Genomic DNA, 461,373 nt, shown 5'->3' on the forward strand with positions numbered 1-461,373 from the left:
CCGATAACCATTCGATATAATGCATATCACGAACGATAGAGCCATATTGGAAAGAGAGCTTCAAAACCTTAGCGATCTCATCAAAATAGCTTTTCTGAATGCCTTTTTGTTTTAACAAATTAATATAAGCAAAAATAGCCGCAACAACCTGATCACGCTGCTCAAGTCCTTTGTCTGTCAACGTCACATAGATAAAAAAGATGCCTTTGTTGCGGTCAATCATCGGTGCCGCCCCTGCGTTGATACTTTCAGCCAACCCCTGGGATTGCAGCCAGTCTGATAATGTATTCAAACTGCGGTTACCTATCATATAACCGAGATATTCATCCGTTTTACTGCGAAAATCAGCACTGTTATTGTCAATACTGAACTCCAGTTGTAACGCTTTTTGCGGTTGAGCAGGAACATAATGGATAATAATTCCTTTCTCTTTTTCCGTTACTGCCGGGACGGTAATCGCCGGCACACTCGCTTTTCTGTCCGGTATCCGGCCAAAAGTATTAACTGCAATTTGAGCCAGTTTATCAATAGGCTGATTACCGTAAATGACACCTTTCATCAGATTGGCTGAATAATAGTGCTGATAGAAATCCACCAGTTCTGTCTGTAATTTACTGCCCGGTTTATCTTTCAGCGTTTCCAGATTACCACCAGAAAAACGGGCATTTGGATGCTTAGGATTCAGGGTTTCTGATCGTATTTGAGCACCCCGCATCCCATCGCGAGAACGCGCCATTGTCAGTTCCGCATTGACCGCGTTTCGCTCCCGATCTGCGTTTACCGGGTCAAGCAGCGGTTCAGCCAGTGCATCAGCCAGACGATCTGTTGCATCAGCTAACGCTTCATTTTCTACCTCAAGGTAGAAAGCCGTACGGTAAGAGGCGGTGCTGGCATTATAGCTACCGCCGTGCTTTTGCAAAAACTCAGATAAACTCCCCGACTGTGGGTAGCGCGCAGATCCCATCAGAACCATATGTTCCAGATAATGTGCAAGCCCAAGCTGGCTGTCAGGGTTTTCCATACTCCCAACCGGAATCGATACCGCTGCCAGAGATTTTGTCGCCTTCTCATCAGACACCAGCAAAACCGTCATATTGTTTGCCAATTTGATTCCCTGATACTGACGGTGATCATTTTCGCTTTTATAAACTGTCTCTTGCAGTGGCTGCCACTGTTGTGTTTGCGCATAACCTGCCGTTCCCCAAAAAAGCAGGAACATCACAGCAAGCATACGGACAAGATGTTTATACATTATCGGATATTCTCCCTATGTGTTCTGATATCGCGCTATCGGTAACAAATAACTGAGCGCTTCCTGTTTAAGTTTTGCTAAAAATGATTTATCAGCTTGCCTGAAAGCCCGCTGAACATAAGGATCATCACCTTCCCCTCTGCGTCCTTGATCCCCAATCCATACTTTCAGTAACTGGCTTTCGGCTTTTGATTGAATTTCATCACTGCAATCAATCTCACCCGTTTCTTTATTCATACATGTTGAAAGCCACACCCAACCACTTTTACAAAACAAGGGCAAAGGCGTTGATCTTCCGCGCTGATAACCTTCAACCAATTGCTTCAGGTAATCTTCCGCTTGTTCTGACGGTACCGGGGCAAAACACCATTCGCAGTTATCGCGTCCATAACTGCGGCTTTCTCCCTTACCACCCGCAAGACAGTAAGCCAGATGTTCAATCCACAACTGCATACCATCATTTGCTGTCAGACCAGCTGGCCGCCAACGCAGCAAACCATCCGGCTGCACCTTATTAATTCGCCCTGTCAGAATGACTTGCCCTAAATCATGATGTAAATCGACAGAGAAAGTCTCCATTTGCTGTTCGCGAATTTTATCCGCCAGCGGTTGCATCTCTTTTTGCTGCTTCAACCAATAAACTTCACCAAAAGCACCAAAAGGCAGCCCTCCAGCAGCACGAAGTCGGTTGAATAGCGGCTCAGGAGATTGTTGTTCAATGAGGGTATTCAACAATAGCTGATTAAATTGATAACGCTGAAGGTTATCCAAAACAAAAGGTTCTTCCTCAGGTAACTCTGTTTCTTCAATAACAAAATTTATTTTCAGACAACGCTGGAAAAAAAACCGAACGGGATGACGGTAAAAGCGGATTAAATCATCAAGTGTAATGTCCTGAATGTGTTCCGTTTCGACAGGCTGACAAAATTCAGAATATGCAGCACCTTGCTCAGTCGCTGCCGGTAGCCACTCTTCTGCATAACTTTGTTGGTAACTGCCCGGTATAAAGTTCTCCGGCGCAAATGGAACCCGGGTATGAAGAGACAACAGATGTTTTCTGATATTAGCGGCACTTTCATCAACGTTCAGTTTTTCATTGCCTGGCAAGCAGAAACTCTGGCAAACATAATCCAGCAATTCATTGACCAGCACTGAAGGATTGCATTCCGTATCATCACGAATGGATTTACCAATGTAACTGATATAAAGAAACTGTTCAGCGGATATCAGCGCTTCAAGGAATAAATAGCGATCATCATCCCGCCGTTTTCTGTCTCCCCTTTGGCTTTTTTCTGCCATCAGGTCAAACCCAAGCGGTGGAATTGAACGGGGATAAATACCGTCATTCATTCCTAATAAACAGACAACTTTAAAGGGGATAGAACGCATCGGCATCAAGGTACAAAAATTGACAGACCCAGCGAGAAAACGCTGACTTATTTTTTCATCATCAAACCGGAGAGCCAATTCATCCCGTAACAAAACCAGTGGCACGATTTCCTGATAGTGGGCATTCAAACCATTGCCTATCACTTTCTGCCACTGCTGTTCTATCATTGCCAGTACTAATTCAGTTTCACTGTCTGCGATAAAAAATGCCTCTAGCAATTGCTGACAGACAGGTAACCACCCCATTAACGTCTGGCTCTCACCCAGAATTTTGCGCCAGTAGCTCAATTGCATTAAAAACTCAGCTAATTGACCGGCAAGCTCCGCCGCTAAGCCGCTGGATTCATCATAAGGCAATACCTCTTTCCAAGGACCTGACCGACTATCCATGGCATAACCCAACAACATTCTGGTCAGTCCAAAACGCCATGTATGCTGGCCTGTCACCGGCAAGGACAACTCTTCCACATTGTCGTCATCCAGCCCCCAGCGAACACCGGATTCTTCAACCCAACGCCTTAATAAACGTAAACCATCTTCATGAATCTCAAATTTATTCGCCAGTGCTGGAACTTCCAGCAATGCTAAAACCTGCTCAGTTGTAAAACGGCTTTGAGGTAAATCAAGCAGTGTAATAAATACCTGTAAAATTGAATGTGCTTGACGGGCTTTGCGATCAGAAATTGCGAATGGAATATAACGTTCAGCAGAGACATTACCAAATACCGCCTGAACATAAGGAGTATAACTGTCGATATCTGCGACCATCACAATAATATCCCTTGGCGTCAGTGATGGATTATCTTCCAATAACCTTAAAAGCTGATCCTGTAAAACTTCCACTTCCCGTTGAGGGCTATGGCAAACATGGAAAGACAAAGAACGATCCGAAGGATTAACCAACCGTTTTTGCAGGCTATTTTCAAATGTTTCTTTTGTTGAGCCAATTTGAGCATGATCCTCCAGATAGAGAATATCCCTTTGCAACTGATGTAACATGTTGTCTTGTTCTAATTCGACAAAAGCATGAACATCCGAACTTTGCTCAAGCTGCGACAATAAATAAAGGTTATCACGCCCCAATCGCCCCCATGACGCCAGCAAGGGATTACTAATATCCTGTTCACCTTCATCGTTAAACAGTGATTGAGCATTGCCAGGATCTTTGAAATATTCCAATTCCTGCTTATTTTTATAGTGACGCGGTTTACGACTACTCAGTTTTGCCAGAAAAGCATAATTCTGAATATCTCCCCAGTAATATTTACATGGATTGGTAAACATCAGGTGAATATCAATATGCTGTCCCAGTGCCTGTAAGGCTTGTAAATAAACAGGCGGCAAAGCAGAAATACCACAGATAAATACCCGTTTCGGTAAACAAGCTGAAAGTTCAGCACTGTTTTCCAATATTGAAATAAAACGGCGATACAAGTTAGCCCGATGCCATTGAGGTTGTTGTAGCTGGTGGGTATATTCCGTTAATTCCAGCCACAATCTCTTCTGCCACAACTGATTATCACTCAAACCATCAATAAGCTGCCCTTGCTGCCAGTTTTCCAGCCATTGCGGACGATAAACAAGATATTGGTCAAACAGGTCAGCAACCCGCCCGGCCAATTGATGAATTTTCCGTTTATCAAAATCCTGATCAAGATAGTGCCTGAGTGCGACAAATTCCGCTTCTGGCAATAATTGAGGCAATAACGCCATCAGTTTCCATGTCATGGCATCTTTACTAAAAGCGCTTTCTTTAGGGATATCAGGCAATACTTTGGTAAACATATCCCAGATAAAAGTAGCCGGAAGCGGAAACGAAATATTGGCTGATATGCCAATGCTTTCAGCCAGTTGGATTTGCAGCCACTGTGACATTCCTGGGCTTTGTACCAGAATGACTTCCTGCTCAAACGGATCAGTCAGTGGATTATCTCCGATAAGTATTGTTATCAGCTCTTTAAGAAGATCCAACTGATTAGAATGATAAACCTTGAACATCAGGACTCCCGTTTGAACAAATCCACCGGCTTGCTTTACTTTGCTGATTATAAGGCGTTGTCACTATAACTGTAAGCTGATAACAATCAGGTAGCTGATATGTCGTCTGAAATTCAGCGTGCCATCCCGGTGGCGGTGTTAATTCTGCTAAAGCACTTTGACCTGCAATTAACTCATATTGTTCCAGGTATCCATAAGATAATTTGTCCGCCTTTGCTTGTTGCCAATGTTGCTGGAATCCAAATAATAGCGCCTGATGATAACGCATTAATCCCAGTAAAGAGACAGAAAAGACCATAACGGCAACCATAACTTCGGGCAAACTCATCCCTGATTGATTAGCATGAAAAATATCTGGCTTCATAAACAAAACCCCGTATCTGCCTCGGGACAGAAATCCAACCAACCGCTTTCTACCGGAATAAGAGAATCACTTCCACCAGAAGAGATTAATTTCATCCATTGATACAGTCCGACAGATTGCCCAGATGCCATTTCTGCCACACCTTTCAGCAGAAAAAAATTACTTGAATACCTTTTTAAACAACTTGTTAGATGGAACTCCTGCTGTTGCAGGCAATACCACTCTTCTGTTTTATCACTATAAAGTAGCCATGACTGAGCCATTCCCCATGCCAATGCAGATTCTGCTTGCTGAAAAGCTTTTAAATATCTGCGTTCATCAACCATCATGATTAATGCGTTATCCAGATGATGATGTAAAGCTTTCAGCATCATAAGGCTCACAGCCAGCAACATCAGCACTGAAATCAACAATACATTTCCTTGCTGAAATTGCAGGCAGACATTTGGAGAATGCTCAGTCACGGTACTTATCCCCTGATATTGCGCAAACGTATTACTGCCTGATATTGGTAGTTTATTGATGGATATTTAAACCAATGTGCAATAAGCGTCAATTTGATAAAAACTAAACCATCTTTTGTTGGTAATTTTTCTGCTTTAAATGAATCTACCACTATCTCATTTGGGTCAAATAGCCTTTCCCAGCCATTTCCCTGACAGCTATCCGCACCTCTTTTCCATTCCACTGACTTATTGCTAAGACGATAACCAAAGAATTCTGATTCACTGTGTTCTGGTGGCTCCCATTGGTTATTTACATTAAGATCGTATGCAATAATCAGGCATGAATCCTCACTTTCATCACTTCTATTACTAATTAATATTGGCTTTCCATCGCAATAATGCTGGCAATATCCTGCACGGCGAATATCTTTTTCCATAATATGCAATGTTTGTTTAGCGAAATACCCTAAACGATATCGCTGATATAACTCCATTATTTGTCTGGTTAGAACCGGGTAACTTTTAGCAATCGCCAGTAAGATAATAGTGCCAATAGCCATTGCCGCAATCACTTCTAACAATGTCATTCCAGATTGGTTTTTATGTTCCATTATTACAATAGAGTATCACTTATTTTATAAAAAAAAGCATAATTAACCACACGCTGGGATACTATTAAACTTATTATTACTACATGATCTTACTCTTCCTCGTGAAGAAAAAATAACTGATATTTCACCTGCGGAATTAGCCAAGATAAAACTCGCTGGCATCATCGTGTTTCTTATTCCATGAAACTCTATCTGTTCCTTAGTTGCTGAACTTATAACAACATCCTGATAGGATGATTTTATACCCTCAACATTCTCTAAATCACAATCAGCAAGTGCAGATCTAGAAAGCGCCATACACCACTCTTTTCCCGTTTTCAACCACAACACCACCTCTTTATTCAGATAATTTGCCATAGATTGTTGCCTGGCGATAAATGTCAATACCTTCTGTACTGACTCCTGTAACCTGGCTCTTTCCTGATGATCACCCCATTCCTGTATCCCCCATAAAGAAAATATTGAAATTAAAACAATAACAATCATCAATTCCAATAAGGAAAAACCTAATTGATTATCAATATTATAACTGCCAATTATATTAATGTTATCTTCCATTAAAAATTCCTTACATCCTTTCGTAAGACATTCTATTTATTTTAAAAACAGAATAAACACATAATTGAATTTTATGTGAGAGTGCATCAATAAAAAAATAACAATATATTATTGTTACATTTAAATTGCGTAGAGCCTCGCAAAAATCAATAAGGATAGACGTTTTTGTTTATTATTATTGTCATGCATTGTAAGCTTATATGGCTATAAGGAAGAAGTTTCATCAATATAATCAAAAAAAACTCTTCACATATCGTATCCCACGCAGAATACGATAAACGAACCGACTACTAATGGAGAAACCAGAGAATGATCAATTTTGCAGTCGTTCAAGAACGGGCTAGCGCTCTGTTTTCAGAGATCCCTTGGCTGGCCTACATCGATACCGTAGAACAATATAAAGAAGCGCTGGATTTAACTGATGAGCTTTTCAAAGATTACGACAACAACAAAGGGCTAATTGAGATTCTAGCTACAGTAATTGAACGTTATGAAGATACCGCCCCTGAATTTGCAGAATTTAATCAGGCTATTAAAAATATCCCTACGGGGTTGCAACCTTGCGGGTTCTGATGGATCAACACGGCTTTAAACAAGCCGACCCTAAAAACGAAATCGGGAAAACCTCCCTCGTATCACAATCCTGGGTGGAACTAGGTCGCTGATAGTAACCCATATAAAAGCCTTAAATACACGTTTTAAGGTTTCTAGTGCAGTTTTTATCGATTAGCTTTATCTGTTCCCTCAATTAATTGAGTAACAAAAGGATTTTTTTAAACTTTATATGTTACACCCGACGTTCCCTGCGTCTGCAAAGTGCTTCTTCAGGGGTTATTTTTCTACCTTCTATAATGTCTTTCTTAGACAACATTGTGATTTTGAGCAACGCTATCGCCTGTTGTTCCGTGTTTCTATCGGCCAGTTCTCTCTCACTTTCCGCTACTGGTTGAATAATCAATTTAGATACCTCGTTATTAGTGACAAACAGACTACTCTCGAAATATTCAGGGTTGTTGGGCAGATCTCTGACTTTTTTCTGAGAAATAGTATTTATGGTCTTTTTTCTCTACTTCTGCGTGTCTGTATTTATATCATCAAAATCAAAAGGGAGACAATTTATAATAAATTGTCTCCCCCCCCCCCAGATTTGTTGCTAATAACCGAATAACTAAATAGCAACCGGTGCCTTTATTCCTGGATACGGGTCATAATCGACAATTTCAAAATCATCAAATTTATAATCAAAAAGTGATTCCGGTTTACGCTTTATGATCAATTTTGGCAGTGGACGCGGTTCGCGACTAAGCTGTAACTGTGTCTGTTCCATATGGTTGTTATAAAGATGCGTGTCACCACCAGTCCAGACAAAATCGCCCACTGCCAGATCACACTGCTGTGCCAGCATATGAACCAACAATGCATAGCTGGCAATATTGAACGGCAAACCAAGGAATACATCACAGGAACGCTGGTAAAGCTGGCAGGAAAGTTTGCCATCCGCAACATAAAACTGGAAGAAAGCATGGCATGGCGCTAATGCCATTTTATCCAGTTCACCAACGTTCCAGGCCGATACAATGATCCTGCGTGAATCCTGATCGCTTTTAAGCTGTTCCAGCACTGTTTTCAGTTGGTCGATCTGGCGGCCATCCGCTGTTCCCCATGCACGCCATTGTTTACCATACACAGGCCCCAAATCGCCGTTTTCATCCGCCCATTCATCCCAAATAGTGACACTATTTTCATGCAGGTATTTGATATTCGTATCACCATTCAGGAACCAAAGAAGCTCATGAATAATTGAGCGGATATGACAACGTTTAGTTGTCACCAGTGGGAAACCATCCTGCAAATTGAAACGCATCTGATGCCCGAAAATGGAGACAGTCCCCGTCCCGGTGCGGTCTGCTTTCGGAGTGCCTTCTTCAAGCACTCTTTTCATTAAGTCCAGATACTGTTTCATTTTACCTCTTGTACCTTATTACCTTGGTGTTTGTATGCCCATATCATCATTAAAACTCCCGCCAGGATCATTGGAACAGAAAGAATCTGTCCCATGCTGATTCCATCGAATAAACCCAGTTGTGCATCCGGTTGACGGAAGAATTCCACTATTATCCTGAAAACACCGTAGCCAATTAAGAACAGGCCGGAAACACTGCCCATTGGACGAGGTTTACGGATATATAAATTTAAAATAATAAACAGGACGATCCCCTCTAACGCCATTTCGTAGAGTTGTGAAGGGTGACGGGGAAGAACGCCATATTGTTCAAGTATTGATAACAGTGAAGGATCAGTTGCTGCCAGTGCAATATCTTCACTACGGGAGCTTGGAAACAACATAGCCCACGGTGTATCCAATGTGACACGCCCCCACAATTCACCGTTAATAAAGTTACCGATTCTCCCCATTCCTAAGCCAAAAGGGACTAACGGTGCAATGAAGTCAGCAACTTTTAAGAAGTGGCGTTTAGTTCTGCGGCCAAATAACCACATTGCGCAGATAACACCCATCAAACCACCGTGGAAAGACATTCCTCCATCCCAAACTTTAAACAAATAAAGCGGGTTATCGAGAAAGGCAGGGAGATTATAAAACAGTACGTAGCCAAGACGGCCACCAACAAAGACGCCAACAAATCCCGCATAGAGCAAGTTCTCTACTTCATTTTTTGCCCAACCACTATTGGGTTTCGCAGCCCTGCGTGTCGCCAGCCACATGGCGAATACAAACCCCACCAGGTACATAAAACCATACCAATGAAGGGATATGGGGCCTATTGAAAAAATAACCGGGTCAATATTAGGAAATGCCAGGTAACTGTTACTCATCGTTCCCCACTTAATATTTAAAATGAATACCCTAAGGCAAATGATTGCGGATCATAGCACAGGCCGTTAAGCGGATTAAATTCCGCCTCTGACCAAACCGCCAATCCCATGCCGCTCCATAAACGTTGCTGACAGCTCCTTTACTCTTAGGCTGGTTTCAGCCTGTAGTACTTCGGTCATTAACTGCTCAACCTGAACCATCTCCAGATGACGTAATAAATATTTAATCCTTGGCACACTACAACCACTCATACTCAGGCTGCGATAGCCAAGGCCAATTAATAGCAGAGCACCCATAGGAGAACCCGCCATTTCACCACAAATACTGATAGCAAGACCTGCTTGCCGGCTATTTTCAAATACCAGTTTTAATGCCCGAATCACAGCCGGATGTAGACAATCATAAAGGGAAGCGACATGGGTGTTGTTCCGATCCACAGCCAACAGATACTGTGTCAGGTCATTGGTTCCAATAGAAACAAAATCGACTCTGCTCTTCAGTTGTGGCAAGAGAAAAATAACCGAAGGAACTTCTATCATCACGCCAAGCTGCGGCATAGGTATCTGATGCGCCAGAATTTGCTCAACTTCCTCTTTCGCTCTGTCTATCAACCTCTTAGCTTCATCAATCTCTTCCATGCTGGTGACCATTGGCAGCAGAATTTTCAAATTACCGCTATTAACATTCGCTCTGAGCATAGCCCTAAGCTGAATAAGAAAAATTTCCGGTTGGTCCAATGTCACCCGTATACCACGCCACCCCAAACAAGGGTTCTCTTCGCTGATAGGCATGTAAGGCAGTTGTTTATCCGCACCAATATCAAGTGTACGTAATACCACCGGTTTATCAGGAAATAATTGCAGCATCTCCTGATAACGGGCTTTTTGTTCATCTTCTGAAGGGAAACCACAGTGCAGCATAAAGGGTATTTCGGTTCGATAGAGGCCAACACCATCAATATTATTGCCTATATGTAACTCATATTTCAGGCTCAGACCCGCATTAAGTTGAACAAGAATACGCTCACCACTTTTGAGCCGCGCTTCCTGATCAACATCCCCTTCAGCCAGTTTGCTAAGTGCTTTTTCTTCTTCGATGATCTGTTTATATTCCTGAGAAATTAACGGTTCAGGTTCAATAAAAACTTCTCCGCGGAAACCATCAAGAATCAGCATACGATTGTGCAGAAGTTCCGGCTGGATATCAGCCCCCATAATAGCCGGGATACCCATCGCACGAACCAATATGGCAGAGTGTGAATGCGTCGCGCCATCACGAACAATAACCCCTGCTAATCTTTCCTGCGGCATTTCTGCCAATAGGTTAGCACTCAGTTCATCAGCAACCAGAATAAACCATTCAGGCCACTGATGGCTAACTGTCGGTGAATCATCCAGATGAAACAGTAATCGTTGCCCAAGTGCCCGCAGATCCGATGCCCTTTCCCGCATATAGGCGTCCTGTAAGCTGGCGAATTGCTCTGCGTATTTCTCAATAACTTGTTTAACCGCCCATTGCGCGACAAATCCCTGCTCAATACAAGAAAACAGATCTTGTTTCAGTTGAGGGTCATTCAAAAGGTAGGAATAGAGATCAAAAATCGCGGCACTCTCTTTTTGAGAGCCGGTAGTAAAACGCTTACTGAGCCGCCGGCATTCCGCCATCGTATCTTCAAGTGCCTGAATCAGACGAGAGCGTTCCGCAGCATGATCAAGGGTTGATGCTTCAAAAATTTGTTCAAGTGAAGGCTGGGAACAATCCTGCCAACCCTGGGCCATGACGATGCCACTGGAAATTGCCAACGCTTTAATTCGAGTCTGCCGGTAGTGACCAAACAACCCCTTGGTCTGAGCCTGAGCAAGAATCACAGCCAGTTGTGTCGCAAGCGTCACCATAAAGGATTCTTCGGTCTCATTAAACAAGCGTTGTTCCTGCTGTTGAACGACCAGAACGCCTTGCAACTGACGGCGATAAATAACGGGAACTCCCAAAAAAGCGCGGAAGTTATCTTCCTTAACCTGAGGCAGATATTTGAAACTTGGATGACTGCGTACATCCGCCAAATTAATCAGTTCAGATAATTGACCAACTTGTCCAACCACTCCCTCACCAAATGCCAGGCTGATAATTCCTCCCCGGGGTTTCCTCAATCCTCGGGTTGCCATCAGGTAATAACACTGCCGTTGATGATCAGCAAGATAGATAGAGCACACATCGGTGCTCATCGCCAAGCAGGTCTCATTCACCAATAGCTCAAGCGCTTCGGCCAGATTGGTTGCCATAGCAACTTTTTCAACAATTTCCCGTAAGCGCATAAGCATGGAGCTAACCTAACTTCTTTTGCGACGATAAGAATATGAAGAACGCGACAACGATATGCTTTCTTGCATTGGCATCACAACCGAAGCAAATTCCTTCATCACACGCCGGTAAACATCGCGCTTAAAAGAGACAACCTGCCGGACAGGATACCAATAGCTGACCCAGCGCCAGCCATCAAACTCCGGGGTATTACTGTGCTGCACATTAATATCTTCTTCATTACAAAGCAGTTGTAATAAAAACCACCGCTGCTTTTGGCCAATACAGACAGGTCTTGTATCCCAACGCACCAAACGCTTGGGTAATTTGTAACGTAACCAATTACGAGTAGAGGCCAGAACGCGTACATCTTTCCGACCTAAACCAACTTCTTCATACAGTTCCCGGTACATAGCCTGCTCTGGTGATTCCCCCGGATTAATCCCCCCCTGAGGGAATTGCCAGGAATGTTGCCCATAACGCCGGGCCCACAAAACCTGGCCTTGTCGATTACAAATTACAATTCCTACATTCGGGCGGTAGCCATCATCATCGATCACCAGACTACCTCAATAAACTAAATTTGAAAGATGACTAATTGTTTCACACTACCCTCAAGTGGTAAACCTCTATCATTGGACTTTGCAGTCGCTAGCTAAATCTCTACAATAGCGCCATCTCAACGGGGTGCTGGCTGTTTAAAACAGTCTTGCTGAGAGTAACCCGCCGAACCTGATCCGGCTAATACCGGCGTAGGGATTTGAGCTGCTAATTGTTTCACAGAAATTATCTTTCCGTTTAGCGCACCCTCAGATCCTTTGCCAATCCTCTTAAATTAAGGAGAGCAAAGTGTTTAAGACGTTATTTTCCAAATTAATCGTACTGACGATACTGTCAGCCTCTGCTTTGTTATTGAGTCAAGTTGCACAGGCAAAGCCGATATTAACTGTCTACACCTATGATTCTTTTGCCACCGAATGGGGACCAGGGCCTGCGATTAAGAAAGCATTTGAAGCTGAATGTGACTGTGAACTGAAATTTGTTGCTCTGGAAGATGGTGTGTCTCTGCTCAACCGCCTCAGAATGGAGGGAAAGCGCACGACTGCCGATATTATCCTTGGTCTGGATAACAACTTGATTCAAGCGGCCCAACAAACCGGTCTGTTCACTGAAAGCCAAGTGGATACTCACAAACTGAAACTGCCTGTGCCATGGAATAACAACGTATTTATTCCTTATGACTATGGTTACTTTGCCTTCATTTACAACAAAAATACGTTGCCAAATCCGCCAAAGAGCATGGATGAACTGATCAACAGTCACAATAACTGGAAAGTGATCTATCAAGATCCCCGTACCAGCACACCAGGACAAGGTTTGCTGTTGTGGATGCAGAAAATTTATGGTGATGATGCCCCACAAGCCTGGCAAAAACTGGCAAAGAAAACACTGACAGTCACCAAAGGCTGGAGTGAAGCTTATGGTCTGTTCCTAAAAGGCGAAGGCGATTTGGTCCTGAGCTATACCTCTTCACCGGGCTATCACATTTTGTCTGAGAAGAAAGACTATTATGCTGCGGCAACGTTTAGTGAAGGTCATTACCTGCAAGTCGAAGTTGCCGCCCAACTGGCCTCCAGCAAGCAACCGGAACTTGCCCAGAAATTTATGCAGTTTATATTAACTCCGGCTTTCCAACAGGAAATTCCAACCACTAACTGGATGTATCCGGTGATTGATATCCAACTACCAGAAGTTTATTCACAGCTTTCAATACCAGAAAAATCGTTACAGTACCGCGCGGAAGACGTCGCAAAACACCGTAATAAATGGATTCGTGCATGGCAAAGCGCTGTCAGCCGCTGATAGCCGGATGGCTGTTGCCGGGGGCGATTGCCTCCGGTCTTTTGCTATTGGTCGCTTTACTGGCATTCGGTACACTTTGGTTTAACGCGCCTGAAGGCGACTGGTATTTGCTGACAGAAGATCGCTATTTGTGGCATGTGGTGCGTTTTACATTCTGGCAAGCTTTTTTATCGGCTCTGTTTTCTGTTACACCCGCTATTTTTCTTTCCCGAGCACTCTACCGCCGTCATTTTCCGGGCCGAACCTTGTTTCTGCGCCTGTGTGCTATGACGCTGGTTTTGCCTGTACTGGTCGCTCTGTTTGGCATTCTGACTGTCTATGGCAGAGTCGGCTGGCTGGCGCAGTTCTGTGAATGGGCCGGTATTAATTACCATTTCACACCTTACGGTTTACAGGGAATTTTGCTGGCGCATATCTTCTTTAATATGCCACTGGCAACACGGCTGTTACTGCAATCACTGGAAAACATTGCGGTGGAACAACGGCAGTTAGCCGCACAGTTAGGCATGAATGAATGGCAACATTTTCGTTTTGTTGAATGGCCTTACCTGCGCCGCCAAATCCTGCCAACCGGCGCGCTGATTTTTATGCTCTGCTTCGCCAGTTTTGCCACAGTGCTGGCTTTAGGTGGCGGGCCTGCGGCAACGACTGTCGAGCTGGCAATCTATCAGGCGTTAAGCTATGACTACGATCTCAGCCGTGCCGCGTTACTGGCTTTGATTCAGCTGACTTGCTGTCTTGGTCTTGTTCTTCTTAGTCAGAAACTTAACAGTGCTCTATCCATCGGCTATAGCAATCAACAGCAGTGGCGTAATCCACAGGATACTTTGCTGAGAAAAATCTGTGACAGCATGTTAATTATCGCAGCATTGTTACTGCTGGTTCCCCCATTGTTGGCTGTTGTTGTGGATGGTCTGAACAGCGGGTTATTTAACGTATTGTGCCAGCCTGTATTGTGGCAGGCATTTATCACATCCGTTGTGATTGCTTTAGGTGCCGGATTACTGTGCGTTTTGTTCACGATGCTGCTGCTGTGGAGCAGCCGCGAGCTGTACCTGTGTTATTCACCCCGCTGGGGACAAGCGATGGAAATAAGCGGTTTGTTGATCCTGGCTATGCCCGGCATCGTGCTGGCAACCGGTTTCTTTCTACTCCTTAACGACACCATCGGCTTGCCCCGCTCACCCTATGGTCTGGTGATTTTAACCAACGCACTGATGGCAATTCCTTATGCATTGAAAGTTCTGGATAATCCAATGAAAGATCTAGCAGCCCGCTATAATCCGCTGTGCAGATCCCTAAATATTCAAGGTATTAACCGACTGTGTTGGATTGAATTAAAAGCACTGAAAATCCCGCTGGCGCAAGCTCTGGCTTTTGCTTGTGTCCTTTCGATTGGGGATTTTGGTGTTGTCGCGCTGTTTGGTAATGAAGATTTCCGTACACTTCCTTTCTATCTGTACCAGCAAATAGGGGCTTACCGTAGTCAAGATGGCGCAGTCACCGCCTTATTGCTGTTATTGTTGTGCTTTATGCTGTTTAGTTTACTTGAACGCTTACCGGGACGACGTCATGCTTAAACTTGAGAATCTGACTTACACCTATGAACATCTGGTGATGCTTTTTGACTTACAGATTCAGGCTGGGGAGCGTATCGCCGTTCTTGGCCCCAGTGGAGCAGGTAAAAGTACATTATTGAATTTGATCGCCGGTTTTCAAACAGCAGAAAAAGGCTCTATATGGCTGAACGGGGAAAATCATACCAATACGCCGCCTTCTCAACGCCCGGTATCCATGTTATTTCAAGAAAATAACCTTTTCTCTCATCTGACGATTGAACAGAATATTGGGTTGGGATTACATCCCGGCTTACGCCTTAATAGCAAACAGCAACAGACGTTACAGCAAATAGTTTCCCAGGTTTCTTTGGAAGATTGCCTTACTCGTTTGCCTGCTCAACTTTCTGGTGGACAACGACAACGGGCAGCATTAGCGCGTTGTTTAGTACGCCAGCAGCCAATTCTGTTACTTGATGAGCCCTTTTCTGCTCTTGATCCAGCACTGCGTAATGAAATGCTGGTATTGCTGGAACAAATTTGCAATGAACGCCAGCTTACCTTGCTGATGGTTTCACATAATCTGGATGATGCCGCCCATATAGCTAACCGCTCTTTATTAGTTGTTGATGGCAATATTCATTATGACGGATCAACAAATGCATTGGTTGCCGGTACTGTTTCTGAGGCCGCTATTTTGGGGAGGAAAAAAGACGATTTTGTTAAAGCAATTTACAAATCAAAAGAAAACTAGCTGAAGATTAATGGGTTTCATACGGAGAAGTTATATCTAATCGATTAGATCATATAGATAATTTATTAAAGAGATAAAAATGAAAATAAAGTTTACAGACATCATAACATTTGTAGTATTGTCATTATTATCTTTTCTTATTATTAACGGATTTGCCTTTGATATTCAGGAGCCTTATTTCGATTTTGGTTATGTTGATTGTGAACTTTGGCAATATAAAGAGGGCGGTATTGATATAATAAATTCTTTATTTATTTTAACTCCACTTATTCCTTTTTATATTGCATGTTTTTACAAATCATTCGTTTTATTTAAAAAAAACAAAATCAGATCTGTGATTTACTTCGTTTTTGCCGCTGTTTTTGTTCTTTATTGGTTCTATACTTACTACGCTAGATTTATGCTTTATTGCTAGACGGGATAAGCGTAATGGTGTCTAACCTGGCGGTTTTATAAGTTTAATCCGCATTTTAATTTTATTAAAAATTCCCTATAAATGACTTAAATTTACCACATTTAACAGAATAATTAATCTATAATCGTAAATTAATCTATTACTTTATTAATGTACATTAATGTATTTAACTTAAATCTTAGACGTTCAAGTTACCAGAATCATTATCTATTATAAATATAATGCTATCGCATCTTAATAGTTACAAAAAAACCAAATTTAATCATTTGATTTAAGGTGATTCACATCACACTATCTATTAATTTTGGTTTTAAAACTGAATAATATATGTAACATATTCCTGCTTTTGAGGTTATTTAACATTATTATTTTTCAAAGAGAATGATAAATGGATTATCAGAATTTATTTCAATTAACCACACAAGAAAAACATGACCTCTTTTTAGCATTAAATAAAATTGGTTATGACCCCACCGGGGGTGATTTATATATTCACGCAGTAAGATCTGCAATGATGTCTTTTTTACCTGTAAGGATAATATCAGCCCTGAATAAACAGCGGGCATCTATAAATCCCAGGCCATATATAATTTTAAAGAATACGCCAATAGACTGTGAAATATTCTTCTCTCCATCACCAAACCAATATACTCCCTCAGCAAAATCAGGAAATATTAGTGAAAATCTTTTAACAGGTATAGCGTCACTCATTGGTGAACCCTATTCGATGTTTTTTGAAGGTAAAGAATTAATTAATAACCTGATTCCAACTCATGAATCGAAAAATGAATATACGGGCTTAGGGTTTGATGTTGAACTTGACTTTCATATTGAAAATGCAGCTTTAAAACATTTAGAACAATATAATGTTTCGCCCCTAGGTTTACTGCTTACAGGAATCAGGAATGATCCCAATGGCCCTCTGACACGGATATCCGATTCACGTTTATCCATTGCTCAATTAAAGAAAGAAGATATAGAAACATTAGCACCCCCCTTGTACAGCATTAAATTACCTTACCGCTGGAAACAATCCACATTAATTGAGAAAGAAGAGACCCATCTTGTCCCGCTGATATCAGAAAATCATATATTACCCGACATCAGCGCTGTATTTTATCCCGGTATGATAACAGCAAGTACAACTAAAGCTGAAATTGCTCTGGAAAAATTCTACAGCTTAATTAAAGAAAATTCAGTAGGAATACATATTAACCCTGGAGATTTAGTATATATAGACAACAGATTCACTTTGCATTCAAGAGATAAATTCATGCCAACATTCGATAATATAGGAACACCATTACGTTGGTTGCAACGTGTATTTATATCACCAAATCTTTGGAATCACAGATATTTAAACCAAATAGAAAATAGAGTTTTTTCTATTTAGAAGGATCTTCAGATGCTAAATGTTTTCTTTTCAATTCTGCCTATATTCCTGCTAATTATTCTTGGTTTCTTATCTAAAAAATATATAAAAGATGTTTCTAATTTCTGGCACTTTTCAGATAAATTTGTTTACTATCTATTTTTTCCTTGTTTATTAATTTTAGATATTAGTGAAGCTAATTTTTCTGGTTCTGATAACTTCTATCCAATAGTATCAACGATAAGTTCCACAATAATAATCGCTATTATTATTTTCTCCGGTCGATTTTTCTTTAATACTACACCAGCTCTATTTACTTCTATATTTCAAGGTGGGGTTAGATATAATTCCTATGTTTTTATAGCACTTTCACAATCACTATTCGGCAGTGAGGGCGTTGCATTATCTGGTTTTTTTGTAGCCTATATGATAATTATCACGAATATTATGAGCGTACTGGTAATGAATCATTATGGTAGTGGAAGTAAAAAAAACCTCAGTAGTGCTATTTTTGCGTTAGCTAAAAATCCACTTATCATTGGCGCAATCATTGGTGTGTTACTAAACTTCTTTAACATTCATATTACTGGTTCAATTAAGCAACTTTTTATCTATCTATCCAATGCAGCCACACCATTAAGCTTAATGTCTGTAGGTGCCGGATTGATCATCAGTATGCATATAAAAAAGCTACTTTCGATCTCCTATGCAACAATACTCAAGCTGGTTGTCATGCCACTTATCACTATCTTGATAATTAAATATTTAGGTTCGTCAGGCGTGCCTGCGAATATTGCTATTCTATATTCCGCCGTGCCTTGTGCCGGCAATGCCTATATATTAGCCAGACAAATGGGCGGCGACCATGAGGCAATGGCATCTATTATCACATGGACTACATTATTATCCATCATTACTGTAACTTTAATTCTTGGTAGTATGGAATTATAGAAATACACTTAAGAATAAAGCTATATAATATTAAAAACGTATTGCTAAGAACGAATACAATACGTTTTATATTACTATACTCTTACAGATATATTCAATAATACCTGTCTATCTCATTAGGGATATTTTATTTTCCGTTCTTTGCAATAAAGAGATAATTTCGGCAAGGCCTCGATTATCATTTATACACCACATCACGATATAGTGAGATTAGACAACTGTATAAATAACCATTATCCAATGCTATAATTGTAGTTATTTTCAACAAATATAAGTGCCAGTCTCTATATGCAACAGAATCATGCTGAACAAGGTTTTATACTGACACGCCACTGGCGGGATACTCCCTCGGGTATTGAGGTGGAATACTGGCTGGTGACAGATCAAGGGCCACGTCATATAAAAATTCTTCACCAACAAGCTGTTGCTTTTATCCCGCAAGCCAATATGCCGCAGGTGGAAAAAATTCTGGCGCAAGAGCGCAACTACCATCTCCGCCCACTTTCATTAAAAGATTTCAATCGCCAGCCTGTTGCCGCGCTTTATTGCCAGCAATATCGCCAATTACAACGGATTGAGAAAGTGCTACAGCAACAGGGAATTCAGGTTTATGAAGCAGATATCCGTCCACCAGACAGGTTTATGATGGAACGTTTTATCACTGCTCCCATCTGGTTCAGTCAGGCACCTAATGGCGGCTATCAGATGAAACCCAACCCAGCTTATCGCCCAACATTGAAATGGGTATCCCTGGATATTGAAACCAGCCAGCATGGAGAACTGTATTCCATTGGATTAGCAGGATGTGATCAGCAAAAAGTATTTATGCTTGGCCCTGCTAACGGTAATAAGCACCCGGTAAATTTCGATTTGGAATATGTAGCAAGTCGTCCGCAAATGGTGGAAAGACTTAACGAGTGGCTGGAAAAATATGACCCTGACGCCATTATTGGCTGGAACCTGATTCAGTTCGATCTGCGGATTTTACAAAAACATGCTGAACGCTACGGCGTTCCACTGAAATTTGGACGGGCCGGAGGGTTACTGGAGTGGCGGGAGCACGGCTTTAAACCGGGGCACTTTTTCGCTTCCACCGCCGGTCGATTGATTATTGATGGTATTGAAGCACTGAAAACCGCTACCTGGAATTTTCCTTCTTTCAGTCTGGAATATGTCTCGCAAGAACTATTGGGCGAAGGCAAAGCCATTGATACACCCTATCAGCGTATGGATGAGATTGACCGTCGATTCCAGCAAGATAAGCCCGCACTGGCACAATATAATTTGCAAGACTGTATTCTGGTAAACCGGATTTTCGATAAAACCCACTTGATGGGGTTTCTGTTGGAAAGGGCAACAGTTACCGGTCTCGCCGTAGATCGCAGTGGCGGTTCAGTCACCGCTTTCACCCATCTTTACATGCCAAAAATGCACCGCATCGGTTATGTTGCCCCAAATCCAGGCGGGAAGCCCGAAGATAACAGCCCCGGCGGTTTCGTGATGGATTCTCGCCCCGGCTTGTATGATTCAGTACTGGTGCTGGATTATAAAAGTCTGTATCCCTCAATTATCCGCACTTTTCTTATCGATCCTGTCGGTATGGTGGAAGGTCTGGCACAGCCGGACAGCAAGCATGCAGTTCCCGGTTTTCGCAATGCCTTCTTTTCCCGTACTCAGCACTGTTTGCCTGATATCGTGACGCAAATCTGGTATGAACGTGACGCAGCAAAAAAACAGCATAACGCCCCATTGTCACAAGCATTGAAGATCATCATGAACGCTTTCTACGGTGTTCTTGGGGCAGAGGGCTGTCGTTTCTTCGACCCGCGCCTGACGTCTTCCATTACTATGCGCGGCCACGAAATTATGCTCCAGACCAGAAAGCTGATTGAATCTCAAAACTATCAAGTTATCTACGGTGATACAGATTCCATCTTTATATGGCTGAAACAGGCACATGAAGAAGAACTGGCTCTCAGCATCGGTAAAGAACTTGCACGATTTGTTAACCAATGGTGGCAAAAGCACCTGCAAGAACACTTTGGGCTTAAAAGCACCCTTGAGTTGGAATTTGAAACTCACTATCGCCGCTTTCTGATGCCAACCATCCGTGGAGCTGAACAAGGCAGTAAAAAGCGTTATGCCGGTCTGAGTGGTGACCGCATGGTCTATAAAGGTCTGGAAACGGTACGCACTGACTGGACACCTCTGGCGCAAGATTTCCAGAAGCAACTGTATTCACTGATTTTTCATAAGCAGCCTTATCAGGAGTTTATCCGTGGTTATGTTACCAGTACCCTAAAAGGAAAATTTGATGATAAACTCACCTACCGTAAAAGGTTGGGCCGTAAGTTGTCTGACTATCAGCGCAATGTACCACCCCATGTGAGGGCAGCAAGGCTGGCAGATGAATACAATCTGCAACATAACCGGCCCTTGCAATACCAAAATGGCGGTTGGATAAGCTATGTCATGACACAATCCGGGCCGGAACCACTGGAAAATCTGCATTCACCACTGGACTATGATCACTATATCAACAAGCAACTTCAGCCTATCGCTGATGCTATTCTGCCATTTTTACAGGATGATTTTATAACTTTGCTCACCGGGCAAATAGTAATGCCTTTTGGCTGATTACTATTTGGCTGGTTACTATTTTTTGCAGGTGACGACCGGCTTTGCTTCCATTAACATATCGCCCCTTTAACGAATGATTAGGGGATTTATGGAGCATCTTGCTATCTGCCCATTATCTTCGTTAGATCAAATAAAAGCTGTCGTCCTTCACCTATAAATAACATTTATCTAACAGAAACTGAGTCAAAATTTATGCCATTTACCCTCGGTCAACGCTGGATCAGCGATACAGAAAGCGAACTTGGATTAGGAACCGTTGTTGCATTGGACGCACGAATGGTCACTTTGCTTTTTCCTGCCAGCGGTGAAAACCGCCTTTACGCACGCAATGATTCTCCTATTACCCGCGTTATGTTTAACTCGGGGGATGTTGTCACCAGCCATGAAGGCTGGCAACTCAAAGTGGATGAAGTCCAGCAAGAGAATGGCCTGATTATTTATACAGGTACACGTCTTGATACTCTGCAAGAAAATGTCAGTCTGCGCGAAGTGTTCCTCGACAGCAAACTCACCTTCAACAAGCCACAGGATCGCTTGTTTGCCGGTCAGATTGACCGCATGGATCGTTTTGCCTTGCGCTTTCGCGCCCGTAAATATCAAAGCGAACAATTTAAACTGGCTGAAAGTGGTCTGCGGGGTATCCGCGCAAGCCTGATCCCCCATCAGCTTCATATCGCTAATGAAGTAGGCAAACGCCACGCGCCAAGGGTATTGTTGGCTGATGAAGTCGGCTTGGGTAAAACCATCGAAGCTGGGATGATCATCCACCAGCAACTGTTAGCAGGCCGTGCTGAACGTGTTCTGATTATTGTGCCGGAAAGCCTTCAACATCAATGGCTGGTAGAGATGCTGCGCCGTTTCAATCTGCGTTTTGCCCTGTTTGATGACAGTCGCTATACCGAAGCCCGGCATGACAGCGATAATCCATTTGAAACAGAACAACTGATACTTTGTTCACTGGATTTTGTCCGCCGTAATAAACAACGTTTTGAGCATATGCTTGAAGCCAATTGGGATCTGATGGTGGTGGATGAAGCTCACCACCTGGCCTGGAGTGAAGATGCACCAAGTCGAGAATACCAGGTTATTGAAGAATTGGCTGAACAGATCCCGGGTGTATTGCTGCTGACTGCAACACCGGAGCAGTTAGGACAGGAAAGTCATTTTGCCCGCCTGCGCCTGCTTGATCCAAACCGTTTTCATGATTATCAGGCTTTTATTGACGAACAACAAAACTACCGCCCGGTTGCCGATGCCGTAACTCTGCTGTTATCTGGCGAACAACTTAACAATAATCAATTAAATCTGATGAGTGAGCTGATTAGTGAACAGGATATTGAGCCTCTGCTGAAAGCAGCCAACAGTAATAGTGATGAAAGTGAAACCGCACGCCGTGAACTGATTTCCATGCTGATGGATCGCCACGGCACCAGCCGTATTCTGTTCCGTAATACCCGTAATGGCGTGAAAGGCTTTCCTCATCGGGAACTGCATCAGATTAAGTTACCTCTACCAACCCAATATCAGACAGCCATTAAAGTCTCCGATATTATGGGCGCTAAAAAATCGCTGGAATCACGCGCAAGGGATATGCTTTACCCAGAGCAGATTTATCAGGAATTTGAAGGCGAAAACGCCACATGGTGGAATTTTGATCCCCGCGTAGAATGGTTACTTGGTTTCCTGACCGCAAACCGCGATGAAAAAGTGCTGGTAATTTGTGCTAAAGCAACCACAGCTCTGCACCTGGAACAGGTACTGCGTGAACGCGAAGGCATTCGCGGCGCCGTTTTCCATGAAGGATTATCACTGGTTGAACGTGACCGCGCCGCAGCCTACTTTGCTTCTGAAGAAGAGGGGGCACAAGTGTTGCTGTGCTCCGAAATTGGCTCAGAAGGCCGTAACTTCCAGTTTGCCAACCAGTTAGTCATGTTCGATTTGCCATTCAACCCGGATTTACTGGAGCAACGTATCGGACGTCTGGATCGTATCGGCCAAAGCCGTGATATCCAAATCAGTGTGCCCTATCTGGAAAATACCGCACAGGCCGTCCTGATCCGGTGGTATCACGAAGGTCTGGATGCATTCGAACACACCTGCCCAACAGGCCGTACTATCTACGATAACTATTATGAAACTCTGCTGAACTATCTGGCCAAACCGAACGAACAGGATAAATTTGGTGAGTTTATTGAGCAATGCCGCCAACAACATGAGCAGCTCAAATCACAACTGGAGCAAGGCCGCGACCGGCTGCTGGAAATGAACTCCAATGGCGGAGAACATGGCTTACAGTTAGCAGAAAAAATTGCAAAGTATGATGATGATATTGAACTGGTGAATTTCTCTCTCAACTTGTTTGATATCGTTGGTATCAATCAGGAAGATCGCAGCGATAACATGATAGTGCTGACACCCTCCGATCATATGCTGGTTCCGGATTTCCCAGGACTGCCACAAGATGGCTGTACTATCACATTCGATCGTGAACAAGCGCTATCCCGTGAGGATGCCCAGTTTATCAGTTGGGAACACCCGATTATCCGTAATGGGTTGGACCTGATCCTTTCCGGTGATACCGGCAGCTGTGCCGTCTCTCTTTTGAAAAATAAAGCATTACCCGTTGGAACCCTGCTGGTAGAGCTGATTTATGTGGTTGAAGCACAAGCGCCAAAACATCTGCAATTGACCCGTTTCCTGCCGCCAACACCATTGCGGATACTGATGGATTTGAAAGGCAACAATCTGGCTGGTCAGGTGGAATTTGAAAGCTTTAACCGCCAGCTTAACGCAGTCAATCGTCATACTGCGAGTAAACTGGTTAATGCGGTACAAAAAGAAGTTCACGCTATTTTACAACAGGCAGAAGGTTTGATAGAAACACAGGCTCAATCATTGATTGAACAAGCTAAACAGGAAGCTGATGAAAAACTCACGGCTGAACTTTCCCGTCTGGAAGCACTGAAGGCAGTCAATCCGAATATTCGTGATGATGAGTTGGAAGCGATTGAATCCAATCGCCAACAGTTACTGCTTAACCTGAATCAAGCAAGCTGGCGTCTGGATGCTATCCGCCTTGTTGTTGTTACACATCAGTAAGTATTAGAAATACCCGGAGGCTGGACCGGGATGGGGTGTTCCTCACCAAACCCCCCATTCCTGCTCCTCCCTTGATATTCTGCTACCGGAGCCTCAATGGAAGCTTATAACCCTCCCACCGACCCCTGGTTACATGTGCTCTATCAGGATCAACACATCATAGTGGTCAATAAACCCAGTGGGCTACTCTCTGTTCCTGGCCGGGCAGAAGAACATAAAGACAGCATTATGACGCGGATACAGCAGCAGTTTCCGACAGCGGAATCTGTTCACCGGCTGGATATGGCAACCAGCGGCGTAATGGTGGTTGCATTGCTCAAAGATGCGGAACGTGAATTGAAACGCCAGTTCCGTGAACGGGAACCGAAAAAAACCTATATTGCACGGATTTGGGGACGTCTGGAACCAGAAACCGGCATTGTCGATCTACCATTGATTTGTGACTGGCCGAACAGACCAAAGCAGAAAGTTTGTTTTGAAACCGGAAAATCAGCTCAAACTGAATACGAAGTACTCGCTTACGAAGATGAAGCAACCCGGGTAAAACTTTCACCGATAACAGGTCGTTCACATCAGCTCAGGGTACACATGCTGGCACTTGAGCACCCTATTCTGGGAGATCGGTTTTACGCTCATCAGCAGGCAAGAGCAATGGCACCTCGCCTGCAATTACATGCACAGGAGCTCTATATCACCCATCCAGCCTATGGGACCCCAATGCATTTTCAGTGTAAAGCCGATTTTTAATTAATAGACAAATACGGTAACCGAATTCAATGAAGCCAATATCAGGCACAAGGCCAAGCCAAAATAACCCGAAAGAATACGGATACTTGCCATTTTTTCATTCCTCATGTATTTAAAGTAAAAAATATATAAAATTCTCTAATATTTTAAAGGAATAAAAGATAAACTCAATAACAGTAGGGGATTTTATTCCCCTATATGTTAATAAATTGTTTTTAAAAAGAAAAAATAGTTCACTTAAAGCTTTTCTCTTTTTTTATCAAATCATAAGCAGCCTGAATTGACTGGGCTTTTTGTTTAGCAATCTCCATCATTTCTGGTGGTAAACCTTTTGCCACCAACTTATCAGGATGATGTTCACTCATTAGTTTACGATAGGCACGTTTAATTGTTGTCACGTCATCATTTTCACACACACCCAGCACCTTGCAAGCGTCCGCCAGTGTTGGCCCCTGAGGCGCTCTCTGGTAGCTACCATACTGCCGCTGCCATTCTCCACCACCACCGAAATTGCGGCCACCTTCCATCATGGCAAGGAATTGTTCAAACTGGCTACGGGAGATCCTAAGTTCATCAGCAATGATAAACAGCACGTTCCTCTCATTTGGGTGCAGTTGGCCATCAGAAAATGCAGCCTGTAACTGAATCTCCAAAAACATCCGAATTAAGTCAGATCGGCCAAAGCAAGCACGACGCAATTGTCTCAATGTCTCACGCAAAGGAAAATTCAGCTCTTTACCCTCACGAAAAGCGTGCTGGGCCGCAGTCCTGGCTTGCCCGTGAAGTTGCATTCGGTCCATTAACTGACTGGCAAGTTGGATATCTGTTTCAGTCACCCGTCCTTTTGATTTAGTAATATGCCCCATCACCTGAAAGGTACTACTGAAAAACAGCATCTGGCGGGACTGATTATTCGCAAAAAAACCTTGGTTTCTCCGCACACTGGCCCTATCAAACATATGACCAATAAACAGGCCAATGACAATACCCCAGAAGCCTGCTCCAGACATGACACCAAAGATCAGCCCAAGCAATTTTCCCCAATAATGCATATACTCCTCAATTCATCAATGCTCTGAGTGTAGTTTTGCATTATCATACTATTCATTCAGCTCCGTGCCTAACGGCAAGATAAGTAAAGGTATGACTTTACGCTGGCGCATATTCATTGAGTGCGCTAGTCTCTTGAGGTTTGCCGGCATAATGCCACTGATGACGGAACCGCATAAATATCTATGAAGAAATGTTATCCAACTTTGCTGGCCACAACGGTATGGGCCGCACTTTATAGTCAGCATGTACATGCTGATCTCGCAGCACAATGTATGCTAGGTATACCTGTTTACGATCAGCCAATAATTAACGGCGATCAAAATCAACTCCCTATCAATATCCTGGCAGATGACTCACGCGCAGATTATCCGCGCTCTGCTAAGTTCAGCGGTAATGTCCATATTAAACAGGGTAATAAAACGCTGACCGCCGATAAGGTACAACTTGATCAAACAGAAGATGAAGTCCCGCTAAGGACTGTTACTGCAACGGGCAATGTTCATTATGACGATCCCCAAATTATTCTGAAAGGTCCACGCGCTTGGTCTAATTTAAATAATAAAGATACAGATATGGATCAAAGCGATTATCAGATGGTCGGGCGTCAAGGACGCGGCATCGCAGATAAAATGAAACTGCGTGGTGAAAACCGTTATGCCATTCTGGATAACGGTACTTTTACTTCCTGCCTGCCGGGTAATGATAGCTGGAGCGTTGTTGGCTCCGAAGTCATTCTCGACCGTGAAGAAGAAGTGGCTGAAATATGGAATGCCCGTTTCAGAGTGGCGAATGTTCCGGTATTTTACAGTCCGTATCTTCAATTACCGATCGGCACTAAACGCCGCTCCGGTTTCCTTATTCCTAACGCCAGCTATTCCAAAAATGACGGCTTTGAATTTCTTTTGCCCTATTACTGGAATATCGCACCGAATTATGATGCCACGATTACGCCGCATTATATCAGTAGACGCGGTTTAAAACTGGATAATGAATTCCGTTATTTAACGAAAGCAGGTACAGGTACACTTGTGTTCGACTGGCTGAATAATGACGATCAGTATGTCCAAGATAAAAATGCAAGAACACGTACCGCCAGAGAGAGTGATAATCGTTGGTTATTTTACTGGGGACACAGTGGTGTGATGAATCAGGTATGGCGCTTTAATATCGACTATACCAAAGTCAGTGATCCTGAATATTTTTCTGACTTCAGTTCTCAATATGGTTCCACCACCGACGGCTATGCCACACAGAAATTCAGCCTGGGATATGCTCAACAAAACTGGAATGCCACCTTATCTACTAAACAATTCCAGATTTTTTCTCAAGATACCAATAGAAAAGCCTACAGAGCTGAACCCCAGTTAGATCTGAACTATTACAAAAATGACCTGGGCCCATTTGATCTTAAGGTCTATGGTCAGGCGGTAAAATTTACCAGTGTAGGTAAAGAGAACCCGGAAGCAACCCGCTGGCATCTGGAACCCTCCATTAACCTGCCACTTTCCAATGGCTGGGCCAGTATAAATAATGAAGTTAAGCTGATGGCGACTCACTATCAGCAAGATATTCCCAAAGCTCTTGAAAATTCTGAATATAAAGAATCGGTTAACCGGGTTCTGCCGCAGTTCAAAAGTGAAGCCAAAATGGTGTTTGAGCGATCAACGTACCTGAACAGCGATTACACCCAAACATTGGAACCACAGATTCAGTATCTGTATGTGCCATACAAAAACCAGGATAATATCAATAACTTCGATTCATCTTTACTGCAAACTGACTATACCGGCCTATTCCGTGAGCGCTTTTATGGTGGTCTGGACCGTATTTCATCCGCTAATCAAGTGACTACCGGCCTCACTACCCGCATTTATGATGAGGGTTTGGTTGAACGTTTTAACCTGTCGTTAGGTCAAATCTATTACTTTGAACGTCCACGCACCGGTGAGGAAAATATCATTAACAGTAAAGACAGAACAGGTATGATGACCTGGGCTGGTGATACTTACTGGAAAATTAATGATTCCTGGGGCTTGAAAGGCGGTATGCAGTACGATACCCGTCTGGGCAGCGTAACGATGGGGAATGCCGTACTGGAATACCGCCGTGATGAAGACCGGCTCGTGCAGTTGAACTATCGTTTTGTTGACAGGGATTATATCCAGGCCACAGCTAAAAGTGCCCCGGCTTTCCAGCAAGGGATTTCTCAACTTGGTCTGGTTGCAAGCTGGCCGTTAAGTGATCGCTGGGCTTTGGTTGGCGCTTATTACTATGATACCAAAGAGCAGCAACCTGCGAGTCAGTTAGTGGGCTTGCAATACAACACTTGCTGCTGGGCGGTTAACGTCGGTTATGAGCGTAAAATCGTTGGCTGGAAAGACGACAATAGTGAATATGACAACAAATGGTCATTTAACTTTGAACTCCGAGGCTTAAGTAACAATCATAGTCTGGGTAGCAAGAAAATGTTGCAGTCTGGCATCATGCCATACCAGCGTGCATTCTGATGCTAATAACGCTTTGATATTAAACAATATAAGTCCGCTATTGCGGAACCTACATATGATGGGAAAAGTATGAAGAACTGGAGAACTCTCATTCTCGGATTGATGTTTTCAGTGAGTACCGCCTTCGCTGCACCTCAGCAAATGGATAAAATCGCTGCGGTTGTCAATAACGGGGTAGTACTGGAAAGTGACATCAGCAACCTCTTACACTCCGTTAAACTGGATGCACAACGTGCAGGCCAGCAAATACCGGACGAGAAAAGGTTGCGTAATCAGATCGTTGAGCGTCTGATTATGGATAATATCCTGCTACAAATGGCAAAGCAGATGGGGATCACCATTCCTGATCAGGCTCTGGATTCCACAATTGCAAATATTGCAGCCCAGAACCACATAACCGTGGATCAAATGAAACTCCGTATCGCTGCTGACGGGATGAATTTCGATACTTATCGTAATCAGATCCGTAAGGAGATGATCATTGCAGAAGTGCGCAACAATGAAGTTCGCCGTCGTGTCACCATTTTGCCTCAGGAAATTGACGCCTTAGCGAAACAAATTGGTAACCAGAATGCCTATGATACTGAACTGAATATCAGCCACATTCTGATCCCACTACCAGAAAACCCTGACCAGGCACAAATGGAAAAAGCCACGGCTGTAGTACAGAAAATTATGGCTGAACTTAAGCATGGCGTTGACTTCGGTAAACTGGCTATCGCCTATTCCGCTGATCCACAAGCCCTGAAAGGCGGTAATATGGGTTGGAGTAAGCTTCAGGAACTGCCAACCCTGTTTGCCGAGCAACTGCAATCAGCCCCGAAAGGCGCGGTCGTTGGCCCAATCCGTTCTGGTGTTGGGTTCCATATTCTCAAAGTCAATGATATCCGTGGCGGTAACGCAACAATCGCAGTCACTGAAGTTCATGCCCGTCATATTCTACTGAAAACTTCGCCCGTTATGACCGATGATCAGGCACGCACCAAGTTGCAGCAAATCGCCGGTGATATTCGCAGCGGAAAAACGGATTTCGCTGATGCCGCGAAAGAGTTTTCAGAAGATCCCGGTTCAGCCCTGCGTGGTGGTGATCTCGGCTGGACAACACCTGATATCTATGATCCCGCCTTCCGTGATGCGTTAATGCGACTGAATAAAGGTGAGGTAAGCCAACCGGTTCATTCCTCTTTTGGCTGGCATCTGATTCAATTGCTGGACACCCGTAAGGTCGATAGAACAGATGTTGCTCAGAAAGATCGTGCTTACCGTATGTTATTCAACCGTAAATTCACCGAAGAAGCACAAAGCTGGATGCAGGAACAACGCGCCTCAGCTTATGTGAAAATTTTAGATGGCAGCGATGCACAACAATAAACCTATTGTTATTACCCCCGGCGAACCGGCCGGGGTTGGGCCTGATTTGACTGTCGCTCTTGCCCAACAAAGCTGGCCAATACCGCTGGTCGCCTGCGCAGACCCCAATTTGCTTCTGGACAGGGCCAAACAACTCAATTTACCTTTGCAATTATTGGAATATTCTCCGGATAAAACACCCAAACCTCAAGCAGCCGGAACATTGACCATACTGCCAGTTCCTCTTCATGTACCGGCAATCGCCGGTGAGTTGAAGCAGGAAAACGGCAAATATGTGACTGAAACTCTGGCAAGAGCCTGTGACGGTTGCCTGAACGGGGAATTTTCAGCGTTAGTCACAGGACCGGTTCATAAAGGGAATATCAATGACGCCGGCGTGCCTTTTATTGGCCATACCGAATTCTTTGCTGATCGCAGTGGATGTCAGCGGGTTGTTATGATGCTTGCGACAGAGGAACTTCGGGTTGCTCTGGCAACAACTCATCTGCCCATTGTTGATGTGCCAAAATCCATCACTTCCGATAACCTGCGGGAAGTTATCACGATCCTTAACCATGACTTAAAAACAAAGTTTGGCCTGGCAAAACCCTGTATTTATGTTTGTGGTCTGAATCCCCATGCCGGAGAAGGCGGCCATATGGGGCGGGAAGAGATTGATGTCATTATTCCCGTGTTAGAAAGTCTGAGAGCAGAAGGCTTAGTATTAGAGGGGCCTTTGCCGGCAGATACCCTGTTCCAGCCTAAATATCTTCAACATGCCGACGCCGTTCTCTCAATGTATCACGATCAGGGATTACCCGTGTTAAAATACCAAGGTTTTGGCAGAGCAGTGAATATTACGTTGGGCCTGCCGTTTATCCGTACTTCTGTCGATCATGGCACAGCATTGGAACTGGCTGGCACAGGTCAAGCTGATGTGGGAAGCTTTATCACCGCATTGAATTTAGCAATTAAAATGATACAAAACAGTAATGAATAATAGAGTCCACCAAGGGCACTTTGCCCGTAAACGCTTCGGGCAAAACTTTTTAACCGATCAATTTGTCATTGATAGTATTGTTACCGCTATCAACCCAAAACCAGGTCAAGCAGTGCTGGAAATTGGCCCCGGTCTTGGCGCATTGACAGAACCGGTTGGTGAGCGCATGGATAAAATGACCGTGGTTGAACTCGACCGCGATTTAGCTGCACGTCTGCAAGTTCATCCGCAACTAAAAGATAAGCTGACCATTATCCAGCAAGATGCAATGACCGTTAATTTTAGCGAATTATCTCAGCAAAGAGAGCTACCGCTGCGGGTCTTTGGTAATTTACCTTATAATATTTCCACACCGTTAATGTTTCACCTTTTCAACTATACTGATGCTATTGCTGATATGCATTTTATGTTGCAAAAAGAGGTAGTAAACCGCTTGGCAGCAGGCCCCGGCAGCAAAGCTTTCGGACGTTTGAGTGTCATGGCCCAATATTATTGTCAGGTTATCCCCGTGCTGGAAGTACCGCCAACCGCGTTTACTCCCGCACCTAAAGTCGATTCAGCAATTGTACGCCTGATACCGCACAAAAGCATACCTCATCCGGTCAAAAATATTCGTATGCTAAGCCGGATCACTACTCAGGCTTTCAACCAACGGCGTAAAACTATCCGTAACAGCCTCGGTGATCTTTTCACTGTAGAACAGCTCACAGAACTGGGTATCGATCCAGGTACACGCGCAGAGAATATTTCTGTTGAGCAATACTGCAAAATGGCAAACTGGTTATCGGCACAACCTGAAATGCAATCATAACAGGAGTCAACCATGATTAATGCGCCCAGAGTTTCTATTCAGGTACAAAGTGTTTATGTAGAGAGCCAATCGTATCCCGAGCAACAGCGTTTCGTTTTTGCCTATACAGTCACTATCCGTAATCTTGGGCGCGAACCGGTTCAGTTGATCAACCGTTATTGGCTAATTACCAACAGCGACGGTCACCAGACTGAAGTTCAGGGGGAAGGCGTTGTTGGTGAGCAACCAATAATCCTGCCAGGTACAGAATACCGTTACACCAGTGGCGCTATACTGGAAACGCCTTTAGGCACGATGCAAGGCCATTATGAAATGGTCGATCACAATGGTGATCCATTCCGCGTTGCCATTCCGGTTTTCCGTCTGGCTATCCCAACTCTGATTAATTAATTATGTCTACCTATCTGATCGGTGATATTCATGGCTGTTATCATGAATTACGAATTTTATTAACTAAAGTCAATTTTGATCCCAAAAAGGATACATTATGGCTGACAGGAGATTTAGTTGCCCGTGGCCCAGATTCTCTTGAAGTTTTGCGGTATGTTAAACAATTAGGCTCAGCCGCAAAAATAGTATTAGGCAATCATGATCTTCATTTATTAGGCGTTTATGCCGGGATCAGCCGCAATAAACCTAAAGATAAAATTAATGAATTACTGTCCGCTCCAGATGCAGACGAATTAATTAATTGGCTACGCAAACAACCGCTATTACAGTGCGACGATGATCTGAAACTGATCATGACACATGCGGGTATTACGCCCCAATGGGATCTGGAAACCGCTAAAATATGCGCTGGCGAAGTTGAAGTCATGCTCAATAGTAGTAGCTATCCCCTGTTTCTCAATTCAATGTATGGGGATATGCCGAATAACTGGTCGCCGGAACTTTCTGGACTGACACGCTTACGTTTCAGTACCAATGCATTAACACGTATGCGTTACTGTTTTCCAAATGGTCAGTTGGATATGCTTTGCAAAGATAAACCCGAAAGTGCTCCCGCACCGTTAAAGCCCTGGTTTGAGCTGCCACAGCAGATCCCAGCAGAATACTCTATTGTTTTCGGTCACTGGGCATCACTGGAAGGTCAGGGAACATCAGAAAGATTTTATGCATTGGATACAGGTTGCTGCTGGGGAGGTGAGCTAACAATGCTACATTGGGAAGATAAGCAATATTTTACCCAGCCATCCCTGTCAGCCGTAAAACAGCACTAAAGCCAGACACGCCGTGAAGAAAGCTTCATCGGCGTGTTTTATCAATTAGATACGGCGTTGTAGAATCTCAAAACAGTAGCTGTGAGAATTTAATCCATCTGCATCATGGTATTCAGTAAATTCAGAATCCCACTCATCTGGCTCATAATCAGGGAAATGAGTATCACCTATCACTTCTGCATCAATATGAGTCAGGTACATACGGCTAGCCAGTGAGATGAACTGGTCATAAATTTTGCCGCCCCCCATCACCATAATCTCTTCTGCATCACCAGCTACTGCCAGTGCTTCATCAACTGAACTTACCCAAGTTACACGTTCATCATTACCCGGTTGATGACTCAATACAATATTGAGCCGCCCCGGCAATGGGCGACCTATGGATTCATAAGTTACTCGCCCCATAATGACTGGTTTATTCAATGTATTACGTTTAAACCAGGCCAAATCCCCCGGCAAATGCCACGGCATTGCATTCTCCATGCCGATAACCCGATCCATAGCTAAAGCAGCGATCAAGCTGATATTCATTGAGTCACCTTATAGGCAAATAGTATAAAAATTGGTGACACTATACGGAAAGGGATGTACCCAGTCGATAGGATCAACGCTTCCTTAAGTACAAAAAATTCATTTATACTTGATTTGTCGTTTAAGACATTTATTGATCAAAATAATAACAAATCTAATATTAACTATAGGGTACATTATGCTGGAAACATCACTGGTCGTCATCACCATCTCAACTTTGGGCATGCTCTCTCCCGGTCCCGATTTCTTTCTGGTAGTCAAAAATGCCATACGTTATCAACGCTCTGCCGCAATGATGACAGTGCTGGGATTAATTGCCGCTATCGCCTGTCATATGATTTATTGTGTCGCCGGGCTGGCTATTCTTATCACCACCACTCCGTGGCTGTTTAATCTGATGAAATATGCCGGAGCTGCTTATCTTATTTGGATCGGGATCAATAGCCTGCTTTCCCGCGGAGGAAATACCGTCACTCTTGATGACCAAACACGACAAATTGTTACTTTTAAAAAAGCGTTTATGCAGGGATTTTTATGTAATCTGCTGAATCCAAAAGCAACCTTATTCTTCCTGGCAATATTTACTCAGGTGCTGAATGTCAATTCTGGTGTTAATGAGAAACTGTGGTATGCCTTTATTATCTGGAGCCTGGCGGTAATCTATTGGCCATTACTGGTCATATTGATCCAGAGTGCACCAGTACGCCGCGGATTAGTTAAAACTCAAAAGATTATTGATAAACTGCTTGGCGTTGTTTTGATTGGTTTAGGTGTCAAAGTGGCACTGGGATAACAGAAGTTCATTCCCTCCCTTTAAATTTTCAATGAACATAAAAAAGTGCGCTTAATCGAGCGCACCTTTTTATTACTTCAATTAATCAGAATACGGACTAGCTATTAATCTCCGCATGCATTTCCTGTACAGAAATTACCTGCTCGGTTGGATCTGCACTCAGTGCCATTGTTGTAGCAAACCCGCCATTCAATGTGGTGTCATAATGCACTTTATATTGCAGTGCACTACGGCGAATAAGCTTGGAATCCTCAATCGCCTGACGACCAGCGGTAGTGTTCACAATATAGCTATACTCACCATTTTTGATTCTATCCTGAATATGTGGACGCCCTTCGTGAACTTTGTTCACCAGGCGCGGATTGATACCTGCTTCACCCAGTACAACTGCCGTACCGTGAGTCGCATCCAATTCAAAGCCCTGCTTAAGCAACTTAGCGGCCAAATCTACGACCCGGCCTTTATCGCCATCACGCACCGACAAAAGTGCTCTGCCACTCTGTTGCATTCTGGAGTCACATCCCAACAGTGCTTTTGAGAAAGCTTCCGCAAAAGTACGGCCAACCCCCATCACTTCCCCGGTTGAGCGCATTTCAGGCCCAAGAATCGGATCCACACCTGGGAATTTGTTGAAAGGCAGTACAACCTCTTTCACCGAGTAGTATGGCGGGATGATCTCCTGAGTTGCACCCTGTTCAGCCAGAGACTGGCCCACCATCACACGAGCCGCAACTTTCGCCAGTGGCAAACCAGTAGCTTTAGAAACAAATGGCACAGTACGAGCCGCGCGAGGGTTGACTTCAATCAGGTAAACCTCGTCATTCTTGACAGCAAACTGGACATTCATCAAGCCACAGACACACAACTCAAACGCCAGTTTTTCTACCTGCTGACGCATGACATCCTGAATTTCCTGACTCAATGTGTAAGCCGGCAGTGAACAGGCGGAGTCACCGGAGTGAACACCTGCCTGCTCAATATGTTCCATAATGCCACCAATCAGCACCCGTTCACCGTCACAGATAGCATCAACATCCACTTCTATCGCATCATCAAGGAAACGATCAAGCAGTACCGGGGCATCATTAGATACACTAACCGCCGTCTGGAAATAACGGCGCAAGTCAGCTTCGTCATATACAATTTCCATCGCACGGCCACCCAGAACATAAGATGGACGAACCACCAGTGGATAACCCAGCGCATTTCCTTTCTCAACCGCTCGTTCAATCGTCGCCACAGTGGCATTTTCTGGCTGTTTCAAACCAAGACGGTTTACCGCCTGTTTGAAACGCTCACGATCTTCAGCACGATCAATTGCATCCGGGCTGGTACCAATAATTGGCACACCTGCGGTTTCCAGTTCACGGGCCAATTTCAACGGAGTCTGCCCACCATACTGAACAATCACCCCTTTTGGCTGCTCAACACGCACAATTTCAAGCACATCTTCCAAAGTCACCGGTTCGAAATAGAGGCGATCCGAAGTATCGTAATCTGTTGAAACTGTTTCCGGGTTACAGTTCACCATAATGGTTTCATAACCATCTTCACGCAGTGCCAGTGATGCATGAACACAACAGTAGTCAAACTCGATCCCTTGTCCAATACGATTAGGACCACCGCCCAACACCATGATTTTTGGCTTGTCATGATTCGGATTGGCTTCACACTCATCCTCATAAGTGGAATACATGTATGCGGTATCAGTCGCAAATTCCGCCGCACAGGTATCAACCCGTTTGTAAACCGGATACAGATTATATTTGTGACGCAATTTGCGGATCTCTTTTTCCGCCACACCGACCAGTTGCGCCAGACGTGCGTCAGCAAAGCCTTTGCGTTTCAAACAACGCAGGAAATCGACAGTCAAGCTGTTAATTCCCTGTTCAGCCACTTGCTCTTCCAGTCGCACCAATTCTTCAATTTGCACCAAGAACCAGCGGTCAATATCAGTCAGATTGAAAACACCGTCAACCGACATACCGGCGCGGAAAGCATCAGCGATATACCAGATACGCTCCGCACCAGCATCTTTCAATTCACGGCGTATTTTGGTCAATGCCTGTGGATCATCCAGACTGACTTTCGGATCAAAGCCAGTTGCTCCCACTTCCAAACCACGCAACGCTTTTTGCAGGGATTCCTGCTGAGTACGACCAATCGCCATCACCTCACCAACAGATTTCATCTGAGTCGTCAGACGATCATTGGCACCGGCAAATTTCTCGAAATTGAAACGAGGAATTTTAGTCACTACGTAATCAATAGAAGGTTCAAAGGAAGCTGGCGTGCGACCACCAGTGATATCATTCATCAGTTCATCAAGGGTATAACCTACTGCCAATTTGGCGGCAATTTTAGCAATTGGGAAACCTGTCGCTTTCGAAGCCAACGCAGAAGAGCGGGAAACGCGTGGGTTCATTTCGATGATAACCAAACGGCCATTTTTCGGGTTCACCGCAAACTGTACGTTAGAACCGCCGGTTTCCACACCGATTTCACGCAATACCGCCATCGAAGCGTTACGCATGATTTGGTATTCTTTATCGGTCAGCGTTTGTGCCGGTGCGACGGTGATGGAATCGCCAGTGTGAATCCCCATAGCATCGAAGTTTTCAATCGAGCAGACGATGATACAGTTATCATTTTTATCACGCACCACCTCCATTTCATACTCTTTCCAGCCAATCAAAGATTCATCAATCAATAGCTCGTTGGTTGGAGAAAGATCTAAACCACGCTCACAAATTTCTTCAAATTCTTCGCGGTTATAAGCGATACCGCCACCACTTCCTCCCATAGTAAAGGAAGGACGGATAATACAAGGAAAACCGACTTTATCTGCAACGGCCAGCGCTTCTTCCATTGAATGGGCAATACCAGAACGCGGGGTTTCCAAGCCTATCTTTTTCATTGCCATATCGAAACGGCGACGATCTTCCGCTTTATCAATCGCATCTGCGGTTGCGCCAATCATAGTCACGCCAAATTCTTTCAAAACCCCTTGACGTTCCAGTTCCAACGCACAGTTCAGCGCAGTTTGTCCACCCATGGTTGGCAAAACCGCATCAGGACGCTCTTTTTCAATGATTTTACGTACCACTTCCCAGTGGATCGGCTCAATATAAGTGGCATCCGCCATTTCTGGATCAGTCATGATGGTGGCCGGGTTTGAGTTCACCAGCACAACACGATAACCTTCTTCTCGTAACGCTTTACAAGCCTGTGCACCTGAGTAGTCGAACTCACAAGCTTGGCCGATAACAATGGGGCCAGCCCCCAAGATCAGGATACTTTTAATATCAGTACGTTTTGCCATTTTATTTTCTCCTGATTACTTGGTGTTATGACGATTATTTTGCTGACAATACTGTTTAATCAGCTCAATAAAGTGATCGAACAGTGACGCAGTTTCATGCGGGCCAGGGCTGGCTTCCGGGTGCCCCTGGAAGCTGAAGGCTGGTTTATCTGTGCGATGAATTCCCTGTAACGTACCATCAAACAGGGATTTATGGGTCACACGCACATTTGCCGGCAATGACTTTTCATCCACAGCAAAACCGTGGTTCTGTGCAGTAATCATCACAATATTACGATCAAGATCTTTTACCGGATGGTTGCCGCCGTGATGGCCGAATTTCATTTTCATTGTCTCGGTGCCACTGGCCAATGCCAGCAATTGGTGCCCAAGGCAAATACCAAAGATCGGAATATTTGTCTCAAGGAGAATTTTAATTGTTTCAATCGCATAGCCACAAGGTGCCGGGTCGCCCGGACCATTGGACAAGAAAATACCATCTGGATTCAGCTTCAATACATCCTCAGCCGGTGTCTGAGCGGGAACCACTGTCAAGCGACAACCACGATCTACCAGCATCCGCAAAATATTGCGTTTTGCACCAAAGTCATAAGCAACAACATGATAAGGCAGCTCCTGTTCTTGCTTCTCTTCCGGTAATCCATCTGCCAGAGTCCAGCTCCCCTGTAACCACGGATAAACCTGCTCCGTTGTCACCTCTTTTGCCAAATCCATCCCTTCCAGCCCTGGGAACGCTTGTGCTTTTTCCAGTGCAACCTGAGCGTTAATCTGCTTACCTGCTATAATACAACCATTCTGTGAACCTTTTTCCCTTAACAAGCGGGTCAGTTTACGGGTATCGATATCCGCTATCGCAACAATATTATGGCGTTTAAGGTAATCAGAAAGCGTTTCTTCGCTACGGAAGTTACTGGTCAATAACGGCAGATCACGAATTACCAGCCCTTGGGCTTGAACTTTTAGTGATTCTTTATCAACTGAGTTAACACCGACATTACCAATATGGGGATAAGTAAGAGTGACAATTTGGCGGGAATAAGAAGGGTCTGTGAGAATTTCTTGATATCCGGTCATTGAGGTATTGAAAACCACTTCCCCAACTGCCGCCCCTTCAACACCGATGGCGCGACCATGGAATTGGGTTCCGTCTTCCAGAACCAATATAGCTGACTTAATCAAAACACCCTCCAGAGAATAATAAATCACAATTAGTGCATATTAATTCAGATTTGTTCGTCAAAATCAATGCCAAAGCTGCTTTTTAGGCAAAATTTTGGCAAATTGCGCGCATTCTAATGATGAGAGGGATAGTTGTCTACAAAAAATGTTACTTTTATTATTTTTTTGCGTACTTCACTGGATAAACTGATAAAATAAGGCCAAAAATAGAGACAAAGTTAGTTTAGAAAACGATTACCAGCATAGAAGATTTAATTTTCAGATGAAGAATTGAAAATAACCATAAAAAAGAGAAAAAAACTGGAAAACAAAGGTAAAAAAGAGAGAAAAATAAACAAAATCCACAAAAAATTAATTAAATCATATCAAGCAATCAAAAATCGCATAATAGATAATTTAATTATGCGATATCAATTAGTTATAAAAATAAAATTTTAAATAAAATCGAGATTTAAAACGTCTTTCATATCAAAAAGACCACTATTTTTACCACATAACCATAATGCTGACTTTACCGCCCCATTTGCAAATGTCATCCGGCTGGAAGCCTTATGAGTTATCTCAATTCTCTCACCCATATCTGCAAATATAGCGGTATGTTCACCAACGATATCCCCGGCACGGACAGTCGCAAAACCAATACTTTTCGGATCACGTTCACCGGTATAACCTTCACGGGCATAGACAGCACACTCTTTAAGATCCCGACCTAAAGCATGGGCAATAGATTCTCCCATCGCTAACGCCGTTCCTGATGGTGCATCCACTTTATGACGGTGATGTGCTTCGATAATCTCGATATCAGTATACTCGCCCATCACTTTCGCCGCTTTTTCCAGTAATTTAAGCACCAGATTCACACCAACACTGAAATTTGCAGCAAATACTATCGGGATATCCGTGGAAGCATCTTCAATCGCCTGCTTACCTGCATCATCAAAGCCTGTGGTACCGATAACCATCGCTTTACCGTTCTGACGACAAATTTCAAGATGGGCAAGTGTGCCTTCCGGGCGGGTAAAATCGATAAGAACATCAAAATTATCAACAACATTTTTCAGGTCATCATAAACAGTAACACCTGTATTACCGATACCCGCCAATTCTCCGGCATCCACGCCAATCAGAGAAGAGCCTGAGCGTTCTAACACGGCACCGAGAGCGACTCCACTCAATTGATGGATAGCCTGTATTAACTGACGCCCCATACGCCCACCAGCACCAACAATAGCAACACGAATTTCTGTATTAGCCATAAGCCCTCACTGTGAATTAGTCCCTTTCCTGATTTAATACAGGCGATCAGTCAGATGAATTTTTTAAATCAATAGATTACGAGCAACCTCACTCTTAATCTGGCGCAGTACTTTAAATTACTTAACTAATCTGCTTAACTTCAACACGTAACTCTTTCGGCACTTCGAAAACAATATTCTCTTCCCTGCCATGTAATTCTTCGACAGAATCAGCCCCAAGATTTTTCAGCCGCTCAATGACTTGCTGAACTAAGATATCCGGTGCCGAAGCTCCCGCAGTCACCCCAACCAGAGAAACGCCCGTTATCCATTCTTTTTTAATATCATCAGCAGAATCTATCAGGTAAGCAGGTTTACCAACACGCTGAGCTAACTCTGCAAGGCGGTTAGAGTTAGATGAATTCTTCGAACCAACAACCAATACAACATCAGCATCAGATGCCAGATCCCGTACCGCTTCCTGGCGGTTAGTCGTCGCATAGCAGATATCATCTTTACGGGGACCGACAATGTTGGGGAATCGCTCATTAAGCGCATCAATCACTTCTGAAGTGTCATCAACAGATAACGTAGTTTGAGTCATAAAACACAAGTTATCTTCATCTTTGACTTTCAGATTCCACACATCTTCAGGAGATTCAACCAGATACATTCCACCATCAGCATTATTGTACTGACCCATTGTCCCTTCAACTTCAGGATGCCCAGCGTGACCGATCAGAATAGCTTCTTTGCCTTTGCGACTGGCTCTGGCCACTTCCATATGGACTTTAGTTACCAAGGGACAAGTTGCGTCGAACAGCATCGTCAGATTGCGGGAACGGGCTTCCGCACGGATCGCCTGTGAAACACCGTGAGCAGAAAAAATCAGAATCGCATCATCGGGTACTTCTGCAATGTCTTCAATAAAGATAGCGCCCCGCTTGCGCAGGTTATCCACAACATAGCGGTTATGTACAACCTCATGGCGAACATAGATCGGTGCACCATATAATTCCAGAGCACGTTCTACAATACTGATGGCCCGGTCAACACCAGCACAAAAACCACGAGGGTTAGCCAGCAATATCTGCATGGTTTTCCTCCAACTGTGGATCAATTTCCAACACTTCAATCTCAAATGTGATGTTCTGATAGGCTAACGGGTGGTTGAAATCAACAGTGACGGACTCCTCTGCCACTTCTTTTACGATGCCTGGCATTTCACTGCCATTCATTGCCGTAAATAACATTATAGTTCCAATTTCAGGAATACCCGTTTCGGTAAAATCACGCGGAGTAAAATATTGGATCAGATCAGGATTCGGTTTACCAAATACGGCCTCACCAGCCAGAGTAAATGTGTGTCTATCTCCCTTTTTCAGACCGGTAAGCTGCTGCTCCAAAGGCGAAGAAAGGGTTCCATCACCTAAACGGAATAATGCAGGTTTGCCCTGATGGTGGGTGGAATCGGCTATAGAACCATCTTGCAGTTTTAAAGTGAAATGCAGCAAAACCGCACTATCTGCATGTACCTGCTTTGACATATTACTCAGAACCTATTTTATTTGCGGCTCTTTGTCGTAAAAAGCGAACCTGGACACTGCCTAAGTTCACTATTCATTCACAACAACCGCCTGAACAATAACGCCTACTAAAATAGGCTTTTATCCTGCTTTAATTGTCTTTTCATCCGGGCTTAAAAAGCTATCAATGATAACCAATGCAGCCCCGATGCATATCGCCATATCGGCGATATTAAAGGTTGGAAAGTGCCAGTCACCGACATAAAAATCAATAAAATCGATGACAAAACCATGAACCAACCGGTCAAACAGATTACCCAATGCTCCACCAATAATCAGGGCATAAGCGATATTACTCAGTTTCTTCTTTGCACTGGAACGATACATCATCACTATCAATACGACTGAAATAGCAACGGCAATTAATGCAAACAACCAACGCTGCCAGCCGTCTTTATCCGCAAGGAAACTGAAAGCCGCCCCCAGATTCTGGGCATAAGTCAGGTTGAAATAAGGTATTAATGGAACGGATTCATACAGATAAAAGTGTTTCAGCACTAACTGTTTACTCCCCAGATCCAGAATCAATACCACGGCAACTAACCAAAGCCAGCGAAGGCCAGTGGAGCAAATGGGTCTATTCATCAGGCAAACTTACGCTCTTCGCCGTTACCGGCAACATTAGTTACACAGCGGCCACAAAGTTCTGCGTGCTCCGCCACCAATCCCACATCTTTAGCGTAATGCCAGCAACGAGGACATTTTTCACCATCCGCTTTACGGAAAGTAATTTTCAGGCTGTCGATTTCGCTTTGCTGCGCATCGTCACCCGCCTGTTCATAAGCTGCAACAGAAACCTGAGATGTCAGCAGAACAAAACGCAATTCATCTCCCAGGCGGTTCAATTTATCAGCCAGTTCATTATTTGCATACAGAGTGACGGCGGCTTCCAAAGAGCTGCGAATATGTTTATCTGCACGTGCCTGCTCCAGCACTTTGTTGACTTCACCACGGACAGCCAGTAAATCAGCCCAGAAAGTATCATTCATTTGTTCGCCTGCGGCCAGACCAAACAAGCCGTCATACCACTCTTCGGTAAAGACATACTGAGCACGTTTACCAGGCAATTCATTCCAGACTTCATCCGCTGTGAAGGAGAGAATAGGCGCCATCCAACGAACCAGTGCTTCTGCAATATGATACAGCGCAGTCTGGCAACTGCGACGGGCCAGACTATCTCCCTTAGCGGTATACTGGCGGTCTTTAATGATATCGAGATAGAACGAACCCATTTCCACAGAACAGAACTGCATTAAGCGCTGAACAACAGAGTGGAAATCATATTCATCGTAGCATTTTGCAATATCTGCCTGAGCTGCCTGAGCACGGCCCACAGCCCAGCGATCCAGCACCGCCATCTCTTCTGGTTTAACCCTATGTTGTTCAGGATCAAAACCATTCAGGTTTGCCAGCAGGAAACGCGCTGTGTTACGGATACGGCGATATGCATCAGCAGAACGTTTCAGAATTTCATCTGATACCGCAATTTCACCAGAGTAATCGGTAGAGGCAACCCACAGACGCAGAATATCCGCCCCTAATTTATTCATCACATCCTGCGGACTGATAGTGTTGCCGATAGACTTAGACATCTTACGGCCCTGACCATCCACAGTGAAACCGTGTGTCAGTACCTGACGGTAAGGCGCTTTGCCTTTCATTGCGGTTGAGATCATCAGGGAAGACATAAACCAGCCACGATGCTGATCTGAACCTTCCAGATAGATATCCGCAGAGTTGCCCTGAAATTCAGAACGAGCATCAACAACCGATGAATGAGTTGATCCAGAATCGAACCAGACATCCAGAGTATCAAAGATTTTGACATAGTTAGCCGCATCATCACCCAGCAGTTCTGCTGGATCCAGATCCCACCACGCCTGAATACCATCCACTTCAACACGTTTGGCAACTTCTTCCATCAACTCGACAGTGCGTGGATGAAGTTCTTCCGTCTCTTTATGGACAAACAGGGACATCGGGGTGCCCCAAGTACGTTGACGTGAAATACACCAGTCAGGACGGTTCTCAACCATTGCTTCAATACGGGCCTGCCCCCAGCCAGGGATCCACTGAACACCGTTGATCTCTTTCAGCGATTGCTTGCGCAGACCATTTTGATCCATGCTGACAAACCACTGCGGCGTGGCACGGAAAATGATTGGCGCCTTGTGACGCCAGCAACAAGGATAGCTGTGCTGTAATTTTTCCAGGTGCAGCAGTGCATTGTTTTCACTCAGGATATTCAAAATAATATCGTTCGCCTTAAAGACAAACACGCCATCCAGAGAAGGATAAGTCCCCGGCAGATAGCAGCCATTCGGACCAACCGGATTTGCGACTTCCAAACCATATTTCTGACCAATAACAAAATCGTCCGGGCCATGACCTGGCGCAGTATGGACAGCGCCGGTACCCGCATCCAATGTAACGTGTTCGCCCAGTACAACCGGTGAATCGAAACCCATAAATGGATGTTTGAAGCGCAACAGTTCCAACGCAGAACCCGCACAATGCCCCAGCACAGTCCACGACGCCACACCCGCGCGCTGCATCACACTTTCGACCAAATCAGCAGCCAGGATCAAACATTCACCATCAATCTGTACTAATTGATAGTCAAATTCAGCATGCAAAGCGATCGCGCGGTTAGCCGGTAACGTCCACGGCGTGGTTGTCCAAATCACCAGAGAAACGGGTTGATCTGATGCCTGCACGCCAAATTTCTCGTAAACAGCTGCCGTATCAACAGCATCAAAACGCACGTCAATAGATGGAGACGTTTTGTCGTAATACTCAACTTCCGCTTCAGCCAATGATGAACCACAATCAGTACACCAGTGAACAGGTTTAGCGCCTTTTAACAAATGTCCATTGGCAATAATACGGCTCAGTGCACGAATAACGTTGGCTTCAGTCTTAAAGTCCATCGTCAGGTATGGGCGATCCCAGTCACCTAATACGCCCAGACGGATAAAGTCTTCCTTCTGACCTTCTATCTGCTCTTTGGCATATTTGCGGCACTCGGCACGGAATTCAGCAGCGGAAAATTTTTCTCCCGGCTTACCAATAATCTGCTCAACCTTAAGCTCAATGGGTAAACCATGGCAATCCCAACCGGGTACATATGGCGAATCATATCCCGCCATCCCTTTGGATTTAATAATAATATCTTTGAGAATCTTATTGACTGAGTGACCAATATGAATGCTGCCGTTCGCATAAGGAGGGCCGTCATGCAGAATAAATGTTTTTTTACCGGCTTTTGCTTTACGAATTACCTGATACAACTCATCTTTGTACCAACGTTTTAGCATGTCTGGTTCGCGCTTTGCTAAGTCTCCGCGCATTGGAAACCCTGTTTCTGGTAGGTTCAGGGTATTTTTATAGTCACTCATTCGATTCTCAATTCCAATTTTCCGCTAGATACATGACACTGGCAGCTGTTTAAAAAATTCCTTCGCAGCGACCAAATCATTAGCAATTTGCTGCTTGAGTGCATCAAGGGAAGCAAACCGCTGCTCATTACGCAGTTTTTTGCGTAACACCACATCAATATGATGCCCATACAGATCCATTTGGGTATCAATCAGATGTACTTCAAGTTGTTGGTCCTGACCAGAGACGGTTGGACGTGTACCAATATTGGCAACACCCGGTAAAGGCTTATCTCCCAAGCCATAGACTTCAACGACATAAACGCCTTGTACAGGAGCGACTAAACGTTTTAATGGCAAATTAGCTGTTGGAAAGCCAATAGTACTCCCCAGCCGTCTACCATGAACGACCCGGCCACAAATACTATATGGATGTCCCAATAATGTTTCAGCTAATACCAAATCATCATCTTGCAGTGCCTGACGGATAGCGGTGCTGCTGATCCGCAAACCACTGTCACAAAAACTTTCGCTGTTGGTCACGTCAAAACCGTATGTTTCACCGGCTTGCTGTAGAAAAGCAAAGTCACCACTGCGGGATTTGCCAAAACGAAAGTCATCTCCTACCGCCAGAAACTTAACACCCAATTTTTCCACGAGCAACCGCGAAACAAAGGCTTCTGGCGTATTTGCCGCAAAATTCCTGTCAAATTTCACACATAATAAATAATCCACTCCATACCGGGCGAGATATTTAGCTTTATCCCTCAATCTCGTCAGACGGGCTGGAGCATTATCCCTGGCAAAAACTTCCAAGGGTTGTGGTTCAAAAATCATAACCGTTACCGGTAAACCCAGACGCTGCCCTTCGCGTTTTAAGTGCTTCAGTAGTACCTGATGGCCTCTGTGGACACCATCAAAATTACCAATCGTCAGCACGCAACCATGGTGACGCGCCCGGATATTACTTATACCGCGAATTAGCTCCATAGCTGGCTCAATACCCTGGAAATTGCCAAATTATACCTTGTACAAAGCGCAAGGTTAACCCACCATCATAAGATGGCTAAAATTAATAACCCTGATTCATACAACAAAAACGGGCAGGAATCCCGAAAAATATTTATTTTATTTCTCATCAGGACTATTCAATGAGATTTTTATTGTGAAAGACTGTATTCCAGCTAACTAAGCTGATAAAATCCTGCGCCATCACAACGTAACAAGTGCCGCGGTACAACGGCGCTTATTTGCACAAATCCATTGACAAAAGAAGGCTGAACAGGCATATTCCTCGGCCTTTGAATTGTCCTCGATAGAATATATTTGGGAGTTGGACCTTGGCTAATATCAAATCAGCTAAGAAACGCGCCATTCAGTCTGAAAAACGTCGTCAGCACAACGCTAGCCGCCGTTCTATGGTGCGTACCTTCATCAAGAAGGTCTATGCTGCTATCGCCGCTGGCGATAAAGAATCTGCGCAGAAAGCATTTAATGACATGCAACCTATTGTCGATCGTCACGCCTGTAAAGGTCTGATCCACAAAAATAAAGCAGCACGTCATAAATCTAATCTGGCAGCTCAAATCAACGCAATGTAATAATTTGCGTTTAGATTACTGAAAAACCGGCTTTCGCCGGTTTTTTTGTTGTTTACAATTATTATCAACTATTTTTTAAGTCCGCTTCTTAGATGGCACATTAAACAACGCGGAAAAATCTTTATTACACACGCGCTGAACCGCCGGATGTTGAATCATTCGTTCAGCAAAAATCACATAATACTCTTCCTGCACTGCATCCAGCCGGCCAATTTCAGCAATATCATTGTCAGCAAAAATATCATTGGTATACAAAGACGGCGCAACGAAAATCGCATTATGATACATACCAAACGCTTTCATTAATGCGGCATCATCAAATTCACCCAGAACTTCAACCTGAAGATTTTTATTACGGATCCAAGTCAACAGTTTACGCCCTAACATAGAGCGACGTCCTGGCACCAACAGGCGACGTTCCTCTAAACATTCTGGGAAAGGCTTTTGCGGAACAGGTTGCCGGCAGAAGAAACTGACATTGCATTCACCCAGTTTTACCGAGAACAGCCCTTCCTGCTGGGAAGAATCCACCGGGCAATCAGACAGTATCATATCGAGTTTGTGCTGACTAAGTTGCTCAAGCAGCAATTCATGGGTTGATTCAAAACAGCGCAGATGGATCTGCTCATGTTCCACCACCGCTGTTTCCAATACCTGACTAACCAGACGTTTGGATAATGCATCAGCAACACCAACATCAAACAACAGGTTGGATTCACGGCTGTAGTTAACAATATCCAGCATCTCCTGACTCAGCATAAACATCTTATCCGCATAGCGGAAGATAAGCTGTCCCAGTTCTGATGGCACCAGACCCCGTCCTTGGCGTTTGAACAGTTTTCCGCCTAAACGCTCCTCCAGTGCTTTTATTTGCCCTGTAATCGTCTGCGGCGTCAGATAAAGCGCTTCTGCCGCCCCAACCACAGATCCTTCCTTGCAAACATGCCAGAAATAATAGAGATGATTAAAATTCAGATGTGACACCCGCATATGTTTTTCCTTGTGTATCGCTTTCGTCTGGTAACCAACGCCAGCCATACATTCCTAATTTACCGTTATACGGCGATTTCCTGTTTTTTCGCTACATAAAATATCCGCGGTACAATTTTTTGTTGTACTACGAGTACAAAAATGAGAGTCAGTTCGGAAATTCTTTCTGAAACTATCAGGCTAAATTAATTAATTTATCACCGCTCTGCCATCACTTTTTCTTTGGTAAGACCATTCGCAACAAGCCATAACCAATTAGCGCGGCAGTTGTTGAGCCAATCAGAATTCCCAGACGGGAATAGGTACTGAAAGATTCACCTGCCCCTTCAAAAGCCAATCCTGAAATAAAGATGGACATGGTAAAGCCAATCCCACAAAGGACCGAAACAGCAAATATCTGTTTAAGACTAATCTGTTGTGGCAATTTAGCAAATCCTATCTTGATGGAAATATAGCTGAACAGGAAAATTCCCAATGGCTTACCAAGAAACAGAGCCGTCGCAATGCCCAGCGGTAACATATCAGTCAAACCATTCAGTGTAACTCCACTCAGGATCACACCAGCATTGGCAAATGCAAATAACGGCAAAATAAGATACGCCACCCAAGGATGTAATCCATGTTCAAGTGATTCAGAGGGAGAATGACCACTCCGGCAACGCAGAGGAATAAGAAAACCAACGATGACGCCGGCCAGCGTTGCATGAACACCCGATTTCAGAATACAGACCCAAAGAATTGCACCAATAGCCAAATAAGCCGATGTTTTTTCGACACCACGCCAATTCATCCAAGTCAACGCAGCAATCATTGCTGCCGATAATCCAAGCGCGACAAGGGAAACTGTTTTGGTATAAAACAGAGCGATGATCACAATAACACCCAGATCATCAATAATCGCTAATGCCAGCAGAAAAACCTTAAGTTCTGTTGGTACCCGTTTAGCCAATAGCGCCATCACACCCAGAGCAAATGCGATATCTGTTGCCGCAGGAATAGCCCATCCCTGACGGGTAAACTCATCACTGCCATTAAATAGCAGATAGATCAATGCCGGAGCGACCATACCACCCATAGCCGCTATCACTGGAAATACCGCTTTATCACGCCCCGCCAAAGAACCTTCCAGCAGTTCACGCTTAACTTCCAAACCAACAATCAAAAAGAAGACAGCCATCAAGCCGTCATTAACCCACAATAATAAAGGCTTATTTACCTCCAGTGCAGAAAATTGCACTGCTACCGGAATGTTAAGAAATTGCTGATAAATATCCTGTAATGGCGAGTTTGCCATTATCAGCGCAATAATGGCCGCAATGATAAGAAGAAGCCCGCCAGCCGCTTCTAATTTCAGGAATTGACGAATAATTGCAGTCACGATGATTAACCTCTGAAATTGATCGGGTTATAAATAGTACTCCAACTATAACTTCGAAAAAAATCGATTTTATAGCCAGAATAATTCGCTATAACCGATCTATTGATGATCTACATCTCAATAAAAGTAGATTATCAACCAGAGGGAGCTGTTAAATGAATTTGAGCAATAGAGTTGTGATGGTAGCTACCGCACCAATAAGGTCGGAGGCGACGACAATCGGATACCATATGGCCTCACGGTTGATCTTTGTTGTTTCCACCATTAATTTTGCTATTTCAGCATGGATTTTTTCGAGTTCAACAGTAGTCATTTTATTAAGATTTATCGTTCTTCCTTATCAGGAATGCCAAGCTGCAGCCATTCCGCTACCTTATGTTTTTCATCGTAACACATTCGTATTCAACATGAATTCATATTATGTAAAATATATCAAGAAAATCATTAAAATATATAAACAATTTAAAGAATCAACACTTATTAATAATTAGCAAAGAATCCTTAACCGCTATAACCGACTTTTTCTTATCAGGAACTATTTCACAATACTCTTCGCTATTGGTGATAATAATTGGTGATATTAATTGAGTTCGATTCTCCTGAAGAAAAGAGATATCAAAATTAACTAATATGTCACCAGCAACCACAGTCTGGCCTTCCATAACTTGCAAATTAAATCCCTTTCCTTGCAAATCTACAGTTTCAACACCAATATGAATCAACAATTCAACGCCTTGTTCGGAAATTAAACCAATAGCATGTCCAGTTGGAGTAATCATTGAAACCTTACCATTAAAAGGCGCTTTCACCACCCCTTCGGTAGGAATAATAGCAACACCATCACCAATAATTTTTTCAGAAAAAGTGTCATCAGGTACGCTTGAGAGAGGTTTAATTTCACCTGTCATAGGAGAAAGTAATATAAATTTTTTCGTTTTCGAAGAGTATGCTTTTGCTAATACCATAGACTCAGTATTAGATTCTAATTTCATTAATAACGTGAGTATAAACGCAACTAAGAAACTACTGCAAATCCCAAATAAAATAAAAAGGAAATTATTGCTCCCTTTTTGCATATAAAAAGGGAGTGATACCAATCCTGGTATGCTAAAAGCAAATATTTTTACCGAAAAAATACCCACAATAGCCCCACCAACTGCTCCACCAATTAATGAAGCATAAAAAGATTTTCTTAATTTAAGAGTAATACCATACATTGCAGGCTCAGTGATCCCTAAAAAAGCAGAGAATGAGGCTGAATAAGCTAATGATTTCATCTGCCTATCTTTAATTTTAATTGCAACCGCCAATGTAGCACCGGCTTGTGCAATATTACTGACGAAGCTGATTGGTAACAACATAAAATCATATCCGAGGGATTTAAAGTTAGCAAAAACACTCGGTAAAAAAGCATAATGTATCCCAGTAATTACCAAAACAGGTATCAGCCCTCCCAGTAATAATCCCGCAAATGGTCCAACTACAGAAAATAACTCTAAAATCACCTTCTCAAGATACAAGCCAATTGTATTTCCCAATGGCGCAGCAATAATTAATAAAATTGGCACAGAAATCAATAAGACTAATAATGGCGTAAATATTATCTTTAATACTGTCGGAATAAGTCTGTCTATCCATTTATGGATATAACTAAGCAACCAAACACCTAAAATAATTGGAATGGCAGTGTAGCTATAATGAATAGCTGGAACAGAGATACCAAATACATTGAGATATCCACTGCCGGATGCGCCTATAAGATCAGATAATGTTGGATAAATTAAAATGCATGCTAACGTTGCCGCAATAAATTCGTTAGTTTTAAATTTTTTTGCCGCCGAAAAGGCAAGAAGAACAGGTAAAAAATACAGAGGTGCATCAGAAAGAATATATAATAATTTATACTCATTACTCTCCGCTGAAACCCAGTTCATCATATAGAAAAAAATCAATCCGCCTTTCAGTAATCCAGCGCCGACTATTACCGGCAATATGGGAACAAATATACCTGAAATTATATCAAAAACATGACTTACCCGGCTTTTGTTCTGGTCATCATAGCCGCCTTCACTTTCTTTTAATTGCTTAATTATTTCACTAAATATTTCAATAACTCTATTACCAATAATTATTTGCAACTGTCCACTATGAAAACGCGCCCCCATAACCCCCTGCATTTTCTTTATCGCGGCAATATCTACTTTACTATCATCTACAACATTAAAACGTAATCTGGTAACACAATGCCAAATTTTATTTATATTTCCCGCTCCCCCAAGAAATATAATAATATCTTTCGAAAATTCTTTATAATTCATTTCTACCACCCACACCTAATCTATTGTCAAAAAAATCAAAACCACATAAATCTATTTATCTTATATTATTTAAATTAATACCTATCTACAAACCTGTTTGACGATTCACTTGCTATAAATCTCTGGCCTTATAACTATCATTAACCACCCGTTCTATATGAATCACCAAATAAATCAGTTCATCATCGGGAACTTTCCACTGATATTTTTCTCGCAGATACTTTATTAATTTCACTGCACAGTTGTAACTTTTGAAATACTTTTCCTCTATCAATTCTTGCAATGAAAAATCCATTTCAATAGCAGACGAATGCTCATTTTTATTTTGTCTGATTAAGAAATAGCGCAGATGAGTAATAAAACGAGAATAATTTACTGACGTTGAATCAAGGTTAACATGAAAATAGTAGTGAATAAGCTTAACGGTTTTATTAATTAAATTCGTTAATTTTAATGTATCACCCATCGTTTGCCCTTCATATTGAGCATTAACGAAATGCAAGGCAATCAATGAGGCTTCTATCGGCGGTAATGGCGTTTCAATCTGGTTATTAATATGAATAAGCGCCTGTTTACCGATTTCATATTCTAACGGATAAAGATGAGGAATCTCCCACTGCAAGACATTACCAATCTGATACCCTTTGCGCACACGCTCAAATGCGAAGTTTAAATGTTCTGACAAAGTAATGAGTAATGAATCGTTAAGAGGCTTGGCAAGAAAATCTTTACCTAATGTGATAACTTTCTCAGTTAGCTCTATAACTGAAACAGGGATAGTAGAAAGGATCTGATTTATTTTACAGTGTTTTTCGACAGTAAAAACCTTTGCAACATCTTGAATATGCAGCCTGTCCCCTTTCTTCCTATTAAATCCTATCCCCTTGTCCATGAGAATCATCTCATTATTATTCTCATCAATAGCAAGAACAACATTATTATTTATGAGTTTTATTATCGTTAACAAAAGGTATACCTTAAGGATAAACTATTATCAACCCTAACCTATAGAATAGGTAAAATATATCTGTGACTTGGTTGTGCCTGATCTAGTCAGTCCTAGCCATTGACACTCTTGTTCACTAATTCATATAGATATTCCATCTTTCAGGCTAAGGTATAATTTTTATAAAGTCAATAACACAACAACAGGCGCAGTTTACTTGAAACATTTATGATAAGTATCACATTTTTTGCCAAAATTACGCTTAATGACTTGCAAGTATCATAAGGAATAACTAATTTCTAAATATTGATCTAGGCTTGTTACCGACTTAGTTGTGACTGATGTCGGGCAAAACCTAATCCATTATCTGCAATGCCCCTATTCCAGGGCTATTAGATGGTGGGTTAGGTTTTTTTTTGACTTAAATTCGGCTTTTCGCTGTTTTCAACTTAATTCAAAGAAGGGGAAGTCTAATGAGGTACGAAAATCTGGCTGATCAGATAGTCAGCACAATCGGCGGGAAAGGGAATATCTCCAGCCTTGTCCATTGTGCTACACGTTTACGATTTAAACTTAAAGATAGAAGTTTAGCGAACAGCGAATTACTCAAGCAGACGGCAGGAATTATCACCGTAGTAGAGAGTGGTGGGCAATATCAGGTGGTTATTGGTAGCCATGTAGGCGATGTCTACGATGATATTAACAATAAATACTTACAGGATAATGAGGAAAAAGCCGAGAATAAACAAAGTGTAACCTCACAGCAAGGGGTAAAAAAAGAGAATACAAAAGGTTTAAAACGTATTTTCGATGGAGCAATTGATATTATCTCCAGTATTTTTACACCCCTATTGGGTGTGCTAGTTGCTGCCGGATTGATTAAAGGAATAATCGCTTTATCCAACGTGTTTAATTGGATGAGTATAGACAGTGGTACCTATAAAATTTTATTCGCTACCGGCGATGCAATGCTTTATTTCATGCCTATTTTATTAGGGTATACCGCCGGTAAGCGGTTTGGCGGAAACCCTTTTATTACTATGGTTATTGGGGCGGTATTAACTTATCCAACCATGACAGAAGCATTTAAGCTTTCGCAAGCAACGCCAGACATTCACTTAAATTTCCTGGGTATTCCCATTACTTTCATTAATTACAGCTCGACAGTTGTTCCTATCATTTTATCAGCATGGTTTAGCTGCTTTCTGGAGAAGAAACTCAATAATTGGTTTCATTCCTCTTTCAAAGTATTTATTACGCCTTTCCTGTGCCTGTTGATTACCGTTCCTTTGACTTTTCTGGTCATTGGCCCTGTAGCAACAGAACTCAGTAATGGTCTGGCGGCAGGATATCTCTTTTTCTATCAATTAAACCCAGTCATTGCAGGGATCCTGATGGGAGCAATATGGCAAATTTGTGTCATTTTCGGTCTGCACTGGGGACTCATCCCAATAATAATCAATAACATGATGACACAGGGAAAAGATATGCTCTCCCCACTGCTCCAGCCGGCAATATTTGGTCAGGCAGGTGCAACACTGGGCGTATTTTTACGTACACGCGATAAAAATATGAAAACGTTATCAGGAACTGCACTGATATCCAGTCTGTTTGGCATTACTGAGCCGTCTATTTATGGTGTGACACTGCCACTGAAACGTCCATTTATTATCGGTTGTATTGGTGGTGCACTTGGTGGTGCTGTTGTCGGCTTCTATTCTGGGACAGCACATAACTTCGGCGGTATGGGTGTCTTTGCATTTACCTCATTTATTTCCCCGGCTGGAATAGACAACGCTTTCTGGAGTGTAATTTTAGGTTCACTGGGTTCATTCATTTTCTCCTGTATTGCAACCTATTTATTCGGTGTACCGTCAGAGACTAAAGCATATCCCGCACAACAAATTGATTTAAACGCTGATAAAACGTGCCGTATTAAGACAATATCTTCCAAGTTTAACGAGTAATAAAAGAGAGGAAAACCATGAAAAAACAATTTCCAGCAGACTTCCTTTGGGGAGGCGCATTAGCTGCAAATCAGGTCGAAGGCGCTTATCAAACAGGTGGAAAAGGGTTATCAACCTCAGATATACAACCTCACGGCGTTATTTGCCCCAGTATAGAACGCAATTTGGGTGATTTCCATATCAAGGATATTGGTATTGATTTTTACCATCGTTATCCTGACGATATTGCGCTGTTTGCTGAAATGGGATTTAAATGCCTGAGAACCTCTATCGCCTGGACACGTATATTTCCCGAAGGAGATGAGGAAACACCGAACGAAAATGGCCTGGCCTTTTATGATCGCCTTTTTGACGAAATGAGAAAATATCATATTCAGCCATTAATTACGCTTTCTCATTTTGAAATGCCTTATGGTTTAGTAAAAAAATACGGCGGTTGGGGAAATCGTAAGGTAATTAAATTTTTTGACCGTTATGCCAGAACTGTCTTTGAGCGTTACAAACATAAAGTAAAATATTGGCTGACATTCAATGAAATTAACATGTCCTTATTTTCTTGCTTTACTGGCTCAGGCTTATCAGAAAACAGTAAAATTCAGGATATTTATCAGGCGCTACACCATCAGCTCGTTGCCAGTGCCAAAGCGGTTAAAGCCTGCCATGAAATTATTCCCGATGCTAAAATTGGTAATATGGTCGCGGCAATATCTCACTACCCATTAACTTGTCATCCTGATGATGTATTAGAATCATTGAAAAAGAATAGAGAATGGCTGTTCTTTTTTGATGTACAGGCTCGTGGATATTATCCATCCTATATGACACGCCTGTTTAAAGAGCAGAATATTACGCTTGATATAACAGATGAAGATACACAAATACTCAAAGAAACCGTCGATTTCCTTTCTTTCAGTTACTACATGAGCTGTTGTGCAACGACAGATCCGGAAATAACCAAAAATGCAGGAAATCTGATTAATCCGGTGAAAAATCCTTATCTATCCAGTTCAGAATGGGGATGGCAAATAGATCCTCAGGGCCTTCGTTATCTGCTTAATATGCTATATGACCGTTACCAGAAGCCACTGTTTATTGTAGAAAACGGTTTGGGTGCCAGAGATATTATTCAAGACGATGGCACTATTATTGATGATTATCGTATTCAATATCTCAACGATCATTTATTCCAGGTACGGGAAGCCATTGAAGATGGTGTTCAGTTATTAGGATATACCTCATGGGGGCCAATAGATTTGGTCAGCGCCTCTACAGCAGAAATGTCAAAACGATACGGGTTTATTTATGTCGATCGTGACGACCAAGGCAATGGCACACTGGAACGGCGGCGTAAAAAAAGTTTTAGCTGGTATAAAGATGTTATAAGCAGTCACGGCAATATTCTCAAAGCCCCGGAGGCAAAAAATGAAAATAGCCAATAAATTTCTTTTATTAACGTTGTCGCTTATTCTTCTTCATAGCAATACAGTGGCAGCGACAAAAAGTGACTGTAGTTCATATGATGCCCTTTTACCAAGAGGTCCAGAAACACCCTCGGTTTCATCCACCTGCGATACCGTATTTCCTGAATGGGGCGGTCTCAGAAAAGAGATGGCAGATCATGGTTTTTATGCAAATATCCAGATGTTAACAAATCTAACCTATGATGTTTCAAGAAACTGGAAAAATACCTCTAATCCTAACTATGTAGGCCAACGCTTAACCACCGGTAATATGTTTATTACAGAACTGACCTATGATTTATCGCGGATTGGTTTCACTGATAAGGCACAATTACGTGTAGGTCTAAACTATGCCTACAATAACTTTAAAAATAATGGTCAAGATGGGCATCCTTTTATCTCCGCTTTTTCTATTAACCAACCTTTATTTAATGATCGGGTGATATTGAATTACGGCTACACAACACTGCTCTCTCATTTCTATGGATTGTTTTTCGGTAGCAGTACAGCGTCATCTGCGCTGGGGCCAACCAGTGTGATGTTGTCCCAGGCCGGTCTGCCCAGTACAAAACCGAGTCCATCAATAGATATTCGGTTTTTATCGGAAAATAAACGTTGGTATGACCATATTGGCGTTGCCAGAAGTCAAAGCTCGGAAGGTTTAAGAGCGGACTCAAAATACAATACTTATGGTCTGCGCTGGAAACTTCCCAGTGCGGGTACGTTAGTCATCAATGAATTAGGTTATCGTGTTAATGCCAATGAAACGGAAAACATGATCTGGATTCGAGGCGGCTCGGTGTTTAATAAAACACCTTATTTTAACTATAATAACTCAGAATATGAAGATCATACCTACTCTCATTATATCGCGGTTACCCGCCAGATAACCAAACCGGATGCGTCAATGCCTTTCCGCGGCTGGTATATTGATGGCAAAACCAACTATGCACCAAAGGATCGTAACCTGTTTAATACCGATGTTTCGTTATCGTTGTTCAGCATTGGTCCATTCGATTCACGTCCGACCGATATGCTTACTTTTGGTTTGTCGTATAATAAGTTTAGTGATGACGCAAAAGATTACTTCGCCCGCAATGGTCAATTTGCTGAAAGTTATAGTGCAACCGCTTCCGCGTCATATTCGTATCGTGTCTACAACGGGATCTATTGGACCAACAGCTTATCCTATACTCATCACCCCTCAGTAACACCGAGAGAGGACGATGCTTATAATTTACTCACGCAAATTACCTTTAGCTTATAATTCTCAGTCAGAACAAAAAGTCCTCGCGTGAAAACGAGGACTTTATCAGTAATCTGAACTTTGTTTATAAACACAGCTCTATTATGAAGATATGTGCAGTTATTTGGTTAAATCATCAAAAAATTTCTTCACACCATCGAAGAAGCTTTTAGAACGTGGGCTGTTGTTTTCGCCACTAGTACCACCTAAAGACTCTCCCAATTCACGTAATAATTCTTTCTGTTTCTCGTTCAATTTAACCGGAGTTTCTACTACCACCCGACACAGTAAATCACCCTGAACGCCACCACGGACAGATTTAACACCTTTGCCTTTCATGCGGAACATTTTACCTGTCTGGGTTTCAGCAGGTATTTTCAGTTTCACACGGCCATCAAGGGTTGGGACTTCGATTTCGCCACCCAATGCCGCCATTGCAAAGTTAACTGGCACTTCACAATAGAGATTATTTTCTTCACGCTCGAAAATATGGTGCTTTTTCACCTGTACCTGAACATACAAATCACCTGCCGGTGCGCCCTTACCGCCAGCTTCACCTTCACCACTCAGGCGAATACGGTCACCGGTATCCACACCTGCCGGGATCTTAACAGACAGTGTTTTATATTTTTCAACACGCCCATGACCATGACACTTGTTACAAGAATCTTTAATGATCTGACCACGACCATGACAATGTGGGCAAGGTTGCTGAACGGTGAAGAAACCCTGACGCATATGAACCTGACCAGAACCCTGACAGGTTGAACAGGTGACAGGGCTGGTACCGGCTTTAGCACCACTGCCATGACAGGCATCACAGGTTTCCAGTGTCGGGATACGGATCTCTTTGGTCACACCACGAACCGCTTCTTCCAGTGTCAGTTCCATGCTGTAACGCAAATCTGCACCGCGGCTTGGACGCTGCTGACGACGACCACCACCGAAGATATCACCGAAAACGTCACCAAAGATATCACTGAAATCAGCACCGCCACCGCCCATGCCACCTTGCTCAAAAGCAGCATGACCATATTGGTCATAAGCAGCCCGTTTCTGATCGTCAGTCAGAATTTCATAGGCTTCTTTAACTTCTTTGAATTTGCCTTCCGCGTCTTTATCGCCCTGATTACGATCAGGATGATATTTCATTGCCAGCCGTTTATAGGCTTTTTTAATCTCTTTTTCGTCGGCTGTTTTGGAGACCCCCAAAACTTCGTAACAATCTCTTTTTGCCATCTCTTATTTTACCCTTAACATGCGCGCACGGGCGCAGAGTTCCCTCAACGCCCGTGCCGGTTAATCAGCAACAGTTGTCATCACTGTTACTGCGCCCGCTAAGGGCAATTATTTTTTGTCTTTAACTTCTTCGAATTCAGCATCTACAACGTTGTCATCTTTTTTCGCGCTGTCACCCGCGTCTGCTGCACCAGCCTGAGCCTGCTGTTGAGCAATTTCCAACAGTTTAGCGGAAGCCTGAACCAGAGCCTGAATTTTCGCTTCGATATCAGCTTTGTCTTCGCCTTTAACCGCAGTTTCCAATGCAGTTACCGCGCTTTCAATAGCTGTTTTATCTTCTGCTGGCAGCTTGTCACCCGCTTCCTCTACTTGTTTACGAGTACCATGAACAAGTTGATCTGCCTGGTTACGCGTCTGTACCAACTCTTCAAACTTACGATCAGATTCAGCGTTAGCTTCTGCATCACGAACCATCTGTTGAATCTCTTCCTCATTCAAACCAGAAGAGGCCTTGATAGTGATCTGTTGTTCACGGCCGCTGTTTTTATCTTTAGCAGATACGTGCAGAATACCGTCGGCATCAATGTCAAAAGTGACTTCGATCTGAGGCATACCACGAGGTGCCGGCTGAATACCATCCAGATTGAACTGACCCAAAGATTTGTTATCGCTGGAACGTTTACGTTCACCCTGCAACACATGGATAGTTACCGCAGACTGGTTATCTTCTGCCGTAGAGAACACCTGGCTGTGTTTAGTTGGGATAGTGGTGTTTTTCGTAATGAGGGAAGTCATCACGCCGCCCATCGTTTCGATACCCAGAGACAGAGGCGTTACGTCCAGAAGCAATACGTCTTTCACATCACCAGCCAGAACACCGCCCTGTACCGCAGCACCCATCGCTACCGCTTCATCAGGGTTCACATCTTTACGTGGTTCTTTACCGAAGAAGTCAGCAACCACTTTCTGCACCATTGGCATACGGGTCTGACCACCCACCAGAATCACATCTTGCACATCAGAAACAGACAGACCAGCATCTTGCAATGCAACCCGTACAGGCTCCATAGAGCGCTTAATCAGGTCTTCTACCAGTGATTCCAGTTTCGCACGGGTCACTTTGATGTTCATGTGCTTAGGACCCGTAGCATCCGCAGTGATGTACGGCAGGTTAACATCAGTCTGCTGTGCAGAGGAAAGCTCAATTTTTGCTTTTTCCGCCGCTTCTTTCAGACGTTGCATTGCCAATGGATCATTACGCAGATCAATCCCCTGATCTTTCTTAAATTCGTCAACCAGATAGTTGATCATACGGCTGTCGAAGTCTTCACCACCCAAGTGAGTATCACCGTTGGTTGCAAGAACTTCATAGGTTTTTTCGCCATCAACTTCATCAATTTCGATAATAGAAATATCGAAAGTACCACCACCAAGGTCATAAACCGCGATAGTACGGTTACCCACTTCTCTGTCCAAGCCGTAAGCCAGTGCAGCCGCGGTTGGTTCGTTGATAATACGTTTTACTTCCAAACCTGCGATACGGCCTGCGTCTTTTGTTGCCTGACGTTGAGCATCGTTGAAATAGGCAGGCACAGTGATGACTGCTTCAGTTACCGGCTCACCTAGGTAGTCTTCAGCTGTTTTCTTCATTTTCTTCAGAACTTCAGCGGAAACCTGAGGAGGAGCCATTTTCTGGTCTTTCACTTCCAGCCATGCGTCACCGTTATCTGCCGCAATGATTTTATATGGCATGATAGCTACGTCACGTTGTGCTTCTTCGTCCTGGAAACGACGACCAATCAGACGTTTAATAGCAAACAGCGTATTTTGCGGGTTAGTAACAGCCTGACGTTTAGCCGGTTGACCAACCAGAGTTTCACCATCCTGGGTATATGCAATAATGGAAGGAGTTGTACGATCACCTTCGCTGTTTTCCAGTACACGAGCTGTCGTGCCATCCATAATAGCTACACAAGAGTTGGTAGTTCCCAGGTCGATACCAATAATTTTACCCATCTAAACGCCTCCACAAGAAATTCGTAATCAGTCAAGTTGCTAATCAATATGAGGATGGTTATCTGCTTTTCAACGGCACCTATTTTTATTGCCTCTATGCAATTCCTCACTTTTGCTTATATACATCAGCTGTATAGGACAGCGATTAGCAACTGCGGTTGATTATAAGATGGGGCCGTTAAAACCATCATCAAGGGGGGAAGTGAAAAAAAACCTTTTTATTATTTCACAGGTCATTGTTTCCTTGCTGACAGATCATTATGATTCGCCCCCTTTGCTATTTATTACTTTCTACACGATTTTTTCAGAGGACTTATGAGCACTAATCAGTTGGCAAATCCCGGCCCTTTAGGGTTGATGGGTTTCGGCATGACAACCATTCTGCTTAACCTGCACAACGCAGGTTTCTTTCCACTGGCATCAGTTATCCTGAGCATGGGCATTTTTTATGGTGGTCTGGCCCAAATACTGGCGGGGCTTTTTGAATATAAGAAAGGCAATACTTTTGCCGCAACGGCTTTCACCTCTTATGGGCTGTTTTGGCTCAGTCTGGTCGGGTTATTGTTTCTGCCAAAAATAGGACTGGCAGAAACCACCAGCAGTCAGTATTTGGCGGTATACCTTGGTTTGTGGGGTGTTTTTACTCTGTTTATGTTCTTTGGCACCTTCAAAACTAACCGCGTACTCCAGTTTATCTTTGGTGGCCTGACACTGTTATTCGCTTTGTTAACCATTGGCAACTTTACCGGAAACACTGCCCTTCTGACGATTGCCGGTTATGAAGGAATAATTTGTGGCGCCACCGCATTTTATCTGGCAATGGCGGAAGTACTGAATGAACAGTATGGCCGCACTATTCTGCCTATCGGCGAGATAAAACAGTCATAAATCGCAGGTTGGAAGCGGGAAGGTTCTTCCATTCCTGCTTTCAGTCCAGTAGAGCGTATTGCCATCTTAAAGCACCTGCCATTTCATTACCTATAGGAGAATGTAATGGGTTACAACGCGGGTTAAAAGGCGTGATAACCCGCAGTGGATTCAATAAAGTAGCGGTGGCTCTGGCAAATAAAAATGCTCGAATTGCGTGGGCTCTGGTTAATCAACTGTCGCTTTATGAACTACGATGAGTTATCAGTATGATGTCAATATGTAATAGAAGTCCATAAGTTGATGTACTGACAGGTAAAACCGACTCTCTGTGAACCTGGTAAATAGCCCAGTCTATCGAGACTGTTGAAATAATGAGGGCAGAGAGTGCGGATTTTCATCCGGGTTCATTGAAGCCGGATATATGTTTGCGACTACGTTGTCAGAAAATTTTATTCACCCACTTGAATTGAGTCGGTGTCCATATAAACTATTTATTACTTTTTAACGAAAAAACTATTGTGAATTTAATTTATTATTTAATAATTCTTTTAAGGTGGTAAATTTATTTACTGATAAAATTTATTTTATTAAATAACCTTTCATAATAGTGCTACAGTTTGTTCGCTTGATTGATATTTGAACAATTGAAGCTTGATACTCGGTAGGCCGCACCAATTCATGCTTCTACTATGAAGAGCTCTCAGCCCTTGCGGCACAAGGCATTATGTAATGACCTACAATTTTGAATTCTTAATTTAGCACAGCGAGTTGCAATGTTGGTGATTTCTTGCAGCACTGCTTAGTTGCCGAAGGAATATTAGATGTTGCCATAGAGCCAATTGTAGCTCCTTAGGATGTAGCGGCACTCGTCCCAATCGTCGAAGAAGCTGGTGGAATATGCACCGACCTAATGGGTCAATCTGTTCTAACGAACAAAGGAGTGGGAATCGTGTCCACCAGTCAGACTCTGCACAAACATGTAATTGATATATTTGGAGAGTAAATGAACATGATCGTCCGGGAATCTAAAGAAATATCAGAAATACAATTGGTGCGTTGTGTACAGACGCTGACACGCGCTTTCGATGGATACTCCTTAATGCGGCATTTCCTCGCTGAAGATGATCACCAGCAACGAGTACGGCGCTATCAAGAGACTTTTCTTAGAAAGGTAGGTATGACAGTAGGTCACGTATGGGCTGCCGATGATGGAGCCGCTGTATCAATATGGACGGCACCCGATATTGAAGACGCAGAGGCAACTTTTGTTCCTCTATCTATCGAATTCGGAAAAATAGCAGGAAAGAGAGAAAAGGTAATGCGGGCGTCTGAATCTATCATGGCTAAAGAACGACCCAATTTTCCATGCTGGTTCCTAGGTGCAGTAGCAGTGGATCCAGATTACCAGGGGAAAGGGTTAGGCCGTGCTGTTATTGAACCCGGCCTTGAGAGAGCCGAGCGTGAGGGATTCCCTGTATTTCTTGAAACTTCCGATGACAAAAACGTAAAGATCTATGAGCGTTTGGGATTCGAGGTGACAGCAGCATACCAACTCCCCTTTGGGGGTCCTATGACGTATGCGATGATAAAGCGGGGGATATAGCAATGACCTCGCTTGTCATTCTATGTCATTCTGAGGAACGATATCTTGTTCGCTGAAGATGCTCCTATGGCCACACCAACCAACTTTAACATAAACCTCAATGAGCCATGCGGATGGCACAACACTGAGAAGTTAACAGTTGCGTATCTGTCCTGCGATCAATCTGCCTTAGTTCTTGCGAAGGGTTTTCAAAGTCTACGATCTGCTTCTATGCGCAGCTTCGCGTCCTGGGACGAAATAGCAAAATGGCGTAACAATCATTTAGCTACACACGATCATCTCGTGGTAGTTTCTATTGATAAAAAAGCATCAATGAAAGATTTGTCATTACTCAACGACTTAACTGGATTCATTGTTGCAAGTTCTTTAGAACTAGGGACATTTATCCTCGCGAAGACAGTTGCTTATAGTTGTATGCAAGAAGGTGAAGATATCTGCTTTGCCCCCGTTCATAATGGCACAGAAATGCGTCAGGCTGCTGGGCAGAAGATTTTACCTGCAGATAGTGAAGAACTCACCAATTGGTCTGATTTTATCTGTGGAACTGAAACTATTGTGAGTGTTATCGGACACACCAGCGAAGATTACATTCGCCTCAGCAGTAATGAACTTATTTGTGGACGAATAACTGTTCAGTCACCTTCTGTATGTGGGAAACGACTACCGACTTGCATGGTAAACAACGATTGTTTTCTTCCCGATTTGAAGCGGTTAACCGCCAATGTAATACCAGGGCGTGTCTTTTTCGCCAACGCATGCCTTACACTTAAGGTCGGTAAAGATGGGATATTCGATGGAGATGACTCGTATACAATCTCGCAGAGATTCCTAGAGGGTAATGCAGCAGTGTATGTTGCAAGTCCTTTTCTAAAGGATGGTCGTATCGAAGAGAATTTGGTGTTTCACGGACTTATGGGAGCAGGGATGACCGTAGGCCAGACCGTTCGGGAATTAAACAGAGTTCTTCCTGCTTGGGGATTGGAAGTGGGCAAGGTCATGATTCTGGGAGACCCAAGCCTTAAAACCAGCTCTAAAAGTGCTCCTGAAAGCATAACCGGATACAAAAAAGGCCTAGTATTCGGAATACGAGATCAGGCCTCCAATCTATCCGACGAATTGTGTTACCTAAACGGCGCGCCAAAAAGGGCGTCAGTTGCTGGGTTCATTCTGAGCTCAAGTATTTCTGGAAGCCCTTGTGCTATCCTTGATTGCAATGTTAACCATCTTAACTTCAGTGAACTGACAATTGCAAAGCGAGAGCAATCACCAGAGCAGGTATTATCTTCGATCAGAAAACTTAACATAGCTTTTGGCGGGGTAGCCAAGTGTGATATTTAGTAGTGTGTGAGATCTCTGACTTCGACCTGACAGAGCATTTTTAAGCCTTCATTTTCTCAACAAGGGTCTCATACAGCCTTAATCTGAAAGAAATCGAGTCGCACTGGACTGATGTGCTTCGTCTGGCCACGTCGATCAGACAAGGGACAGTTACTGCATCCCTGATGCAGAAGAAGCTGGCCAACTATCCAAAGCAGAATGGCCTGGCAAAGGCATTGAGGGAAATCGGCAGAATAGAAAGAACATTATTCATGCTGGACTGGTTTCGCGATCCGGCGCTACACCGCCGGGTGCAAGCTGGCCTGAATAAAGGTGAGGCCCGAAATGCGCTTGCCCGTGCTGTCTTTATGCATAGGCTGGACGGAAATCAGGGACAGGGGACTGGAAAATCAGAGTTACCATGCCAGTGGGCTGACGTTGCTCACTGCTGCGATCACACTGTGGAATACGGTCTACATGGAAAGAACTGTCGATTCCCTGAAGCGCAAAGGTATCGAGATCAATGATCAACTGTTATCCCATCTTTCTCCGTTAGGTTGGGAGCATATCAATCTGACAGGCGATTATATCTGGCAAAGCAATCGTAAACCTGCGTCAGGGAAGTTCCGTCGTCTACGTCCGGCCAAGGTCGAAAAGTACAAAAAAACAGGCTTAACGTACAATAATTTCCGCTCTCCAAGCCGACCTCTATAGGGTTTCAACCAGACTCGCACCATCCGTAGCCTGACACACATAAATGGTTTCTTTCAGACCTGTCGATGCAAAATAGTGCTGTTCTACCGCGGCCTTAACAGCATCAACCCACGCTTGTGGCACTAAAGCAACCACACAACCGCCAAATCCCCCTCCTGTCATTCTTACCCCACCCTGTTTACCGATAACTTGCTTCACAATATCAACCAAGATATCAATTTCAAATACAGTAATTTCAAAGTCATCACGCATTGACTGATGTGATTGTGTCATGAGTTCTGCTATTAATGGCATATCACCTCCTGCCATTAACGCTTTTGCTGCCAAAAGTGTACGCTCATTTTCTGTGATCACATGGCGTGCACGTTTAGCGACTACCCCATCAAGCTCAGAAATACGCTTTTCAAACTCATCTATTGTCACATCACGCAAAGCTTTAACACCAAATAATGCCGCTGCTTGCTCACATTGAGTCCGGCGAATATTGTATTCACTGCCAACCAATTCCCGTTTCTTATTCGAGTTAATAATAATAACTGCTATATCTTTTGGCATAGACACAGCCTGAATAGTTAAATATCGGCAATCAATTAATAACGCATAATTATTTTTCCCTTCTGCTGAAATTAATTGATCCATAATGCCGCAATGACAGCCCACAAATTCATTTTCTGCTTGCTGTCCATTTAACGCAATTTCTGTTTGACTAATGGTTAAGTGGTAAAGGGTTTTAAATGTTTGACCAATAGCCGTTTCCAATGCGGCCGATGAGCTTAATCCCGCGCCCTGCGGTATATTTCCAGTCACTACAATATCTGCCCCTTTAAATGCATACCCACGACGGAGCAGATACTTCACAACCCCTCGAATATAATTCACCCACATTTTACTTTCGTGAAATATAATAGGTTGACTGATATCAAATTCATCTAATTGATTACCATAATCAACTGAAACAATACGAATAATATTGTCCTGCCGTTTCGCCGCAGCAACCACAACTTGGTAATTAATAGCACATGGTAATACGAAGCCATCATTATAATCAGTATGTTCTCCAATCAAATTAACCCGACCTGGCGCTTGAATAATATGCGTCGGTGTATAATGGAATACTGAATTAAAAATATCTTTAGCGCAATTAATTAAAGTTTTCATCACGTTATTCTCAAATATAGCGTTAACCGCACGATACTTTCAATGAAATATCGCCACCGGGTATAATCACTTTTGCTCTTTATAATGCACATCACCCAAAGCACGCAGAATTTGAGCTGCTTGCTCTGCGGTTAAATCACGCTGCGTTTCAGCAAACATTTCATAGCCCACCATGAATTTTCGCACGGTAGCAGACCGCAATAATGGCGGATAGAAAAGTGCGTGTAATTGCCAATGTTCAATATCTGTATCTTGTTCAAAAAACGGGGCAAAATGCCAGCCCATAGAATAAGGAAAAGAACTTTGAAATAAATTGTCATAACGACTGGTGAGCTTTTTAAGTGCGACCGCTAAATCACCCCGTTGTTCATCTGTTAATTCATTCATACGACGAACATGAACTTTAGGTAACAACATGGTTTCATAGGGCCATGCTGCCCAATAAGGCACAACCGCTAACCAATGCATGGTATTAACCACGACTCGCTCACCATCAGCTAATTCAGCCTGAGCATAATCCACCAGTAAGTTAGAATTATGTTCCTGGTAATAGGCTCGCAACTGTTTATCTTTACGCTCAATTTCATTTGGCAAAAAACTATTTGCCCAGATTTGCCCATGCGGGTGAGGCTGAGAACACCCCATTGTTTCTCCCTTATTCTCAAATAATTGCACCCAGAGATACTCTTTACCCAATATTTCAATTTGTTCATTCCAGGTCTCAATTAATTGACGAATTTGTTCAACAGACAATTCAGGCAATGTTTTACCATGATCAGGAGAAAAACAGATCACTCGGCTTAATCCCCGTACTCCTTGCGTTTTAAATAGAGGGTGATGCGATTGTGGTACATCAGGCGAATCTGGTATTAAAGCCGAAAAATCATTATTGAAAACAAACGTTGCTTGATAAGCAGGATTTTGCTCACCGGAAATACGCACGTTTGATGGACAAAGGAAACATTGCTCATCATAGTTTGGGATATCGTCTATTAATGACGGCTCATCTTGCCCACTCCACGGCCGCTTCACCCGATGGGGAGAGACCAAAACCCATTGTCCGGTTAGAGGATTATAACGACGATGGGGATGTTCAACAGGATTAAATTCAATCTTAGACATAACAGTCTCGACTTTATTTATATTTTCCAACATCATTTGTGAAAATATTTGTTAATACTTGGACTGACCGCAGTGTAACAATGGGCCTCAATACCAATCTGAGATATCAATCACGCATACGAATAAAAGCAAGTATCAAGAGTTGTATTTAATGATGACCTTGTGACTCTAAATTGCATCCCAACCAAATGGTAACGTTTACAATACAATAACAAATAAACCCATCATTTCTTCTTTGTCAAATCCTCTTTGGTAGCACAATGACCAATGATGCCCTGTAAATCATATTAGTGGCACGACTTATAGGAAAGCGTGACTCATAGTCCGTGGTTTGATAAGTAACATCGTTCGATACTTATCGGATGAAAAAGCCTAATACAATAAAATCAATTTTTGGACAAAGAGTTAGATATATCAGAGTAACATCTGGTATGTCTCAGGAAGCTTTTGCTGATAAATGTGGGCTTGATCGTACTTATATCAGCGGTATTGAACGTGGAGTCAGGAATCCCACGCTTGAAGTTATCAATGTCATCGCAAATGGTTTGCAGATCGAGTTGAAAGATCTGTTTGATTTTAGTGCGGAATAAAAGAGTTAACTGGTTTTATTCTCACATCATTTTATTACCTTTTTGTTTCATCATTTCCTTCTGGAAGATTTTATTTTTTTGACATATTCATCATTATCTCAACGAGTGACATAAAACATGTTGAAGTAGCTCATCTCGTTGATGAGCTACGCCATTTTGCTCTACAGCCACTTACCTTGTGTACCTCGAAGGCCATATCTCGGCAGGATCGCAATCTAAAGCATCTGCAATGAGCCGCTGCCCTTTGGGCCAACGGCGTTGCAAGGTATTGGCAAGGGTCGATGAGGCTAATCCTGCCTTTCTTGAAACTGCTGCTAACGATGTTCCTCGTTTTTTTAGTGCTGCGATAATGTCTGCTGGGTGCCAGTCCTGATTTTTCATCCTTAATCCTCCACGTTACGGATAACTTTGATATGAAAAGATAAATCGTTACATAGTAGACTATAAGTCACATATGATAACATAACTTACCGAGAAAAGTGACTTATAGTCCGTGGTCTGATAAGTAACATAATTCGATACTTATTAGATGAAAAAGCCAAATGCTGTAAAATCCCTGTTTGGACAAAGAGTTAGGCATCTCAGACAATCGTCTGGAATGTCTCAGGAAGCCTTTGCCGATAAATGTGGAATTGACCGTACCTATATCAGTGGCATTGAGCGGGGGATCAGAAATCCTACGCTTGAAATCATCAATATCATTGCAAGTGGTTTGCAGATTGAGTTGACAGAGTTGTTTGATTTCAGTACAAAACTAAAAAGCTAGCCGTACCTTTCCCCTGATTTCTTAGGCATTTTCTTATTTGTTTTTTGTTAGAGTGAATTACAGTGTCAACCCTCAATGAAATTGAGCAAATAGGTTAACAATGACCGGTAAGTGCGATTGAGGAAATGTCACTTAAATTGCATAAAGGTATAAATCAGGAAGCCAGAATAAACAATCAACTGAGGAATAGTTTATAAAGGGAGAATCAAGTTCTCCCTTTATAAATGGCGTGATTAAATATTAATGACTTGTTGGGTGCCATTCCGCTCAATTCTTATTGTCAGTTTACCCGATGGTGTTTCTGATAATTGATTGCGAAGATAGGTTATATCCTCAGGGAGGACTTTCTGGCTGTTAACTTCCAACACAACATCACCGTTTTTTAATCCAAATTTTTCAATATCTTTTGGCTCGTTGTAAAATATCTCTACTTTATTATTAAAATAACGAACTGCAATCGTGCGCAGTAATTTACTGTCATAACGAGTGAAGTTCTTGGCGTTAAAACAGAGTAACATTTTATTGGGGATAAATAGATAGTCATCAAAACGAGAGAGGAAGCTCATACCAAGATAATATTGGTCGTTTTTATTTTCGCTGACTCTCAGACGACCAACAGGCAGTTGTTGTAAATAAAAGCCGTCAATCAGGTACTCTTTCCCACTAGCAAGCCCGCTGGCGGAGGCGTATTTAACATTGGTTTCTTCAGAAATTTTATCTTTATGATCTTTTTTCAGATATTCAATAAATTCTTGAGAAACATAGCTATAATCAGCTCCGGTATCTATGTTGAAAATGACATTAGAAACCTGGATTGCAGGAGATTTCCCATAGCTGTCACTGTAAGGTTCACATTGCTGATAATTCAGGATTGAAGGTGCATGGCGCCATACTGTCAGGGTATGGTTCAAATTATTCACCTCCCAGTTTAATTGGCGGAAAGTATCAATTCCAAGGATGCCATCCAGCTTCTGACCAATGGATTGATTGAAAAGATTCATATCAATGCCAATCCAGGGATCAGAAGCCGGCACGCTATAATTACCAATGGTAATAGCAAGGGGTTGCCATAATGTCAGCTCATCTTTGTGTAATCGCTTTTCACTGGTTGTAATTAATCCATCGGATAACATATGGTGGAATGTCACCGGTATGTTTGATTCTGGCGTGATTTGGGTCAGTGTTTTAGCCAGTTCATTGTCGATGAAGGTATAACTGGCCCCGGTATCCAGCAGAAATTGATATTTTTTACCGGAGATCGTGACAGGAACTATGATCGTGGTAGGTTGATGGATATTTAGTTTAGCAGAGAGTACCGGCTTATTTTCTTCGGGAATATGGCGTTTTTCTATATGACTACAGCCGGTGAGCAGTGTCAGCAAACCAGCGGTAATAAGTGCCCGGCAGGTTATTTTGCCCTGTTTTTTCATAGGATTGGATTCCTTTTCTGTGGTGTGGAAGATGAAAGTCTATGGTTCAGTAAAAGTTCAACATGGTGCAATGGAAGTAAATAAGATGTAGCGGCATGACGTGGGATAAGCGCGTGTTGCCAATACAGGTTAACTTTGTTTCGAATATTATTATCCGCTTTTTTACTACAACCAAAGGTAAACAACCACATCATTATACTTGGTTGACATAAAATTCAGCCAGTTACTGTATAGTCACGAATACGGTGCTGTGGATTCCAGCTTGGTGATGGTGAACACGATTAATGAGATGGAATATTCCGCTATCAAGCAACAAATCGTTCTTGAATTGTTTGAACGTGGTATTCATGATCTGGAAAAATGCTCGTGGATTTAGATTATGGCGTCTGGCTCACCGATATTCACGGTTTTAAGGTAGCGTTGAAAGCCGTTTAGTATTAAATAACGGCTTTAATTATGATCTTATACCTGAAATGATTTTCCACCTTAATTGCAGGTATCGCCAATGTTGCTCAACGCATCAATGATCAATTGCCAGAATCGCTGTTGATCCAATTTGACTGCAACTTGGGTGTGGCAATCTTCTGGTAGCGGAAGACGGAAATCCACCACGGTCATACCGACGGTTAAAGTGCCGTTCAGTTCAATATTGACCGGCACTTTTTGTGTCGTCATCACCGTAGGGTCGATTACATAAGCGACAGCACAAGGATCATGTATTGGAGGGCAATTGAAGCCGTGTCTCTCCTGATAACTTTTGCCGTAGAACTCCAGCATGTCCACGACAAACCGGGAAGCGTTGGTATTGATACGTGAAATCGCCTTCGTGATTTCTGGTGTGGCTCGTGCCTGATGTGTCAGATCCAGGCCAACCATTGTCAGCGGCCATTTTTCATTGAAAACAATATGTGCTGCTTCTGGATCAACTTTGATATTGAATTCTGCAACTGCACTTCTGTTAGCCGTGTGATATCCGCCTCCCATTAAGACAACTTCTTTTACCCGCTCGACGATCTGTGGTGCTTTACGGACAGCGAGAGCAATATTGGTCAGACTGCCGACAGGAACCAGTGTTACTGTTTTGGGGGGATGAGACATGATGGTATCAATGATCAGATCCGTCGCGTGACGGGGATCAAGCGTCCGTGAGTGTTTCGGGAGTTTCACGCCTCCCAGACCCGATTCGCCGTGAATATCCGGTGCAGTTTCGAGATCACGGACCAATGGGCGATGACAGCCTGCGGCAAAGGGCACCCCGTTAATACCGGCAATATGCGCTATCGCCAGCGCGTTGCGAGTGACTTTATCCAATGTCTGATTACCGGCAACAGTGGTGACGGCTAATAGCTCAATATCAGGATTGCCATGTGCCAGTAACATCGCAATCGCGTCATCATGTCCCGGATCGCAATCAAGAATAATTTTCTTGGTGGTCATTTTTACTCCTTACTAGAAAAAGTGATATAAAAAATGAGAATAATCCAGTTAAAAAATCTATTCCGTGATGAGATCTTAGGTCTGCGTGAGGGTTCTCATAAATAATTAATAAAATGCTTCATAATTGTGATTTTATTGGCATATAAACAACAATTGAGTTGTATAACCAGTTTAAGTGTGATTCTTATATAGTTTCGCTATGGAATTGGCGGGCAATATCTACTTCGGATTTATTGTTAATTTCTTAATAATTGCGAGGGCTGGAATGGATATTCATGTGGATAGATTGTCAGCAGTAATTGAATCTGTGGCAACCAGTGAATTTTATCCTAATCTACTTAACTGGTTGGAACAATTTATTCCCTTTGATAACGCCATTGTCTATGCCTTCGAGCAAGGCGCGCCTCCGCGTTGTTTAAGTAAAGCAGAGAAGAAGAACAGCGATGCGGTAAACCAGATTTATCAACAGGGTGCTTATCTGCAAGATCCTTTCTATCAGGCTTTGGTAAAGGGTGCTGAGACTGATCTGCTTACCTTACGGGAACTCGTTCCTACTGGATTTTATCATACTGATTACTATCTGAATTTTTATCGTAAAACCGGCTGGCGGGATGAAGCGGGCGTTTTGCTGAAACTCTCTCCTCAAAGGCAGCTTGGCCTGTTTTTTGGTAATGAAAATCAGCCATTTTTCATACAAAAACAGCACCAGAAAAACCTGAGAACAGCGCTGGAAATTATTCGCAGTGTCGCCCGGTTACATGGTGGAATGATGCAGCAAGCCTCTTCTGCCGACATGGTTTGTCTAGATACCCAGGCTCGTTATGCTTTGACGCCAAGAGAATGTGAGATTGTTGAATTGATATTGCAAGGTAAAGGATCTCCACAGATTGCTGAGAAACTGTTTATCAGTACTGGAACAGTGAAAAACCACCGGAAAAATATTTATCAAAAACTGCAAATCAGATCACAAGCAGAGCTGTTTAGCTTGTTTTTGACGCCTCCTGTGCGTTATTTCGCTTGAGTCACAATTGTTAATACAGTGTTGCAAATATCCCTAAAGGGACATGGTGATGTGACTTCGCACTACAGATAATCCGGTGATTATGTCAGATGCTAATTGGAGTATCACATGAACAATAATGTTGATTCATTAACTTATTATGCAACGACCAAGAAATATGATCTTCGTTTTCCGATATTAAAAGAAGATCTGGATGTGGATGTTGTCATTATCGGCGGTGGATTTTCCGGTATCAATACCGCGCTTGAACTGGCGGAAAAAGGCATCACCAATATTGCTATTCTGGAAGGGCGTCATCTTGGCTATGGTGGTACTGGCCGTAATGGTGGTCAGGTTATGGCGGGTATTGGTCATGATCTGGAAGTGATCAAGCGGCATGTTGGTGAAAAAGGGCTGGAGACGATCTTTAAGATCAGCAACCTCGGCGCGGGTATTATTCGTGATCGTATTGAGAAATATAACATTGATGCCGATCTCTGCCGTGGTTATGGTTATCTTGGCTTCAATAAGCGGCAGGAGAAAACGTTACGTGGCTGGCTGAAAGATTTCCAGGCGGTTTCTCCTGATGAAGAAATTGAGCTGTATACCGGCTCTGATGTGAAAAAGGTTGTGGGTTCTGATGTCTATACCTGTGCGTTGAAGCATATGGGCGGCGGGCATGTTCACTCCCTGAACCTGTTATTGGGTGAAGCTAAAGCCGCGACAGAACTTGGCGTAAAAATCTTTGAAAACAGCCAGGTGCTGAATGTTGAATATGGTTCTAGGGTGACAGTTCGTACCTCGATGGGATCTGTTCGCGCCAATAAAATGCTGTGGGCTTGTAACGGTTTCCTCAATGGCCTTGAGCCGTACATCTACAAGAAGACCATTAACACTTATGCCTTCCAGCTAATGACGGAAGAATTATCGGATGATTTGATCAAAAAAATCAGCCCGATCCGTGGTGCATACAGTGATATTCGTCCGGTTATCGATTACTACCGGGTGACTAACGAAAACCGCCTGTTGTTCGGCAGTACAACACCTTTAATTGAACACATTCCATCAGATCTGAAAGCCTGGAACCGTCATTTGATGCTGAAGGTTTTCCCTTATCTGAAAGATGTGAAAATTGAATTGGCATGGGGAGGACCATTGTGTTGCAGCGCCAACCTGTTCCCGCAAATCGGCTCTTTGCCGCAGCATAATAATGTGTTCTACGTGCAGGGATATTCCGGCTTTGGCGTAACGCCAAGCCATATCGTTTGTAAGGTCCTGGCGGAGGGGATAAGTGAAGGATCTGAGCGTTATAACCTGATGAGCTCAATTCCTCATGCGAACATTATTGGCAAAGATACGTTGAGACATCTGATGGTGTCGGCGGGCAAGATTTGGCATCAAACGTCAGGGTACTGGAAAGGCCGCCGTTAAGTTATCGAGATTTTCGGTATCAATAGCATTCACTGAACGATTTATAAATTCTTTTATTTGAAGCGAGAACATCATGATTAAATCACTTTTACTGAACAAATCACTGCCTGAACTGTTGGACATTGGTAGCGTAAGCAATCTGGGTTCTACCGTTGTGGAAGGTGATCCGCAGGCCAGTGTTGCAATGATATTTGGTGAACCGACTGATAACCTGACTTGCGGCATTTTCGCCTGTACCCGTGGAAAATTCAGTATGGTGTATCCGTTTGATGAGCACGCAACCGTCTCGGAAGGCTCGGTAAAACTGACCGATGTGAAAACTGGTGAGACAGTTGAATATCATCCGGGGGATTCCTGGTTTGCCGCGAAAGGAACTGAAGTGCTGTGGGAAGTGACCGCAGACCGTTTTGTGAAACATTATCTGGCTTGTGTTAAAGGTTAAAAAGCACCCGTTTGATCAGAGGTAAGTTAAGTAATGAGTGATATAACCCTGTTACAGCAGGTTACGGCCTTTCTGCAACGCAATCATGGTCATTATATTCATGGTCAGTTAGTCGATGGTCAGGGGAATGAAACATTTCCCGTGGTGAACCCTGCGACTGATGAAGTTATTGCGGCAGTGAATCAAGGCGGTGAAGCGGAAGTCAATGCGGCTATGCAAGCGGCACATGCTGCATTTCATGGTGTGTGGGCGCAAACTTCACCTATGGAGCGTGGTAACTGCCTGAATCGTCTGGCAGATTTATTACTGGCACATCGGGAAGAACTGGCGCAATTGGAAAGTGTTTGCTCTGGTAAAACTATCCAATTGTCCCGCATGCTGGAAATTGATTCTTCTGTTCAGTTCCTGCGTTATTTTGCCGGATGGTCAAGTAAGATCAGCGGTGAAACGCTGAATGTTTCTTTGCCCTCTTTTAAAGGTGAACAATATACGGCGTTTACCCGCCGTGAGCCGATTGGTGTTGTGGCAGGGATCATTCCGTGGAATTTCTCCATCATTGTTGCCATCTGGAAAATGGCGGCTGCACTGACCTGTGGTTGTACCATTGTGTTGAAACCAAGCGAATACACCCCACTGACAATGCTCAGGGTGGCTGAATTGGCAAAAGAAGCGGGTATTCCTGATGGTGTCATCAATGTGGTTAATGGTTCAGGCTCGGTATTAGGTCCTGCGCTGATAAATCATCCATTGTGTGCCAAAGTGACTTTCACCGGCTCTGTGCCAACCGGTATTGCTGTGGGTAAATCAGCGATGGAACAGGGATTGACTCGCGTTACGTTGGAGCTTGGTGGCAAAAACGGTGCGGCGTTTTTGCCAGATATGTCTGCTGAAAAGATTGTTGATGGTGTTCTGGAAGCGGGTTATCTCAATCAAGGGCAAATTTGTGCTGCGGCTGAACGTTTCTATATTCCTGCCGGCCGCATGGATGAAGTGCTGAAATTGTTGTCTGAAAGACTTGCTGCAATGAACATTGGTTCTCCGCTGGATGAATCAACGGAAATGGGACCGCTGGCGAACAAAGAGCACTATAACAAGATACTGTCCCTGTTTGATAAAGCCCGTCAGGAAGGCAGTGAAATTGTTTATGGCGGTTATGCTCTGGAAGGGCCTGGTTGCTTTGTAGCACCAACCGTTATTCGTGCTAACAGCCCGGAAGATTCGTTGATGAAGGAAGAGACATTTGGTCCTGTAGGCACTTTCCTCAGTTATAACGATGAGGAAGAGCTGATTGGGTTGATGAACAGCACGCCGTTTGGTTTAGCGGCGAGTTTGTGGACCAATGAGCTGAGCAAAGCTATGCGTATGATCCCGCGTATTGAAGCCGGGACTGTTTGGGTCAATATGCATACATTCCTTGATCCGGCATTACCGTTCGGTGGTACGAAATCTTCAGGTATTGGCCGTGAATTCGGCAGTGCTTTTATTGAGCACTATACTGAACTGAAATCGGTTATGGTCCGTTATTGATTTTATTTCTGAATTAGGAAAGGACGGCCCCTGAGCGGTAAAAGGGGCTATCAAGGGTGAGATCGGAGTCACTATTTTCTATCACATCAAGGGCGACTACTGTAAAGCCGTCACTCTTTTCTATTGTTGGATAAGGTTTTTCTTCCGTAATGCCTAATCTGTTTGCCAATGACGAACGTATAGAAGCCGCATTTAATCTTTCTCCTTCAATTTCGCTTGAATAGAGTATGCTGGATGAAGGCTATCAAGTGTTGCTTGCTTGGCATCTTCATCATCGGATTTGCCTACACAACCCTTGGGTAAAATGCGCATCTCGCAGTAATGGCACAATTGTGTCGGCATTCCAATGGAATTTAAGCCAGTTCGGTTGTTCCCATATCCACATTGGTTTCTCCTGTGAGTTGAATAAAAAGCTTATTTGGTTCAGATTGAGCTGAGGTTAATGAGATAGCCCATGATCCCTGATTTTTTTCAATATCATAAAAAATATAGAGTTAAGTCTTTCTGGTGGTTAATGCAAAGTCTATAAACCGAGTAAGGGAAATTTAGTTAATAAAATTTTAGTTACTTAATTCATTAAGACGGATTTTCAGCGAGATTATTGGCATTATTTTGTGATGTAAATCACGTTTTATTAAATTCATGGGGGATTAATTCGCCTAATCATCAAGACATCGCCGATTTTTTGTTATAACCTTTTGCCTGAATATTAAGCGGATAATATTATTGATTCTGTATCTTTATTAATGACTGAGAAGAGGATACCTCTCTACTCTGTTCAGTCGGTGTTATCAATTTAGGTTGTCTGCGACGGCGGTGGATTAACGGTGCTGATGCCAACGTTGTTACTTCATCAGCATTCGGCTAACTCACCTCACCGGACAAGCATGCTTAATGTATTAATAACATCACTTAATGATTAAATAAGACTAAAGAAAAATGGACAATCGCCCACGTTGTCGGTTCACTGAAGGCAGCATTTCGTTGCCGGAAGGCTATCAGGAACAGACCGTAAACATCATTATCGCTCCCGATGCACCCGCGCTGAATATCTCGCGTGATCAGTTAGTCGAAGGCGAAGATCTCTCCAGTTACCTCACCCGTCAGAAAGGTCTGCTGAAAAACGGTCTGCGCGACTGGCAATTATTGGAAGAACAGCCCGCGACGCTGGGCGATAACCTGCTGCAAGGCACGGCACTGCTCTCCCGTTATCGGCCCAAAAAGGGGCAGCAAGTTTATCAATATCAGGCGGTATTCCTGCTGGATGAGAAAAAAACGCTGATTTTCACCCTGTCATCCCAACAGGCGTTCACTGATGCTCAACGGCAGTGGCTGGATGACTGCCTGAACAGTTTCCACTTCTAGGGAGGGGGCGCGATGCCAGAAGCCGCACGGCTCGGAGACACGATAGGCCATTCCAGCGCCATGGCGGGATTGGTTGCAGGCACCGTCATCGGTTCATTAATTTCAGCCGCCGGGGGCATGCTCACGGGGGCCCTCTTTGTCGCCGGATTGGCCACATCCTGTATCGGGGTGGGCGTTTTGCTGATAGGCGCCGCCATTGTGGTGGGCATGGCGGCAGGATATTTAGGCGACATGGCGCGTGACGCCTGCGTTTCTGCGGGGGCCTCGTCGCGAAGTCCCTGCGGGGAAATCACCCGGGGCTCCCCCAATGTCTTTATCAACGGCAAACCCGCCGCCATCGCGACACGGAGTCAGGTGGAGTGCAGTAAAGAGGATGGCCTTCGCCAGATGGCGGAAGGCTCTGCTTCCGTTTTCATCAATGGCTATCCGGCGGTGCGGGTGGGAGACAAAACGGTCTGTGATGCGGCAGTAATGACCGGTTCGTCTAATGTCTTCATCGGCGGCGGGACGGCGCAGACGGCAAACATTGCGCCGGAAATCCCCAAATGGGCGTATACCGTTTCCGATTTAACAATGTTTGCGTCCGGGTTAATCAGTTTTGGTGGTGCAGCAGCTAAAGGCCCCGGAGCGTTGCAGAAGCTGTTCAGCAAGGTACCGGGCGCGGATAAAATCCGCAAAATCACCTGTCGGCTGGGGGCGCTTGCCGTGGCTATTCCTGTCGCGGGGATTCTTATGAACCCGGTGGAAGTCATTGCCGGTCAGAAATTCCTGAACGATGAGGATGAGCTGGACTTCGTTTTTGACGCTGAACTGCCGCTCTACTGGCAGCGTAGCTACCTGAGCCGTTATCAGTATGACAGTGTACTGGGTCAGGGCTGGAACCTGTTCTGGGAAAGCCATCTCACGCGCGTGGAAGGCGGATTACTTTGGCGTTCTCCTGCCGGGGATATCGTGCCATTTCCTGATGTGCCGGCAGGACATAGCTGTTTCTGCCCTGATGCCCAAAGCAACCTGGTACACACGCCGGAAAACACTTGGGAAATCCGTGACGCAGGCGAATTGGTTTATCACTATGCTGTGTTCGATGACGAGGGCATCAGCTGCCTGAGCCACATCCGCGATAATGTCGGCAACGAACAGCGCTTCCATTACAACGAACAGCATCAGCTGGTCACTATCACGGGCAGTGGCGGGCTTAACCTGCACTGCGATTACGTGATGATGGAAAACGATAACCAAACTGTCTCCCGTCTTACCGCCGTCTGGCGCGAACTGCACGACGGCCATCGTATTCAGCTTTGCCGCTACCATTATAATGAAAACACCCAACTGACGGGGGTCAGCCATCGTAACGACGCTCTCCAGCGACAATTCGGCTGGACAGAGCACGGCGTGATGGCATGGCATCAGGACGTGCGCGGCCTGCGCTGTGATTATAAGTGGGAGCAGACTGAAGAAGAGCTGTGGCGTGTGGTTGCTCAGCAAACCAGTGAAGGGGCGGGCTATCGGCTGGAATACGATAATGAGAACGCCACCCGCACGGCACACTGGCACGACGGCACCCGCACGGTTTGGCGCCTCAACGACGCGCACCACATCATTCACTGCCTCGACCGCAACGGCACGGAGCACCATATTCTGTGGGATGAATTTGGCCTGCCGAACGGCTACACCGATGCGGACGGCCACACCCGCCTGAGTGAATGGGACAAACACGGCCGCCAGCTAAGTTTCACTGATGCTAACGGCAACCAGACCGGCTGGCAGTACCAGAATGATACCGACCGGCTCACCTTTATCTTCTGGCCGGATGGCACCGAAACGGCATTGGCTTACGATGAATTTGGGCGGCTGGTGAGTGAAACCTCGCCACTGAAGCAAACCACCTGTTATCACTACGGCTTTAATAATACGGTACGTCCCTACAAAGTCACGGATGCCAAAGGCGGGGAAAGCCGTTTTATGTGGAATGGTCAGGGGCAGTTGATTCGCCACACCGACTGTTCCGACCAAAGCAGTACATGGCGCTACGACGATGAGAACCGACTGAGCCGCTTTACCAACGCGCTAATGGAAACGGTCAGTTATGACTATAACGATAACGGCCAGTTAATCCTCATCACCTATCCTGATGACTCCACGGAACACATGGCATGGGACAGCGCGGGTCAGCTTATCCATCACCAGCGCAATGAGAATGCGCCCCGCTTCTGGGAATACAATGCATCAGGTCAGGTGGTCTGTGCGACAGACCGTCTGCAACGTCAAATTCGCTATCAGTACAGCCCTGAAGGGCATCTGGTGAAAATTGAGAATGCCAACGATGGCCGCTATTTGCTGAATCGTGATGCCGAAGGGCGCTTAATCGAAGAAATCCGTCCCGACGACACCTTAATCCGGTACGAATACAACGCGGCGGGCTTGTTGAGCACCGAACGGCGCATGGGTGACCGCGTGTTCCAGTACCCGGAACGTCGGGTACACCAGCATTATGATGCGGCCGGTCAGTTGATTCAGCGGGAAACCTACACGGACACTTATCAGTACCGGTGGGACAACATGGGCAGGCTACTGGAGGCCAGTCGTGAACCGAACGACAACGGTAAACAACTGGGAATAGAGCCCAACACCGTGCGTTTTGGCTATGACGCGCAGGGGCGGGTCATTCGGGAGCAGACCGGCGACGACTGCCTCCAGTTCAGCTATGACGAACTGGATAACCTGACCGCTCTCACATTGCCGCAGGGCGGCACTTTAAGCTGGCTTTACTACGGTTCCGGCCATCTGAGTGCGATCCGGCATGAACAGAAACTCATTACTGAATTTGAGCGCGACCGGCTGCATCGAGAAACACGGCGTACGCAGGGCGGGCTGTTTCAGCTGCGCGATTATGATCCCCTGGGGCGCTGTACCCGCCAGTACAGCCTGCCGTTGACACAGGCCGATGCCGAGCCACTGCCCTATCTCAGCGAGGGTAAGCCGTGGCGGGCGTGGCTCTACGATCCCCAGGACGAATTGCAGGTGATGGAAGATCATTACCGGGGCACGATCGAATATCTTTATGACTCCGAAAGCCGCCTGAAAAAAGTGACGCATTGGGGCAGCGCTTATAATGATATGTTGTGGTATGACCGGGCGGATAACCTGCTGGAGCAACCGCAGGCGATACTCAAGCGTGAGGCGGAAGAGCGGGGATTTTCTAAGGCGATGGAGCCGCAGGGCGACCGCCTGAACCACTGGCGAGAATGGCGCTATGAACATGACCCACACGGCAACATAACCCGCCGGGAGGGCAGAATGCGCGAAACCCAGGATTACCGCTATGATGGCGACAACCGCCTGACCGTGGCGGTAATCGGCAACACCACGGCGCGTTATCATTATGATGCCCTTGGGCGGCGTATCCGCAAGGTGGTGAAGATCGGGATTGATGGACTGGCGCGTTATGAACAAACCGATTTTGTCTGGCATGGTCTGCGACTGTTGCAGGAGCGTGATGGGAAAAGCGGCGAAATGCAGACCTACTGTTACGAATCCCATGACAGCTACACCCCGCTGGCCAGCATCGTCACGAGAGGAACCATACACGATTACTTCTGGTATCACACCGATATCAACGGAGCGCCGCTGGAAGTGACGGACGAGGACGGCAAAATTGCGTGGGCGGGGAAATATAACGTTTTTGGTGAACTGGATGGCCCGCCGCTGGCTTACTTCACTGATCCAGCCCTGTCATCGAAGGGCTTTGGCTTCCGACAAAACCTGCGCTATGCAGGACAATACTTTGACAAAGAGACGGGGCTGCATTTTAATACTTATCGATTTTATGCCCCTGAAATAGGTCGGTTCATAACGCCCGACCCGATCGGGTTACGGGGCGGGCTGAACTTATACACGTATGCCCCTAATCCGATGATGTGGATCGATCCGTGGGGATTGGCTAAAGAGGATTGTACTAGGGTACGCCATTATACAAATCGAAAAGGTTCGAAAGCTATTGAAGAAAGTGGTGTTATTAAGGCTCAAGACAACAATCGAGTCTATGTTGAACCCGCAAAAAATAAACCGCTAAATCAGGTTGAAGCTGAAAATAAATATCAAATAGGTAGGGGAAAAGGTCGTGATTATGTTGAGACAGATGTACCTAATGATAAATTAGAATGGGTTCGTAATCCCCGTTATCATACGGATGAACTTACGATTAAAGGCGATGTTATACTTAAAAATCCAAAAGTAGTTCAAAGGAAATAATATGCTTAAAGATAATGAAGTAATAATGTTACCTGGAACGGATGCTATAAACATTTTATCAGAAGTAGAGTATATTCTCATTTCCTTAAGGAATATAGCTCGTTACTATTATGATGAGACAGATGGACATATCAGTAATGAAAGAAAAGCAGAATATTGTTCTGAAACAACTCGCTTTATTGATGAGAAAGAAATAACTTATCGATTAGCGAAAATCAGAGCCATCATGTCAGAAAAATTTAATAATGGTATTGGTGAGGATGACATGGATGATATTGAGAGAGAAATGGAAAAAATAAAATATTGGATAAAGCCTGGAGATTAATTGCTTGAAAAAATAATAATCTCTTACGAAATATTAGAGTTCGTTTGATGTTCTATTATTAGAAGCCGGAGAGACCTCTATAATCCCCGGCTTTATTGTTATTACCGTGGCAAATACCCGTATATATCAGCGTACTTTATAATCGCCAATCAGTTCCCGCATCCTCAGCTTAATTTCACTAAGCTGGTCTTGCTGGCGCTGGTACTGTTGCTTGATGGTGCGGGTGTCGTCACTGTCAGGGATCAGCACCAGACAACCATCCATAATTTTGACGGTCAGGGTGCAACCTTTATCGAACCCGGCGGCCTTAAGCCACTGCCCTTTCAGGTGGATCGCAGGCGGTGCTTTGGCCTTGTCATTTTGCGGCACATATCCCACGGTATAAAAACGCTCTGTTTTTGTTGCTTTATTTACGGCACGGTTTTGCCTAGAATGCGCCTTAGCCATAGTAACTACCTCTTTTAGTTGCTTGTGGTGAGCGGCGTTGGTGTGGTCTCAACACATCAGCGCCGCGCTATTTTTATCCCTCCGGTTCATCAACGGGCAACAGTGCCGACTCCATACGCTGCTTGGCGATCATGGCATCAATGATCTTGATAATTGTTTCCTGATCTTCCTGTGCCAGTTGCTCCAGAACCTGAAAACGCCTAAATAATCGAGAGTTAGCCAACGGTGAATCCTCAACAGGATTGCCTGTCAGCAGATAATCTACAGTGACCCCTAACACATCAGCCAGCTTAACCATCATCTCAGCGGGAGGTATGTTAAGTCCGCTCTCGTACTTGTTCAGTTGTTGAAAACGGATCTCAACTTTCCCAGCCAGTTCTTTCTGAGGCCATCCCTTCTGCTTACGTAGCGCCTTGAGACGTACCCCAAATTCTTTGCGGAGTTCAGCATTTTGCATAATCAAAAACTCTGTTTGCATAGTGACTCCGTTAGTGTAAGGGCTTGTCTGAATTAGGGGTTGCAAGTAACTCCTAAAAGGATTATAAATAAATCCAATTAAGAGTCAATTTAAATCTTGACAGGATTTAGGAGTCAACAACATGGCACGGATACCCGACGCAGAATTACAGCACCTGAAAGCCGCCGTCTCCTTAGTCGCCGTGGTGGAGCAACAGGGGCGACAGCTCTTTAAACGCGGCAAAGATTACGTGCTGCTGTGCCCGTTCCATGAAGAGAAAACCCCGTCAATGGTTATCTCACCGGCAAAAAATCTTTATCACTGTTTTGGCTGTGATGCCGGCGGCTCCGTGCTGGACTGGGTAATGAAAACCAAAGGCTTAAGTCTGCGCCGGGCCGTGGAACAGTTGCGCGGGATACTGGGAGATAACCCCTCGGTGGCCCCGCTGGTGCAACCGGATGAACCCGCCATGCTGGCCGATGATGACGCCGGACGGCAGGCGCTGCTCAGTCGGGTCGTCGGGTTCTACCATCATACGCTGTTGAATGCCCCCGAAGCCCTGGATTATCTGGCAAAACGGCGGCTCAACCACCCGGAATTAGTCGCCCAGTTTAAACTGGGCTTTGCCAACCGCACGTTAGCCTATCGCCTGCCCATCAAGGCGGTGCAGGCCGGCGCACAGATCCGCGCCCGTCTTCGGGCCGTGGGGCTGATGCGCGACAGCGGGCACGAGCACTTTACCGGTTCGCTGGTGATACCGGTTATCGACCCGAACGGCCAGATCCGCGAGATCTACGGGCGCAAAATCACCGACCGTTTACGTAAAGGAACGCCGCTGCATCTGTACCTTCCCGGCGCACATGGCGGGATATGGAATGAGCCGGCGCTGATCAGTTCAGGGACGGTCATCCTCTGTGAATCCCTGATCGACGCCCTGTCGTTCTGGGTGGCCGGTCACCGCCATGTCACCGCCGCCTATGGGGTGAACGGCTTCACCGATGAGATGCGGCAGGCGTTTCGGCGGCATGGCGTTAAGCAGGTCTTGATCGCCTACGACAATGATCCGGCAGGCAATGAAGCGGCGGTAAAACTGGCCGCCGAACTCACCGCCGTCGGTATCACCGTGTTCCGGGTGGTGTTCCCCGAGGGCATGGATGCCAACGGCTATCTGTGTCAGGTCGCTGAGCCGGAACGGGCCTTCGGGTTGCTGCTGGACAGTGCCATGCCGATGCAGGAAGCGGCAGAGGTACAGGCCACCACCGCAACAGAGCGGGCCGCACTGGCTGAACATCAGCCGGTTCCGGTGCCGGAAACGGTCAGCACCTTAGCCGCCGGGATAGCCGCGTTGCCGTCAATGCCGAATGTGGTCTGGGAAACCGGCGCTAACGGCGAGATATCCCTGACGCTGGGCACACAACAGTGGGGTATCCGGGGCCTGTCACAGGTGAAAGCCGGGGCGGCGGTGATGAAAGTGAATGTTCAGGTCGTTGATACCGACAGCGGCGTGATGTTTGCCGACAGCGTGGACATGATGAGCGCCCGCAGCCGGGGCGGGTATGCGCGGCTGGCCGCCACCGAACTCGGGCTGGCCGAAGGTGACCTGCGCCGGGCACTGGGGCAGGTGTTGCTGGTACTGGAACAGTGTCAACAGGCCGGCGTCAGTGAACAAACCGAACCCCCACCGGTTCCCGAACTGAGCGAGGACCAGCGGGCTGCGGCGCTGGCGCTGCTGCAAGACCCGAAACTGAGTGAACGCATCACCGCTGACTTAGCCGCCTGTGGCGTGGTGGGCGAATCCACTAACCTGCTGGCCGGTTACTTAGCCGCCGTCAGTCGCAAGCTGGACCGTCCGCTGGCCGTGCTGATACAAAGCAGTTCGGCGGCAGGGAAAAGCAGCTTAATGGATGCGGTACTCAATCTGATACCGGAAGAAGAACGGCTGCAATACAGCGCCATGACCGGCCAGAGTCTGTTCTATCTGGGGGAAACCAATCTCCAGCATAAAATCTTAGCCATTGCCGAAGAGGAAGGCGTCAGGCAGGCCGCCTATGCGCTCAAACTGTTGCAAAGCGACGGCGAACTGACCATTGCCAGTACCGGTAAAGACGATGCCAGCGGGAATCTGGTCACCAAACAGTACACGGTGAAAGGGCCGGTGATGCTGATGCTCACCACCACCGCGATAGATGTCGATGAAGAGCTGTTAAACCGCTGTCTGGTGCTGACGGTAAACGAATCGCGGGAGCAGACCGAAGCTATCCACGCCTTGCAGCGCCATAAACAAACGCTGGAAGGTCTACTGGCCGAGAATGAAAAGGCATATATCACCGAACTGCATCAAAACGCCCAGCGGCTGTTGCGCCCGCTGAATGTGGTTAACCCTTATGCCTCACAGTTAACGTTCATGAGCGATAAAACCCGCACCCGACGCGACCACATGAAATATCTCACCCTGATACAAAGTATCGCCCTGCTGCATCAGCACCAGCGCGAGGTGAAGACCGCGGAACACCGGGGCAAACGGCTTGAATATATCGAGGTGACCAAAGACGATATTAGCTTAGCAAACCGGCTGGCCCACGAGATATTAGGCCGCACGCTGGATGAAATGTCGCCCCAGACCCGAAAACTGTTACTGCTGATACAAGCGATGGTGAAAGAGACGGCGACAGCGCAGCAACGCCCGGTGAACGCGGTCCGCTTTACCCGCCGCGATATCCGCCATTACACCCAGTGGAGCGATAACCAGTTAAAAGTCCACTGTCAGCGACTGGCCGACATGGAATATCTGTTAGTCCACGGCGGCAGTCGCGGCCATCTGTTGCAGTATGAACTGCTGTGGAACGGCGACAGCGCAGAAGAAGCCCATCTGTGCGGCCTGATTGACCTGACAGCGCCGGAAAAACCGGTAAAACCCTGAATATGACTCACGCAAGTTGGACTGACTGAACCGCAAGTTGCCCTCAAGTTGGGATCAAGTTGGGCCCAAGTTGGAGGGCGGGAAACCGGCGTCAGACCGCAGCAATACTGGGAGGAACGGCTCGCAAGTTGGGGACGGTTGAAAAACACTGTTCCGGCAATAATAAGAAAAAGCCGTCGTATCGTACTGCCAGTACATCATAGAACCCGAAAACCCGGAATACGACCGACGCAAGTTGGACTGACTGAACCGCAAGTTGCCCTCAAGTTGGGGTCAAGTTGGGCCCAAGTTGGAGGCCGGGAAATGGACGCCAGACCGCAGCAATACCGGGCTGAGCGGTCCGCAAGTTGGGGCAGACAGAAAAGGACTGTTCCGGCCACCTAAGAATCAAGCCATCGTACCGTCGTGATGTATCACACACCGATAACCATTAACCGCTGTTCCCTACAGGAAATCCCATCATGTCATCACCCGTTAAACATCAATCCAACCCCCGCTCGCTGACCCTGCGCCAGCATCTGGACGCGTATCTGGATAACCTGCTGTTGCAGGGGGCGAGTCAAAAGAGCCAGTCCGCCCGTCATGAACGGCTGTCACCGTTCGTCAACTGGTGTGAGGAACAGGGCGTAATATCCGCCGCTCAGGTCACCGAACCGTTACTGGAAAACTGGCAGCAGTATCTGGCCCGGTACCGCAAGGCCAACGGCCAGCTTTATACGCAGGACAGTCAGCGCCGACGCCTGCGGTCCTTACGCCTGTGGTTCGACTGGTTGCAGCAACAGCACGCTATCCCAACCAGCCCGGCAACAACCCTCGCCTCGCCAGACAGAAAAAAACGCCCCTCTGTCATGGAGACCCACGGTCAACCCGACGCCATCCCGGCCCGCTTCGCCACCTTACGCCAGCATCTGGCGGCCTGGCTGGAAGCCGTGCAGGGACAGGGCTTAAGCGAACGGACCCAAGAGTCCTATGAAGAACGGCTGTTGCCGTTCGTCAACTGGTGCGAAGCGCGTGGGGTGATGACCGCACCGCAGGTCAGCCTGCCGTTGCTGGAAAGTTACCAGCGCTGGCTGAGAAGCCACCGTAAAGCGGACGGCCAGCCCTACACGCCGGGCAGTCAGCGGGACCGCCTGAGTGTCTTACGTCAGTGGTTCCGCTGGCTGTTGCAACGTCACCATATCCTGTATAACCCGACGGATAACATGGTATTGCCAAGAGAAGAAAAACGGCTGCCGGCGCAGGTGATGAATGAAGACGAAACCCACACGGTCTTAGCCGCAACGGATATCAACACCCCAACCGGGCTGAGAAATCGCGCTATCCTTGAAGTACTGTGGAGTACCGGTATCCGGCGGATGGAAGTAGCCAACCTGCTGTTAAGCGAGGTGGACTTCGGGCGCGGGGTGGTGATGGTCAGACAGGGTAAAGGCGGTAAAGACCGGGTGGTGCCCATCGGCGAACAGGCGCTGCACTGGTTAAGCCGCTGGCTCAGTGTCCGGCCCGAGTTAACGCGGCGGGAGGACAGCGGTCACCTGTTTATCACCAAGAAAGGCCGGGGACTGGCCAGAGGCACGTTAACCCAGATAGCCGCCGACAGCATCCGTAAACAGGCGCAACTGGCTAAACCGGGGGCCTGTCATCTGTTCCGCCACTCAATGGCAACCCAGATGCTGGAGAACGGCGCGGACACCCGGCATATCCAGGCGATACTGGGGCATGAGAAGCTGGAAACCACCCAAATCTATACCCGGGTGGCTATCGGTCACTTAAAGGAAGTGCATGAGCAGACCCACCCGGCAGAACGGCAGTCAAAGCAGGCCACGCCAGACGACAAGCAGGCGGAGAGTGACAAGCCGGACAGCCCGAAGCCGGTCTGAACGTGCTGTGTTGCCGGACAATCTTAATGTTAGCCGGTTCCCTGTGAGCGCGTGGGGTGCAGTGAAAGGCAGACTGCGCGCGTCCCTGCGCACAGACTGCCTCCCTACCTACGGCGTGCCCGGCGGTAAATGACGTCCGCCCGGCGCTAAACTCCGGCGTTCGCGGTGACAATCGTTGCCGGTCAGCCGCCATTCAACATAATGTGGCATTAAGCGAAATGGGCCTACACGGCCCACAACGCTTAACGGCACATTATGTCGGCACCGCCCACCCATGGGCGCTGCGCGGTTACCTTGGCCCCGGTGCGCGGCTGGCCGCCGGGTTGAGCTTCTCAGCCCCAGAGGCGCACCGGGCTGCGCCCGCTGCTGTCAGCCGCGGTGCCCAAACCCGCCGCCGCAGTCGCCGCCGTCCGTGGCGGCTCCGGGGCGAAAATCCGCCTTAAACCGTTGTCGGTCAGTCCGTCAAGGTCAACCGCCCTGAAGGCAGGCCAGCAAGCTGGCGCAATTTATGGCCCCCGCCCAACCCTGCTGCACTGGCTGCGTCCGGCTCGCAGTCGCAGGCTCCTCGCTCGTTCCCGTACTCGCCATCTCCGCCCCGTCCGCCCCCGCGAGCGGGGGCTCCCCGCTGAAAAGCTTCACCTGCGGGCTTCGCCAGCCCGCACCCGGCCAACCCGCGTCAGCGGCGCAGACAAGCTGCACCGCCGCCACGGGTTCCCAATAAAACCCGGTTCCGGCAGGCAAAGCGGGGCGAAACCCGGCGCTGACGTCGGGGAAAAAATGCGCTAACATCGGGAAAGTGCCCGTCGGGGCCAGTTGGCATGTTCTTTAACAGGGTGGGAAAAAGCGGTGGAGAAAAAGGCTGCTAAATCAGGGGGAAAGGTCCGCTAAACTGTATGATGGCGTCGGGATAGTCCCTAAGACCCGTTCGGGTTAACTGGCTGTCCGGGGAATAAAGGGAAACCTCCGCACCCATATCAAGGAGTTAGAGATGCATCTGAATATTTGCAATCTATGGGAGTCGGCAGAAGTCAAAGAAAGCAGATCATTGACTCATTTGAACTGTCAGGAATGTCTGTACATAAAGCAGGTGATAGCCTTTATGGTGCACGCTTCCATGATTTTGGAAAAAGAGCCAGACCTGAAGGGCAGTATGTATTTGAAACGTTCACTCCACAAACGAATAGAAGTGGGTTGGCATTACCGCCTGATTGGAATGGAATGACAGGGATTCAACAGTTTCAAATAAAACCGGGAACGACAATCATAAAAGGTAAAGCAGCACCACAATATGATTTCGGCCCTCAATATACTGGCGGTGCAGAGCAAATATTTGTACTTGAGCCGTGGAAATATGGATCTCTAATGAAATGAAAACTTCTGGCAAAACATTTTTGATTGATGCTCTTCAATTAGTTCAGGATACAATTGAACTACATCAAAGTGGAAAGAATGCACCATTATCTATTAGTGCATTAACTCAAGTAAAAAAAGAGTTAGAGGAAATGATAAGGGTTATGAATCCCCAAGTTTACAAGCCATCATATCCAAGATTTATTATGGATTGGCCTGATGAAAATGGGGTGATATCAACCTTAATTGATGTTGCTTATTTTTACCAAAAAATAAGAAAAGTCTAATACAACTCAAAGCCGGAAAGATATTTCAAGATCTTCCGGCCTTCTGATGATCTATCCTGGCGTGCAGTTATGTCCACGATCCGGTCAATTGGATCGACCCGTTCGGGTTGGCGGGTTGTCCAACACAAAAATATGAAGTTAGTACATTCTATGATTTACAGAGACGTTCTAAGGTGGGTGATAAATTAGATATCCACCATGCGGCTCAAAAACATCCTGCGGGGCAAGTAATTACTGGTTATGATCCTAAAGTAGCTCCATCAATAGCTCTCCCTAGAGGAGAACATAAACTGATTCCTACAATGAAAGGACCATATACGGGATCGGCTAGAGATTTATTGGCAAAAGATATTAGAGACTTGCGCAATTATACTAATGCTCCTCCTTCAGCAATAAAAGATTTGCACAATTTAAGAACCTATCCCAAAAGGAATTGTCATGTTGTATAATATTCTAGAACGGATAATTTCTGAAGGTATAGAGAGTATGACAAACAACAAATGGCGGCTCAGTGATGAGCTTTGGGAAAAAATGATGCCACTTATCCCCGAACATAAAACTCAGCATCCGCTAGGTACACATCGCAAACGGGTTGATAACCGCGCCGCTATGGATGCCATCTTCTTTGTGCTCAGAACAGGCTGCCAATGGAATGCCCTGAATGCAACAGGAATATGCTCGTCAAGTTCGGCTCACCGTCGTTTTCAGGAATGGCGTGACGCCGGCGTTTTTGAACGCTTCTGGCAGAACGGTTTGCTGGCCTGCAAGCACCTCGCGATCATCGACTGGTCGTGGTTATCACTGGATGGTTGCATGACCAAATCCCCTTTAGCGGGGACAAAAAAACAGGTCGTAACCCCACAGACAGAGGGAAACAAGGCGTAAAACGCAGCCTCATGACCGAGGCTAACGGGCTTCCTCTTTCACTCGTTGTTGGCGCAGCAAACACGCACGATATCAAACTGGTTGCAGATACGCTCGATGCACTTCAGACAGGCAAGCCGGGTAAAAAGGTCAGGCTGTGTCTGGATAAGGGATATGATGCTAAATGGCTGAAAGACTATCTACGAAGTCGGCATTACGAGCCGCATATTCAGTCTCGCAAGGAGGAATCAGATGCCTGCCAAAATACGGACTTTAAAGCTCAAAGATGGGTTATCGAGAGGACGCATAGCTGGATGAATCGCTTTCGTCGGATACTGATCCGATGGGAAAAGAAGGTCGAAAACTATGAAGCTATGTTACATTTTGCCTGCGGGATTATAGTCTGGAACAAAATCCTATTGGGATAGGCTCTTAATGGAGAAAAGGTGACTAATCATGTAGATCACCCTGCTTTTCGGAATGTAATCAGGACCGCAGCTTCACTTTATGATTACCAGGCGGAACATGCTGATCAGATGAGATTCGAAACACCTGGCGGCAAGAATGTGGGTTTATATTGGGAACTTCCGGATACCCGGGAGAAATTGATTGCCAGAGGCAATGCTGCGTATGCCTTGGCAACCCGGAGTGGTGGCTGGTTAGGCAGGAGCCCAGATCATGTTGCTTCAGTTATGACCGGTATGATAACTCACCTGGAAGTATTTGAGGAATATTCCAGAGACAGGGCAGAGGCGTTAAAAAACTACTACTTATATGCCCGTGACAAAGATCTTTATCTGGCTTTCACATTAGTTAATCCACAAGGTGATCGATCTAAAACACCGAGTGAGCATACAAAAAATTTATTTCATTCTCTCGGGGTGCTGGAGGAAAAACCCCAGGGAATCATTGTTCGGGGGACGAAGATGTTAGGGACAGCCGCAATTCTTGCAGAAGAAGTTTTTGTTAGTGTATTCAATCCACTCAAAGAATCAGCTGATAATAAATATGCTTTGTCTTTTGCATTGCCTTTGAATACTAAAGGAATAAAAATTCTTTCCAGAAAATCCTATGAAATAGGGAGCAATAAATTTGATTCCCCTTTAGCGCATCAATTTGACGAAAATGATGCAGTCATTTATTTCGACGATGTTCTCGTTCCGTGGGAAAGAGTTTTTGTTTATATACCCGTAATCATTGAAACTGCTTGATTTTCGCCCAAATGAGGTTCATGGTATCTGTCATGAAAATATTCATTACCGATGAACAAAAAGCCGAACTTGAACATCTCCATCACACCTGCCGTGATAAGAGAGAGTGTGATCGCATCAAAGCGGTCCTCCTGGCCTCTGAGGGCTGGAGTTCTGTCATGATCGCTCAGGCCCTGCGTCTTCATGAAACGACCGTTCATCGTCATATCAGCGATTACCTTAATCACCGTAAAATCAAGCCCGAAAATGGCGGCTCTCAGAGCCATCTCAGCGAAACACAGACTCAGGAACTTATCGCCTATCTGACCGCAAATCTTCTGCCCACCACACAGGCGGTTATCCGCCTTGTCAAAGAAGCGTGGGATATCCGTTACACCGTTCCCGGCATGAATAAATGGCTGCACCACCAGGGATTCAGTTATAAAAAGCCGACCGGCGTGCCACACAAGTTCAACGCGGAACAGCAGCGGGCCTTTATAGAAACCTACGGGAAACTCAAGCAGGAAGCCGGAGACCATGAGCCCATCCTGTTCATTGATGGCGTCCATCCCACTCAGGGGACGAAACTGGCTTATGGCTGGATGCGAAAAGGCCAGAAAACCGCGGTGAAAACCACGGGAAGCCGTACCCGTCTGAACCTGATGGGGGCCCTTAATCTGGCTGATATTAGTAAAACGGTAGTACGCGAGTATGACCGTATCGACAGTTATCACATCGCAGAGTTTTTCATTGCTCTGCGTGAAACCTATCCGGTCAGTCAGAAGGTTCATATTATCCTTGACGGAGCTGGTTACCACCGAAGCAGGCTGGTGAAAGACTGGGCTTATGTGATGAATATTGAGCTTCATTACCTGCCACCGTACAGCCCGAATCTGAACCCGATAGAAAGGCTGTGGAAGGTGATGAATGAACAAGTCAGGAATAACCATTATTTCGCCTCGACGACCTTGTTCAAGCAGGCAATACATCGCTTTTTTACGGAAATATTACCGGAACTGGCCGGGAACCTGTCGTGCCGTATTAATGACAACTTCCAGGTTATGAATACTGCATCTTCAAGTTAAGCGGGTATAAAAATATTGACATGTGTCGTCGTCAATTCGAATCAACTGCCGCCGAAGTTTTAGGGGATGGTCAAAGTCTAGCCCGGTACGCCGTTAAACTGCATTTTTTGGCTGGTTTAGCCCACGCGCTTACTGAAGCCACCGGAGTTAATGAGTTTCCTGCTGTTCGCGAGTCGTTAGCAGAGCTTGCTTGCTACGCTACTAATATTGAAGGGCTTTTCCGTGGTTTATTTCATAACCCAGATCGACACAATGGGTATTATATTCCTAATCAATTACAATTATATGCTTGTCAGGTCGTTGCTCAGTCAATTTATCCCAAGGTGATAGAAAACATCAGAAAACTCTCGGGAGGTGGTGTGATTATGTTACCGTCAAGTTATGTTGACTTAGCAAACCCAGAGATCCGTTGTTTAATAGAAAAAACGCAATATTCAACCTTAATGGAACCCATTGAACGAGTAAAATTGTTGAAATTAGTCTGGGATGCTGTTGGCTCTGAATTTGCCTCACGTCATATTCAGTATGAAATGTTCTATTCTGGAGCCCATTTTGTTGCTCTGTCTCGCCTTTATGGGCGATATGATTGGAATTTAGCTAAGAGTATGAGTAAAGAAATTTTGGATTCTATTTCGGTTAATTAAATTTTGCAGTTGATAATCATACTGTTTGACTAAGTTTAATTTAGTGAGTAGTTAAAAAATTTTATCTTTGTTACATTTTCAGAGGCGGAATAGAGTATATTCCGTTTCTTTATCGCAAATGAATAACTTAATATTTTAATGTGCAGGTATTCGCAAGATTATATTAATGCATTGAGTCCTTTTTATTTTCAACCATAAATTGTTTTATTCTGTTAGGGAGTAATTTCTTTGAAATGTTTTCACACATTTATCTCTGCATGGAAAATTAGCACACAATTTATTCTATTGATAATAGTAATTGTTATTATTATTAAATAACAATTTGGTGCATGATTTGTCGCGGAAAAATGGTTGAATGTTTCTAACTGAAAATCAATAAAGAGAAAAGAATGAAAATAAAGATAATGATATGTGCTCTTATGGCTTCTTTTAATGTATTTGCATCTCAGTGTTACCAAATAAAATTCCAGCAAGATCAACAAGAAATAACGGGAAGTTTCGATTCTCAGGGAATGGCTTGTATTGAATTTAAAATTCAGGCTAAACATTATGTGCGCGGATCAGGGCTGGGCATAGAGAAATTGGTGGTTCAGAAGGGGAATCAACAACATATTCGTACGCTTTTTACCGATAATCCGGCGGATGCCCGGCAGTCAATTGGATTTACCGTTCCTCAGGCAGGAAAATACCGGTTGTCGGCCAAGGGGAAGGCTGGCGCGCCGTGGCAACTCACATTGTCATTTCCACGTTATATTCCCTGGGATAATGATTATGGACAGCAACCAGCAAGCCCGCGCCTGAAACAACTCCAGGCTGAAGTCGCAAAAGGGAAAGGAACTCATACCTTCTGGCGGGAAATGGCCCATCACGGTACACCACTGATTGAGGATTATGATGGTAAAAACAAACGGGTAACTTTCTTGTGGCGTGGGGCAAAAGCGAATGTTTTTATTCTTGGCGCACCGAGTAACGATCATGATCCTATGTCGCATCTGGCAGGGACTGATGTTTGGTTTCGCAGCTATATCGTTCCGTCGGATACCTTGACGCAATATAAATTAGCGCCGGATTTGCCACAGCTAGAAGGCACTGCTGACGAGCAACGTAGAGCGATTCTGGTCACTGCTCAGGCTGATCCGTTGAATAAAAATGTGGTGCCGACGGTGTCGGAAGATGTGTTCAATCATGATTCATTGCTAGCATTAAGGCCAACTCTGTGTGACGTAGAGAGATTCAGGCAATTACCTTTTCATGGTGATGTTAAGGTTCACCAGTTTCAGAGTAGAATTCTGGGCAATAGTCGGGAAATTGCGATATATCAATCGGTTATGCCGATGAAACAGCCTGCCATATTGGTACTGTTTGACGGGAAGATTTACCGTAAACAGTACCATATCGATAGATTTTTTGATTCCCTGATTGAAGAAGGAAAAATTCCACCAATGTATGTGGTGTTTGTCGATAGTCTGGATAACGCACGCCGGGGCCAAGAGTTACCACCCAACCCTGATTTTGCTGAATTTATGGCTAGCGAACTGATGCCGTGGCTGGCTGCTCAGGGGATTGAAGCTCCGGCGGAACGTACCATCATTTCAGGCTCCAGCTATGGTGGACTGGCATCTTCATGGGTTGCATTTAACCACCCTGAGTTGTTCGGTAATGTCCTTAGTATGTCGGTGGGCGCCTCAGGGAGAAGAGCCTGAATGGCTGATCCGTGAGTTTGCTAAAGCAGAGAAAAAACCGCTTCGTTTCTATTTACAGGCGGGCTTGTTTGAAGTCAACCGGGGTGAACTGGAAGGTATTCTGCATAATAACCGTCGCATGAAAAAAACGTTATTGCAGAAGGGTTATCCGGTTGAATCCAGTGAAGTCTCCAGTGGTCACAATTATGTCTCATGGTGTGAGACGCTTTATCATGGAACACAGTCGTTGGTAGCAAAATGGTAAATTGGATCTATTTTCTTCACATAATTGTCACATAGTTTATTTAGTATCTTTTTGTCTGATGATGATTTTTACTTCAATTGATTTTCTCAAGGAAATCCTATGTCTCAAAAATATACGAAAAGTTTGGTTGTAGCGATGATATCGGCCTTAATTTCAAGTGTCAGTCTGCCTGTATTGGCGGCAGGTGAGCAGGAGGCTAATCAAATTATGGCGGAAGGTCGGGCGGTAAAAGGTAATATTACGGAATTTGGTGGTGCTCGCCGTATGGGTCACAATCAAACTGAGGCATTAAAAGCGGCAATTAATAACAATAAAGCCAAGAATGTTATTTTGTTTATTGGTGATGGTATGGGAGATTCTGAAATTACTATCGCCCGTAACTATGCAGAAGGTGCCGGTGGATTTTTCAAAGGGATTGATGCCTTACCATTCACCGGTCAATATACTCACTATTCTCTTGATAAAAAGACCCAGAAACCCAATTATGTGACTGACTCAGCCGCTTCTGCCACAGCCTGGGCTTCCGGTATAAAAACCTATAATGGCGCGCTGGGTGTTGATGTATTTGGTAAAGATCATCAAACCTTGCTTGAGTTGGCAAAAATGAATGGCAAAGCGACAGGTAATGTAACAACGGCGGCAATTCAGGATGCAACACCGGCGGCACTTTATGCCCATGTGACCGGTCGTAAGTGTTATGGCCCAAAAGAAACAACTGAAAAATGCCCGACTAATGCACTGGAAAATGGTGGACGCGGTTCCATCACCGAGCAACTGTTGGTGGCCCGTGCAGATCTAACATTGGGCGGAGGCGCCAGAATTTTCGCCCAGAAATCGGTTGCCGGCGCTGGAAAGGGTAAAACTCTGGAAGAGCAGGCACGGGAACAGGGTTATCAGTTGGTAAGCGATGTTAACTCTCTGAATGCAATTACGGAAGCAAACCAGAAAAAACCGCTGTTGGGTCTGTTCCATGAAAAAAATATGGATATTGCCTGGGAAGGACCTAAAGCGGTTTACCACGGTAATATTGATAACCCGCCAGTGAGCTGTAAAGTTAACTCCAAACGGAATCCTAATGCGCCAACGTTGGCACAGATGACGCAGAAGGCGATTGATCTACTGAAAGTGAATAAGAATGGCTTTTTCCTGCAAGTGGAGAGCGCTTCTATCGATAAACAGGATCACAAAGCTAACCCTTGTGGACAGATTGGTGAAACAGTCGTATTGGATCAAGCAGTTCAAGTTGGTCTGAAATATGCCCGTGAACATGGTGATACATTGGTTATTGTTACAGCCGATCATGCCCACTCTAGCCAAATTATAGAAGCTGATGTGAAATCTCCGGGATTAACTCAGGCATTAATTACCAAAGATGGTTCAATAATGGCGGTTAGCTACAGTAACTCTGAGGGTAAAGATCAGGAACATACGGGTACTCAACTTAGGGTTGCTGCTTATGGTCCTCAGGCCGCCAATGTTGTTGGTCTGACTGACCAGACAGACCTGCATTTCACCATACGTGATGCGATGGAGTTGAAGTAATTTTTGCCAGATGATGTGTTGAGTGGTAAAAGTTGAGAATAAGTTTTTTAAAATCCTGCCCGTTAGTCAGATTTTCTGATTAGCGGGTAGACCTGTTTACAAGTCTCATAACCCCAAATACCCTACAAATCCGATAAAAAGGTTAACATCATTATGTCAGATATTCGCCTGTATATGCTGCAAACCGGATCCATCAAATGTAAGGTTCACAATATTAAGATGAATCAGGGGAATGGCGCCGATTATGAAATTCCAGTTCCGTTTTTTTTACTCACTCATCCTAAAGGTCATACGCTGATTGACGGCGGTAATGCGGTTGAAATTGCAACTAACCCTGAAGGCTATTGGGGAGCTATCACAAAAACCTACCAGCCGGTAATGCGTGAAGATGAAGGCTGTGTAGCACAAGTGAAAAAGTTGGGTATCGATCCCGCAGATATCCGCTATGTGGTGCAATCCCATCTTCATCTCGATCACACAGGTGCAATAGGACGTTTCCCTAATGCGACGCATATCGTACAGCGACGTGAATATGAATATGCCTACACGCCGGATTGGTTTGCTGTCGGTGGTTACATTCGTAAGGATTTTGATCGTCCGGGATTGAAGTGGGAATTTCTGGATGGGGAACGCAATGATTTGTTCGATATCTACGGAGACGGCATTCTAAAAACGGTATTTACTCCGGGGCATTCACCGGGACACCAATCACTGCTGGTCACTCTGCCGAACAGTGGCAGCCTGTTGTTAACGATTGATGCTGCTTACACTCTCGATCATTGGGAAGAACGTGCATTGCCAGGGTTCCTCACCTCTACCATTGAAACCGTACATTCAGTACAAAAGTTACGGCATTTAGCCGAGCGTACGAATGCGATTGTGGTAACGGGGCATGATCCGGATGCCTGGCCAACATTTTGTAAAGCGCCGGAGTATTACGATTAAACCGATACAACCTGCTAGCGGGTTTACTTGTGCATTCGGCAATGATTCATTCGGTAAATTAGATTGCTTAAATGCCCACTTAATATTGATCTGAGCCCTATTCCGCGCAGAAATTCATTTAACTAATTCTTTATGTGATTATTAGTCTATTGATAAATAATAGATTAATATTAATTTGTTGAAGAAGATTATTTTTGCTTTTAATGTAAAGTGAAGAGAGAAATGATCATGATTTATAATGTTTTGTTCCAATAACGATCACAAAATTAGCTCAACAAGGTTTACATTTTTGGTACGAGGCTGATATTGTCCAATAAAATAATCGTATAAAAAAGGATTTTTCATGTATAAATAATAAATTAAAAATTTATGTAAAATCAGAAGCAAATGTGATTCTTTTGCTAAATTAATCGTGGATATAAATTCAACTAATTGAATTTATTATTCTTCCGTATGCTTTTATCTGAATATCTTAATAAGTAGAGGTAACATGATAAAATCAGTATTAATAGTTGGTGGTGGTACAGCTGGTTGGATGACGGCGGCTTATTTATCGAAAGCATTCGCTCAAAATGTCGATATTACAGTTTTGGAATCGAAGAGAGTAAAAAAAATAGGTGTGGGAGAGGCAACATTCAGTACAGTCCGTCATTACTTTGATTATCTTGGTTTAGATGAAAGTGAATGGTTAGCTAAATGTGCGGGAAGTTATAAATTAGGGATTAGATTCGAGAATTGGGATGGTCAAGATAATCATTTCTATCACCCCTTTGAACGTTGGGAAACAGTTAAAGGCTTTCCCATTTCTGAATGGTGGTTAAGAAAAAGTACGACAAACCAAGGTTTTGATTATGCGACTTTTTTGACACCTCACCTTTGTGAGGCTAAACGATCTCCTAGAAGACTAGATGGTTCGCTTTTTGCTCAATCTTCTGATAAATCGCTTGGTCAATCAACATTAGCAGAACAGCGGGCTCAGTTCCCATATGCCTATCATTTTGATGCAGACGAAGTTGCGAATTTTCTCAAACGTTATGCAATGAATCGAGGTGTTAGCCATATAGAAGATGATGTTACCCATGTAGAAATTGATGAGAACGGAAACATTGGGCATCTGGAAACAAAAATACGTGGAAAACTTAAGGCTGATCTCTATATTGATTGTACCGGATTCAAAGGATTATTAATTAACCAAGCATTGAATGAACCATTTGTTAGTTTCTCTGATGTATTGAAAAACAACCGCGCAGTAGCATTAAGAGTATCCAGAGAGGACACTCGTGATATTGAACCGTATACAACCGCTCGTACTATGTCTAATGGATGGCGTTGGACAATCCCTTTATATAAAAGAAATGGTTATGGGTATGTATATTGTGATGAATATCAAAGCCCTGAAGAAGCCGAAGCTGAACTAAGAAGATCAATTCCATATGAAAACGCAGATTGTGCGGCAAATCATATTAGAATGAGAATTGGTCGTAGTAACCGTTCTTGGGTGAAGAATTGTGTCGCTATTGGATTATCAAGCGCATTTGTTGAACCTTTAGAATCAACTGGAATTTTTTTCATTCAACATGGAATTGAACAACTCGTTAGATTCTTTCCAAGAAGTAGCAGTAATGAACTACTAATTGAAGAATATAACACACGAGTTAATCGCGTCGTTGATGGTGTTAAAGAGTTTCTGCTGCTTCATTTTTCGCTGGCACAGCGTAATGATACTTTATACTGGAAAGAATGGAAAAATATTGAATTACCTAAAGAGCTCTTAAAAAAAATAATGTTAGCTAAGGATCATTTATTGGATAAAGAGACTATCTATCCTTTCTATCACGGCTTTGAAGAATATTCGTGGAATACAATGATCTTAGGGTTGAGTTCAGGCTCATTAACTAGCAAACCAGCATTATCATTAATGATACCTGATAAAGCGGATGAAATATTATTACAACATCATGTTAAAGCCAAAAAAATGGTAAGTGGCTTACCAACATGTCATGAGTATTTGCAATATCTACATAATTCAGAAGATAGAAACTGATAATAGATAAAAAAACTGGCGCCTAGTTGTATTAAGCAAGTGTAAAATCTTGCTGAAAAATAATATTAATTAAGATTAAGTTTAATTATCCAGATAGCCTGAATAATATTAAAAAGTCATTAATAAAGTCTTTATACGGCATTTAGAGTGTCGGTAATCTAAGGGCGGTAGCTTACCAAGAGAAAGGCAAAGTGTCAGATAAGTTCTCATTAGTTATACAGCCCAATGTGTTTAGCCACTTCACAGTGTATTTAGTCGTTATTAATTCTTGCTAGGTTGGCTGTGTATTAGCCGGGGTATCATAAGCTCGATTTTTTAGGACTTTTTTATTTTATGGTGAATTGATTTACTCACTTTCGTTTGGTACAAAATACAGTATCAGGAGAATGGTGGTGAGCTGTGGTATTTATGAGTTCCTTCAATTTATTCAATACATCCCTCTCAAATTGATGTATATATAGATAATTGAGAAGGGTGATAAGATAATGGATACGGGGTTGAGGATTTCATTGGAAAATCATTTATCAAAACTTGCTTTTGTCATGCAGTTTATGGCCTGGGGAGTGTATTAATCATTATGAATCATCGCATTTGAGAAGTTTTAATATGTTTGAATATACGTTGGATATTTCGGAAACAACCGGTGTCATTGAAGGTAGAAAATTTAATAAGTTGGATTGGAGTAATGAGTATCAACCAGACTTGATATTTAAAAACTGTGTTATCACTGATTCGAAATTTTCAAGTGCAGATTTAAAGGGTTTGCGGTTAAAAAATTGTCAAATATTTAACTGCGACTTTAGTGAAACGAATATTTCAAATGGTGAATTTGAGAATACATTATTTTATAATAAAGAGAGTCAAAAAGGCTGTGATTTTCATAGTGCAAAATTATGCCATTCGAAGTTTGTTTGTTGTGACATTTCAACAAGTAATTTTTATCGTTCTGAGTTATTCGATATAACAATAGATAGATGTCAGGCTCAGGGGTGTCATTTTGAACTTGCTGACTTTACGAAAATAGTCAGTCGAAAAGTGATATTCAGTTCAGCAACATTAATAAAATCGAATTTTAAGTATTCAGACTTTGAAGGGGTATATCTTAAAAAGTGCGATTTGTCAGGAAGCAATTTAGTTTCAGTCGTATTGTCAAGAGTAAACCTTGAAGGTGCAAACTTAACCAATACCATTTTTTCTCCATCACGGTATGATGGGATGTCAATATTTAAAGCTGATCTGAGAAATGCAGAGATTTCTAACATAGATGTGAGAACATTAGATTTTTCTGGAGTTGAAATATTTGAATGGCAAATGATCCCTCTGATGGAAGAGATGGGATTTATCATTCACCCAGATAATTGAAATAAAAATCACACTATATAAAGTAATCAAAATAACGCTGCTTGGGATAGAGGAAATGACACTCTTTCACAATCTATTATGTTGGAGATTCTCCTGATTATTAAATTTTTATAACCCTTTGATAATTTGCCAATTTTCTCATATCCGTTTTTCGGGAAAAAGTACTAATAGGAGTTAGGTGAAAAATGAAAGTAAGAGAAGATATTATTGAATTGAGATCTCCAAAAGATATTTTGGTAGAAAAAGATATCAATGAAAAATGCCAAGATAGTAATAGAGTTCAGATTGACCCTAAAACGAAAAAACTATTAAACTGGCTAAAATTAACTGCTAAATCAGATTATAAGCTAATCAAAAGTAAAGAAATATCGAAGTGGTTTATTTATCAGTCAGGGAAGCTTGGACTTTTTGGGATGCAAATTCCAGCAGAATTCAACGGCATCGATATTCCTGTATCAGAAACTTCTCAAGTCATTGAGCAGTTAGCGGCTATAGATATTACTCTTGCGGCTTTCATCATACTCCAGCACTCATGTAGTCATTCAATACTCAAACATGCCAGTCGAGAGATAAGGCAGGAATATCTCTCGAAAATGTCAACTGGTGAGATGATTGGATGCTTTGCACTTAGTGAACCCGCTGCGGGTTCGAATCCACGAGGTATAGAATCAACCCTGGCAAAATGCGATAAAGATTCATGGGTACTCAATGGTAGTAAATGTTGGTTAGGTGGGGCTTCTCTTGCTGGCGTGTTTATTGTATTCGCAAAACACCAGTTCGACTGTGAATCAGGAATTAGTTGCTTTGCAATTCCAGCGTCTGCTCCTGGTATAGACGTTGGTGATGAACAGAATAACCTGGGTGTTCAAGGTCTCGGTTTACGTACTGTCACTTTTAATAATGTTGTTGTGAAAAATACTCAGTTATTAGGTGAATTGGGAAAAGGAATGCAAGTTGCCGAGAGCAGTTTATTTTCTGGGCGTGCACTAGCTAGCTCACTAACAATTGGAGTAATGAAACGTTGTGCCCAATTGATGTATAGATTTGCTTCTCAGCGTCAAATTAGTACAGGGTTGCTGATAAATAATCCAGTTACAGAATTGCAATTGAGTTGGTTAATTCATGCGATAACAAGTGTGGAGACATTATCTGATCAAGTATGCGATGATTTAGATCACGGTGTATTTGTTCCTGCTGGCCTATGTATTACTGCGAAAGTCCTAGGGTCTGAGTTTGCCTGGAAAGCTACGGATAATTTAGTTCAATTGATGGGAGCGCGAGGGTTAGATGAAAGAAATGTAGCATCTGGCTTACTTAGAGATAGCCGATTTTTGAGAATAGGTGAGGGACCAACTGAAACATTGTTAATGGAACTGGGGGCAACATTAACGACTAAAGATTTGGAAACTGAATTTTATTTTGTTGGAAAACTTGGGGCTGAAGAAATTTGGAGCCGTCTGTATTCATCAATAAATGAAATCACAAGCTTGTGCAAAACTAAAGAGAATGGGATTGAAGCGGCCTATTATTATATTGGCCGAGTTGCAGCTTGGGCTATTTTACATGCATGCATAGAGCATCGATACCCTTCAAGGCAAGACACTATCATTGATTGGATAAAGGATAATTATGATAAAGAATTTACCTCAGCCAAAATTAACTTAAGTCGAACAAACTCTAAGAGTCAGATAAAATGTATTTCAGAGAAGATTGATAACTATAGTTTTGAGATCGGCTCGTTAGACGAGACAATCGCTACAGATTTAAGTAATATTGATCCATTTCTTTCAAAGGAGTATTTCAATAATGAAGAAAGTCTATTGATTGATGAAGCTACAAAATTTCATAATGATATCGAAGAAAATAGAGCGCCATTAGTAAATATTATAAAAGATTCAATGCTATCCTCAGCAGTTACATTGACGAGAAGCAGGACGACTACCTTACTTAAAGAGCAAACAAAAATTGAAGTTAAAAAGATAGCTAAATTGAATAAGAGATCTACAGCAGAAGTAATACTGACTTCGCTTTTTGTATTTTTGGCCAGAATTTCTAATCAAGAATCTATATCGATACTCATCTTCGATGCTAAGGAAAATTCGACATGCCTTTTTACCTACCAATATAAGCCTAACGATTCAATTGAAAATAACTTAGTTACTCTAAGCGGTAAAATAAAGCAGTGGTCAACTCCGAGTGAAGCGATTGTGGATGTAATAGGGAAGTCAGAGAGTCATTCCCTATTACTGAGATTGGCTACAACCACAGTTTGTTTTTGCATTGGACTTTTTCCTCAATATAAAGATCTAAATGGTGTTGACATTTGTATTGTTCTCGAAGAGAAAAATAATGATTACTCAATTACATGGATTCATTCTAATGCTTTTAGCCAAGATACGATTAAACGACGAGCAGGCAATTTAATTGAATTAATTGAATCAATTCAAACTCTAAATAGGTCAGTGGCAAATTTACCCATCATCCCTGATAACGAAAAGGAAGAAATTAAGAAATATAGTGAGACAAATAATATTTCTAAAAGTAAGGATAAAACATTATCTGATTTATTTCATCAATGCTTGGAATTAAATCCTCAAGGTATAGCATTAGCTGGCTCTGATGAAAATCTTACATATCAGCAATTAGAGAAAAAAACGAATCAGATAGTGGCTATTATGCGAGACGCCGGCGTAAAGGCTTGTGATGTTATATGCCTTTGTATGGGGAGAACTTCCTATTTAATAGCCAGTTTATTGGCTATCGCTAAGATGGGAGCCACTTTTGTCGTGCTTAATGTAAGGCATCCTGTGGTGAGAAATAGAAAGATAGTTTCTAACACTGATTGTTCAATTATCATTAGTGAGAGTTCACTTGCAAATATTGCAAAAGAGTTTGGCGAATACGTTATTGAAATTGATAGCGAATTAAAATCTGGCAACTTAAGTTCTATCACAATGAATAGCCAGGCTACACCCGATTCCATTGCCTATATTTCGTTTACCTCTGGCTCTACTGGAGAACCTAAAGGTGTAATGGTGAACCATAACGCACTTTGTTTGCAACTCGAAAACCGTCGGGCAATTTTAAACCTTTGTGAAAGTGATAGATTGTTATATTCGGCGGCACCGAATTTTGATGTTGCTATATGGGAGTTTTTTGGCGCATTCTCTGCGGGTTGTGCATTGGTTGTTAACGGTGACAATGAATTTAATTGGGATCCAAAAGAAGTTGTGGATACGGTGATTAAGTACAATGTCACTCACCTTCAAATTCCCCCTACTCAGCTTGGTCTGCTGCTCAATGAGAAAGATATTGAGAAATGTAGTTCTTTAACCTGCATTATTACTGGTGGAGAATTGCTGCCTAATAACGTAAGGGAAGTGATACATTCAAAGATAAAAGTAAACCTATATCACTTTTACGGGCCAACTGAGGCAGTTATTGATACCAGTTATTGGCAATGCAAAATAGATGAACAACAACCATCTACTTATATTGGTCTCCCTTGCCCACATAGGCAGATATTCATACTTGACCATGATATGCAGCAAGTTCCCATTGGTGTACCTGGCGAAATGTATATTGCAGGGAAGCCTCTTGCGAATGGGTACTTGTTAAGACCGCAGTTGACTGAGTCCCGGTTTATTAGAAATCCGTTTACAGAGGATGAAGACTCATTCATGTACAAAAGTGGTGATAAAGCCCGCTTTATATCTGGAGGTGGACTGGAATTTTTAGGGAGAATTGACCAGCAAATTAAGATCAATGGTGTCAGGGTAGAGCCGGGAGAGATAGAAAACGTATTAGAAAGCCACGTATCTATCATGCAACTCAGAGTCACATTAAGAAGCAATGATCAAGATAAAGTAAATCAGTTCTTGGTTGCTTACTATGTTCCATTTGAAGACGTGGCAGTTGATAAAAATGAGCTTAGACAATTTGCAAAAAAACATTTACCAAAGGAGATGGTGCCAAGTTTATTTGTAGAGCTAAAAGCTCTCCCTTTAACTTCAACAGGTAAGTTAAATATTCGTGCTCTGCCAGACATTGTTGATTCGCATAAAATAGAAACTTCAAAAATTGATACTTCTTCAACGATAGGCAAAGTTCACTATATATGGCAAGAAGTGCTTGGTAAACAGGTAAATGATGAGCATACAGACTTCTTTGAAATTGGTGGTCATTCTCTGACGGCTGTAAAAGTAATTACTCAGTTAAGAGAAATTATTTCAGTAGATATTAAAATGAGTGATTTCTTGGGAAATTCAACAATACAAGGATTGGCTAAAATTATTGAAGAGAAAGGGACAAGTATCTATATAGAAAAACCGACCTCAACTTCAAGGGAGGGGTTGATTCCTTTATCAGGAACGCAGGAAAATCTATGGTATCTTTACCTGCTCAATCCGCAGTCTTCCGCTTATAACTGCCCTGAAGCTGTTCGGTTATTGGGAAAGGTTTGCTTGAATAGTTTAGAGAAAGCATTGAGTGATATTTTTAAACGCCATGAATCTTTGAGAACAACATTCTATGCACTAGATGGTGTTCCTTATCAAAAAATTTCACCAATTTCAGAATTTAAACCTAGGGTCTTATACTTTAATAATATTTCCGAACAAAAGTTTTCAGAAGAATATAAAAAAATTATAGAGGAGGAGTCGGCCAGGCCATTTAATTTAGAAAAAGATTGTCTATTCAGAGTGTTACTGATGATTAATAATGATGAGTATATTTTCTTTTGGAATTTCCATCATATTATTTCTGATGGAACCTCTTCTGCAAATATATTTGTCAATGAACTTAGCAATCTCTATTCTTACTATTTAAATGAAAGAAATATTTTTCTGCCTGTGATTGAGATACAACCTATTGATTATATGCGCTGGTATAACATCTTTATGGATGAATCAAAGCGTATTAAAAAATTAGATTTTTGGCGTAATGAGTTAGAAGGTGCGCCTTCTGAAGTTGATATCACGCTAAGGAATGCTTCACCGATTAATGTCAGTGATAAAGGTTGTCGATGCTATTTTAAATTACCGGAAAAAGTTGTAACTCAGCTTAATGCTTTTTCGAAAAACAATGGATTCACCCAATTTGAGATTATGATTACAGCCTTCTCGGTTCTTATTCATATTATCAGCGGTGAAGATGATTTCACTATTGGTACTGTTGTGGCTGGACGACATCATAGTGCTATCGAGAATACCATAGGAAATTTCGCCAATGTCGTTGTGACAAGACATAATGACTTTAAACAGACGACCATTCTCAATTATATTGAATCAATAAGAAATAAATTAGCCGATATATTTGAACATTCTGATATCCCCTTTGATGAAGTCGTTTCAGAAATATGCTCTGGCCGTAAGAAAAATAAAAACCCATTATTTAATACTTTCTTTTCTCTTTATAATGGGAAAAGGAGTTATCTTAATATTGATGGTACAGAGCAGAAATGGTTATTATTGGATCCAGGTTACGCTCAGTTCGACTTTAGTTTGGCCTTATTTTCTGATGTAAGTTCGATTAATGGGTATATTGAGTATAAGGTAGACCTTTTTGATGAAGATACAGTAAATCGAATTTTTCGTTACTATATGAAAGTGATTGATTATATTTTAGTTAATCCAGATCAAAACATCGACTATATTGAATTAGTTGATAATAAGGAAAAAAATAAGCTCGTTAAAGAGTTGAATAATGTAAGGGGACCTATAGCAACAGATAAAGCCTTGCATGAGATCTTTGAAGAGCAGGTTAAATTATATCCTAATAACATTGCAGTTAAATTTGCAGATAAATATTTAACATATGAAGAGTTAAATAAAAGGGCTAATAGGTTGGCACACTATTTAAATCATTCTGGTGTCAATCCAGGTAATTTGGTTGGATTGTGTGTTCAGCCATCTATCGAAATGTTCGTCGGTTTATTAGGTATTGTGAAGGCGGGCGCAGGATATGTACCATTAGATCCTACTCTTCCAGCCGCTAGAATCGATTTTATAGTGAAAAATAGTGACTCAGTTGCTATTTTAACTCAATTAACTTTAGCTAAAACAGTTGCACATTGTGGTATTAATCTAATATTGCTTGACGAAGAGCAGCAGTTGTTTAAAGAGTACAAGGAAACAGCCCCTTCACATTCCATTCCTTCCGATAATATCCTGTATATGATTTTTACATCAGGATCTACAGGTATCCCGAAAGGAGTCCAGACTCAACACTACAATGTCGCCGCTCTAGTTTGTAACACTAATCATATGCAATGTGATAAAGAAGACATTTTTGCAAAAGTTAATAACTTTGCGTTTGATATTTCCACATGGGAAATTTGGACACCGTTATTGCATGGCGCATCTATTACTGTTGTTCCCGATTCTACGAAGCTGATCCCTCAGGAGTTTGCTGCTTTCATCAAGCAACAAAAAGTCACTATGCTTTATCTTCCTACAGCGCTTTATCACACAATTGCCACCGAGTTGCCGGAAAGTTTTGGTGGAATTAAGTTACTCGTTGTTGGTGGTGAAGCGCTCGATCCGACAAAAGCACGATCTGTTTTGGAAAGTAAAGCGCCACCAAGAGGTTTTATTAATGCTTATGGCCCGACAGAAGTGACATGTTCATCTGCATGGTTTGATGTTAAAAAGCTTGTTAAAGACGCGAAGAGGGTTCCAATTGGTAAGCCGATTACGAATACGCAATTTTATGTTTTAAATAGTGAGCAAAAAATTCTCCCAATGGGAGCCAAAGGTGAGTTATATATTGGTGGCGCAGGAGTGTCAAAAGGTTATAGGAAGAATCCAAAACTAACGGAACGCCACTTCTTAAAAAACAAGTTAGGTTCTGACAAACGATTTGATAAACTCTATCGTACCGGAGACGTTGTTAGATATTTAGCTGATGGTAATCTAGAATTTATGGGCAGAATTGATCATCAAGTTAAGATCCGAGGATTTAGAATAGAAATTGGAGAAATAGAAGGTACGTTAATAAAGCATCCCTTGATAAAGGCTGCTATTGTTTTAGTTCAGGAAGAATCACCTGGAAATAAACGACTAATAGCATTTATCGAATTTTACAAAGGACATCGCAGTGTACCAATAAGTATCATAAGAAAATACTTGGTTGAAAATCTGCCAGCTTATATGGTTCCCTCAATGATCAAGGTTCTAAATGTCTTACCATTGAATAATAATGGTAAAATAGACAGAAATAAGCTAAATCAGATTAAAATAGAACCAGACAGTGAAGGTAGCTGTTTACGTTATCCCCGAGACCATGTAGAGCTGTCACTCTGCCTTATTTGGGAAGAAATTGTCGGGTTTCATAATCCAACATTAGATATGAACTTCTTTGAAAATGGAGGTGATTCCCTCCGGGCGGTCCGTTTGATTTCTGAGATTAATAAAAAATTTGGCAAGCATTTATCTTTAGATACTTTATATGATGGAGGAAATATTGAATCACTGGCATTAAAAATAAAGGGAAATGATGTAGATAATACAAGTCGTACTTTGATATCTCTCACTAAAAATGGGAGTGTTAGAAATTCTGTGTCATTCCAGTAATATATCTCAAAAAGGAATGATAAATGACTCAATCTTTCGATTTCGACAAAGCCCTGAAAGCGCTTCAGGAGGGTCAGGCACTGACCGGTAAGAATGGCATCCTGACCCCATTGATTAAGCAACTTACTGAAGCCGCTCTGGTTGCCGAACTTGACTCCTATCTGGCTAATGACCTTGAGGCCAACCGGAAGAATGGTTCCACCAAAAAGACCATCAAAGCCCCGACCGGTAACTTTGAACTGGCTACACCACGGGATCGTAATGGGACTTTTGAGCCCCAACTGGTTAAGAAGCACCAGACCACGTTATCAGACGAGATAGAGCGGAAGATTATCCGCCTGTTTGCCCTCGGGATGAGCTACACCGATATCAGCCGGGAAATTGAAGACCTGTACGCCTTCAGCGTCTCTAGTGCCACCATCAGCGCTGTGACAGACAAGGTCATTCCCGAGTTAAAACAGTGGCAGCAGCGCCCGCTGGAAGCCATTTATCCCTTTATCTGGCTGGACGCCATCCATTACAAAATCCGTGAGGAGGGTCGTTACGTGAGTAAGGCTGTCTATACCGTACTGGCGCTCAATCTTGAGGGAAAAAAGGAAATCCTTGGGTTGTATCTGTCTGAAAACGAAGGCGCAAACTTCTGGCTATCCGTGCTGACAGACCTGCAAAACCGTGGACTGAAAGATATTCTCATCGCCTGCGTTGATGGCCTGACGGGTTTCCCGGAAGCGATCAACAGCATATACCCGCAAACGGAGGTGCAGCTGTGCGTCATTCACCAGATCCGTAACTCCATCAAATACGTGGCTTCAAAGCACCACAAAGCCTTCATGGCTGATCTGAAACCCGTGTATCGTGCGGTCTCAAAAGACGCAGCAGAAAGCGCGCTGGACGAACTGGATGCGAAATGGAGTCAACAGTATCCGGTAGTCATCCAGAGCTGGCGTCGTAAGTGGGGTAACCTGTCGGGTTATTTCCGCTATCCGGCGGGCATCCGCAAGGTCATTTACACAACCAATGCCATCGAGTCAGTCCACCGTCAGTTCAGGAAACTGACAAAAACTAAAGGGGCGTTCCCGAATGAAAACAGTCTGATGAAACTGCTTTATCTGGGGCTTCTCAATGCACAGGAAAAATGGACAATGCCAATACAGAGCTGGAATCTAACGCTGTCGCAACTCTATATTTACTTTGAAGGGCGTTTGGATAATGTGATAACGTTATAACCGCTCAATTAACGTGACACAGAATTCTGAACGCCCTCCTAAAAATAAGTCTAATGATAAACCTGTATTTATCGTTCATCCTCTGAGTGGCAGCGCAATGTGCTATATCCCATTAGCCACAATGCTAGCTAATCCGCTTTATGCTTTCCAATCACCCTCACTTAACAAGCAATGGATACATGAACCAATAGATACTGTTGAAGTGCTGGCTTCAATGTATATTGATGAAATGCTAAAAGTTCAAGAACAGGGCCCTTTTGTGCTTGGAGGGTGGTCTTTTGGTGGAATAATAGCTTTTGAGATGGCAAAGCAACTTGAATCAAGTGGTCATGAAGTGTCTAAGCTATTTCTGTTTGATAGTGCGGCACCCGGTAAAGTTCATAAAGAATTAAATATGGTGAAAATTCTTAATCTTTGCCTGGAGGAAATTATTGGGCAATTTGGCATGCATATTGATGTTGATTTAAAAAGCATGAGTAAACTGACCAATAACGAGATACTTCATGCTGTATTAAATATCATCAAAGAACATGGTGGATTTGCTCCGGATGCTGATGTAGCTATGCTTGAACGCATGATTGACACTTGCCTGATCAATTCCAAAGTGTCATCAAAATACACAGCTGATACTGTAAACATTGACACTATTCTCTTCCGGGCTAAGGATAGTTCACATATGGAGGAGATGTTGGTATCTCCTAATGAGGTTAAAGAAAGATGTTTGGGTTGGAGCCAACATATTTCTGGTGATCTCATCATTGAGGATATTGATGGTCATCATATGTCGATGATGTTCCAACCTAATATTGACGCTATTTCTGCGATAATAAATAAATTGATGGATAAAAATCATTAATAGCGTTAGCTGATTTTATATGATTTTTACAATATATTGTTACATGCTCTTATTTTTATTAATAAAGATAGGAGGATGCAACAAATATGTCGCCAATGATTTAACTTTATAAATGAAAAAAGATATAAGACAGCGGTTTTATTAAAATAATCTCTAGCAAAAATAGGGTATGACGCTATGAATATAATTGGTATTTCTGCAAATTTTCATGATTCTTCTTGTGCTCTGATCAGTGATGGTCAACTGATAGCTGCTGTTTCAGAAGAACGATTTTCTAGATTCAAAAATGATTCCAGACTACCGGTTAGAGCCTTCAGATATTGTTTAGAAGAGGGAGGGATTAATATTACTGATATTGACTGCGTTGCTTATTATGAAAATCCTTATAAAAAGCTATCCCGGCAACTCGCCTCCAGTTTTAACCTTTCTGCGACCAACGGTCTTCATTGGTTGGATTGTCACAAGCCATTTCGTGATATCACTGAAATATTGGGGTATGAGAAAGAGATCAAATTTTATGATCATCATATGGCACATGCCGCCGGGAGCTATCTATTTTCTGGCTTTACTGACGCCGCTATATTAACTTCCGATGGTGTGGGTGAATGGGAGACATCTACTTTTGGATATGCCCAAGGCGATAATATTGATTTGTTCGAGAAAATTGAATATCCAAATTCAGTTGGCCTCTTTTATAGCGCCATGACTAACTATCTGGGATTCAAAGTACTCAGTGGTGAATATAAAGTCATGGGATTGGCTCCTTATGGTAAGCCGATATATACCGATAAGTTGCGAGAAATGTTCAGTATGGAGAAGAAGTTCAGTTTTAAGCTGAACATGAAATTCTTTAATTTTAGCCAGATGAACAGAATGTACACGGATGCATTTATTGACTTGATTGGCTTTCTTCCAAGAGAGCAAGAATCGGTGATGTTGCAACATCATATGGATTTAGCTAAAAGTTTGCAGGTTGTCCTGGAAGAAATTCTTATCAAGCAAGTTCACGATTTGCGTGAAAAAGTCGATTCGACAAACCTATGCTTATCAGGCGGTGTGGCACTAAATTGTGTCGCGACACATGCCATTCGTAAAACAGGCTTATTTAATCATATTTTTATTCCTCCCGCAGCTGGAGATTCAGGTTCCGCCTTGGGTGCGGCTGCATTGGCTCATATTGAGATGACCGGAAAACGACACAGTTACCAGCCATTTACAAACCCTTATCTCGGCCCGAAGTTTGATAATGAAAAGATATTGGAAATGCTAACTTCAATGGAAATTGAAGCTTTAGATTTTCGGGGAAATAGAGAGGGTTTTGAACAAGTTATTGTCGAAATGCTGATAAATGGAAAAGTTATTGGTTGGTTTCAAGGTCGAATGGAGTTCGGTCCACGTGCTTTAGGGGCACGAAGTATTATTGCGGATCCAAGAGATCCTGCCATGCGAGATCGGCTAAATGCATTGGTTAAAAAGAGAGAAGGTTTTAGGCCATTTGCGCCAGCCATCCTGGAAGAGGAAGCGGCGAACCATATTGAATTATCAATCCCAACTCCATTCATGCTTGAAACTTGTCAGGTAACGTCAGATTTAAGTTTACCCGCAATCACTCATGTTGATGGTTCTTGCCGACCGCAAACCGTCACTGCTGATATTAATCCAAAGTTTCATTCTCTCTTGAAAGCGTTTTATAACGCAACGAATTGCCCAATATTAGTGAACACTTCATTTAATGTTAGAGGAGAGCCAATCGTTTGTACTCCACTTGATGCGATAAGGTGTTTCGGCAATTCAGGAATTGATGTTTTGGTATTGGAAGATTTTATTATTGATCGTTCTATGCTTTCTGAAGCATTTTCTAATATGGCCGAAAGAGAGTTTAGCTTAATTAAACCGCCGCATGATCTATTCACCGGGCAATCTGTAGAAGCTATCTATACCTTTATCTAAAATAAACTTAATTGTTTAGGAAAATAATATGAATAAATCTAACATCAATACTGAGAAATTAGCTACGTTTCTTCTTGATGATAAAGAAAGCTCCTTTGAAATCATGCGATTAACTCAGATTTATTTGATGAATCAAGATCAAAATAATAATGATGAGATATTTTTCAATAATATTCCTCCATGCAGTGAAAATATTGACGGATATACTGCTATTGGTACATGGCATCCAGCGAAAATTGATGGTGAAATTACTTTTATAAGACGTGAACAGTCTGATTCTATTTTTTGGGAGAGTTCACGGCAGAAACTGATGGTGGGTAAGGTAGCAGGGGTGAAAAGGGTATGTCTTATCGGCGAGTCTGCTGCACTCGGCATGTTTTTCTCACCCCACACTACACCAGCTAAAACATTAGCTCACTTACTTAACCAGCATTCCAATATCGAATGGGAAATCATCGATCTTGCAAGAAGCTGCATGAATGCCGGTGGGCTATTGGAGACTTGTAAGGCGAGCTTACAATTACAACCGGACTATGTGATTATCCTTGCGGGTAATAACTGGTTTTCAGATGTATTGTTTGAGCATGATGCACCTTTGGAAAGACGAAAAAATTATGCCAATGTGCTGGCAAACTCAGGTCCCAATGGCATTGCGGTTGAATATAGGGAAAAGTTAGAAGAGAATGCAGAAATATTAATAAACAAAATAGAGGTGATATCTAGAGAAAGCAGTGCTGAATTTATTTTTGCTTTACCTGCATCAAATTACGCAGATTGGGAGCGTAAAACACCACTTCATTGGTTGGGTCATGGCAAAACCGCTGAATGGTATGAATTATACCGAAATGCGTCACAAGCAATCATGAACCGGCAATATGTTGAGGCTTTGGCATTGGGCCTAAATATGATCGATATTGATGGCGGTATTGCAGCCACTTCCAATCGTATTGTGGCTAATAGCTTGATTGCATTAAATCGTGCTGAAGAAGCTAAGTCATACCTGGATGCAGAATGCAGTTATTCGTTGATGTATGATATTGTGACATCATTTCCAGGTACTCCATCATTTGTTAAAGAGCGTATTATCCAACAAAACGTTGGCATTAAAATTATTGATCTGGAATATTACTTCTCTAAGTATTTAGGCACGAGTGTGCTGGATGATTCACTTTTTGTTGATTACTGCCATATGACACCAGAAGGTTTCAAAATTGCGATGGCTCCTATAGCAGAATGGCTAATGAATTATGGAAAAGATAAGCCAGATGCAAACTGGGAGGTCATGGCAAGAAAAACTATTGAATTGGACGTATCCTCATATGATTTAGCTGTTTCTTATTTTTACATCGCTTTATATAACAGCCATATAAATCGACCGCTTAATGAAGTGGTAGAAAGAGAGCGAATCGTTAAATTATTTGAAAAAGCCGTTCAATACTCAGCGAAAATATTAGATGTTATGGAGCTTTATGTTAAAGCCAGAAGTTGTGAGAAAGGTGCGGGATTTAGCCTAAGTCGAGCAGGACAAAAGCTACTTGAACTTGTCAATTCTCCACTCGATTTTCCAGTGGCTCAAACGTCGCCCGGTGCAGATGCGCAAACTATTGACGCAATTTGTGAAATATTTGATAAGCACGGCCGTAATGGTAAGGCTTTAAAAGAGTTTTATCAAAAGAGCTACATCGACCAACTTAAACACGGCATAGATTTGACAGAACCGCAATATATTGATCGAGTGAGTGCTGTCATTAGAGTTTCCATAGATCCTGAGGTCAATACACGGAGAAGCCTGCCGTACTTTAAATCATGGTGGCCGACATCATCATTTACGCTGATTACCAGCGGTAATCATGATCTAAATATGGAGATTACAAGCAGAGTTAAGAAATATATAGAAGAAAGTAAAGTCAGGATTTTAATTAACGGTGAGCTGCTTGCAAAAATAGAGCCATCATCGGCATGGTCCCATCACAGGCTAATAATTCCGGGTTCTCTTACTAAGCCGGGATTCAATACAATTACCTTAGAATGGCCTAAATTGGCACAGGATGAAGAAAAGGAAGTGTTGAACATATCCTCTCGATATAATAAGGGTTTAAAGACAGAAATATTCCCAGTTTTTGGTGAATTATTCTCATTGAAAGTTTATTATTTACAATGACTTAGATTTTTATGTCTGCCATCCATTTAATAAATCTAGTTTATAGATATTGTTTGATGGCAGCTCTTTGTGTTTATATTACATAAGATTAACAATAATCAGAGGTGAATTTATTTATGCCGCCATTAATGTTGAGGCTACTACCGATAGTACTTATTGTTGGGATGGTGCCATCATTTATAGAAGTTGACATCACTTTACCGGCATTTCCTCAAATGCTGGAGTTCTTTTCTACCACTGAATCGTCAGTGCAATTGACTCTAATCGTAAACTTCTTGGGATTGTGTATATTCACGCCTATATTTGGTCCACTTTCAGAGTCATACGGGCGAAGAAAGATAATTTTAATCGGAGCCGCTCTATTCTTTATTGGTAGCGTAGGTTGTTCGACGGTGGGTGATCTTAGTCAATTGTATTTATTTAGGTTTATCCAAGGAGCAGGGTGCAGTGCTATTTGGGTTGTAGGGTTCATCATTTGTTCTGATACCTATAAAGATGAGCAGTCAGTACAGGTTTTTGGTATTCTTAACTCAGCAATTTCAATGGCCCTCATTATAGCGCCTATTGCGGGTTCCCTTATTGTTGAGCATTACAGTTGGAGGTCTATCTACCACTTAATAGCTTTACTGAGCTTTCTTTCTCTGATAGCGGTGTTCATCATTCCTGAAACAAATCGTAATACGACAAAATTGAGTGTAAGTGAAGTCGTCAGAGATTATCATCAACTTATATTCAATATGCGTTTTTTAATCTATGCTTCCACTCCTGGATTATTAGTGTCTGCATGTATTGCCTATGTATCTGTTGTCCCTTTCTTATATATAGATAAAATGGGAATGAGTTACTACGTATTCGCAGTACATCAAGCGATATTAGGAATATGTTTAGCGGTAGCTGGATTCTATTCAGGTGCTTTGAATAGAAATATTGGCTCAGTTAATTGTATTTATCTAAGTATTGTAATCTGTTTGATAGGTTGCAGTTTATTAATTACATTTAGTCATCTTTATCCTAAATCTGCAATACCTTTTACGCTATCAATGGCCGTTATTTGTATTGGTTCCGCTTTTCAATATAGTATGGTGTTCTCTCGTTCTTTAGCGTTGTATCCTAAATTAGTTGGCGCAGCCTCTTCTCTATTAACTTTTTTTCGGCTTATTTTTTTCAGTCTCAGTGTCTTTATTTCTGGGTGGGTATTCACTGGAAAATTATTTAATTCAGCAATCACAGTATCATCGATAATCACTGTGGGGCTGTTATTTTCATTATTCGTTTTAATTGATTTGAGAAATAGTGATGTAAGTAGAGACATTGACGATAGGCCACATGTTAGCTAATTAAATTATCTTGCTAATGATACGAATTATTTATTGATATTTATTTTATTGAGGTCGTTTATGAGAATTAAAATTATTGTTCCTCTGTTGACATCAAAATATAATTCAGCAGTACAAGAGGATATTGCTCCCTATATTGCACCGGATGTATCTGTTACCGTTGTTAATTTAGATTTTGGTTCACCTTCGATCGAGTCCCGTTACGATGAAATGTGTTCAACCCCTGATATTGTCAGCAAAATCGTCGAGTCTGAAAAGGAAGGATATGATGGCGTCTTCGTTAGCTGTGTAAGCGATCCAGCTATTTCTGTTGCAAGAGAGCTAGTTGATATTCCTATCGTTGGTGGATTTGAGCCTGCTGCGTTAAGTGCTGGAATGATTTCGAAGCGTTGGGGAATTATTACAATTACCCAGTCCTGCGCATGTTTGATTAGAGACCTTGCGACTCTGGCTGGTATTCACCAGCAGTTGGCCTGTATTCGTAGTATTAATCAACCTATTGACGAATTGCACCAAGCACCAGGAAAGCTAGAAGAGGTGCTACTTGCTCAGATTAAAAAGATGGTGAGTGAAGACCGTGTAACAGCCATCGTCTTAGGTTGTACCGGGATGATGGGAATGGCGAAGTACCTGTCCAGAGAAATGGAGACAGTAGGAATGCCAATCCAAGTAATTGACCCTTCAGCAGTTGCATTGGGCTATCTACAAATGATGATAAGAGCCGGGCTCACGCATAGCCGATTGGAGTACCCGAAGCTGGATTTAAGGGAAAGAGATATGAGTTGTGTTAAATGATCTTGCCTATCATGCGGCGTAATTGCTACCCCATTTATTGCAACTAACTTGTACTTCACACTTTTTCATATATGATATTGGTAATCATTATCATTTAGATTGGTGCAAGTTATGATCAGGGTTAAAGATAGAGAAAGATCATTTTTCTGGCAGGGTATCACCAGTTTGTGGGGAATGGGGTTATCCAGTCTGGCCGGAATGCTATTCGTCATCGCCAATCCTGGGGTTGAGCAGCTTAAAATTGGGGTTGTTGTCGCGATGCTGTTGACTTTATTCATGTTGCTGAACCAGAAGTCACGCCATTTTCTGTTAATACCATCGGGGTTTGCTGTGTTATGTGTCTTATTAGCTGGAGCGCACCGGTTTGGCTGTTTTTGATGTTTTGTTGAAGAAAAAATAGGTGCGAAGGAAGATTGCTGCGGAAAATGAACAGATTGGTGCGAAAGGAGGGACTTGAACCCTCACGTCCGTAAGGACACTAACACCTGAAGCTAGCGCGTCTACCAATTCCGCCACCCTCGCAGGTACTGTCATTTCTTGTTGCCGAATTTAATCAGCGGTTGTCTGATTTGGTGCGAAGGGGGGGACTTGAACCCCCACGTCCGTAAGGACACTAACACCTGAAGCTAGCGCGTCTACCAATTCCGCCACCCTCGCAAATTCAGACACTATCAGCTAGTCGCTTGATAGCATGGGGGCGAATTCTAGAGGTTTTGCAGCCTACGTCAATCATTATTTATTACAGCATTGTATGATTGCCGTAAAAATCATCGCTCTTTACGATTTTGTTAAAACAGCCTGTCCATGGGCCAAGGACAGGCTGAATAAATCAGAATCTTTTCGTTGCTTGATAAACTTTAAATTTACCTGTCTGAGCAATGACTTCATGATTGCCAAAAGTTTTATCCAGTAAATCGGGATAAGGCAGGAAAGCGTTGGCGACAATCCGCAGTTTGCCTCCGGGTTTAAGGTAGTTAGGCGCTTGACGGATCAGGTCATCCGCTGCTTGTAAATTGGTTTTCAGCCCGTCATGGAAAGGGGGATTAGAGATAATCCAGTTGAATTTATCTTCAATGTTGGAATAGACGTTGCTGACTACAACACGACCTTCCAGTTTATTAGCTTTTAACGTCGCTTTACTGGAGGCGATAGCCGCTGCATTGACATCACTGAGAGTAAGCGCTAACTCAGGGTTTTTCTTACCCAATACAGCGGCCAAAACACCGGCGCCACTTGCGATATCCAGTAAGTTGCCAGAGAGAGGTTTGTCAAACGTGGAGAGGAGTAAACGGCTACCAATATCCAGTTCATCCTGGCTGAATACGCCTGGTAAAGTATTCACAGTCACGTTTTCCACCTGATAACTGTTCCACCAATTTTCCTGATCAAACAGTACTTCGTGTTCCAGCTGTCCATAAAACAGGCTGCAACGGCGGGCAGTGTCTATTTTCCGGAAAGTGGCCATGCCTTCCATCAATTTGTCTACACTGCGTACTCCGCTACGGTTTTCGCCGACAACAAAAATATCAATACCTTTTGGCAGAACAGAAAACAGGCTGCGTAACTGAAAGCGAGCTTCCTGCTTACTTTTAGGCCAATAGTAGATTAGGGTGTCACAACTCTGGGTAAATCCCTTTTCTGCTACCAGACTGAACAAGGCATTATCGCCCAGAGTACGGATCAGTGATTGCCAGTGATGATACTGATTAGTATGTACTCGCGCACTTGCAGCATCAATTTGGGTTGCCAGTGTGTCCTGGATATCACCGGCGAAGAGCAGGTGATGAAAACCAAATTGCTCACTGTGACGCAAAATAACTTCACTGGCGGGGGTTAACGCAGACATTTGTCTATAGCTCCTTTAATGTTCTTCATGTTCTGTGCCAAGTATCAGGGACGGGTAAATCTAAAGCCCAATATTGGCGCAGATAGTGGCCTCTGATAACATGTTACTGATTATTTTTTACAGCAGGTGAATAAAGTATGGTAACCCGGCGCAACAGGTTATTAGCTCAATTGGGGATTACCCAATGGAGCTTGCGTAACCCGGCGGTTTTGCAAGGTGAGTTAGCAGTCCACTTACCCGATACCACCCGTCTGCTGATTATTACTAATGACCAAATTGATTTAACTAATTCATTATTAATAGATATTTTCACAGCTATGGGGCTGGATAAATCCTCTGTTTACTGCATTACATCGGATAATATTGCGATGTTACCGGAACAGGTTAAGTGTCCATATTGGCTGTTGGGGGTGGATACTACACTATCATGGCAGGGAATTTCTTTGAGAAGCCCTGCATTAAATGATTTATATTGTGATGGGAAGGCAAAACGTTCCCTTTGGCGGCAGATTTCGCAACATGAACAACATTTCTCTATTAACTCCCGCTGATCTCCCATCCGCTTTTCTGGTTGAAAAAGCCAGTCATGCGTTTCCGTGGAGTGAAAAAACATTTTTCAGTAATCAGGGTGAGCGGTATCTGAATTATAAAATAGTGATTAATGAACAGCTTATTGGTTTTGCTGTAACCCAATTGATATTAGATGAAGCAACCCTATTTAATATTGCGATTCATCCCGACTATCAAGGTCAAGGCTACGGTAAAGCATTATTGGCGTATTTAATAGCAATTTTGCCTGGGAAGGGGATTAATACTTTATGGCTTGAAGTAAGACAATCGAATTGCTCTGCTATTAGGCTGTATGAACAGTCAGGATTTAATCAAGTTACTGTCCGTAAGAATTACTATCCTGCTGCGACAGGTAAAGAAGATGCCATCATCATGGCGTTGCCGTTATTTGCGTAATAAGTGCGATAAAATTGATTGATTGTTTATAGCACCAATTTCAGCGAAAATGAGCGCCAATTTTTCATTCACCCACGGGTTTGGCAGCTGTTTTCCTTGCGGGGAAGCGTCTAATGTTGAGTACAAGCCCGTTTACAAAGCAGAAGATTGTTATTGATGTCAAATTCCCCTTTTCAGCAGGAAGTCGCTAAACGGCGAACTTTTGCGATCATTTCTCACCCTGACGCAGGGAAAACAACTATTACTGAAAAAGTGTTGCTGTTCGGACAAGCGATTCAGAAAGCCGGTACGGTAAAAGGCCGTGGTTCAAATCAGCACGCCAAATCCGACTGGATGGAAATGGAAAAGCAACGCGGTATCTCCATTACCACGTCTGTGATGCAGTTTCCTTACAGAGATTGTCTGGTTAACCTGCTTGATACGCCGGGACATGAAGACTTCTCCGAAGATACTTACCGTACATTGACGGCTGTTGACTGTTGTTTGATGGTCATTGATGCCGCTAAAGGGGTTGAAGATCGTACACGTAAACTGATGGAAGTGACCCGTCTGCGCGATACTCCAATTCTGACGTTCATGAACAAGCTTGATCGCGATATCCGTGATCCAATAGAACTGATGGATGAAGTAGAAAATGAGTTGAATATCGCTTGTTCCCCAATCACCTGGCCGATTGGCTGTGGTAAATATTTCAAAGGGGTTTATCACCTCTATCTTGATGAAACTTATCTGTATCAGACCGGAAAGGGTCATACTATTCAGGAAGTTCGCACTATCAAGGGGCTGAATAACCCTGAACTGGATGCAGCGATTGGTGAAGATCTGGCTGAACAATTGCGTCAGGAACTGGAGCTGGTTCAGGGGGCTTCCCATGAATTTGATCATCAGGCATTTTTACAAGGTGAACTGACACCGGTATTTTTCGGTACCGCATTGGGTAACTTCGGTGTTAACCATATGCTGGATGGTTTGGTTAAATGGGCGCCTGCGCCGATGCCTCGTCAGACTGATGCGCGCGAAGTCTCCGCTCAAGAAGATAAATTCACCGGATTTATCTTTAAGATCCAGGCCAATATGGACCCTAAACACCGTGACCGCGTGGCTTTCATGCGTGTGGTGTCAGGTAAATATGAAAAAGGCATGAAGCTGCGTCAGGTAAGAACGAAGAAAGATGTGGTGATTTCTGATGCGCTGACATTTATGGCAGGTGATCGCTCTCATGTGGATCATGCCTACCCGGGAGATATTATCGGTCTGCATAACCACGGCACAATCCAGATTGGTGATACCTTTACTCAAGGGGAAGATCTGAAATTTACCGGTATTCCTAACTTTGCTCCGGAATTATTCCGTCGTATCCGCCTGCGCGATCCCCTGAAACAGAAACAGTTACTGAAAGGATTGGTTCAACTCTCTGAGGAAGGCGCGGTACAGGTATTCCGTCCACTGGCAAATAACGATTTGATTGTGGGAGCGGTAGGTATTCTACAGTTTGATGTGGTTGTTGCCCGTTTGAAAAGTGAATACAACGTTGAAGCCTTATATGAACCGGTAAACGTTTCAACGGCTCGTTGGGTTGAGTGCTATGACGCGAAAAAACTGGAAGAGTTTAAGCGTAAGAATGAACAAAACCTGGCGCTTGATGGGGGTGATAATCTGACTTATATTGCACCCACTATGGTTAACCTGAATCTTACCAGCGAACGTTATCCTGACGTCAATTTCCGCAAGACACGGGAACATTAATATTTTATAAGGCTAACAATAGGTTAGCCTTTTTCTTTACAAAAATATATGTAACACAAGAATAATTTATAATTTTAGTCGGTAAGATTCGTCTTATTTTATAGCTCTTTGCTTAATTTTCCTGTTATTATTTCTTGGTCTTTCGCTGTATTGATGTTTTTATTTTCCAATTTAACTTAGCTATTGGAGGTAATAACCTATTTTTAATTCTAATGCGGATTCTGTTTAGGTTACTTTATACAAAGACAGTTTGCATGGCTTTATAGATTCAGAAATCTAACCGACAAAAGGAAGGTATAAGATGAAGAATGTTAAATTGACTCACACATTGATGGCTGTTGTTTTGGGTACAGCCCTGATCAGCAGTAGTGTGCTGGCGGAAGAGTCTTTTAAAAATAAAGCGACACAAGCACTCGACAGTGCTGGTCAGAAAATTGATGACTCCATGAAAAGCGTCGATGGTTACATGGATGATAGTGCTATCACAGCGAAGATTAAAAGTGAGTTGTTGGCGGAAAAAGGTATCAACAGCACCGGCATCGCGGTAAAAACAGAAAAAGGAGTTGTTTATATTTCTGGTTTTGTGAAAAGCGAGCAGCAATCCAGAAAAGTGCTGGATGTTATCTCTAAAGTGAAAGGGGTCAAATCTATTCAAAACGGTCTGACCATAAAAAAATAATATGTTTTTCTAATTTGGTGGTTGTTTTCCATTCAAATAATTTTGTTTTGTACTAATCGGATATGCGCCCTCACCAGGGGTTTTTATCAAAATATTGACTACGTAGCACCATAATATAATGACGGATAATAACTTCCCAAGTTATGCTCTCTATCCGTCATTTATTTTCTTGGGGGACTGTGTGGGGAAACGTATACCGATAACTTTGGGAAATATTGATCTATTATCCCATAAATATAAATCACATATTAAATCTGGAAAGGTTGCTCTTGTTTGTGAGGGCGGGGGGCAGCGCGGCATTTTTACCGCTGGTGTGCTGGATGAATTTATGCGTGTTGGATTTAACCCGTTTGATCTATTGCTTGGTACTTCGGCGGGTGCTCAGAACCTTTCAGCCTATATTTGTGGGCAGCGCGGATATGCCCGGCGGGCTATCAGCCGTTATACGACCAGACCTGATTTCTTTAACCCTCTGCGTTTTGTTCGTGGTGGTCATTTAGTTGATTTAGACTGGTTTTTACAGACCGTTTCTCAGGAACTTCCCTTGGATATCCCCGCCGCTTTACGCAAATTTGAGGCAGGATGTGAATTTTATATGTGCGCGTGTCGTGCAGATAATTTTGAACCAACCTATTTTCATCCTGATGGTAAGAATTGGCTGGAAGTGATTAAGGCATCAAGTGCTATTCCTGGGCTTTATCGCAATGGTGTGACGATTGATGATGTCGTTTATTATGATGGTGGTATCAGTGACGCCATTCCAGTGGAAGAGGCGTATCGCCGTGGTGCTGATACGATAGTAGTGATCCGCACTGTTCCTTCACAGCTCTATTACACGCCCGATTGGATGAAACGGATGGAACGCTGGTTGGGGGATAGCAGCTTGCACAAGATGGTACGGATGTTACAACAACATGCGAAAAGCTATTACCGCACACAGAAATTTATTGAGAATCCACCTGATGATGTACAAATCTTTGAAATCTACCCGCCTGCGCCATTAACTGCCAGTGCATTAGGCAGCCGTTTGCCGGCACTGAATAAGGATTATCATCTTGGGCGTCGTTGCGGTCGCTATTTTCTGGCGACGGTTGGTCATGCCTTTGTTGGTGATAAGTTTGGTATGGCGGAGCGTAAAAATTATCGTTTGAGCCGTCATGTCTTGCGCCGGAGTGGAGAAAATAGCATTTTGGTTAAACCATCAACTGCATTGGCGGAATCGCCAGAACAGATGAATAACGGATAGTTTTATGTTCATTGATACCCACTGCCATTTTGATTTTCCCCCGTTTCGTGATGACGAACGGCAGAGCCTACAACGGGCGGCACAGGATGGTGTGGATAAAATTATTGTTCCCGCGGTGAGTGGGAAAAATTTGCAACGGGTATCTGAACTGGCTCGCGTTTATCCGGAGATTTATGCGGCGTTGGGTTTGCATCCTCTTTATATCAATGGACATCAGGAATCGCATCTTGCCGATCTGGCGCGATTACTGAAACAGAAAAATGAAAAGCGGGTGGCTGTCGGAGAGATTGGCCTTGATCTCTATATGGCTGAACCTCAGTTTGAAAAACAGAAAGAGTTGCTGTGTGCTCAATTGCGGCTGGCAAAACAGTGTGAATTACCTGTCATACTTCATTCCAGAAAAAGCCATGATCAACTGGCCGCGATCCTGAGAAGAATCGACCTTCCCCGTACCGGCGTGGTACATGGATTCGCCGGTAGTTTATCTCAGGCAGAGGCTTTTATCCGTTTGGGATACTACATCGGGGTAGGGGGAACCATTACTTATGAAAGAGCGCAGAAAACCCGTCGCGCAGTCGCTGAACTTCCTTTAACTTCTCTTGTACTGGAAACAGACGCACCGGATATGCCACTTTTCGGGTTTCAGGGAGAACCTAACCGACCGGAAAGAGTTACCGGGGTTTTTGCTTCATTATGTGAGCTTCGCCGTGAATCTCCTGACGAAATCGCCGCCCAACTTTATAGTAACAGTGTTGAGTTATTTGGGTTGAATAGTTAAGTGGTATATCATAAAACTTTAACTGCGCTTACCTGATAATCATCTCTTAATTGTTTATTATTTTGCCGTCCTGACGGCTAGATTATCTTATTGCAGATTATTTCCGCAATTTTGTGTGATTTACATCACATTTATCGTTTTTCCATTGCTTTTTTCGGTGGGTATTTGTGATGTAGATAGCTTGTTCATTCCGATGACTGAGTATAATCAGCGCCGAAACAGTGTCAGTAAACATTTACATACTTACTGACATATTTAATTTATTATTAAGTGAACAGGGATTCTTCCAATGCAACTCTTTATGAGCCTGGTCGGGATGGTAGTGCTGATCTTGATCGCAGTACTCTTTTCCAGTAACTATCGCGCTATTAAACTTCGTACCGTCCTTGGTGCTTTTTTGATTCAGGTCGCTATCGGCGCTTTTGTACTTTATGTTCCCGCAGGCAAGATAATATTAATGGGTATGTCTGAGGGAGTTTCCAGTGTTATCCAGTATGGTCAGCAAGGAATGGATTTTATTTTTGGTGGATTAGTTTCCCCCAAAATGTTTGAACTGTTTGGGGGTGGTGGTTTTGTTTTCGCCTTGCGTGTACTGCCGATTATCGTTTTCTTCTCTTCACTGATTGCTGTTTTGTACTACATCGGTGTTATGCAGCTCGTTATCAAAGTATTGGGTGGCGGCCTGCAAAAAGTTCTCGGAACTTCACGTACCGAATCGTTGTCAGCAACAGCAAATATTTTCGTAGGTCAAACTGAAGCGCCACTGGTTGTTCGCCCTTATATCGCCACGATGACCCAGTCTGAACTGTTTGCGGTTATGTGTGGTGGTCTGGCATCTGTCGCGGGTTCTGTACTGGCTGGTTATGCATCAATGGGCGTACCGTTGGAATATCTGATTGCGGCTTCCTTTATGGCAGCCCCAGGTGGTCTGTTATTCGCTAAACTGATGGTGCCTGAAACTGAAAAGTCGCAAGACACTGTTGATGCGATGTCACTGGTCGCTGAATCAGAACGTCCTGCTAACATTATCGATGCCGCTGCTTCTGGCGCCGCTGCTGGTATGCAATTAGCGCTGAACGTCGGTGCAATGTTACTGGCGTTTGTTGCCTTGATTGCGTTAGTGAACGGTATTCTTGGTGGTATTGGCGGCTGGTTTCATTACCCACAACTTTCACTTGAATTGGTGCTGGGCTGGGTTTGTGCGCCTATTGCTTACCTGATTGGTGTTCCATGGCATGAAGCAACCGTTGCCGGTTCCTTTATCGGTCAAAAACTGGTTGTGAACGAATTCGTTGCCTTTATGAACTTCGGCCCATATTTGCAACCGGATGATGCGGTTGCGGCTGCGGGTTTACAGGTTCTGTCAGATCACACCAAAGCCATCATCTCCTTTGCACTGTGTGGCTTTGCTAACCTTTCTTCTGTCGCTATCCTGCTGGGTGGTTTGGGCGGTATGGCGCCAAATCGTCGCGGGGATGTCGCTCGTCTGGGGATGAAAGCAGTAATAGCAGGTACATTATCCAACCTGATGAGTGCAACTATTGCCGGTTTCTTCCTGGCGCTGTAACTTTGTTGCAATATGCAGGTGGGATAATCCCGCCTGCAATCCATTTTCCTTCCAATTAACCCATGATGAAAAACATTGCCTGCCATCCCCCTTTGTTTGGCAATGAGTTATATTTTTTATCGTGTACTATTTGATGACAGGAAGGTGTGATTGGCAGATAAACCGGATAGCACACCAATTTAATGTGATTTTCATCACATATAAAATTGTTATCTTGCAAATTACATTGTATTAATGTGATATTTGGCACGATTTTTTGAGCGTTTAAATGTTCAAATAATATTATGCCAATATTTTATGGATAAAGGCGAGGCTCGCATTAAGGACCATAAACCGAAGAGAGCATAGTGCGGTGAAAAGGAGTTCAACTGTCGCGGTAGGCATCCCACGGCTACATCTTCAAGGAACCAAGTCCGCTCGCCAACAAACAATCGTTTAAAAAAATGTGTGGTTCTGGCGTAAAGCCGGCCGCGATAATAACGTTGGAGAGTTTTATGACCGATTTAACCGCAGCAGCGCAGCGTGCGCTGAGTTTGATGGATTTAACGACACTTAATGATGATGATACAGATGGAAAAGTGACGGCACTTTGTCATCAGGCGAAAAGCCCGGCGGGTAACACGGCGGCTATCTGTATCTACCCGCGTTTTATTCCTCTGGCGCGTAAAGTATTGCGTGAACAGGGCACCCCTGAAATCCGCATTGCAACAGTGACAAACTTCCCACACGGTAATGACGATATTGAGATCGCTGTAGCTGAAACCTGGGCGGCGATTGCTTATGGTGCTGATGATGTTGACGTGGTTTTCCCATACCGCGCATTGATGGCCGGTAATGAACAAATTGGCTTTGATATGGTTAAAGCCTGTAAAGAAGCCTGTGCGGAAGCGGGTGTTTTGCTAAAAGTCATTATCGAAACAGGTGAACTGAAAGAAGCATCTCTGATCCGTAAGGCGGCTGAAATTTCAATTAAAGCAGGCGCCGATTTTATCAAAACGTCCACCGGCAAAGTACCCGTTAACGCCACACTGGCAAGTGCTGAAATCATGATTAAGGTTATTCATGAGATGGGAGTGGGTGAAACCGTTGGTTTCAAACCAGCGGGTGGCGTGCGTACCGCGGAAGAAGCAGCACAATATCTGGCATTGGCTGATCGCATTATGGGTGATAAATGGGTTGATGCCCGCCATTTCCGTTTTGGTGCTTCCAGCTTGTTGGGAAGTTTGCTGAACACTCTGGGTCATCAGGGGCAAAAACAAAGCAGCAATTACGGATAATCATACACCGTACCCGTTGGTGCGTAATAGCTGAACCTTTCCCGATTTTAATCAAGATGAGGAGAATGCTTTGTTTCTGGCACAGGAAATTATCCGTAAAAAACGTGATGGGCATCCACTGAGTGAAGAAGAGATCCGCTTCTTCATCAATGGCGTGCGTGACAATACCGTTTCTGAAGGGCAGATTGCTGCGCTGGCGATGGCTATCTACTTCCACGATATGATAATGGGGGAGCGGGTGGCTCTGACTCTGGCTATGCGTGATTCCGGTACGGTGTTGAACTGGCAAAGCTTGAATCTGAATGGCCCGATTGTGGATAAACATTCAACCGGCGGTGTCGGTGATGTCACATCCCTGATGCTTGGCCCAATGGTGGCGGCTTGTGGTGGTTATGTTCCGATGATCTCCGGCCGTGGTTTGGGTCATACCGGTGGTACGCTGGACAAACTGGAAGCGATCCCAGGATTTGATATTTTTCCTGATGACAGCCGCTTCCGTAACATTATTCATGACGTTGGCGTAGCGATTATCGGCCAGACCAATTCGCTGGCACCGGCAGACAAACGCTTCTATGCAACTCGGGATATTACCGCGACGGTGGATTCTATCCCCTTGATCACCGCGTCTATCCTCGGCAAAAAACTGGCTGAAGGTTTGGATGCATTGGTGATGGATGTCAAAGTTGGCTCTGGTGCGTTTATGCCGACTTATAAAGAGTCGGAACAACTGGCGGAATCTATTGTTAGCGTAGCTAACGGTGCGGGTTGTAAAACGACTGCGCTGTTGACGGATATGAATCAGGTTCTAGCATCCAGTGCGGGTAACGCACTTGAAGTTCGTGAAGCCGTTCGCTTTCTGACGGGTGAATATCGCAATCCACGTTTACTCGAAGTTACAATGGCACTGTGTGTTGAAATGCTGGTATCCGGTAATCTGGCAACAGACCGTGAAGACGCCCGCAATAAACTCCAGTCGGTATTAGATAACGGTAAAGCAGCAGAAATCTTTGGTCGCATGGTCGCTGCACAAAAAGGCCCGGTTGATTTCGTTGAGCGTTATGACCGTTATTTGCCAACCGCTGTTTTTAGCCAACCTGTATTGGCTGGACAGCATGGATTTATCACAGATATGAATACCCGTGCTTTGGGCATGTCTGTAGTTTCCCTTGGTGGGGGACGCCGTAAGGCAGCAGATCTTATAGATTACAGTGTGGGGCTGAGTAATATCGTTGCTCTGGGTTCAGAAGTGAATGCAGATACCCCCTTAGCTATTATTCATGCCAACAATGAAAACGAATGGCAGGAAGCGGCGGAGGCAATACGTAAAGCTATCGTTCTGGGCGTGGAAGCCAAACCAGCCACACCAATGGTTTATCGCCAAATCAGCGAGTAATAACCATACTTATTATTAAATAACGGTGGCATTTCCGCATTGTTAGCGTGACTTGACGCAGGAGAAAATTATGAAACGTACATTCATCATGGTATTGGATTCTTTTGGCATTGGTGCCAGTGAAGATGCCGAAAAATTTGGTGATAAAGGATCTAACACCTTGGGACACATTGCAGAAGTCTGTGCCCGTGGTGATGCCGATGTTGGCCGTAAAGGGCCTCTGAACTTGCCGAACTTAAGCCGTTTAGGTTTGGGTAAAGCAGCGGAGGAGTCTTGTGGAACTTTCCCTGTAGGTCTGGACAAAGACGCAGACATCATCGGTGTTTACGGTTATGCCAGCGAACTCTCTTCCGGTAAAGACACACCATCAGGTCACTGGGAAATTGCCGGTGTACCGGTTCTGTTTGACTGGGGTTACTTCAAAGATGAAGAAAACAGCTTCCCACAGGCATTGTTGGATAAACTGGTAGCGCGCGCAAACCTGCCGGGTTATCTGGGTAACTGCCACTCTTCCGGTACCGTCATTCTGGATAAACTGGGTGAAGAGCATATGAAAACGGGTAAACCGATTTTCTATACCTCGGCTGACTCGGTATTCCAGATTGCTTGCCACGAAGAGACTTTCGGTTTGGATCGCCTGTACGAACTGTGTGAAATTGCCCGTGAAGAGCTGACTGACGGTGATTATAATATCGGTCGCGTTATTGCCCGCCCATTTGTTGGTGAGAAAGCAGGTCATTTCGAGCGTACCGGTAATCGTCATGATCTGGCTGTAGAGCCACCGGCTCCAACTATACTGAAAAAATTGGTTGATGAGAAAAATGGCGAAGTTGTTTCTATCGGCAAGATCGCGGATATTTACGCAAACGTCGGTATCACGCAAAAAGTGAAAGCGACCGGTATTGACGCACTGTTTGACGCAACTCTGGTTGAGATGGAAAAAGCGGGTGACAACACCATCGTCTTCACTAACTTTGTTGATTTCGACTCTGCTTACGGTCATCGCCGTGACGTTCCGGGTTATGCTGCTGCATTAGAGCTGTTTGACCGCCGTTTGCCTGAAATGCTGAAACAGGTGAAAGAAGATGACATCCTGATCCTGACCGCAGACCACGGTTGTGACCCAACATGGCCTGGTACTGACCATACTCGTGAGCACATTCCGGTTCTGATTTATGGGCCAAAAGTGAAACCCGGCTCACTGGGTCACCGTGAAACTTTTGCTGATATTGGACAGACAGTGGCTAAATATTTTGATCTGTCGCCAATGGAATACGGCAAACCCATGCTCTAATCCCGATTACTGGCTGCTTGCGGGCAGCCATATACCACCAAAATAACCAGTAAATAAGAAACAAGGAATTTAATTATGGCCACTCCCCATATTAATGCCGAGATGGGCGATTTTGCAGATGTTGTTCTGATGCCTGGCGATCCATTACGTGCAAAATACATTGCTGAAACTTTTCTGGAAAATGTTCGGCAGGTAAATAATGTTCGCGGCATGTTGGGTTTCACCGGGACTTATAAAGGCCGCCCGATTTCCGTGATGGGACATGGTATGGGAATTCCATCCTGCTCTATCTATGCGAAAGAACTAATTGCCGATTTTGGCGTTAAAGTCCTTATCCGTGTGGGTTCCTGCGGTTCAGTACGTCACGACATTAAATTGCGTGATGTGGTTATTGGCATGGGTGCATGTACTGATTCCAAAGTTAACCGTATACGTTTTAAAGATCATGACTTTGCCGCGATTGCTGATTTCGATCTGGTCCGTAATGCGGTTGATGCTGCTAAAGCAAAAAACATTAAAGCGCATGTAGGCAACATCTTCTCCATTGAACTGTTCTATACACCTGATACACAAATGTACGATGTAATGGAAAAGTACGGTATTTTGGGTGTAGAAATGGAAGCGGCAGGTATCTACAGTGTTGCAGCTGAATATGGCGCAAAAGCACTGACTATCTGTACCGTTTCTGATCATATTCGTACCGGTGAACACGTTATTGCAGAAGAACGTCAGACGACGTTTAATGAAATGATTGAAATCGCGCTGGAATCTGTTCTGTTGGGTGATAAATAACCCCTGCTCTTTATTTTCAGTCACCTAATGCCAGTCAGTTAAGCGATTGACTGGCATTTCTCTTTTTCTCTCTTTTATTGAGCTGCTTTTTCTAACGCCTGAGCCAAATCTGCGATGAGATCCTCCGCATCTTCGATACCCACTGAAATCCGCACTAACTGCGGAGTAATCCCGGAAGCAAGACGCTTTTCTAACGGAATAGAAGCGTGAGTCATACTAAATGGTTGACCTATCAGGCTTTCCACTCCTCCCAAACTTTCCGCCAGTGTAAATAATTTCAACTCTTGAATCAGCCGACGGGCATAATCATCATCACCCTTTAAATGGATAGAAATCATACCACCAAAGCCCTTCATCTGGCGCTTTGCCAGCTCATGCTGCGGATGGGAAGGGAGACCGGGATAAAAAACAGTTTCGATCTGTGGTTGTTGAGCCAGCCAGTGTGCGATCTTTTCCGCACTGTCGATGTGACGCTGCATACGCAGAGCAAGCGTACGCATTCCGCGTAGTACCAAGAAACTGCTAAATGGATCGAGCACGCCACCTACAGAGTTTTGCAGAAAACCGAGTTTTTCTGCCAGGTCTGCATCCTTGCCGACGACTGCCAGCCCTGCGATGACATCGGAATGACCATTAAGATACTTAGTCGCTGAGTGCACCACGATATCAAATCCCAGATCAAGCGGCCGCTGAATATACGGGGAGGCGAAAGTATTATCTGCCACGCTGATGATACCGTGTCGTTGTGCTATTTGCGCGATAGCAGCCAGATCGGCCAGTTTCAGCAGTGGATTAGTGGGTGTCTCCACCCAGATCATTTTTGTATCGGGACGAATTGCGGCTTCAAGGCCAGCAATGTCATGCGCTTCAACATAAGTGACACGCAAACCGGCGCTACGACTACGCACTTTTTCTAGCAGCCGATAGGTACCACCGTACAGATCATCTACTGCCACCAAATGGCTGTCTTTATCCAGCAGCTCCAGCACCGTGGAACTGGCAGCCAGACCTGAACTGAACGCATATCCCCGGCTGCCGTTTTCCAGTTCGGCTATAGCACTTTCCAGCGCATCACGCGTCGGGTTGCCACTGCGGGAATATTCATAACCAGTGTGCTGGCCGGGAGCTGACTGGGCATAAGTTGAAGTTGCATAAATCGCCGGCATTACCGCGCCGGTATGATCGGGTGTATAGCCGGCGTGAACAGTTTTGGTATCAAACTTGGTCATAGAATTATTCCTGCAAAAAGATCAATTAAGTTGCTGACGCCATGCGTTCAGCACATCTGTACGAGTCACCAGCCCAAGGAAACAGCCATTATCGACGATCAGCGCGACATGCCCGGCATCGAAAGTTGCCATCAATTGTTGTAAAGAAGCGTTTTTATCCAGCGTCTTCACTTGATGAGTCATCGCGTGGCTAACGGGCAGGGTAAAATTGAGTGGATTAGCCTGTACTGTGTGCATCAAATCCCACTCATCAATAATGCCTACCACTTGTTCATCTTTCAGCACTGGCAACTGAGAAATCTCATACAGGCGCATGCGGGTATGAGCGGTTTTCAATGTATCTTCCGGCGACACAAAAACCGTAGCGCCATCCTGATAGCGGTAAGTGATATAGTCGCTCAGATCGTGCTGTGGCATACGCGATTGGAATCCTTGCTCCAGCATCCAGTAATCGTTAAACATCTTTGACAGATACTTATTTCCGCTGTCACAGGCCAGTGTAACCACGCGTTTCGGTGTGGTTTGCGAGCGGCAGTAGCGCAGTGCGGCAGCCAGCAGCGTGCCACTGGAAGAGCCGGCCAGAACACCTTCCTTTAGCAGTAGATCGCGTGCGCTGGAGAAAGCTTCTGCATCATTGACACGATATGCATGGTGCACCCGGCTGAAATCGCCGAGAGGAGGAACAAAATCTTCGCCGATACCTTCCACCTGCCAGCTCCCGGCTTCGCCATATTTACCGTGTTCGATATAGTCCACCAGGATAGAACCGTTTGGATCTGCCAATACAAACTCAGTTTCTGGTGAGACTTGAGCAAAATAGTTGCTCAAACCGCCCAGCGTACCGCCGGAACCGACACCGATCACCACTGCATCAACGTTGTGATCCATTTGCTGCCAGATTTCCGGGCCGGTGGTAGCGGTGTGAGCCGCTGAATTAGCCGGATTATTGAACTGATCGATATAATAAGCGCCGGGAATCTCTTGAGCCAGACGCAGGGCATAATCCTGATAATATTCTGGATGGCCTTTGCTGACATCAGAACGGGTCAGACGCACATCGGTACCTAGTGCACGCAGGTGAAACACCTTCTCCCGGCTCATCTTATCTGGAACGACCAGAATCAGCTTATAACCTTTCAGGGAGGCGACCAGGGCTAACCCGATACCGGTATTGCCGGCAGTGGCTTCGATAATCGTCCCACCAGGTTGAAGCAGCCCCTGTTTTTCCGCCTGCTCGATCATTGAGAGTGCAACGCGGTCTTTAATAGAACCACCGGGGTTTTGATTTTCCAACTTAATAAATAATCGACACGGACCGGTATTCAGATGCGTTAACTCCAGTAATGGGGTATTGCCAATCATATCGAGAACAGAGCGTGACGTGGTCATATCATCTCCAGATAATCCGTTATATTCAGATAGTTATAAAGGATAACTCTGTAGATATGTTTCTTTGAAAGAATGAATAGCAACCATATATAGCCAAATGGCATATGTTAATTTTATTTTGGATGTAAAGAGATATAGACGTTTAGAAGTGTAGATTTACCTAGCCCGTCATATTTATTTAAAAACGTGAATACAGAAGTATTAAAGCTTTTATATTAAGGGCGGATTTAACTCAATAAAGGCCACTTTTTAGCAAGAGAGTTAATTGCATTTAATCGAAAATAATTAACCATTAATAGAGAGTTGAAAAAAATTCGTACTTAAAAAATATTATCAGAATAGATGGATATTTAAGCGCTTTCTCGCCGGTTATTTTACGAAGAATACTATAAAAATAATTCAATAAAAAAGGGATAAAACCGTTAATTTGGCAGGATTTAAGTCCTAAAAGATAGGGGATTATCGGAAAAAACAGAAAGGGATATTTTTATATCATCAGGCTATTTACTGGCTGATTTATGAAGACAAAATAAAAGAGGATGGCCTATAAAAACCGCTCAGGATTGGTTAGTAAACCTTATCGGCGAGACGGGGTTACATTTTATGCAAAAAGCAGCCAATAAAGAGATATTAATAATCTCTCCCATTCAATACGGTTTTATCAATAGCCTTTGATAGCCATTCAGTATGTTTTTTGAATTAAATGTGATTTATTTTTAAATAAAATAACCCGAATTCTGGATAAGAAATTGACATGAAGCCTGTTCCAGGAGCAATGTTTTGGTGCAGGCCGAAACAGCTCCTCCGGGGAGGAACAGGCTATGGACAACTTAGTTGAAATTTTCTGTGAAATCGATGATTTTTGCCGTTTTTTCATCCCTCAATGGGAACAATTTTGTCTCGATAGCGGGCATCGTTTACGCCGCCGGCAAGGTCACATGTATCCCAGTGAAATCATGACCATTTTGATCCTTTTTCATCTGTCACATTACCGGGATTTTAAACATTTTTATCCAGAACACATTTGGAAATATCACCACAACGATTTTCCCACCTTGCTCAGCTATTCCCGTTTTGTCAGTGTGGCCCCTTCCGTTTTGGTGCCACTATGCAGCTATCTGACTCAATTAAAAGGAAAACCCACAGGCATTGTTTTTATTGATTCTACGAGTTTGAGTGTCTGCCATAACATTCGCATTCCTCGGCATAAGGTCTTTGCCGGGATAGCAAAGCGCGGAAAAAATTCAATAGGATGGTTTTATGGTTTCAAATTACACCTGGTTGTCAATCACCAGGGGGAAATTCTGGCGCTTACAATCACTGCCGGTAATGTGGATGAGCGGGAACCGGTTCGCTTTACGGCGATAAAGGTTATCTCAGTCAGGAACTGGTAGACGATTTAGGCAAAACCGGTGTCACTTTCGTCACCCAAAAGCGCCAAAATATGAAAGCACAGCGGCTGGCTGAGTGGGATAAGATAATGTTATCAAAGCGTTTCATCATCGAAACGATTAATGGGCAATTAAAAGCCGTTTCTCAAATAGAGCATTCTCGCCATCGAAGTATAAAAGGATTTATGTTGACCGTTTTAGGCGGTTTGATTGCTTATTGTCTTAAATGGAAGAAGCCATCACTGAAAGTTTTCTATTCGGAAGACGATTTTTCAGTGACGGCTTAAACAGAATTCGGGTTAAATATGTAAAGTTTACTTAATTTATATGAATTTGTCGTATGGGTTTATTTTTGTTTTTAATAAAAACAATAAGTTATGTTTTTATTAAAAAGTAAGGAAGAATGCGAGATGTGCTGTTAATCAATTAATTATGTGAATAATATATGTATTTATAATTTAATCTTATTTATTGATAAATATGTGATATATATCACTATGGGTATTATTATGTAATTATAGTTAAAATAACTTAAGGAATTATTTCTTTTAGGTATTAAGTAATGAGGGATTTTATTTTTATTATCATTGCAGGGTGCTTATTTTTCGGCAAATATGCCGAAAAATAAGCTATTACTGGTTGAGAGATGGTAGTCAGATATTTTAACTTATTCTTCTTGCTCGTTTTTCTCGTTTGATTTGCTATTGGCCGTCAACAAATAAGGCGACTGTTGCCAGCGGCTGGGTGTTAATTGCAACAGGTTATGTGCCAAAATAAAACCAATTGCTAGAGCCAGTAAGATCATGATCCTGAGCAGGTTGGTGGTGTTGTCCACCTGTTTGGACTCTGTCGCTAATTTGTGTGTGTCCAGTGTCAAGCGCAGAAAACCTTTTGGTTCTTCTTTTCCTGGAATGGGAACAACTATCTGGTGGTTAAAATAGCTGCCCGCTTTTTTACCATCCAAAGATAAGCGATCCCGCACCGATACATTTTCTCCGCTATGGGCAACTTGTGTCCCATTGTTAAGATAGACACTGGCGTCAAGTATGCGGCTGTTTTTGGTCAGGTAGTGCAAATTAGCCAGTATCTGTTCATTATTAAGATCTTTGCTGCCACTCTCCATATAATCGGATAAGCTGAATGCGACTTGTTTTGCTAGGGTTTTCGCCAATTCCTCAAATTGATCCATCTGGGCCTGTTGGTGAGAACGGCTAAAATAAGAAACGCCCTGCATTAGAAATACTAATAAAGCAATACAAATCAATATAATAGCTGTTTTATGCAGTCGGAATTTTAATTTAGCTTTGGTCATAGTTATTTCTTCCAGGCGTTGGTCAACTCAATGTTGCCAGATGCAATATAGGGAGGATAGTTTGAAATGCAATTTTTTGCTGCCAGAGTCATGTGGGATTACAGGAGTAGGGATTAATGTCTAATAACCTGGCTTATCGCTATTTGCCGGAAGAGGTCCATAAGTGGCCGGGATTACCACTTTCGTTAAGTGGGGAGGAGGTTATGCCATTGGATTACCGGGCTGGTGACAGTGGCTGGTTGATATATGGCCGTGGCTTGAATAAACAACGTATCAGTAATTTTCAGCACCGGCTTGGCGCTGCTATTGTCATCGTCTCTTCATGGCGTATTGATGATTATCAGGTGGTACGTATTGCCGGAAGTTTGACTTCGCGTATTAAGAGGCTGGCAGATGAGTGCCGGCTGGATGTGGTTCCTTTGGGGCAGATCCCACGGTTGCGCTCACCAGGTTTGCTGGTGATGGATATGGATTCAACGGCGATTCAAATTGAATGTATTGATGAAATTGCCCGTTTGGCCGGTGTAGGTGACAAAGTAGCTGAAATTACCGAGCGGGCAATGCAAGGGGAACTGGATTTTTCTGATAGCCTGCGGGAGCGGGTTGCTCAACTTGCAGGGGCTGATGCTGACATTTTGCGACAAGTTGCACAAGATTTGCCGCTTATGCCGGGGCTGACCAGTTTGGTGCGTAAGTTACAATCTTTTGATTGGCATGTCGCAATCGCATCGGGGGGGTTTACCTATTTTGCTGACCATTTGCGCCAGAATTTACGTTTAGTTGCTGCGGTAGCAAACCAATTAGAAGTCAAAAACAGCAAGGTAACTGGTAAGGTTATCGGGCCCATTGTTGATGCTAAATATAAGGCTGCCACATTGATGAAGCTGGCGAAAAAATTGGATATCCCGTTGGAACAAACCGTCGCTATTGGTGACGGCGCCAATGACCTAAAAATGATTCGCAAAGCAGGTCTGGGTATTGCTTATCATGCTAAACCGAAAGTTTATGCACAGTCGAAAGTGACAATTCGTCATGCTGATCTAATGGGAGTATTGTGTGTGTTAAGTGGCGGTCTTAAACACGAAGAACGTTAATTAAAGTTGTTTTAGGGAGTACAGAGTGGCAAAAGCAGCAAAACGGGCGTTTGTCTGTAATGAGTGTGGGGCGGATTATCCGCGCTGGCAGGGGCAATGTAGTGCATGTCATGCCTGGAATACCATTACTGAGGTGCGTTTAGCCGCAGCACCTTCCTCTCGTAATGACAGGTTCAGTGGTTATGCAGGAGATGCTGGTGTCAGCAGGGTTCAGAAATTATCAGAGATTAGTCTGGAAGAGCTTCCCCGTTTTTCCACTGGATTTAAAGAGTTCGATCGGGTTCTTGGCGGTGGTGTTGTACCCGGTAGCGCGATTCTGATTGGCGGGAATCCCGGCGCAGGGAAAAGTACCTTATTGTTGCAGACGATGTGTCAGCTGTCCGCACAGATGAAAACCTTATATGTCACCGGAGAGGAGTCATTACAGCAGGTTGCGATGCGTGCGCACCGGTTGGGGTTGCCGGTTGATAATCTGAATATGCTGTCAGAAACAAGTATTGAGCAGATTTGTCTGATTGCGGGGCAGGAGCAGCCAAAACTGATGGTGATTGACTCCATCCAGGTGATGCATATGGCGGATATTCAATCTTCTCCGGGGAGTGTCGCTCAGGTCAGAGAAACCGCCGCTTATCTTACCCGGTTTGCCAAAACCCGCGGTGTTGCCATTGTTATGGTAGGCCATGTAACCAAGGATGGCTCGCTGGCGGGGCCGAAGGTGTTGGAACACTGTATTGACTGTTCAGTGATGCTTGACGGAGAAGCTGATTCCCGCTTTCGTACTTTACGCAGTCATAAAAACCGTTTTGGTGCTGTCAATGAGCTTGGGGTGTTCGCTATGACAGAGCAGGGATTGCGCGAAGTCAGTAACCCATCAGCGATTTTCCTTAGCCGTGGTGATGAAATCACTGCGGGTAGCTCCGTCATGGTGGTGTGGGAGGGAACCCGTCCTCTACTGGTGGAGATTCAAGCGCTGGTGGACCATTCGATGATGACCAATCCACGGCGGGTGGCGGTGGGTTTGGAGCAAAACCGGTTGGCTATTTTGTTGGCGGTTCTTCATCGTCACGGTGGCTTGCAAATGTCCGATCAGGATGTGTTTGTCAATGTGGTTGGTGGGGTTAAGGTCGCGGAAACCAGCGCGGATCTCGCTTTACTTCTCTCTTTAGTCTCCAGTTTTCGCGATCGGCCTCTGCCGCGTGATTTGGTTGTATTTGGTGAGGTGGGGTTGGCCGGTGAAATCCGTCCTGTACCCAGTGGGCAGGAAAGGATATCAGAAGCGGCTAAACATGGTTTCAAACGGGCGATAGTGCCTTATGCCAATATGCCGAAAAAAGAGCTGCCGGGGATGAAAGTTTTTGGTGTGAAAAAGCTGCCAGATGCGTTATCTGTTATGGAAGATCTTGATTAAACAGGAGGAGATATGGGTCAATTTGACTACCTTAAAGAAGCGATTAAACAAACGGGTTGTACGTTGCAACAAGTTGCTGATGCAAGCGGTATGACCAAAGGTTATCTCAGCCAGTTAATTAATGACAAAATCAAAAGTCCCAGCGCGCAAAAACTGGCATCTCTCCATAACTATTTAGGGATGCAATATCCTGTGCAGAATAAAACGGTTGGGGTGATATTCGGTAAGTTCTATCCATTGCATACCGGGCATATCTATCTAATTCAACGGGCTTGTAGTCAGGTGGATGAGTTGCATATCATTCTTTGCCATGATGAGCCCAGAGACAGGGAGTTGTTTATAAGCAGCTCCATGTCGCAGCAACCGACGGTCAGTGATCGTCTGCGCTGGTTACTTCAGACGTTTAAATATCAGAAAAACATTCATATTCACTCTTTTGATGAACAGGGAATTGAGCCATATCCACATGGTTGGGATGTGTGGAGTAAAGGCATGAAAGCCTTTATGTCAAAAAAAGGGATTAATCCAAGTTATATTTATTCCAGTGAAGCTCAGGATGCTCCCCGTTATAAAGAGCAATTGGGAATTGAGACTATTCTTATCGATCCACAGCGCTCATTTATGAAGATCAGTGGCCGGCACATTCGTCAAGATCCATTCCGTCATTGGGAATATATCCCTACGGAAGTAAAACCTTTCTTTGTGCGTACTGTGGCGATTCTCGGTGGAGAATCCAGTGGCAAATCCACATTGGTTAATAAATTGGCAAATATTTTTAATACTACCAGTGCCTGGGAATATGGTCGTGATTATGTTTTTTCTCATCTGGGAGGCGATGAGATGGCGCTGCAATATTCAGACTATGACAAAATTGCATTGGGGCAGGCTCAATATATTGACTTCGCAGTAAAATATGCGAATAAAGTTGCATTTGTCGATACTGATTTCGTGACTACCCAAGCATTCTGTAAGCGGTATGAAGGACGTGAACACCCGTTTGTTCAGGCATTGATTGATGAATACCGATTTGATTTGGTCATTTTATTGGAAAACAACACACCTTGGGTTTCTGATGGTTTGCGTAGCCTTGGCAGCGAGCAGGATCGTAAAGCGTTCCAGCAATTGTTGGAAGATATGCTGAAAGACAACAATATTGAATATATAAATGTAAATTCACCAGACTATGATCAACGTTTTCTGCACTGTATAGAGCTAATTCAGCAACTTTTAGCTGTTAATCCTAAGCAACACGTTAGTTGAATCGTTTATAATTAGATTCATATATAATATTTTATATGATAAATTAATAAATATATTCAATGTATATCTAACCACAATATGAATTGTGGTTGGATGTTTTTATTACTTATAAGTAATAAAATATATAATGGCTATTAACATTTTTGATACTTCTATTGATTATTTATTTCTTGAATAAAAACAAAATTAATAATTAAATACTTCCATGTTGATTTATAAATAAAAATTTTTATGTTTGTGATTTATTTTCGAATAAGATAAGGTTGGTTTTTTTATTAAAAATTTAGATGTTTGATATATCGTTGTTATATGGGAATTAAATATTAACTTTAACTTATTGTTATGATTTTAAGGTGTTTTTATATATAAAAAATTATTTTTCTGATGTTATTTTTTTATTTTAACTAACAAGATAATGGCCTATTGTTAATGAGTGGTTGATAAGAATGGGTTGATCTTGTTTAGTAAAATTTTAATTTTAGCATACAGATAGCCATTTGAAATAGTCACTGGTAGAAATATTGATATACTTTTAGTTGAGATATTTCTTATATGATTTCCCCTCGTTTGTGTAATCTTATAATGATGAATATCTGTATTTTTGCGGATTGCTCTGGCTGCAAGTGTTACTGATAATGCCAGATTTCTTACACTATTATGCTGAGATAATGAATTTGAATCAAATTGCTACGATTGAAGCCATTGATATTTCATATGGTTTTTCTAACAGTAAAGCTAACCAGAAAATGATTTCAGACATCACTCTTTCTATTTTTCCAGGTGAATTTACTTTAGTTACTGGGGATCTTCGTTCGGGAAAAAGTACTTTCCTGGCAACGATTTCTGGGTTATTGCGTCTTGATAGAGGAAAAATATTAATTGCTGACAAAGAATTGGGTAAACTGAATAACAGCGAATTAGATAGATTTCATTTGATGAATTGTGGTTTTATCTTTCAAAGAATTAATTTATCTAATGAACTTACGGTCCTGGATAATTTGCTATTATCTCTGTCCTGTGGAATCACAGCTTCTCATCAGGAAGCCATGATCAGGGCAACTAAGGCACTCAATATTGTTGGTCTGAAACACAAGAAAGATATATATCCCAATGAATTACGTGATAATGAAAAACAACGGGTAGCAATAGCCAGAGCTATTGTGAAAAGCCCCTTGTATTTGTTTGCTGACGAGCCAACCAGTTATCTTGATAATTATGACTGTCAGGTAGCTATTGATATCTTAAGTTTTATTGCTCATAACCAAAGAGGAACGGTTATTGTGGCTTCACAGGATAATAGGCTTATTAGGCATGCAGATCGTATTATTACGTTGAAAGAAGGAAAAATTATCCATGATACTTATCTAACACATAACATAATGAATAAAACTACGAGCTTATATGCAAATAATTGAGAGGGAAATGGCCTGTTATCAGGCCATTTTCAATATGATTATTTGCTGATTCTCTTATATTTAATGCGATGCGGTTCTAGCGCTTCGGCTCCAAGAGTCCGCTTTTTATAGTCTTCGTATTCACTAAAGTTACCTTCAAAGAAAGTCACTTTACCCTCATCCTGATAATCAATGATGTGGGTTGCGATACGGTCAAGGAACCAACGATCATGGGAAATAACCATTGCACAACCTGGGAACTCCAATAGGGCGTTTTCCAGTGCGCGCAGGGTTTCAATATCCAGGTCGTTGGTTGGTTCGTCGAGTAGCAGCATGTTACCGCCAACTTGCAGCAGTTTAGCCAAATGTAGCCGGCCTCTTTCACCACCAGACAGTTCACCGACACGTTTACCCTGATCAACACCTTTGAAGTTGAAACGACCAACATAAGCGCGGCTTGGCAGCTCGAAGTTGCCGATACGCATGATATCCTGACCACCGGAAATCTCTTCCCAGACGGTTTTCTTATCATCCATATTGTCACGGAACTGATCTACAGAAGCCAGTTTGACGGTTTCACCTAATGTGATAGTACCGGAATCAGGTTGTTCCTGGTTAGCAAGCATACGGAATAAGGTGGATTTACCTGCGCCATTAGGCCCGATAATCCCGACAATGGCCCCTTTTGGCAGAGAGAAGTTCAGATTGTCGATAAGCACCCGGTCGCCATAGGATTTGGTCAGATTTTCCACTTCCAGAACTTTGTCGCCCAAGCGTGGCCCAGGTGGGATAAACAGTTCGCTGGTTTCGTTACGTTTCTGGTATTCAACGTTGTTTAATTCTTCAAATCTGGCCAGACGTGCTTTACCTTTTGCCTGACGGCCTTTTGGATTTTGGCGAACCCATTCCAGCTCTTTCTCAATAGATTTACGGCGGGCGGCTTCTGTTGATGCTTCCTGAGCCAAGCGGGCGTCTTTCTGCTCCAGCCATGAAGAGTAGTTACCCTCCCATGGAATACCTTCACCACGGTCAAGTTCCAGAATCCAGCCGGCAACGTTATCAAGGAAGTAACGGTCATGCGTAATTGCAACAACAGTACCTTCGTAACTGTGCAGGAAGCGCTCTAGCCAGGCGACGGATTCGGCGTCAAGGTGGTTTGTCGGTTCATCCAGCAGCAGCATATCTGGTTTTTCCAGCAGTAAACGGCAGATTGCTACACGACGGCGTTCCCCCCCGGACAAATGCTCAATTTTTGCATCCCACGGCGGCAGACGCAGCGCGTCAGCTGCGCGCTCAAGCTGGTTGTCAAGATTATGACCATCGTGGGACTGGATAATCGCTTCCAGCTCACCTTGCTCTTTCGCCAGTTTGTCAAAATCAGCGTCAGGATCAGCATAGGCTGCGTAGACTTCATCCAGACGGGTCAGCGCGTGTTTCACTTCGCTAACCGCTTCCTCCACTGCTTCGCGGACAGTGTGCTCAAGGTTTAATTTTGGCTCCTGTGGTAGATAGCCAATTTTAATTCCCGGCTGTGGGCGGGCTTCGCCTTCGATATCTTTATCAATACCGGCCATGATCCGCAGTAAGGTTGATTTACCCGCGCCGTTAAGGCCAAGAACACCAATTTTGGCTCCCGGAAAGAAACTCAGGAAGATATTTTTTAGAATATGACGCTTCGGGGGGACAATTTTGCCAACCCGATGCATGCTGTAAACATATTGAGCCACGTTGCTATAAGCCTCGCTATCTCTGATTGTTATAATGATAATGCCTGTTTTGCGAAGTCAATCGCATGAACAGGGCGTGTTGGTATCTGATTATATCCAGTTAGGTTATTTATGTTCATCTGAACACGATTTGTCACAGTTTACCCGATTTAAGTTAATAAACTCTATAACCCAATTGCCGGAATAGGATGGCTCTGGGGCGAGTTTGTTAAGATGGATCAATTTTTTGGATAAAAAACTTACCTGTTTAGTATATACGGTTAAATATTTCATCATGGAGTGAATTAATGTGGTAAGTGGCGGTGATTATATTATTATGATGTGTATACATTTGTAATATTAACCTATTCAATTTGATCTCCGGGAGGAGCGTGTGGTAATGGCTAAATGGCAACACTTTGCGATGGTTATAGGGTTGGTTTTTATGTCTGTCGCAGCAAACGCTGATTCTCTGGATGATCAGCGACAGCGATATCAGCAAATTAAGCAAGCGTGGGATGCCAGTGATATGGCTGAGGTGGCAAGACTGATGCCAACATTGAAAGACTACCCGCTTTATCCTTATCTTAAATACCGGGAACTGACTCAGGATTTGGCGCTGGTGACACCAGAACAGATCCGTGGCTTTATTGATAGTCACCCCAATCTGCCACCAGCACGCTCTTTATCATCCCGTTTTATCAATGAGCTTGCACATCGTGAAGACTGGCGTGGGCTGCTGGCATTTAGCCCTACAGCACCGAAATCGATTACAAGCCGTTGTAATTACTATTTTGCCAAATGGACGACAGGTGAAAAGCAGGTTGCCTGGCAGGGAGCGAAAGACATTTGGTTGAATGGTCGCTCTTTACCTGCCAGTTGCGATAAATTATTTGATGTCTGGCAGCAAGCAGGCTACTTATCGGCGGAACTGATATTACAGCGTATTAGTCTCGCATTAAAAGCGGGGAATACTTCGCTGGTCAGTTACCTCGCTAAACGATTGCCGCTGGGATACAAAAGTATCAGTGATGGCCTGATTAAGTTGCAGGATGATCCTGCTACCGTATCTGTTTTTGCTGATAATACCGGGCCGACTGATTTCACCCGTGTCGCTACTTTAACGGCTTTCTCACTCCTTGCTCGTCAAGATCCGGATCAGGCAAGAGCGATCATTCCATCAATTGCCAGAGCACAAAAGATGAATGACAGCGAGCGTCAGCGGTTAAAAGATATTGTTGCCTGGCAGTTAATGGGTGATGTGAACGATGAGCAAGAGAAGTGGCGCGATGATGTGATCCGCGATAGCCAATCTGTTTCACTGCTTGAGCGTCGTGTTCGTCTGGCGTTGGGTCATGCAGATGAGCCTGGTTTGGCTCAGTGGATCAAATTGCTACCGTTAGCGAACCAGAACAAAGAGGAATGGCGTTATTGGCGGGCTAATCTTTTATTGGCGCAGGGTAATAAAAGCGAAGGTGAGGCGATACTGCGTAAGTTGACAGAAGGTCGCGGCTTTTACCCAATGGTTGCTGCGCAAAGACTGAATATCCGTTATCCACTGACGATTAATACCGCAGAAAAGCCAGATGCGACTATTGCTTCGATGTCCGAAGTGCAGAGAGTAAGGGAACTGATATATTGGCAAATGGATAATCTTGCCCGCATAGAGTGGAGTTATTTGGTTGCTAGCCAGAATCAATCAAAACAACAGCAGTTGGCACGTTATGCTTTTAATCAAAAATGGGCGACTCTTAGTGTACAGGCGACAATAACCGGAAAAATGTGGGATTATCTTGAAGAACGTTTTCCGTTGGCATGGCAGCAAGAGTTCAGTCGTTTCACGTCAGGTAAGGGAATTTCTCAAAGTTATGCGATGGCGATAGCCCGTCAGGAAAGCGCCTGGAATCCGCAAGCCAGTTCTCCAGTCGGTGCAATGGGTTTGATGCAGGTGATGCCGGGAACGGCGGCGGATACGGTTAAGCAAAATGATATTCAGGGGTATGTAAACAGTAGCCAGTTGATGAATCCACTGACGAATATCGAAATTGGTACGGCTTATCTCGAATCGGTTTATCAGCGTTTTGGTCATAACCGGATACTTGCCAGTGCCGCTTATAATGCAGGTCCGGCCCGTGTTGATCGTTGGTTATCTGACAGTGGTGGACGGTTGGACGCGATAGCCTTTATTGAAAGCATTCCATTTGCCGAAACGCGCAGTTATGTCAAAAATGTTTTGGCTTATGATGTTTTCTACAGTAACTTTATCGGTAAGTCATCAAAGGTGTTGACTAACGCAGAATGGCAAAGGCGATACTGATTTATGGCAAACTATGTTATGCTATTGTACTAGTTAAATAGTATGACAACTGATTAATTATGACTCCAAATCATCTGACAGACCCGGCACTTTCGCCACAAGATAATGAAGATTGGCAACGCTTTGTGACGTTACTCCAACAGGCTTTTGCGCAAGATCTGCAACATCCGGTTTTGCAGTTATTATTGACGCCTGATGAGCGGGCAGCACTGGCTACAAGAGTACGGATTATCAAAGAATTGATGAGTGGGCAAATGAGCCAACGTGAGCTGAAAAATGAACTTGGGGTTGGAATTGCGACTATCACACGTGGTTCTAATAGCCTGAAGTTTGCTTCAGACGATGTGAAGGCGTGGTTAGAAGAGCAATTGCTGAAATGACAGGCCGCCGACTGCGGCCTAGGGTGAATGCCTGTTTAACGGGCATTCAGCTCTTTATAAATTTCATGATGGACAGGCACTAAAGCGAGTATCAGGGCTTGATGGTACACACTGGTACGAGTCAGGATGCCATTAGTGAAAAAGCCAATAGCACCGCCTTTCTGTTTGATGTTATCAACGCCGGTGAGGTAAGCCATTTCGTGGCCTAATTCACGACCCTCGCGGATACCATCAAGAATTTTCTCTGGCAGCATCAGGCTGGCAGAGCGGGATTCTCCGCGAATTTGCTGATATTCCACTACCATCCAGGCAAATGTCATATCATCTTCAATACCTGCTTCCACACCTACCCAGAAGTCTGCTTCGGGACGGACCTGCCTGGCAGCCATCACACGCTGACGGGCACCGGTACGGGTTTCTGTGTTACCCATGGGTTGTTGTGGGACACTGCTGTCTACATTGATATCTTCGATCCGGTAAGCACCAGGTCCAAAAACGTCATCAAATGCGAGACTGATGGCTTTAATTTTGGCGGGGTTGGTGGTTGCAGCAATAACGTGATACATAATAGATAAGTTATCCTTTGAACTAATATTTACGCAGTATAACGGAAAATGAAAATGTTACAGGTATATCTTGTTCGTCATGGGGAGTCCGAATGGAATGCGGAACGTCGTATCCAAGGACAATCTGACAGCCCTTTAACCGAAACAGGCGAATATCAGGCCAGATTAGTGGCGAAAAGAGTAAAATCTGAAAAGATTACCCATATTATTACCAGTGATCTCGGGCGCACATGTCGTACCGCGGAAATCATTGCTGAGGTTTGCGGTTGTGAAGTTATTCTGGAGCCACGTTTGCGGGAATTGCACATGGGAGTGCTTGAACGCAGAAATATTGACTCACTGACTTCAGAAGAAGAAAGTTGGCGTAAGAAAGTCCTTGATGGTACGCCCGGCGGGCGCATCCCTGAAGGTGAATCTATGGAGGAGCTCTCTGTGCGTATGAGAGCCGCACTGGAGACTTGCCGTCACCTGCCTAGTGGTAGCCGGCCGTTACTGGTCAGTCATGGAATCGCTTTGGGATGCTTAGTTAGCACGATATTGGGATTACCCGCACATGCTGAACGTCGTCTTCGTTTGCGTAATTGCTCTCTGTCCAGAGTAGATTATCAGCACAGCCCGTGGCTGGCATCAGGCTGGATTGTGGAAACGGCAGGCGATATCACACATCTTGATATGCCCGCATTGGATGAATTACAGCGTTAGTGCTGGATAGGAATGAGATACTGAAATTCGATGATATGATTCGCTGCTTCCTTTTCCCGTTCATTGATATTGGTGAGATAATAGCGTTCGATATCGTATCCTTTCCTGCGTGTCAGGTTTAGCATTGGCAAGCAAATACCATAGACGGTGAACAGGAAATCCTGTAAGCCATCTTTGGTGCCATAGTAACTGAATGAGACATACTCTCCAGCTGGCAATGTAACAGGTTGGCTACCTGCTACATCAAACTGCGCATATTTGGGTTCTACCGCTGTCGTGTAGAATACCGTCTGCTCATCTTCTTTTTCTGGGTTGAGAATAGCGTGGTGAAGGCCATAAAGCACAGGCGGTAACACTTCTGCATTTTGCAGATAGTATGTCCAGAAATTATGGCGCATTTCAGTACAAGAACTGGACCACTGTTCCAGCGTATAGGAACAGGTCTGTTCTATACCAACCAGTGGCTGTTCCTCCAGCGTGATATATGTTGCTTCGGGAATATGCCGCTTATCCAGCAATATGGGGGGGCAAATGCCGGCTGCGCACCATTCCTCACTGAGCCGATAAAGTGCCGGAGTTTTATTAAATTGTTTTTTAAATGCACGAGTGAAAGTTTGTTGGGAGTCAAACCGGTACTGTAAAGCAATATCCAGAATGGGACGGCTGGTTAAACGCAAAGCAACAGCTGCCCGCGATAACCTTCTGGCACGGATATAGGAGCCAATAGCTTGGCCGGTAACATCTTTAAACATACGTTGCAGGTGCCATTTAGAATAACCTGCTTTGGCCGCAACATTGTTGAGTGATAGCGGTTGATCCAGATGATTATCTAGCCAACGTAATAAATCACGAATGATGCTGGTTTGATCCATACATCTCCTTAGTCATTAAGACCAGAAAGAATAATATAAGAGCCTATACCATTAGGCTATTTTGTTTGCTATTTGAACAAGCCCGCAAGTTAAGTGAAACGAATCATTCACATGTATTGTGTACGTTCTGGTTTCTACGTGCTGTTCGTGTTCATAATTTATTGACAAGAGTAGCATTCAACAATAACTCTACTGGATATAAACACTAAGTGTAAGACAAGTCTTCTATTTACAATAGGATACTTATTCGTATTATTATTTCACTCATTACTTTGTGAAATTATATTAATAATTAACTATTATTGTTGGTGGTATTACCACCCTGTTTGGTATTAGTGTAGTGAAATTTTAGGCTTAATTAATTAAGGTATGAGATTATATATGTTAAAAATCATAAAGATATTAGTAGCAACTACATTGTTGTTCGTACCTCTGGCTACTCAGGCTGAAGAAATTGGCTCGGTAGACACTGTTTTTAAATTTATCGGGCCAGATCACAAAATTGTGGTGGAAGCGTTTGATGATCCAGATGTTAAAAATGTGACTTGTTACCTGAGCAGAGCAAAAACAGGTGGAATAAAAGGGGGATTGGGGCTTGCAGAAGATACCGCTGATGCGGCTATTTCCTGCCAGCAAGTCGGATCCATTGAACTGACAGACAAGATTAAAAAGAGCGGTAAGAAGGGCCAGATTGTTTTCCAAAAACGCACTTCACTGGTGTTTAAAAAACTTCAGGTTGTTCGTTTTTACGATGTAAACCGTAATGCATTAGTCTATCTGACCTATTCTGACAAAATGATTGATGGTTCACCGAAGAATGCGATCAGTGCTGTACCCATTATGCCGTGGAAAGTTGCGGAAAACTGAGAGGCAGGATGGGGTTCCTCATGGATATCCCATCCTGTTATCTATTTTAGATATATCGATGATTCACACTACGCTTCTAAATCACCGCAGAAACGATAACCTTCACCATGAATGGTGGCAATAATTTCCATCGTATCTGGATTAGATTCGAAATGTTTACGAATACGCCGGATAGTCACATCAACAGTCCGGTCATGAGGTTTCAGTTCACGGCCTGTCATCTTTTTCAGTAATTCTGCGCGAGTCTGGATCTTGCCCGGATTTTCACAGAAATGAAGCATGGCGCGGAACTCACTGCGTGGCAATTTGTATTGCTCACCAGCTGGGCTGATCAGAGAACGGCTATTGATATCCAATTCCCAGCCATTGAATTTGTAGCTCTCAACCTGGCGTCGCTCCTCGGTGACAGTACTCAGATTCATGGTACGGGAAAGCAGGTTGCGGGCCCGAATAGTTAATTCACGTGGGTTAAAGGGTTTGGTGATGTAATCATCCGCACCAATTTCCAACCCAAGGATCTTGTCTACCTCATTATCACGGCCGGTCAGGAACATCAAAGCAACATTCGCTTGCTCACGCAATTCGCGGGCAAGTAACAAGCCATTTTTGCCTGGAAGATTAATATCCATAATCACCAGGTTAATGTCACTGTCTGACAGAATATGGTGCATTTCTGAACCATCGGTGGCTTCATAAACGATATACCCTTCAGCTTCGAAAATGCTTTTTAGGGTATTGCGAGTGACAATTTCGTCTTCAACAATCAAAATGTGCGGGGTTTGCATGGTTGCTACCTAGAATCGCTTAAAATAAAATCAGAATGACTCAAACTACTCTTATCTCAGGATATTTACTGGTTATTGTTTGTCATCACTGAAATTATAGCTTAAGTCAGTAATAACATTTATTGATATGTTTTACACTGAAAGTAAAAGTTGTTTTTCCTTTGTGGGCATATACCCGAAAAAACTAGCTAAACAGTGTTATGTTAGTCTATTAACAGCAATATAACAGCTTGCAATGCATTTACCATCTAAAAAAACTACCTTTTATTGACGTACATCAAAATTGATTGTAGCACGTTAATATTATTTATATTTGTTATTTTATACTTTGTACTATGTCAGGCAAATGACAAATTCCTGTTAACACGTGGAGTGTTATTGTGCAAAAAATAATCCACAATAAGATTGTTGGCAAACAAAAATAACTGATTTTTACTAAAAGATAAAACATATTGTTAATTTTGTTAAAAATAGATTTAATAACTAAAATATTACGTCCAGTAAGATATATTTGTTGGTATTGATGACTATGAAATGAATTATTCCAATGGAAAAAATATTAAAAATATAAGATTATTTAGATAAAATGTTTGACTTTGTGAAAGAATTCATTTAACCAGTATAGGGTCAAACCAATTAAATGACAGACAGGAACCTATGCAAACTATCAGCCTGAAAACGACAATTATTATCACCACCGGAACTACAAGTTACGGGGCGGGCTGACGCATATATTAAAGATAGAGAGAAAAGCCCGCATCCAAATCAGATGCGGGCTTTTTTTTGGCGCGAAATCAGGAGAAAAATGTTAATGCGAGTGCTTAAATTTGGAGGAACTTCGGTCGCTAATTGCCTGCGTGTGCAGAGCGTCGCCGATATTGCAGAGAAAAAACTTTCTCAGGGAGGAGTTGCGTTAGTGCTTTCCGCCCCGGCAAAAATTACCAACCATTTAGTGGCGATGATCGAAAAAACTGTGGCTGGACAAGATGTTATTACCCATATGCACGATGCAGAGCGGATCTTTGCTGATTTATTGCAGGGGTTAGCGCAAGCACAATCTGGTTTTGATTATGAGCGGTTAAAAATGGTGGTGGAGCAAGAATTTGCTCAATTGAAGCAGGTTCTGCATGGTATTGCATTACTGGGTCAATGCCCGGACAGCATTAACGCTTCCCTGATTTGCCGTGGTGAAAAACTCTCTATCGCAATCATGGAGTCTGTATTGCAGGCACGTGGTCACAAAGTCACGGTAATTGATCCGGTAAAAAATCTGTTGGCACAAGGTCATTACCTTGAGTCTACGGTAGATATTAATGAGTCTACCAAGCGCATTTCTTCTCTGAATATTCCTGATGACCATATTGTCCTGATGGCTGGATTTACTGCCGGCAATGATAAAGGGGAGTTGGTTGTCCTGGGGCGAAATGGTTCTGACTATTCTGCTGCTGTCTTGGCTGCTTGTTTGCGGGCTGAATGCTGCGAAATCTGGACGGATGTGGATGGCGTTTATACCTGTGATCCCAGAATTGTACCGGATGCACGGCTATTAAAAGGCATGTCCTATCAGGAAGCGATGGAACTCTCCTATTTCGGTGCTAAAGTGCTTCATCCACGGACTATCGCCCCGATTGCTCAATTCCAGATCCCTTGTTTGATTAAAAATACCGCCAATCCAGATGCGCCGGGAACACTTATTGGTGACGGGCAAAAAGATGAAAGTACGCCGGTGAAAGGGATTACCAACCTGAGCAATATGGCAATGATCAACGTATCAGGCCCTGGTATGAAGGGGATGGTTGGTATGGCCGCAAGGGTATTTGCTGTCATGTCCCGCAAAGGGATCTCTGTCGTGCTGATTACTCAGTCATCTTCAGAATACAGCATCAGCTTCTGTGTCCCTCAACGTGAATTGGAACGTGCTCGTCAGGCGTTGAGTGAAGAATTCTATCTCGAACTGAAAGATGGCGTTCTTGATCCTCTGGATGTGATGGAAAATCTTTCCATTATCTCTGTTGTGGGTGATGGTATGCGTACCTTGCGTGGCATCTCTGCCCGTTTCTTCTCCGCACTGGCTCGCGGTAATATCAATATTGTCGCTATCGCACAGGGATCTTCTGAACGTTCTATCTCCGCGGTTATCGACAATGAAATGGCAACGACAGCGGTTCGTCTATGCCATCAGATGTTATTTAATACCGATCAGGTGATCGAGCTCTTTGTTGTTGGTGTTGGTGGGGTTGGCAGCGTTTTGCTTGAGCAGATCCGTCGTCAGCAAACCTGGCTGAAGCAAAAGCACATTGATTTACGGGTATGTGGTATCGCCAATTCACGAGCCATGATGACGGAAATGAGAGGTATTTGTCTTGATAACTGGCAGCTGTGTTTATCAGAGGCTAAAGAACCATTTAGTCTAAGCCGTCTGATCCGCCTGGAGAAAGAGTACCATTTGCTTAATCCGGTGATAGTAGATTGTACCTCCAGTCAGCAAATTGCTGACCAATATGCCAGTTTCCTGAGTGATGGTTTCAACGTGGTAACGCCGAATAAAAAAGCCAATACTTCGTCAATGGCTTATTATCGTCAGATCCGTAAGGCAGCAGAGAAATCTAAACGTAAATTTCTGTATGACACCAATGTGGGTGCGGGTTTACCGGTTATTGAGAACTTACAAAACCTGCTTAACGCGGGTGATGAATTGGTGCAGTTCAACGGTATTCTTTCCGGCTCTCTCTCTTTCATTTTTGGTATGTTGGATGAAGGAATGTCATTATCTCAGGCGACTTTACTGGCGAAAGAGAAAGGCTATACCGAACCGGATCCTCGTGATGATCTCTCCGGTATGGATGTTGCCCGTAAGCTGTTGATCCTCGCCCGTGAATCAGGTTATGAACTTGAACTGGAGGATATTGATGTGGAACCTGTACTGCCAGTCTCTTTTGATAGTAGCGGTAGTGTGGATACTTTTCTTGAGCATTTGCCCCTTCTTGATCACGTTTTCAGCCAGCGTGTGGCAGAAGCGAAGGAACAAGGAAAAGTGTTGCGCTATGTTGGCATGATTGAACATGGCCGGTGCAGGGTGAAAATCTCCGCAGTAGATGGCAATGATCCACTTTATAAAGTCAAAAATGGCGAAAATGCGCTGGCATTCTACACACGTTACTACCAACCAATACCGTTGGTGCTGCGGGGCTACGGGGCAGGTAATGATGTCACTGCCGCAGGTGTTTTTGCAGATATGCTGCGTACTTTATCCTGGAAACAGGGAGTTTAATTGTGGTTAAAGTCTATGCACCCGCATCTATCGGGAACGTCAGTGTTGGGTTTGATGTACTGGGAGCTGCGGTCTCTCCGGTTGATGGTACTTTGTTAGGTGACTGTGTTACTGTCCGGGCCGCGGAGAGTTTTAGTTTGCGTAATGAAGGGCGGTTTGTCGGAAAGTTACCTGCGGAGCCGGAGTACAATATCGTTTATCAGTGCTGGCAGCTGTTCTGCCAGCATTTAGGTAAACAATTACCCGTGGAGATGACGCTGGAAAAGAATATGCCAATTGGTTCTGGTCTTGGCTCCAGTGCTTGTTCTGTTGTGGCGGGTTTGATGGCGCTGAACGAATTTACGGGGCGTCCATTCAGTGAACACCAATTACTGGAAATGATGGGGCAACTGGAAGGGCGCATTTCCGGCAGCATTCACTATGATAATGTCGCTCCATGCTACCTCGGTGGCTTGCAATTGATTATGGAACAGGAAGACATTATCTGTCAGCCGGTGCCGTCATTTGATGAGTGGCTATGGGTGATGGCCTATCCGGGCATCAAAGTTTCCACTGCGGAAGCCAGAGCCATTTTACCAGCAAAATATTCGAAACAGGATGTTATCGACCACGGACGTTTTCTGGCTGGTTTTATTCATGCCTGCCATACACGGCAGCCAGAATTGGCAGCCAGATTGATGAAAGATGTGGTTGCTGAACCGTATCGGACGCAACTGCTCCCGGGTTTTGCCAAGGCTCGTGAGGCAGCAAAAGCGATAGGTGCGTTGACCTGTGGTATTTCTGGTTCTGGCCCGACGTTGTTTTCCATTTGTAATGGTATGACTACCGCAGAGAAAATGGCTCAGTGGCTGCAACAGCATTATGTTCAGAATGATGAAGGTTTTGTACACATTTGCCGTCTGGATCTCGCAGGCGCACGACAGATAGGGTAACGGAACGAATGAAACTGTATAACTTAAAAGACAACAGCGAGCAGGTAAGTTTTGCACAGGCGGTAAAGCAGGGGTTAGGCAAACAGCAAGGGCTTTTCTTTCCGCAAGATTTACCAGAATTTAACCGTGAAGAAATTGCTCAATTACTGAAACTGGATTTTGTTACCCGCAGCAGCCATATTCTTTCGGCGTTTATTGGTGATGAGATTCCGCCAGAACAACTGGCGACACGGGTTAAGAGTGCTTTTACTTTTCCGGCACCTGTGGCAAAAGTGGAAGATGATGTTGCAACACTGGAATTGTTCCACGGCCCGACTCTGGCATTTAAAGATTTTGGTGGTCGTTTTATGGCGCAAATGCTGGCACAGGTTGCTGATGAGCAGCCTGTGACTATCTTGACCGCGACTTCCGGCGATACTGGTGCAGCGGTAGCACACGCCTTTTATGGGTTGAACAATGTACAGGTGGTGATCCTGTATCCACAGGGAAAAATCAGTCCGTTACAGGAAAAACTGTTCTGTACATTGGGCGGTAATATTCATACGGTGGCAATTGATGGTGATTTCGATGATTGCCAGGCACTGGTTAAGCAGGCGTTTGATGATAATGAATTAAAACAGGCTCTGTATCTCAATTCAGCTAACTCAATTAACATCAGCCGCTTGTTGGCGCAAATTTGCTATTACTTTGAGGCGGTTGCTCAATTACCAGAAGATAAGCGTAAACAACTGGTTATCTCTGTACCAAGTGGGAATTTTGGTGATTTGACCGCAGGTTTATTGGCGAAATCAATGGGGCTGCCGGTAAAACGCTTTATTGCTGCGACGAATGTTAACGATACAGTTCCACGTTATTTGACCGATGGAAAATGGACGCCTCATCAGACAGTTGCCACGCTTTCCAATGCAATGGATGTTAGTCAGCCAAACAACTGGCCGCGTATTGAAGAATTGTTTTATCGTAGATCTTGGCCGTTAAGTGAATTGGGCTATGGTGTAGTCAGTGATGAAGTGACTAAAGAGACAATTAAGGTGCTGGCTAAATTGGGTTATATCTCTGAACCTCATGCTGCCATTGCTTACCGTGTCCTGCGTGATCAGTTACAGGAAAATGAGTACGGGTTGTTTCTCGGTACGGCTCACCCGGCGAAATTTAAAGAGAATGTGGAGCAAATTCTGGGTGAGGAATTACCATTGCCTGAAACGCTGGCAGAACGGGCTGATTTAGCGTTGTTGTCCCATTATTTGCCCGCAAATTTTGCTGAATTGCGAGCTTTCCTGATGGAAAGAGCACCTGAGTAATTAACCCGAATTCTGTTTAAGCCGTCACTGAAAAATCGTCTTCCGAATAGAAAACTTTCAGTGATGGCATCTTCCATTTAAGGCAATAAGCAATCAAACCGCCTAAAACGGTCAACATAAATCCTTTTATACTTCGGTGGCGAGAATGCTCTATTTGAGAAACGGTTTTTAATTGCCCATTAATCGGTTCGATGATAAAACGCCTCGATAACATTATTTTATCCCATTCAGCCAGCAGGCGTGCTTTCATATTTCGGCGCTTTTGGGTGACGAAAGTGACATCGGTTTTGCCTAAATCGTCTGCCAGTTCCTGACTGAGATAACCTTTATGGCCGTAAAGCGAACCCGTTAATTCTGTTGTTAATTCGCGAACAGGTTCCCGAGTATCCACATTACTGGCAGTGACTTTAAGCGCGAGAATTTCACCCTGGTGATTGATAACCCGGTGTAATTTGAAACCGTAAAACCATATATGGACGCCCCGATTATGCAAGCACTAAATTGATACGGTTTACGACCATATATCCGGCGTCATAAAGGGCTTATTTGCTCGCGCCATGATGTCATCCGCACCCTGTTTCCTTATCATCCGTCATCGGTATGTAACGACCTCGGTTTTACTCAGGTTATCGCAGGGCCGATAACCGTTTTTTCATCAGTGTTTACAAACTCGGTTAAAACGTCTATTTCGATTCACTCAATTCAATTAATTGATAGCAAAAGCCTTCTTCATATTATAATCAACCTTATCCGTCAGAACACGCCAGATAATTCGGGTCAGCTTGTTGGCTAAAGCAACCACGGCTTTCATGGCCCCACATCGGGTAATCAGGGTTCTTAGCCACTCGCCTAAAGGGTCATCCCGTTTTTGTACGCCGCGCATCATGGCGCGGGCACCATGAATAATTAACGTTCGGAGATGACGATTACCCTGTTTGCTCAGGGAAGAGAGACGATTTTTCCCGCCTGAACTGTGTTGCCGGGGGACTAAACAGTTGTCGGCCATTGGCAAATTGAGATGCGCTGACGTCACTCACGAAAGCAGCCGCAATAAGGGGACCGACACAGGGAATAGTGAGCAGAGGGTCATAACCCGGTTGCTGGCGAGACAGTGCCACAATTTCTTTATCCATATCATGGATACGCAGGTTCAGGGCACATAAATCTTCCCGCGAGGTATAAAGTAAACGTCGCAGGGCAGAAGACAAGGCATTGTTCTCATCTTCCAGAACATCAGGTAAATGGTGTTGAAGTGACTGAATGCCAACGGGAATAATCACGCCCTGCTCAGCGAGGAACGCCCGGAGTTGATTGGCAAGCGCGGTGCGTTGCTCCACCATGAGCTGTCGGGCGCTACGCAGTGCTTTAATATCCTGCTGTTCCACTGTTTTAACCGGGACAAAATGGATACCCGGACGACAGGCAGTCTCGCAGATAGCCAACGCATCATTGGCATCGTTCTTTTGATGATGGCTAAAGGCTTTGACGTGCTGGGTGGGGACGAGCCTGACGGTATAGCCCATCGCCTGTAACGTTCTCCCCCAATAATGAGAAGTGGCACAGGCTTCCATGGCAATGACGGTTGATGGCGGGAAAGTCCGCACAACATCAAGGAGTTTTTGCCGTGAAATCTTTCGGTTAGAGGCAACGGAACCGTCCGCCATCCAGACGCAGACCTGAAAAACATTTTTGGCAAGGTCAATGCCAACCACTTTGATCGTATTCATGAGCTGTTCTCCTGAAATTCAGTGCATCGAAAAAAAAGATGGCACTGTTTACCGCTGAAAAAGGGGACGTCCATCACATCATCCCATTGAATTTTTTCCGCGCTTTGCTATCCCGGCAAAGACCTGATGCCGAGGAATGCGAATGTTATGGCAGACACTCAAACTCGTGGAATCAATAAAAGCAATGCCTGTGGGTTTTCCTTTTAATTGAGTCAGATAGCTGCATAGTGGCGCCAAAACGGAAGGGGCCACACTGACAAAACGGGAATAGCTGAGCAAGGTGGGAAAATCGTGGTGGTGATATTTCCAAATGTGTTCCAGATAAAAATGTTTAAAATCCCGGTAATGTAACAGATGAAAAAGGACCAAAATGGTCATGATTTCACTGGGATACATGTGACCTTGTCGGCGGCGTAAACGATGCTCGCTATCAAGACAAAATAGTTCCCATTGAGGGATGAAAAAACGGCAAAAATCATCGACATCACAGAAAATTTCAACTAAGTTGTTCATAGCCTGTTCCTCCCCGGAACTGTTTCGGCATGCACCGAAACACTGCTCCTGGAACAGGCTTCATGTCAATTTCTTATCCAGAATTCGGGTTAATTAAGAAAATAAGCGCCGCACAGATCATGCGGCGTTTATATCAATAATAAAAGTTTTAATGTTGCTCCGGGCGTTTAAATACCAACTCGTTCCCTTTGGATAACGACTCATCGAATGCGTAGCCATCCAGATTAAACTCCACCAGATGGTCAACTTGGGTTAGCTGATTTTGAATAATAAACCGGCTCATCAGCCCACGGGCTTTTTTCGCATAAAAGCTGATGATTTTATATTTACCGTTTTTCTCATCAAGGAATACGGGTTTGATAATTTTACCGGCTAATTTTTTCATATTAACGGATTTGAAGTATTCATCGGAAGCCAGATTAACCAATATATTATCGCCTTGCTGCTCTAGGGCTTCATTAAGCTTTTCAGTGATCAGATCTCCCCAGAAAGAATAGAGATCTTTACCGCGTTTATTTTCCAGTTTGATCCCCATTTCCAGTCGGTAAGGTTGCATCAGATCTAAAGGACGAAGCACGCCGTAAAGACCAGATAGGATCCGCAGATGAACCTGAGCAAAATCAAACTCCCTATCGGAAAAAGCTTCAGCCTGCATACCAGTATAAACATCACCTTTAAATGCCAGAATAGCCTGACGTGCATTTTCTGGTGTGAAATCAGCGTGCCATTCGCCAAAACGGGCGGCATTCAGACCGGCAAGTTTATCGCTGATACCCATCAGGCTGGCAATTTGAGCAGGCGTCAGTTCTCGACAGATACTGATTAACTGCTTTGACTGATCGAGTAATTCTGGCTGGCTGTATTTTTCCGTGGCAAGCAGGCTTTCATAATCAAGGGTTTTAGCAGGTGAAATAGTAATAAGCATAATATTGTCCCGATTGTTCAGATTAAGTTAATTTAACAAAAGATAGGATAATAAAGAATGAATAACAATGATAGCGGAAACTGTGTATTTAATATCTATGGGTAACAAGCTGATAATTTTATACTCCATTTTATTGATCGATATTACCTTTAATGAGAATAATATCTAAATAATTTATCGTGGTATATTTTAATTTAATTTTATATATAAATATAAATAAAGTTTTATGGGTTATTTAAATATTAATTTTTGTGAGTTTGATCGATTTTTCTTGGATTGTAATAGTGTAATTATTCTAAAGGTGAGAGCACTTCTTGCAAATTTGTTTTTTATAAATTGGAGGAATAGAGATGCAATCAACAGCTCAAAAGCTATTTCAGCCTATCACCATTATGGACAATAACTAAAAAATAATTAACGCTATATCTTAAGATTGTGGCTCCTGAACACCACTCAAAGCAGGGCTATCCTACATATTAGGATAGAGGAGATCATAATAGAGATATAAATTATTTTATAGCTGATTTATTATCGGGAATTTGGCCGGGGCTTGGATTCAATTTTTTTGAGGCACTTGAGCGGTTATATAAGAATTATGATATAGAAAATCCTAAATATGATGTATGCGATAATTGTGGAATTACATATACGCATGCTTACGGGGATAATTTTGACAATAGGAAATTTAGGCACGTTTGTAATCATTGTTCTTATTTGATTGAAATAGGGGAAATACCACTAATGAAATCGATTGGATAAATAAAATATAAATGGGATAAGATATGGAGAATAAAAATAAGCTATTATCCTCTGATATAATATCTATCTTTGGTACAGGAATAAGTGAAATAGCGCTTCTTTCACTTGCATATTCAATTACCAAGTCGGAGATAGATACGTCTTTAATGGTATCTGTAAGGTTAAATAACATTTCATAATTTTGCTACACATGGCCTTCTTCAACCCATTGTTATATATAGAATTATGAGTAGTATAAGATGTAGCGCTATTTTGGAATCTTATTTAACAGCGAGTATATTAGTTTTTGTGGTTATTGGAGGGCTAACTGCTCGGTTTAGTATGCGGGCTATTTGTATTTCTTCGGATTTCTTCCGGGCAGTAACAATATTTCTTGCTGTATTTGTCAATAATATATATTTATTATTTTTCATATCTTTTCTTCTATCATTTTTTTCAGGTTTGAATATATCGATAAGGTCAGTGGCATACCAGGTATTTGTCAGCTCAGAAGAAAGAGTTGCTTTTATACCCGTAATCATTGAAACTGCTTGATTTTCGCCCAAATGAGGTTCATGGTATCTGTCATGAAAATATTCATTACCGATGAACAAAAAGCCGAACTTGAACATCTCCATCACACCTGCCGTGATAAGAGAGAGTGTGATCGCATCAAAGCGGTCCTCCTGGCCTCTGAGGGCTGGAGTTCTGTCATGATCGCTCAGGCCCTGCGTCTTCATGAAACGACCGTTCATCGTCATATCAGCGATTACCTTAATCACCGTAAAATCAAGCCCGAAAATGGCGGCTCTCAGAGCCATCTCAGCGAAACACAGACTCAGGAACTTATCGCCTATCTGACCGCAAATCTTCTGCCCACCACACAGGCGGTTATCCGCCTTGTCAAAGAAGCGTGGGATATCCGTTACACCGTTCCCGGCATGAATAAATGGCTGCACCACCAGGGATTCAGTTATAAAAAGCCGACCGGCGTGCCACACAAGTTCAACGCGGAACAGCAGCGGGCCTTTATAGAAACCTACGGGAAACTCAAGCAGGAAGCCGGAGACCATGAGCCCATCCTGTTCATTGATGGCGTCCATCCCACTCAGGGGACGAAACTGGCTTATGGCTGGATGCGAAAAGGCCAGAAAACCGCGGTGAAAACCACGGGAAGCCGTACCCGTCTGAACCTGATGGGGGCCCTTAATCTGGCTGATATTAGTAAAACGGTAGTACGCGAGTATGACCGTATCGACAGTTATCACATCGCAGAGTTTTTCATTGCTCTGCGTGAAACCTATCCGGTCAGTCAGAAGGTTCATATTATCCTTGACGGAGCTGGTTACCACCGAAGCAGGCTGGTGAAAGACTGGGCTTATGTGATGAATATTGAGCTTCATTACCTGCCACCGTACAGCCCGAATCTGAACCCGATAGAAAGGCTGTGGAAGGTGATGAATGAACAAGTCAGGAATAACCATTATTTCGCCTCGACGACCTTGTTCAAGCAGGCAATACATCGCTTTTTTACGGAAATATTACCGGAACTGGCCGGGAACCTGTCGTGCCGTATTAATGACAACTTCCAGGTTATGAATACTGCATCTTCAAGTTAAGCGGGTATATATCAAAGCAACAATTCTATTATGGGTTGCTCTCTATATCTTCTCCATTGATAGCAGGTTTTTTGATAAATATGATTTCAATACGATCCTTATTTATTATTGAATCAATGTGCTTTATTTTATCAATTATATTTCTCTTTTTTATCGTCGATTGGGGAACTAAAATAAAGGAAAAAGATATTTCTATGAAATATGGTGGTTTAGAATATATTATCAAGAACAATGTTCAGAGAAATATATTGTTATTTAGGATAAGTATTTTAACTGCAATGGTGTCATACCAAGTGATTTCAACCTATATAATGACTTCTAACTATACAACAATTGTCTCTTTATTTAGTGGATTATATTCGTTTTCTTTTTCTGATTTGGTTGCTTATTTTTCCTTTTTAGCTTCTGTTTCAATGTTATTAGGATCTTATTTATCAGGCTCCTATTTTAATATAAATAAGTTGAAACAATCTTTCTTTTTTGGCTCTATTTTTATTGCTGTTGGATGTATTTTTTGGGCCATGCCTTTGTCAAGAATTGTCCTGTTATATTATACTTTGGGAACTATGCTTATCTTTATGGGCCTTTCTTCTTTAAGAATATCTCTTTATACATCAGGGCAAGAGCTGACTCCAGAAAAATATCTTGCGAGAATAATATCTTCTTCAGATGCGATTTCAAGAAGTTACCAGTCAGTCTTTGGTATTATCGTAATATGGTTAATCCCTTTGTTAGGAAGTAGTGCTTTATTTGTTTTTTTTGCAATTTGTTCTCTCAGCTCAGTTTTCGTTTCAAAGAAAATAAGTGCTGAAGTTGAGAACAAATTAATATTAAAGTAATGCGTTTTAAATTAAATTTTTGATAATGGATTCAATTTACTGAATCTGGGAGATCCCCTGACTTTATTGGCATAAGGATGCTTATTGGTATTAGGCGATCTTGAGGACAGGGCAGGTTTAGGAGATTTAAGATTAAAAACATTTGCGAATCAATTGACTGTTAATGATCGCTTTTACCGCCTTGCAGCAAGGTCTTAGCATGTTATTATCAATGGATGGCTCAGTAACAATGCCTCAATTTCACGCATAACGATGAGATATGACAAAATGACCGATAAATTAACCTCCCTGCGTAAACTGACAACAGTAGTAGCAGATACCGGGGATATTACGGCGATGAAACTTTATCAGCCACAAGATGCTACAACTAACCCATCTCTGATCCTTAACGCTGCACAGATCCCTGAATATCGCAAACTCATTGATGAAGCCATTGCGTGGGCGCGTGAACAAAGTGATTCCCGTGAGCAGCAGATTGTGGATGCCAGCGATAAACTGGCTGTAAATATTGGCCTGGAAATTCTGAAACTGATCCCTGGCCGTATCTCTACAGAAGTGGATGCCCGTCTGTCTTATGACACCGAAGCTAGCGTAGCTAAAGCTAAGCACCTGATTAAGCTGTATAACGAGGCGGGTATCAGCAATGATCGTATTCTGATCAAACTCGCTTCAACCTGGCAAGGTATCCGTGCGGCTGAACAGTTAGAAAAAGAGGGTATTAACTGTAATCTGACTCTGCTGTTCTCTTTCGCCCAGGCCCGAGCTTGTGCGGAAGCGGGTGTTTACCTGATTTCTCCATTTGTTGGCCGTATCCTCGACTGGTATAAAGCGAACAGCGATCAGAAAGAGTACGCTCCACACGAAGATCCGGGCGTAGTTTCTGTGACGGAAATCTATCAATATTATAAAGAACATGGCTATGACACTGTTGTGATGGGCGCAAGTTTCCGTAACTCCGGTGAGATCCTGGAATTGGCGGGTTGTGACCGTTTAACGATTGCACCTGCGCTGCTGAAAGAGCTGTCTGAAACTCAGGGTGAGGTTGAATGCAAGCTGGGTTATAGCGGTGAAATTAAAGCGCGCCCGGCACCACTGAATGAAGCTCAGTTCTATTGGGGACATCATCAGGATGCAATGGCTACAGAAAAACTGGCGGATGGTATCCGTAAATTTGCTGTAGATCAGGGCAAACTTGAGAAGATGATCGCTGATCTGCTGTAATTACAGGTTATAAACTATTTTTTTTGCTTTAAAGGCGGCATAATTAGCTGCCTTTTTGCTGTTAGTTAATTATGTATTATTGAGGTTTGTATGAATGAATTGCGCATTGGCCTGGTATCCGTCTCTGATCGTGCATCAAGCGGTGTTTATCAGGACAAAGGGATTCCGGCACTGGAAAAGTGGTTAAAAAGTGCTATTACAACACCTTTCAGTATAGAAACTCGTCTAATCCCTGATGAGCAGATTATCATTGAACAAACCCTGTGCGAGCTGGTGGATGAAATCGGCTGTCATCTGGTTTTGACTACCGGTGGAACCGGCCCCGCACGCCGTGATGTGACTCCTGATGCAACATTGGCTGTTGCAGATCGTGAAATGCCAGGCTATGGCGAACAGATGCGTCAGATCAGCCTGAAATTTGTTCCAACAGCAATCCTATCCCGCCAGGTTGGCGTTATCCGCAAACAGGCTCTTATTTTGAACTTACCAGGACAACCAAAAGCAATAGCAGAAACGTTGGAAGGTTTAAAAGACAAAAATAGCAATGTTCTGGTATCCGGCATTTTTGCCAGCGTGCCATATTGTATCCAATTGCTGGATGGCCCATATGTCGAAACCGATGATAAAGTAGTTGCTGCTTTTAGACCGAAAAGCGCTCGTCGCTGAACAATGAACTAACTGTGGAAGGAATCAAAAAAATCGAGCTTTTATCTGACACTTATCGAAAGGCAACTTCAAAATTATAAGTCTATAATTCATTTAACATGTTGATTAGTTGTTTGGAATAAATTCCGAGGTGAAAAGATGAAACGGTCAAAAAAAGCAAAGATAATTGGTTTTATTTCTGGTTTTGCATTGATTATGAGCATAATGGCCTCCATGTCGGCTCAGGCAACGGAAACAAAGACGACGGTAGCCCAGTTAATTAATCAGCGTCTTTCTTACATGAAAGATGTGGCAGGATATAAGGCTGAAAACCATTTACCTGTTGAGGTTATGGCTCAGGAAGATAAGGTGCTTGCCAAATCAATAAATGAAGCCGAGTCTTTTGGATTAAGCGGAGAGTCAGTCAGGCCATTTATTAAAATCCAGATGGGTGCCGCGAAGGCGATTCAATATCGTTATCGGGCCGATTGGTTGTCAATTCCTGAAAATGGCTGGCAGCCAAAACCGTTAGATGATGTTCGTATTAAAATTAGCGGGTTAAGTACTAAAATTCTCCAACAGATTGCTATTCTGCTAAAAGACGGAGAAAAGATAGACGCTTCTGACAAGGAAATGTTTATGGCGAATATTCAGCAAAATAACTTAAAGGATTCGGATAAACAGCAAATTTTTGCTGCGCTTGAAAAAGTGAAATTGAAATAATAGTTGCGCCTTACTCTTTAGTAAAGATCGGACTGAGTTCCCTTCAAGTGATCTACTATTTCGAAATCTTATTTATAACAATAAGTTAATAATTCTCATATATTTAATATCTATTAGCTAATCGTTTATTTGTTTCTATGGATCTTATTACGGATATAAATAAGTTTTCATAATTATGCTCCACTTCCAACCAGCCCTTGTGTACCAAGATATACAGCCTTTTCATCCAAGTGGTCTGTAGAATCAATGAGATAGGCTACAGAACCAATGTTGTTCAAAAAGAAAACAAAAGGCATAGGTGTATCAGTATTATGGAAAGCTATTTATTGAATAGTTCTTTGACTCTGTTAATAAACCTCCTGACTTAATTACAATTAAAAATGGCGAACGAAGATTGACTTATAGATAACTTAATGCTCAGTCTGATTTAGTTGCTAAATATCCCCAAGAAAATTAATTTTATTGTCTCAGATAAATATTGTGAATTTTGTAAATACGTTTGTCGATGTGACGGAACAGGACTGTATCGCTCAATTTTCTTCTATTTCATTTGATGCATTTGTTTTTGAATTGTGGGTAGCGTTATCGTATGGTGCTTCAATGTGCATCGTTGATTCTGAAACACTTTTTCATAAAAACCGGTTTTATGAAACGGTAACTGAAAATAAAATCTCAATAGCGTTTATTACTACTCCTTTGATTAATAATGAGATTTTAGATAACTTTATTAGTCTTACATCATTTCGGCGGCTTTATTCAAGTGATATGCCATCTTTTCCTCCAAAGGGTACTCCCGCCGACATAAGGCGGGAGGGGAATTTGGACGGGCTTGAAAAGCCCGAATAACTCTCAGCCACGCTGATGCTGAATGTATTTTTTCACGACTTCCCGCGGCACCCCACCGCACGATCCAGCGAAGTATGAGCGAGACCACAACACAGGCTTGCCGTAAGCTCCGCGCAAGTCCAAAAATTGATTACGCAGACGGCGAGAGGTCACGGCTTTCAGTGAATTGACCCGCACGGACAGCTGCACGGTTGGAGGGGACTCAATCAGCATATGGACGTGGTCGGGCTCACCGTGACTCTCTTTTAGCTCAGCACCAAAATCACGGCATACCTCACCGGCATACTAATGGAATGCCGCATAATGTCACTCACCCAGAATATTTCCACGGTATTGGGTCACAAACACAAGATGTACAGGCAAAAGAAAAGCAGCCTGCCGTGAACGGTTGATTTTGTCTTCCTGCATTGAATTTAACCAAAATTGCGGTACGATAGTGATGACATCTACTCCACACTGAGCCATCATGCGACTTCTGAAAGCCTACAAATTCAGACTGGAACCCACCGAAGAACAGTCGCAGCGTCTGCGGCAGTTATGCGGCTGTGCTCGTTTCGTCTGGGATCACGGGCTTGACGAGACGAAGCGCATTCTTGAGTCAGGCGGCAAACTTCCCTCCGCTTTTGAGCTGAACAGGATGCTCACAGTGTGGAAACAAATACCGGAACACGCCTTTTTGCAGGAAGCTTACACGGATAACCTTCAGCAAAAACTCAAAGATTTACACGGGGCGTGGAAACGTTGTTTTGATAAAAAATTGTCGGCCAGAGCGCCTGTATTTAAAAGAAAAAATGACGGACGTGATTCGATCAGAAGCGTAAAATCCAGCACCTGCACTCACATATCGCCAATATCCGCCGCGATTACCTTCACAAGGTCAGTACGACAATCAGCAAAAACCACGCAATGAGAGTCATTGAAGACCTGAAGGTTGCCAACATGTCAAAGTCAGCAGCGGGGTCGATAAGCCATCCGGGGCGCTATGTCCGGGCAAAATCTGGCTTAAACCGTTCGATATTGGATCAGGGCTGGTACGAACTTCGCCGCCAGCTTGAGTACAAGCAACGCTGGCGGGGGGGTCAGGTATTAGCAGTCCCTCCTGCCTATACAAGCCAGCGTTGCGCCTGCTGCGGTCATACAGCGAAAGAAAACCGCCTATCACAAAGTCAATTCGAGTGCCTTAAATGCGGATATACGGAAAATGCCGATATCAACGGTGCTCGTAACATTTTAGCGGCAGGACATGCCGTGCTTGCCTGTGGAGGGAGGGTGCAGTCAGGCCGCCCGTCGAAGCAGGAACCAGACACTGAGCAATCAGTCGTCACCCACTAACGGGGATCCCCCTCCTGAGTCACGAAGTGCGAAGGTAGGGGAGGATGTCAATAGTGCTATTTAACAGCTTCAAAGGTGTACTGGATGATATGATATCGGTTAATTTCTATCATAGAAAACATATCGCTTAAGGCATAGTTACCACTGAATTCAGAATGAGAAGTGTACTAACTATATAAATCTAAGAACAAAGCAGCTTGAGCAGTAGCGCTATAGTACGGTTTAAAGCCGATTGAAAGCAACGACAGGCTGCCCGAATAGAGAGAATCATTTGTCATGGCAACATTAAAAATATTGACTATTCCAGATGAACGACTGAGGCAAAAGTGTGTTGAAGTTGCAAATGTTGAAGAGATCCAAGGTCTTATCGATGATATGCTTGATACCATGTATAGCACGGATAATGGAATCGGTTTGGCCGCACCGCAAGTTGGACGAAAAGAAGCGGTGGTGATCATTGACATTTCAACGAATCGAGATCAGCCCTTGATTCTGGTCAACCCAAAGATCGTTGAGAAAGAACGCAGTGTCATGGGGCAAGAAGGATGTTTGTCTGTCCCAGGATATTACGCTGATGTGGAAAGATTTGAAAAAGTGAAAGTTGAAGCGTTAAACCGGCATGGTGAGGCAATCACGGTGGAGAGTGAAGATTTCCTGGCTATTGTGATGCAACATGAAATTGATCATCTCCATGGCAAGATTTTTATTGATTACTTATCACCATTAAAAAGGCAAATGGCGTTGAAAAAAATTAAAAAATATCACAATAACAGAGCATCTTAACCGAATTTAAATCCAAAATAGTCAAGGGGCAGAGCTGAAACGCCGATGTCATGTGGATGACGTTCCAGCAGTTGTGGTAAAGCCCCTTGAATGGTTAGCTTATTTCAAACACAACCCCGTAGATTAGGTACTACAGCCGTAGAAACAAAAAAATATATATACTTACCACCTTCCTTTATTCCTACTGTACAACGATACCTAATAACGCCATCGGCGCGAGGACGTTTCACTATGTTATAATAGGCCGTTCTTCACCTCTCATGCGTCAGTACAGTACACCATTGTATAAGTGTACTGGATGGTGCACCGGTAAATCGAAAATAACCTAAAATGTCTTTAAAATGCACGAAAATAAAGAAACTGAAAAATACATAGAAAACATAGGAATACAAGAATCTCCGCATAGATTATGGCAAGGCCGCTTCTCCGTTGCCCCGATGCTCGACTGGACAGATCGTCATTGCCGTTATTTTCATCGTCTATTGACTAAGCAAACGCTGTTATATACAGAAATGGTGACAACCGGGGCAATTATTCATGGTAAAGGCGATTATCTGGCATACAACAAAGAAGAAAACCCAATAGCATTACAACTGGGTGGAAGTGATCCACAAGCGTTGGCGCATTGTGCTCAAATCGCTCAGGAACGTGGCTATGATGAAATTAACCTGAATGTGGGTTGTCCTTCTGACCGGGTACAAAACGGTCGTTTTGGCGCTTGCCTGATGGGCGAAGCTGAACTGGTAGCGGATTGTGTTAAAGCAATGCAGGATGTGGCCAGTGTGCCGATCACGGTTAAAACCCGTATTGGTATCGATGAGCAGGATAGTTACGAATTCCTGTGCGATTTTATTGATACGGTTGTACAACGCAGTGGCTGCAATATATTTACCATTCATGCACGCAAAGCCTGGCTTTCTGGTTTAAGCCCAAAAGAAAACCGTGAGATTCCACCATTGGATTACCCGCGGGTTTATCAACTGAAAAAAGATTTTCCTCAACTAACAATTGCTATCAATGGTGGGATTAAATCGCTGGAAGAAGCAAAACAGCATCTGCAACATGTGGATGGTGTTATGGTCGGGCGTGAGGCGTACCAGAATCCGTCTATTCTGGCACATGTTGATCATGAATTATTTGATTCTTCGATTCCGGTGGTCAATTCAGTTGAAGCCGTCAGAGCGCTCTATCCTTATATAGAGCAAGAGCTTTCAAAAGGAACATATCTGGGTCATATCACCCGCCATATTTTAGGCATTTTTCAGGGGATTCCGGGCGCGCGTCAGTGGCGTCGTCATCTGAGTGAAAATGCTCATAAACTGGGGGCAGATATTTCCGTTGTGGAACAGGCGTTAGCAATGGTAACTGAGCGGATGTAATATCCGCTCGTTTTACCGTTAAGGGATCAGTAAACTTGATCCTTGAGTAGCTCGGCTTTCCAACGTTTGGTGCGCTCTTATCACTTCATTTAGTGGGAATTTCTGGTTTTTTGGGACATCTACATTAATTTTGCCGCGGGTAATCAGATCGAATAGCTCTTTACTGGCCTCATCTAACTCTTCGCGGGTCGAAATATAGCCGGCGATAGAAGGGCGGGTAACAAACAGTGAGCCCTTCTGATTTAAAATCCCCAAATCGACACCCGTAACTGGCCCAGATGCATTACCAAAACTAACCATCAAACCGTGGCGTTTCAGGCAATCCAGTGAGTTTAGCCAGGTGGATTTACCTACGGAGTCATAAACTACACCCACTTTTTCACCGTTGGTTATTTCATAAACTCGCTCAACAACATTTTCACGGTTATAGTTAATAACTTGCCATGCACCAGCATCTTTAGCGCGTTGAACTTTCTCATCGGAGCCAACAGTTCCGATAAGTTTTGCACCCAAGGCTTTTGCCCATTGGCAAGCAATCAGTCCAACGCCACCAGCAGCGGCATGAAACAAAAAGGGTTCGTCTGGTTGAATCTTGTAGGTACGGCGCAGAAGATAGTAAACCGTTAACCCTTTCAAAAAAGAAGCGGCAGCTTGCTCGAAGGAGATGGCATCCGGCAGAACAGCGACTTTACTTTCCGGGACATTATGCACTTCACTGTAAGCGCCCAAAGTTGATTGCGCATAGACCACACGGTCACCCACTTTTATAGAGGTTACGGCGGAACCCACTTTGCTGACTACGCCTGCGGCCTCCGTACCCAGACCGCTTGGCAGGTACGCCGGTGGATATAGCCCGCTACGGATATAAGTATCAATATAGTTGATTCCAATAGCTCTGTTTTCTACTTGTACTTCATCTTTAGCAAGTGCTGCGGGTGTGAATTCACAATATTTCAGGACTTCAGGGCCGCCGGTTGCGGAAAATTCGATATGCTTTGCCATGACTCAACCTCGTAAATGTAGGGAGAATGTTTTCACGTAGTCGTTGAACTGATTGTAAACGGGCTTTAATGTGTCAGGAATAATTACAAACTATATGTAATTACTCAAGGCACTTCATAGCGTATACTCGTGCGTCGTTACAGGTTTATCAGTAGATTATTGCGGGATTCATGGCGGGAAAAAAATCAACTCACAACAAAATGGCTGAACCTAAAGATCGTCAAATGGAAGGGCTGAAGCTTCCGCCACACTCTTTGGAAGCGGAGCAATCCGTGTTAGGTGGTTTAATGCTGGATAACGAGCGTTGGGATAATGTTTCCGAACGAGTCACCAGCAATGATTTTTTCAGCCGCCCACACCGACGTATTTTTTCTGAAATGCAGCGGTTGCTGGAGATGGGCAACCCCATCGACCTGATTACGTTATCTGAATCTCTTGAGCAGAGTGGGGATCTGAGCAATGTAGGCGGTTTTGCTTATCTGGCCGAATTATCCAAAAATACGCCAAGTGCGGCTAACATTAATGCTTATGCGGATATTGTCCGCGAACGTGCTGTTGTCCGCGATATGATCGCCGTAGCAAATGAAATTGCGGATGCAGGTTACGATCCTCAGGGAAGGTGCAGCGAAGAATTATTGGATCTTGCTGAATCGCGGGTATTCCAGATCGCAGAAAACCGTGCCAGTAAAGATGAAGGACCGAAAGGGATAGAACGGATCCTTGAGGAAACCGTCGAGCGTATTGAGCAACTCTATCAGCGTCCTCATGATGGCGTAACGGGTGTTTCTACCGGTTATCAGGATCTGGATAAGAAAACCGCAGGGTTACAAAAATCAGATCTGATCATCGTAGCCGCTCGTCCTTCTATGGGGAAAACCACTTTCGCCATGAACCTGTGTGAAAACGCCGCCATGATGCAGGACAAACCTGTTCTGATCTTCAGTCTTGAGATGCCTGGCAACCAGATCATGATGCGTATGTTGGCATCCCTTTCACGAGTGGATCAAACTCGTATCCGTACAGGTCAACTTGATGATGAGGATTGGGCGCGGATCTCCAGTACGATGGGGATATTGCTGGAAAAACGTAATATGTATATTGATGACTCTTCCGGCCTGACGCCGACCGAAGTGCGTTCCCGTGCCCGGCGTGTTTTCCGGGAAAATGGCGGATTGAGCCTCATTATGATCGACTACCTGCAATTAATGCGGGTTCCGTCTTTATCTGATAACCGTACTTTAGAAATTGCAGAAATTTCCCGTTCACTCAAAGCGTTGGCTAAAGAACTTCAGGTGCCGGTAGTTGCACTTTCTCAGCTCAACCGTAGCCTTGAACAACGGGCAGATAAGCGCCCGGTTAACTCTGATTTACGTGAATCCGGCTCTATTGAGCAGGATGCCGACCTGATTATGTTTATCTATCGTGACGAGGTTTACCATGAGAGCAGCGACATGAAAGGTGTGGCTGAAATCATTCTTGGTAAGCAACGTAACGGTCCAATCGGTACAGTTCGCCTGACGTTTAATGGTCAGTGGTCGCGGTTTGATAACTATGCCGGACCGAATTATAACGACGAATAAGTATTAACCACCAGAGAATTAATCAATAAAGGAATAAAATGAAAGCGGCAACCGCAGTTATTGACCGCCGCGCTCTGCGACATAACCTGCAACGGGTAAGGGCTCTCGCCCCTAAAAGCAATCTTATTGCAGTTGTGAAAGCAAACGCTTATGGCCACGGTTTACTGGAAACAGCACATACGCTGGAAGACGCCGATTGTTTCGGTGTAGCTCGAATTGGTGAAGCCTTGACGTTACGCCATGGTGGTATCGTCAAACCGATTCTGTTATTGGAAGGATTTTTTGATGTGGCTGACCTGCCTGTACTGGTAGCCAACCATATTGAGACGGTAGTGCACAGCGTTGAGCAATTGGAAGCACTGGAGCAGGCTGAATTATCTCATCCGATAAAAGTATGGATGAAACTGGATAGTGGAATGCACCGTCTTGGTGTTCGGCCAGAAGATGCGGAAGCTTTCTATGAACGGTTAAGTCGTTGCCAAAATGTGCGGCAGCCCGTCAATATTGTCAGCCATTTCAGCAGGGCTGATGAACCCACCGTAGACACAACCCGCCAGCAGATAGCTTGTTTTCAGGCTTTCTGTGCTAACAAACCGGGAGAAAAGTCTATTGATGCGTCGGGGGGGATCCTGTTGTGGCCGGAAGCCCATCAGAACTGGGTGCGCCCTGGGATTATGATGTATGGAGTATCGCCATTGCCAGATAAAACAGCGGCGGATTTTAACCTGATCCCAGCGATGACATTAAAATCGAGTTTGATTGCGGTTCGTAAACACAAAGCCAGTGAGTCAGTCGGTTATGGTGGAACTTGGGTCAGTGAGCGGGATACCTGGCTTGGTGTTGTGGCTATTGGTTATGGCGATGGCTATCCGCGCAGTGCTCCCTCAGGAACGCCAATACTTGTTAATGGGCGTGAAGTGCCGATTGTTGGCCGTGTTTCAATGGATATGATATCTATTGATTTGGGGCCGGATGCTACAGATAAAGTCGGTGATGAAGTGGTTCTCTGGGGGGATGTACTGCCAGTGGAACGGGTTGCTGAATGCACGGGTATCATTACTTACGAGCTAATGACTAAACTCACTTCCCGAGTTGCAATGGAATATCTGGACGAATGATGCTATAGGCTATATTGTTTGTTGAATAACTGATTGACAAGGAGTATAGCCTGATGTTCCAGAATGTTGATGCTTATGCCGGTGATCCTATTCTTTCGCTGGCTGAAGAATTTAAAAAAGATCCTCGTGCGGAAAAAATTAATCTGAGCATTGGGCTGTATTACGATGAGCAAGGTGTAACTCCGCAATTGCAAGCTGTGGCTACCGCCGAAGAGCAACTTCGTGCGATGTCACAAACTGCCTCTCTTTATCTGCCAATGGAAGGGCTGCAATCATATCGTCTTGCTGTTCAGGAACTGCTATTTGGTAAAGATCACCCCATGTTGCAACAACAGCGGGTGGCAACAATTCAAGCGTTAGGTGGTTCTGGCGGTCTGAAAGTTGGTGCTGATTTTCTGCATCGGTATTTTCCTGATTCAGAAGTGTGGTGCAGTGATCCAACCTGGGAAAACCACGCGGCTATTTTTACTGGCGCAGGTGTGAAGGTGAACTATTACCCTTATTTTGATGAACAGACCAAAGGGGTAAAATTCAGTGAAATGCTGGAAACATTCAAAAAATTGCCGGCAAAAAGCATAGTTTTGATGCATCCTTGTTGCCATAACCCAACGGGATCGGATCTGACAGATGATCAATGGGATCAGGTTGTTCAGATTGTTGAAGAAAGGGAACTTTTGCCATTTCTTGATATTGCGTATCAGGGGTTTGCAGATGGCATGGAAGCAGATGCTTATGCCATTCGCGCTATGGCGACAGCCGGTTTGCCTTTCCTGATAAGCAACTCCTTCTCCAAGATATTTTCTATGTACGGTGAACGCGTTGGTGGTTTGTCTGTTGTTTGTGATGATACCCAGACCAAAGATCGGGTGTTTGGACAGTTGAAGGCTGGTGTACGCCGTATTTATTCCAGTCCACCAAATTTTGGTGCACAAGTTGTGGCTAAGGTACTGACTGATCCGGCTTTAAAGGCACAGTGGCTGGGAGAAGTTGAACATATGCGCATACGTATTCTGGAAATGCGCACGGTGCTGGTGGATGCCCTGAAAACCGCATTGCCAGAGAAAAATTTTGATCACTTGCTGAAACAGCGCGGCATGTTTAGTTATACCGGCTTTAGTCAGCAGCAAGTGGATCGCCTGCGCAAAGAGTTTGCTGTTTACTTGGTCGGTAATGGCCGTGTCTGTATGGCTGGGGTTAATTACCACAACGTTGAACGTATTGCTGAAACATTTGCGACGGTAAATAAGTAATAAATTTTAATGTAAATGATCTGTTATTGATGATAATAATTGGCAGGTTCGTAAAATAGCAGTACATCCCTCTTAGAAGCGCACTATGTATGGTGCGCTTTTTTCTCTCTCCGACTTCAATTACTTTATTGATTTTTAATGTTTTTATTGTGATGTTTTTTCGGCCTGCAATTATTAGTCAAACTAGTAACGAGTTTCACTAATCTTAAATGGTGTTTATTATTTCATAAATAATGATAATCATTCTTACTTGAGATAAATCTGTTTTTGTTCTAATCTACTGTCTGTATATACAGTAATTCTGTGTGCTTTTTATTTAATGAAAGAGGAGAATGAGATGAATGAGGGAGATAGAAAGGGCCATGACCGTGATATGCAGACGATAGAGAGCGTAGGCAGTAAAGGAGGAGATGGAGAGGCTCTAGCCAATCATGACACAATGACGGTGACATCAGACCGCAAGTCTGATCGAGGATGGGGAGGTGGCAGTGGAAACTCAGGAGATCATGAACGGGTTGACCGTACAGGAAAAAAAGATGGGGGAATAAATTTATCCTTGTTTCCAGAAGCGCAAGCATCAGCAGCTATTGGCGCTCAACCGATGAACATTTCTGTAATTGATGGGCTGTGGGGATTTACATTATTTCGAAAACAGATAGCCAGTGCTGTGAGTTCGACATTAACCCGATTGGGCAGTGTTGCATTAGACGCCGCACCTTATGTGGGACGTTTTGCTGGTGTGGCAGTAGGAGCTATGTGGCCTGGTGACTTGGGAATACCTGAAGATGAAAAGTTTAAAGCAGAACGGCAGAGGATGATTATTCAAGCAATACAAGCCAGTCCAGGTCACAAAAACGCCTGTATCCCAGTTAGCCACAATGTCCAGCGTGGTTACTGATATTCAAGTACAGGATGTCATTGAGAAAGATAAGCAGACATTGGCAATTGTTAAAACGCCAGCTAGAACTGTGAGTGTTCCTGTGGTTAAAGCGGTAAAAACTAACCGGCAGAATGTCTTCACCGCAAAAGTTGTTCCGAGTATGCCTCCAGTGCATATCAGAATAAGTGATCCTCCAAGAAGAAATATATTTAGTAGAAAAGAGGTAACACCAGTAGCTGATGTGCCGGTTAAACCATATACACCAGCACCGGTTAAAAATACAGTGGATGCTATCGTCCATTTTCCAGCGGGGTCAAATGCAGAGCCGGTGTATGTTTCGGTGACGACAGTATTGAGTACGGCGGAAGCTAAAAAACAAGCGGCAGAGGCGAAGCAACGACAAGAAAAGTGGGAGAAAGCGCATCCTGTTGAAGCAGCGGAGCGGCGGCTTTATGAAGCAGAACAAGTATTCAAACCGCTTGATAAAATTTATCAGGAAAAGCTAAAGGTATTAAATCAAGTAAAAAATACGCCGGAAGGTAAAGCGCTGGCAGATCCTGTAAAAAATCCACTTGTTTATACAAAGGATATTGAGATAGATGGGAAGAAACTTAAAGTAGAGATAAAAACGGATAATAAAAAAGGTTTGGATATTCTTTTAAAAGAAGGAATAAAAGCATACATATCTGCTATGACGCTTTCAAATTTTAAGAAATTGCAGGGTATTAAAGATCCTCAAGAAGCTCAAATACAAACGAGTGCAGCACTTTTAAAAGCGATATACTATGAACGTTTTGGTCGTCGGTTGTTAGACGCTTGGAAGAAAATAAATCCAGCGCAAAATGAATTTAACATTGCAATGGAAAACCGTAAAAAAGCGGAACAGGCAAAAATTGAGGCTGAGAAGCATCGGGATAAGGTAAAAGAAGAAAACAGGAAAAAGCGTAAAGGTGTTAAAGAGGCCGGTCATGATTATTATCCAGCTCCGAAGACTGAAGAAATTAAGGGGCTAGGTGAATTAAGAAGAGGTCCCCAAAAAACGCCAAAGCAGAATGGGGGTGGAAAGCGTAAACGATGGATTGGTGAAAAAGGCCGTAAAATTTACGAATGGGATTCTCGGCATGGTGAACTTGAAGGTTACAGGGCTAGTGATGGCCAACATATAGGTGTTTTTGATCATAAAACAGGTAAACAATTAGCTGCTGCTGATCCAGAACGTAGTATTAAAAAATTTTTATGAGGTGAGTTATGGGATTAAAATTAAACATTGCATGGTATGATAGAAAAACGGAAGAGTTTATTGGCGAGGAATATTCTGGAGATCTGGGCGATGATGGTTCAGTAATAGAAAAACTAGGGCTTCCTATTGAAGATAATATTAATAATGGTGGGTTCGATGTGAAAAAAGAGTGGGTGCCAACACTTGGGCCATATTTTAAAAATAAAATTGAAACAGATAAATATTGGTATCAAATATCATTTGACTACCGAGATAAATGGTAATGAGGCCGTAATTTAGTTATTCACTTAAACCTCGCTGCGGCGAGGTTTAAGGTTATTCTATCGTGATGTTTAAATGGCAATAAGTTCCAGATGCTTTCCTAAGGCATTTAACGCATTCGCTATAGTGTCAATTTTAGTACTATGACCTAATGACACTATACGTTGGATTTCTTGCGGTCGGGTGCCTAGTAACCGTGCAAGCTCCGCATTGCTTGTTCTTGTTTGAAGCATCGTATTCAACAGCAAAACTTTAGCCGCTATACTAGCCGGTACTTCGACAAAAGCTTCTCCTTCAAGCGACGGTGCTGGTATTTTGCGCCGGTCTTCAAAGTAGAAATCAAATGCAGTAACCAGAGCATCCCGCGCCATAGCTAACGCTTCTTCTCTGGTATCTCCACCTGTTAAGGCTTCAGGGATATCTGGGAACATCACAGCCCAACCTGTTTCGTCATGTTCGAATTTTACTGGGTATCGCATATTTTTACTCAGTGAAGTTATGCGAGTAACCTGCCCCTTAGGGCCGGTTTGTTATTTGATGCCTAGCTGTTTTAATATTGCTTTCCTTAGTGGTTCTGGGATTTCTTTACTAGGGTGCCTTGGCATCGTGGTTTGCTTACCGTTCAAGAAAACTTTCAGATGATTAGTCCCATCTTTAAATTCTGCTCCTTGAGCTTTAAGCCACCGGCGAAACTCGCTTTGCTTCACTGCCTCCTCCTGTTTGTTTAACTTGAAAACAAATATAAACATTTTTGGTTATAGACGCAAGGGTTTTATAAACATTTTTGTTTATAAGTGTAATAGAGTTATAAGTATTTTTATTTTTTCTTTAATAGGATGAAGTTTAACGTGGGAATTGTTCTAGTCGCAGAGTATATAGCTTGTTCGCGGATAATTCCGGCTATGGAATATGTTTTTTAATGTGAAACAAATCAAATTTTCATGAAACGTGTTTCAAATGGTAAAAAATGATCCTGACTATTTCAAGGTATACCCAAACATTTGTTAGGTTTAGATAAGATTTTTCTTATTACTTTGTTTTATTAAATCTATTTCCAGAGTAAGAGGCTGATTCATTATCAATGTACTGAGATAAACTTTTTTCGGCAGGGTTTAATTTGATGGAGATCACATAAAACAGGGTTAAAACTCAGCAATCCATTCTTACGATCGTTCTCCCAACTTCATCATAAAACTAAAAAATCCCTCTTTACTGTTTTACATTCCGCACATAAAACAAACGTATGTTTAAAAACAAACAAGTGCCCAAAAATGACGAACAGGGAAAAACAAATATTGCACCTTCTGAGACGAGATCCATTGATCCCTCAGCAAGCGATTGCCGATATTTTAGGTATAAGTCGCTCTGGTGTCGCTGGTCATATTATGAATTTAATGAATAAGGGATATATAAAGGGGAAAGGTTATATTTTATCTGATCATAATTATGTGGTAACTATTGGCTCTATTAATATGGACGTTTGTGGTTATGCATCTGCTAAATTAATTTATGAAGATTCTAACCCAGGAAAAGTGAAATGCATACCTGGTGGTGTAGGCAGAAACATTGCTCAAAATATCGCGCTATTGAGTAAAGAATGTCATCTTATTTCTGTTGTTGGTGATGATTTCTATGGCAGTACTTTATTAGATCAGGCCAAACGCGCGGGTGTTAACGTCGATTGCTGTTATAAGCTTTATGGTGAGAATACCTCGACGTATATCTCTTTATTAGATGATGGTGGTGAGATGTTGGTTGCCATCAACGATATGCATATTCTGGAAAAACTGACTCCATCGTTGTTGGTAAGCCATTGTGATCTTATTCAACACGCCGGAGTACTGGTAGTTGACTGCAATTTATCCGAAGAAGCATTGACCTGGTTGTTCACTAACGCCGGAACAGTACCCGTGTTTGTAGATACCGTATCTGCATTTAAAGCGTCTAAAATTAAAAACTGGCTTTCTCATATTCACACCTTAAAACCTAACTGCCTGGAGGCGGAAATATTGAGTGGTATGAAAATCACCCAACCTACTGATGTTCCCGATGTGGCACGGTGGTTTCACGATCAAGGTGTGCAGCGTTTAGTGCTTAGTATGGGCGTAGAAGGTGTTTACTTTAGTGAAAGTGATGGTATGGCAGGTTGGTCACATCCTATCAGTGTCAAGGTTGTTAATGTAACAGGCGCTGGCGACGCGATGATGGCCGGACTGGTGAACTGTTGGCTGGAAGATATGACGCTGGCAGAGAGTGTTCGTTTTGCTCAAGGGTGTTCTGCCCTTACATTATCTTGTGAATTTACCAATAATCCAAACCTGTCAAATGGCAGTGTCCGAAAACTATTGGAATTACAATCATGAAAAATCACGCTATTGGAAATGAATATCTGGATATTTCCCCGGAAGTTGCAGAAGCTTTAGCGGATAACCAACCCGTCGTAGCGTTGGAATCTACGATTATTGCTCAAGGGATGCCTTATCCGCAAAATGTAGAAATTGCGCTACAGGTTGAACAAAAAATCAGGGAAAATGGCGCTATTCCTGCAACAATAGCCGTTATCAATGGACGCATGAAAGCCGGTTTGTCCCATGAAGAAATAGAACTTTTGGGCCGTGAAGGCTACAAGGTTACTAAAGTCAGTCGTCGTGATTTACCATTTGTGGTAGCTGCCGGAAAAAATGGTGCGACCACCGTTGCCTCTACCATGATTATTGCAGAAATGGTGGGGATTAAAATTTTTGCTACCGGTGGCATTGGTGGTGTGCATCGTGGAGCAGAGCATACTTTTGATATTTCAGCCGACTTGCAGGAGTTGGCGAAAACCAGTGTTGCGGTAGTCTGTGCGGGTGCTAAATCCATTCTGGATCTTGGCCTGACAACAGAATATCTTGAAACTCACGGTGTACCGTTAATTGGCTATCAGACCCACTCTTTGCCGGCATTTTTCTGCCGTACCAGTCCATTTTCTGTCAATATTCGCCTGGATTCTCCAGAACAGATAGCCCAAGCAATGGTGATAAAATGGGATACCGGATTACAGGGGGGATTAGTGATTGCTAACCCGATCCCTGAGCAATATGCCATGCCGGAAGCGGAGATTAATGCCGCTATTGAACAGGCGGTGCGCGAATCCATTGAACAGGGAGTGAGTGGAAAGGAATGTACGCCGTTTTTGTTGGCTCGAGTGGTTGAGTTGACCGGGGGAGATAGTCTGTCTGCCAATATTCAGTTGATACTTAATAACGCTGAACTGGCGGCGAAAATTGCTTGTTGTTATTGGGAAAACCGTAGGTGAGGTGAGTTTGGAAAAGTTACTGGTAGAAAACAATGGGGCTCAACTGAGCCCCATTTCAGACCGCTGACAAACCTCGTTGAAAATAACGGGATTTGTTCCTTTCATTGTGAATCATAATGCCATCCATTTTCCTCATTAAGCCAATTTAATCGCCCGACAAGGCGTTATTTTCGCTTCTCCTGCAATGAAATGCTCGCTCTCCAGAGATAAAAACAACAAAGCATTGCGACCAGCAAGGCTATCTTCTTGATATTTTGGGCTGTGGCTGCCAAAAGACACTGTATTTGCACTTTTTGCAACCCACGGAAACGGGCATAGCGGTGCCCGTGATGTTGCTTCGCATCTGCAAAACTACGCTCTATCGTCTCCTTTCGCCGCTTGTAGGTTTTTTTACCCCACTCCGTTAGCCGGTTTTCCCTGGCCTGCTCTTTACTGTCCTCCCAGACATGACGGGTTATCTTTTTGCCCCCTTTGGCCTGCGTACAGGACGCGCGTTTCGGGCAATACTGGCAGATATTCGCCGCGGCCTGATAATGCCGGTATCCCTCTCGGCTGGTTGTTTTATAAATCAACTTTTCGCCCTGAGGGCACACATAGCAGTCCTCCTGCTTGTCATAGGTAAAATGTTTTTTCTGGAAGACGTTCGACCCCTTATTCGGACGGCGGTAACCGATTATCGGCATGACACCTAACTGTTCCGTTAAGTAACAAACCGGGGCCGTAAAATAGCCCGCATCCAACCCAACCGCGAGGGGATTGAGGGCAAAACGCTCTAACTGACGCGTCAAGCGCTTGATAAAAGGCTGGCTATCGTGGACATTACCCGGTGTGGCGTAGGTATCGGTGATAATACCGACTTGCCCATCCACGGTACGGTGGTCAAGGTAAAAGAACCCCCTGGGTTTGTTGGTCCGGTGCATAAACCCGCTTTCCGGATCAGTGGTACTGACCTTCGTCTTTCTCTGCCGTTCCTTTAGGGCTGGCTTCAGGCTTTTTTTCCGGCTGCCGCCCGGTCTTCAGTGACGGCTTTATCCAGTGCATCAAAATAGGCGCCGGGGGGAACCGGCCGCATGACATTCTCCGATTTATGCGGATTGGCACTGGCTTTCAGGTGGGTGCTGTCGGTATAGAGTACGCGTCCGCCCACGAATCCTTTGGCCATCGCCTGTTCAACAATGTGGTCAAAAATCTGCTGGAAGACCGCGGTATGATTGAAACGGCGGCGGCGGTTCTGACTCAGGGTTGAGGCATCAGGGACCTTCTCTGTCAGTCCGAGGCGCAGAAACCAGCGGTAAGCCACATTAACCTGAATTTCCTGAACCAGACGGCGTTCACTGGGGACGCCAAACAAGTAGCCGAGTAACATCATTTTAATCAGCATGACCGGATCGATAGCAGGACGGCCATTATTGTGGCAATACAACGGGGCGACTAATTCGCGGATAAATTCGAAATCAATGGCAGCATCGACTTGACGGACCAAATGATTTTTAGGGACCAGCTCGTCAAGCGAGAGCGTTTCTGGCGGGAAAGTCTGGAGAGGGGGGGGTCTTAACATGGTGGCAAGCTCCGTTGAGTGAACGGAACTTAATTAAAACAAAATGCCGGATAAAAAACCAGCACTTTGTCAATAATCTGCAATGGGGCTCAACTGAGCCCCATTTGTGAATTAGACTTTTTTCTTCAATATCGGTTTCAGGAAACGCGCAGTATGTGATTTCTCACATTCGGATACCTCTTCTGGCGTACCAGAAATCAGAATTTCACCACCACCGCTTCCTCCTTCAGGACCAAGATCCACGATCCAGTCAGCGGTTTTAATCACATCAAGATTATGCTCAATAACCACAATGGTATTTCCTTGATCGCGTAACTGATGCAAAACCGCCAATAATTGCTGAATATCAGCAAAATGCAGACCGGTTGTTGGTTCATCAAGAATATATAACGTCTGTCCAGTTCCACGTTTAGATAGCTCACGCGCCAGTTTTACCCGCTGTGCTTCACCACCTGACAACGTCGTTGCTGATTGCCCCAAACGGATATAAGAAAGACCGACATCTATCAGTGTTTGCAATTTGCGGGCCAGAGCAGGAACAGCATCAAAGAATTCACGGGCTTCTTCGATCGTCATATTCAGGACTTCATTGATATTCTTGCCTTTATATTTTACTTCCAGTGTTTCGCGGTTATAACGCTTACCTTTACACTGATCACAAGGGACATAAATATCAGGCAGAAAGTGCATTTCTACCTTAATAACGCCATCACCCTGACAAGCTTCACAGCGTCCACCTTTAACGTTAAAGCTGAATCGTCCAGGTGTATAACCACGGGCGCGGGATTCAGGTACGCCTGCAAACAACTCACGGACTGGCGTGAATACACCGGTGTAAGTTGCGGGGTTAGAGCGAGGAGTTCGGCCAATCGGACTCTGGTCAATATCAATGACTTTATCGAAATGCTCCAATCCTTGAATATCAATATAAGGCGCAGGATTGATATTGGTCGCGCCATTCAATTGGCGTTGTGCAATGGGGAACAGGGTATCATTTATTAGCGTCGATTTACCGGAGCCGGAGACCCCGGTAATACAAGTAAATAACCCGACCGGTAGGCTGAACGTCACATTTTTCAGGTTATTACCTTTCGCGCCAATCAGCTTCAGTACTTTTTTCGGATCAGCCGGAATACGCTGCTCTGGGATTGCAATTTGCCGTTCACCACTCAGGAATTTACCTGTCAGTGAATCTTTGCTAATCATGATATCTTTAACTGTACCTTCCGCGACGATTTCGCCACCATGCACACCAGCGCCGGGGCCGATATCAATAATATGGTCGGCAGCGCGGATTGCATCCTCATCATGCTCAACCACAATCACAGTATTCCCCAGATTTCGCAAGTGGATCAGCGTTTCCAGCAGACGTTCATTATCCCGCTGATGTAACCCAATAGACGGTTCATCAAGTACATACATTACTCCCACCAAACCTGCGCCAATCTGGCTGGCAAGACGGATACGCTGAGCTTCGCCACCGGACAGGGTTTCGGCAGAACGGGAGAGCGTTAAATAATTCAGACCAACATTAACCAGAAATTTCAAGCGGTCACGGATCTCTTTCAATACTTTTTCGGCAATTTGTGCGCGCTGACCACTGAGCTTGATATTTTGGAAGAAATCCATTGCATGGCCGATACTGAAATCCGAGATTTCCGGTAAAGTTGTATTCTCAATAAATACATAACGGGCTTCTTTGCGTAAACGGGTTCCGTGACAGGAAATACATGAGCGGTTGCTGATATATTTCGCCAGTTCCTCACGAACGGCAGTAGATTCTGTCTCTTTATAGCGGCGTTCCATATTATGCAGTACCCCCTCAAACGGGTGGTTGCGCACCGTGGTATCGCCACGGTCATTGGTGTATTTAAATTCAATGGATTGTTTACCGGAACCGTATAACACCACTTTCTGAATACTGGCACTCAGGGAATTGAAAGGTGCTTCAATATCAAATTTATAATGGTTTGCCAATGAACACAGCATCTGGAAATAGTAAAAATTACGGCGATCCCAGCCCCGAATTGCCCCCCCTACCAGAGAGATATCACCATTCTGGATAACTCTGTCAGGATCAAAAAATTGCTGAATGCCTAAACCATCACAAGTTGGGCAGGCACCGGCTGGGTTGTTAAAAGAAAACAGGCGAGGTTCCAGCTCACTCATGCTATAGCCACATGCAGGACATGCAAAGTTAGCGGAGAAAATCAGTTCTTCAGCCTTATTATCATCCAGATCGGCGACAATGGCTGTTCCACCTGAAAGCTCCAGCGCTGTTTCAAAAGATTCAGCCAGACGTTGTGCCAGATCGGTGCGAACTTTAAAGCGATCAATAACCACCTCAATGGTATGTTTCTTCTGTAATTCCAGTTTGGGGGGATCGGACAGATCACAGACTTCACCATCAATGCGTGCGCGGATATACCCTTGAGCTGCCAGATTATCCAGCAGCTTAGTGTGTTCCCCTTTGCGCTCTTTGACGATTGGTGCCAACAACATCAGGCGATTCCCTTCCGGCAGTGCCAGAACATTATCTACCATCTGGCTGACAGTCTGTGCTGCGAGTGGAACATCGTGATCAGGACAACGTGGTTCACCTACACGGGCAAACAGCAAACGCAGATAATCATGAATTTCAGTAATTGTTCCCACGGTTGAACGTGGGTTATGGGAAGTGGATTTTTGTTCAATGGAAATAGCCGGGGATAGCCCTTCGATATGATCAACATCTGGTTTCTCCATCAGTGACAGAAACTGGCGCGCATAAGCTGAAAGCGACTCAACATAGCGACGCTGCCCTTCTGCATAAAGTGTATCGAATGCCAGAGAAGACTTACCTGAGCCGGACAAACCCGTGATAACTATCAGCTTGTCTCGGGGAATTATCAGATTGATATTTTTGAGATTATGGGTGCGTGCGCCCTGAACTTCGATGTTATCCATGAACCATTTCCCAGATTATTCGTACGTGCATAACTAATAATAAGTGCGTTATTATTACACAGAGTTGACTGATTAGATATACAGTAGTTAAGTGAAATAATGTAATAAGTACATATAAAGTACGGTGAGCTTCGCAAAGTCCGTTCTAATGTGGCTGTGTTTCATTTTTAGCATCGCATGTTAAACTGCATTGCTTATAATTGTAGAAATTCATTTCATCAGGAGTATTCCCAATGGCCAGCAGAGGCATAAACAAAGTTATTTTAATTGGCAACCTGGGGCAGGACCCAGAAGTCCGCTATATGCCAAACGGTGGCGCAGTGACTAACATTACTCTGGCGACTTCTGAAAGCTGGCGCGATAAACAAACCGGTGAGATGAAAGAGAAGACTGAATGGCACCGGGTTGTTTTATTCGGCAAACTGGCGGAAGTCGCGGGTGAATACCTGCGTAAAGGTTCACAGGTTTATATCGAAGGCGCTCTGCAAACCCGTAAATGGCAGGATCAGAACGGCCAGGATCGTTACACCACTGAAGTGGTGGTAAACATGGGTGGTACCATGCAAATGCTAGGTGGGCGTGCGAGCGGCTTTCAGGATAACCAATCGCAAGGCGGTAGCTGGGGACAACCACAGCAGCCACAATCACAACCACAACAATCTCAGCAGTTCAGCGGTGGTGGTACCGCTTCCCGTCCGGCTCAGTCCTTTGCTCCACAAAACAATGAGCCACCGATGGATTTTGATGATGACATTCCGTTCTAGTTTCGACGTTTTTCTTTTTAAAACAAGTAGTTACCAGATTACTTTATGATAACCATAGGCTGTTAAAGTGCCTATTGCAAGCCTGACTTATCCTTATCCAGTAATGGATTTAAACCTTGAAAGAGGAAGGGGAGTGTAGCATGTCAGGAAAAGGCTGGTTGCGGGGAAATAACCTACTTTGCGCCAGCCATTGCAAACCCCATATGATTAAACCTGATTGGTTGAATCTATAGTAGACCACTACAACCCGTGTATTGAGGCAAGCCTCTTCTCTCAGCACACACATAGTAAGCCCGTTCCTGCCTGTCATCTAAGCTGTGGCGAACCAGCAAATAATGCCCAGCAATGAAGGCATGTCCTTCATTGCCGGCATAAACTTGGAATTTATCAAAAGCATGATTCTAATCGGTTAATGCTCTATTAACTAAACCTTTTATATATAAGAATCCGAAAATATTATTATTTTCGGATTCTTGAAGTAATTTCTCTGTAATACTGTTTCCAGCTTCGTTAAATAACATTTCATAATTTTGCTACACATGGCCTTCTTCAACCCATTGTTATATATAGAATTATGAGTAGTATAAGATGTAGCGCTATTTTGGAATCTTATTTAAATCATTTCTTTATTATTCTGTTATATTAGCGATAATATTTTCAGGAATATTATAAATTAAGTTGAATTTATTGGCCTGAAAAGACAGGGCATAACAAAACCAATGCCCTGTGAAAGCTATGATTATCAGGAAAAAGAGTTAACGAATTCCACCATATTCTTTACTGATCTCTTTTGCTGCACGGATAACCAAGGCGCCAAGTTCAGTGACGCGATCATCGGTGATCCGAGATACAGGACCGGAAATAGAAATAGCAGCGAAGGCTTCGTGATGCTCATCATAAATACAAGCGGCAATACAGCGCAGACCCAAAGCATGTTCTTCATCATCGAATGAATACCCTTGTTTGCGTGCTTGTTCCAGATTTTCTTTTAAACCTGAAGGGGTTGTCTTGGTATGTTGCGTGTAAGCATGAAGCCCTTTTTTATGCAGTAACTGAACCCGTTGGTTATCTGATAGTGTTGAAAGGAATGCTTTTCCTGCCCCGGAAGCATGCATAGGCAATTTGCCGCCAATAGGTGCGGACATTCTCATCAGGGCATTACACTGCACCTGATCGACAATAACCGCTTCATATTCACTGTGATCAAGAATAGCCAGATTGACGGTTTCACCGGAATCTTCCATCAGGCGGCGAAGGATAGGGTGAATAAGTGCCAATAGATTTCGGCTCTGTAAGAAACTGCTGCCGACAATAAACGTGTGTGAACCGATAACCCACAACCCTAAATCGCCAACCTGACGAACAAAACCGTGCTGTTGCAAGGTGGTCAAAAGGCGGTGAGTGGTGGAGTTGGGTAATCCGGCTTGTTGTGCTAAATCAGTCAGCGCGATACCGCCGGGTGACTCGGAAATAGATTCCAAAAGATTAAGCCCACGACTTAATGACTGTACCTGCCCGTTAGCAGCAGCATTATTCGTCGTAATCTTAGTTCGTTTTGTTTTTTTACTGGTAACGGCAGTGCTCATTGAAATGCCCTCTGAATCATAAGATGGAATTCATTTTCATTTTCAATTATGAACGATAAACCTGAAAAACACTCATCCGATGTGTGGAGAATGTTATCTGTCACTTCTTACGTACTATGTATAGATCTGATTTCTGTGCGCTGCCTGTGTTCACTATTTATTTACAATAACGCCGAATAAGATAGTTTTTAATCCCGTAAAATTGATGGTTGTAATTAAAACCAGTCAAAAAATAAGATATCAGAATGATTGATTAATTTGATGAATTAAATAGTAGATAAATAATAATTTATGATATTTAATAATTCCATTGTGTAAGTGTTATTAAGAGATAATATAAAAAATTAATAATTTATTTTGGTGAAAATATTAAATTGATTTAGTAAAGATAATATGATGAAATAATTTACGAATATATTATTTAATTTTTACATGAATAAAGTTAATTTGCTTTTATGTATTTCTGCAATTAAAGTCATCTATCTCCATTATTAATCGATTGTTTTTATATATAACCATAATTGTTCTGTGGGAGTTGTTTTATGTATTTAATATATTCAGGATTGATATTATTACTGCTTGGCAATTAATTTTGTTAATATATTTATGATATAATTCATTCTTGTAATTAAGTCCGTGTATGAAGTGTAAAATAATTCTTCCAGCAAATAATTTTGAAAATAATATATGTTTCTTGATTTATCGATAGCCTGTAACTAAGAAAGTATAAGGGGCTTTTTATTGGGTAATAATAAATTTAAAAACCACCGATAGCCCGAAAAGGTAAATATAGATAACTGATTGATATTTATCGCCTTTAAAACACGAATTTTTTGGCTGCTTTATCGCCAATGTCAGTCACCGGAGTGTGATGTAGTTAATGGGGACACTGTAGATATGAAAAATAATAATTTTAAAGTGGCTGGCAATTTTCTCTGTAATTATAAGGTTTATCAGGGAGATAGTAATGGCAGGGTTATTGTATTGTTACCGGCTATTGGTGTGGAAATCAGGAAATATGAAACTCTGATACAACAACTGGCAAAAGAGGGTTTTCAGGTTGTGACTGCTGATATGCCAGGTTATGGAGACAACCAACCTAAACCCAGCAGGGAAAATGATTATAACTATTCCGATCTGCTGCGGGATTATCTTCCCACAATGTTGGACAAGGCTATTCAATTAAATAGCAAGGAAATTCCTATTGTATTTGGTCACAGCCTTGGAGGGCATATTGCGACGCTTTTTGCCTGCTCAACTGACCGGCCTTTTTCTCTGTTTTGTGTGGCAACCGGGAGTGTGTGGTATAAGAATTGGCAGGGAATGGGGCGGATACAGATGATAAAAGCTGCTGTTATTTTTAACATTCTGACTGCGTTATATGGTTATCTCCCTGGGAAAAAGATTGGTTTTGGTATAAGAGAAGCTAAGGGGTTGATGCGGGACTGGTCCAGAACTGTCTGGACAGGGAATTATAACCATATCAGTGCTTATAAAGGTAAAAGGAATAAGAATTTATCCAAAGCGGTTTATATTTGTTTTAAAGAAGATAATTGGGCGCCATTAAAATCTGCCAAATCATTAGCAAGTCTTATATCTAACGCAAAAGTTAGTGAAATAACCTCGTCTCTTAAGGGGAATCCTCATAGTGCCTGGATTAAACAGCCAGAAGAGATTATTGCGATCATGAAGAGAGAAATGATGGAGAATAGAAATGATTAATACATTGAAAATTCTGCGTTGGGAGTTTCTGGGGTTGTTTTTTATCAGTTTATTTCTGACCTGGCAGCTTGAGAGTTATATCAATTGGTGGCAATTTATTGTGTTATTCTTTATGATTGATATTATCGGCTATTACCCAGGACGGATCTGGAGCTTGCTGAATAAGAAAGAGGTTCCGCCACCTGTTTTTTATACTGTTTATAATATTTGCCACAATTTATTCACGCTTAGTATGATTACTTTGCTCTGGCTCTTGTTATTTCAGGATAATTACAGTGTTATTGCGTTATTTGTCCATATTTGCCTGGATCGAGGTGTACTGGGAAATTTTCCTAAATTATTTATTAATGTATTTAAACAGCCAACCGTTCATTAAAATGAAGCATTACAGAGAGATAATTTTATCTGAATAGGAATTTATATCATGGGCTTAATTAAACAAGCATCGGAAATAGAAATGCAGGCAAAAGATTGGGGATTGGACGAATGGTTTACTGAACAGGTAGAGGTTGAAAAAAGACAAAAAACCAATCATGCCAATGATCCTAAACTAACCTATTTACCGGGTGATTTGCGGGAGTCTCTGATTAGGGAGCTTTCTTTTAAATCGATTTCAGAATATGAAGCGACTAAGGCATTACTGCTGCTTGCAGATAAGGCACCTGACAATATCAACTTTGATTATATGCTAACCCAGATATTTGACGAAGGCAGACATGCCAAATTATTCAGGGAACATCTGGTTAGAATAGGTTTTGCGGATATCGCCAATGTGGCTGGAAAAATGGAAAGCCTCTTATGGGGAAAAATGACCCATATGCTGGAAACATTGAGAACCTATTTTGACAAGTGGGTGGTATTGAAAAATGACTATATCGCAGGTGTGCTGATCATTACTGTTGTTCTGGAAGGGGTGCTGGCACCAACTTCAGAACTCAGTGAGATCAAATGGCGTCCTTTTGATATTGTAGCCGCCGAGACTCAGGCCAGAGCTAACGCCGATGAATTAAGGCATCTGACCGTGTGTGCAAACATTGTCAAAATGGCACTCGAAAATGACAGCTCTCTAAAGCAACCAGCTTTTGAGTGTATAGAAGAAGGATTGGCGTTATGGAATCAGGTCTCTGTTGATGACCTGTTTGTGGAGCGTGAAATGTTCTATCAGCGGGGTATGCAGAGCAATTTGCGCTTTATTGAAGGCTATGAGTTGGCGCCTGGGATGTTGTTGTCCGATTCTACCGTGGAATCTCGCCTTGAGCTGTCTCATTCTTTGGTTGAACAGATGCAACAATCCCGCCTTGAGTACATGGGTTTAGTGTAGATATCAGGCTTATTCAGTGGGTTGTTTGAATAAGCAAAGGAGAGTTGAAAATGACAGATATTGTTGAAGAGCTCAGGAAAAACAGCGGGAAATATCAGCATTTGACGCCTGATAGGTTGAAGAGATTGTTATTGGATTCTGAAGCCGCTTCACAATGCCTACGCTTGGTGGCTCAATCCAGCATCGAGGGGCTTAATCAGGTGGGTAAGACTATTCGTGAAGTCTCTTCATGGCTTCCCTCTGTCGGTATTGCCTTAACCATGCATAATCATATTGTACTGGCTTGCAGTAAGTTTCCCGATTTATTCGAAGATAACAACACATTATTGAATAAAGTGATGACTTCAAAAGCGTTGGTTGCTTCTGCTTTTGCTGAGGGGCTGCCTGGAGCGAATATTTTTATGCCATCACTTAAAATGCATTCTAAAGGAGGAAAACTATTGGTTAATGGTTCGAAGAAACCCTGTTCTCTGTCTTCGATTGCGGATTATTACGTATTATCGGTTTGCGATATAGATAATGACAATGAAATGAGAGTCGTGTTGGTTTCTAAATCGGTGCAGAGTATTAAGGTTATTCCTTTCTGGCGGTTAGGGATTTTTACTGAAAGTGATAATCAAGAAGTCAAATTTTCGGATACTGAAGTTTCATCAAAACGTCTTTCTCATTATAAAGGACTTGAGCAGCAAGCAGTTCTTTCCTACGGTTTATCGCTATTTAATTATTTTGCCGCTAATACTTACTCTGGTGTTTTGGGTGGGCTTGCTCGTTTTATTCCTGAGAAAGTGGCAGAACAGCAGTCCATTAAATATTCCCTGACCCAAGCTGATTATAAGATTAATGTTATTCTCGATCAGATGCTGACGATAGCTTTCTATGCTAGTCAGGATGCAAACGCCGTCTATAAGATCCTCGCGTTACGTTATACCTTGGAAAAGATCCTTGAAGAAACCGCCAATTTCATATTCCGATGTTGCGGTGGAATTAAGGTGATGACAACACCAGAAATTATGAGTTTCTATTCCGCTGTACAGTTATTCAAATTTCATCCTGTAGGAGAATTCCAGATGATTAACCAAATAATGCAGCCAGCTTAATGATTTTTTAGATCCCTTATTTATAACTCAAGAATTTTCCCATGCTGTTTACAGCATGACTTTGTGCACCTAAAAAAAGAGAGAGAACTATGTTTGTTAATCAATATCGTGAGAGTTTATTAAACTCTGTGGGCCTTGAACTGGATATTAAGTCTGCTGAAAATAACCGGCTTACATTATCGGATGGCCGGGTTGTTAAAGACTTTTTGGCTCAATATGGTGCATTGCCATTTGGGCATAATCCTGATTTCGCTATCACCGAAGTCAGCAAGTTCATTGAAAATAAAGAACCTATCTTCTTTCAGCCCAATATTCACAAAAAGGTACGGTTATTGGCTGAAATGCTGGCAGAACAAATAGACAAGGAGAAATACACCCACTGTACTTTTACTAACAGTGGTGCTGAGACGGTAGAAGCGGCAATTAAGTTTGCACGCCTGGTAACCGGCAGAAAAAGTATTTTGAGTCTGAATCGCAGTTTCCACGGTAAAACCTACTCGGCATTATCCGCTACCGGCTCAAATCGGTTTAAAGCTGATTTCATTTACGATGATAAGCTGTATGAACATGTTGATAGCGAAAACCTGGATGAAATAAAAACAAAGCTGGAAAGCCGGGAATTTGCCGCATTTATCGTTGAACCGGTACAGGGAGAAGGTGGAATGAAAGTGATTCCATCGGATACGCTCTCCAGTATTTTGCAACTGTGTAAGGCTAATGGCACGTTGTCAGTATTTGATGAAGTTCAGACTGGCATCGGCAGGTTGGGGGCATTCTGTGCGGCCACGCTCTACTCCCTGAAACCGGATGTGATCCTGTTTTCTAAGGCGTTGGGTGCGGGTATCTCGCCTATTGGTGCAATGTTATATTCAGATGAACTTTATGTTTCCGAGTTCGATAAGAAACACAGCTCCACGTTTGCCAATAATGTTCTGGCAGCGACAATGGGGATTGCCGTCATCCAGCATCTGGCGAAAGATAGTGGTAAGGCGTTAACGCATGTTCAGGAAGTCAGCAATTATGTTGATGAATGTCTTGAACAATTGGCCGCTAAATACCCGACACTTTTTTACTGGCAAGGTGCCGGCTTGATGCGAGGTCTGGAAATACAGGACAGTAAAGCTGTTTCCAACATATTTATCAATTTCAGCCAACGAAGCGGTGGTCTGGCTTACATTATTTGTAGTTTCTTATTGAAACACTATGGCATTTTCACCATGCCATTGATGTCCCGTCCTTGTTCTGTACGTTTTGAGCCGCCGCTTAACGTTGCCAAAGAAGATATTAAAGCGTTTTTCACGGCTTTTGATGAGGTCTGTAAACTGGTCCAGAATGGGCGATATGACATTCTGTTTTCACACTTGATAGACCTGTCTGTTGCGGATCTTCCGCCACCGTCGGTCAGTTATCCAATTTCAAGAAACAGCAATGTTGCTCAGATTAAAACGCCTGTGCCGCAATTGATTGAAGGTAAGAAATTCGCTTTCCTGATTCATACCACTTCAGTCAATGAGCTTGCGCATTCCTATTGTCTGTCAATAAAGGAGAATTACACACCGGAGCAACAGAAACAGCTCGGTAACTGGATCACGGAGGTTTCTGCGATTGATTTCAATCCTGATATCGCGGTTGAGTTTGGTGTCGAAAGCTCAACGGCATACGCTAATGGTATGCTTCTTTTCTCACCTATCAGCCCCGAAGATATGATGGCATTGTCGGTGAAAGAACGGACGGTGTTGATGAAGGAGTATTTTGATATAGCAGAGAAAAATGGTGCTGAAATAGTCGGATTAGGCGCTTATACATCAGTGATTACTAATGGTGGTAACAGCTTGGTGAATAATCGGCAGGGTCGGATAGTGACTAACGGCAATTCTCTGACGGCAATGGCGGTGGTTGAGGGTATTCGTTCAATGTTGGCTGAAAATGCGTCCCAGCAAACGTTGGCGGTCGTGGGAGCCAGAGGTTCTGTAGGCAGGCTTTCTGTTACCGGTTTAGCCCATAACTTTGGTCGGATTATCCTGGTTAGCCGACCCAATAAAGCACGCATTTTGCTTTCTGAACTGACCAAGGCGCTTCTCTCCACGGTGTTAAAAACTCACGATATTATCCAGCCGGATTCTGTCATGGATAAGATGAGAAAATGGCTTTTTAAACAAAATCCCGGTGTCACCGATGCCTGTCTGTTACATCAGCAAGTTCTTGAAGTCATTGGCACCTTTGGTTTAGAAGCGATAGAGAATTATGAACAATCTTTGAGTCAGGCTGACTTTATCGTATCAGCAACCAGTGAAGGCAAGCCTTTCTTGAATACGCGTTACTTGAAAGATTCCGCGATTATTTTTGATGCGGCCAGACCATTCGATTTCATTCGTGACGGTAACCATCACGTTTATGAAGGCGGTTTAGTCTATCAGCCTGAGAAAGTCACTTACAGCGATTGCAATCTGATCGATGTCCCGGCGGGAGTCAATCTGGCTTGCTTGTCGGAAACCATCGCTGTGGCGCTTGAGCAGGTGAGTGTTCATCAAAGCATCGGCAAGTCTATTGATTACAATGACGCATTAGCCATCCGGGATATCGCCAGGAAGCATGGGTTCATCCCAGTCCAGTATGCCCCGAAGAATCAAGGTGAACGTTATGAGTATGTTGCCTGATGTTCCCCAGGTTATTACCACCGGGAACGCTCAGGATGTTCTTGGCAACAGTCATCTTAGAAAAGTGCTCTGCTATGCAAAGCACCCGTTGAGTAGTCTGTTGTTCAATAGTGAAACACAGTGGTTTACGAATCAGAAGGGAGCGATTGGTTTCTTCCAGGACAAAAACCTACATATGTGTGTGGGTGGCATCTTGGCGCCTGACGAAGAACGTGCTGCACTTTTACAGTTATTTCTCAATTTCATCAGAGAAAAACGGGCTTTCCCGGTTTTTCTACACGGTGATGAGAGTGACTTTGTGTTATTGAAGAATAATGGCTTTTCTGTGAACCAGCTTGGGGCCAGTTATTCACTGAGCCTTAATGGATATAGCATGACAGGCAAGCGGTTTCAGCAGCTTAGAAATAAAATCAGCAAATCCAGAAGGGCAGGAATTTCTGTTCGAGAGATAAGCTCGCAAGAGGAATATTATCGGCTAAAACCACAACTAGAACAGATTAATCAGCTTTGGTTGAAAGAAAAACATGCGAAAGCCCTGAAAAAACTGGTGATTGATTTCAACACCGTGGAAGTGAATTCAGGTGAGCACAGAGTCTATATTGCAACTCGGGGAGAACAGATTCAGGCATATATCGTCTATAGTTACACTTGGGGGGAGACATCGGGGTGGTTTCATAATCTATCCCGAAAGAAACCGGATATACCCGACGGCACTATGCAGTTTATTAATGAAACCGCGATTAATGACTTCCTGGAAGAGGGGACAGTTTCCTACCTTCATTTAGGTTTCACCCCATTGGTGGAGTTTGGTAAGGAGAGGAACTTCAATGATTCGGCAATCTTTCATAAAGTTGCCAAATGGTTGTCATCAAAAGGCGGCATTGTTTATCCTGCCGCTTCGCAACGTCAATATAAAATGAGCTGGCGGCCGTCGTTAATTGAACCGGAATATATCGCTTTCCCCAAGGGAAAAGCCATGAAAGCATTATGGTCAACATTGCGGACGACCAATAGTATTTGATGTTGTAAAAAAGTCTTCTTTTAACGTTGAACAACAGGTGATCAGAATGGTGTTGAAAATGCCGGAATGATCACCTGCTTATTGATAGGCTTTATTCAAACAAACACTGATGAAGCGTTTGAACAATTTGTTCTGCGTCGTTGCCTTGGACAAGCAGGCACAAGTTATGGTTGCTGGCGCCGTGACTGATCATACGGAGATTGAATCTTTCCAGCGCACTAAAAACCTGTTTTCCTAATCCACTGGTTTGAGAAAGTTGATTACCAATAATCGCCACCAGCGCCAAATCTTCTTCCACGTCAACCCTGCACAGCGTTGAAAGCTCAGTCATCAGTGCATTGGTCAGCAAACTGCCATTTGTGCTGGTGGAACCGGTAGTATCAAGTGTTAATGCCACATTCACTTCAGACGTGGTGATCAAATCCACGGAGATGTTATGACGTGACAGGATGGTAAATATTTCAACCAAAAATCCCTGTGCGTGTAACATTTTCAGGCTGTGCAATGTCAGTAATGTTTGTTGCCGGCGCAGGGTGATAGCACGGAACCGGGGTGGCGCTTCCGTCGTATCGCAAACCAGTGTACCGCCAGCCTGGGGATTTTTACTGGAACCAACAAATACTGGAATACCACAGCGAATAGCCGGAAACAGCGTTGCCGGGTGCAGGACTTTAGCACCAAATGTTGCCATCTCAGCCGCTTCATCAAAGGCAATTTTATCAATTCGTTGGGCAGCCGGAACGACTCGTGGGTCAGTAGTGTAAATCCCCGGAACATCTGTCCAGATATCAACACGCTTCAGGTTGAGGGCTTCTCCCAACAGTGCCGCAGTATAGTCACTGCCACCACGTCCCAGTGTGGTGGTACAGCCTTTCTCTTCACGGCCAATAAAACCTTGAGTGACAATCAGAGTATTTTTCAGATGAGGTAAGAGATGTTCAGTTGCCAGTATTCTAAGCTGTGTGTTGTTTGGTTCTGCACGACCAAAGTGATCATCGGTACGCATAATTTTGCGAATATCAAACCATTCGGCATCGGTACCACGCTGGCGAAGCAACTCAGTAAACAACAGCGTAGACATCAGCTCTCCGTGGCTGACTATTTCATCTGTCAGTACATCCGAAGTTGTCAGCGATGCTGTTTCAGAAAGCGTTTTAATATTTTCCAGCAAGCGGTTGATTTCCTGACGAATAACATCAGATATGTGCAAACGATCAGCAATCGCATCTTGAATGGTTTGGATCTGTTTCAGATAGTCAGCCCGTTTATCCGCATCGCAGCCTTCCGCCAGCGCAATTAATAGGTTAGTCATACCAGCAGAAGCAGACAGTACAACGATACGAACTTCTTTATTTGCCAGTACGATATCTGCACTGCTATTCATGGCATCGAAATTTGCCACGCTGGTACCACCAAATTTTGCGACGACATACCCGCCGGTTTCTGGGAAAAGGGATGAAACAGAACTCATTGCGATAACCTTATGTTGACTGGATGGAATTTTAGAAATATCGGGTTAACCGGTTTGAGTCAATGTAGTGAAGGGTTATATCAATATCTTTCATGATGATAGGAGAATCATAAAAGAAATTGAGGATAGCAGAGAAGAATAACTATTTTTTATACACCTTAGTAAATAGAGCTAGAAAAACTTAATTGTTTTGACCAATATCATCGATTAAAGGAAAGGGGGCTTCAATCACAGAATTACGGGTTACAATCTTTCTTTACCTCCAATTATTTACAGTCAATTGATAGAGAGCATAGCCATGAAAAATATCAATCCTAGTCAAACCTCAGCCTGGAAGGCATTAGAACAGCATTTTGCGCAGATAAAAAGTATTCACATACGTGAGTTGTTTGAACAGGACAAAGATCGTTTTGCTAAGTTCTCCGCGATGTTTGATAACCAGATGCTGGTGGATTTTTCAAAAAACCGCATCACAACTGAGACATTGGAAAAGTTACAGGCGCTGGCGAAAGAGACGGATGTCGCCGGGGCTATTCGCAGCATGTTCTCCGGTGAGAAAATTAACCGTACTGAAGATCGCGCTGTACTGCATATTGCTCTGCGTAATCGCAGCAATACCCCGATTATTGTTGATGGGGAAGATGTTATGCAGCAGGTTAATGCTGTGTTGGCAAAAATGAAAAATTTCAGTCAGCGCGTGATTAATGGTGAGTGGAAAGGCTATACCGGTAAAGCGATGACTGATGTTGTGAATATCGGTATCGGTGGTTCCGATCTCGGCCCTTATATGGTGACTGAAGCGCTGAAACCCTATAAAAATCATTTGAATATGCATTTCGTTTCTAATGTTGATGGGACCCATATCGCGGAGACCCTGAAAGCGCTTAACCCGGAAACGACGCTCTTTCTGATTGCTTCCAAGACGTTCACTACTCAGGAAACAATGACCAATGCTCACTCTGCCCGTGACTGGTTTCTGAAAACTGCCGGTGATGAAGTGCATGTTGCGAAGCATTTCGCTGCGCTTTCCACCAATGAGCAGGAAGTTAAGAAATTCGGTATTGATACCCAAAACATGTTTGAGTTCTGGGATTGGGTGGGTGGTCGTTATTCATTATGGTCGGCGATTGGCTTGTCTATTGCGCTCTCTATTGGGTTTGATAATTTTGAACAACTGCTCAGTGGCGCACACGCAATGGATCAGCATTTTGCCCATACCCAGTTTGAGCAGAATATCCCCGTATTACTGGCGCTGATTGGCATCTGGTACAACAATTTCTTTGGCGCGGAAACTGAAGCGATTCTGCCATACGATCAGTACCTACATCGCTTTGCAGCATACTTCCAGCAGGGCAATATGGAGTCCAATGGTAAATATATTGACCGCAATGGCTGCCCAGTGGATTACCAAACCGGTCCGATCATCTGGGGAGAGCCGGGAACCAATGGTCAGCATGCTTTCTATCAGCTTATTCACCAGGGCACTAAACTGATCCCTTGCGATTTTATTGCTCCGGCGATCAGCCATAACCCATTGAGTGACCATCACAACAAATTGTTATCCAACTTCTTCGCTCAGACAGAAGCGTTGGCATTCGGTAAAACCCATGGGCAAGTGGATGCTGAATTTGCCGCCAGTGGTAAAACTGCGGTTGAAGTCGGGCATGTTGCACCATTTAAAGTGTTTGAAGGAAACCGTCCGACGAATTCCATTTTGTTGCGTGAAATTACCCCATTCAGTTTGGGTACGTTGATTGCCATGTATGAGCACAAAATATTTGTACAAGGGGCGATTCTCAACATTTTCACTTTTGACCAATGGGGAGTTGAGCTGGGTAAACAACTGGCTAATCGTATTTTGCCAGAACTTGAGGATGGTGAAGAGGTTGCCGATCACGATAGCTCGACAAATGGGTTGATTAACCGCTTTAAAGCATGGCGTTAATCACTTATTCTGAATCAGGGACTTAATTTGTATAAGCGAATTATGTTGATCATAATTCGCTTATTTTTGGCAAGCATTATTTACAGAATTTGTCATAACTTTTTATTCTATATACCTACAACGTGGTATTCTCAGTGCCCATCAATTGTACGACCGGATAAAAGAAATTTGTCCTAATGGAAAATCGCATGTTAACTGACTCGATCTTAACAACGGCGCCTATTCAGTGGGTTTCGGTGGATTCATCCGGCTTGCCTGATGAGATTTCAGACTGGCTGATGGAGTTGGGGTCAATGACCCACCGTTTTGAACAATACTGTGACCATGTTCATGTTATACCATTCAGAGAGTCTTTTATCACAGTGAAAGAACTTTTCGATGAAAGTGAGCATTTGCCAACTTGTCAGAGATACTGGCTGCGTGAGGTCGTGTTATACGGTGATAATATTCCTTGGTTATTGGGAAGAACATTAATTCCTGAAGCAACATTAACCGGTCCTGATGAAAGTCTGGTTGATTTAGGAACAGTCCCACTTGGGCGATATCTTTTTAGTAGCAATAAATTAACACGGGATTATATTCATGTAGGGCAACAGGGGAAACGTTGGGCAAGGCGATCATTGCTGAGGTTATCAAGCAAACCATTATTATTAACGGAAGTCTTCTTGCCTGAATCACCTGTATACAAAAAATAAAATTCAAACAAGGGGGAAACAGAAGTGGCGGGAAGTATGACGCAAAGTAAATGGCAGGCCTATTGCCGTTTAGTGCGTATTGACAGACCCATAGGTTCGTTATTGTTGTTATGGCCAACATTTTGGGCTTTATGGATTGCCGGGAAAGGTATTCCGGATATGCACATATTGTTGGTCTTTACTGCCGGTGTGTTTCTGATGCGTGCAACAGGATGTGTCATTAATGATTTTGCTGACAGAAAATTTGATGGTTATGTCGAACGTACAAAGGCACGTCCCCTGCCCAGTGGTGCTATCAGCGAGAAAGAGAGTAAGATCCTGTTTGTCGTACTGGCGCTGATTTCTTTCGGGCTAGTTCTGGCGCTTAATAAGATGACTATTTGGTTGTCAGTCGTTGGGTTGGCGCTGGCCTGGTTTTATCCCTTTGTTAAACGGTTCAGTCATCTTCCTCAGTTTGTATTGGGAGCAGCTTATGGCTGGTCTATCCCAATGGGATTCGCTGCGGTTAGTGAGTCCTTACCATTAGAATGCTGGCTGTTATTTCTGGTTAACATCTTGTGGTCGGTTATTTATGATACGCAGTATGCCATGGTCGATCGTAACGATGATCTGAAAATTGGTGTTAAGTCTACTGCTATCCTGTTTGGTCGTTTCGATAAACTGATTATTGGTTTACTACAACTTGCTATGTTGCTGGTTTTGCTGTTGGTGGGTTATATGATGAATCTGGGCGGCATCTACTATTGGTCATTATTGCTTGCCGGTGCCTTATTTATTTATCAGCAGAAACTGATTGCAGGTCGGGAAAGAGAACTTTGTTTCCAGGCATTCCTCAATAATAACTATGTTGGTGTGGTGTTATTTTTGGGTATTTTCTTCAGTTACGTTTGATATATCGGGTGATAATGGGGAAAACCCATTATCACCCGGATGTTAAAAATTACACTTCTTTAGTTGTCTCTTCTGCATCGTTGTGTTCAGCCGGCAAACTGACACTCTCAATAGTCAGACGGATTTCAGGTGACATCAGCTCACTCAATACCTGATACAGCTCCTGAGTATTTGCTGTAATCACATCACCACTATCACTGATATACCCTTCTTCACGCAGTGTATTTACTGATGTGGTGAATACCGCCTTATCGAAAAATTCAGGTGCATTAATGCCATGCAATACCGACAGACGCTGTGCCAATATTCGGCTCTCTTTTTCCAGCGCGCCCCGGCTGATATCCGGGTTGGCATTCAGTAAAGAGAGGGTGATGGCATAACGTTGTAGTGTTTCGCGGACACCGGCTGCCAGCAATTGCAATGGGCGAATACGCGCTGGATTCAACACCAGCATACCTTGCTCTTTGTTGCAGATAAGGCTCTGGCGGGTAAGCTCATTAACCAGGATATTAACCACTTCCCGCAGATCTGCTTTGCTATAACGTATAAACAGTTCTGCTTTGAGCAGAGGATAAATGATTTCTACCTGACTTAGTAACGCTTCACGGCTGATACGGCGATGATCAATAACGATGCAGGCAATCAGTGATGGCAGTACCAATAAATGCTGGATATTGTTGCGGTAGTAGGTCATCAGAACTGCACGCTCACGCGGCAGGATAATGATGTCGCCCATACTGTCTTTGTCTACCTCGAACTTATCCATTTGCAGAGCGTGTTCTAACAACTCTTCTGCGGTTTTCTTTGGCACAGTAACATCGGTTGTATAAGGCGCGTTGCGCATGAGCTGTATATAACAGTCCAGTTGCTCAAGCAGTTGCTCACGAGTAAGTGCTCGCTGACGTGATGACAGCAGGGCAGTTGAACACAGGTTGATTGCGTTAGCAGCCGCGGCATTATTGATGTTCACCATAATTTTCCCGGCCAGCTTACTGACTGTCGGGGTAACCCATTCGGGACGGTGAAACTCTATTGGGTCAATAGAATCACGCCAGTCAGGAACATGGTGATTAAGATACTGGATCAACGGGATAGGTTCACCAAAGTTTACATAGCCTTGCCCCAGATTACGAAGCTTACGCAAACCGCGTATCATCTGGAAAAAACTCTCTTTCTCTTTGGTTGCTCCCCGCAGCTCTTTGGCATAGGTGGCAACTTCCATCACATGTTCGTAACCGATATAAATTGGCACGATAGTGATTGGGCGTGATTCACCTCTCAACATTGCTTGTAACGTCATGGTCAGGGTGCCCGTTTTGGGATCAAGCAAACGACCTGTCCGGGAACGACCACCTTCCATAAAGTATTCAACAGAATAACCGCGTGCAAATAACTCCCCCAGATATTCACGAAATATCGTGGAGTAGAGTTTATTACCTTTAAAAGTGCGGCGGATGAAAAATGCACCAAGGCGGCGGAATATCGGCCCTGCCGGCCAGAAATTCAGGTTAATGCCTGCGGCGATATGGGGCGGCACCAAACCCTGATGGTAAAGCACATAGGAGAGCAGCAGATAATCCATATGACTACGGTGGCAGGGCGCATAAACCAGTTCGTGACCATCTTGCGCCAGACGACGGATGCGTTCAGCATTGTGAACATTGATCCCTTGGTACAGACGGTTCCAAGTCCAACCAAGTACACGATCTGACAACCGTACCGCTTCATAAGAGAAATTCGCGGCAATCTCTTCCATCATGTTAATAGCATTCTGTTGCGCTTTCTCATGGGAGATCTTCTTACTGCGGGCCTCATCAGTGACGGCTTTTTCTATTGCTTTTGAAGCCAGCAGCTTATTAAACAGCTCCTGACGAACAGGCAGGCGTGGACCAACAGCCGCCAGGCGTTGGCGTGAATAGTGCATTCGTGCCACGCGAGCCAGCTTATGAGCAATTGTCTTGTCTGTGCCATGCTCAGTTGCCATATAACGCAGAGATACTGTGTTTGAAAAACGGACAAAACTGTCCCGGCCCAGCCAGAGAATGGCGAAGAATTTCTGGATACCATTAAGTAGCCGCAGATGTGGGGTGCTGTGCCCTTCACGTCCAGGGGAACGACCAAACATGACAGAAACTGGCAGCATTTGAATATCCAGGTTTGGATTATTACGATGCAGATCCAGATAAGCATGGAAAATTTTTACGGATTCCTGCTTTGGCGCGCAATAGCGGAATACGCGTGGGCCATTGTCGATAAATACATAGCCCGGAAGCTCAGTATCACCTATCTCCAGTGAGTTTAAAGGGTCCGGCAGATCCTGCTCAAGACATTGCTGACGTAATGTCAGTAAGTCTGCTTTGGAATGATACGGCAATACGTATAGAATAGGGCGTGTCGTATCGAGCCGTAATTCGGTAATGGGATCTGTAGGGATAAGTTTGCTCTTTACCAGTATTTTTAGTGGTAAATTCAATAATTTATAATATATTTTACGCCAACCTGACATAAATAACTTGAAGCCTCCTGTTAGCAATATGTCGCAAGCATACCAGAAACAGGTGTTGAGATCTGTTATGTTAAGACGAGAATAAAAGTTAAAAGTGATAAATAACCCCATATTTGGTGTGAATAACTTATGGCAAATCAATCCAAGGGACTGACCCGTATCATCAAAGCAACCGTATATTCGATGAAAGGTCTCAGGGCTGCGTGGCAAAATGAAGCGGCTTTCCGACAGGAAATAATCATATCTATATTAGCGGTAATTGTTGCATTTTATCTGGATATCAGCGCAATTGAACGCATTTTACTGATTGGTTCAGTGATGCTGGTGGTGATTGTGGAGATCCTGAACAGTGCTATTGAAACTATCGTTGATCGTATTAGCAATGAATTTCATGAACTGTCCGGTCGGGCAAAAGATATGGGATCAGCGGCGGTCTTTCTGACGATGATACTGTCGTTAATCGTCTGGAGTACCATTCTCTGGCGCTATTTTGTGACCTGATTTAGTTTAATAATGAGTCATTATACTATATTGGGCTGATTTTCTGCCTTGGCAGGTTCCCAATCGCTATTTACCTGTATATACTCACAGTTTGACTGTATAAACACACAGGGGGCGAAATGAAAGCACTTACCGTAAGACAGCAGCAGGTTTATGACTTGGTGCGTGACCACATTTCGCAAACGGGTATGCCACCGACGCGTGCTGAAATTGCATCACGTCTTGGTTTCCGTTCACCTAATGCGGCTGAAGAGCATTTAAAAGCATTGGCTCGCAAAGGGGTGATAGAGATTGTTGCCGGGGCATCCAGGGGTATCCGTTTGCTGCTAGAAGAATCTGGTTTACCGTTGATTGGTCGTGTAGCCGCAGGTGAGCCACTGTTGGCACAGGAGCACATTGAAAGTCATTATCGGATTGATCCTGCACTGTTTAAGCCAAGTGCGGATTTCCTGTTGAGAGTCAGCGGTATGTCCATGAAAGATATTGGGATTATGGATGGTGATCTGTTGGCTGTGCATAAAACACAGGATGTTCGTAATGGACAGGTTATTGTTGCCCGTATTGAAGATGAAGTAACTGTAAAACGTTTTAAACAGACTGGAAATAAAGTTGAATTGTCGGCAGAAAACCCTGAGTTTAAGCCAATCGTGGTGGATCTGTGTGAACGGAGCCTGACAATAGAAGGATTAGCCGTCGGGGTGATTCGTAACGGTGATGGGTTTTGATAGTAAAATATCGAATCGTTGTTTTTTGGTGATTGTCAAAGAGTTGCAATATTCCGGCAGAATCATGTTATTGGTTTATCAATATGATTATCTTGAACGTGATTCTGCGGTTGCCTGCCGCTATTTACAGGTTCTCTATTTCTTCTTTACCTCAATACTGTGGTCGTGCTGACATTCATCCCGCTCAGTACAGGATTCAATCTCTGCACAAGAGGAACATAAACCATGCGCTTCAATGACGGTATGGCGTAAACTGAATCCGGCAGTTTTTGCTAACTGTTGAATAGCGGATTCAACGGTTCCACTATTCCGTTCTGTAACAGAACCACAGCGGTCGCAAATAAACATTGCTGAGGTATGGCTTGGTTGTTCGATATGGTGGCACAGCACATAACTGTTGGTGGATTCTATTTTATGAATAAATCCCTGTTCCAGCAGAAATTCCAGTGCCCGGTATATGGTTGGTGGTTTAGCCTGTGGTTCTGCTTCCCGCAATAAATCCAGTAAATCATAAGCGCTGATTGCGCCGGGTTGCTCTGAAATCAGACGCAAAACTTCAAACCGCTGCGGAGTAAAGCGAACTCCCCGTGCCAGGCAAATAGCTTCGGCTTGTTCCAGTAACTTTTTTTGGTTAATCAGTTTCATTGCGCCCCTTACAGCCAGCATGATAACAATATTAGGATGTTATCATGTTTCTGCGATAGAAAATATTCTCCACAAAAGTTCATTGTGCTTGTCCCCTGATAGAGTTAATTTGGTTAAATTGATACTTAGCAGCAAAAATAATGTTTTCTCGAGGTTTGTGATAATACAGATAAGAATTATCATATATGGTATATAATTTTCGGAAAGGAATCATTTGTGATGAAAGAACTTTTACAAAATCAGCCTCATTATAGGCAGTTTCCTGCTAAAGGCTATCAGGTAATAAAGAATATTATCTGTGAAAAAAGAAAGTTACCTTTTCTGAGTTCATTATACGCGTTGATTAATATTTTATTTGTAATTGCAGTTTTTATGGGGATTGTATTATTTGTGGCAATTGTTTTATTTATAATGGATAATGTATCTGTCCCTGCTACAGACTATTTACTTCTGGCACAAGTAGTCAGTGTAGCATTATTTGTAGTAATGTTACTCTCAGTTATTATTTATCGGATTGTTAAACGTCCTGAATGGGAACAACGGCGTTATTACCAACAAGCAGGTTTATCTTTTTTACCTGAAGAAAAACGTCAGGCATTGCGGTTAAATATTGTGAGTGATTATTGGTTCGGTTTTTGGAGTGAAACTCTGGAGCATTATCCTTTGCAGTCACGGGTTGCTCATGATAACTATCGTTACTGCCTGCTCCCATTATCACCTACTCAGGAACATCAATCCCAACTATACAGTGACTGGGGAATTATTGATGAAGAAGGTTATATGAAAATGTTAACTGATTTGTGGGGTGGGGTGCATTCAAAACATTTTGCTGTTGATGCTGCGCTTAGTGATGGCAAAATGTTTAAAGTTCTTGCCAAATTAATTGAAGTAACACCTGATTCTATTCGTAAATGTTCTCAAACTGTTAATAGGCGCCCACCTGCATTGGTATGGGGATTTGATTTATGGCTTGCAATTGTTTTAAGCCGTAACTGTTTTTGTGCTGGTTATATCAGTGAAGAAGTGGCATGGAAAAATATGCTGAAAACCGCTGATTATATTTATGAAATCTTTGGCAGCTTTGATGAATTTCATACAAACTTCCGGTTGGGTAATGCCTACTGGAGTAATGATTTTGACAAGAGTAAAGAACGGCTGGATCAGTTTAATTATTATAAATTATATTGTGACTGGCCAATTGCCAGCCTGCCGTGGCCTGAGCCAAAAGGCGTTATTATGGAACGGCAAATGATGACAGGTTTTTCTGCATTAGTAGAAGATGTTTTACGCAGTAGAATGGAAGAACAACAAAGGTATGAAATTGATCTCACGGAGTCGTCAACGTCTCGTATACTTCATTAATATTTATATTAAACATTTCCCCTTGAAGAATACTTCAGGGGGAAAGTGAGAATTCTATTTTACCGGTTAAATTATAAAAACCACCGTGGTTAACAGAATTTACCCCATTTCCTGAAATCACCTATTTTAAATGAAATGGGGCTGATATTTACGTTATCAGTTAATGAGTTAAATTAAACTGATAAACTTTCTCTCAATATCTTTAATAGCTGCGCACCCCGCCAACTTCATGCTAAGTTTCAACTCATCCTTAAGCAGGTTTAAAACGGAAGTCACGCCTGGTGCTCCGCCCAATGCCAGTCCATATAAAATTGGTCTGCCGATAGCGACAGCTTTGGCACCTAATGCAAGAGCTTTAAACACATGAATACCGCGACGGATACCGCCATCTAAATAGACTGGAATATGACGCCCAACGGCTTCAACAATGCCTGGTAATGACTTGATTGCTGCCGGGACAGTATCTAATTGCCGGCCACCGTGGTTAGAGACTTGAATAGCTGCTGCCCCGTGGTCAACACATTCTTTAGCATTTTCGGCAGATTGAATACCTTTTACGATGATTGGAAGACCTGATTCTTTGGCAAGAAACTCTAGATCCTTAAAATCAAGATCACGTTTAAATAGCGCTGTAATCTCTGATAATGGTGTACCAACGGGAGAACCAGGAATATTAGGAAATGGAAGTGAACGTGGGTAGGTAAATTTATTACGTCTATCAGTTTCCCTATTACCGCTCCACTCTAAATCAACCGTAAATACGATGGCGGTTGCTCCCATAGCTTTAGCCCGGCGTATTAGTTCACGGTTAATACCCATATCTTTGGTAAAATAAATTTGGAACCATTTGGGGCCGTTACTCACTTTTGCTATCTCTTCGAGAGATGAATTAGACAGAGTTTGTGCAGTAAACAGGGCACCGGCAGCGGCGGCGCCTCTTGCTGTTCCCAATTCAGCAGAGATATGAGCCAATCCGTGTGCCGCCATCGGTGGAATGAAAATAGGTATATCCACTTTACTGCCGAGTAATTCGGTTGTTGTGTCAGGTTCTTTTATCCCCGCAAGATAGCGGGGAATAATTTGGTAATCGTCAAAGGCTCTGGTATTTTCACGTAGCGTCCATTCATCACCTGAACCACTGCTAATATAGCCAAATTGAGGGGCAGGAATCAGTTTACGTGCTTCTTCTTCCAAATCATAAAGATTAATAATATCAAGGGCTTTTTCTACGCTACCTGTTTTATAAGCTCCTTGCAGTTTTATGTTAGCAGTTGCAGCATTAGCTGAAGATACCGTAGATAGGATACCGGCAGCAGCAAGACTTAATCCTCCAACCATGACGTCTCTTCTTGATGGCATACAATTCTCCCTTACTTAAAGTAGGCTTGTAAATATTGACAATAAATTTTGTCCACATATATAAGGATAGACAAATTCTGGATAATTCAAGCTAATAAATACTTAAACATGTTTTTATGAGCTTACAAAGCTTGTTGTATCCGGTAATTTTTTGTTGTGAGAGGTTCATCTAAAAATTCAAAATTTGGTTTCAGGTGTTGATCTATTATCTCATTAACTATAAGAAAATAGTTAATCGCTACAAGTTATAAAAAATTTTCATCGTTCTTTATCAGAAAGAGACTATTATTGAAATGCAATATCAAAATGATATTCGATGATAGGACAGATGTTTTATTTTAATATCAATTAACTCAAAATCTTACTTAATGAAAATATTATTTTTTCCTTAAGGAGAAATTATGAGTAATAAAAATGAATTTAAAGCTTTTTCTGCTAGCCAAGATGCTAATGTTGTTTCTCAAGGAGAATATGAAGAAAGTCGGGATCTGAACACAGGGATTCCACCAAATACTATTTCTATTGATTTGATAGGATATTAGTTATGTATTATTACAGTGCAAAAACCAATGCATTCTACCCAATAGAGTTGAAAGAGAATTATATTGCTGCTGGTTCATTGCCGGATGATATTATGGAAATCAATAGTGATATTTATTATGAATATGCCGCTAATAACGCGCCAGAGGGAAAATACCGTATAGCAGGTAAAAATGGCTTGCCAGAATGGGCTGATATTCCTCCCCTCAAAAAAGATGAATTACAACAATATGCTCAATTCCAAAAGCAGCAATTAGTGGCTGAGGCAATAAAACAAATCGCACCATTGCAAGATGCTGTTGATCTAGATATTGCTACTGAAGAAGAGAAAATAACTTTATCGGCATGGAAAGAATATAGAGTAATGCTTAATCGGGTAGATATTTCACAGGAGAACGATATTGATTGGCCTGAACAACCAAGGTAATCGATAAACGCTGAATTTCCCCAAAAAAAATTGGCTGCTTGATTTTTTTGGGGAATCCAGGGTTGCCATTTATCCTTAAATCTTAATTTCTGATTATCTGCTAGGTAGATTCACATAATAATATCAACTACTGATGAAAACGGCGGTTGCCAACGGCAACTACCAATTCCCCCTCAAAATCAAGCTGAAACGTTGGAAATAGAACAGGTTCCTATCTCGGTGCGTTGGCTAAACCGCTGTTTGCGGCGATATGCAAACACATCTTCCACATGACCATCTTTAATCCGTTCCTGTAGCGCTCGCCAATAATCTGCTTTGAACAAATCACTATGCATCTCTTCAAAATAGCGGCGAATGCGACTGTCAGTACAAAGAAAGTGCCGGAATTCCTCAGGAAAAACATCATTTAGCGCCACACTGTACCAAGGTTCACTGGCAAATTCATCTTCTGGATAACGCGGCGGCGGTATATCGCGGAAGTTAACTTCCGTCATATAACAGATTTCATCATAGTCGTAGAACACCACACGTCCATGCCGTGTCACACCAAAGTTTTTGAACAACATATCTCCAGGGAAAATGTTCGCCGCAGCAAGTTGTTTAATCGCATTGCCATATTCTTCAATCGCATCTTTCAGTTTCTGTTCATCCACCTGTTCCATATAGATATTCAACGGTGTCATCCGGCGTTCCATATACAAATGCTTGATAAGGATCTTATCCCCCAAATCTTCCAACTTTTCCGGTATTTCTTTCTGCAACTCTGCCATTAGCTCAGGACTGATACGGACCTTATCAACAACGAAATTTTCGAATTCCTGTGTGTCAGCCATTCTCCCCACACGGTCATGCTCTTTGACCAACCGGTAACACTCTTGTACCCGCTCCTGAGTCACCTCTTTCTGTGGCGCAAATTTATCTTTAATAACCTTGAATACTCTATCAAGTGAAGGGGAAGTAAACACCAACATCACCATACCTTTAACACCGGGAGCAATCATAAATTGCTCTTTGGAGAAGGTAATGAATGCCAGATATTCCCGGTAATATTCTGTCTTACCATGCTTCTGACAGCCAATTGCCATATAAAGCTCAGAGGTCGATTTGGCCGGCAGAATTTCTCTCAGCCACTCAACCAAAGCCGCAGGTAAAGGCGCATAAACCATAAAATAGGAACGAGCAAAACCGAATACAATGCTGGCATCAGCCTGATCGGTCAAACAGGTATCAATAAAAATCCCACCGGATTCGTTATGATGGATTGGCAATAAGAAAGGATAAACCTGATTTTCAATACGGATTTTACCCACTAGCCAGGCTGCTTTATTACGATAAAACAGTTCATTCACTATCTGAAAAGTCGCCTGTAATAATTCCCCGGCTGGAAATGTTCGTTGCAGATAATCCGTGATGTAACGAATATCCCTCTCCAGATCTTCCCAGTACAAACGCAGCGGCAGATCATTAAGTATTGTCCGTAGCATTGAGGCAAGATTGCCATCAGGGAAAAAGTCACGGGATAACGGCCGGGGAATATCCCGAAATCTGCGGGCAGGCTGGGAGGTAAAAATAAATAACTTATCCGGCGTCAGGTTACGATGCTCAAACAAACGGCAATAAACAGAATTAAAAAAACTCTCGGCAATTTCAAACCGGGGATAATCCGGTAATAAACTGGTATAAACCGCCTTCACTTCGGCAATGTACTCTTCATCATACCCGAAAGCACCATGTATGCATTTAAGCTGCTCAACGACCAACCCAACATGGTGATCATAAAGATTGATGCGCTTTTTCATGGCTTGCTGAACGGCGCGCCAATCGGCCTGTTCAAACCGTTGCTGTGCACCTGAAGTCACCTCCAAAAAGCGACCATACTGTGCATCGAATCCTTGTAAAATCGTTTGTGCTATCAGATGTGCTGAATCTATCCCCATCGCAACTCCTCAATATATTCAGCCTGCAATAAGCAGGCTGAATAGAATAAGAAACACAACAATCAGAACTGCTCTTCTTCCGTAGAACCAGTCAATGCAGTGACAGATGATGTCCCACCCTGAATAATCGTGGTCACTTTATCGAAATAGCCTGTACCCACTTCCTGCTGATGGGAAGAGAAGGTATAACCACGTTCAATGGATTCGAATTCTTTTTCCTGTACCTTCTCCACATAATGTTTCATACCTTCGCCCTGCGCGTAAGCATGTGCCAGGTCGAACATGTTGAACCACATACTGTGGATGCCCGCCAGAGTAATAAATTGGAATTTATAGCCCATTGCTGACAGTTCAGCCTGGAAACGCGCAATGGTCTTATCATCCAAATTCTTTTTCCAATTGAATGATGGAGAACAGTTGTAAGCCAATAATTTACCGGGATATTTGGCGTGAATCGCCTCGGCAAAACTGCGGGCCATTTCGATATCCGGTGTTGATGTCTCACACCACACCAAGTCAGCATACGGCGCATAAGCCAAACCACGACTAATCGCCTGATCGATACCTGCTTTGGTACGGAAGAATCCTTCATAAGTCCGCTTGCCAGTAATAAACTCACTGTCATAAGCGTCACAATCAGAAGTCAGCAAATCAGCTGCATCGGCATCTGTACGGGCAATGAGCAGTGTCGGCACGCCAGACACATCCGCTGCCAGACGCGCAGCAACCAATTTTTGAATAGCCTCTTGTGTCGGAACCAGAACTTTACCGCCCATATGACCACATTTTTTCACCGCAGCAAGTTGATCTTCAAAGTGAACAGCGGCAGCACCAGCCTCAATCATGGCTTTCATCAATTCAAAAGCATTCAGAACACCACCAAATCCTGCTTCCGCATCCGCCACAATTGGCAGAAAATAATCGGTATATTCCGGGCTATCAATACCAATGCCATTTGCCCACTGAATCTGATCTGCACGGCGGAAACTGTTGTTAATACGTTTGACTACCGCTGGAACCGAATCCACCGGATAGAGGGATTGATCAGGATACATACTGGATGCCGTGTTAGCATCAGCCGCAACCTGCCAGCCAGAAAGATAAATCGCCTCAATACCCGCTTTTGCCTGCTGTAATGCCTGTCCGCCGGTTAATGCACCCAATGAATTCACATAACCCTTCTTTGCTTTGCCATGCAGCAGTTCCCACAGTTTTTTGGCGCCAAGCTGTGCCAATGTATGTTCGGGATTAACCGAGCCACGCAATTTGACCACATCTTCCGCACTGTACGGGCGGATAATTCCATTCCAGCGAGCACTTTTCCATTCCTGTTCCAGTTGAGCGATTTGTTGAGTTCTGGAGATTGTCATGACTTCTACTTCCTATCTTTTATTAAATTAATCGGATAATGGTGGTTTATTATTATTCGTTGCTTAATCGAGCAATTGATATCCCGGCAGTGTCAGGAAATCTATCAGCTCATCCTGAGTCGTAATGCGCTCCATCAACTTGGCCGCATCGTTAAATCGCCCTTGGCTGAAACGTGTTTCTCCAACTTCTTGCTTAATGACCTCCATCTCCTCTTCCAGCATTTGTCTGAATAAGCTTTTTGTTACTTTTTTACCGTTGGATAATGATTTTTCATGATGAATCCATTGCCAAATGGATGTCCGGGAAATTTCTGCGGTCGCAGCATCCTCCATCAAGCCGTAGATAGGCACGCACCCATTTCCTGAAATCCAGGCTTCAATGTATTGAACTGCTACGCGAATATTAGCGCGCATCCCTTCTTCAGTACGCTCTCCAGGACAAGGTTCCAGCAATTGCACAGCCGTGATAGGCGCATCTTCCCCGCGGGAAATCACTAACTGGTTTTGCTGTTCTCCCAATGCCTTATCGAAAATCTCCATTACCGTATCGGCAAGACCAGGATGAGCAACCCATGTACCATCATGACCATTACGCGCTTCCAACTCTTTATCCGCCCGGACTTTATCTAACACCCATTTGTTGTGTTCAGAATCTTTGCTTGGAATAAAGGCGGCCATTCCCCCCATCGCAAATGCTCCACGTTTATGACAGGTTTTAATCAGTAAACGGGAATAAGCACTCAGGAAAGGTTGATCCATCGTGACAGATTGACGATCAGGTAAAACCCGATCACTATGATTTTTCAGTGTTTTGATATAGCTGAAAATGTAATCCCAGCGACCACAGTTAAGACCAACGATATGGTGACGAAGATGGTAAAGAATCTCATCCATCTGAAATACAGCGGGCAGAGTTTCAATCAATACTGTTGCTTTGATTGTACCTCTCGGCAAATCAAAGCGATCTTCTGCAAAACTGAACACATCACTCCACCAAAGCGCTTCGTGGTAAGACTGAATTTTGGGTAAATAGAAATAAGGGCCACTCCCTTTTGCCAGCAATTGCTGATAGTTGTGGTAAAAATAGAGCGCGAAATCAAACAATCCGCCGGCAATGGGTTCATCCTGATAGAGAACATGTTTTTCCGGTAAATGAAGCCCTCTTACCCGTGCGATCAAAACAGCCGGATCTGATTGTAACTGGTACTGTTTACCCTGCTCATTGACGTAAGAAATTGTACCATTAACAGCATCACGTAAATTGATTTGCCCCTCAATAACCTTATCCCAGACCGGTGCTAAGGAATCTTCGAAATCGGCCATGAAAACTTTTACATTCGCATTCAAAGCGTTGATAACCATTTTCCGTTCTACTGGTCCAGTGATTTCTACTCTGCGGTCACGGAGATCGAATGGAATATTTTGAATTTTCCATTCACCTTCTCGAATGGAACTGGTTTCCGAAATAAAATCAGGCAATTCGCCGCCATCAATTTTCTTCTGCCAAACATCCCGATCCGCTAATAGTTTTTTCCGTGTATCAGTAAACTGAACCACCAGATTTGCCAGAAAATCTACCGCTTCAGGCGTCAAAATCTCCTGCTCTGCCGCTCCAAATCGCTTAATAAACGATAATTCAGTCGCTAAAGTTTGCTGCGTCATTCACTCATCCTCATTTTAAAGCACACCTGAATAAGAGTAATCGATATTTAAAATAAATCAAAAACGATTTCCATTTTTTAAAAAAATTAATTTTATTAAAGTAAAAACAATGAGTTAAATGATAAATTACCTATACATAATTAGAGAAATCGATTCCATAAATCACATAATGATTTTATTAAGTTTTTGTTATATAAGATAAACTACAAAAAGTGCGATGTTTTGACAGAAGATCAGAAAAAAATCTGGGGAATGGAATGGCTGAGATTCAGCCATTTATGGAGATATTAGTCCAGTGTTGGATTCATGTAGGTAAGATCATATGGCGTAATCTGGTACACATAGTAATTCAGCCAGTTAGAAAACAATAAATGCCCGTGGCTGCGCCATGATGCCAATGGTTTTTTTTCTGGATTATTATCTGGAAAATAATTTATTGGGATCTTTGGATCCAGACCTGCCGCTAAATCACGTAAATATTCACCAGCCAGTGTTCCGGCATCATATTCAGGATGACCCGTTACAAACACCATGCGTTTATCTTTACTCGCCAGCAAATACACGCCTGCATCTTCAGAGCTGGAAAGAATATCCAGATCGGTATGTTCACGAATAACCTGCTCAGGAAAGTCCGCATAGCGGGAATGGGGAGCAAAAAAAGATTCATCAAACCCTCGGGTCAATAGTGCCAGAGGATCCAGAGTAGTATGATAATAAACACCTGATAATTTTACTTCTCTGGTAAGCTTCGGCAAACCATACAAAATATTCAAAGCCGCTTGTACCGCCCAACAGATAAATAAAGTAGAAGTTACATGCTCCTTTGCCCAACTAATTATTCTTTCAATCTGTCCCCAATATGCCACATCGCCAAATTCAACTAACCCCAATGGAGCACCAGTGACAATTAAACCATCAAAATTCTGGTGTTTTATCTGCTCGAAATCACAATAAAAGTTATTCAAATGCTCGATAGGCGTATTTCTACACTTCCGGTTATCTACTCTGAGTAACTGAATATCTACCTGTAAAGGTGTGTTGGATAGCAATCGTAAAAATTGATTTTCTGTCTCAATCTTCTTTGGCATCAGGTTAAGCAGCAATACCTTTAGCGGACGTATATTTTGAATATTTGCACGGGTAGATGTCATCACGAACACATTTTCGTCTCGTAAGAAATTCACAGCAGGTAATTCATCCGGTATACAAATTGGCATGCTATAACCTCGATTTTTTATCCGTTTGCATGTTTAGACTTCTAGATAGCTAAATCTAACTAAGTATTAGCTGAATGTCGAGGCTTTACAAGTAAGCTGAAATTATTTCATTTTGTTCATACTACGATATCCAACATGACAATAGTTAATAAATTTTTAATATTTTAAACAGAAAACAATTTAAATTTCATTTTTATATAAAAAGATAATAAGGTTAATTTACTTAAAAATTAAGAAAATAAATACAAAAAGACAAGATTTAAGAAGTTATCTAGCAAGCCATAAATACTAAAAATAATATACCCTACGAAACAAACAAGATAATTAATAAATTATTCTTATTGCTAAACTATCAGATTTACCTCCAGCACCGAAATACATGTAGCTTCCTCTGAAACAGATATTCGAACTAAATAAAAAAGGGATAAAATGGTTAATTTGGCAGGATTTAAACCCTAAAAAAGATGATTATACGAACAAACAAGAATAGGTATTTTTATATCATCAGGTTATTTAATTGCTGATTTATGAAGACAAAACAAAGAGTGATGACCTATAAAACCTGCTCAGAATTACTAGTAAACTTTATAGATGGGACGGGATTCCATTTTGTGAAAAAAACAACCAATAAATAAGATATTGATATAATCTCTCCCACTCAATACGGCTTTATCAATAGTCTTTGATATCCATTCAGTCTGTTTTTAAAATTAAATGTGATTTATTTTTAAATAAAATATTCATTCTAAAAATGTGAGATCTCACCCTGGTTTCTTAAAGGAAATGAATATCGGACGAAGCAGGTAAATAGGTAAATCAGCCGATAAAATCATCCCCCAAAACGCAAAAACCCCCAGCTTACGCTGAGGGTCTTCACCGAATACCAAGCCTGGCAGTTCCCTACTCTCACATGGGGAGACCCCACACTACCATCGGCGCTACGGCGTTTCACTGCTGAGTTCGGCATGGGGTCAGGTGGGACCACCGCGCTATCCCCGCCAGGCAAATTCATTTCATCCCGACCGTTATGCTCGCCCCCGTTTCCCCGGGCCGCACAACCATCAGAACCAATCTGTTCAACAAGCTGAATCTCTCTCTCATCTCTCGCACTAAAACACCTTCGGTGTTGTAAGGTTAAGCCGCTCGGTTCATTAGTACTGGTCAGCTCAATGCATCGCTGCACTTACACACCCAGCCTATCCACGTCTTCGTCTTAAACGTTCCTTCCGTGACCTTACGTCAAGGGAAGACTCATCTCAAGGCAAGTTTCCCGCTTAGATGCTTTCAGCGGTTATCTCTTCCGCACTTAGCTACCGGGCTATGCCATTGGCATGACAACCCGTACACCAGTGGTGCGTCCACTCCGGTCCTCTCGTACTAGGAGCAGCCCCTTTCAATCTTCCTGCGCCCACGGCAGATAGGGACCGAACTGTCTCACGACGTTCTAAACCCAGCTCGCGTACCACTTTAAATGGCGAACAGCCATACCCTTGGGACCAACTTCAGCCCCAGGATGTGATGAGCCGACATCGAGGTGCCAAACACCGCCGTCGATATGAACTCTTGGGCGGTATCAGCCTGTTATCCCCGGAGTACCTTTTATCCGTTGAGCGATGGCCCTTCCATGCAGAACCACCGGATCACTAAGACCTACTTTCGTACCTGCTCGAGCCGTCACTCTCGCAGTCAAGCTGGCTTATGCCTTTGCACTAACCTCACGATGTCCGACCGTGATTAGCCAACCTTCGTGCTCCTCCGTTACGCTTTAGGAGGAGACCGCCCCAGTCAAACTACCCACCAGACACTGTCCCCGATGCGGATCACGCACCCGGGTGAGAACATCGAACATTCAAGGGTGGTATTTCAAGGATGGCTCCATGCAGACTGGCGTCCACACTTCCAAGCCTCCCACCTATCCTACACATCAAGGCTCCATGTTCAGTGTCAAGCTATAGTAAAGGTTCACGGGGTCTTTCCGTCTTGCCGCGGGTACACTGCATCTTCACAGCGAGTTCAATTTCACTGAGTCTCGGGTGGAGACAGCCTGGCCATCATTACGCCATTCGTGCAGGTCGGAACTTACCCGACAAGGAATTTCGCTACCTTAGGACCGTTATAGTTACGGCCGCCGTTTACTGGGGCTTCGATCAAGAGCGTCGCACTTACGCGCTAACCCCATCAATTAACCTTCCAGCACCGGGCAGGCGTCACACCGTATACGTCCACTTTCGTGTTTGCACAGTGCTGTGTTTTTAATAAACAGTTGCAGCCAGCTGGTCTCTGCGACTGGCTTCAGCTCCGGGCGCTCGGCCCTTCACCTACCGCCAGCGTGCCTTCTCCCGAAGTTACGGCACCATTTTGCCTAGTTCCTTCACCCGAGTTCTCTCAAGCGCCTGAGTATTCTCTACCTGACCACCTGTGTCGGTTTGGGGTACGATTCAATATGACCTGATGCTTAGAGGCTTTTCCTGGAAGCCGGGCATCAACCACTTCACCGCCGTAGCGGCTCGTCATCACGCCTCAGTGTTGCAGCAGAACGGATTTGCCTGTCCTGCCCACCTACACGCTTAAACCGGGACGACCGTCGCCCGGATGGCCTAGCCTTCTCCGTCCCCCCTTCGCAGTCACATTCAGTACAGGAATATTAACCTGTTTCCCATCGACTACGCTTTTCAGCCTCGCCTTAGGGGTCGACTCACCCTGCCCCGATTAACGTTGGACAGGAACCCTTGGTCTTCCGGCGAGCGGGTTTTTCACCCGCTTTATCGTTACTTATGTCAGCATTCGCACTTCTGATACCTCCAGCGGGCCTCACGACGCCGCCTTCGCCGGCTTACAGAACGCTCCCCTACCCAACGACACATTCATGTCGCTGCCGCAGCTTCGGTGCATGGTTTAGCCCCGTTACATCTTCCGCGCAGGCCGACTCGACCAGTGAGCTATTACGCTTTCTTTAAATGATGGCTGCTTCTAAGCCAACATCCTGGCTGTCTGAGCCTTCCCACCTCGTTTCCCACTTAACCATGACTTTGGGACCTTAGCTGGCGGTCTGGGTTGTTTCCCTCTTCACGACGGACGTTAGCACCCGCCGTGTGTCTCCCGTGATACCATTCTTCGGTATTCGCAGTTTGCATCGGGTTGGTAAGCCGGGATGGCCCCCTAGCCGAAACAGTGCTCTACCCCCGAAGATGAATTCACGAGGCGCTACCTAAATAGCTTTCGGGGAGAACCAGCTATCTCCCGGTTTGATTGGCCTTTCACCCCCAGCCACAAGTCATCCGCTAATTTTTCAACATTAGTCGGTTCGGTCCTCCAGTCAGTGTTACCTAACCTTCAACCTGCCCATGGCTAGATCACCGGGTTTCGGGTCTATACCCTGCAACTCATGCGCCCAGTTAAGACTCGGTTTCCCTGCGGCTCCCCTAAACGGTTAACCTTGCTACAGAATATAAGTCGCTGACCCATTATACAAAAGGTACGCAGTCACCCCTATTAATAGAAGCTCCCACTGCTTGTACGTACACGGTTTCAGGTTCTCTTTCACTCCCCTCGCCGGGGTTCTTTTCGCCTTTCCCTCACGGTACTGGTTCACTATCGGTCAGTCAGGAGTATTTAGCCTTGGAGGATGGGCCCCCCATATTCAGACAGGATACCACGTGTCCCGCCCTACTCGTTGAGTTCACAACTTGTGTGTTTTGGTGTACGGGACTCTCACCCTTTACTGTGCGACTTTCCAGACGCTTCCACTAACACACCCGCTGATTCAGACTCTGGGCTGCTCCCCGTTCGCTCGCCGCTACTGGGGGAATCTCGGTTGATTTCTTTTCCTCGGGGTACTGAGATGTTTCAGTTCCCCCGGTTCGCCTCGTTTGACTATGAATTCATCAAACGATAGTGCAACGGATTGCACTGGGTTTCCCCATTCGGACATCGCCGGCTATTACGCTTCATATCAGCTTACCGACGCTTTTCGCAGATTAGCACGTCCTTCATCGCCTCTGACTGCCTAGGCATCCACCGTGTACGCTTAGTCGCTTAACCTCACAACCCGAAAATGTCTCGGATTGCCGATTGTTGAGAGACTGGTCAATAATACCTCGGTGATATTATCGACGGTTTCAATTTTCAGCTTGTTCCAGATTGTTAAAGAGCAAAATAATTCGCAGCATACTGTCGCCAATATGCTCTGAACTATTATTAGTATGGTGGAGCTAAGCGGGATCGAACCGCTGACCTCCTGCGTGCAAGGCAGGCGCTCTCCCAGCTGAGCTATAGCCCCATACAAATTCATTATCGCCAGTTTTATACAAACTTTTTCATCGCAGCCAGTTTCAACGCGGATCACGCAGTGTGCGCGTGCACATAAGTCATGCAGCATTCGAAAATGGCAAAGAGGAAACGCGTTTGGTAGGCCTGAGTGGACTTGAACCACCGACCTCACCCTTATCAGGGGTGCGCTCTAACCACCTGAGCTACAAGCCTGTTACGATAATTTACTCTGTTCTTTCATCAGACAATCTGTGTGAGCACTGCACTCAACTGCATCTCAGGTAAGGAGGTGATCCAACCGCAGGTTCCCCTACGGTTACCTTGTTACGACTTCACCCCAGTCATGAATCACAAAGTGGTCAGCGCCCTCCAAACGGTTAAGCTACCGACTTCTTTTGCAACCCACTCCCATGGTGTGACGGGCGGTGTGTACAAGGCCCGGGAACGTATTCACCGTAGCATTCTGATCTACGATTACTAGCGATTCCGACTTCATGGAGTCGAGTTGCAGACTCCAATCCGGACTACGACAGACTTTATGTGTTCCGCTTGCTCTCGCGAGGTCGCTTCACTTTGTATCCGCCATTGTAGCACGTGTGTAGCCCTACTCGTAAGGGCCATGATGACTTGACGTCATCCCCACCTTCCTCCGGTTTATCACCGGCAGTCTCCTTTGAGTTCCCACCATTACGTGCTGGCAACAAAGGATAAGGGTTGCGCTCGTTGCGGGACTTAACCCAACATTTCACAACACGAGCTGACGACAGCCATGCAGCACCTGTCTCTCAGTTCCCGAAGGCACTTCGCTGTCTCCAGCAAATTCTGAGGATGTCAAGAGTAGGTAAGGTTCTTCGCGTTGCATCGAATTAAACCACATGCTCCACCGCTTGTGCGGGCCCCCGTCAATTCATTTGAGTTTTAACCTTGCGGCCGTACTCCCCAGGCGGTCGATTTAACGCGTTAGCTCCGGAAGCCACTCCTCTTAGGGAACAACCTCCAAATCGACATCGTTTACCGCGTGGACTACCAGGGTATCTAATCCTGTTTGCTCCCCACGCTTTCGCACCTGAGCGTCAGTCTTCGTCCAGGGGGCCGCCTTCGCCACCGGTATTCCTCCACATCTCTACGCATTTCACCGCTACACATGGAATTCTACCCCCCTCTACGAGACTCTAGCCAACCAGTCTTAGATGCCGTTCCCAGGTTAAGCCCGGGGATTTCACATCTAACTTAATTGACCGCCTGCGTGCGCTTTACGCCCAGTCATTCCGATTAACGCTTGCACCCTCCGTATTACCGCGGCTGCTGGCACGGAGTTAGCCGGTGCTTCTTCTGCGGGTAACGTCAACATACCGCTCTGTTCAAGCGATATCCTTCCTCCCCGCTGAAAGTACTTTACAACCCGAAGGCCTTCTTCATACACGCGGCATGGCTGCATCAGGCTTGCGCCCATTGTGCAATATTCCCCACTGCTGCCTCCCGTAGGAGTCTGGGCCGTGTCTCAGTCCCAGTGTGGCTGGTCATCCTCTCAGACCAGCTAGGGATCGTCGCCTAGGTAGGCCATTACCCTACCTACCAGCTAATCCCATCTGGGTTCATCCGCGGGCGTGAGGCCCTTTCAGGTCCCCCACTTTGGTCTTGCGACATTATGCGGTATTAGCCACCGTTTCCAGTGGTTATCCCCCGCCCTCGGGCAGATCCCCAGACATTACTCACCCGTCCGCCGCTCGTCAGCAAAAATGCAAGCATTTTCCTGTTACCGCTCGACTTGCATGTGTTAGGCCTGCCGCCAGCGTTCAATCTGAGCCATGATCAAACTCTTCGATTAAAAGCTTGATGCTCAAAGAAACTGACTGTTCATTCGTTATGAATTAACTGTTGTTCACTCTTTAAGACTTTAGTGTATTTTTTTGTGATACCGTCTTGTGAGTGCCCACACAGATTGTCTGATTAATTGTTAAAGAGCAGGCTGAAATAAAAAGTAATATTCTCGTTCAGCCGGGCTGCGTATACTACGCTTTTCGCCCGCAGAGTCAAGCGCTTATTTGCTTTGTTCTGCCTGGCCTCACACGTTTTGTCAGCGTTGTGTCGGTCAGTGGTGGCGCATTATAGGGAGTTCTTCGGCGCTGGCAATAATTATTTTAAAGAAAATTGATCGTTTGATTAATCCCACAGCAAAACCCCACTTTATACTCATTTACCAACAGACTTATCCACAAATGGTTAGTTGGGTTAAAATTTATCGAGCATCACGCAAACGTTTTCGTTACAATTCGGTGGCTAAAATCATTGCGTGATTTTAGCTGACTGTTCTGAAATGTTATTGCAGTGCCCATTTTTTATGTCCTGATAATAGTGGGTTCTTCCCAATAACATGTTATTGCCTTATAAAATCCAAGGGATCAAACCAATGCAACAGCTTCGTCCAATCCGTCGTGCCCTGCTCAGTGTTTCCGATAAATCAGGGATTGTTGAATTTGCAAAAGCCTTATCTCAACGCGGTGTTGAATTACTTTCTACTGGCGGCACAGCCCGTTTACTGGCTGACTCTGGTCTGAAGGTTACTGAAGTTTCAAATTACACCGGCTTTCCTGAAATGATGGATGGACGCGTTAAGACCCTGCATCCCAAAGTGCATGGCGGAATCCTTGGTCGCCGCGGGCAAGATGATGAGATTATGGAACAACACCAAATCTCACCAATTGATATGGTGGTTGTGAATCTATATCCATTCGCACAAACCGTTGCTAAACCAGATTGCACTTTGGAAGATGCTGTTGAAAACATTGATATCGGCGGACCAACAATGGTTCGCTCTGCTGCTAAGAACCACAAAGATGTCGCGATCGTAGTTAATAGTAATGATTATGAAAGAATCATTGAAGAGATGGATAACAATCAAGATTCACTGACACAATCGACCCGTTTTGATTTAGCAATTAAGGCATTTGAACACACCGCTGCTTATGACAGTATGATTGCTAACTATTTTGGCAAACTGGTTCCGCCTTATTACGGTGACGTCACTCAACCATCAGGACGTTTCCCTCGTACCCTGAATCTAAATTTCACTAAAAAGCAGGATATGCGTTATGGCGAGAACAGTCATCAGGACGCTGCTTTCTATATAGAAGAGAATATCTCTGAAGCGTCCATCGCAACGGCAACTCAATTACAAGGTAAAGCGCTTTCCTATAATAACATTGCTGATACAGATGCAGCTTTGGAATGTGTTAAGGAATTCTTAGAACCTGCATGTGTTATCGTTAAGCACGCTAACCCATGCGGCGTAGCAATAGGTAAAGATATTCACGAAGCCTATGATCACGCATTCAAAACAGACCCTACTTCAGCTTTCGGCGGTATTATCGCGTTTAACCGCGAACTTGATACTAAAACTGCACAAGCCATTATCGATCGCCAATTCGTTGAGGTAATTATCGCCCCTTCAATAAATGAAGATGCATTACCCATTTTGGCTACCAAGCAAAATGTCCGTGTTCTGGTCAGTGACAAATGGGAAACCCGCGTTGCTGGTCTTGATTTCAAACGTGTTAATGGCGGCCTGCTGGTCCAAGATCGCGATCTTGGCATGGTAACTACAGATAGCTTACGTGTAGTTTCCAAACGTCAACCCACGGAACAAGAAATGAAAGATGCCCTGTTCTGTTGGAAAGTTGCTAAATTTGTCAAATCAAATGCAATTGTTTATGCAAAAAATGATATGACCATCGGTATCGGTGCAGGTCAAATGAGCCGCGTTTATTCTGCAAAAATTGCTGGAATTAAAGCCGCCGACGAAGGTTTGGAGGTTCAGGGGTGTGCAATGGCTTCTGACGCATTTTTCCCATTCCGTGACGGCATTGATGCGGCAGCGGCTGTCGGAGTGAGCTGTGTTATCCAACCAGGCGGTTCTATCCGTGATGACGAAATCATTGCAGCTGCTGATGAACATAGTCTCGCCATGATTTTTACTGGCATGCGCCATTTCCGCCACTAATCAATAGCAGGAGTGAACTGAATGAATATTTTAATTATTGGTAGCGGTGGACGCGAGCACGCTCTGGCATGGAAAGCAGCTCAGTCTCCTTTGGCTGATAAAGTCTATGTTGCTCCAGGAAATGCAGGAACCGCTCTGGAAAGCAATCTGGAAAATATTGATATCTCAGCGACAGATATCAATAGCCTGTTAGCATTTGCACAAAGCCATAATATCGGGCTGACTATCGTTGGCCCTGAAGCGCCATTGGTCATTGGTATTGTCGATGCATTCCAAAAAGCGGGGTTGACTATCTTTGGTCCAACTCAGGCAGCCGCTCAATTAGAAGGTTCAAAAGCATTCACCAAAGATTTTCTGGCACGCCATCAAATCCCAACGGCGGCTTATCAAAATTTTACAGAAATCGAACCGGCTCTCGCCTATCTGGATACAGTCGGCGTACCTATTGTCATAAAAGCGGACGGGTTGGCTGCGGGTAAAGGTGTAATTGTTGCGATGACACAGGAAGAAGCCCAGTCCGCTATAAAAGATATGCTGGCCGGAAATGCATTTGGTGATGCAGGCCATCGGATTGTTATTGAAGAGTTTTTAACTGGCGAAGAAGCGAGTTTTATCGTTATGGTCGATGGCAAGAATGTTGTTCCTATGGCTACCAGCCAGGATCATAAGCGCGTAGGTGACGGTGACACCGGCCCGAACACTGGGGGAATGGGGGCCTATTCACCCGCTCCGGTCGTCACCGATGCAATCCACCAGCGTATTATGGAAGAAATTATTTATCCTACGGTTAATGGTATGGCTGCTGAAGGTCATGTCTATACCGGTTTTCTTTATGCCGGGTTGATGATCAACCAGAATGGCGAACCGAAAGTGATTGAATTTAACTGTCGCTTTGGTGATCCGGAAACTCAGCCAATCATGATGCGTATGCGTTCCGATTTAGTTGAACTTTGTCTGGCCGGTGCAAAAGGCGAGCTTACTGGTAAAACTTCTGATTGGGACGAACGCCCTGCTCTGGGTGTAGTGCTGGCTGCCGGCGGATATCCTGCCGATTATCACAAAGGGGACATTATTCATGGCTTGCCCCAACGAGAAAATGAAAGCATCAAGGTTTTTCATGCAGGTACAGCGCTGAAAAACGGTGATGTTATTACCGCAGGTGGCCGTGTTCTGTGTGTTACCGCCTTGGGAGAAACCATTGCCGATACACAGAAAAATGCTTACCAGCAAGCAGAAAAGATTGAATGGAGTGGCTATTTTTACCGCAAGGATATTGGATACCGGGCAATTAACCGGCTGAAGTAATCACAAAACTGACGGAGGTCAGAGGCTGTCCTTCGTCGGTTCCCAACGGCAGAAGTCGTTATTGGCTACCAGCAGTAATTCGCGGCCAGCCGAAGCTTCCAACCAGGCAATTGTTAATTGACCGTAGCTTCTTTTTTCGCGCTGTTCAAGCCATGACCTCGCGTAGGGTTCAAACTCGACGGAAATCGTGTCACCCGCACAAGTAGTGACTTTTCCGTTATGCCAATGTCCTTGCATCAAACGCACATTTCCCACGATCAGCGCATCACTTAACTCAAGAGCCCGTTTAGCGTCAAACTGCATGCGAACAATATCATCACTGGAAAGTGGTTCACGCCGCGTTTTTGACTGCTTTTGCATAAAAATCACATCACCGGATTTATCTAAACGAAGTTGTTCCGCCAATGGATTTTCATCATTCAGAATTTCACGACGAATTTGGCGTAAATCGCCCTGTTTATATTCATAAAAAGTCACGATGGTATTGCCATTACGGTAAGGGCTGTAAACACTCATTAGCACCAGAGGCTTACTATTTTGATCGTTGAGGCGCCACAAGCGGACAACGCCATCATCTGCGATGAATCCACTTGCACTAAAAGAAGGTTCTTTTGGTTGATTGGTACAGGCGCTGAGCGCGAAGACGAATCCTAGTGTCATCAGCCCCTGACGAACCAACAAAAGGGGATAAATACCCCTTCTATCTTTTCTTTTTTGCAATGAAATTATTTAACTGCGTCTTTCAGTGCCTTGCCAGCAGAGAAAGCAGGTACGTTCGCAGCAGCGATTGTAATTTCTTTACCGGTTTGAGGGTTACGGCCAGTACGCTCTGCGCGATGGTTAACTTTGAAAGTACCAAAGCCCACCAGCTGTACTGAATCACCTTCTTTCAGGGATTCAGTAATTGCATTCAAAGTTGATTCCAGAGCAGCTTTCGCCTGAGCTTTGGTCAGGTCTGCGCTTTCTGCGATTGCATCAACTAATTCAGTCTTATTCATAGATTATCCTTACAGTGTGTTTATCGTTTGCAAAGCATCGAGTGCGACGGATATGCCGAATGACAGCACCCCTGCATACACGCACCGATAGCCACTTCTTTTCACCCCCCAAATGTAGAACAGAGTGGGGGCAAAAGTGAAGCCTTTGAACATGGCATTTAAAGCATTAAATCACGTTTTTTCACTTTACTGCGTTAAATTTATGCCAATGTTGCTAATTCCTGACTCCCGGAGGTCAGCTTTCAATCCTTTAATCAACTCAATATCCCGCTCTTCACAGCCGGCCAATAAGCGATAAATTTCCCATTGAATGTCCCACTCTTGTTCAATGGCAGGTAATACTTTTAATTCTTCATCGGTCATTTCTTTCCCGGCGTGGGTCATTTCAAGCATAGCAACGGTGCGAATTGAAATTTCACTCACTGCAATTGTATGCTCCAATGTCTCACCACTCAGACGGGCATGAATAATTTCCCCTAACGCAATACACGCATCAATTGCCGGGTACACACCGTAAATATCGTAATCATCTGCTGACGGAATAATTTGTTCCAACTTTTCCAGCTGATTATCAAAATTAACCTTGGCATCTTTTACAACTAATATTTCCCACACCAAATCCAAGATACGGCGGTAAAGAGCAGGTTCTGCGAACGCTGTCTGACGACAGAACATCTGGTAATTTGGATACATCCGTTCGCATAAACTCGCCATGAAAGTCAGATGCTGCCAGCTTTCAAGTTTTTCCAGCCGTAAATGTATCGGGTTTCGTAACATTAGCTCTTACTCATTAATGCATAATTTGCTTCGCAGTTTACCTGAAATTCAAGAAGATCCACACGCTTACACCGAATTTAAGGATTTTTCTGCATTATTTGTTCAAAAAACGCCCTATTTGAGGCGATACCATCCGCCCAGCGGGTAGTTTCAGGTAGACGATAACCTCTCACACAACGCTCTACCCATAGCAATGCACTATCAAGACTGATTCTGTGTCCTGTAGAAATATACAATGGATTACAACGTTTTTTACTCCGCCATACCCAACCAATCTGTTCCTCTTTATCAATCAAAGGCTGGCAACTGCCGGGTTGCTCACCCAATGGTTCACTTTCACCACATAAACGACGTTTTGCCACACCAATCGTCGGTACATTCGCCAATAAACCAAAATGGCTGGCAACACCTAAACGACGTGGATGAGCAATACCATGACCATCCACCATGACCAGATCAGGTGTGTGTTTCAGCAACTGCCAAGCAGCCATCAATGCAGGGTATTCACGAAAAGAGAGTAAACCAGGGATATAAGGAAGTGCAGTTTCAATTCGGGCTATCTGATACTCCACCAGTTCAAGGGCAGGATAAGAGAGAACAGCGATAGCTGCGCGGGTAACCGTTCCCTGCTGTTCAAAGCCCACATCAGCCCCAGCAATCAATTTTGGTGAAGAAAAATCATCATAATGGATGACTTGTTGAGCCTTTTCTATTTGTTCCTGACGTAATGCTTTCGTGTTAATCATATTCTTACTGATGATATTTAGCTGAAAGTTTATGTACCGCTTCAACAAATACACCAGCATGTTCCGGCGATACATCTTGATGGATACCATGACCAAGGTTAAAAACATGACCAGAACCCACACCAAAACCTTGCAAAATTGTCGAAACTTCCTGCTCAATCCGCTCTGGAGAGGCATATAACATAGATGGATCCATGTTGCCCTGCAAAGCCACTTTATTCCCTACACGACGGCGTGCATCGGCAATATCTGTCGTCCAGTCCAGACCAAGGGCATCACAACCCGTTTCAGCCATTGCTTCCAGCCATTGCCCACCGCCTTTAGTAAACAATGTTACCGGCACACGGCGACCTTCATTTTCACGGATCAGGCCATCAACAATTTTGTGCATATAACGCAGGGAAAACTCGCGATAATCCCGCCCCGTCAGCACGCCTCCCCAAGTATCGAAAATCATCACGGACTGAGCGCCCGCCTTAATCTGGGCATTAAGGTAAAGAATAACACTGTCTGCCAGTTTACCCAGTAATAAGTGCATGACGGCTGGTTCGGCATACATCATTTTTTTAATTTTAGTGAATGCCTTACTACTACCGCCTTCCACCATATAAGTCGCCAGTGTCCACGGGCTACCGGAAAAGCCAATCAAAGGAACCTGACCCACCAGCGCCTTACGGATGGTACGCACTGCATCCATCACATAACCCAGTTCCATTTCAGGATCAGGAACCGGTAGTTTTTCTACATCAGCACGACTCAAAATAGGGGATTTAAAACGCGGGCCTTCGCCTGCCTCAAAATAGAGTCCCAACCCCATTGCATCAGGAATAGTGAGAATATCAGAGAAGAGAATCGCCGCATCCAATGGATAACGCCACAAAGGCTGTAAGGTGACTTCGCAAGCAAGTTCAGTGTTCTTACATAGAGAGATAAAATCACCTGCCTCGGTACGGGTAGCCTTATATTCCGGCAAATAGCGACCAGCCTGACGCATCATCCATACAGGTGTAACATCAACGGGTTGGCGTAGTAAAGCTCGCAAATAGCGGTCGTTTTTCAACTCATTCATAACAGACTCCATTTATTTATTGGCCGCAATATTATCTGGCTGCAATAATTTGCTGCCATTGTAACATGACAGACAAATCTCTCCCGCTGAATCAAGCCAAACAGTACATTACGCATTTCGGCATAAAACAACCGTGTCTTCAATCAACCGGCGGGCTATCGTATTGGCTGGCGGGATCAATGGCAGTTGATCATAGAGATACCAGTCTGCGCTAATCAGCTCTTTCGGATCATGACGGATTTCACCGCTGTCATAATCAGCCAGAAATGCCATCATCAATGAATGAGGAAAAGGCCACGGCTGAGAAGCCACATAACGTAAGTTGCAGATTTTAATATTACTCTCTTCCATTACTTCACGGGATACCGCTTCTTCAAGTGTTTCACCGACTTCAACAAATCCTGCCAGTACTGTGTACACTCCTCCACGATGGTGCTGATGCTGCGCCAGCAGAATCTGATCATTGCGACGAATACCGACAATAATGCAAGGCGCAATCTGAGGATAATAACGTTCATGACAGTGATGGCACAAACAAGCCCATTCACTGACACTATGATACATTTCACTACCGCAATAACCACAATACCGATGAGAGCGATAAAACTCCGCCAACTGCACTCCACGGCCAGCTAACTGAAACAGCCCACTATCACTTGAAATAATTTGCCGCAGCGAAACCATATCTGAAGTCATTTTCTGACAAATAAGCCAAACTTTCTCACCCTGCCATTCACCAATAGGCCACGCTATTTTTCCTTGCAATGACCATTGGACAGCAATTCCAAAAGGTAATTCCCCTTCCGGGAGCCAAATACGATTTTCATAGCTGATAATCCACCAGCCACGTTCTGTTCCTGTAATTTGTTGTTGCATCATCATGACATCATAATTACGATTAATATCTGTATAAATCATACACTTTCTAGTCAGAAAAACGTGCTTTTATACCCAATAGATTTCAAGTTGCAGCGCGGCGGCAAGTGAACGCATCCCCAGGAGCATAGATAACGATGTGACTGGGGTGAGTGAAAGCAGCCAACAAAGCAGCAACTTGAAAGATGAAGGGTATATTGTTATTAGTCACTACACAGTATTACAAGCATTATTCTCAGCTATCAACGTGCTTTGACTTGAGGAACACAACATCATGCCACAACTGCTTGCCGTGTTTGATCTGGATGACACCTTAATCTCCGGAGATTCCAGCGCTATATGGACAGAATTCTTATGGGAAAAAGGCATAATTACTGATCCCAGTTTTATCGAAGCAGATGAAAAAATGATGGCTGATTACAATGCGGGTATATTAAATATGAATGACTATCTGGCATTTAGCCTGCAAACATTGCATCAGGTTCCGCTAGAGCAGGTTGATGTCTGGCTCACCGAATTTGTTAAAGAGAAAATCAGACCACGGTTTTATCCACAAGCCAAAGCTCTGCTTGAAAAGTATCAACAGCAACAGGTTCCAGTCATGATTATCTCAGCCACCGTCTCTTTTATTGTGAAAAAGATTGCTGCCGAATTTGGTATTCACACTGCGCTGGGCATTGATATGGTAATAGAAAACGGCTGTTATACCAGCAAAATAGACGGTATTGCCACTTTTCGTGAAGGTAAAGTAAAACGAATGAAACAGTGGCTGAAACAACAAAATAGTCATCCTGAAACTATCCGTTTTTACAGTGATTCGATTAATGATCTGCCGATGTGTCAGTTTGCCGATGAGGTGATTACTGTCAATGCCGATACCCATTTGCAAGCTCAAGCAGAACAACATGGCTGGAAACAATTAACCTGGTCATTGTAAATACTTTCATTTATCAAGGGTTGTAGTTTTCATAATCCCTTCTATACTAATGTTTACTTTCTTGTCGGAGTGCCTAGCGTAAGCTGTTTTATCGCAGCATGCACAGGCTGAGACCGTTAATTCGGGATCCGCGGAACCTGATCGGGTTAAGACCCGCGAAGGGAACAAGAGTAATCAAGCGTTGTCGGCTCACCAGGTTTTCTAAGAGTCCATTCAGCCATCAAGATATTACTCCCTGCGAGCTCCAGACAAGCAACTTTCCCAATAACACGGTTAGGAATTTGCTATGTCTAATAATATTGTTATCCCTGCAACTGATATTTCGCCAAAACCCAGCCCGGCACGTCCACGTAAAGCTCAACGTGATGCCGCTCAGGAATTTATTAATTCTATTCAGGGAGTCTCATTCCCTAACTCACGACGAATTTATCTCCAAGGCTCACGTGACGATATCCAAGTCCCAATGCGGGAAATTCAGTTATCACCTACTTTGATCGGCGGAACTAAAGAAAAACCTCAATATGAGGAAAACGAAGCTATCCCTGTTTATGATACTTCCGGCGCTTATGGCGATCCTGATTCCATGCTAGATGTGCATGTTGGGTTAACTAAACTGCGCCGGCAATGGATCGACGAACGTCAAGATACAGAACCCGTTACTACCCTCAGCTCTGATTTTACTCAGCAACGTCTGGCGGATGCTGGCCTCGATCATTTACGTTTCAATAACCGCCCTCATCCATTAAAAGCCAATAAAGGCAAACGCGTGACTCAATTGCACTATGCCCGTAAAGGCATCATCACGCCGGAAATGGAATTTATTGCACTACGGGAAAATATGGGGCGTGAACGTATCCGCGGTGATGTGTTACGCCAACAACATGCCGGACAAGGCTTCGGCGCTCAGTTGCCAGAAAATATCACACCAGAATTTGTCCGTCAGGAAGTCGCGGCGGGTCGGGCAATTATTCCGGCCAATATCAATCATCCTGAATCAGAGCCGATGATTATTGGTCGTAATTTTCTGGTGAAAGTTAACGCCAATATCGGTAACTCTTCCGTCACTTCTTCCATTGAAGAGGAAGTGGAAAAGCTAATCTGGTCTACCCGCTGGGGAGCGGATACGGTAATGGATCTCTCTACTGGCCGTTATATCCACGAAACCCGCGAATGGATCTTACGTAACAGCCCGGTTCCTATCGGTACCGTCCCCATTTATCAGGCCCTGGAAAAAGTTAATGGTGTAGCGGAAAACCTCACTTGGGAAATGTTCCGTGATACCTTGCTGGAACAAGCGGAACAAGGGGTGGATTACTTCACTATTCACGCAGGCGTTCTGCTGCGCTATGTACCGATGACAGCCAAACGCCTCACTGGGATTGTCTCCCGCGGTGGCTCAATTATGGCGAAATGGTGTCTGTCTCATCATCAGGAAAACTTCCTCTACCAACATTTCCGCGAGATTTGTGAAATCTGTGCCGCTTATGATGTTTCCCTATCATTAGGGGATGGCCTGCGCCCCGGTTCTATTCAAGATGCCAATGATGAAGCCCAGTTTGCAGAACTGCACACATTAGGCGAACTGACCAAAATTGCTTGGGAATATGATGTTCAGGTGATGATCGAAGGCCCCGGACATGTGCCCATGCAGATGATTCGCCGCAATATGACAGAAGAATTGGAGCACTGCCACGAAGCCCCTTTCTATACCCTTGGCCCACTGACGACAGATATTGCGCCAGGTTATGACCATTTCACTTCGGGTATTGGTGCCGCAATGATTGGCTGGTTTGGTTGCGCTATGCTCTGTTATGTGACGCCGAAAGAACATCTTGGTCTGCCAAACAAAGATGATGTTAAGCAAGGGCTGATCACTTACAAAATTGCTGCTCATGCCGCCGATCTCGCCAAAGGCCATCCAGGCGCACAAATCCGTGATAACGCTATGTCAAAAGCAAGATTCGAATTCCGTTGGGAAGATCAGTTTAATTTGGCGCTCGATCCCGATACCGCACGAACCTATCACGATGAAACTCTGCCACAAGCCTCCGGCAAAATTGCGCATTTCTGTTCTATGTGCGGGCCTAAATTCTGCTCAATGAAGATCTCTCAGGAAGTACGCGATTATGCCGCCGGTATGGAACAGATGTCAGAAGAATTCCGCGCCCGCGGTAGCGAGCTGTATCACAGTGCGGAGGGCGTATCTCATGAGTAATCTGCCTAATGCCCCATTTGCCCCGACTGAACACAGATTGGGGCTGTATCCAGTCGTGGATTCACTGGAGTGGATTTCCCGCCTGTTAAAGGCAGGAATCACCACCATCCAGTTACGAATCAAAGACCTGCCAGAAGATCAGGTCGAGGGAGAAATTAAGCAGGCCATCACGTTGGGCCACCAATATAACGCCCGTTTGTTTATTAACGATTACTGGCGACTGGCGATCAGACATGGTGCTTACGGTGTTCATCTGGGGCAGGAAGATTTAGATAACACCGATCTGAATGCAATCCAGGAAGCCGGATTGCGGTTAGGCATTTCCACTCACAATGAACAAGAATTGACACGGGCAAAATCTTTACGTCCATCTTATATCGCCCTCGGCCATATTTTCCCGACGACTACCAAAGCAATGCCCTCTTCTCCGCAAGGGCTAGAAGCACTAAAACAACAGGTAGAAAACACACCAGATTACCCTACTGTCGCTATCGGAGGCATCTCTCTCGAACGCATACCGGATGTTATTGCTACGGGAGTTGGCAGTGTGGCACTGGTCAGTGCGATTACCAAAGCAAAGGATTGGCGTCAGGCAACCGCACAGTTGCTTCATCTGGTTGAAGGCATTGAGTTGAAGGGATAGAGAGGTTCTTATGCTGAATGATCAAGAATTTATGCGTTACAGCCGACAACTGTTGCTAGAAGATATCGGCCCTGAAGGGCAGGAAAAACTGAAAACCAGCCGCGTACTGATTGTCGGTCTGGGAGGGCTGGGTGCCCCTGCGTCTCTCTATCTCGCCGCGGCGGGTGTGGGAACAATTTATCTCGCTGATGATGACCAACTGCACATCTCCAATTTACAACGACAAATCCTTTACCGCACAGAGGATATTCCTTCGGCAAAAGCTGAACTTGCAGCTAATCAGCTCAATGCACTTAATCCACTGGTAAAAATAACTGTTCTTAATAAACGTCAAGACGTGGAATCGCTGAAAAAAATCGTAAAACAGGTCGATCTGGTTCTTGATTGCTGTGACAACATGGCAACCCGCCATGCTATCAATGCGGCTTGTGTAGCAACACGAAAACCCTTAATCAGCGGCAGTGCCGTCGGGTTCAGCGGTCAGCTTATGGTGCTTGAACCCCCTTATCCTCACGGCTGCTATACCTGTCTCTACCCCGATCAGGAAGAACCACAGCGCAATTGCCGAACTGCGGGTGTATTAGGTCCGGTAGTCGGCATCATCGGCACATTGCAGGCATTGGAAGCCATCAAAATGTTAACCGGACTTCCCTCTCCGTTGAGCGGCAAACTTCGGCTGTTTGATGGTAAGCAGCAAAGCTGGAGCACGCTACAGCTCAGTCAATCGCGGCAATGCCCAATCTGCGGAGATATGGCATGAAAATTACTATAAATGACCAGTTGATGGAGCTTACCGCTCCTCTGGCTCTACAGCAATTACTGGAACAACTTGAACGAGCGCAACCGGGAACTGCATTGGCCATTAATCAAACCATTATTCCGCGTTCGAACTGGAGTACGCACCAAGTTAATGACGGGGACAATATCCTGTTGTTTCAGGCTATTGCCGGAGGTTGATATGTTAAAGATCGCTGATACTACTTTTAATTCCCGTTTGTTTACTGGTACAGGCAAATTCGCTAATTCAGATTTAATGATTCAGGCTATAGCGGCCTCTGGCAGTCAGCTTGTCACGATGGCGATGAAACGCATTGATTTGCAGGGAGGCAATGACGCTATCCTGGCGCCATTACAAAAACTTGGCGTCAAATTGCTGCCAAATACTTCTGGAGCCAAAACCGCAGAAGAGGCTCTGTTCGCGGCCCGTCTGGCCCGTGAAGCATTGGCAACAAATTGGATCAAACTGGAGATCCATCCTGATGTGAAATACTTGCTACCCGATCCGGTCGAAACGCTTAAAGGCGCTGAAATGCTGGTCAAAGACGGATTTGTCGTTCTGCCTTATTGCAGTGCGGATCCTGTTTTGTGTAAACGTCTGGAAGAAGTGGGCTGCGCGGCAGTCATGCCTTTGGGCGCGCCGATTGGCTCTAATCAGGGGCTGCTAACCCGGGATTTCCTGCAAATTATTATTGAGCAAGCACAAGTGCCGGTGGTTGTCGATGCGGGCATCGGCGCACCGAGCCATGCACTGGAAGCAATCGAACTAGGGGCTGATGCCGTATTGGTCAATACCGCTATTGCCGTCGCGCGTAACCCAGTAAAAATGGCACAGGCATTTAGAATGGCAATTGAAGCAGGTGAATTATCCCATCAGGCTGGTCTGGCAAGTCCAAAACAACATGCTGTTGCATCCAGCCCATTGACTGATTTTCTGGGAACGTTCTAATGGCTAATCATCTTTTGAACAACAGTTTTGGTTATCACTGGCGGCAACTGAGTTGGGATGACATTACTCTTCGTATTAACAGCAAAACTTCGCAGGATGTCGAACGGGCATTGAGCAGCAACAAATTAAATCTGGATGATTTTATGGCACTGCTTTCACCAGCGGCGAAACCCTATATAGAACCGCTGGCGCAACGGGCACAGAAATTGACTCGTCAACGCTTCGGTAATACCGTTGGTTTTTATGTACCGCTTTATCTCTCAAATTTATGCGCCAATGATTGCACCTATTGTGGATTCTCAATGAGTAACCACATCAAGCGCAAGACACTAAATAAAGATGAAATTATTGCAGAATGTCAGGCGATTAAAGCTCTGGGCTTTAACAATCTGCTATTAGTCACGGGAGAACATCAGAGTAAAGTAGGTATGGATTATTTCCGCCGTTATCTGCCACTTATCCGTCAACATTTCAGTTCCATAATGATGGAAGTCCAGCCAATGACTCAGGAAGAGTATTCAGAACTCAAAACGTTAGGGCTGGATGGTGTGATGGTTTATCAAGAAACCTATCATGAACCAACTTATCGGCTGCATCATCTACGGGGTAAGAAACAAGATTTTCACTGGCGACTAGAAACACCGGATCGCCTTGGCCGGGCAAAAATCGATAAAATCGGTTTAGGAGCATTAATTGGCCTATCCAATCACTGGCGGACAGATTGTTATATGGTGGCTGAACATTTATTCTTTTTACAACGTACATATTGGCAAAGCCGTTATTCAATTTCATTCCCACGTTTACGGCCTTGTGCCGGAGGTATTGAACCTGCATCATTAATGAGTGAAGCAGAGCTGGTACAACTGATTTGTGCTTTTCGTCTGTTTGCTCCAGATGTAGAACTTTCTATTTCTACCCGGGAATCTCCCTTCTTTCGCAATCACGTAATACCACTGGCAATCAATAATGTCAGCGCAGGTTCAAAAACCCAACCCGGTGGTTATGCAGACAATAGCCATGAAGAACTAGAACAATTTATTCCGCATGATAACCGCTCCGTTTATCAGGTCGCGAATGTATTGATTAAAGCGGGGTTACAACCTGTCTGGAAAGACTGGGATGGTTATTTAGGCCGATAATTCAACAAGGGTTTATCGTAAGGAAAGGACTCCTTATGATAATACTTGGTTAATGATCTATAACGCTTTTTTATTAAATGGCTTATGAATTTTTCAGGAAATAAAGTAAAGTAAATAAACAAAATCGGGAAATCATTGATATAACAGAATTAAAGATAATTTATTTTCATAACATTTCAGATATTACAACCTATTTTTAATTTCATTAAAGAGAAAACAGAACAATATTCACTCTAATAAGAGAAAAATCCAAAAGAATTAAACAAATAGAATATTTTATTAAGGAAATAAAGCATAAAAGTAAAAAAATTGCAATTGATATTTATGATGAATATACAATCTAATATTAAGTGAGGTAATAGGTATACGCACTGTATATATTGATCATTACATCTATTTATTTTTATTAATTGACACAAATTACAACTCTCCATCAACAAAAAATACAATTGAATATTCTCTACTACTATTGATAAAGTTCCCACCGAAAAACAAAGTTGTTAATAAAAATCAAATTTATTGTTATTTATTTGAAAAGGATCAATTATGAATATGAATGAAATACTGAATAACGAAGATTATTCTGGTAATAAGAAAAACTCGCATAAAGAACTGGTTAACGGCTCATTTAATGAAGGATATCACGGCTGGAGAATCCCAGTTCCTGAAACGGTAAAAATCTTATCTGAGAATGGAATTAACTTTCTCAGAATCCAAAGCGTTACTGGTTCTGGCGTCATTGATCAAATTATAGAAGGATTAGAGCCTAACACTAAATATAAACTGACTGGTACCGCTCGCTTATCAGCAGAATCATCACCAGCTTATTTTGGTTTACAGAATCGCACATCAGGCCCGGATTCTTTTGCTGTGAGCAGCACCGAGTTTACAACAGGTTCTATCGAATTAAGTACAGATGAAGAAGGACTTTTACGCGTTTACTTGCTAAAAGACCAAATTGGCCGCAGACCAAGTGGAGCAACTGCTGATTTTACTGGTTTTATTTTAGAAAAAGCCTAAACATCTAACTTTGATATAACTAGACATCTTAACACCCGAAGCTCATTGCTCCGGGTGTTTTAAAGCCTATCTCAGTAAACGTAATTCTCCGAAAATAACCCTGCTTAACTTAAATCATGCAATGGTTTTTTTATTGGCGGTGTAAGTCTGAAATCAGAAAATTTCACCTGTAACCCTTGACGTTCTGGAGAACAACACATTGCGCCAACAAAGACGCGTTGTTTATCCTCAAGAAAAGGAGATAACCTTAATAGCGGCCACCGTAAACCATCAGTAGAATATTGAAGCCTTAAATACCCTTCTTCACAAGTCAGACGTAACCAGAATTTACTTGGATTACCTGGAAATATTCCCATAGACCAATCAGAATGGTGACGTGTGAGTACACTACCAATAGTGGCCTGCCCGTCAGAATATTCAACTCCCCCTTTCAACCAATATTTTTCATCCACTAATAGCATGATTCCTGCTTGATCGTATAAATGCTCAAAGCATCCTTCAATGCAGAGTTGAAAGGTAAAATTATCCTCAACATAACGCCCAAAAACATGGCCACTATGACGTTGAAAACCATACCATGTTTGTTGCCAAAAATCGGTTTTATGATCTGTGGTGACATTAAGCCAGTCATTTCCAGCTTGCCAATCAGATGGTTCATTCAGCCAATCATATTGTGACAAACTCATAGGAGCTCCTCTATTATCTTCCGCTTGGATTAATAAATTTATATCCTGCAAGTAAGGAAACAGAGAGTAAAGCAACACAAGCAAAAGCACCATGTAATGTCACAACATGTGCTAATCCTCCGATAATTGCAGGCCCAAGTAATATCCCTGAATATCCCATTGTAGAAACCGCCGCAACTGCCAGCGAGTCAGGCATAATTTTCTGTTGGCCGGAAGCGGTAAAAAGCATAGGTGCTATATTAGAGAGACCTGCGCCAACCATCAGGAAGGAAAGTCCTAATATTATTGCTGTTGATGCTGAGTAAATAAGGATAAATCCAGAGGTCGCCAATAAGGCACTACTGATAAAAACCCGCCGGTGCCCATAAAGGGCAATGATCTTATCCCCCAAAAAGCGGCCAGATGTCATAGCAATAGCAAAAAGAGTGTAACCGATTCCAGCCTGATGACTGCTGATGTTATGTACGCTGGTTAATAATATACCGCTCCAATCCAGCATTGAGCCTTCCATAATATAGGCAACAAAACAGAGAAAGCCCAATAAAACAACAACTCCACGGGGAACAGCAAAAAACGGCGTATTACCCGATTCTGCTTCATTTAACAACCCACTCCATGCAGGCAACAGCAACAGGATAATAAGTAGCACCACCATGATCATCACCTGAAAAGGTGATATTCCCAGAGACAATAACGCACTGACCGAACCTGCACCAGCTATTCCCCCCAGACTGAATAACGCGTGAAAGCCAGACATAATTGGCCGCTGAGCCATTTTTTCGACCATAACAGCGTGGATATTTACTACAACATCCATCGCACCAATACCTGCACCAAAGATAAATAAAGCACAGGCCAGTGTCAGTGGTGTAGGTAATACGCTGAGTCCTGGCAACATAACCAGCACTAACAAGGCACATAAAGTGAAAACTTGCCGGCATCCAAAACGTGCGGCCAACATTCCTGCCATCGGCATCATGATGAAAGAACCAATACCGAATGCCAGCATCAAGAGCCCCATCGCGCCATTATCAAGTTGTAGCCGTTCTTTCGCTAAAGGAATGAGAGGAGCCCAACTTGCAAGACTAAAGCCGGCAATAAAAAAAGCGACGCGCGTCGCCATGATGGGTTGTTTTACCAAAGAGACCATATTCAGATCAGACAACTCATACTCCTTCTATATAAATAAAAACGCCCCCCGATATAACTAACGGAGGGCATTAAATTATGCAAAATTAATCCTGGAAAATTGCGGAATATCTGTCAGCGCTCCGATAATACGGGTTGCCTGTTGATACTGTTCTGCAACGGATAACGCATGAGGCCAGGCATACACATAGGGAATACCTGCCTGTATTGCTGCTGTAATCCCCAAATCTGTATCTTCAATTACCAATGTTTGATGAACATCCATAGACTTCAATTCCAACATGGCAAGATAGGGATCGGGATTAGGTTTCGTTCTTACAACATCGTCACCAGAGATCAAAGCTGGGCTTTCGCTCAATCCCAATAATCCAATATTAGCCAAACACACTTCACGCGGCGCAGTAGAGACAAAACCAAAAGAGATGCTGTGCTGTTGTAAAGCCGCTATCAGCCCGGCAACCCCTGGGCGAAGGTAACTTTGAGACAGCTTATCTTTGTAAACAGAGACAATTTTAGCCGTGATCTCTTGCTGCCGCTGATCTGGAACCCCAATATAATCCAGCGTCTCTTTCAAACTCAGACCGATAAGTTGCTGCGGTTGTACATGATGTGTGTAGTCAGGGGCCAAATCACAAAGAACATCAAAGTGCAATTGCTCACTGTCGACAATGACCCCATCAATATCAAAAATCACATTAAATTTGTCCATGTGAAAAACTCCATTACTTGAGATCGGAAATGCGGATCAGTACTTTACAATTTGGAGTATAGAGCGGTTTTTGGGTTTTACCCGCAATATCGCAACCCACAGTGAGAAAAGCCTGCAAGTAATCATTAAAATCAAAGATCTGACTGACCAGACGACCCACCGGAATCACACCATCCCGGATCATGGTATAAGCACGTTCAAAGCTGTTATTCAGAGAGTCAATAGAACCAATGACTGAAAGACTCTTATCCGCAATCTTAAGAATATCAAGGTTGGCATGTTTATCTTTAAGCGCAACATTCAGCAATTTTCCGCCAGGAGCCAGATGTTCGAAAATGTACTCGGTTAACTGGCCGGTGGTATCTACACATAGATCGATAAGTGCCGATTTATCGCCATATTTCTGCGTTAAAGCCTCATCAAAATCAGTATACAGCTCACATTCCGGCGGCAGATTTTCTCTGGCAAACTGAACACGGCTCTCGTTTTTCTCGACCATGAAAGCCTTGACGCCTCTGGCATGTAAAGCCCAAATGTAGAGCATACCCATTGGACCTGCGCCAGCCACTGCTGCGCGAATATTAGTATGAGTGATACCCAGCTTATCGACACCGGTCAATGTACAACTAAGCGGCTCGGTCAGTGACGCCTCTTCCATGCTGACATGATCATCCAGTTTTATCAGTGAACTCTCTTTAGCCAGATACTGTTCAGCAAATGCCCCGTCATAGGAAACCCCAGCTTCGGTTCCCAATTTTTTTTCACAATGATTTGGGCTTCCCGTCTGGCACATCCGACAATGCCCACAGGAATAAGTTGGGTTGATCACCACGCGGTCACCCACGTTAAAACGCGTAACACTTCTTCCTATTTGAGTGACAACACCCGTTGTTTCATGACCGAGCGTCGTCCCCGGAATCGCAACAGGGTAAGAACCCGTGATAATCCCAACATCCGTACCACAGACACCACAAACCGCAATATCAACCACCACATCATCAGACTCAACACAATGTAACGGCTCAACATCCCGAATTTGAACATCCCATACCTGATTAAATTTAAGTGCTTTCATTATGCTACCTCCTTGTTATCCAGCATATCTAAAGTCAGATCAGCAAAAGTTAGATCCAATTTATGCAAAATCTCGCTTAAATGTTCCTTAGTGCAAATCAATGGAGGACGAACTTTGAGTGCACGGCCTTTCCCATAACGAGAGCCCCGGATGATCAAATTATGATTGTTCGCAGTCGCAATCGCTTTTGCAGCAAATTCCGGTGATGGCGTATCAAAACCAAACATGTAACCGACGCCTCTGACACCGGTAATTTCTGGATATTTACGCTGTAATGTTAATAAGCCATTACGCAAATAAGCTTCGTTACTCTGCACATTCTCCAGAACATGTTCATCTTCGATAATATCGATAATTTCGTTGAGAGCTGTGAGTGAAAGAGGGTTAGCGCCTGATGTGCTGGAATGTTCGAAAGACTCTAATACATCCAATGAACTACGCATCAATACACCACCGGTAGGGATACCTATGCCACCAGCGCCTTTAGCGAAAACAATAATATCCGGTTCTAATTCTTTGGCGTAACCGGTTGATGCGAAGAATGTTCCTGTGCGTCCAAATCCTGTCTGCACTTCATCTGCAATAATGATAATGTCATGTTTATGACAGATATCTCTAATCTTACGGTAAAAATCAACAGGGAAAACGATATTTCCACCATTTCCTTGAATAGGCTCAATGATTAGGCAGGCAATATTGTCATTTGATCCCAATTGAATAAATTGTTCCAGATCAAAATACTGATTTTGTTCTGTGCCCGGTTCCAATTCAGACATGACGCTGGCAGGAGTCGGCACTTTTAAAGAGCCATCAATATTGACATGAAAATCTTTAATTCTAAAAGCATTACCCGAAATTTGCGCTGTAGCTAAAGACTGACCATGATGAGCCAGAAAGAAAGAGATAACCCCTGACCGCCCTGTTGCTTTTTGAGCAATACGAATGGCGCATTCAACCGCCCCGGAGCCGGAAACATCCCGCAACCATATTCTATTAATTCCTTCAGGGGTATGTTTAACTAATTTATTCAGAATATATTGAGACATTTCATGAGTATAAGCTGAACTCAAATGTGTACATCTGTCGATTTGCTGTTTTAATTTTTCTGCTATTCTGCGATTAGTGTACCCCAGTGGAAGGTTAAATGTTCCCGAAGCCGCGTCAATATACTTTTCACCATCTATTTCTAAATAAGGACCGTTCCCAACAAAGCGAGAAAGCATATCTTCAAACCGTTGTCCATTTTCCATAATCTTATCACCTTAATTAACCATTTCTAACTACAAGAAAACACAATAATCGCGAACAGGTAAGAGAATATTTACTAAAAATTAATTTATATCAATAAAAAACAGATAATAACCCCAAAAACATTTAAAAAATTAAAGTATTTTGTATAAAATACATTATTATTTTGAATGCATTGTTAATTACATACAGAATTGCTAGTAAATATGGCTAGTACAGGTAATTCTGTTTAAAATCCTGTAGAACTGTCAGAAAATCTTGCAACTCTGCCTCAAGCGATAACCATAAGAATATTTGTATAGCCCTATGACTATTTCCTTTATGATAGGTGACCATCTTGATTATTTCTGATGTGTCAGAAACGATATACTTTTTTATTGAGAATGAGTTACCAAAGAAATGAAAAAATAAAGTAACTATTTATTAATGAAATAATTTCAAATAGAACACTTTAGGATAAGGGCTGCTAATAATCTGACATACCTTAAAAAAGTGCTGAAGCAGCCTAGCCGGTTTACACAGTTAAGCAGCTCGTATAAAGTTCAGGTTTGAAAAAGCAGTAAAGAGTTCGGTTGTGCACGATATTTAAATAAACCTATCGCTAGTTTGAAATAACCCGCTAATAGGCTCTCTGGCATACACAAAATCTTTAATTATGCTGGAAACTCAATGCCACTGTGCCGATTTACGAATAAAACCATCACAATTTATTGAAATACTAAAAGAATAAATATGCGAAATTACATTTTTCTGTTACTTAGTTTGGTGCTTTTCGGACCACTGGGTATCGATCTGTTTTTACCTACAATTCCCGCCATTGCTGAAGATTTTCAAGTTAATAATGAGGTCATTCAATCGACTATCTCTTTATTTCTGCTCATCATGGGACTGGGGCAATTAATCGCCGGACCATTGGTGGACAAATTTGGCCGTCGACCGGTTGCCTTAATGGGGATCATTTTGTACATCATTGGTTCTATGATCGCAGCACTTTCAACCAATTCCGAAATTTTTGTCGCGGCACGGATCATTCAAGGATGTGCTGTTTGCTGTACCAGTGTCGTCTGCATCAGCGGTGTACGCGACCGCCTGAATGGTGACGAGGCAGCTAAAGCCTACGGTTTTCTTAACAGTACACTGAATATTGTTCCTGCTCTCGCTCCGTTACTGGGTGGTCTTTTGGCTGAAATGTTTAACTGGCGGGCGCCATTCTGGTTCTTGGTCTGCTACGCAGTTATTGTGCTGCTTATCATTGCCATTTGGCTGCCAGAAACGCGCCCCGCAAACACTAAACCCATTCATGGATTGCCGCTGAAACAGTATTATCAGATTCTCAGCAATGCCCGGTTTATGCATTTTGCACTGGTTAACGCTGGCATCATGGCAATAATGATTACTTATGTTTCATTTGCGCCAACTGTGTTAATGACCGAAGGCCATATTTCACCACTGGTATTTTCATTGATTTTTGGCGGCAACGGGCTCTGGACTATGATCGCCTTCCTGCTCGCCAATAAAGTCCTTCATCGAACGGGTCGCCCTTTCTGCTTGCTGTTTGGGACAATTCTGATGGCACTGGGCTGCCTATCACTGTTCTCAGGAATACATCTGCTGCCAAACGTAGCCAACCAACACTGGCTAAGTTATATGTTACCGGTTGCCTTCGCTTGTGCAGGTTTGGCGTTTGTTATGGGGCCCGCTACCAGTTATGCTCTGGAACCTTATTCTGAAGAAGCAGGCGTCGCTTCCGCATTGATAGGGTTCGTCCAGATGGCTGTTGGCTCTATTATCTCTCTGGGCGCTATGGCGTTACCATTTCCACCCAAACAATCATTGATGCTGGTGATGCTACTGGGTACCGTGCTAACCCTGTCAGCACACTTACTCAGTCGCAGCTTGAAAGGACGGATTGTCTCGCTAAAATCTTAAAATCTGTCACGCAAAGCCATCGTTCGGTATCACTGCTCAGAACAATGGCTTTGCTCACTAGAAGTCACACACCCAACCCCATCATCTGCATCAGTTGTTGTGCCTGCTGAATCGCCTCCTGACGATTCGCAATCCCCAGTTTCTGATACAAATTCCGGATATGAGTCTTAATGGTTGTCGTTGCTACATCCAGCTCTGCGGCAATCTGATCATTGCTGTAGCCTGAATAAATCAGTCCCAGCACCTGCCACTCACGCTGCGTCAGTGGACTATTGCGAATAAGCTCCGGAACATCAGGATGTGTCAGCAACTGTGTGACGAAACTTTCGTCAAAATGAGCGAATTTATGACGATGCTGACGATTGATATCACGTAAAATGCGCTGTGCTCGGTGCAACTCCAGTTCAGACAAAGTATTCAGCTGGATAAGCTGACGCAGTTGCTGGGCCATCAACTCACCTTCAATCACGAAATGGCTGATAAATCCGGTGCGGTTAGCCAGAGCCAATGCCTCGATAAGCACATTCTGCGCTTCGCTTTTATGTCCTATATGCCAGTAAAGCAAGTTACATAACAGTAGATTACGGTTCAGATCGCTTATTAATTGCAATTCTCTCGCATGTTGATTCAGCATATCCAAAATAGATTCCGCCTCATCATACAGGCCGAGAAGGATCTGAGCGCGGGCGATATTACGCCACTGGCCCTGATTAAAATGATTATCGACGCTGTCTGGTCGCTCGGTCTGCGCCAACCATCGAACAGCCGCGCTTTTCTCTTCCATATTCTGCCAAATGATGACTCTCAGTTTGTCAGTATTGGTTCGCCAGTCTCTGTGATATTGCCCATTATTCAATAAGTTTTCACAGCGTGCCAAATAACGGCGGGCATTATCAATATCTCCCCTGGTTAAAGAACATTTAGCCAACTGTGTCAGGCACTGCAACTGCTGCTGAGGTTGGAAGTTCGATAACACCTCCAAGCCACGCCGCGCGGCCTCTTCTGCTTCATCAAGACGGGACCAGCACCACAAAAGCTGTGAGCGGATGCGCAAAAGGAATTCATGCATCGGAAGCTGCTCCAGATGCTGTTCACGGATCAATTCAAACGCCTTGTTCTGCGTTTCATAGGCGGTCTGCAAATACCCTTGGGCCAGTAAAATCTCGCTTTGCTGCAACAATGCCCATAACGCATAGTGATGAACTTGGAAACGGCGCGCAAGCTGCTCAGTTTGTTGCATCCGCGTCAATGCATCAGCCAGCTCGCCTTTACAATGTAAGACTTCACCTTCCACGGAAGTTGCGACAATACGACTGTATTCATTCTGCGGCAACAGTGCCGCCAAAGCTTTCTTCGCCAGCTTATCAGCCATCTCCGGCTTGCCGCTGTTCATAGCGACTTGAGCCCGTAAAGCATCAAACTCAGCCAATAAATCCGGCTCAATAGCAATCTGTTTCTGATGCAGTGCTTGTTCCGCCTGGCTCAACAGTGTATTTACCTCCGAGTAGCGATGCTGACTTTGAGCCAGCCAGGCCTGAAGCAACACCAGACGCGGACTCTCCAACAATTGCTCATAAGGCAGCGCATTCATGCACTCTTCCAGCAGAGATAGCTCACTGTGGTTAAACAATGCCCAAGCATGTTGCAACAGAATATCACGTAACATGGCAGTATCGCCCGCAGCCAGCGCATGATGAATAGCCTCCCCCGGATATCCCTGAACCAACCAGCCTTCTGCGGCAGCACGATGCAACTCCGGCAATTGCAACGCCATTTCCCACTGACAGCGTTGACGTAAAAATGAGGCAAAAAGAGGATGAAAGCGAAACCATTCGCCAGAGTCATCCATCCGTTGGATAAACAGCCCCTGACGTTCGGTTTCTTCGAGACGTTGCTGCCCATTCTCTTCACCGGTAAGACGAACAATCAAACCATCATTCATGGAGCGCAAGATAGAGCTGCGCAACAAAAATTCACGGGTTGATTTATCCACCTGATTCAATACTTCATCCACCAAATAGTCGGAAAGATGGCTGGCGTTAATTCCCGATAAGCGTTTAGCCGACAGTTCAGCAGCATCACACGACTGCCGCGCTGAAAGCGCAATCAGTTGAAGCGCCGTTGCCCAGCCAGCCACTTCGTTGCACAGACGTTTACAATCGTCGGCTTCAAGCGATGGAGTTAAACGTTTGTCAAAAAATTGCTGGGTTTCCTGATGATCAAAAGCCAGTTGCTGACTATCGATTTCCAGCAATTGCTCACGCACACGCAGATTGGCAACCCCAAGAGAAGGCAAATTGCGTGATAAAATCGTTAAAGTAAGATTCTCAGGCTGGTGACGCAGGAAAAACCGCATAGCCTCATGAATAATATTATTCATAATCAGGTGATAATCATCAATCACCAGGAAAATCGGTCGTCGCCATTCATTGAGTTCAATAAACAGTTGAGCAAAGAGTGCGGGTAAATTGGCATATTGGTGTTTTTGGGCCAACACTTCACTTTTGGCGCAATGCCCTTGTGTGGCCTGCTGCAACGCCGCGATAAGATAGCTGGCGAAACGCTCCGGCTGATTGTCGCTTTCATCCAAAGAATACCATCCCAGATTATCTTGCCCGGCCGCCCACTGAGATACCAATGTGGTTTTACCGTAACCAGCAGGGCTGGTTATCAGAACAAGACGATAGTTAGACGACTCATTCAGTCTGATCAACAGGCGTTTACGCCAAACCGTATTATTCAGACGAACAGGACGACTCAGTTTTGATGGGATAAGCATTGATTTCCGTGCCCATAAGAAGCGATAAATAAAACCTGCGCCGGAACCCTATGTGATGTTATTAGATAATTTATATCACGGCCCGTAATAATGTCATTAATAAGCCCAACCAAATTTAGTGAAATACACAGCCTTTGCAAACCTGTTTGCGAACCTCATTGTATTAAGTTGCGCACCCTATCACATTCTTGAACAGCAAATTCCATTTTCCATCGATAAATTATGGAAGCCGACCGCAAACCACTCCATTAATCTCCAGGAAAAAATGGACTTAATAAATCGCAAATGATGCCAAATAGGATTATCGACTACGCCCTTTTACTCCACCCTGACTAATACCTCTCTAGGATGATGTTTTAGGCTCTGAGAGCATTCAGCATAGCGTCTAAATTTTCCTTTTTCAGCTACAGGATGAAGACTCCATGCAACAGACCAGATTAGATAAAGCCCAGTTTCAAGCTGCGCTGACGCGTCAATGGCAGCGCTTTGGCCTCGGATCAGCCCAGGAAATGACTCAGCATCAGTGGTGGCAAGCTGTCAGTGCGGCCCTGTCAGAACTACTGCCCTCAAGCCCTGTGATCACTGCTCCTTCCGACCAACAACAACGCCATGTGAACTATATCTCTATGGAGTTTCTGATTGGCCGTTTGACTGCAAACAATCTGCTTAACCTTGGCTGGTACCAAGACGTTCAAACTTACCTGGCGGAAGAAAATATCATTCTTAGCGATCTGCTGGAGCAAGAAACGGACCCCGCTTTAGGCAACGGCGGCCTCGGACGGCTTGCAGCCTGTTTTCTCGACTCTATGGCAACCGTTGGTCAATCAGCAACCGGCTATGGCCTGAATTATCAATACGGCCTGTTCCGCCAGTCTTTTAATCAGGGACAGCAAATTGAAAAGCCGGACAATTGGGGGCGAGAATCCTATCCCTGGTTCCGCCACAATGCTCAGTTGGATGTTGAAGTTAATTTTGGTGGCGAAGTCTTAATGACAGACGATGGGCGCGAAACCTGGGCACCTGAATTTACATTGATTGGGGAAGCCTGGGATCTACCGATTATTGGTTATCACAACGGTGTTACCCAACCACTGCGCCTGTGGCAAGCAACACATGCTGATCCATTTGATCTCAACAAATTCAACGATGGTCAGTTCCTGGCGGCAGAACAGCAAGGTGTTGAAGCAGATAAGCTGACGAAAGTTCTCTATCCGAATGATAATCACCAGGAAGGCAAACGCCTGCGTCTGATGCAACAATATTTCCAATGTGCCTGTTCTGTGGCGGATATCCTGCGTCGCCATCATCTGGCAGGACGCAAAATAGAAGATCTGCCGAAGTATGAGGTTATCCAGCTTAACGATACCCATCCAACTATTGCCATTCCTGAAATGATGCGCATTCTGCTGGATAAACACCAAATGAGCTGGGAAGCAGCATGGGAGATAACCAGCCATACTTTCGCCTATACTAACCACACGCTGATGCCGGAAGGGCTGGAATGCTGGGATGAACATCTGGTAAGCCACCTGTTGCCACGCCATTACAACATCATTCAAGAAATTAACCGCCGTTTCAAAAATCTGGTGGAGAAAACCTGGCCGGGCGATCAAGCCGTATGGGAAAAATTGGCGGTACATTATAACCATCAGGTGCGGATGGCGAATCTTTGCGTCGTCGCCGGCTTTGCCGTGAACGGGGTAGCAGCACTGCACTCAGAACTGATCGTTAAGGATCTTTTCCCAGAATATCACCAACTGTGGCCGAACAAATTCCATAACGTGACGAACGGTGTTACACCACGTCGCTGGATCAAACAGTGTAATCCAGCACTGTCAGGGTTGATCGACCGGACGCTCAACCGTGAATGGATTAACGATCTTGATGCACTTAACGTGCTTGAACCTTATGCAGATGACGCTGCTTTCTGCGAAGAGTATCGGGCTGTCAAACAGGGCAACAAAATCCTCCTGTCCAATTATGTGAATAAAATAATGGGACTTAAACTGGATCCAAGCGCCATTTTCGATGTGCAAATTAAACGCTTGCACGAATATAAACGTCAGCACCTGAACCTGCTGCACATCCTATCGCTTTATAAACAAATTCAGGAAAATCCGGCGCTGGATATTGTTCCACGCGTATTCCTGTTTGGTGCGAAAGCAGCACCAGGCTACTATCTGGCAAAAAACATTATCTCTGCGATCAATCAGGCCGCCGAAAAAATCAATAATGATCCTATTGTTCGTGATCGCATCAAGATCGCTTTTATTCCCGATTACAAAGTTTCTGTCGCAGAACTCATGATCCCGGCGGCCGATGTTTCAGAACAAATCTCCACTGCCGGTAAGGAAGCTTCCGGTACAGGAAACATGAAACTCGCACTGAATGGCGCTCTGACTATCGGAACATTAGACGGAGCGAATGTCGAAATTGCCGAGCAAGTGGGAGACGACAACATTTTCATCTTCGGACACACCGTCGAAGAAGTAAAAGCTTTGAAAGCTGCCGGTTATGATCCATTGACGTTACTCAAGGAAGATAAACATCTGGACAACATACTCAAGGCACTGGCCAGCGGCGAATTCAGCTACAGTGATAAGCGGGCATTTGACATGCTGCTGCACAGCTTGATTGAAGGTGGTGACCCTTATCTGGTACTGGCTGATTTTGCCTCCTATTGCAATGCCCATAAGCGGATCGATGCCTTGTACCGTGATACTCAAGGCTGGACACGCAGCGCCATTCTGAATACCGCCCGCATGGGTATGTTCAGCTCTGACCGGACAATCCGAGATTATCAACAACGTATCTGGCAAGCAAAGAGATAAGGAAAAATCATGGAGGATAAAAGCCTCGATCATTTAGCGACCGAGGCTGGCATTGTTGCCAGCTATATCAATGCTTATGGAAAACCACAGGCGATTCCAGCAGACACCAGACACCGCCTGTTAGATGCCATAAATGTAAACAAACCGGCCAGCGAGCCGGTTTCCCCCGTACCGGCGGTAAAAGTTTTTACTCAAGGGCAGCGCTTCACTATCACCCTGGAAGACGATAGGAATTACCAATGGCAGATACGAACGGAACAAGGAGAGGAGTTTCAGGGGCATGGCAGCCATCAACTGACTTTTCCTGATACCCTTGCTCAGGGATATCATCGCCTTACTCTGACGCAAGGCAGCCAATGCTGGTCTATGCAAATTATCGTCACGCCCAAACGCTGCTATGAGCCAAATGCGCTGTTAAAGGGGGAAAAACTTTGGGGCGCCTGTGTGCAACTTTATACACTGCGTTCAGAAAACAATTGGGGAATCGGAGATTTTGGCGATCTGAAATACATGCTGCAAGAGATAGCGGCGCGCGGGGGTTCCTTTATCGGATTGAATCCATTGCATGCGCTGCATCCAGCTATGCCAGAAAGCGCCAGCCCCTATAGCCCCTCGTCACGCAACTGGCTTAATGTGGTTTACATTGATGTTAATCAGATTGAGGATTTCAAACACAATGAAGAAGCGCAGAGTTGGTGGCAATCACAGACGACTCAGCGCATGTTACAACATGCCCGCAGCACAAAATGGGTGGATTACACCACAGTTATGGCGTTGAAAATGGCAGCACTGCGTCTGGCATATCAACAGTTCAATACCCGTTCAGCAACTGACTCCCAACAGGTATCTTTTCACCAATTTGTCATTCAAGGTGGTGAATGCCTCTACTATCAAGCCGTCTATGACGCTCTGCACTGTCTGCTATACGCTAAAAATAGCAGCTGTTGGGGTTGGCCTGTATGGCCGGAAGAATATAGCAATCCATACGGCGAAGCCGTACAAACATTTTGCCAGTCTCACCCGCAGGAAGTGGAATTCTTCCTCTGGCTACAGTGGCTGGCCCATACTCAACTTGCAGACTGCTTTGCCCAAAGTCAAACCAGTGAAATGCCCATTGGGCTTTACCGAGATTTAGCCGTTGGCGTAGCCGAAGGAGGATCGGAAACCTGGTGCAACCGGGCTGTCTACTGCACCAAAGCATCTGTGGGAGCGCCACCGGATGCTCTGGGGCCATTGGGTCAAAACTGGGGCCTGCCACCAATGAATCCTCATGTTTTGCAAACCCAGGCTTACCAACCATTCATTGAGCTGCTGCGCACAAATATGACCTATTGCGGCGCCCTACGCATTGACCACGTTATGTCGATGCTCAGGCTCTGGTGGATCCCCTATGGCGAAACCGCCGACAAAGGGGCATATGTACACTACCCAGTTGATGATCTGCTGGCAATTCTGGCACTGGAAAGTCAACGCCATCGCTGCTTGGTCATTGGTGAAGACTTGGGTATCGTACCGGAAGAGATCGTAGATAAACTGCGCGATAATGGCGTCTATTCTTATAAAGTGCTCTACTTTGAGCGCAATGAACAGGGGGAAGTCCGTGCACCGGATGATTACCCAGTACAAGCAATGGCAACGATAACCACCCATGATTTGCCTACTTTGCGCGGATTCTGGCAAAGTACCGATTTGACACTTGGGGACTCACTCAGGCTATATCCTGATAAAGATCTTCTTCAAAAGTTATATACCGAACGTCAGGCAAGCAAACAAGAGTTATTAGAGGGATTACATCGCTACGGCTGTATTCCAGAACATATCGGCCACACGGCAAAAGAAGTAGCAATGTCACCCGAGATAAACCAAGGGTTACATCGCTATATTGCCCACAGCAACTGCGCACTGCTGGGGCTGCAACCCGAAGACTGGCTGGATATGGATAAACCCGTCAATATTCCAGGTACTACGATGGAATATCCCAACTGGCGACGTAAATTAAATACCACACTGGAAACTATGTTCAGTGATGATCATGTAAACCAATTACTAAATGATTTGAATACATGCCGTAAAAAAGCAGGGGCAACCGAGGGCTGAACGCCGTAACATCGGGTTCTCCTCTCTGAAAGCGCTATCCTTTCCCATTTAATAATTTAATGAAATTATGATTTTCAAGGATGGTTTATAATCTAAACCATCCTTAAGATTGCTGACTTTTAGCTCCTCGATTATCACTGTTGAGTTTTCACCAAGACATTTTCTGATGTCGCACAGCAAGGAACATCAATAAGGCTTTATTAGTAGTGGTAACGGCATTGCACAATAATGATTGTTTCGTCTGTCACCTTGTAAACTAGGCGATGTTCTCGATCAATCCGCCTGGACCAATATCCCGACCAATTATGCTTTAGTGGCTCTGGATCACCAAGCCCACCAAAGGGCTGCCGTTTAATATCTTTAATTAACGTATTTACGCGCTTTAAGATTTTTTTATCGGTCTGTTGCCAATGCAGATAATCCTCCCATGCCATTTCCGCCCAAGATAAAATCATTCTTCCAATAATCCTTTCTCAACGGTTTTACCGGCCTCCACTTCCGCGATAGCCTGGTTCAAACGAGCAGCATTTTTGGTGCTGGCCATCAAGTAGGCCGTCTCTTCGTAAGACTGGAAATCTTCCAGGCTAATAACGACAGCTGGTTTACCGTTCTGGCGAGTGATGATAACGGGCTTGTGGTCATCATTCACTTTATCCAGGGTTCTAGCCAAGTTAGCCCGGAATGCTGAATAACTCATCGTATTCATAGTTATTACCTCACAATGTTGTACCCATAACTGTACTTGTACAGATATAAGTACGCAAGTGTTGCGCTAACAATACTTCTGTATACCATCAGGGCTGGTTAGTTCCTCATTTTAGCAGCTCAACCATACCTGGATAAATTATAAACAAAATGGAATCCCCCACTAGGCGTCAAAAAAGGTAAAAGCAATTGTTAAAACCTTATACCGATTAAAACCAAAAGTTAAAAAAATGACTTTTAATAACAGCTTAAAACCTGCCCATCATAAAATTATCAGTGAAAAACGAAAACTTTATTAATGCTCATATTCCCGGAAAAAAGACAAATATGAATAACTTAATCATAAAATCTATTTTTCCAAAGGGAACAACTTTAATAAAGTTTTCAACTGGTAATAAACTTTATCATAAATAAATTAAATAAGATTCCAAAATAGCGCTACATCTTATACTACTCATAATTCTATATATAACAATGGGTTGAAGAAGGCCATGTGTAGCAAAATTATGAAATGTTATTTAAATAATCTCCCATAAAAAAGTTATTAAATAAATGACTTAACAGAATATGAATCGGGTTACTTACAGTGTAATTATTTTGCAATTTATTATGTAAAACTGCAATGCCTTAAATACGCCAGAGTAAACTTAATTTACACTGCTTCAATCAGTTTCGTCTGCGATTTGATTTAAACTATGCCTCTTTTTATGCCTTTAATGTGATTTAACGCTAAAATCAATTCATATCGTTACTTTCTAAACCATTTTCGCGCTCTGTTAACGCTTAAATACCTGTCCAACCGTTATCACTTTTCTGGCTGATTAATCTGCCAGACCTTTTATCATCGTTGATGCAATAAGCCGTTATTAGACAAGAGAAAACTAATCAGGCGACAACACGCTATCTGAAATTCTTGATGATGCGAAAATACCTATTTTTAAAATGGTTTTGTCAGCAACCTAAAGGATGGCTTATAGTCTAAGCCATCCTTTCTCAATCAATTTTATCTGGACCTTGGTCAGATCTGCTGTTTACTGCAAAAAATGTCTAATAAAATAATCTAACATAAGATAGGCAATCATTTACTGAATAAGCTAGGATCCTTACCCATAAAATACCAAATTAATCTTACTAATCCATTCTAATTTAAGAAGGCATTATGTGGTTTCCCAGATTTAAACAGGCTTTTATCGCTCTTTTACTTCCCTGGCTGCTGGCTGTATCAATACAAATGGCGGGAAGAATCTATCTTCTCCTCACTTATGGCAGTCACCAGCTCCTTGCTGACGCCATTCAAGATGTAGAACGAATGTTCTGGATTGGCGGGCTGTTTGATATCCGTATTGCCAGTCTGCTATTTGTTCCCTGTCTGCTGATTGCGGGCTTATTTGCCATTAACAAAAACAGTTTCAGCATATGGCAGCGTTTCTATCCGTGGCTGGCTGCAATACTCAATACACTGGTTGGGGCTTTAACTGTAGCCAATGTTTATTACTATGCCACTTATGAACGGTCGATCGATATTTTCATTTTCGGTTTAGTGGAAGACGATACGAAAGCCGTATTGCATACCCTGTGGAGTGACTATCCCATTATCCGTGGTTTGCTCTGTTTAGTTCTGTTCACCGCTTTTGTTTTCTGGCTTTGTCTCCGCTGGCAACGCCGCCTTACCTTACGTACAGCGCGCAAAACCAACCTGCCGGTTTCTGTTGTAGTGACGCTGGCTATTTTGGCTGTCTGCTTCGTTGGAATGCGCGGCTCCATAGGGACCTTTCCACTGCGTCAGTCCAATACACAAGTTTCAGAAGTTAAAATACTTAATATGCTGACGCCTAACGGTCCAATGGCATTGAACTGGGCCTTTAATGATCATTACAAAAACAGCTACTTCCCAGAGGCAACAGATGAACAAGGTAGCACGCTATTAAGCCAATTTCTGGATAATCCAACGCCGGCTAGCCTGTCGCCGTTTATGGCTAAAACCGCCGATAATCCTGTCGCTCAGAAAAAACCACCCCATGTAATATTTAACGTGATGGAGAGCATGGGCTATCACCTGCAAAGTCTGGATCGCCCAAACCTTGATGTTTTTGGTGCCCTACGCCAGCACTGGCAAAACGACTGGCGTTTTGAACGTTTTGTTTCTGAAGGGGATGGCACCATCGACAGTTTGAGCCGCTTCCTGGTCCGTAGCCCAAACAGCGCAATCAGCCAGTCCACTGCCCAAAATCTCGATTTCACCAGCAATATGTTTAAACCCTATCTGGCGAATGGTTACAAGATTATCTTCGTCACATCAGGTAACGGAGCATGGCGTAACTTGAATCAGTTCCTACCAAATCTGGGCGTCAGTGAATTTATCGATCAGAATGGGCTGAAAAAACGCTACCCGGAAGCAAAATTCGGTACTTGGGGTGTACCTGATGAGTTTATGTTCCATTATATTGAAGAACGCCTGGCTCAGGCAGAGAAGAACAGAGAACATGTTCTGATTCTGTCGTTGTCCACTACCCATCACCCACCGTATAAGTCACCACAAGGCTATCAGAAAACCAACATTAAGCTAAACGATGCAGAGAAACAACGCCTAAGCCGTCTGGCTAGCGGTGATGAGTTACAGGAGGTCTTCCATACTCTGCGTTATACCAACGATCAGTTGGGGCAGTTTATCAGTTGGGTAAAATCTCAGTCACTGGCTTCCCATACTATTATTGCAGCAACCGGTGACCATAATATGCGGGGCATCAGTTATCCAGATGCCCATGAACTGGCAATTGGTCACGGCGTACCACTTTATCTCTACGTGCCGCCTGATTATCGCTATAACACGACTTTTGATGCGACCAGAGTCGGCAGCCATAAAGATATCTGGCCAACTCTCTATCATTTAAGCCTATCAAATACGACTTATTACCGTACCGGCTGTAATTTGCTGACTGAACATCTGGACCCTATCTGGTGTCAGGGATATAACCCAGAAGTGACTATTACACCGCAAGGTGCCTATATCATGATCGGCAAAGGTGAATTTCGACCATGGGCAAACCAAACGGGATTACTATTAGGTGAACCACAGCCAATGACAGCAGAGCAGACTAAACAGTTTCATCGCTGGCAGGTATTTACTGATTTACTGTCATGGCAGTTAAACCGTCAGGTTCACCACCAGCAGTAACTGATATTTCTGTGAATTCCCTTTAATACCCCCAAATTAAAGGGATTTACAAAGAACGGCTCGTATCAGACAGGGGGGTAACAACAGCTACTCCTCATTTCTCAGTGTGAGAACTTCATACCCATTATTTGTAAGTGACTGCTCCCCGCCGTAAAAAACGGCGAGGCTTCCCACTTCTCAGGCCGCAACCGTCTTTATGACGGATTTACACTGGCCTCCGTGGGCAGAAACGACGAGTCCCGCCGCCTGTAATGCTGTTATGCCCTTGCGCTGGATGTTGAGCGCCGCATTGATATCGCGATCATGTTCGACTCGACAGAAAGGGCATTGCCAGAGCCGCTTATGCAGCGGCATTTCCGGCATTTTGTGACCGCAGCAATGACAGGTTTTCGAACTGCCGAACCACCGATCCCGTTTGACCAGATGGACGCCCGCTGCTGCGGCTTTGTATTCCCGTTTCTTGATGAAACCATGCCAGCCCGCATCCCCGATAGCACGGGCAATGCGGTGATTCTTCATCATGTTGGCCGATTTTAGTGTCTCAACAATGAGCGCTTGGTTTTCGTCAACCATTGTCCGAGAGAGTTTGTGTTGAAAATCGGCGCGGGCATTGGCTACCCGCTCATGGACTGCCGCCAGACGTAATCGGGCCTTCCCGCGGTTAGCACTGCCCTTTTGTTTGCGATAGCGGCGAAATATTTTCCCGTGGCGGTTCGGAACAGCGTAATGCTCTTCACTTCCCCTTCAATTTCTCGGTGTATGCGCGCCTTTATCGGTGACAATTTCGGGAGCTTCACCGCACCCTCCAGCACTTTCACCCCAACACAGTGATAGCTCGATCGCTTGCCCTGTTTGCGTTTGAACGTGGGAAATTGGGCGCGCAACTTCGGATTCCTGTTTTACCGGCAGATATCAATTCAGTCAGGATACGTCGCAGTAGCCCGCCTTAAAGCCCTTTGGGCTTTTCGCCTTATACCCCCGCCCGCACTGGGCAAGGGTTTACGGAGGTTTTTGCTAAGATATTAATAATAAAGTCCTCAGCCTTATCATTAATATCCATCGTGGTAACTCCAAGTTTAATAAATAGATTAAGCATCTCAAAAAATTGTGCAAGTAGCTTACCCGATTGCCTCATCAAATCTACTTCGGAGGGAGTTTTTATGTAAATATTATTCACTATACACTCCAGACAATGATACATACTCTTTTTTGAGTTGCAGTCGAACCATCTTATTATGTGGTTTATATATAAAACACATATAAACCACATATTACATACATCTCAATATCAACGTTATCGTTTAATATTTGATTCCACGATCTGACATTGCATTATATAATTACCATAATCAGCCTTTTACTCCTCCCGCTGTCAAACCACTGACCAACCAACGCTGGGCAACCAGGAAGACAATGGTTATAGGGAGCGCAGAAAGCACAGCGGCGGCGGCAAAATCACCCCAAAGATAGTTCTGTGGATTAAGGTACTGCTGCATACCCACAGCCAGAGTGTAATTGTTCACATCCCGCAACAGCAGTGAGGCAACAGGCACTTCCGTAATCACACCAATGAAAGAAAGAATGAACACTACGGCCAGAATCGGTACGGAGAGCGGTAACAAGACCATACGAAAGGCCTGCCACGGTGTCGCGCCATCAAGCGCAGCAGCCTCTTCCAGAGAGCCGTCAATGGTTTCGAAATAACCTTTAATCGTCCAGACATGCAACGCAATGCCACCCAGATAGGCAAAGATAACGCCGCCGTGGGTATTGAGGCCCATAAACGGTAAGTACTCCCCCAACCGGTCAAACAAGGCATATAACGCCACTAAGGAAAGAACCGCCGGAAACATCTGAAAAATCAGCATGCCTTTCAGCAAAGTACTTTTACCGCGAAAACGCATACGGGCAAAAGCATAAGCGCAGGTGGTTGATAACGTAACGATACCTACAGCGGTAATAAAGGCAACCTTAACAGAGTTCCAAAGCCATAGCATAACCGGGAAAGGTGGCGGAGTGACGCGCCCATCCGGTGATACCACACTAAAGCCGAGCGACAATTTCCAGTGCTCCCAAGAGATACTTTCCGGGATCAAACTACCAGTGGCAAAATTCCCCGGCCTAAGGGAGATAGTAATAACCATCAGCATCGGGAACAAAATTATGGCAATAAAGGTTAACATCAACACATGTGTCGCCAACAAACGCCATTTCTGCGATTTGGATTGAACCATCGCCATTGCATTCCCTCCTTAGTCAAATTTAATGCGGGTGGTTTTTAGATTAATAATAGCCAGTGCGCCAACCAGCAAAAAGATAACAGTGGCAATCGCCGCAGCTAGGCCAAAATCCTGACCACCACCCCCTTCGAAAGCAATACGATAGGTATAGCTCACCAGTAAATCGGTATAGCCCGCCGGCGTCGTAGTGCCAATATGATCCGGCCGGCCATAAGTCAACAACTGAATAAGAACAAAGTTGTTGAAGTTAAAAGCGAAACTGGCAATCATCAGCGGCATCAACGGTTTAATCAGTAACGGGAAGGTAATCTTAAAAAAGTTCTGAAACGGACCGGCACCATCCATCGCCGATGCCTCATACAGATCATCCGGTATTGCCTTCAACAACCCCATGCAGAGAATCATCATATAGGGATACCCCAACCAGGTATTTACCACAATCAGCATAGTTCGCGCCAATGTCGGATCGGTAAACCAGGCGGGCTTAAGACCGAACAAACCGTTGAGCAACAAGTTAATCTCGCCAAAACTCTGGTTAAATAAGCCCTTGAAAATCAAAATAGAAATAAACGATGGCACGGCATACGGCAAGATTAACAACACGCGATAAACAGCCCGGCCTTTTAGTGCTTCCCACTGCACGACACAGGCCAGAACCATGCCGACAGCAACAGTCAACACCACAGTGAACAGAGCAAACACAACCGTCCAAACAAAAATAGAGAGAAACGGCTTCTGAATACCTTCATCCTGTATCACACGCAGGAAATTTTTCCAGCCAATGGAAACAGTAAATCCCGGCGTTAACGTCTCATTTCCCCATTGTCCCTCAGCATTAACAGACTGATAGAAACCGGTATCGGTATTAGGACGGTAAAGCGTGCCTGTTTGATTGTTAGTAAGAGTCTCGCCATCATCCCCAAGAGAGTATTGAGGATGTACACCAGAGAATTGACGAAGCGAACTCATTCTCAGCAACTGACCATCCGGTAAAACAGCAACCAACTGATTCAGCGCTTGTCGATTCTGGGTAATAACGCGCAATGTCGCCGCTTCACCGCTCTGAGCGGTATCCTGTTCATACAAACGTAAAGTCGTTTCTTCCGTTACTGACAGAGAAAACGGCGCTGATACCAGTTGCTTAGTCTGGCCCGGCGCATCCAATGCCAGAACCCATAGATCAGATTTTGGATAGAGCCTGAAAGTGAATGTTTGCCCTGACTGATACTGACGGCTCATCAGGACAGATTGCGCACGTTCAAAAGTCAGTTGATTAGTACTGCTATAGTTGGTAAAGGCAATGGCAATGGTGCAAATGAGCGGAAACAGCACAAACAGCCCCATTCCCGCGATGCCCGGATAGGCATAGCGCCAGGCATAAGTATTGCGGTTGGCGAAAACATAAATTCCGGTACCCAACAATACCAACGTCAGCATTGCGAACAGATACTCTCCCTGTGAGTACATCAATACCACCAGATAACCGGTAAAGAGTATACACAGGCTCACTGCAAGCCATTTCAGAGCAGAATACTGCCACCATGATGTTTTTTTGAGCGTCGCTGACATAATGCTCTTATTCCTTTTACTACGACTGTAACAGCTTTGCTGATAGTTTGAGCAACCTTCCGCAAGTAACATCCTTAGTCGTTACGGGAAAGAGACACCCTTCAGAAAAGGGTGTCTACAGGCTACTTGGTCATACGGGCTTCTGCGTCACTCAGTGCGGCATCAATAGTCTGACGGCCGGTCAACGCATTAACAACAGCGTTACGCATGGCATACCAAAAGCTGCTCATTTGCGAGATGTTCGGCATGATTTCACCTGTTTGAGCATTTTCCATCGTGGCAGAAATACGCGGGTCCTTAGCCAGAATATCGTGATAGGATTTCAGCGCCACGGCTCCCAGCGGTTTATCCTTATTCACCATTGCCAGACCATCGTTGGTCAGCAAATAGTTTTCCAAGAACTCCTTCGCCAGCTCTTTATTCGGGCTAGCGGCATTAATACCTGCCGTCAATACGCCGACAAACGGCTTGGACGGATGACCTTTAAACGTCGGCAACAACGTCACGCCGTAATTTATCCTGCCCTTGTCGATGTTGGCCCACGACCACGGGCCATTAATGGTCATAGCCGTTTCACCTTTGTTGAACGCCGCTTCGGCAATGGAATAGTCGGTATCCGCATTCAAATGCTTATTTTTTACCAAATCGATAATAAAATTCAGCCCTGCTTTAGAACCCGCATTATTAACCCCGACGTTCTTGGCATCATATGCGCCATTTTCCATTTTGAAAGCATATCCTCCATCAGCAGCAATCAGCGGCCAGGAGAAATAAGGCTCTTGCAAATTAAACATAATGGCGCTTTTGCCCTTACTCTTCAGTTCCTTATCCAGAGCAGGGATCTCTTCCCAAGTTTTGGGCGGTGTCTTCACAAGGTCTTTATTGTAAATAAGGGAGAGGGCTTCAACCGCAATAGGATAACCCACCAATTTACCGTCGTAGCGCACAGCATCCCAAGTGAACGGAAACAGTTTGTCCTTAAAGTTTTGATCCGGCGTAATTTCCGCCACCAGACCAGACTGTGCATAACCCCCAAAGCGGTCATGAGCCCAAAAAATAATATCTGGCCCATCACCGGTTGCTGCAACCTGCGAATATTTCTCTGCAAGCTTGTCCGGATGTTCAACAGTCACATTGACACCTGTATCTTTTTCAAATTTCTCACCGACTTGCGCCAGGCCGTTGTAGCCTTTGTCGCCGTTGATCCAGATAACTAGCTTACCTTCCTCAATTTTTGCCAAAGCAGAGGCAGAAAGCACAAGAGTGGCTAAAACAGAAAGCGCCAGGGTACGGGCGCCCATTTTCAAGTTTGTTTTTGTCATCATTCCGTCCTTTACTTATAGTTTGAATAGGTTCAGGGTGAACTGTTTTGTTACATTGGCGGAGAGTGTGAAGCTAGTGTGCAACCGACAATAAAAATACTCATCCTCCCCCGCTCTACTCCCCAATTGAGATGGGTGTGATCTGCATTACAAAAACAGAGGAACCGTGTTGTTGACCACAAAAAGAAGCATCTTTTTTTGTGGTAAAGATCACACTTTATCCAGCAGCTCATACCTAACCGCCTCGACAACTCTTATCTCATCCTCCTGACTCCTCCCCCATAAAAAACTTGGGCATGGAGGATTTACTCACCCACTATCTTAAACACACTCTGGCTTATCGTTTTTCACCGTAGATTGCGGTGATAGTCCGGGAGAACACATGTCGAGCGTCACACTACGTAATGTATCTAAGGCTTATGGTGAAACTATTATTTCTAAGAACATCAACCTTGAGATACAGGAAGGAGAATTCGTGGTTTTTGTCGGTCCATCAGGATGTGGAAAATCGACACTATTAAGGATGATTGCAGGTCTGGAAGATATTACTTCTGGTGATTTGCTGATCAACAATATACGTATAAACGATGTACCACCCGCCAAACGTGGCGTTGGGATGGTTTTTCAGTCCTATGCACTGTACCCCCACCTGTCTGTTGCAGACAATATGTCGTTTGGTATGAAGCTGGCCGGTGCCAAAAAAAGTGACATTCAGCAGCGCGTGAAGCAAGTTGCAGAGATGCTTCAACTCGCTCATCTGCTTGATCGCCGCCCCAAAGCACTATCAGGTGGGCAGCGCCAGCGTGTCGCCATTGGCCGTACTCTGGTCGCTGAACCAAATGTTTTTCTATTGGATGAACCACTTTCCAATCTGGACGCTGCACTGCGCGTCCAAATGCGCATTGAAATTTCACGCCTGCACAAACGCCTGCAACGTACGATGATTTATGTCACCCACGATCAGGTTGAAGCAATGACGCTGGCCGACAGAATCGTGGTGCTGGATGGCGGGGATGTTGCCCAGATAGGCAAACCACTTGAGCTTTACCACTATCCCGTTAATCGTTTTGTTGCCAGCTTTATTGGCTCACCCAAAATGAATTTCCTGCCGGTTAAAGTAACAGCCATCGCCGTCGATCAAGTGCAAATTACCCTGCCCAATCGCCAGCAAATCTGGTTGCCCGTAGAAAGCCAAGGGGTAAAAGTAGGCAGCAATGTATCTCTGGGAATACGCCCAGAACACCTCCTTCCGAGTGATATCGCAGATGTCACGCTGGAAGGCATAGTTCAGGTTGTTGAACAACTGGGAAATGAAACCCAGGTTCACATTGAAATCCCGGCTATTCGTCAAAATCTGGTTTATCGCCAGCCTGATGTTGTGCTCGTGGAAGAAGGGGCCTCCTTCACCATCGGATTACCTCCCCACCGCTGCCATTTATTCCGGGAAGATGGAACAGCATGCCAGCGTTTGCATAAAGAACCCGGTGTTTGAGCCTGAGCCAATTAAAAAACAACAGGAGAATAATTGATGAAATCAATGCGTATATTACCTTTATCATTAACGGTTATGGCTGGATTACTGTCCATGCAGGCATCAGCCGTAGAATTCCACGGCTATGCCCGTTCCGGTATTGGCTGGGCCGGCAGCGGTGGCGAGCAACAGTGTTTCCAAAGCACCGGTGCGCAGAGCAAATATCGTTTAGGTAATGAATGTGAAACCTATGCTGAACTTAAATTGGGTCAGGAGCTATGGAAAGACGGCGATAAGAGCTTCTACCTCGATACCAACGTAGCCTATTCTGTAGCGCAAGAGAAAGATTGGGAATCCACCAATCCCGCTTTCCGTGAAGTGAATGTCCAAGCGAAGAACATTATCGACTGGTTACCAGGTTCAACGCTATGGGCCGGTAAACGCTTCTACCAGCGCCACGACGTGCATATGATCGACTTTTATTACTGGGATATCTCAGGCCCAGGTGCGGGTATGCAAGATATCGATCTGGGCTTTAGCAAACTCTCTTTGGCCGTCACCCGTAACACCGAGTCTGGCGGTTCCCATGGCTGGATTGCCGGCCGGAGCCATGAAATTTCTACTTCTAACGATGTCTACGACATGCGTCTGTCCGGCTTAGAAGTTAACCCAGGCGGTAGTCTGGAACTTGGTTTTGACTATGGCCGTGCCAATGCACGGGATGGCTACCACCTTGACCGAAACGCGTCCAAAGATGGTTTCATGTTTACCGCAGAACATACTCAAAGCATGTTCGGAGGCTTCAACAAATTTGTCGTACAGTACGCGACAGATTCCATGACCTCCTCCAATAGTGGTCGCTCTGAAGGCGCCAGCGTAAACAATGATGGTCATATGCTACGTATCCTGAATCACGGTGCGATTAATCTCGCGGAAAAATGGGATCTCATGTACGTGGCGATGTATCAAGATACTGACCGTGATAACAACAACGGCAACACATGGTATACCGTTGGTGTACGTCCAATGTACAAATGGACACCAACAATGAGTACCCTGATGGACATTGGCTATGATAATGTCAAATCCCAGCGTACCAGTGACACTAACGATCAATACAAAATCACCCTAGCCCAACAATGGCAGGCTGGTGACAGCATTTGGTCCCGTCCAGCTATCCGTCTGTTCGTCACCTATGCCAAATGGGATGAAAAATGGGGTAATGCGAATAAAAACGACGGCTACATCGATGGCATGGCTTACAGCGATACAGCAACACATAAATTCAGCCGTGGCAACGATGATGAATTCACCTTTGGTGCACAATTCGAAGCCTGGTGGTAATGCCATTAAAAACTGCTGGTTTTAAATCAACCGGATTATTTAGCCACTTTTAGCGCCTTGGACTGATATGCCTTTTGCCCGTGGATATCAGTCTCTTTTTTTCAACCGAACAAGGGTAAGAAATGAAAACCAAACTTATCTCATTTTGTCTCAGTGCCTTACTTTGTAGCACAGCTCCTCTGATAAGCTACGCAACACCTATCACTACAACAACTAAGGCAACCACGATTCAGGATATTGTTGCACCTTCCCTCTCAACAGCAGCACTGCAAAAACTAAACTGGCAGCCGATTAGCACCAGCGGTACACAGACCATTATCCTTAATGCCACATCCCAGCACCTTAATGAAGGAAATATCCAAGGGCCGATAGCTGCGTTCGCAATTCCGGCAAACCGGGGCTCACTGGATATTATGTTGAGCAGTTTAGTACAAGATAAACAAGTTTACGCACCGAATGTTCTGGTGCTTGATCAGGGATTACGCCCCGCTGCATTTTATCCAAGTGACTATTTTCCGTATGAACGTCCAGGGGTTATGTCCACAGATCGGTTGGAAGGCACATTAAAGCTGACGCCAGCATTGGGGCAGCAGCAAATTTATGTACTGGTTTACACCACTCGTACCGATTTGCAAAAATCGACACAAATGATTGATCCAGCCAAAGCTTATGCTCAAGGAGTCGGCAACGCCGTTCCTGCCATTCCAGATCCCGTTGCCCGCCATACAGAAACCGGCACGTTGAAGCTGAAAGTGAAATCGGAACAAAACGCCGGCAACATCACTATTGGTCAAGTCTTATCAGGCCCGGCACCGGAGCCAGTCGTTGTAGGGTCAACACAAGCTACCGCAACACAGCACACGCCACTGAAAACTAAACCAGTCCTGAGTGACACCGAACGCTATTTCAGTGATGCAATTAAAAAAGAAATTAATAATGGCAATATTGATAAGGCGCTGAATCTGCTTGATGAAGCAGAACGCCTGGGATCTTCAACTGCACGAGAAACGTTTATTAACAGTATCAAAAACAAGAGATAAACCATTTACCTATGTTGGCTATAGGGTAAATGCACTATTAGTTTGTTTAATGCAAAACAAATGCTCTCCGAATAGGCAGGGTGAGATCTCACATTTTTAATAAGGTTATTTTGGTTAAATAAAAATCAGAATATGACTTTTTATAGGCATTTCTCTCATTAAAACGTTAAGATCTCTCTCTTCCATAAAAAAGCGATCCTAATAATGAGTATTTTTAATTTTATCAGCAAGATAGAAGACCCCCGTTCTGACATCAATAAAAAACATGAGCTAATGGATGTGATTTTTTTAGCCTTCTCCGCTGTATTATGCGGCGCTTCTGGCTGGAAATCGATTCAGGAATTTGGGGAGTTACAGAGCGAGTGGCTTAAACAATACACGCATTTTACTCACGGTATTCCCCGTCGTCACTGTATTGCTAATATTATCAAAATGATAGAGCAAGATGCACTGGTTGAAGCCTTTTATGCCTGGATCAACCAGCGTCGGGTCAGGGCAGGAAAAAGTCTTATCGCCATTGATGGAAAAACCCTGAGAGGAACCTGTAAGGGGACATTATTTGAAGCCCTGCATGTGGTCAGTGCTTATGATGTTGAATCCGGTGTAGCCCTATACCATCAGGCAGCCGAAAGCAAAGGTCAGGAAGGTCCGGTTGCCAGACAATTGATTGAATTACTGGCGCTTGATGGCGCGATTGTCACTATGGATGCCCTGCATTGCCAGAAAGAAACCCTTGCGTTAATTACTCAGCGCGGCGGTGATTTTATTGTCGGTCTCAAAGGCAATCAAAAGACCCTCCATGAATGGGTCAAATCGTATTTTGCTTCGCATTATGAGAGTGATGAGCTTGTTGACTTTACGCAGAAAAATAGCGGTCATGGACGGACAGAATTTCGGCATGTCATGCAAATTCGTGCCGTATTGCCGGAGGTCCTTCGGCGGCAATGGCCTTCAATACAAAGTGTTATTGAAGTAGTCAGTGAACGAAGCGTAAAAGGTCAGCCTCCCCATCGTGATTCACGCTGGTATGTCAGCTCGCTACCGTTGGAGGCGGAAATCGTGGCTAAGGCAATAAGAAGGCACTGGTCGGTGGAAAACGAGCTGCATTGGGTATTAGATGTCACTTTTCGAGAAGATGCTATCTCACTCAAAGATCCTGATGGGGCTGCACAAATGGCGCTTTTTAACCGAATTGCATTAAATGTGATTAAACAGAATACCAGTATAAAAGACAGTCAGGCGGCTAAACGTCGAAGAGCCATTTGGTCAGGGGAATTCCGTAGTCAACTTATCTTTGATTAAATTAAATACAAAGTGGAATCCCGCCCTGTCCGAATAGGAGGGCATCAAGTTTAACTCTCATAATATTTTACGACCGGAGATACTTATCGGTGGAGGGATAAAGCTTTAGTTATTCTTAACAGGAAATTATCTTCATAAAGAAAGGCAATAGAATTTTTTATTGCGTAATGATCTCTTATTTTATATTCATCAATAATGAGTTGTAATTTTTTAGACAACTCAAAAATACTACCTGATTTATAAAGTTCGCCATTTAAATCGTTGATAATATCATTCGGGCCACACTTACAATCTGAACTTATACAATAGATACCATAAGATATTGCTTCAGCTAATACCATACCAAAACCTTCATACTTTGATGTTAAAATAAAAGCTGATACTTCTTTTATGCTACTCATTACAAATTCCCAAGGCTGATCTTTCCAACCGTGCCAAATAATATTGTTATTTATATTGAGTTGTGAAGATAATTCTTTTAAATAACCCTCATCATCACCAGAACCTACCATATGTAATTTCCAATGACCATGTAATTGAGAAAGCGCTAAAAATAATTCAGTTAAATTTTTTGACTTATAGGCAAGAATTCTTCCAACATATAAAAATCTAGCTATGTGTTTTGGTTGAGGGATTATAAAGGAATTCATTTTGATAGGATTGAAAATAAGATGAAGCTTCTCTATTTTTATCCCAAAGGATAACATTTGATCTCGTAAACCAGAACTGATTACAAGGTGCTCGTCGGCACAGCATAAATCTTTAATTTTCTGTGGGGTAGGATTCCTAATGGAGGTATGCAGCCAAGAATAAATTTTTGCCGGGAAATTAATTCTTTCACAGGAAAGTCGAGTAATATTACAGGATGTTGTGTCCAAACTGATTAAAATATCCGGGCGAAATTTTTCTAATATCAAGGATAATTCACACGCAATATCTTGGTGAGATTTATCACTACTTGACGTTAAAGAGATATACTGAGCATTGGATAACCAAGCACGACTTTCAATTCTGTTTATCTCATTTATGGATATAAATATGAAATTAATTCCAATATTGGCACAGTCTATCAAATTTATTAAATTTGAACATACCGTTTCTACCCCACCATATCCATTCAAGAAAAGATCATGGTATATTATAAATATATTTTTCATTATTAATCCTTTACTGAATTAACCAAAAACGTTCTTGGATTTTGGTTTTATTAATAGAGTGATGATATTTCCCCAATGAAATTAAAAGATTTGATTCATTTCCAAATAGAGGTTCTAATTGAGACTCATAAAAGAGGATGTTTTGCATTTTTTCTTTTAAATCAATATCCACCAATATGGCACGCTTATCAAATTTATTATTTCTTAATAAAGCATGTTCCAAACCATCGGGATTAATAATAGGGTATTCACCTAAAACATAGGGAAAATCTTCATAAAGTAATATTTTTAACTTACGTGAACCTTTTATACTATGTACAAGATTATTTATTATGATGTGGTCTACATGTCGACCTATTCCCAAAGGAGCATATATATAATCAGGTTGATAATTTAACAATGTTTTGTCGATGAGATCTTGAGCCATATCGAATGCATAATCTGATTTATGTACTAGGCCACTATAAATTACGGCAGAATTTTTATACATAGGTTCACCGTATTGATCGGTTCTGTAAATGCAATCTAAAATTTTACCATGTATTGGAATCGCTGATAATTTATTGCAAAAAGCAATATCCTCATTAACTCGCTTTGAATAAAACTTTATAAATGAATTCATATTATCATTATGCGCAGAGTGTAAGTAATGAGATGTAAGATTTTTATCATATTCAGTAAAAAATGTTAAAACAACCACCTTTTGATTTTCTGAAACTAATTTATGTATTAAACCACCAGCGCTTAAAGCCACATCATCTAAATGGGGGGATAGAAATAAATACATCATTTTAAATCTCCATGCAAAGGCTGTTATATTTTATTTCCATGAGTACAATATAAATAGCGGCTAAATCAATGCGTATCCCATCCCTGTTTTTTATAAAATCTGAGTTATTAGTATTTAGCCTTTCTTTGGATTGGACTCTTTCATCATCGGCATAAAATTCTTTCATTATATAAAACCAACTGGCATGAATTTTTTCTGCTGCAATTTTTATTATACTGTCACTATGGCCTAATATTGTCATTAAATCTGAAAAAATGGCATCGTTTGTAGAAAGTAACATCTCATAATTAAAATTGCCGGATGCAATATTGTCATCGTATAAATAAATACTTTTCATCACTTCCAATATAATACTCAAGTCACTCTTGATTAACCTTTTTTCAAACTTCTTCTCTTTTTCTGTGAATGCCTGATAAGGTTTTAAAAAATTGACTTGTAAGTTGTACTCAATTTCAAGTTTTGTTATTGAATCTTGCGTAGCAGTTCTATTATCGATTAAATATTTTGCACACCATAAATCGTGTATGCAAGAGGCAAGAATATCTAAATTACCGTCCTGTTCCAAGAACGCACATATCTCAGAAAATAATTTAATTTGTGAACTATCTAGCTGAGAATTTAAAGTTATATCGCCAGGATTAAATATAAATGAAGCTTGTTTTAATCTTCTCTGAATCTCTTTGGTTAAATATGTTGAGTTTAAATTAACTTCATTATCCAGCAGATTTTTGTTATTTTCTTTATTCATAATCCATACCCTTTTCTTTATTCATTAACCTTATTTCTGTTGATGATATATCTAAGCGAAATAGACTTTCTGGAATAGATTCAAATAAAAAACGATGTTCCCTTCTAATATTTAACAAATCATCAACTGCATGATATTTATTATTAAAAAAACGTCCAGCCACAAGAAATCCACAATCATTATTCTTAATTGTCATAAGAGATTTTTTTAATCCTTCTTCACCTCCATAATAAATAGGGTTATTAATTTCTTGACATAAATCAGCTCCAATTACGAAAATTGCCCCTTGGTAAATATATGATTTCTCAATAAAAAATTTAGCGTCACTTAAAACGATATCACCTTTTTCCTTGAATTGCCTTATCCTCTTGAAAATTTCATCGGTTGAAATTGTAAGTTTTACCGCATTCTTGATTGACAGTTCATAATACGGTTTTCTTTTAGTCATCGTTGTAGCGATTTCTTTTAATTCTTCATGTCCTTTATGAAGTGGATTGAAAGAACCAGATAAAATTACAGAATTTTTCCAATCTATTTTTGTATTATTAAAATCTCCGTTTCTATCAATATGTATATAATTCAATTTACCATTAATTAAATCGATTAGATAACGCTCATTCTTGTTAGGCATATTCATATATATTCTCATTAACTATAAGTACTTCCTTCATAACTTTCCTCAGTGATTTCAGCTAAAGCCAATTTTATTTTTAAAATATCTTCCGTTGTATGCGACGTATCAAGACTAACCCGAACAGCACCATCAGGATAAGTGCCAAATTTTTTATGGGCTAACGGTGCGCATTGTAATCCGGGACGTGTAATAATATTGTATTTGTTTTCTAGTATATAAGAGACTTCTCCAGGATGATAACCTTCCACTGTAAGAAGAATTATTGGTAAGCCAACGTTATATTTACAGATTAGCTTGACTTTATTTAATTGTGATAATTCATCTATAAGACTTATTCGCAGAGTTTGCAGTTGATTTTGAATGTTCTCTATCCCAATTTTTTTTAAACGTCTTATAGACGCAAGCAATGAAAGTATGCCAATAGTGTTTTGTGTTCCTGATTCATATTTGTATGGTATTCCAGCTGGTTGTGTTGTTAATCTTGATAATACACCTGTCCCACCCTGGATTAATTCATTATGAAAAAATCCATTATCAAGAATAAAATATCCCCCAATACCTGATACTCCTCCTAAGCTTTTGTGCCCGCTAAAAACAAGGTAATCAATATTACCTTTCGATAAATCAATTAATTGTGAACCAAAAGATTGTGAACCATCAACTAAAACCATTGCTCCGTATAAATGTGCCAGTTTTCCTACCTCATCTATATTACAAAATGTACCAATAGTATTCGAGCAACTATGAACGACTAGTAGCTTAGTTTTCTTATTCCTTAATAAAAGCTCTAAATGCGACATATCAATTTCACCATCTGTCACATCGATCAATTGACTACTTACCCCAATATCTTTTAAATGGTTTATGGGTCTAAGTACGGAATTATGTTCTAAATGGGTAGTAATGACATTATCACCCGGCTTAAGAGTACCTTTTATACATTCATTGAGTGAGTACGTTGCTCCTGAGTTAAAAATGACTGTCCCATGACCATTTAATTTTGCTTGTTCGATTAATTCATATCGGCACTCTTCCATGAGTTCTGTAACCTTTTTAGATTGTTGCGATAAAGAGCGCCCTGGAGTTACCCCAAGAGTGTCTAAATACATATTTATTATGTCTTTCACTTCTTGTGACTTTGGCCATGAGGTAGAAGCTGCATCTGCATATAACATTATCCAATCTCCATATGATTATTAATATATAATTTGAATTTTTTAGCAGTCGCATCCATCTCTTTTATTCCTTCATTAGCTCTCCAATCGGACCTTTCTGGCATATTTAAACTATTTGCCAATACTGTTCTTATCATTCCTCTCTCAATGAAATCTGATTCACCTATCGTAAAAATATATTTATTACCACTATCTTCAACATAGATATAGGGGCCAGACTCACCGAACATTTTCAGTTCATCTAATGAGTCTATTGTATGCATTTTAAATTGATTCTTTAATTTATTATGAAGATCAATCTCAGTAGGGAAACAACATAAATGTGCATGATAACAGTACCTTTGATTTGGATCCATGACGATACAACCACCAGCTCGTCCATTTTCATAACAAAGAGGATTACTTATATTGTAATATTCGCGATAAAAATCATTTATTATATTCTTAAACTGTTCCAGTTCTTTTATTGCTTCATCATCGTATATTTCTGCAAAGCACCGGTATCCCCCTAAATCAGTATCACATTTGTTGATGGCAATTATTATATAGCCCTCAATTATCTGGCCTTTAGGTACGAACGCATAGAAATATTTTCCTTGTAAAAGTATTTTATCTTTTGCAAAGGAAGATTCGGGGTGGCAAAAAATACAGCCCATTTTAAACTCCTCTTATCGTTTGTCGATTCTACTGATAAATATATCTTCATGACACAAATTGAAATCTTCTTCGGTATGCCAGGCAATCATCATGCTAAACTTATTTATAATACTATGTTTTCTCAGTTTACTTTGTAGTTCAGAATAAATAGGATTTGGTAAGATTATTCTGCATTTCCCCCTAATAGCAAGACAAGAATCAATTATAGACATGATTATATGGGGAGCTGTGCCTGACAAACCTATCACTTCTACAGTAATATCATCAAAACCTAATATCGCTACTTCTTCTCCAACAGTTAATAACTTAATATCTCTATAGCGAGGGCACTGCTTTGCGTAAGCGATCCAATTATTATTTACTTTCCTGCCGAAGAAATTGATTTTATTAATATTATCTATTTCATTAAAATCTCTCAGGTCTACATTGACTTTAGTACATTCTTCTACTACTACTTCTGTAAAATCAAAAACGTTCACTCTACTACAGATGTATTTTTCGAAAATTTTTGAATAACATTTGATCTTTCTTTCATCTGAGTAACAAACCGTCGCATCTACATCATTACGATGTGTTTGTTTGGCACTTTCTATTATCAAAGTTGGTGATTTTATACTTTCATCTATCCCAAAATCGCTAAGCATATTAATGGATACTCGTCTGTGTTTAAGAGTGAATTCACACTTTCTTGTTATAATAATTGACAAGCATATATCGTTTCTTTTATAAAAAAATGCTTTTATCTCACTAGAAAGATTATACTTCTTTTCTTTCATATTTTTCCAAATGAAATAATCCAAGCTCCCTATATCACGCTTATAAAAATTATTTATTAAGATATAATTCTCTTCCGTTATATCTTCATAATTCAGGTTTACTCCATTCTCCATTATTTTGCCCCATTATTTTATATTGGCGCCAATGGCTTCTCATTTTTAGTTTATATTCATTTACGAGTATATGAATCATGAAATATTGTATTTTATGACCTGTATCATAATTTAAATATCCACAGCAGAAAAAACCGAGATTATTTATCCTGAAAAATTAAATTTAAGTCTTCATCAATCATGCAAGAATACGGATAAAAATAGGGACTTTAAAGAGAATAATCTTTCATAAATTCTATGTGATGGGACTTTAAATGAAATAATTATATTGACTAGCCCCCTGAATTAAATACGATGAGCTATTTCTGCATACAGAATAATATCCCTTACATAGCCAAGGTGATTTTGCCGGTACCAAATTTATGGAATACTTAATCATCAATGTATATTCCGATGCGAATGAGCGCTGCTTGAATCACTGTACGATCAACTATCCTGTGACTATTCCCCACCCTGCTGAATGCGAAGATTCCCACGTCATTGGCTGTCGCTCTCATGCTTGACAAGTCTGACTGGGCAGAAATGACAAGTTTCGCCGCTTTGAGTTCGTCGATACCCTGCTGAGGGAACTGGATGTTAACTGGTGGTTGGGGCCACAATAGCAAATCCGGTGTGTTCGTTAAACATCTTGCGAGAGATCACGAACGCAGGGCGGCACTTCATGATTTCCTTTCCCACGCTCGAATCAAAGTCTAATGAAACAATGTCTCCTTTTCTCTGGTACGTACATCAAATTACTTCCTTACCAACAGGATTAACGTCGATCCATTCTTTACCCTCGTCTGTTACCATGAAACATTCTTTAGGGCTCCCAACTAACAGTGACTCCAGGGTCAGCTCTGTTTGTGAAACAGCACGGGCCTCGCGGATCTGATAAAGCCCTATCTCCCGTTTCATTTCATCAACTTTCTTAGCAATCCTACGGCGGCTTTCAGGGCTGCGTTTTTCAAGTAATTCATCAAGTGTGATCATACTCAGTTTTCCAAGATGGGTGGGGAATTAATTCACACGATTATTTTACCTCTTGCTTTTACAAGAATTTCATTAATAGAGTCAAAGTATGAAAGGAAGGGTTAGTAATGCTAACCCCGTAGCACAGAGAATTACAACGTAATTTGTGGGTTCTGGATACCACAGGCTTGCGCATAGCGCACTAATGTTTCTATACTAGCTTTTGTTACATTATTTTCCATTTTCGTCACCGTTGGCGGCGTAACCCCCATTCTTTCCGCGACTTGCGAGCGAGTAAGTCCAGCAAACTTACGCCACTCTGCAAGTGTTTCTTGCAATCTTTCTTTACGTTCTTCAGCTTCGTAAGCGGCTTTAAATTCAGAGTCTTTCATCATTTCGGCCAGAATCTCTGAATGTGTCTTATATTTCTTCATGTTTCATTTCCTCCAATCTGCGAAATGCTAAAGTTATCTCACTTTGGGCGATTTTTTGTGTCTTCTTTATATAAACTCGCAGCATATATATTTGCTTTCCTGTCTGATATACCCATAACCCGCGTGCTATATCTCCCCCCATTGTTCGAATTTCGTAAAGACCATTTCCCAAATGTTTTGTGTCAGGTTCACGTAGTGAGCGAGGATCTTTTTCCAGCTTTCCAATCAACCTTACAAGTTTTACCCCTACTTTTGCTGGCAAGGACTTAATTTCTTGTTCGGCCTCATCATGGTATTTAACTATAAACACTCTGATTTCCTCCTAATGCAAAAAATTAACCCAAAGGATAATTTTCATCAAGAGGAAAATTGCATTTTAATGAAATGTCACTTCTGACTAGATTTCTTGACCATGGATTTCCATCTATATAGCACTTGACCTATATTGAGTAAAGAATAGTCATGTGGACTATCGAAACGACGGACAACGGACACCTTTGATGCATGGTTCGATGCTTTGGATGACACCGACAGGGCCAATATGCTAGCTTCAATAATAGCACTTCGGGAAAGAGGCCCTATGTTGCCCAGGCCATACGCAGATACTGTGAACGGTTCATGCCACAGCAACAATGAAAGAATTACGTGTCCAAAGCAAAGGCGACCCGCTCCGAGCATTCTTTGCGTTCGACCCCAAGCGGAGAGGAATTTTGCTTTACGCCGGTAACAAAGCCGGAAACGAGAAACGGTTTTATGAAACGATGATTCCGATTGCTGACCGTGAGTTCACGGCACATCTGGAAAAGTTAAAAAGGAATAAACACTATGGCAAGAACTCTTGATCAAATATTAGCAAATGAAAAGCCCGAAGTTGTTGCCAATGCACAAGCTGCGGCAACAGAAATGTTGCTAAACATCCATCTGGCAGAACTTCGTGAGCGGGTACAGAAGACCCAAGGCGAAATAGCTCTGGCTCTTGGTATCAAGCAACCCACGGTTTCTGACATGGAGAAGCTTGGCCGCGACTTGAAACTGTCTTCCCTCAAACGTTACGTTGAGGCAACGGGTAGCAAGCTGCGTCTCGATATCGAGTTACCCGACGGTACCCACTACGGATTTTCCGTTTAACCACAAACGCTCCGGTAGTCCTCGCGGCTCTCTTCAAGATCAATGTCCGCATCGACTTTTTTACATGCCAGATGATTGTAAAGAACAAGGTCTTCAAGTTAACTCTTTTCGGAAAGAAAAATTTGAGGAGAGGATTCTTAACGTGGAGGCAAGTTCCATTTTGTGAATGGAACTCGATTAAAACAGAGCGCCAAGTAAAAAATTGGCACGTTATCAATAAGTTGAAATGCCCTCTCAAAAGGAGGGCATTTAGTTAGCTAGCGTGTTCTAAGAATTACTTCTTATCGCCGCCAAAACCGGCATTCAATAGTTCTGCCAGGTTTGCAGTTGCTTCATCTACACTCACTTGTGGTGCTTCAGAAGACTCATTCAACTGACGACGACGCATACGATCCTGATGGTAAGCATAACCCGTACCCGCTGGGATCAGACGACCAACGATGACGTTTTCTTTCAAGCCACGCAGTTCATCACGTTTACCCGCAACCGCAGCCTCAGTCAGCACGCGGGTCGTTTCCTGGAACGATGCCGCAGAGATGAAGGATTCAGTTGCCAGAGACGCTTTAGTGATACCCAACAGATCACGTCCATAAATTGCAGGGACTTTACCCTCCTGTTCCAGCTTACGGTTTGCCACTTTAACGCGGGCATATTCAACCTGTTCGCCTTCCAGGAATTCAGAACTACCTGCATTTTCGATGGTTGCTTTACGCAGCATCTGACGAACGATAACCTCAATGTGTTTATCGTTAATCTTAACCCCTTGCAGGCGGTAAACTTCCTGAACTTCGTTGGTGATGTAACGGGTAACCGCATGAACGCCACGCAAACGCAAGATGTCATGTGGAGACTCTGGACCATCGGAGATCACATCACCGCGCTCAACAACTTCACCTTCGAATACGTTGAGCTGACGCCATTTAGGGATCATCTCTTCGTAAGCATCACCACCATCTAATGGGGAGATAACCAGACGGCGTTTGCCCTTGGTTTCTTTACCAAAGGAGACGATACCACTGACTTCGGCCAGGATTGCAGGCTCTTTCGGACGACGCGCTTCGAACAGGTCGGCTACGCGTGGCAGACCACCGGTAATATCTTTCGTACCGCCGGATTCCTGAGGAATACGCGCTAACGTATCACCCGCAGAGATGCTGACACCATCGTCTAACTGAACAATTGCTTTGCCTGGCAGGAAATATTGAGCAGGCATATCAGTACCTGGGATCAATACATCGTCACCCTTGGCATCAACGATTTTCAGTGCCGGACGCAAGTCTTTACCACTACCGGTACGCTCTGCACTATCCAGAACAACCAGTGAAGACAGACCTGTCAACTCATCCGTCTGACGGGTAATGGTCTGGCCATCTACCATGTCAGCGAAACGGATGATACCGGATACTTCACTGACTACTGGCATGGTATGTGGATCCCAGTTAGCAACGGTTTCGCCGCCGTTAACTGCTTCGCCATCACCTTTACCCAATACCGCACCGTAAGGCACTTTATAGCTTTCTTTAGTACGGCCAAATTCGTCGATCAGGCACAGTTCGGTGTTACGGGAAGTAATCACCAGCTTACCTGCGGAGTTGGTAACGGATTTCGCGTTAAACAGTTTCAGGCTACCTTTGTTACGAACCTGAATGCTAGATTCCGCTGCCGCACGAGATGCCGCACCACCGATGTGGAACGTACGCATCGTCAGCTGTGTACCCGGCTCCCCGATTGATTGCGCTGCAATAACACCAACAGCTTCGCCTTTATTGATGATGTGTCCGCGGGCAAGGTCACGGCCATAACAGTTCGCACAAACACCAAAGTCAGTTTCACAACTTACAACGGAACGTACTTTAATGCTGTCAACAGAGCTCTCTTCTAACAGATCACACCATTTCTCGTTCAGCAAGGTGTTACGTGAAACCAGAATGTCAGCCGTACCCGGCTTCAGAACATCTTCTGCCGTTACACGACCCAGTACACGCTCACGCAGTGGCTCTTTAACATCACCACCTTCAATAACCGGCGTCATCAGAATACCTTCGTGCGTACCACAGTCGTCTTCTGTAACAACCAGATCCTGTGCCACGTCAACCAGACGACGGGTCAGATAACCAGAGTTCGCCGTTTTCAATGCGGTATCCGCCAAACCTTTACGGGCACCGTGGGTTGAGATGAAGTACTGGAGTACGTTCAAGCCTTCACGGAAGTTCGCGGTGATTGGTGTTTCGATAATGGAACCGTCTGGTTTAGCCATCAGGCCACGCATCCCCGCCAACTGACGGATCTGAGCGGCAGAACCACGCGCACCGGAATCAGCCATCATAAAGATGCTGTTGAAAGAGACTTGTTGTTCCTCTTCGCCGTTACGGTTAATGACTGTCTCAGTGGACAGGTTTTCCATCATCGCCTTAGCAACACGCTCGTTTGCTGCGGCCCAGATATCGATAACCTTGTTATAACGTTCGCCAGCTGTTACCAGACCAGATTGGAACTGTTCCTGAATTTCAGCAACTTCTGCTTCTGCTTCCATAATGATCCCAGCTTTTTTCTCTGGGATAACCATGTCATCAATACCAACAGATGCACCTGAACGTGCAGCGTAGGCAAAACCGGTGTACATGATCTGGTCAGCGAAGATAACCGTTGGCTTCAGGCCCATCACACGGTAGCAAGTATTGAGCATTCTGGAGATAGCTTTTTTACCCAGTGGCTGGTTAACCAAAGAGTAAGGCAGACCTCTTGGGACGATCATCCACAGGATTGCCCGACCAATAGTCGTATCAACCAGACCCGTGCTGGTGGTGATATTACCCTCGCCATCTCTCACTTCTTCTGAGATACGAACTTTAACACGGGCATGCAGAGAAGCCAGACCTGCGCGGTATACGCGTTCTGCTTCTTTAGGCCCGGTCAGCACCATGCCTTCGCCTTTAGCGTTAACACAGTCACGAGTCATGTAATACAGACCCAGAACAACGTCCTGAGATGGCACGATAATCGGCTCACCACTTGCAGGAGACAGGATGTTGTTGGTCGACATCATCAATGCACGCGCTTCCAGCTGGGCTTCCAGAGTCAGCGGTACGTGAACAGCCATCTGGTCACCGTCGAAGTCGGCGTTATATGCCGCACACACCAATGGGTGCAACTGAATCGCTTTACCTTCGATCAGAACCGGTTCGAATGCCTGAATACCCAAACGGTGAAGTGTTGGTGCACGGTTCAGCAGAACCGGGTGTTCACGAATCACTTCATCCAGGATATCCCATACCACCGCCTCTTCACGCTCAACCATCTTTTTGGCTGCTTTAATCGTAGTCGCTAAACCACGCAGTTCCAGCTTGCCATAGATGAATGGCTTGAACAGTTCCAGCGCCATCTTCTTAGGCAGACCACACTGATGCAGACGCAGGTAAGGGCCTACGGTGATGACAGAACGGCCTGAGTAGTCAACACGTTTACCCAGCAGGTTCTGACGGAAACGACCCTGTTTACCCTTGATCATGTCAGCCAGGGATTTCAGAGGACGTTTGTTAGAACCGGTAATTGCACGACCGCGACGACCGTTATCTAACAGAGCATCGACTGCTTCCTGCAACATACGTTTTTCGTTGCGAACGATGATATCCGGCGCAGCCAGATCCAGCAGGCGTTTCAAACGGTTGTTACGGTTAATAACACGACGATACAGATCGTTCAGATCCGACGTTGCAAAACGGCCGCCATCCAATGGAACCAGTGGACGTAAATCAGGTGGCAGAACTGGCAGAACGGTCAGAACCATCCATTCGGGCTTGTTACCGGACTGAATAAAGGCTTCCAACAGCTTAATACGCTTGGTCAACTTCTTACGTTTAGTTTCAGAGTTAGTTTCATTTAACTCTTCACGCAGAGTTTCACACTCATTTTCCAGATCGAGATTTTTTAGCAAAGACTGGATAGCTTCCGCACCCATCTTCGCATCAAATTCATCACCGAACTCTTCCAGTGCATCCAGATATTGTTCTTCTGTCAGGATTTGACTGCGCTCCAAGCTGGTCATACCGCCTTCTACAACCACATAGGATTCGAAGTACAGTACGCGCTCAATATCACGCAGTGGCATATCCAGCAACAAACCGATGCGGGATGGCAATGATTTCAGGAACCAAATGTGTGCCGTTGGAGAAGCCAGCTCGATGTGACCCATACGCTCACGACGAACTTTAGTCTGGGTAACTTCTACGCCACACTTCTCACAAATCACACCACGGTGTTTTAAGCGCTTGTATTTACCACACAAGCACTCATAGTCTTTTACCGGCCCGAAAATACGGGCACAGAAAAGGCCGTCACGCTCAGGTTTGAACGTACGGTAGTTAATCGTTTCCGGCTTTTTCACTTCACCGAATGACCACGAGCGGATCATATCTGGTGAGGCCAGAGCAATTTTGATCGCATCAAACTCTTCGGTCTTAGTTTGCGCTTTCAGAAACTTCAATAAGTCTTTCACGAAATGGCTCCTGTCGGAGTTAGACCTGTCAGGAGAGCGGCCCATGCCGCTCTCCCCTATGACCAGTGCAACCACTGGCTGGTAAACTGCCCGTCATATCCATTCAGGGCAGTACCAGCGGGAATACGGTTTATTCGTCTTCCAGCTCGATGTTAATACCCAGAGAGCGGATCTCTTTCAACAGTACGTTGAAGGATTCCGGCATTCCTGGTTCCATCTGGTGGTTGCCATCCACGATGTTTTTATACATCTTGGTACGGCCGTTAACATCGTCGGACTTGACGGTGAGCATTTCCTGCAAGGTGTACGCGGCACCATATGCTTCCAATGCCCACACTTCCATCTCACCGAAGCGTTGACCACCGAACTGCGCCTTACCACCCAACGGTTGCTGAGTAACCAGGCTGTACGAACCAGTTGAACGAGCATGCATTTTGTCATCCACCAGGTGATTCAGTTTCAGCATATACATGTAGCCAACTGTAACCTGACGTTCGAATTGCTCACCAGTACGACCATCAAACAGAGTAATTTGCCCAGAAGTCGGCAAGTCACCCAGTTTCAGCAGCTCTTTAATTTCTTTCTCTTTCGCACCATCAAATACTGGTGTTGCAATTGGCATACCTTTTTTCAGGTTTTCTGCCAGACGCATAACTTCTTCATCAGAGAAAGTGTTCAGATCAACTTTCTGACGGGTTTCATCACCCAGGTCATAAGCTTTCTGGATAAATTCACGCAGTTTGGCGACTTCCTGCTGCTGTTTCAGCATCGCGTTAATCTTGTCACCAATACCTTTCGCAGCCATCCCCAGGTGAGTTTCCAGGATCTGACCAATGTTCATACGTGATGGTACGCCCAGTGGGTTCAGTACGATATCTACCGGCGTACCGTTTTCATCGTAAGGCATATCTTCGATCGGATTGATCTTGGAGATAACACCCTTGTTACCGTGGCGACCCGCCATCTTATCACCAGGCTGAATCTGACGCTTAACCGCCAGATAAACTTTAACGATTTTCAGCACACCCGGTGCTAAGTCATCACCCTGAGTGATCTTACGACGTTTAGCGTCCAGTTTTTTCTCGAACTCAGTTTTCAGTTCGTCATACTGTTCAGCCAACTGTTCCAACTGATTCTGTTTTTCTTCATCAGCCAGACCCAGTTCTAACCAACGCTCACGAGGCAGCTTATCCAATTTCTCAGCTTCGATGCCGCCAGAAATCAGGACAGAACGGATACGGGCAAACAAGCCAGCTTCAAAGATTCGCAACTCTTCTGTCAGGTCTTTCTTAGCCTGACGCAGTTGCATCTCTTCGATTTCCAGAGCACGCTTATCTTTTTCGACGCCGTCGCGGGTAAATACCTGTACATCGATAACCGTACCGGATACGCCATTTGGTACGCGCAGAGAAGAGTCTTTAACATCAGACGCTTTTTCACCGAAGATAGCACGCAGCAGTTTTTCTTCCGGCGTCAGCTGAGTTTCACCTTTAGGTGTCACTTTACCCACCAGAATGTCACCGCCGGTAACTTCTGCACCAATATAAACAATACCGGATTCATCCAGTTTGGAGAGTGCAGCTTCACCCACGTTAGGAATGTCAGCTGTGATCTCTTCAGGCCCTAATTTGGTATCACGAGACACACAAGCCAGTTCCTGGATATGAATGGTTGTAAAGCGATCTTCCTGAACGACACGCTCAGAAACTAGGATGGAGTCCTCAAAGTTATAACCATTCCACGGCATGAACGCTACGCGCATGTTCTGACCTAACGCCAATTCACCCAAGTCAGTGGATGGACCGTCAGCCAGTACGTCACCGCGTTCTACGGGTTCGCCCAGAGAAACACATGGCATTTGGTTAATGCAGGTGTTCTGGTTAGAACGGGTGTATTTAGTCAGGTTATAGATATCGATACCTGCTTCACCCGGATACATTTCGTCTTCGTTTACTTTGATAACGATACGGGATGCATCAACGTACTGAACCACGCCGCCACGTTTAGCAACGGAAGTTACACCTGAGTCAACCGCTACAGCACGTTCCATACCTGTACCTACCAGCGGCTTGTCAGCGCGCAGTGTAGGAACAGCCTGACGTTGCATGTTTGCACCCATCAATGCACGGTTTGCGTCATCGTGTTCCAGGAATGGGATCAAGGAAGCACCGACGGAAACCACCTGTTGAGTGGAAACGTCCATATATTCAACCTGTTCACGGTTGAATAAACTGGATTCGCCATAGTTACGGCAGGTTATCAAATCTTCAACGAAGTGACCTTCATCGTCCAATACGGTGTTTGCCTGTGCGATAACGAAGTTACCTTCTTCAATCGCAGACAAGTAATGAATTTCATCAGTTACAACACCATCACGAACCAGACGGTATGGGGTTTCAAGGAAACCATACTCGTTAGTCTGCGCATAAACAGACAATGAGTTAATCAGACCGATGTTCGGACCTTCCGGGGTTTCAATTGGACATACACGGCCATAGTGAGTTGGATGTACGTCACGCACTTCGAAGCCCGCACGCTCACGGGTCAAACCACCTGGGCCTAATGCAGAAATACGGCGCTTGTGAGTGATTTCAGAAAGCGGGTTGTTTTGGTCCATAAACTGAGACAGCTGGCTGGAACCAAAGAATTCTTTCACCGCGGCTGAAATCGGCTTGGCGTTGATCATGTCCTGAGGCATCAGGGTATCCAGATCACCCAGAGACAGACGCTCTTTAACCGCACGCTCAACACGTACCAGACCAACACGGAATTGGTTTTCCGCCATTTCACCCACAGAGCGGATACGACGGTTGCCTAAGTGGTCAATATCGTCGACTTCGCCTTTACCGTTACGGATATCAATGAGTTTCTTCATAACATCAATGATGTCATCTTTACTCAGGATACCAGAGCCTTCAACTTCTTCACGGCTTAGCGAACGGTTGAATTTCATACGGCCAACCGCAGAAAGATCATAACGATCTTCTGAGAAGAACAGATTTTCAAACAGATTTTCTGCTGCTTCACGCGTTGGCGGCTCACCAGGACGCATCATGCGATAAATCTCAACCAAAGCGCTCAAACGATCATTGGTTGGGTCAACACGAAGAGTCTCGGAGATATATGCACCGTGATCCAAGTCGTTGGTAAACAGGGTTTCGATAGATTTATGACCAGCCTGGCTCAAACGTGCCAGCAGATCCAAAGAGAGTTCCATGTTAGCCGCACAGATAATTTCACCTGTGTTGACATCAATGTAATCTCTTGCAACAACTTTACCCGCGATGTATTCAACCGGAACCTCAATACGGTTCACTTCGTCTTTTTCTAACTGGCGGATATGACGTGCGGTAATACGACGGCCTTTTTCAACATAAACTTTGCCGTTTGCTTCAATATCAAAAGAAGCCGTTTCACCACGCAGACGCTCTGGCACCAGTGTCATCTGGAGTTTGTTGTCACGAATTTCGAAAACAGTCTTACTGAAGAACAGATTCAGGATGTTTTCAGTGCTGTAATCCATTGCACGCAGAATAATCGTTGCCGGCAATTTACGGCGACGGTCAATACGTACAAACAGGTTATCTTTTGGATCGAATTCGAAATCTAACCAAGAACCACGGTAAGGGATAATACGTGCGTTATACAGCACTTTACCGGATGAGTGAGTTTTACCCTTATCGCTGTCAAAGAATACACCAGGACTACGATGTAACTGGGAGACAATAACCCTCTCAGTACCATTGATAACAAAAGTACCGTTGTCAGTCATGAGTGGAATTTCACCCATGTAGACTTCTTGTTCTTTGATGTCTTTGACCGTGCCTTCCGGTGCTTCACGTTCATAGATGACCAGACGCAGTTTAACGCGCAGAGGTGCAGAATAAGTGACACCACGAATCTGGCACTCTTTAACATCAAACACTGGCTCACCAAGACGGTAGCTAACGTATTGCAGCTCCGAACTGCCACTGTAGCTCTGAATTGGGAATACAGAACGGAATGCCGCTTCTAAACCATTCTGGCCTTCTGGATCTTGCTCGATAAATTTCTGGAACGAGTCAAGTTGGATAGAAAGGAGATAAGGTACATCCAAAACTTGTGGACGCTTACCAAAATCCTTACGAATACGTTTTTTCTCGGTATAGGAGTAAACCATAGGGTTCCTCAGCTCGCTGATCAGTGACCCACTCTGTCCGCCCTAAAGGACAGCTCTTTACGACACTGTTTTTTCGAACAGAAAATTGAATTATTTTCTGTAATACCCATTACTATTACTCTTAAATCATTTCATTGCGCTACCTTACTACCGAGCTACCCGAGTGGATCGTAGCTGAGAACGCAGTATATTAAGTCGTCAATAGGAAAAAGTATTTGGGGGTTAATTAACAGTCAAACAGTGGAAATGCTGCTAATGCCCTACAGCGCAAAAAGGCTGGTGATCAATAAATCACCAGCCGTCAGCCTTTAAAGTCAGGCTGCTAACTCAAAACTGAACTTACTTAATCTCAACAGAAGCACCAGCTTCTTCCAGAGATTTTTTCAGTGCTTCAGCGTCATCTTTGCTGATAGCTTCTTTCAGTACAGCTGGAGCGCTTTCAACCAGGTCTTTCGCTTCTTTCAGACCCAGACCAGTTGCGCCACGTACTGCCTTGATAACAGCAACTTTGTTACCGCCGATAGAAGACAGAACAACGTCAAACTCGGTTTGCTCTTCAACAGCTTCAGCAGCACCGGCAACTACAGCTACAGCCGCAGCAGCAGAAACGCCGAATTTTTCTTCCATTGCAGAGATCAGTTCAACAACATCCATGACGGACATTGTTGCAACTGTGTCCAGAATTTGTTCTTTAGTGATAGACATAACAAGTGTTCCTAAAATTCAGAAATAATTTATACGTTAAAAAGCAACGAAGGAAATTGGCAATTAAACTGCTTCTCTCTGCTCGCGTAACGCTGCCAGTGTACGAACCAGTTTGCCTGCAACGGCTTCTTTCATGGTTGACATCAGGCGTGCGATTGCTTCTTCGTAAGTTGGGAGTGTCGCCAGACGGTCAATATTGGCCGCGGAAATAAACTCACCTTCAAAGGCTGCTGCTTTAATCTCGAATGCTGGATTCGCTTTCGCGAACTCTTTGAACAGACGAGCAGCTGCGCCCGGATGTTCGTTAGAGAAAGCAATCAAGGTTGGACCAATAAACGCTTCTTTCAGGCACTCATATGCAGTACCTTCAACAGCACGGCGGATCAGTGTGTTACGAACAACACGGATATAAACGCCAGCTTCGCGACCTGCTTTACGCAGTTCAGTCATTTTACCTACAGTAACGCCACGGGAATCCGCAACAACCGCAGACAGCGCGCCTTTGGCTACTTCGCTGACTTCAGCAACAATCGCTTGTTTGTCTTGAAGATTTAGTGCCATTAGCTTCTTGCTCCTGGATTAACCGGGAAGAACCCGGAACTCACATCACTCATAACACCAACAAGGTGTCTGAGCTCTAAAACACGGTGAGCAGAATCCAGAAATAAATTTCATTTGGCTCTGTCACCGTCTACGCAGGGATATTAAGTAATCACTTACACCTGCGGTCTTGGACGGGGCTTGGATTAGGCCAAGCTCCAACCGAAAAATTGTTTGTTTAGCTAATAAATAATCTATCAGCCAAACATAAGGCGCCAAATTTTAGACAAATCTGACGCCAAGGTAAAGCGATAATCACATTCAGTTCAAATTAAACTGAAGCGCTCAGACCAGCCTGGTCAATCGCTACACCTGCGCCCATAGTAGTGGACAAGCTAACTTTCTTAATGAAAATACCTTTAGCAGAAGATGGTTTTGCTTTTTTCAGCGCAACCAGCAGAGCTTCCAGGTTTTCTTTCAGCTTGTCAGCGTCGAAGTCAACTTTACCAATGGTGGTGTGGATAATGCCGTTTTTATCGTTACGGTAACGAACTTGGCCTGCTTTAGCATTCTGAACAGCTTCAGCGACGTTAGGTGTTACAGTACCTACTTTAGGGTTTGGCATCAGACCACGTGGGCCCAGGATTTGACCTAATTGGCCAACAACGCGCATTGCATCTGGCGATGCGATAACAACGTCAAAGTCCATTTCGCCTTTTTTAACCTGTTCAGCCAGGTCTTCCATACCCACCAGTTCAGCGCCAGCTGCTTTAGCAGCTTCAGCGTTTGCACCCTGGGTAAATACAGCTACGCGAACGGAACGGCCAGTACCGTGAGGCAATACAGTTGCACCACGTACGTTCTGGTCAGATTTACGAGCGTCGATGCCGAGATTAACAGCAACGTCAACGCTTTCTACGAATTTAGCAGTTGCCAGCTCTTTCAGAAGAACAACGGCTTCGTTAATGTCATACTGTTTAGTTGCATCAACTTTTTCACGAATTGTGCGCATGCGCTTGGTCAGTTTAGCCATCGATTAACCCTCCACTACCAGGCCCATGGAACGAGCAGTACCTTCAATTGAACGCATCATTGCGTCAACGTCAGCACCAGTCATATCCGCAGCTTTAGTTTCAGCAATTTCACGAATCTGCGCGCTGGTTACTTTACCAACTTTATCTTTATTCGGTTTGCCGGAACCTGATTTAACACCAGCGGCTTTTTTCAGCAGAACAGCGGCTGGTGGGGTTTTGGTAACGAAAGTGAACGAGCGATCGGAATAAACAGTGATCACAACAGGAATTGGCAAGCCTTTTTCAATGCTATCAGTTTTAGCATTGAACGCCTTACAGAATTCCATGATGTTAACACCCTGCTGACCTAAAGCAGGACCTACTGGAGGGCTTGGGTTAGCCATACCAGCTGCAACTTGCAACTTGACATAGGCTTGTACTTTCTTAGCCATTGATAATTTCCTCTGTGTGGGTGATATCGCCTTGTTCAAAAGGCTCCCCTGTCATTTCAGTCCCGCCTTCTCGGGCCAGACCACTAAAAACAAAAGGCGCGAAATTGTATGTTAATTTCACGCCTATTGCAAGCCAGCAAAAGATATGCCTAAAAAATCAAGCTTTCTCTACCTGACTGAAATCCAGCTCAACTGGTGTAGCACGACCAAAGATAGAAACCGATACCTTCAAGCGGCTTTTCTCGTAGTCGACTTCTTCCACAACACCATTGAAGTCTGCAAATGGACCATCGCTGACACGGACCATTTCGCCTGGTTCGAACAATGTTTTTGGCCGTGGTTTATCACCAACCTGCTGAAGACGATTCATAATCGCATCAACTTCTTTATCACTGATTGGTGCCGGGCGGTCAGATGTGCCACCGATAAAACCCATGACACGCGGTACGCTGCGAACAAGATGCCATGTTGCATCGTTCATAATCATTTGTACCAGTACATACCCAGGGAAGAATTTGCGTTCACTTTTGCGACGCTGGCCGCTACGAATCTCGACAACTTCCTCTGTTGGCACCATCACTTCGCCAAAAGAATCTTCCATATCATGCAGTTTGATATGTTCACGTAAAGATTGTGCAACACGACCTTCAAACCCGGAGAATGCCTGTATGACATACCAACGTTTTTTTGGGGAATCCGACATCTTAGAACCTCAGGCCTGTAATAAATGAAACTAAACGCACCAGGATGCCGTCAAGACCCCAGAGGATCAAAGACATCAATGCAGTCACTGCCGCCACAATCAAAGTTGTGTGCAACGCTTCCTGGCGAGTTGGCCAAATGACTTTGCGCATTTCAACGCGAGCTTCACGGGCAAAAGCCAGTGTGGTTTTACCTTTAGCTGTCCAGAGCGCAACCGCTCCCGCAAGAGCAACAATAACAACAACCGCTATCGCGCGCAAAGGAAGGCTATACTCCCGATAAAGGTAGTTACCAACGATAGCAGCCGTTAATAAAGCTGCCACTAATAGCCATTTCATTACCTCAAGACCGCGCCTGCTTTCTTGAGCATCGCTATTCGCACTCATAAACCAACCTGTAACTATGATTTAAATAGATAGCCAGCTTGCCTCGCAAGAGCAAAACAAATCAGACCGAACCAAAAAATTTGAGTGATTGTATCTGACTTGGCGCCATAATTCAGTATGACATTGTATATCTGAGAGATATATAGCCAATTCGTTGTATCAGAGCCTATCTCACCAATAATTAAAAACAACTATTGATGAGATAGGTTCTTATAAAACAACGTACAAAAAGGGCATCAGTTGATGCCCTTTTAGAGTAATCACATCAAAAAATTATGCGATAACTTTAGCAACAACACCAGCACCTACTGTACGGCCACCTTCACGGATTGCGAAGCGCAGACCCTGGTCCATCGCGATTGGTGCAATCAGGGTAACGACCATCTGAACGTTATCACCTGGCATCACCATTTCTACGCCTTCTGGCAGTTCGATAGTACCGGTCACGTCAGTTGTACGGAAGTAGAACTGTGGACGGTAGCCTTTGAAGAACGGAGTATGACGGCCGCCTTCGTCTTTGCTCAGAATATAAACTTCTGATTCGAAAGTGGTGTGTGGCTTGATTGAACCTGGTTTTGCCAGTACCTGACCACGTTCGATTTCATCACGTTTAGTACCACGCAGCAGAACACCCACGTTCTCACCCGCACGGCCTTCGTCCAGCAGTTTGCGGAACATTTCTACGCCGGTACAAGTTGTTTTCGCAGTATCTTTGATACCCACGATTTCAACTTCTTCACCCACTTTAACGATACCGCGCTCTACACGACCGGTAACGACAGTACCACGGCCTGAAATAGAGAATACGTCTTCGATTGGCAGCAGGAATGGCTGGTCAATAGCACGCTCTGGCTCTGGAATGTAGCTATCCAGGGCATCAGCCAGTTCAATGATTTTCGCTTCCCACTCTGCGTCACCTTCCAGTGCTTTCAGGGCAGAACCACGGATTACCGGCGTGTCGTCGCCTGGGAAATCGTACTGAGACAGCAGCTCACGCACTTCCATCTCAACCAGTTCCAGCAGCTCTTCGTCGTCTACCATGTCACATTTGTTCAGGAACACGATGATGTAAGGAACGCCTACCTGACGGCCTAACAGGATGTGCTCACGAGTCTGTGGCATTGGACCATCAGTTGCTGCAACTACCAGGATCGCGCCGTCCATCTGGGCAGCACCGGTGATCATGTTTTTCACGTAGTCGGCGTGGCCTGGGCAGTCAACGTGCGCATAGTGACGGCTTGGGGTATCGTATTCTACGTGAGAAGTAGAGATGGTGATACCACGCGCTTTTTCTTCCGGCGCGTTATCGATCTGGTCGAATGCACGAGCGTTACCACCGTAGGTTTTAGCCAGTACAGTAGTGATGGCAGCAGTCAGGGTAGTTTTACCATGGTCAACGTGGCCGATAGTACCAACGTTAACGTGCGGTTTTTTACGTTCAAATTTTTCTTTAGACACGACTCTATTCCTTAATATCGCTCCCTCGTTATATGGGGAGGGAGCTAAATCTAGATATTAAACCCGAAAAGCTTATTTGGCTTTACGAGCTTCGATAATAGCCTGAGCGACGTTGCTCGGCGCTTCATTGTACTTCAGGAACTCCATGGAGTAAGAAGCACGACCTTGGGTCTGAGAACGCAGGTCAGTAGCATAACCAAACATTTCAGATAATGGTACCTGAGCACGTACGATTTTACCGGTAGCAAGATCTTCCATACCGTCAATCATACCACGGCGACGGTTCAGGTCACCGATAACGTCACCCATATAGTCTTCTGGAGTTTCAACTTCAACTTTCATGATAGGTTCCAGCAGAACTGGTTTCGCTTTCATGAAGCCTTCTTTGAAGCCCATAGAACCTGCGATTTTGAACGCCATTTCAGAGGAGTCAACTTCGTGGTAAGAACCATCGAACAATGCCACTTTAACGTCAACAATCGGGTAACCGGCCAGAACACCATTTTTCATTTGCTCCTGAATACCCTTATCTACCGCGGGGATATATTCTTTAGGAACAACACCGCCAACAATTTCGTTAGCGAATTGGTAGCCTGGGCCACCTGCTTCCATTGGCTCAATACGCAGCCATACGTGACCAAACTGACCACGACCACCAGACTGACGAACAAATTTACCTTCTTGTTCAACAGTAGTACGGATGGTTTCACGGTAAGCAACCTGAGGTTTACCGACGTTCGCTTCAACTTTGAACTCACGACGCATACGGTCAACCAGAACGTCCAGGTGAAGCTCACCCATGCCCGCGATAATAGTCTGGCCGGATTCTTCATCGGTAGACACGCGGAATGATGGGTCTTCCTGAGCCAGACGACCTAAAGCGATACCCATTTTTTCCTGGTCGGCTTTAGTTTTTGGCTCAATCGCAACAGAGATTACCGGCTCTGGGAATTCCATACGCTCCAGAATGATTGGAGAACTGATATCACACAGAGTATCACCGGTAGTCACGTCTTTCAGACCGATCGCAGCTGCGATGTCGCCTGCGCGAACTTCTTTGATTTCTTCACGCTTGTTAGCATGCATCTGAACGATACGGCCAAAACGCTCTTTTTTGTCTTTCACTGGGTTAAGAACGGTATCACCGGAATTAACCACGCCAGAGTAGACACGGAAGAAGGTCAGGTTACCAACGAATGGGTCAGTAGCGATTTTAAACGCCAGTGCCGAGAACGGTTCGTTATCGTCAGAATGACGCTCTGCCGGGGTATCTTTACCATCTGGCAGAAGACCTTTAATAGATTCAACGTCAGTTGGTGCCGGCAGGTACTCAATAACGGCATCCAGCATTGCCTGAACACCTTTGTTCTTAAATGCAGAACCACAGGTAACCAGGATGATTTCGTTAGTCAGAACACGATGACGCAGGCCAGCTTTGATCTCTTCTTCAGTCAGCTCTTCACCGCCGAGGTATTTTTCCATCAGCTCTTCTGATGCTTCCGCAGCGGCTTCAACCAAGTTGTTACGCCATTCTTCAGCCAGATCCTGCATATCAGCCGGAACATCTTCATAAGTGAAGGAAGTTCCCTGATCTTCCTCGTTCCAGTTGATAGCTTTCATTTTCACCAGGTCAACAACACCGGTGAAGCCATCTTCTGCACCAATTGCCAATTGCAGAGGTACTGGGTTTGCAGCCAAACGAGTTTTGATCTGCTCAACAACGCGTAAGAAATTCGCTCCCATACGGTCCATTTTGTTAACGAACGCAATACGTGGAACTTTATATTTATTCGCCTGACGCCATACGGTTTCAGACTGTGGCTGAACACCACCAACCGCACAATAAACCATGACCGCACCGTCAAGAACACGCATGGAACGTTCTACTTCGATAGTGAAGTCAACGTGCCCTGGGGTGTCAATGATATTGATACGGTGCGCGTCAAACTGCTTAGCCATACCTGACCAGAAAGCAGTTGTTGCTGCGGAGGTGATGGTAATACCACGCTCCTGCTCCTGTTCCATCCAGTCCATAGTAGCAGCGCCATCATGAACTTCACCGATCTTATGGTTTACACCAGTGTAGAACAGAATACGTTCGGTAGTGGTGGTTTTACCGGCGTCGATGTGTGCACTGATACCGATGTTACGGTAGCGTGCAATGGGTGTTGTACGAGCCATTTGATTCCTCTATTCCTAGGACGTTCAATTTAAATCTGGGTGGCAGAGCTGCCACCCAGGGCATCATCACTACGATGGAATTACCAACGGTAGTGTGCGAACGCCTTGTTAGCTTCTGCCATACGGTGAACGTCTTCACGTTTCTTAACAGCAGAGCCTTTATTCTCGGCTGCGTCAGATAGTTCGTTCGCCAGGCGCAGGGCCATAGACTTATCACCGCGTTTACGAGCAGCTTCAACGATCCAGCGCATTGCCAGAGCATTACGACGAACCGGACGAACTTCAACTGGAACCTGATAAGTAGAACCACCAACACGACGAGATTTAACTTCCACGGTTGGACGCACGTTATCCAGTGCGAGTTCAAACGCTTCCAGATGTTCTTTACCAGAACGCTGAGCCAGGGTCTCAAGCGCACTATATACAATTGCTTCCGCAGTAGATTTTTTACCATCTACCATCAGGATATTGACAAATTTGGCCAGTAATTCAGATCCGAACTTTGGATCTGGCAAAATTTTACGCTGACCAATTACACGACGACGTGGCATGGAAATACTCCGTTTCGAATTCAGGGTTGTCCAAAACTCTACGAGTTTATTTTGACATTAAAGTGAAAATGTTTGGCCTTACTTAACGGAGAACCATTAAGCCTTTGGCTTCTTCGCACCGTACTTAGAACGACCTTGTTTACGGTCTTTAACACCGGAACAGTCCAGTGCACCACGCACAGTGTGGTAACGCACACCTGGCAAGTCTTTAACACGACCGCCACGGATCAAAATTACGGAGTGTTCCTGCAAGTTGTGGCCTTCACCACCGATGTAGGAAGAAACTTCGTAACCGTTAGTCAAACGCACACGGCATACTTTACGCAGTGCGGAGTTTGGTTTTTTAGGAGTGGTGGTATATACGCGAGTACATACGCCACGCTTCTGTGGGCAAGCCTCCAGAGCAGGAACGTTGCTTTTTGCAACCTTCATGCTGCGGGGTTTGCGCACCAGCTGGTTAATAGTTGCCATTATTAAAAAAACTCCTGGTTTTTTTGCTTCGTAAACACGGATAAAATCTCTTGTCTGCCCTGACGGCAAAACACGAGGACGCGGAATTTTATGGCTGACTCGCCGGGGTGTCAAGAAATATACATTTTCTCTGACTACCAGGCGAATTGTTGATGGTGTTTTACCGTCAGGTTAACAAAGTCAGTATAGTCGATAACTTGCACTTTGTCCGAAATCTGACCTGTCAATCCCCGCGCCTCAATATCTTCTTTCAGAACATACAATGTAACGCCATGACTAATTAAAGCCGGAAGATAGCAATTACCATCAATGCCTGCCAGTACACCATCCTGAATAAACAATATGTCATCACCACTGGTAAGCAGATTGAATATCACATTGAAATCACATTGATAAGGGGATCGGCCAACAGTATATAGCATATCATCGTCCTTCCAATCGCTCAGAATGTCAGCACCACATCATAGCCAGCCAGTTTTTCACGAATCGCTTTTGCGGGTATCACTTCCACATCCAGAATACAACTGCGGACTGCGCTTAACCCACGCATGATAAGGTCTTCCTGGCACAAATAATATTTTTCAATATCGTACAGAGGCAAGACTTTAAACGTAGCAATATAGTTTCTGGCGAGAATCCTGTCAGGTTGCTGATCCGGCAGGAGTTGCAGCACACCATCAGAAATAAAAAATACACCAATCTCTTCTGTTAATGCCGAGGTTGCCAATAATGCATCTAAACCTTCTCTGCCGCTAGAATCACCATGAGGTGCTTTTGTAAAGACAAAAGCAATTCTTTTCATTTTTGCCTCTCAGAATTGCACCACACGATCACAAGTCAACATGGCTTCAGCGAGCGTTCCCAATCCACTTAATTCAAACCCTTCAGCCAGGTTTGCAACAGGTAAATTCAATTCATTCGCCTGCTGCGTATCAAGGACACCACGGCGAAGAGCGGCGGCAATACAAATATGTATGCCAAACCGATGCTCTGTTGCCATCATCTGCCACGCGTTAACCAAATTAAACTCATCACTGGCTGGCGTGGTCAATTGATTACCGTTATAAACCCCTTCCCGATAAAAAAATACGGTATTCAGTTTATGTCCCATCGCAATCAAAGTTTGCGCGAACTGGTAAGCACTGCTGGCTTGCTGGGTACCATACGCAGGCCCCGTTACCAGCAGACAATAAGACAGCGAAGACATTACCGTTCGGGCCCTAAGCATTCCCCATTTTTAAACTGGCGAATATAGAGGTAAACAGTATGTTTAGAAATATTTAAACGCTCAGCAACCTGATTAATTGCGTCTTTAATATCAAAAATGCCTTTCTCATAGAGATTCAGAACCACCTGTCTATTCTTTGCATTATTAGATACATTGCGATCAATATTAACTTCTTCAATAGTATATTCCAGCGTTTGCGCAACCAAATCATCCACGGATGATGCAAAGTTTACATTTGTTGGTGCAACGTCATGGGTTTCCTCTGGAATAAATGTCTGAATTATTTCAGAGAAAGGGACATCAAGATTCATATTAATGCACAAGAGGCCGATCACTCTGCGATTCCGGTTGCGGATCGCAATAGTGACTGACTTCATCAATGAGCCGCTTTTCGCTCGGGTAAAATAGGCTTTGGATACACTACAGTCTTCATCTGTAATGTCATGTAACATACGCAACGCAAGATCAGTGATAGGTGAACCTATTTTACGACCTGTATGTTCTCCATTAGCTATTCTGACCGCTGAACATTTAAGATCTTCCAGTGAATGAAGGACAATCTCGCAATGCCCACCAATCAGCATAGCCAAGCCATCAACTGCGGCTTCATAAGATTTTAAAATTTCGCGATCCGTTTCAGTAAACGGTTGGTTTTCCAATAAATCGATATCATTGATATCACCAGATAATAACGGGTTAGACATTAAATACACCATCCTTCAAACGCAGACAAGGTCTTGCTAAAAACACAACGTGATAAACGTATAAAAATTTCTTGTGAAAATTCAACTATTGCAGCTTAACAGAGATCTCAGCCAAAGATCTTTTCATTCACATCAAATATTGACGTTAAAACCACATTACATCATCGTCAAGCCATAGCTATTCAGACATTTGGCCTATATCACAGCTTTCAGTAACAAAAAACCGTTGACAGAATCTCTACCAACGGTTTTATCCACATTCATCAAAGATACTTAGTGAATAGCTTACTTAGCTTTGGTATCCGCTTTCACATCCAGCAGCTCAATATCAAACACTAATGTAGAGTTTGCAGGAATGCCTGGAACACCAGCCTTACCATAGGCCAGCTCTGGTGGAATAACCAGTTTGATTTTTCCGCCTTTTTTCACATTTTGCAAACCTTCTGTCCAACCAGGGATAACACCGTCCAGACGAATAGAAAGTGGTTCATTACGTTTATATGAACTGTCGAACTCTTTACCGTCAATCAACGCTCCCTTATAGTTTACGATGACAGTGTCACTTGCCGCAGGCTTTTTACCACTCCCTTCCTTTTCTATTTTATACAAAAGGCCGGTTTTGCTCTTAATGACGCCTTTTTCCTTAGCAAAAGCTTCACGATATTTAGCACCCTTAGCTTCATTATCGCTGGCTTCTTTTTCCATCTTAGCTTCAGCCGCAGACTTCACTTTGCCTTCAAATGCACGCAAAGTATTTTCAATTTCGCTGTCATTCAGTTTGCTCTTGTTATTAAAGGCATCCTGTACACCCGCCAACAATTGATCTTTATCCAATGGGATACCCAGAGATTTCTGCTCTTTTAGGGTGTTTTCCATATAACGCCCTAAAGATGCGCCCAGAGCATAAGAATTTTGCTGATCTTCTGTTTTAAATGCGCTATTCAATTCTGTACTGCTCTGACTATCCGCTTTAGCAGCCAACGCCTGAGGAGCGCTGAAAGCCATCGCCAATGTGGCAGCAAGCAAGGTAACTTTAAACAATAATTTCATCTGTTTCTCCAATAGCTTTGGGGGATATTTACCGTCAGCAAAAGTTATGCAATCAAGTCACTATAACTGTCTACAGGAGCACAACACAATATTTGCTGCTTTTTAGTGCCCCAAAACTGTTAAGACAACATGAATGAAAAGAGGTTTCATAACAACCCTATTTCACAGAATATTCTGGGCATAATAGGTTACTCTTAATTAATATGAGGTGTCTAACACAAGTCATACACGACCTGAAACGGGAGAAAATCATGGATCTGTCAGAATTTGAGCAACGGCTTGAGCATTTGGAAAGCCGAGTTGCCTTTCAGGAAATAACTATCGAAGAGTTGAACGAGGTGGTTACTGAGCAGCAAATGGAGATGGCTAAGTTAAGGGAGCATTTGCGGTTGATGACAGAACGATTGAAAGCCACTCAACCATCAATGGTCGCTTCACAGTCTGAAGAAACGCCACCACCTCATTACTGATTTTAACTAAGTAAAAAAACAACCAGTCACAATACACAGGGCAAGTAAGAGAAACCGACTCTCCCAAGCTTGCCCCGCTTTTTTGAAGATTAAAGCCTGATAACCCGCTTTAATCTATCAATGGCAGCTACCGCCGCCGCAGCACCCATTCCCTTCATTATGGTGATGATGATGACCATCGTCATGGCCGTGACCACCACAGCAACCACCTTCACCATGTTCGTGACCATGCGCGCCGTGAACATGACCATGAGCCAGTTCTTCTTCGGTCGCTTCGCGGATAGCAATAACTTCAACATTGAATTTCAGATTCTGACCAGCCAGCATATGGTTACCATCAACCACAACGTGCTCATCTTCAACCGCAGTGATTTCTACGGGTACCGGTCCCATGTCGGTATCAGCCAGGAAACGCATGCCAACTTCCAATTCATCAACACCAACAAATACATCTTTTGGCACACGCTGAACCAAATTGTCATCATACTGACCATAGGCATCATCAGCCTGTACGCTGACATCAAAATTCTCACCAGCCTCACGGCCTTCCAGCGCTTTTTCCAAACCGCTGATCAATGAACCACGGCCATGCAGATAGTCCAACGGCGCACTCACCGGTGACTCATCAACTAAAACACCATCTTCCGTTCTTACCTGATAAGCCAGGCTGACTACCAAGTCTTTTGCTACTTTCATGACATCTCCTACCCGTGGGTCTAAAAATTTTTACCGATTGTAGCGGAATTCTAAGCCTCTGTACCCACCCACATTAAAATTCACACAATTATTGTGGTGTAAAAATACCAATAACCTGCTCCTGTTTTCTCACATGAGAGGCCACTTTCTCATCAGTTTGGCGTTGTTGATAATCACAATGGACACATTCCACCACATCCACCTGATCTTCCCGCCACATTGCCAGCGTATCCTGAGAGTGACATTCAGGGCAGACAGCACCAGCAATAAATCTTTTACGACTTACTGTCATCATTTGCTCCGCGACTATTCATATGTTCGTGTTCATTCCAACCATCCGGTTGAAGACGCTCATTCAGCATTTCCCGTTCGAACAACTCTTCCAATTCCCGTCGTGCCTCTTTTATACGGGATATGTGAGCCACATCACCCTGTAGCTGTGGCATCAATTCTCTCAGCATTCGCATATCCAACCGCTGAAAATGATGTTTTGCACGATAAGCCTTATGCGGGTGCATTCCCAGTCCGACCAGCGTCTTACGGCCCAATTCCAATGCGCTGGAGAAAGTTTCGCGGGTGAAATTTTCTACACCATTCTGTAGCAGTTCATGCGCTTCCAGGCGTCCTCTGGCCCGCGCCATAATATGCAGATTCGGGAAATGTTTTTGGCATAAATGAACGATCATCATGGTATCTTCCGGCTCATTACAGGTAATAACAATCGCTTTAGCTTTATCCGCCCCTGCCGAACGCAGCAATTCCAATTCAACCGCATCACCATAATAAACTTTGTAGCCATAACGCCGCATGGTACTCACAACACTGACATCACGCTCCAGCACTGTTATGTGGATTTTATTCACCATCAGAAGACGGCCTATTACCTGCCCAAACCGGCCAAAACCAACTAAAATCACTTGTGGGTCGTTATCTTCCACAAATGGCTGTTCTTCCGTCTCATCCAGGGCATTATAACGACGTGCCAAAATAGCATCTATCAACTGCATCACAAGCGGCGTTGTCATCATTGATATCGTCACCACAACCAGTAACAAAGCCATCTGTCCGCTATTGAGTACATTTTGGCCTAGTGCGGCAGAAAACAGAACAAAGGCAAATTCCCCGCCCTGGCTGAGAACACCGGAAAATTGCAAGCAGGATGAACCCCGTAAACCCGCAATCCATGCGATGAGATAAAGAACAACGCCTTTCACCATGACCAAAGCCAATACGCCAAGTAATACATCGGACAAATGTATCAGTAGCACCCCCAGATTCAGGGACATACCTACCGAAATAAAAAACAGTCCTAGCAGTAATCCCTTGAACGGTTCTATGGAGATTTCCAGCTCATGGCGATATTCACTATCTGCCAGCAATACCCCGGCGATAAAGGTTCCCAGTGCCATAGAAAAACCCAGCGCTTCCATAAACAGCGCCGAACTGAGCACTACCAATAATGCCGCCGCAGTAAACACCTCACGTACTCCAGCTCTGACGACCAAACGAAACAACGGACGTAACAGATAACGGCCACCCAGCAACATGATGGCAAAAGCGGCTATTTTTAACGCTATCCGATACCAGTCACTGGATGCTGTTTCACCTGCCAGAAGCGGGATCAATGCCAAAGCTGGGATCACAGCCATATCCTGAAACAGCAAAACAGAGAAACCAAGCTGCCCGCCTTCATTGCGGTTCATCCCCTTCTCTTTCATCAGTTGCAGAGCCATTGCTGTTGAGGACATCGCCATCCCGATACCACCGATAACCGCCGCCTGCCACGAAAAATCTGTCAGATATAACAGCCCAGCCAGCACACCTGCGGTGAAAATAACCTGGGCTGCACCGACACCAAAAATCGATCGCCTGAGTTGCCAGAGTTTAGAAGGGTTAAGTTCAAGACCGATGATAAACATCAGGAAAACGATCCCCAGTTCAGAGAAATGAAGAATATCATCAACATCCCTGATAAAACTGAGCCCCCACGGGCCAAGGACAATCCCGGCAAACAAATAACCTAATACTGCCCCAATCCTGAATTTCTGTGCGATAGGCACTGCCACTACCGCAGCAAATAAAAACAATACCCCGGCGCTGAGTTGCGCTGAATGCTCCATAGCTATAGCCCTCCTAATGATAATGGCGATTTAAGCCACTCACGATAAGCATTAGCATGGATGGCAAGAAGCTCAGGTTTTTGACGACGTGCCCAATAAATAATGATCGGTGATAACCAATGCATACGGCACATGGATGCTGTCAGTTCAAAAGGGCGAAGAATCTCTTCCATCGGATAGAAGTTATAACCATCAGCCCGAAAAGCGCCTTCCGGTTCTCCGGTTGTGATCACTGAACGCCAATATTTCCCCTGTAATGCCAACCCGGTGGTACCACTGGCAAACCCCCGCGTCAGCACGCGATCCATCCACTCCTTTAATAAAGCCGGACAACTGTAGGTATATAATGGATATTGAAAGACAACCACCTGATGTTCACGAAGCAGTTGTTGCTCATGGTGAACATCAATAAAAAAATCTGGATAAGCTCTATATAAGTCGTGAACCGTAACATGCTCTAAATCCAGCACAGGTTGCAACAAAACGCGATTTGCTACTGAATCCTGTGGCTCAGGATGGGCATACAGCAGCAGGACTTTAGGCGGCTGTAACATCGTTCCCTCCTCAAGAACGTGTCAGGACACGTATTTTCCGTTACCATGCATACAAAGTGACAAAATCAGGGCGCTTATTGTCCCATTACTTTCTAATAATTTAACATACTCTATACAAACGACACCTATGATTGTTTTCTCTTCATTACAAATTCGTCGCGGAATCCGTGTCTTGCTGGATAATGCCAGCGCCACTATCAATCCCGGACAGAAAGTTGGTCTGGTAGGGAAAAATGGCTGTGGTAAATCTACCTTACTTGCACTATTAAAAAATGAACTTCAGGCTGAAGCAGGAACATTCACTTTTCCCGCTAACTGGGCGCTGGCTTGGGTGAATCAAGAAACACCGGCACTGGAAATACCTGCTCTGGAATATGTCATTGATGGTGATCGTGAATTCCGTCAACTGGAACGGCAACTACAATTAGCCAATGAAAAAAATGACGGTAATTTGATCGCTCATCTACACAACCAACTGGACACGATTCAAGCCTGGACCATCCGTTCAAGAGCATCAAGTTTACTTCACGGTCTAGGCTTTTCTCAGGATCAACTGAATCAACCAGTACGTGCGTTTTCCGGTGGATGGCGTATGCGCCTCAATCTGGCGCAAGCCTTGCTCTGCCGTTCTGATTTGTTGTTACTTGACGAACCAACCAACCATCTTGATCTGGATGCGGTGATCTGGCTGGAAAGATGGCTGAAAAACTACCCCGGTACATTAATCCTTATCTCCCATGACCGGGATTTTCTGGACCCGATTGCCGATAAAATCCTTCATATCGAACAACAATCACTGTTTGAATACAGTGGCAACTACTCCTCTTTCGAACGTCAGCGCGCAACCAAACTGGCGCAACAACAAGCACTTTATAAAAGTCAGCAGGAGAAAGTGGCACATCTGCAAAGTTATATTGACCGTTTCCGGGCCAAGGCCAGTAAAGCCAAACAAGCTCAGAGCCGTATCAAGATGCTGGAGCGGATGGAGTTGATAGCGCCTGCCCATGTTGATAACCCGTTCCATTTCAGTTTCCGTAAACCGGAAAGTCTGCCAAATCCACTGCTGAAAATGGAAAAAGTCAGCGCAGGCTATGGCGAACGGACGGTTTTGAACTCCATCAAACTGAATTTAGTTCCCGGCTCCCGCATTGGCCTGCTTGGTCGTAACGGCGCCGGTAAATCCACGTTGATCAAATTACTGGCTGGTGAGCTGCAATCCCAGAGTGGAGACGTGGAACTAGCCAAAGGGATCAAACTGGGATATTTCGCCCAGCATCAGTTGGAATATCTGCGTGCTGATGAATCACCATTACAGCATATAGCACGCCTTGCGCCACAGGAAACAGAGCAGCAACTCAGGGATTATCTGGGGGGTTTTGGTTTCAAAGGTGATCAAGTCACTGACCCAAGCGGACGTTTCTCCGGGGGAGAAAAAGCACGTCTGGTTTTAGCATTGATGGTTTGGCAACGCCCTAATCTTCTGTTGCTTGATGAGCCAACCAACCACCTCGACCTGGATATGCGTCAGGCCCTGACAGAAGCGCTGATCGATTTTGATGGTGCATTGGTTGTGGTTTCCCATGACAGGCATCTACTGCGTTCAACAACCGATGAGTTGTATTTGGTTCACGATGGCCGGGTAGAATCTTTCAATGGCGATTTGGAAGATTATCAACAATGGCTGACAGATCAGCAGCGTCAACAAAATCAGCAATTACGTGAGAACAACGATAAGGAAAAAGAATCTTCCGGTCAAAGCGCTCAGGAAAGAAAAGATCAAAAACGGCGTCAAGCTGACTTCCGTAACCAAACGCAGCCATTGCGCAAACAGCTGACCAATCTGGAAAAACAGATGGATAAACTGGGTAACGAACTGACCGTATTAGAAAAACAGCTGTCAGACAGTGCTGTCTACGATAATAGCCGTAAAGCCGAATTGACTGAATATCTGCAAAAACAAAATCAAACCAAATCAAAACTGGAAGAAGTTGAATTAGCGTGGATGGAAATTCAGGAGCAACTAGAGCAAATGACGAAAGAGTTTGAAGGGTAAATACTTTCATAAATGACATTAAAAAAATAAAGCGGAGAAAACAATCCGCTTTATTTTAATAATATTTACACCAAAAAATCTTATTCATATTATCAACCCATCCGCAAAAATGAATATTATTATCGTAAAATTTTAATTTTAATTTTAATTTTAATTTTAATTCAAAAAATCATATGAAATTTATTTTCATCTAAAATTGCATTTATTAATCGAATCCACCCCTGTTTTTCTGATTCACATATTATCAACTAATGAAGAAAATAGTTCCGCTGCATTTATCAAATCACAGTCTATAACTGGACTCCATAAGACACCAAAATCAATCTCCATATCAGTTTCTAAAATTTCAATTAAATCAATATATTGTGATGAAATTGAACGAACCACTTTCTGCGGAACTAAAGAAAAACCATTATGTTTTATTATCAATTCAGTCATTACCATAATATCATTAGTTTTTAACATTAAATTCATACTCTTATTATCATAAATAGAAAATGTATTGATGCCGTCGGTAAAATCAAGAGACATATCATTCTCATCAGTATCAATAAGGTGATATAAGGAGGCTATTTCAGCATTTAATTCAGCAAAATTCTGAGTCCAATCATTGCCTTTTTTAAAAAGATAAACGAGTTTTTCAGTAAAAATCCTCTTAGGCATCAGTGATGAGGTTAACGGCAAAGGAACAATAGCAATATGCAATAGACCAGAATTTAACAAACTCATCTGCTGCTCGAATGGCAAACCTGTAATTAGCACAAGCACGGTTTTTTCCTGTTTACCTAAAAAAAGCGGCTCTTTCATTTTCCCAGAATCATAAATAGAAAAACAGGAACTCACATAAAGATAATTTGGTGAGTCGCCTTGCAAATCATGGTGAACCTGAATCTGAAACTGCTCAAAATGCCCCAGTAATTTCTGAGCATTCTCTAATGTTTTTTGCCCAAAATCAGTTAGCCTGGTCCCATTTGGCCCTCTGGAGAAAAGTAGAGCTCCGAATAATGCTTCCAGTGCATTAATTTTCTTTGTCAACGCAGGTTGTGAAATATTTAATATTTGAGAGGCCTTATGATAATTAAGTGTTTCAGCTAACACGATAAAAGCTTTTAGATTACGTATATCCACATTTTCACCACTCAGGTTTATCTCATATACTTTCTTTACGTTACTATTTCATAAATAAACTAAATTATTTGCACTTAAATTAATTAAACAAAGATTAAACAACAACTATACGATGATCAATTAATTTGTTCTAAAAAAGTCGGCGATATATATCACGATATTTCCCATAACGATTTACCCATGTTTCCCAGATAAACAAGTAAGTAATCCAATTAAATAAAATGCATTAGAAAATGATAATTTTTTTCATTTTTTAAAATTTTTCTATATCAATTACCAGCCATCCTGTGATATGTAATTCCTGCTATGCAGGATAGTGCAATTTACCTGACGCATGCTATTTTTAAATAAAAAGAGCAAGATCGCCGGTTATATGTATAATATTTTCTTATTTACCATAACGCTCAAGTTTGAATAAATTGATTGAAATTATCCCTTGGTATTCTTATTCTTAGTTTCCTCTCCATTTCTTTTTTGAGTAAATTAATGCTCAAATAACAATAATCCAAAAAATAATTAACTCCCATAAAAGATTCCTTAAACCATATTAAAAAAGCTCCTTGAACCACTCCTTACTAAAAATTTCCTTATCTCACACCCATTCTCAAATGCTAATTATTAGTTATTGCAATAAAACAAGCTAAACATATATAAATATATTTATCTCCTCTTACTAATACACCAAAAAACAAAAGCCGTAACAACAACAATACTCAATAATGTTAATCGCCCCCATATATCTGGAAAACAGGCTGCGGCCATAGCTGACCAAGCGATAATCAAGATAAAAGGAATTGTGTTCCACAAAAGATCTTTAATCCATATAAAAAAAAGATCTTTGAACCATTCCTTACTAAAAATTTTTTTACTCATACATTAATTAATCCGAACTCAGGTTAATTACATAGCTTAATATCTTTTACATATTTATTCGGTGACGACCATGATATCTTTGGGCATATTAAATAATTCTCACTCTCTAGTTTATAATTCACATAAAAAGCGGTAGGAAAACTCAAGAAAAATGCAACAATAGCTATCATACCAAGACAATTAACACAGATATCGTGATACTTTGGAGTACGCGCTGTCAAATTAAAATAAATAATAAAACTTAAAAAATAAAAAATCAATGGGAAGAAAAAAAACGCAATTATTATTCCATTGGAAAAAAAGATCATCTCAGCCATTGTAATCAATGAATATAGACTATCAACAACAACAAACACCCCAAAAGACATCAAAGACAATATAAAAAGCACCCCAATTATATTCATTATTTTTCTTTTTTTATCCACGACCATATCTCCCCCAATCATGAAGAAATTTATTTATATCAGCTACAGGGGTTCTCTTTCTATTATAAGCCTCTTTCATTAAATCAATGACCTTCTTGCTTATTCCATACCTATCATCTATATAATTTAACACTATGGCAACAACTAAACCAACCCCAACAATTATACCAGCTACGACAATGATGCTGGCACCTGCTACCAAGGCAGATGAAAGAAAAGCCCCCGTCACCCAAGAAGCAAAAGCTGCCACTGCTGTTTTAGCCAGCTCTACAGCAATATTCCCTAAGAAGTCAGCCAGCGTGTATTCATCCTTAAAGATATATTCAACAGTCCGATAAGCCAGAGAAAATAATATACAGAATTTCATTCCCTTAACTATGCCACTATTTATTCCTTGTTGCCCAATCCCCATAGATATCATCTTCATATTAGAAGCACTGTATCTTGATGCAGTGATGATTTTTCTAACCCCGGCATAGCCTGATATTTTAATATATTTTTTACCATATTTACCAACATACTCTGTCGCTGTAATCCCTAATTGTTTAAATTCTCTTACTACATTTGTAAAGTCAAAAGCATCATGCATATTACCTGCATATGACGCTATTGGATCGGCAACTGAGAACACCTTCTTCATAAATGGACTTTTAGGTTTTAGAGAGACAATATCCTGCAAAGCACTTTTCGCTTCTTCTAATGACAACAGTGCAATATACGTTGTATTCTCTCTTAACTGCTTCTCAAGACCAATCGCATCAAAGAACTCATGCTGAGGTTTTAATTGATCAACCCCAACATTACCTCTTAGGAAATCCCCCATATACCCCTCCAGGTTTTTCTCTTTTATAGAACAAACACCGCAGGGAAGTTAGAACTTTTCTATGAGGTCAAATTAACAGAAGCGAGCATTGTTGACGTTTCCTGCACCTACCCGAATTCGATAAATAATAATGAAATGATGCTGTATGAAAAAGTCCTTCTCAAATACAGATCTATATCCTGGAATCACGTAACAGCAAGCACATCAGCCTATAGCATATGGGATGACAGAATTTATTAAAAATAAGCCAAGCTAAGCATATATATGCCTTAGCTTTTACGCTTATCATTTATACGCTTCTCACTTATATATGAAAAAACAAAAAGACAAATAAAAACAACAACAACACCAAACAATGCTAACCATCCCCATATATCTGGAAAAAAGACTACAGCCATCATTGACCAAACAAAAATAATTATTACAGGTATAGTTGACCACAAAAGATCCTTAAACCATATTAGAAAAAGATCCTTAAACCACTCTCTGCTAAAAATCTTTTTTACTTTATTCATGATTAATTATTCCAATAATCTCAGAAACAATATCATCTTCGCTACACTTTTTCCCAATAAGGCTAACACCCTTTGACAATACAGGTTCAAATATAAAATACAACATTTCCAATTTCAGGTTGTATAACGCCCAGTAAAAAGGTGGACACTCTCTTTTTAGTTTATCGGCTGATACAGTAGCTTTATCAAAGTAACCATATGATTGAAAAGCAAATAAAGCACCATTTGCAAATTTTCGAATAGCGTTCCTTATAACAACATTACGAATTAAAGAAAGATATATAGCATCTGCTATCACAATAGATATAGAGTATTTTGTAGCTTTAGATGTTGATAAATTAGCAAAAACCTTTAATAACTTAAGATATATTATTTTTTTCGCTTCCTCATTCTGGTTCTTTAATAACTCGTCAGTAAATACCTTTGCCACTTCCTTTATGAAACTAAAATTCGTTCCGTTGACTATATTCCATATAGTCAAAATCATTCTCTTATCTTCACTATTTATTTTAGTATTTACATCTTCATAGCCATCAAAGAAATATGATGTTCTCCAAATTGCTCGCGTTGCCCCTCTCTCTATCAGATCTACTGTATCTTCTGCTACATCTCTTAGCTCACTACCTATCTCCTCTGCCTTTAGAGCCAACACTCGGTTGGCCTCTTGTGTCATTTTTATGTAATGTTCAATATAGTTTGCCATTTTTTATCTCCCTAAAAAATGAATTAGTCAAAAATCGCCACACTAGTGTTTAACGGATGGCGTTTCTAGTTTGAGTGAAAGAGTACGACCATCCGAAACTCTCATATTAATTAGATCAGCTTCAATTGACGATAACAGCTGAAAACATAGCATCATCATCAATGCCAGTTTCTCCTCTGAAACTAATGAACTACTCTCTAATGCATCATTGAGTTGTTGTAATAACTGCTCTCTATCTCTATCGTCCATACGTCTAAACCCATTCACAATTAAAATTAGAGTATAACACCATTATATAGAAAATAACCACATCGATTATATAATAGCAAAGCGTTTGTAAAGAGTAGCGCTTCAAATAAAGATATTATTTTTTAAATAAATAAATAAATAAATAAATAAATAAATAAATAAATAAATAAATAAATAAATAAATAAATAAATAAATAAATAAATAAATAAATAAATTGTTAGATACTTATGGAAAAAATTCAATATTGAACTATTAATTTTTTTATATTTTAATGTTAAGGTTACAATTCCACCACTAAGCACACAGCTTAGGTAATTTAAACAAAGAACTCATTATGCTTAGTAATGCTTACCAATAAACCACATAGCAACAAAAACAATAAAAATACCAACCAAAGTTAAACTAAACCATATATCTGGAAAAAAGATATTAGCTACAAATGCCCAAACAACAATAATCCCAAAAGGAATGACCTCCCACAAAAGATCTTTAAACCATATGAAAAAAAGCTCTTTGAACCACTCTTTGCTAAAAAGTTTCTTACTCATATTCACTCTCACACACTAACTACTTTAACAATTGTAGAAACAACATCGTCTTCACTGCTTTTTGTTCCAATAAGGCCAACGCCTTTTGACAATGCGGGTTCAACTAAAAAATACAACATTTCCAGTTTCTTGCTGTACAAAGCCCAGTAAAAATACGGGTGCTCTCTTTTTAACTTATCTGCTGACACAGCAGCTTTCTCAAAGAGACCATATGATTGAAAAGCCGTCAAAATAATATTACCATATCTTCTAATGCCTTCTCTTATAATCACATTCATAATTAAAGATTGATATATAATCTCAGCTACCGCAGTAGATATAGAATTTTTTGTAGTTCTAGATGCTACGAATGTTGATGAAATCTCCAATAATTTCTCTACTAATTTAGTATATATCCTTTTTTTAGCTTCATCACTTTGATTCTTTAATAATTCTTTAGAAAACACTTCCGTTATTTCCTTTATAGGATTTCGTCCTTTAGTTACACCCCATAGAGCTGAAACAAACCTTCCATCCTCACTATTTATTTGTTCATTTACATCACGATAATCATCGAAGAAATATGACCCACGCCTGACTAATCGATTGAACCCACCCTCCATTGTATTTACTGTATCTTCTGCGACTTCTCTTACTCCATCAACGGCCTTTTCTAGCCTTAAAGCCAGAATTCGGTCGGCCTCAAGTTTCATTTTTATATAATGTTCAATATAGTCTGCCATTTTTTATCTCCCTAAAAAATGAATTAGTTAAAAATCGCCACATTAGTGTTTAACAGACGGCATTTCCAATTTAAGTGAGAGAACACGACCATCTGAAATCTTCATATCAATCGCACTGGCTTGAGTTGACGATAACAGCTGAAAACATAGCATCATCATCAATGCCAGTTTCTCCTCTGAAACTAACGAGCTATTCTCTAACGCATCACTTAGTTGTTGTAATAACTGTTCTCTATCTCTATCGTCCATACGACTAAACCCATTCACAATTAAAATTAGAGTATAACATCATTATATAGAAAATAACCACATCGATTATATAATAGCAAAGCGTTTTTAAAGAGTAGCGCTTCAAATAAAATTATTATTTTTTAAATAAATAAATTGTTAGATACTTATGGAAAAAATTCGATATTGAACTATTAATTTTTCTATATTTTAATGTTATGGTTATAATTCCACTGCCTAAGAACACAGCTTAGGTAAATTAAATAAATAATTGGTATGGTAATTACTTATGTCACATATAATTTATTTGTCGCTAAACGGTAGGCAACAAGGTTTAATTTCTGCTGGTTGTTCAACGCTGGACTCTATAGGCAACCGATATCAAAAGGGGCACGAAGATCAAATACAGGTATTGAGTTTAAGTCACATGATCACTCGCGAACAAAATGTAGATCATCACCCATTGCAGTTCATTAAGCCAATAGATAAATCATCTCCATTATTATCAATGGCAATCTCTTCAAACGAACTACTGCATGCGGTTTTTCTCTTTTATAGAACAAACACCGCAGGGAAGTTAGAACTTTTCTATGAGGTCAAATTAACAGAAGCAAGCATTGTTGACGTTTCTTGCACCTATCCGCATTCAATAAATAATAATGAAATGATGCCGTATGAAAAAGTCCTTCTCAAATACAGATCCATAACCTGGAATCACGTAACGGCAGGCACATCAGCCTATAGTATATGGGATGATAGAATTTATTGAAAACAAGCTAAGCATATGTAATATATATGCTTAGCATTTACGTTTCTCACTTATATAAAAAAACAAAAATTTTATCAAACCTATTCACAGCACTTTGTTCTATAACCGATAAAATACATTCACTTAACAAAGCCATCGCTTTTATCGAAATACCGACCAAATTTGCGCTTTATGACAAAGAAGAGTAAATAATTATTTATCATTTCAAAAATATTCCGTTAGGAAAGTAATATGAAAATCAATCTCAACAGTATGGTGACAGAAAGCTGCAACCCAGCCAGTGCCTGCATTGACACTCTGCCTACCCTTGAGATGCTACAGATCATTAATGATGAAGACAAAAAAGTCGCACTGGCGGTAGAGCAAACGTTGCCGCAAATCGCTGCAACGGTAGATAAAATTGCCGAAGCTTTCCATCAGGGAGGCCGTTTAATCTATATTGGTGCCGGTACATCCGGCCGGTTAGGGATCCTGGATGCCAGTGAATGCCCACCCACTTATGGCTCCAGACCGGAACAGGTGGTTGGCTTGATTGCAGGAGGGCATCAAGCCATCTTGAGGGCCGTTGAAAATGCAGAAGATAACCGGCAATTAGGCACAAATGATCTTCAAGCGCTAAACTTTAACTCTAAAGATGTATTGGTTGGTATTGCCGCCAGTGGCCGTACACCTTATGTTCTGGGTGCTATGGAGTATGCGAAATCAGTGGGTGCCACCGTCGCCTGTATCAGTTGTAATCCTGACAGCCCGATGACACAAGCAGCCGATATTGCCATGACACCCGTCGTTGGGCCGGAAATTGTCACCGGTTCATCACGTATGAAAGCAGGTACAGCACAAAAACTGATCCTCAATATGCTCACTACCGGCGCCATGATCCGCACAGGAAAGGTTTATGGCAATCTGATGGTGGACATAGAAGCGACAAATGCCAAACTGGTTGAAAGGCAGAAAAATATCGTTATGGCCGCCACAGAATGTGACCGTGCACAAGCTGAACAAGCACTGGCTGCATGTGATGGACATTGCAAAACAGCCATTGTGATGATTCTGGCAGGAATAGATGCTCAACAGGCAAAAGCGTTACTGGAAAAGAATCACGGTTTTATTCGCCCGGCAATCTCAACAATTCGGTAATCTTTTCCTTTCTGAGAAGGAATAAATAAGATGGCTAAAATTAATCAAGCATTAATTGTTCAGATCCTTACAGCTATCGGCAATGCGGGTAATGTGGCTCAATGTGGTAACTGTATGACCCGCCTACGGCTGACACTGCATGATAATACTCAGGTGGATAAAGCCGCACTGAAACAGATCCCCAATGTGCTGGGTATTATTGAAAGTGATAACCAATTGCAGATTGTCCTTGGACCGGGAAAAGCCCAAGCTGCGGCTGAAATAATGAATCAATTGCTGGATTCTTCTGCCCATACAGAACAACCGGCACGGAACGACACTGATTTAACCCATATAGCCTCCGCCAATAAAAAACAGCTTAAAGAGAAGCAGGTTAGTGCGGTACATAAATTCCTGACAAAATTTGCTACTATTTTTACACCGCTGATCCCCGGCTTTATTGCCGTTGGTCTATTACTGGGCTTTGCCACTTTACTTGAACAGATCGCCATTCAGGGTGCTGAACATCCTAATACCGTATTAATTGAAATCATCGGTTATATGAAAGTATTCAGTAAAGGAATGTTCAGCTTTTTGAGTATCCTGATTGGCTATAACGCGCAAAAAGCCTTTGGTGGTTCCGGTATAAACGGCGCGATTATCGCCTCGCTGTTTGTACTGGGCTATAACCCGGATGCCACCAGCGGTTTCTACTCCGGTATCTCCACTTTCTTTGGTTACAGTATCGATCCACGCGGCAATATTATCGGTGTTCTTATCGCCGCGATTCTGGGGGCATGGGTAGAACGGCAAGTTCGTAAGATCATTCCGGACAATCTGGATATAATCCTCACTTCAGCGATTACCCTGCTGATCATGGGAGCAATCACCTTTATTATTATCATGCCGTTGGGAAGCTATCTGTTTAGCGGCATGTCATGGTTATTCCTTAATCTTAACGGCAATCCTTTTGGTACTACGATATTGGCAGGACTATTTCTGCTCGCCGTTATGTTTGGTGTACATCAGGGATTCGTCCCGGTCTATTTCGCGCTAATGGACGCACAAGGCTTTAACTCTCTGTTCCCAATCCTCGCTATGGCTGGGGGCGGACAAGTTGGTGCAACACTGGCGCTGTATGTCAAAGCGAATAAAGATTCTCTGCTGCGTACTCAGATAAAAGGCGCCATTATTCCAGGCTTTCTCGGTATCGGTGAACCCTTGATTTACGGAGTAACCTTGCCACGCATCAAACCTTTTATCACCGCTTGTCTGGGCGGGGCCACCGGGGGGTTCTTTATCGGTCTGGTGGCTTATTTAGGTTTACCTGTTGGATTAAATACGGTTTTCGGTCCATCTGGATTGGTCGCATTGCCACTGATGACCTCCAACAGCGGCATTTTTATTGGGATGGCAGTTTATGCCGCGGGATTGGCGGTTGCTTATATCAGCGGTTTTGTCCTGACGCTGCTGTTCGGCAATAAAAATGTCGATTTGACTTAATAACCAAAATGAAATTAATGAGTTAAATTATCCAATCCAGATCAATGGCACACAGGTTACCGTTAATATTCCCATCATGATATTGAAAATAAACCAGGCATTGCGACTACGAAGTAATGTTCCAATCAACGAACCAAAACCAGTCCACACGATACTACTCAAAAAACTTATCAATATCGTTGCGACACTAATAATGATGATAGAATAGAGATACTGTTCACCTGCAATACTGTAACTGCCAACCGATCCTAATCCCATCAGCCAGGCTTTCGGATTCAAGAATTGTAGTAACCAGCCCTGATACCACCGCACTGGCTTTATGACAGCGCTGCCTTTAGTATCCAGACGCCGATAACTGGCTGTTGCCGTTTTCCATGCTAACCACAGTAAATAGAGACTACCCGCTATTTTCATTATCGTGTGAATAGTAGGATAAACCAGCAGTAATGCCGCCACACCGAAAGCAGACAGATATAAAATCGTCTGCATTCCCAGAAGAATGCCAAATATCAATCCCAAAGAACGGATAAAACCAAAGTTAGCGCCCGATGAGGTCAGTAACATATTGTTTGGACCTGGGGTAATCGCAGAAATAAACAAAAAAGTTATTAATGAAAAAATCAGGCTTGCTGTCATGAATGGTTCCTTTCATCCTGAATAATTGAGTTTCCCTTTCACAGAAAATATCAGTATGTTATTTACCGTACAAGATAACTAATCATTTAACCCGAAACCATTATGTCCGATATCTTTCGTCCTCTAACCGGAGCCAGTAATCCGCATTTGCAGACACTACTCCCGCGTCTGGTGCGGCGGTATCCTGAACTGCAACCCTACTGGCAACGACTTAATTTGCCAGATAACGATTTTGTTGACCTGGCATGGAGTGAAGATCCAGCAACCGCAGCACATAAGCCACGGTTGATCCTGTTTCATGGTCTGGAAGGCAGTTTCCACAGCCCTTATGCTCACGGTTTGCTTCGTATCTGTCAGAAAAAAGGCTGGCTTGGTGTTGTCATGCATTTCCGCGGATGCAGTGGTGAACCGAACCGCCAAAAACGTCTCTATCATTCTGGCGAAACAGGAGATGCCCGTTATTTTCTGAACTGGTTAAAACAGACCTACGGTGATGCGCCAACCTCAGCCGTGGGTTATTCAGTCGGCGGTAATATGCTGGCCTGCTATCTAGCAGAAGAAAAAACACAAGCCCAGCTCAATGCGGCAGTTATTGTTTCTGCCCCTCTGATGTTAGAAGCCTGTTCCAGCCGGATAGAAAAAGGATTTTCTCAGGTTTACGAGCGCTATTTGCTTAACAATCTGAAACGTAATGTTACCCGCAAATTGCTACGCTACCCAGGTTCTCTGCCTATCAATCTGTCCCAAGTAAAAGGATTGAAACATATTCGTGAATTTGATGAAATTGTAACCGCAAAAATCCACCGTTTTAGAGATGCAGCGGACTACTACCACCAGTGCAGCGCTCTGCCACGCCTGTCTGACATTACGGTGCCACTGTTAATTATTCATGCCAAAGACGATCCCTTTATGGCACCAGAAGTCATCCCTGATCTCAACACCTTACCCAAAAATATTGAATACCAATTGACAGAACATGGTGGACATGTCGGCTTTGTCAGTGGTTCACTCAAAAAACCACAAATGTGGCTGGAACAACGTATTCCAGGCTGGCTGTCATCTTATCTGGAGCAACAATGATGATTATTCCATGGCAACAGCTGGAGCCAGAAACTCTGCTAAATTTGATAGAGAGCTTTATCCTGCGGGAAGGCACTGATTACGGTGAATATGAAAAATCCCTTGAGCAGAAAGTCGCTGACATACGTCGTCAGTTGGAGCAGGGGGATGTTATGCTGGTGTGGTCTGAACTGCATGAGAGCATCAATATTATGCCAAAAAAAATGTTCCATTCTTAACATTATGGAGTTTACTGCTTATGTCTGCCAAACATCCGATTATTGCGATTACCGGTTCCAGCGGTGCCGGAACAACAACAACCAGTTTAGCTTTCCGTAAGATTTTCCAGCAACTTAACATCAGCGCAGCACAGATAGAGGGGGATAGTTTCCATCGCTATACCCGCCCTGAAATGGACGCGGCAATCCGTAAAGCCAAGGAGCAAGGCAGACATATCAGTTATTTTGGGCCAGAAGCCAATGATTTTGGCATGCTGGAAAAAACCATGATTGACTATGGTGAAGCTGGTGAAGGCCGTTGCCGTAAGTACCTTCACACCTATGATGATGCGGTTCCTTACAACCAGCTCCCCGGTACATTTACTCCGTGGGAAGCCTTACCAAAGCAGACCGATGTGCTGTTTTATGAAGGTCTGCACGGTGGCGTGGTAACACCACAACATAATGTTGCCAGTCATGTCGATCTACTTGTGGGGGTGGTGCCAATTGTCAACCTTGAATGGATACAGAAACTTATCCGCGATACCGGAGAACGGGGACACTCACAGGAAGCCGTGATGGATTCCGTTGTTCGTTCTATGGATGATTATATTAACTACATTACCCCCCAATTTTCCCGGACACATATCAACTTCCAGCGCGTCCCTACTGTTGATACATCCAATCCATTTTCAGCCAAAGCCATTCCATCCTTGGATGAAAGTTTTATCGTCATCCGTTTCCGTGATCTCACTCAAATTGATTTCCCGTACTTGTTATCAATGTTACAAGGTTCGTTCGTTTCAAGTATTAATACCATTGTGGTTCCCGGCGGAAAAATGGGACTGGCAATGGAATTAATTATGACACCATTGGTACAGCGATTACTCGAAGGAGAAAAGATTTGTTGATCAAAGCCTGGGATTAATTTAGAAAACCCTGCGTTTGAATCCACCTCTTAATTTATTCAGTTAAAAAACAGGTAACTGATATTAGTTACCTGTTGTTATCTTTAATCAGGAAATAATTTTTTAATCTATCTCTTTAATTTCAAAACTGTGGGTGATTTCAACTGTTTTCGCCAACATCAATGAAACCGAACAATATTTCTCTGCGGAAAGCGTGACTGCACGCTCAACTGCTTTATCTGATAAATCCTTGCCGGTAACAATAAAATGCAGATTAATGGAAGTAAACAAGCGTGGCGCCTCTTCACGACGGCGGGAAGTTAATTTCACTTCACAATCTTTTATGTCATATCTGCCTTTCTGCAAAATAGAAATAACATCAATCGTGCTGCAACCGCCAACTGCCATTAATACCATTTCCATTGGGCTTGGTGCCTTATCGCCGGCATTTCCATCCATCATGATCTGATGGCCCGAAGATGACTCCCCCAAAAGAGACAACCCTTCAACCCATTTTACCCGCGCGTGCATAAGTACCTCTATAAGTCATTTTTTGCATCAAAGCCTACTCTTTCAGTATTAAACTGGCAATCTAATGAGCGGTTTATTATGCTGAAACAATACAAGACAAGACAGAAGCCTTTTCCTGTGTTAAAAACAGAAGCAGGTCTGGGTATATGTGGGTTAAGATCAATACTCAAGTTTCAAATTTCAGATAACCTATATAAAACCCTCACCTGTCGGTTTTTCAGCAAACTAATATGTTAAGCTAGTGTCTTTAAGCCAGCCTAACCTAACGAGAAACTTTTAGGTTCTCGTGTTATTTAGGCAGCGATAACAACAGAGGATGAAGCGAATGGTTCTCGGCAAGCCACAAACAGACCCCACTCTTGAATGGTTTTTGTCACACTGCCATATTCATAAATATCCATCCAAAAGCACGCTTATTCATCAAGGCGAAAAAGCAGAGACGCTTTACTACATCGTAAAAGGTTCTGTTGCGGTTTTGATTAAAGATGAAGAAGGAAAAGAGATGATCCTCTCCTATTTAAACCAAGGAGATTTCATTGGCGAGCTTGGATTATTTGAAGAAGGACAAGAGCGTACAGCTTGGGTACGGGCCAAAAGCGCCTGTGAAGTAGCGGAAATTTCCTATAAAAAATTCCGTCAACTGATTCAGGTAAACCCAGATATTTTAATGCGCTTATCTGCCCAAATGGCAAGCCGTTTGCAAACAACTTCTGAGAAAGTCGGTAACCTGGCTTTCCTGGATGTAACCGGCCGGATTGCTCAGACTTTACTGAATCTGGCGAAACAACCCGATGCAATGACCCACCCGGACGGAATGCAAATCAAAATCACTCGTCAGGAAATTGGTCAGATTGTTGGCTGTTCCCGTGAAACGGTTGGCCGTATTCTAAAAATGCTGGAAGATCAAAACCTGATCTCCGCACACGGCAAAACCATTGTTGTTTACGGTACACGTTAATTCCTAATTAATCAGCGCATTATATTGCGCTGATTTTTCTCACACTTATTTACACCAACTGGCTAATTGCCTTCTCCAGCCGTTCCATCCCCTGGGCTATCTCCTCCTCACTGATAATCAGCGAAGGCGTGAAACGCAGTACATCACTACCGGCACTCAATAACATCAGACCATTTTCAGCCGCCAGTTGCAGGATCTCTTTAGATTTTCCCTGATACTGCGCTTTTAGTTCCGCACCAATCAGCAATCCCTTGCCACGGATTTCACCAAATATCGAATATTTCTGATTGATATCATTCAGAAAATTCACAATCAAATGATGACGTTTTTCAACACCATCCAAGACCTCTGGCGTATTGATAATGTCAAAAGCAGCATTTGCAACCGCACAAGCCAGCGGATTACCACCATAAGTTGTGCCGTGAGTTCCCGGTGCCATCACCGAAGCGATATTCGCTGTAGTCAGCATAGCACTGACAGGGAAACCACCTCCCAGTGCCTTCGCTGTGGTGATAATGTCCGGCACAACATCATAATACATATAAGAAAATAACTTACCGGTACGGCCCATTCCACTTTGTACTTCATCAAATACCAACAATACCTGATGCTTATCGCAAAGTTCACGCAATCCATGAATAAATGCAGGTGTCGCCGGCGTGACTCCCCCTTCTCCCTGAACAGGTTCTAATACAACAGCACAAGTATGGTCATCCATGACCGCCTTTACTGCATCTAAGTCATTAAAAGGCACATGAATAATATCTGCGGGTTTTGGCCCAAAACCATCAGCGTATTTTGGTTGACCACCAACAGAGACCGTAAACAGGGTACGACCATGAAACCCCTGATGGAATGCGATGATTTTGGTTTTATATGAATGGTAACGGGTAATGGCATAATGACGCGCCAGCTTAAAGGCAGCTTCATTCGCTTCCGCTCCAGAGTTGGCAAAAAATACCCGCTCCGCAAAAGTTGCATCAATCAGTTTCTGCGAGAGTATCAAAGCTGGTTCATTGGTGAAAATATTACTGATATGCCAAAGTTTCTCCCCTTGCTGCTTTAAAACATCCACTAACTCAGGGTGACAATGCCCCAAAGCCATAACAGCAATACCACCGGCAAAATCAATATACTCTTTCCCTTGCTGATCCCATACACGGCTGCCTTGCCCTTTCACCGGTATAAACTGTGCCGGTGAATAAATTGGCAACATGACTTGATCGTATGTATTTCTGTTTACTGCGGCATGCTCCATCATTTTCCCACCTGTTTTTTATATATACGCCATTCAAAAATGAAATTATAATCACTGAATATGCATAAAAAATCAAAGATGGGCAAATGAAAAAGATGAATAAATGAAGAAATTATTGGTATCCGGTTAATATCTAAGGAAGTTACTCAGTAGCTGATGCCCTTGCTCGCTGAGAATACTTTCAGGGTGGAACTGCACACCTTCCAGGGGCAAAGTACGATGACGAATTCCCATGATCTCATCTACATTGCCGTTATGCTGACTCCATGCAGTAACTTCAAATGCGGCGGGTAAAGTCTCTGCGGCAATCACCAATGAATGGTAACGGGTAACCGTTAATGGCCGGTTAAGCCCTTTGAACACACCTTGCTGATTATGATGAATAGCAGAAGTTTTCCCATGCATCACTTCCCTGGCTTTTACTACACTGGCGCCGAATGCCTGCCCAATTGCCTGATGCCCAAGGCAAACACCCAGAATCGGCAATTTATCCGCAAAATGAGAAATCGCAGCCAGAGAAATTCCTGCTTCATTTGGGGTACAAGGGCCTGGGGAAATAACCAGATGTGTAGGCGCCAATCGCTCAATATCTTCAAGCTGTAATTCATCATTGCGCTTGACTAAAACATCTGTTCCCAATTCACAAAAATATTGATATAAGTTATACGTAAAAGAATCATAGTTATCTATTATTAATAACATAGGAGTCTATCCTACCCATTTTTATCGCTGTATTTGTTGTCCTGCCAATCCTGCAATTTGTTTATCATGAACAACATGATTTCAGGTAAAACGGCCTAACGACAACGGGGCGGCTATCATAGCACATAAGCACTTGCAGCATAGTGTAACAAAATCAATGGCTACTTTTTCCTCAACCAACTTACTCTCATACCGCTACAAAACATAGGCTCTTTTTGATATTCAATAAGTAAGGTAATTGTTATGAAGACAAAATTGATTATAGCATCTCTTTTTTTGCTGTCCTTCCCCACGCTGGCTGTAACTAAAGCTGCAAATATTTTCTTCCCGGAAAAAGGGGTTATTTGTGATAAAAAAGGAGAATACTGCGCTGATCAGCAAGGCTTATCGCTAAAACTCACCGAAAGGTATTTAGGAAAAAAAGCCTCAGAACGCCTGAAAGCAGATATTGGTGACGGGAAAGATTTTGACTTTTCATCCTACACTTTAAGTAATGGTGTGCACTGTGAGAGTAAAGAGAAGAAGTGTTACAAAGACAGATATTATCCACGAACCGAAGAAAATAAAGAATTCACCAAGAAGCTGTATGAATAACGGTAAAACGGGCCTACATTAAATGAAGGCCCAAATTGTTAATCAGATGAAAATTCACCAAGAGACCAGAAACTGCCATAATCGCAGTTGATCATTAATGTCTCAGAAAAAAGTTAAGGAATAATCTTAGCAGACAGGATAACCACAGGTTTCACCGGTACATTCTGATATGGGCCAACATTTTCAGTTTTTACTTGAGAAATTTTATCTACAACATCCATACCTTTTACGACTTTACCAAATACTGCATAGCCAAAGTCACGCTGACCATGATCAAGGAAAGCATTATCCGCTACGTTGATAAAGAATTGACTAGTAGCACTGTCTTTATCAGCGGTACGCGCCATAGAAATCGTTCCGCGTAAATTACGCAGCCCATTATCCGCTTCATTTTTAATGGCTTCTTTAGTCGCTTTCTGCTGCAAGTCTTTGGTAAAACCGCCCCCCTGAACCATAAATCCAGGGATTACCCGATGAAAAATTGTGTTGTTATAATAACCCTCATTGACGTATTCAATAAAGTTTTTGGTTGTAATCGGCGCTTTCTGGCTATTTAATTCCAGTTCAATATTACCCTCTGTTGTCGTCAGCTTCACATGGGTTTCACCCGCAGCCAGAGCCAAAGGCGCCATTGCGCTCAGAGAACATGCAGTTACAAGCGTCACTAAAATACGTTTAAACATTCTGGATTCCTATATATTAAGGTCAACAACACAAGCTGAAATCAATTCTAATAATCTCCTCAGCATAGTGCTCAATATTTACTTACATTTACGCTATCAATCGGTTGGTGCTTTGGATAAAAATTTATCCTCTCACAATAGATCAGATTTTATTTCACAAATAAGGCAGTAATTGACGGCAAAATAGCAAGTTTGGCTTAACCCATCAGAAATATGTCATTATTTTTAATCCTGTCAACCAACAGTGGCTATCGGTATAATCTCCTTTGGCATATATTCAGTGCATTTCTCAGGGAGATAACCATTTTGACCATCAAAAACCACAACTATCATATGACCCGTTTTATCACGAGCGCACCTGATATTCGCCATCTGCCTCAAGAACTGGGCATTGAAGTCGCATTTGCCGGTCGTTCAAACGCGGGTAAATCCAGCGCGCTAAATGCCCTGACGAAACAGAAAAGCCTCGCCCGTACCAGCAAAACGCCAGGCCGAACACAACTCATCAATTTATTCGAAGTAGAAGAAGGTATTCACCTGGTTGACTTACCCGGCTATGGCTATGCCGAAGTACCAGAAGAGATGAAGCGTAAATGGCAGAAAGCATTGGGTGAATATCTGCAAAAGCGTGAGTGCCTGATTGGGCTGGTGGTACTGATGGATATCCGTCATCCATTGAAAGATCTCGATCAACAGATGATCCAATGGGCAGTGGCAATGCATGTACCGGTTATTGTGTTACTAACTAAAGCCGATAAACTGGCATCTGGTGCCCGTAAAAGCCAGTTGAATAAAGTACGTGAAGAATTAGCAACTCTCAATGGAGATATTCAAGTGGAATACTTCTCCGCCCTAAAAAAAATCGGGATCGATAAATTACAACAAAAACTGGATACGTGGTTCAGTCAACCAACCGTTCAAATTGAAAACAATAGCTAATACCGCTTTTGTTATCCCCATCCACTGAATTCAGACGAAAAAAATGCCCCAGTCAAAACTGACTGGGGCAGCTAATATTCAGCTAAATCCGATTACGTGAAGTAAAAGGTCTGAAAGATAGAACATCTTACCTCTGTACCCTACGCCAATAACTCTACCCTATTTTATTTCTCAGAAAAAGCCTTTTTGTAATTTATTTTCAATGATTATCTCGATTCAGCTTAAGGATTTGATTATTTTATCGCCGCCAAATGTAGTTTAATTACATATTTATGCGATCTGGATCTAATATGCATCGGATGGCACAACAAATTAAATAGCACCTTGGTATCAAGTGCCAGAGCAACCGCTATGTCACTGCTTGGGAAGGCGGGGAGACCAGAACATATGGTGACTATGATTAACAGGGCCATTGGACACTCAACAGATTAAAAAAGGCTGAACCAAATACCTCAGTTCAGCCTGTCGCTTATTAAGCTGGCATATTAGTGTGCCTGATCCCAGTTGTCACCGATACCCACATCCACTTTCAAAGGAACATCAAGCACCAAACTTTTCTCCATCAATTCACGAATTTTCTGTTCTGCATGTTCAAGTTCTGACTCATGAACCTCAAATACTAGCTCATCGTGAACCTGCATGATCATACGAACCTTCGGATCTTCACTGATAATCCAATCATCCACCGCAATCATCGCTTTTTTAATAATATCCGCAGCAGTTCCCTGCATTGGTGCGTTAATGGCTTCACGCTCTGCCGCCTTACGGCGCATACCATTACGGGATTTGATATCTGGCAAATAAAGACGACGACCATCCAAGGTTTCAACATAACCCTGCTCTTCCGCTTGCTTACGGGTACGCTCCATATACGCCAATACGCCTGGGTAGCGCTCAAAATAGAGATCCATATAACGCTGAGCTTCACCACGTGGAATACCCAACTGACGGGAAAGGCCAAATGCACTCATACCGTAGATCAAACCAAAGTTAATCGCTTTGGCACTACGGCGTTGTTCGCTGGTTACTTGTTCCAGTGGCAAACCAAATACTTCTGCCGCCGTTGCCCGGTGAATATCTTGCCCTTCGGCAAAAGCCTTCAACAACCCTTGATCCTGAGATAAATGGGCCATAATCCGCAGCTCAATCTGAGAGTAGTCAGCAGCCATAATCCGGTAACCTTCAGGTGCCACAAATGCTTGACGAATGCGACGGCCCTCGTCATTACGGACAGGAATATTTTGCAGATTGGGATCACGCGAAGAGAGACGGCCAGTCGCTGTTACCGCCTGATGATAGGAAGTATGAACTCGTTTGGTCAGCGGATGAACCATCTGCGGCAGCTTATCTGTGTAAGTGGATTTCAGTTTTGCCAAGCCACGATGCTCCAAAATCACTTTCGGCAACACATGGTTATCCGCCAACTCTTCCAACACTTCTTCATTGGTGGATGGTGCCCCGCCCGGCGTCTTTTTTATTACCGGCAGCTGCAATTTTTCAAACAATATCGCCTGTAGCTGTTTTGGCGAAGCCAAGTTGAAAGCCTCACCTGCCAGTTCATGTGCTTCTTTTTCCAATTCACCTAAACGAGCAGTAATTTCTTTTGAATGCTCAGCCAGAATATTTGAATCAATCAGTACACCGGTACGTTCCATGCGAGAAAGTACCATCACCAATGGCATTTCTATTTTCAAGAATACTTTTTCCAGAGCAGGCGCTTTCTCCAGTTGCGGCCACATAACCTGATGCAGCAACAAAGTGACATCTGCATCTTCTGCGGCATACATTGCAGCCTGTTCCACTGGAACCTGATTAAAAGTAAGCTGATTTTTGCCTTTACCCGCGATCTCTTCAAAAGTCGTGGTCTTATGATTCAAATGACGTTCAGCCAAACTATCCATATCATGCCGCCCCATGCCTGCAACGCTATTGAGCACGTAAGATTCCAACATGGTATCGTAAGCAATGCCTTGCAGTTCAATGTCATAGCGAGCCAGAACCCCACGATCGAACTTAATATTCTGACCAATTTTCAGCAAGTTACTATCTTCAAGCAGCGGTTTTAATGCCGCCAGTACCGCATCTCGGTCAAGCTGCTCTGGTGCATCCAGATAATCATGCCCCAGAGGCAGATAAGCCGCGTCTCCGGCAGTCACTGCGAATGACATCCCCACCAGATTAGCTGTCAGAGTATCAAGGCTATCAGTTTCAGTATCAAAAGCAAAAACCGGCGATTTTTTCAGCTTCTCAATCCACTCATCGAAGCTTTTCTGATCGAGAATAGTCTGATAATTATCAGAAGAAAGTGTTGCCGAAACAGATTTATCCTCAGCCGGAGATGATTCATCATTACCCGTGGATGTCGGTTTTTTGCCCTTAGCAACCAACCAATCACCATTTGCCAAATCACTCAACCAGCGTTTAAATTCATAACGGGAGAACAATTCATGCAGTTTCTCTGTATCAGGCTCTTTGACTGACAAAGCAACACAGGTTTTATCCAACTCAACATCTGTTTTAATCGTTGCCAATTTATAGGAGAGATAAGCTACATCTTTATGTTGCTCCATCTTATCCGCCAGCGTTTTTGCGCCACGGAAGCTCAACCCCGCAATTTTATCCAGATTGGCAAAGATATCGTCCATGCCGCCAATTCCTTGCAGCAATCCCAGAGCCGTTTTCTCCCCTACTCCAGGCACGCCAGGAATATTATCGGAAGAATCGCCCATCAGTGCCAGAAAATCGATGATCAGATTTGGCGACACACCATACTTCTCAACCACGTCTTCCGGCCCCAGAATGGTATTATTCATTGTATTGATAAGCGTGATATTTGGCGTTACCAGTTGCGCCATATCTTTATCGCCAGTGCTGATAAGTACCGCACGCCCCTCTTTTTCCGCCTGTAACGCCAGAGTCCCGATAACATCATCGGCTTCTACTCCCTGAACCACCAGCAACGGCAACCCCATAGCTTCTACCATCTGATGTAACGGCTCTACCTGCGCACGCAGGTCATCCGGCATAGGAGGACGATGAGACTTATACTCAGCAAACAATTCATCACGGAAAGTTTTACCTTTAGCATCGAATACTACCGCCACATGGCTCGGTTTGTACTGCATTACCAAACTGCGCAGCATATTCAATACGCCATACATGGCTCCGGTCGGTTCTCCAGCGCTGTTGGTCAGCGGAGGAAAAGCATGATAAGCACGATAAAGGTATGAGGAACCATCAACCAAAATCAGGGGATTGTCTGCTATCTGAGCCATAAGTCTTCTTCATTATCTGTTACGGGTGTAATAGGAATAGGATGCCACAGCGAGCAGCAGGAAACGAATTTTGTGTGAATTTTCTTTGCTGAAGCCAGATCCAGATATTCACACTCTGCTCTAAATTCTGTGGATAACTTTGTGTATAGATATTACGGGTTTTATTCAAGCATAGACCGTTGATAAAAAAGATTTATCAACGGTGGGTAAAAATCAATGACTTATAATCCTAGTCATTAAACTGTCATATTACCTTATAGATCACAGAGTTGTGGATATAACCGGAGTTTGCCTTACAAAAAATTCTTTCTGGCACGCATTGTGCCAAAGCTTCTCACTCCGGCACATGCTCATTTTATTCTATTTCAATAGCCAACCTTACTTCTGCTTTAACAGGAAGTTAACAACGTCTGAATATGATTTCGCATAGGTATCAGCAGAAGTTGCATCAATACCATTATTTCTCACCATATATTTGCCGTTAACAAACATTGCTGGTACACCACGCAGTTGCAAGTCCTGAGCGGCTTTTTGCTGCTTAACAACTAAAGATTTCACAACAAAACTGTTCATTGCAGCATCATAATCTTCACCGGTTACTCCAGCTTTGATAAAGGTATTACGAATATCGGCCGGGGTATTAATAGTCTGTGTTTTCTGAAGGCCCTCAAACAGTAGCGGAGTCACTTTATCTTCAACACCCATCGCCATTGCCACTGCCCAGGCCACAGTCAAATCTTTACCCAGTGGCCCCAGGAACTCCACATGATAACGAACAAAATTCGTTCCCTCCGGTAAATTTTGTTTCACAGTCTGGGGAACTTTAAAACTCTCTTCAAACTGATAACAATGAGGGCAATAGAATGAGAAGAACTCCAGCACCTGAGGTTGATTTGCCACGGGTGATTTCAGTTCAACATACTGTGTTCCTTCGGTAAAACTGGCAGCAGAGGCACCAAATACCATTACCATTCCGACTAAAGCTAACCAAAACTTTTTCATAAATATCTCCATGATAAACATTAATACATTGGGTTAAGCTGCAAAGGGGGTTCTTGTAACAACTTAATCTGCCCAGCAAAAAGTGACGTCTGTTTTAACCAAAAATCGGCATCTGTCATCCAGGGAAACGCTCTGGGAAAAGCAGGATCCTGCCAACGTCGGGCAACCCATGCCAAATAATAGACCATCCGCATAGCACGCAATGGTTCTATTAATGACAACTCTCTAGGGTCAAAATCCGTAAACTCACCATAGGCTTCCAACAGAGTATCCAACTGTAATAACTGTTCTTGACGGGAGCCATGAAGCAACATCCATAAGTCCTGAACTGCCGGACCATTACGCGCATCATCAAGATCAACAAACCAGGCCCCGTCACGCCACAGAATATTACCTGGGTGGCAGTCACCATGAAGCCTCAATATTTGCCAATCATCGCGCCAATTGGATTCTACAGCGTTTATCAGATCATCCAATACAGCCAAAAATTGCACTTTCTGTACTGAAGGAACTAACTCACATGCAGCCAAAAACTGTCGCGGCTGGTGCAAATACTCATTTAACCCAATAGTTGGACGAGAGGTGAATTTTTGTCGACGACCAATCTGATGAATTCTACCTAACAAGCGCCCTACATCTTCTAACTGAAAGAGATTATCGGATTCATATTGGCGGCCCCCGATACTTGGGAAAACAGCAAAAAAGAAATCCTTAAAAGTCAGTAAAGTTTGCTGATCAAACACCAGAGGCGCGGCTACCGGCAAATCAGCCTGTTGCAGCGCCAGGGAAAAATTATGCTCTTCCTGAATCTGTTGCCGATCCCAGCGCTGTGGCCGATAAAATTTCACGACATAACGTTTGCGGTCTTCATCTGTAAACTGATAAACACGGTTCTCATAACTGTTTAATTCTGTCAGCCCGGAATCTATGTACAGTCCGGTCTGCACCAATGCATCCATAATCAAATCCGGTGTTAATTCCCGGAAATTAAAAGCAGACTGGTTTGTTAGCACATTCTATTCTCTTGATTAATTTGTAATAACGCCACGGGCGCACAATAACGCGCCAACTTCTGCAAAAATTCAGCCGGTGATATTTCATACCAAATTCCTTATAAACAAAAGCCTATACAAATTAACAGGGATAGCCGCACAGAGAAAGAATTGCTCTGTCAATAAGCGTAAAGATTGTTATTTTATCAGCGAGTTATCCGGTGATCTTATCTGAAAAACGTTTGATGAAGCCCAAATAACCAAGCAAAAAAAGGTTATATTAGCGGACAATAACCGTCTTAGTTGATAGATTGAACATTATGCAACCAAAAATAAGCGGTGCGATCCTCGCAGGAGGCCGTGCTACCCGCATGGGCGGCCATGATAAGGGGCTAATTCTCTTAAATAAGATACCGCTATACCAGCATATTGCGAATAAGCTGTTGCCACAGGTAGATGAATTAATCATCAACGCCAACCGTAATCTGGATATCTACCGACAAAGTTGTGATCAAGTTGTTCCTGATTTAACACCAGACTTCTCTGGGCCACTGTCTGGAATGCTGGCAACCCTAAAATCAGCCAGCCACGATTGGGTTGTGTTTGTTCCTTGTGATGTACCGGGCTTCCCCCCCGATTTAGTCACTCGTTTATGGCAGGGCAAGCAGCAAGCATTAGCCGCCTATGCAGATGATGGCAACCGCGCTCACCCTACTCTCGCTTTACTGCACTGTAGTCTGTTCCGTCAATTGGAAAATTATCTGGCTGATGGTGATCGCAAACTGATGCTGTTTATGCATAAGATCGGCGCAATAGCTGTTCAGTTTGACGATAATCCAGCTACTTTTACCAATCTGAACACACCAGAGGATTGCCGGAATTGGGAATATATGCAGGAGACCAGAAAATGAGTACAAGACCTCTTCCACTACTTGGCATCACAGCATACAGCAGTACAGGAAAAACCACGCTTCTCAAAAAAGTAATCCCATTATTACGCCAACGGCAAATCCGGGTTGGTCTGATAAAACACACTCATCATGATATGGATGTAGATAAACCGGGCAAAGACAGTTATATACTGCGCAAAGCTGGCGCAGAGCAAACGCTGGTCGCCAGCCAACAACGCTGGGCATTAATGACAGAAACGCCAGATTCACAGGAATTAGATTTGAGCTATCTTGCCAGTCGCTTTGATCCAGATTCACTGGATCTAATTCTGGTCGAGGGCTTCAAGAGTGAACCAATCAATAAGATCGCACTATACCGTCGTATTCTTAACCGCCCATTAAGCGATCTTCTTGATAAATATGTGATTGCTGTTGCCAGTGATGAAAAATTGGAGACCACTTTGCCACAACTCAGTATCAATCAGCCTGAACAGGTGGCTGATTTTATTGTGGAATGGTTGCAAAATCAGCAGTATTCCCACGCTGGATAAATTCATCAATACGTCGCCTGATTCTTTTCATTGCATCACGATCAAACTTAATACATCTGTATTTTAGAGATTGTGTCGGGATTAATTGTTTATACCCTCCATCTTTCAAGTTGCTGCTTTGTTGGCTGCGTTCACTTGCCGCCGCGCTGCAACTTGAAATCTATTGGGTATATACCTTCCAACCAAAAAAGCCGAGCTTGAATTTACGTGATTCTGAAATTACTGCTCTTAAGCAAAATTGACGTTATTTGCTAAAAAATTGTTACTCTAAATCCTGGATTCAGGAATGATTCACGAGGCGTATAATCCAGAGTCTGGCCTTTCCAGTTTGTCACATGAGCACCGGCCGCAATTGCTATAGCATGACCTGCTGCGGTATCCCAGATATTAGTTGGCCCGAAACGGGGATAAAGTTGCGCCTTTCCTTCGGCCACCAGGCAGAACTTCAATGAAGAACCGACAGAAACCGTCTGATGTTCACCTAACTGATTGAGATAATCCTCCAATTCTGTATCCATATGAGAGCGGCTGACGACCACCATTGGGGGATTAGCATCACGAATTTTAATCGGCAAACATTGACCACCACAGGTTTTTTTCCATGCCTGCCGTCCTTGCCCAAAATAAAGCGTATCCTGCACAGGAGCGTACACCACTCCCATCACAGGAATTCCCCCATCAATCAGAGCGATATTAACCGTAAATTCACCGTTACGATTAATAAACTCCTTGGTTCCATCCAAAGGGTCAACTAACCAATAACGCTTCCAATTACGCCTCTCCTCCCAGGCTGGCGGCTCTTCTTCCGACAACAATGGAATTTCCGGTGCGATACGGGATAATCCGGCTTTAATTATTTTATGAGCCGCAATATCAGCAATAGTAATCGGTGAATCATCCTGTTTATGATCAACTTTCAGGGGATGTTCATCCTGATAAATTGTCATAATAACCGCGCCAGCTTCCTGGGCCAGTTGGCAGACTTGTTCTAGCATCATACACCTCTACGGTTAGTTATCTGTTATCATTTTAGACTATATTATCAATCGATCTTCTGCCGGAATTGTAAGAATTTTAATGCCATCACCAAAACAAAAACAGCCGGATATACCGGCTATTTTTAATCATATTTCTGGATAAAATTACAGAATATCCAGTAATTCCACTTCAAAAATCAGTGCACTATATGGGGGAATCGATGCACCGGCACCCCGCTCACCATAAGCCAAATCATATGGGATATAAAGTTCCCATTTAGAACCGACAGGCATCAGGGTCAATGCTTCGATCCATCCGGCAATCACACCATTCACTGGGAATTCGGTAGGTTCGCCACGCTGTACTGAACTGTCAAACACAGTGCCATCAATCAGACGACCAGTATAGTGAACACGAACCCGGTCAGTACGAGCCGGAATTGCACCATCACCCTGTTTTAGTACAGAGAACTGTAAACCAGATTCTGTCGTACTGATACCATCGCGCTGGGCGTTTTCTGCCAGAAACTTCTGACCCTCTTCTGCCATAGCCTGCTGGCGTTCACGACGCACACCGTCTGCACGCTCATGCATCTCACGTAAAGCACGATGCAGTAAATCAACCGGCACCGCTGGAGAACGACTTTCCAGCGCATCACATAACCCTGCCAGCAATGCTTCAGGCTCCAGATCTTGCAGACCAGATTCCAGTAATTGCTGACCGACTTGTAAGCCAACCCCATAACTTGCTTGTGCTTCGATAGAGTCAAAAGAAAGTTTTGCCATGAAAATACCTGTGATCAAATTAAATTAGGCCTGCAAGCATAACAGTGCGATGTAACAGGGTAAACTGAAGATATCACTGGAGGATACGTCTCGCCGCAATATATAAGACTCAATAATCGGTATAACTCTAAGTGGCATATTCATTTCTTAAAGGTTATAATACAAATAAATTCTTTTAAAATATTTTTACTTCCAATTGATTATATAAATAAAATATTATTGATATAGAATTAATTCTACTGCTAATATTATACAATGAGGAAAATCTTATGAATACGTCATTTAATGAGATTTTATCAGAAATTCAGAAATCCAAGACCATGCCGGAATTAGAAAAGAAATTGTTAAACGCGATAAATTATCTGGATTTTGAATTTTACTCAATTTATCAGGAAGAAAAATATCCATTCACGACAAAAAAATATGTTTTAATAACCAATTTAAATATAGAAACTGCAAACAATTATAACCAAAATAATAATCACGACAGCGACCAATTAATGAACGGCGATTATACTTTCTCCATACCTTCAATTTGCAATGAAAAAACATCAAAAAACACTGATTTTATGATTGAAAAATCAAATATAAATGAAGTTAAAAATAGTCTCTCAATTAAAATAAAAGGTTCTCATGGAGAAAGATCAATTTTTTCAGTCGCCAGAAAAGAAGGTGCCATTTCTCACAATGAGATACTTAATAAAGCAGGCATGTTAGGTATATTAGCAAATGAATGCGTGGAAACGTTCAATAACTTGAAGAATAAAGAGGATAAAATAATCATCCCAACACTGTCCACAAGAGAAGTCGAGGTAATAAGGTGGACTTGTGAAGGAAAAACCTCTGCTGAAATAGCCAATATACTGGAAATTTCAACAAGAACAGTTAATTTCCATATCAATAATATTATGGAGAAATTAGTTGTTCCCAATAAAGTCGCAGCGGTTGCTAAAGCAATAGCATATAACTTGATCATATAACAATTAGAGCCAAAACGAGGCTCTAATTATATGAAATTATAAAATATAATTTTTCAAAATATCTCTCCAGGCATCATTAATTTCATTCATCAGGGATTCACATTTGATATGCTCGTCATTAATATGCACACAAACATAACCACAGAAATCATTATTGCTCTTTGGTGTTTCGTAAACCAGCGAATTTTTGTCTAAATTAATTTTTATTGAAATAATATCATAATGTAATTTTCTCAAAATATTATCAATAGATACTAACAATAATCTATTTACTGCTGCTTTACTAAATTTATCATTAATTTTTCCATCTTTACCCGCCAGCAAATTAATCAAGAATGCTCTCCCCTTCGCTTCGGGTAATATCGTTCGATCACTAAATCCTTTAACTAAGTGATCAACCCAAATTTCCTGCAAACTTATACCATATACCCGATTCGCCATATCCCAAATACGCATACCTGCTGGTCTACGGTTAGTTTCAACCAAGAAAGTTTCTCCCGTTTTACTATCTTGCTTAATCTCATTATGGAATGCGCCGAGAGTCTGCCCTGAAATCAGGTTAATTGCTTGCCCTGCTTTATGTAATGCAATAGCATTTCTTCCATCACATTGCGCGGGCACTATTTGCCCTATTTCAACAGGATATTCACCTTTCTGAGAGACTTTTTGCGTTAAAAAAGCCATACAACCAATACCATCGTACGAATATTCTGTATCGAAAGTAATAAGTTCTTCTGCAAGAATTGGGTTGCCACCAGACTGCGCAACAGATTGAGCAAAAGCAGTTGGAATTTTATTCCTATCTTTAATCGCTACCACACCGAAATTTGCCCGGCCACAATTAGGTTTAATAACCACACCATACGGAACAGAATCATAAAACGCCTCCAGTTCATTAATATCATTAATGAAACTGTATCGCGGGGTTTTAATATGCTGGGCCCCAAGCAATGGCGATATACGGGTTTCTTGTTGACGGAACTGAAATTTCTCAATACCCGCGAAACTTAATTCAGGATCATCACCATAAACATTCAGTTTCTTCGCTATAACAGCAGCATACCCGGACACCGCATCCATAAAGGGAAGAATAGCGGCACATGTCATATCAAGTTCAGAAAGAACACCTATTACTTTATCAACATAATTTTCTGTCCGTACAGGTATATGATAGACAAATGGGGTGATATCTTTCTCTTCACCGGACAACATATCACTAATAATCACTAATTCAAGGGAATAATTATACTGAATATAGTCACGAATATTAACGATTTCATTCAGTCTTGCCGGAAGATAATCAAGTACTAACAAGTATTTTTTCGAACTCATATTTCCTCCATTATTAACTATTATGCAAATTGAATTTAAGCGAACGATAAGGATTAATAATGACGAACATCAATAAAACAAATACAGAAAATATCAAATAGATACTATTGTAGGAAAAATAGTTCAGTAAATTAGCACAAATGAAACTGGTTAAAGGTGTCGCTACCTGATTCAAAACAAGCACAACACCGAGATACTGAGAAAAATTCTTCTTCGGAATAAGACTTGCCCGGTAAGAGCGGGAAAAAAGATTGAAACAACCTTCCGAACCAATAACCAGCAAGAAACCCAACGTATAAATAACGAATAACGGACCGGTAGCGAATAATGTCAGACCACATAACGCAATAAGAAAAGCCGTCACACCAACGATACGCACATCAAAAATACGGCATAATTTCGGAGCAACAAAGAAGACACAACAATTCACCACCCCTGCATAAGCCAAAAGCAGGGCATAACTCTCCTGCGGTTGCGAAAAAATACTGGTAATAACATAAACAGCCGTTGATAAGATAGCCCCTTGCATCACATTCATCAGAAATGTCAGGCTAATAACCCGTAGCAGCGACGGGTTTCCCATCAGGAATTTAAAAATCGCAGGCAGATTATAACCTTCTCTATTCGCATGTTCTGCAATCTGATTTTTCCTTTGTAGCTGAAACCATATGAAGCTGCTAATTAGGAAAGGAAAAAAAGCAAATGCAAATACGGCATAAACACTGAATTTATAAACCAGCACACCAACAACCGCTGGGGCTGCGATATAGGTAAACTGTTCAACAAATTGCAAACGAGAGTTAACAGAAGGTAACTCTATTGCATTAATGTTTTTAGAGACGAAACCTTCAAGGTTGACATATCCCGCACCACTAAAAAAAGATAAAACACATGAAAGAGGAATAATGATATATACAATATTATTATCGGAATATATAAATGAAAGAATAAAAAGGAATAAACAAACCAATGAACGTAGAATGTCACTCAGGAATAACATAACCAACGTATGCATCCTGTCACCCATCCAACCAGAAATAGGGAGTGAAATGACTCTGAATAACCGTTCAAGCCCAAAAGCAAAAGATGCAAGTGAAGCGCTATTAGTTGAGGTATACACTAATACAGGCACAGCAAACATAACAAATGCCTCTGAAAAAACAGAAAAAAAGCGAGCCAGTATGATCCTGTGTATCATTAGTATTACCTCAACCTTATTGTCTATCCCATTAGGCTATTTTATTTATCAAATTGAGTCTGGGCAATACTCAAACTGACTTTATCAATTACGCCTACTGGGATAGACTTTTACTACGCAAAATTTAATGAATCGATTTAATCAAATAATTCCCCAAAACTAAATAATCAATATTTGTTTTCATGAAAGTTTTAATAGCGTCCTCAGGAGAACAAACAATCGGTTCACTATCGTTATAAGAGGTATTCAGCAACAAAGGAACACCTGTTTTCCGATAAAATTCCTCAATCAACCGAGCATAACCTGAATTTGATTCACTATCTACCACCTGAACTCTGGCAGTGCCATCTGCGTGAACGACTGCTGGAATTTGCGATGCTTTATCGACTATAGCATCCATCGCCAACAGCATATATTTTGCAGCTTCAGGTAATTCTTTCCGAACATGGAACCAATCAGCAACATGCTGACGCAATACACTCGGCGCAAATGGCCTGAACATTTCACGATGCTTAACTTTACGATTCATTAAGTCCCGGATATCTTTATTTCTCGGGTCTGCCAACAAACTACGATTACCCAGTGCCCGCGGCCCAAATTCCATCCGCCCCTGGAACCAACCAATCACATTATTTTCAGCCAGTAAGCCTGCGACGACCTCATGAATATTTTCTTCATATGTCCAATCCAAGCCATACTCACTCAAACTACGTTGGTAATCATCATCACTATATTCACCCCCCCAATAAGTATGAGGCAGAGGATAGCGTTGCTCATTTCCAAGAATCTGATGCCAAATAAATAACGCAGCACCTGTAGCAGTACCCGCATCATGCGCGGCAGGTTGTACAAAGATATCTTCAATATCCAACTCTTCATACAACCGTTTATTTGTTATGCAATTTAATGCAACGCCACCAGCAAGACAGAGCTTATTCGTTGCTGTTTCCTGTAAATGATAACGAGCCATATTTAAAACTATCTCATCAGTTATTTCCTGAAGAGAGGCGGCAATATCATAATATTCCTGTGCAACTTCTCCACCAGGAACTCTTTTCTCAATGCCAAACAGAGATTCCAATTTAGAAAAATCTTCACTGCGGAAATTGAGAATAGTATTATCGATAGTAAACTCACCTTTATCATAAATCTTGACTAATTGTTTGAATGCCGGCATAAAACCTTCATGCGTGCCATAAGCAGACATTCCCATTACTTTGCAAGCATCGTATACAGAGAAACCCAAGAACTCTGCCAATTTCTCCCACATAAAACCGATTGAATTAGGGTATTCAATAGTTTTAATTTTTTTCAGGCTATTGCCATCGCCCAAATATATTCCAGCGGTATTATCCTCTCCTACACCATCAAGTGATAACGTTAATGCTTTATCAAATGACGAGACAAAATAAGCCGATGCCGCATGAGCTGTATGATGAGGTACCCAATGAAATTGACCACGAAATCCCATCGACTGCAAAATTTCGGGCACTGAAGTCGTTTTACGATAGAAAATTGACTCACCCGAAAGACTTCCCCAACTGCCTTCATTCTTAATTTCATCAATAAAGACTGACTTTCTTCGTTCTATCGGATCGATAGAAAACCCTATATGACTCACGTCTTCCAATTTAATACCAGCAAAGTCTAATGCGACTTCAATTGAAGCCAATGGCAGTTCATCAGGATTATCAATATTTGCCGGCTTTCCGTGTTTCTTTCTATTTAGCCGCTCTTCTTCAATGGAAAAAATAGTTTCTCCATCCTTTAATAAACAAACTGCTGATTCATGATAAACAGAATTTATACCTAAGATATACATGACTTATTATCCTCTCATTATAGTTAGTTTATTTTTAATACCAGGCAGCGCAAGCTACCACCACTCTTTAAGAATTCACCCATATTACATTTAACAACATGATAACCATAATTATTTAATTGTCGTTCAACCTCAATAGAACAATCATGCATTAAAATATCTTTTCCTATTGGGATATTATTACAGACAAATAACTCTTTGGCATCATGCTCTGATATTGGGATCCTTCGTTCAAAGGTTTTAGAAATATAATCCTGACTTTCTTTAGTAAATGCCTCCGGATAATAAATAACAGTATCTTTGTCAATAAATGAAAATGCCAAAGCCACATGGAAGAAAGTGTTATCCTGAATATGCAGTTCACCTTTGACTTTAAGTTCTGGATATACTTTCTGAATTGTCTTTATTGCTTCTTTATCTGAGCGAGGACCATAACCAAATATGATGTCATTATCCCAATAGATAACATCTCCAAGCCCTTCAAAAAAGATATCTTCATCAACACGATGTATCTCATAACCCAGTTCTTCCAGATAATCTATATAATACTGACTTTCTCCCTGACGTTCAGCGTGCCGGAAATTACTGGCAAGAAACTTATTATTATGCACCATGCCACAATCTCCTGAAAACGTCATATCAGGCAAACCATTAACAGGATCGATAGTGCGAATACTAATACCTCTTTCAGTCAGTCGCTCATAAAGAAAATCCCACTGTTGTTGTGCTAATTTCTTATTCACTTTGTTATTAGGATCCATCCAGTCATTAATAACGTATTCGATATCGTAAAAATCAGGTTTACACATTAATAATTCTTTAATCATAATATTTTCCTCATTCTGGACTTAACACTTTGATTAGTATGAATATTAAATATTTTTGCGAATCCCTCTGCATCACTTTGACTATATAAATGTCCACAGTTATATATCGCCAAATTATGATCATAAATGCTGCTCTTTGAAGAACGGGAGCAAACATTAATATATTTATAACCTAATTCAAGTTTGACCTCACCATTGACATGCTGATTCATACTATCAATAAATTCGTTCAAATGAGTAGATAAGGGATCATACCAAAGTCCGGAATAAACCAGTTCAGCCCATTTTTTATCAATTATTTCTTTAAACCAGTTTTCATTACGATTACTACAGTAGAGTTCCAAATCACGATGAGCGGTAATTAAGATGTGTGCAGCAGGTGATTGATAAATTGCTCGCGTTTTCAAACCTACAATGCCATCTTCAACAATATCAAAAATACCAATTGATAAATTTTTACCAATTTCATTTAATATTTCAATGATTTTATTTAATGATTTCTTTTCGCCGTCAAGCAATAGAGGTATACCATTTTCAAAACCTAATGACAAAGATATTGGCTCAGTGGCCAATAGTGCCCGCTCAAATAACTTCTCTTTGACATCCTCAGGAACCAATGTTTCTGGTTCTTCCAATGGACCGCATTCGATACTCAATCCCCATATATTTTCACTGGTAGAATAGGGATTATTACAACCAAACTCTTGAGGAATACCATATTGGGCAGCATAATTATTTACGATATTTTCATCGTATTTAAAATCTCTCAATGAAGAAATAGGAATTTTGTTCAGAATTTCTATATTCATATCCATTCTGGCTTGATCATTACCTCTGAATTGATGTGCAATATAATTAATATTTAGCTCGTTGGCTACTTCAACGGCGGCTTCAGCAATTGCAGGCCGGGAAAGTGCGGCACTGAGATAATAACCATTTTGATAAATAGCGTTGGCTTTTATTGCTTTTGAAAGAAAATTTTCAGCAAACTGCATTCGATAATCTTTATAAATAAATTTATCGGCACCGGCAACCATGCATTCCAATTCAATATCTTCAATATCTCTTACTTGTCCCTCATCAATATAAAGAGCAATAACCTCTTTAAACTCAGATTTAAGACTTCGTATTATAAGAGGATTATAACGACGATTATAGTAAATCACCAAAACACTATCAGAATTCATTTAGCGTGCACCCCATACTTATAATAATTTCTTCTAACCCAGATTCTGTCGTACTTTCTTCAATGAGTTCTGAGAAATTATTTTCAAATAGCCAGGTATTGTTATAAATCGTGTCTATATAACGCTCTCCACTATCAGGAATAATGACAACGATATTATCTCCAGGTTTAAAATCATCCAAGCGATCCAGTGCCGCACTAACCGCACAGGCTCCCGTCCCACCAATCAGAATACCTTCATTTCTGGCTAATTTTCTTGCCATACGAAATGCGTCAATATCTGCCACTTTCAAAGTAAAATCGATATTGCTGCAATCGAGAATAGTTGGTGTAAATGCCAACCCAGCTCCCTGCACCAGATATTTTCCTGGCTCTCCACCAAAAATAATCGATCCAACAGGTTCAACACCATAAATTCGTACTTGTGGATTTTTTTCTTTCAGATAACGGGAAATCCCTGTGAGGGTTCCACAACTTCCTGCCGTAGAAAAACAAGCCGTCAAATTATCGCCAAAGGTTTCATACAACTCACGCCCTGTGGAATGATAATGTTCATCAGGATTAACCTGGTTCTCAAATTGCATGGGACTGAACGCATTCGGATAGGCTTTTATGATCTCTTTGGTTAAATCAATACGATATTTGACAGTATCCACTCCGGCTTCAAATTCTGGCAGGAAAATAATTTCTGCACCAAATGCTCTGATTTTATCGCGTTTCGCTATCGGCACCATGCGGTCTAAAACAGCAATAAATCGGTAACCCTTAACAGCACACGCCATTGCCAAACCAATAGCAGTATTACCCGATGATGGTTCAATAACCACCATTCCTGGCCTCAATTCTCCCTGGGCTTCCGCCCTTTCCAGCATAGCGACTGCAATACGGTCTTTAATACTTCCACCGGGGTTAATATTCTCCATTTTAAGAAAAACATTAACACCTTTAGTATATTTGCCATCCAACATAACCACAGGGGTATTACCTATAGTTTGTAATATATTTTTACCTAGCTTCATATCCGTTTTATCTCTCATTTTTTGGTCAATGTGAAGAACATACAGTGATGACGAGGTATTTTTATTAACAAATAAATAAAGTACTTTTATATCTAATATATCTATTAATCTATTGATGAAATTACCTATTTTATGAATAATTCTTAGAAAGAATCTAACTCCTATTAAAAATAAGCTCATTTACTTGTGTTCTCACACAATGAGTAATCAACACAACTGATAATTATAAATTTACACCTAAAAGTCTACTGTCAACTCTGACAGTTATATAAAGAAAACTCCATATAAATTTTTGATCTTATTGTTTAATAATAAGAATATATATCATTAATTTCCCATATTCTTATATAACATCAGATAAACCACCATTATAAATATAATATTTGTAATTATATAAAAATATATTTTTAAATTATTATGAAATAATAATATCTGTAATTAACCAGATTTATGAAAGAATAGTTAAGAATATCTGATAAAAGATCCCCCATCACAACGGGATTAGCAATGCTATATTATTAGATAATAAAAAACACGAAACCAATTATTTATAGATAATAATATGATAATTGGTGACATTTATACTATAAAAAACCAAAAATCAATGATAATAAAAACAAACTAAAAGACAGAATTACAGAGAAATACGCAATAAAAACTCTGCTTTGATAAGTTAAAAATAACAAATAGAAAATAAGTCGGATTAATATTCAATTCAATATAAGTTACCCACAGAAATTTTATAGACTAACGAGATAATAGTGAGTTGAAACAATAAAAAACGCCGGCATTGCCAGCGTTTTTTACTTGTTAGCATCAGTTAATCAGAGATTAAGCTTCAGCAACAATGTTAACGTTCAATTTCGCGAATACGTCGCTGTGTACCTGGAAGTTAACTTCATGTTCACCAGTAGTACGCAGAACACCGTTAGGCAGACGAACTTCACTTTTAGATACTTCAACACCTGCGGCAGTCACTGCATCAGCAATATCGCGGGTACCGATAGAGCCGAACAGTTTACCTTCGTCACCCGCTTTAGAAGCGATAGTAACGGAACCCAGTGCGCTGATTTTCTCAGCACGAGCTTGCGCCACTGCCAGAACGTCAGCCAGTTTAGCTTCCAGTTCAGCGCGACGAGCTTCGAAGAATTCGATGTTTTTCTTAGTCGCAGGAACAGCTTTGCCCTGTGGTACTAAGTAGTTACGGGCATAACCCGGTTTAACGTTAACTTGATCACCCAGGCTACCCAGGTTTGCTACTTTATCAAGCAGAATAATTTGCATTACCTTATCCTCTCAGAGTCGTTAATGGACTGTGCCAATTACTGATGACGATCAGTGTAAGGCAACAAAGACAGGTAGCGCGCGCGCTTGATAGCACGAGCGAGCTGACGCTGGTATTTTGCACGGGTGCCAGTAATACGGCTTGGTACAATTTTACCGCTCTCGGTGATGTAGTTTTTCAGCGTAGCGATGTCTTTATAATCAATCTCTTGAACGCCTTCCGCGGTGAAACGGCAGAACTTGCGACGACGGAAATAACGTGCCATTTGGCTAGTCTCCAGAATCTATCAATTCAATCTGCTCGGCATGAAGAACCAGTTTGTTAAGACCATTGCGACCTTGATGGCAACTAATGAATCCTGAAACGGTTAATCGACTGCCGACCGTTATACTGTGAGTTAAAACTTGTAACAATTGTCCGCTGGCAATAACGGGCATTCTGCACCATGCTTGCCTGCTCAGACCGGCTTCCTGCTGCTGTGAGCGATGCTCAAGTACAAACTGGCAATGAGGAATGCCGGCAGGACTGACTTTTCGAATGGGGGCTTTGCACACTGTGCCAGAAAGCACCAAACGATTAGTTGTCACAGTTATTACTCTTCAGAATCCCCAGTTTCTTCAGCATCAACGCCGGCGTCTTCCATAGAGTAATCGCGGCTGCGACGCTCATCTTTGGCTTTAACCATTGGAGATGCTTCAGTTACCGCGTGCTTAACGCGCATAATCATGCTGCGGATAACGGCATCGTTGAAGCGGAAGTTAGTTTCCAACTCATCAATCACTTCCTGCGGCGCTTCGACGTTCAGCAGAACGTAATGAGCTTTGTGCAGTTTGTTGATTGGATAAGCCAGTTGACGGCGGCCCCAGTCTTCCAGACGGTGGATCTGACCTTGCGCGTTAGCGATAGTCGCACTGTAACGCTCGATCATGCCCGGAACCTGTTCGCTTTGGTCAGGATGGACCATAAAAACGATTTCGTAATGACGCATTAGAATTGCTCCTTACGGATTATTCAGCCTCCTGTCAGGGTCAACCGCGGCCCATGGAGGCAAGGAACTTGTTTAAGTGCGGCTGAAAAATTGACGCGTAACTATACCCGCCCCATATAAAAAACTCAAGGAGCGGGTAACGCTTTATGTTATGGGTTACTGCAAACTCCGCTGACGCACTGCTTCAAACAGGCAAATACCCGTTGCAACAGACACATTCAGGGATGAAACTGAACCCGCCATTGGAATACTAATCAATTCATCGCAGTGTTCACGGGTCAGACGACGCATACCTTCCCCTTCAGCCCCCATCACCAGCGCCATAGGGCCGGTTAGTTTACTCTGATGTAGCGTATGGTCAGCTTCTCCTGCTGTACCCACCACCCAAATATTGTGTTCCTGTAACAAACGCAAAGTACGGGCAAGGTTGGTGACATGAACAAGTGGTACGCTCTCCGCAGCTCCACATGCCACTTTCTTCGCAGTGGCATTAAGCTGGGCGGAACGGTCACGAGGTACAATAACAGCATGTACACCTGCTGCATCAGCACTGCGCAGGCAAGCCCCCAGATTATGTGGATCTGTCACACCATCAAGCACCAGCAAGAAAGGAGTTTCTATTTGTGCCAGCAAATCTGGCAGGTCATTTTCCTGATACTGACGACCTGGCTTTACTTTAGCAACAATCCCCTGATGCACAGCACCTTCCGTCTGATTATCCAACCACTGACGATTTGCCAGTTGGATAGTCATCCCGATATTTTCCAGTTCATTAATCAGTGGTGTCAGACGGCGGTCTTCGCGTCCTTTCAATACATAAACTTCCATAAAACGCTGAGGATCGCGCTCCAGTAAAGCCTTAACGGCATGAATGCCGTAGATAATTTCACTCATAATCTTCTTATTTTCACTGTCATACAGCACTGACATACCATGAACCCATCCATCAGGCTCAATGTATTCAAGAGACTAAAATATTCAGGCTACCCTGAAAAAACAGGATAGACCTTTGATTATTTATCTGCGCTTTTCTTAGCCCGCTTAGCTTTGAATTTAGCAGCAATTTTCTGTGTTTTGGCTGAAAGGTTCTTACCCTTTTTCTTATCTCCTTTAGGCTTATCCACAGATTTCTTTTTATGGAAAGCACCATCAGGTTCAACGTTAGCCTGTTTGCTATAACTACGCTCTTTCTTACTATTTTTACGGCCAGGCTCTGCTTTTCTCGCCCTGTCACGCGCTGTCTTGCCGACATTTCGGGCTTCCCGGCTAACGGAGAGCAGTTTAAAATCAATATTACGCTCATCCATATGAACAGCTTCCACACGGATTTCAACTTCATCTCCCAGCCGGAACGTTTTACCCGAAAATTCACCAATTAAACGCTGACCAACATTATCGAAATGATAATAATCATTATTCAATGTGGAAACATGTACCAGACCGTCAATAAACAGATCATTCAGACGAACAAAGAAGCCGAAACCGGTCACACTAGTGATAATTCCAGTAAAGGCATTGCCCACCTGATCCTGCATAAAGTCACACTTAAGCCAATCGGCAACATCTCTCGTGGCTTCATCGGCACGGCGCTCTGTCATAGAGCAATGTTGGCCCAGTTGCAGCATATGCTCCATATCGCTGTGCCATCCACCGGTCAGTGTCCCACATTGCTCAACAACACCTTGTTGTTTCGCCAGCAGATATTTAATCGCCCGATGCAGCACCAAATCAGGATAACGGCGGATAGGTGAGGTAAAATGCGCATAAGAATGCAATGAAAGACCGAAATGACCACGGTTTTCCGGATCATAAATTGCCTGTTTCATTGAACGCAGCAACATGGTTTGCAATAACTCACGATCCGGGCGTTCAGCCACTTGCTGCATAAGTTGCGCATAATCCTTTGGTGTTGGTTGCATACCACCCGGCAGAGTTAACCCCAATTCACCAAAAACAGAGCGCAGATTAACAATGCTCTCGTCTTTTGGCCGATCATGAATGCGGTAAAGCACCGGTTCGCCGTTTTTCTCCACGAAACGCGCAGCCGCAATATTCGCCAGAATCATGCACTCTTCAATCAGTTTATGAGCATCATTGCGGGCAACCGGTTCAATTCGCTCAATACGGCGTTCAGCGTTAAAGATAAACTTCGCCTCTTCTGATTCAAAGGAGATGGCACCACGCTGTTCACGGGCATTTTCCAACGCCTGATAAAGCTCATGTAAATGTTCAATATGCTGAACCAGCGGTTTATAGTGCTCACGCAGCTCTTCATCACCCTGCAACATACGCCATACTTTGGTATAGGTCAGACGGGCGTGAGAATTCATGACTGCTTCGTAAAATTTATAGGATGACAATTTTCCCTGCTCTGAAACCGTCATCTCACACACCATACAAAGGCGGTCAACCTGTGGATTCAGAGAACAAAGGCCATTGGAAAGCACTTCAGGTAACATAGGAACAACCTGAGACGGAAAGTAAACTGAATTACTCCGGTTGCGGGCTTCTGTATCCAATGCTGTTTGTGGGCGGACATAGTAACTGACATCAGCAATAGCAACCCATAAACGCCAGCCGCCGCTTCGTTTTCTTTCACAATAAACGGCATCATCAAAGTCACGGGCATCCTCACCATCAATTGTCACCAATGGCAGAGCACGCAGATCAACGCGGTCTTTTTTTGCAGATTCTGGCACCTGCTCATCCAGGGAAGCCACTTGGTTTTCCACCTGTGGCGGCCAACTGTGCGGAATTTCATGAGTACGCAGGGCAATTTCCACGGCCATGTTCGTTCCCATCTTTTCACCCAGCACTTCAACTATTTTACCAACAGCTTTTGTACGGCGCGCTGGACGTGTAGTCAACTCAACGACGACGACGTTCCCCATGCGGGCACCACTATTTTCATCTTTCGGGATCAGGATATCAAAGCTCAAACGACTATCATCCGGCACAACAAAACCCATACCGGAATCAATAAAATAGCGGCCAACAATCTGGCTGGTCTTGGGTACCAACACACGGACAATACGCGCTTCACTACGCCCTTTGCGATCAGAAGGTAGTGGCTGCGCCAGTACGACATCACCATGAATAGCCATTTTTAACTGCTCGGCAGAGAGATAAAAATCGTCTTTACGGCCTTCTACCCGCAGGAACCCATAACCATCTCTGTGGCCAATGACGGTACCTTTCAATAAATCCAGTTTTTCCGGCAAGGCGTAACATTGACGGCGCGTGAAAAGCAGTTGACCATCACGCTCCATCGCCCGTAAACGACGACGTAACGCTTCAAGCTCCTCATCGTTAGTCAGATTCAGCTCTTGTGCCAGTTCCTGGCGACTTACCGGTGCAGTGTGTTTAGAAATAATGTCTAAGATGTATTCGCGGCTTGGAATAGGAGATTCGTATTTTTCTGCTTCACGTTCCAAAAAAGGATCTTGTGACATGGCGGTTCCTCCGTTGTCATCAGCAGGCTGTTTGCGCCATTTCTTCATTCGGTCAGAAGCAGCTTATAAAGGGGGATATTATCTTCAACCATATCAGCTAAAGTATGTTTATCCAGTTCATTCAAAAATGTTTCTATTGCCTGATTTAATACCACTTTCAGGCGACATGCAGAGGTAATATGGCAAGATTCCTGGCTACAATTAACCAATGATAATGGTTCGAGAGCACGAACGACATCACCAATTCTAATATCCTTTGCTGACTTACCCAGACGAATGCCACCGTTTTTACCACGAACAGCATCCACTAATCCTAAGTGGCTCAACTGGTTAATAATTTTTACCATGTGGTTACGAGAAACACCATAAACACGAGTGACTTCAGAAATACTGGTCATCCGGTTTTGCGGTAAAGCAGCCATATAAATTAGCGCGCGCAAGCCATAATCTGTAAAACTCGTTAACTGCACATCAACCTCTGGATAATGAGATATAAGCTAATATATCCGAGAACAAATTAAAAAAATAAGTATTTGTTCAATTTATATACCTTGAATTGGCCGAAATCATGTTAATCATCTGGTAGTTAGCAAAAAAGACCATAATAGATAGCAAAAAACCGGACTGAAAAGCCCGGCTTTACCTGATTATGTGACACAATCAAGCATCAAACGGATCACGTAGAATCATAGTTTCTGAACGATCCGGGCCTGTAGAAATAATATCAACCGGAACACCGGTCAGCTCTTCTACACGTTTGATATAATTCAGTGCCGCCTGAGGCAATTTGCTGTGCTCTTTCACACCAAAAGTACTTTCATCCCAGCCAAGCATAGTCTCATAAACAGGTTCAATACCTTCCCAGTCATCCGCAGCCAGAGGTGTTGTCTCAACCACTCGACCATCAGGCATCCGGTAACCAACGCAAATTTTTACTTCTTTCAAACCATCCAGTACGTCCAGTTTGGTCATACAGAAACCAGACAGTGAGTTGATTTGTACTGCACGGCGAATAGCAATGATATCCAGCCAGCCAGTACGACGGCTACGCCCCGTAGTCGCACCGAATTCCTGACCTTTTTCACGCAGGTAATTGCCAGTTTCATCAAACAACTCAGTTGGGAATGGGCCAGCACCAACACGAGTGGAGTAAGCCTTGATAATCCCCAAAACATAATCAACATAGCGTGGACCTAAACCGGAACCTGTTGCAACGCCACCCGCCGTGGTGTTGGAAGAGGTCACGTATGGATAGGTACCGTGGTCGATATCCAACAGCGTGCCTTGTGCGCCTTCGAACATAACCAGCTCACCTTTCTGAGTTGCTTTATACAACAAGTCAGAAACGTCAACAACCATACCCGTCAGAATATCGGCAACAGCCATGATTTCGTCCAGAGTTTTCTGGTAATCAACCGCCGGTTCCTGGTAATAGTTAACCAGTTGGAAGTTATGATATTCGATAATTTCTTTCAGCTTGGCCGCAAATACTTCTTTATCAAACAAATCACCAACGCGCAGACCACGACGTGCAACTTTGTCTTCATACGCAGGGCCGATACCGCGGCCGGTTGTACCAATTGCTTTTGCGCCACGTGCTTTTTCACGGGCATTATCTAACGCAACATGGTACGGAAGAATAAGCGGACAAGCTTCTGAAATGAGCAAACGCTCGCGGACAGGAACACCCCGGGACTCTAACGCGTTTATCTCTTTCATCAGCGCGTCCGGTGCTAATACAACTCCGTTTGCGATGATGCTGATAACATTTTCACGCAGGATCCCCGACGGGATTAAGTGGAGAACGGTTTTTTCACCGTTGATAACCAGTGTATGACCAGCATTATGGCCCCCTTGATAACGAACAACATACTTAGCTCGTTCAGTCAGCAAGTCGACGATCTTGCCCTTGCCCTCGTCACCCCATTGGGTGCCCAATACGACAACGTTCTTACCCATTTCAAAATTCACTCGGTTGCTTAAAAATGGATTCTAACATCTCATTCCACACCTTTCAGTAATTTTTATCACATCTGTTATTTTTGTTGACCACCTGACACGACAAGGCCCGCCTGATGCGGGCCTTACTTAAATATTCAAAAATCTATCAATGCTGAACTGCTCGTTTTTCAGGTGCTTTCATATAACGAAAGAAATCAGTATCCGGGCTTAACACCAGAACATCTTTCCCATCTTCACTGAAGCTCTTCTCGTAAGCACGTAAGCTACGGATAAAGGCATAGAAGTCAGGATCTTTGCTGAATGCATCAGCAAACAGTTTAGCAGCTTCTGCATCACCGGAACCGCGCAAAGTACGGGCTTCACGCTCCGCTTTCGCCAATGTTTCAGTCACTTGTTTATCTGCTGTTGCACGCAATTTTTCTGCCTCTTCCTGACCCTGAGAGCGGTGACGACGGGCTACTGCTTCACGCTCTGCACGCATACGCTGGAAGATAGCTTCTGAAACTTCCAGTGGCAGGTTAATCTGTTTGATACGCACATCAACAACCTCAATCCCCAGAGCAGCCATACTGTTCGGATTAATGGCCAGTTGTTTACTCGCTGTTTCTTTCTCTACACGAGCCGCCGCTGAGGCAATCGCATCATCGGCTTCACTGGTAGCCACTGCTTCGCCGTCAGTCGTACCTTTGTTCAGGGCGTCACGAACATCGGTAGTCAGTTTACCACGGGAATCAGTCACAATGCCGCGAACATCCAGACGACCAATCTCAGAACGCAAACGGTCACTGAACTTACGTTTCAACAGAACTTCAGCCTGAGAAATATCACCATTACCGGTAGCCAGATAGTAACGGCTGAAATCGATAATGCGCCATTTCAGGTAAGAATCAACAATCAGGTCTTTATTTTCACTGGTCAGGAAACGGTCCGCCTGAATATCCATAGTCTGGATACGGGCATCAAGTGTTTTCACTGTTTCAATGAATGGCACTTTAAAGTGCAAACCCGGTGCATAAACAATCGGTTTATTTTCCGCGTCACGGGCAACCTTACTGAAACGCAGAACAATACCGCGCTGTCCTTCATGCACAACAAACACTGAAGTATACAAAGCCACCAATACAGCAACAATAATAACGATGAATGACTTACGCATGATTATTGTCTCCCTACTCTGACAGTATCGTTACGCAGATTATCTGTACGGTTGTAATCTACTGTCCGGTTTGAACTTAAGGGTTCTGTCGGGCGAGTAACCCGCGGGCTGGAAACAGTTGTATTACCAAGCTGACTTTCCACGGCTGTTTTACCACTGGCTGCATCGCTACGGAACATTTGCTCCAATGGCAGGACCATCAGGTTATTACTGTTCTCATTAGCAATAACTTTGCGGGTATTACTCAGTACTTTTTCCATAGTTTCAATATACAGACGCTCACGGGTAATTTCCGGTGCTGCCTTATATTCAGGCAGCATCTTGGCAAAACTCGCCACTTCACCCTGCGCTTCCAATACCACACGCGCTTTATAAGCCTTAGCATCTTCGATTAATCGTTGAGCCTGACCATTTGCACGCGGTTGAACTTCATTAGCGTAAGCTTCCGCCTCACGAATGTACTGCTGTTCATTTTCCCGGGCAGCAATCGCATCGTCAAATGACGCTTTTACTTCTTCCGGTGGACGGGCAGTCTGGAAGTTAACATCCAGCAAAGTAATACCCATTTTGTATGGACGAATCGTTTCTTCCAGTACCTTCTGGGTATCGCTACGTACAATAGTACGGCCTTCAGTCAAGATTTTATCCATAGTGTATTTGCCGATAACACCGCGAACCGCGCTGTCAGTTGCCTGACGCAGGCTGTTATCAGGGCTTGTTACGCTATAGAGATAAGCGGCTGGATTCGTCACACGGTACTGAACGTTCATTTCCACGCGAACAACGTTTTCATCGGAAGTCAGCATCACACCGGATGCCGCCAGTTCACGAACAGATTCCACGTTGACCGGAACCACTTCATCAATGAACGTTGGTTTCCAGTTCAGACCTGGCTGCACGATATGGCTCAATTTACCCAAACGGGTGACAACGCCACGTTCTGTTTCTTTAATCGTATAGAAACCACTGGCGGCCCAGATCACGATGATCGCGACAACAGCAAGGCTAACAATACGCCCGCCAAATTTTGCCCCCTGATCAGAGCCATTACCGCCCTTATTCCCACCGAAACCACCGAGTTTACTGCTCAGCTTACGGAACAGATCGTCGAGATCAGATGCCCCACGGTTTCGACTACCTTTGTTCCCGCCGGAGTTGCCGCTATTATTATTGCTGCTCCCCCACGGGTCGCGGTCTTGTCCGTTGTTTCCGGGCTGATTCCACGCCATGTTTTCGCTCCATTCTTTTATGATTGGTTTTCAGGCCAAGAGCTGCTTGTAAACAAACCAACTCTCAATCACACAAGTTTTCAGATATTCATCTGACAAGCACATCAGACGATATAATCAAACAAATCCTGTTCTTGTTTGCACAGACGGCGCCAGTCAACAATTGGCATTCTCACTTCAATACCAACGTTGCCGTCCTCTTCTATCCACTCTTTCTCTATTGCCTGAAGTTGATAGAAGCGGCTGCGTAAACGACCCGCTTCTGGCGGCAAGCGCAATTCGTAGTGTGCGATTTCACCCGAAAGGCGCTCCGTTAACGCTTGTAACAACAACGGGATACCTTCACCGGTTTGCGCCGACAACCAAACTCTGACCGGTAAGTTATCTTCGTTGCGATCAATACGCGGGATGAAGTCCCCCAGCATATCAATCTTATTCATCACCAGCAGTACCGGAATTTCATGAGCTTCAATTTCTTCCAGTACACTGTCAACCGCAGTAATATTTTCGTCCAGGCGACTATCCGCAGCATCAACAACATGCAGCAATAGTGTTGCCTGCCGGGTTTCCTGCAATGTCGCTTTAAATGCCGCAACCAGATCATGAGGCAAATGACGGATAAAACCAACAGTATCAGCCAACACTGCCGTGCCAACATCATCAACTCCAATCCGCCGCAACGTTGGATCCAGTGTTGCAAACAGCTGATCAGCCGTGTAAACCTCAGCGGAAGTCATACGGTTAAATAAGCTTGATTTCCCAGCGTTGGTATATCCCACCAGAGAAATCGTCGGTATATCCGCCTTATTCCGCGCCTGACGCCCCTGTTCACGCTGCCTCTCAACCCGACTAAGGCGGCCCAGAATCTGGCGGATCCTATCCCGCAGTAAACGCCGGTCTGTCTCAAGCTGAGTTTCCCCCGGCCCCCTTAGACCAATCCCACCTTTTTGACGTTCAAGGTGAGTCCATCCCCGGACAAGACGGGTAGAAAGATGGCGTAACTGCGCCAGCTCCACCTGCAACTTCCCTTCGTGAGTCCGTGCCCGTTGAGCAAAAATATCCAGAATCACACCAGTGCGATCGATCACCCGACACTGACAGAGCCGTTCAAGGTTACGCTCTTGCGCAGGGCTAAGAGTATGATTAAACAGCACAACATCAGCACCACTAGCCTGTACAGCCTCAGCAATCTCCTCAGCCTTACCTTCTCCGACAAAATATTTCGGATGAGGTGCTTTTCTGCTCCCTGTGACAATTTGAACAGGAACCACACCAGCAGAAGTTACCAGTGATTCAAACTCACTGAGATTGTCTGTGTCTTTATCCTGCGAGAAGAAAATGTGCACCACAACGGCTCGTTCACCGCCTTCATAACGCTCAAACAAAGGTGAGACCTCTCAGGCTGAGTAAAAAACTATAGGAAAAAACATAGGTAAAGTCTCCCTACCTATGTTTTTCTTCATTTTGTTACCGTTCTCAAGCTTATTCAGCGCCATCACTTTCCTGTTGTACTGCCGGAGCGGAAGCTCCACCAGAGTGGTAATTACCTACACTTGCCCCTACACCCGTATTGCTACTGTGATGAGAAACTGGGCGGGAAGGTACGACAGTCGAGATAGCGTGTTTATAAACCATCTGGCTAACCGTATTTTTCAGTAAAATGACAAACTGGTCAAAAGATTCAATCTGACCCTGCAATTTGATGCCGTTGACCAAATAAATAGAAACCGGGACCCTTTCACGCCGTAACGCGTTCAGGAACGGATCTTGCAAAGATTGCCCCTTAGCCATTCTATATTTTCCTTATTTTGTTGTTTTTAACTAAGAACCTGGAGGTTCGAAAAAATGAACTACTCAAAAATTGCGCTTTGGTACTCATCAATTGTACACAATCAATAAACCTATGCACTAACAACCTGCATAACTGTGCTTAAAGCCTGTTCAGGTTGAGAACTCTCCAACCAATGAACCGACTCCCAACCTCTGAGCCAAGTTATTTGACGCTTTGCCAATTGGCGTGTTGCACAAATACCGCGATAAACCATTTCATCGTAGTTAATCTCGCCAGAAAGATAGGACCACATCTGGCGATAACCAACGCAACGAATAGAAGGTAAATCCACATGCAAATCATTACGAGCATAAAGTGCTTTAACTTCTTCTTCAAATCCTGATTCAAGCATTTGATGAAAACGCGCTTCAATACGTTGATGAAGGATCTCACGCTTTGCCGGCGCAATAGCAAATTGATGGACACGGTAAGGAAGCACTTCTCCTGACAATCTCGTCATCTCAGTGAGAGTTTTACCTGAAATCAGAAAAACTTCCAGTGCCCGGGAAAGCCTCTGTGGATCATTGGGATGAATTCTTAACGCCGCCACTGGATCAACTTTCTGTAGCTGCTGATGCAATGCATTCCATCCTTGCTCTGCTGCCTGCTGCTCTATTTGCGCCCGAATAACCGGATCAGCAGAAGGCAAAGGGGATAAACCTTCAAGTAATGCCTTAAAATAGAGCATAGTTCCGCCAACTAACAGAGGAATACGCCCAGAAGCGGTAATTTCCGTCATTTCCCTCAACGCATCCTGACGGAAATCAGCCGCAGAATAAGGCTGAGAAGGGTCAAGAATATCGATCAAACGATGAGGCGCCAACGCTTGCTCTTCTGTTGTTGGTTTAGCTGTACCAATATTCATTCCACGATAAATCAGCGCAGAATCAACGCTTATCAGTTCCACAGGAAGATGCTGGCGCAAAGCGATAGATAAGGCGGTTTTGCCTGAGGCCGTCGGCCCCATAACAAAGATTGCCGCTGGCAGATGCTGAGTTTTCTGATCACTCATGAGTAAGGGATGCCACCACTGCTTGTAAATCAATTAATTGTAATAGCCCATCTGGTGGAGATTTTACCAGTTGTGGGCAAAGCCGCTCAACATCAGCCAATAACTGTATTGCCTGAGCAACATTCCATGTTTCATGCTCACTGCCAATATGACGAACAAGCCAAGTTACAATCTGTTCTGCCAATATTGATGGCTGCTGAGCCAAATAGTTTAACAATTCAGGAATTAATTTGGGCAAATTTTGCTGGCGCAATGGTAACGATACAGCACGTAGTGTTGCTTTTCCATGAGATACAGACGCTTCGATACCAAAAGAGCCTAATAAGTCACTATAACAATTTAAAGCACTAGCTTCTTCCTTACTGAGAGCCAGTTTCAGCGGGATCAAAAGTGGTTGTGGTTTTAGTCCTTGCTCCGTTGGTGTCAACTGCACTTGTTTTAACCAGCGTTCAGCGACCGGCAAAGATAACAGCCCAATACCTAACGGAGATTCAATCAGAGCGTAACATGGCGGATATATGCTCAACACTTTACCAAAACTATGACTGTTATTTTTAACCTGAACAGGAACAGGCGTCACTTTTGCCGCCATAACAGGAGCGATTCTTGCCGGGAACAGCTCTCTTTTCTCTTCGGGTTCCGGCACAGATTGCATCAGCTTCTGATACAGCTCGCCCTGAGGTTTTTGATAATTGTCTCCATGATACTGACGGTTTTCACCACTGCGGGAAAAACCCGTATTACTCTTACCTGATAAAGTCTCTTTTGGTGATGAAGTTGCCGCAGATGCGGTGTTATTTTGCCGGGAAAAATGATTTTCTCCTGCTGATGGGCGGTTTTCCGGCTCCCAGACCGGCGCAGGTTCACAACATGCTATATCCAGCTCAACGCCGCTTCCACGCTGTTTTAATACGGCAGTGACCCCCTGATAGATAAAATCGTGTACCAGGCGGGCCTGATGGAAGCGAACTTCATGCTTCGCCGGATGTACATTAACATCCACCTGATGCGGATCAACTTCCAGATACAAAACAAAAGCCGGCTGCTGTTCTCCCTTGATCAAATCTTGATAAGCCTGACGGATAGCATGATTAATTAAGCGATCACGCATCATACGTCCGTTAACATAGCAATATTGAATATCTCCACTGACCGTCGCATTCATCGGATCCGCAACCCATCCCTTGATGGATAAATCTCCATGCTGCCAGGAAAGAGCAAGCGCCTGCTGCATAAAAGCGGTACCACAAATAGAAGCCAAACGTCGTTCATACTGTGATTCCTCTTTTGCCGGCCGGTACTGGCGAACCAACTTGCCGTTATGATGCAAATTGATTGATACATCCAGACGCGCCAGCGCAATGCGTCTGACAACCTCATCAATATGACCAAATTCCGTTTTTTCTGTTCGCAGAAATTTACGTCGCGCAGGTGTGTTATAAAACAGATCTAACACTTCAACCGTACTGCCTACCGGATGAGCAGCTGGCTTCACGGTGACTTCCATATCCCGTCCTTCAGCGTATGCTTGCCAGGCTTCATTCTGCCCTTCAGTACGGGAAGTCAATGTCAGACGCGAAACTGAGCTGATACTGGCCAGCGCCTCTCCGCGGAATCCCATACTGATAATCGCTTCCAGATCATCCAGTGTGGCAATCTTACTGGTGGCATGACGAGCCAGTGCCAAAGCAAGATCCTGATGATTGATTCCACAACCATTATCACGGACACGGATAAGTTTTACTCCACCGCGTTCAATTTCAATATCAATGCGGCTGGCTCCAGCATCAAGACTATTCTCCATCAACTCCTTGACTACTGATGCAGGACGTTCTACTACTTCGCCAGCAGCAATTTGGTTTGCCAATTGAGGAGGTAAAATCTTGATCGCCATATTTAACCCTTACTTCCTGGCTGCTTTAGGTGCAGCCTGTAATGGATGCGCCAGAAAATAGTTGCGCAATCCTTGATGGATAGCGCTTGCCAGCTTATCCTGAAAATCACTGGAACCAAGCAATACTTCTTCAGATGAGTTACTGATAAATCCAGTTTCTACCAAAATTGAAGGGATATCCGGTGAGCGTAGCACACCCAAACTGGCATGTTCTGGCGAACGTTTATGTAATGAACCAACTTTGCGCAACTCATTCAAAACCTGTACTGCAACGTTATAACCCACCCGTTGAGAGTGACCGAATTGTAAATCCAGTACCGCCTGGCTTAGATAAGGATCTGCACCATTTGCCAGTGCATCGCCTGCACCGCCCAGTAATTCAGACTGTTTCTCATGCTGCTCAAGCCAATTACCCAATTCGCTGTTTGCTCGCTTGTTTGACAGTACCCAGACAGAAGCACCACGCGCACTGCGATTGGGCGCAGCGTCAGCATGAATAGAAACCAGCATATTCGCGCTATGCTTACGCGCAACCTCAGAACGACCTGCAACAGAAATAAAATAGTCTCCACTGCGGGTCAAAACGGGTTTGAACATAGGATCATTGCGCAATAGCGCTTCCAATTTACGCGCAACACTAATAGTGACATTCTTCTCTTTCAGTCCATGTTGCCCGATCGCACCAGGGTCTTGTCCGCCATGTCCCGCATCAATCGCAACAACAACCCGCAGACTCCCCTTGGGAGTAATTTGTGGCGTCGCCTTTTTTGTCGCCGCTGGTTTATTATCAGTAATGGCTGATTTACTGGCTGCCCCTTGTGAACTTTCTCTGAAAACAAGATTACTGACAGGAGCACCAGAAGCCCGCAAGGTAAAAATAACCCGATATTCACTACCCGACTGCTGCACTATAGAGTTGACTTTAACTTTTTTATTTAGTTCAAACACAATACGTTTTTTTTGTGCATCAGGTGCCTGACTGGCGCGAATTTTCTTCACTAAATCCAGTCCCGGCAAATTCATTGGCAAGCCAATAATATTTCCTGACTGGTGAATATCTACCACTAAACGTTCCGGTGAATGCAATGGGAAAAAGCTGTAATCAGGGCGACTACCTGAAAAAACCATCGTCACTTTGGATTCACTGACACTATTACTCACGTGGATATTGGATAAAGTCGCCGCTGTCGCTGTTACCACCACTAAACTGCTCATCATGATAAACAGCCAGCAAATTATCATAAAACTGATTTGCCATTTCTTTATCATTTTTGCAACTAAAGGGTGCATCATGGTCGGGTGATCCCTCATAAATATTTCAAATTATCTAACAGGCTCTCACCATATTCAGACAAAGCAATAAAATGTGCCTGTCGCCCTTCGGGCTGGTAACTCAAATGTAATTTAATATCCGCATCCGGCAATACACCTTCTCCTTGCTGAGGCCATTCCACCAAACAAATAGCATCCTGATGGAAATAATCACGAACTCCCATAAACTCCAGCTCTTCCGGATCAGCCAACCGGTAAAGATCAAAATGGTAAACCGGCCTCGGCGTTAAAGCGTAAGGTTCAACCAAAGTGTAGGTTGGGCTTTTTACATGCCCTTGATGGCCCAGGGACTGCAAAAAACCACGGCTGAATGTCGTCTTACCGGCACCTAAATCACCATATAAATAAATTACACTGCCATGATTACAGGCAGCCGCAACCGCGCCTCCAAGGGAAACCGTCGCTTCTTCATCTTGAAGTGATAAAACAAGTTCTTTCATCGAATAATATCTGCTGTTTTATTAATTCGTCAGCTAAAACAATAACCCTAACACAACTCTATTATCAACATTTAACATCTTCTGCTCAGTTTCACCGCTGAACTCACTATTTTTGGCCTGCAACAGATTATGCTATACTGCGACTCCTTGCAGCATAAACTAATTTCCGCCATGGCAACTTCTCTCGATCTCAATCTCTTGGTCACAAGCATCAAACAATGGGGCCTCTCTCTTGGTTTTCAGCAAGTTGGCATTTGTGATATTGATTTATCAGCAGAAGAGCCGAAGCTCCAGGAATGGCTGGATAAACAGTATCACGGTGAAATGGCATGGATGAAACGCCACGGTATGATGCGTACCCGCCCAAATGAACTGCTGCCAGGAACATTGCGCATCATTAGTGTAAGAATGAATTATCTCCCTGCCAAAGCCTCTTTTGCCAGCACACTCAGTGATTCTACACTCGGTTATATAAGCCGTTACGCTTTGGGAAGAGATTATCACAAACTACTGCGCCAACGTCTGAAGAAACTGGGTGAACAAATTCAAGACTATTGCCATGACTTCGAATATCAAGGCATCCTTAATTTCCGGCCTTTTGTTGATTCTGCACCAATAATGGAACGCCCACTAGCTGCTAAGGCCGGATTAGGCTGGGTTGGTAAACACTCGCTTATCCTTAATAGAGAAGCTGGCTCATGGTTCTTTCTTGGTGAACTACTGATAAATCTTCCCCTACCTGTAGACACGCTACAGGAAGAACAATGTGGCCGCTGTGTGGCCTGTATGACAACCTGCCCAACAGGTGCAATTATTGCTCCTTATACCATTGATGCCCGCCGTTGCATTTCTTATCTCACGATTGAATTGGAAGGTGTTATTCCTGAAGAGTTTCGCCCACTGATGGGAAACCGCATTTATGGTTGTGATGACTGCCAGATTATTTGTCCGTGGAACCGCTTTTCCCAACTAACAGATGAAGGTGATTTCAGCCCCCGGGCAACATTACATACGCCGGAATTATTAGATTTATTCAATTGGAGTGAAGAAAAATTCCTGCGAATAACAGAAGGTTCTGCAATCCGCCGTATCGGGCATTTACGCTGGTTACGCAATATTGCGGTTGCCTTGGGAAACGCACCATATCAAGACAACATCGTTCTATCTCTGCAACAGAAACTAGGATTAAACACAATGCTTGATGAACATATTCATTGGGCTATTGACCAACAAATGACTCGCCGGGCAACCAATACTGTCAATGTACAAACTTCTCAACAAAAACGGCTTATCCGAGCGATAACCAAAGGCTTACCCAGAGATGCTTAATTATTAACCATCCTGGCAGTGTATAAAAAAATTCAAATAATTTTCCTGTGAATAAAATAAAAATTCCTTGCTGATCAATGCTCAAAAAAAGCGCAAGTGATCAATATGGTATTTCTTAATGAAGGACTATTCCGAAAAACTATCAATAACTTATAGGAGAAACATTGATTTTATAAAATGTAAGATCAGGAAAATCTGAAAGAAACAGCCTGTGGATAAGTCTGTGTGGTAATTTTAAGGTGTCGTACTTATTTACCAGGAAATCACTTTCTATTCTGTGGATAAAAAATAGAAACCAACACCGAACCCTATAGCCCAAAAATCGAACCAAAATAAGCGAGTATTATCATTGGGGAAGAAACTTGGAGAGGGAAGCAAATCGTTTGAATCCCACTTAACTTATTGATTCAACAGATATTTTTAAATAGATCATCGTTGAAAGGAGTGCATTATGTACCACCCTCAAAAGTTTGGCAAGCAGAAGTTGAAAAAACTTTCGGAGTTAAAGGATCATGCCTTTCCCCTTCCTGTGTGTCCTGTGCCAAAGAAAGACAGAGAACCTATAACCAAGCAATAACTCTTAACGGACAAACATCATACATTCGGAATTTTTTAGCACAAAACGCCATGAATATAAGAACCCCAGATGAGCATCTGCAAATCAAAAATTGGAGCGGAAAAATGCAACTCACGGTAACTAACTAAAAAATAATAATTTTTCCTACTTTGCTTCATATCCGTAGACTTGTTTGTTCTGCTTTTCAAAAAAAGCTGCATTTGCTTAATTGGTTCAGTCATTTTACAATCAATTTATTGACTTTTTATAGTCTATATTTAGTCTTATTCGATGTGAGGGATTCTACGCGTTATTCAGAACAGATTAAACCAATCAGCTACCTTAAAACCAATGCAGCTGCGGTGATGACGACACTGGCAGAGTCCCGCTCACCGATGATTATTACGCAAAATGGTGAAGCGAAAGCGGTCATTCAGGATATTGCCTCTTATGAGCAGACAAAGGAAACCATAGCATTGTTAAAGATTTTGGCTTTAGGACAACAGCAGGTTAAAACAGGTGAAATCACACCGGTAAAGGATGTAATTCACCGTTTAAAGAATAAAGAGAAGTTCACCTGATGTCATATAAAGGAGGTATTAACTAAAGACGCCGAAGCGGATTTAGAGGATATTTACGATTATATTGTCGAAAATGACAGTCCTGGGAAAGCCGATTATGTATTGGAGCAGTTGCTGAGTGGTTAGATTTTCCCGGTAGGTGTTAATAGCATTCAATTACCTTTAAATCCACAAGTAAAGATAAAAAGTTTATCAATAACCCAGACGATGTTTACAACATCATGCAACGGGTTCTATTGCGTGAAAATAGGATCGATAAAGGAAAAGAACACTTCTGGATTACCGGCATGAAAATGAGGATTGGAGCGGGAAACGAGACTCGAACTCGCGACCCCGACCTTGGCAAGGTCGTGCTCTACCAACTGAGCTATTCCCGCATTACTGACTAATTATAGTCTGAAACAACATAACCGACTTAAAACTTTGGAGCGGGAAACGAGACTCGAACTCGCGACCCCAACCTTGGCAAGGTTGTGCTCTACCAACTGAGCTATTCCCGCGTCACTGACTTGGCTAATGATAGCCTGAAATAACATACTGATTACAAATCGAAATTTGGAGCGGGAAACGAGACTCGAACTCGCGACCCCGACCTTGGCAAGGTCGTGCTCTACCAACTGAGCTATTCCCGCATATCTTTCAGTATGCCATACCTGATAAAATTCTTCATCGGTACGGGGAGCGCATTATACGAAAAATCGCTGCACTCGCAAGCCCCTTCAACGCAAAAAAACAAACTTTTCGGTCAAATGGCGATTTAATAAACACCAATGCAGATTAATAATCGTCACACTGAGCTTACGTTATCATAGCCAGCAGAGGACAAAATAAAACTTTCTTATTCCGATTGAATAAAATGTTCTCGATAATAAGCTAATTCAGCCACTGATTCGCGAATATCATCCAGTGCCTGATGAGTACTCTGCTTTTTTAATCCCGCCAGGATTTCCGGTTTCCAACGACGGGCTAATTCTTTCAATGTACTGACATCCAGATAACGGTAGTGAAAATAGGCTTCCAGCTCCGGCATATAACGGAATAGGAAACGCCGATCCTGACCAACACTATTACCACAAATAGGTGAAGCCCCCGCGGGAACCCACTCTTCCAAAAATTCAATCGTCGCCTTCTCTGCCGCACGATCATCTATTTTGCTTGCTTTAACACGTTCAACCAACCCACTGCCAGTATGGGTACGCACATTCCATTCATCCATCAGAGCAAGTTGCTCATCAGACTGATAAATCGCAATGACCGGCCCTTCAGCCAGAATATTCAAATTTGCATCAGTGACAATTGTCGCAATTTCAATAATGCGATCCCGCTCTGGATCTAAACCCGTCATTTCCAGATCTATCCAGATAAGATTGTGCTCACTTTTTGACATGTTATATCCTAGGTTGGAGAGATAGTTCTTATTATTGACATCCTCCCCCACTTTCGCACTTCGTGACTCAAGAGGGGGATCCCCGTTAGTGGGCGACGGCTGATCGCTCTGCGTCTGGTTCCTGCTTCAACGGGCGGCCTGATTGCTCCGTCCCTCCACAGGCAAGCACGGCATGCCCTGCCGCTAACATGTTACGAGCGCCGTTTACATCTGCGTTCGCGGTATATCCACACACCTGGCACACGAATTTACTCTGTGACAATCGGTTCTCTTTTGCTGTATGACCGCAACATGCGCACCGCTGGCTGGTGTATGCCGGAGGGACTGCCAGTACCTGACCGCCGCGCCAGCGCTGCTTATATTCTAGCTGACGGCGCATTTCATACCAGCCCTGATCCAGTATCGCGCGATTTAAGCCTGTTTTAGCCCCAACGTTCCTTCCGGGCTGTTCTGCCGTGCCTTTCGCTGACTTCGACATGTTACCGACCTTCAAATCTTCAATCACGATCATCGCGTGGTTTTTGCTTATTTTCGTGGTGGGGCTCAGCGGCTTCTATCTCGACTTGAAACGACACATACCACTGACCCGCTGACTGGCTGATCGTGGCATTTTTGATTTTGCCGTTCACCTCCTGCGGTTGAAGGTTATCGGTGTAAGCTTCCTGTAAGAAGGCGTATTCCGGTGTTTTTTTCCACCCCGTGAGCATGCGGTTTAGTTCAAACGCAGAGGGAAGTTTTCCGCCGGAATCCAGAATGTGTTTTGTTACCTCAAGGCCGTGATCCCAGACAAAACGAGCACACCCGCATAACTGTCGCAAACGCGGCGACTGTTCTTCAGTTGGCTCTAGTCTGAACTTGTAGGCTTTCAGTATTAGCATTATCATTCAGTGTGTGGTCGGTTTATTCTCTATTTTACTGTGCCTTCGGCTAACTTCAATGCAAAAATACAAAATTAATTATTCACGACATTCAGCCTTTCCCGTCGCTGACGTAATGAGTTTCTGAACTTACGCGGAGCATACAGAAAGGCAGTTCTCTGGTCCCGTTCCTACTTTGCGGGTTCATGCGGTGGAGCACCGCTGGAAGTGGTGAAACAATACATTCAACATCAGCGTGGCTGATGATTCTACGGGCTTTTCAAGCCCGTCCAAATTCCCCTCCCGCCTGATGTCGGCGGGAGTACCCTTTGGAGGTAAAGATGGATGGTGTATCATAGCGCTTTTAGAAAATAGCAGCGATAAATATGGAACAAGTGAGGTTCGGTGGCTAAGAATAAATTATCCAAAGGCCAGCAACGGCGGGTACAGGCAAATCATCAGCGCAGACTGAAAAAACAGGATAATAAACCTGAAATGGATGATAGCCAGTTAGGTGAACCTCAGGAGGGGCTGGTTATCAGCCGTTTCGGCCAACATGCTGATGTAGAGGCAGCAGACGGTTCTATACAACGTTGTAATATCCGCAGAACGATCCGCTCATTAGTCACAGGTGATCGGGTGGTATGGCGTCCTTCGCTGCAAACGCAAACAGATGTTAAAGTCAATGGCATTGTTGAAGCGGTTCACGAGCGGACTTCTGTACTGACACGCCCTGACTACTATGATGGCGTTAAACCTATTGCCGCCAACATTGACCAGATAGTTATTGTGTCAGCCATTCTCCCTGAACTTTCACTCAATATTATCGATCGCTACCTTGTTGCCTGTGAAACACTGGGCATTGAGCCATTGATTGTGCTGAATAAAATTGACCTGTTGGACGAAGAAAGCCGTGAATGGGTCGATGAAGTCATGTCCACATACCATAATATTGGTTACAGAGTATTAAAGTTATCAAGCCATACTGGCGAAGGTATGGAAGAATTACTAAAGATGCTCGCAGACAGAATCAGTATCTTCGCCGGTCAGTCTGGAGTGGGTAAATCCAGTTTGCTGAACACGCTCCTGCCGGAAGATGAAGAAAAAATTCTGGTCAATCAGGTTTCAGAAGTTTCCGGTTTAGGTCAACACACCACCACGGCATCCCGCCTTTATCATTTTCCACATGGCGGTGATGTGATTGATTCTCCAGGTGTCCGAGAATTTGGCCTATGGCATTTAACACCAGAACAGATAACTCAGGGTTTCGTCGAATTCCGCGATTATCTGGGAAACTGTAAATTCCGCGATTGTAAACATCGGGATGATCCAGAATGTGCGTTACGGAAAGCAGTAGAAGATAGCAAAATAACTGAAGAACGCTTTGAAAATTATCACCGTATTCTCGACAGCATGGACCAAATTAAACCACGTAAGACGTTTACAGATAACGATAGCTATACCCAATAGATTTCAAGTTGCAGCGCGGCGGCAAGTGAACGCATCCCCAGGAGCATAGATAACGATGTGACTGGGGTAAGTGAACGCAGCCAACAAAGCAGCAACTTGAAAGATGAAGGGTATAACTGACATTAAATAAAAGGACGGGTACAATAGTCCCCTTTTATCTAATTTGCCGATAAAATAACATCCAAGAGGTTGACGTGCTGGATAACATTAAAATCAGGTTGCATCATTTATTGCCTAAACAAGGAATTACGAATCTGGCAGGCTGGTTTGCAAATAAAAAGGCTGGCTGGCTGACTCAATTGGCAATTAAGGCGTTTGCCCGTGTTTATAAAGTGGATATGAATGAAGCGAAGGTGCCTGAGTTTTCTGCCTATACAACATTCAACGAATTCTTTATCCGCCCATTAAAAGAGGATGTTCGCCCGGTTGTCAGCGAAGAACATCAATTAGCACTGCCTGCTGATGGTATTATCAGTCAGTTAGGTAATATCCGGACAGACCAGATACTTCAGGCCAAAGGGCACCACTACACCCTTGAAGCTCTGCTAGCCGGCAATCATCAGTTGGCAGAGATATTCCGTGATGGGCAGTTTGTAACGACTTACTTATCACCAAAGGATTATCACCGTGTACATATGCCCTGCGATGGATTGCTGAAAGAGATGATCTATGTCCCAGGCGATCTGTTCTCTGTCAATCCGTTGACTGCCGCCAACGTGCCAAACCTGTTCGCCCGTAATGAAAGAGTCATCTGCCTGTTTGATACTCAATTTGGGCCAATGATACAGATTCTGGTTGGTGCAACTATCGTCGGCAGTATTGAAATGGCCTGGTGTGGGACGGTTACGCCACCACGGGAAGGTATTATCAAACGCTGGACTTACCCTGAAGCCGGTACAACTGGCGCCGTCTCTTTGAAGAAAGGTGAGGAAATGGGCCGCTTCAAACTAGGTTCTACCGTTATTAACCTGTTCGCAGCAAATCAGGTGCAGCTAGCCGGGAACTTAAGCAGTGGTTCAGCAACCCGCATGGGTGAACTATTAGCCCAAGCGATAATGCCTGAAGAACCTACTGATAACATAAGCTAATCCCCTTCCAAGGAGAGTCCTCTATCGTGCGCCTGATTGTCAGCTTATTGCTTAGCCTGCTCATTATTAGTCCGGTTTTTGCTGCTACTCAACTTGATGAAAACCAGCTCAAACAAGAACTGCAACAAATTGAATCCAGTAAAAATCCGCAGGATGCAGAAGTTGCTCAGGCGCTCCAAGGAGCGCTCAATTGGATTGCTGATACTAAATCTGCTAACGACAGAACACAGAAATATCAGGCTACCATTGATGATTTCCCAAAAATAACCAGAGAGCTTCGTCAAAAGTTACTTGCTGAAAGTGATACTCCCCGCCAGATTCCTGCAAACCAGCCAATCGCAAATCTTGAACAGCAGATTATTCAGATCAGCAGCCGGTTACTGGACCAAGGTGGACAATTACAGCAGGAGCAGGACAAAGGACGGGAAATCAGCGACTCCCTTGGATTATTACCCCAACAACAATCAGAAGCACGACGTCTTCTGACTGAAGCATCCTCTCGCCTTCAATCATTAGAAACACCATCCACTCCGTTAGGAGAAGCCCAATTTGCTTTAGCTCAAGCCGAAGTAAATGCTCACAAAGCTACAGTTAATGAACTGGAAATAGCTCAACTTTCTGCCAATAACCGGCAGGAAATTTCCCGTATGCGAGTTGATCTGTTCAAAAAGCGTTATCAGCGACTTGATCTTGAGCTGCAACAACTCCGCAGCCAACTTAACGCACAACGCCAGCAAAAAGCAGAATTAGCTCTGGAACATACAGAAATGCTGGCAGAACAGAGTGGTCAGCTACCAAAATTTCTGCTTGATGAATTACAACTGAACCGTCATTTATCTCAGGAGTTAAATCAGCAAGCGCAACGAATGAATACCATCGGCTCAAAGCAACGCCAGGCCGCCAGTGATACTATTCAAGTCCGGCAAGCATTGAGTACCATTCGTGAACAGGCCCAATGGCTTGGAGGCTCCACAACGCTAGGAGAAGCCCTTCGAACTCAGCTTGCCCGTTTGCCCGACATGTCTAAACCTCAGCAACTTGACCGGAATATTATCAAATTCAGGGTCGATCGGCTGAAATACGAAGATATGCTGGAACAGTTACAGAAAGAAATAAAACCCGCTCAAGCAAACAACGTTGCACTGACGGCCGAACAAGAGCGGATTTACGATTCCCTGATTCGTACCCGCAAAGAATTACTCAATTCACTATTATCTGGTTATGACAGTGAGATTCTTGAACTAACCAAACTGAAAGTCGCTACCAACCAGCTAAACGATGCACTGACAGAAGTAAAGGAAGCCACCCACCGTTATCTGTTCTGGGTCGCAGATGTTAATCCTGTTTCGCTCGATTACCCTATTAGTGTTGTGCAGGATCTGACCCGCTTATTATCACTGGATACTTTCTCTCAGTTAAGTGGGGCCCTGATAGTCATGCTGACCACTCAGGATACGCTGCTATATCTGCTTGGTGCACTATTTCTTGTCATATTCAGCGTCGGTTCTCTCCGCCACTATCACGCATTTCTTGAGCGCGCGAGTAACCGCATCGGCAAAGTAACATATGATCACTTCTCCCTTACTTTGCGTACCGTATTCTGGTCGGTCATTGTTGCGTTACCTTTGCCAATGCTCTGGTCTGCGATCGGCTATGGGCTGCAAAGCGCCTGGCAGTATCCAATGGCGATCGCCATTGGATATGGCGTCAGTGCAACGACTCCCGTATTATGGATCTTTATGCTGAGTGCGACATTTGCACACCCAAATGGATTATTCATTGCCCATTTTCGCTGGCCGGAAGAACGAGTCAAACGCGCATTGCGATTCTACCAGCTCTCTATCTTTGCCATCGTGCCATTGGTGATGGCATTAATCACTTTCGAACATTACAGTGATCGAGAATTTGCCTCCACACTTGGCAGGCTCTGTTTCCTGATACTGTGCGTCTCCTTAAGCTTGATTACCAGCAGCCTGAAACGGGCAAGAGTCCCGCTCTATCTGGATAAAAATGGCTCCGGTGAAAACGTTGTCAATACTGCTCTCTGGTGGATTTTACTCTCTGCGCCGATAATCGCGGCTCTGGCTTCCATACTGGGCTATTTCAGTACATCGCAGGCATTACTGGGACGTTTGGAGACTTCTGTTGCTATCTGGTTCTTCCTGCTGGTTATTTACCATATTATCCGGCGCTGGATGCTGATTCAGCGGCGCCGGATTGCTTTTGAACGGGCAAAACAGCGGCGGGCGGAAATTCTGGCTCAACGCGCCAAAGGCGAAGATGATTCAACGAGTTCAAGCAGCATCGAAGGTTCCATTGAAGTTGACGAACCCATTATTGACCTGGATGCAATCAGTGCTCAATCCCTGGGATTGGTACGCTCAATTCTGACCATGTTTGCATTGGTTTCACTGATTTTGCTCTGGTCAGAACTCCATTCAGCTTTCTCATTCCTGGAAAATATCCGCCTGTGGGATGTCACCACAACGATAAACAATGTAGAAACAGTTCAACCCATCACAATGGGCTCGGTATTAATCGCCATACTGGTGATTATTATCACAACTCAGCTAGTGCGTAACCTGCCTGCCCTGCTTGAGCTGGCCTTATTGCAGCATCTGGAACTGGCCCCAGGTACCGGCTTTGCCATTACCACACTAACCAAATACACCATTACGCTGATCGGTGGTCTGGTAGGTTTCTCGCTGATTGGCATTGAATGGTCAAAACTGCAATGGCTTGTTGCCGCACTGGGGGTTGGGCTTGGTTTTGGCTTACAAGAAATCTTCGCCAACATCGTTTCTGGCCTGATGATCCTGTTTGAAAAGCCCATCCGTATCGGTGATACCGTCACCATCCGCAATCTGACTGGCAGCATCACCAAGATCAATACACGGGCAACGACGCTTTCAGATTGGGACCGGAAAGAAATTATTGTTCCTAACAAAGCCTTTATCACTGAGCAGTTTATTAACTGGTCATTGTCAGACACCATCACCCGTGTCGTACTGACAATTCCTGCTCCGGCAGAGAATAACAGCGAAAAAATCACCCAAATCCTGTTAAATGCGGCCAAACACAGCTCTCTGATCCTGGATAACCCGGCACCTGAAGTGTATCTGGTTGATCTCCAGCATGGCATTCAGATATTTGAATTACGTATTTATGCCGCTGAAATGGGGCACCGGATGCCTGTCCGCCATGAAGTCCACCAGCTTATTCTGCAAGAATTTCACAAGCATGGTATTACTCTGCCATTCCCGCCATTTCAGGCTAGCATTGATATAATTGGTCAAAACATCCGCAGCGCGACGACCAATATGTCAGGCCGAAACCCACCACGCCAACCGGGTAGTTTATAAAAAGAGAATGAAGAACCGAGCCTCCGTATTTGAATCAACTCACTCTATTTCAGGCAAAGTATTACCTTTTACCGCCATCCTATGCCTGAAATAGACTTTGCGAAGCCATCAATGTCGCCCCACAAGAGGTTTTCATCCCCTCCAGTGCGTACATTTGCCCATTAGAGCTGACTATGCCCGGCGTCCCTTCCACGATGGTTTGATTACCACCACATTTTGGACAGGATACCGGATCCCCAACCCGGGCCGCTTTCTTCCCTAACACATCAAAACCGCCATCACCTGCCAGCACCTTGCCGCCATGCGAAGTCGAATCTCCAACTAAAATAATGGAACGTAACATCTTTTACCCTCTTAACGATGAGTTAAATATTAATTTCAGCTTATGACATCTGACTATCATCGCGCCACAACTTAATTAAGGAAAACCTCCCTAAATCAAACTCTTTGAAATAAATTAAATCATCATGTTACTTAAACACCTATAAAATTTACATTATTGACTGTTTTAAAGTGATATTTACACATCTTTAAAATATCAACCTTGATATTGATTAGATTGAAACATAAATTAACATTAATATTTGAATACAAAAGAGACAAGCGTAAATATGAAAAATTTTGAAGACTTCTACCGAAGAGCACTCTCTCAAATAAAGCAGGATATGCATCACGCGGCACAAGAGCATCCACACCTGGCTCCATTTACCGCCGAATCTGGTGACCCGGATATTCTCCGGGTACTGGAAGGTTTTGCGCTTCTGACTGCGGGTCTTCAGCAAAAAATTGACGATGGTTTCCCTGAAGTGGTTTACCCTCTTTTACGAAAGGTCTGGCCGATACCGTTACACCCTATCCCTTCAACCAGCGTTATCCAGTTAGCTATTCAACCGGGCAGCATGACTGAAGCCACACATATCGCCAAAGGCAGTCAAATTTCCACCAGACAACATAACCCAGCAATGACGTTCAGAACCACCCAAGATATCAGCATTGAGCCGGTCACCTTGATCCATAAAACGCTGACACACAGCGAAAACAAAAGCCTGATATCGCTGACCTTTCAATATCATGGGCAAACGCCCCACTGGAAGACCGGGCCCGTCATACTTTTTCTGGGAGAAGATCAAAAACTGGCGTCTTTACTGACGAAATACCTGGATCAGTCGCTGGACGAGACTTATCTGAAAACATCCCTGGCAGAGAAAGAGATGTGGCTGTCTATCGAGAGCGCTCCACGTATGAAGGAAAATTTGGTACTGCCAAGACCCCATGACTATTTCTGGCCGTTGCAGGTGTTATACGAATACCTCTATCTGCCACACGTTAATGACTTTATGTCATTTGACTTATCGGAGGAGATCTCTGAGCTCCCTTTGGGAGAAGATAAGCAATTTACCCTTATCTTGGAATTCGACTGCAACATTCCCATTGAGGACATTACCCCCGCATTTATTCCCCACTGCGTACCGGTTATCAACTTAGTGTCGACCAGAACAAAACCGATAGCATTTGAAAAAGGCAAATCGCGTTATGTATTGGCAGCAGATGAAATCTTTAGTATTGACAGAATTAAACTCCAATCTGAACCAGAGGAAATCTCTGATGGATCTGACCACCGTGTTCCCCTTATCGACAGCGCGCAACTGACAGCCCACCATTTTGCCGAACCCAGCGACAACATATTGCTTTTTCCCTCTGCCTGGTCGAAACAAGCCTTCACACATTAACCGTCATCAATGACGACACCGGTGAATACTGGGAATTTTACAATATGCCTGGGCACCAGAAGCTCATGTAACATAATGAGGAAAAATCATGAAAACCGGACTCCGCTTTTCCTGCACTATCGGCAACCTGGTGCCCATGACTTTTGCGGTCGTCAATTTTACGTTAGATGAAGCGCTTTCATCATTATTTACCCTGTCTCTGACATTGGCGGCACCGCGTTCAGATATTGATACGGATACCCTTCTGCTCCAAACCGCACAGTTCACCGTCACCCGTGACGATAATCCGCAACGTGAAGTGAAAGGACTGGTTGAAAGTGCGGTTGTTGGGACCACAAACCGGCATCAAACTCTGTATCACCTGACCGTCAGACCAGAAATGTGGCTGCTGACACTCGATCAGGACAGCCGTATCTATCACCAACTCAGCGTTCCCGAGATTTTAAGCAGCATACTGAAACAGAAGAAACTCCGGGCCAATATGCGTTTTAATGACCCGCATTCAGTGCGGGAATACATCACCATGAAAAGGGAATCCTCCTATGATTTCTTTACCCGCCTGGCGGCGGAAGAGGGGATTTTCTTCTGGTTCGCCGATGATGGACTCCATGTGAGCGACAGCCATTTACACATGAGAGCACCGGATACGCTGATCTACAACCCGGATGTCACCAGCGCAATAGCAGAAAATGTTATCTCCAAATGGTCTCTGGGTTCCCACATGCGCCCGGAATCTATCACCCAAAAAGACCGAAATTACCACAACCCCAATTATGCCTTGCAGCATAACGCAACAGATTTTGCAGCAGAGAACAGCACGCCATTTCACATTTTCGAAAGTTACGGGCGTTTTCTGAAAAACAAAGAGGGCATGCCATTTACCCAGTACCGGCTGGAAGCTTTACGTGCCGACAGCAAATCAGGGCAGGCGGACAGCAACTGCATTCGATTAATGCCGGGCAGGATCTTCACATTAACCCACCACCCGATTGACACCATGAATGACCGCTGGCAAGTCGTCTCTTCCCAGCATAAAGGGCATGTGCCCGCCGTTTTGGGTGATGGCGGAGCCGGCACCACCCTCAACTCACAGACCCGGTTTATTCCCGGCCGCAACGACTGGCGTCCGCCCTACCGCTATAAACCCCTGGCTGACGGCGATGAAGTTGCCACGGTTGTCGGGCCGGGCACGGAAGAAATTTATGTGAATAAAGAGGGGGCGGTTCGCGTTCACTTCCACTGGAACCGTTACGACGCGCCTGACGACCAGGCCTCCTGCTGGGTACGGGTGGCACAAGGCTGGAATGGCAATGGATTTGGCTTTCTGGCCACACCGCGAGTCGGCCAGGAAGTGATTATCGCCTATCTCAACGGCGATATTGACCGCCCCATCATTACCGGATGTACCTATAACGCGCTTAACCGTCCGCCGCTGAATTTACCGGCGGAAAAGACCCGCACCACCTTCAGAACCAAAACCCATAAAGGTCATGGCTTCAACGAATTGCGTTTTGAGGATGAAAACGGCAGCGAGGAAGTGTTTATTCATGCTCAACGGGATATGAATACGCAGGTTCTCAGGGATAAAACCACACAGATAAAGCATGATCAAAAAACAGAAGTCGAACATAACCGTACCACCATAATTAAAAACGATGATGATGAAGCCGTGCAGGGCTTACAGACGCTGGAAGTCGGTCAAAATCAAACGGTGACCATTAAAGGTCAGCAAGCCATTTCAATTGGTAAAAGCCATCAATTTAACGTCACCGATAACCAGCAAATTACCGTGGGTAAACATATCACGGTGCACTCGGAAAGCGGGCAAATCACGATTGGGAACGCAGGCGGGCAGATAGTCATTGATCCGATGGGGAATATCCGTATCGAAGGGGTCAGTATCACTATGGCTGACCATATCACCGGTAAGAAATCCGCCGATGCGCTGTTTGACTACTCCGCCCGCTATACCCTGCGAAGTGAGCAGACCGGTAAGCCGTTGGTGAATACCCTCTATACCATCACCACCGCCGGCGGGCAGGTCCTCTCCGGTAAAACCGACGCGCTGGGCAGAACCGTAACCGTTCAGAGTGCGGCTGAAGAAAATCTGCAACTGGATCCGCCAGAAGCCCCACCGAAACCGAAGAAAACCTTATACCGGGTCAGTGGTAACACACCGGTAGAGTATGTTATGGAGTTTAAGGAGAAATAAGTATGACAATATCCAACAGCGGCAACTTATGTCCGGCCGTCACCTCAATTAATTGCACGATGGAAATAGGGGTTTTTCCCGCCGATGAAGACCCCTGCTACCTGGCAGAAAAAGCCGAATACGCCCTGCGGCTGCCGGCAATGATTGTCACTAAGCAAGGCACCATTCGTTTTCTTAATCAAATCATTATGAGTGGGTTGATTAAGGTTGAAGAGCTTAAACATAACTTTTTATGGTCCTATAAAGCAGAAGTAGTGTTTGCCATCCGAGGGAAGAAGGATGTTCCTCTGCCCATGCTAGCAACCAGTCAAGACTCTAAGCAGCATTATGGTGATAATTTACCACAATCCAGTAACCCGTTTACCCGGCCTTCTGCCACCGATGTGAAAAAATTTGGTGTTAAGCGTATTCGACGCCCCGATATTATTCTGGTTAAAGAGGAGGCTCTCCGCTGGCCGGGCAGAAATGCCACCTATTTTGATGGTTCCGTGCATCCCGATAATCTGAAGATGTTGATTGAAGTAAAATTTCCGGGGGATGTTCTCTCTGACAATCAGGAACAAGATTATATCCAGATTGCGACCGAAGACCGCTTTGGTGTAATGCGTGTCATCGATAACCGCACCGAGGAGCAAAAACAGTATGATGAAGCGTGGCGAAAACATTATCAACCCAGTTCACAACACTACAAAAATCCGATACCACTGGCCCCCCTGCCGCCCAGTTCACCTTCTGATGATGACGCCTTACCTGCTCCCACGCCTCCCGAAGAGGGCGTGCCGGGGACTATTCCGCAACCGCTGACAAAAAACCTGCCGCTTGTCAGTACCGCCCCCTGGTCTTTTTTACCCAGCTATGAAGACTGGGTCATTCTCGGGCAGGAAGTCTCTGGCCTGACAGAACAGGGGTTAGATTACATCCGTAACAGTACCCGTGAACTCCTTGCCCAGTTTGGGGCATGGTTCAATGAAGCCGGTAAATGGGTATGTGAAGAGATCATTGACCCGATAACCCATCAGGCCAGTTACGCTTTTTCCTGGGTCAGTGAACAAACGGGGAAAATCGTAACCTGGACGGAGAGTGAGATAAAAGCCCGGTGGCAAACCGTGCAACAGGGCTCAGATATCACCCTGGAAGAGCTCAAAAACATGAGCTGGCTGCAAATATTAAAAGAGGTGGGTGAGGGAATGCTGGAAGTGGTTGTCATTATTGCCGGCGTTGCGGTTGTTATCCTTGTCACCCTTGTCGTTGCTGCGGCGCTGATTGCACTGGTGGAAATTTTAGCTGCCGCCGCCGCAGTCAGCGCCGCAGCGTTAGCTGCCGTCCTGGCAATATTGGCGAGTGTCACATTCGCCACCGCCTCATAATTCACGGAGAACATGATGGAAACATTAGATTACTTTTCCCAGTTGAGATCACAACTGCCCTCTTTCCTTTTTATTAATGGTGATGAACTGACCGTTTCCCGCCTGGGTCTCTCAATTACCCTGTTTTTTAAACAGGGCTACACGCTGGAGAAAAAGCAACGCATTCTGGCCTGCTACCGGCGCTTTCGGGAGGAGTTTGGTACTCATCTACGTTTTCATGCTCATGAGCTGAAGGGGTTAAAAAAATATTCACCGGAAAATATTGCTAAGGTGGAAGAAAGTATTCTTAATCAGAAAAAGAATCAGCCCTCTAGCTGGGTAGTCAGTGACGCTAAAAATATTTATGAAGCCCCTCATTATCTGATGCGTTACCTAGATTCCGATGAAGCTGATGGTGATGACAGTAGCTCTTACCTAAGCCTGACACTGCCCTGGGATTATCTGAAAGAGCAAGACGGCATGGTTCGTTTTATAGCATGGCTGGATTTTCTGTGTGAACAGCTCGAACCCGACAGTGGGGACTGTGGCTACAGCCTGGTCATCCCTAGAGATTACCATGACTACTTTCCCTTGGAGTACCAGTTAGCGCAACGTTACCCTTCCTTGCAAGTGAACTCGGCGGTTCATACTGCGGTATTACAGTATGAACATTCCATCCGTAGTATTAACTGGATCACCCTGCTGTCCAAACGCTTTGTAGGACGTCTGGGGGGGGAACATTGGATACGTAAAACACTGGCTCGTTACCCGGATGTGGTCATTAGTCCTTACTCCAATGGTCTGATGATACGGGTGGGTCAATACCCAGATCTGACACCGCTGCCGGGCAGTGTTCCGGAGAGTTATTTTGCCATTAACCAGCTGATACGCCCGATACGAGTGATCCCCCGTGAAGGTCATTCTCTGCATTTTTATGGAGAGGGTCATTTTACGACAGCTTCCACACAAGCCTGGTATGCCCGCTATGACCGTGGCCCTTTGCATATAACCCCGGTGAGAAGCGGCGAACCGATGCTGGTCAGCGGATTCTGGCGAACCGACAGCCAGCCTGACAAACAGTATTTCTTTGTTCAGGGCGCGACTGCCTTTGATATTCAGGGCGCGGAACCGGGAACAACGGTATGGCATCTGATACGAGAAGCAGAAAATAGGAATGAGTAAAGAATGAGAAACAGTCGATGAAAAAGAGACACTGGAAGAAGAGGACGCGCTGGAATTCCAGTTTTTCAGTGAAATCCTCTCCGGTCTGCTCGGCAATCTGCAATCCTCCCTACCCGGCCAACAGGTTTTGGCAAAACTTGCCGCCAAAGAGTCGGACAGCAACGGGGATGGCAACTTCTGGCGCACCATTACCGGCAGTGTTATCACCGTGCTGAATAACGACAAAGTCAAATCACCGATGCTTGCAAGCCAGTTTATTCGCGGGATCTTTGTGACTCCATTCAGAACTCCCCACTACCGGGAAGGAAAAATCAATTATATTGAAATTAACCGCCGCAAATATATCCCTGATACCTTCCGTAATACCAAATTCAGGGAAGCTCAGGAACAGGCCAAATTGACCCTGAATGGCGATACAGCAACACTGGAAGTAGTAGTCCCTGAAACAATGGGCGTTTATTCCCGCAGTAGCGAGCTGTACTGGTACTATGAACAATCGACAAATGTTATTGCCCCTATGCGCTATTTCCAGGGAGAAGAACCGACAGCAGAAAATACCATTAAAGGCAGTTTTGACGGAGAACGTACTCTATGAAGCAACAACTCAAAAATTTACTCAAAAAATGGTTTCCCACTATCCACCCACTGCCAGCCAAACGGCTGGCCCGTTGGGAAAAAGAACTTCTGGCAGTACCACCAGATATTAAGGATTCAGAAACCATTAAACACGTGGAAATACTGGACCGCCTTAATGATAAGGAGTATTGAGTCAAAACATCCGCAGCGCGACGACCAATATGTCAGGCCGAAACCCACCACGCCAACCGGGTAGTTTATAAAAAGAGAATGAAGAACTGAGCCTCCGTATTTGAATCAACTCACTCTATTTCAGGCAAAGTATTACCTTTTACCGCCATCCTATGCCTGAAATAGACTTTGCGAAGCCATCAATGTCGCCCCACAAGAGGTTTTCATCCCCTCCAGTGCGTACATTTGCCCATTAGAGCTGACTATGCCCGGCGTCCCTTCCACGATGGTTTGATTACCACCACATTTTGGACAGGATACCGGATCCCCAACCCGGGCCGCTTTCTTCCCTAACACATCAAAACCGCCATCACCTGCCAGCACCTTGCCGCCATGCGAAGTCGAATCTCCAACTAAAATAATGGAACGTAACATCTTTTACCCTCTTAACGATGAGTTAAATATTAATTTCAGCTTATGACATCTGACTATCATCGCGCCACAACTTAATTAAGGAAAACCTCCCTAAATCAAACTCTTTGAAATAAATTAAATCATCATGTTACTTAAACACCTATAAAATTTACATTATTGACTGTTTTAAAGTGATATTTACACATCTTTAAAATATCAACCTTGATATTGATTAGATTGAAACATAAATTAACATTAATATTTGAATACAAAAGAGACAAGCGTAAATATGAAAAATTTTGAAGACTTCTACCGAAGAGCACTCTCTCAAATAAAGCAGGATATGCATCACGCGGCACAAGAGCATCCACACCTGGCTCCATTTACCGCCGAATCTGGTGACCCGGATATTCTCCGGGTACTGGAAGGTTTTGCGCTTCTGACTGCGGGTCTTCAGCAAAAAATTGACGATGGTTTCCCTGAAGTGGTTTACCCTCTTTTACGAAAGGTCTGGCCGATACCGTTACACCCTATCCCTTCAACCAGCGTTATCCAGTTAGCTATTCAACCGGGCAGCATGACTGAAGCCACACATATCGCCAAAGGCAGTCAAATTTCCACCAGACAACATAACCCAGCAATGACGTTCAGAACCACCCAAGATATCAGCATTGAGCCGGTCACCTTGATCCATAAAACGCTGACACACAGCGAAAACAAAAGCCTGATATCGCTGACCTTTCAATATCATGGGCAAACGCCCCACTGGAAGACCGGGCCCGTCATACTTTTTCTGGGAGAAGATCAAAAACTGGCGTCTTTACTGACGAAATACCTGGATCAGTCGCTGGACGAGACTTATCTGAAAACATCCCTGGCAGAGAAAGAGATGTGGCTGTCTATCGAGAGCGCTCCACGTATGAAGGAAAATTTGGTACTGCCAAGACCCCATGACTATTTCTGGCCGTTGCAGGTGTTATACGAATACCTCTATCTGCCACACGTTAATGACTTTATGTCATTTGACTTATCGGAGGAGATCTCTGAGCTCCCTTTGGGAGAAGATAAGCAATTTACCCTTATCTTGGAATTCGACTGCAACATTCCCATTGAGGACATTACCCCCGCATTTATTCCCCACTGCGTACCGGTTATCAACTTAGTGTCGACCAGAACAAAACCGATAGCATTTGAAAAAGGCAAATCGCGTTATGTATTGGCAGCAGATGAAACCTTTAGTATTGACAGAATTAAACTCCAATCTGAACCAGAGGAAATCTCTGATGGATCTGACCACCGTGTTCCCCTTATCGACAGCGCGCAACTGACAGCCCACCATTTTGCCGAACCCAGCGACAACATATTGCTTTTTCCCTCTGCCTGGTCGAAACAAGCCTTCACACATTAACCGTCATCAATGACGACACCGGTGAATACTGGGAATTTTACAATATGCCTGGGCACCAGAAGCTCATGTAACATAATGAGGAAAAATCATGAAAACCGGACTCCGCTTTTCCTGCACTATCGGCAACCTGGCGCCCATGACTTGACTTTTGCGGTTGTCAATTTTACGTTAGATGAAGCGCTTTCATCATTATTTACCCTGTCTCTGACATTGGCGGCACCGCGTTCAGATATTGATACCGATACCCTTCTGCTCCAAACCGCACAGTTCACCGTCACCCGTGACGATAATCCGCAACGTGAAGTGAAAGGACTGGTTGAAAGTGCGGTTGTTGGGACCACAAACCGGCATCAAACTCTGTATCACCTGACCGTCAGACCAGAAATGTGGCTGCTGACACTCGATCAGGACAGCCGTATCTATCACCAACTCAGCGTTCCCGAGATTTTACACAGCATATTGAAACAGAAGAAACTCCGGGCCAATATGCGTTTTAATGACCCGCATTCAGTGCGGGAATACATCACCATGAAAAGGGAATCCTCCTATGATTTCTTTACCCGCCTGGCGGCGGAAGAGGGGATTTTCTTCTGGTTCGCCGATGATGGACTCCATGTGAGCGACAGCCATTTACACATGAGAGCACCGGATACGCTGATCTACAACCCGGATGTCACCAGCGCAATAGCAGAAAATGTTATCTCCAAATGGTCTCTGGGTTCCCACATGCGCCCGGAATCTATCACCCAAAAAGACCGAAATTACCACAACCCCAATTATGCCTTGCAGCATAACGCAACAGATTTTGCAGCAGAGAACAGCACGCCATTTCACATTTTCGAAAGTTACGGGCGTTTTCAGAAAGACAAAGAGGGCGTACCATTTACCCAATACCGGCTGGAAGCTTTACGTGCCGACAGCAAATCAGGGCAGGCGGACAGTAATTGTATTCGATTAATGCCGGGCAGGATCTTCACATTAACCCACCACCCGATTGACACCATGAATGACCGCTGGCAAGTCGTCTCTTCCCAGCATAAAGGGCATGTCCCTGCCGTTTTGGGTGATGGCGGAGCCGGCACCACCCTCAACTCACAGACCCGGTTTATTCCCGGCCGCAACGACTGGCGTCCACCCTACCGCTATAAACCCCTGGCTGACGGCGATGAAGTTGCCACGGTTGTCGGGCCGGGCACGGAAGAAATTTATGTGAATAAAGAGGGGGCGGTTCGCGTTCACTTCCACTGGAACCGTTACGACGCGCCTGACGACCAGGCCTCCTGCTGGGTACGGGTGGCACAAGGCTGGAATGGCAACGGATTTGGCTTTCTGGCCACACCGCGAGTCGGCCAGGAAGTGATTATCGCCTATCTCAACGGCGATATTGACCGCCCCATCATTACCGGATGTACCTATAACGCGCTTAACCGTCCGCCGCTGAATTTACCGGCGGAAAAGACCCGCACCACCTTCAGAACCAAAACCCATAAAGGTCATGGCTTCAACGAATTGCGTTTTGAGGATGAAAACGGCAGCGAGGAAGTGTTTATTCATGCTCAACGGGATATGAAGACGCAGGTTCTCAGGGATAAAACCACACAGATAAACCATGACCAGAAAACAGAAGTTGAACATAACCGTACCACCATTATTAAAAACGATGATGATGAAGCGGTGCAGGGCTTACAGACGCTTGAAGTCGGTCAAAATCAAACGGTGACCATTAAAGGTCAGCAAGCCATTTCAATTGGTAAAAGCCATCAATTTAACATCACCGATAACCAGCAAATTACCGTGGGTAAACATATCACGGTGCACTCGGAAAGCGGGCAAATTACGATTGGGAACGCAAGCGGGCAGATAGTCATTGATCCGATGGGGAATATCCGTATCGAAGGGGTCAGTATCACCATGTCTGACCATATCACCGGTAAGAAATCCGCCGATGCGCTGTTTGACTACTCCGCCCGCTATACCCTTCGAAGCGAGCAAAGCGGTAAACCACTGGCGCATACCCGCTATACCATTACCACCGCTGGCGGTCAGACCCTTTCCGGTAAAACTGACACGCTGGGCAGAACTGTAACCGTACAGAGTGAGGCAGAAGAAAATCTGCAACTGAATTCACCGGAAACCCCACCGAAACCGAAGCAAACCTTATATCAGGCCAGTGATAACACACCGGTAGAACATGTTATGGAATTTACGGAGAAATAAGTATGGCAATATCCAACAGCGGCAAGATGTGCCCGGCAGTGACCTCAATTAACTGTACGATGGAAATAGGCATCTTTCCCGCCGATGAAGATCCCTGTTATCTGGCGAGAAAAGCCGAATATGCCTTGCGTCTGCCGGCAATGATTATCACCCGGCTGGGTGCTATTCGCTTTCTTAATCAAGTCATTATGAGTGGATTGATTAAGGTTGAGGAACTTAAACATGACTTTCTGTGGCCCTATAAAGCGGAAGTGGTGTTTGCTATCCGAGGAGAGCAAGATGTCCCCTTACCCATGCTGGCGACCAGTCAAGACTCTAAGCAACGTTATGGTGATAATTTACCGCAATCCAGTAATCCGTTTGCCCGACCTTCTGCCGAAGACGCGGAGAAATTTGGGGTTGTTAGTATCCGTCGGCCCGATATTATTCTGGTTAAAGAGGAGGCTCTCCGCTGGCCGGGCAGAAATGCCACTTACTTTGATGGTTCTGTACACCCTGATAATCTGAAAATGTTGATTGAGGTAAAATTTCCGGGGGATAAACTCGCCGAAGATCAAGAAATAGATTATATCCAGATTGCGACCGAAGACCGCTTTGGTGTAATGCGTGTCAGCGATAACCGCACCGAGGAACAAAAACAGTATGATGAAGCGTGGCGAGAACACTATCAACCCGGTTCACAACACTATAAAAATCCGATACCACTGGCTCCCCTACCGCCCAGTTCGCCTCCTGATGAGGAAGCTTTACCCATTCCTCCAGAAGAGGGCGTGCCGGGCACTATTCCGCAACCCCTGACAAAAAATCCACCGCTTCTCAGCACTTCCCGCTGGTCGTTTTTACCCAGCTATGAAGACTGGGTTGTCCTCGGGCAGGAGGTGGCCGGGCTGGCTGAAAATGGGTTGAATTATGTCCGCGACAGTACCCGTCAGCTCCTTGCCCAGTTTGGTATCGGGTTCAATCAAGCCGGTAAATGGGTATGTGAAGAGATTATTGACCCGATAAGCCATCAGGTCAGCTACGCGTTTTCTTGGGTCAGTGAACAAACGGGGAAAATCGTGACCTGGACGGAGAGTGAGATAAAAGTCCAGTGGCAAACCGTGCAACAGGGCTCAGATATCACCCTGGAAGAGCTGAAAAACATGAGCTGGATGCAAATATTAAAAGAGGTGGGTGAAGGCATGCTGGAAGTGGTTGTGATTGTTGCCGGCGTTGCCGTTGTTATCCTTGTCACCCTTGCCGTCGCTGCTGCGCTGATTGCACTGGTGGAAATTTTAGCCGCTGCCGCCGCGGTGAGCGCCGCCGCGTTAGCTGCCGTCCTGGCCATATTGGCGAGTGTGACATTCGCCACTGCCTCATAATTCACGGAGAAAATGATGGAAACTGTAGATTACTTTGCCCAACTGAGATCACAACTGACCTCTTTTCTTTTTATCAATGGTGATGGACTGACCGTTTCCCGCCTGGGACTCTCGATTACCCTGTTTTTTAAACAGGGCTACACTCAGGAGAAAAAGCAACGCATTCTGGCCTGCTATCGCCGCTTTCGCGAAGAGTTTGGCACTCAGCTGCGTTTTCATAGCCATTCACTGAAAGGGTTAAGCAAATATTCACCGGAAAATATTATTAAGATAGAGGAAGGCATTCTCGCCAGGAAAAAAAACCAGCTCTGTGGCTGGGTCGTTAGTAATGCTAAAAATGAAGATGAAGCACCTAATTATCTGATGCGTTACCTGGATTCCGATGAGGATGATGGTGACGATAGTAGCTCCTACCTGAGTCTGGTGCTGCCCTGGGATTATCTGAAAGAACCAGACGGCATGGTTCGTTTTATGGCATGGCTGGACTTTCTGTGTGAACAGCTCGAACCCGACAGTGGAGACTGTGGCTACTGTCTGGTCCTGCCCAAAGATTACTATGACTACTTTCCTTTAGAGTACCAACTGGCGCAACGTTACCCTTCCCTGCAAGTGAACTCCGCAGTGCATACAGCCAAATTACAGTATGGTCATTCCATCCGTGGCATTAACTGGATCACCCTGCTGTCCAAACGCTTTGTCGGACGTCTGGGCGGCGAAGTCTGGATACGCAAAACACTGGCTCGTTACCCAGATGTGGTCATTAGTCCTTACTCCAATGGCCTGATGATACGGGCGGGTCAATACCCAGATCTGACACCACTGTCGGGCAGTGTCCCGGAGAGTTATTTTGCCATTAATCAGCTGATACGCCCGATACGAGTGATCCCTCGTGAAGGTCATTCACTGCATTTTTATGGTGCCGGTCATTTCGATGATATTTCCACACTGGCCTGGTATGCCCGCTATGACCGGGGCCCTCTGCATATAACCCCGGTGAGAAGCGGCGAACCGATGCTTGTCAGCGGATTCTGGCGAACCGACAGCCAGCCTGACAAACAGTATTTCTTTGTTCAGGGCGCGACTGCCTTTGATATTCAGGGCGCGGAACCGGGAACAACGGTATGGCATCTGATACGAGAAGCAGAAAATAGGAATGAGTAAAGAATGAGAAACAGTCGATGAAAAAGAGACCCTGGAAGAAGAGGACGCGCAGGAGTTCCAGTTTTTCAGTGAAATCCTCTCCGGTCTGCTCGGCAACCTGCAATCTTCCCGGCCCGGCCAGCAGGTTTTGGCAAAACTTGCCGCCAAAGAGTCGGACAGCAACGGCGATGGCAACTTCTGGCGCACCATTACCGGCAGTGTTATCACCGTGCTGAATAACGACAAAGTCAAATCACCGATGCTTAAGAGCCAGTTTATTCGCGGCGTCGATAATATTCTGCTGGGCATGGGGACATTTTTGGCCACCGTCTGTGCTGATCCCGGTCAGGCGATTCATCAGGGGGCAAATTACGTCCGGCAACTTCCCCAGCAAGCCATTGACCGGATAACCCAACAATTTGTTCCCGCCCTGCTCTCCACACTGGGCGTGGTAATTGAACCGGATGGCCGGGTGGCGCTCAGTGAACAGAGTTATCAGGAAGTGCTTAAACGGCTGGAATCAAAAGCCCATCGTCACCTTCCTGACCCGGCAGTGCGGACACAGGCTATTGGGGAGCGGATCATTAACTGGAGCAAACGTCTGGGATCACTCGGCGACAAACCGGTGATAACCTTGCCGGAAGTTAAGACCCTTGCAGACTCGCCGGTTCAGCTTTTTACCTTAGACGGGGCCGGTAAACCGTCCATTGGCTTACTGTTTGACTCCTCACTGACCGGCGTCAGCCTGTTTCTGAATGCCTTTACCCTGGCGGATGTGGCGATGCAGACAGAATATGCCCGCAACAACCCGTTACAACCCGGACCTTCCTATATGAGTCTGCTGCGCTTTAGTACCGCGGTGATTGGTATGAGTGCCGATTTGACTTCCCTCGGTTCGACGCTGGCAAGTAAAGTGAATTCCCCAATAGTCAAGGTGCTGATGAGCAACATAAAAGTACCTGCCGTCAATGTGGCTGTAGTCAATCAGTTCTCCCGGGTTGCCGGCACTGTCGCAGGCTATTTAGGGGCGCTGGTCTCCTTCTATGATGCCAGTAATGCTTTCAGAGTGGGTAATAACGTAGAAGGTTATAGCCTGGTAGCAATAGGGACAGGTTCTACCATCTTAACAACAGCAGTCCTAATCGGAGCGGCGGCAGGCACCTTCCTGACCGGCGGCGTACTCACTGCAATAGTCGTCGGGGCCAGTTTGCTTATCGGTGGCAGCATTGTTCAAGCCAACAGTGCCTGGTCAGATTTGGAGAAAGTACTGAATAACTGTTTTTGGGGGGCGGCAAATAAATATGCTTTTTGGGGGGATGAAAGAAGACCTGAAATTTCATTGCAATTAGAAATAGCCAGAGAAATGAACAATGACACCCAAAATCATTTCGTTATCGAAAACCAAGAGTTTTTAAATCTGTTTATTCAGCCACAACTTAAAATACACAGAGAATATAGAAAAACTACCTATCAATTTACCTTACCTGCCTTCCAGATGGGTATTTCAGAAATATATAGACTTTTCGTTAAAGAAAATGAAATATACTATCTCGGAGCACAAATTATCCCTGTCACCATTAACCGTCGCCAGTATACGCGAGATACTGTTCGTGATGCCATATTTGAGGTAGCACAAGAACAGGCTAAACTGACTCTGAATGGCAATACAGCTACACTGGAAATAGTCACGACAGAAGGGAGAGAAATAAACCCTTATCGCAGCAAGCTATATTGGTATTATCAACAATCAGACAATGTTATTGCTCCTTTGCGCTATTTATGGGGAGAAAAACCGACAGCAGAAAATACCATTTTGTTTTTCCAAATAATCACCTCCTTTTTCAGAACTTAAATCCTGCTCAATTAACTGTTTTATCCATTTTTTATTGCATTATTTTTAGGGTTTTCTTCATAAAATAACAACGAGAAAGCCCTTAAATACCCATCTATTCGGATAATATTCTTTTACGTACTGATTTCTTTTCAACTCGCTATTAATGGTTGATGGTTTTCGATTAGATTAACTCTCATTCTGAAAAGTTGAATTTATTTAGATCCGCCCTTTTATATAAAATCTTTACTACCTCTGCATTCGTACTTTTAAATTATTATGGCAGGTTAGGTAAATATATGATGCACAAGCTTTAAACGTTATTAAAAGTCATTATTTTAACTTATGATTTTAATCAGGGTAAAGTTTTCACTGTTATTTTTACCATTTTTAACGCCTGCTTTTTATGAAATTTAACCATCATCGAATATCGTGCTTTATCTTTAACGAAAGCTAATCATACCTGTTTTTTATTTCTACTGACTCTGTTTTTCCCTTTTTTCATCACCGTCATATTGTTTACGATAAGGTTTATTGGCAATCCTAAGCGGTTTTCATCTGTCCCTGACTTTATTTTGTCTTCATAAATCAGTAAATAAATGGCCTGATGAGATAAAAACATCCCTGTTTGTTTTCTCGGATAATCACCTCCTTTTTCAAGGCTTAAATCCTGTTAAATTAACCGTTTCATCCATTTTTCTATTACATTATTTTTATAGTTTTATCCATACAATAATGACGAAAAATCACCTAAATGCCAGCCTAGTAAAATACTATCCTTCTGCATACTGATTTATTTTCAACTTTCTATTAATGGTTAATGATTTTTGATTAAATGAAATTAATTCTCTTTCTGAAAAGTCGCATTTATTTAAACCCACCATTTATACAAAATCCTTAATATCTCTGTATTCACTCTCTTAAATAATCATAGCAGATTATGTAAATGCAAAATAAACCGAGTATATAATCGCTGATAAATAAATTAAAAATAGCAGGGAATAACCTGCTTCTAGTCATTTTATACCCCTTAAAAATCCGGCATTAATCGGAAACCTATTTTTTAACTCTTGGCTGATAGATAACTGAATTAATCACCGATAAAAAGAAGCTTGCAATCTCCCCAAAAGGGAAATGCAAGCAAAAAGAGAAATCAAGAAATGTTAAAAGATGAGCAGTGAGTACAGCAATTTTCACTCCGAGGATTTTCTTATTTTTTAATTAAAAACTCATCTAATAAATGGCCTTCATTAAGCAGTTTTTGTAAACCTAATGGTCTTTTTCCATTTCCTGACCAGTATTTAATCTCCCCATTTTCATTAAACTGATACTTCGGTTTTCTCGTTTTTCCTTTTCCTGTATTTGATTTTTTAGGTTTAAAACCAAAGAGGGTAATAGGTATGTTAATGGTATTAATATCAAAGCCCATTTCTTCAATAATTTTTAATATTTCTAAACGTTTTTGTTCTTTTTCTTCTATTTCTAATCTGGCTAATCTAGAGGATTCCCGGCTTTCGTCAACGATTACCTCTAGTTTTTGGTAAACGTCTTCCAGCCAATCAAAATCTTTTGTTTGAGCAAATTTTCTTAACGTGGTTAATCCTGTTAAATATTTTGATACAATCTCATATTCTTGTTCTTTGGTTAATTCTGTCATTTTGTCACCTTGTTAATATATTTAAAATCCGTTTTTCCTGATGTTTTCTCTTTCAATGTCAGTATATCACCGAATTTTTTACCTACTTAAAAAAATCCTTAATCATTTCTGTTTTACCTTTAATAATTAAAGTTTTTACCTGTTTATTCGTAATACACTAGCCCTTTTTTCAGATTTTAAAACCACACTGATTTTGTCTCAAAGCAATAGCCTCACGGATAAATCCGAAATCAATGGCGGTATTGATTTTACGAACCAGATGATTATGAAAAATAAGATTTTCAAGCGAATCCTTTTCAAAAAGAAAAGTTTTTAGAGGGGTATTCTTAACATGGCGGCAAGCTCCGTTTAGTGAACGGAACTTAATTAACACAAAGTGCCGGATAAATAACCAGCACTTCGTCAGTCATCTGAGCGCCAATAGCGCTCAATTATAACTGAGCAATCAAACCTGATACATTTTGCATAAATAGCGGGAAACAGCATCATCTGCATTTGAACCAATCACATCCATATCCGGCAAAATATCTCTCAGGCGTTGGTGAGCATCCCGCATAATGCAGCCCTTACCAGCCATCGTCAGCATTTCCATATCGTTCATTCCATCACCAAAAGCTATGCAATCACTGAGTTTATAGCCCATAGATTTAGCTACCTGTTCAAGGGCATGACCTTTGGAAACGCCACCAGCCATGACCTCCAGACAATTACGTAACGAGAAACTGACATTCACCCTGTCGCCCCAACGTGCGTTGATTGCCTCCTCCAATATGAGCAATAGATCATGATCTTCACAGGTAAAATAAACTTTACACACACCATCAGTCTTAAAATTATCACGCTCAAAAAGCCGATAATGAAATATTGACTCCTGGAAAAATTCGTCCTGCTCAGGGCTTTCACGATTCATATACCAATCATCATGACGGTAATAATTGGTCAGAATATCAGGGTTATCAAACTCCATCAGACACAAGTCATGCACAATATCAGGATCAACATTGTGGCTGAAAACCAGTTCACCCGCGGTATTATGTACCCTGGCTCCATTGGAGGTGATCATATAGGCATCAATACCAAGCCCATCGCGGATTTGGGAAACATCCACGTGATGACGGCCGGTAGCAAAAATAAAATGGATGCCTTTGTTTGTAAGTAGATTAAGAGTTTCCTTGGTGTAAGACGTTAATTTGTGATCAGGAGACAGCAAAGTACCGTCTAAATCTGAAGCAACAATGTGATACATAGTTATCGTTCCTAATAATTGAATCAATTCTGGTCAAAAAAGTCACAAGCAGGTCTGGGTGGAGTAGTTTTCGTTTACAATATCAAACACCACTGACCGCGCAATCGCTTCATATTTCAGTTGTGTTTTGAGCATCGCCCAGCCCGCGTCTAACACGCTCTTTGCCAGTCTAGTTTTGGCTAACTGGCTGCTGCTCACGTTGCCTACAAGTTAGCAAAAGCAGAAAACTGTATCTCACGATTAAGCCAGCTCTCTTTCAACATTTCGGGCTTCATAAATCATCTCCAAGCTATTCACACTCCTCCAGATGTTTACAGATCAAAGCCATAAAAACGCTACCAAAACGTTCTAGTTTTCGTTGTCCTACCCCGTTGATTAATAACATTTCTTCAGCCGTAACCGGGCATTGCTCTGACATTTCAATCAGCGTAACATCGTTAAATACAACAAAAGGCGGGATATTATCTTCGTCAGCAATAGATTTCCGTAATTTACGCAGCTTGGCAAACAATTTGCGATCATAATCGCCACTATATGATTTACTTTGCTGGCTACGCCCTTTCAGGTTCTGTATCCGTGGAACAGCCAGTTTCAGCGGAACTTCACCACGTAATACTGGCCGCGCAGCTTCTGTTAATTGTAATGCTGAATAATTGGCAATGTTTTGACTGATAAAGCCTAAGTGAATAAGCTGCCTCAACACGCTAACCCAGTGCTCCTGGCTTTGATCTTTACCAATGCCGTAAACCGGTAAACGATCATGCCTTATATCGCGGATACGCTGATTATTCGCGCCTCTGAGCACTTCAACAATATAACCGATACCAAAACGCTGACCAACCCGGTAAACACAGGAGAGCGCTTTTTGTGCATCCACCAAGCCATCATAATTTTTCGGTGGATCAAGGCAGATGTCACAGTTGCCGCAGGCGGTTTGTTGGCTTTCACCAAAATAGTTCAATAACACTAGGCGGCGGCAAGTTTGCGCTTCGGCAAAGGCTCCCATCGCATTAAGCTTATGTCGTTCAATATCTTGCTGTGTGTCAGCGGTTTTCTCTTCCAGACAGCGGCGAAGCCATACCATATCAGCCGGATCATAGAACAGCACCGCTTCCGCAGGTAAACCATCACGTCCGGCACGCCCTGTTTCCTGATAATAGGATTCGATATTACGTGGAATATTAAAGTGAACCACGAACCGAACATTGGGTTTATTAATACCCATGCCAAATGCCACGGTCGCTACCACAACCTGTAAATCATCACGTTGAAATGCATCCTGTACCCGGGCGCGTTGGCTATTATCTAACCCGGCATGGTATGGTGCAACACTCAAGCCACGTTTTTGTAAACGTTCAGATATCTCTTCAACTTTATTGCGGCTATTGCAGTAAATGATGCCGCTTTTACCTTTCTGACCACGGATAAATAACCATAATTGATCTAATGGCTTGTATTTTTCTATCAAGGTATAACGGATATTGGGGCGATCAAAACTGCTGATATGAATAAGCGGATTATCGAGATTCAGTAACCGGGCAATATCATTGCGGGTAGTTTCATCAGCGGTCGCCGTCAACGCAATGACAGGTAATGTTGGAAAGCGTTGCCTGAGCTGTCCCAGCGCCCGGTATTCAGGCCGGAAATCATGGCCCCATTGTGAAATACAATGGGCTTCATCCACAGCCAACATAGCAGGTCGCCATTCCAAAAGCTGTTCAAGGAAGTTATCCATCATTAAGCGTTCAGGAGCGATATACAGCAATTTGATCATGCCCTGACGGCAACGCCGGATCACATCCATCTGCTCTTCACGGGCCTGAGTTGAATTCAGACAATCAGCCGCGACACCATTCGCCCTTAGTTGATCCACCTGATCTTTCATTAAAGAGATCAAGGGAGAAACAACCAAGGTTAATCCTTCCTGCACCAGTGCCGGAATTTGGTAACACAATGATTTGCCACCACCCGTCGGCATAATGACCAGACAATCACGCCCCTCAAGAATGGTATTGATGACTTGTTGCTGACCAGGACGGAATTGCTGATAACCAAAGGTTTCCCGCAATACTTGCTCTGCCAGTGATATCGTATTGATGACTTCTGCGGTAGACACGCTTTTCCTCGACCATTAAAAAATCGCAGACGCCTTAAGCATCTGGCATTATGTTATCTTACTCTCGCAATAATTACTGCAACAACAAGCCCGCTACATGATAAACACGGTTGTTATTTATAAAGCGTCAAAAAGGCAACACAGATTATTTTACACTCGAACTTTAATTTTGCTCAGATTGTTTCTCGAGACGCCTCGCAAACTGGTAAGGTTGGCAATAAAAGCATAACATTAACAATTCATTAACTATATAAAGTGGTATTAATAACACGTACTTTTATTTGGGGATAAATTAAATGTCGATAACGCAAGTGACTCTGGAGGAAGCCCGCCAGCTAATTGGTAATTTTTTTATTTACCATATGCCTTTTAACCAGATATTAGGGCTTGAGCTGCTCCGGTTTGAACAGGATTACGCAGAAATACAGTTCCATAATCAAAGTAAGCTGGTAGGAAATACCGCACAGAAGATTTTACATGGCGGTGTGATTGCATCAGTGCTGGATGTCTGTGCCGGATTGGTCTGTGTCGGTAATGCCTTAGCCCGTATAACACCCATTCCACGAGAAGAATTAGAAAAGCGATTATCTACAATGGGAACGATTGATTTGCGGGTGGATTATCTACGTCCTGGCCGTGGTGAAGTGTTTACGGCCACCAGCAGTATTATCCGCAATGGAAATAAAGTTTCTGTCGCCAGAGCTGAACTGCATAATGAGCAGAGAGCACATATCGCCAGTGTAACAGCGACTTACCTGGTCGGTTAGTCATATCATTTTAGATATTAATCCCTTGCGTAATATTCAGCCCGGTGACATATTATTTTCATGTTAACGGGCAGAAATCCATTACACTCTTTACACCTTTTTATTTACATTAGGACAACATGAATAAGCCACAAACTACCAAAGGCGTTCTGTACGCCTTCGGTGCCTGCTTTATTTGGGGAATCGCCCCAGTTTATTTTAAGTACATTCAGCAAGTACCTGCCGACGAAATCCTGACGCATCGTATTATCTGGTCATTTTTCTTTATGTTGCTGCTGCTAACCGTGACGCGTCACTGGTCACAGGTATCCAACGTTTTTCGTCAACCTAAAAAAGTACTGCTACTGGCAGTGACGGCGACCATTGTTGCCTGTAACTGGCTGATTTATATCTGGGCAGTGAACCACGGTCATATGCTGGAAGCCAGCCTGGGTTATTTCATTAGTCCACTGGTTAACGTTTTGTTTGGTATGCTGTTTCTGAGTGAACGTTTCCGCCGGATGCAGTGGGCTGCCGTTGCGCTGGCCTTCACTGGCGTGTTAATCCAGTTATGGCAATTTGGTTCTGTCCCCATTATTGGGTTAAGTCTGGCCGTCACTTTCGCTCTGTATGCCCTGCTTCGTAAGAAGATGAATGTTGATGCTCAAACGGGTATGACGATTGAAACACTGTGGTTACTGCCGGTTGCAGCTATTTACCTGTTTGGGTTTGCCAACACCCCAACCAGCGATTTAAGCACCAACTCAACGACACTGAATTTACTGCTGGTTGCCGCAGGCATTATCACCACGGTTCCATTACTGTTATACACGGAAGCCGCTGCCCATTTGCGTCTATCTACGCTGGGTTTCTTCCAGTATGTCGGCCCAACGTTGATGTTCTTACTGGCAATACTGGTCTATGGCGAGCAAATAGGTACAGACCGCCTGATTACTTTTGGCTTTATCTGGGCAGCATTAGTGCTGTTTACACTGGATGCGCTTTATACACAGCGCAGGTCGAAAAAATAACAGAATCAGTTTACGACATGGAAATAACCATCAGACTGGCTGAAATTGCAGAACAAGCTGCCCTTGAAGCACTCCAGTTACGTGCATCTCTCATGTGGGAAGAAGATCGGGAATTATTATTAGCCAATCCCCACACGATAGAACTCCCGATAGAACATATTGAAGTGGGGTATGTTTATATTGCGGAACAAGCTGGCGTCATTTTGGGTTTCAGTGTTGTATTACCACAATCTGATGGAGATGCTGAACTTGATGGATTATTTGTTGAACCCACTGTCTGGCATCAAGGTGTTGGCAGACAGTTATTGAAAACAGTACTGAATAACGTTCATACAGAAGGAGGAACATCATTGCGGGTGCTGGCTAATCCTCAAGCCGAAGGGTTTTATATTGCTCTTGGTTTTGAACGTTTAGGGGAAAAACGCGCTCAATTAGGGACAGCAATTTTTATGATAAAAGGAGTACACAATGAAAGTAAGATATAGAGTAAATTAATCATGCCTTAGTATCTCCATTAATTACATGTTCAGTCAAAAACGCATACCTAAGGCACCTTAGGCTACTTAACCTCAGCTCTGCTTAAGAACAAAGATTTCAGAAGCACGTAGATTCAGACTCGGTCTTATCGCTTGGAATGTAAATGTGCTGATTCTATGCGTTTCGTGCATTAACTCAAGTATTTTTATGCCGATAACGTATCAACAGTAAGTTTGTCAGACATTTGTTCAAGCTCAGTCCGGTGATTTTCATCACCTTTCACGGTCGATACTTATACTTCGGGGACTGTTCTGCCTGTCGCCGGATAAAACCCTCTGGATCGGCGGTATCTCCCGCCTGTAATAAGTAGTTTAACACGCTTTTTAACTGTTCATCCGTATAGTAATTATACGCCAGCAGTATGACCAACTCTTGCAGCAGCTCCGCCATATCTCGCTGCCGGATATGCTTTTGCACCATTTCCAGTAGCGCGACCCGTTTATGCGTCAGGATTTCATCGTCCGGGATTACCGTCACATCTACCAGCGGGAATTTATTGGTGTCGCAGGCAAGCGAAGTTCAGATTAATCTACGTATTTGAGACTGCTGGCATTCAATAGAGCTATCTGAATAAACCGTAGCAGAAGGTGAAAAATGAAAAAGTCCTAAATTCTATGGATTACAGAATTCAGGACTTATCAATAAGCTAGTTTCTGCGTGCAATCATGTGTAAAACTTTACCCACGGAAGTAACGCGACCAGTGATAACTTTTACTATATATTACAACCAATTCTTCCGCTTAAAGTAAAGATACGGCGCAAGACCCGCCGCGATCATCAGCCCGATCGCACCCGGATAACCGAACGACCAATGAAGCTCCGGCATAAATTCAAAATTCATACCATAACTGGAAGCCACCAGCGTTGGGGGCAGGAATACCACAGATACCACCGAGAAGATTTTGATAATCCGGCTCTGTTCGATATTGATAAAACCCATTGCAGCCTGCATCAAGAAGTTAACTTTCTGAAACAGGGATTCATTGTGTGGCAGCAGAGATTCGATATCCCGCAGAATTTCACGGGCCTGCTCAAGCTGGTCTCCCGGCAGACGGGCACGCCGCACCAGAAAGTTGAGCGCCCGCTGTGTATCCATAAGACACAAACGTACCTTCCAGCCGATATCTTCCTGTTCAGCAAGGCTGGACAGAGCGATATCAAACTCATCCCCCTGCTTCCCTTCCATAATGACCCGGCTCAGGGATTCCAGAACACTGTAAATATTTTCGATAACATCAGCCAACTGTTCGATTTTGGTTTCAAACAGATCCATCAGTACTTCATAGGCATTACCATCAACCAATGTCTGATTACGGGCACGCATACGGTACAATCGGAATGCAGGGAGTTCACGCTCTCGCAATGTATAGAGACGACCATCACGAATGGTAAATGCAACGGTTGCGTTGCCAGCATGGTCTTCCGCGTCTTCAAAGTAGAAGAACGAGTGAACGTGTATCCCGTCTTCATCTTCAAAAAAACGCGCCGACGCCTCAATGTCATCCAATTCCGGTCGGGTTGCCAGAATTTGGCCCAATTCATTTTGAACTTGAAGCCGATCTTGCTCTTCCGGTTCGACCAAATCTACCCACAAGGAGTCAGATAACTTTTCTCCCTCTTCAAACTCAAGACGGAGCAGGCGATTATTCTCTAACTTAAATGCGCTCAGCATGTATCATAAGTCTCCTTTACTCCCTACGTGATCGTAAGGCGCGAATGTTACGCTTAGAGGAAAAAGCCTGTCAACATTCAACCTGGATATTATTTTCAGACCGTTTCAAGCCGGGCATAAGCAGCAACCAGCCACTTAATCCCTTCCCCATGAAACGCAATTTGCAGCCGGCTATGTTCACCACTCCCCTCCATATTGACAATGGTTCCTTCACCAAATTTAGGATGACGAACACGTTGTCCAAGGGCATAACCGCTATCATTGGCACTGACTGGCGTACCTAACCGACTATGGTTGACTGGACGAGATACTGTCGCACGTAACCGGACTTCTTCAATACATTCTGGCGGCAGTTCCCTAATAAAGCGAGATGGCCGATGATAAACTTCTTTACCATATAAACGGCGGCTTTCTGCATAAGTGATTGTCAGCTTGTCCATTGCACGTGTCAGGCCAACATAAGCCAGTCGACGCTCCTCTTCCAGACGCCCGCCTTCTTCAATCGACATCTGACTTGGGAACATGCCTTCTTCCATTCCAACAATAAATACCTGTGGGAATTCCAACCCTTTGGCTGAATGCAATGTCATCAGTTGCACAGAATCCTGATAAGCATCAGCCTGACCTTCTCCAGATTCTAGCGCTGCATGAGAAAGAAATGCCTGTAATGGCATCAGATCTTCGTCCTCATCCTGATAACTGAACTGGCGGGTCGCAGTGACGAGTTCCTCAAGGTTTTCAATACGTGCCTGGGCTTTTTCACCTTTTTCCTGCTGGTACATCGCACGCAGGCCAGAATCGCGGATAACTCTGTCAGTCTGCACATGTAACGGCATATCACCAGTTTCTGTCGATAGTGCTTCTATCAGTTCAATAAAACGCTGTAAGGAAGAAGCGGCCCGACCCGCCAGCACTTTCTCCTGAAGCAATATTTGACAGCACTCCCACAACGTCTCCTGCCGTTCACGGGCAGCCTGGCGCACTATATCCAACGTTCTGTCACCGATGCCACGGGTAGGTGTATTCACCACCCGTTCAAACGCCGCATCATCATTACGGTTAGCAATCAAGCGCAGGTAAGCTAACGCATCTTTAATTTCCTGACGTTCAAAGAACCGCTGACCACCATAAATACGATACGGCATTGATGCCTGTAACAACGCTTCTTCCAGTACACGGGACTGGGCATTGCTGCGGTAAAGTATGGCGCAGCTTTTCAGTGCACCGCCATTTTCAAGCCAGCTTTTAATCCGACTAACCACATAACGGGCTTCATCAAGCTCATTAAATGCACAATACAGGGAAATCGGTTCACCTTCTACACCGTCAGTCCACAAATTCTTGCCCAGGCGATCACTGTTATTGGCAATCAGTGTATTGGCAACTTTCAGAATATTACTGGTGGAACGGTAATTTTGCTCCAAACGGATAGTTTCTGCGCCGGAGAAGTCTTTCAGGAAACGCTGAATATTCTCAACCTGTGCCCCACGCCAGCCATAAATAGATTGATCATCATCCCCGACAATCATCACTTTACCCGTTTCCCCCGCCAACAGGTGGATCCAGGCATATTGAATGCTGTTGGTGTCCTGAAACTCGTCTACCAGAATATTGGTAAAGCGGCCACGGTAATGTTGCAGGATCTGCGGTTTATTCAGCCACAGTTCATGAGCTCGCAGCAGCAGCTCTGCAAAGTCTACCAATCCCGCGCGATCACACGCCTCTTGGTAAGCCTGATAAATTTTCTGCCACGTCGCCTCAACAGGGTTGCCATAACTTTCAATATGCTGTGGCCGTAACCCTTCATCTTTTTTACCATTGATGTACCACATACCCTGACGAGCCGGCCATTGTTTATCATCCAGATTCATCGCCTTGATAATGCGTTTGAGCAGACGATGCTGATCTTCGCTATCAAGAATCTGAAAATCCTGCGGCAAATTGGCATCCAAATGATGCGCCCGTAGCAAACGATGAGCCAGACCGTGAAACGTACCAATCCACATTCCACCCTGGCTAGTACCAATCAGGTTTTCAATCCGGTGGCGCATTTCCGCAGCCGCCTTATTGGTAAAGGTCACGGCCATGATGGAAAATGGCGAAGCATTCTCCACCGACAACAACCAGGCAATCCGGTGTACCAGAACCCGGGTTTTACCACTCCCTGCTCCGGCCAGCACCAACATGTTTGTCCGCGGAGCAGCTACGGCTTCACGTTGTTTGTCATTCAGACTTTCGAGCAGATAGGAGATGTCCATAGTTACCATCAATTGATTAAACAGCGACCACAGCCTGCTGTGTTTTTATACAGAATAATTTCATGATTATATCAATGCTGTCAAAGAAGCCAAATTGTAAATCTCAATGTGCGGCAACAGGCGGCTCTCAATCGTCTGTAATAGTTTTTTATTTTCTGTATTCATCCAGCAAGCCTGCATACCACTACGAAGTGCCCCTTCCACATCAGTATTCAGATCATCACCAATATGCAAAATTTTTCCAAGTGGTAAACCCAAGCGCTCTGCTGCCAGACGGTACATATCACTATGAGGTTTTGCGCGCCCATCAGGGCCAGCTTTCAGCACAAATTTGAAATAAGGAGCAAGACCACAGGCCGCCGGTTCCGCATTACCGTTGGTAATGGCGACCAATGGCATCTGTTCAGCAAGCGCAGCAAGGGTTTTATGTGTTGATTCCGGCACATCAATCCGGCTACGCCAGTGGGAGAAATGGGCCATGATATCATCCGCGCCCCGGCAGGCATCTTCACGACTAAAACCATAATGGCAAAACATCAGCTTTGCAGACTGCCAACGCCACAAGGTCATGTCATGGCAGATTTCAGGATCTTGCTCAAATATCACTTCACGGAAAGCATACAGATCCTGACGATCAAGGTGACTGAACTTAGGATCATATTGCCGTATAAAATTCAGCACCTCTTCTTCCGTCTTATCTAGCACTGGACGATTGTCATAAAGGGTATCATCCAGATCAAATGTCATTGCTGAGACTGGCGCAAGAGGCCGGTAAAAACGCATTACGATTTCCCCCGTTTGGCTCTGGGATGGGCCACATCATACACTTTTGCCAAATGCTGGAAATCCAGATGGGTATAGATTTGTGTGCTGGATAAACTGGCGTGACCAAGCAGTTCCTGAACTGCACGCAAATCACCACTGGATTCCAGAATGTGTGTGGCAAAAGAGTGGCGCAATTTATGCGGATGAATATGGCTGCTCATCCCTTGACGAATTCCCCACTGCGCAAATCGCTTCTGTACATTACGGGTTGATATCCGCCGTCCGCTGTTTGAAATAAAAACCGCATTATCCTCCGGTTCGAACAGTTCCCGCATCTCCAGCCAGCGATTAAGCCATTCAACAGCAGTCTGCCCCAAAGGGATCTTCCGCTCTTTACTGCCTTTACCTGAAACCCATACTTCCCCGCTTTCAAGATCCAGATGCTGGCAATCAAGGCCCACCAGCTCTGACAAACGCAATCCAGCACCATACATTACTTCAAGCATCGTCCGGTCACGCGCTGATAATGGATCATTGAAATTGATGTTCAGCAGTTGATCCACTTCATCCACATCAATATTTTTCGGTAAATGTCGCTTGGTTCCCGGCGTACTGATGGTCTTTGCCGGATTAACAGCAATCTCGCCCTGAGTTACCTGCCAATCAAGGAAACTACGCAGAGAAGATAAGCGCAAAGCCAGGTTAGCCGACTGTAAGCCAGCACGACGGCTACGTGTTACCAACATTCTGATTTTCGCAGGATCAAGATCTTTCCATTGCCTGATACCTATTTCTAAAACCATCCCAGCTAATGTCGAAAGCTGGCGACGGTAATTAGTGATAGTCACCGGACTTAGCCGGCGCTCGACCCTGAGATACCGCAAAAATGCCTCAACCGGCTCCAGTAACAGCTCAATTCCCTGCGTCATATCTGTTTAATCCAACGAGACAGTATATCCGGCAGTAATTTAGCCAGATGATCAAGTATGTCAGTTCCCATGCCGTCTTGATAATGCTGATAATTACGACTGTTAAATATCATCATACCCAGCTCTCCCCGAGTTCCCAGCAGAGATATAGCAACCGAACCGACATGACGAACCTGTGGTAACAACAATAAAATTTCCGGCCCGTTCAACATACCGAGATAGTGGTCACTATTACCAAAACGATGAATACGGATTGGCTCAAAAGCATTGCGGGAAAGCGCTAAATCAGACGCATTAAGCGGTGCACCAATATGCCATTTATCACTGAAAAGACGGATATTAGCGCTATTTAACCCCAGATTCTTAGCCCATGAATTCAATCGACTAAGCATATCTTGCAAACTCTCTGCCGCCGCTAAATCAACAAGCAGTTTAAGCAACTGCTCGAAAAGTTGCTCATTCACTCTAGCCTGTTCCATTAGCAGGGTTATATTTTCTTCCAGATAAGTAATGTGTGTTCTCTGGCGATTCATATACCATTCAACCAGAGAAACCGTCTCTCTTATCGGGTGAGGAACCCGTATCTGTTCAACGACACGTGCATTGCGGATAAAGAAATTGGGGTTTTCCAACAAATAATCCACAACAGTTTGATCATTGAGTGTACCAGCGATGTTTAACTGCTCTTCTTTTTTCTCCATCTTCCGATGCCCCGCAGTTCAAAACAAAATCGATTACAGATGAATTGTGCCATCATAAACATGCGTCGCCGGCCCAGTCATATAGAGAGGTTTGCCCGGCCCTTCCCAACAGATAAACAGTGAACCTCCCGGCAAGTCTACCTGAACATGACTGTCGAGCAGTTGCTGTTGAATGCCGACGGCTACCGCTGCACAAGCACCACTGCCACAAGCCTGAGTTTCCCCAACACCACGTTCATAAACCCGTAAGCAAATATGACCACGGTTTAAAATTTGCATGAAACCAATATTAGCCCGTTCAGGAAATCTTTCATGGCTTTCCAGAGCTGGCCCCAGAATTTCCACTTCAGCAGTTTCCACATCTGCCACCTGAATCACACAATGAGGATTCCCCATGGAAATCACACCACAAAGAACCGTTCTTTCTACCACTCTTAAAATATAGGTTTTTTCTGCCTTTAACGCGCGAAATGGCACAAGATGTGGCTCAAATTCAGGTTCCCCCATATTCACGCAAACCTGATCATCATTGGTAATACTCAATACCATACGTCCCGACTGAGTACTAACTTTAATATCACGCTTATTAATCAATCCCTTAAGGCGGACAAAACGGGCAAAACAACGCGCCCCATTGCCACACTGTGCCACTTCACTGCCATCAGCATTAAAAATGCGATAGTGAAAATCCAAATCCGGATCATAAGGTGCTTCAACAACTAACAGCTGATCGAAGCCCACACCAGTATGCCTGTCAGCCAAACGGCAGATCAGTTCTGGTGAGAAATAAACATTTTGGGTCACAGCATCAACGACCATAAAGTCATTACCAAGACCATGCATTTTGGAGAACTGCATATAATGCTCCACCGTAAGCCGCAGCACGAACTACCAGCTTATTTCGCTTATTTCTGAGCGGTGCTATCCACTTTCTGCCCTTGTTGCACAGTCTTCACGGGAGTCTGAGCCATGGTCGTCGTCTTCTCTGCCGATGGTTGTTCTGGAGGAAAATAGAGCGGGCCTTTTAGTCCACAGCCGGAAAGTATAAATAAAGTTATAATAGCCAGAAACCCGCGTAATTTTTTCTTCATTGCATTAATGCCTGTAATTCATACGTCAATATTCTCTATAATCGCAGTTAGGCCCCGAAAAGCAAATAGGAATTGAAGATGAACGACAGTGAATTTCATCAGTTAGCTGACCAACTGATGCTTTATATCGAAGAGCAACTGGATAATTATGATGGCAATGCTGATATCGACTGTGAAACCAATGGCGGTGTCATGACCCTGAGCTTTGATAATGACAGCAAAATTATTATCAATCGTCAGGAACCTTTCCATCAAATCTGGCTGGCAACCAAAAACGGTGGTTACCATTTTGACTATAAAGAGGGTCAGTGGATTTGTGACCGTAGCAATGGCAATTTCCTGACCATGTTGGCGCGATCCATCACAGAACAGAGTGGTGAACTGTTCAATTTTTATTGATTGAACCTACCCCGCGCAGCGGGGTAAATCAGTAATGCGACACAGAACGATAAAGTTCCGGCTGCTCTTCTCCGCCAGTTTCCCCATCATTAGTCACACACAAATGTGAAAAAGAGGATCCACTGAATGGAATAACCTGAATTTGGTCCTCCATTTGCACAATTTGATAAAACTGTGGCAGGTTAAAGTTGATAAAACTTGATCCGTAAGTAAACCGATCATGCGATGAAGAGTAAAACCGACTGACGTCGCGCACCAGCTCTTCCTTACTCCCCTCACAATGAGAGTAAATTTCCACCCGATTGGTTTCATCCAAGATATAAATATTAAAGCTCTTATTATCTTGAGTGTTTTCGAAGAAAAATTGGATGATACCCTCGCTGGCAAAGCCATCAACCACAGCAGGCAAATGTGTCTCTTTGGTATTAATTTTCACCGGCAACCCATGCAATTTGTTATTCGAAATTGCCCCGTAGAATTCTACGGCATTCTCCAATTTCTGCACAGATACGTTAAGCCGTTCAAAGAAAAGCCCCCAAGTCTGACCCGCAATGCGCAGTGCTTTAAAACGGCCCGGATCCTGGCGATTGCTGGATAAACGCAACTCAATACATTCAGATACCAGTTGCTGGATTCGGGTTCGGATAAGCCCGCGTAAATGATCGCTGTAACAGAATACTTCAACAGCCGCCGGCGGTGCAGCATCTTGATGCATTTTACCCAATATGGTTTTCAATGCTTCCAAAACAGATTGCTCGCCACTAAAATGTAACGTTCTCACTTCATTCCATGAATTGCGGTAAAGCAAGTCGATGCTTCCCACCAAACACTGTTGCGATTCTCCGAAACTGAATACATCAAGCTTACGGAAATCAAAATGCACAACTTGATTAGAAAACGCCGCGGTCGGATCTTTCTCCAGATTAACAATAATCGCCAAGTGGCGGATTTCACACGGACTATAGAGCGCTTTTGGTGTCGGTGCGGGCAAACGGATAGGAAAATGAAGGGAAATATCGTTAATCAATTCATGCAACTTCAGTTCATCACACTGGGCTTCACCATTATGAATATGAATACAGGACTTTTCTGTCAATAAGCCGTTAAAATAGGTCCACGACACCAGTTTATTGAGGTAACGATTATATTCCAGAGGCTGATGGCCGATAATTGATTCAATTATCGGTGCCTGATTGTAAAGATACCAGCCGCTGCGATTTGCTCGTCCTTGAGGCACATAAATAAATGTTAAATGTTTCTCTGACAGGTCCGGTGAAATCTGTGGATTAACCAGCGTCACCTTACCCGGCAACGCTTCAAATGCAGCGTAGAGTTTACGGGTCAGCACACCAATATCCTGTGGGCTGGCACTGACACTCAGATTATTACGGCGGGCAAAACGGATAAGGTTACGGTAACTCTGCATCATGGTATCAAGCAGTTCATTATGGGCATCACGAACCTGTGCAATTTTCCATGAGTTGCGGTTATCCAAAATTCCCAACCGCTCTGTATCCCACTTCCACTCATATACCAACTGAGTCAAAACCTGACGTCGCCAACCGGTACAACCTTCATCATCCTGGTTTAGAGAGAGCTTTTCACAAACTTTTAAATAGAAGCATCGACGTATTAAATCTAAGCGAGTCGTATCATTAATTTCTATCAGATAGCGGGTAACACGCTCAAGCATCATGCTGTATGCATCAAGGCCAAATGAAACTATTTCACCCGCATGCAGACGCTGTTTCATCTCCATTGCCAGTAACTTACCATTGGGATATTCCCAGGAATATGCCTCCAGCAACAAGCTTTTCAATACGGCTTTATAAGGTGAGTCGATACTTTTGTAGAGTTGCCATAAGCTAGCACCAAAGTATTCTTCAGCAGACAGTTCACCTAATCCACCGAGATCAAGCCACTCATTTGGCGTCAAAACACCTTGCGCATAAAGAGATAAAACATATTCGTCATAATGGCGCTCTTCTTCTACAGGCACCATTTCCCATAACAAACGCTTACCTGCCATACGCACAGCAGTACGGTAAAATTCATCAAGTAACAGAATATGCTGAGTAGAACCGCAATCCTCACCGCCAAGACTCCCACTGGCATTATGGCGGAAGCGGTTTTCATCAATAAGAAAAAAATTGACTTCGATGCCAAGCGCTGACGCCCATTGTTCAATAAGCGTACACTTACGTTGCAGCAGGAGGCGCTCATCATTATCAAGCCATGACTGATGACATACCCAAATATCCAAATCAGAACAACTGCTTTGCCCGATTGACGAAGTACTCCCCATTGAGTAAATACCGGTAATAGGAAGCTGACCATTGGCAGGCTGTTCTATGGCGTGTTCTAATTTACTTTCTAAATCATCAAGATAAGATTTTTGTGATTCATCATGCACGAAAAAACATACACCGTAGGGAACATTACCATTAATGTAACCTGGCATCATCGGATGATGATAATGCAATAATACTGGCAGTAAACTGTATACCTGTTTAAATTCCGCACTCATGGCGGTGGAGGCGCGTTCTAACCTGAGTTGGTTTATCGCATCCAGTCTCTGCTTCAGTGTTTCGATATAAAGGTACAAGACGTCTCGCCCGATTGAGTTCCAGTGCCCAGATAAATCCCCCGCTTCCGGCTGTTATAACTTAATGGAATTATTTAGAATGATTTTTACCAATTTATTACCGGAAACGTGATCAATTTAACATCTTGTAGATAAACCGTAAAGTCAGTAAAGCAATTGAATTGCGATGTGACACCCGTTGAAAAACTAAATAACATATTGTTATATATATGAATAATCAGAAAAACCACACTTTTTATACTTTCTTTTATGAAGGAAATTTTCTCTGCTCATTTTTCAAGTAATGTATCTAATGTTTTTTTATCAGTAGCCTCATAAAAATTACCCATTAGCTATATTTTAATTAGTCATTCTTTTCATTCAAGATTCTCTAATTACAGAAATAATTTACTGGAAAAGTTAACTCATATTTAAATTAATCTACTTATATCGATATAAAATAATTTAAAAATTAAAATTTATTTTATGCCTTAATCTAATCTGCATATTTTCTTCTCAGCCCTTAACTGGAAAAAAAGCTGCTGAAGTGTTAAAACGAGTGCTAGTTTTTCATTTATATGACGGCTGAAAAGCCTGAGAAATACAAACATCCATGTCAACAAAAAACATCCGTATCGCAACCCGTCAAAGCCCTCTGGCTATGTGGCAGGCACTTTATGTTCAACAAAAATTACAGCAACATCACCCAGACCTGGAAGTTCAACTGGTTCCGATGGTAACCCAAGGCGATATCATTCTGGACACCCCTCTGGCAAAAGTGGGCGGCAAGGGGCTATTTGTCAAAGAATTAGAGCTGGCTCTGCTTGAAGACCGGGCCGATATCGCGGTTCATTCAATGAAAGATGTACCGATCTCTTTTCCTGAAGGACTTGGCTTAGTCACTATTTGTGAACGTGATGATCCGCGCGATGCTTTTGTTTCTGCCAAATATAACTCTCTTGATGAACTACCAATAGGCAGCATTGTTGGCACATCTAGTTTACGCCGTCAGTGTCAACTCCGTGAATTACGTCCCGACCTGATTATCCGTGACCTTCGGGGTAATGTCGGCACCCGCCTGAATAAGCTGGATAATGGTCATTACGATGCCATCATTCTCGCTGTTGCAGGATTGAAAAGGTTAAAACTGCATGAACGTATCCGTACGCCATTGTTTGTAGAACAATCATTACCTGCCGTTGGTCAAGGAGCCGTGGGGATTGAATGCCGCCTTGACGACCAGCAAACACAAGCTCTGCTGGCACCATTAAATCATTATGATACAGAAATCTGTGTTCTTGCCGAACGGGCGATGAATACCCGCCTGGAAGGCGGTTGCCAAGTACCAATAGGCAGCTATGCCATCTGGCAGGATGGAAAAATCTGGCTACGGGCATTAGTTGGAGCGCCGGATGGCAGCGTTATTATTCGTGGTGAGAGAACAACCTTACCAAAAGATGCCAGCCAGGCAGGAGTTGAGCTGGCAGAAGAGTTGCTGGAACGGGGAGCGAGAGCAATTCTGGCCGACGTTTATCAAGGAAATCCTCCCACATGAGTATTCTGGTGACACGGCCTTATCCTGTCGGAGAGGAATTAGTCAGAAAGTTACAGGCAGCGGGAAAAACTGCTTTCAGCGCACCTTTAATCAATATTCACCCAGGCTCAGAGCTGCCACAGTTAGCTAAGAAGGTCAATCAACTGAATGCCGGTGATATGGTATTTCTGTTGTCAAAAAATGCAGTTCATTATGCAAATTCACAGTTAAATAAAATTAATCTGTCATGGCCTGACAAGCTGATTTATTATTCTATTGGCAGATCAACCGCACTGGCCTTTCATCAACTGACTGATATAAATATCATCTGGTCATCAGAGGGTGAAACCAGCGAAATCCTGCTGGAACTACCATCATTACATCAGGTTGAAAATAAACAGGCTTTGCTGCTCAGAGGAAATGGAGGACGTGAGGTTATTGCCCGCACGTTGACAGAAAGAGGGGCCTCAGTTAGTTATTGTGAATGCTATCTTCGCCAACCAGTAGACTATCCGGCAGCAGAATTCAGCGCCTATTGGCAAAAATATGGAGTACAGACTTTAATTGTAACCAGTGGCGAAATACTGCAACTGTTATATAACTTAATACCCGAAAGTGATCGGAATGGGTGGTTATTAAATTGCCGCCTTGTTGTGGTAAGCGAGCGTCTCGCACACATCGCCCAGAGCCTGGGCTGGCAAGATGTTAAAGTTGCAAAAAGTGCAGACAACGATGCCTTAATTCAGGCACTAGAATAAACTGACATGGGATGCCCACTATGACGGAACAAAAACAGTCCGCCGAGACGGTTAAAAAAACAATAAATACGGTTGAAAACTCGCAACAGCCTGAAACAGCGCCTCAAAAACAAGAACGTTCTGGCACACTGAGAAGTATCATTACTATTGCAATTATTCTGGCAATCGGTGGCGGTCTTTATTACTACGGACAACAACAAAGCCATTTACTCCGCGTGGAAAACCATGAACTACGCCAACAATTGGAATCATTAAAACAACAGCAATCACAAGATAAACAACGTATTGAAATTCTGTTCAAAGAACAATCGCAATCTTTAAACCATTTTGCCGCACAAGCAGCACAAAATGATCAACTGGATAATCGCCTGCAAGAGTTACAAGCCAGAATCTCTTCGTTATCCAGTTCTGACATAAAAAGCTGGCTATTGGCGCAAGCTGACTTTTTGGTCAAAATGGCTGGACGGAAATTATGGAATGATCAAGATGTCGTCACCGCCGCAGCCCTCCTGAAAAATGCAGATGCCAGTCTCGCTGAGATGAATGATCCAAGCCTGATTGAAATCCGTCGTGCAATTACACAGGACATCAGCGCATTATCTGCCATCAATCAGGTTGATTTTGATGGCGCCATCCTGCGGGTTAACCAACTCTCTAACCAGGTAGATAATCTGCGTCTGGCTGACAACACAATTGATGGTTCACCTATGGATGCAGACAATGATGAATTAACCAGCACATTATCTGAATGGCGTCAGAATCTGAATAAAAGCTGGAACAGTTTTATGGATAATTTTATTACTATCCGTCGCCGCGATACTACAGCAGAACCATTACTGGCGCCAAATCAGGATATTTATCTACGGGAGAACATCCGTGCCCGTCTGTTGATTGCCGCTCAAGCAATACCGCGTCATCAGGGTGAAGTTTTTAAACAGTCACTGGAAACGGTTTCAACCTGGGTCAGAGCTTACTTTGATATCAACGATCCAAATACCAAAGCATTTCTGGAAGAAATTGATTCACTCAGTCAGCAACCTGTTTCCATGACGATACCCGATCATCTTTCAAGTCAGCCTTTACTGGAAAAACTGATGCAAACCCGGGTTCGCAACTTGCTGTCCCAGTCCTCTGAAACCCACCAGGAAGGCTAAGTTATGCTGAAAGTTTTGTTACTGTTTGTTGTACTGATTATTGGTATTGTGCTTGGCCCAATAGTTGCGGGTCATCAGGGATATGTTCTGATTCAGACTGATAAGTACAATATTGAAACCAGTGTTACCAGCCTGTTCATTATATTTGTTCTGTTACAAATGGTGCTCTGCTTCCTTGGCTGGTGCTACCGCAGAGTCATGCGTACAGGTTCCCGTACCCGTGGTTGGTTCCTCGGACGTAAACGCCACCGCGCTCATGCTCAGACAAAAGAAGCGCTAATTAAACTGGCCGAAGGCGATTTTAAACAAGTTGAGCAATTACTGACCCGTAATGCTGATCATGCAGAACAACCTGTAGTCAACTACTTGCTGGCAGCCGAAGCAGCTCAACAACGTGGAGATGAATTCCGTACCAATCAGTATCTGGAACGTGCGGCAGAAGTCGCAGACAATAATCAGTTACCTGTGGATATTACCCGTGTACGTATTCAACTGGTACAAGGTGAAATTCATGCAGCTCGCCACGGTATAGACAAACTTCTGAATCAAGCTTCACGCCATCCAGAAGTTTTACGCCTGGCTGAACAGGCTTATACAAGATCGGGAGCTTACCAGTCACTGATTGATATACTGCCAACAATGGAGAAAATCCATCTGCATGATGAATCGCAAATTCATAAGCTGCGTCAACAAGCCTATATCGGTCTGATGAATCAATATATGGCAGAACAAGGCAGCGAAGGTTTAAAACGCTGGTGGCATGATCAAAGCCGTAAAATTCGCCATGATGTGGTTTTGCAGGTTGCGATATCTGAGCATTTGATTGAATGTGATGATCATGAAACTGCACAAAAAATCATCCTTGAAAGTTTAAAACGTCAATACGATGAACGTTTATTGTTGTTGATTCCGCGGTTAAAAAGTGAAGATCCAAAGCCAGTACAAAAAGCGCTGGACCATCAGTTAAAGCAACATGGCGCAACCCCTCTGCTAAACAGTACTCTTGGACAGGTTGCTTTGCGTCATGGAGAATGGGAAAAAGCAACAAAAGATTTTAAAGCCGCATTAGATCAGCGGCCAGATGCCCATGATTATGCCTGGTTAGCAGATGCATTGGATAAGTTACACAAACCGGAAGAAGCGGCACAGGTTCGCCGTGAGGGATTGGTGCTAACTTTGAAACGCGAGAGTGATGTAATGAATAGTGTCAGCTAACATTTGACACCAGAGTTTTATGATCTATCGATCAACATTCCTTTACACGTTATTCATGCCATTGATTAAAAATGCCCCCATACGAGGGCATTTTTCTAGCCATATTTTCTGGCAAAATTTTCATCAGAAGTGCAAAGATAAATAATAAATTCAATAAATGAGATAAACGAAGGGATAAATGTCCAGCAAAATAACAGATATAAAATCCCCATGCCGATTTTACCCAGATAAAATTTATGAGCACCAAAACCGCCAAGAAAAAATGCCAGTAACGCAGCAACAATTCTGCTTTTACTGCCAGAAGAATATGCCTTTATCACCGCACCACAATGCGGGCATGATTGCGCAGATTCATGCAACATTTGACCACAACCAAGGCATCCGATCATCTTTGACATCTATATTTCCTTTAAATAAGTTAGGACGAAGTACTATAACTAAGTCAGTTTTATAGCAGAAACCAATAGTCATATTTCCCGTTTTGCTTATATTAAATATTAATATCTAAACAGTATATAAATCTATCAGAGATATCCCTAACGATAGGCAAAAAAACACCTATCCTAGAAATAAAGATAGGTGTACAAATACAATCAGGTCTACAGACGGATAGTGCCTCACTCAACGTTAAGTCCGATCGGCGATGAAAAGATGGCTATATCTTACTCATCTGTGACATGGACAATAGGCACCGATAATCAGCTCTGCATCATCCCTGGGTTTATGAAGCATGTGCTGTCATAAGAAATAGGATGAGCATCTACATTTGTAGTAATGCATTTAACATGCCAACTTTTATCCAGATGATAAGTCGCTTAGCCTCATCGGTTATTTCTCTATTTATTACAACGAGAAAGCAAATCATCACAAAATCTACGTCATTGACTGTCTCTTATTTGAGACAACGTATAATACATTTATTATTTTTTATTTTAATTCAATATGTTAAAAGTCTCTTATTTGAGACAGCTAATATGTCAATCGTCGTCAAAATACAACAAGATAAAAAATTATTATATAAAACAAGTAGCTAATGTCTAAAAGACAATTCACTGAACTTAAATCAAATAAAGTATACACTGCAAGTAATGGACAGAAGGGGAAACAGAAAATAGGAAGGGGAAAAGCAAAAAACCCTGCAATGCAGGGTCCTTCAAAATTTGGTCGGCGAGAGAGGATTCGAACCTCCGACCCACTGGTCCCAAACCAGTTGCGCTACCAAGCTGCGCTACTCGCCGAAATTCTTTTCTTTTTTATGGTGCGAAGGGGGGGACTTGAACCCCCACGTCCGTAAGGACACTAACACCTGAAGCTAGCGCGTCTACCAATTCCGCCACCCTCGCGTGTCATAAAAAAGATGGGGTGGCTAATGGGACTCGAACCCACGACAACTGGAATCACAATCCAGGGCTCTACCAACTGAGCTATAGCCACCATAACAGCTATTTTACTACTAGATACAACTTACAAACAGCGGAAATACACCGCAGCTCTTGCACGCAAATCAATGGCGCGCCCGACAGGATTCGAACCTGAGACCTCTGCCTCCGGAGGGCAGCGCTCTATCCAGCTGAGCTACGGGCGCTTAACGCCGTTGCGGATGGGGATAGTACGGATTTAATGATATACTGTCCAGTGCTTTTTTTAAGAAATGATGCGTTTGATTACACCTTGCTCACTTCGTTGATAAAGCCCGCTCTTATTTCCCCTACCCACTACCGCAGTGATAACAAATCAGTCTATCAGGGTTTTAGTTTTTGACTGCTAAAAAACCTCACTAACCAATAAATCAGCGACACTATCAGCAGAAAACCTCCACCTACCAGCAATGAGAAACGAGTATCCGGGTTAATTGCCATGCCTATCAACACACAGCATAAAAATGCCAGTGTCAGATAATTCACATAGGGGAACAGGATAGATTTAAAACTATGTTGCTTCAGAGCCTCTTGATGGTACTGACGAAAACGCAACTGGCTCACCAGAATAACAAACCACGGAACCATTCCCGGCAGGACACTGGCACTGTAAACATAAACAAAAACTGCCTGTGGATTTGGGATCAGGTAATTCAAACTGGAACCTATCAGCAAGCACAGAATTGTAATGGCAATACCGATTACCGGCACACCATTCTTTGACAATTTTGTCAGCGATGAAGGTAACTGACGATTTTGCGCCAATGCATAGAGCATCCGTCCACCGCTGTACATACCACTGTTACAACCAGAAAGTGCAGCGGTCAATACAACAAAGTTAATCACAGCTGCCGCTGAAGTGATACCCACTTTGGTAAAGGTCATCACAAACGGGCTGCCCTGTGAACCAACTTCTATCCACGGAAACAAGGTAACGACAATAAAGATCGCACCCACGTAGAAAATCAGGATACGCCAGAGAATATTGTTAATCGCTTTTTTCAACGTAACCTGTGGATTTTTAGCTTCACCCGCAGTGATGCCTACCAGTTCCACTCCCTGATAAGATGCAACAACAATACAAAGCGCAAACAGAAACCCTTGCCAACCACCAGCAAAGAAACCGCCATGGGCAGTCAGATTATCCAATCCAATAGGTTGCCATTGATTACCAATACCAAAAAATATCAATCCCAGGCCAATCAGGATCATGACGATAATTGTGGTCACTTTAATCATGGCAAACCAAAATTCCAATTCACCATAAAGACGTACTGCCGCGAGGTTCGCTAAAGCGACTAATGCCACCGCAATCAATGCTGATACCCATTGAGGAAGCTCGGGAAACCAGAACTCAGCATAAACACCGATAGCTGTTATTTCTGATATCCCTACTGCCACCCACATAAACCAATAACCCCAAGCGGTCAGGCATCCCCAATATGGGCTGAGATATTTATGACCAAAAGAAGCGAAAGAACCCGTGACAGGCTCAAGAAACAGCATTTCACCCATGGATCGCATAATGAAGAAAACAAAAATTCCGGCAATAATGTAAGCCAGCAAAACAGAAGGGCCAGCCCATTTCAACGTGCTGGCTGAGCCCATAAACAGACCGACACCAATAGTTCCACCTAATGCGATTAGCTCGATATGACGGGCTTCTAAACCTCGTTGCAGGCCCTGTTGTTGATCTGCCATAAATTCCCTGTCCATTGTTATGTGTTTTAATGTGCAAATAGTCAAAATATACAAGACTGGTTTTGACCAGCCATAAAAATGGCAGGGATCAAAACACGTTTTTCCGCTCAGTGGAATAAAAAATTACCTAATAATTAGTACAGATGACAAAAGCCCGGCAGGATCAAACGGTTATATAGACGTTGTGAAACGAATTTTTTGATAGCCTGCCGCAAATTGTTATACGACAGGCAGGCAACTATCTACAGACGATTGCGGTAGTAATATCCCAGAAACTTCAGTAGCTTAAACTGACGACGGATACGGCTTGGTTGTGATAACAAACGATAAAACCACTCAAGCCCGAGGTTCTGCCATACTTTTGGCGCACGTTTTACGTGGCCGGTGAATACGTCATAAGTACCACCAACTCCCATATAGAGAGCATCGCAATGAATTTTACGGCAGTCACGCATGAAAATTTCTTGCTTAGGCGACCCCATTGCAACTGTCACAATGGCTGCCCCACTGGCATGAATCCGCTCAAAAACAACATTACGCTCTTCTGGCGTGAAATAACCATTCCGACTGCCAACGATATTGACGTTCCACTGAGTCCGCAGTTTGTTTTCCGTCTGTTCTAATATCTCTGGTTTACCGCCAACCAGAAAAACGGGGGTGCCTTCTTTGCCAGCACGCTCCATGATGGCTTCCCACAGATCAGCACCGGCTACGCGGGAAACTTCAGCATCAGGGTATTTACGGCGGATAGCACGTACAATGCTGATACCATCGGCATACAGATACTCTGCTTCGCCCAGCAGTGTACTCAACGCTTTATCTTCCTCTGCCGTCAGAACTTTTTCCGCATTAACCGCAACCAGAGTACCGGTTTTTACCTCCCCGCGTTGGAAAATATGGTCAAGAAAGTGTGCCATATCGCGGAAGCCCCAAATATTCAAACCACGAATACTATATTTGGAGATATTGTTTAGCTCCATTTTCTTTCCTTACATTGCAACGGACGTTTTTGCGATACGGCCAGGTTGCTGGTCAGGTATTTTCTAATAAGCCCTGCACTCTCAAGTAGCCAATACAACAACTTAGCAACCACCAAACACAAACCAAAAATAATACAGAAAAATACCACACGGGAAACAAATGAATCCAATCCTTCACGAGCCAGTACTATCATGTTGAAGATCGCGCCAAAGCAGAATGCCTGTAAAATAGCGGCTTTATAACGATTAGTCTCCTGTTTACCTAACTCATAAATCCAGTCAAACCACTTAATTATCAACCCAACAACAATCGCACCAACCGGAATAAATAGCACTCCGCCCATAACCACCAGAGAACCTATCAAAGTCGGGGAGATTGCCAGACCAGAGTGGTTATCCAGCACCTCCCAGGTGAAGTAATTCGCAGAATTCAACACTGCATCAGGGCGCCCAGGCCAGAGCCAGCTTGGAATAAAAACATAGAAATCACGGATAACCGGCGCCAGCCCCTGAAAATCGATTTTGTCATAGTTATTCAGCAGTAACGCAAGATTTTCCCACGGCGAGAAAGTATCTCTAGTGAGGTAGAGGAAGGTATAAAACGCTTCTGCACCACTGACATCCAAACTATAACGTTTGAGCGCCAACCAGAACATGCCAACAATTCCCATTGCTCCCGCAGTCATCAGCATCCACAAGGTTATCCAACCACGAACAATGCCGATAAACAGGAATAACGCAAACGCAATAATAATATTAGCCCTTGTTCCCCCAACGATGACATAAGTCAGAATCCCAAAAGCAACCGTGCTCATCAGAAAAAACAACCAGCGTAATTGTGTCGGTTTCAGGAAATAGACCACTAACATGGCAGGAATAAAGAAGTAAAAGAACCGTTTCAGGGCAACACCGGAAACCTGACTGGAAAAAATCTGACTGTACGACTGTAATTTAAACAATAGAAAACCGTTTTGCATAAAGAACAGCCCAACGGTCACAACCGCAACCAATACCAGCAATAACCATGTGAAGTTAGTTTCTACTCGGTTCATGGTGAATACGGGTGTTTTAAGCTGCATAGACGGCTTTCTTAACCGGGTTTTATAACTGACGTAATAAATTCCATAAAAACAAGTTGAAGCCAGCAGAGCATGTAATAAGGAGTCTACAGGTACCACCTCAACATCGAATTGAAAAACCAACAAGCATGTCAGAGGGAAACCAAAATAAAATGTCAGCAAATAAAGCAATGAGAAGAACACATTAAAATTAAAGCGTACACGCCGGAATTCCTGATAAGTCAGCGTCAGGATAAAAACCAGTGATATCAGATAAACAACAAATAATCCGCCAAATTGCGTTAAAGTCATTGCTGTTCTCCTGCCGCTTTTACCAGCGCTTGCCGCCAGCCATCAACAAAATTTGGGCTGAAGAAAGTTATCGTATTTCTATCTAAGGAAAGCATCTGCCGTTGTGCTTCTGTAATTAGTTGGTTATCTAAAGGAGCACCGAAGAAAAATACCGGAACCTGCTGTTCTGTTAAATCCTGCCAAAAAAGATTCTGACGACTAAGCACAAGCGGCACACCAAATTGGATCAACAGACAAATTGTTCCAATCCCCTGTTGGCGGTTAAAAATGAAATACCCTAAATCACAACGACGCAACAATGCCAAATAATCATCAAACGCCAGATTTTTCTTAAGAATTCTTAAATTTTCCGGTCGGAACAGCGATAAAGCAGACTGTTCAACCTGCTCAATATAAGCCTGATTATTTTCCGGATAACCCATTGGGATGACTATTTGTACCTTATCACCAAACTGCTTATGAATAGCTTTCAGTGCAGTAATATGACGGTTTGATCGATCACCGGAGTTCCCCAACAAAATTGTCATCTTGTCATCATCAGAAGGAGATTTTTCTGCAATCGTCAAGGCCGGGTCCATTCTGGTTGGGAAATAGAGTAATGACGTTGGTACTTTCGGATGATGTTGAGAATAAAAATAGAGATCACCACGAACCGCAAATACATGCCCTACCCGACGCTGCGCCAGACGACGCAGAAAATAAAACAGACGGAATTTTAACTGACAAGAGTCTTCATAAAGATCAGCACCCCAAGCATGCCACCAGAATTGATTGCGTTTTATTTTTCCTGATAACAATGCTAACCACAAACCCGCATTAAATTGTCCATGAAAAAAAAATCGGCAATCCCTGTCTGACTGCGCTTTAGCAACAACAGCTCGAGACAGAGATTTTTTACTGTCGAAAAATGCCATATCTAATGCCGGGCAATCATCCAATGAAACTCGATCCCTAGCCACTACCATAAACTTTGGTTTAGCTGAAAAACCCATTTCTTGCGCTAAAACGTCATTAAAAAAGCGCAATACCGTTCGATTATGATGGGGGATATCAGATCCCAGAACGTGAATGAGGGTTGTCATGCTCGCCTGCAATAAATAAGAAATGCACCACAACAAAGGGTGAAATAAACAACATAAGTTGCCATATAAGCTTGCGCTGCACCTAACGCTCCATTAGCAGGAATCAGCCAGTGGGCAAAACCAGTAAGCAGCAAAAACTGGCTGACTTCAGTCAGCACATAAAAACGCAACGCCGCTTTGGCAATCACCAGATAACCAAAAACATAAGCGCCCACTTTCAATACATCACCAATCAATTGCCAAGCAAACAAATCACGCATAGCAGTAAATTTGTCAGAAAATAGCAACCAGATAGCAAAATCGCGCAACAACCATACGGTAAAACTTGCAAATGCCACAGCAGGCAAAACAAATTTCAGCGCCTTAACTATCTCATTTGATATTTCACCCTTACTCTGCAATCGTGAAAGCGTTGGCAACAAATAAACACTGAAAGAAGCTGTGATAAATTGCAGGTAAGCATCGGAAATACTGCTTACACCTTGCCAAATACCCACATCATCCCAGCTATAATGCGCTGCCAGCAGGTTTCGCATCATAATATAAGCAACCGGTAAGGTAATGGAAGTCAACAGAGCCATAAGGGTAAATTTACCAAGCTCGCTAGCCAGTACCTTATCCCACATGGGCTTAAAATATGAGAATGAAACCTCTTTGCGACGCAAAAGCATCAATCCCGCTGGAAATATTATCAGTGCCGGCACTAAGGCCAGACCAGCCAAAGCACCTTCATAACCACCAAGGGTGAAACAGAGATAATAGGCAATCACTCCTATCAAACTACCAAGAATAACCGCCAGCGCATTCCCCTGAGCATCCCGGTATCCTTTCAAAATAGCCAGAAAATAGTTGGCACAGGCAATTCCCATTTGAATAAATGCGATCGCTTGCACAACGGGTTCATAATCCCTATGACCAAATAACCCAATACTGATAGGCCCGCTAAACAACAGAAAAATCACGGCCAACAGAGCGGAAAACCCGAGAATAATGGTAGAAGAAGTGCCCAGTACCGCACGCAACCTTTCTGGTTGCTGCTGATACTCAGCAACATATTTAGTCACACCATTAAAAATACCGGCGCCAGCCAACACCCCAAGGACAGTAATAAGCTGACGGAAATTACCCGCCTGCCCAACCCCACTGGGGCCGAAAGCAACAGCCAATAATTTAACGATTAAAAGCCCCACACTGATTTTTATCAATGTAGAGCTTGCAGTCCATATTGATGCTTTAGCCAATGACATATCAGGCGAAGTATTCCCTAATATGTTCGATAACACTTTGCTGTTCAGCATCTGTTATGTTGTAAAACATTGGCAAACGTACCAAACGGTCACTTTCACTGGTAGTGAAGCGATCTTCTCCGTGGAAACGGCCAAATTTTTTACCGCCCGGGCTGGTATGCAGAGAAACATAATGAAATACCGTCAGTACGCCAGCATCTTTCATATAGCTATTGAATGCAGAACGTTCTTCAACATCTTTCAGTTTGATATAGAACATATGAGCATTATGTTCTAATCCTTCCGGTACTACAGGTAATGTCAGGTAACCCGCATCAGCCAACGGTTTTAATGCCTGATAATAGGTATCCCACAAGGCAAGACGACGTTCATTGATTTTCTTAGCTTCTTCGAGTTGTGCCCACAAATAAGCAGCTTGAAGATCTGACATCAGATAACTGGAACCAATATCGCGCCAAGTGTATTTATCAACTTGACCACGGAAAAACTGGCTACGATTAGTTCCTTTTTCACGGACGATTTCCGCACGGGAGATCAGGGATCCGTCATTGATAAGTGCTGCACCGCCTTCACCACCAGAAGAGTAGTTTTTGGTTTCATGGAAACTGTAGCAACCAATGTGTCCGATAGTTCCCAGTGCGCGCCCCTTATAAGTAGACATTACCCCCTGGGCTGCATCTTCCACGACAAACAGATTATATTTCTCTGCCAAGGCCATGATGGTATCCATTTCACAAGCCACACCAGCGTAATGAACCGGAACAATCACTCGTGTTTTAGCTGTAATGGCAGCTGCGATCTTGGTTTCATCAATATTCATGGTATCTGGACGGATATCCACAAAAACAACGGTTGCCCCACGCAGTACAAACGCGTTAGAACTGGAAACGAAAGTGAAGCTCGGCATGATCACTTCATCACCGGGCTGAATATTCAGCAAAATAGCTGCCATTTCCAGAGAAGCTGTGCAAGATGGCGTCAGCAACACTTTCGGACAGCCGAAATGTTGTTCCATCCACTCTTCACAACGTTTGGTAAAACCACCGTCCCCACAAAGCTTACCGCTCTCCATTGCCTGCTTCATGTAATCTAATTCAGTGCCGACTACTGGTGGTCTGTTAAATGGAATCATTTCGTCCCCTATATAACCAATAAGCAGTGTTTTCAATAAACGCACCACTGCGTGTATAAAGGCGCAAAGCAGCGATATTGCTGGTTTGTGTCGCAATTCTTAATTGCTGTATTTGATGGTGTTGACACCACTGTTGCGCCACCGACATTAATTTTGAACCAATTCCATGGCCGGTATTTCCTGGAAATACTGCCAGCAACCCCATACGAGCCTCACGATTCCCTAAATCCCGCAAAGTAACAAACCCTGCGGGTTGCCCGTTATCTCCGTTTACCAGTAAACATTGATGATCAAATGTCCCTAATACCGCTTTCTCAACCCAGGTAGCATAGAAACGGCCACTATCCTGCGGCTGATACCACGGGGCACGGAAACGGCTTAAAGAAAATATTTTGGCAGCTACCTCTTTCAGCATCGGGATATCCCGCTGTTCCGCCGGGATCAGCACATTCTCAGAAGAGTTGTTACTGCAAGTAATATAAGCATTTTCTATGCCAATCCTTAAGGAAAGATCAACTTCCCCCTCCACCAGCGAAAAACCCAACGCGGATAACCCATCAATAAGATCTAATCGCTGTGCGGGCACTTTGGCCTGCACCAAAGCATACTGTTCTAACTGAGGTAAAGTTAACAACCTGGCATCAGGTGTAAAATCAAGACGAGCAGTAGACAACCCGAAGTAGTGGCTATCCCACTCTAATAGTTCAATACTGGCGCGAACGGACATGAAGGAGATCCAGCAGATATTGACCGTAGCCAGTTTTCGATAAGGATTTTGCTGTCTTTCTTAACTGCTCATCATCCAACCAACCATTACGCCAAGCAATTTCTTCAAGACAAGCGATTTTAAAACCCTGACGTTTCTCAACAGTCTGCACAAAAGTGCTAGCCTCAATCAAGCTGTCATGGGTACCCGTATCCAGCCAGGCAAAACCACGCCCTAACAGTTCAACATTCAACTCACCACGTTCCAAATACATCTGGTTAATACTGGTAATTTCCAACTCACCCCGTGCAGAAGGTTTTACCTGCCGGGCAAAATCCACAACCTGATTATCATAGAAATAAAGACCGGTTACCGCCCAGTTTGATTTTGGTTTTTCTGGTTTTTCCTCAATGGAAAGAACGTGGAACTCGTCATCAAACTCCACCACACCAAATCGCTCAGGATCCATCACCTGATAACCAAAAATGGTCGCCCCTTTTCTACGGGAAACAACTTTCTTCAGTTTTGGGCTAAACGCTTGTCCGAAGTAGATATTATCTCCCAATACCAGACAACTGGGTTCCCCGTTAATAAACTCTTCACCAATCAAAAAAGCCTGAGCTAAACCATCTGGTGATGGCTGTTCTTTATAACTCAAACGAATACCAAATTCGTCACCATTACCAAACAGTCGGCGGAAAGAAGGTAAATCTTCTGGCGTGGAGATAATCAGAACATCACGTATCCCTGCCAGCATCAGTACTGACAAAGGATAGTAAATCATCGGCTTATCATAAATTGGCAGTAGTTGTTTAGAAACACCCCGTGTTATCGGATTCAACCGGGTACCTGAGCCCCCTGCCAGAATAATACCTTTCATGTTTCCTCCAGAGTAGCTTAGTTTTCACCCAACCCAAGGCGTTCACCAGCATAAGATCCATCCTGAACCCTACGCCACCAATTTTCATTTTCCAGATACCATTGAACTGTTTTGCGAATCCCTGATTCGAAGGTTTCCTGTGGTTTCCAACCCAGCTCACGCTCAATTTTCGCAGCGTCAATGGCATAACGCATATCATGGCCAGGACGATCTACGACATGAGTAATCAAGTCACGATAATAAGCAGTACCTGCTGGTTTCTCAGGGCAAAACTCTTCCAAAAGTTCACAAATGGCACAAACTACATCAATATTTTTACGTTCATTATGACCGCCAATATTATAGGTTTTACCCGGTTCAGCTTCTGTTACAACCAAATAAAGCGCTCTGGCGTGATCTTCCACGTACAACCAATCACGAATTTGCTTCCCTTCGCCATATACCGGCAAAGATTTGCCTGCTAATGCATTCAAAATTATTAATGGGATCAATTTTTCCGGGAAGTGGTAAGGACCATAGTTATTTGAACAATTGGTAATAATTGCTGGTAAACCATAAGTACGATGCCATGCTCTTACCAAATGGTCACTGGATGCCTTGGACGCTGAATATGGACTGCTTGGCGCATAAGGTGTCGTTTCGGTAAAAAAACCATCCTCACCATGCAAATCACCATACACTTCATCCGTTGAAATATGATGAAAACGAAAAGCAGTTTGTTTCTCTTTACTCAGTTTCTGCCAAAAAGCCCGGGCAGCTTCCAATAAAGTATAGGTACCAACAATGTTGGTTTCGACAAATGCCGCAGGGCCATCAATAGAGCGATCCACATGGCTTTCTGCCGCCAGATGCATCACACAATCCGGCTGATACTGCTCAAAAACCCGATCCAGTGCTTCACGCTGGCAGATATCAATCTGTTCAAACGCATAACGTGTGCTATCCGCAACAGAGTCAAGAGACTCCAGATTACCAGCATAAGTCAGGCTATCAACTACAACCACGCTGTCTTCTGTATTATCAATGATATGCCGCACAACAGCGGAGCCAATAAAACCGGCTCCACCTGTGATTAGAATACGTCTCAACGCCAGACTCCTTTTGTATCCACAATCCATTTCTGTTTAATTTCACAACCATTTACCGCTTTAAACTGATTATGATCCACCAGCATCAACAAGATATCAGCTTCTTCCAAAGCTTTTTCCAGGTTAATCAATTGAGTCATTCCTTTCAAGGAAACGGGTAATTCATGAACATTAGGCTCTACAGCCAATGTCTCACCTGCATGCCATTGAGCAATCATACGAGTGATATGTACCGCAGGACTCTCACGTAAATCATCAATATTTGGTTTAAATGCCAGGCCAAAGCAGGCGATTTTCACTTCACTTGCACGCTTTCCACTTTCAGCCAGACAATCCGCAACAGCTGCTTTTACTTGATCCACAACCCACAATGGCTTGCCATCATTAACCAAACGTGCTGTATGGATAAGACGTGACTGTTCTGGGTTTTGGGAAACAATGAACCACGGGTCAACAGCAATACAATGCCCCCCCACTCCAGGGCCGGGCTGAAGAATATTTACACGGGGATGACGGTTTGCCAGACTGATAAGTTCCCACACATTGATGCCTTGTTCAGCACAAATCAGAGAAAGTTCGTTGGCGAATGCAATGTTCACATCCCGGAAACTGTTTTCTGTCAGCTTACACATTTCTGCTGTTCTTGAGTTAGTGATAACACATTCACCTTCAAGGAAGATTTTATACAATTCACTGGCTCTGGCCGAAGATTTTGACGTCATACCGCCAATAACGCGGTCATTATTAATCAACTCGACCATAACCTGTCCAGGTAATACACGTTCAGGGCAGTAAGCGATATCAATATCAGATTCCTCTCCCACCTGTTGTGGAAAAGTCAGATCAGGGCGCGCTGTCGCTAACCATTCTGCCATCTGTTCTGTCGCCCCCACGGGTGAAGTAGATTCCAGAATAACCAGATCGCCTTTTTTTAAAACCTGCGCCACAGATTCAGCGGCGGAACGGACATATTTCATATCCGGTTCATGATCACCTTTAAAAGGAGTTGGAACAGCTATCAGAAAAGCATCTGCGGGTAACGGAGAAACCACTGCTCTCAGGTAACCACCTTCCACAGCAATTTTCACCACTTTGTCCAGATCCGGTTCCACAATATGAATTGCACCACGATTAATCGTTTCTACCGCATGCTGGTTAACATCTACCCCGATAACTTTCTTATTATGGGATGCAAATGCTGCCGCAGTTGGCAAACCAATATAGCCAAGACCGATAACTGATATAGTTTCAAAACTCATAGTGTCACCTGATTTTTTTCAAAGCGTCGAGAATACGTTGACAGGCATCGCCATCCCCGTAAGGATTATGAGCGCGGCTCATTTGCTGATAGGCAGCATCGTCTGTCAACAATCGAGTCACCTCCTCCACAATAGTGCTTGTTTCTGTCCCTACCAGACGTACCGTTCCCGCATCAACCGCCTCCGGCCGTTCAGTAGTATTACGCATCACCAGCACAGGTTTTCCTAAAGAAGGTGCTTCTTCCTGAATACCACCAGAATCTGTCAGGATCATATAGGCATGGTTCATCAAATAAACGAATGGTAAATAGTCCTGTGGTTCGATGAGAATAATGTTATCAATATTATGCAAAATACGCTTTACCGGCTCACTGACATTCGGGTTTAAATGGACCGGATAGACTACCTGCACTTCTGGATGGGCGCGGGCTATTTGTGCCAATGCTTCACAAATTCGCACAAATCCACCACCAAAACTTTCACGACGATGACCCGTAACCAAGATCATTTTTTTATTAGTCTCAATAAACGGGTAATGTTTCGCCAGCTTATTCCGCATAGCTTCATCATTCATTATTCGATCGCGTACCCACAGCAACGCATCGATCACCGTATTACCAGTGACAAAAACCCGATTATCTGCAATTGATTCTTTCTGTAAATTCTTACGGGAGTTTTCCGTCGGAGCAAAATGATACATTGCCAGATGCCCGGCAATCTTACGGTTTGCCTCTTCCGGCCAAGGGGAATAGAGATCTCCGGTTCTTAGTCCAGCTTCAATATGACCAACAGGGATACGCTGATAGAATGCAGCCAAACTGGTTGCCATAGTTGTTGTGGTATCTCCGTGAACTAATACAACATCAGGCTTAAATTCTGTCAAAACGGGCTTCAATCCTTCCAGAATACGACATGTAATATCCGTTAAATCTTGCCCTGATTTCATAATATTGAGATCAAAATCGGGAGTGATCTCAAAAAGATGTAACACCTGATCCAACATTTCCCGGTGTTGGGCGGTGACACATACTTTTGCTTCGAAGGCTTCATCCCTTGCCAATGCGTGTACCAGCGGAGCCATCTTGATAGCTTCCGGCCGGGTACCAAACACAGTCAACACTTTCACAGTGACTCTCTTATTAGTCAGTAAGTTGCAGACATTCCTGCAAAAAATACTCTTTGATGCTATTTACTCCTGCTTCCGGAATTGCAGAAAATATCTCTGAGAAGCAGTTATATTTGATTATTTACGTGAACGCCGTACCAATGCCACGCCGGCACCAACCAAGGCACCAACTGTGCCCCACATGATCATCAAAAACACTCTGCGAGGACTGTCTCTGGTAACAGGTTCCTCTGGTGTTCTCAAATAGCGGTAAGTCTGGAATTGATCCTGTAATGTCGGGCCAACATTTAACGTCGCTAACATTGCAATATTCTGGTCATAATCCATATCATAGTCGGGGCCTGTCGCTTCCAGAGTTTCAAGCTGAGCCTGTAACAACGGCGCACCTAACATAAACATTTTTGAGTCAGGCAATTGATCCATCGGAGTATCAGTTTGATTACGCTGAATCCCTTGTTTTTCTGCAACTTTCAGTGATTGCTGTAACACATTCATTTCGCGGTTATAAACCGCTTTAGCGACCATTTCCTGGCGCTTAACCAATGCATTCATAGATTGGGTACGAGTAGCCCATGCACCTTTTACTTCATCATTCAAATGAGTGCTAGCGCGACTGTTAGCAAAAGCAATGTACTGGCGCAAGAGTTGATTTGCTTGTGCAGAGGACTCTGCTGTCAGTTTAATACTGTCATTCAACACTTTTTTATCATCATGAGGAATGAACTGAATATTGTTGACTAACTCATCTAATAAGCCCGCATCAACTCTGGCATTGCCTTCCCGATGCTGCTTGTAATAATCAGATTTTAACCAGAATTCACGGCGAGTATCATATGCCGCGACCTGAGTAACGAATTCCTTATAAGCTTCTTCAGGAATGGACGGTAACTGGGTTTCCGGTGAAATGTTAATGTGAGTATCCAGATTGCGCAAAAACTGCTGCTGAGAATAATAGCTCCCCAAATGACTAGTGGTAGGCAGGTCAGTGGTTGCCATTGCACTCCATTTTTGTTGCATCAGATATGTCACACCAAGAGCTATAGCAGCGAAAATAACTGCCAGTACGATAATCCATATCTTCCCGCGCCATAGAGCACTGCATAAGGCTCTGATATCCAGCTCATGCTCCAGAACTTGTTCACCCTGAATAGACGTTTCTGATTTTATCACTGCACAGAACCTCTGTTAGATAGATGTTAATGGTTAACTGAACGACGCATACGACGTTTTTGCCGTTTGATGAAACGAGCCACCCGCCATGCGTGCTTTATGCAATAGCCATACAACATAAATGCAAGCAAAAAAAGTGCCAACATTACCCATTCAGGCACAAACTCCAACCATTCCCCGATAATTCCAATAGCAGCGAATAAAGCTGCGGCAACAGTAATCAAGATAAATGCCTGACGTGATGAGAACCCAGCCCGCATAATCAGATGATGAATATGTTGTCTGTCAGGAGAAAATGGGCTCATCCCTTTACGTAACCGACGGTACATAATGGCAACCATATCCATTAATGGAATGGCAATAATCCATAATGCAGTCACTGGATTAACCGGATGCTCATTCCCTTGAGTAGATTCAATAAGCAACCAGATAATTGTAAAACCAATCAATGTACTGCCTGCGTCCCCCATAAACACTTTGAAACGCTGGCTTAATAAACCAAGATTAAAAATAATATAAGGGAGAATGGCAGCAATAAATGCAAAACACCATAATGCCAGTGCGGTGTTACCACTTTGATACAGTAAAATTCCCAAGGCACCGAAAGAGACGCAGGATAACCCACCTAACAATCCATCTATTCCATCAACCATATTGAATGCATTGATGGCAGCCCAGACAGCAAATAAAGTCACAACATAACTGAACGGCCCAAGTGTCATGTCCCAGGGGCCAAAAGCATAACCAAGACTATTTAATTTCAAGCCGGCAAAATACATCATCGCAATACCAACCAGAGCCTGGATAGTTGCCCGGATCTTAACGCTGATGTCAAAACGGTCATCCAATGCACCGATAAATACCAGCACACCAGCACAAACCAAATATAACCACTTGTGAGGAATAAATTCTTTAGTGATAACAAAAGCAAAACAAACCCCGGTAAATACTGATACCCCTCCAACCAGAGGCACCAATCCCTGATGACACTTACGATAATTAGGTTTATCAACGAGACCGATTTTCTTTGCTACTTTGCGCGCTATAAACAAAAACGCAAACGAGAACAGAAAAACGCAAAAAACTTCGATATCCATGCTGAAAATATTCACGATAACAACTCTCTGTAAAAATAAAGACACCCTGGTTATTTATCAACCAAAATCCAATCCCACAGGCACTCCAGCTTGCGAAGACACTGCTTTATTATGGAAAAATTAATGGCCTTATATCATTTTTGTGACACTTAATTTTAAATAGATGGCAGTATGTGAAATATTTGCAAAATACATACCATATTTACAATACTATAAGCGTGGATGCAAAAAACGCCACGAAATCGTGGCGCTTATTAAAATCATCGTAAAATGAGGTAGAAACTACGAACGTTTCATCATGTCAAAGAAATCGTCGTTTGTTTTGCTCATAGCCAACTTATTGATAAGGAATTCCATCGCATCAATTTCTCCCATCGGGTGAATAATTTTGCGCAGAATCCACATTTTCTGTAACTCTTCGGTCGTGGTGAGTAGATTTTCTTTACGTGTACCAGAACGGTTGTAATCGATAGCCGGGAAGACACGTTTTTCAGCAATTTTACGGGAGAGGAGCAGTTCCATGTTACCAGTGCCTTTGAACTCTTCGTAAATCACTTCATCCATCTTGGAGCCCGTATCCACCAACGCAGTCGCAATAATAGTCAGGCTTCCACCCTCTTCCACATTACGTGCAGCACCGAAGAAACGTTTTGGACGATGTAACGCGTTAGCATCTACACCACCGGTCAGTACCTTGCCGGATGCAGGGACAACCGTGTTATAAGCACGAGCCAAGCGGGTAATAGAATCAAGCAGAATAATAACGTCTTTTTTATGTTCAACCAGACGTTTTGCTTTCTCAATGACCATTTCTGCCACCTGAACGTGACGGGAAGCGGGCTCATCAAAAGTAGAAGCAATAACTTCACCTTTCACCAGACGTTGCATTTCAGTTACTTCTTCCGGACGTTCATCAATCAGAAGTACCATCAATACACAATCTGGATGATTGTGAGCAATGTTAGCAGCAATATTTTGCAGCAACATGGTCTTACCCGCTTTTGGTGGCGCTACGATAAGACCACGTTGTCCACGGCCAATCGGTGCAGCCAGATCCAGAACACGGGCTGTCAGATCCTCAGTGGAACCATTACCACGCTCCATACGCAAGCGATTATTAGCATGCAGAGGAGTTAAGTTTTCAAAAAGGATTTTACTACGGGCATTTTCTGGTTTATCAAAGTTAACTTCGTTAACTTTCAACAGTGCAAAATAGCGTTCACCTTCTTTAGGTGGGCGGATTTTACCTGAAATTGTGTCACCGGTACGGAGGTTAAAACGGCGAATTTGGCTGGGAGAAACGTAGATATCATCGGGACCGGCAAGGTAGGAGCTGTCTGCTGAACGGAGAAATCCAAATCCATCCTGCAATATCTCCAGCACACCGTCACCGAAGATATCTTCTCCACTTTTCGCATGCTGCTTAAGGATAGAGAAGATAATATCTTGTTTACGCATACGGGCCAGACTTTCCAGCCCCATCTTTTCGCCGAGTGTAATCAGTTCAGATACCGGCGTATTCTTTAATTCGGTAAGATTCATAATGGTGGGTTCTTAAACTCGGGGTATATCTCGAACTATGAACGTGAATAGTATGGCAGCGTCATCGGTGCCTGTTTATTTTGTACAAAAAACAAATAAGACCTTTAATACATTATTCATATAAAAAGGTAGTAATTTGAAGTACTAAGATTGAGCTCAAATAAGACTGACAGGCTGTCAAAAACGCTGTTGAGATAATGCTGAAACATTACTGATTTCTATAAAAACTATCTCAACGTAACGAGCTATACGCCAGATTACTCCCGTATAACCCATCGGATACTTTAGACTATCCAGAGATAACAGACTTATCAGACACTACAGATTGTTCAGTATGCAACATACTTCTAACAGATGTATGTGATACAAGCAGTGGCGCTAACTTATCACGCTTCTTTACGGACGTCTAGCGGTCAATGAAATAAATAATAGCATAAGCTAAACGTCCGGTATTAATGTGATCTTACTTCAATCAGAGATTAGCATCCAAAAATTCTTTCAATTGAGTTTTTGACAGTGCTCCCACTTTGGTAGCGGCAACCTGACCGTCTTTAAACAGTAACAGTGTAGGAATACCACGGATACCATACTTAGGAGCAGTTGCCGGATTGTCATCAATGTTCAGTTTAGCAATCGTCAGTCTACCTGAATATTCTGGGGCGATTTCATCTAAGATAGGTGCAATCATTTTACATGGTCCACACCATGCTGCCCAAAAATCGACAAGAACCGGACCAGCGGCGTTAAGCACATCAGTATCAAAGCCAGCATCACTCAAATGAATAATTTTATCGCTCATTTTTTACTCCAAAGAATAATTTTTTACCATGCTAGTGTAACATTACTGACATAAGCTTGCCTTTATTTCCGTGGATACACTTTCGTAAAACAATGGTTAACTGATATTCTACCACACTATGAGTAAAACACACTTGACAGAAAAGAAGTTTTCCGACTTCGCCTTGCACCCCAAGGTCATAGAAGCTCTTGATAACAAGGGTTTTTCTAATTGTACGCCGATACAAGCACTGACATTGCCTTTCACTGTCGAAGGTCGTGATGTCGCGGGGCAAGCGCAAACAGGTACTGGGAAGACGTTAGCATTTTTGGCGTCTGCTTTTCATTATTTACTGACTCATCCCGCAGCGAAGGAGCGTCAGACCAATCAGCCAAGAGCGCTGATTATGGCTCCTACCCGCGAACTGGCTGTACAGATTTACTCTGATGCAGAAGATCTAGCACAGGCAACGGGATTAAAGATGGGTCTTGCCTATGGCGGTGATGGTTACGACAAGCAGCTGAAAGTGCTGGAATCCGGTGTTGACATTCTTATCGGCACGACCGGACGTTTGATTGACTATGCCAAACAAGAGCATATCAACCTGAATGCAATTCAAGTTGTCGTTCTTGATGAAGCTGATCGTATGTACGATCTGGGTTTTATCAAAGATATTCGCTGGCTATTCCGCCGGATGCCTCCTGCAAATGAGCGCATGAACCTGCTGTTTTCTGCCACGCTCTCTTACCGGGTCCGGGAACTGGCATTTGAGCAAATGAACCATGCAGAATATGTAGAGGTGGAACCGTTACAAAAAACAGGGCACCGCATCCGCGAAGAGCTGTTTTATCCCTCTAATGAAGAAAAGATGCGTCTGCTTCAAACGTTATTGGAAGAAGAGTGGCCTGATCGCTGCATTATTTTCGCCAACACAAAACATCGTTGTGAAGATATCTGGGCTCATCTGGCTGCTGACGGGCATCGAGTTGGTCTGCTAACCGGTGATGTGGCACAGAAAAAAAGATTACGCATTCTGGAAGAATTCAGCAACGGCAACATTGATATTTTAGTTGCAACGGATGTAGCAGCCCGCGGATTGCATATTCCTTCCGTAACCCATGTTTTTAACTATGACTTACCAGATGACTGCGAGGATTATGTTCACCGCATTGGTCGTACTGGTCGTGCAGGTGAAAGTGGCCACTCAATCAGCCTGGCCTGTGAAGAATATGCTCTGAACCTGCCAGCGATTGAAGATTATATTCAGCACCATATCCCTGTCAGCAAATATAACAGTCATGCATTGCTGAAAGATTTACCGGTTCCTAAACGCCGCCACCGTTCGCGTTCAGGGCACCATCAGCGCCGTAATACTTTATCGCATCGCAATAATACACCACGTAATAACCGTAAACGTTCAGGCTGAATTAAATGATGCTGAGTTCTTCTTCGCTCTATGCGGCTATCGACTTGGGTTCAAACAGTTTCCATATGCTGGTTGTGCGTGAAATATCCGGCAGTATTCAAATACTGACACGAATCAAACGTAAAGTAAGACTGGCCACGGGACTGGATAAAAATAACCACCTATCTCAACAAGCAATGGAGAGAGGTTGGCAATGTCTCAGGGTTTTTTCTGAACGCTTACAGGATATACCACCATCACAAATCCGCGTTGTTGCTACAGCAACTTTGCGTATCGCCGGAAATTCAGGTGAATTTGTGAAAAAAGCATCAGAAATCCTTGGTTGCCCGGTTACAGTAATCAGCGGCGAAGATGAAGCTCGGCTTATTTATCAAGGTGTTGCCCACACAACCGGTGGCCCTGAAAAACGTTTAGTCGTAGATATTGGCGGGGCAAGTACAGAACTGGTCACTGGGAATAGGGCAAAAGCCACCCAGTTATCCAGCCTGAGTATGGGCTGTGTTACCTGGCTTGAATGCTACTTTCATGACCGCAGCCTAACGGAAGAAAATTTCGCCAAAGCCGAAGCGGCCGCACATGAAACGCTGAAAGCTATTGCTCCAAAGCTTATCGAACAAGGCTGGCAAATCTGTGTCGGAGCCTCCGGCACCGTTCAGGCTCTGCAAGAAATCATGATTGCTCAGGGTATGGATGAGCTGATCACTTTGCCAAAACTCCAGGGACTCAAACATAAAGCAATTGAATGCGGTAAGCTGGAAGAGCTGGAAATAGAGGGATTGACGCTGGAGCGGGCTCTGGTTTTCCCTAGTGGTCTGGCTATCTTGATAGCTATTTTTCAGGCATTAAATATTGAAAGTATGATCCTTGCGGGCGGCGCTTTACGAGAAGGCCTTGTCTACGGCATGCTGGATTTGCCGATAGAACAAGATATTCACACCAGAACCCTACGTAATATACAACGTCGTTTTCAGTTGGATGCTGAACAATCTCAACGGGTCAAACAATTGGCTGAGCACTTCTTACAACAAATTGCTAAACCTTGGGAGCTGGATAGCCGATGTCATGAATTATTACAAAGCGCTTGCCTGATACATGAAATTGGGTTGAGTGTTGATTTCCATCAAGCCCCCTCACACGCAGCCTATCTTATCAATTACCTCGATCTCCCTGGCTATACTCCTGCACAGAAAAAACTATTAGCCACACTGCTGAAGAACCAAAGTGGCACGATTGATTTGATTTCCTTCAGTCAACAAAACACTTTGCCTCTGAAACAAGTTCAACGTTTATGCCGCCTGCTGCGGTTGGCTATCATATTCACCAGCCGTCGCCGAGATAACACACTCCCAGCTGCTCTGGGTTTAAAAGTGATTGGTGAAACGCTGATGGTAACGCTGCCTCATGACTGGCTAATTCAACACCCTCTGCGGGCGGAATCTTTACAGCAGGAAATTCAGTGGCAAAGTCATGTTCAATGGTCACTTGTTTTGGAAGAACAGATTAGCTAAGAAACTCAATCATTTTCCCTGTATCTCTCTGATACAGGGAATCTTTAATCTATATTACTGCTTATTTTTTTGCCCAAGACCTAAACGCGACTTAATATCCGCAATGCGCGACTGCCCTTTTTGCATTCTCTCTTCAGCAGTAACTATCTTTTTATCTTGCGGCCAATGTAAATCATCCTGTGGCAACTCATGTAAAAAACGGCTTGGTTCAGGACGGATTAATTCACCATATTGGCGACGCTCTTTACATAAAGTAAAAAATAACTCCCGTTGAGCGCGAGTGATTCCCACATAAGCCAATCGTCGTTCTTCATCAATATTTTCTTCATCAATACTGCTCTGATGAGGTAATAGCCCTTCTTCCATACCGACCAAAAACACATAGGGAAACTCTAATCCTTTAGAGGCATGCAGAGTCATCAATTGCACCTGATCAAACTCTTCACCCTCTTCTCCCCGCTCCAGCATATCCCGCAATGTGAAACGCGTGACTACCTGAGATAAAGTCATTGGTTCGTTCAATTCATCACCCTCCAGCATTTCACTCATCCAAGTAAATAGCTGATTAATATTTTTCATCCGCATTTCAGCGGCTTTCGGGCTCGGTGATGTTTCGTACAGCCAGCTTTCATAATCCATACCATGCAGCAAATCACGCACCGCCAGCAAAGGTTCCTGCTCAACCTGACAGGCTATCTCATCCATCCAATGAGTAAAACGCTGTAGTGCCGCCAACCCACGGCCAGTCAGGCTTTGTTCCAAACCAAGATCAAAGCTCGCCTGATAGAGGCTTTTATTACGCTGGTTCGCCCACTCACTCAATTTTTGAATTGTAGCCGCACCAATTTCACGTCTTGGCGTATTAACAATCCGCAGGAATGCGCTGTCATCCTCAGGATTAGTCAGCACCCGCAGATAAGCCAGCAGATCTTTAATTTCAGGGCGAGCAAAGAAAGAAGTACCGCCAGAAATCCGGTAAGGAATGCGGTTTTGCATCAGCATTTTTTCAAACACCCGGGATTGATGATTTCCCCGATAGAGAATAGCGTAGTCTTTATATTGGGTTTTATTGATAAAGTGATGTGCAATCAGTTCCCCGACAACTTTTTCCGCTTCATGCTCTTCATTATTAGCCATAATGACTTTCAGCGGATCACCATAACCCAGTTCAGAAAAAAGGCGCTTTTCAAACACATGAGGATTATTTGCAATCAAAATATTAGCCGCTTTCAGAATACAACCGGAAGAACGGTAGTTTTGCTCTAGTTTGATCACATTAAGCTTCGGAAAATCCTCTTTCAGTAACACCAGATTTTGTGGTCTTGCGCCGCGCCATGAATAGATCGACTGGTCATCATCACCCACCACCGTAAAACGGGCCCTTTGTCCCACCAGCAATTTAACCAGTTGATATTGACTGGTATTGGTGTCCTGATATTCATCTACCAACAAATAACGGATACGGTTTTGCCAACGTTCCCTTACCTCTTCATCACGCTGCATCAGCAATGTCGGTTTGGTAATCAGATCGTCAAAATCCAATACATTACAGCTCGCCAGGTGCAAATCATAACGGCGATAACATTCAGCAAACTGATGCTCTTGAGCAGAACGAGCTAATGCCGTAGCTTGTTGAGGAGAAAGCAGATCATTTTTCCAGTTTGAAATGGAAGAGATCAATTTTTGTAGTAAATCTTTATCTCCTTCCAGTAAATCGGCTGTCAAATCTTTCAGTAGAGCCATCTGGTCCTGATCATCAAACAATGAGAAATTGCTTTTCATTCCCAATGCTTTGTACTCGCGCTTAATGATTTCCAATCCCAGCGTATGGAAAGTAGAGATCATTAACCCCTTAGCCTCTTTGCGTCCCAAAGTTTGTGCTATACGCTCTTTCATTTCCCGAGCGGCTTTATTAGTAAAAGTAACAGCAGTGATATGACGAGGCTGATAACCACAAATACGGATAAGATGGGCAATCTTATTCGTGATCACTCTAGTTTTGCCGGAACCCGCCCCCGCCAAGACCAGACAAGGACCGGTAACAAATTCAACTGCTTGTTGTTGGCTGGGATTTAATCGCATGATGTTTAATGAGTTATATCAGGACAGTGCTTCGAGGCTGGAATTGTAGCAGAAAGAGGGAGAGGAAACGCCGTTTTCTTTAATTAAGGAAAAGAAGCCCTACAGGTTGATAATATTAAATTTCAAGGGACGAATTTTATTTCGCCCCCCTATCCTTAACTAAAATCTGATATTAACCACCAACAGAAATACGCTTCATATCTGTCATATAGCCACGTAATATACGGCCAACGACTTCAATTGGGTGGTTACGGATAGCCTCGTTAACATCACGCAACTGGGCATTATCAATACCACTATCCGTAACAGACTTACCTAAATCACCTGCCTGTAGTGAACCTATAAACTTCTCTTTCAGCAATGGAACCGCAACATGAGAGAACAAATAGTTACCATATTCGGCGGTATCAGAAATAACCACGTTCATTTCATACAGACGCTTACGAGAGATTGTATTAGCAATCAGCGGCAATTCATGTAGAGATTCATAATATGCAGATTCAGCAATGATACCGGTATTCACCATAATTTCGAATGCCAGTTCAACCCCGGCTTTCACCATAGCAACCATCAAAACGCCATGATCAAAGTATTCCTGTTCACTGATTTTGCCATCATATTCAGGTGAATTCTCAAACGCAGTGTTACCCGTTTCCTCACGCCAATCTAACAAATTCTTATCATCATTGGCCCAGTCAGCCATCATACCGGAAGAAAATTCACCAGAAATGATATCATCCATATGTTTCTGGAACAGTGGCGTCATGATCTCTTTCAACTGCTCAGACAGAGCATATGCACGCAGTTTTGCCGGATTAGACAAACGATCCATCATCAGGGTAATACCACCTTGCTTCAGTGCTTCCGTGATGGTTTCCCAACCAAACTGGATCAGCTTTCCGGCATAGCCCGGTTCCGCACCTTCCGCCACCAGCTGGTCATAACACAGCAATGAGCCTGCCTGTAGCATACCGCACAGAATGGTTTGTTCACCCATCAAATCAGATTTCACTTCAGCAACGAAAGACGATTCCAGAACGCCTGCACGATGACCACCTGTTGCCGCTGCCCATGCCTTAGCGATCGCCATCCCTTCACCTTTCGGATCGTTTTCCGGGTGAACCGCGATCAAGGTAGGAACACCAAAACCACGTTTGTATTCTTCACGAACTTCAGTGCCAGGGCACTTAGGCGCTGCCATCACAACGGTGATGTCTTTACGGATCTGCTCACCAACTTCAACGATATTGAAACCATGAGAGTAACCCAGCGCAGCACCTTCTTTCATCAGCGGCTGAACTGCGCAAACAACAGAAGAGTGTTGTTTATCCGGCGTCAGGTTGACAACCAAATCAGCCTGCGGAATCAGCTCTTCATAAGTACCAACCTGAAAACCATTTTCGGTTGCTTTACGCCACGAAACCCGTTTTTCTTCAATAGCCTCTTTACGCAAGGCATAAGCGATATCCAAACCGGAGTCACGCATGTTCAGACCTTGATTCAGCCCCTGCGCACCGCAACCAACGATGACCACTTTTTTACCTTTTAAATATCCTGCCTCATCAACAAACTCTTCCCGCGCCATAAAACGACATTTACCTAACTGCGCCAACTGCTGACGCAAATTCAGTGTATTAAAATAATTAGCCATTAGTGACTCCGTTATCATGTTGTGTTCAGCAATCAAGCGCTGCGACTATTTTTTAAATTTCCCCACCCCATGAGGTGTTTGTATATTTTTAATATATGACATGAAAGGCATTGCTTAAATTGATATATTAACAATACCGCATTGCATTTTATGCAATACTGATTATAGGGCAGGAAAAGGAGAATGGACTATGGATATACGTGATCTCAAACTGTTTCTGCATCTGGCTGAAAGCTGCCATTTTGGCCGCACAGCAAAAGCAATGCACGTCAGTCCATCCACACTATCCCGCCAAATCCAGCGTATTGAAGATATATTGGGGCATCCATTATTCTTACGGGATAATCGCACCGTAAAGCTGACATTTGCCGGCGAGCAATTTAAACAGTTCTCCCAACAGACACTATTGCAATATCAGCAGCTACAGCACTCATTGAATCAGCAAAGCCCTTCCCTAAGTGGCGAATTACGCCTGTTTTGCTCAGTGACTGCGGCTTACAGCCACTTACCACAGATCCTTGATCGTTTCCGCGCAGAGCATCCTCTGGTTGAAATCAAACTCACTACCGGTGATGCCGCAGATGCAGTCAATAAGATACAGTCTAATGATGCCGATTTAGGAATCGCCGGTAAGCCGGAAAAATTGCCAGATAATGTCAGTTTCACCAAAATCGGTGAAGTACCGTTGGTACTGATCTCGCCTTCCCTTCCCTGTACTGTACGGGCACTCGCCACACAAGAGTGCCCCGACTGGAATAACATTCCCTTTATTTTGCCGGAGCACGGCCCTTCACGTAAGCGCATTGAGTTCTGGTTTCGCCACCATAAAATTAACAACCCATTGATTTACGCTACAGTGTCCGGTCACGAAGCCATTGTTTCTATGGTTGCATTAGGTTGTGGCGTTGCATTAATTCCCAACGTAGTGGTAGAGAACAGTCCTGAACCAGTACGCAATCGCATATCGTTACTGGACAATATTTCTCTGGTGGATCCGTTCGAATTAGGTATATGTGTACAGAGAAAACGGCTGAATGAACCCTTGATTAAAGCATTTTGGGGGTTGTTATAAGGAACTGCGTTAGCAGGTGTTCTTGTTCATTACAAGTCTGATATCACTCACTTTTGGCATTATTCCAATATACTTATGATTCATGTGACATAATTCACAAAGAACATAAAAAAATAACCATATTGTTTTCATGATAATATGTTTAATATAAGTTATAAGTAATCAATAATAATTATATGAAAACATTAGTCCCTGATTAAATTTTTGGTCATTAATTATGTTACTAAAGAAAATACTTTTAATTATATCAATTGAATAATAGCCATTTAACTCTGAGAAATTCAGGCGTTGTTGAAATTGGCTAGTAAAAACAACAACATTGAATATTCCACCGTCTGAAAACACAGTGGAAAGTGATTCTTTTTCTATGTCATAATAATATCTTATAATAATGAAATAATTTCTTACTTGATATTACAGGAGGTATTTTAAATTTCACAGAAAGCATTTAACAATATTTTCATGATATAGTTACCAATAATAATCACTTAAGATTTAATTTAATTGAAAAATAATATCATTAATTTATCATAATTATATAAAACAATTAATTCAAACACACAAAATGATTTAATAAAGGAAAATATTATGTTACATAAAATAGACAAAGCACCATATTTTATTAAATTCTATAAATTCCACCTACAAGATCTCGTTTTCTCTTATAATATGAAAACAGAGTGGCATCACCATCCTTGCATACAATTAAGTGTATCGCCACATAATTCACTGATGAGAATTGACACTGAAAATGAATCGAAACAAGCGCATGGATTCATTATTTCTTCTAATATTAAACATAAATTACATTCAGAAGGACAACCCTGTTTTAATTTACTGATAGATCCAGCCAATCCCCTATACCATCTATTATCACATCAGATGATGGGTTCAGATATAATATATTTAAGTCAAGAATCATCCGATTTGATAGCAAATTATTTTATTAATTGTTTACAATCAGAAACCGCTCCAGATATTTTTATCCTAAACAACCTATTAGGTGAAATAGAAGACTGTCACTGTTATCAGGATAAACGGATCATGAAAGCTGCCTCTCTTATCACTGAATTACCCGTTAAATGTATATCTTCCCGTGAAATATCAGATCAGCTCTATTTATCAGAAAGTCGGTTCTTACATCTATTTCGGGAAAAAATGGGGACTAATTTCCGCAGTTATCTATTATGGAAACGTCTGCATCATGCTATTAATGAGATACATTTATCGGACTCACTGACGTTATTAGCTTGTAATAGCGGATTTTCCGACAGTGCACATTTCAGTCGTACCTGTATGATGCTATATGGGTTAAGGCCTTCTGAATTAAAAAATGCCAGTATGAATAGAACGCAACAATCACAACAAAAACAATCCAATTTTTCATCAGCGTTAGCAGGTTTAAATTTTCCAAGACAGAATATCTAAATCATGAATAAATAGTATTTTTGATAAATTATCTAAAATAAATAAATTCTATTTATAGTTATCATTATCAAATCCAATATGTTAGCGATTCTGTATCATTCTATTCTCAATATTATGCAATCTTAGTAATGATACAGAATTCAGAATAACAACATATCCATACCACCCAATAACCCATGAATTCACAACAAATAAAACATACAGAGTGGAATATCACTATCCTATATTAATTATTCATTTTAATGATACATGCTCTTTTAGATAATTTTCTACCCATTTAGCTACTCGGCTTGTGTCTTTATAAGCACCTAACATAAGCTCAGAACCACGGCTACTCAACCATTTCCGCCCGACGATAAATAACCCAGGGTAAGGTGTTTTCCCACCTTCTTCATGCCCATTTTTACAAACGAATCCGTTGACATCCGCAACACCGGGAAGAGTTAACCACACCGTATTATCTTTATACCCCAAACACCAGATAACAGTATCGACCTCATATTGATTGCCAGACAAATCACATAACTTATTATCTTTTATATCAACTAATCTATTCGCTATTTTTATACCAAAAGCGGCTAACCGGTGGTTTTTCAGCTCTCCACAAGGAATGGGATTACGCCGCCGCATAATTTTCCCTACCAGACTGTAATAATTGGCAAACAACAGACCGCTTTTACTTAACCACCAAAAGATATCTTTGCCCATTATTCTATTAGGTAAGAGAGGACGGTAAGAGCCACAAAATAACGTCACCTTCGCTGTCGCCGCTAAATCTTTGGCAATCTGGCGACCACTGGCACCATCACCAACAACAGCGACTCTGCTGCCTGCTTTAATTTGTTTAGGTTCCTTATACTGATCCGCCCCAATTTGCTGTATATCAGTAGACAGTTGTACAGAAAGTACCGGAATATCAGCTAATTGATTAGCTCCTGTTGCATTAACCAGACAAGGTGCGTTAAATACTTTCCCATCTTTTGTTTTAACGCTATAGCCACTTTTATCATGCTTCACTTCAACCACTTCAGTTTGAGTATGTATCGTCAGGTTATGGTGTGAAGCATAACGCTCAAGGTAATCAGCAACTTCATGCTTATCCGGATAACCATCTTCAATTCCAGGAAACGGCAAGCCATGAAGCTGAGTCATACCACGTGAAGTGAATAACAACATATTATCAGGGCGTCTGCGCCACACATCACCAATACGCGCCTCTCGCTCTAATATGCAGACATTAATATTCTTAGCCGTGAGAATAGCAGCTAAACTTAATCCGGCTTGACCGGCACCCACAATTAAGCAATCCATTTTCATCATGCGTACTCGTTTTTAATTCGGAATTTATCTATATTTTATTTTTATCACTATCTCAATCTTAGGACAATGAAAAAACTTATAAAAAAACATTCAATAGATCAAAAAACAACGGACTTCACAAAAATATAAAACACAATTGAAAAAACCACTTGAATTAACTGGTCATATTCGTATTGAAGTGAGCATTTTGAATAAATCAGCTATTTTTATCATAATTTTAACAATATTGACAGATCCATATAATAATCAGAACAATAATATAGCCAATTTATTCAATAAAATGGAATTATTAATCACTATCCTTTTTTCCTACGTAACTTATGCTTTATTGCTATAACTTATAATAAACAAAGATGAGTTTATCGACTCTTTACCCTACCGGAGATGAAAAAATGGAAAATATCAAAAGTATATATGATGGTATAAAATCCCGTGGAGGCAATCCGCTGAAATGGTTAATGGCAGATGTCGACTTTCTCTATAAGCTGCCCAAAGAAGAGCAGCAAGAGTTAAAAACCTGTCTACTTAAAGATGCGTTTCATTTTCATTATCACAATAACCTTTACTATAGAGATATTTGTGAAAAACAAGGTATTAAGCCAGAAGATATCCAGGGTTATAATGATTTAGTTCGCATCCCACTGATACCTGTTGCAACTTATAAATCAGCCGAAAGTCATCGCTTATTAAGCAAACCACTCTCTGAAATCGAACATGAAATGCGTTCTACCGGCACGAGCGGAATTCCCAGTGTTTATCGCCGTTGCCACGATACGATGGACCACACAGTATTGGCTGTTTATTCTAATTATCGCAGCATGTTCAAATTATCTGGTGGTGCAGGCCTATGCTTATGCCCTTCAACAGAAGATATTCCAGAAATGGCGCTGGTCAAGATCTTTAATTTCCTGACAGGTTTATTAGATACCCGACGCTATATGATTAATCAGGATCGTTTTTCCCCGGAAGATTCGCTGAATCAATTAATCCAATGGAAAGGTAAATTTACCCGGCATTTAATCGGCCCTCCATTCATGATTCATCGTTTTATCACGTTCTTAAAAGAGAATAACACCAAACTCACTTTAGATAGCGATAGCATGGTGATCACTATGGGCGGCTGGAAGCGTTTTTCCGGGGATATGATCTCCCGCAGTGAACTCAATGCAGATATCGAAGAATGGATGGGAATTCCCGTATCCCGAACACGTGATATGTATGGTCTGGTTGAAGCAAACGTTCTCGCCATAGAAGATGAATATAATCATAAGCATGTTCCTCCTTATATTCATTTCTCCGTCCGTGATCCTAATGATTTATCACGCGAACTACCTGATGGTGAAACAGGGCAATTGGTGATCCTGGATCCACTTTCTGTTTCCACCCCAGGTATGTTACTGACAGAAGATTTGGTCTACTTGCGTACCGATCCTAACAAATCCTGGCGTAATTCTCAGCGGATTCAGTTTATTATGCGTACTGCCGCCGCTAAAGAGTTTGGTTGTTGTGCAGTCAACCTTGAGAGAAAAATGTCAGATGATGAAGCTGCCCCAACTACACCCGCTGTATAAATAGCAAGGTGGAATTATGTTTAACAACATCATTATTGACAACTTTTGCAATCCTGACTGCCAGGGGACGTTATCCAGCCCCGCAATTAAACTGGCGTTAGGCAATCCTGTCTGTGGTGACAAGGTTGATATCGACCTGACACTGGATAGTCAAGGGCGGGTAAATAATGCCTGTTTCCGCGCATGGGGATGCACAGCATCCCTGGCAATGTCGAACCAGTTTTGTCGCCACGTTAAAGGTAAGACTCTCGAAGAATTGAACGCATTATCACCTGAAGGAATTGATGCGTTATTAGGCGAGTTAGAACCCGCCCAGCAACACTGTCTTGATATGCTGCATAAGCTATTTGAGCAGTTAAAGGGAAAAATATGACAAGCCTATACTTCGACTACAACGCCACGACACCGCTAAGTGTTAAAGCCCAGTTGGCGATTAAAGATGCTTTGTCTGTTTTTGCTAATCCGTCCAGCCACTACAGCTTAAGCGACATGGCTAAAAATTTGCTCACTGACGCCAGGAGATCTATGGCATCATTAATGGGCACTGTACCTGAACAAATCCTGTTTACATCAGGAGGAACCGAAAGTAATAACCAGGCATTGTCCAGCCTGTTAGCAACGTTTTCCGGTTCGGATCTGTCTGCATATCATGTTATTAGCTCTTCTATTGAGCATCCGTCTGTTCTGGCGCCGTTACTCTGGTACCAACAACGCGGGCTCCAACTGACGCTGATCGATCCTGATAATCAGGGGCGGATAAGTGTACAAAGCATCCGGGAAAACCTGCGGCCACAAACACGCCTGATCACATTGATGGCGATTAACAACGAAACCGGAGTGATACAGCCCTATGAAGCTGTCGCCTCTTTAGCAAAAGAGGCTGGTATCTATTTACACATAGATGCAGTACAGGCTATTGGTAAACTTCCTTTTAGCTGTGACACGCTTTCTGGCATAACGACTGCCTCTTTCTCCGGCCATAAATTTAATGGCCCTAAAGGTATTGGTGGGCTCTATCATGCACCAGGTATTCAATTGAACCCCTTGCTGCACGGTGGCGGACAAGAACAAGGAATACGCAGCGGCACTGAAAACACTCTGGGCCTTGCAGGACTGGCGGCGGCAGCTAAAGAATCACTGAATGGATTGCAAGAACATTTCAATACCTGCAAAACGCTCAGAGAAACCTTGCTATCTCTGCTAGAGCAGCACCATGTTAGCTACCTAATTAATGGCAATACAAACCCAGCATTTCAGGCCCCCTGGACACTAAATTTAAGTTTCCCTGGCGTCCGTGCTGAATCATTAGCCAGCAGACTGGATTTATGTCACGGAGTCTCTTTATCTTTAGGATCAGCCTGTAGCAATAACAAATCAACACAACGTTCTCATGTTCTGGCGGCGATGGGGCTACCTAATGATCGTATCGATAGTGCAGTACGTATCAGTTTTGGATATACCACAAGCCAAAATGATATTGAGATGCTGGCTAGCGCGATTAAACAAGAAACTTATAACTTGCTGAAAATTTCGGGGAAACCGTTAAACACCCAGGAATAACAGCAAAACTGTATTTAAAAGACGGTGTAGCAGGAATAACTTATTTATTAACCATTAATACCTATATTACTGCACTTAAGCTCCGCCAACATTTCTTTATATTTTAAGGGGATATTAATATGAAACTGTTTGAATTACTGCAATCTCAAATTACTGAATTAACTGATATTGAACCAGAGGATATCACCCTTGACACCCTGCTTGATGATATTCACCTGGTAAGTCTGGATTTTGTCTCTATTCAGGTTGCTTTAAAAAGAGAAATGGGTATTCAGCTGAACTTCGATAAATTCCAGCGAAATGAAACAACGACAATCGGTGATTTTGTCAATTATGTCCGTGAATTAACAAAATAATCATTATTAATGTATTTGGATGTTAGCTGTCTATGACATATCACAGCATGGCTAACATTCATTTTTGTGATGCTTTTATCTACCAACCCCATTATTTGGTTGTATTAAAAAATAAAGCATGTCACCAGGAACTTACCTTTGGAGATAATGTTTCATGAATTTTCAAACTGGCTACCGCCGCGTTGCCATCACAGGCTATGGCTCTATCTGTTCTCTTGGGCAAAATACCCAGGAAATTTGGGATGCAATCCTAAACTATCGTGTAGGCTACAAAAAGGAAGTTCACCCAGATACTGCTGTCGTAGCAAAATTCTTCGGCAACATACCTTTTTCTCCTGATGTATCACGGTTTTCCAAAAAGCTGCTAAAGAACCTTCCCAAATTCAGCAAACTTGGACTGATTGCTGCGGATGAAGCAATCAAAATAGCATTTGGTCACGATAAAACCGCTCTTGATGAAAGCTATTCCCCTTTTGAACGAGGTGTCATTTTTGGTACTGGCTGGGGAGGAGAAGATGCAACCGTCGAAAACAGCAATTCCTACGCTGACCAAGGTATTGCCTCACCCATGACAAATATTATGTCTATGCATAGCGTAGGTACGGCGGCTATTTCAATGAACTGGAATCTACGGGGATATCAGAATACCCCGGTGGCAGCTTGTGCAACAGGCAGTATGGCAATAGGTGATGCTTTTGAACTTATCCGTAGCGGACGCACTAAAATGATGCTGGCAGGGGGCGGTGAAAGTATCAGAGATCCATTCATCGTCTGGAGCATTGATATCCTTGGTGCACTGAGCAAAGAACAGGAATCTGTCGAAAAAGCTTGCTGTCCATTCAGCAAAGATCGTAGTGGCTTTGTGATGTCAGAAGGTGCAGCAATATTATGTCTTGAAGATTATGACAGTGCTGTTGCCAGAGGAGCCAAAATACTGGCGGAAGTCGTCGGTTATGGAAATTACTCTGACGCATCAGATATGACAGCACCGGCACCAGATTGCCAAGGACGGGTTATGGCAATTCAGGCAGCACTGGAACAGGCCAAACTCTCCGCGTCAGATATTCACTATATCAATGCCCACGGCACATCAACCCCGTTAAACGACATTAACGAAACCGATGTTTTAAAAATGAGCCTGGGAGAACACGCCTACCGTATTCCTACTTCCAGTACAAAATCCTACACAGGCCATCTTATTGCCGGAGCAGGAGCAATTGAGTCCATTTTCTGTATTAAAGCAATGGAAACCGCAACTATTCCCGCGACTATGCACTTGAATAATCCTGATCCACTCTGCGATCTGGATTACGTCCCCAACACCCACCGAACTAACCAAGTTATTGATATTGCTTTAAATGTTAACTATGGATTCGGTGGCACAAACTGTGCACTTATTTTCAGGAAAGCCGACAGATGAACGTTCAATTCAGTAAAAAAGATCTCAGTCAATGGGCTAAATTCTCTGGAGATTATAACCCCATCCATTTTGATGAAAAAATCGCAAAAGAAGTCGGATTAGGCGGTATTGCCGTACACGGTATGCTGGCAATGATCCCTCTCAAAAGCGGATACGATTACTTGTCACAATCAAACGAGGGAATGGGCAGACAGTGGCACGTTAATTTGCGAAATCCAGTGCCTCTGGATGCCTGCTATTGCGTCAAAACTAAGCACACTGACCCGAATGGGAAAACAACCTTTAATCTGCAAGATGAAACAACAAGCCTGAAACCTTTGGTTGGTCATTATAGTCGTTTCGATTTTTCGAAAAAAACCCGATTTCCTGAAAAACCACAGTGTCAAGTTCCTATACAAGAGACAATAAAAAAATCTATTGAATTCAAAAACACCTTCCCCGAAGTCAATGAGTTCTGGATTTTTCTTGATGCCCTGATTTTTTATCTTTTCATGCAGCAAAGTGCAAAAACGGCACTAGCCACGGAATTTAAAACCTATTTCGGCAAACAGGGACATGATGAAATATGCCTCAAAGACCTTATCGTGTTGCATGTTATGCATACAGTGAGTTTTTCTCCAACCCTGCTCAATCGCCAAATCCCGGATGAAATGCCAAGCATCGAATATACGATCCTACCTAAGGATACATTCGACGTTGATGGTTCGTTATACGGTACGTTGGAAATTCCGATCTGGCTGAATGGAGAAATCTCTTTAGTTGTTGAAATGAGTCTGATGGGAACAACAAAAAGAAAGCAGGTTGCCAACTAAGGTTTGATGAATTCTGTACGGACAAACGGATGGCATAAAAATTTAGAGGAATAATTTAATGAATATCAACGCACCTTGGGTTTTTGTTTCAGGAGGATCACGTGGCATTGGCAAAGGCATAGTAAAAATGCTAGCTGCGCAAAACTACCATATGGTTTTTACCTACAAATCAAGCATAGATGAAGCGCAAACACTTTGTCAGGAAATTAAGCAGCAAGGTCACAGTTGTGAAGGCCATCAATGTGATGTCTCAAACGCGAAAGAAGTCTCAACCCTGTCGGCAGAACTTATCTCACGGCATGGTTCTCCCTATGCAATCATCAATAACGCCGGAATTACACAAGATGCGTTGCTGATAAACATGAAAGAAGAAGAGTGGCACAACGTGATTTCCACCAATCTTTCTTCTGTTTATTTAGTCAATCACACTTTTCTCCCTGAAATGATTATGGCTGGAGAAGGCTGCATTATCCACATGAGCTCGGTCACCGCATTTAAAGCTAACTCAGGGCAAGTTAACTACGCAGCAACCAAAGCCGCAATGATCGGTATTACCCGCTCATTAGCTGTTGAAGTTGGCCGATTTAATGTTCGGGTCAATACCGTTGCACCAGGCTTGATTGATACTGAAATGCTGAATCATATTCCAGCACCACACAGGAAAAAACTGTTATCTAACATCCCATTGGGTCGCTTGGGCTCAGTGGAAGATATTGCTATGACTATCAATTTCCTCCTCAGCCCCGGAGGACGCTACATTACCGGGCAAACATTCGTCATTGATGGCGGAATGACGGCCTGACCAGTTAAGCAGAATATCAATGATCCATATCCTGTGGTTATTTGTACCCAGATATTTATCTGGGTACTTAAAAAATGCCGTTAATCATTACCAGATAGCCAATCCAGTCGCTCTGATAAATGTTAATAACGATAATAAATAATTTTAATACTAATAATACTTGTGGCATTAAGTGCTAAATATTACCCATTTTCATTTTATCAAGACGAGAAGATCTTGACCTTGTAGTCAACTCCAAGGTGTTTAATCAAGCATAAACACATTAATAGTCTAATTTATTTTTGATCACAGTTATGGGAGAGGAACATGGCCGAAGAAATAGAATCAGTTCCAGTACAATCACCTCCGCTTAATGAGAAAAAATCAAAGCGAAAGCTAGCATTGATCCTCACAACTCTCTTATTTGTTTTTGCCGGATTAGGTTACTTTGCCTACTGGTTTGTTGCACTACGCTATCATCAAACTACTGATGATGCCTACGTTGTCGGTAATCAGGTGCAAGTGATGGCTCAAATCACCGGTAGCGTAACGTCTATCCATGCCGATAATACAGATTTCGTTCAGCAAGGAGACGTTCTGCTACGTTTAGACTCTGTTGATGCAGAACATGCTTTTGAACGGGCGAAAAATATATTGGCTAATAGTGTCAGACAAACTCACCAAACCATCATCGATAATGAAAAGCTGCTGGCTAATATTGAACTAAAACAGACTGCGCTACAGCAGGCTCAGGATGATTTAAAACGACGTGAACATCTGGGGCTCACCGGTGCTATTGCCAAAGAAAATCTGATTCATTCCCGTAATAGTGTTCAAATGGCAAAATCTGAGCTGAATGTCGCCCAACAACAATATTATGCCAACAAAGCGTTAGTTATAGACACCCCATTGGAACAACAGCCAGCTATTAAACTCGCCGCTTCCCAGCTCCGAGATGCATGGTTAACCTTACAGCGCACTCAGATTGTCGCGCCGGTGACTGGTTACGTTTCACGCCGCAGTGTTCAGGTCGGCTCACAAATAAAAAGCGGCGCCCCGCTGATGGTTATCGTACCGGCAGATCAACTCTGGGTCGAAGCTAACTTCAAAGAGGTTCAACTCGCCAATGTGCGTATTGGTCAGCCGGTAACTCTGATTAGCGATTTCTATGGCAATGATGTCATTTATCGAGGCCGAATTGTTGGTCTTGATATGGGGACCGGCAGTGCATTTTCTTTACTGCCGGCACAAAACGCCACCGGTAACTGGATCAAAGTGGTTCAACGTTTGCCTGTCCGTGTTGAACTGGAAGCACAACAACTTATTGATCATCCTTTACGAATTGGTTTATCCATGCACGCCACTGTCGATACCAGAAATCAAGATGGTTTGGTCCTTTCCGATACCCCCCGTAAAGGCATTGTTTATGAAACCAGCTCCTTGTCTTACAACACCGGAGAAATTGATCGGCTAATTAACGAAATCATTCAAGCTAACAACAGTAAAGATGAGTGAGGTTAACATGCTAAAAGAGCCATTATCAGGAGCCAAACTTGGCTGGCTAACCCTGGCTTTAGCATTAGCCGCTTTTTTACAAATATTGGATCTGACCATTGCTAACGTTGCAATATCAACAATTGCCGGAGACTTGGGTTCCTCAGTATCGCAAGGCACTTGGGTAATTACTTCATTCGCTGTTGCTAACGCGATTTCTATTCCATTAACAGGCTGGTTAGCTAAACGGTTTGGGGAAGTCCGGGTCTTCTTAATATCAATGCTATTGTTTGTCATAACCTCTTGGCTGTGTGGTATCTCCAATAGCCTGGAAATGCTGATCATTTCCCGCATTCTACAAGGCATCTCAGCCGGACCAATCATGCCTCTTTCGCAAAGTTTGTTACTAAACAACTATCCTCCGTTAAAACGCAATATGGCACTGGCATTGTGGTCAATGACTATCGTTGTCGCTCCGGTTTGTGGTCCAATACTCGGCGGTTGGATCAGTGACAGCTATCATTGGGGATGGATATTTCTAATCAACGTCCCGGTAGGCTTTGCCGCCATCGCTATCACTTGGATGTTGTTAAAAGATCGGGAAACTGAAACAAAGGTCAGGCCAATTGATGCCGTAGGGCTTATTTTATTAGTTATCGGCGTCGGTTGTTTTCAGTTATTGCTTGATCGAGGAAAAGAACTTGACTGGTTCAACTCAACAGAAATTATTGTATTAGCGATTATCGCAGCTATTGCCGTGACTTTCCTGATCATTTGGGAACTGACCGACGATGATCCGATCATTGATTTATCACTCTTTAAATCACGTAATTTTACTATTGGTACTTTATGTATCAGTTTGGCCTTTTTACTTCACATCGGCACTCTCGTTCTGCAACCTCAGTTATTACAAATGGTCTTTGGTTATACTGCCACCTGGGCAGGGTTAGTTATGGCCCCATTAGGGATGGTTCCCATAATACTTGCTCCACTCATTGGCCGTTTCAGTTCAAAAATCGATATGCGTTATTTGGTTATGTTCAGCTTTATCGTTTTTGCCCTGTGCTTTTTTTGGCGAGCTCATACCTTCGAGCTGTCAATGGACTTTGCCACCGCTGCCTGGCCACAATTTATTCAAGGCTTTGCTATTGCCTGTTTAATTATGCCGCTAACAGCCATTATATTATCCGACGTTGAACCGGATAAAATCGCCTCCGCGGGTAGCTTGTTCAACTTTTTACGCACTCTGGCAACATCTGTGGGTACTTCAATTACGACGACCATGTGGTCCCGCCGTGAAGCTGTCCACCACGTTCAGTTAACTGAATCGATAACCGCCCATAACCCTATTGCCCAACAAGCCTATCAGAAAATGGAACAATTAGGGATGTCACAAGCTCAAGTCGGTAGCTCTCTGGCACGTGAAGTCACTAATCAGGGATTGATTATTGCCGCCAACGAGATTTATTGGCTATTTGGGTTTATTTTTCTGATTTTGCTGTTCTTTATCTGGCTGGCAAAACCTACGGTTGGAGCAAAGAAGTAACATTATGATAAATAAAATAAACTGGATGACTACCTCATCAGCACTAATAACCATAGTCAAAGAATCCAGGGCTATTTCCAGTGAAACCTCAGAGAATACAAAACCTTGTCAAAATAGCACCTTTCAAGGCGCTATTTTGTTGTTCTATGAAACATGTTTTTTCATCGTCAAAATGCTTATCATCATCCAGCTGTTTCAGATGACTGACACATTAAAAAGAACTTAAACGCAGGAGTATCTGTCTCATCGTGATACCCATAGCCCAACGCGTCAAGGTGACGCTTAAAACGCACTTCTGTTCCTGACAATTCAAATGCCGCTAACACCCGACCATAATCGGTACCATGATTGCGGTAATGAAATAATGTAATCTTCCAGTAAGTTCCCAATGTTTGCAGGAACTTCAGCAAGGCTCCCGGTGATTCAGGGAATTCAAAACTATACAAACGCTCACTCAATGGCTTAGATGGACGACCACCAACCATATAGCGGACATGTAATTTCGCCATTTCATCATCTGAAAGATCTGCAACCTGATATCCTGCGGTACGCAATTCCTCAATGATTTCCCGTCTCTCCACCTCACCACGACTCAATCGGACACCAACGAAAAGACAAGCTTGTTCAGGATCCGCATCCGTATAGCGGTAATTAAACTCTGTTACCGCCCGATCGCCCAATTTCTGACAAAAACGCAGAAAACTCCCCTTTTGTTCGGGAATAGTCACAGCCAACAGTGCTTCCCGTTGCTCACCCAATTCACAGCGCTCAGAAACATAACGTAACCCGTGGAAATTTACGTTAGCACCGGAAAGAATGTGTGCCAGCCGCTCACCTTTGATCTGATGCTGCTGAACATACTTTTTCAATCCAGCCAGTGCCAATGCTCCGGATGGTTCAGCAATCGCACGCACATCTTCAAACAGATCTTTTACCGCAGCACAAATGGCATCACTGTCCACCGTGATAACATCATCCACATATTGCTGACACAAACGAAAAGTTTCATTACCGATACGCTTAACAGCAACACCTTCGGCAAACAGGCCAACTCTTGGTAAATTTACCGGATGCCCGGCTTCCATCGCTGCTTTCAGACAAGCTGAATCTTCCGCTTCCACCCCAATAATCTTAATTTCTGGCATCAGTTGCTTAATCAACACAGCAACTCCAGCAACCAAACCGCCGCCGCCAACAGGCACAAAGATTCGATCCAGATGTACATCTTGTTGCAGAAGTTCCATCGCCAGTGTCGCCTGACCTGCGATGACATCGGGATGATCAAACGGTGGAACAAAGGTATAACCTTCCTGCTGTGCCATTTCTATTGCTTGAGCTTTAGCTTCATCAAAATTGGTGCCGTATAGCAGAACTTCGCCACCGAAACTACGGACTGCATCGACCTTGATATCCGCAGTGGCAACCGGCATAACAATCAGAGAGTTAATTCCCAGTCGATTGGCGGAAAGCGCAACCCCCTGAGCATGGTTACCAGCTGATGCCGTAATCACCCCCCGGCTTTTTTGTTCCTCAGTCAAACCCGCAATCATCGTGTAAGCGCCACGGAGCTTGAAACTGTGAACAGGCTGCCGGTCTTCCCGTTTTACCAAAATAGTATTTTCCAAACGGGTAGAAATTTTCTTCATTTCCTCTAAAGGCGTCACCTGAGCAACCTCATAAACAGGCGCACTTAACGCCGCTTTCAGGTACTCGGCACCATTTGGTGCGGAAGTTAAGGGACGAAATGCAACCATACAATTATCCCCCTAACTTAGATTTATCGCGGACAGCCCCTTTATCTGCACTGGTCGCCAATGAAGCATAAGCTCTCAGGGCAAAAGATACCTGACGTTCACGGGATTTCGGCGTCCACGCATTATCTCCGCGGGTAAGTTCCACCGTTTTACGGGCAGCAAGTATCTTTTCATCCACATCAAGTTGGATTTTCCGCAGTGGAATATCAATATCAATGATATCGCCATCTTGAACCAAACCGATCAAGCCACCATTAGCGGCTTCTGGCGAAACGTGGCCTATCGATAAACCAGAGGTACCACCGGAGAAACGGCCATCTGTAATCAATGCACAGCTTTTACCCAATCCCATGGATTTCAGATACGTTGTCGGATACAGCATCTCCTGCATTCCCGGCCCACCTTTTGGCCCTTCGTAACGAATGACGACCACATCACCAGCAACGACTCTGCCACCCAGGATCGCATCAACCGCATCTTCCTGACTTTCATAAACTTTAGCTGACCCACGAAATGTCAAACTGTTCTCATCAACACCTGCGGTTTTTACAATACAGCCATCTATAGCCAAATTGCCAAACAAAACTGCAAGGCCACCATCCTGACTGTATGCATGTTTGAGGTCACGGATACAACCTTCTACACGGTCAATATCCAAAGAAGGCCAACGGCAATTCTGTGAAAATGCCTGAGTAGTACGAATACCCGCGGGGCCTGCTGAATACATTTTCTTTACCGATTCATCTGCCGTCAGCATCACATCATACTGCTCAAGCGTTTGCAGCAAATCCAACCCCAAAACATTTTTAACCTGACGATTCAACAGACCAGCTCTATCCAGCTCACCTAAAATACCCATCACACCACCAGCACGATGGACATCTTCCATATGGTATTTTTGTGTGCTTGGGGCAACTTTACACAAATGAGGAATTTGACGAGACAGACGGTCAATATCCGCCATAGTGAAATCGACCTCCCCTTCCTGTGCCGCAGCCAGTAAGTGAAGTACAGTATTTGTTGAACCGCCCATGGCAATATCCAGCATCATCGCATTTTCAAATGCAGCTTTCGTTGCGATATTACGCGGCAGAGCGCTGTCATCATCTTGTTCATAGTAGCGCTTAGTCAGCTCAACAATACGTTTGCCCGCGTTCAGAAATAGCACCTTACGATCCGCATGAGTCGCCAGTAACGAACCGTTCCCCGGCTGAGACAGACCCAGAGCTTCTGTCAAACAATTCATAGAGTTAGCAGTAAACATCCCAGAACAGGAACCACAGGTTGGGCAAGCTGAACGCTCAATCTGATGACTATCCTCGTCACTGACATTAGGGTTTGCGCCTTGAATCATGGCATCGATCAAATCCAATTTGATAATCTGATCCGACAATTTGGTTTTACCGGCTTCCATGGGGCCACCGGAAACAAAAATCGCAGGGATATTCAAGCGTAGGGCTGCCATCAACATACCTGGTGTGATTTTGTCACAGTTAGAAATACACACTATGGCATCAGCACAGTGAGCATTCACCATATATTCGACAGAATCAGCGATCAATTCGCGTGATGGCAGAGAATAGAGCATACCGCCATGCCCCATTGCGATACCATCATCCACCGCTATTGTATTGAACTCTTTTGCAACACCACCTGATGCTTCAATCTGCTCGGCAACCAATTTACCTAAGTCCCGCAAATGAACATGCCCCGGAACAAATTGAGTAAATGAGTTAACTACCGCAATAATTGGTTTACCGAAATCTGCATCGGTCATCCCTGTCGCACGCCATAAAGCGCGGGCCCCAGCCATATTGCGGCCATGGGTCGTGGTGGCAGAACGGTACTTAGGCATTATTCTTCACTCCCGTGTTATCAAAACAGGCGGGGAACGAACCGCCCGTTAAATTATTTATAGTTTTATTAAGGATTTACTGGATCTAACCAGCCCCATTTATCTTCTGTTGTGCCATCAAACAAACCAAAGAATGCTTGCTGAATCTTCTTGGTGACTGGCCCACATTTACCAATACCAACCTGAATATCATCAACACTGCGAACAGGTGTGATTTCAGCCGCTGTACCAGACATAAAAACTTCATCCGCCAGATACAGAGATTCACGCGACAATACCTGTTCACGAACTTCCAGCCCTAAATCTTTCGCTAGTTTGATAATGGCATCACGGGTAATTCCTGGTAATGAAGCTGAGGTAAAGGGTGGAGTGAACAATACACCATCTTTTACTTCAAACAGATTTTCACCCGCTCCTTCAGAGATATAACCATAAACATCCAGAGCAATACCTTCCTGATACCCATGACGGCGGGCCTCACTACCAACCAAAAGAGAAGACAGGTAGTTACCACCCGCTTTGGCAGCCGTTGGTATTGTATTTGGCGCCGCACGGTTCCATGAAGAAACCATAGCATCAATTCCTTGATCCAGTGCATCTTCGCCCAAATAAGCTCCCCACGGGAAAGCAGCAATAATGACATCAGTTTTATAACCGGCGGGTGGATTAACCCCCATTCCAACATCCCCAATAAAGACCAGTGGACGTATATAAGCACTGACTAAATTATTTTTACGAAGCGTTGCCCGGCACGCTTCCATCAATTCATCAACACTCTGACTCACGGGCATACGGTAAATCTTTGCAGAATCATGTAAACGCTGCATATGCTCACGATGGCGGAAAACAACTGGCCCTTTATAAGAATCATAGCAGCGAACTCCCTCAAAAACCGACGTACCGTAATGTAAAGCATGTGACATTACGTGAACTTTAGCATCTGCCCAAGGAACCATCTCGCCATTGAACCAAATGTAATCGGATTGCTTCGTCATTCTCTTATTCCTTTATTTCTACGTTATGCACGTATTAATTGTGATTTCGGTTGCAGAATCTTGACACCAGCGACATCCACTAATTTAGTCAATTGTGAAGACAACAAATTAACAGATCTTTGGCTGGCAACAATTAATTCGATATTAACATTATAGCCATCCATTGTTTGGTCCATATTCATTGAACATATCTGAAATCCACGATGACGCGCTACTCGTAAGATACGTTCTAATATTTCAGGGCAGGAACGAGCCTGGATTGCAAGTTGATGCTGCATCATAATGATTTCTCCAACATAGTTTCATTGCTTGCACCGGGAGGGACCAACGGCCAAACGTTTTCTAATTCCTCAATGGATACCTGTAATAAATACGGTCCCTTACTGTTGAATAACGCATCCAAAGCTTCATCAATCTGTGATTTATCAGTGATATGTTGCCCAGGAATATCAAAAGCTTTCGCTAATGCGACAAAATCAGGGTTATCCGTTAATGTTGTTTCGCTATATCGTTTATCAAAAAACAGTTCCTGCCATTGCCGCACCATTCCCAGCCGCTGGTTATCCAACAGTAAAATTTTTACTGGTAACTGTTTACGTTTAATTGTCCCCAATTCCTGAACATTCATCATGAAAGAGCCATCACCGGATACACAGATCACCATATCCTCTGGTCGGGCAATTTGAGCACCAATCGCAGCAGGGATACCAAATCCCATCGATCCCAGCCCACTGGATGTAATAAAATTTTCAGGCCCATCAAAAGTCATATGTTGAGCTGTCCACATCTGATGCTGTCCAACATCGGTGGTAACAACCGTGTTTAATGTTTTACGATCTGAAACCTGCTTCAATAACAACGGTGCATAGATAGCCTCACCCTGATGGCCGTAGCACCAAGGATATTCAGCTTTCAGTCGCTTAACTTCCTGCTGCCAAGACATAATTGATAATGGTTGCTGTAAACGAGGCAACAACGCTTTTAAATCCCCCAGCAATGACACATGAGCCTGACGTAATTTCCCCAGCTCTACCGGATCGATATCCAGATGAATAACTTTTGCATTCGGCGCAAAGGTATTGAGTTTGCCAGTCACGCGATCATCAAAACGGGCACCTGCGGCAATCAGCAAATCACATGCCTGAACAGCAAAATTTGCAGCTTTCGTACCATGCATCCCAAGCATTCCCAGATAACATGGATGTTCAGTATCAGCAGCACCCAAACCTTTCAACGTGGAAACAACCGGCATACCTGTTTCCGCAACAAAATTACGCAGAACAGAAACTGACTGAGACATACCGACTCCGCCACCAACATACAGCACTGGCTTTACCGCAGCCGCAATCATCTTCCGGGCTTGTTCTAATTCATTTTCAGTGCAGGATATCTCTTGCTCAACAGGAACCAGATGTGGGGTTAAATTCCCCTCTTTCAGCTGAATATCTTTAGGAATATCAACCAACACCGGGCCAGGTCGACCACTGGTCGCAATAGAAAAGGCTTCAGCCATAATTTGAGGTAAATTTTCCAGGGAGTCCACTAAGAAGCTGTGTTTAGTGCAAGCAAGGGAGAGACCTAAAACATCGACTTCCTGAAAGGCATCAGTTCCAATCAATTCAGAACTAACCTGACCAGTGATAGCGACAACAGGAATAGAATCTAACAACGCATCAGCCAATCCAGTGATTAAGTTTGTTGCTCCCGGTCCGGATGTGGCAATACAGACTCCCGGCTTACCACTGGCTCTCGCATAACCAATTGCAGCCATAACAGCGCCCTGTTCATGCCGACAAAGTAAGTGCTCCACGCCACCATCGTACAAAGCATCGTAAACCGGCATGATTGCACCACCAGGGTAGCCGAAAACCTGATCAATACCCTGCGTTCGTAATGCTTTTACAACCCACTGCGCCCCGTTCATTTTTCATATCCCCTGTGTTTACCCTGTGAGACAAAATTTTGTTCTGTTGTATGTTTTTGTCTCTGACTGATTTTTGCTTGCCGAAAAAAAACCCCCGCGCCTTTCGGTGCGGGGGTCTTCGAGAGATCTGGCTGTTCGTCTAAGCCTTTCTTCGTCTAAGTGCAGCCCCGCACGGTGGGATAATAATCACCACCACGCTGACGATAACTAGGCTAATCACTTGGACGAATATGTTCATAATCTTGGTCGTTTTAACTCGTTTGTTTAATCTATATTAAGAGTTATCACGTTCTTCATAGCTTGACAACTTTTATTTTGTTTTATTCCTCAGCATGAAAAAATATTTTTTATTTTCAATTAGATAATTACAAATTGGATTATTTTCCCATAAATAAATTAAATTTAGGTGATAAAATCCAGATTATTATATAAAAACAATATATCACATTAATAAATAACAAATAAAACAACTCATTCAGCTAAAGCCAAGTAAATATCTTATTATTAATCACCTAGGTGACAAAAACCTCAGTTAATAAATAAAGCAAAAATATATAAAACACTAATTTAACTTACTGTGAAAACATATATAAACTTGAATTCAAAATAAATGAAAGAACCAATATCAAAACATCGAAAAAAAATAATAAAAAACCATCATGAAAACAATATGAAAAATAAATTACATGATTAAATTTACGGATATAAAACAAATAAATATCAATTAATTGAAATAAAAATCATCTAACGAAAATTTAAGAAAACAATTATTTTAGCCACCTCGTAGAATATTTCTTAGAGCCGTCTCGCAAAAAAATAATAAGACACTATTTATTATCTCAATTCAGCCCATCATATGCGTTTTCTTACTAAGGAGAATAAGATGGCCCTCGCTGTTATTTATACCAGAGCGACTATAGGTATTCATGCCCCCATTGTTACTGTTGAAGCGCATATTAGTAATGGCTTACCTGGATTAACTCTGGTTGGTTTGCCTGAAACAGCCGTAAAAGAAGCAAGAGATCGTGTCAGAAGCGCATTGATCAACAGCGGGTTTACCTATCCGCCTAAAAGAATCACTGTCAATCTTGCACCAGCAGACCTCCCCAAAGAAGGTGGCCGTTATGATTTGCCGATTGCTATCGCTATTCTGGCAGCTTCAGAACAAATACCTGCCGATAAACTGAACCGTTATGAATTTCTTGGTGAACTCGCGCTATCCGGGGGCTTACGGAGAGTTAATGGCGCAATTCCAGCTGCACTAAGCGCGGGAGAAGCAGGCAGGCAACTTATTCTATCGACAGAAAACGGAACAGAGCTGGCAATCTTATCTCAGGATGCAACGTTAATGGCAGAACACCTCTTGCATATCTGCCACTTTCTTCAAGGAGAAAAACAACTGCTGACAACAACAATCCGGCATGAATTTTCAACAGAACAATCACAACCGGATCTTCAGGATATTATTGGTCAGGAACAAGCAAAACGCACACTGGAAATCGCAGCAGCAGGCGGACATAATCTTTTACTACTTGGCCCACCTGGGACAGGAAAAACGATGCTGGCAAGCCGCCTATGCAGTTTATTACCGCCATTAACAAACAAAGAAGCCCTTGAGGTTGCCGCTATCAATAGCCTGGTAGATACCTACCTTCCACCGGAACAATGGCATACACGCCCATTCAGAGCGCCTCATCACAGCTCTTCAATGGCAGCGCTGGTTGGCGGTGGTGGACTTCCTAAACCCGGTGAAATATCACTTGCTCACAACGGTGTGCTGTTTCTGGATGAACTTCCTGAATTTGAACGCAGAGTCCTTGATGCCCTCAGAGAACCACTGGAGTCAGGGGAAATAATCATATCCAGAGCCAGGGCAAAAGTTTGTTTTCCTGCTCAGGTTCAATTAATAGCAGCAATGAATCCCAGCCCTACAGGCCATCATCAAGGAATTCATAATCGAAGTAATCCTCAGCAAATACTTCGATACCTGGCAAAACTTTCCGGGCCTTTTTTAGATCGCTTTGATCTCTCAATTGAAGTTCCTCTGTTACCCATTGGAACATTGAGTAGCCCAGTTAGATCAAGCGAAAGCAGCAAAAATGTAAAATTAAGAGTACTGACAGCGCGAGAAATACAATTGAAACGCTGTGGAAAAATTAATGCTCATCTGAACAGTAAAGAGACCGAAGCATTTTGTAAGCTCAAACCTAACGATGCCGTGTTTCTGGAAGAAACACTAACAAAGTTAGGGCTTTCCATCCGGGCATGGCATCGAATTCTGAGGACATCCCGGACACTCGCCGACTTAGAAGGAAAAAAAGAGATAGAAAAACCACACATTATGGAAGCCTTAAGCTACCGTAGTATGGACAGGCTATTAATACAGTTACAAAAACAATCAGGTTAAAAATAAAAAAAGGGGCAAAGCCCCTGCACTCATCACTTGTGATGATATTAATCATCAGTGTCGGTATAGTCATCAGAAGAATCAACCTGAGGCTTACCACCTGACAGGGTATGAAAACGTTTTGGACGACTAATCCTTACCAAATATTTGGTCCATACTTTTTCTTCCATCGTCACAGGCTGACGTTCACCCCGGCAAACAGCAACAAACAGTTTTTCTATTTCTGTTTGAGGCTCACGTTTACCGAGATCTAACTCATTGAACGCATGACCATGACGCTCTAGCAATTGCGCCTCTTTAATGGTGAAATCGCCATGGCGGGAAAACCCGCGAGGATAATGTTTGTTATCAAAAAAACGATTAGTCGTGATGAAGCTTTCGGCCATCTGACACACTCCTAATTCTATTACTGTTACTATCATGCTAATTATGGCGCGGAGTATTAGATAGGCCTGGCGTTCTGTAAAACAAAACATTTAAATCTTAACGATAAAAATTATTGGAGAAACATGTGGACACCGAATTACTGAAAACCTTTCTGGAGGTCAGTAAAACTCGTCACTTTGGCCGGGCAGCCGAATCACTATACCTGACACAATCAGCAGTCAGCTTTCGCATACGCCAATTAGAAAACCAATTAGGTGCTAATCTTTTCACGCGTCATCGCAATAACATCCGTCTTACGGCCGCTGGCGAACGCCTTGTGCCGTATGCAGAATCACTGATGAATACCTGGCAGTTGGCTAAAAAAGAGATAACACATGCATCTCAACATACTGAATTGACAATTGGCGCTACCGCATCATTATGGGAAGCGTATTTAACTCCTTGGTTACAAGATTTCTATAAAAGACATCAGGAACTAAGATTAGAATCCCGGGTTTCTACGCGGCAATCCCTTGTTAAACAACTTCATTCGCGTGAGTTAGATCTACTAATAACGACTGAACCACCTAAAATGGATGAATTCCAAAGCTTGTTATTAGGGAATATTTGCCTGAAATTATTAACGACAGAAGAAAATCTGAAATACCAAGTTGAAAACTACATCAAATTAGAATGGGGAGCTGATTTCCATCACCAAGAACAACAGATTTTAAAAAGTGAACAATTGCCCATAATCACAACCACTTCAGCACATATAGCTCGCCAACTGCTCAATAGTGTCAAAGGAGCCGCCTTCCTACCAATACACTGGCAAAACGAATATTCAGAACTTGTCTCTTACCCAAATACTGAACTAATTGAACGCCCATTATACGCTATATGGTTACAGAACAACGATCAACAAGCATTGATTCAGCAGCTATTAAAAATACCTGTCATCAATACTTCTACAAGAGATTAAGAAGCATTTTATGCAACTCATTCAATTAGTGGATCTATGTTCTACAAGATTCCCAGATAGGAGTGTTACACGGAAACAGAAACGAAAATAGTAAGAGGGAACAAAATTTTAGATCGCGCAGGAGGCGGGATTACTTTCGCCATCCTTCCACATATCCACCTGTTTGCCAAATAATCTTCACTTACTTACGCACTATGTCATAATTTAAGACTGTGACTTGAATCAGAAAACCCAAAACCACAGTGAAGAAGGGTAAGATGATTTTGAATAACTGACTAAACGAACCTACCCTCATCGTCTGGATACTCAATACTCTTACCTTGCCATTCGACTTAGGTAAATTTTGTTTTAAACTTTAAACCGAACTTCATTTAATAAGAAAACTGTCACGATTAGAGTGTTCACTAAGACTTAATTGACACAAATACTTTAAACATAATTAACTCAGAAAAATTTTACAGCAAAGTCGATAATTTTTGTCAGCAATTTGTACACTAATAGTATCAGTAATAAATTGAGAATAGATTCAGATGCATCAACCGCCTAGCTTCTCTCTTATAAACAAAATCTCGAAATATTACATCTTTCACAGTTTTTTATAGTTAGCTATCCCTCTATTTATCACCATGTAAGACCTATTTATTGATGAAATATGTAAGAAGTCACACTAATAATAAATATCCATAAATAGATAAAGGAAAAGTTTCATTACTATGGAAGCGGATAATACTGAAAAAATATTACCTAATTGAAACGATGTTTATTACGTTAAGCAATATTTCTCACATAGAATACTTAAAACATCGTAGCCCGATCAGTTTCCTATTAGAGGCGGTAGATGCATTGATCACCTACGCCTTCTAACCCCAAAAAGAGTCTGAATCTACATGCCAGTGAATTAATTCATGAAAAAGATGCTTGAACACTAAATCTCAAAGACAATAAAGAATATGCTGTTATAGTTTACTTTTAGATACGAATCCAACATTCAAGTCAAAATTAAGATAATAAACTAAATAAGATCCCAAAATAGTGCTACATCTTATACTACTCATAATTCTATATATAACAATGATTTGAAGACGGCCATGTGTAGCAGAATTATGAAACGTTATTTAGCAACACCCTTTAATTGATCAGTCAAGAGATGCTTTCTCTGTATGTAAAAGTGACAATAAAGATATTAAGTTTAAATAATTTTTTGTTCGTTAAATCAATATATTGTGTCTAACTAATATTTCCCTTGCCAGATACCCAGAAGACTTTCTACTCTGAGTCACCCCTTAATTATCACGGTCAAAAAATAATATCTACCAAAGTGATATGTATTCATTATGTACAGTACAGATAAGAAAAAACCCAGCTAAATAGCTGGGTTATCAATATTGCGAACTACCTTAGTTATTACTTAGTTTATAACTGGCAGGGGCGGAGAGACTCGAACTCCCAACACCCGGTTTTGGAGACCGGTGCTCTACCAATTGAACTACGCCCCTAAATAAGGTGGCGGTGCGGACGGGGCTCGAACCCGCGACCCCCGGCGTGACAGGCCGGTATTCTAACCAACTGAACTACCGCACCACCGAATTTCTTGTTCTCTATGTTGCTACCACAACATAAAATCTCAACACCAATCAGGGTAGTCTACGAACGGACCTTCTGCCATTCATCCTTCGGACCGTCGCTTTCCGCGACGTTCAAAATCACTCTCTGCAATTTTGTCCGACTTTCTACCCACAACACTCTGTGTCATTCTTCATCACACAAAGCTAAATTAAAGCCTGGCAGTTCCCTACTCTCACATGGGGAGACCCCACACTACCATCGGCGCTACGGCGTTTCACTGCTGAGTTCGGCATGGGGTCAGGTGGGACCACCGCGCTATCCCCGCCAGGCAAATTCATTTCATCCCGACCGTTATGCTCGCCCCCGTTTCCCCGGGCCGCACAACCATCAGAACCAATCTGTTCAACAAGCTGAATCTCTCTCTCATCTCTCGCACTAAAACACCTTCGGTGTTGTAAGGTTAAGCCGCTCGGTTCATTAGTACTGGTCAGCTCAATGCATCGCTGCACTTACACACCCAGCCTATCCACGTCTTCGTCTTAAACGTTCCTTCCGTGACCTTACGTCAAGGGAAGACTCATCTCAAGGCAAGTTTCCCGCTTAGATGCTTTCAGCGGTTATCTCTTCCGCACTTAGCTACCGGGCTATGCCATTGGCATGACAACCCGTACACCAGTGGTGCGTCCACTCCGGTCCTCTCGTACTAGGAGCAGCCCCTTTCAATCTTCCTGCGCCCACGGCAGATAGGGACCGAACTGTCTCACGACGTTCTAAACCCAGCTCGCGTACCACTTTAAATGGCGAACAGCCATACCCTTGGGACCAACTTCAGCCCCAGGATGTGATGAGCCGACATCGAGGTGCCAAACACCGCCGTCGATATGAACTCTTGGGCGGTATCAGCCTGTTATCCCCGGAGTACCTTTTATCCGTTGAGCGATGGCCCTTCCATGCAGAACCACCGGATCACTAAGACCTACTTTCGTACCTGCTCGAGCCGTCACTCTCGCAGTCAAGCTGGCTTATGCCTTTGCACTAACCTCACGATGTCCGACCGTGATTAGCCAACCTTCGTGCTCCTCCGTTACGCTTTAGGAGGAGACCGCCCCAGTCAAACTACCCACCAGACACTGTCCCCGATGCGGATCACGCACCCGGGTGAGAACATCGAACATTCAAGGGTGGTATTTCAAGGATGGCTCCATGCAGACTGGCGTCCACACTTCCAAGCCTCCCACCTATCCTACACATCAAGGCTCCATGTTCAGTGTCAAGCTATAGTAAAGGTTCACGGGGTCTTTCCGTCTTGCCGCGGGTACACTGCATCTTCACAGCGAGTTCAATTTCACTGAGTCTCGGGTGGAGACAGCCTGGCCATCATTACGCCATTCGTGCAGGTCGGAACTTACCCGACAAGGAATTTCGCTACCTTAGGACCGTTATAGTTACGGCCGCCGTTTACTGGGGCTTCGATCAAGAGCGTCGCACTTACGCGCTAACCCCATCAATTAACCTTCCAGCACCGGGCAGGCGTCACACCGTATACGTCCACTTTCGTGTTTGCACAGTGCTGTGTTTTTAATAAACAGTTGCAGCCAGCTGGTCTCTGCGACTGGCTTCAGCTCCGGGCGCTCGGCCCTTCACCTACCGCCAGCGTGCCTTCTCCCGAAGTTACGGCACCATTTTGCCTAGTTCCTTCACCCGAGTTCTCTCAAGCGCCTGAGTATTCTCTACCTGACCACCTGTGTCGGTTTGGGGTACGATTCAATATGACCTGATGCTTAGAGGCTTTTCCTGGAAGCCGGGCATCAACCACTTCACCGCCGTAGCGGCTCGTCATCACGCCTCAGTGTTGCAGCAGAACGGATTTGCCTGTCCTGCCCACCTACACGCTTAAACCGGGACGACCGTCGCCCGGATGGCCTAGCCTTCTCCGTCCCCCCTTCGCAGTCACATTCAGTACAGGAATATTAACCTGTTTCCCATCGACTACGCTTTTCAGCCTCGCCTTAGGGGTCGACTCACCCTGCCCCGATTAACGTTGGACAGGAACCCTTGGTCTTCCGGCGAGCGGGTTTTTCACCCGCTTTATCGTTACTTATGTCAGCATTCGCACTTCTGATACCTCCAGCGGGCCTCACGACGCCGCCTTCGCCGGCTTACAGAACGCTCCCCTACCCAACGACACATTCATGTCGCTGCCGCAGCTTCGGTGCATGGTTTAGCCCCGTTACATCTTCCGCGCAGGCCGACTCGACCAGTGAGCTATTACGCTTTCTTTAAATGATGGCTGCTTCTAAGCCAACATCCTGGCTGTCTGAGCCTTCCCACCTCGTTTCCCACTTAACCATGACTTTGGGACCTTAGCTGGCGGTCTGGGTTGTTTCCCTCTTCACGACGGACGTTAGCACCCGCCGTGTGTCTCCCGTGATACCATTCTTCGGTATTCGCAGTTTGCATCGGGTTGGTAAGCCGGGATGGCCCCCTAGCCGAAACAGTGCTCTACCCCCGAAGATGAATTCACGAGGCGCTACCTAAATAGCTTTCGGGGAGAACCAGCTATCTCCCGGTTTGATTGGCCTTTCACCCCCAGCCACAAGTCATCCGCTAATTTTTCAACATTAGTCGGTTCGGTCCTCCAGTCAGTGTTACCTAACCTTCAACCTGCCCATGGCTAGATCACCGGGTTTCGGGTCTATACCCTGCAACTCATGCGCCCAGTTAAGACTCGGTTTCCCTGCGGCTCCCCTAAACGGTTAACCTTGCTACAGAATATAAGTCGCTGACCCATTATACAAAAGGTACGCAGTCACCCCTATTAATAGAAGCTCCCACTGCTTGTACGTACACGGTTTCAGGTTCTCTTTCACTCCCCTCGCCGGGGTTCTTTTCGCCTTTCCCTCACGGTACTGGTTCACTATCGGTCAGTCAGGAGTATTTAGCCTTGGAGGATGGGCCCCCCATATTCAGACAGGATACCACGTGTCCCGCCCTACTCGTTGAGTTCACAACTTGTGTGTTTTGGTGTACGGGACTCTCACCCTTTACTGTGCGACTTTCCAGACGCTTCCACTAACACACCCGCTGATTCAGACTCTGGGCTGCTCCCCGTTCGCTCGCCGCTACTGGGGGAATCTCGGTTGATTTCTTTTCCTCGGGGTACTGAGATGTTTCAGTTCCCCCGGTTCGCCTCGTTTGACTATGAATTCATCAAACGATAGTGCAACGGATTGCACTGGGTTTCCCCATTCGGACATCGCCGGCTATTACGCTTCATATCAGCTTACCGACGCTTTTCGCAGATTAGCACGTCCTTCATCGCCTCTGACTGCCTAGGCATCCACCGTGTACGCTTAGTCGCTTAACCTCACAACCCGAAAATGTCTCGGATTGCCGATTGTTGAGAGACTGGTCAATAATACCTCGGTGATATTATCGACGGTTTCAATTTTCAGCTTGTTCCAGATTGTTAAAGAGCATTTATCGTTAAACCGACTTCATCAGAAATCCGCTTAACGATAACACGACGACGGCTTTCACCCGTCATCACCGCAAGTGGCGTCCCCTAGGGGATTCGAACCCCTGTTACCGCCGTGAAAGGGCGGTGTCCTAGGCCTCTAGACGAAGGGGACACAATGGCCGGCTTCGCAGACGCGTCTTGCTCGACTTTCATCAGACAATCTGTGTGAGCACTGCACTCAACTGCATCTCAGGTAAGGAGGTGATCCAACCGCAGGTTCCCCTACGGTTACCTTGTTACGACTTCACCCCAGTCATGAATCACAAAGTGGTCAGCGCCCTCCAAACGGTTAAGCTACCGACTTCTTTTGCAACCCACTCCCATGGTGTGACGGGCGGTGTGTACAAGGCCCGGGAACGTATTCACCGTAGCATTCTGATCTACGATTACTAGCGATTCCGACTTCATGGAGTCGAGTTGCAGACTCCAATCCGGACTACGACAGACTTTATGTGTTCCGCTTGCTCTCGCGAGGTCGCTTCACTTTGTATCCGCCATTGTAGCACGTGTGTAGCCCTACTCGTAAGGGCCATGATGACTTGACGTCATCCCCACCTTCCTCCGGTTTATCACCGGCAGTCTCCTTTGAGTTCCCACCATTACGTGCTGGCAACAAAGGATAAGGGTTGCGCTCGTTGCGGGACTTAACCCAACATTTCACAACACGAGCTGACGACAGCCATGCAGCACCTGTCTCTCAGTTCCCGAAGGCACTTCGCTGTCTCCAGCAAATTCTGAGGATGTCAAGAGTAGGTAAGGTTCTTCGCGTTGCATCGAATTAAACCACATGCTCCACCGCTTGTGCGGGCCCCCGTCAATTCATTTGAGTTTTAACCTTGCGGCCGTACTCCCCAGGCGGTCGATTTAACGCGTTAGCTCCGGAAGCCACTCCTCTTAGGGAACAACCTCCAAATCGACATCGTTTACCGCGTGGACTACCAGGGTATCTAATCCTGTTTGCTCCCCACGCTTTCGCACCTGAGCGTCAGTCTTCGTCCAGGGGGCCGCCTTCGCCACCGGTATTCCTCCACATCTCTACGCATTTCACCGCTACACATGGAATTCTACCCCCCTCTACGAGACTCCAGCCAACCAGTCTTAGATGCCGTTCCCAGGTTAAGCCCGGGGATTTCACATCTAACTTAATTGACCGCCTGCGTGCGCTTTACGCCCAGTCATTCCGATTAACGCTTGCACCCTCCGTATTACCGCGGCTGCTGGCACGGAGTTAGCCGGTGCTTCTTCTGCGGGTAACGTCAACATACCGCTCTGTTCAAGCGATATCCTTCCTCCCCGCTGAAAGTACTTTACAACCCGAAGGCCTTCTTCATACACGCGGCATGGCTGCATCAGGCTTGCGCCCATTGTGCAATATTCCCCACTGCTGCCTCCCGTAGGAGTCTGGGCCGTGTCTCAGTCCCAGTGTGGCTGGTCATCCTCTCAGACCAGCTAGGGATCGTCGCCTAGGTAGGCCATTACCCTACCTACCAGCTAATCCCATCTGGGTTCATCCGCGGGCGTGAGGCCCTTTCAGGTCCCCCACTTTGGTCTTGCAACATTATGCGGTATTAGCCACCGTTTCCAGTGGTTATCCCCCGCCCTCGGGCAGATCCCCAGACATTACTCACCCGTCCGCCGCTCGTCAGCAAAAATGCAAGCATTTTCCTGTTACCGCTCGACTTGCATGTGTTAGGCCTGCCGCCAGCGTTCAATCTGAGCCATGATCAAACTCTTCGATTAAAAGCTTGATGCTCAAAGAAACTGACTGTTCATTCGTTATGAATTAACTGTTGTTCACTCTTTAAGACTTTAGTGTATTTTTTTGTGATACCGTCTTGTGAGTGCCCACACAGATTGTCTGATTAATTGTTAAAGAGCAGGCTGAAACAAAAAGTAATATTCTCGTTCAGCCGGGCTGCGTATACTACGCTTTTCGCCCGCAGAGTCAAGCGCTTATTTGCTTTGCTCTGCCTGGCCTCACACGTTTTATCAGCGTTGTGTCGGTCAGTGGTGGCGCATTATAGGGAACCCAGATTTTTACACAACACTTTTTTTTAGATTTATCGCCAACAGGTTACTTATTGATCTTTTTGAATTGAATTTAGGCGACAATAGCCAAGATCAATAAGTTTTTTCCATTGCATACTAGTGTCTTCCTCACTAGGATCCCGTTAAAGGATAAGAGATCTTCATTTCTTCATTAGAGGTATATATGTCTGGAGTGTTGCGCAGTTATCTTGGTACTCAACCTAAAATTGGTCAGAAAGTTATGTTAGATCCGTCTAGTGTGATCATTGGTGATGTCAGACTTGCTGATGATGTCAGCATATGGCCTTTAGTTGTCATCCGTGGCGACGTTAATTACGTATCTATTGGCACACGTACTAACATCCAAGATGGCTCTGTATTACATGTGACACACAAATCTGTTGATAATCCCGATGGTTTTCCTTTAATTGTTGGGAATGATGTCACCATAGGGCATAAAGCTATACTCCATGGTTGTACTATTGGTAATCGAGTGCTCATCGGTATGGGCTCCATCCTACTTGATGGTTCAGTTATTGAAGATGACGTTATTATTGGAGCGGGTAGCTTGATCGCTCCAGGAAAAATATTAGAAAGCGGATACCTTTATGTCGGTAGCCCTGCCCGTCGGATCAGAAAACTAAAACCTGAAGAATTAGAAATACTATGTTATTCAGCAAGCAATTATGTTTGCTGGAAAAATGACTACCTGCAAGAAGGTAATATATAACGTCCTAAATGATCATCATCCCCGTTAATGATTAACGATTCGAATTCCTCTTCAAGATCCCAACGATTTTGTCGGAAAAGATTTAATGGATGATGATCTTCCCCATAACGGTATAAAAGATCCCTAGCCCTCATAGCACAGTGAACCAATGATCCATTTACCAACGCGGGAAAAATGACTATCTGCTGTTGTTCATCCCACTTTTCTCTATCAGGAAATTGGATAGATTGATTCACGAATGTAACTCCTGTTCCAATGTTAACAACACAGGTGCAATTTCTGGCAGTACACCATGCCATAATTTAAATGAATGAGCGGCTTGTCCTACTAACATTCCTAATCCATCAGCATAACGAGAAACACCATGTTCTTTGGCAAAGGAAATGAAAGGCGTCAAATTAGCCTGATAAAACATGTCATAACAGACACAATTTTCATTAAATATTAATGGAGATATCGCAGGAATCTCACCATTGATACCGGATGCAGTCGCATTGATAATAAGATCAAACTCAGGGCTATTAAGTGTTTTCATCTCAACGGGCCAAATGTTACCTATTGACGAAAAATTATTAGCAATCTGGATGGTACGACTGAACGTTCGGTTTGTAATTGTAATATCACAACCAAATTCTAATAATGGAGATAAAACACCTCTGGCACCACCACCAGCCCCAATTATTAAAATATGCTGCCCCTGAGTAATAAACTCAAGCCGTATCAAATCCGCTAACAATCCTATACCATCCGTGTTATCACCAAGTAATTGATTATTACCTATTAATTTCAAGGTATTGACTGCACCACTGAGTCTTGCTCGCTCAGTCAACTCGTTCGCCCTGATAAATGCCTGCTCTTTAAATGGCACAGTAACATTGGCTCCTATCCCCCCCTGTTGAAGAAATATATTCAATGTCTCTTCAAATTTATCCATTGGCGCTAAAATCTTCCCATAACAATGAGCAATACCTGTTTGATCAGCAAATAACTGATGGATACGGGGTGATTTACTGTGTGTAACAGGATTACCAAAGACAGCGAATTGATTCATATTTATTCTACCCTTGACGATAAAGCTCACCAGTTAAAGCATCCCGAATTTCTGAAGGATTTTTCCGCCCTCCAACATCACCATCTAACACAGAAAGTTTATCCCCAAACTGTTGTCTGACTTCTTCTGCTGTTCGGCATGGTTCAAGACCATTTAAATTTGCACTAGTCGATACCAATGGTTTTCCATAAAAAGTACATAGCTGTTTCACCAAAGGATGATCACTAACTCTGACAGCCAAAGTGGAAAATTGCCCAGTCAACCATTTAGATGTACTGGCTTTTGCAGGGATCACCCAAGTTACAGGCCCTGGCCAATAAGCAAATATAACTTCTTTTTGTTCTTCTGTTAGAAGTTTATCATCAAGATATGGCTGCAATTGTCTATAATTATCTGCAATAAGAATCAACCCTTTTTGCCACGGGCGCTTCTTTAATGTAAGCAGCTCATTTACCGCTTTTTCGCTATCAGGATCACATCCAAGCCCAAAAACAGCTTCAGTTGGATAAGCAATAACTTTTTCTGCTTTTAACGCAGTTAATACATTTTCAAATGCAGGTGATGCTTCATTACTCATTTGATTACTCAGTTCAATTTATTTGCTGTTTTCCACACAACTTACTAGCACAAAACAACTTTGTACCTTGTGGTGTGCGTTTCTCCATCAATAACGGATAAAAACAAAACACACATTCACCAACAACTGGCTTATTATTTAATACAAACTGGCAGTTGGGGTAACGGTTACACGCGTGAAAAATTTTTCCGAAACGTGATTTTCTTTGGAGTAGTTGCCCTTGTTTGCATTGTGGGCAGGCTATCGACGTTTCATCCGGTTTATCAATCAGTGCCGTATGTTCGCATTCAGGATAACGACTACAACCAATGAACATTCCATAACGCCCTTGACGTAAAACTAAATTAGCTCCACATACAGGACATAACTGCCCTTTAAGTTCTTTTACCACATGGCCGTTACTTTGCCCTTTTAATGAGCGAATATATTGACATGATGGATAACTAGAACATCCAAGAAATGGGCCATGAATGCTATTACGGATAACCAAAACAGAGCCACATTCAGGACAATATTCAGTTTCATTAGTGGAGAAAGGAACCATTTTTGCCATATCATTTTCACTTGAAATTTATACTTATATGACGCTAAGCAAGACCTTGAGTATTCAGTTAACTAACTCACGCGAACATAACCACCAGCAACCACAGCCACCTTACCTAATAATTCTAGTTCAAGGAGCTTTGTCATTACCTCAGCTATAGGTAATGCAGAGCGTTGCACAATAATATCAACTGGCGTTATTCCATCACCTAAGTTAACCAGCACATCAGCAAATGGCAACTCAGTTTGCTCAAACTGGGGTTTTACTTCTTCCTTCGTTCTTTCCATATGTAACCATTGTAGTGAACTGTAAACATGTTCCACAATATCCATTACATTTGTAGCCAGATATGCTCCCTGTTTTATCAACCAGTGATTCCCTTCACTGACTGAGCTCCCCAAAAACCCTGGTAATGCAAATACATCCCTTCCCTGTTCAAGAGCACAACGAGCTGTAATTAATGAACCGCTGTTTTGACTCGCTTCTACAACAATAACGGCCGAACTTAATCCACTGATAATCCTATTTCTTTTAGGGAAATTTTTTGCGCGTGGAGGAGTATCTGGAAAAAATTCAGAAACAAGGGCTCCCTCCTCCTCTATTTGCTTTGCTAATAACCCGTGTCTATAAGGATAAATCTGACCAAGACCGCTACCTAATACAGCTATTGTTTGACCACCACTATCCAGCGCAGATCGGTGACAAATACCATCAATACCAATAGCTAAACCACTAGTAATAACTAACCCATGTCCAACCAATTCACCTGCAAAAATTTTTCCCCATTTCTCGCCATAATAGCTTGCTGCCCTGCTCCCAACCATCGCCACCTGCTTCTTTAAAAGAAGATCTAATTTCCCTGACACAAAAAGCGCAAGAGGCGGGGTATGTATTTGCTTTAATAACGGTGGATACAAAGGATGAGAATATGTCAATAAATGACGTTCCGGCTGTTCCAGCCATTTTAAGCATGAAGCTAGCAAAGTTTTATTCGCTTTAGTAAATTGTAAACATTGTGCTGACGTTAACCCACTATCCTTAAGTACGGTGAGATAACGATTCCCCGCATGCAATAATTTCTCTGTAATATTTGCTGCTTTTTCTGTTGCTAAATGAGAGACCACCTTCATTCGCAACCATATTTCCATAGCTTCCATATTGTCATCCTGACTGAGATTGACAGACAAAACCAAACTGCTCAATTAGCAATCAATACTGTCAATCTAAACGGGAAATGTCTAGAATAGAGATAAAATACCATTCACATTTTGGACACAGATCTAAACATATATGTCAGTATTACAAGTATTACATTACCCAGACGAGCGGCTTCGCACTATTGCAACGCCTGTTAAAGAAGTTAATGCGGAGATTCAACGTATCATTGATGATATGTTTGAAACTATGTACGCAGAGGAAGGCATTGGCCTGGCAGCAACACAAGTTGATATTCATCAGCGTATTGTCGTTATTGACGTATCGGAAACTCGGAATGAACGCCTTGTGCTGATAAATCCAGAGTTACTGGAGAAAAGTGGTAATACTGGGATTGAAGAAGGCTGTTTGTCTATTCCTGAACAGCGAGCACTAGTGCCACGAGCTGAAAAAGTCAAAATCAGAGCCTTAGATTACAATGGTCAATCATTTGAATTACAAGCTGATGGCTTACTAGCTATTTGTATTCAGCACGAGATGGACCATTTAATTGGTAAGCTTTTTGTGGATTACTTATCTCCACTGAAACGCCAGCGTATACGCCAGAAAGTAGAAAAGCTGGATAAACAAAAAGCCCGAATCAAATAAATTATATTAATACAGGAAATAAACGTGTCTGATTCTTTACGTATTGTTTTTGCCGGAACGCCTGACTTTGCGGCACGCCATTTAGAGGTTTTATTAACGTCTCAGCATGAGGTCGTTGGCGTTCTAACGCAACCAGACAGACCAGCTGGAAGAGGTAAAAAACTGACACCCAGTCCTGTAAAAGCACTGGCAGAAGAACATAACATTACCGTTTTTCAACCAACCACTTTACGTTCAGAAGAAAACCAACAATGGCTTCTTAAACAACAACCTGATGTTCTCATAGTTGTAGCCTATGGATTAATCCTCCCTCAGGCTGTTTTAGATATTCCAAGATTAGGTTGTCTGAACGTACACGGCTCTCTATTACCACGTTGGCGTGGTGCAGCGCCAATTCAACGTTCACTTTGGGCCGGTGACACGGAAACAGGCGTAACGATCATGCAAATGGATATAGGCCTTGATACTGGCGATATGCTATATAAAGCAAGCTGTCCTATTACACTTGAAGATACTAGTGCTAGTTTATACGAAAAACTGACCAATATTGGGCCAGATGCACTGCTTAAAACATTATCATTAATAACATCAGGTAAAAGCCAGCCTGAAACGCAAAGTGAAAAGTTGGTTACCTATGCTGAAAAACTAAGCAAAGAAGAAGCCAAAATAAATTGGAAACTATCTGCAACCCATCTTGAGCGTTGTATTCGTGCATTTAATCCTTGGCCCATGAGCTTTTTCGAGATGGAAGGGCAACCTGTTAAAATCTGGAAAGCAGAAGCCATCGAAGAACAAATTTCAGTAGAACCAGGAACTGTCTTAAAAGCAGACAAAAAAGGTATTCATATTGCCACTGCCGATGGAATTCTGAATATCACGCAATTACAACCTGCTGGTAAAAAAGCAATGTCAGCCGCAGATCTACTTAACTCCAAACGTGAGTGGTTTACGCCAGGTAATAAAATCAACTGAATACTATTCTATGTAAACTCTCTCTCATAAACTTTCTCTTAATGCTGACTTTTGTCAGCCTTTTTAACTATGAAAAATACATATAATCTACGAAGTATCGCCGCAAAAGCAATCAATCAAGTTCTGGACCAAGGGCAATCTCTCAGTACGATATTGCCTGAACTTCAACGAAATATAACTGATAAAGATAAATCTTTGTTACAGGAGCTATCTTTCGGGGTATTACGTGTATTACCTCAATTAGAATGGATAATAAGCCAATTAATGGAAAAACCATTAAAAGGTAAGCAACGTATTCTTCATTACCTGCTTATGGTTGGCATATACCAACTTACCTATACCCGTATCCCAGCTCATGCAGCACTTGCTGAAACAGTAAATGGAGCCGTAACTCTGAAATATCCTCAGCTAAAAGGGTTGATTAATGGTGTCCTTCGCCAGTTTCAGAGGCAACAACTGCAATTAGTGGAGCGTTCACAAAATAGTCCCAGCAATCACTTACATCCTAAATGGTTATTAGCTAAAATCCAAAAAGCCTACCCGCAAGAATGGCAGCAACTTATTGAAAATAACAATAAGAAACCACCCATGTGGTTGCGAGTTAATCGAATATACCATAGTCGAGATGAATATCTTTCTCTTCTCCATAAAGCCGGAATTGATGCAGAACCAGCTATCGAATTACCTTCTGCTATCCGTGTAATTTTCCCCTGCCCAGTAACAATATTACCTGGATTTGATAAAGGTTGGATAACTGTTCAAGATGTATCCGCACAAGGGTGTGCCGAGTTATTACAGCCAATCAATGGAGAGAAAATTCTCGATCTTTGTGCCGCACCAGGAGGGAAAACAACACACATCCTCGAAATAGCGCCAAAAGCCCAAGTATTAGCTATAGATATTGATGAACACAGGATCAAACGAGTAAAAGAAAATCTCCAGCGCCTTAATTGCCATGCAACAGTAAAAACCGGTGATGGACGCCACCCTGAATATTGGGCAGAAGGCCAGCAATTCGATCGTATCCTTCTGGATGCACCTTGTTCAGCAACAGGAGTAATCCGTCGCCACCCTGATATCAAATGGTTACGCCGCGAAGAAGATATTGCTCAATTAGTTCAATTACAATCTGAGATTATTGATGCAATCTGGCCATATTTAAAGAAAGGCGGGACATTAGTATATGCAACCTGTTCTATTTTACCAGATGAAAATAGTCAGCAAATCAGCTCGTTTTTAAAACGCCATCCAGATGCAAAACTATCGGGAACAGATACAAGCGATAACCCAGGAAAACAAATAATACCTGAATTCAATGGTGGTGATGGTTTCTTTTACGCTCGATTAATTAAACAGTAATATATCTCCACAATTTATAAAGATAATTATCTGTTTCTAACAAGTTAGAGAATACTATGAAAATAATTATTCTTGGTGCAGGTCAAGTTGGCGGTACATTAGCTGAAAATCTAGTAGGTGAAAATAACGATATCACTATAGTCGACACAGATCCCAACCGCCTGCACCAGCTACAGGATAAATTCGACCTCAGGGTAGTCAATGGTCATGGTTCTCATCCCAAAGTATTAAGAGAAGCTGGTGCTGAAGATGCTGATATGTTAGTTGCTGTAACTAATTCTGACGAAACTAACATGATTGCATGCCAAATTGCTTACTCCTTATTTAATACACCAAATAAAGTTGCACGAATACGCGCAGCAGAGTATATCCGTGAATCAGATAGACTTTTTCTCCCTAACGACATTCCTATTGATTATCTTATTTCACCTGAACAACTCGTCATAGATTATATTTATAAACTAATTCAGTATCCTGGCGCTTTGCAGGTTGTTAACTTTGCCGAAGGTAGAGTAAGTATTGTTGCAGTAAAAGCTTATTACGGAGGTTCACTTGTAGGAAATGCACTTTCTTCACTTCGTGAACACATGCCACATATTAATACCAGAGTTGCTGCCATATTTCGCCAGGATCGGCCTATAAGACCACAAGGCTCTACAATTATTGAAGCTGGTGACGAGGTTTTTTTTGTGGCTGCATCACAACATATTCGTGCTGTAATGAGCGAACTTCAACGCTTAGAAAAGCCTTACAAGCGTATTATGATCGTTGGTGGTGGTAATATTGGTTCCGGACTTGCCCTACGTCTCGAAAAAGATTACAGGGTTAAATTAATTGAACGAAATCAGCAAAGAGCCACAGAACTAGCCGAATTATTACACGACACCATTGTTTTCTATGGGGATGCATCTGACCAAGAGCTATTAGCTGAAGAACATATAGAACAGGTAGATGTATTCATTACCCTAACCAACGATGACGAAGCAAATATCATGTCGGCAATGCTTGCCAAACGCATGGGAGCCAAAAAAGCCATGGTTCTTATTCAGCGTAGTGCATATGTAGATTTAGTACAAGGAGGTGTCATTGATATTGCAATCTCTCCACAACAAGCAACTATTTCAGCTCTACTAGGTCATGTTCGTAAAGCAGATATCGTAAGCGTTTCCTCATTACGTCGTGGAGTAGCG

388 protein-coding genes, 14 tRNA genes, 6 rRNA genes, 17 pseudogenes, 2 riboswitches and 1 other annotated feature (2 of these 428 running past the window's edge) are annotated in these 461,373 nt (G+C 43.6%); of the genes and pseudogenes, 198 read left to right on the forward strand and 227 right to left on the reverse strand.

Annotated features, from left to right (window positions below; genetic code table 11):
• The 6 genes from ptrA to VY86_RS04770 all read right to left on the reverse strand — a co-directional run.
• Nucleotides 1-1,252: the 5' portion of a pitrilysin gene (ptrA, locus tag VY86_RS04745; protein WP_046974106.1), read on the reverse strand. 1,637 nt of this gene lie to the left of the window's left edge; only the first 1,252 of its 2,889 coding nucleotides appear in the window; the start codon lies at nt 1,250-1,252; its stop codon lies off the left edge, out of view.
• A 15-nt stretch (nt 1,253-1,267) separates the two neighbouring features.
• Nucleotides 1,268-4,639, reverse strand: coding sequence for an exodeoxyribonuclease V subunit gamma (gene recC / locus VY86_RS04750; protein WP_046974107.1), 3,372 nt, complete (start codon nt 4,637-4,639; stop codon nt 1,268-1,270).
• Nucleotides 4,617-5,003 (reverse strand): prepilin-type N-terminal cleavage/methylation domain-containing protein, encoded by a 387-nt coding sequence (locus VY86_RS04755; protein ID WP_046974108.1) that lies wholly within the window; start codon nt 5,001-5,003, stop codon nt 4,617-4,619. Before VY86_RS04755 ends, recC begins: the two co-directional genes overlap by 23 nt.
• On the reverse strand, nt 5,000-5,467 hold the full coding sequence (locus VY86_RS04760; protein WP_023043314.1) for a YgdB family protein: 468 nt from the start codon (nt 5,465-5,467) through the stop codon (nt 5,000-5,002). Before VY86_RS04760 ends, VY86_RS04755 begins: the two co-directional genes overlap by 4 nt.
• 5 nt (nt 5,468-5,472) lie before the next feature.
• Nucleotides 5,473-6,036: a prepilin peptidase-dependent protein gene (locus VY86_RS04765; protein ID WP_228939483.1), complete on the reverse strand. Its 564-nt coding sequence runs from the start codon at nt 6,034-6,036 to the stop codon at nt 5,473-5,475.
• 66 nt (nt 6,037-6,102) lie between these two features.
• The gene (locus VY86_RS04770) at nt 6,103-6,618 is read right to left on the reverse strand and encodes a prepilin peptidase-dependent protein (protein ID WP_046974110.1); all 516 of its coding nucleotides are present in this window, start codon (nt 6,616-6,618) and stop codon (nt 6,103-6,105) included.
• 309 nt (nt 6,619-6,927) lie between these two features.
• On the opposite strand from VY86_RS04770, the gene VY86_RS25650 reads away from it, so the two are divergent.
• Nucleotides 6,928-7,191 carry a hypothetical protein gene (locus VY86_RS25650; protein ID WP_052760780.1) on the forward strand — a complete coding sequence of 88 codons (264 nt, stop codon included), beginning with the start codon at nt 6,928-6,930 and terminating at the stop codon, nt 7,189-7,191.
• 595 nt (nt 7,192-7,786) lie between these two features.
• Here the strand turns inward: VY86_RS25650 and thyA are convergent.
• The 4 genes from thyA to rppH all read right to left on the reverse strand — a co-directional run bounded on the left by thyA (nt 7,787) and on the right by rppH (nt 12,315).
• Nucleotides 7,787-8,581 carry a thymidylate synthase gene (gene thyA / locus VY86_RS04785; RefSeq protein WP_046974112.1) on the reverse strand — a complete coding sequence of 265 codons (795 nt, stop codon included), beginning with the start codon at nt 8,579-8,581 and terminating at the stop codon, nt 7,787-7,789.
• Nucleotides 8,578-9,453 (reverse strand): prolipoprotein diacylglyceryl transferase, encoded by an 876-nt coding sequence (gene lgt, locus VY86_RS04790; RefSeq protein ID WP_046974113.1) that lies wholly within the window; start codon nt 9,451-9,453, stop codon nt 8,578-8,580. Before lgt ends, thyA begins: the two co-directional genes overlap by 4 nt.
• Before the next feature lie 75 nt (nt 9,454-9,528).
• The gene (ptsP, locus tag VY86_RS04795) at nt 9,529-11,775 is read right to left on the reverse strand and encodes a phosphoenolpyruvate--protein phosphotransferase (protein WP_046974114.1); all 2,247 of its coding nucleotides are present in this window, start codon (nt 11,773-11,775) and stop codon (nt 9,529-9,531) included.
• Between the two features lie 9 nt (nt 11,776-11,784).
• The gene (gene rppH / locus VY86_RS04800) at nt 11,785-12,315 is read right to left on the reverse strand and encodes an RNA pyrophosphohydrolase (protein WP_046974115.1); all 531 of its coding nucleotides are present in this window, start codon (nt 12,313-12,315) and stop codon (nt 11,785-11,787) included.
• Between the two features lie 113 nt (nt 12,316-12,428).
• Nucleotides 12,429-12,532, forward strand: a riboswitch (TPP riboswitch).
• 72 nt (nt 12,533-12,604) lie between these two features.
• Here rppH and thiB point away from each other — a divergent pair.
• The 9 genes from thiB to rluA all read left to right on the forward strand — a co-directional run bounded on the left by thiB (nt 12,605) and on the right by rluA (nt 25,152).
• Nucleotides 12,605-13,618 carry a thiamine ABC transporter substrate binding subunit gene (gene thiB, locus VY86_RS04805; RefSeq protein ID WP_046974116.1) on the forward strand — a complete coding sequence of 338 codons (1,014 nt, stop codon included), beginning with the start codon at nt 12,605-12,607 and terminating at the stop codon, nt 13,616-13,618.
• The gene (gene thiP, locus VY86_RS04810; RefSeq protein ID WP_046974117.1) at nt 13,594-15,198 is read left to right on the forward strand and encodes a thiamine/thiamine pyrophosphate ABC transporter permease ThiP; all 1,605 of its coding nucleotides are present in this window, start codon (nt 13,594-13,596) and stop codon (nt 15,196-15,198) included. The genes thiB and thiP overlap by 25 nt, the downstream gene beginning before the upstream one ends.
• The gene (thiQ, locus tag VY86_RS04815; protein ID WP_046974118.1) at nt 15,191-15,928 is read left to right on the forward strand and encodes a thiamine ABC transporter ATP-binding protein ThiQ; all 738 of its coding nucleotides are present in this window, start codon (nt 15,191-15,193) and stop codon (nt 15,926-15,928) included. The genes thiP and thiQ overlap by 8 nt, the downstream gene beginning before the upstream one ends.
• A gap of 79 nt (nt 15,929-16,007) precedes the next feature.
• The gene (locus VY86_RS04820; protein WP_046974119.1) at nt 16,008-16,343 is read left to right on the forward strand and encodes a hypothetical protein; all 336 of its coding nucleotides are present in this window, start codon (nt 16,008-16,010) and stop codon (nt 16,341-16,343) included.
• A gap of 388 nt (nt 16,344-16,731) precedes the next feature.
• Nucleotides 16,732-17,736, forward strand: coding sequence for a TauD/TfdA family dioxygenase (locus tag VY86_RS04825; RefSeq protein ID WP_046974120.1), 1,005 nt, complete (start codon nt 16,732-16,734; stop codon nt 17,734-17,736).
• A 12-nt stretch (nt 17,737-17,748) separates the two neighbouring features.
• Nucleotides 17,749-18,666, forward strand: coding sequence for an AEC family transporter (locus VY86_RS04830; RefSeq protein WP_046974121.1), 918 nt, complete (start codon nt 17,749-17,751; stop codon nt 18,664-18,666).
• Nucleotides 18,667-18,954: 288 nt separating this feature from the next.
• Entirely contained in the window at nt 18,955-21,303 is a 2,349-nt protein-coding gene (locus VY86_RS04835; protein ID WP_046974122.1) for a DNA polymerase II, read from the forward strand.
• A gap of 195 nt (nt 21,304-21,498) precedes the next feature.
• Entirely contained in the window at nt 21,499-24,405 is a 2,907-nt protein-coding gene (gene rapA, locus VY86_RS04840; protein WP_046974123.1) for an RNA polymerase-associated protein RapA, read from the forward strand.
• Nucleotides 24,406-24,501: 96 nt separating this feature from the next.
• Nucleotides 24,502-25,152, forward strand: coding sequence for a bifunctional tRNA pseudouridine(32) synthase/23S rRNA pseudouridine(746) synthase RluA (gene rluA, locus VY86_RS04845; RefSeq protein ID WP_046974124.1), 651 nt, complete (start codon nt 24,502-24,504; stop codon nt 25,150-25,152).
• 233 nt (nt 25,153-25,385) lie between these two features.
• Here the strand turns inward: rluA and djlA are convergent, their stop codons facing one another.
• Complete coding sequence (gene djlA / locus VY86_RS04850; RefSeq protein WP_046974125.1) at nt 25,386-26,204, reverse strand: co-chaperone DjlA; 819 nt, start codon at nt 26,202-26,204, stop codon at nt 25,386-25,388.
• Between the two features lie 183 nt (nt 26,205-26,387).
• On the opposite strand from djlA, the gene lptD reads away from it, so the two are divergent.
• From lptD to apaH, 6 genes are all read left to right on the forward strand, one after another.
• On the forward strand, nt 26,388-28,712 hold the full coding sequence (lptD, locus tag VY86_RS04855; protein WP_046974126.1) for an LPS assembly protein LptD: 2,325 nt from the start codon (nt 26,388-26,390) through the stop codon (nt 28,710-28,712).
• A 69-nt stretch (nt 28,713-28,781) separates the two neighbouring features.
• Nucleotides 28,782-30,083, forward strand: a complete 1,302-nt coding sequence (gene surA / locus VY86_RS04860; protein WP_046974127.1) for a peptidylprolyl isomerase SurA — start codon at nt 28,782-28,784, stop codon at nt 30,081-30,083.
• Nucleotides 30,070-31,062, forward strand: coding sequence for a 4-hydroxythreonine-4-phosphate dehydrogenase PdxA (gene pdxA, locus VY86_RS04865; RefSeq protein ID WP_193386968.1), 993 nt, complete (start codon nt 30,070-30,072; stop codon nt 31,060-31,062). The genes surA and pdxA overlap by 14 nt, the downstream gene beginning before the upstream one ends.
• The gene (gene rsmA, locus VY86_RS04870; RefSeq protein ID WP_046974129.1) at nt 31,055-31,873 is read left to right on the forward strand and encodes a 16S rRNA (adenine(1518)-N(6)/adenine(1519)-N(6))-dimethyltransferase RsmA; all 819 of its coding nucleotides are present in this window, start codon (nt 31,055-31,057) and stop codon (nt 31,871-31,873) included. The genes pdxA and rsmA overlap by 8 nt, the downstream gene beginning before the upstream one ends.
• A 12-nt stretch (nt 31,874-31,885) precedes the next feature.
• Complete coding sequence (gene apaG, locus VY86_RS04875; protein ID WP_046974130.1) at nt 31,886-32,263, forward strand: Co2+/Mg2+ efflux protein ApaG; 378 nt, start codon at nt 31,886-31,888, stop codon at nt 32,261-32,263.
• Between the two features lie 2 nt (nt 32,264-32,265).
• Nucleotides 32,266-33,093 (forward strand): bis(5'-nucleosyl)-tetraphosphatase (symmetrical) ApaH, encoded by an 828-nt coding sequence (gene apaH / locus VY86_RS04880; RefSeq protein ID WP_046974131.1) that lies wholly within the window; start codon nt 32,266-32,268, stop codon nt 33,091-33,093.
• A 45-nt stretch (nt 33,094-33,138) separates the two neighbouring features.
• Here the strand turns inward: apaH and folA are convergent, their stop codons facing one another.
• On the reverse strand, nt 33,139-33,624 hold the full coding sequence (folA, locus tag VY86_RS04885; protein ID WP_046974132.1) for a type 3 dihydrofolate reductase: 486 nt from the start codon (nt 33,622-33,624) through the stop codon (nt 33,139-33,141).
• Between the two features lie 178 nt (nt 33,625-33,802).
• Here folA and VY86_RS04890 point away from each other — a divergent pair, with 178 nt between their 5' ends.
• On the forward strand, nt 33,803-34,417 hold the full coding sequence (locus tag VY86_RS04890; protein ID WP_046974133.1) for a LysE family transporter: 615 nt from the start codon (nt 33,803-33,805) through the stop codon (nt 34,415-34,417).
• Between the two features lie 97 nt (nt 34,418-34,514).
• On the opposite strand, the gene carB is transcribed toward VY86_RS04890, so the two are convergent.
• The 8 genes from carB to ribF form a co-directional block, all read right to left on the reverse strand.
• Nucleotides 34,515-37,739 carry a carbamoyl-phosphate synthase large subunit gene (gene carB / locus VY86_RS04895; RefSeq protein WP_046974134.1) on the reverse strand — a complete coding sequence of 1,075 codons (3,225 nt, stop codon included), beginning with the start codon at nt 37,737-37,739 and terminating at the stop codon, nt 34,515-34,517.
• Nucleotides 37,740-37,754: 15 nt separating this feature from the next.
• The gene (gene carA / locus VY86_RS04900) at nt 37,755-38,918 is read right to left on the reverse strand and encodes a glutamine-hydrolyzing carbamoyl-phosphate synthase small subunit (protein ID WP_046974135.1); all 1,164 of its coding nucleotides are present in this window, start codon (nt 38,916-38,918) and stop codon (nt 37,755-37,757) included.
• A gap of 434 nt (nt 38,919-39,352) precedes the next feature.
• Nucleotides 39,353-40,174, reverse strand: coding sequence for a 4-hydroxy-tetrahydrodipicolinate reductase (gene dapB, locus VY86_RS04905; RefSeq protein ID WP_046974136.1), 822 nt, complete (start codon nt 40,172-40,174; stop codon nt 39,353-39,355).
• 121 nt (nt 40,175-40,295) lie between these two features.
• Nucleotides 40,296-41,249: a 4-hydroxy-3-methylbut-2-enyl diphosphate reductase gene (ispH, locus tag VY86_RS04910; RefSeq protein ID WP_021326152.1), complete on the reverse strand. Its 954-nt coding sequence runs from the start codon at nt 41,247-41,249 to the stop codon at nt 40,296-40,298.
• Nucleotides 41,230-41,700, reverse strand: a complete 471-nt coding sequence (fkpB, locus tag VY86_RS04915) for an FKBP-type peptidyl-prolyl cis-trans isomerase (protein ID WP_046974137.1) — start codon at nt 41,698-41,700, stop codon at nt 41,230-41,232. Before fkpB ends, ispH begins: the two co-directional genes overlap by 20 nt.
• Before the next feature lie 120 nt (nt 41,701-41,820).
• Complete coding sequence (gene lspA / locus VY86_RS04920) at nt 41,821-42,324, reverse strand: signal peptidase II (protein ID WP_046974138.1); 504 nt, start codon at nt 42,322-42,324, stop codon at nt 41,821-41,823.
• A complete protein-coding gene (gene ileS / locus VY86_RS04925) occupies nt 42,324-45,137 on the reverse strand; it encodes an isoleucine--tRNA ligase (protein WP_046974139.1) in 2,814 nt (937 codons plus the stop codon). Before ileS ends, lspA begins: the two co-directional genes overlap by 1 nt.
• A 24-nt stretch (nt 45,138-45,161) precedes the next feature.
• Nucleotides 45,162-46,106: a bifunctional riboflavin kinase/FAD synthetase gene (gene ribF / locus VY86_RS04930; protein ID WP_046974140.1), complete on the reverse strand. Its 945-nt coding sequence runs from the start codon at nt 46,104-46,106 to the stop codon at nt 45,162-45,164.
• Between the two features lie 350 nt (nt 46,107-46,456).
• Here ribF and rpsT point away from each other — a divergent pair, with 350 nt between their 5' ends.
• On the forward strand, nt 46,457-46,717 hold the full coding sequence (gene rpsT / locus VY86_RS04935) for a 30S ribosomal protein S20 (protein WP_046974141.1): 261 nt from the start codon (nt 46,457-46,459) through the stop codon (nt 46,715-46,717).
• Between the two features lie 75 nt (nt 46,718-46,792).
• Here the strand turns inward: rpsT and nhaR are convergent, their stop codons facing one another.
• The 5 genes from nhaR to VY86_RS04955 form a co-directional block, all read right to left on the reverse strand.
• The gene (nhaR, locus tag VY86_RS04940) at nt 46,793-47,707 is read right to left on the reverse strand and encodes a transcriptional activator NhaR (protein WP_046976715.1); all 915 of its coding nucleotides are present in this window, start codon (nt 47,705-47,707) and stop codon (nt 46,793-46,795) included.
• Nucleotides 47,708-47,918: 211 nt separating this feature from the next.
• Nucleotides 47,919-49,085, reverse strand: coding sequence for a Na+/H+ antiporter NhaA (gene nhaA, locus VY86_RS04945; protein WP_046974142.1), 1,167 nt, complete (start codon nt 49,083-49,085; stop codon nt 47,919-47,921).
• A 151-nt stretch (nt 49,086-49,236) separates the two neighbouring features.
• A complete protein-coding gene (locus tag VY86_RS25230; protein ID WP_167630894.1) occupies nt 49,237-49,398 on the reverse strand; it encodes a hypothetical protein in 162 nt (53 codons plus the stop codon).
• Nucleotides 49,399-49,555: 157 nt separating this feature from the next.
• Nucleotides 49,556-51,403 carry a beta-glucoside-specific PTS transporter subunit IIABC gene (locus VY86_RS04950; RefSeq protein WP_046974143.1) on the reverse strand — a complete coding sequence of 616 codons (1,848 nt, stop codon included), beginning with the start codon at nt 51,401-51,403 and terminating at the stop codon, nt 49,556-49,558.
• Nucleotides 51,404-51,515: 112 nt separating this feature from the next.
• A complete protein-coding gene (locus VY86_RS04955; protein WP_046974144.1) occupies nt 51,516-52,370 on the reverse strand; it encodes a PRD domain-containing protein in 855 nt (284 codons plus the stop codon).
• Nucleotides 52,371-52,822: 452 nt separating this feature from the next.
• On the opposite strand from VY86_RS04955, the gene VY86_RS04960 reads away from it, so the two are divergent.
• The 3 genes from VY86_RS04960 to VY86_RS04970 are packed head-to-tail and all read left to right on the forward strand — an operon-like array spanning nt 52,823 to nt 57,043.
• Nucleotides 52,823-54,316: a PTS transporter subunit EIIC gene (locus VY86_RS04960; RefSeq protein ID WP_052760781.1), complete on the forward strand. Its 1,494-nt coding sequence runs from the start codon at nt 52,823-52,825 to the stop codon at nt 54,314-54,316.
• A gap of 17 nt (nt 54,317-54,333) precedes the next feature.
• On the forward strand, nt 54,334-55,755 hold the full coding sequence (locus VY86_RS04965; RefSeq protein WP_046974145.1) for a glycoside hydrolase family 1 protein: 1,422 nt from the start codon (nt 54,334-54,336) through the stop codon (nt 55,753-55,755).
• On the forward strand, nt 55,739-57,043 hold the full coding sequence (locus VY86_RS04970) for a carbohydrate porin (RefSeq protein WP_082111179.1): 1,305 nt from the start codon (nt 55,739-55,741) through the stop codon (nt 57,041-57,043). The genes VY86_RS04965 and VY86_RS04970 overlap by 17 nt, the downstream gene beginning before the upstream one ends.
• 99 nt (nt 57,044-57,142) lie before the next feature.
• Here the strand turns inward: VY86_RS04970 and dnaJ are convergent, their stop codons facing one another.
• Both dnaJ and dnaK read right to left on the reverse strand, forming a co-directional pair.
• Complete coding sequence (dnaJ, locus tag VY86_RS04975) at nt 57,143-58,261, reverse strand: molecular chaperone DnaJ (RefSeq protein ID WP_046974146.1); 1,119 nt, start codon at nt 58,259-58,261, stop codon at nt 57,143-57,145.
• Nucleotides 58,262-58,369: 108 nt separating this feature from the next.
• On the reverse strand, nt 58,370-60,277 hold the full coding sequence (gene dnaK / locus VY86_RS04980; RefSeq protein WP_046974147.1) for a molecular chaperone DnaK: 1,908 nt from the start codon (nt 60,275-60,277) through the stop codon (nt 58,370-58,372).
• 315 nt (nt 60,278-60,592) lie between these two features.
• On the opposite strand from dnaK, the gene satP reads away from it, so the two are divergent.
• From satP to VY86_RS23080, 6 genes and pseudogenes are all read left to right on the forward strand, one after another.
• The gene (satP, locus tag VY86_RS04985) at nt 60,593-61,165 is read left to right on the forward strand and encodes an acetate uptake transporter (RefSeq protein ID WP_046974148.1); all 573 of its coding nucleotides are present in this window, start codon (nt 60,593-60,595) and stop codon (nt 61,163-61,165) included.
• 86 nt (nt 61,166-61,251) lie between these two features.
• Nucleotides 61,252-61,404 (forward strand): annotated as a pseudogene (locus VY86_RS26660) (IS110 family transposase); the annotation flags it as partial.
• Between the two features lie 653 nt (nt 61,405-62,057).
• On the forward strand, nt 62,058-62,150 hold the full coding sequence (locus VY86_RS25660; protein ID WP_228939859.1) for a hypothetical protein: 93 nt from the start codon (nt 62,058-62,060) through the stop codon (nt 62,148-62,150).
• Entirely contained in the window at nt 62,151-62,750 is a 600-nt protein-coding gene (locus VY86_RS04990; RefSeq protein WP_046974149.1) for a GNAT family N-acetyltransferase, read from the forward strand.
• Nucleotides 62,751-62,795: 45 nt separating this feature from the next.
• Nucleotides 62,796-64,088, forward strand: a complete 1,293-nt coding sequence (locus VY86_RS04995; RefSeq protein WP_228939858.1) for a hypothetical protein — start codon at nt 62,796-62,798, stop codon at nt 64,086-64,088.
• Between the two features lie 74 nt (nt 64,089-64,162).
• Nucleotides 64,163-64,781, forward strand: a pseudogene (locus VY86_RS23080) (Tn3 family transposase); the annotation flags it as partial.
• On the opposite strand, the gene galK reads toward VY86_RS23080, so the two are convergent.
• Nucleotides 64,776-65,939, reverse strand: a complete 1,164-nt coding sequence (galK, locus tag VY86_RS05005) for a galactokinase (protein ID WP_046974151.1) — start codon at nt 65,937-65,939, stop codon at nt 64,776-64,778. The pseudogene VY86_RS23080 and the gene galK sit on opposite strands and share 6 nt — an antisense overlap.
• 66 nt (nt 65,940-66,005) lie before the next feature.
• On the reverse strand, nt 66,006-67,061 hold the full coding sequence (locus VY86_RS05010; protein WP_046976719.1) for a UDP-glucose--hexose-1-phosphate uridylyltransferase: 1,056 nt from the start codon (nt 67,059-67,061) through the stop codon (nt 66,006-66,008).
• Between the two features lie 362 nt (nt 67,062-67,423).
• Here VY86_RS05010 and xreR1 point away from each other — a divergent pair, with 362 nt between their 5' ends.
• A complete protein-coding gene (gene xreR1, locus VY86_RS05015) occupies nt 67,424-67,651 on the forward strand; it encodes a cell morphology transcriptional regulator XreR1 (protein WP_071880985.1) in 228 nt (75 codons plus the stop codon).
• 171 nt (nt 67,652-67,822) lie between these two features.
• Here the strand turns inward: xreR1 and xreR2 are convergent, their stop codons facing one another.
• Nucleotides 67,823-68,032, reverse strand: coding sequence for a cell morphology transcriptional regulator XreR2 (gene xreR2 / locus VY86_RS05020; protein WP_021324689.1), 210 nt, complete (start codon nt 68,030-68,032; stop codon nt 67,823-67,825).
• Between the two features lie 148 nt (nt 68,033-68,180).
• Here xreR2 and VY86_RS05025 point away from each other — a divergent pair, with 148 nt between their 5' ends.
• Nucleotides 68,181-68,417, forward strand: coding sequence for a helix-turn-helix domain-containing protein (locus tag VY86_RS05025; protein ID WP_071880986.1), 237 nt, complete (start codon nt 68,181-68,183; stop codon nt 68,415-68,417).
• Between the two features lie 233 nt (nt 68,418-68,650).
• Here the strand turns inward: VY86_RS05025 and VY86_RS05030 are convergent, their stop codons facing one another.
• Entirely contained in the window at nt 68,651-69,847 is a 1,197-nt protein-coding gene (locus VY86_RS05030) for an aspartyl protease family protein (protein ID WP_046974154.1), read from the reverse strand.
• A 199-nt stretch (nt 69,848-70,046) separates the two neighbouring features.
• Here VY86_RS05030 and VY86_RS25665 point away from each other — a divergent pair, with 199 nt between their 5' ends.
• The gene (locus VY86_RS25665; RefSeq protein ID WP_228939856.1) at nt 70,047-70,223 is read left to right on the forward strand and encodes a hypothetical protein; all 177 of its coding nucleotides are present in this window, start codon (nt 70,047-70,049) and stop codon (nt 70,221-70,223) included.
• Between the two features lie 110 nt (nt 70,224-70,333).
• Here VY86_RS25665 and uriH read toward each other — a convergent pair whose 3' ends face one another.
• On the reverse strand, nt 70,334-71,284 hold the full coding sequence (gene uriH / locus VY86_RS05035; protein ID WP_046974155.1) for a uridine-preferring nucleoside hydrolase UriH: 951 nt from the start codon (nt 71,282-71,284) through the stop codon (nt 70,334-70,336).
• Nucleotides 71,285-71,549: 265 nt separating this feature from the next.
• Here uriH and VY86_RS05040 point away from each other — a divergent pair, with 265 nt between their 5' ends.
• The 4 genes from VY86_RS05040 (at nt 71,550) to VY86_RS05055 (ending at nt 75,684) form a co-directional block, all read left to right on the forward strand.
• On the forward strand, nt 71,550-72,305 hold the full coding sequence (locus VY86_RS05040) for a response regulator transcription factor (protein ID WP_046976720.1): 756 nt from the start codon (nt 71,550-71,552) through the stop codon (nt 72,303-72,305).
• A 108-nt stretch (nt 72,306-72,413) separates the two neighbouring features.
• Entirely contained in the window at nt 72,414-73,715 is a 1,302-nt protein-coding gene (locus VY86_RS05045) for an NAD(P)/FAD-dependent oxidoreductase (RefSeq protein WP_046974156.1), read from the forward strand.
• 73 nt (nt 73,716-73,788) lie between these two features.
• Nucleotides 73,789-74,157, forward strand: a complete 369-nt coding sequence (locus VY86_RS05050) for a cupin domain-containing protein (RefSeq protein ID WP_021324684.1) — start codon at nt 73,789-73,791, stop codon at nt 74,155-74,157.
• A 33-nt stretch (nt 74,158-74,190) separates the two neighbouring features.
• Nucleotides 74,191-75,684, forward strand: a complete 1,494-nt coding sequence (locus tag VY86_RS05055; protein ID WP_046974157.1) for an aldehyde dehydrogenase family protein — start codon at nt 74,191-74,193, stop codon at nt 75,682-75,684.
• A 13-nt stretch (nt 75,685-75,697) separates the two neighbouring features.
• Here the strand turns inward: VY86_RS05055 and VY86_RS24520 are convergent.
• Nucleotides 75,698-76,069: pseudogene (locus tag VY86_RS24520) on the reverse strand (DUF4172 domain-containing protein).
• A 554-nt stretch (nt 76,070-76,623) separates the two neighbouring features.
• Between VY86_RS24520 and VY86_RS05060 the strand changes: the two are divergent.
• Genes VY86_RS05060 through VY86_RS05070 form a run of 3 tightly spaced genes read left to right on the forward strand, consistent with a single transcriptional unit; the run spans nt 76,624 to nt 81,625 of the window.
• A complete protein-coding gene (locus VY86_RS05060; protein WP_046974158.1) occupies nt 76,624-77,049 on the forward strand; it encodes a DcrB-related protein in 426 nt (141 codons plus the stop codon).
• A 12-nt stretch (nt 77,050-77,061) separates the two neighbouring features.
• A complete protein-coding gene (locus VY86_RS05065) occupies nt 77,062-81,300 on the forward strand; it encodes an RHS repeat-associated core domain-containing protein (RefSeq protein WP_158019911.1) in 4,239 nt (1,412 codons plus the stop codon).
• Between the two features lies 1 nt (nt 81,301).
• Nucleotides 81,302-81,625 (forward strand): hypothetical protein, encoded by a 324-nt coding sequence (locus tag VY86_RS05070; RefSeq protein WP_046974159.1) that lies wholly within the window; start codon nt 81,302-81,304, stop codon nt 81,623-81,625.
• 126 nt (nt 81,626-81,751) lie between these two features.
• On the opposite strand, the gene VY86_RS05075 is transcribed toward VY86_RS05070, so the two are convergent.
• Entirely contained in the window at nt 81,752-82,072 is a 321-nt protein-coding gene (locus VY86_RS05075; protein ID WP_046974160.1) for a SymE family type I addiction module toxin, read from the reverse strand.
• Between the two features lie 73 nt (nt 82,073-82,145).
• Nucleotides 82,146-82,550, reverse strand: a complete 405-nt coding sequence (locus tag VY86_RS05080) for a helix-turn-helix domain-containing protein (protein ID WP_046974161.1) — start codon at nt 82,548-82,550, stop codon at nt 82,146-82,148.
• 121 nt (nt 82,551-82,671) lie between these two features.
• Between VY86_RS05080 and VY86_RS05085 the strand changes: the two genes are divergently transcribed.
• The 3 genes from VY86_RS05085 (at nt 82,672) to xerC (VY86_RS05095) (ending at nt 87,326) form a co-directional block, all read left to right on the forward strand.
• A complete protein-coding gene (locus tag VY86_RS05085; protein WP_046974162.1) occupies nt 82,672-85,449 on the forward strand; it encodes a CHC2 zinc finger domain-containing protein in 2,778 nt (925 codons plus the stop codon).
• A gap of 48 nt (nt 85,450-85,497) precedes the next feature.
• Nucleotides 85,498-85,833, forward strand: a complete 336-nt coding sequence (locus VY86_RS24525; RefSeq protein ID WP_158019887.1) for a hypothetical protein — start codon at nt 85,498-85,500, stop codon at nt 85,831-85,833.
• Between the two features lie 464 nt (nt 85,834-86,297).
• On the forward strand, nt 86,298-87,326 hold the full coding sequence (xerC, locus tag VY86_RS05095) for a site-specific tyrosine recombinase XerC (RefSeq protein ID WP_046976723.1): 1,029 nt from the start codon (nt 86,298-86,300) through the stop codon (nt 87,324-87,326).
• 108 nt (nt 87,327-87,434) lie between these two features.
• On the opposite strand, the gene VY86_RS24530 is transcribed toward xerC (VY86_RS05095), so the two are convergent.
• Together VY86_RS24530 and VY86_RS24535 are read right to left on the reverse strand one after the other, a co-directional pair.
• A complete protein-coding gene (locus VY86_RS24530; protein ID WP_158019912.1) occupies nt 87,435-87,578 on the reverse strand; it encodes a hypothetical protein in 144 nt (47 codons plus the stop codon).
• A gap of 424 nt (nt 87,579-88,002) precedes the next feature.
• Entirely contained in the window at nt 88,003-88,146 is a 144-nt protein-coding gene (locus VY86_RS24535) for a hypothetical protein (protein ID WP_158019888.1), read from the reverse strand.
• Nucleotides 88,147-88,328: 182 nt separating this feature from the next.
• On the opposite strand from VY86_RS24535, the gene VY86_RS05110 reads away from it, so the two are divergent.
• The 21 genes and pseudogenes from VY86_RS05110 to VY86_RS05210 all read left to right on the forward strand — a co-directional run bounded on the left by VY86_RS05110 (nt 88,329) and on the right by VY86_RS05210 (nt 116,860).
• The gene (locus VY86_RS05110) at nt 88,329-88,697 is read left to right on the forward strand and encodes a hypothetical protein (protein WP_162200352.1); all 369 of its coding nucleotides are present in this window, start codon (nt 88,329-88,331) and stop codon (nt 88,695-88,697) included.
• Entirely contained in the window at nt 88,694-88,963 is a 270-nt protein-coding gene (locus VY86_RS05115) for a hypothetical protein (RefSeq protein ID WP_046974165.1), read from the forward strand. The genes VY86_RS05110 and VY86_RS05115 overlap by 4 nt, the downstream gene beginning before the upstream one ends.
• A 173-nt stretch (nt 88,964-89,136) precedes the next feature.
• Nucleotides 89,137-89,412, forward strand: coding sequence for a hypothetical protein (locus VY86_RS05120; protein ID WP_046974166.1), 276 nt, complete (start codon nt 89,137-89,139; stop codon nt 89,410-89,412).
• Between the two features lie 85 nt (nt 89,413-89,497).
• Nucleotides 89,498-90,255 (forward strand): annotated as a pseudogene (locus tag VY86_RS24005) (IS5 family transposase).
• Between the two features lie 18 nt (nt 90,256-90,273).
• Nucleotides 90,274-91,038, forward strand: coding sequence for a 4-hydroxyphenylacetate 3-hydroxylase N-terminal domain-containing protein (locus VY86_RS05135; protein WP_238591573.1), 765 nt, complete (start codon nt 90,274-90,276; stop codon nt 91,036-91,038).
• A 32-nt stretch (nt 91,039-91,070) separates the two neighbouring features.
• Entirely contained in the window at nt 91,071-92,102 is a 1,032-nt protein-coding gene (locus VY86_RS05140) for an IS630 family transposase (RefSeq protein ID WP_046976622.1), read from the forward strand.
• 20 nt (nt 92,103-92,122) lie between these two features.
• Nucleotides 92,123-92,746 carry a 4-hydroxyphenylacetate 3-hydroxylase C-terminal domain-containing protein gene (locus VY86_RS05145; protein WP_238591575.1) on the forward strand — a complete coding sequence of 208 codons (624 nt, stop codon included), beginning with the start codon at nt 92,123-92,125 and terminating at the stop codon, nt 92,744-92,746.
• A 419-nt stretch (nt 92,747-93,165) separates the two neighbouring features.
• Complete coding sequence (locus tag VY86_RS05150; RefSeq protein ID WP_238591576.1) at nt 93,166-94,449, forward strand: alpha/beta hydrolase-fold protein; 1,284 nt, start codon at nt 93,166-93,168, stop codon at nt 94,447-94,449.
• On the forward strand, nt 94,406-94,693 hold the full coding sequence (locus VY86_RS25675; protein ID WP_238591578.1) for an alpha/beta hydrolase: 288 nt from the start codon (nt 94,406-94,408) through the stop codon (nt 94,691-94,693). The genes VY86_RS05150 and VY86_RS25675 overlap by 44 nt, the downstream gene beginning before the upstream one ends.
• Before the next feature lie 99 nt (nt 94,694-94,792).
• Nucleotides 94,793-96,235 carry an alkaline phosphatase gene (gene phoA / locus VY86_RS05155; protein ID WP_046974167.1) on the forward strand — a complete coding sequence of 481 codons (1,443 nt, stop codon included), beginning with the start codon at nt 94,793-94,795 and terminating at the stop codon, nt 96,233-96,235.
• A gap of 153 nt (nt 96,236-96,388) precedes the next feature.
• Nucleotides 96,389-97,180 carry an AttM family quorum-quenching N-acyl homoserine lactonase gene (attM, locus tag VY86_RS05160; protein ID WP_023043713.1) on the forward strand — a complete coding sequence of 264 codons (792 nt, stop codon included), beginning with the start codon at nt 96,389-96,391 and terminating at the stop codon, nt 97,178-97,180.
• A 490-nt stretch (nt 97,181-97,670) separates the two neighbouring features.
• Nucleotides 97,671-99,224: a tryptophan halogenase family protein gene (locus tag VY86_RS05165; protein ID WP_021324660.1), complete on the forward strand. Its 1,554-nt coding sequence runs from the start codon at nt 97,671-97,673 to the stop codon at nt 99,222-99,224.
• A gap of 606 nt (nt 99,225-99,830) precedes the next feature.
• A complete protein-coding gene (locus VY86_RS05170; RefSeq protein WP_021324659.1) occupies nt 99,831-100,586 on the forward strand; it encodes a pentapeptide repeat-containing protein in 756 nt (251 codons plus the stop codon).
• 185 nt (nt 100,587-100,771) lie between these two features.
• A complete protein-coding gene (locus VY86_RS05175) occupies nt 100,772-108,157 on the forward strand; it encodes a non-ribosomal peptide synthetase (protein WP_046974169.1) in 7,386 nt (2,461 codons plus the stop codon).
• A gap of 23 nt (nt 108,158-108,180) precedes the next feature.
• The gene (locus tag VY86_RS05180; RefSeq protein ID WP_046974170.1) at nt 108,181-109,383 is read left to right on the forward strand and encodes an IS256 family transposase; all 1,203 of its coding nucleotides are present in this window, start codon (nt 108,181-108,183) and stop codon (nt 109,381-109,383) included.
• A gap of 97 nt (nt 109,384-109,480) precedes the next feature.
• The gene (locus tag VY86_RS05185; protein WP_162200370.1) at nt 109,481-110,239 is read left to right on the forward strand and encodes a thioesterase domain-containing protein; all 759 of its coding nucleotides are present in this window, start codon (nt 109,481-109,483) and stop codon (nt 110,237-110,239) included.
• A 177-nt stretch (nt 110,240-110,416) separates the two neighbouring features.
• Nucleotides 110,417-112,189 (forward strand): carbamoyltransferase family protein, encoded by a 1,773-nt coding sequence (locus tag VY86_RS05190; RefSeq protein WP_021324655.1) that lies wholly within the window; start codon nt 110,417-110,419, stop codon nt 112,187-112,189.
• A 28-nt stretch (nt 112,190-112,217) separates the two neighbouring features.
• The gene (locus tag VY86_RS05195; RefSeq protein ID WP_046974172.1) at nt 112,218-114,350 is read left to right on the forward strand and encodes an SGNH/GDSL hydrolase family protein; all 2,133 of its coding nucleotides are present in this window, start codon (nt 112,218-112,220) and stop codon (nt 114,348-114,350) included.
• A gap of 116 nt (nt 114,351-114,466) precedes the next feature.
• Nucleotides 114,467-115,687 carry a multidrug effflux MFS transporter gene (locus VY86_RS05200; protein WP_046974173.1) on the forward strand — a complete coding sequence of 407 codons (1,221 nt, stop codon included), beginning with the start codon at nt 114,467-114,469 and terminating at the stop codon, nt 115,685-115,687.
• A 60-nt stretch (nt 115,688-115,747) separates the two neighbouring features.
• Nucleotides 115,748-116,482 carry an aspartate/glutamate racemase family protein gene (locus VY86_RS05205; protein WP_021324651.1) on the forward strand — a complete coding sequence of 245 codons (735 nt, stop codon included), beginning with the start codon at nt 115,748-115,750 and terminating at the stop codon, nt 116,480-116,482.
• A 111-nt stretch (nt 116,483-116,593) separates the two neighbouring features.
• The gene (locus tag VY86_RS05210; protein ID WP_021324650.1) at nt 116,594-116,860 is read left to right on the forward strand and encodes a DUF1435 family protein; all 267 of its coding nucleotides are present in this window, start codon (nt 116,594-116,596) and stop codon (nt 116,858-116,860) included.
• Nucleotides 116,861-116,917: 57 nt separating this feature from the next.
• Here VY86_RS05210 and VY86_RS05215 read toward each other — a convergent pair.
• The 3 genes from VY86_RS05215 to rsmC form a co-directional block, all read right to left on the reverse strand.
• Nucleotides 116,918-117,004 (reverse strand) — tRNA-Leu (locus VY86_RS05215).
• 48 nt (nt 117,005-117,052) lie between these two features.
• A tRNA-Leu gene (locus tag VY86_RS05220) sits at nt 117,053-117,139 on the reverse strand.
• A 172-nt stretch (nt 117,140-117,311) separates the two neighbouring features.
• Nucleotides 117,312-118,328, reverse strand: coding sequence for a 16S rRNA (guanine(1207)-N(2))-methyltransferase RsmC (gene rsmC / locus VY86_RS05225; protein ID WP_046974174.1), 1,017 nt, complete (start codon nt 118,326-118,328; stop codon nt 117,312-117,314).
• Nucleotides 118,329-118,465: 137 nt separating this feature from the next.
• Here rsmC and VY86_RS05230 point away from each other — a divergent pair, with 137 nt between their 5' ends.
• From VY86_RS05230 to deoD, 11 genes are all read left to right on the forward strand, one after another.
• On the forward strand, nt 118,466-118,879 hold the full coding sequence (locus VY86_RS05230; RefSeq protein ID WP_046974175.1) for a DNA polymerase III subunit psi: 414 nt from the start codon (nt 118,466-118,468) through the stop codon (nt 118,877-118,879).
• A complete protein-coding gene (gene rimI, locus VY86_RS05235; protein WP_021324647.1) occupies nt 118,848-119,294 on the forward strand; it encodes a ribosomal protein S18-alanine N-acetyltransferase in 447 nt (148 codons plus the stop codon). The genes VY86_RS05230 and rimI overlap by 32 nt, the downstream gene beginning before the upstream one ends.
• 156 nt (nt 119,295-119,450) lie before the next feature.
• Complete coding sequence (prfC, locus tag VY86_RS05240) at nt 119,451-121,040, forward strand: peptide chain release factor 3 (RefSeq protein ID WP_046974176.1); 1,590 nt, start codon at nt 119,451-119,453, stop codon at nt 121,038-121,040.
• A 301-nt stretch (nt 121,041-121,341) separates the two neighbouring features.
• Complete coding sequence (locus tag VY86_RS05245) at nt 121,342-121,719, forward strand: BON domain-containing protein (protein ID WP_046974177.1); 378 nt, start codon at nt 121,342-121,344, stop codon at nt 121,717-121,719.
• A gap of 181 nt (nt 121,720-121,900) precedes the next feature.
• Complete coding sequence (locus VY86_RS05250) at nt 121,901-122,965, forward strand: patatin-like phospholipase family protein (protein ID WP_046974178.1); 1,065 nt, start codon at nt 121,901-121,903, stop codon at nt 122,963-122,965.
• 4 nt (nt 122,966-122,969) lie between these two features.
• Entirely contained in the window at nt 122,970-123,743 is a 774-nt protein-coding gene (locus VY86_RS05255) for a TatD family hydrolase (protein ID WP_046974179.1), read from the forward strand.
• A gap of 301 nt (nt 123,744-124,044) precedes the next feature.
• The gene (locus tag VY86_RS05260) at nt 124,045-125,310 is read left to right on the forward strand and encodes a NupC/NupG family nucleoside CNT transporter (protein ID WP_031281461.1); all 1,266 of its coding nucleotides are present in this window, start codon (nt 124,045-124,047) and stop codon (nt 125,308-125,310) included.
• Between the two features lie 494 nt (nt 125,311-125,804).
• On the forward strand, nt 125,805-126,587 hold the full coding sequence (gene deoC, locus VY86_RS05265) for a deoxyribose-phosphate aldolase (protein ID WP_046974180.1): 783 nt from the start codon (nt 125,805-125,807) through the stop codon (nt 126,585-126,587).
• A gap of 70 nt (nt 126,588-126,657) precedes the next feature.
• Complete coding sequence (deoA, locus tag VY86_RS05270) at nt 126,658-127,980, forward strand: thymidine phosphorylase (RefSeq protein ID WP_046974181.1); 1,323 nt, start codon at nt 126,658-126,660, stop codon at nt 127,978-127,980.
• Between the two features lie 70 nt (nt 127,981-128,050).
• Nucleotides 128,051-129,274 carry a phosphopentomutase gene (gene deoB, locus VY86_RS05275; RefSeq protein WP_046974182.1) on the forward strand — a complete coding sequence of 408 codons (1,224 nt, stop codon included), beginning with the start codon at nt 128,051-128,053 and terminating at the stop codon, nt 129,272-129,274.
• Between the two features lie 75 nt (nt 129,275-129,349).
• Nucleotides 129,350-130,066, forward strand: coding sequence for a purine-nucleoside phosphorylase (gene deoD, locus VY86_RS05280; RefSeq protein ID WP_021324638.1), 717 nt, complete (start codon nt 129,350-129,352; stop codon nt 130,064-130,066).
• Between the two features lie 74 nt (nt 130,067-130,140).
• Here deoD and VY86_RS05285 read toward each other — a convergent pair whose 3' ends face one another.
• Nucleotides 130,141-131,295: a trans-sulfuration enzyme family protein gene (locus tag VY86_RS05285; RefSeq protein WP_046974183.1), complete on the reverse strand. Its 1,155-nt coding sequence runs from the start codon at nt 131,293-131,295 to the stop codon at nt 130,141-130,143.
• A gap of 21 nt (nt 131,296-131,316) precedes the next feature.
• Nucleotides 131,317-132,684: a pyridoxal-phosphate dependent enzyme gene (locus VY86_RS05290; RefSeq protein ID WP_046974184.1), complete on the reverse strand. Its 1,368-nt coding sequence runs from the start codon at nt 132,682-132,684 to the stop codon at nt 131,317-131,319.
• An 821-nt stretch (nt 132,685-133,505) separates the two neighbouring features.
• Here VY86_RS05290 and VY86_RS05295 point away from each other — a divergent pair.
• A pseudogene (locus VY86_RS05295) lies at nt 133,506-134,362 on the forward strand (IS982 family transposase).
• A gap of 380 nt (nt 134,363-134,742) precedes the next feature.
• On the opposite strand, the gene VY86_RS05300 reads toward VY86_RS05295, so the two are convergent.
• A complete protein-coding gene (locus VY86_RS05300) occupies nt 134,743-135,387 on the reverse strand; it encodes a YtjB family periplasmic protein (RefSeq protein WP_021326500.1) in 645 nt (214 codons plus the stop codon).
• Between the two features lie 116 nt (nt 135,388-135,503).
• Here VY86_RS05300 and serB point away from each other — a divergent pair, with 116 nt between their 5' ends.
• The 4 genes from serB to VY86_RS05320 all read left to right on the forward strand — a co-directional run bounded on the left by serB (nt 135,504) and on the right by VY86_RS05320 (nt 140,564).
• Nucleotides 135,504-136,481 (forward strand): phosphoserine phosphatase, encoded by a 978-nt coding sequence (gene serB / locus VY86_RS05305; RefSeq protein WP_046974185.1) that lies wholly within the window; start codon nt 135,504-135,506, stop codon nt 136,479-136,481.
• A 25-nt stretch (nt 136,482-136,506) separates the two neighbouring features.
• Entirely contained in the window at nt 136,507-137,889 is a 1,383-nt protein-coding gene (gene radA, locus VY86_RS05310; protein WP_046974186.1) for a DNA repair protein RadA, read from the forward strand.
• 12 nt (nt 137,890-137,901) lie between these two features.
• Nucleotides 137,902-139,149, forward strand: coding sequence for a multifunctional transcriptional regulator/nicotinamide-nucleotide adenylyltransferase/ribosylnicotinamide kinase NadR (gene nadR, locus VY86_RS05315; protein ID WP_046974187.1), 1,248 nt, complete (start codon nt 137,902-137,904; stop codon nt 139,147-139,149).
• Between the two features lie 635 nt (nt 139,150-139,784).
• On the forward strand, nt 139,785-140,564 hold the full coding sequence (locus tag VY86_RS05320) for an ABC transporter ATP-binding protein (RefSeq protein ID WP_228940199.1): 780 nt from the start codon (nt 139,785-139,787) through the stop codon (nt 140,562-140,564).
• Nucleotides 140,565-140,602: 38 nt separating this feature from the next.
• Here the strand turns inward: VY86_RS05320 and ettA are convergent, their stop codons facing one another.
• Nucleotides 140,603-142,270 carry an energy-dependent translational throttle protein EttA gene (gene ettA / locus VY86_RS05325; RefSeq protein ID WP_046974188.1) on the reverse strand — a complete coding sequence of 556 codons (1,668 nt, stop codon included), beginning with the start codon at nt 142,268-142,270 and terminating at the stop codon, nt 140,603-140,605.
• Nucleotides 142,271-142,649: 379 nt separating this feature from the next.
• Here ettA and sltY point away from each other — a divergent pair, with 379 nt between their 5' ends.
• The gene (gene sltY, locus VY86_RS05330) at nt 142,650-144,566 is read left to right on the forward strand and encodes a murein transglycosylase (protein ID WP_046974189.1); all 1,917 of its coding nucleotides are present in this window, start codon (nt 142,650-142,652) and stop codon (nt 144,564-144,566) included.
• 59 nt (nt 144,567-144,625) lie between these two features.
• The gene (trpR, locus tag VY86_RS05335; protein WP_046974190.1) at nt 144,626-144,946 is read left to right on the forward strand and encodes a trp operon repressor; all 321 of its coding nucleotides are present in this window, start codon (nt 144,626-144,628) and stop codon (nt 144,944-144,946) included.
• Nucleotides 144,947-144,981: 35 nt separating this feature from the next.
• Here the strand turns inward: trpR and yjjX are convergent, their stop codons facing one another.
• Nucleotides 144,982-145,512 carry an inosine/xanthosine triphosphatase gene (gene yjjX / locus VY86_RS05340; protein WP_046974191.1) on the reverse strand — a complete coding sequence of 177 codons (531 nt, stop codon included), beginning with the start codon at nt 145,510-145,512 and terminating at the stop codon, nt 144,982-144,984.
• A 54-nt stretch (nt 145,513-145,566) separates the two neighbouring features.
• Between yjjX and gpmB the strand changes: the two genes are divergently transcribed.
• Nucleotides 145,567-146,214 (forward strand): 2,3-diphosphoglycerate-dependent phosphoglycerate mutase GpmB, encoded by a 648-nt coding sequence (gpmB, locus tag VY86_RS05345; protein ID WP_046974192.1) that lies wholly within the window; start codon nt 145,567-145,569, stop codon nt 146,212-146,214.
• Here the strand turns inward: gpmB and robA are convergent.
• A complete protein-coding gene (robA, locus tag VY86_RS05350; protein WP_046974193.1) occupies nt 146,211-147,086 on the reverse strand; it encodes an MDR efflux pump AcrAB transcriptional activator RobA in 876 nt (291 codons plus the stop codon). The two genes, gpmB and robA, sit on opposite strands and share 4 nt — an antisense overlap.
• Nucleotides 147,087-147,467: 381 nt before the next feature.
• Between robA and creA the strand changes: the two genes are divergently transcribed.
• Nucleotides 147,468-147,953: a protein CreA gene (gene creA, locus VY86_RS05355; protein ID WP_082111182.1), complete on the forward strand. Its 486-nt coding sequence runs from the start codon at nt 147,468-147,470 to the stop codon at nt 147,951-147,953.
• Nucleotides 147,954-148,021: 68 nt separating this feature from the next.
• Here the strand turns inward: creA and arcA are convergent, their stop codons facing one another.
• Nucleotides 148,022-148,738 carry a two-component system response regulator ArcA gene (arcA, locus tag VY86_RS05360; protein WP_046974194.1) on the reverse strand — a complete coding sequence of 239 codons (717 nt, stop codon included), beginning with the start codon at nt 148,736-148,738 and terminating at the stop codon, nt 148,022-148,024.
• Nucleotides 148,739-149,402: 664 nt separating this feature from the next.
• Nucleotides 149,403-149,524 (forward strand) — a sequence feature (Thr leader region).
• A 25-nt stretch (nt 149,525-149,549) separates the two neighbouring features.
• On the opposite strand from arcA, the gene thrA reads away from it, so the two are divergent.
• Genes thrA through thrC form a run of 3 tightly spaced genes read left to right on the forward strand, consistent with a single transcriptional unit; the run spans nt 149,550 to nt 154,242 of the window.
• Nucleotides 149,550-152,009 (forward strand): bifunctional aspartate kinase/homoserine dehydrogenase I, encoded by a 2,460-nt coding sequence (thrA, locus tag VY86_RS05365; RefSeq protein WP_046976729.1) that lies wholly within the window; start codon nt 149,550-149,552, stop codon nt 152,007-152,009.
• Nucleotides 151,991-152,941 carry a homoserine kinase gene (thrB, locus tag VY86_RS05370; protein WP_071880988.1) on the forward strand — a complete coding sequence of 317 codons (951 nt, stop codon included), beginning with the start codon at nt 151,991-151,993 and terminating at the stop codon, nt 152,939-152,941. Before thrA ends, thrB begins: the two co-directional genes overlap by 19 nt.
• 8 nt (nt 152,942-152,949) lie before the next feature.
• Nucleotides 152,950-154,242 (forward strand): threonine synthase, encoded by a 1,293-nt coding sequence (gene thrC / locus VY86_RS05375; protein ID WP_046974196.1) that lies wholly within the window; start codon nt 152,950-152,952, stop codon nt 154,240-154,242.
• 16 nt (nt 154,243-154,258) lie between these two features.
• Here thrC and VY86_RS05380 read toward each other — a convergent pair.
• The 5 genes and pseudogenes from VY86_RS05380 to VY86_RS05400 form a co-directional block, all read right to left on the reverse strand.
• Nucleotides 154,259-154,711, reverse strand: a pseudogene (locus tag VY86_RS05380) (IS982 family transposase); the annotation flags it as partial.
• A 237-nt stretch (nt 154,712-154,948) separates the two neighbouring features.
• Nucleotides 154,949-155,969, reverse strand: a pseudogene (locus VY86_RS05385) (IS110 family RNA-guided transposase).
• A gap of 81 nt (nt 155,970-156,050) precedes the next feature.
• A pseudogene (locus VY86_RS05390) lies at nt 156,051-156,482 on the reverse strand (transposase); the annotation flags it as partial.
• Nucleotides 156,483-156,630: 148 nt separating this feature from the next.
• Nucleotides 156,631-157,407, reverse strand: coding sequence for a peroxide stress protein YaaA (gene yaaA, locus VY86_RS05395; RefSeq protein ID WP_046974198.1), 777 nt, complete (start codon nt 157,405-157,407; stop codon nt 156,631-156,633).
• Nucleotides 157,408-158,426: 1,019 nt separating this feature from the next.
• Entirely contained in the window at nt 158,427-158,711 is a 285-nt protein-coding gene (locus tag VY86_RS05400; protein ID WP_082111183.1) for a hypothetical protein, read from the reverse strand.
• A 21-nt stretch (nt 158,712-158,732) separates the two neighbouring features.
• Between VY86_RS05400 and VY86_RS05405 the strand changes: the two genes are divergently transcribed.
• The 6 genes from VY86_RS05405 (at nt 158,733) to VY86_RS05430 (ending at nt 164,038) form a co-directional block, all read left to right on the forward strand.
• Nucleotides 158,733-159,764, forward strand: coding sequence for an IS630 family transposase (locus tag VY86_RS05405; protein WP_046976622.1), 1,032 nt, complete (start codon nt 158,733-158,735; stop codon nt 159,762-159,764).
• An 80-nt stretch (nt 159,765-159,844) separates the two neighbouring features.
• Nucleotides 159,845-160,603: an MFS transporter gene (locus tag VY86_RS05410; protein WP_338012146.1), complete on the forward strand. Its 759-nt coding sequence runs from the start codon at nt 159,845-159,847 to the stop codon at nt 160,601-160,603.
• A gap of 267 nt (nt 160,604-160,870) precedes the next feature.
• Nucleotides 160,871-161,824 carry a transaldolase gene (gene tal / locus VY86_RS05415; protein WP_046974200.1) on the forward strand — a complete coding sequence of 318 codons (954 nt, stop codon included), beginning with the start codon at nt 160,871-160,873 and terminating at the stop codon, nt 161,822-161,824.
• A gap of 90 nt (nt 161,825-161,914) precedes the next feature.
• Nucleotides 161,915-162,490 (forward strand): molybdopterin adenylyltransferase, encoded by a 576-nt coding sequence (mog, locus tag VY86_RS05420; RefSeq protein WP_046974201.1) that lies wholly within the window; start codon nt 161,915-161,917, stop codon nt 162,488-162,490.
• Between the two features lie 138 nt (nt 162,491-162,628).
• A complete protein-coding gene (locus VY86_RS05425) occupies nt 162,629-163,192 on the forward strand; it encodes a chorismate mutase (protein WP_052760783.1) in 564 nt (187 codons plus the stop codon).
• Between the two features lie 480 nt (nt 163,193-163,672).
• A complete protein-coding gene (locus tag VY86_RS05430) occupies nt 163,673-164,038 on the forward strand; it encodes an AMP-binding protein (RefSeq protein WP_158019914.1) in 366 nt (121 codons plus the stop codon).
• A gap of 3 nt (nt 164,039-164,041) precedes the next feature.
• Here the strand turns inward: VY86_RS05430 and tnpA are convergent.
• Nucleotides 164,042-164,446: pseudogene (tnpA, locus tag VY86_RS05435) on the reverse strand (IS200/IS605 family transposase).
• Between the two features lie 58 nt (nt 164,447-164,504).
• On the opposite strand from tnpA, the gene VY86_RS26425 reads away from it, so the two are divergent.
• From VY86_RS26425 to dusA, 4 genes and pseudogenes are all read left to right on the forward strand, one after another.
• Complete coding sequence (locus VY86_RS26425; RefSeq protein WP_411172042.1) at nt 164,505-164,948, forward strand: helix-turn-helix domain-containing protein; 444 nt, start codon at nt 164,505-164,507, stop codon at nt 164,946-164,948.
• A pseudogene (locus VY86_RS26430) lies at nt 164,849-165,370 on the forward strand (RNA-guided endonuclease InsQ/TnpB family protein); the annotation flags it as partial. The gene VY86_RS26425 and the pseudogene VY86_RS26430, both read left to right, overlap by 100 nt.
• Before the next feature lie 276 nt (nt 165,371-165,646).
• Complete coding sequence (gene def / locus VY86_RS05445) at nt 165,647-166,153, forward strand: peptide deformylase (protein ID WP_046974203.1); 507 nt, start codon at nt 165,647-165,649, stop codon at nt 166,151-166,153.
• A 341-nt stretch (nt 166,154-166,494) separates the two neighbouring features.
• The gene (gene dusA, locus VY86_RS05450) at nt 166,495-167,532 is read left to right on the forward strand and encodes a tRNA dihydrouridine(20/20a) synthase DusA (RefSeq protein WP_046974204.1); all 1,038 of its coding nucleotides are present in this window, start codon (nt 166,495-166,497) and stop codon (nt 167,530-167,532) included.
• Nucleotides 167,533-167,550: 18 nt separating this feature from the next.
• On the opposite strand, the gene VY86_RS05455 is transcribed toward dusA, so the two are convergent.
• Nucleotides 167,551-168,534 carry a quinone oxidoreductase gene (locus VY86_RS05455; RefSeq protein WP_046974205.1) on the reverse strand — a complete coding sequence of 328 codons (984 nt, stop codon included), beginning with the start codon at nt 168,532-168,534 and terminating at the stop codon, nt 167,551-167,553.
• A gap of 170 nt (nt 168,535-168,704) precedes the next feature.
• Between VY86_RS05455 and dnaB the strand changes: the two genes are divergently transcribed.
• The 6 genes from dnaB (at nt 168,705) to VY86_RS05485 (ending at nt 174,865) form a co-directional block, all read left to right on the forward strand.
• Nucleotides 168,705-170,114: a replicative DNA helicase gene (dnaB, locus tag VY86_RS05460; RefSeq protein WP_046974206.1), complete on the forward strand. Its 1,410-nt coding sequence runs from the start codon at nt 168,705-168,707 to the stop codon at nt 170,112-170,114.
• Nucleotides 170,115-170,152: 38 nt separating this feature from the next.
• Complete coding sequence (alr, locus tag VY86_RS05465; protein ID WP_046974207.1) at nt 170,153-171,232, forward strand: alanine racemase; 1,080 nt, start codon at nt 170,153-170,155, stop codon at nt 171,230-171,232.
• Between the two features lie 53 nt (nt 171,233-171,285).
• Entirely contained in the window at nt 171,286-172,482 is a 1,197-nt protein-coding gene (locus tag VY86_RS05470) for an amino acid aminotransferase (protein ID WP_046974208.1), read from the forward strand.
• A gap of 337 nt (nt 172,483-172,819) precedes the next feature.
• Complete coding sequence (locus VY86_RS05475; RefSeq protein WP_046974209.1) at nt 172,820-173,380, forward strand: hypothetical protein; 561 nt, start codon at nt 172,820-172,822, stop codon at nt 173,378-173,380.
• The gene (locus VY86_RS26665) at nt 173,361-174,602 is read left to right on the forward strand and encodes a colicin E3/pyocin S6 family cytotoxin (RefSeq protein WP_046974210.1); all 1,242 of its coding nucleotides are present in this window, start codon (nt 173,361-173,363) and stop codon (nt 174,600-174,602) included. Before VY86_RS05475 ends, VY86_RS26665 begins: the two co-directional genes overlap by 20 nt.
• Before the next feature lie 8 nt (nt 174,603-174,610).
• A complete protein-coding gene (locus VY86_RS05485) occupies nt 174,611-174,865 on the forward strand; it encodes a cloacin immunity family protein (RefSeq protein ID WP_046974211.1) in 255 nt (84 codons plus the stop codon).
• Between the two features lie 69 nt (nt 174,866-174,934).
• On the opposite strand, the gene VY86_RS05490 is transcribed toward VY86_RS05485, so the two are convergent.
• Both VY86_RS05490 and VY86_RS05495 read right to left on the reverse strand, forming a co-directional pair.
• Complete coding sequence (locus VY86_RS05490; RefSeq protein WP_046974212.1) at nt 174,935-175,342, reverse strand: type II toxin-antitoxin system HicB family antitoxin; 408 nt, start codon at nt 175,340-175,342, stop codon at nt 174,935-174,937.
• Between the two features lie 51 nt (nt 175,343-175,393).
• Entirely contained in the window at nt 175,394-175,570 is a 177-nt protein-coding gene (locus VY86_RS05495; protein ID WP_023044500.1) for a type II toxin-antitoxin system HicA family toxin, read from the reverse strand.
• A 564-nt stretch (nt 175,571-176,134) separates the two neighbouring features.
• Here VY86_RS05495 and VY86_RS05500 point away from each other — a divergent pair.
• The gene (locus tag VY86_RS05500) at nt 176,135-177,226 is read left to right on the forward strand and encodes a PfkB family carbohydrate kinase (protein WP_046974213.1); all 1,092 of its coding nucleotides are present in this window, start codon (nt 176,135-176,137) and stop codon (nt 177,224-177,226) included.
• Nucleotides 177,223-178,161: a pseudouridine-5'-phosphate glycosidase gene (locus tag VY86_RS05505; protein WP_046974214.1), complete on the forward strand. Its 939-nt coding sequence runs from the start codon at nt 177,223-177,225 to the stop codon at nt 178,159-178,161. Before VY86_RS05500 ends, VY86_RS05505 begins: the two co-directional genes overlap by 4 nt.
• A 164-nt stretch (nt 178,162-178,325) precedes the next feature.
• Here VY86_RS05505 and VY86_RS05510 read toward each other — a convergent pair.
• Together VY86_RS05510 and uvrA are read right to left on the reverse strand one after the other, a co-directional pair.
• Nucleotides 178,326-179,719 (reverse strand): IS1182 family transposase gene (locus VY86_RS05510; RefSeq protein ID WP_158019915.1). Its coding sequence is split into 2 segments (ribosomal slippage): nt 178,326-179,152 and nt 179,152-179,719, totalling 1,395 coding nucleotides; the frame shifts between segments, so codons are not numbered across the junction.
• Between the two features lie 111 nt (nt 179,720-179,830).
• Entirely contained in the window at nt 179,831-182,665 is a 2,835-nt protein-coding gene (gene uvrA / locus VY86_RS05515; protein WP_046974215.1) for an excinuclease ABC subunit UvrA, read from the reverse strand.
• A 233-nt stretch (nt 182,666-182,898) separates the two neighbouring features.
• Between uvrA and VY86_RS05520 the strand changes: the two genes are divergently transcribed.
• Nucleotides 182,899-183,429, forward strand: coding sequence for a single-stranded DNA-binding protein (locus VY86_RS05520; protein ID WP_046974216.1), 531 nt, complete (start codon nt 182,899-182,901; stop codon nt 183,427-183,429).
• Nucleotides 183,430-184,184: 755 nt separating this feature from the next.
• Here VY86_RS05520 and iclR read toward each other — a convergent pair.
• Nucleotides 184,185-185,015: a glyoxylate bypass operon transcriptional repressor IclR gene (gene iclR / locus VY86_RS05525; protein ID WP_046974217.1), complete on the reverse strand. Its 831-nt coding sequence runs from the start codon at nt 185,013-185,015 to the stop codon at nt 184,185-184,187.
• Between the two features lie 897 nt (nt 185,016-185,912).
• Between iclR and VY86_RS05530 the strand changes: the two genes are divergently transcribed.
• From VY86_RS05530 to VY86_RS05555, 6 genes are all read left to right on the forward strand, one after another.
• Nucleotides 185,913-186,737: an alpha/beta fold hydrolase gene (locus tag VY86_RS05530; protein WP_052760784.1), complete on the forward strand. Its 825-nt coding sequence runs from the start codon at nt 185,913-185,915 to the stop codon at nt 186,735-186,737.
• Complete coding sequence (locus VY86_RS05535; protein ID WP_046974218.1) at nt 186,730-187,113, forward strand: membrane protein; 384 nt, start codon at nt 186,730-186,732, stop codon at nt 187,111-187,113. The genes VY86_RS05530 and VY86_RS05535 overlap by 8 nt, the downstream gene beginning before the upstream one ends.
• 48 nt (nt 187,114-187,161) lie before the next feature.
• Nucleotides 187,162-188,058 (forward strand): hypothetical protein, encoded by an 897-nt coding sequence (locus VY86_RS05540; protein WP_046974219.1) that lies wholly within the window; start codon nt 187,162-187,164, stop codon nt 188,056-188,058.
• Between the two features lie 50 nt (nt 188,059-188,108).
• Complete coding sequence (locus tag VY86_RS05545) at nt 188,109-189,155, forward strand: acyl-CoA/acyl-ACP dehydrogenase (protein WP_046974220.1); 1,047 nt, start codon at nt 188,109-188,111, stop codon at nt 189,153-189,155.
• A gap of 89 nt (nt 189,156-189,244) precedes the next feature.
• Nucleotides 189,245-191,812 carry an aminotransferase class III-fold pyridoxal phosphate-dependent enzyme gene (locus tag VY86_RS05550; RefSeq protein WP_046974221.1) on the forward strand — a complete coding sequence of 856 codons (2,568 nt, stop codon included), beginning with the start codon at nt 189,245-189,247 and terminating at the stop codon, nt 191,810-191,812.
• Nucleotides 191,796-192,833 carry a DUF2156 domain-containing protein gene (locus VY86_RS05555; RefSeq protein WP_046974222.1) on the forward strand — a complete coding sequence of 346 codons (1,038 nt, stop codon included), beginning with the start codon at nt 191,796-191,798 and terminating at the stop codon, nt 192,831-192,833. Before VY86_RS05550 ends, VY86_RS05555 begins: the two co-directional genes overlap by 17 nt.
• 91 nt (nt 192,834-192,924) lie before the next feature.
• Here the strand turns inward: VY86_RS05555 and lysC are convergent, their stop codons facing one another.
• On the reverse strand, nt 192,925-194,304 hold the full coding sequence (gene lysC / locus VY86_RS05560) for a lysine-sensitive aspartokinase 3 (protein WP_046974223.1): 1,380 nt from the start codon (nt 194,302-194,304) through the stop codon (nt 192,925-192,927).
• 298 nt (nt 194,305-194,602) lie between these two features.
• Between lysC and pgi the strand changes: the two genes are divergently transcribed.
• The 3 genes from pgi (at nt 194,603) to ubiA (ending at nt 197,835) form a co-directional block, all read left to right on the forward strand.
• Nucleotides 194,603-196,249, forward strand: coding sequence for a glucose-6-phosphate isomerase (pgi, locus tag VY86_RS05565; RefSeq protein ID WP_046974224.1), 1,647 nt, complete (start codon nt 194,603-194,605; stop codon nt 196,247-196,249).
• Nucleotides 196,250-196,437: 188 nt separating this feature from the next.
• Entirely contained in the window at nt 196,438-196,944 is a 507-nt protein-coding gene (gene ubiC / locus VY86_RS05570) for a chorismate lyase (RefSeq protein WP_046974225.1), read from the forward strand.
• A 36-nt stretch (nt 196,945-196,980) separates the two neighbouring features.
• Nucleotides 196,981-197,835 carry a 4-hydroxybenzoate octaprenyltransferase gene (ubiA, locus tag VY86_RS05575; RefSeq protein WP_046976734.1) on the forward strand — a complete coding sequence of 285 codons (855 nt, stop codon included), beginning with the start codon at nt 196,981-196,983 and terminating at the stop codon, nt 197,833-197,835.
• Between the two features lie 49 nt (nt 197,836-197,884).
• Here the strand turns inward: ubiA and plsB are convergent, their stop codons facing one another.
• A complete protein-coding gene (gene plsB, locus VY86_RS05580) occupies nt 197,885-200,341 on the reverse strand; it encodes a glycerol-3-phosphate 1-O-acyltransferase PlsB (RefSeq protein WP_046974226.1) in 2,457 nt (818 codons plus the stop codon).
• A gap of 129 nt (nt 200,342-200,470) precedes the next feature.
• On the opposite strand from plsB, the gene VY86_RS05585 reads away from it, so the two are divergent.
• A complete protein-coding gene (locus tag VY86_RS05585) occupies nt 200,471-200,842 on the forward strand; it encodes a diacylglycerol kinase (protein ID WP_046974227.1) in 372 nt (123 codons plus the stop codon).
• A 119-nt stretch (nt 200,843-200,961) separates the two neighbouring features.
• Nucleotides 200,962-201,567 (forward strand): transcriptional repressor LexA, encoded by a 606-nt coding sequence (gene lexA, locus VY86_RS05590; protein WP_046974228.1) that lies wholly within the window; start codon nt 200,962-200,964, stop codon nt 201,565-201,567.
• 135 nt (nt 201,568-201,702) lie between these two features.
• On the opposite strand, the gene zur is transcribed toward lexA, so the two are convergent.
• Nucleotides 201,703-202,212 carry a zinc uptake transcriptional repressor Zur gene (zur, locus tag VY86_RS05595; RefSeq protein ID WP_046974229.1) on the reverse strand — a complete coding sequence of 170 codons (510 nt, stop codon included), beginning with the start codon at nt 202,210-202,212 and terminating at the stop codon, nt 201,703-201,705.
• A 219-nt stretch (nt 202,213-202,431) separates the two neighbouring features.
• Here zur and VY86_RS05600 point away from each other — a divergent pair, with 219 nt between their 5' ends.
• A complete protein-coding gene (locus VY86_RS05600; protein ID WP_046974230.1) occupies nt 202,432-203,574 on the forward strand; it encodes a DUF1266 domain-containing protein in 1,143 nt (380 codons plus the stop codon).
• Between the two features lie 168 nt (nt 203,575-203,742).
• Here the strand turns inward: VY86_RS05600 and VY86_RS05605 are convergent, their stop codons facing one another.
• On the reverse strand, nt 203,743-204,933 hold the full coding sequence (locus VY86_RS05605) for a lactate oxidase (protein ID WP_052760785.1): 1,191 nt from the start codon (nt 204,931-204,933) through the stop codon (nt 203,743-203,745).
• A 401-nt stretch (nt 204,934-205,334) separates the two neighbouring features.
• On the opposite strand from VY86_RS05605, the gene VY86_RS24540 reads away from it, so the two are divergent.
• Both VY86_RS24540 and VY86_RS05610 read left to right on the forward strand, forming a co-directional pair.
• A complete protein-coding gene (locus VY86_RS24540) occupies nt 205,335-205,475 on the forward strand; it encodes a hypothetical protein (RefSeq protein WP_158019916.1) in 141 nt (46 codons plus the stop codon).
• A 2-nt stretch (nt 205,476-205,477) separates the two neighbouring features.
• Nucleotides 205,478-205,900 (forward strand): tail fiber assembly protein, encoded by a 423-nt coding sequence (locus VY86_RS05610; RefSeq protein ID WP_046974231.1) that lies wholly within the window; start codon nt 205,478-205,480, stop codon nt 205,898-205,900.
• A 179-nt stretch (nt 205,901-206,079) separates the two neighbouring features.
• Here the strand turns inward: VY86_RS05610 and aceK are convergent, their stop codons facing one another.
• From aceK to VY86_RS05655, 9 genes are all read right to left on the reverse strand, one after another.
• Entirely contained in the window at nt 206,080-207,837 is a 1,758-nt protein-coding gene (aceK, locus tag VY86_RS05615) for a bifunctional isocitrate dehydrogenase kinase/phosphatase (protein WP_046974232.1), read from the reverse strand.
• A gap of 62 nt (nt 207,838-207,899) precedes the next feature.
• A complete protein-coding gene (aceA, locus tag VY86_RS05620) occupies nt 207,900-209,207 on the reverse strand; it encodes an isocitrate lyase (RefSeq protein ID WP_046974233.1) in 1,308 nt (435 codons plus the stop codon).
• A 63-nt stretch (nt 209,208-209,270) separates the two neighbouring features.
• Entirely contained in the window at nt 209,271-210,869 is a 1,599-nt protein-coding gene (gene aceB, locus VY86_RS05625; protein ID WP_046974234.1) for a malate synthase A, read from the reverse strand.
• A 287-nt stretch (nt 210,870-211,156) separates the two neighbouring features.
• Nucleotides 211,157-212,086 carry a homoserine O-acetyltransferase MetA gene (metA, locus tag VY86_RS05630; protein WP_046974235.1) on the reverse strand — a complete coding sequence of 310 codons (930 nt, stop codon included), beginning with the start codon at nt 212,084-212,086 and terminating at the stop codon, nt 211,157-211,159.
• Nucleotides 212,087-212,973: 887 nt separating this feature from the next.
• Nucleotides 212,974-213,089 (reverse strand): 5S ribosomal RNA (gene rrf, locus VY86_RS05635).
• Nucleotides 213,090-213,216: 127 nt separating this feature from the next.
• Nucleotides 213,217-216,127: ribosomal RNA gene (locus VY86_RS05640) — 23S ribosomal RNA — on the reverse strand.
• 162 nt (nt 216,128-216,289) lie between these two features.
• Nucleotides 216,290-216,365, reverse strand: a tRNA-Ala gene (locus VY86_RS05645).
• Nucleotides 216,366-216,491: 126 nt separating this feature from the next.
• Nucleotides 216,492-216,568 (reverse strand) — tRNA-Ile (locus tag VY86_RS05650).
• 69 nt (nt 216,569-216,637) lie between these two features.
• A 16S ribosomal RNA gene (locus VY86_RS05655) occupies nt 216,638-218,183 on the reverse strand.
• Together the 16S, 23S and 5S rRNA genes with 2 tRNA genes alongside form the textbook arrangement of a ribosomal RNA operon.
• A gap of 582 nt (nt 218,184-218,765) precedes the next feature.
• Here VY86_RS05655 and purH point away from each other — a divergent pair.
• Together purH and purD are read left to right on the forward strand one after the other, a co-directional pair.
• On the forward strand, nt 218,766-220,355 hold the full coding sequence (gene purH, locus VY86_RS05660) for a bifunctional phosphoribosylaminoimidazolecarboxamide formyltransferase/IMP cyclohydrolase (RefSeq protein WP_046974236.1): 1,590 nt from the start codon (nt 218,766-218,768) through the stop codon (nt 220,353-220,355).
• Nucleotides 220,356-220,376: 21 nt separating this feature from the next.
• Nucleotides 220,377-221,660, forward strand: coding sequence for a phosphoribosylamine--glycine ligase (gene purD / locus VY86_RS05665; RefSeq protein ID WP_046974237.1), 1,284 nt, complete (start codon nt 220,377-220,379; stop codon nt 221,658-221,660).
• Nucleotides 221,661-221,678: 18 nt separating this feature from the next.
• On the opposite strand, the gene VY86_RS05670 is transcribed toward purD, so the two are convergent.
• The 6 genes from VY86_RS05670 to nudC form a co-directional block, all read right to left on the reverse strand.
• Nucleotides 221,679-222,320, reverse strand: coding sequence for a DUF1481 domain-containing protein (locus VY86_RS05670; protein WP_046974238.1), 642 nt, complete (start codon nt 222,318-222,320; stop codon nt 221,679-221,681).
• 65 nt (nt 222,321-222,385) lie between these two features.
• Nucleotides 222,386-222,658, reverse strand: coding sequence for a nucleoid-associated protein HU-alpha (gene hupA / locus VY86_RS05675; protein WP_021322843.1), 273 nt, complete (start codon nt 222,656-222,658; stop codon nt 222,386-222,388).
• Between the two features lie 186 nt (nt 222,659-222,844).
• On the reverse strand, nt 222,845-223,435 hold the full coding sequence (locus VY86_RS05680; protein WP_046974239.1) for a YjaG family protein: 591 nt from the start codon (nt 223,433-223,435) through the stop codon (nt 222,845-222,847).
• Between the two features lie 77 nt (nt 223,436-223,512).
• Entirely contained in the window at nt 223,513-224,181 is a 669-nt protein-coding gene (nfi, locus tag VY86_RS05685) for a deoxyribonuclease V (RefSeq protein WP_046974240.1), read from the reverse strand.
• Nucleotides 224,182-224,185: 4 nt separating this feature from the next.
• Nucleotides 224,186-225,250: a uroporphyrinogen decarboxylase gene (hemE, locus tag VY86_RS05690; RefSeq protein WP_046974241.1), complete on the reverse strand. Its 1,065-nt coding sequence runs from the start codon at nt 225,248-225,250 to the stop codon at nt 224,186-224,188.
• Nucleotides 225,251-225,358: 108 nt separating this feature from the next.
• Entirely contained in the window at nt 225,359-226,126 is a 768-nt protein-coding gene (nudC, locus tag VY86_RS05695; RefSeq protein ID WP_046976736.1) for an NAD(+) diphosphatase, read from the reverse strand.
• A 274-nt stretch (nt 226,127-226,400) separates the two neighbouring features.
• Here nudC and VY86_RS05700 point away from each other — a divergent pair, with 274 nt between their 5' ends.
• The 8 genes from VY86_RS05700 (at nt 226,401) to VY86_RS05735 (ending at nt 233,806) form a co-directional block, all read left to right on the forward strand.
• Nucleotides 226,401-227,063, forward strand: a complete 663-nt coding sequence (locus VY86_RS05700; protein WP_046974242.1) for an HAD family hydrolase — start codon at nt 226,401-226,403, stop codon at nt 227,061-227,063.
• Nucleotides 227,064-227,118: 55 nt separating this feature from the next.
• A riboswitch (TPP riboswitch) is annotated at nt 227,119-227,244 on the forward strand.
• Between the two features lie 105 nt (nt 227,245-227,349).
• Nucleotides 227,350-229,278 carry a phosphomethylpyrimidine synthase ThiC gene (gene thiC, locus VY86_RS05705; protein ID WP_046974243.1) on the forward strand — a complete coding sequence of 643 codons (1,929 nt, stop codon included), beginning with the start codon at nt 227,350-227,352 and terminating at the stop codon, nt 229,276-229,278.
• The gene (gene thiE, locus VY86_RS05710) at nt 229,271-229,921 is read left to right on the forward strand and encodes a thiamine phosphate synthase (protein ID WP_046974244.1); all 651 of its coding nucleotides are present in this window, start codon (nt 229,271-229,273) and stop codon (nt 229,919-229,921) included. Before thiC ends, thiE begins: the two co-directional genes overlap by 8 nt.
• 10 nt (nt 229,922-229,931) lie before the next feature.
• Entirely contained in the window at nt 229,932-230,681 is a 750-nt protein-coding gene (locus VY86_RS05715) for a HesA/MoeB/ThiF family protein (protein WP_046974245.1), read from the forward strand.
• Nucleotides 230,678-230,878: a sulfur carrier protein ThiS gene (thiS, locus tag VY86_RS05720; protein ID WP_021322852.1), complete on the forward strand. Its 201-nt coding sequence runs from the start codon at nt 230,678-230,680 to the stop codon at nt 230,876-230,878. The genes VY86_RS05715 and thiS overlap by 4 nt, the downstream gene beginning before the upstream one ends.
• A gap of 1 nt (nt 230,879) precedes the next feature.
• Nucleotides 230,880-231,647, forward strand: a complete 768-nt coding sequence (locus VY86_RS05725; protein WP_046974246.1) for a thiazole synthase — start codon at nt 230,880-230,882, stop codon at nt 231,645-231,647.
• Nucleotides 231,647-232,786, forward strand: a complete 1,140-nt coding sequence (thiH, locus tag VY86_RS05730; protein ID WP_193386970.1) for a 2-iminoacetate synthase ThiH — start codon at nt 231,647-231,649, stop codon at nt 232,784-232,786. The genes VY86_RS05725 and thiH overlap by 1 nt, the downstream gene beginning before the upstream one ends.
• Before the next feature lie 546 nt (nt 232,787-233,332).
• A complete protein-coding gene (locus tag VY86_RS05735) occupies nt 233,333-233,806 on the forward strand; it encodes a hypothetical protein (RefSeq protein ID WP_046974247.1) in 474 nt (157 codons plus the stop codon).
• 104 nt (nt 233,807-233,910) lie between these two features.
• Here VY86_RS05735 and VY86_RS05740 read toward each other — a convergent pair whose 3' ends face one another.
• From VY86_RS05740 to VY86_RS05760, 5 genes are read right to left on the reverse strand one after another with little or no spacing between them, the layout of a single operon-like run.
• Nucleotides 233,911-234,492 (reverse strand): DUF1349 domain-containing protein, encoded by a 582-nt coding sequence (locus tag VY86_RS05740; RefSeq protein WP_046974248.1) that lies wholly within the window; start codon nt 234,490-234,492, stop codon nt 233,911-233,913.
• 13 nt (nt 234,493-234,505) lie between these two features.
• Nucleotides 234,506-235,657 carry an MFS transporter gene (locus VY86_RS05745; protein ID WP_046974249.1) on the reverse strand — a complete coding sequence of 384 codons (1,152 nt, stop codon included), beginning with the start codon at nt 235,655-235,657 and terminating at the stop codon, nt 234,506-234,508.
• A 60-nt stretch (nt 235,658-235,717) separates the two neighbouring features.
• Nucleotides 235,718-236,350, reverse strand: a complete 633-nt coding sequence (locus tag VY86_RS05750) for an HAD family hydrolase (RefSeq protein ID WP_046974250.1) — start codon at nt 236,348-236,350, stop codon at nt 235,718-235,720.
• 13 nt (nt 236,351-236,363) lie between these two features.
• Nucleotides 236,364-237,425, reverse strand: coding sequence for a zinc-dependent alcohol dehydrogenase (locus VY86_RS05755; RefSeq protein ID WP_046974251.1), 1,062 nt, complete (start codon nt 237,423-237,425; stop codon nt 236,364-236,366).
• Nucleotides 237,425-238,675: a class-III pyridoxal-phosphate-dependent aminotransferase gene (locus VY86_RS05760; RefSeq protein WP_046974252.1), complete on the reverse strand. Its 1,251-nt coding sequence runs from the start codon at nt 238,673-238,675 to the stop codon at nt 237,425-237,427. Before VY86_RS05760 ends, VY86_RS05755 begins: the two co-directional genes overlap by 1 nt.
• 730 nt (nt 238,676-239,405) lie before the next feature.
• Between VY86_RS05760 and VY86_RS05765 the strand changes: the two genes are divergently transcribed.
• The gene (locus tag VY86_RS05765; protein WP_046974253.1) at nt 239,406-240,602 is read left to right on the forward strand and encodes a multidrug effflux MFS transporter; all 1,197 of its coding nucleotides are present in this window, start codon (nt 239,406-239,408) and stop codon (nt 240,600-240,602) included.
• 64 nt (nt 240,603-240,666) lie between these two features.
• On the opposite strand, the gene malT is transcribed toward VY86_RS05765, so the two are convergent.
• The gene (gene malT / locus VY86_RS05770; RefSeq protein WP_046974254.1) at nt 240,667-243,381 is read right to left on the reverse strand and encodes an HTH-type transcriptional regulator MalT; all 2,715 of its coding nucleotides are present in this window, start codon (nt 243,379-243,381) and stop codon (nt 240,667-240,669) included.
• A gap of 422 nt (nt 243,382-243,803) precedes the next feature.
• Between malT and malP the strand changes: the two genes are divergently transcribed.
• Both malP and malQ read left to right on the forward strand, forming a co-directional pair.
• Nucleotides 243,804-246,212, forward strand: a complete 2,409-nt coding sequence (gene malP / locus VY86_RS05775; RefSeq protein ID WP_046974255.1) for a maltodextrin phosphorylase — start codon at nt 243,804-243,806, stop codon at nt 246,210-246,212.
• Between the two features lie 9 nt (nt 246,213-246,221).
• On the forward strand, nt 246,222-248,309 hold the full coding sequence (malQ, locus tag VY86_RS05780; RefSeq protein ID WP_046974256.1) for a 4-alpha-glucanotransferase: 2,088 nt from the start codon (nt 246,222-246,224) through the stop codon (nt 248,307-248,309).
• Nucleotides 248,310-248,509: 200 nt separating this feature from the next.
• Here malQ and VY86_RS05785 read toward each other — a convergent pair whose 3' ends face one another.
• Entirely contained in the window at nt 248,510-248,764 is a 255-nt protein-coding gene (locus VY86_RS05785; protein ID WP_046974257.1) for a Txe/YoeB family addiction module toxin, read from the reverse strand.
• Nucleotides 248,761-249,015 (reverse strand): type II toxin-antitoxin system Phd/YefM family antitoxin, encoded by a 255-nt coding sequence (locus tag VY86_RS05790; RefSeq protein WP_046974258.1) that lies wholly within the window; start codon nt 249,013-249,015, stop codon nt 248,761-248,763. Before VY86_RS05790 ends, VY86_RS05785 begins: the two co-directional genes overlap by 4 nt.
• 1,158 nt (nt 249,016-250,173) lie before the next feature.
• Here VY86_RS05790 and VY86_RS05795 point away from each other — a divergent pair.
• On the forward strand, nt 250,174-252,189 hold the full coding sequence (locus tag VY86_RS05795) for an LTA synthase family protein (RefSeq protein ID WP_046974259.1): 2,016 nt from the start codon (nt 250,174-250,176) through the stop codon (nt 252,187-252,189).
• Nucleotides 252,190-252,366: 177 nt separating this feature from the next.
• Here the strand turns inward: VY86_RS05795 and VY86_RS05800 are convergent.
• The 5 genes and pseudogenes from VY86_RS05800 to malE all read right to left on the reverse strand — a co-directional run.
• Nucleotides 252,367-253,082 (reverse strand): annotated as a pseudogene (locus VY86_RS05800) (RNA-guided endonuclease InsQ/TnpB family protein); the annotation flags it as partial.
• A gap of 77 nt (nt 253,083-253,159) precedes the next feature.
• Nucleotides 253,160-253,366, reverse strand: a complete 207-nt coding sequence (locus VY86_RS05805) for a hypothetical protein (protein ID WP_046974260.1) — start codon at nt 253,364-253,366, stop codon at nt 253,160-253,162.
• Between the two features lie 172 nt (nt 253,367-253,538).
• Nucleotides 253,539-254,429 (reverse strand): maltose ABC transporter permease MalG, encoded by an 891-nt coding sequence (gene malG, locus VY86_RS05810; RefSeq protein WP_046974261.1) that lies wholly within the window; start codon nt 254,427-254,429, stop codon nt 253,539-253,541.
• 12 nt (nt 254,430-254,441) lie between these two features.
• Entirely contained in the window at nt 254,442-255,998 is a 1,557-nt protein-coding gene (gene malF, locus VY86_RS05815) for a maltose ABC transporter permease MalF (protein ID WP_046974262.1), read from the reverse strand.
• Between the two features lie 122 nt (nt 255,999-256,120).
• Nucleotides 256,121-257,320: a maltose/maltodextrin ABC transporter substrate-binding protein MalE gene (gene malE, locus VY86_RS05820; protein ID WP_046974263.1), complete on the reverse strand. Its 1,200-nt coding sequence runs from the start codon at nt 257,318-257,320 to the stop codon at nt 256,121-256,123.
• Nucleotides 257,321-257,702: 382 nt separating this feature from the next.
• Here malE and malK point away from each other — a divergent pair, with 382 nt between their 5' ends.
• The 4 genes from malK (at nt 257,703) to VY86_RS05840 (ending at nt 262,477) form a co-directional block, all read left to right on the forward strand.
• Nucleotides 257,703-258,812 carry a maltose/maltodextrin ABC transporter ATP-binding protein MalK gene (gene malK / locus VY86_RS05825; RefSeq protein ID WP_046974264.1) on the forward strand — a complete coding sequence of 370 codons (1,110 nt, stop codon included), beginning with the start codon at nt 257,703-257,705 and terminating at the stop codon, nt 258,810-258,812.
• 36 nt (nt 258,813-258,848) lie between these two features.
• Entirely contained in the window at nt 258,849-260,135 is a 1,287-nt protein-coding gene (locus tag VY86_RS05830; RefSeq protein ID WP_046974265.1) for a maltoporin, read from the forward strand.
• A 122-nt stretch (nt 260,136-260,257) separates the two neighbouring features.
• On the forward strand, nt 260,258-261,175 hold the full coding sequence (gene malM / locus VY86_RS05835) for a maltose operon protein MalM (RefSeq protein ID WP_046974266.1): 918 nt from the start codon (nt 260,258-260,260) through the stop codon (nt 261,173-261,175).
• A 204-nt stretch (nt 261,176-261,379) separates the two neighbouring features.
• Entirely contained in the window at nt 261,380-262,477 is a 1,098-nt protein-coding gene (locus VY86_RS05840) for an ISAs1-like element ISPlu18 family transposase (protein ID WP_046973727.1), read from the forward strand.
• Nucleotides 262,478-262,560: 83 nt separating this feature from the next.
• Here VY86_RS05840 and waaB read toward each other — a convergent pair whose 3' ends face one another.
• The 11 genes from waaB to VY86_RS05895 all read right to left on the reverse strand — a co-directional run bounded on the left by waaB (nt 262,561) and on the right by VY86_RS05895 (nt 270,223).
• The gene (gene waaB / locus VY86_RS05845) at nt 262,561-263,634 is read right to left on the reverse strand and encodes a lipopolysaccharide 1,6-galactosyltransferase (protein WP_046974267.1); all 1,074 of its coding nucleotides are present in this window, start codon (nt 263,632-263,634) and stop codon (nt 262,561-262,563) included.
• A gap of 10 nt (nt 263,635-263,644) precedes the next feature.
• A complete protein-coding gene (locus VY86_RS05850) occupies nt 263,645-264,424 on the reverse strand; it encodes a PIG-L family deacetylase (RefSeq protein ID WP_046974268.1) in 780 nt (259 codons plus the stop codon).
• 1 nt (nt 264,425) lies between these two features.
• Nucleotides 264,426-265,172 (reverse strand): hypothetical protein, encoded by a 747-nt coding sequence (locus tag VY86_RS05855; protein WP_046974269.1) that lies wholly within the window; start codon nt 265,170-265,172, stop codon nt 264,426-264,428.
• Entirely contained in the window at nt 265,165-265,809 is a 645-nt protein-coding gene (locus VY86_RS05860) for a nucleotidyl transferase family protein (protein ID WP_046976738.1), read from the reverse strand. Before VY86_RS05860 ends, VY86_RS05855 begins: the two co-directional genes overlap by 8 nt.
• 11 nt (nt 265,810-265,820) lie before the next feature.
• Complete coding sequence (locus tag VY86_RS05865) at nt 265,821-266,981, reverse strand: aminotransferase class V-fold PLP-dependent enzyme (RefSeq protein WP_046974270.1); 1,161 nt, start codon at nt 266,979-266,981, stop codon at nt 265,821-265,823.
• On the reverse strand, nt 266,981-267,637 hold the full coding sequence (locus VY86_RS05870) for a hypothetical protein (protein ID WP_046974271.1): 657 nt from the start codon (nt 267,635-267,637) through the stop codon (nt 266,981-266,983). The genes VY86_RS05865 and VY86_RS05870 overlap by 1 nt, the downstream gene beginning before the upstream one ends.
• Before the next feature lie 12 nt (nt 267,638-267,649).
• Complete coding sequence (locus VY86_RS05875; protein WP_046974272.1) at nt 267,650-268,528, reverse strand: hypothetical protein; 879 nt, start codon at nt 268,526-268,528, stop codon at nt 267,650-267,652.
• 576 nt (nt 268,529-269,104) lie between these two features.
• Complete coding sequence (locus VY86_RS25685; RefSeq protein ID WP_228940222.1) at nt 269,105-269,191, reverse strand: type II toxin-antitoxin system PemK/MazF family toxin; 87 nt, start codon at nt 269,189-269,191, stop codon at nt 269,105-269,107.
• A gap of 66 nt (nt 269,192-269,257) precedes the next feature.
• Nucleotides 269,258-269,500: a hypothetical protein gene (locus VY86_RS25690; RefSeq protein ID WP_046974274.1), complete on the reverse strand. Its 243-nt coding sequence runs from the start codon at nt 269,498-269,500 to the stop codon at nt 269,258-269,260.
• A gap of 131 nt (nt 269,501-269,631) precedes the next feature.
• Entirely contained in the window at nt 269,632-269,913 is a 282-nt protein-coding gene (locus VY86_RS05890) for a helix-turn-helix domain-containing protein (protein ID WP_012776543.1), read from the reverse strand.
• On the reverse strand, nt 269,900-270,223 hold the full coding sequence (locus tag VY86_RS05895; RefSeq protein WP_046974275.1) for a type II toxin-antitoxin system RelE/ParE family toxin: 324 nt from the start codon (nt 270,221-270,223) through the stop codon (nt 269,900-269,902). The genes VY86_RS05890 and VY86_RS05895 overlap by 14 nt, the downstream gene beginning before the upstream one ends.
• A gap of 231 nt (nt 270,224-270,454) precedes the next feature.
• On the opposite strand from VY86_RS05895, the pseudogene VY86_RS05900 reads away from it, so the two are divergent.
• Nucleotides 270,455-270,755 (forward strand): annotated as a pseudogene (locus VY86_RS05900) (type II toxin-antitoxin system RelE/ParE family toxin).
• Nucleotides 270,739-271,041, forward strand: coding sequence for a transcriptional regulator ProR (locus VY86_RS05905; protein WP_036779924.1), 303 nt, complete (start codon nt 270,739-270,741; stop codon nt 271,039-271,041). The pseudogene VY86_RS05900 and the gene VY86_RS05905 overlap by 17 nt, the downstream one beginning before the upstream one ends.
• Before the next feature lie 274 nt (nt 271,042-271,315).
• On the opposite strand, the gene rpoC is transcribed toward VY86_RS05905, so the two are convergent.
• The 18 genes from rpoC to fkpA all read right to left on the reverse strand — a co-directional run bounded on the left by rpoC (nt 271,316) and on the right by fkpA (nt 291,136).
• Nucleotides 271,316-275,536, reverse strand: a complete 4,221-nt coding sequence (gene rpoC, locus VY86_RS05910) for a DNA-directed RNA polymerase subunit beta' (protein ID WP_046974276.1) — start codon at nt 275,534-275,536, stop codon at nt 271,316-271,318.
• Between the two features lie 130 nt (nt 275,537-275,666).
• The gene (gene rpoB / locus VY86_RS05915) at nt 275,667-279,695 is read right to left on the reverse strand and encodes a DNA-directed RNA polymerase subunit beta (protein WP_046974277.1); all 4,029 of its coding nucleotides are present in this window, start codon (nt 279,693-279,695) and stop codon (nt 275,667-275,669) included.
• A 339-nt stretch (nt 279,696-280,034) separates the two neighbouring features.
• Nucleotides 280,035-280,400, reverse strand: coding sequence for a 50S ribosomal protein L7/L12 (gene rplL, locus VY86_RS05920; protein WP_046974278.1), 366 nt, complete (start codon nt 280,398-280,400; stop codon nt 280,035-280,037).
• 63 nt (nt 280,401-280,463) lie between these two features.
• Nucleotides 280,464-280,961 (reverse strand): 50S ribosomal protein L10, encoded by a 498-nt coding sequence (gene rplJ / locus VY86_RS05925; protein ID WP_046974279.1) that lies wholly within the window; start codon nt 280,959-280,961, stop codon nt 280,464-280,466.
• A 310-nt stretch (nt 280,962-281,271) separates the two neighbouring features.
• Nucleotides 281,272-281,973 (reverse strand): 50S ribosomal protein L1, encoded by a 702-nt coding sequence (gene rplA / locus VY86_RS05930; protein ID WP_046974280.1) that lies wholly within the window; start codon nt 281,971-281,973, stop codon nt 281,272-281,274.
• Nucleotides 281,974-281,976: 3 nt separating this feature from the next.
• Nucleotides 281,977-282,405: a 50S ribosomal protein L11 gene (gene rplK / locus VY86_RS05935; RefSeq protein WP_021322885.1), complete on the reverse strand. Its 429-nt coding sequence runs from the start codon at nt 282,403-282,405 to the stop codon at nt 281,977-281,979.
• On the reverse strand, nt 282,398-282,526 hold the full coding sequence (locus VY86_RS26170) for a hypothetical protein (RefSeq protein ID WP_267481835.1): 129 nt from the start codon (nt 282,524-282,526) through the stop codon (nt 282,398-282,400). Before VY86_RS26170 ends, rplK begins: the two co-directional genes overlap by 8 nt.
• Nucleotides 282,527-282,562: 36 nt before the next feature.
• On the reverse strand, nt 282,563-283,108 hold the full coding sequence (nusG, locus tag VY86_RS05940) for a transcription termination/antitermination protein NusG (RefSeq protein WP_011144820.1): 546 nt from the start codon (nt 283,106-283,108) through the stop codon (nt 282,563-282,565).
• 1 nt (nt 283,109) lies between these two features.
• Entirely contained in the window at nt 283,110-283,493 is a 384-nt protein-coding gene (gene secE, locus VY86_RS05945; protein WP_021322887.1) for a preprotein translocase subunit SecE, read from the reverse strand.
• A 273-nt stretch (nt 283,494-283,766) separates the two neighbouring features.
• On the reverse strand, nt 283,767-284,951 hold the full coding sequence (gene tuf / locus VY86_RS05950; protein ID WP_046974281.1) for an elongation factor Tu: 1,185 nt from the start codon (nt 284,949-284,951) through the stop codon (nt 283,767-283,769).
• A gap of 72 nt (nt 284,952-285,023) precedes the next feature.
• Complete coding sequence (gene fusA, locus VY86_RS05955) at nt 285,024-287,132, reverse strand: elongation factor G (protein ID WP_046974282.1); 2,109 nt, start codon at nt 287,130-287,132, stop codon at nt 285,024-285,026.
• Between the two features lie 80 nt (nt 287,133-287,212).
• Complete coding sequence (rpsG, locus tag VY86_RS05960) at nt 287,213-287,683, reverse strand: 30S ribosomal protein S7 (RefSeq protein ID WP_023044363.1); 471 nt, start codon at nt 287,681-287,683, stop codon at nt 287,213-287,215.
• 96 nt (nt 287,684-287,779) lie between these two features.
• On the reverse strand, nt 287,780-288,154 hold the full coding sequence (gene rpsL / locus VY86_RS05965) for a 30S ribosomal protein S12 (protein ID WP_021322890.1): 375 nt from the start codon (nt 288,152-288,154) through the stop codon (nt 287,780-287,782).
• Nucleotides 288,155-288,288: 134 nt separating this feature from the next.
• Nucleotides 288,289-288,576: a sulfurtransferase complex subunit TusB gene (gene tusB, locus VY86_RS05970; protein WP_046974283.1), complete on the reverse strand. Its 288-nt coding sequence runs from the start codon at nt 288,574-288,576 to the stop codon at nt 288,289-288,291.
• Nucleotides 288,577-288,596: 20 nt separating this feature from the next.
• Nucleotides 288,597-288,956 (reverse strand): sulfurtransferase complex subunit TusC, encoded by a 360-nt coding sequence (gene tusC / locus VY86_RS05975; protein ID WP_046974284.1) that lies wholly within the window; start codon nt 288,954-288,956, stop codon nt 288,597-288,599.
• 9 nt (nt 288,957-288,965) lie between these two features.
• Entirely contained in the window at nt 288,966-289,361 is a 396-nt protein-coding gene (gene tusD / locus VY86_RS05980; RefSeq protein WP_036839754.1) for a sulfurtransferase complex subunit TusD, read from the reverse strand.
• Nucleotides 289,361-290,086, reverse strand: coding sequence for a helix-turn-helix transcriptional regulator (locus tag VY86_RS05985; RefSeq protein ID WP_021322893.1), 726 nt, complete (start codon nt 290,084-290,086; stop codon nt 289,361-289,363). The genes tusD and VY86_RS05985 overlap by 1 nt, the downstream gene beginning before the upstream one ends.
• Nucleotides 290,087-290,371: 285 nt before the next feature.
• The gene (gene fkpA / locus VY86_RS05990; protein ID WP_046974285.1) at nt 290,372-291,136 is read right to left on the reverse strand and encodes an FKBP-type peptidyl-prolyl cis-trans isomerase; all 765 of its coding nucleotides are present in this window, start codon (nt 291,134-291,136) and stop codon (nt 290,372-290,374) included.
• 251 nt (nt 291,137-291,387) lie between these two features.
• Here fkpA and VY86_RS05995 point away from each other — a divergent pair, with 251 nt between their 5' ends.
• Nucleotides 291,388-291,606, forward strand: coding sequence for a protein SlyX (locus VY86_RS05995; RefSeq protein WP_021322895.1), 219 nt, complete (start codon nt 291,388-291,390; stop codon nt 291,604-291,606).
• 117 nt (nt 291,607-291,723) lie between these two features.
• Here VY86_RS05995 and slyD read toward each other — a convergent pair whose 3' ends face one another.
• From slyD to kefG, 4 genes are all read right to left on the reverse strand, one after another.
• A complete protein-coding gene (slyD, locus tag VY86_RS06000; RefSeq protein ID WP_046974286.1) occupies nt 291,724-292,302 on the reverse strand; it encodes a peptidylprolyl isomerase in 579 nt (192 codons plus the stop codon).
• 88 nt (nt 292,303-292,390) lie between these two features.
• Nucleotides 292,391-292,594, reverse strand: coding sequence for a YheV family putative zinc ribbon protein (locus VY86_RS06005; RefSeq protein WP_046974287.1), 204 nt, complete (start codon nt 292,592-292,594; stop codon nt 292,391-292,393).
• Nucleotides 292,578-294,422: a glutathione-regulated potassium-efflux system protein KefB gene (kefB, locus tag VY86_RS06010; RefSeq protein ID WP_046974288.1), complete on the reverse strand. Its 1,845-nt coding sequence runs from the start codon at nt 294,420-294,422 to the stop codon at nt 292,578-292,580. The genes VY86_RS06005 and kefB overlap by 17 nt, the downstream gene beginning before the upstream one ends.
• Before the next feature lie 2 nt (nt 294,423-294,424).
• Nucleotides 294,425-294,976, reverse strand: a complete 552-nt coding sequence (gene kefG / locus VY86_RS06015; protein WP_046974289.1) for a glutathione-regulated potassium-efflux system ancillary protein KefG — start codon at nt 294,974-294,976, stop codon at nt 294,425-294,427.
• Nucleotides 294,977-295,103: 127 nt separating this feature from the next.
• Here kefG and VY86_RS06020 point away from each other — a divergent pair, with 127 nt between their 5' ends.
• Nucleotides 295,104-297,029 carry an ABC transporter ATP-binding protein gene (locus VY86_RS06020; RefSeq protein WP_046974290.1) on the forward strand — a complete coding sequence of 642 codons (1,926 nt, stop codon included), beginning with the start codon at nt 295,104-295,106 and terminating at the stop codon, nt 297,027-297,029.
• A gap of 234 nt (nt 297,030-297,263) precedes the next feature.
• On the opposite strand, the gene VY86_RS06025 is transcribed toward VY86_RS06020, so the two are convergent.
• The 4 genes from VY86_RS06025 to VY86_RS06040 form a co-directional block, all read right to left on the reverse strand.
• Nucleotides 297,264-298,157: a LysR family transcriptional regulator gene (locus VY86_RS06025; RefSeq protein WP_046974291.1), complete on the reverse strand. Its 894-nt coding sequence runs from the start codon at nt 298,155-298,157 to the stop codon at nt 297,264-297,266.
• Between the two features lie 660 nt (nt 298,158-298,817).
• The gene (locus VY86_RS06030; RefSeq protein WP_046974292.1) at nt 298,818-299,030 is read right to left on the reverse strand and encodes a hypothetical protein; all 213 of its coding nucleotides are present in this window, start codon (nt 299,028-299,030) and stop codon (nt 298,818-298,820) included.
• Between the two features lie 23 nt (nt 299,031-299,053).
• The gene (locus tag VY86_RS06035) at nt 299,054-299,461 is read right to left on the reverse strand and encodes a DUF1240 domain-containing protein (protein WP_046974293.1); all 408 of its coding nucleotides are present in this window, start codon (nt 299,459-299,461) and stop codon (nt 299,054-299,056) included.
• On the reverse strand, nt 299,448-300,278 hold the full coding sequence (locus tag VY86_RS06040) for a hypothetical protein (protein WP_082111185.1): 831 nt from the start codon (nt 300,276-300,278) through the stop codon (nt 299,448-299,450). Before VY86_RS06040 ends, VY86_RS06035 begins: the two co-directional genes overlap by 14 nt.
• A gap of 12 nt (nt 300,279-300,290) precedes the next feature.
• Here VY86_RS06040 and tssD point away from each other — a divergent pair.
• Nucleotides 300,291-300,518 (forward strand): annotated as a pseudogene (tssD, locus tag VY86_RS23105) (type VI secretion system tube protein TssD); the annotation flags it as partial.
• A 29-nt stretch (nt 300,519-300,547) separates the two neighbouring features.
• Here the strand turns inward: tssD and VY86_RS06045 are convergent.
• The 6 genes from VY86_RS06045 to VY86_RS06075 all read right to left on the reverse strand — a co-directional run bounded on the left by VY86_RS06045 (nt 300,548) and on the right by VY86_RS06075 (nt 303,265).
• A complete protein-coding gene (locus tag VY86_RS06045; RefSeq protein ID WP_046974294.1) occupies nt 300,548-300,793 on the reverse strand; it encodes a hypothetical protein in 246 nt (81 codons plus the stop codon).
• Nucleotides 300,786-301,496, reverse strand: a complete 711-nt coding sequence (locus VY86_RS06050) for a hypothetical protein (RefSeq protein WP_046974295.1) — start codon at nt 301,494-301,496, stop codon at nt 300,786-300,788. The genes VY86_RS06045 and VY86_RS06050 overlap by 8 nt, the downstream gene beginning before the upstream one ends.
• Before the next feature lie 42 nt (nt 301,497-301,538).
• Nucleotides 301,539-301,745: a hypothetical protein gene (locus tag VY86_RS06055; RefSeq protein ID WP_046974296.1), complete on the reverse strand. Its 207-nt coding sequence runs from the start codon at nt 301,743-301,745 to the stop codon at nt 301,539-301,541.
• A 339-nt stretch (nt 301,746-302,084) separates the two neighbouring features.
• Nucleotides 302,085-302,294, reverse strand: coding sequence for a hypothetical protein (locus VY86_RS06065; RefSeq protein WP_158019917.1), 210 nt, complete (start codon nt 302,292-302,294; stop codon nt 302,085-302,087).
• A gap of 8 nt (nt 302,295-302,302) precedes the next feature.
• Nucleotides 302,303-303,016: a hypothetical protein gene (locus VY86_RS06070; protein WP_046974299.1), complete on the reverse strand. Its 714-nt coding sequence runs from the start codon at nt 303,014-303,016 to the stop codon at nt 302,303-302,305.
• 42 nt (nt 303,017-303,058) lie between these two features.
• Nucleotides 303,059-303,265 carry a hypothetical protein gene (locus tag VY86_RS06075; RefSeq protein WP_046974300.1) on the reverse strand — a complete coding sequence of 69 codons (207 nt, stop codon included), beginning with the start codon at nt 303,263-303,265 and terminating at the stop codon, nt 303,059-303,061.
• Nucleotides 303,266-303,533: 268 nt separating this feature from the next.
• Here VY86_RS06075 and VY86_RS06080 point away from each other — a divergent pair, with 268 nt between their 5' ends.
• From VY86_RS06080 to murP, 3 genes are all read left to right on the forward strand, one after another.
• The gene (locus VY86_RS06080; protein ID WP_046974301.1) at nt 303,534-304,013 is read left to right on the forward strand and encodes an Hcp family type VI secretion system effector; all 480 of its coding nucleotides are present in this window, start codon (nt 303,534-303,536) and stop codon (nt 304,011-304,013) included.
• A 231-nt stretch (nt 304,014-304,244) separates the two neighbouring features.
• Entirely contained in the window at nt 304,245-305,150 is a 906-nt protein-coding gene (gene murQ / locus VY86_RS06085) for an N-acetylmuramic acid 6-phosphate etherase (protein ID WP_046974302.1), read from the forward strand.
• 30 nt (nt 305,151-305,180) lie between these two features.
• Nucleotides 305,181-306,632, forward strand: coding sequence for a PTS N-acetylmuramic acid transporter subunit IIBC (gene murP, locus VY86_RS06090; RefSeq protein WP_046974303.1), 1,452 nt, complete (start codon nt 305,181-305,183; stop codon nt 306,630-306,632).
• 27 nt (nt 306,633-306,659) lie between these two features.
• Here the strand turns inward: murP and VY86_RS06095 are convergent, their stop codons facing one another.
• Entirely contained in the window at nt 306,660-307,268 is a 609-nt protein-coding gene (locus tag VY86_RS06095; protein WP_046974304.1) for a LysE family translocator, read from the reverse strand.
• Between the two features lie 102 nt (nt 307,269-307,370).
• On the opposite strand from VY86_RS06095, the gene VY86_RS06100 reads away from it, so the two are divergent.
• The 3 genes from VY86_RS06100 to VY86_RS06110 are packed head-to-tail and all read left to right on the forward strand — an operon-like array spanning nt 307,371 to nt 309,456.
• On the forward strand, nt 307,371-308,348 hold the full coding sequence (locus VY86_RS06100; protein ID WP_046974305.1) for a hydrolase: 978 nt from the start codon (nt 307,371-307,373) through the stop codon (nt 308,346-308,348).
• On the forward strand, nt 308,348-308,566 hold the full coding sequence (locus tag VY86_RS06105) for a YheU family protein (protein WP_046976740.1): 219 nt from the start codon (nt 308,348-308,350) through the stop codon (nt 308,564-308,566). Before VY86_RS06100 ends, VY86_RS06105 begins: the two co-directional genes overlap by 1 nt.
• A gap of 20 nt (nt 308,567-308,586) precedes the next feature.
• Nucleotides 308,587-309,456 carry a phosphoribulokinase gene (locus tag VY86_RS06110; protein ID WP_023044192.1) on the forward strand — a complete coding sequence of 290 codons (870 nt, stop codon included), beginning with the start codon at nt 308,587-308,589 and terminating at the stop codon, nt 309,454-309,456.
• 120 nt (nt 309,457-309,576) lie between these two features.
• Here VY86_RS06110 and VY86_RS06115 read toward each other — a convergent pair whose 3' ends face one another.
• On the reverse strand, nt 309,577-309,984 hold the full coding sequence (locus tag VY86_RS06115; RefSeq protein WP_046974306.1) for an OsmC family protein: 408 nt from the start codon (nt 309,982-309,984) through the stop codon (nt 309,577-309,579).
• A gap of 325 nt (nt 309,985-310,309) precedes the next feature.
• Here VY86_RS06115 and crp point away from each other — a divergent pair, with 325 nt between their 5' ends.
• Nucleotides 310,310-310,942 (forward strand): cAMP-activated global transcriptional regulator CRP, encoded by a 633-nt coding sequence (gene crp, locus VY86_RS06120; protein ID WP_004240730.1) that lies wholly within the window; start codon nt 310,310-310,312, stop codon nt 310,940-310,942.
• A gap of 49 nt (nt 310,943-310,991) precedes the next feature.
• On the opposite strand, the gene argD is transcribed toward crp, so the two are convergent.
• A complete protein-coding gene (argD, locus tag VY86_RS06125) occupies nt 310,992-312,203 on the reverse strand; it encodes a bifunctional acetylornithine/succinyldiaminopimelate transaminase (RefSeq protein WP_046974307.1) in 1,212 nt (403 codons plus the stop codon).
• A gap of 123 nt (nt 312,204-312,326) precedes the next feature.
• On the reverse strand, nt 312,327-312,902 hold the full coding sequence (locus VY86_RS06130) for an aminodeoxychorismate synthase component II (protein WP_021322911.1): 576 nt from the start codon (nt 312,900-312,902) through the stop codon (nt 312,327-312,329).
• Nucleotides 312,903-313,145: 243 nt separating this feature from the next.
• Here VY86_RS06130 and VY86_RS06135 point away from each other — a divergent pair, with 243 nt between their 5' ends.
• Nucleotides 313,146-313,496, forward strand: a complete 351-nt coding sequence (locus VY86_RS06135; protein ID WP_082111187.1) for a YcgJ family protein — start codon at nt 313,146-313,148, stop codon at nt 313,494-313,496.
• A 113-nt stretch (nt 313,497-313,609) separates the two neighbouring features.
• On the opposite strand, the gene ppiA is transcribed toward VY86_RS06135, so the two are convergent.
• Nucleotides 313,610-314,179: a peptidylprolyl isomerase A gene (gene ppiA / locus VY86_RS06140; RefSeq protein WP_046974308.1), complete on the reverse strand. Its 570-nt coding sequence runs from the start codon at nt 314,177-314,179 to the stop codon at nt 313,610-313,612.
• Nucleotides 314,180-314,485: 306 nt separating this feature from the next.
• On the opposite strand from ppiA, the gene yihA reads away from it, so the two are divergent.
• Nucleotides 314,486-315,118, forward strand: a complete 633-nt coding sequence (gene yihA / locus VY86_RS06145) for a ribosome biogenesis GTP-binding protein YihA/YsxC (protein WP_046976742.1) — start codon at nt 314,486-314,488, stop codon at nt 315,116-315,118.
• 78 nt (nt 315,119-315,196) lie between these two features.
• On the opposite strand, the gene spfP is transcribed toward yihA, so the two are convergent.
• The 4 genes from spfP to VY86_RS06160 all read right to left on the reverse strand — a co-directional run bounded on the left by spfP (nt 315,197) and on the right by VY86_RS06160 (nt 320,354).
• Complete coding sequence (gene spfP / locus VY86_RS26670; protein WP_438361642.1) at nt 315,197-315,244, reverse strand: small protein SpfP; 48 nt, start codon at nt 315,242-315,244, stop codon at nt 315,197-315,199.
• 359 nt (nt 315,245-315,603) lie between these two features.
• A complete protein-coding gene (polA, locus tag VY86_RS06150) occupies nt 315,604-318,393 on the reverse strand; it encodes a DNA polymerase I (protein WP_046974309.1) in 2,790 nt (929 codons plus the stop codon).
• A 378-nt stretch (nt 318,394-318,771) separates the two neighbouring features.
• On the reverse strand, nt 318,772-319,395 hold the full coding sequence (dsbA, locus tag VY86_RS06155; RefSeq protein ID WP_046974310.1) for a thiol:disulfide interchange protein DsbA: 624 nt from the start codon (nt 319,393-319,395) through the stop codon (nt 318,772-318,774).
• Between the two features lie 20 nt (nt 319,396-319,415).
• Nucleotides 319,416-320,354: a serine/threonine protein kinase gene (locus tag VY86_RS06160; protein ID WP_046976743.1), complete on the reverse strand. Its 939-nt coding sequence runs from the start codon at nt 320,352-320,354 to the stop codon at nt 319,416-319,418.
• A 353-nt stretch (nt 320,355-320,707) separates the two neighbouring features.
• Between VY86_RS06160 and mobA the strand changes: the two genes are divergently transcribed.
• The gene (gene mobA / locus VY86_RS06165) at nt 320,708-321,298 is read left to right on the forward strand and encodes a molybdenum cofactor guanylyltransferase MobA (protein WP_046974311.1); all 591 of its coding nucleotides are present in this window, start codon (nt 320,708-320,710) and stop codon (nt 321,296-321,298) included.
• The gene (mobB, locus tag VY86_RS06170) at nt 321,295-321,828 is read left to right on the forward strand and encodes a molybdopterin-guanine dinucleotide biosynthesis protein MobB (RefSeq protein WP_046974312.1); all 534 of its coding nucleotides are present in this window, start codon (nt 321,295-321,297) and stop codon (nt 321,826-321,828) included. The genes mobA and mobB overlap by 4 nt, the downstream gene beginning before the upstream one ends.
• A gap of 251 nt (nt 321,829-322,079) precedes the next feature.
• On the opposite strand, the gene cysQ is transcribed toward mobB, so the two are convergent.
• The gene (cysQ, locus tag VY86_RS06175) at nt 322,080-322,823 is read right to left on the reverse strand and encodes a 3'(2'),5'-bisphosphate nucleotidase CysQ (RefSeq protein ID WP_046974313.1); all 744 of its coding nucleotides are present in this window, start codon (nt 322,821-322,823) and stop codon (nt 322,080-322,082) included.
• 147 nt (nt 322,824-322,970) lie between these two features.
• Entirely contained in the window at nt 322,971-323,591 is a 621-nt protein-coding gene (locus tag VY86_RS06180; RefSeq protein WP_046974314.1) for a BamJ family beta-barrel-assembly machinery protein, read from the reverse strand.
• 269 nt (nt 323,592-323,860) lie between these two features.
• On the opposite strand from VY86_RS06180, the gene VY86_RS06185 reads away from it, so the two are divergent.
• Nucleotides 323,861-324,571, forward strand: a complete 711-nt coding sequence (locus tag VY86_RS06185) for a helix-turn-helix domain-containing protein (RefSeq protein ID WP_046974315.1) — start codon at nt 323,861-323,863, stop codon at nt 324,569-324,571.
• Nucleotides 324,572-324,607: 36 nt separating this feature from the next.
• Here the strand turns inward: VY86_RS06185 and VY86_RS06190 are convergent, their stop codons facing one another.
• The 22 genes from VY86_RS06190 to tsaE form a co-directional block, all read right to left on the reverse strand.
• Nucleotides 324,608-325,885 carry an ATP-grasp domain-containing protein gene (locus VY86_RS06190; RefSeq protein WP_238591582.1) on the reverse strand — a complete coding sequence of 426 codons (1,278 nt, stop codon included), beginning with the start codon at nt 325,883-325,885 and terminating at the stop codon, nt 324,608-324,610.
• Nucleotides 325,886-325,916: 31 nt separating this feature from the next.
• The gene (locus VY86_RS06195; protein WP_238591583.1) at nt 325,917-327,044 is read right to left on the reverse strand and encodes an MFS transporter; all 1,128 of its coding nucleotides are present in this window, start codon (nt 327,042-327,044) and stop codon (nt 325,917-325,919) included.
• Nucleotides 327,045-327,225: 181 nt separating this feature from the next.
• Nucleotides 327,226-328,923 (reverse strand): carbamoyltransferase family protein, encoded by a 1,698-nt coding sequence (locus tag VY86_RS06200; protein ID WP_046974318.1) that lies wholly within the window; start codon nt 328,921-328,923, stop codon nt 327,226-327,228.
• A 23-nt stretch (nt 328,924-328,946) separates the two neighbouring features.
• On the reverse strand, nt 328,947-329,750 hold the full coding sequence (locus tag VY86_RS06205; RefSeq protein WP_046974319.1) for a dimethylarginine dimethylaminohydrolase family protein: 804 nt from the start codon (nt 329,748-329,750) through the stop codon (nt 328,947-328,949).
• Nucleotides 329,747-330,937 carry an argininosuccinate synthase gene (gene argG / locus VY86_RS06210; protein WP_046974320.1) on the reverse strand — a complete coding sequence of 397 codons (1,191 nt, stop codon included), beginning with the start codon at nt 330,935-330,937 and terminating at the stop codon, nt 329,747-329,749. The genes VY86_RS06205 and argG overlap by 4 nt, the downstream gene beginning before the upstream one ends.
• Nucleotides 330,927-332,135: a PLP-dependent cysteine synthase family protein gene (locus tag VY86_RS06215; RefSeq protein ID WP_238591584.1), complete on the reverse strand. Its 1,209-nt coding sequence runs from the start codon at nt 332,133-332,135 to the stop codon at nt 330,927-330,929. Before VY86_RS06215 ends, argG begins: the two co-directional genes overlap by 11 nt.
• A gap of 651 nt (nt 332,136-332,786) precedes the next feature.
• Entirely contained in the window at nt 332,787-333,239 is a 453-nt protein-coding gene (gene rplI / locus VY86_RS06220; protein WP_046974321.1) for a 50S ribosomal protein L9, read from the reverse strand.
• A gap of 38 nt (nt 333,240-333,277) precedes the next feature.
• Complete coding sequence (gene rpsR, locus VY86_RS06225) at nt 333,278-333,505, reverse strand: 30S ribosomal protein S18 (RefSeq protein WP_000135199.1); 228 nt, start codon at nt 333,503-333,505, stop codon at nt 333,278-333,280.
• Nucleotides 333,506-333,509: 4 nt separating this feature from the next.
• On the reverse strand, nt 333,510-333,827 hold the full coding sequence (priB, locus tag VY86_RS06230; protein WP_021322928.1) for a primosomal replication protein N: 318 nt from the start codon (nt 333,825-333,827) through the stop codon (nt 333,510-333,512).
• A gap of 5 nt (nt 333,828-333,832) precedes the next feature.
• A complete protein-coding gene (rpsF, locus tag VY86_RS06235; RefSeq protein ID WP_046974322.1) occupies nt 333,833-334,228 on the reverse strand; it encodes a 30S ribosomal protein S6 in 396 nt (131 codons plus the stop codon).
• A gap of 156 nt (nt 334,229-334,384) precedes the next feature.
• Complete coding sequence (rlmB, locus tag VY86_RS06240) at nt 334,385-335,122, reverse strand: 23S rRNA (guanosine(2251)-2'-O)-methyltransferase RlmB (protein WP_046976745.1); 738 nt, start codon at nt 335,120-335,122, stop codon at nt 334,385-334,387.
• 119 nt (nt 335,123-335,241) lie between these two features.
• On the reverse strand, nt 335,242-337,680 hold the full coding sequence (gene rnr, locus VY86_RS06245) for a ribonuclease R (protein ID WP_046976746.1): 2,439 nt from the start codon (nt 337,678-337,680) through the stop codon (nt 335,242-335,244).
• Between the two features lie 44 nt (nt 337,681-337,724).
• Nucleotides 337,725-338,150, reverse strand: a complete 426-nt coding sequence (nsrR, locus tag VY86_RS06250) for a nitric oxide-sensing transcriptional repressor NsrR (protein WP_046974323.1) — start codon at nt 338,148-338,150, stop codon at nt 337,725-337,727.
• A gap of 190 nt (nt 338,151-338,340) precedes the next feature.
• Complete coding sequence (locus tag VY86_RS06255; RefSeq protein WP_046976747.1) at nt 338,341-339,639, reverse strand: adenylosuccinate synthase; 1,299 nt, start codon at nt 339,637-339,639, stop codon at nt 338,341-338,343.
• Nucleotides 339,640-339,787: 148 nt separating this feature from the next.
• Nucleotides 339,788-340,798, reverse strand: coding sequence for a protease modulator HflC (gene hflC / locus VY86_RS06260; RefSeq protein ID WP_046974324.1), 1,011 nt, complete (start codon nt 340,796-340,798; stop codon nt 339,788-339,790).
• A gap of 2 nt (nt 340,799-340,800) precedes the next feature.
• Entirely contained in the window at nt 340,801-342,027 is a 1,227-nt protein-coding gene (gene hflK / locus VY86_RS06265; protein ID WP_046974325.1) for an FtsH protease activity modulator HflK, read from the reverse strand.
• A 104-nt stretch (nt 342,028-342,131) separates the two neighbouring features.
• On the reverse strand, nt 342,132-343,412 hold the full coding sequence (gene hflX, locus VY86_RS06270) for a ribosome rescue GTPase HflX (RefSeq protein ID WP_046974326.1): 1,281 nt from the start codon (nt 343,410-343,412) through the stop codon (nt 342,132-342,134).
• 97 nt (nt 343,413-343,509) lie between these two features.
• Complete coding sequence (gene hfq, locus VY86_RS06275; protein WP_021322937.1) at nt 343,510-343,818, reverse strand: RNA chaperone Hfq; 309 nt, start codon at nt 343,816-343,818, stop codon at nt 343,510-343,512.
• Nucleotides 343,819-343,928: 110 nt separating this feature from the next.
• A complete protein-coding gene (gene miaA, locus VY86_RS06280; RefSeq protein WP_046974327.1) occupies nt 343,929-344,870 on the reverse strand; it encodes a tRNA (adenosine(37)-N6)-dimethylallyltransferase MiaA in 942 nt (313 codons plus the stop codon).
• Entirely contained in the window at nt 344,863-346,764 is a 1,902-nt protein-coding gene (gene mutL / locus VY86_RS06285) for a DNA mismatch repair endonuclease MutL (protein ID WP_046974328.1), read from the reverse strand. The genes miaA and mutL overlap by 8 nt, the downstream gene beginning before the upstream one ends.
• A gap of 9 nt (nt 346,765-346,773) precedes the next feature.
• The gene (gene amiB, locus VY86_RS06290; RefSeq protein ID WP_046974329.1) at nt 346,774-348,057 is read right to left on the reverse strand and encodes an N-acetylmuramoyl-L-alanine amidase AmiB; all 1,284 of its coding nucleotides are present in this window, start codon (nt 348,055-348,057) and stop codon (nt 346,774-346,776) included.
• A 14-nt stretch (nt 348,058-348,071) separates the two neighbouring features.
• Nucleotides 348,072-348,536, reverse strand: a complete 465-nt coding sequence (tsaE, locus tag VY86_RS06295) for a tRNA (adenosine(37)-N6)-threonylcarbamoyltransferase complex ATPase subunit type 1 TsaE (RefSeq protein WP_046974330.1) — start codon at nt 348,534-348,536, stop codon at nt 348,072-348,074.
• Nucleotides 348,537-348,707: 171 nt separating this feature from the next.
• Here tsaE and queG point away from each other — a divergent pair, with 171 nt between their 5' ends.
• The 3 genes from queG (at nt 348,708) to VY86_RS25695 (ending at nt 351,128) form a co-directional block, all read left to right on the forward strand.
• Complete coding sequence (queG, locus tag VY86_RS06300) at nt 348,708-349,865, forward strand: tRNA epoxyqueuosine(34) reductase QueG (protein ID WP_046976748.1); 1,158 nt, start codon at nt 348,708-348,710, stop codon at nt 349,863-349,865.
• A gap of 849 nt (nt 349,866-350,714) precedes the next feature.
• Complete coding sequence (locus VY86_RS06305; protein WP_071881071.1) at nt 350,715-351,002, forward strand: type II toxin-antitoxin system Phd/YefM family antitoxin; 288 nt, start codon at nt 350,715-350,717, stop codon at nt 351,000-351,002.
• Nucleotides 351,003-351,053: 51 nt separating this feature from the next.
• The gene (locus tag VY86_RS25695) at nt 351,054-351,128 is read left to right on the forward strand and encodes a hypothetical protein (protein WP_228939872.1); all 75 of its coding nucleotides are present in this window, start codon (nt 351,054-351,056) and stop codon (nt 351,126-351,128) included.
• Nucleotides 351,129-351,303: 175 nt separating this feature from the next.
• On the opposite strand, the gene VY86_RS06310 is transcribed toward VY86_RS25695, so the two are convergent.
• From VY86_RS06310 to VY86_RS06330, 5 genes and pseudogenes are all read right to left on the reverse strand, one after another.
• Nucleotides 351,304-351,379, reverse strand: a tRNA-Gly gene (locus tag VY86_RS06310).
• Between the two features lie 47 nt (nt 351,380-351,426).
• Nucleotides 351,427-351,502, reverse strand: a tRNA-Gly gene (locus VY86_RS06315).
• 56 nt (nt 351,503-351,558) lie between these two features.
• Nucleotides 351,559-351,634, reverse strand: a tRNA-Gly gene (locus tag VY86_RS06320).
• 206 nt (nt 351,635-351,840) lie between these two features.
• Complete coding sequence (orn, locus tag VY86_RS06325; RefSeq protein ID WP_046974331.1) at nt 351,841-352,389, reverse strand: oligoribonuclease; 549 nt, start codon at nt 352,387-352,389, stop codon at nt 351,841-351,843.
• Between the two features lie 85 nt (nt 352,390-352,474).
• Nucleotides 352,475-353,267 (reverse strand): annotated as a pseudogene (locus tag VY86_RS06330) (RNA-guided endonuclease InsQ/TnpB family protein).
• A gap of 111 nt (nt 353,268-353,378) precedes the next feature.
• On the opposite strand from VY86_RS06330, the pseudogene VY86_RS23115 reads away from it, so the two are divergent.
• The 4 genes and pseudogenes from VY86_RS23115 to mscM all read left to right on the forward strand — a co-directional run.
• Nucleotides 353,379-353,510 (forward strand): annotated as a pseudogene (locus VY86_RS23115) (transposase); the annotation flags it as partial.
• A 141-nt stretch (nt 353,511-353,651) separates the two neighbouring features.
• Nucleotides 353,652-354,716: a small ribosomal subunit biogenesis GTPase RsgA gene (rsgA, locus tag VY86_RS06335; RefSeq protein WP_046974332.1), complete on the forward strand. Its 1,065-nt coding sequence runs from the start codon at nt 353,652-353,654 to the stop codon at nt 354,714-354,716.
• Between the two features lie 194 nt (nt 354,717-354,910).
• The gene (gene asd, locus VY86_RS06340; RefSeq protein WP_046974333.1) at nt 354,911-355,804 is read left to right on the forward strand and encodes an archaetidylserine decarboxylase; all 894 of its coding nucleotides are present in this window, start codon (nt 354,911-354,913) and stop codon (nt 355,802-355,804) included.
• Nucleotides 355,805-355,830: 26 nt separating this feature from the next.
• Nucleotides 355,831-359,166 carry a miniconductance mechanosensitive channel MscM gene (mscM, locus tag VY86_RS06345; protein WP_046974334.1) on the forward strand — a complete coding sequence of 1,112 codons (3,336 nt, stop codon included), beginning with the start codon at nt 355,831-355,833 and terminating at the stop codon, nt 359,164-359,166.
• 79 nt (nt 359,167-359,245) lie between these two features.
• Here the strand turns inward: mscM and VY86_RS06350 are convergent, their stop codons facing one another.
• On the reverse strand, nt 359,246-359,509 hold the full coding sequence (locus tag VY86_RS06350; RefSeq protein WP_046974335.1) for a PAAR domain-containing protein: 264 nt from the start codon (nt 359,507-359,509) through the stop codon (nt 359,246-359,248).
• Nucleotides 359,510-359,777: 268 nt separating this feature from the next.
• Between VY86_RS06350 and VY86_RS06355 the strand changes: the two genes are divergently transcribed.
• The 6 genes from VY86_RS06355 (at nt 359,778) to VY86_RS24545 (ending at nt 366,404) form a co-directional block, all read left to right on the forward strand.
• Nucleotides 359,778-360,896, forward strand: coding sequence for a type VI secretion system baseplate subunit TssF (locus tag VY86_RS06355; RefSeq protein WP_238591585.1), 1,119 nt, complete (start codon nt 359,778-359,780; stop codon nt 360,894-360,896).
• Nucleotides 360,897-360,984: 88 nt separating this feature from the next.
• Entirely contained in the window at nt 360,985-363,108 is a 2,124-nt protein-coding gene (gene tssI, locus VY86_RS06360) for a type VI secretion system tip protein TssI/VgrG (RefSeq protein WP_046974336.1), read from the forward strand.
• Nucleotides 363,109-363,110: 2 nt separating this feature from the next.
• Nucleotides 363,111-364,475, forward strand: a complete 1,365-nt coding sequence (locus VY86_RS06365; protein WP_046974337.1) for a VRR-NUC domain-containing protein — start codon at nt 363,111-363,113, stop codon at nt 364,473-364,475.
• Nucleotides 364,476-364,490: 15 nt separating this feature from the next.
• Entirely contained in the window at nt 364,491-365,636 is a 1,146-nt protein-coding gene (locus VY86_RS06370) for a DUF3396 domain-containing protein (protein ID WP_046974338.1), read from the forward strand.
• Between the two features lie 127 nt (nt 365,637-365,763).
• Nucleotides 365,764-366,231: a hypothetical protein gene (locus VY86_RS06375; protein ID WP_046974339.1), complete on the forward strand. Its 468-nt coding sequence runs from the start codon at nt 365,764-365,766 to the stop codon at nt 366,229-366,231.
• Nucleotides 366,228-366,404, forward strand: a complete 177-nt coding sequence (locus VY86_RS24545) for a hypothetical protein (protein WP_158019918.1) — start codon at nt 366,228-366,230, stop codon at nt 366,402-366,404. Before VY86_RS06375 ends, VY86_RS24545 begins: the two co-directional genes overlap by 4 nt.
• Before the next feature lie 150 nt (nt 366,405-366,554).
• Here the strand turns inward: VY86_RS24545 and VY86_RS06380 are convergent, their stop codons facing one another.
• Entirely contained in the window at nt 366,555-366,818 is a 264-nt protein-coding gene (locus VY86_RS06380) for a PAAR domain-containing protein (protein WP_046974335.1), read from the reverse strand.
• A 268-nt stretch (nt 366,819-367,086) separates the two neighbouring features.
• On the opposite strand from VY86_RS06380, the gene VY86_RS06385 reads away from it, so the two are divergent.
• From VY86_RS06385 to VY86_RS06405, 5 genes and pseudogenes are all read left to right on the forward strand, one after another.
• A complete protein-coding gene (locus VY86_RS06385; RefSeq protein WP_238591586.1) occupies nt 367,087-368,205 on the forward strand; it encodes a type VI secretion system baseplate subunit TssF in 1,119 nt (372 codons plus the stop codon).
• 88 nt (nt 368,206-368,293) lie between these two features.
• Nucleotides 368,294-370,422: pseudogene (tssI, locus tag VY86_RS06390) on the forward strand (type VI secretion system tip protein TssI/VgrG).
• 2 nt (nt 370,423-370,424) lie between these two features.
• The gene (locus tag VY86_RS06395; protein WP_046974340.1) at nt 370,425-371,783 is read left to right on the forward strand and encodes a VRR-NUC domain-containing protein; all 1,359 of its coding nucleotides are present in this window, start codon (nt 370,425-370,427) and stop codon (nt 371,781-371,783) included.
• Nucleotides 371,784-371,798: 15 nt separating this feature from the next.
• Nucleotides 371,799-372,944, forward strand: coding sequence for a DUF3396 domain-containing protein (locus tag VY86_RS06400; RefSeq protein WP_046974341.1), 1,146 nt, complete (start codon nt 371,799-371,801; stop codon nt 372,942-372,944).
• A gap of 127 nt (nt 372,945-373,071) precedes the next feature.
• Nucleotides 373,072-374,775 carry a hypothetical protein gene (locus VY86_RS06405; protein ID WP_046974342.1) on the forward strand — a complete coding sequence of 568 codons (1,704 nt, stop codon included), beginning with the start codon at nt 373,072-373,074 and terminating at the stop codon, nt 374,773-374,775.
• Nucleotides 374,776-375,964: 1,189 nt separating this feature from the next.
• On the opposite strand, the gene VY86_RS06410 is transcribed toward VY86_RS06405, so the two are convergent.
• The 3 genes from VY86_RS06410 to recQ form a co-directional block, all read right to left on the reverse strand.
• Complete coding sequence (locus VY86_RS06410) at nt 375,965-376,411, reverse strand: H-NS histone family protein (RefSeq protein ID WP_046974343.1); 447 nt, start codon at nt 376,409-376,411, stop codon at nt 375,965-375,967.
• 445 nt (nt 376,412-376,856) lie between these two features.
• Nucleotides 376,857-377,657, reverse strand: coding sequence for a sugar/pyridoxal phosphate phosphatase YigL (gene yigL / locus VY86_RS06420; RefSeq protein ID WP_046974344.1), 801 nt, complete (start codon nt 377,655-377,657; stop codon nt 376,857-376,859).
• A gap of 289 nt (nt 377,658-377,946) precedes the next feature.
• Nucleotides 377,947-379,773 (reverse strand): ATP-dependent DNA helicase RecQ, encoded by a 1,827-nt coding sequence (recQ, locus tag VY86_RS06425; RefSeq protein WP_046974345.1) that lies wholly within the window; start codon nt 379,771-379,773, stop codon nt 377,947-377,949.
• A 296-nt stretch (nt 379,774-380,069) separates the two neighbouring features.
• On the opposite strand from recQ, the gene VY86_RS06430 reads away from it, so the two are divergent.
• From VY86_RS06430 to VY86_RS06440, 3 genes are all read left to right on the forward strand, one after another.
• Nucleotides 380,070-380,540: a thioesterase family protein gene (locus VY86_RS06430; protein WP_046974346.1), complete on the forward strand. Its 471-nt coding sequence runs from the start codon at nt 380,070-380,072 to the stop codon at nt 380,538-380,540.
• A gap of 119 nt (nt 380,541-380,659) precedes the next feature.
• Nucleotides 380,660-381,550 (forward strand): EamA family transporter RarD, encoded by an 891-nt coding sequence (gene rarD, locus VY86_RS06435; protein ID WP_046974347.1) that lies wholly within the window; start codon nt 380,660-380,662, stop codon nt 381,548-381,550.
• 17 nt (nt 381,551-381,567) lie between these two features.
• Nucleotides 381,568-382,035, forward strand: coding sequence for a GNAT family N-acetyltransferase (locus tag VY86_RS06440; protein ID WP_046974348.1), 468 nt, complete (start codon nt 381,568-381,570; stop codon nt 382,033-382,035).
• Nucleotides 382,036-382,318: 283 nt separating this feature from the next.
• Here VY86_RS06440 and VY86_RS06445 read toward each other — a convergent pair.
• The 8 genes and pseudogenes from VY86_RS06445 to lptM all read right to left on the reverse strand — a co-directional run.
• Nucleotides 382,319-382,588: pseudogene (locus tag VY86_RS06445) on the reverse strand (Rpn family recombination-promoting nuclease/putative transposase); the annotation flags it as partial.
• A 220-nt stretch (nt 382,589-382,808) separates the two neighbouring features.
• Nucleotides 382,809-383,759 carry a magnesium/cobalt transporter CorA gene (corA, locus tag VY86_RS06450; protein WP_046974350.1) on the reverse strand — a complete coding sequence of 317 codons (951 nt, stop codon included), beginning with the start codon at nt 383,757-383,759 and terminating at the stop codon, nt 382,809-382,811.
• 95 nt (nt 383,760-383,854) lie between these two features.
• Nucleotides 383,855-386,017: a DNA helicase II gene (gene uvrD / locus VY86_RS06455; protein WP_158019920.1), complete on the reverse strand. Its 2,163-nt coding sequence runs from the start codon at nt 386,015-386,017 to the stop codon at nt 383,855-383,857.
• 66 nt (nt 386,018-386,083) lie between these two features.
• Entirely contained in the window at nt 386,084-386,800 is a 717-nt protein-coding gene (gene yigB, locus VY86_RS06460; protein WP_046974352.1) for a 5-amino-6-(5-phospho-D-ribitylamino)uracil phosphatase YigB, read from the reverse strand.
• Nucleotides 386,800-387,711 (reverse strand): tyrosine recombinase XerC, encoded by a 912-nt coding sequence (xerC, locus tag VY86_RS06465; protein WP_046974353.1) that lies wholly within the window; start codon nt 387,709-387,711, stop codon nt 386,800-386,802. Before xerC (VY86_RS06465) ends, yigB begins: the two co-directional genes overlap by 1 nt.
• Complete coding sequence (locus VY86_RS06470; RefSeq protein WP_046974354.1) at nt 387,708-388,412, reverse strand: DUF484 domain-containing protein; 705 nt, start codon at nt 388,410-388,412, stop codon at nt 387,708-387,710. The genes xerC (VY86_RS06465) and VY86_RS06470 overlap by 4 nt, the downstream gene beginning before the upstream one ends.
• 33 nt (nt 388,413-388,445) lie before the next feature.
• Nucleotides 388,446-389,270 (reverse strand): diaminopimelate epimerase, encoded by an 825-nt coding sequence (dapF, locus tag VY86_RS06475; protein WP_046974355.1) that lies wholly within the window; start codon nt 389,268-389,270, stop codon nt 388,446-388,448.
• A 47-nt stretch (nt 389,271-389,317) separates the two neighbouring features.
• Nucleotides 389,318-389,503: an LPS translocon maturation chaperone LptM gene (gene lptM / locus VY86_RS06480; protein WP_046974356.1), complete on the reverse strand. Its 186-nt coding sequence runs from the start codon at nt 389,501-389,503 to the stop codon at nt 389,318-389,320.
• Between the two features lie 78 nt (nt 389,504-389,581).
• Between lptM and cyaY the strand changes: the two genes are divergently transcribed.
• Complete coding sequence (gene cyaY / locus VY86_RS06485) at nt 389,582-389,902, forward strand: iron donor protein CyaY (protein ID WP_046974357.1); 321 nt, start codon at nt 389,582-389,584, stop codon at nt 389,900-389,902.
• Nucleotides 389,903-389,930: 28 nt separating this feature from the next.
• Here the strand turns inward: cyaY and VY86_RS06490 are convergent, their stop codons facing one another.
• Nucleotides 389,931-392,507: a class I adenylate cyclase gene (locus VY86_RS06490; RefSeq protein ID WP_046974358.1), complete on the reverse strand. Its 2,577-nt coding sequence runs from the start codon at nt 392,505-392,507 to the stop codon at nt 389,931-389,933.
• A 592-nt stretch (nt 392,508-393,099) separates the two neighbouring features.
• Between VY86_RS06490 and hemC the strand changes: the two genes are divergently transcribed.
• Genes hemC through hemY form a run of 4 tightly spaced genes read left to right on the forward strand, consistent with a single transcriptional unit; the run spans nt 393,100 to nt 397,147 of the window.
• Complete coding sequence (gene hemC / locus VY86_RS06495; RefSeq protein WP_046974359.1) at nt 393,100-394,041, forward strand: hydroxymethylbilane synthase; 942 nt, start codon at nt 393,100-393,102, stop codon at nt 394,039-394,041.
• Nucleotides 394,038-394,778: a uroporphyrinogen-III synthase gene (gene hemD / locus VY86_RS06500; protein WP_046974360.1), complete on the forward strand. Its 741-nt coding sequence runs from the start codon at nt 394,038-394,040 to the stop codon at nt 394,776-394,778. Before hemC ends, hemD begins: the two co-directional genes overlap by 4 nt.
• 20 nt (nt 394,779-394,798) lie before the next feature.
• Nucleotides 394,799-395,932: a uroporphyrinogen-III C-methyltransferase gene (gene hemX, locus VY86_RS06505; protein ID WP_046974361.1), complete on the forward strand. Its 1,134-nt coding sequence runs from the start codon at nt 394,799-394,801 to the stop codon at nt 395,930-395,932.
• A 3-nt stretch (nt 395,933-395,935) separates the two neighbouring features.
• Nucleotides 395,936-397,147: a protoheme IX biogenesis protein HemY gene (gene hemY / locus VY86_RS06510; protein ID WP_046974362.1), complete on the forward strand. Its 1,212-nt coding sequence runs from the start codon at nt 395,936-395,938 to the stop codon at nt 397,145-397,147.
• A 95-nt stretch (nt 397,148-397,242) separates the two neighbouring features.
• Here the strand turns inward: hemY and VY86_RS06515 are convergent, their stop codons facing one another.
• From VY86_RS06515 to trxA, 20 genes are all read right to left on the reverse strand, one after another.
• A complete protein-coding gene (locus VY86_RS06515) occupies nt 397,243-397,545 on the reverse strand; it encodes a TM2 domain-containing protein (RefSeq protein WP_046974363.1) in 303 nt (100 codons plus the stop codon).
• A 763-nt stretch (nt 397,546-398,308) separates the two neighbouring features.
• Nucleotides 398,309-398,385 (reverse strand) — tRNA-Pro (locus tag VY86_RS06520).
• An 18-nt stretch (nt 398,386-398,403) separates the two neighbouring features.
• Nucleotides 398,404-398,490: transfer RNA gene (locus VY86_RS06525), tRNA-Leu, on the reverse strand.
• A 15-nt stretch (nt 398,491-398,505) separates the two neighbouring features.
• Nucleotides 398,506-398,581, reverse strand: a tRNA-His gene (locus VY86_RS06530).
• Between the two features lie 74 nt (nt 398,582-398,655).
• A tRNA-Arg gene (locus VY86_RS06535) sits at nt 398,656-398,732 on the reverse strand.
• A gap of 157 nt (nt 398,733-398,889) precedes the next feature.
• Complete coding sequence (gene thrP, locus VY86_RS06540; RefSeq protein ID WP_036839288.1) at nt 398,890-400,266, reverse strand: bifunctional threonine/serine APC transporter ThrP; 1,377 nt, start codon at nt 400,264-400,266, stop codon at nt 398,890-398,892.
• 242 nt (nt 400,267-400,508) lie between these two features.
• The gene (gene wecG / locus VY86_RS06545) at nt 400,509-401,246 is read right to left on the reverse strand and encodes a lipopolysaccharide N-acetylmannosaminouronosyltransferase (protein WP_046974364.1); all 738 of its coding nucleotides are present in this window, start codon (nt 401,244-401,246) and stop codon (nt 400,509-400,511) included.
• A complete protein-coding gene (gene wzyE, locus VY86_RS06550) occupies nt 401,237-402,616 on the reverse strand; it encodes an ECA oligosaccharide polymerase (RefSeq protein ID WP_046974365.1) in 1,380 nt (459 codons plus the stop codon). Before wzyE ends, wecG begins: the two co-directional genes overlap by 10 nt.
• A complete protein-coding gene (locus tag VY86_RS06555) occupies nt 402,613-403,698 on the reverse strand; it encodes a TDP-N-acetylfucosamine:lipid II N-acetylfucosaminyltransferase (protein ID WP_046974366.1) in 1,086 nt (361 codons plus the stop codon). Before VY86_RS06555 ends, wzyE begins: the two co-directional genes overlap by 4 nt.
• Nucleotides 403,695-404,945, reverse strand: a complete 1,251-nt coding sequence (gene wzxE, locus VY86_RS06560; protein ID WP_046974367.1) for a lipid III flippase WzxE — start codon at nt 404,943-404,945, stop codon at nt 403,695-403,697. Before wzxE ends, VY86_RS06555 begins: the two co-directional genes overlap by 4 nt.
• A 1-nt stretch (nt 404,946) precedes the next feature.
• Nucleotides 404,947-406,077 (reverse strand): dTDP-4-amino-4,6-dideoxygalactose transaminase, encoded by a 1,131-nt coding sequence (rffA, locus tag VY86_RS06565; RefSeq protein ID WP_046974368.1) that lies wholly within the window; start codon nt 406,075-406,077, stop codon nt 404,947-404,949.
• Nucleotides 406,064-406,804 carry a dTDP-4-amino-4,6-dideoxy-D-galactose acyltransferase gene (gene rffC, locus VY86_RS06570; RefSeq protein ID WP_046974369.1) on the reverse strand — a complete coding sequence of 247 codons (741 nt, stop codon included), beginning with the start codon at nt 406,802-406,804 and terminating at the stop codon, nt 406,064-406,066. The genes rffA and rffC overlap by 14 nt, the downstream gene beginning before the upstream one ends.
• Nucleotides 406,782-407,663, reverse strand: coding sequence for a glucose-1-phosphate thymidylyltransferase RfbA (gene rfbA, locus VY86_RS06575; protein WP_046974370.1), 882 nt, complete (start codon nt 407,661-407,663; stop codon nt 406,782-406,784). Before rfbA ends, rffC begins: the two co-directional genes overlap by 23 nt.
• 17 nt (nt 407,664-407,680) lie before the next feature.
• Nucleotides 407,681-408,751, reverse strand: a complete 1,071-nt coding sequence (gene rffG, locus VY86_RS06580) for a dTDP-glucose 4,6-dehydratase (protein ID WP_046974371.1) — start codon at nt 408,749-408,751, stop codon at nt 407,681-407,683.
• On the reverse strand, nt 408,748-410,010 hold the full coding sequence (wecC, locus tag VY86_RS06585) for a UDP-N-acetyl-D-mannosamine dehydrogenase (protein ID WP_046974372.1): 1,263 nt from the start codon (nt 410,008-410,010) through the stop codon (nt 408,748-408,750). Before wecC ends, rffG begins: the two co-directional genes overlap by 4 nt.
• Nucleotides 410,011-410,014: 4 nt before the next feature.
• Nucleotides 410,015-411,136 carry a non-hydrolyzing UDP-N-acetylglucosamine 2-epimerase gene (wecB, locus tag VY86_RS06590; RefSeq protein ID WP_046974373.1) on the reverse strand — a complete coding sequence of 374 codons (1,122 nt, stop codon included), beginning with the start codon at nt 411,134-411,136 and terminating at the stop codon, nt 410,015-410,017.
• A 117-nt stretch (nt 411,137-411,253) separates the two neighbouring features.
• Nucleotides 411,254-412,306, reverse strand: a complete 1,053-nt coding sequence (gene wzzE / locus VY86_RS06595) for an ECA polysaccharide chain length modulation protein (RefSeq protein ID WP_046974374.1) — start codon at nt 412,304-412,306, stop codon at nt 411,254-411,256.
• A 26-nt stretch (nt 412,307-412,332) separates the two neighbouring features.
• Nucleotides 412,333-413,403: a UDP-N-acetylglucosamine--undecaprenyl-phosphate N-acetylglucosaminephosphotransferase gene (wecA, locus tag VY86_RS06600; RefSeq protein ID WP_267481169.1), complete on the reverse strand. Its 1,071-nt coding sequence runs from the start codon at nt 413,401-413,403 to the stop codon at nt 412,333-412,335.
• Nucleotides 413,404-413,685: 282 nt separating this feature from the next.
• A complete protein-coding gene (gene rho / locus VY86_RS06605) occupies nt 413,686-414,945 on the reverse strand; it encodes a transcription termination factor Rho (RefSeq protein WP_023043607.1) in 1,260 nt (419 codons plus the stop codon).
• 472 nt (nt 414,946-415,417) lie between these two features.
• Complete coding sequence (trxA, locus tag VY86_RS06610; protein WP_046974376.1) at nt 415,418-415,744, reverse strand: thioredoxin TrxA; 327 nt, start codon at nt 415,742-415,744, stop codon at nt 415,418-415,420.
• Nucleotides 415,745-415,862: 118 nt separating this feature from the next.
• Between trxA and rhlB the strand changes: the two genes are divergently transcribed.
• On the forward strand, nt 415,863-417,149 hold the full coding sequence (gene rhlB, locus VY86_RS06615; protein WP_046974377.1) for an ATP-dependent RNA helicase RhlB: 1,287 nt from the start codon (nt 415,863-415,865) through the stop codon (nt 417,147-417,149).
• An 8-nt stretch (nt 417,150-417,157) separates the two neighbouring features.
• Nucleotides 417,158-418,657, forward strand: coding sequence for a guanosine-5'-triphosphate,3'-diphosphate diphosphatase (gene gppA / locus VY86_RS06620; protein WP_046976752.1), 1,500 nt, complete (start codon nt 417,158-417,160; stop codon nt 418,655-418,657).
• 54 nt (nt 418,658-418,711) lie between these two features.
• Here gppA and rep read toward each other — a convergent pair whose 3' ends face one another.
• Nucleotides 418,712-420,739 (reverse strand): DNA helicase Rep, encoded by a 2,028-nt coding sequence (gene rep, locus VY86_RS06625; protein ID WP_046974378.1) that lies wholly within the window; start codon nt 420,737-420,739, stop codon nt 418,712-418,714.
• A gap of 172 nt (nt 420,740-420,911) precedes the next feature.
• Complete coding sequence (gene ilvC / locus VY86_RS06630) at nt 420,912-422,390, reverse strand: ketol-acid reductoisomerase (protein WP_046974379.1); 1,479 nt, start codon at nt 422,388-422,390, stop codon at nt 420,912-420,914.
• A gap of 190 nt (nt 422,391-422,580) precedes the next feature.
• Here ilvC and ilvY point away from each other — a divergent pair, with 190 nt between their 5' ends.
• Nucleotides 422,581-423,462, forward strand: coding sequence for an HTH-type transcriptional activator IlvY (gene ilvY, locus VY86_RS06635; RefSeq protein ID WP_046974380.1), 882 nt, complete (start codon nt 422,581-422,583; stop codon nt 423,460-423,462).
• 588 nt (nt 423,463-424,050) lie between these two features.
• Nucleotides 424,051-424,890: an AraC family transcriptional regulator gene (locus tag VY86_RS06640; protein ID WP_046974381.1), complete on the forward strand. Its 840-nt coding sequence runs from the start codon at nt 424,051-424,053 to the stop codon at nt 424,888-424,890.
• A gap of 234 nt (nt 424,891-425,124) precedes the next feature.
• Here VY86_RS06640 and VY86_RS06645 read toward each other — a convergent pair whose 3' ends face one another.
• Nucleotides 425,125-426,210: a flavin-containing monooxygenase gene (locus VY86_RS06645; protein ID WP_046974382.1), complete on the reverse strand. Its 1,086-nt coding sequence runs from the start codon at nt 426,208-426,210 to the stop codon at nt 425,125-425,127.
• A gap of 392 nt (nt 426,211-426,602) precedes the next feature.
• Here VY86_RS06645 and VY86_RS06650 point away from each other — a divergent pair, with 392 nt between their 5' ends.
• The 9 genes from VY86_RS06650 (at nt 426,603) to VY86_RS06690 (ending at nt 435,750) form a co-directional block, all read left to right on the forward strand.
• Nucleotides 426,603-427,781, forward strand: a complete 1,179-nt coding sequence (locus VY86_RS06650; protein ID WP_046974383.1) for a LuxE/PaaK family acyltransferase — start codon at nt 426,603-426,605, stop codon at nt 427,779-427,781.
• 16 nt (nt 427,782-427,797) lie between these two features.
• Nucleotides 427,798-428,154, forward strand: coding sequence for an iron-sulfur cluster assembly scaffold protein (locus VY86_RS06655; RefSeq protein WP_021322824.1), 357 nt, complete (start codon nt 427,798-427,800; stop codon nt 428,152-428,154).
• Entirely contained in the window at nt 428,151-429,341 is a 1,191-nt protein-coding gene (locus VY86_RS06660; protein WP_046974384.1) for a cysteine desulfurase family protein, read from the forward strand. Before VY86_RS06655 ends, VY86_RS06660 begins: the two co-directional genes overlap by 4 nt.
• A 119-nt stretch (nt 429,342-429,460) precedes the next feature.
• The gene (locus VY86_RS06665; protein ID WP_021322826.1) at nt 429,461-429,697 is read left to right on the forward strand and encodes an acyl carrier protein; all 237 of its coding nucleotides are present in this window, start codon (nt 429,461-429,463) and stop codon (nt 429,695-429,697) included.
• Between the two features lie 154 nt (nt 429,698-429,851).
• Nucleotides 429,852-431,117 (forward strand): beta-ketoacyl-[acyl-carrier-protein] synthase family protein, encoded by a 1,266-nt coding sequence (locus VY86_RS06670; RefSeq protein ID WP_046974385.1) that lies wholly within the window; start codon nt 429,852-429,854, stop codon nt 431,115-431,117.
• A complete protein-coding gene (locus VY86_RS06675) occupies nt 431,114-431,929 on the forward strand; it encodes a MaoC/PaaZ C-terminal domain-containing protein (protein ID WP_046974386.1) in 816 nt (271 codons plus the stop codon). Before VY86_RS06670 ends, VY86_RS06675 begins: the two co-directional genes overlap by 4 nt.
• Before the next feature lie 58 nt (nt 431,930-431,987).
• Complete coding sequence (locus tag VY86_RS06680) at nt 431,988-432,731, forward strand: SDR family oxidoreductase (protein ID WP_046974387.1); 744 nt, start codon at nt 431,988-431,990, stop codon at nt 432,729-432,731.
• A 306-nt stretch (nt 432,732-433,037) separates the two neighbouring features.
• On the forward strand, nt 433,038-434,225 hold the full coding sequence (emrA, locus tag VY86_RS06685; protein WP_046974388.1) for a multidrug efflux MFS transporter periplasmic adaptor subunit EmrA: 1,188 nt from the start codon (nt 433,038-433,040) through the stop codon (nt 434,223-434,225).
• A 7-nt stretch (nt 434,226-434,232) separates the two neighbouring features.
• Nucleotides 434,233-435,750: a DHA2 family efflux MFS transporter permease subunit gene (locus VY86_RS06690; RefSeq protein ID WP_046974389.1), complete on the forward strand. Its 1,518-nt coding sequence runs from the start codon at nt 434,233-434,235 to the stop codon at nt 435,748-435,750.
• Between the two features lie 182 nt (nt 435,751-435,932).
• Here the strand turns inward: VY86_RS06690 and ilvA are convergent, their stop codons facing one another.
• The 6 genes from ilvA to ilvL all read right to left on the reverse strand — a co-directional run bounded on the left by ilvA (nt 435,933) and on the right by ilvL (nt 442,516).
• Complete coding sequence (gene ilvA / locus VY86_RS06695; RefSeq protein ID WP_046974390.1) at nt 435,933-437,504, reverse strand: threonine ammonia-lyase, biosynthetic; 1,572 nt, start codon at nt 437,502-437,504, stop codon at nt 435,933-435,935.
• Between the two features lie 4 nt (nt 437,505-437,508).
• Nucleotides 437,509-439,359, reverse strand: coding sequence for a dihydroxy-acid dehydratase (ilvD, locus tag VY86_RS06700; RefSeq protein ID WP_046974391.1), 1,851 nt, complete (start codon nt 439,357-439,359; stop codon nt 437,509-437,511).
• Between the two features lie 68 nt (nt 439,360-439,427).
• Nucleotides 439,428-440,354 (reverse strand): branched-chain amino acid transaminase, encoded by a 927-nt coding sequence (locus tag VY86_RS06705; protein ID WP_021322833.1) that lies wholly within the window; start codon nt 440,352-440,354, stop codon nt 439,428-439,430.
• A gap of 23 nt (nt 440,355-440,377) precedes the next feature.
• Entirely contained in the window at nt 440,378-440,635 is a 258-nt protein-coding gene (gene ilvM, locus VY86_RS06710; protein WP_046974392.1) for an acetolactate synthase 2 small subunit, read from the reverse strand.
• Complete coding sequence (gene ilvG / locus VY86_RS06715; RefSeq protein WP_046974393.1) at nt 440,632-442,278, reverse strand: acetolactate synthase 2 catalytic subunit; 1,647 nt, start codon at nt 442,276-442,278, stop codon at nt 440,632-440,634. The genes ilvM and ilvG overlap by 4 nt, the downstream gene beginning before the upstream one ends.
• Before the next feature lie 139 nt (nt 442,279-442,417).
• A complete protein-coding gene (gene ilvL / locus VY86_RS23120) occupies nt 442,418-442,516 on the reverse strand; it encodes an ilv operon leader peptide (protein WP_071880991.1) in 99 nt (32 codons plus the stop codon).
• Between the two features lie 645 nt (nt 442,517-443,161).
• On the opposite strand from ilvL, the gene VY86_RS06720 reads away from it, so the two are divergent.
• Nucleotides 443,162-444,685 (forward strand): YifB family Mg chelatase-like AAA ATPase, encoded by a 1,524-nt coding sequence (locus tag VY86_RS06720; RefSeq protein ID WP_046974394.1) that lies wholly within the window; start codon nt 443,162-443,164, stop codon nt 444,683-444,685.
• A 47-nt stretch (nt 444,686-444,732) separates the two neighbouring features.
• Here VY86_RS06720 and VY86_RS06725 read toward each other — a convergent pair whose 3' ends face one another.
• Complete coding sequence (locus tag VY86_RS06725; RefSeq protein WP_046974395.1) at nt 444,733-445,071, reverse strand: MaoP family protein; 339 nt, start codon at nt 445,069-445,071, stop codon at nt 444,733-444,735.
• Nucleotides 445,072-445,196: 125 nt separating this feature from the next.
• Here VY86_RS06725 and hdfR point away from each other — a divergent pair, with 125 nt between their 5' ends.
• On the forward strand, nt 445,197-446,033 hold the full coding sequence (gene hdfR, locus VY86_RS06730) for an HTH-type transcriptional regulator HdfR (protein ID WP_046974396.1): 837 nt from the start codon (nt 445,197-445,199) through the stop codon (nt 446,031-446,033).
• Between the two features lie 1,420 nt (nt 446,034-447,453).
• Here the strand turns inward: hdfR and VY86_RS06735 are convergent.
• The 6 genes from VY86_RS06735 to VY86_RS06760 form a co-directional block, all read right to left on the reverse strand.
• Nucleotides 447,454-447,529 (reverse strand) — tRNA-Trp (locus tag VY86_RS06735).
• Nucleotides 447,530-447,537: 8 nt separating this feature from the next.
• Nucleotides 447,538-447,614: transfer RNA gene (locus VY86_RS06740), tRNA-Asp, on the reverse strand.
• Nucleotides 447,615-447,812: 198 nt separating this feature from the next.
• A 5S ribosomal RNA gene (gene rrf, locus VY86_RS06745) occupies nt 447,813-447,928 on the reverse strand.
• A gap of 127 nt (nt 447,929-448,055) precedes the next feature.
• Nucleotides 448,056-450,966: ribosomal RNA gene (locus VY86_RS06750) — 23S ribosomal RNA — on the reverse strand.
• Between the two features lie 189 nt (nt 450,967-451,155).
• Nucleotides 451,156-451,231 (reverse strand) — tRNA-Glu (locus VY86_RS06755).
• Between the two features lie 82 nt (nt 451,232-451,313).
• Nucleotides 451,314-452,859 (reverse strand): 16S ribosomal RNA (locus tag VY86_RS06760).
• 472 nt (nt 452,860-453,331) lie between these two features.
• On the opposite strand from VY86_RS06760, the gene VY86_RS06765 reads away from it, so the two are divergent.
• Nucleotides 453,332-453,877, forward strand: a complete 546-nt coding sequence (locus VY86_RS06765; protein ID WP_046974397.1) for a gamma carbonic anhydrase family protein — start codon at nt 453,332-453,334, stop codon at nt 453,875-453,877.
• On the opposite strand, the gene VY86_RS06770 is transcribed toward VY86_RS06765, so the two are convergent.
• The 5 genes from VY86_RS06770 to dprA form a co-directional block, all read right to left on the reverse strand.
• The gene (locus VY86_RS06770; protein ID WP_324251542.1) at nt 453,853-454,176 is read right to left on the reverse strand and encodes a DUF1488 family protein; all 324 of its coding nucleotides are present in this window, start codon (nt 454,174-454,176) and stop codon (nt 453,853-453,855) included. The two genes, VY86_RS06765 and VY86_RS06770, sit on opposite strands and share 25 nt — an antisense overlap.
• On the reverse strand, nt 454,110-454,928 hold the full coding sequence (aroE, locus tag VY86_RS06775) for a shikimate dehydrogenase (RefSeq protein ID WP_046974399.1): 819 nt from the start codon (nt 454,926-454,928) through the stop codon (nt 454,110-454,112). The genes VY86_RS06770 and aroE overlap by 67 nt, the downstream gene beginning before the upstream one ends.
• Before the next feature lie 7 nt (nt 454,929-454,935).
• A complete protein-coding gene (gene tsaC / locus VY86_RS06780) occupies nt 454,936-455,505 on the reverse strand; it encodes an L-threonylcarbamoyladenylate synthase type 1 TsaC (RefSeq protein ID WP_046974400.1) in 570 nt (189 codons plus the stop codon).
• Nucleotides 455,506-455,518: 13 nt separating this feature from the next.
• The gene (locus VY86_RS06785) at nt 455,519-456,058 is read right to left on the reverse strand and encodes a topoisomerase DNA-binding C4 zinc finger domain-containing protein (protein WP_046974401.1); all 540 of its coding nucleotides are present in this window, start codon (nt 456,056-456,058) and stop codon (nt 455,519-455,521) included.
• A 62-nt stretch (nt 456,059-456,120) separates the two neighbouring features.
• Nucleotides 456,121-457,206 (reverse strand): DNA-protecting protein DprA, encoded by a 1,086-nt coding sequence (gene dprA, locus VY86_RS06790; RefSeq protein ID WP_046974402.1) that lies wholly within the window; start codon nt 457,204-457,206, stop codon nt 456,121-456,123.
• Nucleotides 457,207-457,339: 133 nt separating this feature from the next.
• On the opposite strand from dprA, the gene def (VY86_RS06795) reads away from it, so the two are divergent.
• From def (VY86_RS06795) to trkA, 4 genes are all read left to right on the forward strand, one after another.
• A complete protein-coding gene (gene def / locus VY86_RS06795; RefSeq protein ID WP_046974403.1) occupies nt 457,340-457,852 on the forward strand; it encodes a peptide deformylase in 513 nt (170 codons plus the stop codon).
• Nucleotides 457,853-457,876: 24 nt separating this feature from the next.
• Nucleotides 457,877-458,824 (forward strand): methionyl-tRNA formyltransferase, encoded by a 948-nt coding sequence (gene fmt / locus VY86_RS06800; protein WP_046974404.1) that lies wholly within the window; start codon nt 457,877-457,879, stop codon nt 458,822-458,824.
• 69 nt (nt 458,825-458,893) lie between these two features.
• Entirely contained in the window at nt 458,894-460,183 is a 1,290-nt protein-coding gene (gene rsmB / locus VY86_RS06805; RefSeq protein ID WP_046974405.1) for a 16S rRNA (cytosine(967)-C(5))-methyltransferase RsmB, read from the forward strand.
• A gap of 56 nt (nt 460,184-460,239) precedes the next feature.
• A protein-coding gene (gene trkA / locus VY86_RS06810) for a Trk system potassium transporter TrkA (RefSeq protein ID WP_046974406.1) crosses the window boundary here: on the forward strand, nt 460,240-461,373 show its 5' portion. 243 nt of this gene lie beyond the right edge of the window; only the first 1,134 of its 1,377 coding nucleotides appear in the window; it begins with the start codon at nt 460,240-460,242; its stop codon lies beyond the right edge, outside the window.

This window comes from Photorhabdus thracensis, assembly GCF_001010285.1.
GTDB lineage: Bacteria > Pseudomonadota > Gammaproteobacteria > Enterobacterales > Enterobacteriaceae > Photorhabdus > Photorhabdus temperata.

Bases quoted from the DNA above. Each gene is read 5' to 3' on its own strand.
- VY86_RS05755 (WP_046974251.1), bottom strand. From the start codon at position 237,425: ATGAAAGCACTTAAATTTAATCAGGTATGGGATGTTCAAATTCGGGAT.
- VY86_RS05030 (WP_046974154.1), bottom strand. From the start codon at position 69,847: ATGAAAAAACAGGGCAAAATAACCTGCCGGGCACTTATTACCGCTGGT.
- VY86_RS05740 (WP_046974248.1), bottom strand. From the start codon at position 234,492: ATGAGTTTGTCACAATATGATTGGCTGAATGAACCATCTGATTGGCAA.
- gppA (WP_046976752.1), top strand. From the start codon at position 417,158: ATGCTGAGTTCTTCTTCGCTCTATGCGGCTATCGACTTGGGTTCAAAC.
- VY86_RS05230 (WP_046974175.1), top strand. From the start codon at position 118,466: ATGGTAACCCGGCGCAACAGGTTATTAGCTCAATTGGGGATTACCCAA.
- VY86_RS05490 (WP_046974212.1), bottom strand. From the start codon at position 175,342: ATGCGATACCCAGTAAAATTCGAACATGACGAAACAGGTTGGGCTGTG.
- ilvC (WP_046974379.1), bottom strand. From the start codon at position 422,390: ATGGCTAATTATTTTAATACACTGAATTTGCGTCAGCAGTTGGCGCAG.
- VY86_RS05610 (WP_046974231.1), top strand. From the start codon at position 205,478: ATGTATTATTACAGTGCAAAAACCAATGCATTCTACCCAATAGAGTTG.
- dapF (WP_046974355.1), bottom strand. From the start codon at position 389,270: ATGCAGTTCTCCAAAATGCATGGTCTTGGTAATGACTTTATGGTCGTT.
- VY86_RS05175 (WP_046974169.1), top strand. From the start codon at position 100,772: ATGAAAGTAAGAGAAGATATTATTGAATTGAGATCTCCAAAAGATATT.
- VY86_RS05475 (WP_046974209.1), top strand. From the start codon at position 172,820: ATGAATGAGGGAGATAGAAAGGGCCATGACCGTGATATGCAGACGATA.
- wecC (WP_046974372.1), bottom strand. From the start codon at position 410,010: ATGAGTTTTGAAACTATATCAGTTATCGGTCTTGGCTATATTGGTTTG.
- VY86_RS05760 (WP_046974252.1), bottom strand. From the start codon at position 238,675: ATGGAAAATGGACAACGGTTTGAAGATATGCTTTCTCGCTTTGTTGGG.
- VY86_RS06215 (WP_238591584.1), bottom strand. From the start codon at position 332,135: ATGAGCTTATTTTTAATAGGAGTTAGATTCTTTCTAAGAATTATTCAT.
- VY86_RS25660 (WP_228939859.1), top strand. From the start codon at position 62,058: ATGGGTCAATCTGTTCTAACGAACAAAGGAGTGGGAATCGTGTCCACC.
- VY86_RS24545 (WP_158019918.1), top strand. From the start codon at position 366,228: ATGAAGCAACAACTCAAAAATTTACTCAAAAAATGGTTTCCCACTATC.
- VY86_RS06135 (WP_082111187.1), top strand. From the start codon at position 313,146: ATGAAGACAAAATTGATTATAGCATCTCTTTTTTTGCTGTCCTTCCCC.
- cyaY (WP_046974357.1), top strand. From the start codon at position 389,582: ATGAACGACAGTGAATTTCATCAGTTAGCTGACCAACTGATGCTTTAT.
- VY86_RS05850 (WP_046974268.1), bottom strand. From the start codon at position 264,424: ATGATGTATTTATTTCTATCCCCCCATTTAGATGATGTGGCTTTAAGC.
- aceK (WP_046974232.1), bottom strand. From the start codon at position 207,837: ATGGGGATAGATTCAGCACATCTGATAGCACAAACGATTTTACAAGGA.
- VY86_RS05080 (WP_046974161.1), bottom strand. From the start codon at position 82,550: ATGCAAACAGAGTTTTTGATTATGCAAAATGCTGAACTCCGCAAAGAA.
- dapB (WP_046974136.1), bottom strand. From the start codon at position 40,174: ATGGCTAATACAGAAATTCGTGTTGCTATTGTTGGTGCTGGTGGGCGT.
- thiS (WP_021322852.1), top strand. From the start codon at position 230,678: ATGAAAATTACTATAAATGACCAGTTGATGGAGCTTACCGCTCCTCTG.
- VY86_RS06255 (WP_046976747.1), bottom strand. From the start codon at position 339,639: ATGGGTAAGAACGTTGTCGTATTGGGCACCCAATGGGGTGACGAGGGC.
- VY86_RS06075 (WP_046974300.1), bottom strand. From the start codon at position 303,265: ATGGACGATAGAGATAGAGAACAGTTATTACAACAACTAAGTGATGCG.
- VY86_RS05890 (WP_012776543.1), bottom strand. From the start codon at position 269,913: ATGAAGAAATATAAGACACATTCAGAGATTCTGGCCGAAATGATGAAA.
- argD (WP_046974307.1), bottom strand. From the start codon at position 312,203: ATGATGGAGCATGCCGCAGTAAACAGAAATACATACGATCAAGTCATG.
- murQ (WP_046974302.1), top strand. From the start codon at position 304,245: ATGAAAATCAATCTCAACAGTATGGTGACAGAAAGCTGCAACCCAGCC.
- VY86_RS05070 (WP_046974159.1), top strand. From the start codon at position 81,302: ATGCTTAAAGATAATGAAGTAATAATGTTACCTGGAACGGATGCTATA.
- VY86_RS25650 (WP_052760780.1), top strand. From the start codon at position 6,928: ATGATCAATTTTGCAGTCGTTCAAGAACGGGCTAGCGCTCTGTTTTCA.
- VY86_RS06110 (WP_023044192.1), top strand. From the start codon at position 308,587: ATGTCTGCCAAACATCCGATTATTGCGATTACCGGTTCCAGCGGTGCC.
- polA (WP_046974309.1), bottom strand. From the start codon at position 318,393: ATGGCTCAGATAGCAGACAATCCCCTGATTTTGGTTGATGGTTCCTCA.
- VY86_RS06130 (WP_021322911.1), bottom strand. From the start codon at position 312,902: ATGTTATTAATAATAGATAACTATGATTCTTTTACGTATAACTTATAT.
- xreR2 (WP_021324689.1), bottom strand. From the start codon at position 68,032: ATGAAAAATCAGGACTGGCACCCAGCAGACATTATCGCAGCACTAAAA.
- fusA (WP_046974282.1), bottom strand. From the start codon at position 287,132: ATGGCTCGTACAACACCCATTGCACGCTACCGTAACATCGGTATCAGT.
- fkpA (WP_046974285.1), bottom strand. From the start codon at position 291,136: ATGAAATTATTGTTTAAAGTTACCTTGCTTGCTGCCACATTGGCGATG.
- nusG (WP_011144820.1), bottom strand. From the start codon at position 283,108: ATGTCGGATTCCCCAAAAAAACGTTGGTATGTCATACAGGCATTCTCC.
- dusA (WP_046974204.1), top strand. From the start codon at position 166,495: ATGCACGAAAATAAAGAAACTGAAAAATACATAGAAAACATAGGAATA.
- VY86_RS05545 (WP_046974220.1), top strand. From the start codon at position 188,109: ATGACAGATATTGTTGAAGAGCTCAGGAAAAACAGCGGGAAATATCAG.
- VY86_RS04835 (WP_046974122.1), top strand. From the start codon at position 18,955: ATGCAACAGAATCATGCTGAACAAGGTTTTATACTGACACGCCACTGG.
- malP (WP_046974255.1), top strand. From the start codon at position 243,804: ATGCAACAGACCAGATTAGATAAAGCCCAGTTTCAAGCTGCGCTGACG.
- thiE (WP_046974244.1), top strand. From the start codon at position 229,271: ATGAGTAATCTGCCTAATGCCCCATTTGCCCCGACTGAACACAGATTG.
- dnaJ (WP_046974146.1), bottom strand. From the start codon at position 58,261: ATGGCAAAAAGAGATTGTTACGAAGTTTTGGGGGTCTCCAAAACAGCC.
- VY86_RS06040 (WP_082111185.1), bottom strand. From the start codon at position 300,278: ATGGGGGATTTCCTAAGAGGTAATGTTGGGGTTGATCAATTAAAACCT.
- wzyE (WP_046974365.1), bottom strand. From the start codon at position 402,616: ATGACTTTAACGCAATTTGGCGGATTATTTGTTGTTTATCTGATATCA.
- VY86_RS06100 (WP_046974305.1), top strand. From the start codon at position 307,371: ATGTCCGATATCTTTCGTCCTCTAACCGGAGCCAGTAATCCGCATTTG.
- VY86_RS04820 (WP_046974119.1), top strand. From the start codon at position 16,008: ATGAAAATAAAGTTTACAGACATCATAACATTTGTAGTATTGTCATTA.
- VY86_RS04765 (WP_228939483.1), bottom strand. From the start codon at position 6,036: ATGACATTGTTAGAAGTGATTGCGGCAATGGCTATTGGCACTATTATC.
- ubiA (WP_046976734.1), top strand. From the start codon at position 196,981: ATGACGCAAAGTAAATGGCAGGCCTATTGCCGTTTAGTGCGTATTGAC.
- malG (WP_046974261.1), bottom strand. From the start codon at position 254,429: ATGGCGATGGTTCAATCCAAATCGCAGAAATGGCGTTTGTTGGCGACA.
- VY86_RS04960 (WP_052760781.1), top strand. From the start codon at position 52,823: ATGAGGTACGAAAATCTGGCTGATCAGATAGTCAGCACAATCGGCGGG.
- arcA (WP_046974194.1), bottom strand. From the start codon at position 148,738: ATGCAAACCCCGCACATTTTGATTGTTGAAGACGAAATTGTCACTCGC.
- xerC (WP_046976723.1), top strand. From the start codon at position 86,298: ATGGAGACCCACGGTCAACCCGACGCCATCCCGGCCCGCTTCGCCACC.
- VY86_RS05485 (WP_046974211.1), top strand. From the start codon at position 174,611: ATGGGATTAAAATTAAACATTGCATGGTATGATAGAAAAACGGAAGAG.
- robA (WP_046974193.1), bottom strand. From the start codon at position 147,086: ATGGATCAAACCAGCATCATTCGTGATTTATTACGTTGGCTAGATAAT.
- VY86_RS05765 (WP_046974253.1), top strand. From the start codon at position 239,406: ATGCGAAATTACATTTTTCTGTTACTTAGTTTGGTGCTTTTCGGACCA.
- VY86_RS06350 (WP_046974335.1), bottom strand. From the start codon at position 359,509: ATGTTACGTTCCATTATTTTAGTTGGAGATTCGACTTCGCATGGCGGC.
- VY86_RS04965 (WP_046974145.1), top strand. From the start codon at position 54,334: ATGAAAAAACAATTTCCAGCAGACTTCCTTTGGGGAGGCGCATTAGCT.
- VY86_RS05195 (WP_046974172.1), top strand. From the start codon at position 112,218: ATGAATAAATCTAACATCAATACTGAGAAATTAGCTACGTTTCTTCTT.
- thiP (WP_046974117.1), top strand. From the start codon at position 13,594: ATGGCAAAGCGCTGTCAGCCGCTGATAGCCGGATGGCTGTTGCCGGGG.
- yigL (WP_046974344.1), bottom strand. From the start codon at position 377,657: ATGTATCACATTGTTGCTTCAGATTTAGACGGTACTTTGCTGTCTCCT.
- VY86_RS05050 (WP_021324684.1), top strand. From the start codon at position 73,789: ATGATTAAATCACTTTTACTGAACAAATCACTGCCTGAACTGTTGGAC.
- VY86_RS05025 (WP_071880986.1), top strand. From the start codon at position 68,181: ATGAAAAAGCCAAATGCTGTAAAATCCCTGTTTGGACAAAGAGTTAGG.
- secE (WP_021322887.1), bottom strand. From the start codon at position 283,493: ATGAGTGCGAATAGCGATGCTCAAGAAAGCAGGCGCGGTCTTGAGGTA.
- aceB (WP_046974234.1), bottom strand. From the start codon at position 210,869: ATGACGCAGCAAACTTTAGCGACTGAATTATCGTTTATTAAGCGATTT.
- VY86_RS06705 (WP_021322833.1), bottom strand. From the start codon at position 440,354: ATGACGAAGCAATCCGATTACATTTGGTTCAATGGCGAGATGGTTCCT.
- mobA (WP_046974311.1), top strand. From the start codon at position 320,708: ATGCAACCAAAAATAAGCGGTGCGATCCTCGCAGGAGGCCGTGCTACC.
- hemY (WP_046974362.1), top strand. From the start codon at position 395,936: ATGCTGAAAGTTTTGTTACTGTTTGTTGTACTGATTATTGGTATTGTG.
- VY86_RS05605 (WP_052760785.1), bottom strand. From the start codon at position 204,933: ATGCCATCAAGAAGAGACGTCATGGTTGGAGGATTAAGTCTTGCTGCT.
- VY86_RS05205 (WP_021324651.1), top strand. From the start codon at position 115,748: ATGAGAATTAAAATTATTGTTCCTCTGTTGACATCAAAATATAATTCA.
- VY86_RS05185 (WP_162200370.1), top strand. From the start codon at position 109,481: ATGTGCTATATCCCATTAGCCACAATGCTAGCTAATCCGCTTTATGCT.
- VY86_RS05830 (WP_046974265.1), top strand. From the start codon at position 258,849: ATGAAATCAATGCGTATATTACCTTTATCATTAACGGTTATGGCTGGA.
- VY86_RS05405 (WP_046976622.1), top strand. From the start codon at position 158,733: ATGAAAATATTCATTACCGATGAACAAAAAGCCGAACTTGAACATCTC.
- thiQ (WP_046974118.1), top strand. From the start codon at position 15,191: ATGCTTAAACTTGAGAATCTGACTTACACCTATGAACATCTGGTGATG.
- VY86_RS06070 (WP_046974299.1), bottom strand. From the start codon at position 303,016: ATGGCAGACTATATTGAACATTATATAAAAATGAAACTTGAGGCCGAC.
- tal (WP_046974200.1), top strand. From the start codon at position 160,871: ATGACCGATAAATTAACCTCCCTGCGTAAACTGACAACAGTAGTAGCA.
- VY86_RS06770 (WP_324251542.1), bottom strand. From the start codon at position 454,176: ATGGCATGGTGTACTGCCAGAAATTGCACCTGTGTTGTTAACATTGGA.
- VY86_RS05290 (WP_046974184.1), bottom strand. From the start codon at position 132,684: ATGACCACGTCACGCTCTGTTCTCGATATGATTGGCAATACCCCATTA.
- nudC (WP_046976736.1), bottom strand. From the start codon at position 226,126: ATGCAACAACAAATTACAGGAACAGAACGTGGCTGGTGGATTATCAGC.
- metA (WP_046974235.1), bottom strand. From the start codon at position 212,086: ATGCCAATTTGTATACCGGATGAATTACCTGCTGTGAATTTCTTACGA.
- VY86_RS04825 (WP_046974120.1), top strand. From the start codon at position 16,732: ATGGATTATCAGAATTTATTTCAATTAACCACACAAGAAAAACATGAC.
- hflC (WP_046974324.1), bottom strand. From the start codon at position 340,798: ATGCGTAAGTCATTCATCGTTATTATTGTTGCTGTATTGGTGGCTTTG.
- recC (WP_046974107.1), bottom strand. From the start codon at position 4,639: ATGTTCAAGGTTTATCATTCTAATCAGTTGGATCTTCTTAAAGAGCTG.
- attM (WP_023043713.1), top strand. From the start codon at position 96,389: ATGTCAGATATTCGCCTGTATATGCTGCAAACCGGATCCATCAAATGT.
- VY86_RS05700 (WP_046974242.1), top strand. From the start codon at position 226,401: ATGCCACAACTGCTTGCCGTGTTTGATCTGGATGACACCTTAATCTCC.
- VY86_RS06020 (WP_046974290.1), top strand. From the start codon at position 295,104: ATGATTGTTTTCTCTTCATTACAAATTCGTCGCGGAATCCGTGTCTTG.
- VY86_RS05500 (WP_046974213.1), top strand. From the start codon at position 176,135: ATGACGAACAGGGAAAAACAAATATTGCACCTTCTGAGACGAGATCCA.
- VY86_RS26665 (WP_046974210.1), top strand. From the start codon at position 173,361: ATGTCCAGCGTGGTTACTGATATTCAAGTACAGGATGTCATTGAGAAA.
- rlmB (WP_046976745.1), bottom strand. From the start codon at position 335,122: ATGAGTGAAATTATCTACGGCATTCATGCCGTTAAGGCTTTACTGGAG.
- VY86_RS05840 (WP_046973727.1), top strand. From the start codon at position 261,380: ATGAGTATTTTTAATTTTATCAGCAAGATAGAAGACCCCCGTTCTGAC.
- VY86_RS05150 (WP_238591576.1), top strand. From the start codon at position 93,166: ATGGCTTCTTTTAATGTATTTGCATCTCAGTGTTACCAAATAAAATTC.
- VY86_RS05585 (WP_046974227.1), top strand. From the start codon at position 200,471: ATGGCAAATCAATCCAAGGGACTGACCCGTATCATCAAAGCAACCGTA.
- rnr (WP_046976746.1), bottom strand. From the start codon at position 337,680: ATGTCACAAGATCCTTTTTTGGAACGTGAAGCAGAAAAATACGAATCT.
- alr (WP_046974207.1), top strand. From the start codon at position 170,153: ATGAAAGCGGCAACCGCAGTTATTGACCGCCGCGCTCTGCGACATAAC.
- rapA (WP_046974123.1), top strand. From the start codon at position 21,499: ATGCCATTTACCCTCGGTCAACGCTGGATCAGCGATACAGAAAGCGAA.
- VY86_RS06410 (WP_046974343.1), bottom strand. From the start codon at position 376,411: ATGACAGAATTAACCAAAGAACAAGAATATGAGATTGTATCAAAATAT.
- trxA (WP_046974376.1), bottom strand. From the start codon at position 415,744: ATGAGCGATAAAATTATTCATTTGAGTGATGCTGGCTTTGATACTGAT.
- VY86_RS05180 (WP_046974170.1), top strand. From the start codon at position 108,181: ATGACTCAATCTTTCGATTTCGACAAAGCCCTGAAAGCGCTTCAGGAG.
- argG (WP_046974320.1), bottom strand. From the start codon at position 330,937: ATGAATTCTGATAGTGTTTTGGTGATTTACTATAATCGTCGTTATAAT.
- VY86_RS06370 (WP_046974338.1), top strand. From the start codon at position 364,491: ATGGAAACATTAGATTACTTTTCCCAGTTGAGATCACAACTGCCCTCT.
- VY86_RS05995 (WP_021322895.1), top strand. From the start codon at position 291,388: ATGGATCTGTCAGAATTTGAGCAACGGCTTGAGCATTTGGAAAGCCGA.
- VY86_RS25675 (WP_238591578.1), top strand. From the start codon at position 94,406: ATGTCCTTAGTATGTCGGTGGGCGCCTCAGGGAGAAGAGCCTGAATGG.
- fkpB (WP_046974137.1), bottom strand. From the start codon at position 41,700: ATGTCAAAGCAGGTACATGCAGATAGTGCGGTTTTGCTGCATTTCACT.
- VY86_RS05245 (WP_046974177.1), top strand. From the start codon at position 121,342: ATGAAGAATGTTAAATTGACTCACACATTGATGGCTGTTGTTTTGGGT.
- apaG (WP_046974130.1), top strand. From the start codon at position 31,886: ATGATTAATGCGCCCAGAGTTTCTATTCAGGTACAAAGTGTTTATGTA.
- pgi (WP_046974224.1), top strand. From the start codon at position 194,603: ATGAAAAATATCAATCCTAGTCAAACCTCAGCCTGGAAGGCATTAGAA.
- VY86_RS05010 (WP_046976719.1), bottom strand. From the start codon at position 67,061: ATGTCTAAGATTGAATTTAATCCTGTTGAACATCCCCATCGTCGTTAT.
- malF (WP_046974262.1), bottom strand. From the start codon at position 255,998: ATGTCAGCGACGCTCAAAAAAACATCATGGTGGCAGTATTCTGCTCTG.
- rplK (WP_021322885.1), bottom strand. From the start codon at position 282,405: ATGGCTAAGAAAGTACAAGCCTATGTCAAGTTGCAAGTTGCAGCTGGT.
- tsaC (WP_046974400.1), bottom strand. From the start codon at position 455,505: ATGAGTAATGAAGCATCACCTGCATTTGAAAATGTATTAACTGCGTTA.
- VY86_RS05795 (WP_046974259.1), top strand. From the start codon at position 250,174: ATGTGGTTTCCCAGATTTAAACAGGCTTTTATCGCTCTTTTACTTCCC.
- hemC (WP_046974359.1), top strand. From the start codon at position 393,100: ATGTCAACAAAAAACATCCGTATCGCAACCCGTCAAAGCCCTCTGGCT.
- thyA (WP_046974112.1), bottom strand. From the start codon at position 8,581: ATGAAACAGTATCTGGACTTAATGAAAAGAGTGCTTGAAGAAGGCACT.
- VY86_RS06720 (WP_046974394.1), top strand. From the start codon at position 443,162: ATGGCCCTCGCTGTTATTTATACCAGAGCGACTATAGGTATTCATGCC.
- def (WP_046974203.1), top strand. From the start codon at position 165,647: ATGGCAACATTAAAAATATTGACTATTCCAGATGAACGACTGAGGCAA.
- VY86_RS05320 (WP_228940199.1), top strand. From the start codon at position 139,785: ATGCCAGATTTCTTACACTATTATGCTGAGATAATGAATTTGAATCAA.
- VY86_RS06655 (WP_021322824.1), top strand. From the start codon at position 427,798: ATGTTTAACAACATCATTATTGACAACTTTTGCAATCCTGACTGCCAG.
- rarD (WP_046974347.1), top strand. From the start codon at position 380,660: ATGAATAAGCCACAAACTACCAAAGGCGTTCTGTACGCCTTCGGTGCC.
- prfC (WP_046974176.1), top strand. From the start codon at position 119,451: ATGTCAAATTCCCCTTTTCAGCAGGAAGTCGCTAAACGGCGAACTTTT.
- thrA (WP_046976729.1), top strand. From the start codon at position 149,550: ATGCGAGTGCTTAAATTTGGAGGAACTTCGGTCGCTAATTGCCTGCGT.
- rplA (WP_046974280.1), bottom strand. From the start codon at position 281,973: ATGGCTAAACTGACCAAGCGCATGCGCACAATTCGTGAAAAAGTTGAT.
- deoB (WP_046974182.1), top strand. From the start codon at position 128,051: ATGAAACGTACATTCATCATGGTATTGGATTCTTTTGGCATTGGTGCC.
- wecG (WP_046974364.1), bottom strand. From the start codon at position 401,246: ATGGAGCTAAACAATATCTCCAAATATAGTATTCGTGGTTTGAATATT.
- malM (WP_046974266.1), top strand. From the start codon at position 260,258: ATGAAAACCAAACTTATCTCATTTTGTCTCAGTGCCTTACTTTGTAGC.
- purD (WP_046974237.1), top strand. From the start codon at position 220,377: ATGAATATTTTAATTATTGGTAGCGGTGGACGCGAGCACGCTCTGGCA.
- nfi (WP_046974240.1), bottom strand. From the start codon at position 224,181: ATGATTAACACGAAAGCATTACGTCAGGAACAAATAGAAAAGGCTCAA.
- VY86_RS06205 (WP_046974319.1), bottom strand. From the start codon at position 329,750: ATGATTAAAGAATTATTAATGTGTAAACCTGATTTTTACGATATCGAA.
- cysQ (WP_046974313.1), bottom strand. From the start codon at position 322,823: ATGCTAGAACAAGTCTGCCAACTGGCCCAGGAAGCTGGCGCGGTTATT.
- VY86_RS06555 (WP_046974366.1), bottom strand. From the start codon at position 403,698: ATGACAACCCTCATTCACGTTCTGGGATCTGATATCCCCCATCATAAT.
- VY86_RS05190 (WP_021324655.1), top strand. From the start codon at position 110,417: ATGAATATAATTGGTATTTCTGCAAATTTTCATGATTCTTCTTGTGCT.
- dnaB (WP_046974206.1), top strand. From the start codon at position 168,705: ATGGCGGGAAAAAAATCAACTCACAACAAAATGGCTGAACCTAAAGAT.
- wecA (WP_267481169.1), bottom strand. From the start codon at position 413,403: ATGGATATCGAAGTTTTTTGCGTTTTTCTGTTCTCGTTTGCGTTTTTG.
- djlA (WP_046974125.1), bottom strand. From the start codon at position 26,204: ATGCATTATTGGGGAAAATTGCTTGGGCTGATCTTTGGTGTCATGTCT.
- tusC (WP_046974284.1), bottom strand. From the start codon at position 288,956: ATGAAAAGAATTGCTTTTGTCTTTACAAAAGCACCTCATGGTGATTCT.
- serB (WP_046974185.1), top strand. From the start codon at position 135,504: ATGTCTAATAACCTGGCTTATCGCTATTTGCCGGAAGAGGTCCATAAG.
- VY86_RS06105 (WP_046976740.1), top strand. From the start codon at position 308,348: ATGATTATTCCATGGCAACAGCTGGAGCCAGAAACTCTGCTAAATTTG.
- VY86_RS05060 (WP_046974158.1), top strand. From the start codon at position 76,624: ATGGACAATCGCCCACGTTGTCGGTTCACTGAAGGCAGCATTTCGTTG.
- VY86_RS06065 (WP_158019917.1), bottom strand. From the start codon at position 302,294: ATGAGTAAGAAACTTTTTAGCAAAGAGTGGTTCAAAGAGCTTTTTTTC.
- VY86_RS05600 (WP_046974230.1), top strand. From the start codon at position 202,432: ATGAAAGAACTTTTACAAAATCAGCCTCATTATAGGCAGTTTCCTGCT.
- VY86_RS06050 (WP_046974295.1), bottom strand. From the start codon at position 301,496: ATGGCAAACTATATTGAACATTACATAAAAATGACACAAGAGGCCAAC.
- rpsR (WP_000135199.1), bottom strand. From the start codon at position 333,505: ATGGCACGTTATTTCCGTCGTCGCAAGTTCTGCCGTTTCACCGCGGAA.
- VY86_RS06180 (WP_046974314.1), bottom strand. From the start codon at position 323,591: ATGGCAAAACTTTCTTTTGACTCTATCGAAGCACAAGCAAGTTATGGG.
- VY86_RS05170 (WP_021324659.1), top strand. From the start codon at position 99,831: ATGTTTGAATATACGTTGGATATTTCGGAAACAACCGGTGTCATTGAA.
- VY86_RS05255 (WP_046974179.1), top strand. From the start codon at position 122,970: ATGTTCATTGATACCCACTGCCATTTTGATTTTCCCCCGTTTCGTGAT.
- uriH (WP_046974155.1), bottom strand. From the start codon at position 71,284: ATGACCACCAAGAAAATTATTCTTGATTGCGATCCGGGACATGATGAC.
- surA (WP_046974127.1), top strand. From the start codon at position 28,782: ATGAAGAACTGGAGAACTCTCATTCTCGGATTGATGTTTTCAGTGAGT.
- VY86_RS05540 (WP_046974219.1), top strand. From the start codon at position 187,162: ATGGGCTTAATTAAACAAGCATCGGAAATAGAAATGCAGGCAAAAGAT.
- iclR (WP_046974217.1), bottom strand. From the start codon at position 185,015: ATGAGCACTGCCGTTACCAGTAAAAAAACAAAACGAACTAAGATTACG.
- VY86_RS04950 (WP_046974143.1), bottom strand. From the start codon at position 51,403: ATGAATTATAAAGAATTTTCGAAAGATATTATTATATTTCTTGGGGGA.
- mog (WP_046974201.1), top strand. From the start codon at position 161,915: ATGAATGAATTGCGCATTGGCCTGGTATCCGTCTCTGATCGTGCATCA.
- rsmA (WP_046974129.1), top strand. From the start codon at position 31,055: ATGAATAATAGAGTCCACCAAGGGCACTTTGCCCGTAAACGCTTCGGG.
- rplL (WP_046974278.1), bottom strand. From the start codon at position 280,400: ATGTCTATCACTAAAGAACAAATTCTGGACACAGTTGCAACAATGTCC.
- VY86_RS05535 (WP_046974218.1), top strand. From the start codon at position 186,730: ATGATTAATACATTGAAAATTCTGCGTTGGGAGTTTCTGGGGTTGTTT.
- trpR (WP_046974190.1), top strand. From the start codon at position 144,626: ATGACTCCAAATCATCTGACAGACCCGGCACTTTCGCCACAAGATAAT.
- nadR (WP_046974187.1), top strand. From the start codon at position 137,902: ATGGGTCAATTTGACTACCTTAAAGAAGCGATTAAACAAACGGGTTGT.
- tusD (WP_036839754.1), bottom strand. From the start codon at position 289,361: ATGTCTTCGCTGTCTTATTGTCTGCTGGTAACGGGGCCTGCGTATGGT.
- VY86_RS06185 (WP_046974315.1), top strand. From the start codon at position 323,861: ATGAATACGTCATTTAATGAGATTTTATCAGAAATTCAGAAATCCAAG.
- VY86_RS05455 (WP_046974205.1), bottom strand. From the start codon at position 168,534: ATGGCAAAGCATATCGAATTTTCCGCAACCGGCGGCCCTGAAGTCCTG.
- VY86_RS05210 (WP_021324650.1), top strand. From the start codon at position 116,594: ATGATCAGGGTTAAAGATAGAGAAAGATCATTTTTCTGGCAGGGTATC.
- VY86_RS05875 (WP_046974272.1), bottom strand. From the start codon at position 268,528: ATGGAGAATGGAGTAAACCTGAATTATGAAGATATAACGGAAGAGAAT.
- rsmC (WP_046974174.1), bottom strand. From the start codon at position 118,328: ATGTCTGCGTTAACCCCCGCCAGTGAAGTTATTTTGCGTCACAGTGAG.
- emrA (WP_046974388.1), top strand. From the start codon at position 433,038: ATGGCCGAAGAAATAGAATCAGTTCCAGTACAATCACCTCCGCTTAAT.
- nhaR (WP_046976715.1), bottom strand. From the start codon at position 47,707: ATGCGGGTGTCACATCTGAATTTTAATCATCTCTATTATTTCTGGCAT.
- tsaE (WP_046974330.1), bottom strand. From the start codon at position 348,536: ATGAAAGAACTTGTTTTATCACTTCAAGATGAAGAAGCGACGGTTTCC.
- ubiC (WP_046974225.1), top strand. From the start codon at position 196,438: ATGTTAACTGACTCGATCTTAACAACGGCGCCTATTCAGTGGGTTTCG.
- VY86_RS06765 (WP_046974397.1), top strand. From the start codon at position 453,332: ATGTCTGGAGTGTTGCGCAGTTATCTTGGTACTCAACCTAAAATTGGT.
- thiC (WP_046974243.1), top strand. From the start codon at position 227,350: ATGTCTAATAATATTGTTATCCCTGCAACTGATATTTCGCCAAAACCC.
- hflK (WP_046974325.1), bottom strand. From the start codon at position 342,027: ATGGCGTGGAATCAGCCCGGAAACAACGGACAAGACCGCGACCCGTGG.
- VY86_RS06030 (WP_046974292.1), bottom strand. From the start codon at position 299,030: ATGAGTAAAAAAATTTTTAGTAAGGAATGGTTCAAAGATCTTTTTTTT.
- apaH (WP_046974131.1), top strand. From the start codon at position 32,266: ATGTCTACCTATCTGATCGGTGATATTCATGGCTGTTATCATGAATTA.
- VY86_RS04755 (WP_046974108.1), bottom strand. From the start codon at position 5,003: ATGAAGCCAGATATTTTTCATGCTAATCAATCAGGGATGAGTTTGCCC.
- VY86_RS06380 (WP_046974335.1), bottom strand. From the start codon at position 366,818: ATGTTACGTTCCATTATTTTAGTTGGAGATTCGACTTCGCATGGCGGC.
- VY86_RS05115 (WP_046974165.1), top strand. From the start codon at position 88,694: ATGAAAACTTCTGGCAAAACATTTTTGATTGATGCTCTTCAATTAGTT.
- xreR1 (WP_071880985.1), top strand. From the start codon at position 67,424: ATGAAAAAGCCTAATACAATAAAATCAATTTTTGGACAAAGAGTTAGA.
- corA (WP_046974350.1), bottom strand. From the start codon at position 383,759: ATGCTGAGCGCATTTAAGTTAGAGAATAATCGCCTGCTCCGTCTTGAG.
- rplI (WP_046974321.1), bottom strand. From the start codon at position 333,239: ATGCAAATTATTCTGCTTGATAAAGTAGCAAACCTGGGTAGCCTGGGT.
- rsmB (WP_046974405.1), top strand. From the start codon at position 458,894: ATGAAAAATACATATAATCTACGAAGTATCGCCGCAAAAGCAATCAAT.
- VY86_RS05860 (WP_046976738.1), bottom strand. From the start codon at position 265,809: ATGAATATGCCTAACAAGAATGAGCGTTATCTAATCGATTTAATTAAT.
- VY86_RS05075 (WP_046974160.1), bottom strand. From the start codon at position 82,072: ATGGCTAAGGCGCATTCTAGGCAAAACCGTGCCGTAAATAAAGCAACA.
- VY86_RS06035 (WP_046974293.1), bottom strand. From the start codon at position 299,461: ATGGTCGTGGATAAAAAAAGAAAAATAATGAATATAATTGGGGTGCTT.
- VY86_RS04890 (WP_046974133.1), top strand. From the start codon at position 33,803: ATGCTGGAAACATCACTGGTCGTCATCACCATCTCAACTTTGGGCATG.
- rffC (WP_046974369.1), bottom strand. From the start codon at position 406,804: ATGTCCGTTCGCGCCAGTATTGAACTATTAGAGTGGGATAGCCACTAC.
- ilvM (WP_046974392.1), bottom strand. From the start codon at position 440,635: ATGATGCAGCATCAACTTGCAATCCAGGCTCGTTCCTGCCCTGAAATA.
- ilvD (WP_046974391.1), bottom strand. From the start codon at position 439,359: ATGCCTAAGTACCGTTCTGCCACCACGACCCATGGCCGCAATATGGCT.
- VY86_RS06115 (WP_046974306.1), bottom strand. From the start codon at position 309,984: ATGCACGCGCGGGTAAAATGGGTTGAAGGGTTGTCTCTTTTGGGGGAG.
- lgt (WP_046974113.1), bottom strand. From the start codon at position 9,453: ATGAGTAACAGTTACCTGGCATTTCCTAATATTGACCCGGTTATTTTT.
- aceA (WP_046974233.1), bottom strand. From the start codon at position 209,207: ATGACAATCTCCAGAACTCAACAAATCGCTCAACTGGAACAGGAATGG.
- VY86_RS05870 (WP_046974271.1), bottom strand. From the start codon at position 267,637: ATGGGCTGTATTTTTTGCCACCCCGAATCTTCCTTTGCAAAAGATAAA.
- hemX (WP_046974361.1), top strand. From the start codon at position 394,799: ATGACGGAACAAAAACAGTCCGCCGAGACGGTTAAAAAAACAATAAAT.
- thrP (WP_036839288.1), bottom strand. From the start codon at position 400,266: ATGGCAGATCAACAACAGGGCCTGCAACGAGGTTTAGAAGCCCGTCAT.
- pdxA (WP_193386968.1), top strand. From the start codon at position 30,070: ATGCACAACAATAAACCTATTGTTATTACCCCCGGCGAACCGGCCGGG.
- ilvA (WP_046974390.1), bottom strand. From the start codon at position 437,504: ATGGTTGCATTTCGTCCCTTAACTTCCGCACCAAATGGTGCCGAGTAC.
- VY86_RS06400 (WP_046974341.1), top strand. From the start codon at position 371,799: ATGGAAACTGTAGATTACTTTGCCCAACTGAGATCACAACTGACCTCT.
- VY86_RS05555 (WP_046974222.1), top strand. From the start codon at position 191,796: ATGAGTATGTTGCCTGATGTTCCCCAGGTTATTACCACCGGGAACGCT.
- rffA (WP_046974368.1), bottom strand. From the start codon at position 406,077: ATGATTCCATTTAACAGACCACCAGTAGTCGGCACTGAATTAGATTAC.
- VY86_RS05425 (WP_052760783.1), top strand. From the start codon at position 162,629: ATGAAACGGTCAAAAAAAGCAAAGATAATTGGTTTTATTTCTGGTTTT.
- zur (WP_046974229.1), bottom strand. From the start codon at position 202,212: ATGAAACTGATTAACCAAAAAAAGTTACTGGAACAAGCCGAAGCTATT.
- VY86_RS05145 (WP_238591575.1), top strand. From the start codon at position 92,123: ATGTGTCGTCGTCAATTCGAATCAACTGCCGCCGAAGTTTTAGGGGAT.
- murP (WP_046974303.1), top strand. From the start codon at position 305,181: ATGGCTAAAATTAATCAAGCATTAATTGTTCAGATCCTTACAGCTATC.
- VY86_RS25685 (WP_228940222.1), bottom strand. From the start codon at position 269,191: ATGAAGTGCCGCCCTGCGTTCGTGATCTCTCGCAAGATGTTTAACGAA.
- VY86_RS05470 (WP_046974208.1), top strand. From the start codon at position 171,286: ATGTTCCAGAATGTTGATGCTTATGCCGGTGATCCTATTCTTTCGCTG.
- VY86_RS05055 (WP_046974157.1), top strand. From the start codon at position 74,191: ATGAGTGATATAACCCTGTTACAGCAGGTTACGGCCTTTCTGCAACGC.
- VY86_RS06665 (WP_021322826.1), top strand. From the start codon at position 429,461: ATGAAACTGTTTGAATTACTGCAATCTCAAATTACTGAATTAACTGAT.
- VY86_RS05985 (WP_021322893.1), bottom strand. From the start codon at position 290,086: ATGTCTAACCCGTTATTATCTGGTGATATCAATGATATCGATTTATTG.
- rho (WP_023043607.1), bottom strand. From the start codon at position 414,945: ATGAATCTTACCGAATTAAAGAATACGCCGGTATCTGAACTGATTACA.
- mutL (WP_046974328.1), bottom strand. From the start codon at position 346,764: ATGGCGATCAAGATTTTACCTCCTCAATTGGCAAACCAAATTGCTGCT.
- VY86_RS05200 (WP_046974173.1), top strand. From the start codon at position 114,467: ATGCCGCCATTAATGTTGAGGCTACTACCGATAGTACTTATTGTTGGG.
- lspA (WP_046974138.1), bottom strand. From the start codon at position 42,324: ATGAATAGACCCATTTGCTCCACTGGCCTTCGCTGGCTTTGGTTAGTT.
- VY86_RS05680 (WP_046974239.1), bottom strand. From the start codon at position 223,435: ATGTTACGAAACCCGATACATTTACGGCTGGAAAAACTTGAAAGCTGG.
- VY86_RS06650 (WP_046974383.1), top strand. From the start codon at position 426,603: ATGGAAAATATCAAAAGTATATATGATGGTATAAAATCCCGTGGAGGC.
- VY86_RS05285 (WP_046974183.1), bottom strand. From the start codon at position 131,295: ATGACCAAGTTTGATACCAAAACTGTTCACGCCGGCTATACACCCGAT.
- yigB (WP_046974352.1), bottom strand. From the start codon at position 386,800: ATGCGTTTTTACCGGCCTCTTGCGCCAGTCTCAGCAATGACATTTGAT.
- VY86_RS06095 (WP_046974304.1), bottom strand. From the start codon at position 307,268: ATGACAGCAAGCCTGATTTTTTCATTAATAACTTTTTTGTTTATTTCT.
- mobB (WP_046974312.1), top strand. From the start codon at position 321,295: ATGAGTACAAGACCTCTTCCACTACTTGGCATCACAGCATACAGCAGT.
- VY86_RS24540 (WP_158019916.1), top strand. From the start codon at position 205,335: ATGAGTAATAAAAATGAATTTAAAGCTTTTTCTGCTAGCCAAGATGCT.
- lptD (WP_046974126.1), top strand. From the start codon at position 26,388: ATGAAGAAATGTTATCCAACTTTGCTGGCCACAACGGTATGGGCCGCA.
- VY86_RS04970 (WP_082111179.1), top strand. From the start codon at position 55,739: ATGAAAATAGCCAATAAATTTCTTTTATTAACGTTGTCGCTTATTCTT.
- carB (WP_046974134.1), bottom strand. From the start codon at position 37,739: ATGGCAAAACGTACTGATATTAAAAGTATCCTGATCTTGGGGGCTGGC.
- kefB (WP_046974288.1), bottom strand. From the start codon at position 294,422: ATGGAGCATTCAGCGCAACTCAGCGCCGGGGTATTGTTTTTATTTGCT.
- VY86_RS05715 (WP_046974245.1), top strand. From the start codon at position 229,932: ATGCTGAATGATCAAGAATTTATGCGTTACAGCCGACAACTGTTGCTA.
- kefG (WP_046974289.1), bottom strand. From the start codon at position 294,976: ATGTTACAGCCGCCTAAAGTCCTGCTGCTGTATGCCCATCCTGAGCCA.
- VY86_RS06645 (WP_046974382.1), bottom strand. From the start codon at position 426,210: ATGATGAAAATGGATTGCTTAATTGTGGGTGCCGGTCAAGCCGGATTA.
- VY86_RS05300 (WP_021326500.1), bottom strand. From the start codon at position 135,387: ATGACCAAAGCTAAATTAAAATTCCGACTGCATAAAACAGCTATTATA.
- deoC (WP_046974180.1), top strand. From the start codon at position 125,805: ATGACCGATTTAACCGCAGCAGCGCAGCGTGCGCTGAGTTTGATGGAT.
- ribF (WP_046974140.1), bottom strand. From the start codon at position 46,106: ATGGAGCTAATTCGCGGTATAAGTAATATCCGGGCGCGTCACCATGGT.
- def (WP_046974403.1), top strand. From the start codon at position 457,340: ATGTCAGTATTACAAGTATTACATTACCCAGACGAGCGGCTTCGCACT.
- VY86_RS05520 (WP_046974216.1), top strand. From the start codon at position 182,899: ATGGCCAGCAGAGGCATAAACAAAGTTATTTTAATTGGCAACCTGGGG.
- creA (WP_082111182.1), top strand. From the start codon at position 147,468: ATGTTAAAAATCATAAAGATATTAGTAGCAACTACATTGTTGTTCGTA.
- miaA (WP_046974327.1), bottom strand. From the start codon at position 344,870: ATGAGTGATCAGAAAACTCAGCATCTGCCAGCGGCAATCTTTGTTATG.
- VY86_RS05785 (WP_046974257.1), bottom strand. From the start codon at position 248,764: ATGATTTTATCTTGGGCGGAAATGGCATGGGAGGATTATCTGCATTGG.
- tssI (WP_046974336.1), top strand. From the start codon at position 360,985: ATGAAAACCGGACTCCGCTTTTCCTGCACTATCGGCAACCTGGTGCCC.
- dnaK (WP_046974147.1), bottom strand. From the start codon at position 60,277: ATGGGTAAAATTATTGGTATCGACCTGGGAACTACCAACTCTTGTGTA.
- malK (WP_046974264.1), top strand. From the start codon at position 257,703: ATGTCGAGCGTCACACTACGTAATGTATCTAAGGCTTATGGTGAAACT.
- waaB (WP_046974267.1), bottom strand. From the start codon at position 263,634: ATGAAAAATATATTTATAATATACCATGATCTTTTCTTGAATGGATAT.
- xerC (WP_046974353.1), bottom strand. From the start codon at position 387,711: ATGACGCAGGGAATTGAGCTGTTACTGGAGCCGGTTGAGGCATTTTTG.
- dprA (WP_046974402.1), bottom strand. From the start codon at position 457,206: ATGGAAGCTATGGAAATATGGTTGCGAATGAAGGTGGTCTCTCATTTA.
- thrC (WP_046974196.1), top strand. From the start codon at position 152,950: ATGAAACTGTATAACTTAAAAGACAACAGCGAGCAGGTAAGTTTTGCA.
- VY86_RS06515 (WP_046974363.1), bottom strand. From the start codon at position 397,545: ATGTCAAAGATGATCGGATGCCTTGGTTGTGGTCAAATGTTGCATGAA.
- gpmB (WP_046974192.1), top strand. From the start codon at position 145,567: ATGTTACAGGTATATCTTGTTCGTCATGGGGAGTCCGAATGGAATGCG.
- galK (WP_046974151.1), bottom strand. From the start codon at position 65,939: ATGAAAACTTTAATTAATTGCGCTAAAGATATTTTTAATTCAGTATTC.
- rimI (WP_021324647.1), top strand. From the start codon at position 118,848: ATGAACAACATTTCTCTATTAACTCCCGCTGATCTCCCATCCGCTTTT.
- VY86_RS06395 (WP_046974340.1), top strand. From the start codon at position 370,425: ATGGCAATATCCAACAGCGGCAAGATGTGCCCGGCAGTGACCTCAATT.
- VY86_RS05855 (WP_046974269.1), bottom strand. From the start codon at position 265,172: ATGAATAAAGAAAATAACAAAAATCTGCTGGATAATGAAGTTAATTTA.
- uvrA (WP_046974215.1), bottom strand. From the start codon at position 182,665: ATGGATAACATCGAAGTTCAGGGCGCACGCACCCATAATCTCAAAAAT.
- VY86_RS06690 (WP_046974389.1), top strand. From the start codon at position 434,233: ATGCTAAAAGAGCCATTATCAGGAGCCAAACTTGGCTGGCTAACCCTG.
- VY86_RS06430 (WP_046974346.1), top strand. From the start codon at position 380,070: ATGTCGATAACGCAAGTGACTCTGGAGGAAGCCCGCCAGCTAATTGGT.
- ilvY (WP_046974380.1), top strand. From the start codon at position 422,581: ATGGATATACGTGATCTCAAACTGTTTCTGCATCTGGCTGAAAGCTGC.
- VY86_RS05045 (WP_046974156.1), top strand. From the start codon at position 72,414: ATGAACAATAATGTTGATTCATTAACTTATTATGCAACGACCAAGAAA.
- purH (WP_046974236.1), top strand. From the start codon at position 218,766: ATGCAACAGCTTCGTCCAATCCGTCGTGCCCTGCTCAGTGTTTCCGAT.
- VY86_RS05505 (WP_046974214.1), top strand. From the start codon at position 177,223: ATGAAAAATCACGCTATTGGAAATGAATATCTGGATATTTCCCCGGAA.
- VY86_RS06200 (WP_046974318.1), bottom strand. From the start codon at position 328,923: ATGTATATCTTAGGTATAAATTCTGTTTATCATGAATCAGCAGTTTGT.
- VY86_RS05905 (WP_036779924.1), top strand. From the start codon at position 270,739: ATGGCAAGAACTCTTGATCAAATATTAGCAAATGAAAAGCCCGAAGTT.
- queG (WP_046976748.1), top strand. From the start codon at position 348,708: ATGGCAACTTCTCTCGATCTCAATCTCTTGGTCACAAGCATCAAACAA.
- VY86_RS06385 (WP_238591586.1), top strand. From the start codon at position 367,087: ATGAAAAATTTTGAAGACTTCTACCGAAGAGCACTCTCTCAAATAAAG.
- VY86_RS06365 (WP_046974337.1), top strand. From the start codon at position 363,111: ATGACAATATCCAACAGCGGCAACTTATGTCCGGCCGTCACCTCAATT.
- VY86_RS05260 (WP_031281461.1), top strand. From the start codon at position 124,045: ATGAGCCTGGTCGGGATGGTAGTGCTGATCTTGATCGCAGTACTCTTT.
- aroE (WP_046974399.1), bottom strand. From the start codon at position 454,928: ATGAATCAATTCGCTGTCTTTGGTAATCCTGTTACACACAGTAAATCA.
- ilvG (WP_046974393.1), bottom strand. From the start codon at position 442,278: ATGAACGGGGCGCAGTGGGTTGTAAAAGCATTACGAACGCAGGGTATT.
- yjjX (WP_046974191.1), bottom strand. From the start codon at position 145,512: ATGTATCACGTTATTGCTGCAACCACCAACCCCGCCAAAATTAAAGCC.
- rhlB (WP_046974377.1), top strand. From the start codon at position 415,863: ATGAGTAAAACACACTTGACAGAAAAGAAGTTTTCCGACTTCGCCTTG.
- rplJ (WP_046974279.1), bottom strand. From the start codon at position 280,961: ATGGCACTAAATCTTCAAGACAAACAAGCGATTGTTGCTGAAGTCAGC.
- uvrD (WP_158019920.1), bottom strand. From the start codon at position 386,017: ATGGACATCTCCTATCTGCTCGAAAGTCTGAATGACAAACAACGTGAA.
- VY86_RS05410 (WP_338012146.1), top strand. From the start codon at position 159,845: ATGATTTCAATACGATCCTTATTTATTATTGAATCAATGTGCTTTATT.
- VY86_RS05670 (WP_046974238.1), bottom strand. From the start codon at position 222,320: ATGACACTAGGATTCGTCTTCGCGCTCAGCGCCTGTACCAATCAACCA.
- VY86_RS06675 (WP_046974386.1), top strand. From the start codon at position 431,114: ATGAACGTTCAATTCAGTAAAAAAGATCTCAGTCAATGGGCTAAATTC.
- lexA (WP_046974228.1), top strand. From the start codon at position 200,962: ATGAAAGCACTTACCGTAAGACAGCAGCAGGTTTATGACTTGGTGCGT.
- VY86_RS06670 (WP_046974385.1), top strand. From the start codon at position 429,852: ATGAATTTTCAAACTGGCTACCGCCGCGTTGCCATCACAGGCTATGGC.
- VY86_RS05865 (WP_046974270.1), bottom strand. From the start codon at position 266,981: ATGTTATATGCAGATGCAGCTTCTACCTCATGGCCAAAGTCACAAGAA.
- VY86_RS04990 (WP_046974149.1), top strand. From the start codon at position 62,151: ATGAACATGATCGTCCGGGAATCTAAAGAAATATCAGAAATACAATTG.
- rluA (WP_046974124.1), top strand. From the start codon at position 24,502: ATGGAAGCTTATAACCCTCCCACCGACCCCTGGTTACATGTGCTCTAT.
- VY86_RS05725 (WP_046974246.1), top strand. From the start codon at position 230,880: ATGTTAAAGATCGCTGATACTACTTTTAATTCCCGTTTGTTTACTGGT.
- ileS (WP_046974139.1), bottom strand. From the start codon at position 45,137: ATGAGTGACTATAAAAATACCCTGAACCTACCAGAAACAGGGTTTCCA.
- lysC (WP_046974223.1), bottom strand. From the start codon at position 194,304: ATGAGTTCTGTTTCATCCCTTTTCCCAGAAACCGGCGGGTATGTCGTC.
- yaaA (WP_046974198.1), bottom strand. From the start codon at position 157,407: ATGCTTATTACTATTTCACCTGCTAAAACCCTTGATTATGAAAGCCTG.
- rpsG (WP_023044363.1), bottom strand. From the start codon at position 287,683: ATGCCACGTCGTCGTGTAATTGGTCAGCGTAAAATTTTGCCAGATCCA.
- VY86_RS06640 (WP_046974381.1), top strand. From the start codon at position 424,051: ATGTTACATAAAATAGACAAAGCACCATATTTTATTAAATTCTATAAA.
- sltY (WP_046974189.1), top strand. From the start codon at position 142,650: ATGGCTAAATGGCAACACTTTGCGATGGTTATAGGGTTGGTTTTTATG.
- wzxE (WP_046974367.1), bottom strand. From the start codon at position 404,945: ATGTCATTGGCTAAAGCATCAATATGGACTGCAAGCTCTACATTGATA.
- orn (WP_046974331.1), bottom strand. From the start codon at position 352,389: ATGTCAAAAAGTGAGCACAATCTTATCTGGATAGATCTGGAAATGACG.
- VY86_RS06045 (WP_046974294.1), bottom strand. From the start codon at position 300,793: ATGAATAAAGTAAAAAAGATTTTTAGCAGAGAGTGGTTTAAGGATCTT.
- amiB (WP_046974329.1), bottom strand. From the start codon at position 348,057: ATGATGCACCCTTTAGTTGCAAAAATGATAAAGAAATGGCAAATCAGT.
- phoA (WP_046974167.1), top strand. From the start codon at position 94,793: ATGTCTCAAAAATATACGAAAAGTTTGGTTGTAGCGATGATATCGGCC.
- VY86_RS06725 (WP_046974395.1), bottom strand. From the start codon at position 445,071: ATGGCCGAAAGCTTCATCACGACTAATCGTTTTTTTGATAACAAACAT.
- rpoB (WP_046974277.1), bottom strand. From the start codon at position 279,695: ATGGTTTACTCCTATACCGAGAAAAAACGTATTCGTAAGGATTTTGGT.
- satP (WP_046974148.1), top strand. From the start codon at position 60,593: ATGAGCACTAATCAGTTGGCAAATCCCGGCCCTTTAGGGTTGATGGGT.
- malQ (WP_046974256.1), top strand. From the start codon at position 246,222: ATGGAGGATAAAAGCCTCGATCATTTAGCGACCGAGGCTGGCATTGTT.
- rep (WP_046974378.1), bottom strand. From the start codon at position 420,739: ATGCGATTAAATCCCAGCCAACAACAAGCAGTTGAATTTGTTACCGGT.
- rpsF (WP_046974322.1), bottom strand. From the start codon at position 334,228: ATGCGTCATTACGAAATCGTTTTTATGGTCCATCCTGACCAAAGCGAA.
- hemD (WP_046974360.1), top strand. From the start codon at position 394,038: ATGAGTATTCTGGTGACACGGCCTTATCCTGTCGGAGAGGAATTAGTC.
- ppiA (WP_046974308.1), bottom strand. From the start codon at position 314,179: ATGTTTAAACGTATTTTAGTGACGCTTGTAACTGCATGTTCTCTGAGC.
- VY86_RS04770 (WP_046974110.1), bottom strand. From the start codon at position 6,618: ATGGAAGATAACATTAATATAATTGGCAGTTATAATATTGATAATCAA.
- VY86_RS06055 (WP_046974296.1), bottom strand. From the start codon at position 301,745: ATGGACGATAGAGATAGAGAGCAGTTATTACAACAACTCAATGATGCA.
- ispH (WP_021326152.1), bottom strand. From the start codon at position 41,249: ATGCAGATATTGCTGGCTAACCCTCGTGGTTTTTGTGCTGGTGTTGAC.
- plsB (WP_046974226.1), bottom strand. From the start codon at position 200,341: ATGTCAGGTTGGCGTAAAATATATTATAAATTATTGAATTTACCACTA.
- deoD (WP_021324638.1), top strand. From the start codon at position 129,350: ATGGCCACTCCCCATATTAATGCCGAGATGGGCGATTTTGCAGATGTT.
- rfbA (WP_046974370.1), bottom strand. From the start codon at position 407,663: ATGAAAGGTATTATTCTGGCAGGGGGCTCAGGTACCCGGTTGAATCCG.
- VY86_RS06005 (WP_046974287.1), bottom strand. From the start codon at position 292,594: ATGACAGTAAGTCGTAAAAGATTTATTGCTGGTGCTGTCTGCCCTGAA.
- VY86_RS05140 (WP_046976622.1), top strand. From the start codon at position 91,071: ATGAAAATATTCATTACCGATGAACAAAAAGCCGAACTTGAACATCTC.
- VY86_RS06680 (WP_046974387.1), top strand. From the start codon at position 431,988: ATGAATATCAACGCACCTTGGGTTTTTGTTTCAGGAGGATCACGTGGC.
- hupA (WP_021322843.1), bottom strand. From the start codon at position 222,658: ATGAATAAGACTGAATTAGTTGATGCAATCGCAGAAAGCGCAGACCTG.
- VY86_RS05750 (WP_046974250.1), bottom strand. From the start codon at position 236,350: ATGGACAAATTTAATGTGATTTTTGATATTGATGGGGTCATTGTCGAC.
- VY86_RS05085 (WP_046974162.1), top strand. From the start codon at position 82,672: ATGGCACGGATACCCGACGCAGAATTACAGCACCTGAAAGCCGCCGTC.
- VY86_RS05790 (WP_046974258.1), bottom strand. From the start codon at position 249,015: ATGAATACGATGAGTTATTCAGCATTCCGGGCTAACTTGGCTAGAACC.
- thiH (WP_193386970.1), top strand. From the start codon at position 231,647: ATGGCTAATCATCTTTTGAACAACAGTTTTGGTTATCACTGGCGGCAA.
- VY86_RS05065 (WP_158019911.1), top strand. From the start codon at position 77,062: ATGCCAGAAGCCGCACGGCTCGGAGACACGATAGGCCATTCCAGCGCC.
- VY86_RS05550 (WP_046974221.1), top strand. From the start codon at position 189,245: ATGTTTGTTAATCAATATCGTGAGAGTTTATTAAACTCTGTGGGCCTT.
- VY86_RS06470 (WP_046974354.1), bottom strand. From the start codon at position 388,412: ATGGAGAAAAAAGAAGAGCAGTTAAACATCGCTGGTACACTCAATGAT.
- rpsL (WP_021322890.1), bottom strand. From the start codon at position 288,154: ATGGCAACTATTAACCAGCTGGTGCGCAAACCCCGCAGCATGAAGGTT.
- ilvL (WP_071880991.1), bottom strand. From the start codon at position 442,516: ATGAACATATTCGTCCAAGTGATTAGCCTAGTTATCGTCAGCGTGGTG.
- VY86_RS05040 (WP_046976720.1), top strand. From the start codon at position 71,550: ATGGATATTCATGTGGATAGATTGTCAGCAGTAATTGAATCTGTGGCA.
- VY86_RS26425 (WP_411172042.1), top strand. From the start codon at position 164,505: ATGCGACTTCTGAAAGCCTACAAATTCAGACTGGAACCCACCGAAGAA.
- VY86_RS06660 (WP_046974384.1), top strand. From the start codon at position 428,151: ATGACAAGCCTATACTTCGACTACAACGCCACGACACCGCTAAGTGTT.
- lptM (WP_046974356.1), bottom strand. From the start codon at position 389,503: ATGAAGAAAAAATTACGCGGGTTTCTGGCTATTATAACTTTATTTATA.
- VY86_RS06355 (WP_238591585.1), top strand. From the start codon at position 359,778: ATGAAAAATTTTGAAGACTTCTACCGAAGAGCACTCTCTCAAATAAAG.
- crp (WP_004240730.1), top strand. From the start codon at position 310,310: ATGGTTCTCGGCAAGCCACAAACAGACCCCACTCTTGAATGGTTTTTG.
- VY86_RS05735 (WP_046974247.1), top strand. From the start codon at position 233,333: ATGAATATGAATGAAATACTGAATAACGAAGATTATTCTGGTAATAAG.
- dsbA (WP_046974310.1), bottom strand. From the start codon at position 319,395: ATGAAAAAGTTTTGGTTAGCTTTAGTCGGAATGGTAATGGTATTTGGT.
- VY86_RS24535 (WP_158019888.1), bottom strand. From the start codon at position 88,146: ATGCCAACTGGCCCCGACGGGCACTTTCCCGATGTTAGCGCATTTTTT.
- VY86_RS05530 (WP_052760784.1), top strand. From the start codon at position 185,913: ATGAAAAATAATAATTTTAAAGTGGCTGGCAATTTTCTCTGTAATTAT.
- hemE (WP_046974241.1), bottom strand. From the start codon at position 225,250: ATGAATGAGTTGAAAAACGACCGCTATTTGCGAGCTTTACTACGCCAA.
- VY86_RS06080 (WP_046974301.1), top strand. From the start codon at position 303,534: ATGTCACATATAATTTATTTGTCGCTAAACGGTAGGCAACAAGGTTTA.
- VY86_RS06440 (WP_046974348.1), top strand. From the start codon at position 381,568: ATGGAAATAACCATCAGACTGGCTGAAATTGCAGAACAAGCTGCCCTT.
- hfq (WP_021322937.1), bottom strand. From the start codon at position 343,818: ATGGCTAAGGGGCAATCTTTGCAAGATCCGTTCCTGAACGCGTTACGG.
- malE (WP_046974263.1), bottom strand. From the start codon at position 257,320: ATGACAAAAACAAACTTGAAAATGGGCGCCCGTACCCTGGCGCTTTCT.
- VY86_RS05165 (WP_021324660.1), top strand. From the start codon at position 97,671: ATGATAAAATCAGTATTAATAGTTGGTGGTGGTACAGCTGGTTGGATG.
- VY86_RS04830 (WP_046974121.1), top strand. From the start codon at position 17,749: ATGCTAAATGTTTTCTTTTCAATTCTGCCTATATTCCTGCTAATTATT.
- tusB (WP_046974283.1), bottom strand. From the start codon at position 288,576: ATGCTATATACTGTTGGCCGATCCCCTTATCAATGTGATTTCAATGTG.
- VY86_RS06195 (WP_238591583.1), bottom strand. From the start codon at position 327,044: ATGTTTGCTGTGCCTGTATTAGTGTATACCTCAACTAATAGCGCTTCA.
- VY86_RS25690 (WP_046974274.1), bottom strand. From the start codon at position 269,500: ATGATCACACTTGATGAATTACTTGAAAAACGCAGCCCTGAAAGCCGC.
- VY86_RS25230 (WP_167630894.1), bottom strand. From the start codon at position 49,398: ATGACTACTGTTGAACTCGAAAAAATCCATGCTGAAATAGCAAAATTA.
- VY86_RS06160 (WP_046976743.1), bottom strand. From the start codon at position 320,354: ATGGATGCATTGGTGCAGACCGGACTGTACATAGATTCCGGGCTGACA.
- VY86_RS06785 (WP_046974401.1), bottom strand. From the start codon at position 456,058: ATGGCAAAAATGGTTCCTTTCTCCACTAATGAAACTGAATATTGTCCT.
- ptsP (WP_046974114.1), bottom strand. From the start codon at position 11,775: ATGCTTATGCGCTTACGGGAAATTGTTGAAAAAGTTGCTATGGCAACC.
- malT (WP_046974254.1), bottom strand. From the start codon at position 243,381: ATGCTTATCCCATCAAAACTGAGTCGTCCTGTTCGTCTGAATAATACG.
- folA (WP_046974132.1), bottom strand. From the start codon at position 33,624: ATGAATATCAGCTTGATCGCTGCTTTAGCTATGGATCGGGTTATCGGC.
- slyD (WP_046974286.1), bottom strand. From the start codon at position 292,302: ATGAAAGTAGCAAAAGACTTGGTAGTCAGCCTGGCTTATCAGGTAAGA.